The 323087-nt window shown below is 65.0% G+C and carries 276 protein-coding genes and 20 pseudogenes (1 of these 296 cut by a window edge); 162 read left to right on the forward strand and 134 right to left on the reverse strand.

Annotated elements, in window-relative coordinates; genetic code table 11:
* Positions 1 to 467: the 3' portion of a protein kinase gene (locus CJ179_RS35930; RefSeq protein WP_095864568.1), read on the forward strand. The gene continues 2800 nt to the left of window position 1, outside the view; 467 of the gene's 3267 nt are visible here — the last part of the coding sequence; the start codon falls outside the window, past its left edge; it ends in the stop codon at positions 465 to 467.
* A 239-nt stretch (positions 468 to 706) separates the two neighbouring features.
* Here the strand turns inward: CJ179_RS35930 and CJ179_RS35935 are convergent.
* From CJ179_RS35935 to CJ179_RS35945, 3 genes and pseudogenes are all read right to left on the reverse strand, one after another.
* A pseudogene (locus tag CJ179_RS35935) lies at positions 707 to 1474 on the reverse strand (IS1380 family transposase); the annotation flags it as partial.
* 320 nt (positions 1475 to 1794) lie between these two features.
* Complete coding sequence (locus CJ179_RS35940) at positions 1795 to 2955, reverse strand: asparaginase domain-containing protein (RefSeq protein ID WP_179377772.1); 1161 nt, start codon at positions 2953 to 2955, stop codon at positions 1795 to 1797.
* A gap of 54 nt (positions 2956 to 3009) precedes the next feature.
* Entirely contained in the window at positions 3010 to 3819 is an 810-nt protein-coding gene (locus tag CJ179_RS35945) for an alpha/beta fold hydrolase (protein ID WP_218834882.1), read from the reverse strand.
* 630 nt (positions 3820 to 4449) lie between these two features.
* On the opposite strand from CJ179_RS35945, the pseudogene CJ179_RS53230 reads away from it, so the two are divergent.
* The 7 genes and pseudogenes from CJ179_RS53230 to CJ179_RS35980 form a co-directional block, all read left to right on the forward strand.
* Positions 4450 to 4611 (forward strand): annotated as a pseudogene (locus CJ179_RS53230) (integrase); the annotation flags it as partial.
* Positions 4612 to 4789: 178 nt separating this feature from the next.
* The gene (locus CJ179_RS35955) at positions 4790 to 5914 is read left to right on the forward strand and encodes a tyrosine-type recombinase/integrase (protein WP_095864571.1); all 1125 of its coding nucleotides are present in this window, start codon (positions 4790 to 4792) and stop codon (positions 5912 to 5914) included.
* Positions 5911 to 6243 (forward strand): helix-turn-helix transcriptional regulator, encoded by a 333-nt coding sequence (locus tag CJ179_RS35960; protein WP_095864572.1) that lies wholly within the window; start codon positions 5911 to 5913, stop codon positions 6241 to 6243. The genes CJ179_RS35955 and CJ179_RS35960 overlap by 4 nt, the downstream gene beginning before the upstream one ends.
* An 848-nt stretch (positions 6244 to 7091) precedes the next feature.
* Positions 7092 to 7442, forward strand: a complete 351-nt coding sequence (locus tag CJ179_RS50875; protein ID WP_143548963.1) for a hypothetical protein — start codon at positions 7092 to 7094, stop codon at positions 7440 to 7442.
* 40 nt (positions 7443 to 7482) lie between these two features.
* A protein-coding gene (locus CJ179_RS35970; protein ID WP_095864820.1) for an IS3 family transposase occupies positions 7483 to 8627 on the forward strand; the annotation gives its coding sequence in 2 pieces (ribosomal slippage) (positions 7483 to 7762 and positions 7762 to 8627; 1146 coding nt in all).
* 110 nt (positions 8628 to 8737) lie between these two features.
* Positions 8738 to 9598 (forward strand): hypothetical protein, encoded by an 861-nt coding sequence (locus CJ179_RS35975; protein WP_095864574.1) that lies wholly within the window; start codon positions 8738 to 8740, stop codon positions 9596 to 9598.
* A 12-nt stretch (positions 9599 to 9610) separates the two neighbouring features.
* Positions 9611 to 10669, forward strand: coding sequence for a hypothetical protein (locus tag CJ179_RS35980; protein ID WP_095864575.1), 1059 nt, complete (start codon positions 9611 to 9613; stop codon positions 10667 to 10669).
* A 512-nt stretch (positions 10670 to 11181) separates the two neighbouring features.
* On the opposite strand, the gene CJ179_RS35985 is transcribed toward CJ179_RS35980, so the two are convergent.
* From CJ179_RS35985 to CJ179_RS36000, 4 genes are all read right to left on the reverse strand, one after another.
* Positions 11182 to 12348, reverse strand: a complete 1167-nt coding sequence (locus tag CJ179_RS35985) for an acyl-CoA dehydrogenase family protein (protein ID WP_095864576.1) — start codon at positions 12346 to 12348, stop codon at positions 11182 to 11184.
* Positions 12349 to 12631: 283 nt separating this feature from the next.
* Positions 12632 to 14227 (reverse strand): succinic semialdehyde dehydrogenase, encoded by a 1596-nt coding sequence (locus CJ179_RS35990; RefSeq protein WP_095864577.1) that lies wholly within the window; start codon positions 14225 to 14227, stop codon positions 12632 to 12634.
* 35 nt (positions 14228 to 14262) lie between these two features.
* Positions 14263 to 15540 carry a cytochrome P450 gene (locus CJ179_RS35995; protein WP_095864821.1) on the reverse strand — a complete coding sequence of 426 codons (1278 nt, stop codon included), beginning with the start codon at positions 15538 to 15540 and terminating at the stop codon, positions 14263 to 14265.
* Between the two features lie 14 nt (positions 15541 to 15554).
* Positions 15555 to 17003, reverse strand: a complete 1449-nt coding sequence (locus CJ179_RS36000; protein WP_095864822.1) for an aldehyde dehydrogenase — start codon at positions 17001 to 17003, stop codon at positions 15555 to 15557.
* 126 nt (positions 17004 to 17129) lie between these two features.
* Here CJ179_RS36000 and CJ179_RS36005 point away from each other — a divergent pair, with 126 nt between their 5' ends.
* The 3 genes from CJ179_RS36005 (at position 17130) to CJ179_RS36015 (ending at position 20330) form a co-directional block, all read left to right on the forward strand.
* Positions 17130 to 17690: a TetR/AcrR family transcriptional regulator gene (locus CJ179_RS36005; RefSeq protein ID WP_095864578.1), complete on the forward strand. Its 561-nt coding sequence runs from the start codon at positions 17130 to 17132 to the stop codon at positions 17688 to 17690.
* A gap of 329 nt (positions 17691 to 18019) precedes the next feature.
* Entirely contained in the window at positions 18020 to 19231 is a 1212-nt protein-coding gene (locus tag CJ179_RS36010) for a CaiB/BaiF CoA-transferase family protein (protein ID WP_095864823.1), read from the forward strand.
* Between the two features lie 7 nt (positions 19232 to 19238).
* Positions 19239 to 20330 carry an NAD(P)-dependent alcohol dehydrogenase gene (locus CJ179_RS36015; RefSeq protein ID WP_095864579.1) on the forward strand — a complete coding sequence of 364 codons (1092 nt, stop codon included), beginning with the start codon at positions 19239 to 19241 and terminating at the stop codon, positions 20328 to 20330.
* Positions 20331 to 20612: 282 nt separating this feature from the next.
* Here the strand turns inward: CJ179_RS36015 and CJ179_RS36020 are convergent, their stop codons facing one another.
* From CJ179_RS36020 to CJ179_RS36035, 4 genes are all read right to left on the reverse strand, one after another.
* Positions 20613 to 21278: a nitroreductase gene (locus CJ179_RS36020; RefSeq protein WP_095864580.1), complete on the reverse strand. Its 666-nt coding sequence runs from the start codon at positions 21276 to 21278 to the stop codon at positions 20613 to 20615.
* A 172-nt stretch (positions 21279 to 21450) separates the two neighbouring features.
* Positions 21451 to 22266: an enoyl-CoA hydratase gene (locus CJ179_RS36025; RefSeq protein ID WP_095864581.1), complete on the reverse strand. Its 816-nt coding sequence runs from the start codon at positions 22264 to 22266 to the stop codon at positions 21451 to 21453.
* Between the two features lie 135 nt (positions 22267 to 22401).
* Entirely contained in the window at positions 22402 to 22833 is a 432-nt protein-coding gene (locus CJ179_RS36030; RefSeq protein WP_095864582.1) for a Zn-ribbon domain-containing OB-fold protein, read from the reverse strand.
* A gap of 15 nt (positions 22834 to 22848) precedes the next feature.
* Complete coding sequence (locus CJ179_RS36035) at positions 22849 to 24012, reverse strand: thiolase family protein (RefSeq protein ID WP_095864583.1); 1164 nt, start codon at positions 24010 to 24012, stop codon at positions 22849 to 22851.
* A gap of 71 nt (positions 24013 to 24083) precedes the next feature.
* On the opposite strand from CJ179_RS36035, the gene CJ179_RS36040 reads away from it, so the two are divergent.
* Both CJ179_RS36040 and CJ179_RS36045 read left to right on the forward strand, forming a co-directional pair.
* Positions 24084 to 24275 carry a ferredoxin gene (locus CJ179_RS36040; RefSeq protein ID WP_061042541.1) on the forward strand — a complete coding sequence of 64 codons (192 nt, stop codon included), beginning with the start codon at positions 24084 to 24086 and terminating at the stop codon, positions 24273 to 24275.
* On the forward strand, positions 24272 to 25495 hold the full coding sequence (locus CJ179_RS36045) for an NAD(P)/FAD-dependent oxidoreductase (protein ID WP_095864584.1): 1224 nt from the start codon (positions 24272 to 24274) through the stop codon (positions 25493 to 25495). The genes CJ179_RS36040 and CJ179_RS36045 overlap by 4 nt, the downstream gene beginning before the upstream one ends.
* Positions 25496 to 25770: 275 nt before the next feature.
* Here CJ179_RS36045 and CJ179_RS36050 read toward each other — a convergent pair whose 3' ends face one another.
* On the reverse strand, positions 25771 to 26808 hold the full coding sequence (locus CJ179_RS36050) for an LLM class F420-dependent oxidoreductase (RefSeq protein ID WP_095864585.1): 1038 nt from the start codon (positions 26806 to 26808) through the stop codon (positions 25771 to 25773).
* A 44-nt stretch (positions 26809 to 26852) separates the two neighbouring features.
* A complete protein-coding gene (locus CJ179_RS36055; protein ID WP_095864824.1) occupies positions 26853 to 27638 on the reverse strand; it encodes an enoyl-CoA hydratase/isomerase family protein in 786 nt (261 codons plus the stop codon).
* 255 nt (positions 27639 to 27893) lie between these two features.
* Between CJ179_RS36055 and CJ179_RS36060 the strand changes: the two genes are divergently transcribed.
* The 3 genes from CJ179_RS36060 to CJ179_RS36075 all read left to right on the forward strand — a co-directional run bounded on the left by CJ179_RS36060 (position 27894) and on the right by CJ179_RS36075 (position 30407).
* A complete protein-coding gene (locus CJ179_RS36060; RefSeq protein WP_218834893.1) occupies positions 27894 to 28652 on the forward strand; it encodes an SDR family oxidoreductase in 759 nt (252 codons plus the stop codon).
* A 229-nt stretch (positions 28653 to 28881) separates the two neighbouring features.
* A complete protein-coding gene (locus CJ179_RS36070; RefSeq protein ID WP_143548964.1) occupies positions 28882 to 29628 on the forward strand; it encodes a metallophosphoesterase in 747 nt (248 codons plus the stop codon).
* Between the two features lie 227 nt (positions 29629 to 29855).
* A complete protein-coding gene (locus CJ179_RS36075) occupies positions 29856 to 30407 on the forward strand; it encodes a TetR/AcrR family transcriptional regulator (RefSeq protein WP_095864589.1) in 552 nt (183 codons plus the stop codon).
* Between the two features lie 409 nt (positions 30408 to 30816).
* Here CJ179_RS36075 and CJ179_RS36080 read toward each other — a convergent pair whose 3' ends face one another.
* Positions 30817 to 31545, reverse strand: coding sequence for a TetR/AcrR family transcriptional regulator (locus CJ179_RS36080; RefSeq protein WP_143548965.1), 729 nt, complete (start codon positions 31543 to 31545; stop codon positions 30817 to 30819).
* Between the two features lie 445 nt (positions 31546 to 31990).
* Here CJ179_RS36080 and CJ179_RS36085 point away from each other — a divergent pair, with 445 nt between their 5' ends.
* The 12 genes from CJ179_RS36085 (at position 31991) to CJ179_RS36145 (ending at position 51868) form a co-directional block, all read left to right on the forward strand.
* Complete coding sequence (locus CJ179_RS36085; protein WP_095864591.1) at positions 31991 to 32605, forward strand: winged helix-turn-helix domain-containing protein; 615 nt, start codon at positions 31991 to 31993, stop codon at positions 32603 to 32605.
* Positions 32602 to 34086 carry a pyruvate, phosphate dikinase gene (locus CJ179_RS36090; RefSeq protein WP_095864592.1) on the forward strand — a complete coding sequence of 495 codons (1485 nt, stop codon included), beginning with the start codon at positions 32602 to 32604 and terminating at the stop codon, positions 34084 to 34086. Before CJ179_RS36085 ends, CJ179_RS36090 begins: the two co-directional genes overlap by 4 nt.
* A gap of 36 nt (positions 34087 to 34122) precedes the next feature.
* Positions 34123 to 35115, forward strand: coding sequence for a hypothetical protein (locus tag CJ179_RS36095; RefSeq protein ID WP_143548966.1), 993 nt, complete (start codon positions 34123 to 34125; stop codon positions 35113 to 35115).
* Entirely contained in the window at positions 35112 to 36746 is a 1635-nt protein-coding gene (locus tag CJ179_RS36100; RefSeq protein WP_095864594.1) for a PEP-utilizing enzyme, read from the forward strand. The genes CJ179_RS36095 and CJ179_RS36100 overlap by 4 nt, the downstream gene beginning before the upstream one ends.
* A 124-nt stretch (positions 36747 to 36870) precedes the next feature.
* On the forward strand, positions 36871 to 38079 hold the full coding sequence (locus CJ179_RS36105; RefSeq protein ID WP_095864595.1) for a cytochrome P450: 1209 nt from the start codon (positions 36871 to 36873) through the stop codon (positions 38077 to 38079).
* Entirely contained in the window at positions 38076 to 39761 is a 1686-nt protein-coding gene (locus CJ179_RS36110) for a 4Fe-4S binding protein (protein WP_095864596.1), read from the forward strand. Before CJ179_RS36105 ends, CJ179_RS36110 begins: the two co-directional genes overlap by 4 nt.
* A gap of 37 nt (positions 39762 to 39798) precedes the next feature.
* Complete coding sequence (locus tag CJ179_RS36115) at positions 39799 to 41652, forward strand: AMP-binding protein (protein ID WP_095864597.1); 1854 nt, start codon at positions 39799 to 39801, stop codon at positions 41650 to 41652.
* Entirely contained in the window at positions 41649 to 43799 is a 2151-nt protein-coding gene (locus tag CJ179_RS36120) for a molybdopterin-dependent oxidoreductase (protein ID WP_095864598.1), read from the forward strand. Before CJ179_RS36115 ends, CJ179_RS36120 begins: the two co-directional genes overlap by 4 nt.
* 28 nt (positions 43800 to 43827) lie before the next feature.
* The gene (locus CJ179_RS36125; RefSeq protein ID WP_095864599.1) at positions 43828 to 45549 is read left to right on the forward strand and encodes an FAD-dependent oxidoreductase; all 1722 of its coding nucleotides are present in this window, start codon (positions 43828 to 43830) and stop codon (positions 45547 to 45549) included.
* 227 nt (positions 45550 to 45776) lie between these two features.
* Positions 45777 to 46838: a GTP 3',8-cyclase MoaA gene (gene moaA, locus CJ179_RS36130; RefSeq protein WP_095864600.1), complete on the forward strand. Its 1062-nt coding sequence runs from the start codon at positions 45777 to 45779 to the stop codon at positions 46836 to 46838.
* Between the two features lie 393 nt (positions 46839 to 47231).
* Positions 47232 to 48311, forward strand: a complete 1080-nt coding sequence (locus CJ179_RS36135; RefSeq protein ID WP_095864601.1) for a porin PorA family protein — start codon at positions 47232 to 47234, stop codon at positions 48309 to 48311.
* Between the two features lie 266 nt (positions 48312 to 48577).
* Positions 48578 to 51868 (forward strand): protein kinase, encoded by a 3291-nt coding sequence (locus CJ179_RS36145; RefSeq protein ID WP_095864603.1) that lies wholly within the window; start codon positions 48578 to 48580, stop codon positions 51866 to 51868.
* Positions 51869 to 51954: 86 nt separating this feature from the next.
* Here CJ179_RS36145 and CJ179_RS36150 read toward each other — a convergent pair whose 3' ends face one another.
* From CJ179_RS36150 to CJ179_RS36165, 4 genes are read right to left on the reverse strand one after another with little or no spacing between them, the layout of a single operon-like run.
* Entirely contained in the window at positions 51955 to 52671 is a 717-nt protein-coding gene (locus CJ179_RS36150) for a tyrosine-protein phosphatase (protein WP_095864604.1), read from the reverse strand.
* Positions 52668 to 53465 (reverse strand): phosphonate ABC transporter, permease protein PhnE, encoded by a 798-nt coding sequence (gene phnE / locus CJ179_RS36155; RefSeq protein ID WP_095864605.1) that lies wholly within the window; start codon positions 53463 to 53465, stop codon positions 52668 to 52670. The genes CJ179_RS36150 and phnE (CJ179_RS36155) overlap by 4 nt, the downstream gene beginning before the upstream one ends.
* Before the next feature lie 2 nt (positions 53466 to 53467).
* On the reverse strand, positions 53468 to 54256 hold the full coding sequence (phnC, locus tag CJ179_RS36160; RefSeq protein ID WP_095864606.1) for a phosphonate ABC transporter ATP-binding protein: 789 nt from the start codon (positions 54254 to 54256) through the stop codon (positions 53468 to 53470).
* A complete protein-coding gene (locus CJ179_RS36165; RefSeq protein WP_095864607.1) occupies positions 54253 to 55140 on the reverse strand; it encodes a phosphate/phosphite/phosphonate ABC transporter substrate-binding protein in 888 nt (295 codons plus the stop codon). The genes phnC (CJ179_RS36160) and CJ179_RS36165 overlap by 4 nt, the downstream gene beginning before the upstream one ends.
* 166 nt (positions 55141 to 55306) lie before the next feature.
* Here CJ179_RS36165 and CJ179_RS36170 point away from each other — a divergent pair, with 166 nt between their 5' ends.
* Complete coding sequence (locus CJ179_RS36170) at positions 55307 to 56050, forward strand: GntR family transcriptional regulator (RefSeq protein WP_095864608.1); 744 nt, start codon at positions 55307 to 55309, stop codon at positions 56048 to 56050.
* A 987-nt stretch (positions 56051 to 57037) separates the two neighbouring features.
* On the opposite strand, the gene CJ179_RS36175 is transcribed toward CJ179_RS36170, so the two are convergent.
* Both CJ179_RS36175 and CJ179_RS36180 read right to left on the reverse strand, forming a co-directional pair.
* Positions 57038 to 58702 carry a phosphotransferase family protein gene (locus tag CJ179_RS36175; protein ID WP_179377776.1) on the reverse strand — a complete coding sequence of 555 codons (1665 nt, stop codon included), beginning with the start codon at positions 58700 to 58702 and terminating at the stop codon, positions 57038 to 57040.
* Complete coding sequence (locus CJ179_RS36180) at positions 58665 to 59564, reverse strand: LysR family transcriptional regulator (protein WP_095864610.1); 900 nt, start codon at positions 59562 to 59564, stop codon at positions 58665 to 58667. The genes CJ179_RS36175 and CJ179_RS36180 overlap by 38 nt, the downstream gene beginning before the upstream one ends.
* Before the next feature lie 104 nt (positions 59565 to 59668).
* Here CJ179_RS36180 and CJ179_RS36185 point away from each other — a divergent pair, with 104 nt between their 5' ends.
* The 3 genes from CJ179_RS36185 (at position 59669) to CJ179_RS36195 (ending at position 64755) form a co-directional block, all read left to right on the forward strand.
* Positions 59669 to 61447: an acyclic terpene utilization AtuA family protein gene (locus CJ179_RS36185; RefSeq protein ID WP_095864611.1), complete on the forward strand. Its 1779-nt coding sequence runs from the start codon at positions 59669 to 59671 to the stop codon at positions 61445 to 61447.
* Complete coding sequence (locus CJ179_RS36190; protein WP_095864612.1) at positions 61434 to 62945, forward strand: CoA transferase; 1512 nt, start codon at positions 61434 to 61436, stop codon at positions 62943 to 62945. The genes CJ179_RS36185 and CJ179_RS36190 overlap by 14 nt, the downstream gene beginning before the upstream one ends.
* A gap of 130 nt (positions 62946 to 63075) precedes the next feature.
* Positions 63076 to 64755 (forward strand): FAD-dependent oxidoreductase, encoded by a 1680-nt coding sequence (locus tag CJ179_RS36195; protein WP_095864613.1) that lies wholly within the window; start codon positions 63076 to 63078, stop codon positions 64753 to 64755.
* 262 nt (positions 64756 to 65017) lie between these two features.
* Here CJ179_RS36195 and CJ179_RS36200 read toward each other — a convergent pair whose 3' ends face one another.
* From CJ179_RS36200 to CJ179_RS36220, 5 genes and pseudogenes are all read right to left on the reverse strand, one after another.
* Entirely contained in the window at positions 65018 to 66097 is a 1080-nt protein-coding gene (locus CJ179_RS36200) for a porin PorA family protein (RefSeq protein ID WP_095864614.1), read from the reverse strand.
* A 750-nt stretch (positions 66098 to 66847) separates the two neighbouring features.
* On the reverse strand, positions 66848 to 68005 hold the full coding sequence (locus CJ179_RS36205; protein WP_095864615.1) for an acyl-CoA dehydrogenase family protein: 1158 nt from the start codon (positions 68003 to 68005) through the stop codon (positions 66848 to 66850).
* Positions 68006 to 68033: 28 nt separating this feature from the next.
* Positions 68034 to 69015: pseudogene (locus tag CJ179_RS36210) on the reverse strand (NAD(P)H-dependent flavin oxidoreductase).
* A 111-nt stretch (positions 69016 to 69126) separates the two neighbouring features.
* On the reverse strand, positions 69127 to 69519 hold the full coding sequence (locus CJ179_RS36215) for a nuclear transport factor 2 family protein (RefSeq protein ID WP_095864616.1): 393 nt from the start codon (positions 69517 to 69519) through the stop codon (positions 69127 to 69129).
* 116 nt (positions 69520 to 69635) lie between these two features.
* Positions 69636 to 70595, reverse strand: a complete 960-nt coding sequence (locus CJ179_RS36220; protein ID WP_095864617.1) for a hypothetical protein — start codon at positions 70593 to 70595, stop codon at positions 69636 to 69638.
* 362 nt (positions 70596 to 70957) lie between these two features.
* Between CJ179_RS36220 and CJ179_RS36225 the strand changes: the two genes are divergently transcribed.
* The 3 genes from CJ179_RS36225 (at position 70958) to CJ179_RS36235 (ending at position 77081) form a co-directional block, all read left to right on the forward strand.
* Positions 70958 to 72790 (forward strand): NAD(P)/FAD-dependent oxidoreductase, encoded by a 1833-nt coding sequence (locus CJ179_RS36225; protein WP_095864618.1) that lies wholly within the window; start codon positions 70958 to 70960, stop codon positions 72788 to 72790.
* Positions 72791 to 73406: 616 nt separating this feature from the next.
* On the forward strand, positions 73407 to 76049 hold the full coding sequence (locus tag CJ179_RS36230; protein WP_095864619.1) for a PEP/pyruvate-binding domain-containing protein: 2643 nt from the start codon (positions 73407 to 73409) through the stop codon (positions 76047 to 76049).
* An 87-nt stretch (positions 76050 to 76136) separates the two neighbouring features.
* Complete coding sequence (locus tag CJ179_RS36235; protein WP_095864620.1) at positions 76137 to 77081, forward strand: amidohydrolase family protein; 945 nt, start codon at positions 76137 to 76139, stop codon at positions 77079 to 77081.
* A gap of 59 nt (positions 77082 to 77140) precedes the next feature.
* On the opposite strand, the gene CJ179_RS36240 is transcribed toward CJ179_RS36235, so the two are convergent.
* The gene (locus CJ179_RS36240) at positions 77141 to 78025 is read right to left on the reverse strand and encodes an SDR family NAD(P)-dependent oxidoreductase (protein ID WP_095864621.1); all 885 of its coding nucleotides are present in this window, start codon (positions 78023 to 78025) and stop codon (positions 77141 to 77143) included.
* Between the two features lie 271 nt (positions 78026 to 78296).
* Here CJ179_RS36240 and CJ179_RS36245 point away from each other — a divergent pair, with 271 nt between their 5' ends.
* A complete protein-coding gene (locus CJ179_RS36245; RefSeq protein ID WP_179377777.1) occupies positions 78297 to 78965 on the forward strand; it encodes a TetR family transcriptional regulator in 669 nt (222 codons plus the stop codon).
* Between the two features lie 80 nt (positions 78966 to 79045).
* Here the strand turns inward: CJ179_RS36245 and CJ179_RS36250 are convergent, their stop codons facing one another.
* The 5 genes from CJ179_RS36250 to CJ179_RS36270 all read right to left on the reverse strand — a co-directional run bounded on the left by CJ179_RS36250 (position 79046) and on the right by CJ179_RS36270 (position 84749).
* Positions 79046 to 80677, reverse strand: coding sequence for an AMP-binding protein (locus CJ179_RS36250; RefSeq protein WP_143548969.1), 1632 nt, complete (start codon positions 80675 to 80677; stop codon positions 79046 to 79048).
* A gap of 56 nt (positions 80678 to 80733) precedes the next feature.
* Positions 80734 to 81855 (reverse strand): CaiB/BaiF CoA-transferase family protein, encoded by a 1122-nt coding sequence (locus CJ179_RS36255; protein WP_095864624.1) that lies wholly within the window; start codon positions 81853 to 81855, stop codon positions 80734 to 80736.
* A 306-nt stretch (positions 81856 to 82161) separates the two neighbouring features.
* Entirely contained in the window at positions 82162 to 82872 is a 711-nt protein-coding gene (locus CJ179_RS36260) for a TetR/AcrR family transcriptional regulator (RefSeq protein ID WP_095864625.1), read from the reverse strand.
* 199 nt (positions 82873 to 83071) lie between these two features.
* Entirely contained in the window at positions 83072 to 83275 is a 204-nt protein-coding gene (locus CJ179_RS36265) for a ferredoxin (protein WP_095864626.1), read from the reverse strand.
* A gap of 79 nt (positions 83276 to 83354) precedes the next feature.
* Entirely contained in the window at positions 83355 to 84749 is a 1395-nt protein-coding gene (locus CJ179_RS36270; RefSeq protein WP_257015954.1) for an aldehyde dehydrogenase family protein, read from the reverse strand.
* Positions 84750 to 85274: 525 nt separating this feature from the next.
* On the opposite strand from CJ179_RS36270, the gene CJ179_RS36275 reads away from it, so the two are divergent.
* The 6 genes from CJ179_RS36275 (at position 85275) to CJ179_RS36300 (ending at position 92778) form a co-directional block, all read left to right on the forward strand.
* A complete protein-coding gene (locus CJ179_RS36275) occupies positions 85275 to 86387 on the forward strand; it encodes an NDMA-dependent alcohol dehydrogenase (RefSeq protein WP_095864825.1) in 1113 nt (370 codons plus the stop codon).
* A 40-nt stretch (positions 86388 to 86427) separates the two neighbouring features.
* Positions 86428 to 87603 (forward strand): cytochrome P450, encoded by a 1176-nt coding sequence (locus CJ179_RS36280; protein ID WP_095864628.1) that lies wholly within the window; start codon positions 86428 to 86430, stop codon positions 87601 to 87603.
* A 135-nt stretch (positions 87604 to 87738) separates the two neighbouring features.
* The gene (locus tag CJ179_RS36285; protein ID WP_095864629.1) at positions 87739 to 88851 is read left to right on the forward strand and encodes a spirocyclase AveC family protein; all 1113 of its coding nucleotides are present in this window, start codon (positions 87739 to 87741) and stop codon (positions 88849 to 88851) included.
* A 64-nt stretch (positions 88852 to 88915) separates the two neighbouring features.
* The gene (locus tag CJ179_RS36290) at positions 88916 to 90286 is read left to right on the forward strand and encodes an MFS transporter (RefSeq protein WP_095864630.1); all 1371 of its coding nucleotides are present in this window, start codon (positions 88916 to 88918) and stop codon (positions 90284 to 90286) included.
* A 91-nt stretch (positions 90287 to 90377) separates the two neighbouring features.
* Entirely contained in the window at positions 90378 to 91571 is a 1194-nt protein-coding gene (locus CJ179_RS36295) for an NAD(P)/FAD-dependent oxidoreductase (protein ID WP_095864631.1), read from the forward strand.
* A 520-nt stretch (positions 91572 to 92091) separates the two neighbouring features.
* On the forward strand, positions 92092 to 92778 hold the full coding sequence (locus CJ179_RS36300; protein ID WP_095864632.1) for a nitroreductase: 687 nt from the start codon (positions 92092 to 92094) through the stop codon (positions 92776 to 92778).
* Between the two features lie 128 nt (positions 92779 to 92906).
* On the opposite strand, the gene CJ179_RS36305 is transcribed toward CJ179_RS36300, so the two are convergent.
* Entirely contained in the window at positions 92907 to 93662 is a 756-nt protein-coding gene (locus CJ179_RS36305; protein WP_095864633.1) for a GntR family transcriptional regulator, read from the reverse strand.
* A gap of 166 nt (positions 93663 to 93828) precedes the next feature.
* On the opposite strand from CJ179_RS36305, the gene CJ179_RS36310 reads away from it, so the two are divergent.
* The 4 genes from CJ179_RS36310 to CJ179_RS36325 are packed head-to-tail and all read left to right on the forward strand — an operon-like array spanning position 93829 to position 97029.
* The gene (locus tag CJ179_RS36310) at positions 93829 to 94716 is read left to right on the forward strand and encodes a phosphate/phosphite/phosphonate ABC transporter substrate-binding protein (RefSeq protein WP_095864634.1); all 888 of its coding nucleotides are present in this window, start codon (positions 93829 to 93831) and stop codon (positions 94714 to 94716) included.
* Positions 94713 to 95501, forward strand: coding sequence for a phosphonate ABC transporter ATP-binding protein (phnC, locus tag CJ179_RS36315; protein WP_095864635.1), 789 nt, complete (start codon positions 94713 to 94715; stop codon positions 95499 to 95501). Before CJ179_RS36310 ends, phnC (CJ179_RS36315) begins: the two co-directional genes overlap by 4 nt.
* The gene (phnE, locus tag CJ179_RS36320) at positions 95501 to 96322 is read left to right on the forward strand and encodes a phosphonate ABC transporter, permease protein PhnE (protein WP_095864636.1); all 822 of its coding nucleotides are present in this window, start codon (positions 95501 to 95503) and stop codon (positions 96320 to 96322) included. Before phnC (CJ179_RS36315) ends, phnE (CJ179_RS36320) begins: the two co-directional genes overlap by 1 nt.
* Complete coding sequence (locus tag CJ179_RS36325; protein WP_095864637.1) at positions 96319 to 97029, forward strand: tyrosine-protein phosphatase; 711 nt, start codon at positions 96319 to 96321, stop codon at positions 97027 to 97029. The genes phnE (CJ179_RS36320) and CJ179_RS36325 overlap by 4 nt, the downstream gene beginning before the upstream one ends.
* A gap of 222 nt (positions 97030 to 97251) precedes the next feature.
* On the opposite strand, the gene CJ179_RS36330 is transcribed toward CJ179_RS36325, so the two are convergent.
* Positions 97252 to 98088, reverse strand: coding sequence for a hypothetical protein (locus CJ179_RS36330; protein WP_143548970.1), 837 nt, complete (start codon positions 98086 to 98088; stop codon positions 97252 to 97254).
* Between the two features lie 659 nt (positions 98089 to 98747).
* On the opposite strand from CJ179_RS36330, the gene CJ179_RS36335 reads away from it, so the two are divergent.
* The 6 genes from CJ179_RS36335 (at position 98748) to CJ179_RS36360 (ending at position 105076) form a co-directional block, all read left to right on the forward strand.
* Positions 98748 to 99533, forward strand: a complete 786-nt coding sequence (locus CJ179_RS36335; protein WP_095864639.1) for an SDR family NAD(P)-dependent oxidoreductase — start codon at positions 98748 to 98750, stop codon at positions 99531 to 99533.
* Between the two features lie 903 nt (positions 99534 to 100436).
* Positions 100437 to 100940, forward strand: a complete 504-nt coding sequence (locus CJ179_RS36340) for a CoA transferase (RefSeq protein WP_095864640.1) — start codon at positions 100437 to 100439, stop codon at positions 100938 to 100940.
* Positions 100937 to 101290, forward strand: coding sequence for a hypothetical protein (locus CJ179_RS36345; protein ID WP_095864641.1), 354 nt, complete (start codon positions 100937 to 100939; stop codon positions 101288 to 101290). Before CJ179_RS36340 ends, CJ179_RS36345 begins: the two co-directional genes overlap by 4 nt.
* Positions 101244 to 102314: an alpha/beta fold hydrolase gene (locus CJ179_RS36350; RefSeq protein ID WP_095864642.1), complete on the forward strand. Its 1071-nt coding sequence runs from the start codon at positions 101244 to 101246 to the stop codon at positions 102312 to 102314. Before CJ179_RS36345 ends, CJ179_RS36350 begins: the two co-directional genes overlap by 47 nt.
* An 18-nt stretch (positions 102315 to 102332) precedes the next feature.
* Positions 102333 to 103958 carry an AMP-binding protein gene (locus CJ179_RS36355; RefSeq protein ID WP_257015955.1) on the forward strand — a complete coding sequence of 542 codons (1626 nt, stop codon included), beginning with the start codon at positions 102333 to 102335 and terminating at the stop codon, positions 103956 to 103958.
* On the forward strand, positions 103955 to 105076 hold the full coding sequence (locus CJ179_RS36360) for an alpha/beta fold hydrolase (protein WP_095864644.1): 1122 nt from the start codon (positions 103955 to 103957) through the stop codon (positions 105074 to 105076). Before CJ179_RS36355 ends, CJ179_RS36360 begins: the two co-directional genes overlap by 4 nt.
* A gap of 439 nt (positions 105077 to 105515) precedes the next feature.
* Here the strand turns inward: CJ179_RS36360 and CJ179_RS50880 are convergent, their stop codons facing one another.
* On the reverse strand, positions 105516 to 105827 hold the full coding sequence (locus CJ179_RS50880) for a hypothetical protein (RefSeq protein WP_143548971.1): 312 nt from the start codon (positions 105825 to 105827) through the stop codon (positions 105516 to 105518).
* Between the two features lie 489 nt (positions 105828 to 106316).
* Here CJ179_RS50880 and CJ179_RS53240 point away from each other — a divergent pair.
* Positions 106317 to 106385 (forward strand): annotated as a pseudogene (locus CJ179_RS53240) (hypothetical protein); the annotation flags it as partial.
* A gap of 563 nt (positions 106386 to 106948) precedes the next feature.
* Here the strand turns inward: CJ179_RS53240 and acs are convergent.
* The 4 genes from acs to CJ179_RS36385 form a co-directional block, all read right to left on the reverse strand.
* On the reverse strand, positions 106949 to 108874 hold the full coding sequence (gene acs, locus CJ179_RS36370) for an acetate--CoA ligase (RefSeq protein WP_095864645.1): 1926 nt from the start codon (positions 108872 to 108874) through the stop codon (positions 106949 to 106951).
* Between the two features lie 260 nt (positions 108875 to 109134).
* Positions 109135 to 109965: a LuxR C-terminal-related transcriptional regulator gene (locus tag CJ179_RS36375; RefSeq protein ID WP_179377778.1), complete on the reverse strand. Its 831-nt coding sequence runs from the start codon at positions 109963 to 109965 to the stop codon at positions 109135 to 109137.
* A complete protein-coding gene (locus CJ179_RS36380) occupies positions 109962 to 110921 on the reverse strand; it encodes a hypothetical protein (RefSeq protein ID WP_095864647.1) in 960 nt (319 codons plus the stop codon). The genes CJ179_RS36375 and CJ179_RS36380 overlap by 4 nt, the downstream gene beginning before the upstream one ends.
* Positions 110914 to 111894, reverse strand: a complete 981-nt coding sequence (locus CJ179_RS36385) for a type IV toxin-antitoxin system AbiEi family antitoxin (RefSeq protein WP_095864648.1) — start codon at positions 111892 to 111894, stop codon at positions 110914 to 110916. The genes CJ179_RS36380 and CJ179_RS36385 overlap by 8 nt, the downstream gene beginning before the upstream one ends.
* 632 nt (positions 111895 to 112526) lie before the next feature.
* Between CJ179_RS36385 and CJ179_RS53245 the strand changes: the two genes are divergently transcribed.
* Positions 112527 to 112736 (forward strand): hypothetical protein, encoded by a 210-nt coding sequence (locus tag CJ179_RS53245; RefSeq protein ID WP_095864649.1) that lies wholly within the window; start codon positions 112527 to 112529, stop codon positions 112734 to 112736.
* Between the two features lie 512 nt (positions 112737 to 113248).
* Here the strand turns inward: CJ179_RS53245 and CJ179_RS36405 are convergent.
* Positions 113249 to 114028: pseudogene (locus tag CJ179_RS36405) on the reverse strand (phosphoadenosine phosphosulfate reductase family protein); the annotation flags it as partial.
* Positions 114029 to 114223: 195 nt separating this feature from the next.
* Between CJ179_RS36405 and CJ179_RS36410 the strand changes: the two are divergent.
* The 4 genes from CJ179_RS36410 to CJ179_RS36425 all read left to right on the forward strand — a co-directional run bounded on the left by CJ179_RS36410 (position 114224) and on the right by CJ179_RS36425 (position 117190).
* Positions 114224 to 114433, forward strand: a complete 210-nt coding sequence (locus tag CJ179_RS36410) for a hypothetical protein (RefSeq protein ID WP_095864826.1) — start codon at positions 114224 to 114226, stop codon at positions 114431 to 114433.
* On the forward strand, positions 114430 to 114747 hold the full coding sequence (locus CJ179_RS36415) for a hypothetical protein (RefSeq protein WP_095864651.1): 318 nt from the start codon (positions 114430 to 114432) through the stop codon (positions 114745 to 114747). Before CJ179_RS36410 ends, CJ179_RS36415 begins: the two co-directional genes overlap by 4 nt.
* Positions 114748 to 114800: 53 nt before the next feature.
* Positions 114801 to 115634 (forward strand): hypothetical protein, encoded by an 834-nt coding sequence (locus tag CJ179_RS36420; RefSeq protein WP_095864652.1) that lies wholly within the window; start codon positions 114801 to 114803, stop codon positions 115632 to 115634.
* A gap of 494 nt (positions 115635 to 116128) precedes the next feature.
* Positions 116129 to 117190: an IS110 family transposase gene (locus CJ179_RS36425; protein WP_095864653.1), complete on the forward strand. Its 1062-nt coding sequence runs from the start codon at positions 116129 to 116131 to the stop codon at positions 117188 to 117190.
* 67 nt (positions 117191 to 117257) lie between these two features.
* Here the strand turns inward: CJ179_RS36425 and CJ179_RS36430 are convergent.
* Positions 117258 to 117695 (reverse strand): annotated as a pseudogene (locus tag CJ179_RS36430) (ATP-binding protein); the annotation flags it as partial.
* A 121-nt stretch (positions 117696 to 117816) separates the two neighbouring features.
* Between CJ179_RS36430 and CJ179_RS36435 the strand changes: the two are divergent.
* The 3 genes from CJ179_RS36435 to CJ179_RS36445 are packed head-to-tail and all read left to right on the forward strand — an operon-like array spanning position 117817 to position 121591.
* On the forward strand, positions 117817 to 119001 hold the full coding sequence (locus CJ179_RS36435; protein WP_095864827.1) for a tyrosine-type recombinase/integrase: 1185 nt from the start codon (positions 117817 to 117819) through the stop codon (positions 118999 to 119001).
* On the forward strand, positions 118998 to 121154 hold the full coding sequence (locus CJ179_RS36440) for a tyrosine-type recombinase/integrase (protein WP_095864654.1): 2157 nt from the start codon (positions 118998 to 119000) through the stop codon (positions 121152 to 121154). The genes CJ179_RS36435 and CJ179_RS36440 overlap by 4 nt, the downstream gene beginning before the upstream one ends.
* Entirely contained in the window at positions 121151 to 121591 is a 441-nt protein-coding gene (locus CJ179_RS36445; protein ID WP_095864655.1) for a DUF6262 family protein, read from the forward strand. Before CJ179_RS36440 ends, CJ179_RS36445 begins: the two co-directional genes overlap by 4 nt.
* 42 nt (positions 121592 to 121633) lie before the next feature.
* On the opposite strand, the pseudogene CJ179_RS36450 reads toward CJ179_RS36445, so the two are convergent.
* Positions 121634 to 121963, reverse strand: a pseudogene (locus CJ179_RS36450) (ATP-binding protein); the annotation flags it as partial.
* 61 nt (positions 121964 to 122024) lie between these two features.
* On the reverse strand, positions 122025 to 123563 hold the full coding sequence (gene istA, locus CJ179_RS36455; RefSeq protein ID WP_095864656.1) for an IS21 family transposase: 1539 nt from the start codon (positions 123561 to 123563) through the stop codon (positions 122025 to 122027).
* A gap of 177 nt (positions 123564 to 123740) precedes the next feature.
* On the opposite strand from istA, the gene CJ179_RS36460 reads away from it, so the two are divergent.
* Together CJ179_RS36460 and rmuC are read left to right on the forward strand one after the other, a co-directional pair.
* Positions 123741 to 124031 (forward strand): hypothetical protein, encoded by a 291-nt coding sequence (locus CJ179_RS36460; RefSeq protein WP_143548972.1) that lies wholly within the window; start codon positions 123741 to 123743, stop codon positions 124029 to 124031.
* A gap of 734 nt (positions 124032 to 124765) precedes the next feature.
* Positions 124766 to 125722 carry a DNA recombination protein RmuC gene (gene rmuC / locus CJ179_RS36465; protein WP_095864658.1) on the forward strand — a complete coding sequence of 319 codons (957 nt, stop codon included), beginning with the start codon at positions 124766 to 124768 and terminating at the stop codon, positions 125720 to 125722.
* Positions 125723 to 125828: 106 nt separating this feature from the next.
* On the opposite strand, the gene CJ179_RS36470 is transcribed toward rmuC, so the two are convergent.
* The 3 genes from CJ179_RS36470 to CJ179_RS36475 form a co-directional block, all read right to left on the reverse strand.
* Positions 125829 to 126332: a hypothetical protein gene (locus tag CJ179_RS36470; protein WP_095864659.1), complete on the reverse strand. Its 504-nt coding sequence runs from the start codon at positions 126330 to 126332 to the stop codon at positions 125829 to 125831.
* A 224-nt stretch (positions 126333 to 126556) separates the two neighbouring features.
* Positions 126557 to 126751 (reverse strand): hypothetical protein, encoded by a 195-nt coding sequence (locus CJ179_RS51650; protein WP_179377737.1) that lies wholly within the window; start codon positions 126749 to 126751, stop codon positions 126557 to 126559.
* 193 nt (positions 126752 to 126944) lie between these two features.
* Complete coding sequence (locus tag CJ179_RS36475) at positions 126945 to 127349, reverse strand: hypothetical protein (protein ID WP_095864660.1); 405 nt, start codon at positions 127347 to 127349, stop codon at positions 126945 to 126947.
* Between the two features lie 285 nt (positions 127350 to 127634).
* Here CJ179_RS36475 and CJ179_RS36480 point away from each other — a divergent pair, with 285 nt between their 5' ends.
* The 3 genes from CJ179_RS36480 (at position 127635) to CJ179_RS36495 (ending at position 130404) form a co-directional block, all read left to right on the forward strand.
* The gene (locus tag CJ179_RS36480; protein ID WP_095864661.1) at positions 127635 to 128285 is read left to right on the forward strand and encodes an Ltp family lipoprotein; all 651 of its coding nucleotides are present in this window, start codon (positions 127635 to 127637) and stop codon (positions 128283 to 128285) included.
* 419 nt (positions 128286 to 128704) lie between these two features.
* Positions 128705 to 129205: a hypothetical protein gene (locus tag CJ179_RS36485; protein ID WP_095864662.1), complete on the forward strand. Its 501-nt coding sequence runs from the start codon at positions 128705 to 128707 to the stop codon at positions 129203 to 129205.
* Positions 129206 to 129897: 692 nt separating this feature from the next.
* Complete coding sequence (locus CJ179_RS36495; protein WP_179377780.1) at positions 129898 to 130404, forward strand: DUF4333 domain-containing protein; 507 nt, start codon at positions 129898 to 129900, stop codon at positions 130402 to 130404.
* Positions 130405 to 130582: 178 nt separating this feature from the next.
* Here CJ179_RS36495 and CJ179_RS36500 read toward each other — a convergent pair whose 3' ends face one another.
* Positions 130583 to 131548 carry a GIY-YIG nuclease family protein gene (locus CJ179_RS36500; protein WP_095864665.1) on the reverse strand — a complete coding sequence of 322 codons (966 nt, stop codon included), beginning with the start codon at positions 131546 to 131548 and terminating at the stop codon, positions 130583 to 130585.
* Positions 131549 to 131880: 332 nt separating this feature from the next.
* Here CJ179_RS36500 and CJ179_RS50885 point away from each other — a divergent pair, with 332 nt between their 5' ends.
* Positions 131881 to 132504, forward strand: a complete 624-nt coding sequence (locus CJ179_RS50885) for a hypothetical protein (RefSeq protein ID WP_143548973.1) — start codon at positions 131881 to 131883, stop codon at positions 132502 to 132504.
* Between the two features lie 1024 nt (positions 132505 to 133528).
* Here the strand turns inward: CJ179_RS50885 and CJ179_RS50895 are convergent.
* Positions 133529 to 134029, reverse strand: a complete 501-nt coding sequence (locus tag CJ179_RS50895) for a hypothetical protein (RefSeq protein ID WP_143548974.1) — start codon at positions 134027 to 134029, stop codon at positions 133529 to 133531.
* A 385-nt stretch (positions 134030 to 134414) separates the two neighbouring features.
* On the opposite strand from CJ179_RS50895, the gene CJ179_RS53250 reads away from it, so the two are divergent.
* Positions 134415 to 134729: a hypothetical protein gene (locus CJ179_RS53250; protein ID WP_257015983.1), complete on the forward strand. Its 315-nt coding sequence runs from the start codon at positions 134415 to 134417 to the stop codon at positions 134727 to 134729.
* Positions 134730 to 134781: 52 nt separating this feature from the next.
* Here CJ179_RS53250 and CJ179_RS36525 read toward each other — a convergent pair whose 3' ends face one another.
* The 7 genes from CJ179_RS36525 to CJ179_RS36555 form a co-directional block, all read right to left on the reverse strand.
* Positions 134782 to 135390 carry a GIY-YIG nuclease family protein gene (locus CJ179_RS36525; protein ID WP_095864669.1) on the reverse strand — a complete coding sequence of 203 codons (609 nt, stop codon included), beginning with the start codon at positions 135388 to 135390 and terminating at the stop codon, positions 134782 to 134784.
* 307 nt (positions 135391 to 135697) lie between these two features.
* Positions 135698 to 137161: a hypothetical protein gene (locus CJ179_RS36530; protein WP_143548975.1), complete on the reverse strand. Its 1464-nt coding sequence runs from the start codon at positions 137159 to 137161 to the stop codon at positions 135698 to 135700.
* A gap of 33 nt (positions 137162 to 137194) precedes the next feature.
* A complete protein-coding gene (locus CJ179_RS36535; protein ID WP_143548976.1) occupies positions 137195 to 137791 on the reverse strand; it encodes a hypothetical protein in 597 nt (198 codons plus the stop codon).
* Between the two features lie 17 nt (positions 137792 to 137808).
* Positions 137809 to 139440 (reverse strand): DUF4407 domain-containing protein, encoded by a 1632-nt coding sequence (locus CJ179_RS36540; protein WP_095864672.1) that lies wholly within the window; start codon positions 139438 to 139440, stop codon positions 137809 to 137811.
* 50 nt (positions 139441 to 139490) lie between these two features.
* Positions 139491 to 140081, reverse strand: coding sequence for a hypothetical protein (locus tag CJ179_RS52295; RefSeq protein ID WP_095864673.1), 591 nt, complete (start codon positions 140079 to 140081; stop codon positions 139491 to 139493).
* A gap of 34 nt (positions 140082 to 140115) precedes the next feature.
* Entirely contained in the window at positions 140116 to 141048 is a 933-nt protein-coding gene (locus tag CJ179_RS36550) for a protein phosphatase 2C domain-containing protein (RefSeq protein ID WP_095864674.1), read from the reverse strand.
* On the reverse strand, positions 141033 to 141851 hold the full coding sequence (locus CJ179_RS36555) for a VWA domain-containing protein (RefSeq protein ID WP_095864675.1): 819 nt from the start codon (positions 141849 to 141851) through the stop codon (positions 141033 to 141035). Before CJ179_RS36555 ends, CJ179_RS36550 begins: the two co-directional genes overlap by 16 nt.
* Before the next feature lie 905 nt (positions 141852 to 142756).
* On the opposite strand from CJ179_RS36555, the gene CJ179_RS51655 reads away from it, so the two are divergent.
* Positions 142757 to 143248: an HNH endonuclease gene (locus CJ179_RS51655; protein ID WP_218834883.1), complete on the forward strand. Its 492-nt coding sequence runs from the start codon at positions 142757 to 142759 to the stop codon at positions 143246 to 143248.
* Positions 143249 to 143553: 305 nt separating this feature from the next.
* Here the strand turns inward: CJ179_RS51655 and CJ179_RS36565 are convergent, their stop codons facing one another.
* Positions 143554 to 143925, reverse strand: coding sequence for a DUF4234 domain-containing protein (locus CJ179_RS36565; protein WP_095864677.1), 372 nt, complete (start codon positions 143923 to 143925; stop codon positions 143554 to 143556).
* A gap of 418 nt (positions 143926 to 144343) precedes the next feature.
* Here CJ179_RS36565 and CJ179_RS36570 point away from each other — a divergent pair, with 418 nt between their 5' ends.
* Entirely contained in the window at positions 144344 to 145270 is a 927-nt protein-coding gene (locus CJ179_RS36570) for a PASTA domain-containing protein (RefSeq protein ID WP_179377782.1), read from the forward strand.
* Between the two features lie 1203 nt (positions 145271 to 146473).
* On the opposite strand, the gene CJ179_RS53255 is transcribed toward CJ179_RS36570, so the two are convergent.
* The 3 genes and pseudogenes from CJ179_RS53255 to CJ179_RS36580 form a co-directional block, all read right to left on the reverse strand.
* Positions 146474 to 146785, reverse strand: a complete 312-nt coding sequence (locus tag CJ179_RS53255; RefSeq protein WP_257015956.1) for a DUF732 domain-containing protein — start codon at positions 146783 to 146785, stop codon at positions 146474 to 146476.
* Positions 146786 to 147052: 267 nt separating this feature from the next.
* Positions 147053 to 147148: pseudogene (locus CJ179_RS54205) on the reverse strand (DUF2510 domain-containing protein); the annotation flags it as partial.
* Between the two features lie 68 nt (positions 147149 to 147216).
* Positions 147217 to 147930 (reverse strand): DUF2510 domain-containing protein, encoded by a 714-nt coding sequence (locus tag CJ179_RS36580; RefSeq protein WP_095864679.1) that lies wholly within the window; start codon positions 147928 to 147930, stop codon positions 147217 to 147219.
* 806 nt (positions 147931 to 148736) lie between these two features.
* Here CJ179_RS36580 and CJ179_RS53260 point away from each other — a divergent pair.
* The 7 genes from CJ179_RS53260 (at position 148737) to CJ179_RS53270 (ending at position 153480) form a co-directional block, all read left to right on the forward strand.
* Entirely contained in the window at positions 148737 to 148865 is a 129-nt protein-coding gene (locus tag CJ179_RS53260; RefSeq protein ID WP_257015957.1) for a hypothetical protein, read from the forward strand.
* Positions 148866 to 148976: 111 nt separating this feature from the next.
* Positions 148977 to 149450 carry a hypothetical protein gene (locus CJ179_RS51660; RefSeq protein ID WP_179377783.1) on the forward strand — a complete coding sequence of 158 codons (474 nt, stop codon included), beginning with the start codon at positions 148977 to 148979 and terminating at the stop codon, positions 149448 to 149450.
* On the forward strand, positions 149378 to 150052 hold the full coding sequence (locus tag CJ179_RS36595; protein ID WP_143548978.1) for a DNA replication initiation control protein YabA: 675 nt from the start codon (positions 149378 to 149380) through the stop codon (positions 150050 to 150052). The genes CJ179_RS51660 and CJ179_RS36595 overlap by 73 nt, the downstream gene beginning before the upstream one ends.
* Entirely contained in the window at positions 150052 to 151203 is a 1152-nt protein-coding gene (locus tag CJ179_RS36600) for a hypothetical protein (protein WP_095864682.1), read from the forward strand. The genes CJ179_RS36595 and CJ179_RS36600 overlap by 1 nt, the downstream gene beginning before the upstream one ends.
* Positions 151204 to 151522: 319 nt before the next feature.
* Positions 151523 to 151816 (forward strand): hypothetical protein, encoded by a 294-nt coding sequence (locus CJ179_RS36605; RefSeq protein WP_095864683.1) that lies wholly within the window; start codon positions 151523 to 151525, stop codon positions 151814 to 151816.
* A gap of 704 nt (positions 151817 to 152520) precedes the next feature.
* Positions 152521 to 152883: a hypothetical protein gene (locus CJ179_RS53265; protein WP_257015958.1), complete on the forward strand. Its 363-nt coding sequence runs from the start codon at positions 152521 to 152523 to the stop codon at positions 152881 to 152883.
* Between the two features lie 282 nt (positions 152884 to 153165).
* Positions 153166 to 153480 (forward strand): hypothetical protein, encoded by a 315-nt coding sequence (locus CJ179_RS53270; protein WP_257015959.1) that lies wholly within the window; start codon positions 153166 to 153168, stop codon positions 153478 to 153480.
* A gap of 293 nt (positions 153481 to 153773) precedes the next feature.
* Here CJ179_RS53270 and CJ179_RS36615 read toward each other — a convergent pair whose 3' ends face one another.
* From CJ179_RS36615 to CJ179_RS36630, 4 genes are read right to left on the reverse strand one after another with little or no spacing between them, the layout of a single operon-like run.
* Positions 153774 to 154442, reverse strand: coding sequence for a carbon monoxide dehydrogenase subunit G (locus CJ179_RS36615; RefSeq protein ID WP_095864684.1), 669 nt, complete (start codon positions 154440 to 154442; stop codon positions 153774 to 153776).
* Positions 154439 to 156934 (reverse strand): aerobic carbon-monoxide dehydrogenase large subunit, encoded by a 2496-nt coding sequence (cutA, locus tag CJ179_RS36620; protein WP_095864685.1) that lies wholly within the window; start codon positions 156932 to 156934, stop codon positions 154439 to 154441. Before cutA ends, CJ179_RS36615 begins: the two co-directional genes overlap by 4 nt.
* Positions 156931 to 157575 carry a (2Fe-2S)-binding protein gene (locus CJ179_RS36625; RefSeq protein WP_061044908.1) on the reverse strand — a complete coding sequence of 215 codons (645 nt, stop codon included), beginning with the start codon at positions 157573 to 157575 and terminating at the stop codon, positions 156931 to 156933. The genes cutA and CJ179_RS36625 overlap by 4 nt, the downstream gene beginning before the upstream one ends.
* Entirely contained in the window at positions 157572 to 158495 is a 924-nt protein-coding gene (locus tag CJ179_RS36630; protein WP_095864686.1) for a xanthine dehydrogenase family protein subunit M, read from the reverse strand. The genes CJ179_RS36625 and CJ179_RS36630 overlap by 4 nt, the downstream gene beginning before the upstream one ends.
* A 625-nt stretch (positions 158496 to 159120) precedes the next feature.
* On the opposite strand from CJ179_RS36630, the gene CJ179_RS36635 reads away from it, so the two are divergent.
* From CJ179_RS36635 to CJ179_RS36655, 5 genes are all read left to right on the forward strand, one after another.
* The gene (locus CJ179_RS36635) at positions 159121 to 159402 is read left to right on the forward strand and encodes a hypothetical protein (protein WP_061044910.1); all 282 of its coding nucleotides are present in this window, start codon (positions 159121 to 159123) and stop codon (positions 159400 to 159402) included.
* Positions 159403 to 160018: 616 nt separating this feature from the next.
* Entirely contained in the window at positions 160019 to 160642 is a 624-nt protein-coding gene (gene upp / locus CJ179_RS36640) for a uracil phosphoribosyltransferase (protein ID WP_061044915.1), read from the forward strand.
* A gap of 1254 nt (positions 160643 to 161896) precedes the next feature.
* Positions 161897 to 163006, forward strand: a complete 1110-nt coding sequence (locus CJ179_RS36645) for a ring-opening amidohydrolase (protein ID WP_095864687.1) — start codon at positions 161897 to 161899, stop codon at positions 163004 to 163006.
* Between the two features lie 162 nt (positions 163007 to 163168).
* Positions 163169 to 164671, forward strand: coding sequence for an amidase (locus CJ179_RS36650; RefSeq protein ID WP_095864688.1), 1503 nt, complete (start codon positions 163169 to 163171; stop codon positions 164669 to 164671).
* 92 nt (positions 164672 to 164763) lie between these two features.
* Positions 164764 to 166443 (forward strand): PucR family transcriptional regulator, encoded by a 1680-nt coding sequence (locus CJ179_RS36655; protein ID WP_257015960.1) that lies wholly within the window; start codon positions 164764 to 164766, stop codon positions 166441 to 166443.
* Between the two features lie 146 nt (positions 166444 to 166589).
* Here CJ179_RS36655 and CJ179_RS53275 read toward each other — a convergent pair whose 3' ends face one another.
* Entirely contained in the window at positions 166590 to 166913 is a 324-nt protein-coding gene (locus tag CJ179_RS53275; RefSeq protein ID WP_257015961.1) for a hypothetical protein, read from the reverse strand.
* A gap of 65 nt (positions 166914 to 166978) precedes the next feature.
* Here CJ179_RS53275 and CJ179_RS53280 point away from each other — a divergent pair, with 65 nt between their 5' ends.
* Both CJ179_RS53280 and CJ179_RS53285 read left to right on the forward strand, forming a co-directional pair.
* Positions 166979 to 167140 (forward strand): hypothetical protein, encoded by a 162-nt coding sequence (locus tag CJ179_RS53280; protein ID WP_257015962.1) that lies wholly within the window; start codon positions 166979 to 166981, stop codon positions 167138 to 167140.
* Positions 167141 to 167365: 225 nt separating this feature from the next.
* Positions 167366 to 167584 carry a hypothetical protein gene (locus CJ179_RS53285; RefSeq protein WP_257015963.1) on the forward strand — a complete coding sequence of 73 codons (219 nt, stop codon included), beginning with the start codon at positions 167366 to 167368 and terminating at the stop codon, positions 167582 to 167584.
* Between the two features lie 919 nt (positions 167585 to 168503).
* Here CJ179_RS53285 and CJ179_RS36675 read toward each other — a convergent pair.
* Together CJ179_RS36675 and CJ179_RS36680 are read right to left on the reverse strand one after the other, a co-directional pair.
* A complete protein-coding gene (locus tag CJ179_RS36675) occupies positions 168504 to 170645 on the reverse strand; it encodes an acetate--CoA ligase family protein (protein WP_179377785.1) in 2142 nt (713 codons plus the stop codon).
* A gap of 1 nt (position 170646) precedes the next feature.
* Complete coding sequence (locus tag CJ179_RS36680) at positions 170647 to 170961, reverse strand: helix-turn-helix transcriptional regulator (RefSeq protein WP_257015964.1); 315 nt, start codon at positions 170959 to 170961, stop codon at positions 170647 to 170649.
* 349 nt (positions 170962 to 171310) lie between these two features.
* Between CJ179_RS36680 and CJ179_RS36685 the strand changes: the two genes are divergently transcribed.
* From CJ179_RS36685 to CJ179_RS36720, 7 genes are all read left to right on the forward strand, one after another.
* A complete protein-coding gene (locus CJ179_RS36685) occupies positions 171311 to 172264 on the forward strand; it encodes an ABC transporter substrate-binding protein (RefSeq protein ID WP_179377786.1) in 954 nt (317 codons plus the stop codon).
* 48 nt (positions 172265 to 172312) lie between these two features.
* Positions 172313 to 173200 carry an ABC transporter permease gene (locus tag CJ179_RS36690; protein ID WP_095864693.1) on the forward strand — a complete coding sequence of 296 codons (888 nt, stop codon included), beginning with the start codon at positions 172313 to 172315 and terminating at the stop codon, positions 173198 to 173200.
* The gene (locus CJ179_RS36695; RefSeq protein ID WP_095864694.1) at positions 173200 to 174015 is read left to right on the forward strand and encodes an ABC transporter permease; all 816 of its coding nucleotides are present in this window, start codon (positions 173200 to 173202) and stop codon (positions 174013 to 174015) included. Before CJ179_RS36690 ends, CJ179_RS36695 begins: the two co-directional genes overlap by 1 nt.
* Entirely contained in the window at positions 174012 to 175172 is a 1161-nt protein-coding gene (locus tag CJ179_RS36700) for an ABC transporter ATP-binding protein (RefSeq protein ID WP_095864695.1), read from the forward strand. The genes CJ179_RS36695 and CJ179_RS36700 overlap by 4 nt, the downstream gene beginning before the upstream one ends.
* A gap of 20 nt (positions 175173 to 175192) precedes the next feature.
* A complete protein-coding gene (locus CJ179_RS36705) occupies positions 175193 to 176062 on the forward strand; it encodes an enoyl-CoA hydratase/isomerase family protein (protein ID WP_095864696.1) in 870 nt (289 codons plus the stop codon).
* 924 nt (positions 176063 to 176986) lie between these two features.
* The gene (locus tag CJ179_RS36715; protein ID WP_218834884.1) at positions 176987 to 178354 is read left to right on the forward strand and encodes an MFS transporter; all 1368 of its coding nucleotides are present in this window, start codon (positions 176987 to 176989) and stop codon (positions 178352 to 178354) included.
* A gap of 147 nt (positions 178355 to 178501) precedes the next feature.
* Positions 178502 to 179224 carry a transcriptional regulator gene (locus CJ179_RS36720; RefSeq protein ID WP_179377787.1) on the forward strand — a complete coding sequence of 241 codons (723 nt, stop codon included), beginning with the start codon at positions 178502 to 178504 and terminating at the stop codon, positions 179222 to 179224.
* Positions 179225 to 179537: 313 nt separating this feature from the next.
* Here CJ179_RS36720 and CJ179_RS36725 read toward each other — a convergent pair whose 3' ends face one another.
* Positions 179538 to 180533: a CdaR family transcriptional regulator gene (locus CJ179_RS36725; protein ID WP_179377788.1), complete on the reverse strand. Its 996-nt coding sequence runs from the start codon at positions 180531 to 180533 to the stop codon at positions 179538 to 179540.
* Between the two features lie 400 nt (positions 180534 to 180933).
* Here CJ179_RS36725 and CJ179_RS36730 point away from each other — a divergent pair, with 400 nt between their 5' ends.
* The 6 genes from CJ179_RS36730 to CJ179_RS36755 all read left to right on the forward strand — a co-directional run bounded on the left by CJ179_RS36730 (position 180934) and on the right by CJ179_RS36755 (position 189155).
* Complete coding sequence (locus tag CJ179_RS36730) at positions 180934 to 184416, forward strand: indolepyruvate ferredoxin oxidoreductase family protein (RefSeq protein ID WP_373560175.1); 3483 nt, start codon at positions 180934 to 180936, stop codon at positions 184414 to 184416.
* A gap of 244 nt (positions 184417 to 184660) precedes the next feature.
* Positions 184661 to 186241, forward strand: coding sequence for an FAD-dependent oxidoreductase (locus CJ179_RS36735; protein ID WP_095864702.1), 1581 nt, complete (start codon positions 184661 to 184663; stop codon positions 186239 to 186241).
* Between the two features lie 28 nt (positions 186242 to 186269).
* Positions 186270 to 186944, forward strand: a complete 675-nt coding sequence (locus CJ179_RS36740; RefSeq protein WP_005252048.1) for a Rid family hydrolase — start codon at positions 186270 to 186272, stop codon at positions 186942 to 186944.
* Positions 186944 to 187111: a Sec-independent protein translocase subunit TatA gene (gene tatA / locus CJ179_RS36745; RefSeq protein ID WP_095864703.1), complete on the forward strand. Its 168-nt coding sequence runs from the start codon at positions 186944 to 186946 to the stop codon at positions 187109 to 187111. Before CJ179_RS36740 ends, tatA begins: the two co-directional genes overlap by 1 nt.
* Before the next feature lie 41 nt (positions 187112 to 187152).
* Positions 187153 to 187917: an SDR family NAD(P)-dependent oxidoreductase gene (locus CJ179_RS36750; protein WP_095864704.1), complete on the forward strand. Its 765-nt coding sequence runs from the start codon at positions 187153 to 187155 to the stop codon at positions 187915 to 187917.
* Positions 187918 to 187961: 44 nt separating this feature from the next.
* Entirely contained in the window at positions 187962 to 189155 is a 1194-nt protein-coding gene (locus CJ179_RS36755) for an NADP-dependent malic enzyme (protein WP_095864705.1), read from the forward strand.
* A 149-nt stretch (positions 189156 to 189304) separates the two neighbouring features.
* Here CJ179_RS36755 and CJ179_RS53290 read toward each other — a convergent pair.
* From CJ179_RS53290 to CJ179_RS36805, 11 genes and pseudogenes are all read right to left on the reverse strand, one after another.
* Positions 189305 to 189595, reverse strand: a pseudogene (locus tag CJ179_RS53290) (arabinose ABC transporter permease); the annotation flags it as partial.
* 358 nt (positions 189596 to 189953) lie between these two features.
* Positions 189954 to 190496, reverse strand: a complete 543-nt coding sequence (locus CJ179_RS50910; RefSeq protein WP_218834885.1) for a MarR family winged helix-turn-helix transcriptional regulator — start codon at positions 190494 to 190496, stop codon at positions 189954 to 189956.
* A gap of 295 nt (positions 190497 to 190791) precedes the next feature.
* On the reverse strand, positions 190792 to 191781 hold the full coding sequence (locus CJ179_RS36765) for an NADPH:quinone oxidoreductase family protein (protein ID WP_073366429.1): 990 nt from the start codon (positions 191779 to 191781) through the stop codon (positions 190792 to 190794).
* A gap of 41 nt (positions 191782 to 191822) precedes the next feature.
* Positions 191823 to 193109: a crotonyl-CoA carboxylase/reductase gene (gene ccrA / locus CJ179_RS36770; RefSeq protein ID WP_306454268.1), complete on the reverse strand. Its 1287-nt coding sequence runs from the start codon at positions 193107 to 193109 to the stop codon at positions 191823 to 191825.
* A 1536-nt stretch (positions 193110 to 194645) separates the two neighbouring features.
* Positions 194646 to 197999, reverse strand: a complete 3354-nt coding sequence (locus CJ179_RS36775; protein ID WP_095864706.1) for a protein kinase — start codon at positions 197997 to 197999, stop codon at positions 194646 to 194648.
* Between the two features lie 483 nt (positions 198000 to 198482).
* A complete protein-coding gene (locus CJ179_RS36780; protein WP_095864707.1) occupies positions 198483 to 199382 on the reverse strand; it encodes an ABC transporter ATP-binding protein in 900 nt (299 codons plus the stop codon).
* The gene (locus tag CJ179_RS36785; RefSeq protein WP_095864708.1) at positions 199379 to 200179 is read right to left on the reverse strand and encodes an ABC transporter ATP-binding protein; all 801 of its coding nucleotides are present in this window, start codon (positions 200177 to 200179) and stop codon (positions 199379 to 199381) included. Before CJ179_RS36785 ends, CJ179_RS36780 begins: the two co-directional genes overlap by 4 nt.
* Positions 200180 to 200182: 3 nt before the next feature.
* On the reverse strand, positions 200183 to 201043 hold the full coding sequence (locus tag CJ179_RS36790) for an ABC transporter permease (protein WP_095864709.1): 861 nt from the start codon (positions 201041 to 201043) through the stop codon (positions 200183 to 200185).
* Positions 201040 to 201990, reverse strand: coding sequence for an ABC transporter permease (locus CJ179_RS36795; RefSeq protein WP_179377790.1), 951 nt, complete (start codon positions 201988 to 201990; stop codon positions 201040 to 201042). The genes CJ179_RS36790 and CJ179_RS36795 overlap by 4 nt, the downstream gene beginning before the upstream one ends.
* On the reverse strand, positions 201990 to 203633 hold the full coding sequence (locus CJ179_RS36800) for an ABC transporter substrate-binding protein (protein ID WP_095864710.1): 1644 nt from the start codon (positions 203631 to 203633) through the stop codon (positions 201990 to 201992). The genes CJ179_RS36795 and CJ179_RS36800 overlap by 1 nt, the downstream gene beginning before the upstream one ends.
* Positions 203630 to 204823, reverse strand: coding sequence for a C45 family peptidase (locus CJ179_RS36805; protein WP_095864711.1), 1194 nt, complete (start codon positions 204821 to 204823; stop codon positions 203630 to 203632). The genes CJ179_RS36800 and CJ179_RS36805 overlap by 4 nt, the downstream gene beginning before the upstream one ends.
* A 159-nt stretch (positions 204824 to 204982) precedes the next feature.
* On the opposite strand from CJ179_RS36805, the gene CJ179_RS36810 reads away from it, so the two are divergent.
* A complete protein-coding gene (locus tag CJ179_RS36810) occupies positions 204983 to 205831 on the forward strand; it encodes a MurR/RpiR family transcriptional regulator (RefSeq protein ID WP_197436384.1) in 849 nt (282 codons plus the stop codon).
* 183 nt (positions 205832 to 206014) lie between these two features.
* On the opposite strand, the gene CJ179_RS36815 is transcribed toward CJ179_RS36810, so the two are convergent.
* Positions 206015 to 206305 (reverse strand): DUF4193 domain-containing protein, encoded by a 291-nt coding sequence (locus tag CJ179_RS36815; protein ID WP_095864712.1) that lies wholly within the window; start codon positions 206303 to 206305, stop codon positions 206015 to 206017.
* Positions 206306 to 206318: 13 nt separating this feature from the next.
* Positions 206319 to 206657, reverse strand: a complete 339-nt coding sequence (locus tag CJ179_RS36820; protein ID WP_095864713.1) for a WhiB family transcriptional regulator — start codon at positions 206655 to 206657, stop codon at positions 206319 to 206321.
* Between the two features lie 774 nt (positions 206658 to 207431).
* Between CJ179_RS36820 and CJ179_RS36830 the strand changes: the two genes are divergently transcribed.
* From CJ179_RS36830 to CJ179_RS36845, 4 genes are all read left to right on the forward strand, one after another.
* Positions 207432 to 208457: a hypothetical protein gene (locus tag CJ179_RS36830; protein WP_143548980.1), complete on the forward strand. Its 1026-nt coding sequence runs from the start codon at positions 207432 to 207434 to the stop codon at positions 208455 to 208457.
* Between the two features lie 44 nt (positions 208458 to 208501).
* Complete coding sequence (locus CJ179_RS36835) at positions 208502 to 208726, forward strand: hypothetical protein (protein WP_095864716.1); 225 nt, start codon at positions 208502 to 208504, stop codon at positions 208724 to 208726.
* 39 nt (positions 208727 to 208765) lie between these two features.
* Complete coding sequence (locus CJ179_RS53295; protein WP_257015965.1) at positions 208766 to 209125, forward strand: hypothetical protein; 360 nt, start codon at positions 208766 to 208768, stop codon at positions 209123 to 209125.
* A 531-nt stretch (positions 209126 to 209656) separates the two neighbouring features.
* Positions 209657 to 210811: a histone-like nucleoid-structuring protein Lsr2 gene (locus CJ179_RS36845; protein WP_095864830.1), complete on the forward strand. Its 1155-nt coding sequence runs from the start codon at positions 209657 to 209659 to the stop codon at positions 210809 to 210811.
* A 381-nt stretch (positions 210812 to 211192) separates the two neighbouring features.
* Here the strand turns inward: CJ179_RS36845 and CJ179_RS54210 are convergent.
* A pseudogene (locus CJ179_RS54210) lies at positions 211193 to 211752 on the reverse strand (N-formylglutamate amidohydrolase).
* A 129-nt stretch (positions 211753 to 211881) separates the two neighbouring features.
* Here CJ179_RS54210 and CJ179_RS51670 point away from each other — a divergent pair.
* Positions 211882 to 212052, forward strand: a complete 171-nt coding sequence (locus tag CJ179_RS51670; RefSeq protein WP_179377738.1) for a hypothetical protein — start codon at positions 211882 to 211884, stop codon at positions 212050 to 212052.
* A 73-nt stretch (positions 212053 to 212125) separates the two neighbouring features.
* Positions 212126 to 215497, forward strand: a complete 3372-nt coding sequence (locus tag CJ179_RS36855) for a protein kinase (protein WP_095864717.1) — start codon at positions 212126 to 212128, stop codon at positions 215495 to 215497.
* Between the two features lie 431 nt (positions 215498 to 215928).
* Here the strand turns inward: CJ179_RS36855 and CJ179_RS36860 are convergent, their stop codons facing one another.
* The 7 genes from CJ179_RS36860 to CJ179_RS36885 all read right to left on the reverse strand — a co-directional run bounded on the left by CJ179_RS36860 (position 215929) and on the right by CJ179_RS36885 (position 223741).
* On the reverse strand, positions 215929 to 217392 hold the full coding sequence (locus CJ179_RS36860) for an NAD-dependent succinate-semialdehyde dehydrogenase (RefSeq protein ID WP_095864718.1): 1464 nt from the start codon (positions 217390 to 217392) through the stop codon (positions 215929 to 215931).
* Positions 217385 to 217588, reverse strand: coding sequence for a hypothetical protein (locus tag CJ179_RS36865; protein WP_095864719.1), 204 nt, complete (start codon positions 217586 to 217588; stop codon positions 217385 to 217387). Before CJ179_RS36865 ends, CJ179_RS36860 begins: the two co-directional genes overlap by 8 nt.
* A gap of 314 nt (positions 217589 to 217902) precedes the next feature.
* Entirely contained in the window at positions 217903 to 219006 is a 1104-nt protein-coding gene (locus tag CJ179_RS36870; protein ID WP_095864720.1) for an SDR family NAD(P)-dependent oxidoreductase, read from the reverse strand.
* Positions 219007 to 219019: 13 nt separating this feature from the next.
* A complete protein-coding gene (locus tag CJ179_RS36875) occupies positions 219020 to 220468 on the reverse strand; it encodes an FAD-binding oxidoreductase (protein ID WP_095864721.1) in 1449 nt (482 codons plus the stop codon).
* A 197-nt stretch (positions 220469 to 220665) separates the two neighbouring features.
* Positions 220666 to 221013, reverse strand: coding sequence for a hypothetical protein (locus CJ179_RS50915; protein WP_143548981.1), 348 nt, complete (start codon positions 221011 to 221013; stop codon positions 220666 to 220668).
* A 242-nt stretch (positions 221014 to 221255) separates the two neighbouring features.
* Positions 221256 to 222356 (reverse strand): hypothetical protein, encoded by a 1101-nt coding sequence (locus CJ179_RS36880; RefSeq protein WP_095864722.1) that lies wholly within the window; start codon positions 222354 to 222356, stop codon positions 221256 to 221258.
* The gene (locus tag CJ179_RS36885; RefSeq protein WP_095864723.1) at positions 222353 to 223741 is read right to left on the reverse strand and encodes an MFS transporter; all 1389 of its coding nucleotides are present in this window, start codon (positions 223739 to 223741) and stop codon (positions 222353 to 222355) included. The genes CJ179_RS36880 and CJ179_RS36885 overlap by 4 nt, the downstream gene beginning before the upstream one ends.
* A gap of 839 nt (positions 223742 to 224580) precedes the next feature.
* Here CJ179_RS36885 and CJ179_RS36890 point away from each other — a divergent pair.
* Positions 224581 to 225726 carry an LLM class flavin-dependent oxidoreductase gene (locus tag CJ179_RS36890; RefSeq protein WP_095864724.1) on the forward strand — a complete coding sequence of 382 codons (1146 nt, stop codon included), beginning with the start codon at positions 224581 to 224583 and terminating at the stop codon, positions 225724 to 225726.
* A gap of 18 nt (positions 225727 to 225744) precedes the next feature.
* Here the strand turns inward: CJ179_RS36890 and CJ179_RS36895 are convergent, their stop codons facing one another.
* Positions 225745 to 226653, reverse strand: coding sequence for a LysR family transcriptional regulator (locus CJ179_RS36895; protein ID WP_095864725.1), 909 nt, complete (start codon positions 226651 to 226653; stop codon positions 225745 to 225747).
* A 201-nt stretch (positions 226654 to 226854) separates the two neighbouring features.
* Here CJ179_RS36895 and CJ179_RS36900 point away from each other — a divergent pair, with 201 nt between their 5' ends.
* Genes CJ179_RS36900 through CJ179_RS36925 form a run of 6 tightly spaced genes read left to right on the forward strand, consistent with a single transcriptional unit; the run spans position 226855 to position 232920 of the window.
* Positions 226855 to 227790, forward strand: coding sequence for an ornithine cyclodeaminase family protein (locus tag CJ179_RS36900; protein WP_095864726.1), 936 nt, complete (start codon positions 226855 to 226857; stop codon positions 227788 to 227790).
* Positions 227787 to 228716: a 4-hydroxy-tetrahydrodipicolinate synthase gene (gene dapA / locus CJ179_RS36905; RefSeq protein WP_095864727.1), complete on the forward strand. Its 930-nt coding sequence runs from the start codon at positions 227787 to 227789 to the stop codon at positions 228714 to 228716. The genes CJ179_RS36900 and dapA overlap by 4 nt, the downstream gene beginning before the upstream one ends.
* A complete protein-coding gene (locus CJ179_RS36910; RefSeq protein ID WP_095864728.1) occupies positions 228716 to 229552 on the forward strand; it encodes a fumarylacetoacetate hydrolase family protein in 837 nt (278 codons plus the stop codon). The genes dapA and CJ179_RS36910 overlap by 1 nt, the downstream gene beginning before the upstream one ends.
* A 19-nt stretch (positions 229553 to 229571) precedes the next feature.
* Positions 229572 to 230084, forward strand: a complete 513-nt coding sequence (locus CJ179_RS36915) for a flavin reductase family protein (protein ID WP_095864729.1) — start codon at positions 229572 to 229574, stop codon at positions 230082 to 230084.
* Entirely contained in the window at positions 230081 to 231340 is a 1260-nt protein-coding gene (gene ribA / locus CJ179_RS36920) for a GTP cyclohydrolase II (protein WP_257015966.1), read from the forward strand. The genes CJ179_RS36915 and ribA overlap by 4 nt, the downstream gene beginning before the upstream one ends.
* Positions 231337 to 232920, forward strand: a complete 1584-nt coding sequence (locus CJ179_RS36925) for an AMP-binding protein (protein ID WP_257015967.1) — start codon at positions 231337 to 231339, stop codon at positions 232918 to 232920. The genes ribA and CJ179_RS36925 overlap by 4 nt, the downstream gene beginning before the upstream one ends.
* Before the next feature lie 244 nt (positions 232921 to 233164).
* Here CJ179_RS36925 and CJ179_RS36930 read toward each other — a convergent pair whose 3' ends face one another.
* Genes CJ179_RS36930 through CJ179_RS36940 form a run of 3 tightly spaced genes read right to left on the reverse strand, consistent with a single transcriptional unit; the run spans position 233165 to position 235243 of the window.
* Complete coding sequence (locus tag CJ179_RS36930; protein WP_095864730.1) at positions 233165 to 233938, reverse strand: SDR family NAD(P)-dependent oxidoreductase; 774 nt, start codon at positions 233936 to 233938, stop codon at positions 233165 to 233167.
* Complete coding sequence (locus CJ179_RS36935; protein WP_179377791.1) at positions 233935 to 234435, reverse strand: SRPBCC family protein; 501 nt, start codon at positions 234433 to 234435, stop codon at positions 233935 to 233937. The genes CJ179_RS36930 and CJ179_RS36935 overlap by 4 nt, the downstream gene beginning before the upstream one ends.
* Before the next feature lie 4 nt (positions 234436 to 234439).
* Positions 234440 to 235243: an SDR family oxidoreductase gene (locus tag CJ179_RS36940; RefSeq protein ID WP_095864732.1), complete on the reverse strand. Its 804-nt coding sequence runs from the start codon at positions 235241 to 235243 to the stop codon at positions 234440 to 234442.
* A 175-nt stretch (positions 235244 to 235418) separates the two neighbouring features.
* Between CJ179_RS36940 and CJ179_RS36945 the strand changes: the two genes are divergently transcribed.
* Positions 235419 to 236294 carry a helix-turn-helix domain-containing protein gene (locus CJ179_RS36945; RefSeq protein WP_095864733.1) on the forward strand — a complete coding sequence of 292 codons (876 nt, stop codon included), beginning with the start codon at positions 235419 to 235421 and terminating at the stop codon, positions 236292 to 236294.
* On the opposite strand, the gene CJ179_RS52300 is transcribed toward CJ179_RS36945, so the two are convergent.
* Positions 236275 to 236574: a hypothetical protein gene (locus tag CJ179_RS52300; RefSeq protein ID WP_218834886.1), complete on the reverse strand. Its 300-nt coding sequence runs from the start codon at positions 236572 to 236574 to the stop codon at positions 236275 to 236277. The genes CJ179_RS36945 and CJ179_RS52300 overlap by 20 nt on opposite strands.
* Here CJ179_RS52300 and CJ179_RS53835 point away from each other — a divergent pair.
* From CJ179_RS53835 to CJ179_RS53840, 6 genes and pseudogenes are all read left to right on the forward strand, one after another.
* Positions 236561 to 236748: pseudogene (locus CJ179_RS53835) on the forward strand (hypothetical protein); the annotation flags it as partial. The gene CJ179_RS52300 and the pseudogene CJ179_RS53835 overlap by 14 nt on opposite strands.
* 43 nt (positions 236749 to 236791) lie before the next feature.
* A complete protein-coding gene (locus CJ179_RS36955) occupies positions 236792 to 237925 on the forward strand; it encodes an IS701 family transposase (protein WP_095864734.1) in 1134 nt (377 codons plus the stop codon).
* On the forward strand, positions 237922 to 238083 hold the full coding sequence (locus CJ179_RS51675; protein ID WP_005569480.1) for a hypothetical protein: 162 nt from the start codon (positions 237922 to 237924) through the stop codon (positions 238081 to 238083). The genes CJ179_RS36955 and CJ179_RS51675 overlap by 4 nt, the downstream gene beginning before the upstream one ends.
* Positions 238084 to 238463: 380 nt before the next feature.
* A pseudogene (locus CJ179_RS36960) lies at positions 238464 to 239953 on the forward strand (CHAD domain-containing protein).
* Between the two features lie 23 nt (positions 239954 to 239976).
* Positions 239977 to 240504: a DUF6328 family protein gene (locus CJ179_RS36965; protein WP_095864735.1), complete on the forward strand. Its 528-nt coding sequence runs from the start codon at positions 239977 to 239979 to the stop codon at positions 240502 to 240504.
* Positions 240505 to 240781: 277 nt separating this feature from the next.
* The gene (locus tag CJ179_RS53840) at positions 240782 to 240970 is read left to right on the forward strand and encodes a diguanylate cyclase domain-containing protein (RefSeq protein WP_306454269.1); all 189 of its coding nucleotides are present in this window, start codon (positions 240782 to 240784) and stop codon (positions 240968 to 240970) included.
* Positions 240971 to 241565: 595 nt separating this feature from the next.
* Here CJ179_RS53840 and CJ179_RS36975 read toward each other — a convergent pair.
* Entirely contained in the window at positions 241566 to 242627 is a 1062-nt protein-coding gene (locus CJ179_RS36975; protein ID WP_373560176.1) for a YncE family protein, read from the reverse strand.
* Between the two features lie 220 nt (positions 242628 to 242847).
* Here CJ179_RS36975 and CJ179_RS36980 point away from each other — a divergent pair, with 220 nt between their 5' ends.
* Both CJ179_RS36980 and CJ179_RS36985 read left to right on the forward strand, forming a co-directional pair.
* Positions 242848 to 243372, forward strand: a complete 525-nt coding sequence (locus CJ179_RS36980; protein WP_095864737.1) for a Chromate resistance protein ChrB — start codon at positions 242848 to 242850, stop codon at positions 243370 to 243372.
* The gene (locus CJ179_RS36985) at positions 243373 to 243804 is read left to right on the forward strand and encodes a chromate resistance protein ChrB domain-containing protein (RefSeq protein ID WP_095864738.1); all 432 of its coding nucleotides are present in this window, start codon (positions 243373 to 243375) and stop codon (positions 243802 to 243804) included.
* Positions 243805 to 244261: 457 nt separating this feature from the next.
* Here the strand turns inward: CJ179_RS36985 and CJ179_RS36995 are convergent, their stop codons facing one another.
* From CJ179_RS36995 to CJ179_RS37005, 3 genes and pseudogenes are all read right to left on the reverse strand, one after another.
* Positions 244262 to 245284, reverse strand: a complete 1023-nt coding sequence (locus CJ179_RS36995; protein ID WP_095864739.1) for a YihY/virulence factor BrkB family protein — start codon at positions 245282 to 245284, stop codon at positions 244262 to 244264.
* 343 nt (positions 245285 to 245627) lie between these two features.
* Positions 245628 to 246256, reverse strand: a pseudogene (locus tag CJ179_RS37000) (TetR/AcrR family transcriptional regulator); the annotation flags it as partial.
* A gap of 238 nt (positions 246257 to 246494) precedes the next feature.
* Positions 246495 to 248306: an amino acid transporter gene (locus tag CJ179_RS37005; protein WP_257015984.1), complete on the reverse strand. Its 1812-nt coding sequence runs from the start codon at positions 248304 to 248306 to the stop codon at positions 246495 to 246497.
* 389 nt (positions 248307 to 248695) lie between these two features.
* On the opposite strand from CJ179_RS37005, the gene CJ179_RS37010 reads away from it, so the two are divergent.
* The gene (locus CJ179_RS37010; protein WP_095864740.1) at positions 248696 to 249682 is read left to right on the forward strand and encodes a TrkA family potassium uptake protein; all 987 of its coding nucleotides are present in this window, start codon (positions 248696 to 248698) and stop codon (positions 249680 to 249682) included.
* 191 nt (positions 249683 to 249873) lie between these two features.
* On the opposite strand, the pseudogene CJ179_RS37015 reads toward CJ179_RS37010, so the two are convergent.
* Together CJ179_RS37015 and CJ179_RS37020 are read right to left on the reverse strand one after the other, a co-directional pair.
* Positions 249874 to 251062: pseudogene (locus CJ179_RS37015) on the reverse strand (AI-2E family transporter).
* Between the two features lie 100 nt (positions 251063 to 251162).
* Complete coding sequence (locus tag CJ179_RS37020; RefSeq protein ID WP_179377739.1) at positions 251163 to 251603, reverse strand: hypothetical protein; 441 nt, start codon at positions 251601 to 251603, stop codon at positions 251163 to 251165.
* Between the two features lie 84 nt (positions 251604 to 251687).
* On the opposite strand from CJ179_RS37020, the gene CJ179_RS37025 reads away from it, so the two are divergent.
* Complete coding sequence (locus CJ179_RS37025) at positions 251688 to 251867, forward strand: hypothetical protein (protein ID WP_007299981.1); 180 nt, start codon at positions 251688 to 251690, stop codon at positions 251865 to 251867.
* An 846-nt stretch (positions 251868 to 252713) separates the two neighbouring features.
* Here CJ179_RS37025 and CJ179_RS37030 read toward each other — a convergent pair.
* Positions 252714 to 253385 carry a hypothetical protein gene (locus CJ179_RS37030; protein ID WP_095864741.1) on the reverse strand — a complete coding sequence of 224 codons (672 nt, stop codon included), beginning with the start codon at positions 253383 to 253385 and terminating at the stop codon, positions 252714 to 252716.
* A gap of 470 nt (positions 253386 to 253855) precedes the next feature.
* The gene (locus CJ179_RS37035; protein ID WP_095864742.1) at positions 253856 to 255109 is read right to left on the reverse strand and encodes a hypothetical protein; all 1254 of its coding nucleotides are present in this window, start codon (positions 255107 to 255109) and stop codon (positions 253856 to 253858) included.
* Positions 255110 to 255422: 313 nt separating this feature from the next.
* Here CJ179_RS37035 and CJ179_RS53310 point away from each other — a divergent pair, with 313 nt between their 5' ends.
* The gene (locus CJ179_RS53310; RefSeq protein WP_257015968.1) at positions 255423 to 255935 is read left to right on the forward strand and encodes an FtsX-like permease family protein; all 513 of its coding nucleotides are present in this window, start codon (positions 255423 to 255425) and stop codon (positions 255933 to 255935) included.
* 1075 nt (positions 255936 to 257010) lie between these two features.
* On the opposite strand, the gene CJ179_RS37045 is transcribed toward CJ179_RS53310, so the two are convergent.
* The gene (locus CJ179_RS37045; protein ID WP_095864743.1) at positions 257011 to 257712 is read right to left on the reverse strand and encodes an MspA family porin; all 702 of its coding nucleotides are present in this window, start codon (positions 257710 to 257712) and stop codon (positions 257011 to 257013) included.
* A gap of 502 nt (positions 257713 to 258214) precedes the next feature.
* Here CJ179_RS37045 and CJ179_RS37050 point away from each other — a divergent pair.
* Positions 258215 to 259036 (forward strand): annotated as a pseudogene (locus tag CJ179_RS37050) (polysaccharide deacetylase family protein).
* Between the two features lie 148 nt (positions 259037 to 259184).
* Here the strand turns inward: CJ179_RS37050 and CJ179_RS37055 are convergent.
* Complete coding sequence (locus tag CJ179_RS37055) at positions 259185 to 260480, reverse strand: esterase family protein (RefSeq protein ID WP_095864744.1); 1296 nt, start codon at positions 260478 to 260480, stop codon at positions 259185 to 259187.
* Between the two features lie 375 nt (positions 260481 to 260855).
* Here CJ179_RS37055 and CJ179_RS51680 point away from each other — a divergent pair, with 375 nt between their 5' ends.
* Positions 260856 to 261173, forward strand: a complete 318-nt coding sequence (locus tag CJ179_RS51680) for a hypothetical protein (protein WP_179377794.1) — start codon at positions 260856 to 260858, stop codon at positions 261171 to 261173.
* A gap of 507 nt (positions 261174 to 261680) precedes the next feature.
* Positions 261681 to 262370, forward strand: coding sequence for a rhomboid-like protein (locus tag CJ179_RS37065; protein WP_095864745.1), 690 nt, complete (start codon positions 261681 to 261683; stop codon positions 262368 to 262370).
* Between the two features lie 120 nt (positions 262371 to 262490).
* Here the strand turns inward: CJ179_RS37065 and CJ179_RS37070 are convergent, their stop codons facing one another.
* The 3 genes from CJ179_RS37070 to CJ179_RS37080 form a co-directional block, all read right to left on the reverse strand.
* Complete coding sequence (locus CJ179_RS37070; protein ID WP_095864746.1) at positions 262491 to 263471, reverse strand: VWA domain-containing protein; 981 nt, start codon at positions 263469 to 263471, stop codon at positions 262491 to 262493.
* Positions 263468 to 264217, reverse strand: coding sequence for a hypothetical protein (locus CJ179_RS37075; protein ID WP_257015969.1), 750 nt, complete (start codon positions 264215 to 264217; stop codon positions 263468 to 263470). Before CJ179_RS37075 ends, CJ179_RS37070 begins: the two co-directional genes overlap by 4 nt.
* Positions 264218 to 264384: 167 nt before the next feature.
* Positions 264385 to 264762 carry a CD225/dispanin family protein gene (locus CJ179_RS37080; protein ID WP_095864748.1) on the reverse strand — a complete coding sequence of 126 codons (378 nt, stop codon included), beginning with the start codon at positions 264760 to 264762 and terminating at the stop codon, positions 264385 to 264387.
* 341 nt (positions 264763 to 265103) lie between these two features.
* Here CJ179_RS37080 and CJ179_RS37085 point away from each other — a divergent pair, with 341 nt between their 5' ends.
* The 3 genes from CJ179_RS37085 to CJ179_RS37095 all read left to right on the forward strand — a co-directional run bounded on the left by CJ179_RS37085 (position 265104) and on the right by CJ179_RS37095 (position 268191).
* Positions 265104 to 266018 (forward strand): phosphatase PAP2 family protein, encoded by a 915-nt coding sequence (locus CJ179_RS37085; protein ID WP_257015970.1) that lies wholly within the window; start codon positions 265104 to 265106, stop codon positions 266016 to 266018.
* 2 nt (positions 266019 to 266020) lie between these two features.
* Positions 266021 to 266689, forward strand: coding sequence for a VTT domain-containing protein (locus CJ179_RS37090; protein WP_257015971.1), 669 nt, complete (start codon positions 266021 to 266023; stop codon positions 266687 to 266689).
* A 110-nt stretch (positions 266690 to 266799) separates the two neighbouring features.
* Positions 266800 to 268191 (forward strand): cell wall metabolism sensor histidine kinase WalK, encoded by a 1392-nt coding sequence (locus CJ179_RS37095; protein WP_095864751.1) that lies wholly within the window; start codon positions 266800 to 266802, stop codon positions 268189 to 268191.
* Here the strand turns inward: CJ179_RS37095 and CJ179_RS37100 are convergent.
* From CJ179_RS37100 to CJ179_RS37135, 8 genes are all read right to left on the reverse strand, one after another.
* Entirely contained in the window at positions 268157 to 268849 is a 693-nt protein-coding gene (locus CJ179_RS37100; protein ID WP_095864752.1) for a response regulator transcription factor, read from the reverse strand. The two genes, CJ179_RS37095 and CJ179_RS37100, sit on opposite strands and share 35 nt — an antisense overlap.
* A 44-nt stretch (positions 268850 to 268893) precedes the next feature.
* Positions 268894 to 269373: a DUF2231 domain-containing protein gene (locus CJ179_RS37105; protein ID WP_095864753.1), complete on the reverse strand. Its 480-nt coding sequence runs from the start codon at positions 269371 to 269373 to the stop codon at positions 268894 to 268896.
* 49 nt (positions 269374 to 269422) lie between these two features.
* Complete coding sequence (locus CJ179_RS37110) at positions 269423 to 273925, reverse strand: non-ribosomal peptide synthetase (protein WP_095864754.1); 4503 nt, start codon at positions 273923 to 273925, stop codon at positions 269423 to 269425.
* A 133-nt stretch (positions 273926 to 274058) separates the two neighbouring features.
* Positions 274059 to 274706 (reverse strand): HemK2/MTQ2 family protein methyltransferase, encoded by a 648-nt coding sequence (locus CJ179_RS37115; RefSeq protein ID WP_095864755.1) that lies wholly within the window; start codon positions 274704 to 274706, stop codon positions 274059 to 274061.
* A gap of 496 nt (positions 274707 to 275202) precedes the next feature.
* A complete protein-coding gene (locus CJ179_RS37120) occupies positions 275203 to 275544 on the reverse strand; it encodes a metallopeptidase family protein (protein WP_095864756.1) in 342 nt (113 codons plus the stop codon).
* 745 nt (positions 275545 to 276289) lie between these two features.
* Complete coding sequence (locus CJ179_RS37125) at positions 276290 to 276646, reverse strand: hypothetical protein (protein ID WP_095864757.1); 357 nt, start codon at positions 276644 to 276646, stop codon at positions 276290 to 276292.
* A gap of 566 nt (positions 276647 to 277212) precedes the next feature.
* A complete protein-coding gene (locus tag CJ179_RS37130) occupies positions 277213 to 278373 on the reverse strand; it encodes a cell wall metabolism sensor histidine kinase WalK (protein WP_095864758.1) in 1161 nt (386 codons plus the stop codon).
* Positions 278374 to 278471: 98 nt separating this feature from the next.
* Entirely contained in the window at positions 278472 to 279152 is a 681-nt protein-coding gene (locus CJ179_RS37135) for a response regulator transcription factor (protein WP_095864834.1), read from the reverse strand.
* A gap of 130 nt (positions 279153 to 279282) precedes the next feature.
* On the opposite strand from CJ179_RS37135, the gene CJ179_RS37140 reads away from it, so the two are divergent.
* From CJ179_RS37140 to CJ179_RS37160, 5 genes are all read left to right on the forward strand, one after another.
* On the forward strand, positions 279283 to 279579 hold the full coding sequence (locus tag CJ179_RS37140) for a hypothetical protein (protein WP_095864759.1): 297 nt from the start codon (positions 279283 to 279285) through the stop codon (positions 279577 to 279579).
* A 62-nt stretch (positions 279580 to 279641) separates the two neighbouring features.
* On the forward strand, positions 279642 to 280526 hold the full coding sequence (locus CJ179_RS37145) for an FAD:protein FMN transferase (protein ID WP_095864760.1): 885 nt from the start codon (positions 279642 to 279644) through the stop codon (positions 280524 to 280526).
* Positions 280526 to 281083 carry a ferric reductase-like transmembrane domain-containing protein gene (locus CJ179_RS37150; protein ID WP_218834887.1) on the forward strand — a complete coding sequence of 186 codons (558 nt, stop codon included), beginning with the start codon at positions 280526 to 280528 and terminating at the stop codon, positions 281081 to 281083. Before CJ179_RS37145 ends, CJ179_RS37150 begins: the two co-directional genes overlap by 1 nt.
* On the forward strand, positions 281080 to 282348 hold the full coding sequence (locus tag CJ179_RS37155; RefSeq protein WP_095864761.1) for an NADH-ubiquinone oxidoreductase-F iron-sulfur binding region domain-containing protein: 1269 nt from the start codon (positions 281080 to 281082) through the stop codon (positions 282346 to 282348). Before CJ179_RS37150 ends, CJ179_RS37155 begins: the two co-directional genes overlap by 4 nt.
* Positions 282345 to 282578: a ferredoxin gene (locus CJ179_RS37160; protein ID WP_007297726.1), complete on the forward strand. Its 234-nt coding sequence runs from the start codon at positions 282345 to 282347 to the stop codon at positions 282576 to 282578. The genes CJ179_RS37155 and CJ179_RS37160 overlap by 4 nt, the downstream gene beginning before the upstream one ends.
* Positions 282579 to 282642: 64 nt before the next feature.
* Here CJ179_RS37160 and CJ179_RS53315 read toward each other — a convergent pair.
* Positions 282643 to 282747, reverse strand: a pseudogene (locus CJ179_RS53315) (class II glutamine amidotransferase); the annotation flags it as partial.
* 80 nt (positions 282748 to 282827) lie between these two features.
* Between CJ179_RS53315 and CJ179_RS37170 the strand changes: the two are divergent.
* Positions 282828 to 282947 carry a hypothetical protein gene (locus tag CJ179_RS37170; RefSeq protein WP_373560180.1) on the forward strand — a complete coding sequence of 40 codons (120 nt, stop codon included), beginning with the start codon at positions 282828 to 282830 and terminating at the stop codon, positions 282945 to 282947.
* Here CJ179_RS37170 and CJ179_RS54215 read toward each other — a convergent pair.
* Positions 282940 to 283128 (reverse strand): annotated as a pseudogene (locus CJ179_RS54215) (hypothetical protein); the annotation flags it as partial. The gene CJ179_RS37170 and the pseudogene CJ179_RS54215 sit on opposite strands and share 8 nt — an antisense overlap.
* A 47-nt stretch (positions 283129 to 283175) precedes the next feature.
* On the opposite strand from CJ179_RS54215, the gene CJ179_RS37175 reads away from it, so the two are divergent.
* Positions 283176 to 283868 (forward strand): IS6 family transposase, encoded by a 693-nt coding sequence (locus CJ179_RS37175; RefSeq protein WP_095864762.1) that lies wholly within the window; start codon positions 283176 to 283178, stop codon positions 283866 to 283868.
* Between the two features lie 405 nt (positions 283869 to 284273).
* Here the strand turns inward: CJ179_RS37175 and CJ179_RS37180 are convergent, their stop codons facing one another.
* Positions 284274 to 284720 (reverse strand): GNAT family N-acetyltransferase, encoded by a 447-nt coding sequence (locus tag CJ179_RS37180; protein ID WP_095864763.1) that lies wholly within the window; start codon positions 284718 to 284720, stop codon positions 284274 to 284276.
* A gap of 329 nt (positions 284721 to 285049) precedes the next feature.
* Between CJ179_RS37180 and CJ179_RS37185 the strand changes: the two genes are divergently transcribed.
* The 5 genes from CJ179_RS37185 to CJ179_RS37205 all read left to right on the forward strand — a co-directional run bounded on the left by CJ179_RS37185 (position 285050) and on the right by CJ179_RS37205 (position 288034).
* Positions 285050 to 285634: a hypothetical protein gene (locus CJ179_RS37185; RefSeq protein WP_179377795.1), complete on the forward strand. Its 585-nt coding sequence runs from the start codon at positions 285050 to 285052 to the stop codon at positions 285632 to 285634.
* Positions 285635 to 285820: 186 nt separating this feature from the next.
* The gene (locus CJ179_RS37190) at positions 285821 to 286288 is read left to right on the forward strand and encodes a hypothetical protein (RefSeq protein ID WP_095864764.1); all 468 of its coding nucleotides are present in this window, start codon (positions 285821 to 285823) and stop codon (positions 286286 to 286288) included.
* Positions 286289 to 286291: 3 nt separating this feature from the next.
* Positions 286292 to 286969, forward strand: a complete 678-nt coding sequence (locus CJ179_RS37195; RefSeq protein ID WP_095864765.1) for a zeta toxin family protein — start codon at positions 286292 to 286294, stop codon at positions 286967 to 286969.
* Positions 286933 to 287304, forward strand: a complete 372-nt coding sequence (locus CJ179_RS37200) for a hypothetical protein (RefSeq protein ID WP_095864766.1) — start codon at positions 286933 to 286935, stop codon at positions 287302 to 287304. Before CJ179_RS37195 ends, CJ179_RS37200 begins: the two co-directional genes overlap by 37 nt.
* Positions 287305 to 287662: 358 nt before the next feature.
* Positions 287663 to 288034: a hypothetical protein gene (locus CJ179_RS37205; protein ID WP_095864767.1), complete on the forward strand. Its 372-nt coding sequence runs from the start codon at positions 287663 to 287665 to the stop codon at positions 288032 to 288034.
* 191 nt (positions 288035 to 288225) lie between these two features.
* On the opposite strand, the gene CJ179_RS37210 is transcribed toward CJ179_RS37205, so the two are convergent.
* A complete protein-coding gene (locus CJ179_RS37210; RefSeq protein WP_095864768.1) occupies positions 288226 to 289209 on the reverse strand; it encodes a TrkA family potassium uptake protein in 984 nt (327 codons plus the stop codon).
* A gap of 389 nt (positions 289210 to 289598) precedes the next feature.
* On the opposite strand from CJ179_RS37210, the gene CJ179_RS37215 reads away from it, so the two are divergent.
* On the forward strand, positions 289599 to 291410 hold the full coding sequence (locus tag CJ179_RS37215) for an amino acid transporter (protein ID WP_257015984.1): 1812 nt from the start codon (positions 289599 to 289601) through the stop codon (positions 291408 to 291410).
* Between the two features lie 798 nt (positions 291411 to 292208).
* Here CJ179_RS37215 and mgtA read toward each other — a convergent pair.
* A complete protein-coding gene (mgtA, locus tag CJ179_RS37220; protein WP_373560177.1) occupies positions 292209 to 294869 on the reverse strand; it encodes a magnesium-translocating P-type ATPase in 2661 nt (886 codons plus the stop codon).
* A gap of 17 nt (positions 294870 to 294886) precedes the next feature.
* Complete coding sequence (locus CJ179_RS37225; RefSeq protein WP_095864837.1) at positions 294887 to 295549, reverse strand: hypothetical protein; 663 nt, start codon at positions 295547 to 295549, stop codon at positions 294887 to 294889.
* Between the two features lie 250 nt (positions 295550 to 295799).
* Between CJ179_RS37225 and CJ179_RS37230 the strand changes: the two genes are divergently transcribed.
* Complete coding sequence (locus CJ179_RS37230) at positions 295800 to 296297, forward strand: 3-oxoacyl-[acyl-carrier-protein] synthase III C-terminal domain-containing protein (RefSeq protein ID WP_257015973.1); 498 nt, start codon at positions 295800 to 295802, stop codon at positions 296295 to 296297.
* Positions 296298 to 296419: 122 nt separating this feature from the next.
* On the opposite strand, the pseudogene CJ179_RS37235 reads toward CJ179_RS37230, so the two are convergent.
* From CJ179_RS37235 to CJ179_RS37255, 5 genes and pseudogenes are all read right to left on the reverse strand, one after another.
* Positions 296420 to 296689 (reverse strand): annotated as a pseudogene (locus CJ179_RS37235) (TMEM165/GDT1 family protein); the annotation flags it as partial.
* A 759-nt stretch (positions 296690 to 297448) separates the two neighbouring features.
* Positions 297449 to 297694 (reverse strand): DUF2630 family protein, encoded by a 246-nt coding sequence (locus CJ179_RS37240; protein WP_095864769.1) that lies wholly within the window; start codon positions 297692 to 297694, stop codon positions 297449 to 297451.
* Positions 297694 to 298662, reverse strand: coding sequence for a cyclopropane mycolic acid synthase family methyltransferase (locus CJ179_RS37245; RefSeq protein ID WP_095864770.1), 969 nt, complete (start codon positions 298660 to 298662; stop codon positions 297694 to 297696). Before CJ179_RS37245 ends, CJ179_RS37240 begins: the two co-directional genes overlap by 1 nt.
* 78 nt (positions 298663 to 298740) lie before the next feature.
* A complete protein-coding gene (locus tag CJ179_RS37250; RefSeq protein ID WP_095864838.1) occupies positions 298741 to 299193 on the reverse strand; it encodes a hypothetical protein in 453 nt (150 codons plus the stop codon).
* Between the two features lie 45 nt (positions 299194 to 299238).
* Positions 299239 to 299769 (reverse strand): DUF2231 domain-containing protein, encoded by a 531-nt coding sequence (locus tag CJ179_RS37255; RefSeq protein WP_095864771.1) that lies wholly within the window; start codon positions 299767 to 299769, stop codon positions 299239 to 299241.
* A gap of 126 nt (positions 299770 to 299895) precedes the next feature.
* Between CJ179_RS37255 and CJ179_RS37260 the strand changes: the two genes are divergently transcribed.
* The 3 genes from CJ179_RS37260 (at position 299896) to CJ179_RS50920 (ending at position 301570) form a co-directional block, all read left to right on the forward strand.
* On the forward strand, positions 299896 to 300624 hold the full coding sequence (locus tag CJ179_RS37260) for a metalloregulator ArsR/SmtB family transcription factor (protein WP_257015974.1): 729 nt from the start codon (positions 299896 to 299898) through the stop codon (positions 300622 to 300624).
* A gap of 108 nt (positions 300625 to 300732) precedes the next feature.
* The gene (locus CJ179_RS51685; RefSeq protein WP_179377740.1) at positions 300733 to 300888 is read left to right on the forward strand and encodes a hypothetical protein; all 156 of its coding nucleotides are present in this window, start codon (positions 300733 to 300735) and stop codon (positions 300886 to 300888) included.
* 70 nt (positions 300889 to 300958) lie between these two features.
* Positions 300959 to 301570 (forward strand): AEC family transporter, encoded by a 612-nt coding sequence (locus tag CJ179_RS50920; RefSeq protein ID WP_143548982.1) that lies wholly within the window; start codon positions 300959 to 300961, stop codon positions 301568 to 301570.
* Positions 301571 to 301648: 78 nt separating this feature from the next.
* Here CJ179_RS50920 and CJ179_RS50925 read toward each other — a convergent pair.
* From CJ179_RS50925 to CJ179_RS53325, 3 genes and pseudogenes are all read right to left on the reverse strand, one after another.
* Positions 301649 to 301891 (reverse strand): annotated as a pseudogene (locus CJ179_RS50925) (undecaprenyl-diphosphate phosphatase); the annotation flags it as partial.
* Positions 301873 to 302427 carry a hypothetical protein gene (locus CJ179_RS53320; protein WP_257015975.1) on the reverse strand — a complete coding sequence of 185 codons (555 nt, stop codon included), beginning with the start codon at positions 302425 to 302427 and terminating at the stop codon, positions 301873 to 301875. The gene CJ179_RS53320 and the pseudogene CJ179_RS50925, both read right to left, overlap by 19 nt.
* A gap of 619 nt (positions 302428 to 303046) precedes the next feature.
* The gene (locus tag CJ179_RS53325; protein ID WP_257015986.1) at positions 303047 to 303373 is read right to left on the reverse strand and encodes a hypothetical protein; all 327 of its coding nucleotides are present in this window, start codon (positions 303371 to 303373) and stop codon (positions 303047 to 303049) included.
* Here CJ179_RS53325 and CJ179_RS37275 point away from each other — a divergent pair.
* A pseudogene (locus CJ179_RS37275) lies at positions 303326 to 305161 on the forward strand (LuxR C-terminal-related transcriptional regulator). The gene CJ179_RS53325 and the pseudogene CJ179_RS37275 overlap by 48 nt on opposite strands.
* Positions 305162 to 305401: 240 nt before the next feature.
* On the opposite strand, the gene CJ179_RS37280 reads toward CJ179_RS37275, so the two are convergent.
* The 3 genes from CJ179_RS37280 to CJ179_RS51690 all read right to left on the reverse strand — a co-directional run bounded on the left by CJ179_RS37280 (position 305402) and on the right by CJ179_RS51690 (position 307789).
* Entirely contained in the window at positions 305402 to 305842 is a 441-nt protein-coding gene (locus CJ179_RS37280) for a MaoC family dehydratase (RefSeq protein ID WP_095864773.1), read from the reverse strand.
* Positions 305772 to 307073: an MFS transporter gene (locus tag CJ179_RS37285; protein WP_095864774.1), complete on the reverse strand. Its 1302-nt coding sequence runs from the start codon at positions 307071 to 307073 to the stop codon at positions 305772 to 305774. The genes CJ179_RS37280 and CJ179_RS37285 overlap by 71 nt, the downstream gene beginning before the upstream one ends.
* 539 nt (positions 307074 to 307612) lie before the next feature.
* A complete protein-coding gene (locus CJ179_RS51690) occupies positions 307613 to 307789 on the reverse strand; it encodes a hypothetical protein (RefSeq protein ID WP_179377797.1) in 177 nt (58 codons plus the stop codon).
* 606 nt (positions 307790 to 308395) lie between these two features.
* Here CJ179_RS51690 and CJ179_RS37290 point away from each other — a divergent pair.
* The 4 genes from CJ179_RS37290 (at position 308396) to CJ179_RS37305 (ending at position 312196) form a co-directional block, all read left to right on the forward strand.
* Positions 308396 to 309205: an alpha/beta fold hydrolase gene (locus tag CJ179_RS37290; protein WP_095864775.1), complete on the forward strand. Its 810-nt coding sequence runs from the start codon at positions 308396 to 308398 to the stop codon at positions 309203 to 309205.
* Positions 309202 to 309579: a Zn-ribbon domain-containing OB-fold protein gene (locus tag CJ179_RS37295; protein ID WP_095864776.1), complete on the forward strand. Its 378-nt coding sequence runs from the start codon at positions 309202 to 309204 to the stop codon at positions 309577 to 309579. The genes CJ179_RS37290 and CJ179_RS37295 overlap by 4 nt, the downstream gene beginning before the upstream one ends.
* A 231-nt stretch (positions 309580 to 309810) precedes the next feature.
* Entirely contained in the window at positions 309811 to 310506 is a 696-nt protein-coding gene (locus CJ179_RS37300; protein WP_095864777.1) for a hypothetical protein, read from the forward strand.
* A gap of 796 nt (positions 310507 to 311302) precedes the next feature.
* Positions 311303 to 312196: a polysaccharide deacetylase family protein gene (locus CJ179_RS37305; RefSeq protein WP_095864778.1), complete on the forward strand. Its 894-nt coding sequence runs from the start codon at positions 311303 to 311305 to the stop codon at positions 312194 to 312196.
* A 51-nt stretch (positions 312197 to 312247) separates the two neighbouring features.
* On the opposite strand, the gene CJ179_RS51695 is transcribed toward CJ179_RS37305, so the two are convergent.
* Positions 312248 to 312454 (reverse strand): hypothetical protein, encoded by a 207-nt coding sequence (locus CJ179_RS51695; protein WP_179377798.1) that lies wholly within the window; start codon positions 312452 to 312454, stop codon positions 312248 to 312250.
* 290 nt (positions 312455 to 312744) lie between these two features.
* Between CJ179_RS51695 and CJ179_RS37310 the strand changes: the two genes are divergently transcribed.
* From CJ179_RS37310 to CJ179_RS53330, 3 genes are all read left to right on the forward strand, one after another.
* Complete coding sequence (locus tag CJ179_RS37310; protein WP_095864779.1) at positions 312745 to 313122, forward strand: phage holin family protein; 378 nt, start codon at positions 312745 to 312747, stop codon at positions 313120 to 313122.
* Positions 313123 to 313451: 329 nt separating this feature from the next.
* Entirely contained in the window at positions 313452 to 313913 is a 462-nt protein-coding gene (locus tag CJ179_RS37315) for a hypothetical protein (protein ID WP_095864780.1), read from the forward strand.
* Positions 313910 to 314437 carry a hypothetical protein gene (locus tag CJ179_RS53330; RefSeq protein ID WP_257015977.1) on the forward strand — a complete coding sequence of 176 codons (528 nt, stop codon included), beginning with the start codon at positions 313910 to 313912 and terminating at the stop codon, positions 314435 to 314437. Before CJ179_RS37315 ends, CJ179_RS53330 begins: the two co-directional genes overlap by 4 nt.
* 634 nt (positions 314438 to 315071) lie before the next feature.
* Here CJ179_RS53330 and CJ179_RS53335 read toward each other — a convergent pair.
* A complete protein-coding gene (locus tag CJ179_RS53335) occupies positions 315072 to 315863 on the reverse strand; it encodes a nitroreductase family deazaflavin-dependent oxidoreductase (RefSeq protein WP_257015978.1) in 792 nt (263 codons plus the stop codon).
* A gap of 41 nt (positions 315864 to 315904) precedes the next feature.
* On the opposite strand from CJ179_RS53335, the gene CJ179_RS37335 reads away from it, so the two are divergent.
* Positions 315905 to 316498 (forward strand): TetR/AcrR family transcriptional regulator, encoded by a 594-nt coding sequence (locus CJ179_RS37335; protein ID WP_179377799.1) that lies wholly within the window; start codon positions 315905 to 315907, stop codon positions 316496 to 316498.
* A gap of 257 nt (positions 316499 to 316755) precedes the next feature.
* On the opposite strand, the gene CJ179_RS53340 is transcribed toward CJ179_RS37335, so the two are convergent.
* Positions 316756 to 317043 carry a DUF5652 family protein gene (locus tag CJ179_RS53340; RefSeq protein WP_095864783.1) on the reverse strand — a complete coding sequence of 96 codons (288 nt, stop codon included), beginning with the start codon at positions 317041 to 317043 and terminating at the stop codon, positions 316756 to 316758.
* Between the two features lie 291 nt (positions 317044 to 317334).
* On the opposite strand from CJ179_RS53340, the gene CJ179_RS37345 reads away from it, so the two are divergent.
* A complete protein-coding gene (locus CJ179_RS37345) occupies positions 317335 to 318468 on the forward strand; it encodes an IS701 family transposase (protein WP_095864734.1) in 1134 nt (377 codons plus the stop codon).
* On the forward strand, positions 318465 to 318626 hold the full coding sequence (locus CJ179_RS51705) for a hypothetical protein (RefSeq protein ID WP_005569480.1): 162 nt from the start codon (positions 318465 to 318467) through the stop codon (positions 318624 to 318626). The genes CJ179_RS37345 and CJ179_RS51705 overlap by 4 nt, the downstream gene beginning before the upstream one ends.
* A 26-nt stretch (positions 318627 to 318652) precedes the next feature.
* On the opposite strand, the gene CJ179_RS51710 is transcribed toward CJ179_RS51705, so the two are convergent.
* Positions 318653 to 318814: a hypothetical protein gene (locus CJ179_RS51710; RefSeq protein WP_218834888.1), complete on the reverse strand. Its 162-nt coding sequence runs from the start codon at positions 318812 to 318814 to the stop codon at positions 318653 to 318655.
* A gap of 43 nt (positions 318815 to 318857) precedes the next feature.
* Here CJ179_RS51710 and CJ179_RS37350 point away from each other — a divergent pair.
* The 5 genes from CJ179_RS37350 (at position 318858) to phoU (ending at position 322992) form a co-directional block, all read left to right on the forward strand.
* Positions 318858 to 320089 (forward strand): IS3 family transposase gene (locus tag CJ179_RS37350; RefSeq protein WP_095864784.1). Its coding sequence is split into 2 segments (ribosomal slippage): positions 318858 to 319176 and positions 319176 to 320089, totalling 1233 coding nucleotides; the frame shifts between segments, so codons are not numbered across the junction.
* Positions 320090 to 320164: 75 nt separating this feature from the next.
* On the forward strand, positions 320165 to 320584 hold the full coding sequence (locus CJ179_RS37355) for a hypothetical protein (RefSeq protein ID WP_095864785.1): 420 nt from the start codon (positions 320165 to 320167) through the stop codon (positions 320582 to 320584).
* A gap of 130 nt (positions 320585 to 320714) precedes the next feature.
* Positions 320715 to 321377, forward strand: a complete 663-nt coding sequence (locus tag CJ179_RS37360; RefSeq protein ID WP_095864786.1) for a hypothetical protein — start codon at positions 320715 to 320717, stop codon at positions 321375 to 321377.
* A 774-nt stretch (positions 321378 to 322151) separates the two neighbouring features.
* Positions 322152 to 322298: a DUF6308 family protein gene (locus CJ179_RS51715; RefSeq protein WP_179377742.1), complete on the forward strand. Its 147-nt coding sequence runs from the start codon at positions 322152 to 322154 to the stop codon at positions 322296 to 322298.
* A gap of 46 nt (positions 322299 to 322344) precedes the next feature.
* The gene (gene phoU, locus CJ179_RS37370; protein WP_095864787.1) at positions 322345 to 322992 is read left to right on the forward strand and encodes a phosphate signaling complex protein PhoU; all 648 of its coding nucleotides are present in this window, start codon (positions 322345 to 322347) and stop codon (positions 322990 to 322992) included.
* The last annotated feature ends 95 nt before the right edge of the window (positions 322993 to 323087 follow it).

A 323087-nucleotide genomic window follows, 5' to 3' on the forward strand; every position in this document is an offset into this window, starting at 1 on the left:
CCTGGATCAGCTTCGAACGTCGCGACGCACTCCGGGCTGCGGTTCTGATTGGAGCCGCTGACGGGCTGGCGCGGTCAATCGGCAGTTCCGCGGTCATACACTCCAACCTAATTGGTTACCAGGAGGAATGTGCCACGAAGACCCGGCAAGAGCTCGGGGGCAAAGTATTTGGGGCGGCCCACCGCAAGGGCGAACAACTCGGCTTCGACGGGGCAATCGCCTACGCCCTCCACGAGCAACAGGCCGACACCACAACACGAGACACCGACGCGTCGACGCGACTGACCAAAAGGGAACGCCAAGTCGCCGACCTGATCGCCGAAGGCCTGACCAATCAGGCCATCGCCGAACGCCTGGTGATCTCACCCCGCACAGCACAAGGGCACGTGGAACACATCCTGGCCAAGCTGGGCTTCACCTCCCGGACACAGGTCGCGGCCTGGGTCGTGGAGCGGGCGCACGACTGAGAGTTGTCGCGAAGTTACACGGCTGGCAGCGCCGGCGATGCCACAGGTCGAACTCACCTTCACAGCTTGCAATATGAGTATAGGGATGGGCTTGCCGCACGGTGGGAAATGTGGGTACTGACGGACGAGGCAGCATTCCCTATTGTCGGTGTCACGCGTCGAGGCAAGACAAGAACAGCTGAGCGCCGCCCGGACCGAGAATCCGGGCGGCGCTCAGCTGTTCTGCTAGTCGAGATTGATGTCGACGGCCTTCGGACCGTGACCGACACATCCACCCCGGCCCGGATCGCCGCGGACACCATCTTGTGCCCGTAGAAGGCTGAGTCGGCCCGCACCAGCACAGACCCCGGCGACACCTGCGGGCGCATACGACCGAGTGTGGCGAGGGCGTCGCTGACCATCCGGGATGCCCCGCGTGGGGATCCGCAGCCGCCGCGGCGCAGACGCTGCCCGACGATCACCGGTGCCCGCCCGTCGGTGGTCGCGGTGGCGATCAGCGCGTTCAACCCCCGGACCCCCGTATATCCGTAGCCCGAGCCCTGCTTGGCGTGCCCGTGCACCGGCACGATGGTGTCGTCGAGGTCGAGCAGCACCCGCCCACCGACTTCGGGCCCACCGATCAGCGGTGTCCGTTCGGCCAGGCCTTGCAGGAATCGGGCGGCGACGGCATCGAGTTGGCGGACGTGTCCGAAGGTGAACTCTCGCAGGAAGGAGCCCAGCGTCGACGGGGCGTACGGGCGGTCGAACACCGTGGGCATGGCGCCGTGCCGCAACAATGCCATGTCGTCGATGCTGTCGGCGCCGGCGACCATGCCCGCCACCAGTGCGGACACCTTCCGGCCCGGATGCGCGCCCTTGTCGGTCGGCACCGACGCAGACTCATCCGCCAAGGCTTCCAAGCCGCACCGGTGTGCCAGCCCCAGCGCCGGAACCAGGCCGGCCGACGCGAGGAGGTTGCGGTCATCGAACGCCGCGGCCGTCACCGGCCGGGTATGGGATAGTTGCACCCTAGAGATGCCCTTCGTGTCGATCGAACTGGTTCTGTGAGAAGCCCAATTCTTTCAGCACGCAAGGGCATCTCGCCGTTTCGACTCACCTACCCCGACACCACATCGGTGGATCCAGGTTGAAGCGCGCACGAGTCATCTCCGATGGTGACGGATGTGTAGGAGCTTTCGACCCTACGGGCGGCCCGTGCACCCACCCCCTCACCACCTGCCGTTATCACATGCAGGGCCATCCACATTCATGGCAGAAGAGCCAGTTTTTTGAACAACGGTCGGCCGTGAAGCGCGATCCGCTCTCCTGACTCTTTCGGGCTGCGATGTCACCGTCGCCAAGTTTTAGGTCGTAAGCCGAACTGCGGGTCTCCTATCGACTTGAACCAGTCCCGAACTTGAGTTTCTTCTTCGCTGAAGCTCATGCAAAGCTGAAGCAGGAGCCGCGCCTTTTGAGGCGTCAGGTCTGCGGCGCCGATGATTCCGGGCGATCCGTCGTCGTATCTGCCTTCGCCGCCGGTTCGGGTGGCGGAGACGAAAAGCACTCCGTCGGCTATAGCTGCGGCCATCGCTGCCCCCTGAGCAACCGACATGCTGCCGGGTCCGTGCCCCGCGGTGACGATGCCCTTGATTCCAGCGGCGGCAAGCGCCTGAATCGGGACCGCCGAAGCGTCGAGGTAGCCGCTCACGATCTCGACACGTACGAGTTCGGCCGCGGTCTTCCTGGAAAGGTCGAAAGGAGTCTTCCAGGAGGCTGTTCCGTGAAGTGTGACTCGAGCCGGCGCGCGAATCAGTCGGATTCGATCCGCGTTCACGACGCCTATTGCCCCATAGCTGCCGGCAGCAAAGGCGTCGAGGCGATATCCGTCCGTTTTGGTCACCTCGCGAGCGGCGAAGATCTGATCGTTCATGAGAATCACAGTGCCGAAAGAGGTCGTCCTTTCGCTTGCCGCTAGGCGGATAGCGCTGAACAGGTTCGTCATTCCGTCTTCGGTGAACGTTCCGCTCTGGTGCATGGCGCCGGTGACGACGACGGGTTTCTCGCTTCGGATGGTGAGATCGAGGAAGTAGGCGTCTTCTTCCAGGATGTTTGTGCCGCCAGTGACGACGACGCCAACCACGTCGGAGAGCGCCAGGCAGGCGTCTACCGTCTGCGATAACTGATGCCTGCTCTCGGTAGTCGAATCGGACGAAAGGCCGGAGATGTCTGTCGAAACTACCGACACCTTGGCCACACGACCGAGCTCCGGGTACATCCGTATCAGAAGGTCCGTAATCCCGCCTGAGAGAGACTGCGAATAACTGAGGTAGCTGATGCGGTCCGGCGTAGTGGCTGTGATCGTCCCGCCCGCGTCGACGACGACGACGGTCGGCACAGAGTGTTCGGGAGCAGCGCTTCCGAGAGCTGCAATTTCCGCATGTCCGCCGTCCGACCGAGCCGACTGTCTCGCGTTCGCGAGCGGGATCGGAGACATACCTGAACTGGTCATGTTGTTTCTTTGCATCCTTCGAAGCGGCACATGTGGTGTTGGGTGTAATTGGCGCTATCGGGTGAGAAAGGCAGTCACGTAGCTGGCGAATTCCGTACTTCGTTCATGCTGTAGCCAGTGGCCGGTTTCCGGAAAGACCAGAAGTTCGGACCGGCGAAGCGCGGACAAGTAATGAAACGCATCGTCGGTCGGACAGAATCTGTCGTCGCGCCCCCACAGGACGAGTGTCAGATTGTCTATGGTGCTGATCCACTGAGCTGGGGTTCGGCGCTCGTAGTCCTCCACCCAGCCGCCGCTGGCAAGGCGCTGGTTTGCCGACTCGATTTCGGACCTCAGCGTGTCTTCGTACCGCGACGCGACCGCTGCGTCGAGGTCGGGAAGGGTGCTCACGTCCCCCACCAGCCGGCTGAGCAAGTGTCGCATCTTGTCTGGTGACGGGCCGGGAAAGTAGTCGTTGAGAAGCGCAGCCCCCTCCGAGGGGGGTGCAAGAAATCGCGGGCAGAATCCGCGAACGAAGGGAGCTACGAGGATGATGCGGTCTACGAGACTTGGATACTCGAGCGCCAATCGCAGCGCGACACCCCCACCCAGAGAGTTCCCCGACACGTGCACCCTCCCCGTACCGAGATGCCTGAGGAGCTCGGCCATTGCCTTCGCGGAGATGGCGTTGTAAGGAAGTCCATTGTCCTCAACGAGAGATGACTGTCCGAAGCCGGGTTGGTCCGGAACGATTACTCTGAACCTAGTCCGCAGAACTTCGATACTGGCAGCAAAGCTGTCCCATCCCGTTTCTCCTGGAGCTGCTCCATGAAGTAGGAGCAGGGTTGGACCCGACCCCAGGTCTCGATATGCGATGTCGGCCACGGAGGTTCGGTAGAACTGGGCCGCGGGTAACTCGGGCACGACTGCGTTCTCCTTCGTCGTCTTCTGAAGCCTGGATGTTGTGCACCGGCGGACCGGCGAAAAGTCACTCAAGCGCTGCGCCAGGCATTCCGGGTCAGATATAATACGAACACAGAGTATCTGCGTACGCAAGCGCTGGGGTTGAAGGTGATTTCGAGACTCGATAGTTCGTAGGCGGACTAGAAGGGTCACGCTGCTAGGCTGACGGTGGCTGGGTCGTCCAGTCGCGAGCATGGCGAACGGGCCCCGCGCCGATGGCGAGTTAAACGACACGGATCGAACCCTCACGTGGCCGATAGGTGCCACGAGTGCCGGCGACCCCGCAGGTATGGGCGTTTCGGATCGGTTGGAGCACGGTGCCACCGCCGTGGCAGCGAGCAAAGCCCCTGGTCTGCGCGCACACCGGAGACCTGCGCTGAAACCGGGCGCAGTGCCCGCGGCTCCTTGTGGATGTGCTGCCGAGAACACTCCACGTCTCCTTACTCGCTCCGGCGTGTGGCCGACGGCAGGACCTGTATCAAGTTGGTTGCGACGTGGCGCCGTTCTTCGCCTCCGGCAGGACTGGAAAGCGGGGCTCGCTCACTTGTTTCATACACGCTGCGGGCAGGGTTCGTCACTCAGGCCTTCCGCAACGGCGCCGACGCGCACGCGATCATGCGGCAGACCGGGCACACCAACCCGGCGACTGTGGAGCTCTACGCCCGCGAACACGCCCCCCTCGTCGGGAATGCCGTCACTGACATCGGACTCTGACGGTGTAACTGAGCGGAATTGCGTTCGATGCAACTGTGCGATAGCGGATACGAATGACGCGACCTGCACGTGAGCGCTGGCCCCAGTCTATCTTTCTACCGCCGCCTCATCGCTGTTGACCTGCGATTATGAAAGGAGCACTAGACGAGATTCAACATTGTTGTGTTTAATGCAACGCATGGGTGGGACTGAAATCCCTGGTGCGGCGCATCTGGTGTTGGCCGACGGGGTTGTGCATCTTGATCCCGAACAAGCGGTGTTCGAAGCGATGCTGGCTGGGTGGGAACGCCAGCAGCGGTCGCGGTTCTTGAGTGACGAGGGGACGATCGGACCGCGGTTGTCGCTGGTGCGTCGGATGGCTGAGTTCACCAATTCCTATCCATGGCAGTGGGAACCGGCGGACGGTGAGGACTTCATCGTGCATTTGCGGTCTTCTGTTCGGCGCAAGCCGATCGTGGTGTCGACCGCCCGATCGTATGAGATGGCGATTTGCTTGTTCATGGAGTACGTCACCGACGGCCGCTACGGTTGGCCTGCTCAGTGTTGGGATCGTTTTTCGGTTGTGCCGCAACAGGTTTTCCACGAAGGGAACACGATCGCGCATGCCACCGACTTCGAGGGCCGGCCGGGGCGACGGCCGCTCACCTACGACGAGGTCCAGGCGTTGTTCGATGCCGCGGACGGACGAGTCGAGCAGATCCGCAGGCTGGGCCGTAAAGGTTCGTTGACGGCGCTGCGGGATGCCGCACTGCTCAAGACCGTGTACGCCTACGGACTGCGGCGCCGAGAAGTCCGCGGATTGGATCTCTCCGATCGGCGCCGCGCACCGAAAATGGCAGAGTACGGCCAGTACGGTGGATGGTTCGTACGGTGGGGGAAGGCATCCAATGGAAGCCCGCCCAAGCGGCGCACCGTGCTGACGGTTCCGGAGATGGATTGGATCGTCGACGTGCTCGGTCATTGGGTCGAGGAGGTTCGGCCACTGATGAAGCCAGGCGCGCTGACCGCGGTCTGGGTCAGCGAGCGCGCCGGCCGGATGTCGCTGCGCAGCATCAACGACGCCTTCGAGCAGGTGCGGGACGCGGCGGGATTGCCGGCCGAACTGGATCTGCATTGCCTGCGGCATTCATATGTCACGCATTTGGTGGAGTTCGACTACCCCGAACGGTTCGTCTCCGAGCAGGTTGGCCACAGGTACGCCTCGACGACCGCGATCTACACCGGGGTCTCCCACGAATACCGAACACGTCTGGTGCGCCGAGCATTGCAGGGACGCAAGAGTTTATGGAAAGGCACGCAATGATCAAGAAGATGGGCTACCGCTGGAACCTGCGCCGACTGATGGCCGAACACGAGATGTTCCAGACCACCGAGCTGGTCCCGCTGCTTGCCGAGCGCGGGATCCACCTCTCCCGCGAACAGGTCTATCGGCTCGTCACCGCACCGCCGCAACGGTTGTCGATGGACACCCTCGCCGCGTTGTGCGACATCCTCGGGTGCACGCCGAACGACCTCATCGAGGTCGACGTGGTCAACGCTGCGATCAGAAAGGATGGCAGTGGAGGAGCTGGCGAGCGATCGGCCGCGCCACAGGCACGACGCACCACCATCCGCCGGCCGGGGACGCAATGAGCGGACGGCGGGGAATCGAGTCGCGCGAGGTCGTGCTCGAGCGGGCCGCCCATCACGTCAGAGGCGTCGTTCCCGATCTCAGTCATTGTGAGGCAGTAGAATTCGTCGCGAGCGCAGTAGTCGACCACACGCTCAGGCCGTTGGAAGCGCATCTGGCCGAACATTCCGATGCGCTGACCTCAGGATCATCGAACACCCCCGTGGCAGTCCAGAAGCTGGCCGCGCTACTCGTTGCGGCTGGGCGCACCACGGTCACGATTCCCGGTTGTCTACGATGCGGCGGAACAAAGATACTGCACCACATAGTCGATGGCGGTCGTGTCTGCGACAAGTGCCGACGGTATTTCCACTGCGCACCGTGCACCCGATGCGGCAAAGATCGTTCGATCGCCAAACGCGACGACCAGGGCAGACCACTGTGCAGCTCATGCGTACCTCGCAAGAGGGGGCCATGCGGACAATGTGGGCGAGTGCTGGCGATCCAGGCGCGACGGAGCGACGGCTCGGCACTTTGCCCGAACTGCTACCGCACTCCGCGGCGCACCTGCAGCCGGTGCGGTCACAACGCACCCACCTACGCACACACCGACAACGGACCGATCTGCAAAAGCTGCTACGCCCGGCCTCGACGCCGCTGCGGTGGATGCGGGGAAGTCAGAGGAATCGACCGCACTGCCCGAGGCTCCGAACCTGATCTATGCAACCGCTGCCTCACCCGACGTCAACGCCCGTGTGAGATCTGCGGTGCGCCTCATCCCGCGCATCCAGCTGCCCAGCAACCGGTATGTCTTCGTTGCCGCGACGACGGCCACATCCTCGAACCCGAGCTCACTGAATCCCCGACACGAGTGCGCCGGCGACGACATGAAACAGCCCATGACGCACTCAAGGCGAAACTTCGCACCGTCCTCAGCCACCCGAAACACGGCATCGCCACACAGCTCACTCCGTTGATCTCCGTCTTCGACCACGTCCCCAATCCGGCCTCGGCCATGCAATGGCTCCACCGACGCAGCGGTGGTGCGCAGCTGCTCCACGAGCTCGCTCAACGAGCCCACCACGAGACCCTCAGCCACGAACTGCTCGACAACTGTCGGCAGAACTACGCCCTGCACCGACTACGTGATTTGTTCGTCCACGCCGAGATCCTTCCCGAACGCGACGAACTGGGGACTGCCCCGGCTCTGGTTGACACCTGACCCGTGAGGGATCCACCCTCACGGTGAAAGGATGATCGACATGCCGAAGCCATATCCCGAGGAGTTTCGCCGCGACGTCGTCGCCGTGGCCCGCAAACGCGAAGCCCCGCTGGAGCAGATCGCGAAAGATTTCGGGATCTCCGAGACCTGCCTGAAAAATTGGCTGCGCAAGGCCGACATCGAGGACGGCACCCGGCCCGGCCTCACACGAGACGAATCCGACGAGCTCCGCGAGGCCCGCAAACGTATCCGGCTGCTCGAACAAGAGGCGGAAGTGATGCGTCGGGCGGTCGCCTACCTATCGCGGGACGTCAACCCAAAATGATGTTCCCGCTGGTCCGTGACCTAGCCGCTGACGGTATCCCCGTCGCGGTGACCTGCCGGGTGCTGGGATTCTCCCGGCAAGCGTTCTACAAGTGGAACACCGATCCCGTGTCCCGACGGGACTGGGACGACGCCCATCTGATCAACGCCGCACTCGATATCCACGCCGGCGATCCGGAATTCGGATACCGGTTCATCGCCGACGAACTACCTGCCCACGGCATCGTCGCCGGCGAGAACCGCGTCCACCGGCTGTGCTCGCAGCAGCGGATCTTCTCGGTGTTCGCCAAGAAACGAGGACTACATCGTCGATCCGGCCCGCCGGTCCATGACGACCTCGTCAGGCGGCAGTTCACCGCCCAGCAGCCCGACCGGTTGTGGTTGACCGACATTACCGAGCACTGGACCGATGAGGGCAAGCTCTACCTCTGCGCGATCAAGGACTGCTTCTCCACCCGGATCGTCGGCTACTCGATCGCCGACCGGATGACCGCGGACCTGGCGTGTTCGGCGCTGCGAAACGCTATCGCGCTTCGTGGACCGGATGGCACCGTGGTTCACTCCGATCGCGGCAGCCAGTTCCGTTCCGGAATGTTCGTGGAATTGTTGGGCTGCAATGGTTTACAAGGTTCTATGGGGAAGGTTGGGGCATGTGGCGACAATGCCGCGATGGAATCGTTCTTCGCGTTGCTGCAACGCAATGTTCTCGACCGTCGCCGCTGGAGCAGCCGTGAGGAACTATGCTTGGCGATCGTCGCGTGGATCGAGACGACCTACCACCGGCGGCGCCGGCAACGCGGGCTCGGTCGACTGACGCCCATCGAGTATGAGACGCTCCATCAGACCGCACACGCGGCCTGAAACTGCACACCCCGAGTGTCAACCAGGGTGGGGGCAGTCCCCTGCTCGATCGCATCGACCCGTGGCTCGAGCATGCCCTCGGTGAACGGCCCGCCCACCACATCACGCTCGTGCGACCGTTCGCGACCTGGCATGTTCTGCGACGCGCCCGCCGACGATCCAACCGACGGGCGGTCACGGCCAGCGCCGCCACCTACGTCCGAAGCCAGATCGCGATCAGTCTCGAATTCCTGTCCTGGCTCGATGACCGCGGCAAAACACTGTCCACGACCGACCAAGACGACATCGATGTCTGGCTGGACGGTGGCAGCGAACACCGCTATCTGGTAGCTGCATTCATCGGATGGGCGAAGGGACGGAGGCTGTGTTCCGACCTGACGGTGCCCCACCGGCCCAGCACTGACCCGTCGAACTTTCTGACTGAAGAAGACCGATGGGACATGCTCGACAGGTGCCTGCATGACGACGAACTGCCCCTCGACGTCCGAGTCACAGGCTCGCTCGTCCTGCTCTACGGCCGCACCACGACCAGCATCGCCCCGCTGACCTACACTCACATCGAGAACGTCGACCAGGAGACCTACCTGCGCTTCGACGAAGGCTCCGTCCTGGCACCACCCGCGCTGGCCGCGCTCCTGCACACACTGCGAGAAAAAAGAATCGACCGTGAAACCTTCCACCCGACCGGCCACGCAGCCAGATTTCTGTTTCCCGGAAGATCTCCCGGCCGGCCCATGGCTGCCGCCGTCCTCGCACGGAAACTCCGCGAACACGGCATCGATCCGCTACCCGCCCGCCACTCGGCACGCTCAGGCTGGGCACGCGACATCCCCGCCCCGATCGCCGCCGACCTACTCGGCATCGACATCTCCACAGCAACCAAATGGGCCAGCCGAACACGACGAGACTGGACCGACTACCTCCTCGCCCGGTCCGAACAGCACCAAGACGAATCAGGGCACCCCTGCTGAGATGGGTTCACCATGCTCGAATACCGCGCCTTCGAATATCGACAGTCCGCCAGTCATGTCGACCCCGGCGCCATCACCCCGTCGGTGGGTAACAGTCCGAATCTGGTGGTGCCGCGCCGGTATCGGTACGACTGGGCGCTGTTCGCTGACTGGTGCACAGCCTGCGATAACCGCGTTCTGCCCGCGCATCCGTCGGTGTTGGCGGAGTTTCTCGCGGATCACCCGGCGGCCGATGGCACGCAGCGCCGCCGGGTCACTGCGATCAACACTGTCCATATCCAGGCAGGATTGCTGGCTCCTGGTCGCGCGGAGACGATTCGGCAGCTTCTCAACACTGCGCGTGCGGACCGGCTGGCCCGGGTGGGGGAGCGGGTGGCGCAGGTGGTGCCACGGATTCCGGTGACCGGGTGGCCGGGCGGGCTGTTTGGTCGCCGCGACGCCCTCGTTCTCACCCTAGCCGCCGCCGGTCTGGGGTTCGAGCAGATCGCCCGGCTGCGACGTGCTGACGTGACCAGTGAGCACGATGAGCTGGTGGTGAGGGTGGGGGAGGGCTGGGCCCGAATTGCTGCCGGCGGAGCGAATCCGGCAGTCGTGTATCGGGATTGGGTGGAGGTGCTGGGGTTTCTGGACCGGTATCCGAGCACCCAGCTCCTAGCCGGCCGCCTCGACAAAGGCGCGGGCCTATCGGCGTTCGCAGACAACGCGCGACGCGACGAACGGCCGCTGCTCACGCCCATCGACCGATGGGGGCATACCCCCTTCGCCTCGACTGCGCTGACCGGGAAATCCATCGCTGCTTTGGTGCGGGCGCACCTGACCGGGCAGGCTCCGGTGCACAAGCGGCTTCCGACCGGGCGGCCGACGACGCAGTCAGGCGAGGACGCACCGGTCCCGGCCGTGGCTGATGTCGAGCTGGACCAGGGCTACTACGACCGCGGCATCGCCGCCCGCCGTGACGCCCACACCCACCTCGAGGATGTCACCACCATCCTCGACGGCATCGAAGACGCGGCCGACAGGTTGCTCGCTGACCTTCTCGTCATCCTCGACGCACCGGAACTCGAGGACTGACCGCCCTACATTCCATTCGCCATCGGCAACCTCGGCATCGATGAAATCGAGGTCCTCCGGCTTATCCTCGTTCTGAGGTGCGTCCCACTGCGGTAGCCATTTCGCGTAGTCCGTTACGCTCGGCCAGCGACAGAGCGGTCGGGCGTCCTGATACAAGGACCTTCTCGATCCGTTGAGCAAAGGTCAGCATGCTGATTCCAAACTCTACGAGAACGTCGTCGGCGCTCGGGCCACCGAAGGGAAGCCGACGGAGAGCGAAGTCGACCATTGCCGAAGATTCGGCGCCCAACTCCGGTGAGTCAGCGCTCCAGGAGCGTCGCGCACCCCGACTGGTGCCTCGCGCCCTGCCGTGTGAAACCCGCTCTAACATCCTCATCCTTCTGTGGCACCACAGACTTCTACGGTGCGATTTACGAACTCTCGCGGGCCAGGTCGACCCCGCCAGCGTCGCAGTTCCAGAGCTTGCCGACTCCGGTGCATCGGACGTACATGGAGTCGATCGTTGTCGGACTTCAGCTGCGCCTATCCGCTGAACTGAAGAGGTCGCGCTGGATGATCTCCTTCATGATTTCGTTGGTGCCGCCGTAGATACGCTGCACTCGCGCATCGATGAAGGCCTTTGCAATCGGATACTCCATCATGTATCCGTAGCCGCCGTGCAGCTGGAGTCCCGCATCGATGACGTCCCATTGCAGTTCGGTAGCAGCGAGCTTGGCCTTGGCGGCGTCGGTGGGTGCGAGTTCTCCATGGGAGTGCTGGATGACGGCACGGTCGAGGAAGGCGCGGACCATATCGATCCGTGTCGCGAGGTCGGCCAGGACGAAGCCGGTGTTCTGGAATTCGGAGATCGACTTCCCGAACGCTTTGCGTTCGGTCACGTACGACACGGTCCACTGCAGCGCCGCTTCGGCGGACATCTGCGCAGCAAGCGCGATTCCGAGCCGCTCGAGCGGAAGGCTGTCCATCAAATAGTGCAGCCCGGCACCGATCTCACCCAGGACATTCTCCTGCGGAACTCGAACGTTGTCGAAAACCAGTTCGGCGGTGTCCTGGGCGGCCAGACCGACCTTGTGCAGTTGCCGGCCTCGGTGGAATCCGGGCATGCCGTCCTCGATCACCATCAGGCTGAGCGCACCATTTCCATCGCTGCTCGGGGTGCGTACGACGACGATCACCAGGTCCGCGAGGACGCCACTGGTGATGAAGGTCTTGCTGCCGTTTACCACCCAGGCGTCGCCGTCTTGGACGGCGGTGGTCTTGATGCCGCGAAGATCGCTCCCGGTTCCGGGTTCGGTCATCGCGATTGCGCCGATCGTCTCCCCGGTCGTGAAACCCGGTAACCATCGTCGTTGCTGATCAGCGCTGCCTTGCCGCAGGATGTAATTCGCGACGATGTCGTCGTTGGTGGAGAATCCGGACTGCAAGGCTGCGGCACCGACGCGGGCCAACTCCGAGATGACGATGACCCGGAAGCGGTAGTCGGTGACCCCGCTGCCGCCGTACTCCTCAGGGATCGACAACCCCAATAAGCCTAACTTCCCAGCGGCCAACCATGTTTCGCGGTCGATTGATCGCTGTTCGTCCCATCGTTCGAGATTCGGGACAACTTCGTTCTCCACGAAACGGCGGACTGTCTGGCGATACGCCTCGTGATCGACCTCGAAAAGATCGCTCTTCACACTGACTCCTCGATCGGTATTGCGCTGCAGATGAATGGGAAAGAGTTTCGGCTGCTCCCGGGAGGAGCCGAAAGATGGGCAAGGAGTTCTTGCCGATTGTGTTGCTTCACCGCACCGATGCTGTCGCCACTACGGCTGGCAGCATCGGCGCCGCGGTGCCCCGGGTTCCGGTGAGAAACGTGTCCACCGGTGGGAGCACAGCTGACCTCTGCGACCCTGCAGGCCGTGGTCGTTCAGCCTGCAGAAGCAACGGATCCGTGCAGGGCGTGGGACGACGACGTTCCTACTTGATTCGAAACATCTTCATCAGCCGGTACGTCCAGGCGAGGATCGTTGCGTTCTGCTCGGTGCTCACTCCTGCCGGGGGGTCGAATCCCACGACGTGTTGGCTCGCGATGGTCTGCAGCTCGGTGTACTCGAGGATGCCGTGTTCGCCATGCCGGCGGCCCTGACCGGAGGCTTTCATTCCGCCCATCGGTGCGTCGTTGGACGCGTAGGCAGAGCCGTAGCCCTCGTTGATGTTGACGGTTCCGCAGCGGATCTGTTCGGCGACACGGCGACCGCGGGCCGTGCTGGAGGTCCAGACGCTGGCGTTGAGGCCGAACTCGGTGTCGTTTGCGAGGCGGACAGCCTCGTCGTCACTGTCGACCCGGTACAGCGAGACCACCGGTCCGAAGGTCTCGTTGGCGTACACCTCCATCTCGGGGGTGACGTTCTCGAGGATGGTCGGTTCGTAGAAATACGGGCCGAGGTCGGGACGTGGTCGTCCTCCTGCGAGCACGGTGGCCCCATGATCGCGGGCATCGGCGACGTGACGTTCAACGTTGTCGAACTGTCGTTGAGAGGTCAAAGTGCCGATGTCGTAGTCGAACGCTGCACCCTTCCCGAGTTTGAGCGCCTGGGTCTGCGCGACGAGCTTCGGAACGAATTCGTCGTAGATGGTGCCGGCGATGTACAGGCGTTCGGTCGACAGGCAGAGCTGCCCGGCGGTGGAGAAACACGCCCGAGCTGCTCCCTTGGCGGCCTTGTCGAGATCGGCGTCGTCGAGCACCAGCATGGGGTTCTTGCCGCCGAGCTCGAGTGTGCAACCGATGAGTCGGCGCGCGGCCGCCTCCGCGATCTTGCGGCCCGCGCCGGTCGAGCCGGTGAAGCAGATGTGGTCGGCGTGGTCGATGAGCGGTTGTCCGACCGTTGCCGGCTCGCCGACGACGATCTGCCACAGCGCGGGGTCGAGGCCGGCCTCGACGAGGAGCTCCCGCGCGCGTAGCGCGGTCAGCGCGGTTTGCGTGTCCGGCTTGTGGACCACGGCATTGCCGGCCAGGAGCGCGGGGATGATGTCGCAGACCCCCAGCGACAGGGGGTAGTTCCAGGGGGAGATGATGCCCACCACGCCCTTGGGCTGCCGCAATTCGCGGGTCTGTGTCGCGAGGGGGATCGCTCCGGCTCGTTTGCGGGGGGCGAGGAACTTCGATGCGTGCCTGCCGTAATAGAGCGCCAGTCCCGCGACATCGAGGGTCTCTTCGAATGCGCTGTTGCGGGACTTACCGGTCTCGGCCTGGACGATGTCGATGAGGCCTTCGTTGGCGAGGACGAGGTCGTGCAGCCGCAGGAAGGGTTTGGCCCGCTCACGTGGTGATGTGGCAGCCCATGCACGTTGGCTGGTGCGGGCGGCGGTGAACGCGGCCGCCACGTCGTCGACGGTCGAGGTACGGAAGGTCGCCAGTTGTTGCCCGGTTGCCGGTGCAGCTGTCGACGCTTCCGGTCCGTCACCAGGCAGAGTGCCGGTCAGCCGGGAGATGATCTCAGGCGCGATCGCGATACTCGGGGTGCTCGAACCAGCCGGTGTGGTGCTGTGGATTTTGTCGGTGCGTGCTGTCATGTTCTCTACCAATCATCACGGAGTGCGTAGGAATCTCACGACTGTTCGGGTGTGAAGTGAATGGGCATCGACTTCACGCCATGGATGAAGTTGCCCTCGAGCATGACGGGGTCACCCGCCCGGAAATCGGGAATTCGTGTGAGCAGTTCGCGGAACAGCGCCCGCAGCTGACTCTTGGCGACCTGATTGCCGAGGCAGAAGTGGTTTCCGCCGCCGCCGAAGCCGACGTGCGGGTTCGGCGACCGTGACAGGTCGAAGGTGTCGGGGTCGGTGAAGACCGCGGTGTCCCAGTTCCCGGAGGGATAGAACATGACCACCTTCTCGCCGGCCTTGATGGGCTGACCGGCCAGTTCGGTGTCTTCGATGGCGGTGCGCCGGAAGGTCATCACCGGGGACGCCCAGCGCACGAATTCTTCGATCGCGCTGTTGATCCGGCCGTCGTAGTCCTCCAGGAGCCAGGCCCGCTGGTCGGGAAAATCGGTCAATGCCTTCACTGCGTGTGTGGCGGTCTGCCGCGTCGTGTCGGTGCCGGCGACGCACAACAGGGTGAAGAAGGACGATATTTCGATGTCGTTGAGTCGTTCACCGTCCACCTCGGCATTGACCAGCGCGCTGATCAGATCGTCCCGGGGCTCGGCTCGTCGCTGCGCTGCGAGCGTGCGGGCAAGCTTGGTGAGATACCAGCCGACCTCGGCCAGCGCGGGCCCTCTTTCGCGGCCGCCCCGTACTTCGGGATCGTTCCATCCGGTGATGACCTCGGCGGCGTGTGCCACCTTCTCCTGCTCGTCGCGGTCGATGCCGATCATGTCGCAGACGGTCCGCATCGGGAGCTTGGCGGCGACTTCACTGACGAACTCGGCGTCGCCCCTCGCGGCGATGGCATCGACGAGTTCGGCGGCGTTGCGTTTGATCTGGTCCTCGATTCGTTTGACCTGCCGCGGAGTGAAGGCGGCACTGATCAGCTTGCGAATCTTGGTGTGGTCGGGCGGGTCCATCGCGAGGATCGACTGCGAGCCGCGCAGCACGTCCGGCGGAAGGTTCTCGAACTGCACCCCCAGTCCCGAGATGAAGACCTCACTGCGGCGACTGACGTCGACGATATCGGCGTGCCGCACCACCGCCCAGTATCCCGGGTCGTCCGGCTCCGGCAACCACGAGTCCTCCACCGGTGGTTGCCAACTGACGGGGCTGTGGTCGCGGAGTTGGGCGAACGAGGCTTCCCGTTCGGTGGCGGACTTCGCCCAGAACGCCTTGGAGGACAAGTCGATCTCGTGGTACGGGCGGATTACGGCGTCGGTAGGTGCAGCGGTCATCAGGTTCTCCAAGATCAAGCGGGCAGGTAGACGGACTTGAGTTGCTGGTAGGGATGCAGGCCCTCGGGACCGAGTTCCCGCCCGAGACCGCTCGACTTGACGCCACCGAACGGGGCCCCATGGTCGAGGGTGAACCCGTTGATGCCGACGGCACCGGCCTGGACGCGCCGGGCCACGGCCAGCCCCCGGTCGGGATCGGCGGTCCACACGGTGCCGCCGAGACCATAGACGGAATCGTTGGCGATCCGGACGGCTTCGTCTTCGTCGCGGTAGCGGATGATGCTCAGCACCGGGCCGAAGATCTCCTCCTGCGCAATGGTCGCCTTGTTGTCGACGTCGGCGAAGATCGTCGGTTCGACGAACCAGCCGCGGTCGAGATCCGCGGGCCGTCGGCCGCCGGTGGTGATGCGTGCTCCCTCGCTCTTTCCCTGGGCGATGTGCGCCTCGATGTTGTGGCGTTGGTGTGCGCTGGCGACCGGGCCGATCTGGGTCTTGGGGTCGAGGGCGTCACCGACACGCAGCGCCGCGGCCATCGCGGTGAACGCGTCGACGACCTCGTCGTAGCGGTTGTCCGGGGCGAGGATGCGGGTGCTGATGAAGCAGGTTTGGCCGTTGTTGAGCAGGGTCGAGGAGAACATCGATCTCATGCTCCGATGGAGGTCGACGTCGTCGAGGATGATTCCCGCGGACTTGCCGCCGAGTTCGAGGGTCACCGGTTTGAGCAGGCGCCCACACTGTTCGGCGATTGTGCGTCCGGCGTCGGTGGAGCCGGTGAAGGCCACCTTGTCGACTCCGGGGTGGTGGATCAGATGCGTTCCTACTGTGCGGCCGCCGCCGGTGACGATGTTGATCACACCGGCTGGGAGGTCGGCCTCTTCGACCGCGTCGGCGAGCAGAAACGCATCGAGGACGGTCTCGGACGAGGGTTTGATGACGACCGTGCATCCTGCGGCAAGGGCGGGGGCGAGCTTGAAGAAGGTCAACGACTGCGGGAAGTTCCACGGGACGATGGCGGCGACGACACCGAGTGGTTCCTTGCGGACCGCGGTCGTGCCGTATACCAGCGAGGGCCGGTGCTCTTCGACGGCAGTGTCGCGGATCAGTCCGGCGTAGTACCGCAGCAGCGTCGCGGGCATAACTGCCTCGGTCTGCTTGCTGATGCTCGAGGGCATGCCGTTCTGGCTGCTGACCCGAATGGCAATGGCCCCGCTGTACTTGTCGATGGCGGTCGCCAAGCGCAGCAGTGCGTCCGCGCGTTGGTCGGGGGACCAGTTCGACCAGCCGGTCGGGTCGTCGAATGCGCGGCGGGCCGCGGCGACAGCAGCGTCGGCGTCGGCCTCGTTGCCCTTCGGGACGGATCCGATCACCTCTTCGGTGCTGGCCGAGACGACCTGGAGGGTGTCCGTCGATGCCGGACGTACCCATTCGCCCCCGATGAAGAGCCTGTCATAGAAACACCACATGTCCGTACCATAGCGCATGTTATGGAGATGGGGAAGGGCTGAACGAGCGTCTTCGGCGAGGAGCCACAACCTCGATACGATAGACTGTGTTATTGAGGGGTAGGCGACCAGCGATCGGGGCGGACCATGTCACGGATAGTCACCCGAGAGCAGTACTTCGAGTCGGCTCTCGAGGCGCTCGCCGAGCTGGGCTTCACGGGTCTGAACATCGGGATGATGTGCAAGAAACTCGGCGTGACCAGCGGCTCGTTCTACCACCACTTCGGTAGCTGGCAGGGCTTCGTCGATGCACTGCTGTCCTACTGGGAGAACCGTCAGGTGGTAATCCTGCGTGACGTCGAATTCGGCGCCGGCCCACCAGAAGAGGACATCGAATCCCTACGCCGACTCACCCTCGGACTGCACCACGAAGCCGAAGCCGCGATCAGGGCGTGGGCCGCCAATGACGAATCGGTACGCGAGGTGCGAAACCGGGTGGACGAGGCGCGGCGCAAGACGGTCTACAAGGCCGTGCTCCGGGTCGTCGGAGATCGCGCGACCGCCAAGGTGGTGACCTCACTCGGCATGTCCATGCTGGTGGGCTACCAGCAGGTGGCCGCCGATGGCGGGTACGCGCCCCTCGACAAGCTCCTCGACGAGTTCGTGCGGCTCATATATTCGCACGCTGAACTGCCACAGAGGGCCTGACGGGCTTCCACTCCTGGGCAGGGGTGCCCACCACGTGGTGCCGCGGGCGGCCGAGGCCCCGCATGCTGCCGACTCGGTGTGAAAGCTGTGCGCGGATTCGAGCACAGCTCCGCGACAAACAAGCGGCAGGCAGGTTCTGCGTCCGGATCAATCCTCCTCTACGTCAAAGAATGTGGATCATTTTCTGGTGCCGGGCCGGACCGCCGCGGTCCGGGCGGGTGACCGTATCGGCAGGTGAAAGGCCTCTGGACTTCGACCATGAATGCGGTTATGGTGACGACAACATAGAGCATGTTATGTCCGTCGTTATGCCCAGAAAGGTGAACATGATGCCGAGCAGTGACGGCCCGCGGCCACTCGACGGCTACCGGGTGTTGGACTTCACTCAGAACGTTGCCGGACCGCTGGCCGGACAGGTGATGGCAGACCTCGGTGCCGAGGTGATCAAGATCGAAGCACCGGGAGGTGAATCCGCTCGCCGCATCGTTTCCGTCGTTCCCGGCCGCAAACCCTTGGCGACCTACTTTCTGCCGAACAACCGCGGGAAGAAGTCGGTGATGGTCGATCTACGGTCCGACGAAGGCCGTGAGCACGTTCTCCGCCTCGCCGACAGCGCCGACGTGGTGCTCGAGGCGTTTCGCCCCGGTGTGATGGAAAAGATGGGGTTGGGGCCGGAGACGTTGCAGGGGCGCAACCCGTCGCTGGTCTACGCCCGACTGTCGGCCTACGGCGGCAACGGTGTCAACAGCAGCCGGCCCGGTCTCGACCTGATGGTGCAGGCCGAGGCCGGAATGACCACCGGGCTACGGACAGCGGAGGGTGGACCGCAGATCATTCCGTTCCAGCTCGTCGACGGCGCCACCGGGCACGTCTTCGCTCAGGCCGTTCTCGCCGCACTGCTGAATCGGGAACGTCACGGTGTCGCCGATGTCGTCAAGGTCGCGATGTACGACGTCGCGGTGAGTCTGCAGGCGAACCAGCTCACCCTCCATCTGAACAAGGACCCCAACGCCTCGTCGAAGTCCGCGAAGCCCGCCCCCACCCTTGGTCCGGATGGCAAGCCGCGCAAACAGGTCGCGTTCGCGACCCAGCCCTCCGATGCGTTCAAGGCTGCAGACGGCCACCTTGTGATCAGCGCCTACGTCCCCAAGCACTGGGCTCTGCTGTGTGAGGTGATCGGTCGGCCCGACCTGACCGAGGACGAACGCTTCGCCGACCAAAAACTGCGCGCCATCAACTACTACGAACTCAAGGACGAGTTGGAGTCGGCGCTGGCCGAACGAACGGCTGCGCAGTGGGTGGACGCACTGCACGAGAGGGGGCTGATGGCCACGCTCGCCTACAACTGGAAGCAGGTGGTGCACACCCCCCTGTTCGCCGAGAACGAACTCGCCGTCACCGTCGGGGAGGGGGAGAACGCGCAGGTGGTCGTCCGTACGCCCGCGCGGTTCGACAGCTTCACCCCCGCAGCGGTCGGCGTGCCGCCGTCCCCGGGGGAGCACAACGACGAGTTCCTCGGCGCCTCGGCCGTGGCGAACTGAGCCCGCTGTGAAAACTACTGCGGCAGTGCTCCGTTCGGCCGACCGTCCGTACTCGATCGAGGAGTTGACCCTCGATCCGCCCGGACCCGACGACGTCGCGGTGCGGATCGCGGGTGTCGGTCTCTGTCATACCGATCTGCTGCCCCGAGCCCAACCGGGCATGCCGTTGCCGCTGGTGCCGGGCCATGAAGGATCCGGGGTCGTCGAAGCGGTGGGATCCCACGTGCAGGGTCTCGCGGTTGGTGATCACGTCGTGTTGTCGTTCGATTCGTGCCGAACTTGCGCCAACTGCCGGCAGGCCCGTCCGGCATATTGCGACACCTTCTTTCCCCGCAACATGTCCGGTCGCAACGCCGACGGATCCACCAACGCGCGCGACGCAGACGGAGCACCGGTGTCCGCCCGCTGGTTCGGGCAGTCGTCCTTCGCCACCCGGGCTGTGGTCGACGCCCGCAACGCTGTCCAGGTCGACCCGGCGCTGCCGCTGGAACTGCTGGGCCCGCTCGGGTGCGGCTTTCAGACCGGGGCCGGCGCCGTGCTGAACTCCCTCGGCATCGAGGTCGGTGCGAGCATCGTCGTCTTCGGCGCCGGTGCCGTGGGCCTGGCCTCGGTGATGGCGGCGCGGGTGGCCGGAGCGGCGACCATCGTCGCGGTCGATCTCAACCGAGATCGGTTGGAGTTGGCCCGCGACCTGGGGGCCACACATGCCATCGATGGCGGCGCCGATGACGTCACCCGCCAGATTCGCCGCACGGTGCGGGGCGGCGCCGACTACGCACTGGACACGACCGGGGCGCCCCGGGCGATTGCGACCGCCGTCGACACACTCCGGACGTCCGGGGTGTGCGGGCTGATCGGCGCGCCCGCCGGTGATCTGCGAATCAGTGCCACCGCGCTGTGCACCGGACGGACCGTGAAGGGCATCGTCGAAGGCGATGCGATCCCACATCTGTTCATTCCCCGCCTGATCGCGCTCTGGCAGGACGGCAAGTTCCCGTTCGACCGGCTGATCGAGAAGTTCGCCCTCGACGACATCGACGCGGCCGAGCGGGCCGCGCTCGACGGCAAGGTGGTCAAGCCGATTCTGGTGCCGCAGTAGCTGCCGCACCGACGTCGGCAGGTCTCGGGCAGACCTGCCGACCGGTCGTGGATGACGGGACAGGGACGGGTGCCGTCATCCACGCCCCGCTACGAGGAGCGTGATCGGCCTCCGTCGGGCCACCAACCGGATTCTCGCACTCGGCCAGGAGGGTGGGTGCGAGAATCCGGCGAGCATCCAGCATCCAACGAGTTCTCGATCGTGCAGATACGGACTTGTGTCGTTGAAAGTGCAGCGGGACGGAAGTATCGGCATCCAGTCGAAGCGGTTCCGCAGGACAATTCAGCCGAGGAACTGGACTGTCTCCGAAATCGGGGCGCGGTCGATTAGCGTGCCTCCGCTGACAGCGGTGTCCTCGTATCCGATAGCCATCCCACAGAACAACATCAGATCGGCCGGCGGCTGGACGATTTCGTCGACTGTCGTATGGTAAACCGACCACGCCTCCTGGGGGCAGCTTGCTAGTCCCTCCTCCTGCAGGAGCAGCATGATCGTCTGCAGGTACATGCCAACGTCGGACCACTGCGCCGAACCCATGTGGCGGTCGACATAGCTGAAGAGCCCGACCGGGGCACCGAAGAACTGCCAGTTTCGGGCGAACCAGGCGCGCCGAGCGTTCTTGTCCTCTCGCGGAATGCCGAGAGCGGAGTAGAGCTGCTGGCCCGCCGAGACGCGGCGCTCGCGATACGGTGATTTCAGGTCGGCGGGATAGATCGGATACTGCGGTGTGTCGCCGAGGTCACCGGCGGTGAGTCGGGCGGACATCTTCTCGACGATTGCAGCGCGGGATCCGCCGGTGACGATGTACGTGTGCCAGGGCTGAATGTTGCCGCCCGATGGGGTACGCGCGGCGGACTCGAGGACGCGTTCGAGGACCGCTCGGTCGACAGGTTGGTCAGTGAAGTCGCGCACGGAGCGTCGTGATCGCACCGCGTCGTACACATTCATGAAAAGCTCCCCAATCCAGCAGCTGCCGGGCGCTGGCTCATCCTGTCTTACCGACCTATCGCACAGTCCCACAGGAACCTATCGCCAGTCTGGGTGTGTGCTCGGGAAGGCCTTGTGCGGTGTCGCGACTACGACGGACGTCGAGTATCAAGCCGCGTTCCGCCGGAAGCTGTCACTCTCGTGACGCATTCGAGGACGGTGCGGCTGCCGCCGAGTTCTGAGTTCTTCCGCGATGGATGACGTCGGTGCGTCGCTCGGCGACACGTGACTGTTCGAAGTCCCTCATCCACTTCTGTGATGTGTCGTCTTCGACGAGTAGCGCCGGGTCGAGCATGTGTTCTTCCGCGCGGCGATAGGACTCGAGAAGGGTCCGTACTCCGGGCTGGTCGTTCCCGATGATGGATGCAGCGATGTCCAGTGCGGTAGTGAGCAGGTTCTCGTGCTGAACCACCTGTGTCACCAGACCCACCCGCAGAGCCTCGGCGGCACCCACGAAGTCCCCCGACAGGCTCATCCTGCGCGCGAAACCTCGGCCGACGGCCGAGGGGAGTCGCGCAGTGAGACCCCAGCCGGGCAGGACACCCACACGGGCGTGGGTGTCGGCGAACCGGGCACACTCGGAGGCGATGAGGAAATCGCAGGCCAGTGCGAATTCGAGTCCACCGGTAATCGCAGCACCGTTGACGGCGCCGATCACCGGCTTCGACAGTGGAAGCCACGGGTGCCCGACAGGGATGCCTTTTTCCGGCTTTGTGTCGGCGTTGGCGCCGGTATCGCCGAGTTCCTGCAGGTCGAGGCCGGCGCAGAAGGCAGGGTCGGTCCCGGTCAGGATCACGACATCGGTGCCGTTGTCGTGGTCGGCGGCGGTCAGTTCGCTTCGCAGCATGTCGAGCAAAGCGGTGTTCAGCGCATTGCGTGACCCCGGCCGATTCAGGGTGAGGATCCGGACACCGGCCCGTTGCTCGGTGAGCAGGATCGGATCATTCATCGACTTCCACCTCACTCATGTGACCTCCTACGGGAAATGCGTTGGGGCAGATGACCTCGGGACTGTGAGGGTCGCCGCCGCTCGACCTGCCGTAACAGGAGCGGCCCGGCAAGGGTGCAGTGCGCAGTCATACAACTAGTCGGCCAGGGATTGCACCCGGAATACCGGGTACGAGTCACCGACATCGGGATGAACGAACGCGACGTGCAGGGGGAGCCCGGCGCGCAACTCGCCCGGGTTGGCTCCGACGATACGTGCGTTGATCCACGGCCCCTCTTGCAACTCCACCAGCCCGATGGGGAAGGGGACTTGCTCGGCGAAGGCCGGATGCGGCGGATGGTGCACCACGGCCCACGACACCAGAGTCGCCGCTCCCGTCGCAGTGTCCCAGCTCAGATCCGAACTGCCGCAGGCAGTACAGGTTCGAGCCTCGGGGCTGAACGCGTGGTGACAGTGGGTGCAGCGCCGGATCGCAAGTTGATCGGCGGCCGCGGCATCGAAGAACTCGCCGCTGCGGGTGTCACGCAGGACGGCTGGACCGGAAACTTCAGCGAGATCGGTTGTCATGAATGGACCTTTCGATCAGCGGGGACTGAGAATCAGCGTCGAGTGGTGATCGAGGATGCCGCCGTTGCCGCTGACCATGATCACGTCGTGGTTGTCGACCTGACGGCCGCCGCCCTGGCCACGGGCCTGAATGACCGCCTCGGTGAGCGGAGTCATTCCCCACAAGTAGTACGACGAAAGCTGTCCGCCGCCGGTATTGACGGGCAGCTCACCACCGGGCCCGGTGCGCCCGTTCGCGACGAACTTGCCACCCTCACCCTTGGCGCAGAAGCCGTAGTCTTCGAGTGTTACGAGAACGGTGAACGTGTAGCAGTCGTACAGCTCGAGTAGATCGACGTCCTCGACCGTCACCCCCGCCATGCGTAGTGCAGTGGGTCCGGAGATCGCGGCGCCGGTGCGCAGCCCGAAATCCGAACCCCGTTCGGCGACCTGCCCTGGATGGCCCTGTCCCCACCCGAGCACGTGTACCGGTGGTTGCGCCAGGTCTTTCGCTCGCTCCGCGGTGGTGACGATCACTGCCGCACCGCCATTGGAGACAAGGCAGCAGTCCAGCAACCGCAGCGGTTCTGCGATCCAGCGTGAACTCTGATGATCCTCGAGAGTGATCGGGGTGCGCATCTGGGCGAGCGGATTGTGCACCGCCCACGCGCGCTGCGCGACCGCGATCTCGCCGAGCTGTTCGGAGGTGGTGCCGTAGGTCTCCATGTGGCGGCGGGTGGCGAACGCGTACTTGGCGTTGGCGTTCGTGATGCCACTGGCGACGAGATAGCTGGGCAGGCCGACGATCGGCTTGGCGCTGCGGCCGGTGTAGGCGGCGCCGGCGGACACTTTCGGTTTCAACGGCGCATCGGCGAACACGCACGCCACGGCCTCAGCCATACCGCTGGTGACCGCCGCTGCCGCGTAGGACACCATCGCGCCGGCCGAGGCACCGTACGCATTCATCTCCGTCAGGAGTCGGAGGTCGCGGAGACCGAGGACGTTCTGCAGGGTGATCGACACATCGCGTTTGAGTCCGCTGTTGATCAACAGTCCGTCGATGTCGGACAGGTGGAGACCGGCATCAGTGGCGGCCCGGCGAACCGCATCAGCCGCGAAATCTGTTGCGCTGCGACCGAACACCTTTCCCACCTCGGTAATGCCGAGCCCGGCGATCGCGGCCCTCCGAGAATCCGCCATCGGACGCCTCCTGTGATCTCGTATTCCAAATTGGGTTCCAACATACCATATCCTCTGTTATGGTGGATCGCATGAAGATCGAGTTGGATCGAACGAAATGCACGGGATTGGGGATCTGCGAGTCCATCGCCCCCGATGTCTTCGAGGTCAACGACGACGGTGATCTGGTCCTGCTGACCGAGGAGATCACCGACGACCAGTTGGCGGAGGTCGAGCAGGCCGTCGAGGGCTGCCCCACGGCCGCGCTGCGGCTGATCCGATGACCACGCGTCTGGTCGTCGTCGGGGCGTCGCTTGCAGGACTGCGAGCGGCCGAAGCGGCACGGAAGACTGGATTCACCGGATCGATCACCCTGATCGGCGCCGAGGATCACCTTCCCTACGATCGGCCGCCGCTGTCGAAGGCATTCCTCGACACCGACACCGACCGGCAGTCCGAGCTCGCCTACCGCGATCTCGCCGGGCTGCAGGAGCTGGATGTCGAACTGATCCTCGGCGCGCCCGCAACGGGTCTCGACACCGACCAGCGCACCGTCGCCGTCGACGGCACCCGCGTCGGCTACGACGCCCTCGTGCTCGCGACCGGTGCCCGCGCCCGCACGCTCCCCGGCACCGAGGCACTGGCGGGCGTGCATACCCTCCGCACGCTCGACGACGCCAGGGCGGTCCGGTCCGCACTGGACGCAGGTGCGCGCACCGTGGTGATCGGCGCCGGTTTCATCGGATCGGAAGTTGCATCGGGGGCCCGCAAGCGCGGACTCGACGTGACCGTGGTCGAGGCGCTGCCGACGCCGCTGGTCCGAGCAATCGGTGAACAGATGGGTGTGGCGTGTTCGGCACTGCACACGGCGAACGGGACCGACCTGCGATGCGGCGTTGCCGTCGAGGCCATCGAGGGGGAGACCGCCGTCGAACGGGTGCGGCTCTCCGACGGCACGGTACTGCCCGCCGACCTGGTCGTGGTCGGTGTCGGAGCGGCCCCGGCGACCGACTGGCTCGACGGTTCCGGGTTGCAGCTCGACCACGGTATCGTCTGCGACAGCACCTTGTGGACCGGTGCACCCGGCGTTTACGCGGCGGGAGACGTATGCCGTTGGCGCAACCCGCTGTTCGGTCGCACCATGCGTCTCGAACATTGGACGAGCGCCGCCGAACAAGGGGCACTGGCCGCCCGAAACGCTCTCGATCCGGACGCGGCCACCCCGTACTCGACCGTCCCGTATTTCTGGTCGGACTGGTACGACACGCGGATCCAGTTCGTGGGTGTCCCGGATGCCGACGAGATCGAGGTCATCGGTGACGTCGGTAGCGGCAGATTCGTTGCTCTCTATCGCGGTGGTGACCGCCTGGTCGGTGCGCTCGCCCTCAACCGCCAGGCCGACATCATGAAGTACCGCGGCCTGATCATGAAGGCGACGCCGTGGACCGCCGCCCTCGACTTCGCGCACGCGAGAGAAGCCAAGCGGGCGCAACCCGTTCCGTAAACAGCACTGCGGCCGTGGCCTACCTCCGGCGACACCGCCGAGCAGAAGTGCCGACACCCACCTCGTCGTGAAGGTTCGGTAGACGGCGCACAGCGCGCCCGTGCGGCCCGGGCGGCACGGGCTGTGCAGCCCTGGTTGAGTCCCGGAGAACTGATCGGGACGTCCCGTGCTCGTTGCACACGAGCGGGTTTCGGTGTGACCGTCGATCGGTGGGCCGTCCCGGTCCCGCACCCAGTGGTGGGGGACCGGGACGGCCCGGACGCGTTCTACTCCGGTTACGCGCGAATCGCTTCCACGATGCGTGCACGGGTATCCGGGCGCGGCCATCCCGCCAACACGATCGTCGTCAGGCAGGTCGACTTCCATCGTGTGACGATGTCCTCGCAGATCTTGTCTGCAGGCCCGACGAGTGCGACATCCTCCACCATTGCGGTCGGTACCGCCTGCGCGGCAAGGTCCGAACGACCCTCCAGATACAACCGCTGGATCTCGGCACAGGCCTCGCCCCAGCCCATACGGGTGAAGACGTCGTTGTGAAAGTTGGCGCCCTTGGCGCCCATGCCCCCGGCATACAGGGCGACCACCGGCTTCAGTTTCGCCGCAGCCTTCTCGACGTCGTCGTTCTCCACCAACCAGCACGTGTTGGCGATCTCGAAGTCGGCCGCCGTCCGGCGCGCGCCGGCGCGGGCGAACCCCTCCGCAAGGGCAGCCCGGTAGAAGTCGTCGCTCTTGGGGGAGAACCACAGCGGCGTCCAGCCGTCGGCGATCTCCGCCGCCAGCGCCACGTTCTTCGGACCCTCGGCCCCGAGATAGATCGGAATGTCCGCACGAAGCGGGTGCACGATCGACTTCAGCGGCTTCCCGAGCCCACTGCCGCCGTCGAAGGGCAGCTGGTAGTGCCGCCCGGCGAACGTGACGGGCTTCTCCCGGGCCCACACCGCGCGCATGATCTCGACGTATTCGCGAGTCCGCTCGAGCGGCCGCGGATACGGCTGCCCGTACCAGCCCTCGACGACCTGCGGACCCGAGGCCCCGATGCCGACGATCATCCGACCCCCACTGAGGTGGTCGACAGTTTGCGCCGCCATCGCCAACGCTGTCGGCGTCCGCGCCGACATCTGGCAAATCGACGTGCCGAGCTGCAACCGTGTCGTTTGGGAACCCCACCAGGCCAACGGGGTCAGCGCGTCCGACCCGTACGTTTCGGCGGTCCACAGACTGTCCACCCCGAGCGCTTCGGCCTCGGCGACGCGTTCGGCGATGCCCTGCGGCGGTGACCCACTCCAATAGCCCGCAGAAATTCCTACCTTCATGACGATGTTCCTCTCCTACCGATTCGTCGAACGTGCTGTGGCCGTCAGTGATTGCGATACTCGGGCGCCCGCTTCTCGAGGAACGCGGACACCGCCTCACGGTGATCGGTGGTCAGGACGCTCAGGATCTGTGTCCGATTCTCGAGATCGATTGCCGCTCGAATCCCCGGCGTCTCGAGGTTGTCCCACATGACCTGTTTGGTCATCCAGACCCCGAACGGGCTGTTGGCACCAATGGTGGAGGCTAGGTCCAGCGCAGCGGGCAGTAGGTCCTCGGCGGGCAGGACCTGCGAGACGAGTCCGATCCTGTGCGCTTCGTCTGCGGCGATCGTTCGACCGGTCAGCAGAATCTCCGCCGATCGCGAGAACCCGATGGCGCGGGGCAGAATCCAGCTCAGTCCGACGTCGCAGTTACTGAGGCCGCGCTTGATGAAGGACGGGTGCAACGTTGCCGTTTCGGTCATCAACCGGATGTCGCAGAGCAGTGACAGTGCCATCCCGCCCCCCGCTGCGGGACCGTTGATCGCGCAGATCACTGGCTGCCGGGCGCGGCGCAGAGCATCCGCCAGGTTGGCGATGTGCTCGGTTGCGCGCATCCCCTCCTGCGGTCGTCCCTCAGGTCCGGTGGAGGTCGGCACCGTGCCGTAGCCGCGCAGGTCCAGCCCCGCACAGAACGTGGTGCCGGCACCGGTGAGAACGATGGTCCGCACGTCGGCGTCGTCGCGGACTCGGCGTAGGACCGCGTGGAGTGCCTCGATCAGGGAGGCATTCATGGCATTGAGTGCGTCCGGACGGTCGAGCCGGACGAGCAGTACTCCGGGGCGGGCCATCTCCGTGTAGACGAGATCGTTGCTTGCAGCAGTGTCACCGGACTCTGCGGTGACGAGAGGGTTGGAAGGCACAGGACATCCTTGTCTGGGGCCGGAGAAGCAGAGTGGGCCGGCGGTCTCCGGATGTCGTGCCAGCCGGCCATCCCCAGGAACGTAACATACAATGTGTTATTGTCAGTGGATTCTGAGCCCTTTTCTTCGAGTGGGGTGATCCCACGCGGAAGCGGCGAACCAAATGCGAAAGTTGGTGTGGCAGTGAATCCATTGGATGCGTTCCGGCTGGACGGCAAGGTTGTCGTGGTGACGGGAGCAAGTTCGGGGCTGGGGGTCGGCTTCGCACGCGCCCTGTCGGCAGTCGGCGCCACCGTCGTGCTTGCTGCTCGTCGGACAGACAAACTGAGCGATGTCGAAAACCAGTTGCGTGAGGCAGGAGGGGTGACGCTGTCCCACCGGACCGATGTCAGTTCCCCGGATGATTGCAAGGCTTTGGTGAGCCGCACGGTCGACGAGTTCGGCAGGATCGACGTCCTGGTCAACAACGCCGGCATCGCGGACGTGGTCCCCGCCTCCAAGGAGACCGAAGAGGGCTTCCGCAAGGTCATCGATGTCAATCTCAATGGATCGTTCTGGATGGCGCAGGCAGCCGTCGGCGTCATGCCCGAGGGGTCGTCGATTGTGAACGTGGCGAGTGTTCTCGGTGTGGTCGCCCCCCGCCTGCCGCAGGCGGCTTACGCTGCGAGCAAGGCGGGTGTCCTCGGGTTGACACGCGACTTGGCGCAGCAATGGTCGTTGCGTCGCGGCGTTCGCGTCAATGCACTCCTGCCGGGGTTCTTCCGTAGTGAGATGACCGAGAATGCAGTCGGTTTGGAAAAGATGTTGGCCGACCACACCATGCTCGGGCGGTCTGGCACCCAAGCCGAGATCGACTCGGCTCTGCTCTTCCTCGCCAGCCCGGCCTCGAGCTACGTCACCGGTTCGGCCCTCGTTGTCGATGGGGGACTCACTGCCTTGTGACCCATCGGAGTCCGCCGAGTAGTCCGCCGCTCGGGGCCACGATATCTGGCGATGCGCATCGCTACACCCCGCGCTGCGGCCGAGCGCGCGATGCGTTGCCGACGTCGTCAGCATCGCCCCTCCATGCGAGGTTGCTTCGGTGGCCGGTCGCGGAGGTGGCCGCGCAGGGCTTCGGCCCACTCATCGCGGGAACCTCATTCGATCCGTGCATAACAGCGAAGGTGTCGCCATGTCCTCATCCAACGTCCCCGACCACCGCATACTGCACATCAGTGATACGCGCCTGCTGACCGGCGGCTTCGGCGAGAACGTCGACTGCGGTGATGCCGTGGCACGACTGCTCGACGAGGTCGAAGAGGTCGACGATCGTCCAGAAGCGTTGGCGCTTACGGGAACCCTGCCGGTCGGGTATCACCAACATGCGCCATTTCGATCTGCGGTCGAGCGTGCAGCCGAGCGTGCGGATAGCCAAGTGATCTGGGGGATGGGCGATCACGGCGGTGGCGCTACACCCGACGAGTTCGACGACGAGGTCCATGATGTCAACGGGCTACGTCTCATCGCCGTCAACAGCAACGTCTCGGGTCGACTGCATGGTGAGATCGACGAATCGCAGCTGTCCTGGCTGAGTGCCGTTCTGGCCGTGCCTGCACCGCACGGGAGCATTCTCGTCCTGCACCACCCTCCCGTGCCGACCCCTGATCCGCTGATGGAAATGGGCGAACTGACCAACCAAGACGCGCTCGAATCGGCCGTGGCGGACGGCGATCTCCGGACCATCCTGGCCGGCCACCTGCACTACTCGACCCTGTGTACCTTCGCGGGCGCGACAGTCTCGGTCGCGGCTGCATCGTGCTACACCCAAGACCTGGGCATCGACTGGGACAGCACAGGTCAGGCGCACCTCGTGCACACCACCGGAAATCGGATCGTGAACACCGCGGTCCGGCTGGGGAAGCGCCCCCGACCGAGATAGCAGGACTTGCTCGCGGCCGCCCCGACCATCGCCGATCGAGGTGCGCGGGTCGATGCTGCCGGCGTGACCCGGACGTTTCGGGAACCACCGGGCACGCCGAACTCACCACAACACACATTATGGTATGTTGGGATCGTGACTGGATGGTTCGCTGTCTCGTCACGATAAGACGTGCAACGACACCGGGCAAGTCGGTTCGGGGATGAGCGAGGGGGGCAAGGCGGCTGATGCCCACCATTGTGAGCAAGGAACAGTACTTCGAGACGGCATTGGACGTCCTCGCCGAGGTCGGGTTCAAAGGGCTCAACATCCGTCGGATGTGTACGACCCTGGGTGTCACCACCGGATCGTTCTATCACTACTTCGGGAGCTGGCAAGGTTTCGTCGACGCACTGCTCGAGTACTGGGAGCACCGCCAGGAGCGAATTCTGCGGGATCTGTCGTTCGGCAGTGGCGGTCCAGAAGACGACCTCGCTGCGTTGCGCACGTTGACCCTGGGGCTGCCGCACGCGGCGGAGGCCGCGATCAGGGCGTGGGGAATGAACGATGCCACCGTGCGTGAAACGCAACGCCGCGTGGACTCGGCGCGCCGCAAGACGGTCAGATCGGTCATCGCCCAAGTTGTCGACAGCGACGAGGCGGCCGATGTGATCGTCTCAATGGGAATGGCGCTGCTGGTCGGCTTCCAAAACCTCACCGCCGAGGGGCAGCACACCGAACTCGTACCGCTGTACGACGAGTACCTTCGCCTGATTTCCATGCACGGCGCATCGCGATAGTCGGTCAGGCGGACTCTGAAAGTTCTGTGCCGCAACATCGCTCACTGGCAAATGCCGATTTCCGTGGACTACCCTCCATCACCTGGCGCCCGGCTGGATGGGGTCTCGCACGGTCTCGTACGGTGACGTGTTTCCCGCGTATCAAGTGACTTGCCGTTCGTACGCGGGTGTACGTGGAGAGCTGTGACACGAAGATCCATAGCTGTGCGGTGACCCCGCGATCGAAGGCATGTCATGACGTTGTCGGGTCGATACCGCGCCGCAGATGGGGCAATGACCCGTGTCGGCAGCCCGCGTTGGCCAGGATTCGCACCCGTCGACAAGCAGCTGCGTGAGGGCCCTTTCGTCGAGGGTAGCGCTCCGACCCCTCCGTGTCGGGTGCGTATGCACCCGGGGTGGTCTCCGACGATCAGATAAACGATTCCGATTCGCCGGCGGTCCACGCCGCAAGCTGGATTTCGAGACCGGCGACGTAGGCCTTGCACGCCAGGCGGAAGCGATCCTGTGCCGACACGGTACGGGCGGCCTCGACCGCCGATCGCAGTTCCGTCAACGATTCCGGAACGTCGGTGAACAAGTTGTTGTTGCCGTACTGGAGCGCACCGACCGTCAACGCTTCGAGGTGCTCGCGGATGACGATGACGTACTCCAGGGGAAAACCGGCTTTCAGCAGAATGCTGACCGTTTGGTTCTCGTACTCGAGGCCGAACGTTCTCGGCGTCTGTGCGACCAGCAGCGGTACGACCTGCGGGTGAGCGTTGAGGGTGTCGAGAAACCGCGGAGCGTATTCGAGGATGTAGGTCTTCCAGTCGATCTCTGTATCCGATTCGACGACGAAACTGTCGAGGACCAAGCGCAGGACGTCGGCGAGGATGTCGGCCTTGTATCTGTAGTGATAGTAGACAGACGAATTGTGAACGCCGAGTTCGGCGGCGAGACGCGTGAGGCTCAGCTGTTTCAGCCCGTCTCGGTCAATCAACATCAGTGCCGTCTCGATCACCCGTGTACGTGAGATCAGCGGTTTCTTAGGCCGTGCCACGGTTTCACCTCGTTTCAGTAGGGCTCCACGCCCTGTGTACATCGTTCCAGTAATGGCGCGCGCGGAGCGAATCGGCTTCGGCTGGCGGGGGCCGAGCACAGCCGTCGACCGCGACTATTCGTGCAGGTCAAGGCAGTGGTTTTCGGCTGTGACCTCTGAGGTCTTCCTTTATCAGCAGCCTGCTGATAAATTGGTCACAGTAGCCACTGGCGCGGCCCTTGCGCTCGTGCCCCATTGGCCCAACGCGGCGCGTGCGAACGTGACACGCGAATGACCTGTTTGTGCGCTAAATCCGCACGCTTCCAATCGAATTCGCGAAAGAACCGGTACTTTATTGCTCCATACCATTGACTCTGTTATGTTCACGGATGAGATCTACGACACATTGAATTCAGGAGAATGGCATGGCGGTAGCGAAGCCAGACGAATCCCCTCTCGGCACCCCCGCACCGGCGTTGTACCGCAGCACTGACGAACTTGCCCATCCTCGGGTTCACGGTCCCGCCGCTGGCTCGACCGGACACGCAGCACAGGTGGTTGATCAATGAACGACAAGCTTCAAATTCTGCAGCTCGTGCGCCTGCGCGGACGCACGACTGCCGCGGACGTGGCGGCCAGCACCGGTCTGTCGACCGACTCTGTGGACAGCGTGGTGCGCGAGCTCTGCGATGCGGGATTGGTCCAGGACCTGCGCGGACGACTCAAGCTCACCGGTGACGGACGAGTGGAACTGACCGAACTGATCGCCGCCGAGCGTGAGGACGTCGATCAGGCGCAGATGTCCGCCGCCTATCACGACTTCAGTTCCGTCAACGCGACTTTCAAGCAGTTGGTGACCGACTGGCAGCTTGTGGGCGAGGACCAACCCAACGACCACACCGACGCGGCGTACGACGCCGCGGTGATCAGCCGACTCGAAGGCGTCCACACCGATTTCCGGCCACTGCTCGAACGACTCACCGAGCTTGCCCCGCGCCTGAAGATGTATCCCGCACGCTTCGATGCGGCGCTGACGAAGATCCGCGACGGTGACAACTCCTGGCTGGCACGACCGCTGATCGACAGCTACCACACCGCATGGTTCGAGCTGCACGAAGATCTGATCGGACTGGCCGGGCTCACCCGCGCCGAGGAAGCCGCCGCTGGGAGGGCACAATGAGCGCCCACGTTCTGATGTTGGACGGCACCACCGGACTGGACCGGGACCTGCTCGGCGGCAAGGCATGGAGCATCGAGCGCATGCGGTCGCTGGGAATCCCGGTGCCACCCGCCTTCGTCCTCGGCACCGATGTGTGCCGGCAGTACTACCGCGATGAGCGTCAGCTGACCGCCGACGTGTGGGAGGAGTTGCCGGCAGCGATGGCCGCCCTCGCCTCGGTCACCGGCCGACGCTTCGGCGACGAAACCCACCCGTTGCTGGTCTCGGTGCGGTCCGGGGCAGCGATCAGCATGCCCGGGATGATGGACACGATCCTCAACCTCGGAATCAACGACCAGGTCGAGAAGGCGCTCGCCGAGGAGACCGGAGACAGCCGATACGCCGCCGACACCCGCCGCCGCTTCGTCGAGCAGTTCGAGAAGGTGGTGGGTACGTACCCACCTGATGACCCGTGGGAGCAGCTGCGGATGGCGATCGTCGCCGTCCTCGAATCCTGGCATTCCCGTCGTGCCATCGCGTACCGACGTGACCGCGGCATTTCCGACGACGGCGGCACCGCCGTCACCGTCCAGGCAATGGTCTTCGGCAACCTCGACGACCGCTCCGGAACCGGGGTGCTGTTCACCCGCGACCCGTTGAGCGGGGCGGCCACCCCCTACGGCGAGTGGCTCCTGCACGGACAGGGCGAGGACGTCGTCTCGGGACGGTCGAACGCCCGAGCCCTCGACGAACTCGCCGACGAAATGCCCACGGCCTACGCCGAACTCATGGCCGCAGCCCGCCAGCTCGAACAGGCCGGCCGAGACGTCCAGGACATCGAATTCACCATCGAGAGCGGAAGGTTGTGGCTCCTGCAAACCCGGTCCGCCAAACGGTCGGCCGAGGCCACCGTGCGTCACGCGGTGCAACTCCAACGTGAAGGACTGATCACCGTCGACGAAGCCCTCGACCGGGTGAACGCCGACCTGGTCGAGTCGGTGATGACACCACACATCGACCCCACGGTGCTCCGCACGGCCGAGGAAGTCGCCCGCGGCAAGCAGGCGTGCCAGGGTGTCGCGGTCGGAGTCGTGATCACCGACGTCGACGAGGCCGAGGAACGTGCGAGCAACGGCGAGCAGGTCATCCTTGTCCGACCCACCACCGATCCGGACGACGTCGCGGCCATGTCCCTGGTCAGCGGAGTCGTCACCGAACTCGGCGGCGCCACCTCACACGCCGCCGTCGTGTGCCGCGAACTGAATGTGCCGTGCGTCGTCGGCTGCGGCGATGGAGCAGTCGAGCTGGCCGGTCAGACCGTCACCGTCGACGCCACCCACGGCATCGTCTACCGCGGCGCCCTCCCACTCGTCGAACCCGCCGTCCAGGACGACTCCGACCTCGAACAACTGCTGGGCTGGGCGCAAGCGACCACCGGCACGACCGAGCACACCCTCCCCGAGTTGCTCCGACTCCGAGCACGAGCGGTAGCTACCGGATAAACGCGCCACCTTTTGAAAGGAATGGCATTGGCCGACATGACTATCACCGACGAAACCGGACTCGATCCGGCGGACGATTTCGTGCACGAACCTCCCGCCGGAGTGGACCGCTGGGCGGAAAACATCCAGTGGAACGTCCGAGACAAAGACGGTCTCGGCGTGATGTGGCACATGGGCACGATGCTCGACGACCCACGCCTGTGGCACATCGTCATCGCCGTCACCCAGCCCGACGGCACCGTGCACTCCACGAAAATCGTGGCGCCGGGCGCCGGGCAATTCGGTTCGCCGAACGCGCACCTGGCGACCATCACCCCGTACCGCGAGTGGCGGTTCACCTTCTTCGGCGGCATGGTCGACGTGTCCCAGGATCAGGGCGCAACCGGCCTCACCCCCGACGACCACCACCATTCGGTTCAGATCGACCTCGACCTGGAAGCCGCTTACCCGGTGTGGATCCCCGAGGGATCCACCCAGTTCGGGGACTGGGGACGGTTCCACCACGAGCAGGCCGTCCGCGTGCGCGGTACGGTCACCGTCGCCGGCGAGACGCATGTTCTCGATGGAATCGGGCACCGAGACCACTCGATCGGCCCCCGGGACATGAGCCATCTGCGCCGTGCCTTCTGGGGCAACGGCATCTTCGAATCCGGGTGGGGCTTCGCCACCATGCTGGGCGAGTACGAATCCGGTGCCTTCCAGCGCGCAGCTCTGTTCGACTCGGCCGGAACCCACGACGCCACGATGGTTCGGTGGACCGACCTGACGGCGTTCAACTGCGAACCCACCGCGATCACCGTCGAACTCGACGTCCAAGGCAGGCAGGTCGTCATCGACGGCCGGATCCGTCACGGCATGAACTTCACCGTCGCCGACGGCGCCGAATTCTGCATGGGCACCGACCTCACCCGACCCGATCGTTACTTCCTGACCAACTTCTTCGTCGACTGGACCTGCAACGGCGAACAAGGCATTGGCTATCTCGACCGCGGTGCTCTCATCTCACTTCTCACTCAGGGGCAATCATGACCACGACCGAACAGTCCGCGACCGCGGAATCGACCCACACCGACCCCGTCCGAGGGAACAGCACCCCGAACCGGTACTGGACGACCGCCAACATCGGTGAGGCCGCGCCGGCCGTCATGACACCGCTGTGCTGGAGTCTGTGGGGACCAGGTAACGAACTGGCAGTGCGCGGGACATGGCACCGATTCGGAATGCTCGGCCCCGATGAGGTCTACGTCGACCCCGACCAGAACAACCGCCTGACCGGCATCTTCTACGGCCGCCAGGCAATGAACATCGAACCGATCCGCCGCTACGTCGACCGGTTCCCCGGAATCACCGCCGACGAGTTCGAACTCGGCCTCGCCGGCGCTCTGCATCCGAATGCAGACCCCTTCACCTCACTCACCGACGCCCAACAGGCACTCGTCGCCGAGGTCGTCGAACGAGTCCGTGACACGCACAGTCAGCGCCTGGCCGACATGGTGCGCGATCAGAACGAGTGGTGGCGCCGGGAAGTGCTCCACCGCGAGGACGCTGGAGACCCGCGCGCCCGGCTCACCGAAGCATTCGATCGGTTCGTCTGGTCCATCGGTATCCACAACGAGACACGGTTGCTGATCGTCGCGGCGATGAGCAGCATCTACCGGCTCGCCGCCGCCACCGACATGCTCGACATCGTCCCCGCACTGACTGCCGCGTTCGGCGACGTCGCCGAACTTTCCATGGGCGCCGACCTGTGGGCGTTGGCGAATGGCGAATTGGACATGGCGACCTTCGTCGAGCGGCACGGCTACCACGGGGAGAACGAGGGCAACCCCGCCGGACGCTCCTGGCGCGAAAACCCAGACCTGCTGTCCTCGACGATCGCGGCACTGCGCTCACGCAACGCCACCGAGCACCCGGAGCGCCGCGCGGAGGGAGCTGTGAAGAAGCAGCGGGCCGCCGTCGCCGAGTTCGAAGCGAAACTCACCGACGAGCAGCGAATCGAACTTGCCGCCGCGCTCGCCGACACCGCAACCGCAGTCCGAGAAACGGAGCTCGGGAAGGCCTCATTCCTGACCGCGATCGACGGATTCCGCGCCGCAGCCCGCGATCTGGGAGACCAGATGGTGCGCGAGGGCCGCCTCGCTGACCGCGACGACGTCTTCTTCCTGGACATGGACGAAATCGCCCAGGATACAGGCGAATCCGTCACAGATCTGGTGGCCTTCCGTAGTGCGCGAGCCGCAGAATACCGCGGCTACCGGCTGCCGACGACCTTCGTCGGCATGCCCGAACCGCTCACCGTCAACTCCGCCCGCGCCCAGGTCGGTGACGTCATCTCGGGCGTCGGCGCCAGCGCCGCGACCCACGAAGGCGCCGTGCGGATCATCCGCCGCGCGGAGGACGAGGACGCCCTCGAACCCGGCGACGTGCTGGTGTGCGAGTCCACCGACCCCAGCTGGACCCCGCTGTTCATGCTCGCAGCCGCGGTGGTCATCGACATCGGCAGCGTCGGCAGCCACGGAGCCATCATCGCCCGCGAACTCGGACTGCCCGCAGTCATCAACACCGGGGACGGATCGGGTCGACTCCGCGACGGAGACCGGGTCCTCGTCGACGGCGCCAAGGGCACCGTCACCGTCCTCGCGATCAACGAAGCCGGATAGCCACCTCGCCGACAACCGACCCGCCACCGGGTGCGCCGCACCCAGAAGCGAGACGGAACCCCACGCGTTCACGACCCAGCCCGTCCACGGACGCACCGATATCACTAGCCAGGAGGAATACGGAATGAGCGACATCACCGTAGATCACGTCGAGAGCACCGACACCATCGGCGCACGACTCAATCCGTTCGCAAGCAAACTCAGCCAGGCACCACACGACATCTGGACGCGGCTGCGCAACGAATGCCCCGTCGCCCACAGCGACGAACTCGGAGGGTTCCATCTCCTGAGCCGCTACGAGGACGTCTGGGCCGCAACCCTCGACACCGAGACCTACTCGTCGGCGGAAGGGACAACCGTTCCGCGGCACCCGGTCCGGATGCCCCCCGAGGACACCGACGAGCCCGAGCACCGCATGTACCGCAAGATCATGGATCCGTTGTTCACGCCGAAGACGGTCAAAGCCATGGAGTCGTGGGTGCGCGAGATGACGGTGGAATTGCTCGACAGCATCGAAGATCCCACGAAGTTCGACTTCGTCGGGGACTTCTCGAGCCAGCTGCCGCGCCACGTCATCCTCCGCATCATCGGTGTACCCGATGAAGATCTGCCGGAACTGATCGACGCGATGATCGCGCTCAACGGTGCCTACGACGATGCGGAGCGAGGCGCCGCCGCCGGCGCCACCCTGTACGGGTACTTCGCGCAGAAGCTCGCCGAACGACGCGAACAACCCCGCCGCGACGACCTCATCTCCGCGCTGCTCGACGGCGACTTCGGTGGAGAACCGCTGTCCGATCTGGACATGCAGCACATGCTGATCCTGACCATCCTCGGTGGCACCGACACCTCCAGCGGCGCCATGGGCGGAATGATGCTGTGGCTGGCCGACCACCCCGAGGACTACGCCCGGTTGCGGGAAGATCCGGACCTGATGCGCACGGCCATCGACGAGTTCCTCCGCTACGTCAGCCCCGTCGCATACATGGCGCGGACCACGACCAAGGACGTCGAGGTGCAGGGCTGCCCGATCCCGCACAACGAAAAGGTCCTGCTCGGATTCGGTCCCGCCAACCGCGACTCGGAGAAGTTCGAACGCGCCGACGAGGTCCTGCTCGACCGGCACCCGAACCCCCATGTCGCCTTCGGCGGTGGCCCGCACCGCTGCCTCGGCGCGAACCTCGTGAAACTCGAGATGAAGGTCGTCCTCGAGGAGGTCATCAACCGGTTCAAGTCCTTCGAGGTCGAGGACTACACGAAGCTGCGCTACCAGCGCGGTCAGGCCCGGAACCTGGAATGCCTTCCGCTGGTCACCCAGAGGAACAATCCATGACGTATGTCGTCACCCAACCCTGCTGCAATGATGCGTCGTGCGTGGCGGTATGCCCGGTCAACTGCATCCACCCCACGCCCGACGAGGCCGACTACTCACGCACCGAGATGCTCTACATCGATCCGAACACCTGTATCGACTGTGGTGCGTGTGCCGATGCCTGCCCGATCGATGCGATCGTCCCCGACTACGACCTCGAGGAGGGAACCGAGCGGTACCTCGAGATCAATGCCGACTACTTCGAGGATCCCAGGAATCGGGAGTACCCGAGCGCTGCTGCGGTGCAGCAGCGCCCAGTGGTCGGTGTCACCGACGCGACGCCGCTGCGCGTAGCGATCATCGGGACCGGACCCGCGGCGTGCTATGCCGGTGAGGAAGTTCTCGGGTCCGGGGCCCCCGGTGTCGAGGTGCATTTCTTCGAGCGCCTGCCCACACCCTGGGGGCTGGTGCGGTTCGGTGTGGCACCGGATCATCAGCAGACGAAGTCCGTCACCGACGCTTTCGCCCGGATGGGGGCACGGCGCGGCACCTATTTCCACCTCAACGTGGAGATCGGTAAGCACCTCACCCACGAGGAACTCCTGGCGCATTTCCACGCGGTGATCTACGCGGTCGGAGCCCACCACGACCGCCGGCTCGGCATCCCGGGTGAGGATTTGCCGGGTAGCCATCCGGCCTCGGACTTCGTCAGCTGGTACAACGGGCATCCCGATGGTGCGCAGCGGTCGTTCGATCTGTCCTGCGAACGCGCGGTGGTGATCGGAAACGGCAACGTCGCGTTGGATGTGGCCAGAATCCTGACCTCCGGGCTGGGGCATCTTGCCCGTACCGATATCGCCGATCACGCCCTCGAGGCGTTGGCGGCCAGCAAGATCTCCGAGGTCGTCGTGCTCGGGCGCAGGGGGCCGGCACAGGCCGCGTACACCACCCCCGAGTTGCTCGGCCTCGCCGCGGCGGAGGGCATCGATCTGGTAGTAGACCCCGCCGATGTGGAGTCGATCGGTGCGACCGCCACGACCACGCCGTCGGCTGCGGCCGCGTTCAAGAGCAGGCTGCTCGACGAGATCGCAGCGGCACCACCGTCGGGCGCACCGAAGCGCATTGTTCTGCGGTTCTTGTCCTCGCCTGCAGAGATCGTCGGTGAGGACCGCGTGCGCGGGCTCCGGGTTCAGCGCAACGAACTGGTCGAATCGCCCGAGGGTGGGGGCGCCGTCCGCCCGACCGACTGGTTCGAGGAGATCGAATGCGGTCTGGTCATCCGGTCGATCGGGTACCGGGGCACCCCGCTCGCCGGTCTGCCGTTCGACGACGCGTCCGGCACGGTCCCCAACGACGGCGGCCGGGTCGTCGACCCGGCCACGGGGGCGACGATCCCGGGCGTCTACACCGCAGGCTGGATCAAACGCGGCCCCTCCGGATCGATCGGAAACAACAGCCGCTGCGCCAAGGATACGGTCCGAGCGCTGGTCGAAGACTATGCCCAGGGACAGCTTCCGGCACCGACCCTCGACACCGACGGCCTTGCCGCACTGCTCGCTCAGCGGCAACCGAACATCCTGACCTACACCGACTGGAAGACCATCGACCAGTTCGAACGTGCTGCAGCGCGAGAGCACCAGAGGCCGCGAATCAAGCTGGTCGACGTCGACGCGATGCTCGACGTCGCCCGACCCAAAGCCTGAATTCACATACCGCGAAAAACATTGTAGGAGTAACAAAATGGCAAGTGTCGGCCGTCAGGGTCTTCCATCGAGCACCCTCTGCGAAGAGTTCCAGCGCACGGCGAAGGTGGATCCGGAGGCGGTCGCACTGCGGACGGTCGCCGGAACCCGACAGATCACCTGGCGCGAGTACGCGAACCGCGTCCGGCGCATCGCGACCGGTCTGGCGTCCCTCGGCGTCGGCCACGGCGACACGGTCGCCCTGATGATGGGGAACCGGCCGGAGTTCAACCTGATCGACACCGCGATCCTCCACCTCGGGGCCGGCCCGTTTTCGATCTACAACACCAATTCGGCCGAACAGATCACGCACCTGCTCTCGAACGCCGAAAGCAAGGTGGTGTGCTGCGAAGCCCGCTTCGTCGACACGATCCGCGCCGCCGGGGGACCGGTCGAGACCATCGTGGTCATCGACGCGCCGGTGGACGGGACACTCCCGCTGAAACTGGTCGAGGAAAGGTTGGCCCCAGGCTTCGACTTCGATGCCTCCTGGAAGGCAGTGCGACCGCACGATGTCGCCACACTGATCTACACCTCGGGCACCACCGGTAACCCCAAAGGGGTCGAACTCACCCACGCCAACATCCTGAGCCAGGTCGAGGCCCTCAGCCACGTGTTCGACGTCAAGGCCGGCGACCGCTTCGTGTCCTTCCTGCCCGCCGCGCACATCGCGGACCGTCTCGCATCCCACTATCTGCAGATCGCGCACGGAACTCAGCTCACCACCCTCGACGACCCCAAGAATCTCGCCGCCGCACTCGCCGACGCCCGCCCCACCTACTGGTTCGCCGTCCCGCGGGTCTGGGAGAAGCTGAAGGCCGCATTGGAACTGGGCTTCGCCGAGGCGGATGGAGTCAAGGCCACACTGCTCACCCGGGCCCGCACGCTCAGTGCCAAGAATGTCGAGGCCGGCCGCGGCGGCCCCACACTCAGCGCCCTGGAACAGCTGCAACTGCGTGTCCTCGACCACATTGTGCTCTCGAAGGTTCGTGCGAAGCTGGGCCTCGAGGAACTGCGATGGGCGATCTCGGGAGGCGCGTCGATCGCACCGGACACCCTGAACTTCTTCCTCGCACTGGGAATCAAGGTCTGCGAGATCTGGGGGATGTCCGAAACCGCCGGCGCCGGCCTGGTCAATCCGCCGGACGGAATCCGGTCCGGAACGATCGGAAAGCCGCTACCCGGCGTCGAGGTCCGTGTCGCCGACGACGGTGAGATGCTCATCCGCGGTGGCATCGTCATGCACGGATACCGCCACGACCCCGAGCGCACCGCCGAAGCACTCGACGCCGACGGCTGGCTGTACACCGGCGACGTGGTCACCATCGACGCGGACGGATACGTGACGATCGTCGATCGCAAGAAAGAACTGATCATCAACGCCGCGGGCAAGAACATGTCGCCGGCGAACATCGAGGGCACCCTGAAAACGATGTGCCCGCTCATCGGTGAGGCGGTGACCATCGGTGACGGGCGCCCGTTCAATACAGCCCTGATCGTCCTGGACGCCGACGCGGCCGCAGCCTACGCAGCCAAGAAGGGACTATCTGACGCGTCCGCGGCCACGCTCGCCGTCGATTCGGACCTCGTGCAGACCATTCTGGCCGGGGTGGCCGCGGCGAACACACGACTGTCGCGGGTCGAGCAGATCAAGCGCCTACGGATCCTGCCCGTGTTCTGGGAGGCCGGGGGAGTAGAGATCACGCCCACGATGAAGCTCCGGCGCCGCCCGATCTCCGAGCGGTACACCCACGAAATCGAGTCCCTGTATGCAGACCCGATCCCGGCCGAGGTGCACGCACTCGGAACGCCAGCCGACCCCGCCCACCGCCGCCTGAGCCCACTGTCATGACCCGCACCACGGTTCCGAGCTACTGCCGCATCTGCGAGGCCAGCTGCGGCATCCTCGCCGACGTCGAGGACGGGCGCGTCACGGCCATTCACGGCGACCCCGAACATCCCTCGTCGCGGGGGCTGATGTGCCCCAAGGGCTCGCTGATGGTCAAAGTCACCAACGACCCCGAACGCGTCACCACCCCGCTGCGAGGCGACAGGAAGGGCGGATTCGTCCCCGTGCCCTGGGACGAGGCCCTCGACGACATCGCCGACCGAGTCAAGACACTCATCGCCGACCACGGTCCCAATTCGATCGCCTACTACTCCGGCAACCCCGCCGGTTTCAGCATGGCGGGGCACATGTGGTCGAAGAAGTTCATCGACAGCATCGGTTCCAAAGGGTCCTACAGTGCCGCACCGCAGGACACCTCCTCGCGGTGGGCGGCGTCGCACTTCCTATACGGCAACACCCACGAAGTACCGCTGCCGGACCTGGACTACACCGACTTCTTCCTCTGCTTCGGCGCCAACCCGCTCGTCAGCCACGGATCCCTGATGTCGAGCGGCCGCACCCGCAGCCAACTGGCGAACATCGCGGCCCGCGGCGGCCGCGTCGTGGTGGTCGACCCGGCCCGCACCCAGACCGCGGAAACCTACGAACACGTCTCCGTCGTCCCGAGCAGCGACCCGCTCCTGATGGCCGCGATGTTGCACGTCATCTTCGCCGAGAACCTGGTCTCACCCCGTGCCGATGCCTCCGCCATCGGCATCGACACCCTCGCCGCAGCAGTCCAATCCGTCACCCCCGAGTCGGTCCAGGACCGCACCGGCGTCGACGCCGAGACCGTGTGGACCCTCGCCCGCGACTTCGCCACGGCCGAATCCGCCTGCGCATACGGCCGGCTCGGACTGTGCCGCGGCGAATTCCCGACCTTGGCCAACTATCTGCTCGATGCACTCAACGTCGTCACCGGCAACCTGGACCGGCGGGGAGGGGTGGTCTTCGGTAGCGGTCTCGTCGACTTCCCCGCGATCAACGCCAAGGTCGGCCGAACCTCCTATTCGTCGACCTTCACGCGTGTCGGCAGCCTGCCCGAGGTCGGCGGCCGCAAGCCCTGGGTGCTCGCCGAAGAAATCCTCACCCCCGGGAAAGGTCAGGTCAGGGGTGTCTTTCTGGCCTCGGGTAACCCGGTCTCCTCGACTCCCGGCGCAGCCCGCCTCGAAGAAGCCTTCGACCAGCTCGACCTGTTGGTTTCCGTCGACATGTACGTCACCGAGTCCAACGAGCGAGCGGACTACATCCTGCCGTCACCGACCTTCCTGGAGCGAGCCGACGTCCTGTTGAACTTCGGCGGCGGTATGACCCGCCCCTGGGTCCAGTGGACCGAACCGGTGGTCCCGCGAATCGGGGACACCCGGGAAGAAACGGAAATCTTCGGTGAACTGATGCGCCGAATGGATGTTGCGCCCGGCCCCAGTCCCTGGGAACTGATCGACACCATGATCCGCACCGGTGACCGCGGGGCCGCCGAAGGATGGACCCTCGACCGCATCAAGGAGCACCCACACGGGGTCGAACTCGGTGGTGACGTACCGGTCGGGGTGATCGCGCAACGCATCTCGACCTACACGAAGGGGGCCCGCGACACGGTCGACCTCGGCGCCGGACCCGTCCTCGCGCAACTCGACCAGTTCCTGGCCAAGGAGCCACCCGACCCCGACACCCTCCTGCTGATCAGTCGCCGACACCTGCGCAGCATCAACTCGTGGATGCACAACGCACGCAAAGTCCGGCCCGGCGGGGGACCGACGCTATACCTCCACCCGAAGGACGCCCATGCAAGGGGCATCGAGACCGGCGAGACCGTCACTCTCACCACATCGGTGGGATCCGGTGACGTCATCGTCACCGTCACCGACGAGGTACGCCCCGGAACGGTGAGCTATCCGCACGGGTGGGGCCATTCCGGAGGTTGGTCCACCGCGATCGAACACGGCGGCATCAACATCAACAAGCTCATCCCCAACGACATCGAGACGAAGGACCCCTTGTCCGGCATGTCGCTCCTCGATGGAGTCCGCGTCACAGTGACCGCGAAAAAATCGGCCCCACAAGGTAATGACGGTTCTGAGACCCAGGAAAGAGGAGCGCAACGTTCATGACAGGACTCGGAGCCAGGGGGCCGGCGTAATGGCACACGTAATTACCCAATCGTGCTGCAACGATGCTGCGTGCGTCGTAGTCTGCCCAGCGAACTGTATTCACCCAACGCCGGACGAACCGGACTACGCCCGGACAGAGATGCTCTACATCGACCCGCGCAGCTGTGTCGACTGCGGCGCCTGTATCCAGGCCTGTCCCGTGGACGCCATCGTCCCGCACGACGAACTCACACCGCATACGACCCAATACGCTGAACTCAACGCGCTGTACTTCGCCCACAACTCCACCATCACCGGCAGGCCACAGACCGAGATCGGGATCTCCCAACTGGTCTCCCAGCGACAGCACCCGAACGCGCAGCCGACGCCGTCGACGACCCTGCGGGTGGCAATCGTCGGATCTGGGCCATCCGCGTGCTACGCGGCCGAGGAACTCCTGACCCGCCGCAGCAATGTCGAAGTCCACATGTTCGAACGACTGCCCACGCCCTGGGGGCTGGTGCGCGCCGGGGTCGCCCCCGACCATCCCGACACCAAGGACGTCATCCGCTCCTTCGAAAACACAGTCACCCGAACCGGATTCCACTTCCATCTCAATGTCGAGGTCGGCAAGGACATCACCCACGAGGAACTGCTGAACCACCACGATGCCGTCATCTACGCGGTGGGGGCTCATCGTGACCGGAGACTGAACATCCCCGGGGAAGACCTCCCGGGCAGCCACTCCGCAACCGACTTCGTCGCCTGGTACAACGGCCACCCCCGCGCCATCGACTACACCTTCGACCTCTCCACCGAACGCGCCGTCGTCGTCGGAAACGGAAACGTGGCGCTCGACGTCGCCCGGATACTGCTCACCGACGTCGACACACTGTCCCGAACCGATGCAGCAGATCACGCACTGGCCGCGCTCGCCGAAAGCCGCATCAATGAAGTCGTCGTGCTCGGTCGTCGCGGCCCCGCGCAAGCGGCCTACACCACACCCGAGCTGCTTGCGCTGGGCCACCTGCGTGGGATCGATGTGTCCGTCAACCCCGCCGAGGCAGAACTCGACGCCCACACGACCGCCTGGCTCCGCGACCACCCGGACCCCACCGCGCAGTTCAAGGCATCGATCACCGCGCAGTACGCGACCCGCGTACCGCAACACCGACGGCGAATAGCACTGCGCTATCTCGGCTCTCCCGTCGAAGTTCTGGGCACGGACCGGGTTCGCGGGCTGAGTATCGCTCGCACCGAACTCGTCACCTCTCCCGGGGGCCGCCTCGAGGCAGCCCCCACCGGGAAGGTCGAGGAACTCGACTGCGGCCTGGTCTTACGATCGGTGGGCTACCGAGGAGAGCCGGTACAGGGAGTGCCGTTCGACGAGGCCCGCGCCCTGATCCCCAACCAAGCGGGCCGGGTGGTCGACCCGGCAGAAGGATCCCCAATAGCCGGCGTCTACACGACCGGGTGGATCAAGCGAGGCCCGTCGGGAGTGATCGGCACCAACAAGAAGTGCGCGAAAGAAACAGTCTCCGGACTCCTCGCCGATCATGACGCCAGCCGGCTGACGGCGCCGGCACAAGACACCGAGTCGTTGGAATCGCTCCTGTCCCGGCGGCAGCCACGCGCCCTGGACTACTCCGACTGGCGGACGATCGACCTGCACGAGCAGGCGTCGGCTGCCGGAACCCCCCGTCCTCGCGTGAAGCTGGTCGACATCGACGAGATGCTCGCGATCGCCGACCGAAGCCGCGCCAACGACTAGACGCCCACCACCCAAATGGTGATCATCCGGCACAGGGAGAACGGCAGGCAGCGGCAACCGCAGCGTCTCAGGGTACTGGCCGGGGTATCGCAGCACGCCGGGAACGGACATCAATGTTCCGTAGAAGCAATCGAGGGGATGATGCACGTGCCGGGAGTACTCGGTGGAACCGTGAGAACGCGGCCCGCAGTCAGGTCAGAAAGAAGCCGACGAGTGGTGCAGAGGTCGTGACCTCGGTGCACGTGGGAATTCCGACGATCCGCCCGAATCGGTCCCCACTCGTATCCGATCGGCCGGACACCCCGGATCTGCTGGATCGTTACGCGCGCGTGGCACGAGACCTGCGCATATCTCTCACCGAGAAATGTTCGCTTCGATGCACCTACTGCATGCCGGAGGAAGGATTACCACCGATTCCCCGTGAGGCGCTGCTGACAGCGGACGAGCTTTGCCGACTGGTAGGAATCGCGGTCCGGCGACTCGGAATCCGCGAAGTGCGCTTCACCGGCGGCGAACCACTGATGCGCCGCGATCTCGAACACATCGTCGCCGGATGCGCCCGAACAGGCCCCGGCATCCCCCTCGCCCTCACCACCAACGGCGTCGGACTCGCGCACCGGGCGCAGGCCCTCGCCGCCGCGGGCCTGACCCGAGTCAATGTCTCCCTCGATTCGATTGATCGCCGACAGTTCACAACACTGACCCGGCGTGACCGGCTCGACTCGGTGCTCGCCGGCATCGCCGCGGCCAAGGAGGCAAGGTTCTCACCGGTCAAGGTCAACGCCGTGCTCATGCGACAGACCCTCGACGCTGCCGGCGAACTATTGCAATGGTGCGTCGAAGAGGGGGTCGAACTGCGGTTCATCGAGCAGATGCCGCTGGATGCAGACCGCACCTGGGCGCAGGAGAGCATGGTGTCTGCCCAGCAGCTGCTCGATGTACTCGGCCGCCGATTCGACCTCGCGGCGGTAGGTCGAGACGACCCTGCGTCGCCGGCAGAACAGTGGAAGGTCGACGGAGGACCCGCAACTGTGGGAATCATCGCCTCGGTGACGCGATCATTCTGTTCCGAATGCGACCGCACTCGCCTGACCACCGAAGGAACTGTCCGTCCGTGCTTGTTCAGCGACCGTGAAACGGACTTGAAGGGTGCCTTGCGTGCGGGGGCCACCGACGAGGAGCTTGCGCAACTGTGGCGCGGCGCGATGTGGAACAAATCGGCCGGGCATCAGATAGGTACAGCGGAGTTCACTCAACCCGCCAGAAGTATGGGTGCGATTGGTGGATGAGAACCGACAAATGACGTACTGCTGATCTAGACCACCAGTCGAACGCGGACTGAAAATAGAAGAAAATATGCACAATGCGCGTCAACGGTCCGTGAGTCCGCCGCGCCTTCTATATCGATGCCCGCAAGAGATAGTAACGGCAACAAATTCGCGAAATATCAATTGGCATTACTGAAATCCTCTCGCGGATGTGTCTTGCATCACCAGATTTGGTGGAATAAACTACACGCGAACGTATTTCGGCGGTCAGAAGTAGATCGGATCTCTATGATGCCGATCTGTCCGGCACTAATTGTGAGCCCCCCGAAAAGTTGGCCAGCAACCGTCGCCGAGTGATCCCAGGACCGTTCACTCACAAATACGAAATCCGCTCGCTATCCGAGGAGAAAACGTATGGCCATGCGCCGTTCGTCCATCGTGCTGCTCATCGTCGGCCTACTGCTGATCGCCGCAGCAGCAGCGATCAAATATGTTGCAGTACCACAATTATCGAAACTTCCCGAAGACACCAATGAGGCCGCGACGTTCACGGGCACCCTTCGCCAACTCGACCCCACGACCTTCGCACTCGACGCGGGGGCCCCGATCACCATCGATCGCTCCGTCAAGGTCGACCAGGTCGTGGGAGACACCGCAGTGGTCACAAGCACGGCGGTGACCCATCTCCCGAATGGCGACAGCACCGACGCCCACACCTATGCCATCAGCCGCACGGACTACACCCAAGTCAGCGCTCCGGACGGCGTGCAGGTCGAGGACCAACGTGGCGGCGTCACACTGTCGTTCCCGATGAACCCGACCACCGACGACGCGCTCGTCTACGACTCGGTGACACGTACCGCTCAGCCCGTTACCTACACCGAAACGAGCACCCTCGAGGGGCGGGAAGTGTTCGGGTTCACCGGTACGACCACCGCGCCGATCGCCGACCCAGCAGTGCTCGGACCAGTCAAAGCCGGAATCGCAGCCCTCGCCCAGAACGGTGACGGCTCCACCCTGCCGAAGGCGATGCTGCAGAGTCTGATCCCCGCCCTGCCGGCCGACCGCACCGACGATGCCCGGCGGGCACTCGAGACCGCCCCCGACCAGGTGCCCCTGGCCTTCACCTCACAGAACACGACGACGCTGGCCGTCGACACCCGGTTCGGTGCACCCATCAACACTGCTCAGACCCAGACCACCGTGCTCAACGTGCAGTCCGGGAATGCAATCATTCCGCTCCTCGATCTCTCCCAGGTCCAGGTCCAAACCTCGGATGCCTCGATCCAGTCCGCAGTTCAGAAGTTCGTACAGGGTGAACGACAACTGAACCTCCTGACCGTCTGGGTTCCGCTCGCATCTGCACTACTGGGGGCCCTCCTCATCATCGTCGCGATCATCCGGCGCACGCCCACGGAACGCGGCGACGGCCCCGGTGCGTCCGATCCGAATGAGAGCCTCACCCAACCCCAGGTCACCCGCGCTCGAGGCTAGGTGTCCTGGTTCGGTTTGGCGATTTCGCCGGATTGATCGGCGGCTTCCCGATCGCGATCCGGTCGAGAAGCCGCCGCCCGCGGTGATCGGTCGGAGCAGGGCGAGTCGACCCCCTCTCGGTCCACGATCAGCTCCGTGACCAGCCGTCGAACACCGCCGCGGTTCGGTGAAACGACGATCACCGACGCGGGCATGACGATATCCTCGGATTAGGCAACGAGGTGCGCTGTGATGTCCTGCCCGAACGCGACCAAACGACGAAGGTCATGACCGACGTCGATCCCTTTGCGACCCAACGCGACGTCGCAGGTTCGGTCGCCGCGGAATTGGCTGCGGCCGGGTTGGCCGATGCGCATGAGATCGGGCGGGGCGGATTCGGGGTGGTCTATCGCTGCAGGCAGGCCTCTCTCGATCGCACGGTGGCGGTCAAGGTGCTGACCGCCGACCTCGACGAGGACAACCGTGCCCGGTTCCTTCGCGAGCAGCGGGCCGCCGGCCGACTGACCGGCCACCCCAACGTCGTCAACATCCTGCAGGCCGGAGTCACCGCACACGACCGGCCCTATATCGTCATGCCCTTCCACGCCCGGGACTCTCTCGAAACACGGATCCGCCACCACGGTCCACTGATACTCGAAGATGCGCTGCGAATCGGCGTCAAGATCGCCGGGGCTCTCGCGGCCGCACACGATCTCGGCATTCTGCACCGCGACGTCAAACCGGCGAACATCCTGTTCACCGACTACGGGGAGCCCGCACTGACGGACTTCGGTATCGCACACATCACCGGTGGGTTCCAGACGACCACCGGAGTCGTGACGGGCTCACCGGCCTTCACCGCCCCCGAGGTCATCGCCGGCGAACCCCCAACTCCGGCCGCCGACGTCTACGGACTGGGCGCCACCTTGTTCGCCACCATCACCGGGCACGCCGCCTTCGAACGCCGCAGCGGTGAACAACTGGTTGCACAATTCGTCCGGATCACCACCGAGCCCGTACCGAACCCCCGCGAGTACGGCATCGCCGACGACGTCAGCGCCCTGATCGAAGGCGCCATGTGTACCGACCCCGGTCGCCGCCCGACCATCTCAGAGCTAAGCAGGCACCTACGGTCCGTGCAGCGCACGCACGGGTTCCTGGTCGCCGACCAGGATGAGCGCGCCGACCCCGAATCAGCCATGAACGGTCCCTCGCAGGCAGACCCACCGGACTCGGCGGGCGGAGATTGGTCACGGAGTGACGCCCCTCTGGCGTCGCACTCAGGGCGAACAGGGGCGCTGCCGCTCGAGCTGACCAGTTTCGTCGACCGCCGCTCCGAGTCGGCCGAAGTGAAGAACCTGCTGGCTTCCTCTCGCATGGTGACGCTGACCGGGATGGGCGGGGTGGGCAAGACTCGTCTGGCCTTGCGGGTCGCCAGCCAAGTCAGATCCGGCTTCGCCGACGGCGTGTTCTTGGCCGAGTTGGGGGAGCTGCGCGACGCGCTGCTTCTGGTCAACGTGGTTGCCGACGCGGTGGGCGTGCGAGATCGCTCGCCCAGACCACTGTTGGAGGTGCTCGAGGGTTTTCTTGCACACCGGGAAGTGCTGCTCGTGCTGGACAACTGCGAACAGGTACTGGAGGCGGTGGCAGAACTTGCCGAATCACTCCTCCACACCAGCCCGAGGCTTCGGCTGCTCATGACCAGCCGTGAGCCGATTGGTATCAGCGGGGAGGTGGCCTTACCGATTCCTCCTCTGGCGGTGCCCGATCCCGACCAACTAGCGCAGAGGATGCCCCGGAACGATGCGGTGACGTTATTTGCCGAGCGGGGAGCGGCGGTGGACCCCGGATTCGCCGTCACCGAGGACAACAAAGTCGTCGTCGCCCGGATATGCCACCGTCTCGACGGGCTACCGTTGGCGATCGAACTCGCGGCCGCGCGGCTACGGGCGATCCCGCCGGAGGAAATCCTGCGACGACTGACCGACCGCTACGCACTCCTGACTCGCGGAAACAGGGACGCTCCCTCCCGGCAACAGACCTTACGGATGTGTGTCGACTGGAGCTACGACCTGTGCACACCCCGTGAGCAACAAATGTGGTCCGCCTTGTCGATTTTCGCCGGAAGTTTCGAACTCAATGCCGCCGAGGTGGTCTGGGGAGGCGACCAACCGGCGGACGACCTCCTTGACACGGTCACCTCACTTATCGACAAGTCGATTCTGATCCGCGAACACGCAGGTTCAATCGCGCGGTTCCGGATGCTCGACACCGTCCGCGACTACGGACGGGAAAAGGCGCGTGCCTCGAGCACCTATCCCGAATTACGCAGCCGATACAGGAATTGGTACGAGCAGCTCGCCCGCGACGCCGAGGCCGATTGGATCGGGCCACGACAGCTCGCGTGGATCACCAGATTGGTTGCGGAACAGTCGAACCTGCGTCAGGCATTGGAATTTTGTGTCGCTGACGACCACGAAGCCGGAATTCGAATGGTCGGGGCTCTCTTTCAGTTCTGGCTCGCCCGCGGACTGTTCAGCGAAGGGCGACGCTGGATTGCGCGAGTCCTGGCATGCAACCCCGAGCCCGGCAACCTCGACCGCGCCAAGGCGCTCTACGCAGCAACCGTGATGGCCGGACTGCAGGGCGACCTTCGCGCCGCTGCCACCCTGATACAGGAGGGGCGGGCGCTCGCCTACCAGTCCGGCGAGCCGATGCTGCAGGCGCACATCGACCTCGCCGACGGCTACCGGGCCTTGTTCAGCGGTGAACTGGACAACGCGCGCGGGTTGTTCGACCACGCCGCCGGCGTCTACGCCGAACACAACAACGAACTCTTCGAGGTCGTCACCATCGGCGTCCTCGGCCTGACGCACGAACTGCTCGATGACACTGAGCGCGCCATCGAATGCTACGAGCGCGGACTCGCCGTCACCGAGGTTCGCGGTGAGACCGTCTACCGCTCGTACACGCTCTGGGCCCTTGCGGTCGCGGTGTGGCGACACGGCGACGGCACCCGCGCGAACCAACTTCTGCGGCAGGCACTCGACGTCGGACGCAACATCAACGACCGCCTCAATGTCAGCATGTGTCTGCAATCGCTCGCCTGGATCGCGGCCGAGGAACAGAGCCCCGAACGCGCAGTGGTGTTGTCTGCAGCCGCGCAGGAGCTCAGCCAGTCGGTCGGAAGTCCGATCGTGTTCATTCCGGCACTTGTCGAGTACCAGAACAAGTGTGAACGCGAAACTCGTAAAGTATTGAGTGAGAGTAAGTTCACCGCGGCTCACCGGAAGGGAAGCGCACTCGGAGTTGCTGCGGCCGTGGCCTATGCACTCGGCGAACAGACACCGGAACCATCCCGGGGGGATGCGCCGTCTACTGCCGCGCCGACGAAGCGAGAGCTCGAGGTTGCCGAACTGGTCGCGGAGGGGCTGACCAACCGGAAAATCGCCACCCGCTTGACGATCTCACCACGTACGGCGCAGGGACACGTCGAACACCTTCTCGCCAAGCTCGGATTCACTTCACGCGCCCAAATCGCGGCCTGGGTCATGGCGTCACGGCATGACGCTCCCTGAAAAAGCGCAAGCGGGCGAGTCGCGTGCGCACTGTGTGGCTGTGACGTGTCTGTCCGCGTCCTCGGATGAGTCCGCGTCGTGCTCCGTCACGTGCTCACGGTGAAGCGCGCAGTCCAGAGTTCGAGTGTCTCGTCGGTGGCACCGTGCGACTGCGCCCACCCGTGCACGCCGCCGGGGTGAGTGTCCCACTGGGCCAGGACACCCTCGATGGCCTCTGGGATGGCGCCTCGGAGATCGCGGTCGTTGGGATGTGTCTGGCCGAGTTCGGGAGCAAACCGGGTGATCCGGGCAAGGACGGCGCCCATGTGCTCGTTGGTCGAGAGGTAGTCGGCGACGATGTCGTCGGGCTCGACTCCGGCCGTGCGCAACAGCAAGGCGACCGCGACCCCGGTGCGGTCCTTGCCTGCCGCGCAGTGCAGCAGCACCGGTCCGGGTGCGGTGGCCGCGACCCGCAGGATTTCCACGAGCCGTTCCCCTGCATTGGTGAGGATCCGCTGGTAGATGTCGGCGAGGTGGGCGCCCTGATTCGGCGCGGCGACTTCGGCGTCGGACAGCAGTGAGATCTGATGCACGGCGGTGTCGTCCGACCGCAGCGGGTGCACGCGGGTGGCGAACTCCCGGGCACTGCGGAGGTCGACAACGGTGCGGGCCGGCCAGTGGTCGACCGCGGTGGGGCGGGCATCGCCCGGCGCCGGTAGAGCGCTGCGGTAAAGCACTCCGGTCCGGGTCACGCGGCCGTCGGCGGCGGGGAGGCCTCCGAGGTCGCGGAGGTTGGGGAGGACGTCGATCTCGGTGACGGTCATAGGAGTTTCCTTCTGAGGTAAGAGGCGGCGCGGTCGAGTGCGACCACGACCACCAGGACGACCAGGACGATTGTGAGGACGTTGCCGTACTCGAAAAGCCGGAGTTGCTGGGTGAGTTCCATGCCGATGCCGCCGGCACCGACGACGCCGAGGAGCGATGCGGCGCGCACGTTCCCGTCGAGCACGAGCAGGGTGTAGCTGGCGATGGTCGGCACGGACTGCGGCAGCAGAACCCAGCTGATGCGCTGCGATCGGGTGGCACCGGCCGCGGCGGCCGCTTCCCAGGCCCGCATGTCCGCGGTCTCGAAGATGTCGGCGAACAGCCGCGCCATTCCCGCAGCGGATCCGATGATGATCGCCAGTGTGCCCGCGAGGGGGCCCAGCCCGACCGCGGAGACGAACAGCAGCGCCCACATCAGCTCCGGGACGGCCCGGGTGAGATTGATCGATGCCCGCGCCGCGTGATGGAGCCATGCTTGGTCGAACACCGACCTTGCCGCGAGCAGCGCCCACGGCAACGCGAGGACAACACCGACGGCGGTACCGATGACCGCGATGGCGAGGGTTTCGCCCATGAGTGAAACAGCGGTCGGGAGGATGGAGAGGTCGGGCGGGAACATGCGTCCGACGAAGTCGACGATGTGGGGTAGTCCGCCGACGAGGGCATCCAGGGAGAACTCGGTGGTCTGCGCCGACCACAGGATGACGGCCACCACGACGACCACTCCGGTGCCGGTCTGCCAGGAGGGTCGGCGCAGCACCGCCAGATCGGCAGGCTTCGTGTCGAGTGTCATGGTCACTGCACCCCTGCGAGGGCGCGAGCCGGATCGGCGTACAGGAGGTCGAGATCGGCGTCGGAGATGGTCTCCGTCGACCGGTCGAACACGAGCCGGCCCGCCCGTAGGCCCACGAGCCGGTCCGCGACGTGCCGCGCCAACTCGACATAGTGCAGATTCAGCACGGCCGTCAGCCCCTCGACGCGCGCAAGCCGCACGATGTCGTCGACGACGCCGCGCGCGAGGACGGGATCGAGGTTGGCGACGGGCTCGTCGGCCAGGAGCATGTCGGGCTGCTGCGCGAGCGCCCGCGCGATCGCCACCCGCTGACGCTGCCCACCCGACAGCGCGTCCGCTCGCTTGCGGAGTTTCTCCTCGAGACCGAGCCGGCGGACGCTGTCCACGGCGATCTCCCTGTCACTGCGCCGGACGAAGTGCACCAGGCTCGGCAGCAGCGGCTGGTACGCGAGCCGCCCGATCAGCGCGTTGGACAGCACCGTCGCCCGTTCGACGAGCTGGAACTCCTGGAACACCAACCCCACTCGCGCGTGCGCGCGACGCTTGGCGCGGCCGCGAAGCCCGCTGCGGTCGACCCCGTCGTGCAGTATGCGCCCCGACGTCGGCGCCTCGAGGCCCGCGAGACAGCGCATGAGCGTCGACTTCCCGGCGCCACTGCGACCGAGCACCGCGACGATCTCCCCCGGCGCCACTCGCACCGATACCTCGTGCAATGCCGTGGTGCCGTCGGGATATCGGTAGCTCACCGCGTCGGCTTCCACGCGCGGCACACCGTTCTTCGACGACGTCATTTTCGCGACAGCTCCTCGAGATCGACACCGAGTTCGTTTGCGGCGTCGCGGAAGATCGCGAAATCGCTGTCCTGCGCCTTCTCGAAGCGGGTTGCCCCGACCACTGCGAGTGCCGGTGCGTTGTCACCGCTGACGAACGCATCCACGATGCCCTGCTCCAGACCTGGGTCGAGGTCCTTGCGCGCGATGATCACCAGAGAGACGGGGATCGGATCCGACTCGGCGACGATCGTTTGGTCCGCGCCGTCGATCACACCCTTGTCCACCATCGTCTGATACGACGACCGCGCGTCGGCGGCGCAGTCGACCGAGCCCTGCTTCACGGCGAGTTCGGCGGTGTCGTGGCCGCCGGCGTAGCTGCCTTCGATGTCGGTCTCCGGGTTGATCCCGGCGCGCTTGAGCAGGAGCTTGGGAATGTAGTTGCTGCTGGTGGATCCGGCGTCGACGAACGCGATCTTGCGTCCGCGGAGATCGTCGATCGAGTCGATGCCACTGTCTGTGCGGCACACGATCACCGAACTGTAGGCGGCACCCTTGGCCACCACGAGCGGCTCGACGCCGGCGACGGCCTCGGCGAGGGGCGTCGGGAAGGGGCTGAACGCGGCGACATCGATGAGTCCGGACCGCATGGCCTCGACGATCGACAGGTAGTCGCTCGTCGGCTTCACCTCCACGGCCTTCCCCGTGCCGGCGGCGATCAGCGAGGTGACCGGTTCGAACTTCGCCTGCAGGTTCGCGTTGGCCTCTGCGGGCGGCAGTCCCACCTTCAGCACGTCGGGCGTGCCGTCCCGGGCGGAGGAGTCCCCGCAGGCGGCGGCGCCGCACAGGGTGGTGACCGCGCAGGCGATTGCCAGGATGCGGCGCAGGGTCGGGTTGATGCTCACGGGCGGGGCCTTTCCGAGATGTATCCGAAGTCGATGCCCGAATATTCATCTAGACAAGTAGCCTAAACCACGCCCCGCGATGTCCGGCAAGTGAATGCGTCTTGAACAGCGACGATTGAACGAGACCGCACCCAGCGCCCCTGCGATAGTCCTCTAGACTTACCGCATGCCGAGCAAAACGTCCGCAGCCCGGGTGCCGCTCTACCGACAGGTCCAGGACGTCCTGTTGCAGCGACTCGACAGCGGAACGCTGCAACCCGGCGACCGATTGCCCCCCGAGACCGACCTGGCCGCCGAACTTAGGGTCAACCGGCTCACGGTGCGGCAGGCGATCGGGGAACTGACCCGGGCCGGCCGGCTGGTCGCGCGACAGGGGTCGGGCACGTTCGTCACTCCGCCGCCCCGGCACTTTCCGATCGAGCTCGCCGCCAGTTACATCAACGACGCCGACGGTCTCAGCGAGGCCTTCCGGTCAGTGGGCCGCACGCTGAGTGAGAACCTCGTCGCGAGCGAGATCGTGCTCGGCGGCAGCGCACCGCAGGCCGAGGAGTATCTGCCCGGATGCCGCTTACGGCGAATCGACACCGTACTCGAGGTCGACGACGAACCGTGGTTCGCGAACTCGGTCTGGATCGACGACCGACGGTTCGCCGGAATCGACCGGCACCTGGGCGACGGCGTCCCGCTGTATACGGTCTGGCGCGACGTCTATGGGGTGCGCCTGAAGGCTGCGTGGCGATCGTTCGCCGCCGCGGCCGCCTCACCGCGCGTGGCGGAACTACTCAAAATCCCCACTGGCGCACCAATACTGATGCGCGACGGCCTGAACCTCGACCAGGACGACACGCCCACCGTGTACAGCAGTCGGTCGTGCCGCAGCGACCGGGTGCGGTTCGTCGCGAGCTATTAGCGACGTATCGCACCGGGAAGTGGGTTGGTACGCGGCTGGGTTGCTGCGCGGGCGTCCGATGAGGCTGGACTGCCGAGACACACCAGTGGCGCTTGGATGTGGGCGCTACGAGGGATCATGTCGCCGCGCCGTAGGGAAGGTCCGGGCGCCGGCAGTGTCAACCGGTGTGGGGCGGCCGCCAGAGGTTTCGGGTTGATCACCCCTGCCGGGTCGTCGCTGACAGGGGCGGTGACCGGCACCGCACTGTCCGGGCAGCTCGTTCGGGTCGCACCGGGATGCAATGGTGCCGCTGTCACGTTCTGCCAGGCTGATGGAGCCGTGGTGGGTTGACGAAATGTCAGCCGTTCGGGGCTGAACTCGCTCTAGAGCCGTCCCGGGATGGGTTACGCGGTCGAGTCATCGGATGGGCAGGTCGTGGATGGGCGGTGCGGTGGTCGAGCAAATGGCCGCAAACGGTTGGCTGCTTGCTGGCGAGCGCGCGCACCACGCCACTGGCGACACTGACCTCGAATGTCTTGGTGCAATTGCCATGTCAGATTCAGTTGTACACAGTTGTAGCAGTCGAGGAAGTGCTCGAGACGGCGGTAATACCGATCAGGTGGGAGACCGAAGTTGACGAAGATGTCCTCCGGTGAAGCTCCCCCGAACGGGCACCATTGAGCCGCGAACGAGACAAGCTCGATCGCGTGCCGGTCTCGCTTACTGGTCGGAGAGAGGCTGCGTGTTTGACTGATTTTCATGGTTACTCGATCTGATCGATGCCGTGAAGCGTGCAAGCTTCGAATTTCTCGATGCGTTCGATGGGGGGTGGCGTCAGCCATGCCCGCGTCGCACAGGTCCGCAGGCAGCGTCTGCCGGCGGCCTCGGGGTTGTTGACCAGGTTGCTCACAGGCGGGTGTGCGAAGAGCAGAGCTCGTGAGGCGGGCGATGTCCACGACGACGGCACATGTGTCATGGAACTGAGTCCCCCTCGTCGCGTGTGGTCTCTCAGCGGGCAGGCGTGTGGGCGGGTTGGAGTATCTCCATGAGCAGGCCCTCTACGCGGGCGGCGAGTTCGTCCACCTTACAGATCGATGCCCGGGCGAGCCCGATGTCGTCTGCTTCTCCGGCCTCGATCACTCGCTTGGCGTGAGAGATGTTGGTCAGGCGCCAGAGTTCACGCCACAGACGAAAGAAACTGATTTCCAGTCGGCTTGGGACAGTGCCGCCTTCCGCCTCGTAGGCGGCCAGGAAGTCGTCCCAGGGCAGCAGTTGCACCGCGGTGTAGTAGAAGTATCCGAGGTCTTGAGCGGGGTTGCCGATCTTGGCCATCTCCCAGTCCAAGATGGCGGCTACCTCGCCGTCCGGAGCCACCAGCAGGTTGTGGCATCCGAGGTCGCAGTGCACCAGTCCGATGTGTCCGTCCAGGAGCGGGCATGCCGATTCCAGCCAGTCGTACGCGAGCTGCACTGCCGGAGAAACGATTCCGGTCGATTCCCATTTGCGGCGGTAGGTGTCGAGAAGTTCGGCCATCTGCCGGCTCGGCGCTACGGGCGCCTCGGTAGAGGTGGGCACGTCTGTCGTCGGAAGACTGTGCAGCTGTGCCATGGCGCGGGCCATGCTGCGGCCGAAGGTTTCGCTCGGGGCCCGGACCGTGTCGATGTCACCGATGATCGATCCTTCGATCCACTGGAATAGTGCGAATGGGCCGCCCAGGATCGTCGGGTCGGTTTCGAGGTGGTATGGCGTTGCCACTGGGAGGCCGGCGTCGGCGACCACTTGGAGAGTCAGATATTCGGTCTCGAGGGAGGTGCCGAGCACGTTGAATTGTTTCTCCGAGCGGACGATCACTCGATCTGGGAGCCAGCTGGATCCATGTAGTTCGACGAGGTAGGTCTTCTTCGAGTACCCGCCCGGAATCTCGGTGATCGCATCGATCGTGCACTGGCCCTGCTCATGGGGGTGCCGTTGCAGGTACGTGGTCAGCGGGTCGTGGACGTCCGTCTGCTCACTTGTCGCTTCGGAGGTTTCAACCGTGCGGTTCACGGCCTCGTGGATGGCTTGGCTCGTCTCGCGCTCGACTCTGAGGATGTCGATCAAGAGGGTTGTGTCGGTCGTATCGGGGGAGGAGGAGAACAGCGCCTGCACCGCATCGCAGATCAATGTCCGGAGTGCGGGGAGGTCGGCTTCCGTCTGTGCGCGTTCGGTGATTGCCCGCGACAATTCGATTCTGCCTCGCCGGTCGAGGGCGTCGGTGAGCTCGGGCAGTAGGTTTGTGTATGCGGCGAAGGTCTTCGCGTCGATCTCCGGTGCGGTCCGTGTTCGTGCCGCGATACCGTCGGCGATGTCGATGCAGTGCTGCGCGACCGTGCGGGCGTGCGCGTGTTCGGGCAGCGGCCACAATGTGGTGGCGAGCTGGGTACGAACGAGTTCGAGATATCGATGCACGTTGTCCACGGTGACTGACTCCAATGGCGGTGAAAGTATTTGTCCGGCATGTGGTTTCGATTCCGGATCGTCACCACCGGCAATGCAGAATTCGGGGAGATGACGCGTGGTCCGCTGGTCACCTGCTGGATGGAATTTTAACCAGGTGTCACCGGGTAAGTCAAGGATCGAACCGTCGTCACTTGAGTCACGAACCCGCCGCCACCGCCCGGGCGACCTGCGCAATCTGCGCGATCGTCTCATCGCTGGCGAAGCGGTCCCGCCGCCATACCGCGTCGGTGGTGATGGTCAAATTCACCCCTTCGACCGGGACGATGACCACGGGTTCACCGTAGAAGGCCTTTCGGGTGGCCCCGTAGCGCAGACCCACGAGCGCGAACGCGCGCCCGTCGGCGACGATATGGCTGAGATCGCCCAGATTGTGGCTGTCGAGAACGATCCGCTTCAACACGCCGTGCCTGACCAGCAACGCATCGGTTGCACGGTAGACGGACGGTGCAGCCTCGTGGTTGATCGATGCGTAGGCGACGTCCCGGAGTTCCTCGAGCCGAACGGATTGGCGGTCGTCGAATCCCAATCCGGTGCCGATGGCGATCCCTGCCGGCTGGGCGTCGACCCGGACCGTGTCGAGGTCGCGCGAATCCACGCGGCCGTGTACGAACGCGAGGTCCACCGGTCCGTCGAGTACCGCCTGTGTCAACGGAGCGGTGTTGTCCGGCTGGATCCGCACCTCGATGTGGGGAAGCTCGAGCCGTGACCGGTCCAGAAATGCATGTCGGATGGCCGGGGACACGTCAGGCGCCATACCGACCGTCACGATCCGACGGGAATGCACGGCCGTGCGGCGGAAACGCCGTTCGATGGCGTCGAACCGTTCCACGACATCTCGGGCAGCGGGAAGCAGTTCCCGTCCCGCCGCGGTCAGGGACACCCCGGGTGATCCCCGGACGAACAGTTCGACCCCCAGCTCGCGTTCGAGATCACGGATCCTGCGGCTGAGCGGAGAAGCCGAGATGTTGAGGCGCTCGGCGGCACGGGTGAAGTGTAGTTCGTCGGCCACCGTGACGAAGTACCGTAAATGGAACATTTCCACTCTGCCAACATAGTTCAGTTCGGTATGACCGCGGCGGTCATCGCCTGTTGCGCTATTGGTCCTCGCCCCGGCACCGATCCGCTGAATAGTCTTCTTCCATGACCAGACGACCGGTACGGATCGCCAACTTCTCGGGATACCTGGGCGACCGAAACTCAGCGCTCGATGACGTGATGGCCGGCGACCCTGCCGACGTCCTGATGGGGGACTACCTCGCAGAGATCACCCTCGCCGCTCTCTCGGAACAGCACACACGCCACCCCGAGGGCGGATTCATCCGCACCTTCCTGCGGCAGATCGAGCCCCACTTGGCCGAGATTGCCGAACGGCAGATGGTTGTGGTGACCAACGCGGGCGGATTCAATCCGGCCGGATTGGCCGCGGCACTGCGAGAGCGCATCGATGCGGCCGGACTGTTGCTCGAGGTCGCACACGTCGAGGGCGACAATATCGTCGGCGATCTCGAATCGCTGCAGGCTCAGGGACACGACCTGACGAACATGGATACCGGGGCGCCGCTCCGATCGTGGGGTGTGCAGCCGATCACCGCAAACGCCTACCTCGGAGGTTGGGGGATCACGGCCGCCCTGCGCGCCGGCGCCGACATCGTCGTCACCGGCCGGGTCGCCGATGCGTCACTCACCTCCGGGCCCGCCGCATGGTGGCACGACTGGGACCTCGACGACTGGAACGCCCTCGCCGGCGCCGCCACCGCCGGCCACATCATCGAATGCGGTGCGCATGCCACCGGCGGCAACTTCGCCGGCTTCCAGTCCGTCCCCGGAATCGACAAGCCCGGATACCCGATCGCCGAAATCGATTGCGACGGTTCCAGCGTCATCACCAAACACAGCCGAGACGGCGGCATCGTAACAACGGACACCGTCACCGCACAATTGGTGTACGAGATCCAGGGGCCGCGCTACCTCACCCCGGACGTCACCGTCCATCTCGACACCGTCAGGGTCAGTCAACTCGGCCCGGACCGTGTGGCGGTCTCGGCCGTGGCAGGATCAGCTCCCTCGCCCACCACCAAGGTGGCGACCTTCGGGCAAGTCGGCTATCAGATCTCCCAAATGGTGTTCATGACCGCGCCCGATATCGACGCCAAGGCCGCGGTTCTGCGCAACCAGCTGATCGGCCTCCTCGGCGACAAGGTCGACGCCCTCGACATCACCGTGTTGGGCACCGCCGTCGCCAATCCGGCCAGCCAATGGGAAGCCACGGTCCCGGTCCGGATCATGGCGACCGCGGATCACGCGGAGAAGCTGCGCAGCTTCGCCCCCACGATCAACAGTCTGTACCTGTCCAGCTATCCCGGATACCACCTCGACGGCGGCGCACAGCCCGCCACGGCGCCCTGGCCGCGGATCGACTATTGGCCCGCACTGGTGGACGCCCGATGCGTGCACCACCGGGTGGTGATGCCGGACGGATCGATCATCGAGGCACCTCGGCCACCGGCCGCAGCGACCGCGGCACGGCAACCGAGCCACCCCGAACCCACCGACATCTACCCTCTCGTGGGCGAGTCGATCGAACTGGGCCGAATCGCGTACGCCCGAAGCGGCGACAAGGGCGGCAACGTCAACGTCGGCGTGTGGGTCCGCGACGACGTTGCCTGGGACTGGCTCCGGCACACGCTGACCACCACGGCACTACGCAAGCTCATCCCCGAGGCAGTCGATCTCGACATCGTCCGGCACGAGTTCCCACATCTACGAGCGGTGCATTTCGTGGTGAAGGGAATCCTCGGAACCGGAGGGTCGTCGAACTTTCGTGTCGATCAAGTCGGCAAGTCGTTCGGAGAGTACCTCCGCGCCAAATACGTCATCGCCCCCCGCGACCTGTTGGAGACTCTCGATGTCACTCACTGAGCGAGTCACCGCTGCTGTCGAGGCCCCGGCCCGCGACGATGCGTTCGACGTTCACGCCGCACTCGACGGACTCCTCACCGGCATCGGCATGTCGGCGACGGACTGCGGAGGACAGATCACATTCGCCGGCGCCGACCCGGTGGTGCCCAGCTCGCTGCGCCTGGGTGCCGCCGCCGCACTGGCCCTGGTCGCCAAATCTGTCGGCGCTGCGGCGGTCCACCAGGCTCGGGGCGGCCCCGGTCAGGACATCTCGATGGATCTACGCGTCGCGCCGCACCGACTGTGCCCGTTCTACGACCGAAAATGGGAGCTGTTGAACGGCTTCCCGCCCGGGTCCCCGGCGAACCCGACCCAAGCGTTCGGATTCCGGTACTACCGCACGGCGGACGACCGATGGGTCATGCCGCTCAACCCCTACCCCAAGATCAAAGTCGCCGCCCAAAATTTGCTCGGTACACCGGACGACCCGGCGGCCGTGGCCTCGGCCATTGCCCGCTGGAACGGGGCGGAGCTCGAGGAAGCGGCGGCGCAGGCCGGTGTCGTGATGCCGATGGTGCGCTCGACCGCCGAGTTCTTGGCAACCGAACAGTATCGAGACTTCCTCGCCGATGCCCCCCTCATCGAGATCACCAAGATCGCCGACAGCGACCCCGAACCCCTGCCACCTGGCGGCGGGGCACCGTTCGACGGCCTCCGTGCCCTCGGCATGGGGCACGTCATCGCCGGTGCCGGCGTCGGACGGTCCCTCGCTCTACACGGCGCGGACGTCCTGAACATCTGGCGACCCAACGAACACGAGCACGACACCACCTACGCCACCGCCAATGTCGGTGTCCGGTCCTGCACACTGCACCCGCGTCGGCCCGACGGCGCACAGCGGACCCGCGAGCTCCTCACCGGCGCCGACGTATTCTTCGCCAACCGGCGCCCGGGCTACCTCGACAGCCTCGGTCTGTCCGCGCACGACTGCGCCCAGATCCGGCCGGGCCTGATCTACGCCACCAACTCCCTGCACGGCGAGCAGGGGCCGTGGGCCAATCGTGTCGGATTCGACCAATCGGCTGGATCTCTGGTCGGCATGGCCAACCTGGAAAGCCTCGACGAGGTGCCACAGCTGTCCCCGATCGTGGTCGTCAACGACTACATCGTGTCCTGGCTGACCGCAGCCGGCATCTCGGCAGCGCTGCTGCGCCGGGCCCGCGAAGGAGGCAGCTGGAAGGTCCACGTCTCGCTGACTCGGGTAGCGCTGTGGATCCTCGAACTCGGAATCTTCGATCTCGAGTATGCGCGCGCCACCGCCGGAGCGCCGGCGGGCCCGCATGCCTACCTCGACCCCGAGACCTTCACCGCGGATACTGCTCTCGGCCGCTACCAGGGCGTGACCGACCAGGTGCGAATGTCGCAGACCCCGGGTCACTACGATCCGGTGCTGATCGCCCGGGGATCGTCGCTTCCGGTGTGGAAGGACCTCCCGGTCAGTCGGGTGATCGGTTCGTGAAGTCAGCATCTGTGTCGATCGGTCCCGCCGTCTACCGGATCCGCGGTGTCGGTGGGCTTCCGCTTCGACGCAGACCTCCGGGGCTTACATCCCGGATCGCCCCATCCCAGTTCGCCGAAGTGAGTTGGACATGACCTACCTAATTACCCAGGCCTGCTGCAACGACGCCTCCTGCGTCGCAGTCTGTCCTGTCAACTGCATCCACCCCACACCGGCGGAACCGCAGTTCATGAAAACAGACATGCTCTACATCGACCCGCAGGCCTGCATCGACTGCGGCGCCTGCGTGCCCGCATGCCCAGTCAACGCGATCGCGGCGGAAGACGAACTGGAGGAGAAGGACACCCCCTATCTCGAAATCAATGCCGCGTACTACACGAAATACCCCACCGCACCGGACTTTCCGTCGCCCCCCTCGTCGCCGCGGAAGAACTTCGCGGACGAACCCCTGCGCGTGGCGATCGTCGGATCCGGGCCGGCGGCGAACTATGCGGCACTCGAACTGATGCGACACTCCGCGGTGGAGGTCAACATGTTCGAACGGCTCTACACCCCGCACGGACTGATCCGGTTCGGTGTGGCACCCGACCATCCGGGGACCAAAGCGGTCACCGACACGTTCAAGGTTCTCGACCGCAAGCCGGGATTCTCCCTCTTCCTCGGCGTAGAGATCGGAAACCATCTCTCGCACACCGAACTGGCCGCACACCACCATGCGGTGGTCTACGCCATGGGTGCGTCGGCCGACCGCTCGCTCGGCATTCCGGGTGAAGAGCTGCCGGGCTCGCATGCCGCGACGGACTTCGTCGCCTGGTACAACGGTCATCCCGACTACGCGGACCTCGACGTCGACCTGTCCTCCGAGCGTGCGGTGATCGTCGGCAACGGGAACGTGGCGCTCGACATCGCCCGGATCCTCGTCACCGATCCGGACGATCTGGCGAAGACCGACATCGCACCTCACGCGCTCGATGCGCTGCGCACCAGTAACATTCGTGAGGTCGTCATCCTCGGTCGCCGCGGCCCAGCTCAGGCTGCATACACCATCGCAGAGTTCCTGGCGCTGACACAGTTGCCAGGTATCGATCTGGTGATCGATCCACTCAACGCCGAACTCGACCCCACCTCCGCCGGGCTGCTCCAATCCGGCGCCCTCGACCCGACGACGCGGATCAAGGTGGATATGACCTCCGACGTCGCACGGGAGGGTAGCCACACAGCCGACAGGAGAATCGTCCTCCGCTACGCGGAATCCCTCGAACGACTCCTCGGGAACGATCGGGTCGAGCACGTCGAGATCATGCGGAACCACCTCGTGGAGGGATCGGACGGCGAGGTCAAGGCGACCCCAACCGGTGACACTCACCTGCTTGAGGCCGGGCTGGTGCTTCGCTCGATCGGATACCAGGGCACACCGCTGCCGGACCTTCCCTTCGACCCCTCACGCGGAACGATTCCCAACACCGAAGGCCGCGTCGTCGATCCCGACACCGGGGCACCAGTTCCCGGAACCTATGTCGCGGGGTGGATCAAACGAGGTGCGTCCGGCGGGATCGGAACCAACAAGAAGTGTGCGGCAGACACCGCTCGACACCTGGTGGACGACTACGAGGCGGGCCGCCTCCCCGCACCGTCACAGGACCGTTCCTGGCTCGAGGGGCTCGTCGCCGAACGGCAGCCCGAGGCGGCAGACGGGTCGGCATGGGTACGCCTCGATGCCGCTGAGCGCGCACTCGGCACCGAACAGGGACGACCACGGGTCAAGATCATCGGAGTCGATGAGGTTCTGGCGGTGATCAGCCGAACCTGACGGCACCCACACCGACACGCAGAGCGGTGTCCACAACGACAATCGTCGTCGTGGACACCGCTCAAACGTTGTGCTTCGACAGCTCGGTTTCCTGGCAGGTGCCGGCCACGGTGCCGTTCCGCGCTGCCAGGCAGTGAGCCCGACGCCCGAAGCAGACGGGCCCGAGGACACAAAGTGCTTCAGGGCAACGGGTGTGGCGGGTGGAACGGCAAGGTGGCCCGGCACGTGTCGAGGGGAGCGGAGCCAGGACCCGCCAGGGGAGTCAGCCCACTGTGCGCGAGGGGTGTCGAGGAGTGACGTCGGCAGTCGACCCGAACGTTCCCTGGCTGCCGGCACCTGCACGGGGCTTTCGCCGCAGGAAGCCGATCACGATGAGCACCAGACCCAACAGGGCCGAGACGAGCGGAACCCACAGGGCCATGAGGTCGAGCTGCCGCTCACCCTGCGCGAAGTTGTCCGCTACCGCCTGAATCGACGCATCCGCAGTTGCCACCTGCACCTGTGAGAGGTCGAGCAGCGGAACCGTGGCGTCCCCGGACAGAAGGTTGAGAACTGTCGTCTGATTCTGCTCGGTGTTGATCGGTGCGCCGAACCGGGTATCGACGGACAGCGTCATCGAGTTCACCGAGGTGAACGCAAGGGGAACCTGGTCGGGGGCGGTGTCGAGGGTCCGCCGTGCCTCGGCGACGCGGTCGGCTGGCAACGCACCGACCAGATTCTGCAGCATCGCCTTCGGCAAGGTGGAACCGTCACCGCTCTGAGCCAATCCGGCAATCGCCGCCTTGACCGGACCGAGGACGGCGGGATCGGCAATCGGCGCCGTGGTCGTGCCGGTGAACTTGTAGACCTCCCGCCCCTGCAACGTCTCCGTTCCCGTGTAGGTGACGGGCTGAGCAGTGCGAGTGACGGAGTCGTAGACGAGTGCGTCGTCGGTACCCGGGTTCATCGGGAAGGAAAGAACGACACCACCGCGCTGATCTTCCACCTGCGCCCCCGCCGGTGGGGACGTCTGCGTGTAGTCGACCCGGTCGATGGCGTACGTGTGCGCATCGGTGCTGTCACCGCTGGGAAGGTGAGTGATCGCGGTACTCGTGACGACGGCGGTATCTCCGACCGCCTGATCGACCTTAACGGTGCGGTCGATCGTGATCGGTGTACCGGCATCGAGGGTGAATGTGGCCGGATCGAGCTGGCGGAGCGTTCCCTCGAACGCCGCCTGTGCGTTCGTGTCCTCGGGAAGCTTCGACAGGGTCGGTACTGCAACGTATCTGATCGCGGCTGCTACCACGATCAAAAGCGTGCCGACAATAATCAGCACGATAGACGAACGGCGAAGGGCCATGCGAATCTCCTCGGATATCCAGTGTGTGAAGTGCCGACAACCGGTTATCCGGTCACCAGACAACTACAGCCCGGCGATGAGGAGCAGGAAACGATCCGCCGCCGATTATCGGCGTATTTCAAGCTTCAGCCGCGCAACTATTCTGCGTCATGCCGATCGGAAAGCCTGCCCGCACGGGCGAAATGCAGTCCAGATAAGCGTATTTCACGGAGTGGAGTGACGCAAGACACAAACCGGGATATTCCGTTCCCAATTGACCAGATCCGGTGGACTGCGACGTGCCGATACAGGCTCGGCAGCGCCGAGTAATTGTTCCGCGAATAACGCTTATGCGGGGCGCAAAAGAGGAAGATGCGATTGGCGAGAAATAAAAGGAGCGGCAGTTTCCTATTGGGTGCGATGCGCAGAGTAAATGCAACAATTCCGCTCGAGCCGGGGGAGGTCGAAATTTTCGCGGCTCGCGGTGAAACGCTTGTAGGCTCGGGCGGGACAAAGGCGACAGCCCTACGCGAGGCGTCTGGCACATGCCATCGGTGCATACCGTCGAATGGCGACTTCGGTGGGCAACGAGTGAAACTCGACCGATGCCCACCGCCGCTGTCCGGACATCCCTACGCAGGCACTGGCCTGGTAGATGCAGCCCTGGGGCGCCGCCTCGATACCCAGTCAGGCGTGGACCCACCTAGCTTCGTGGGTGACGCTTGCGCGCCGCCGCCGTAGGGCGATCCACGCCCGTGGGTTGCGTCCACGTCAGGCGAACTGAGAGGCGATGTCGCGGCCGATGATCTCCTTCATGATCTCGGTGGTGCCGCCGTAAATGGTCTGGATTCGTGAATCCACGAAGGCGCGTCCGATCGGATACTCCATCATGAAGCCGTAGCCCCCGTGCAATTGGACGCACGTGTCGATGACCCGCTTCTGCAATTCGGAAGCCCACCACTTTGCCTTCGCGGCGTCGACGGCGTTCAGTTCACCGGCGTTCAGGGCCAGCACACACCGGTCGACGTGGGACTGAGTGACCTCGATCTCGGTCAGCATCTCGGCGAGCGCGAAGCGGGTGTTCTGAAAGTCGCCGATCGGCCTGCCGAAGGCCTTACGTTCGAACACATAGTCTCTCGTCCATTCGTACGACGCCCTCGCAGACGCGACCGCACTGACGGCGATGGACATCCGCTCGAGTGGCAGGTTCTCCATCAGATGGACGAAACCTGCCCCCTCGGTACCGAGGAGGTTCGCGGCAGGGACGCGGACGTCCTCGAAGACCAATTCGGCGGTGTCCTGTCCGGCCAGCCCCACCTTGTGCAGCTTGCGGCCTCGGCTGAAGCCGGGCATGTCCCGCTCGACGACAAACAGTGAAATGCCCTTCGACCCCGCATTCGGATCGGTGCGGGCGACGACGATGACGACGTCGGAGTGAATTCCGTTGGTGATGAACGTCTTTTGCCCGTTCAGGACCCAGTCGTCGTCGCTGCGCACTGCGGTCGTCTTGATGCCCTGCAGGTCCGACCCGGTACCGGGTTCGGTCATGGCGATGGCACCGATCAACTCACCGGCCGCCATTCCGGGAAGCCACCGCTGTTTCTGCTCCACGGTGCCCAGATGAGTGATGTAGGGGAGAACGATGTCGTCCTGAGTATTGATCCCACTCCCGAAGGAGGTGGTCGCTGACCGGGCGACCTCCTCGATGGCGACGCAGCGGAACCGGTAGTCGACCACGTCCGAGCCACCATACTGTTCCGGAACCGCAAGGCCCAGGATGCCGGACTTGCCGGCGGCTAGCCACGCGGAGCGATCAATGAGGCGTTCGGATTCCCACCGCTCGTAGTGCGGCTCGACCTCTCGGGAGAGAAATTCGCGCACGGTGTCGCGATACGCGTGGTGGTCGTCTTCGTAGAAGTGGCGCTTCATTCATGGCTCCTGTGTGTAGCAAGGACGTTCATGCGGAAACCGGCACCATCGCGCCCGCGAGGCGTTCGGCGATCAGCGACTCGGCGTCGGAGACAATCCGCTCCACGAGTTCGCCGACCGTCGGAATGTCGTGGATCAGGCCCTGCGCGGTGCCGACCGTCCAGATGCCGGCGTCGACGTCGCCGCGCTCGAACACCGTGCGCCCCCGAGTGCCGGCGACGAGATCACGTACGTCGTCGAACGTGCCGCCCTGGCCGAGAATTTCCACCACCGTGCGACTGACAGTGTTGCTGGCGACGCGGGCCGAGTTGCGCAGCGGACGGAAGATCAGCTCGGTGTCTGTCTCCTTGCCCGCGACGATCGCCTCCTTGATGTTCTGGTGAATCGGCGCTTCGGCGGTGCACATGAAGCGTGTTGTTGTTGATGCCGTCGGCGCCGAGCGCGAGGGCGGCGACGAGACCGCGACCGTCGGCGAATCCACCCGATGCGACCATCGGGATGCTGATCTGCTCGGCGGCGGCCGCGATGAGGACGAGGCCGGGGATGTCGTCCTCGCCGGGATGGCCCGCGCATTCGAATCCGTCGATGCTGATGCCGTCCACACCGATGTCTTGCGCCTTCACGGCGTGCCGCACGCTCGTGCACTTGTGGAGTACTTTCACGTCTGCGGCGTGGAAGTCAGGCAGGTGCGGGGCGGGATTGGAGCCCGCGGTCTCCACGATCTTGACGCCGGACTCGATGATGACCTGCCGATACTCCTCATAGGGCGGCGGCGTGATGGCCGGCAGAATCGTGAGGTTTACGCCGAAGGGCTGGTCGGTGAGTTCGCGGGTGCGCCCGATCTCCTTGGCGAGGTCGTCGGGGGTGGGCTGGGTCAGTGCGGTGATCATGCCGAGCGCTCCGGCATTCGCGACCGCGGCGACGAGTTCGGCGCGGCCGACCCACTGCATCCCACCCTGCACGATGGGGTGGCGCACGCCGAACGTCGCAGTGAAAGCGGTGGAAAGCATTGCAGTCCTTCTCTAGCGAGGTGATGATCCACCCCGCATCGCTCGCTGCCTCGACTGCGGCGGTGAGAACAGCGAGGGATGCGGGGTCTTCGTGGGATGTCGGTGGATCGATCAGCTCAGGAAGATGTCCTGTACATGCTTGGTGTCGCAGTACTCGACCAGCTTGGCGATCTTGCCATCACGGATCTGGAAGAGAATGTGATAGCGGTTGCGGTACTGCTTGCCGTCGCTGGTGTCGATGGAGGAGAGGCATTCAGCGGCAACCTTGTCGCCCTCGCCGATCATTCCGGTCGCTTCCCACACCACGGGGCTGGCGAACTTGGTTGCCATCGCCTCGAGGATCTGCTTCATCTCGAGCTTCGGATGCTCACCGGAGACGGCGAGGTCACCCGGAACCGTCCAGGTGGCGTCCTCGGTCATCACATCCATCAGGGCATCGAAGTCGCCGGTACACATCGTCTCCATGTACTTCTTGACGACCTGCTTGTTGTCTTCCACGCTCATCGGGTTCTCCTTGATCTGTCGGAATTGTTGTTCGAATACTCGGTGCGGCAGCGCAATGGCTGCCTGATCCGTCTCGGACGCCGGCGAGCCGGGCGGACGGGGATTGATCGGCGCGCTCAGGCGCCGGCGCCGGCGTAGTTCGCCGGTGTGATCGACAGGTGGAAGTCACCTATTCCGGCGTTGCCGTCTTCGTCACGCCAATGCACCTGGCAGACGAGCGTCGAGAAGTTGAACGAGTTCGGGATCAGCGCGGCGCTGACGACTTTGCCGTCGAAGGAGTAGGACTTTCCCGATTCGGTCCGGAAGGCGATTCGTGCAGCGGTCGGTCGCAGCGAACCCTCCCACTTTGTGATCTCGAAGTTGACTTCGGTTGTGTAGTCGATACTTTCACCATTCCACAGCCAGGATGCCCGCTCGCCTCCACCCGCGTGCACGGGTGTTCCGGAATGCGTATCGGGTCCGCCGGCGTCGGTGGTGAGAGTCCAATTAGCGGCCGACTGGAACGCGAACTTCTCCGAGAACGCACCCCACACCCACGCGAACGGCTTGGGAGGCACGGCGGGCAGGCTTTCGTCCCCGCGCACACTCCACGAGTGATCCCGCTGGGCGAAGGTGTCGACCGGGTGGGTGCGACCGTCGAGTGTCAAGGTGCCGGTGACATGGCCGAAGTGGTCGAAATGTCCGGACTTGGCCCATTCCGACGGCGGGCAGATCGCTGACCACTCGACGTCGATGGCGAAGTTTCTCGCGGCGTCGGAGTAGGTGATGTGGAACTTTTCGAGCGGTTCGACGAATTCCACCCGCAGGCCGTTGTCGAGTTCATACCCGGATTCGGTGACCGTCGGAACCGGCATGAACTGCCGCCGGTCGAAATATTCGATGCTGGCGTGGTGCGGGTGGAACCCGCGGAACGCCGCGATCCAGGAGTAGCAGAGCCCGAGATTGGGCTTGAAGCCGACGTAGACGCCGAAGCTGATCCCTTCCTGCTCGACATTGATGAAGCCGAACCAGTTGGTTTCGGTGAAGAGGCGTTCGCTGCCGGGATCGTGCAGCAAATCGTCCTTGGCGCTGAGCATGGATGTCCTTTCGGCTCTGCGACGGCGTGGGAACGCGGCCGCTGTGCGACCTTCTGACGTGCGGCGATGACGAAAATTTCGTCCGATGTGTGGTGACTCACATAAAACCAGGTGTCGCCGGGTAAGTCAATGGAGCGGGAGCGGGTGACGGGCCGCACGGGCGGGGGCGAGTGGTGCGGGGTGCTCGCCCGCCGGCTTCCGCGGATCGGGTGACCTGTCGGCTCTCGCCTGGTAGCGGTGTGCGAACGCCTGCAAGGGATGGTTGATTAACCAGGTGTCACCTGATAAATTGGCACCATTGCGGGCACTGCCTCGCCGGCGCTTCAGCCGCCTGACCTCACACAATCTTCGGGGGTATACCCATGACGACCACTGGCAACAGCATGATCGACGACGCCGAATTCGAGCGAGTGCAGCAACGGTATGCGCAGGAGCGTGCCAAGCGAATCCGCACTGATGGCAACAATCAGTACGTCGAGGTGAGCGGCGAGTTCTCACACTTCACCGCCGATCCCTACGCCGACCCGACGTTCACCCGCGAACCACTCAGTGAAGATGTCGAATTCTTGCTGATCGGAGGGGGTTTCGGCTCTCTCCTGGCCGCCGCGCACCTGCGGGCAATCGGAGTCGAGGACATTCGGGTGATCGACCCGGCAGCGGACTTCGGGGGCACCTGGTACTGGAACCGGTACCCGGGTGTGCAATGCGACATCGAGTCCTACATCTACCTGCCGATGCTCGAAGAACTCGGCTATGTCCCGAAGAATCGCTACTCCTCCGGGTCGGAGATCCTCGGGCACGCCCAGAACCTCGGCAAGCAGCTCGACCTGTACAACGACGCCATCTTCCAAACCTCGGTGACCGACATGCGGTGGGACGAGGACGCGCAGCGGTGGCTGGTCCGCACGGATCGGGGCGATGAGCTCCGTGCTCGGTTCGTATCCATGGCGACCGGTCCGCTGAATCGGCCGAAGCTGCCCGGTATCCCCGGTATCACGGACTACCGAGGACACATGTTCCACACCAGCCGGTGGGACTTCTCCTATACCGGAGGGGACGAGTCCGGCGACCTCACCGGTCTGCGCGGAAAGAGGGTGGCCGTCGTGGGTACCGGCTCGACGGGCATTCAGTGCATCCCCCATGTCGCGGAATGGGCCGAAGAGCTCTACGTCGTGCAGCGCACGCCCGCCGCCTGCGATGTCCGCGCCAACCGTCCCACTGATGACGAGTGGGCCGCGGAGTTGCAAGCGGGATGGCAACGGGACCGCATGGTCAACTTCACCTCCATCATCGACGGGGGAGGCGCTGACGAGGACCTTGTCGATGACGGTTGGACGGTCACCTACCGGGAACTGACCGCAATGACCGCCGCTGAGGAGGCGAACGAGTCCGGCCGGCCCCTCGACCGGAAAGAGCGCTCGCGCCTGATGGGTCTCGCGGATCTGCGCACCATGGAACGCATCCGACAGCGCATCGAAGAGACCGTCGACGATCCCGACACCGCCGAATCCCTCAAGCCCTGGTACGGACGCTGGTGCAAGCGACCCCAGTTCCATGACGAGTACTACCCGACCTTCAACCGCCCCAACGTCACACTCGTCGACACCGACGGAAAGGGCGTCGATCGCCTCACGGAGACCGGATTCGTTGTCGGCGAACGGGAATACGAAGTCGACTGCATCATTTTCGCCACCGGCTTCGAGGTCGGCACCGACTACACCCGCCGTGCGCAATACGACGTGATCGGCCGCAACGGACAGCGGCTGAGCGACAAATGGAGCAGCGGCATGATCACCCTCCATGGGATGTTCACCGCCGACTTCCCGAACTGCTTCTTCCTGGGCCAGACCCAGACCGGATTGACTGCGAACTACTGCCACACGGTCGGCGAGCAGGCCAAGCACCTCGCCTACGTCGTCGACCAGGCCCGCACGGCAGGGCATACGGTGGTCGAGGCGACCCGCGAGGGCGAGGCCGCATACCGGGAGCATTTCCGCCAGGTGGCGATCGGCAACTCGTCGTATTACCAGGCCTGCACGCCCGGATTCTTCACGAGCGAGGGCAACATCGACCCGGACAAGGGATTCTTCGCCAGCTTCTACGGGAAGGGCCCGTTGAGCTTCTTCGAGTTGCTCGAGCAGTGGCGCGCGTCGGGTGACCTGGATGGCATTGCACTCGGCGGTAACCGTCCGTAGGCCGGCGACGCCGGAACGCCGGCACGGCAACGGATAGAAGAAGTCGACGAAGCCGGAACGGGGGAGAGCCCACCGTTTCTCTTCTCGTGCCGATCGGCTCCACCCCCAGTTTGGGCCAGCGGTAGGCGGATGGAGCGATTGGGTGGTCGAGCCGACCTGGCTCGGGAACTGCCGCAATCGGCTGACCGCTGGCATAGCTGGGGGACATGCCGTGTCAGTGGAAGCGGGATGGCAGCGTGCAACGCGTCGGTGGCGTCCTGTGATAGGCGGCGCCGGCGAGGATCGGAGGACGGGTCTTTCGGCCGGTGGATGGGTGTCTGGCGGTCTTGTCCTGCGCTCGAATGGCCCGGCCCGTTCTGCGACACTCCGCGTCGTGGTGGCACAACGGCATGACCGACGTGCCGAGGTCTGGAGTCCAGTTGGGTGAGACTGCTGTGCGGGAAGGGAACGCGCGATCGCGTCGGTGATGCGCAGGTGAACCGCATGCTTTCGGGCCGCCCGGACAAAATATCAGGTAGCACCTGGCTACATCAGGTGTTACCTGATAAAACTGTGAGGGGCGTCACGACGACGCCTTTCCGGCGGTGTCCGGAAGCACAGACAGCGAGGACTCGAGATGTCAGGTGTGATCAACCTCGTCGATTGTGACGACAACTGTGCCGACCAGGTGGGGGGCAAAGCTATCGGTCTCGGAAACCTTCTCCGCCAAGGGTTACCGGTCCCGGCCGGCTTCGTGGTCACCACGCAGGCCTACCGGGATGCGACGGCGGCGGCCGGCCTCGCGCCCAGAATCGACGCCTTACTGACACAAACCGTATCCCTCGACGACGCATCCCGGCAGGTCCGGGCACTGTTCGGCACCTCGCTCGTCACGGACGAGCTACGCGAGGAGATCGCGACCGCCTACAAGTCCCTCGGGGACGGCGGCAACGAACCCTGGGTGGCGGTCCGCTCGAGCGCGACCGCCGAAGACCTGGCCGACGCGTCATTTGCCGGACAGCAGGACACCTACCTCTGGGTCCGCGGCGTCGACTCGGTCGTCGAACACCTGGTCTCCTGCTGGGCCAGCCTCTTCACCCCCCATGCGATCGGCTACCGGGACCGTGTGGGAGTGTCCACGGACGGCCTCGCAATGGGCGTGGTTATCCAGGTCATGGTGTCCGCCCGATCATCCGGGGTGATGATGACCCTCGAGCCCGTCACCGGAAACCGCTCCCAGATGTACCTGGAGTCGACCTACGGTCTCGGCGAGGGCGTCGTGAACGGAGACGTCGACTGCGATCGCCTGTGGGTGTCGAAGAGTGGTCTCGATGTGGTGCGAGAAGAGATCAACCGGAAGCAGCAAGCGCACCGATTCGCCCCTGCCGGCGGAACACAGCTGGTCGACGTACCCGCCGAACTCCAGGCCCTGCCCGCACTGCGACACGGTGACCTCACCGCACTCGCCCGGCTGGGCCTGAAGATCGAGGAGGCATTCGGCCGGCCGATGGACATCGAATGGGCGATTGCCGACGATGCGGACGAGGGCCAGGTGTCGCTACTGCAGGCCCGCCCCGAAACGGTGTGGAGCCAGCGCGGCGATGTCGAGTCGTCGGTCGAAACACTCGACGACGTGAGCCCCGACGACAATTGGGACAACCTCCACAGTCCCAGTATCCCGGGACGGCACTGGTCGACCGACAACCTGGGCGAAGCCGCACCCGGGGTGCTCACCCCACTCACCGTCTCCTTCCACGGGCCGATGTCCGAGTCATGCCCGCGGCGTGGTTGGTACCAGCTCGGGCTGATTCCCAGGCGCGACGTACCGGTCCCGCATTCGTTGCGGGACAGGGTGGTCAAGCCGTTCTACGGGCGCCTCGCGATCGAGGTCGAGTTCATGGCCTCCTTCGGCAATCGCATGCCCGGACTGTCGGGCAAGGACGTGGTCCAGGGAATTCTCGGCAGAGCCCCGGAAACGATCGACTACACACCGGTGAAACGTCGGTACCCGATCATCGCAGTCCGGCTCCCGTACAAATTCTTCCGGGCACCGTCGAAGGTGCGAGCGGTGGCCCGCGACACCGATCAATGGTGGCGGCAGGAGACCGGTGAGATCTCCCACCGTGACCTGCGGGGCGCACAAGCGGTGTTGCGGTCGTCGTCGGAACACTTCATGGAGGCGATGACCGCTCACAACGTGATGCTGATGGCCGTGATCACCCCACTGTTCGGGGCACTCGCGAAAGCCGTCGGGCGCACGGGAATCGGCGACGTGTCCACACTCAGTGGACACGGCGGCGCCGAAATGGCGGTCGTCTCCGACATCTGGCGTGCCTCGCGCGGCGAACTCTCGGTCCACGACGTGCTCGCCAACCACGGCTTCGAAGGCCCCCTCGAGGGTGAGCTTTCCAGTCGCGTCTGGCGCGAGGAGCCCGCCGCGATCGAGCGGATGGTCGAGGAGTACGCCTCCCGCCCGGATTCGACCAGCCCGTTCGCGCAGCTGGCCAAACACGAGGCGGAGGCGGCGATCATGCGGCGGGAGCTGTTGGCGAAGGAGAAGCCGCTGCGGCGCCCGCTCACCTGGCTGCAACTACGTATGGGGGCACGCAACATCCCGTTGCGGGGTGTGGGCAAACGCGCCTACGTGCAGTCGCTGGACGTCGCCCGTGCCGCCGCCCGCCGCATCGGGGAACTCTCTGTGCACAGCGGCACCCTCGACGAGATCGACGACGCGTTCTACCTGACCTTCGAGGAGCTCGTGGCTGAACTCCCGGAGAACGCGAAAGAACTCGTGGCCCGGCGGCGGGCGCGCCGTGCGCTCTACCAGCGTTACGACCTGCCCTCGCACTTCGTCGGCAACCCGACACCCTTCCCTGCGGATTTCGTCGACACGGAAGGGCGCGCCGCAGGTGTGGTCACCGGAGTCGGTGTCAGCGCCGGAGTCGTCGAGGGCACAGTCCGGGTGGTCACTTCGCCCGACTTCGCCGAGGTCGAACGCGACGAGATCCTGGTCGCGCCGACGACCGACCCCAGCTGGTCGTCGATCATGTTCATCTCCGCGGCGCTCGTCGTCGACATCGGTGGGGCACTGAGCCACGCTGCCGTCGTCGCACGCGAGCTCGGGCTGCCGTGCGTGGTCAACACCAAGACCGGCACTCGGGCGCTGCGCACGGGGGACCGCGTGCGTGTCGACGGTGCCGCGGGCACCGTGCACATCCTGCACCGGGCATCCGAACCCGCCGCGCACCACTCCGCAACCACCGAGCAGGCCGCGACCTGAGCGGGCGGTGACGGCCCCTGGACCCAGCACAGCCAACCATCACACTCGCTATCGCGCAGGTGTGACTGACAGCGGAGAAGTGACGACGTGGACATTGTCGATTTTCAACTGCACGAACCCGGCCCACGGGCCGATTGGAGTGATGTCTCCGAGGACATCAAGCACCGCGCCCTGACGGAAATGCTCCTGCAAATGATGGAGTCCGTCGGTGTCACCTCCGTGCTGCTCCATCCGACCCGAGAATTCCAGTGGGCCGAGGGTCTCTCGGAGAAGTATCCGTCCAATTTTTCGAGTGTTCCGATGCTGCACGGTGACAGGCCGGAGAACACCTCCTCCGGGGTGGGCCCGGAACTCTCGCCGGACGACCCCGACATCGAGGAATCGATCGCCGCCGTCGCTGCCCGGCCGGCGGTCCGCACGATTCGTTTCGTGCCCGGCCCGCTCTCGCACCCGCAGGAGTTCGTCAAGTTCACCAGCGGGGGATACGACCGGGCGTTGGCCGCGTGCCAGAAACAGGACGTGCCCGTCCTGATCCACCTGTGGGGTGGTGTGTCGGCGCTGGAGCCGATCGCCAGGAGATACCCCGATCTCCAGTTCATCGTCGACCATCTCGGGATCCCGCAACCGCCCCACAGTGTCCTGCACGATCCATGGTGGAAGGACTTCCCTGCGGTGCTGGCGCTCGCGGAATTGGACAACGTCGCCATCAAATTATGTGGGGCGCCGGGACTGTCGACCGAGGGATACCCGTTCGGGGACTCCTGGAAGTACGTCGAACAACTGCTGGAAAGCTACGGGGTGCGGCGCCTGGCGTGGGGATCGGACATCTCACGGTTCCGCGGACGAGTGGGGTGGAACATTCGCTTCCCGAAGGCCGCGGAAGGGTACGTCGGGATGCACACCTACGCGGAATCACTGGGCTTCATACTGCATTCCGATCAACTGAGCCTCGACGAGAAGGAACAACTCCTGGGCCGCACGGCCCGGCGCCTGCTCCGCTGGCCGCTCGACCAGACCGCGCCGTCGCCGTAAACGCACCGACACCGTCCGCGCAAGGCGCAGAGCCTCGATACGCCTTGCGCGGGACGGTGTCAGAGCCCGAGCTCGCGGGCGCGTGCGCCACCGAGTTCGAGTACCCGCGGGATCGCTGCCGCAACGTCCTCGGGGGTGAGATCGGGACCGTAGGGATGGCCCTGTGTCTGCACGACCTCCCAGCGAGTGAGATTGCCGCCGTTGATGCTCAGCGTCTGACCGCTGATTCCGCAGCTCGGATGCAGCAGGTAGGTGGCGACCGACGTGGCCGGCGCCGAGGGTAAATTTTCGGGCCCCACGGCGTCGAGTGGAATGCCGTTGTGCTCGGCGTACAGGGCGCCCATCCGGCTCGCGACCGCGGGCACGATGCAATTGGCTTTGATTCCGTCGTCGGCACCCTCGACGGCCATCACCCGGGTCAGCGAGAAGATCGACCCCTTCGCCGCCCCGTAGCTGCCCTGGTGCCGGTAGCCGAGAAACGCCTCGGAGATGGTGTTCACAATGCGGCCGGTCGTGCTCTTCTTCAACAGCGGCCAGCCCGCGCGAGTGACCAGCAAGGTGCCCATCACATGCACGTTCACCAGGTCGGTGAAGGCCGCCACCGACACCTCGGGCAACGGGGCGAGGTGGTAGGTGCCGGCGTTGTTGACCACACCGTCCAGGCGGCCGAACTCCCGTTCGGTCCGTTCGATCAAGGCGTTGGCGCCCTCCTCGGTGGCGACGTCGCTGTAATCGGCGATCGCGGTTCCCCCGGCGCTGGTGATGCGCTCCACGACCTCATCTGCGGGCCGCGGCGACATGCCGTGCCCGTCGAGTCCCACGCCCAGATCGTTCACCACGAGCGTGGCTCCGCGGCCGGCCAACGCGAGTGCGTGCTCGCGGCCAAGGCCCCTGCCTGCCCCGGTCACGACGATGACTTTCGAGTCGAGTTTGAGCGCGCTCATCTCGGATCCTCCTATGTGGTGTCGGCCTACGGATTGCGTCCGGCCCGATGACCTTTATCAGGCCAAACCTGGTAATGTTGGTAGACTGTGTCGGGGCCTGGGCGCACTTTCGGACAAAACCCGTGGTCCCACGCACCCGGTGCGGGTCCGCATGCGGCCGTCATGTGCGCATACACTCTGCGGATGTGCACCGGTGCCTGCGGTGACCGGTGGCGCCGCCGCGCAGCAGCGCGACGGCAGGAAGTCGACCTCGAGGAGCGCAAGGAAGATCGTGGCCAGACCAAAGACGCCGCTGATTTCCCGGCAGAGCATCATCGAAGCAGCGCTGAAGTTGATCGACGAGGAGGGGCTGAGCCGTCTGAGTTTGAAGCGGCTCGCGGCGGAACTCGGGGTACATGAATCGTCGGTGTACTACCACTACCGCTACAAGAAGGACATCCTCACCGACGTCCTCATGCTGGTCCTGAGTGACTTCACGGTGGACTCGCCGATCGAGGACAACTGGAAGCTGTACGTCTACGACGCTGCGACGACGTACCTGCAGACGATGCTGGCTCATCCCGAGGTGATTCCGCTCCTGACCGAACAGCGACCACGCACGTTCGGCCTCGAACGGGAGAACCAGACCGCCGCGGTACTCCTGAAGGCAGGATTTCCGCCCGAATACGTCCTGGCAATCCGCGAGCATCTCGAGGCCCTGACCATCGGCGCGTTGCAGTTCGCGCACCGCGACCTGTTCGACGAGCTGCCCGGGGACCTGACCGAACTGGGCTCCATCGTCGACGCGGCGGGCCGCACCACGGTCGAGGACCGCTTCCTTCTGGCACTCAACTCCTACCTCGACGGACTCGAGCGGCAGTTGGAGTCCTGGACCGCGGCGCCGGTGGTCAGTCCCGCCAAGAAGACTCGGCGCCGCACCCCCGTCAAGTCCACAACCTGACCGGACCCAGAGCGGTTCGTGGCGGCCGTTAGGGCAATGGCTGGGTCCTCGACCGCCCACGAGCAAGGACCCAGCCACGACTACGCGCCCGTCGGTTGTGGTGCCGCCTCTGCGCCGGCGACCGCATCCCAGGTGCTGTCGGTGATGCCACGTTCGCGCAGCACGCTCTTGCGCACCTTCTGGTTCGGGGTCTTCGGTAGGTCGTCGGCGAACTCGATGTACCGCGGAAGCGCGAACTTCGGCATGATCTTCTCGAGGTAGCTCCGCAGCTCCGCCGCACTGAGAGTGCTCTCCGCTGCGCGCAGTATCACCACCATGACCTCGTCCTCGACGATTTCCGAGGGAACCGCGAACGCCGCGGATTCCACGACGTCCGGATGCGAATTCACCGCGGCTTCCACCTCGAACGAACTGATGTTCTCGCCGCGCCGCCGGATCGCGTCCTTGCGACGGTCGACGAACGCGTAATGGCCGCCCTCGTCACGCCGAAGAAGGTCCCCGGAATGGAACCAGCCATCGATGAACGCGGCCTCCGTGGCGTCGGGGTCGTGGAGATAGCCGGAGAAGATCTTGTGCTCGGCGCGTTCGTCGAGCACAAGCAGCTCACCGGGTTCACCGTCGGCAACATCGCGGCCGGCTTCGTCGACGAGGCGAATTCGGCGGTTCGGGTGCAGCTTTCCGCACGACCAGTAGTTCTGTTCGTCGATTCGGTAATCGAGCGAGTTGAGCGGGTTGTTGACTTCGGTCAGGCCGTAACTCGTGACCCCGTGCTCGACACCGAAGCGGGTGCAGAACTCTTCGATCTCGCGCGGGGCCGGTCCGAACAGCACCAGCTTCAACGGGTTGTCCTGGTCGTCCGCTCGGGCGGGCTGATCCAGCAGGAACCGGGGTGTCGACCCCACCAGGTAGGTCCAGTCACAGTTCTCGCGCCTAATATCCGACAACCATTCACTCGTGGAGAAACGGCGCCGCAGGCGAAGGCTTCCTCCGTTGACGAGGATCCGGTAGAACGACTCTCGGCCGGAGACGTGGAACACCGGCCACGGCTGGTACATGACCGCGTCCGGCCATTGCGACACATCCGGAAGGTAGTTGGAGTCGACGACACGGTTCCACCACTGCCCCCACGGCATCATGACGCCCTTGCTCGGACCGGTTGTGCCGGAGGTCCACAGCACCGACGCGATGTCGCCCCGCGCCCCGAAGACCGGCTCGGCGATCTTCTCGGCCGCGTCGAGGAAGAGTTCGGCGGCGAAAATGCGGGTGCCGGAGACGGTGTCATCACGGCGGGCATCGCCCCCGACGACGACGAGGGAGAGGCTGTGCCGCGTGATGACCTCCTGCCACTGGTCGAGATAGTCGGCATGGACGATCGCCACCGATGCACGTGACTTGGCGATCACGTGGTCGAGCCACGCACCTCGGTACGCATCGTTCACCGGAACATCGACGGCTCCGAGGTACGACGAGCCGAGCCATGTGACGAAACTGGCCGCGCTGTTGGGCAGCATTGCCAGGACGCAGTCACCGGCCGACACCCCCGCGCCGGCCAGCGCACCCGCCCAGGCCAGCCCGAGGTCGTGTACGTCGGTCCATGTCAGTTCAGCCTCGCCGTCGATCTCTCGAATGGCGAGCGCGTCGGGGCGGTCCCGAAGGTGCCGCTGCATGAGATGCGCCAGCGAGCAGCGATCGGCGAGATCAGCGGAGGACATGTAGATCACCTTTCTGAAACGGGACAGCGTGATTGGAGACGTTGACCCGGTGTGGACTATCGCTCTGCTGTGATCGCAGTGCGCAACTCATCGAGAATTTCCTGTGTGTGTTCGCCGTGGGCCGGCGGCCGCGCTCCGATGGTTCCCGGTGTACGACTCAGCCGCGGTGCAGGACTCGGCTGCGTGAGCCCGTTCGCCTGCGTGTAGACCTCGCGGGCGATGTTGTCGGGATGGGCGGGAGCCTCTACCAGGTCCAGCACCGGAGCGAAGCACGCATCGGTCCCCTCCAGGAGCGCCGTCCATTCGTCCCGGGTGCGCTCGGCGAAAAGGGCCGTCAACTGCTCCTTGCGCTTCGGCCACAGCGCGCGGTCGTGTTGCTCGTCCCAGTCGGCTCCGGTCAAACCGAGCTTGTCCCGCAGAACGGCGTAGAACTTGGCTTCGTTCGGAGCGATGCTGATGTATTTGCCGTCCGCGCAGCAGTAGACGTCGTAGTGGGGAGCCGATCCGTCGAGGATGTTCGTGCCCGCCTCCCGGTTCCACAAGCCCTTCGCGAGCATGGCTTGAAACGGGGCGGTGAGAAGCGCGGCCCCATCGACGATCGCAGCGTCGACGACTTGGCCGCGTCCCGAACGCTGTAGTTCGTGGAGGGCACAGAAGATGCCGAACAGCAGGAACAGGGAGCCTCCGGCATAGTCGCCGACATAGTTCAGCGGTGGTGTCGGGGGCTGGCCGGGGCGTGCGATGTTGTGGAGAGCGCCGGACAGCGCGATGTAGTTGATGTCGTGCCCCGCCGACCGCGCGCGCGGGCCTTCCTGTCCCCAGCCGGTCACTCGTCCGTACACCAGTCGTGGATTGCGTTCGAGGCACACCTGCGGTCCGACACCGAGTCGCTCCATGACGCCGGGGCGGAAGCCCTCGATCAGCACGTCGGAAGTCTCGACCAGGCGGAGCAGGGTGTCTGCCCCCTCCGGACTCTTGAGATCGAGGACGATCGACCGCCGCCCGCGGGCGAGGACGGCGTGGGTGGGATCGTCTGCTCCGGCGGGGTCGTTCTCCGGGTCGGGTCGGTCGACTCGAATGACATCGGCGCCCATGTCGGCGAGCAGCATGGCTGCAAACGGGCCGGGGCCGATTCCCTTGATTTCGAGGACTCGCAATCCCGAAAGTGCACCAGGCATGTGTTCTCCTGCGGTTGCGGACGCGCGTCGTAGTGTCCGAGGCGCGTTGTGTAGATCACAGCTAATCAGGTGACACCTGATTGGTCAATACCGCCTTCCGGGAACCCATCACCCAAAGCCGGCATACCCGAACAGGACAGGGGGACCGACTGTGGGGCAGCGAAGTCGCGCACAGACCCCGATGACAGCAGTGCACCGGGGTCTCGGATCGGGATCGGAAGTCCAGCGGACGGAGAGCCTTCCCGGGACATGCCTCGGCCCAGGGTGGACGACGACTCTTTCCGCTCGCGTTCCGCGCCGTATCCGTCAGCCGGACAGGGCCTGCTCGGAGTCCCCGAGCCCCGGCGCCGCCTGGGTGGATGGGCCGGCGGATGAGGTGGACACGCCAGGATCAGGATCCGGGGCGGACTGCTGCCAGAGAGGCAGTTGCAGCTCCAGGCCATCGAGGAAGGCGCGCAGGGCATGGAAGATGCGTTCCTCGGGCGTGATCTCGCCGACCGCCCGAGTCGCCCGCACCAGTGCGGCATGTCGGACGTCGACCTCGGTGAACAGCTCGATATTGCCCGAATACTGCACAGCTCCGAGAATCAGCGACTCGAGCTGTTCGCGGATGAGGACCACGTACCGTGCCGGGAATCCGGACTGAAAGAGCATTGCTGCCGTGTGGTTCTCGACAGCGTGCGTGTACGGCGGATGCGAGGACGTCTGCAGGACGGGAACCAAATTCGGGTGGGCGACGACCGCGCGGTAGTACCGAATGCTGGCGTGAAGCAAATAGTCTTTCCAGTAACCCGTCGGCATGGTCGTCACATCGATATCGGACAGCACCAGTCTGACGACGTCCTCCAGGATGAGGTGCTTGTACCGATAGTGATGGTAGACCGAGGACTCGTGCACCTGTAGTTCGTCGGCGAGCCGCTTGAGGCTGAACGCAGCGAGGCCATCCTTGTCGATCACCCGCAGCGCGATGCGAATGAGCCTCTTCTGGGAAATACGTGGTGTACGCGGTCGCGCCATGTCGCCCTCCTGCGGATTTCCGGTTTACTTGGTGCACACCTATTTTCGACGGCACCGCACCGAAGAGGCACTGCGTGGACCCCCGGCCTCCCGTGAGCGCGGGACGGCCACTCCGGACGACTTCCGAGCGCCTTTCGCCTCGGGGTGACCAGGCGGTTGTGGAAAGACTGACCAGGCACCCGGCGGACGGGCCGAGTGGCTAGCTGTCGCGGGTGAGGGACAGCGCCGTTTCCGGGCAGTTCGCGACGGCCTCCTCGACCGAGGAGACGAGCTCACCCGTTACGTCCTTGTCCAGGATGACTACCTTGCCGTAATCGTCGACATCGAATACTTCCGGTGCGGCGAGCAGGCACCGTGCGTGTCCCTGGCACCGAGTCAAGTCGGCACTGACGTGAACGTTCATGTTGGATCCTTCTAGTTCTGGTTTTGGTGTGGAACGACATTCGTGTCGGCAGGCGAGGACCTGCCGACACGAATGAAGATCAGGCTCGGACGCGGTGGATGACCTGCGGTTCGGTGAATCCGAGCAGTCCGGCCAAGCCGTTCGACACTCCCAGCCCACTCGCCTTGGCGCCGGAGAAGGGGATGTGCGGCGGGAGAATCGCGTGCGCGTTGACGAACGTGGTACCGACCTCCAGCTGCTGGGCGACTGCGGCGGCACGGTCGGGATCAGACGACCACGCTGAGCCGCAGAGCCCGAATTCGGTGTTGTTGGCACGGGCCACGGCGTCGTCGATCGAGTCGTACTTCAGGATCGGCAGCGCCGGACCGAATTGCTCCTCATCGACGATCCGTACACCCTCGGCGACGTCGGCGAGCACGGTGGGCCGGAAGAAGTATCCGTTGCCGTCGAGCGGACCGCCGCCGGCAGTGACCCGGGCGCCAGCGGATTTCGCATCCGACACGAGATCCTTGATGCGGTCGAACTGCGGTTTGGTCGACAGGGGTCCCATCTGCGTCCCCTCGTCATAGGGAGCGCCGACGACGATCCGGTCGTAGGCCGCGGTGAATGCGTCGACGACCTGGTCGTACAGGGCGGCGGGGGCGAAGATGCGCTTCGGGATGGCGCAGATCTGGCCGCAGTTCATCGTGGTCAGCGGTACCAACGCCTGGACGGCCTTCTCGACGTCGATGTCGTCGAGGAGAATGGCCGCGTCGTTGCCGCCCATCTCCAAGGTGATGCGCTTGAAGTCCCGGATGCCCGACACTGCGATGTGCCGGCCGGCCTCGATCGATCCCGTGAAGCTGATCTTGCGGGGGATCGGATGCGAGGTCATCGCCGCGCCGATCTTGTCACCCCCGGAAACCACGTTGACCACCCCGGGCGGAAGGATCCCGGCCATGATCTCGCCGAGGCGGAGGGTAGAGAGGGGTGTGAATGGCGACGGCTTGATCACGACGGTATTGCCGGCCCGCAGGGCTGGGGCGATCTTCCAGCCCGCCAGTCCGAGCGGACCATTCCACGGGGTGATCGCAGCCACCACTCCGAGCGGGCGATACACCTGCTCGACGAATGCGGTGGCGTCGTCGACGACGACCGACCGCGGCAGGTCCATGTCGGCGTAGTAGCGCCACCAGGGCGGCGCGCCCTGGTTCTCCATGTGCGCGAAGGTCGCGGGCTTGCCCGACTCGAGGATCAGCAGTTCGGTCAACTCGTCGTGATGTGCCTCGATCGCGTCGGCGACCGCGCGCAGCGCCTCCCGACGCGCGCTCTCGTCGGTGCGCCACGAGGACTCGTACGCGCGCTGCGCCGCGTCCATCGCCTCGTTCAACTGCTCGATGCTGCACTCGGGTGCCTGGGCTTCCACCGCGCCGGTCGCCGGGTTGACGACATCGAACGTTTCTGTGGTGACGGCCGGCTTACCGTCGATGGTCATGGGGATCATAGGTGTCCGCCTTCGAATTGTGGTGTGCGGGAGGGTCGCGAGAACGTGGCGACTGCCGAGGGGAAGATCCGGGCGCCGATTGCGCCTCGTCGTGCACCGGATGCTAATCCACCCGTTCACGGCGTGGCAAGTGCCGCCGACGAGCTCGCGGGCGACAGTGTCGGCGAACCTCCTGGCCGCACCATCCGGGGATGTCGGCCACACATCCGCCGCACAGTGCCATCGGAATCGCGATTCGGACGCGCAGGTCAGGGCGATTTTCGGGGATCCGGAAGCCGCCTCTTGACTAACCCGGTGTCACCTGATTAGCTGTTATCCACGTCACTATGGAGTGGAGTCGAAGGGCCCGTCGGAGCATTCGCGCAGAGAGCGCCGAACCGGGCCGCAGGCGGCCGGGGCGGGCACGGTCGCGAAAGCCCGGTCTCCGAGTGTGAGGCCGGCCGGGCTGGCCGATCATCGCATCGTACGCAAAGCCATTGGCGTGCAGCATCATAAGCATTCAGGAAGGTGGAGAACATGAAGGCTAAGGCCGCAGTGATGTGGGGGCCCGGGGAGCCGTTCAGCGTCGAGGAGATCGAACTTGATCCACCTCAGGAGCAGGAGGTCCTCGTCCGGATCGAAGCGGCCGGACTGTGCCACTCCGACGACCACGCTCGCACCGGCGACGCCCCCGCGAACTTCCCCGTAATCGGAGGTCACGAGGGTTCCGGCGTGATCGAACAGGTCGGACCGGGCGTCCTGCACCACAAAGTGGGCGACCACGTCGTCTTCTCCTTCACCCCGGTGTGCGGGCGATGCCACTGGTGCTCGACCGGACGCCAAAACCTCTGTGACTTCGGAGCTCTCATCGGCACCGGCCAGATGATCAGCGGCGGGGTCAGGACCCACGCACGCGGACGTGACCTCGGTCCCGCGGCCCTGCTCGGCACCTTCAGCAGCCACGTCGTCGTCAACGAGGCCAACTGCGTCAAGCTCGACGAAGACATCCCCTTCGACGTCGCGTGCCTGCTGGGCTGCGGTGTTCCCACCGGATGGGGTTCGGCGGTGCGGGTCGGCCAGGTGCAGCCAGGGGAAACGGTCGTCGTCGTCGGCATCGGCGGCATCGGCGCGAACGCCCTGCAGGGCGCCCGCCTGGCCGGCGCCAAGAACGTGGTCGCCGTCGACCCGGTGCCGTTCAAACACGACAAGGCCAAGACCTTCGGAGCAACACACACCGCCTCCTCCTTCGAAGAAGCCCGGGAACTGGTCTCCGACATCACACGCGGCGTCATGGCCGACGTCGCAATCCTGACGGTCGGCGTGGTCAGAGGAACGATGATGGAGCCGTTCCTCGACCTCGTCTCCAAGGGCGGCCGTGCCGTGCTGACCGGCGTCGCACCCTTCGACGACCACGATGCCAAGATCCCCCTCCAGATGTTCGCAATGTACGAAAAGCAATTACGTGGAACGGTATTCGGTGGATGCAACCCCCGCGCAGACATCCCGCTACTCGCCGCCCTCTACCGCAACGGCCAACTCCAGCTCGACGAGCTGGTCACCACCCGCTACTCACTCGACGATATCAACCTCGGGTACCAGGACATGCTCGCCGGCAAGAACATTCGCGGCATCGTCGTCCGCGACGCGTGACACCCGAGCACGAACCAGCACCCTGACCCGGAGACATCTGATGACCACAACCGACTTCCCCAACTCGATGACCGAGCACTTCGACATCTTCGACCCCGTCCACGAAGATTCGAAGTACCAATTCTTCTCGTACGCCCGCAAGGGATGCCCCGTCCCGCACACCGATGCCCACGGCGGATTCTGGCTGATCACCCGCTTCGAGGACGCCCGCACGGTGTTGCAGGACTGGCAGACCTTCTCCTCGGTGGAGTCCCCGCCGCTGCCCTCACCGGTGAGCATGTGCCCGATCGACAGCGACCCGCCGATCCAGGCCCACGCCCGCCGACTCCTCAGCCCGTATCTGTCACCGAAGTTCCTCTCGCGGTTCGAGCCGCGGATGCGCGAGCACGCCAGCGCCCTGATCGACAACTGGATCGGCAACGGCGAAGTCGAGCTCATGACCGAGTTCGCCGGACCCTACGTCGCCAAGGTGCTCGCCGAGGTGGTCTTCAGCGACCTCACCGCCGAGGAACTCGACGAGGCCCGACGCATCTCGATGCGCGCCACCGAGGAGTCCACACCCGACGTGTGGATGGACCTGCACCAGATGTGCGCGAAGTACCTCGACAAGGCCCGAAACAACCCCGACCAGCCCGACGGCATCATCAAAGCCATCACCACCGGCGACTTCGGTGACCGCCCGCCCACCGAGGACGAGCAACTGGGCATGCTCGGCATCCTGTTCCTCGGTGGACTCGACACCACCCGCTCGGCAATCGGCGGAATCGCATATCGAGTCGCCCTCGAACCCGACGTCGAGGAACGGTTGCGTGACCCGGAATGGGTCCGGCGCGACCTCGATGAATTCCTGCGACTCGACTCCCCCGTGGGCTGCATGGCCCGGGTGGCGACCCGGGACACCGAAGTCAACGGAGTGACGATCAAGGCAGGGGAGCGGGTGCTCGTCCGGTTCGACTCCGCCAACCGCGACGAGGAGCACTTCGATCGCGCCGACGAGTTGGTGCTCGACGAGATCCGGGGCGGGCACATGGCATTCGGGCTCGGCGTGCACCGGTGCCTGGGCTCGAACCTCGCGCGATTGCAGATTGGGATCGCCTACGAGGAACTGCTCGGGAGAATCGAGAACCTCGGATTGGCTCCCGAATCGGAGATCTCCTGGGTGCCCGGCATCGGGAATTCGCTGCGATCTCTGCACCTGAACTTCGACAAGAAGTAGGCGCCGAGACGGCTCGGTCGACGCGCAGGTGGGTGGCATGCACAGACATGCCACCCACAGCGATTGCGCCCCACACCGTCTCACCGGACCCGATACCCCACAAAGCGCGTGCCACACCCGAAACCAGGAGAAGACATGTCAACGTCGGAAGCCGATACCACGGCGACTCCCGGCCCCGCGAAGTCCGCCGACGGAGTACGCCTCGCGCGGCCCGTGCTGTGGTGGGCAACGCTGGGAGCGGTACTGCTGGTCTTCCAGCTCGTCGTCTGGACCCGATGGATCACCTCCGGGACCGCGACCCCCACCCCCGTCGGAGCGGACGTCCAACCCACCTGGATGACCGTCGTGCAGACCATCACGCAGGTGGTCATGCCGATCCTTCTGGTGATCACCGGCTACCTGTTCGTCGTCAAACCCTGGCGCAGGACCGGCAGGATCTCCCGAGACGGACTCTTCTGGATAGCATGGCTGCTGCTCTGGTTCTGGGACCCGCTGCTCAACTACTTCCAGACCATCGCTGTCTACAACCCCAACATGGTCAATTTCGGTTCGTGGACCGCCGGCGTCTTCCCCGGATGGTCCGCGCCCAGGGGCAACTTCCACGCAGAGCCCATCTTGATGATGCCGGCCGTCTACGCCGCGGTGCTCTTCCCCGCCGTGATCTGGGGCTGCTCGCTGATGGCGAAACTCAAGGGCCGCGGCGTATCGACACCGATGAACATTCTGATCAGCTGGATCGTCATGACCGTCGTCTCGACGATCCTCGAAGGGCTGATCTTCATGCCGCTGGGCTTCTACACCATCCCCGGGGCAGATCCGGCCTGGAGCATCAATGCCGGCACCTACTACCAATTCCCGCTCTACCACGCGATGTTCTTCGGGGCATGGTGCGCCGGCGCAACAGCTCTGCGATTCTTCACCAACAACAAGGACCAGACCCTCGTCGAACGCGGCATCGAGCGCGTGCCCGTCAAGCCACGAACACAGACGCTGCTGCGATTCCTCGCCCTGTTGGCCGCGACCATCGTGCTGAACGGTCTGTACTTCCTGCCCATCCAATACTTCGCCATCAAATCCGGCCCCTGGCCCGAAGCCGTCACCGAGACCAGCTACTTCCGCAGCAACATCTGCGGTGAAGGCACCGGCTACGCGTGCCCGGGACCGGCCATCCCCATCCCGCGCGAGAACTCGCTCCACGTGACACCGGAGGGCACTCTCACCGGAGCCGGTGCTCCCGGGGGCGAGTAGCAGCGAGCCCGCCGCACGCACCCCGTGACATAGCTATCGACCCCCTCTGACCGGAAGGCACACCATGTCCCCCAGCCGAGTGCTCAGTGTCAGCGAGACAATCGACAACGCTCCTCTCTCACGAGCCCAGCGGCATGTCATCGCCCTGTGCATTGCCATCGGCTTGATCGACGGTCTCGACGTCCTCAGCCTCGGTTTCACCGCAAAGGCGGTGACGACCGATCTGGGCATCGCGCTCCCCACCTACAGTGCGGTCTTCACCGCCAGCCTTCTGGGCATGATGGTCGGCGGAATGGCACTGGGCCCAGCCGCGGACCGGTTCGGCCGCAGGAGACTGATCATCATCAGCCTCCTGTTCATCGGACTCTTCGCGCTGCTCACCCCACTCGCCACCACCGTGCAAATGCTCGTGGTCGTCCGCTTCCTGGCAGGAGTGGGCATGGGCGGTGTGATTCCGAACGTGATGGCGTTGGTGGCTGAATGCGTGCCCGCCCGCAACCGGCAGCGGGTGCTCACCCTGATCGCGGCGACCCCCTCACTGGGGGCTTTCCTCGGGGGATTCCTCGCGACGGTCCTGATGCCGACCTTCGGGTGGAAGTCAGTCTTCATCGTGGGCGGCGCAGTCCCCCTCGTCCTGGCGGTGCTTGCCTACTACCGCATGCCGGAGTCGATCAAGTTCCTTATGGTCAGCGGCCACCCGGGCGAGGCCCTGCGCATCTTGAACCTGCTCGTCCCCGGTTCGGACCACGACAAGGCTCCGGTCGTCGAGGAGTCGAACGAACCCAAGTCCTCCGTCGCGGCGCTGTTCGCAAACGGACGAGCAGCGTCGACCCTGGTGCTCTGGGTTTCATTCAGCCTGGCGATGATGGTCGTCTACTTCCTCAACAACTGGATGCCCGCCCTGTTCGAAGAGGCAGGCCACACGGCCAAGGTCGGCGTCATCGCGGCGTCGCTGTTCAGCCTCGGCGGTGTCGTCGGCGGCGTCACGATCGGATACCTCGCCGACAAACTCGGCAAGCCCGCAACCATCTGCGCGGTAGGACTCTTCGTCGGAGCCGGGGCCATCATGACCGTCTCCCGAGTCTTCGCATCGGTGCCGCTACTCTTCGCCTCCGTCTTCGTACTCGGCATGGGCATCTCCGGAGCCATCGTCGGCCTGTCGGCCCTGGCCGGCACGCTCTACCCGACCGTCGCCCGCGCAACCGGAGTGGGCTGGGTGTACGGCGTCTCTCGCGTCACGTCGATCGTGGGTCCGGCAATCGGAGGAATGCTCCTCGCCTACGGGTGGGATGAGATCCGCCTGTTCACCCTCAACGCCATCCCCGCACTCGTGGCCGGCGTCGGCGTGGTCCTGCTCGCCTGGCTTACGCGGCGTGCCGCCCGATCCGCGGCGCCGGCGACCGCCATTCGGCAAACCGATGCGGCAGACGCCTGACGCGGCCCGAACCTGGCTGAAATACATCACTCTTCGCACCATGCCTACCGCCATTCGCGCGTCCGGCTTACTTCAGGAGAAAGGATCCGATATGACCGACGAGGTCGACACGAAACGGATCGTCGTGGTCGGGGCCGGCCTGGCGGGTGTGCGCACAGCCGAGGAACTGCGGCGCGGAGGATTCGACGGTGAGCTCATGGTGATCGGCGACGAACCGCACCTGCCGTACGACCGCCCCCCGCTGTCGAAGGACTTCGTGCGCGGCGAGAACGACGACACCACCTTGCGGCCCCGCGATTTCTTCGACGAGCAACGCATCGATCTCCGACTCGGCGTGCGCGCCCAGACTCTCGACACCGCGAATCGCGAAGTCACCCTGTCCGACGGCACGGCCGTGAGCTTCGACGAGCTGATCGTCGCGACCGGCCTGCGACCCCGCCGGTTATCCGACGCAGCCGGGCTCACCGGGGTGCATGTGCTGCGCTCGGTCGACGACAGCCGGGCCCTGCGCGCGGAGATCGTCCCAGGCGGGCGAGCGTTGATCATCGGCGCCGGGTTCATCGGCTGCGAAGTCGCAGCCAGCCTCCGAGCGCGGGGCATGAATGTGGTGCTCGTCGAGCCGCAGCCCACCCCCCTCGCGTCGGTACTCGGTGAGCAGGTCGGAGCGCTGGTCGCGCGGCTGCACACCGGAGAAGGCGTCGATGTGCGTGTCGGCGTCGGCGTCCGGGAGCTGCGCGGCGCGGACAGCGTCACCGGCGCGGTCCTCAGCGATGGCACCGAACTCGATGTGAATCTGGTCGTGGTGGGTATCGGCTCCGTGCCGGTGACCGACTGGCTCGACGGTTCGGGAGTGCGTGTCGAGAACGGCGTGCTGTGTGACGGTGCCGGGCGCACGTCCGCACCGCACATTTGGGCCGTCGGCGACGTCGCGGCATGGGAGACCGCCGGGGGTCGCTGTGCCCGTCTCGAGCACTGGACCAACGCGGGGGAGCAGGCGAAGGTGCTCGCCGGTGCGCTGCTCGGCTCCGGCACGGAGATCATCGATCCGGTGCCGTACTTCTGGAGCGACCAGTACGGCGTGAAGATTCAGGCGCTCGGCGCGGTCCGCGCCGAGGACACCGTCCACGTAGTGCGGGACGACGGCCGCAAGTTCCTCGCCTACTACGAGCGCGCGGGCCGACTCACCGGTGTGGTCGGCGCCGGGCTACCCGGCCAGGTCATGAAGGCACGCATGAAGATTGCCGCCGGCGCGCCCATCACCGAGATCCTCGCACCCACCGCCTGATCACGCCGTGCGGTCGACCGCAGATGTCGCGAAGCGGGTTGCAGCGCTACTGTAGCCGTGGCCATGGTGATCTCATGACCGCCGGCTCGGACATCGCTTCCGTCCCCCCGAGGCGTAGTTCATCGCCGATAGAATCGCTGAAACTACTATTCCCCAACGGCTTACGCTCACGCCGATGATGATGATGAATGAGTTGATCGGGCAACCGCATGCACACAGAGCAGACCAGCCAACACTTCATCCAACACAGCAACGGGACGAGGAAGGCACGATGCCGGTGTCGGACAGTTTCTGCCTGTCTCAACATCATGTTGCGGCCGCGCAGCTGTCTGACGCGTGCGCAGAACGTTCTCGCCAGAATCGCCGTGACGCGAGCGGAATTGCGCTCGGTTGCGCTGCACGCGCATCTAGCTGGGACGTACGACGACGACTGACCCGGTGATCCGGTTCGCGATGGGGACCGTCGCCGTGGGGCTCGAAATCGCATTCGATAGAAGATCAAGCAAAAGAGGTCTGCCAAATGAGTGCACCCAAAGAAGAACAGGTCACGATTCTGGAGGAGTTGCTGACCGAGAGGCGAAGCTGCCGTGCGTACCTGGGTACGCCCGTCCCGCCCCAGATCCTTGGCCGACTCCTGACGATGGCCCAGCGCAGCCCATCGTGGTGCAACACGCAACCGTGGCACGTCACCGTGATCGAAGGAGATGCGCTGGAAGCGATTCGGTACGATTTCGCCGACTACGTGCAGACCCACTCCGGGGAGACGGACTTTCCGTTCCCCGAGAGGTATACGGGGGAATTCCTCGAGCGGCGCCGCGAATGCGCATGGCAGTTGTACGACAGTGTGGGCATCGTCCGGGGCGACCGACACGCGTCCGGCGAACAGACCCTCGAGAATTTCCGCTTTTTCGGTGCTCCTGCTGTCGCAGTGATCACAACAGAGGCCGATCTCGGCACCTATGGCGCCGTCGATTGCGGCGTGTATGTCGCACACTTCCTACTCGCCGCGCAGTCCCTTGGCCTGGCCGCCATCGCGCAGGCCGCCCTCGCATCGCATGCCCCGTTCTTGCGCGAGCGCCTGGGTATCCCCGAGCATCGCAAGATCGTCGTCGGAATCTCGTTCGGATACGCCGACGACGACCACCCCGTTAACGGGTTCCTCACCTCGCGCGCGGACATCGACGCCGTGGCCACGGTGATTTCATGACCTGAGTCGACCACTGATGGATCTTGCCCGCCACCCGTGAGCGTGTCGGCCGTGAGAGCACGGTCCGCCTACGACCTGAACCGTTCGAGCGGGTGTGGCAGGACAGATGTCGACCTGATGGCGGTCGCTCAGTCCGTCTGTCGGTAGTTCGCGACGAATCGCACGCGGTCGCTTCGGCACGACCGGTTGATGTACACGGTGGGGGTGCCGTCCTCGTCGACGTTCAGGCCGTCACGTAGCAGCACCGGTGCACCCGAAGGTATTTCGAGCAGTTCTGCTATTCGCGGTGAGGCAACCGCCGCGGCGAACGATCGCCATGCGGCCTTCAGCCGGACGCCGTAGACGTCCCGCCACACCGTGTACAGCGGGGCGCCGTCCTGCAGGTGCCGATCGATGCCGGCGAACCGGCGATCGTCCATCCATACCGAGTTCGCGAACCAGGGTTCGCCGTCGACCGTGAGGACGGTGTCGATGCGACGCAGTCGGGTGTCGGGCAGATGCTCCTCGGCCTGCGGTGCGCTGGCGCCGAGCACTATCTCACTGGCCACGAGCGTCTCGTTCAGTGTGCGGCCCACGGCCGTGAAGGCGGCGCCGAGACCGTCGGGGCCACCGATGTAGCTGGCGACAAGTTCGATGGGGAAGTGCTGGGGCGGCGGAGCCACGAAGGTGCCCGACCCCTGCCGCGCCACCAGCCGGCCCGCGCGGGTCAGCTCGCCGATGGCCTGCCGGACCGTCAGCCGGTTCACCCGGAGTTCGGCGGCCAGGTCGGTCTCGGTCGGCAGTCGGTCCCCCGGTCGCAGGGCGCCGCCGTCGAGTCGCTGCAGCAGGACGTCCTGCACCTGCCGGTAGAGCGGCACCCGGCTTGCGGACGTTTTGCTTGGCATGCGGCAAGTCTAGATGACCTATTGCCTGGGGGGATACGCGGCGAGTGATATTTCTCCTGTTCAAGAGGACTTTACTTGCCGGATACCCACGGGCGTGGTTCAGTCTATTTGTATAGATGACTATTCGGGCCATCATCTTCGAACATTTTTCGGAAAGGCCCCGCCCGTGAGCATCCACCCGACCCTGCGCCGCACGCTGGCCGCCGCTGCCTGCGCGGTCACGCTGTACGGTGCCGCCGCCTGCGGCGACTCCTCCGCCCAGGACGGCGCACCCAATGTACTGAAGGTGGGGCTGCCGCCAGCGGAGGCCAACGCGGACCTGCAGGCGAAGTTCGCACCGATCACCTCGCTGATCGCGGACGGGACGGGCAAGTCGGTGGAAGTGAAGCCGACGAGCGATTACCTGTCGATCGTCGAGGCCATGCGGTCGGGCCTCATCGACGTTGCCGCATTCAGCCCCTTCCCCACCCCGCTCGCCGAGGCCGTCGCCGGTGTCGAGCCGCTCGTGGTGGCCAAGGGCGCCGCCTACAGTTCGGTGTTCGTGTGCCGCACCGGTACCGGCATCGACTCGATCGACGACCTCCGCGGCCGCAAGGTCGCGTTCGTCGACGCCGGGTCCACCAGCGGCAACTACATCCCCAAGCTTCTGCTGAAGCGGGCGGGCATCGACCCCGACACCGACATCGAGGGCACCTACGCAGGTGGCCACGACACCGCCGAACTCGCGGTGAAGCAGGGCTCGGTCGACTGCGCCGCGGACGCCCGGTCCTCGTACCAGTCCATGGTGGACAAGGGTGTCATCGACGGCTCCGCTCAGAAGATCGTCGCCGAGTCCAACCCCATCCCGGTCTCCTTGGTGATCATCGCGCGCAAGGATCTCGACCCCGCGATCGAGCAGGGCGTCGTCGACGCGTTCGTGGGCGGCGACAACACAGCGGCGCTCGGGGTGGTCGGCGCGACCAGCTTCGAGAAGGCACAGGACAGCGATTTCGCGATCTTCCGCGACGCCGCAACCGAACTCGGTGTGAATCTCGAGGAGCTGTCGCGGAAATGACGACCACCCGACACTGTGTGCCGCGGGTGGAAGCGGACGCGGTGAGCTACCGGTATCCGGACGGCACCACGGCACTGCACGAGGTGTCGGTACGGGTGGCGCCCGGCGAGATCGTCGCGGTGCTCGGTCGCAGCGGCGCCGGGAAGTCGACGCTCATGCGCTGCCTCGCCGGTCTCGCGGCACCGACATCGGGGCGGGTGCTGCACGACGGAGTCGACCGCGGCGGGCTGCGTGGCCGCGCCAAACGTCGTGCCCACGCGCGAGTCGGGTTGGTGTTCCAGGAGTTCCAGCTCGTAGAACGTGCGACGGTGCTGTCCAACACGCTCATCGGGCGTCTCGCCTACCAGCAGCTGCTGCCCAGCCTCGTGCACTTCGTGCGCCGCGCCGACCGGGAGATCGCTGTCGAGGCCGTCCGCCGCCTCGGACTCGAGGAACAGCTCCGCAAGCGGGCCGACGCATTGTCGGGCGGGCAGCGTCAGCGCGTGGCCATCGCCCGCGCGCTCGCGCAGGAACCCGACATGCTGCTCGCCGACGAACCCGTCGCGAACCTCGATCCGGTTCTCGCCCGCGGCGTCGTCGACGACATCGTGCGACTCGCTCGCGTCGAGGGACTCACCGCGGTATTGAATCTGCACGATGTCGATCTGGCCCGACACGTCGCAGACCGGCTGGTGGGTTTGCGCGCCGGACGCGTCGTCTTCGACTGCCCCACCGCATCCGTCACGACCGCCGATCTCGATCTGCTCTACGCCGAACCCGACCGTGCGCCGGCGGGGGTGCGGTGATGTCCCTCGACACCGAACGCGTTCCGTCGACGCCCCTGTCGACGTCCGACCTCGCCGCGCTGCGACGGCCGTCCTGGCAGACCGGTGCCGGCGTCCTCGTCGCCGCCGTGGTGATCCTCTGGTCGGCGCAGGCCACCGAGTTCTCCGTCGCTGCCCTGCTCGACGGGATCCCGAACATCACCGACTTCGTCGGCCGCATGTTCCCGCCCGACCTGTCCATCCTCCCGACCGCGGTCACCCTGATGGGCGAGACCCTTGCGATCGCGGTCGTCGGCACCGCGATCGGTGTCGCCCTCGCGCTGCCGTGGGCGCTGCTGGGCGCGCGTTCGGTCTTCGGTCAGGCCTGGCTCCACCACGCTGCGCGCACGTCGATCAATGTCACCCGGGCCATCCCCGAACTGATGTGGGCGCTGCTGTTCGTCTCCGCTGTGGGCCTGGGTCCGCTCGCGGGCACCCTCGCCATCGTCATCGGATCGGCGGCGGGGATGGCCCGGCTGTTCGCCGACATCTTCGAGACCATGGACATGCGGGCCTGGGAGGCGGCTGCCGCGGCCGGTGCCACCCGCTCCCAGCGCATCAGCTGGGTCCTGCTGCCGCAGAGCGTGCCGACCATCGCCAGCTACACCCTCCTCGTGCTCGACGGGAACGTGCGCGCCGCGTCGCTGCTCGGCATCGTCGGCGCCGGTGGCATCGGCATGGAACTCACCCAGCAACTCCGGCTCTTCGAGTACGGAAACGTCCTCACGATCGTCCTGGTCGTGCTCGTGGTCGTGGTGACCCTCGACCGCGCCGCCTCCTATCTCAGGAAGAAACTGATATGACGGTGACCGACATCGATGTTCTCCCCAACCTCCGCGATCTGGGTGGCCTGCCCGCCTCCGACGGGCGCCGGACACGTCCCGGAGTGCTGTACCGCAGCGCGCTGCCCGCGCCCGGTGACGCCCGGCCCACCGCCGTCGCCGAATGGCCGGTCCGGACCGTCGTCGATCTCCGCAGCCCCCGGGAGTTCGCCGCCCGCACACACCCGCTGCAGTCCGACAGCACCGCAGTGCACCTGATCCCCCTGCTCACCGACACCGAAGTCACCGCACCCAGCCAGGGCGCCCGGCTCGCGGACATCTACCAGGGGATCCTGATCAACGCGGGGGAGCAACTCGCGGACGTCCTGCAGGTCGCGGCCACCGCCCCCGGGCCGGTGCTGCTTCACTGCGCAGCGGGCAAGGACCGCACCGGAATCGCCGTGGCCCTCTTGCTGCGCATCGCAGGCGTCGAACCCGGCGACATCATCGCCGACTACGTCTCGACCAACGAACACATGCCGGCCGTCCTGGCGCGGATCACTCGGTTCGCTCCCGAACTCGGCCGGGCGCATCCCCACGACCGCGACCGTCGCGGCGCCGTTCCCGATGCCATCGAAGGGGTTCTAGCGCAGTGGGAGACGTACCCCGGCGGAATACACGCGTGGGCGCGAGCGAACGGTGCCACCAATGAGACGATCCGGCGCTGGATCGAGCGATTCACCGAGTGACAGGGCGTAACCCGTTCAGCGCGCCTGGAGCTGCTGAAGGGAAGACCGAGGAGGGAATGGCACGAGAAAAGAGCCGGAGACACCAACCCTGAGCGGAAGTGCCGCCTCCGGCTCGTCCTGTGCATATGCAGCCTCAAAGAAACTCGTCACAATCCTGGGCGAGACGCACAAACAGTCGGGCGGTGAGTTCCTTAGAAGTTCACCGCCCGACTGCTTCAAAGATTAGCCTCCACGCACAGCTTGGATATCGCCACCGGACGGTATCTTTAGGTTCTTTAGGTCCGGAAGGTGCTGGTGCTCGGCGTCCGAACTGGGGTTGGCCAGTGCAACGATAGACCAGGCGAATACGAGGCTCAGCGCCAATGAGACCACACCGAGTAGCCAAGCGACGGGCGCACTGACATCCCAATTGAGTGCGATCATCAGCGGCCAACCCGAAGCGAATACGCCCCCGAGATGGCACAGAATCGGAACAGCGATCAGGAACAGCTTTTGCCAACCGGGGAGTCGAGGAACCATAAAGAGCAGAAGCGCACCGATGGACATGAATCCGATTGCGTTGAGCCAAGCGAGGTAGAACCCCCAGCCCAGAATCTCGAATGGCTGATTGCCATCGAACGTGAAGGCCCCGAGGCTTGACGCAATTCCTTCGAAGATGATGTCAACGACGAATATCAACGCCCAGAATGACATTACTTTGCGAATCGATACGCCGGCACGGAAGGAACGGTAGACGAAGTACCCGACGATGCTAAATCCTGCGTACGCCAACGGCATGAACGCCGGTGTGGCTATCCCAAATCCTACGAATGCGTCCGGAAAGTTTTCTGCATAGCGGATGTGGAAGAGGCTGTTGTACAGAGGATCATTGAGGGACAAGAGTAGTCCGCCGATGAACATCAGCAACGGTAGCGAGTCGCGTTTTGCGAAGGCGAAGTATAGCGTCCACAGGAACAGCAGAATGCCAATGGCCGTCGAGACGTACTGCCAGGTGAATAAAACCGCCGGATCGACCTCGAAGCCAGGCGGAAGGTCGTTCCCCACTAGATTTGGGTTCACTTGAGCTCCTTGCGGATCAACAGAATTTGGGATTCTTCCCGACGCTCAGTGCGGCACGGTGTTGCGGTCTCCACCGAGTTGCGGTGTGACGCGGATAACAACTAAATCAGGCAACGCCGGGTTCTGTCAATGGGGGCAATCCTCCGCCGGCACCCCGCTTCATGCTTGAGCAACCGTGTAGCCCAGACAAGTCGATTGACCCCAGCGGGGTGAGTCGACGCGGCAATGCGTGACCCGGGTTTGGCCAGTCAGGGCAAGCAGGTCGCCGAACGGTATGATTCGCCCGGCGCGTGTCAGGCCGGATACGCGCGGCCCGAATGCATTTCGATCATCTGGTCGAACGACGAGAGGGAAACCGGCCGGCGTAGGCGAGATGTCGAGGGGATCGCATTCGCGCCACCGGTCAGGCTCGAGAGCCTTCGGCGGGCGCCCTTTCGAGCGTTCCACGTTGCCAACTTCGAGGGTCGATTCCGTCTATCGTGCGCTCGATATCGCTACGGTCCGGCATGCCCTGGAAGCTCTTGGACTCCACGTTGTGTTCTCTCAAAAGGCCTGTCTGCCTGGGCGGTCTGGTTGCGCTATCAGTTGCGAGTTTACTTAGCGATCGATAGGGTGATTGGACACTGGTCACCTCGACCCCATTACTCGAGAGGCATCACATGGCGCCCGTGACGGCCCCCGACATCTCCGGCAATGCCGACTCCCAGCCCAGGCGCAGCGCGCTCGTCACCGGCGCATCGCGCGGTATCGGATACGAGATTGCGCGGCGACTGGCGGGCCAGGGATGCGAACTCACCATCTCCGCCCGCCGACGGGACGGATTGCTCGAGGCCGTCGACAAGCTCCGTTCCGAGTTCGGCGTCAACGTCCACCCGGTTGTCGCGAACCTCGCGAACGACGCCGACGTGGCCGAGGTTGTCAACGCCCATGAGGGCCGGTACGGCGCACTGGACCTACTTGTCCTCAACGCCGGGGTAGGCGCGGCAGGAACGGTGGCTGAGCTATCGGTCAAGCACTACGACCTGGTACTGAACGTGAACCTCAGGTCGCAGTTCCTGCTCGTTCAGAAGGCGCTGCCGATGCTGAGAAAGGCGGCGGCGACACGTCCGTCCAGCGGGGCGCGGGTGGTTGCGCTGGCCTCGATCACGGGGGTCGCGGCCGAGGCGGGGCTGTCGGCCTACGGCGCGAGCAAGGCCGCCTTGATTTCGCTGTGCGAAACACTCTCGCTGGAGGAAGCCGCGAACGGCGTCAGCGCCACCGCCATCTCGCCCGGCTTCGTGGCGACCGACATGACGGCACAGATGGACAAGACCGTCGACGTGGACTCCATGCTCCGGGCGTCCGATGTCGCGGAGCTCGTCGTCGCGCTGTCGCACCTGTCCGCGAAGGCCGTAGTACCCAACATCGTCATTTCCCGCGCGGGACCGGCAATCTGGCGGGCGTGACCGACATGCACAGCCACCAACTCGAACCACCCGCTTGGCAACGAGGGTGGGATCCCGTGATCGCACGAATCGGGGAAGAACTGCCCGGGCGCGACCCGGCTCCGGGAGCCGATACCGCTCGGCCTTTTGATGATTCGGCGCTGACGCAGACCGCTCGAACTCCATTGCGCGTTACCTTTCGACCCCGATTTCTCGAGCAGGCAAGGCTACGGCGATGTCATCGCGCCGTCTATCTCCACGGTCATCGAGTTCGCTCGCCCGCCCACCGTCGACGACGGCTGCGCTGAACCCTCCACGTCTCGTTGGATGCGTTCCACAGCAGACCAGCGTCGGGCGGCGCCTTCGTTACCATCGAACCCCTGGTGTGCGATCACAAGGACCGACCGGTGGCGGCAACAACGCCGTTGTTCAACCACACCCGACAGAAGGAAGGCGCCAATTCATCGCAGCCACCAGGCACGACATCGCTTTCGGTAGTGACACACCGGCCGTGCGGTATCCCGTTCCCGTCCGCTGGCTCGACATAACGGTCGGATCGAACCGGGACTTCAGCTAATCCACCCCAACGGCGCATATGCCAGGCTTGGCCGGGGCCCTGGGATCTATACGAACAACCCGTTCCAGCAGAGCATGTGGGAGCGTGCCACCGAGAAGTAGACGCAACGGTGGCACGATCAGGGCGATTCGCGGGTCCGGATGCGTGCCTTCAACACGCGGAAGACACGGTGACCGTATGCGGTGAGGTGCTCGACGTTCGGACACCTGCACCGCCATCCTGCAGATGTGGTCGAGAACGGCGGGCACAGGGTTGGTCCGACACGGTCGAGGTGACCCTGCCACGGGGACGGATGAAATTCGTTGCACACAAACAGACAACCCATCGATACATGAAGGAATCGGCGAATGTCAGTGAAGCCGCTCGACGGGTATCGCGCGCTCGACATGGCGCAATACGTGGCCGGTCCGTTGGCCGGACAGGCTCTGCGCAACGGCGCAACCGAGGTGATAACAACCGAACCACCACGTGGTGATGCTGCGCCCCAGATCCCGGCAACCGCCGCAGGGAAGCGGTTTGCCGACCCGCTCTCGCGGGCGGAGAACAATCGTGAATTGACCGCCGATCGGACCAGGACGTTCGCTGGCCATTCCGTCGAAGAGTCGCTGCAATTGTCGCAGGGCACGAGTCTGATGGCGACGCGGATCACCGGCATTACCGACGTCGTGGACACGCCGGTGTTCGATGAGAACCAGTTCGTGCTCGGTTCGGCGCACAAACGACGTCCGGCCAAGTCCCCTTGGACGCCCGCCCGTACGAATAGTTGCGCGATCGGTGCCGACGGATGGACGCCAGAGGTCGGCGACTACGGCCGCGACCTGGCAGCAGTGGTCGATTGGATAGCAAAATGAGCAATGGCAAGCCGGGTTGGCTTCGGCTGGTCCAAGCGGTCGACGGCGTGGCTGCTCCCATTCTGGAGCGGGTAACGAACCACGACGCCTTCGCCATTGGGATCACCGTCGCTGACAGGGGCAGCAGGGCGGTCGGACGCCGTGCCGAGCGGCTGTCGCGGCACATCTTGCACGGACTGAATCTGCCCACCGCCACCGACCAGAGTCGGCTGTTGACTCAGCTGGCCGCGGTCGAGCATCGGGTGCGGGAGCTGAGCAAGGACTTCGACGATGTCCTCAACACCGTTGGAAAGGAGAGTGAACATGGTTTCCATCGCTCCAACGAACCTGCTCAAAAGGATCACGCGTGAAGCCGAGCGTGCACAGATCCGGGCCCGCAACAGCCTGAAACACTTCGGTGGCTTTGCATCCGGGAAGATCGCCGCCAGTCCTAGAACCGCAGTCTGGCAGCGCGATTCGGTGGTCCTCTATCGATACGATTCTGACCGTCGCACGCACGGAACGCCGCTGATCCTCGTCATGAGCCTGGTGACCAAGCCATACATCTTCGATCTGCGCCCCGGCAGCAGTCTGGTCGAGGATCTGCTGAACCAGAGCTTCGATGTCTACCTGCTCGACTGGGGAACACCGCAGCCCGTCGATGCGCACAACGGCCTGGAGACCTATTGCGACGAGTACATCCCACGGGCGGTGGAAGCTGTACGTAAGACATCGGGCGCATCCGAGGTCAGCCTGCTCGGCTATTGCCTGGGTGCACTGTTGTCACTGATCGCGGTCGCCGGAAATCCCGGTCTACCGGTGCGGAATCTTATGCTGCTCGCGACACCGATCGATCTGTCGAAGATGGGTCCAATTGCTTCGCTCGTGGAGGCCGGCCGGCTCGAACCGAGCAATCTCTTCGACGAGACCGGCAATGTACCCGCGTCGGTGATCCGCGAAAGCTTCCGGCTGATCCAGCCAACCGCGCCGCTGGCAACCTACGCCAATTTGTGGCAATGCCTCGGCAACGACGAGGCACTCGCGGCACACAATGCCCTCATCGGCTGGTCCAACGACCATATTCCGTTTCCCGGTCGGGTATTCGAACAGATGGCGGATGCCGTCATCCGCCAGCGTCTGCTGCTGACCGGTAGGTTCCCGCTCGCGTTACGCACGGTTGATCTGTCGGCGATCGACTGCCCGGTGCTCAGCGTCGTCGGCGCGAGGGACAGCCTGGTTCCGCCCGCGGCCACCGAGCCGCTACTGGGTCTGCTGCGAAACGCGGATCTGGAATCACTGGTCCTGCCCGCCGGACATGCAGGCCTGTTCGTTGGGCGGCAGGCACGCACCATGTGCGTGCCGTCGATCGTCGACTGGCTCACCGAACACAATTGAACGAAGGAGAGTTGCGAAGTGCCTGAAAAAATGTCGGTGACTCATACCTGGTTGACGGAAGCTGTGCCCGCCTCGATCCGCAATTCGTTGTATCTCCTGCGGGCGAACACCTCAGCATGGGAACGACCGGACCGGATCCCTCGGGCGATGTGGGCCGCGTTGCCCTACGGCAATGGCATGCTCGCCGCTGTCGCGGCGTCAGCGGCACGATACCCGCAGGTGACCGCGATCGCCACGGCGCAGGAGCGGGTCACCTACCGCAAGCTGTGGCGGGGTTCGAACGCGTTGGCGCGCGGACTCAAACATGCCGGTGTCACCCGCACGGATCGGGTGGGGGTATTGTGCCGCAACTCACCAAGCTTCGTGTATGCCCTACTGGGCGCGGCAAAGCTCGGTGTCGACATCGTGTTGCTCAATACCGCCATGGGCGCCGCACAATTGGCCGACGTCATCGAACACGAGGAACTCACCACCGTGCTGTGCGATGACGACGTCGCCCGGGTCCTCGGCCGGGGCGACGGCGTCCGCACCATCGACACGACCGAGATGCGCATCCTCATCGACGCTTATCCGGGCGCTAACCTGAGGCCACCGAAACATGAGAGCCGCTTGATCATTCTCACCTCCGGAACCACCGGGCGCCCGAAGGGTGCGGTTCGATCGCCGGGCGGTTCGAGCCTAGACGGAATCGCCGCGTTGCTCGGTCCCATCCCGCTGCGGCTGCGCGACACGATGGTCATCCCCGTGCCGTTCTTCCACGCCCTGGGTCTGGCGACCCTGCTGATCGGACTCGGCCTATCAGCGACGGTGGCGACCGAACCGGAATTCGATGCGGCACAGACTCTCTCACAGGTGTGCGAACGCAAGGCACGAGTGTTGGTGGTGGTTCCGGCGATGCTGCAGCGAATCTGCGCGTTGCCACCGGCTCAGCTCGCGCAGGCCGACACCGGCTCGTTGCGCATCATCGCCTCGAGCGGGTCGGCGATTGCCGGTCGGTTGGTGACCGAGGTGCTGGATCGGTTCGGGCCGGTGCTGTACAACATCTACGGTTCCACCGAAGTCGCGACCGCAACCGTGGCCGGTCCTACCGAGCTGCGGGCGGCCCCCACCACGGCAGGTCGCCGCGCCCCGGGTGTGCGGGTGGAGATCCTCGACGACGCCGGAACACCGGTCCCCGACGGAACGATCGGGCGGATATTCGTGGCCAACGCAGCCAGTTTCGACGGTTACACCGGCGGCGGCGGCAAGGAGGACGTCGACGGCCTGCTATCCACCGGCGACCGCGGCTACTTCGACGCGAGGGGCCGGCTGTTCGTGGTCGGCCGCGAGGACGACATGATCGTATCGGGCGGGGAGAACGTGTACCCGATCGAGATCGAAGAGCTGCTCAACGCCGACGAACGCATCGCCGAAGCAGTCGTAGTCGGCATCGACAACGAGCAGTTCGGCCAGGCACTCAAGGCCGTCATCGTGGTCAAACCCGAACACCGCATCGACGAAGGTGAACTCAAGGCCCTCATCGCCGAACGGCTGGCGAAGTTCAAGGTGCCGCGAGTGTTCGAGTTCGTCGACGAACTGCCGCGCACGGCCACGGGCAAGATCCTGCGGCGGCAACTGCGCTCATCGCAAGGAGCATCGGAATGAACCAACCCTCAGTGTCCAAGATGCAACGCCTCGCCAAGGCCCTGCTGCCATACTCGACGAACGAGCCGCTGGCCATCGCGACCGAAATTGGCATCCGCAACCAAGCGATACTACGCACAATCGTCGACCCATCGATCAAGCTGGGGATGAAAGTCATCGGGCGAGAGACCACCGCCGCGCGTCGCCGTCGCCGGGAAATCGACGAGGCAGCACAGTTCCGCGACCCCCAGAGCGGGTCGGGGCTCAGGGTGGTCGGGCGGGAGCCCGGTGCCGCGCGTCGCCGTCTACGGAAGGTCGACGAGGCAGCACAGTTCGGCGACCCGACCGACAACCGCCGTGGCACACGGCGGCCGGTGGTGAACTGGCACGAGAGCGGGCACGGCCCGGCACTGCTGCTGCTCAACGGTTTCACCGCGAGCGGGCTGATCTGGCCGCAATCCTGGTTGCGCCGACTCGAAGAGCACTACCGCGTCATCAGAATCGACAACCGAGGCACCGGTTGGTCGCGCTGTGCACCGTCTCCGTTCACCATCGCCGACCTTGCCGACGACGCGCGAGACGTGCTGCATTACTGCGGATTCGATCAGGCCACGGTGTTAGGTGTGTCGATGGGCGGGATGATCGCACAGGAGTTCGCGATCCGACACCCCGGGATCGTGGAGAAGCTGGTGCTGGTCGGCACCCGACCACCCACGCCAGCCCAGATCGCACCGGACGCCGACGCCTACCACCTCTTGATGCAGCAACCGCCGCGCGGCGCTGATCTGCGCGAATTCTTCACCGCGACCTGGGCGCAAACCGTCGGCGAGGGCTTCGCCGCCGATCATCCCGATCTGATCGCGGAAATCGCCGAGCAACTCACGCGCCGGATCACCCCGCGCGGTTGCGTCCTCGATCAAGCGCGCGCGATCGCCGCATGGCACGGCGCAAATCGTCTGCGTCGCCTTCGCATTCACACGACGGTTGTGCACGGCAACCGCGACCCGCTGATGCCGGTCGGCAACGGCATGCGACTGGCCCGGCTGATCCCCAACGCCACCTACATCGAACTGCCCGGAGTAGGGCACCTCGTCCCGCACGAAGCTGGCGACACCCTGTTACGCGTGCTCGACGCGTGACTCACACCGTGACGGTGCTCGGCACCGGTGGGCACATCCGACTGAATGGGTGGCGGACTCGCGCCCGCCACCGCGGTTCCGCTGGAGGGCTTCCGGAGACTGGACGGTATGTGCGACAAGAGGAGGACTAGCTTTCTGGCTCGTCTTCCATATGACCGCGGTGCCTGGGACCGGGTTGGTCGACTCCTGGAACCATTGGGGTCTCGTCGATGAATCCCTGGGGACGATTCAGTCCCACAAGCCTATGATGTACGGCTGACTCTCAGTTCGGATTATCCGCAGAGTGAACCCGCGGGGCGATGATCGAGCGCTCCGACGACCACTTCGACTAACGCGTGACACCCCGTGTCGTGTCGTAGAACGCTGAATTCTTGCATCGGTCGTGATTGGTGTTGTCGAGACGCAATCGCAGAGATGGATCTACTTGTCTTGGCCGAGCCTACCGGGTCGGTGCGTGATGCCGTCCGCCTTCACCCGAGATCGGCGCCTGGGCGATATCGAAGTGACCGACGGCGGTTGTCCCGAATGCGTCGCCGAGGGCGCGCGAGTTCATTCGTCGAGGTCGAAGCAGATTCGGGTCGTCCCGATTGCTGGGCAGGGTCACCGTGACCAGGCGCAAGGGCCGTTGATGGCTGTACCCCCGGGTCGTCGTTGGATCAGCGGTGGAGTGGCCGAGGTGGCCGGTCAGGGTGGCGACGCGGTGGTGGCGGGCGGCATCGCTAGTCGCCAACACCGGTGAGGTGGTGGTCATCGTGGTGCTCCCAGTCGAGATATGCTTGGGCGGCGCCATATTCGTCGGCGAGCTGCCCGATTGATAGGTGCACGTACCCTCCCGGGCGAGGTCGTCTCGAAGCGGACGAGGACCTCAAGTTGGTCACGGAAGGAGTGGTGCAGCGCGCGATACTCGCCATCGCACCGACACCGGCGCAGGGCGCACGGTTGACCAAGGCCCGCATCGTCACCGCGTTGCGTCGGGCGGGCCGACGCCGTCGGCTCGACGACACTGCCACCCGCATCCTTCGGCGCGCTCCGCCGCCCGCAGTTGCGGCAACCGGCACTGGTCGAGCAGGCACTCGGCCGGCAGGCTCGGGCACTGCTCGGCACCTTGAATACTGAATGCGCGAACGCCGACGACCTCAATGAGGCTGCGTCCGAGGCGTTTCGGCAACACCCGGACCACCGGGTCATCACCAGCTTCCCGGGACTGGGGTAGGCGACCGGAGCACGGGTACTGGCCGAGATCGGTGACGACCGCGACCGGTTCGCCGAGGCCCGTGGGCTCAAGGCCTTCGCCGGCTCTGCACCGGTGACCAGGGCGTCTGGGTGCAGCACCTGCGTGATTCACCGGCACGTGAAGAACAACAGGCTCGCTGCCGTGGGCTTCGTATGGGCCTCGCTGCGATCCCGCGACCAGGTCCGATCAAGGACCACTACGACCGGCGCCGAACGCAGGGCGATCGGCACGCCGCCGCACTGCGCAATCTCTTCAACCGACTTCTGGGCCAGCTCTACCACTGTCTTCGAACCGGCCAAACTTACGAGGAATCGAAGGCGTTCCCCGGCTCGGCCCACCCAGTCGAACCCACCGCCGATTGACTCCTACGCTGATCGGAGGTCTATCAGCGGTCCATCGAGGCCACCAGGTTCGGCGACACCACCCTGCTTGATGCGATCCGGGGAGTACCCCGGACCAGTGTTCGGTGCCGGCAGAGAGTATTGCGATGACGAGGGGCTTCGGAGTGCAAACGAGCTACTTTCGCTCACACTGGCCACAGACCGGGCGAACACAGCTGAGGCACTTCGCTTATCCGCCGCCCGTGAGTGGTTGAGGAGTGCAGAGACTCGTCAACCACTCACGGGGCGCGGAGCGCCCTACTTGCCGCGGATGGCGTCGAAGACCTTGGGGTCGACGAGGGTGGAGGTGTCGCCGAGGTCGCGGCCTTCGGCGATGTCCTTGAGCAGGCGTCGCATGATCTTGCCGGACCGGGTTTTGGGGAGTTCGGGGACGATGGTGATCTGGCGGGGCTTGGCGATCGGGCTGATCTCCCGGGACACCTCGGCCTTGAGTTCGGCGATGAGGGTGTCGCCGGTGTTCTCCACACCTTCGCGGAGGATGACGAACGCGACGATGCCCTGGCCGGTGGTGTCGTCGGCGGCGCCGACGACGGCGGCTTCGGCGACGCCGTGGTGTCCGACGAGGGCGGATTCGACCTCGGAGGTGGAGATGCGGTGTCCGGAGACGTTCATGACGTCGTCGACGCGGCCGAGGACCCACAGGGCGCCGTCGTCGTCGTATTTGGCGCCGTCACCGGCGAAGTACCAACTCCGTCCCGCAAACCCTGACCAGTACGTTTCCTTGAATCGTTGCTCGTCGCCCCAGATGCCACGGAGCATCGCCGGCCACGGCTGATCCAACACCAGATAGCCCGGCGTATTACTTTCCACCGGGTGTCCGGTGTCGTCGACGATCTTGGCGGAGATGCCGGGCAGCGGTGCCATCGCGGAGCCGGGTTTGGTGGCGGTGATCCCGGGCAGCGGGGAGATCATGATGGCGCCGGTCTCGGTCTGCCACCAGGTGTCGACGATGGGTGCCTGGTTTCCGCCGATGACCTCGCGGAACCATTTCCAGGCCTCGGGGTTGATGGGTTCGCCCACGCTGCCGAGGAGCCGGATCGAGGTCAGGTCGTGGGCGTCGGGGATGTCCCTGCCCCACTTCATGAATGTGCGGACCAGGGTGGGTGCGGTGTAGTAGATGCTGACGCCGTATTTTTCGATGATCTGGAAGTGGCGGTGCTCGTCGGGGGAGTTCGGGGTGCCCTCATAGACCACCTGGGTGACGCCGTTGGACAGCGGTCCGTAGACGATGTAGCTGTGGCCGGTGACCCAGCCGATGTCGGCGGTGCACCAGTAGACGTCGCGCCCGGCCTTGTGGTCGAACACGTTGTGGTGGGTGTACGACGCCTGGGTGAGGTAGCCGCCGGAGGTGTGGATGATGCCCTTGGGTTTTCCGGTGGTGCCGGAGGTGTAGAGGATGAACAGCGGGTGCTCGGAGTCGAACGGGGTCGCCTCGTGGGTGCCGGAGGCCTTGTCGACGGTCTCGTGCCACCACAGGTCCCGGCCGTCGGCGACCGCGACGTCGATGCCGGTGCGCTTGACGACGAGGACGTGCTCGACGGACTCTGCGCCGTCGACGGCTTCGTCGACGGCGGGCTTGAGGGGTGCGGCCTGGCCGCGGCGCCACTGTCCGTCGACGGTGACGACGAGTTTGGCTTCGGCGTCGTCGATGCGGGAGCGCAGGGCGCTGGCGGAGAAGCCGGCGAAGACCACGGAGTGGGTCAGGCCGAGGCGGGCGCAGGCGAGCATGGTGACGATGGCCTCGGGGATCATCGGCATGTAGATCGCGACGCGGTCGCCGGCGACGAGTCCGAGGTCGGTGAAGGTGTTGGCGGCCTTGGACACTTCGGTGAGCAGGTCGTTGTAGGTGAGGTCGCGGGTGTCGCCCGGTTCGCCTTCGAAGTGGATGGCGACGCGGTCGCCGTTGCCGGCGATCACGTGGCGGTCGACGCAGTTGTAGGCGACATTCAACTCGCCGCCGACGAACCATTTCGCGACGGGTGCGTCGGAGAAGTCGAGTACCTCGGTGAAGGGCGTGTGCCAGTGCAGGCGCTCGGCTTGTGTCGCCCAGAATGCGAGTCGGTCCTCGTCTGCGGCAGCCTGGAGGTCGGGGCCGGCGTTCGCCTGGGCGGCGAACTCGGGCGAAGGTGGGAAGGCGGCAAGGACGTCGCTGTGGGCGTGCACTGGTGGACCTTTCTGCTGAGTACGAGCATGTACCGACACCAACGGAGACCTCTGATCCCGTCTTAGGCGCGTCGGGCGTCATCGCGGACACGGCGTGTGGGTGCGACGAGCAAACAGGAACCACGACGTCAGGTCCACGGGTAGGTGAAAGGCCGCGTCCCTCATCATGTTTCGCACCCAGGCGAGGGCTGCTCCATTAGTTCACGGTGAGACGCGCCCCACAATGGGGCATCTACTTTCGTATATCCCCGGCGCGCCGATTAGTCGATCAGCCCGAACGCTCGTGCCGCAATGATCGCCTGGACCCGGTTGGTCACGTTCAACTTGCGCATCGCCGTCCTCAGGTACGTCTTGACCGAGTTCTCGACGAGGTTCAGGTTCGCTCCGACAGCACGGTTGGTCAGCCCGCGCGCGGCTTCGCGCAGCACGTCGATCTCACGGCGGGTGAGGTTCGGTGCGTTCTCCGGGCCGCGAGCGGCTCGTGGGCCGCCCAGCCGCGCGCGCACCTGCGCCAGGCGGGCGCGCAGCGCTTCGCTGTCCAACTCGGCAGCTATCTCGTCGAGCTCGCGGAGAAGGAAGGCGATCTCGCTTTCGCGAAGTGCGGACGCCAGCGAAGTGGATCGATCTGGTGGGCGGTCCATGGCGGACACGGCGTGCACGAGTTGCTGCACCCACGGTCGGAGCTGTTCGTACCACCGTTCGCCGAGGTTGATTTGGCGGCGATTTCCCAGGTAGATCAGGACGTCGGGCGAGCCGGACAGGACGGGAGGAAACGCCGCCAGTGTCTCGAGGCCCTCGCCCAATACTTGTGCGTCGTAGTCGTGCGTGATGCCGCCGGCTGTTTTATAGCTCGACACCGCGACGGGACGGTTCAAGAGCAGTGCCTTGCCGCCAAGGCCAGCTCCGCGGTGGACGACCAGGTCGGACATCGTGCCGGTACGGGCTCCGTGGGTCGAGGTGACCTGCACGGCGTCACACGAGGGGAGGACGTTCGCGACGAACACCATTTCCATGCCCGACCGAGTTCGGAGTGCGTCCATGGCGTCGAGCAGGCTCGTGTCTGCGGTGGGGACGTGGGACTTGCCGGTCATGTCAGCAGAATAGTGAATCCGGCAACCACCAGGACTTTCAGGGCACCCCACCATTCGTATTTCGGTTCAAGGCCGCGGGTGCTGCCGGACAGTCTTCTGTTGCCCTGATGGCGATTAGAGGGCGGTCGACCACCCGAGTTGCATGGCGTCGAGGAATGCGTTGCGGCGATCGAGGTTTGGGCTCCATTCCAGGGGTTGGTGGCAATGTTCATCAGACGGGGGAGGTCGTCGTTACGGGGTCCGGGCCATCGGCGGTCGAGCTCGGCGATGCGTTCCGTACCGACTTCTGTGGCGAGGTCTTCTCCGAGCAGATAGGCCGCGGCCCGGGCCTCGTCCATGTCGAACTTGTCGAGGGTCTCGAACCCGTGGACGACATCCGTGTACAGGCGGTCGCTGACGTGGCCGGAGTTGGTGTACCAGAACAAGGCTGTGGCGATATCGGTGGCGTCCTTGTAGTTGTCATTCTCGCTTCTGTCGAGCCAGGCGGCGAGTTTGAGTGCGGTGTATCCGGGCACTGTGGGGATCTTGATCGATCCCGCGGTGGGCAGAGGCAGCTCGTGCGCGCTGTTGAACACTTCTTGGAACGCCCAGACACTCAGGTCTCGGTGCGGGGGATCTGGGACCACGCCGGTGGGTTCCTCGATGGGGCCGAATGGCACGAGGTCGGTGGGGATGTCTGCCACCTTGTACCGGATTCCGGTGTCCCCGCTCTTCGACAATCCTTTGACGACCTGCGCGTACGCGTCCCAGTCCGCGATCGCGAAGGCAAGGTCGAGGTCCTCGGTCGCACGCAGAGTGAACTTGTGTCCTAAGACGTCGTGCAGCAGGTTCCGGCAGTGTGCACCGAGGATCATCAGATCGGCGGGTTGCAGGTGGTCGGAACGTTCTAGCAGTCGGGAGCAGACGAGGTCGACGATCTGGAGCAGTTGTTGGTCACACGTGGTCAGGTCAAGCATGGTGGTCTTTCCACGTGTCGGCGACTTCGTTCAGTCGGGGGTCGTTCGTAGCGAGCAGGTCGGCGTATACGAGCGGCCAGGGCGCGTTGGATGGCTCGACCAACCCCCAGGTGTCGTCGTCGATCGGGGCGTCGTCGGGTTTGGTCCAGAACTTTTGCATCACCGTGACGTTCGGGGGTTGATGGGGCTCGTTTCGCCACCGGTTGACGAACGCCATCTTCCGGTCGAAGTGGTCGAGGTAGACGGTCAGTGTGGCGGGGCGGTGGATGGCGACTCCAGTTGCGGATTCACCGCTGAGGTAGACGTCCTGATCCGGGGACAGCAGCTGGAAGTCGGTCGGGTCATCGGTCTGGAAGGTGGAAATCACGAGCTTCTTGCGGAGCCCACGCGGGTACTCAGCGGCCCAGGGCCTGAGCAGGTTGTGAATCTGGTCGGAACGCAGCGTGGTTCCGCGATGAAGGAATCCCGCGTCGTTGAGCATGGAGAGGGTGTCGTGTGCTTGTCCCATCGAGACTCCGGCGGCTGTCGCGATGTCTTGAACTCGCGCCGCCGCCAGATGCGGCCAGGAGAGAAGAGCGAACACGACCTGTGACCGGCGTGGGCTGAAGAGGTTGTGTGCCGACCGTGGCGACCGCTCGTGCCCCACGGTGTCGTCGTAGTCAGACCTCGACTCCGGATCGCGCGGTTTCGGCCGTCTGCCGCGGACGTCGATGTAGACGTCTCCGAACTCGATGTAGGCGTTTCCCAGGCTGTCGATGTACTGGATCCGGAGGTCACGTAGTGACGTTGCGCTGCGTTCGGTAATCCGCTCACCGACCATCAGGATCGGGGAGTCCGCCTCGTCTAGTCGCCGGTGTGAGATCTGCATGAACGTCATCGGTGCGGTGAAGACCAGGAGATACTCCTGGACGTTGCCGTGGCGGGAGAGGATCGCTGTTGCGTCGAATCCGCGGTCTCCACTCGCAGTCTTCATCCAGCGGAGACTGCGGATGGAGACACCGACGTTATGTAGGCGCTCCGAGACAGCAGCCTTGAGGCGGTCGCGTTCTCGTGAGTTCACAGCGTTCCCGCTTTCAGTATTTTCGCATTTTCAGTTTAGATGAAAATGTGCAAAAACTGAAAGGTGGTCTCCTGCCGCGGGCTGGTAATCGGCACCTGCGCAGCAGCTGGACGAGAAGATGCGCTCACAGGTCCAGCGGGTGCATCGGGCGATTCAGACCGCGGAACGGTTCAACGACCGAGGTCACATCCTCTACTGCGCCGTCTCGCTCCCGCATGCGGTGCCGCGGGAAGCGGTCACTCTGCCCTCGACCCTGCAGCCGGGATCGCGGCTGGACTTCGACCGGCACACGATGGCCACCCACGCGGTTCACCAGCTCGATCAGACGCTCGGGGAGCGGGATGTGGTGTTCGAGATCGAAACCGGCCGCGGCATGTACTTGGGTCGCTCGGATACCGTCGACGACACCGCGCACCTGTTGCCGCGGGGGATGCGGTTCGAGGTGGTTTCTGCCGGTGAGGGGCGATACCGTCGCCCGGACGGGAGCATCGGCCGGCGGATGGTTGTGCAGCTGCGGGACGTGACCGAGGAATGAGGGGTTAGGGATGGGACTGTTCACCGACGACAAAGGCCGGCCCGAACTGGTCGTGCACCCGGACATCGTGCTTGGGCGAGCGACGTTCCGGCCGGTCGACGACGCACCTGAACCGGAGGAGACTCCGAAGCAACGCGCCCGCCGGGAGCTGCTGAAGCGGATGACCGAGGAGCGGCTGGCGAGACAGAAAACCGGAGACCACAACCCCGAGAAGGGGTGACGCCTCCGGCTCATCCTGTGCATCCGCAGTAGCTGACTATAACCTCCCATCGCGAAAACACTAGAAAGCAGGTGTGGTCCGTGGATCAACGACCAGCAACGAATGAGGAAATCCATCCCCAGGACCCTGACAACCGTGAGGAGTGGTGTACCCGTGCAGAACTGCGCGACTGGGGCTACAGCAATGCGGGCATCGACCAGCTCTTCGGTCCGGAAACCGCCGGGCCCGGCGGGGTCACCGGCTGGGCGCGCGCTCACATCGACCATGTCGAGGACACGGTCGTCGCCCCAGCTATCCGCCTGGTGCGGGAGGGATTCGAGGACCCGGAAGCGCCCACCGACGTCCTCAGCAGGGCGGGGATGTGATCTCAGGGTTCGCCGGCGCCGTCGGTCTTCCCACTTCGACCGCGGGGACGTGTCGTCTCCGCAGGTCCGCGCGCAACTGTCGGTGTCGCGTACCCCGACCGTAGGGCACGCGCCTCGGGTCGCGGTATCAGGCCAGTTGCCGGAGGCGGGCAGTACATGGGCGAGTTGCTCGAACAGCGCCGACCATCCGCGGCGCAGCCACGTCAACCGTCCCCGGTCGAGATGATTGCCGTCGAGCAGGTGCGAGAGACGATGCTGGCTGTCGGGGACCCGGAGCTGGGTGAGCCTGTCGTAGAACGGGTTCACCGGAAACCGATGCCGGGCGATGTGCGCCCGGACGTCGTCGGTGGTCCAGTTCCAGATCGGCCCGTACGCGATGGCGCCGTCGGCGCGGGCGATGACACCGTCGTGGCGCCCACCGCGGGTGTAGAGCAGGCGGCGGCCGGCGGATTCGTCGGCACGCACACCCCACAGCTCACCCGGCCCCAGCAATGCGTGCGCGCGGCGAGCGGGCTCGGCGATCAGCACCTGCTGCAGATCCACCCGCGCGGCCGCGACGTCGGTGGGGGCGGCGTGGTCCCAGAGCCCGGACTCGGCGAGCACCTGCAGCAGTGGCGGATCAGCCGGGATGCGGTGCAGATCCAGCCGCCACCGATCGGCGAGTTCGGTGAGGTAGTCGTAGGTTTCGGGGAAGTCGAGGCCGGAGTCGAAGAACACCACCGGCACCTCCGGTTCGACCCGGCGGGCCAGGTCGAGGACGACGAGCGAGTCCTTGCCGGTGGAGAACGCGACGTACCCGTCATGGGCGGCCAGGTGCGCGCCGATCCGGGCGGTGATGTCGTCGATGGCCGCGGCACCGGACTTGGCCGACGGTGCCCGGAGCCCGCGCAACGTCGAGATATCCAGGCCGGGGTCCGGTGGCGTCATCACAGCGGCCAGGCTACGACCTCGCCACCGCACGTCACCGAACAGCTCCGCTCCCGCGTCGACACGAAGACTTTGGCCCATATGGGTGCTAATAGCGGGCAGAGCGACACACGATGGTGCCGGCTGCGGCGCCGAGATGCGACATGGCCGGCGCCGATCCTCGGTACCGTCGGTGTGCTGCAGTTGAATGGGGGCATGGGGTCGTCCGCGGTGGAGCAGCTGTGGCAGACGTTGTCCGAGAACGAGTTGGCGTTGGTGTGCGTCCGGGGCCCGCAGTGTGAGTGGGCGGATCTGATGACGGCCGCAGACCACGGGGCGGGGGAGCTGACCTGGCTGGCCCGGGAGACGAGCGAGATCGTCGAGCAATACCCGCACGGCGCCGGCCACCGCACAGTGGCGCTGTGACGGCGCCGAACCTGACCGCGGCAGAGTCGGATGTGGTGTGGGCCGCCTACATCGTCGCCGTGGGCATGCCGGAACACACGGAGCCTGCGAATCGGGTGGCGGGGTGCGCGCGGGACAACATCCACGGCAAGGCCAGCATCCTCGACCGCGATGACGCCGTCATCCTCGTGGACCAACTTCAAGACGCACTCCGCCACCAACGCCGATCGGCACGCGGACCCCAAGGTTCGGGGCCATCGTCGTATCCGCTTCCCGAAGGGCGCACCGGTGAGGTGTCACCCTCCCTGCGGGCCGATGCCGGCCTCCGGCACTAGACTCCCACGCACACCGCAGACGGTGGCTGGGGCCGATCAAATTGGGGGGGCTTGTGTTAGAACTAGCCGATGCGTTCAAGAAGATCACGCACGCGAAGAGACGCCACAAAGAACTGCGCGAGGTGTTTCTGGAATGGCATCAAACCGATGGAATCCAACTCGTAATTACGCGCGACAACACACTGGCGAAGTACACCTGGTTCATCGGGATAGCCAAAGAGCCCGCTCAAGACTTATCGGTGCTCGCCGGAGAGATCTTCTCGACTCTGCGAAGCGCGCTCGACTATGTCACCTGGCAGATATACCTCGCTGGTGGCGGTGGGCGCGACGAGAAACGCGCAAAGGGCGTGTACTTCCCGATCGTCACAGATCGTGATAAATGGGAGAAGGAAGTCAAGAACAAGGTTCCGACAGCATGGCCCGCGGCAATCGAACTACTCGAGTCTGTGCAACCCTTCATGCAGCCAAGCGAACTCGCGCAGGCGCTCCCGGCCCTTCATGCGATGAACAATCCAGACAAGCACCGCGAACTAAGCCTGGTAGCCATCGGCAACCTCACTCTGTCCGCGATTACACCGGACCTGGGCGATGATCTTGGTATGGCGATTCTGATGGCGCGTCCAGGACCAGTTCTCAAGCTCAGAGAGGGCGAGATCCTGGGGCAGGTTGTGGTCAACCGTCGAAGCGACCCGCCCAATCTCGAACCGATTCCATGGCCACCTGGACTCCACGTTGAACAACCGCCGGTTCCTCAATACTCTCTCGCGTTTCGCGACGAGGACGGGAATGAAGTCGCTATTACTGCCATCCGTGACCTCATTGACCATGTTGAGTCGATCATCGATGGGTTCGGAACACTTCCCACGCCCCCGTCCGTCCTCATCTGATAGGTAGAGAAGTTTGTTAAGAGGGCATGGTGAGGCGCCGCCGGGGAGCTACCCCAGCGGCGCCTCGTTGCTTCCTCGGCGAGTCTGGGTGGGTGAGCGTGTCGTTGAGTGACGCGCGGTCAGACTGATATACGCGGGTTGAATATCGCAGGAAGGGGTTTCGGCTGGATTGAGTTCCGGTCGCATTCCAGCTGGGCTGTCGACCGTCACGTAATTCCCCAGGGGTGTCCGTCACGTAATTCCGACTTATATGAGTGTCAGCGGCGTGACGGGGTTCGGCTACCCGTTATGTTCCGTAGCAGACCGGAGGGCTGACTCGCGTAATTCCTGTCACCCGCTCGTCGGGTTGACCCTCATGGGGTGTGTCGACCCTCCGGTCTGCGTTCGCGGAGTGACTGGAGAGAGGCGTGACCCCAAGCTGCTGTGAGAGGTGCTTGAAGTCGGATTGTCCTCCGCGGATTCCCCAATCCGAGCAGAGAAGGGAACCGTCTTCCATGATCGTCATCGGCATCGATCCCCACAAGTCCACCCACACCGCAACCGCGGTCGACCCGGCCACCAACACCGACCTCGGCTCGATCCGCATCGACGCCACCCTCACCGGCTACAAGACGCTGATCGCCTGGGCCAAGTCCTGGCCGCACCGCCAGTGGGCGGTCGAGAACGCCTACGGCCTCGGACATCACCTCGCGCAGTGGCTGCTGGTTCTCGGGGAAGTCGTCCTCGATATCCCGACGACCTCCACCGCCCGGGTCCGGGAACTCTCCCGCGGCGGCCGCCGCAAGAACGACCGCATCGACGCAGCCGCAGCGGCCTGTGTTGCCGCGTTACAGGGCGATGCCCGACCGGTGGACCCGGAGGGTCCGACCGATGTCCTGGCCTTGCTCGACGAGCGTCGAACGAACTTGTCTAACAGTCGCACTCGCATCGTCAATCAGCTGCACGCGTTGCTGCGGCAGTTGTTCGCGGGCGGTGCGCCGACCTCGCTGACCGCGGCTGCGGCCACCGCCTTGTTGCGGGGCTTCCGCGCCCGCAGCGAAGTGGACCGGGCCCGCGTCGGCCTGTGCCGAGACTTGATCGCCGACATCCGGCGCCTCGACAGTCAGCTCGCGGCGAACGAGAAGCAGATGGCCAAAACGCTCGACGAGCACGGCACCCGTCTGCGGGAGGTAGACGGGATCGGTGCGGTGACCGCCGCCCGGCTGATCGGTCGCACGGGACGGGCCAGCCGGTTCCCGACCACCGCGGCCTACGCGAATTACAACGGTTCCGCGCCGGTACAGATAGCCAGCGCGGACACCAATCGCCACCGTCTCTCCCGCTACGGCGACCGACAACTCAACAGCGCGCTCTACACCATCGCGGTGGTCCAGATCCGGATGCCCGCCAGCGCCGGCCGCGGCTACTACGACAAGAAAATCGCCGAGGGCAAAACGCCCGCAGCGGCGAGGCGCACCCTCAAACGGCACCTATCCGATCACGTCTGGCGCATCATGCTCGCCGACGAGAAACGCCGATACCGACTATACGAAGCGGACTCCGCAAGCGCGGCTTGACAAATAGAGAGGCACCCCATGCTCGGGCGTGCTGAGTCGAGGGTAACCCGAGCGGACGGGGTGCGGATCAAGTTGCGCTGGCGGTGCGGTGTCCGGGTCGTTTGCGGGGTCGGTAGGACGGTCCGTCCATCAGGGTTTGATGGCTGGTGTTGATCAGCCGGTCGAGGAGGGACTCGGCGACGACCGGGTTCGGGAACAGCGGATACCAGTCCTTCGGGGCGCGGTTGCTCGTCAGAATCAGAGGTTTGCCGGCGATCGCACGATCGGAAACCAGATCGTAGAGGTCATCGGACTGGGTAGTGGTGTGCTCACGCATCGCGAAATCATCGATAATCAACACCAGCGGCCGGGTGTATTCCCGCATCCGCTGACCGATGGTGCGGTCGGCATGGCCGCCGGCCAGATCGGCGAGCATGCGGGAGCACTTGACGAACCGCACGTCCCCACCACGGCGGGCGACATGATGCCCAAGAGCTTGTGCCACATGGGTTTTGCCTACTCCAACGGTTATCAACGGGAGTTCGTCGACTCTCATTAACGTCTTCGACGATGTTTGTTGATCTTGCTTTGTGATCGTTGTTTCTCGGTTATCAGAGGGAGTGCAACAACGATGGGGAGCGGTGCTTGTGGCATACGGGCTGGCGGTGCGACCGCCTGGTGGGAGCCGGACGTGGACGGTGGTCGATGCGTCGTATCGGACCGTTGATCCGGTCGAGGAGTGGTTGGAGTTTCACCGGACTCTGTGGTCGCCGAATACGGTGCGCGGCTATGCGACGGCGTTGGCTCAGTGGTGGACGTTCCTGGAGCAGCGGGACGAGGTCGGGAAGTGGCGGGACGTCGGTGTCCCTGCGGTGACGGGGTTCCTGTCGTGGTTGCGCAACGGCCGGATGGTTGAGCACAGCCTGGTCCCGCAGGAGCAGGCACCGGGGGCTTCGACGTTGGAGGCGCGGCTGGCGGCGTTGATGTCGTTCTATCGTTGGCAGGAAGCGGTTTTCGGGGTTCCGGTCGCGGGAAGGTTGATGCGCGGGGCACCGCGGCGGATGCCGGCGCGGGGGCTGCTGGCGCATCTGGATGCTCGGGCGGCACCGCGACCGTCGTCGCTGGTGCGGGTGCGCCGCGGTCACCGCCGCACTGGTCGGCCACCTCTGCTGTTGCCTCGGCAGATCCAGGCGATCCTGAGCGGATGCGCCGTGTTCGATTCTGCCACTGGTGAATGGGTCGGGAATCTGCGGGACCGATTTCTGTTCGCGCTGCTGGCTGAGACCGGCATGCGGCTGGGTGAGGCTTTGGGTCTGCGGATCAGCGACTTCGTGATGGGGCGCGGCGGGACACCGTTCGTCGAGATCGTGCCGCGAGACGACAACGCGAACGGGGCGCGGGTGAAGATGATGCGCCCGCGTCGGGTCTATGTCGGCGCAGACTTGGAGCGGTTGTTCGCGGACTACTTGACCCACATCGCCTGCCGAGCAACCGAGCTGGGCCTGCCGCTGGGGGTCGAGTCGCCGTTGCTGGTGAATCTGAGCCGGCCGCCGTTCCTGTCGCCACTACGGGAAGGGACGGTGCGGGACAAGACGAATGCGTTGCGGCGAAGGGGCATCGGTGCCGAGGGTTGGTCTCCGCACTGGTTCCGGCACAGCCATGCGACCGCGTTGTTGCTGGCGGGGACACCGGAGTGGGTGGTATCGCGGCGGCTCGGTCACGCTCATGTCCAAACGACTTTGGACCTTTACGGCTGGGTTCGCGAGGACGAGGCGTTGCGGGCGGCGGCGAACTGGCGATCATATGCGGCCGACTGGCAGGTGACCGAATGAATGGACAGCGGCCACCCTATCTGCGCCCGGCCAACGAAACCGACCCGATCTGGCAGCTCCTGCAGGAGCTGCCGCCACAATGGCGCGGACCGATCATCGGACCCGCTATCGACAACTGGGAAAAGATCACCGAGAACGCCAAGGCCCGGATCAAGCTGCACGGCCTGCCGGAGACGATTGCTGCCGAGCTGGCCTGGATGGCGCACTGGCAGGCCTTGGACGGCACCCGCTCCTCCGTCCTGGCCACCAATCAGATGGCCAACATCCTCCGACTAGCGATCCGCGAACAGCATCCGTTCCCACCGTCGATCCGGGCGATGGACTGGGATCAGGCCGCGGCGTTGCAGCGATGGTTCTATGCGACCCGATGGGGGCGGCTGCCGCCCCATGGCAGCATCGCCCGGCTGCGGGTGATGTTCCGGTTCGCTCGGCTGGCGCTGCTGGCGCGCTGTCATGACGGGCACTGGTGGGATCTCGACGAATGGCACCCGCGCTGCGATCCGCGGATACCGTTGACCGGGCGGGAACCGCAGGCCAACTACGGCTGTTCGCCCGGCCAGATCCGTCATCGCTGGCTGCGAGAGGCAGCGAAATGGTATCTGGGGACCGCGCTCGAGGCCGGCACCCTACGGTGGTCGACGGTCAGCCAGGAACGAGTCAAATGCCTGACCAGGTTCGACCGGTGGCTGAGCACTGTCGACGACCCACTGCAGATCCTCGGCGACCCCGCCAACGCCGCCGCGCAGGCGGCGGCATTCCGGCGTTGGGATGCCGACCCCGCCAACCGGCTGCTGCGCAGCAACGACCGCCGATTCGCCGACAGACCGGTGCATCCACGTCAGATCAACGACGACCTGCGAGCGGTCGGTGAGCTGTTCGCGTTCGTCGCCGACAACCGCGACGAAGCCCACCGGCTGCTCGGCGCCGAGCCGTGGTCACGGGTCACCGAGGCGCACGCCGCCAGCTGGTTCCGGCAGGTCGCCCGCATCAAGCGCACGCGCGAGTTCAACGACGACCATTACGTCGACGACCACGCCATGGGCCAGATCCTGGCGGCGTTGCCGCTGCTCGGCTTGCCCCGCGAACAGCAGATGATCATCACCCGCGGCGATGGAACACAATTGCAGGCCAACGGATTCGACGATCCACAAGCCATGCGGATGATTCTGATGCAGATCCTCACCGGCCGTCGCGCCAGCGAAATCCGCACCTGCGCCTTCGACTGTCTGACCGCGCCACCTGCGACCACAGTCACCGCGCCCGGCACTGAGAAGATCGCACGATTCCACTATGCGCAATCGAAGATCGATATCGCACCAGACACCATCCTGGTCGACCGGGAAGTGACCGAGGTCATCGGTGAGCAGCAACGCTGGGTCCGGGACAAATTCCCCGACCACGAGCCGCGGTTTCTGTTCGTCCAGCGCGTCGGCAACCGCACCGGCGGCAAACCCTATCCCCAAGGCACCTACAACTGGATGCTGCGTGAGTTCAGCGACTTGGTGCAGTTCACCGACAGCCAAGGCCGCGTGATCAGACTCAGCCACACCCACCGATTCCGCCACACCCGATTGACCCGGCTGGCCGAGCTCGGTCTGCCGATCCACGTTCTGCAACGCTACGCAGGCCATGCCACCCCGACGATGTCCATGCACTACATCGCCGCCCGTGAACAGCACGCCGAACAAGCGTTCCTCGCGACGGTGAAACTGAAAGCCGACGGAACCCGGATCCAGTTCTCCCGCGACGACCACGACAGCATGCACCTGTTCGACCGAGCCGACCGATTCCTGCCCAACGGCTGGTGTCTACTGCCACCGCTCCAATCCTGCGACAAGGGCAACGCCTGCCTCACGTGCTCGGTGTTCGCCACCGACGTCACCCACCGGACCGTCCTCGAGCGCCAACTCGACAACACAACCACCCTGATCGACCGCACCACAACCGAATTCGAGATCCGACACGGCAGCCCCATGCCCGACGACAACGTCTGGCTCACACACCGCCGCGCCGAGAAGGCGGCACTGACCAAGCTGCTGGAAGCACTGCCGACAGACCCCGGCCGCGCCATCCAAGGCGGTGGATCTCACGCCGCCACGACCGGCCCCGTCCCACTCACCCTCATCCCCATCACACGGAGGACACGACCGTGACCACCACACATGCAGACCGCACAGCTGCCTTGGTCGCCGCCGCCAAGTCCAAATCCACCCGCAAGACCGCCGATGCCGAGCAGGCCATCCGGCGTCTGCTCAAACGCGGCGAACGCGTCACCTTCCAAGCAGTCCAACGCGAAGCCGGCGTCTCCCACGCCTTCCTCTACAACCATGCCGAACTGCGACCCCGCATCGAACGGCTGCGCGCCAACCCCCGACCGGTCGGCGCCGCCACCCCACCTGATTCGGATAACACCCTCATCCACACACTCAGCCAGCAGATCATCGAGCTGAAGAAACAGCACCGCACCGAAGTCCGGGCCCTGCGAGACGCCCTCGAACAGGCCCACGGCGAGAACCTCGACCTGCGCCGCCAACTCACCCGCCAAGGGACCGCCACCAACCACACAGCATCAATCGCAGAAACGTCATGACCAGCGCAAACAAAGTCATTCTCAGCTCAAACCGGCGATAACGACGGGTCCGTAGAGAATGACCGACTCGCCGGCGTCGAGCCAGCGCAGCGCGGCCAGATCCCGCAGCATCGCCGCCGGGAGTTTCGGATTCGCGGTGAAATCGAAGTCCTCGAACGTGGCCCGTTGCTCGAACCTCGCCCGCCGCAGCCGGCGGGCCAGCGCCGCGGTCTCACGGCGGGCGATCTCGTCCTCACACAGCACTTGGAGGAATTCGAGGTGCCCAAGCTGCCCGTCCCGGGTCTGGGCGAGCCGGGCATCGAGCGTGTCGAGCATCCCGGTCAGCTTCAACGTTTTCAGCGCAGCCCGCAGGCTGGGGTCGTGAATGGTCATGACGATTCCTAAGGTGAAAGTAATTGGTGTGCAGCATGTGTCAGTGGCAGCGTTCAACACTTCAGGCGGTGCGTTCGGTGTCGAAGGCATCGGGTCCGCGCAGGAATGCCGGCGCCGGTGCGGGGGCTGGTGCCGGCCGTCCGTCGTGTTCGGTGCCGGCGGCGAGGATGCCCTTGACGGTGCGGTAGCTGGGGTCACCGACCTCGAGGGCGCGGGCGCAGGCCGCGTCCAGGCGGGCGTCGTCGTAGCGGTCCCGCAGCCGGATGATGCCCTGGATCGCCCGCAGCCGGTGCAGCGCGTTGACCTGCGATAACTCGTCGACGATCGCGACGGCGCCGAGACCGATCTGCTCGGCCTGCGCCCGGCACCAGGACACCGTCTGCAGCGTGTAGGCGATCTTGTGCGGAGGGTAGTGCTCGGGGTTCGTCGACCGCCCCGACAGGTGCAGCACGTGGGTGGCGACCACCTGCTCGGTGTGGAAGATCTGCACCACGTCGCCGCTGGTGCGGACCAGCACTTGCTGACCGATCAACCGCCAGGGCACCGAGTACAGGGCCTTGCCGGCCTTGACGTGACAGTCCGGGGCGACCTTGCCGACCTGGTAGCGGACCGGGTCGAATGGTCGCGGTGGAAGTGGTGTGAGACGGTGCTTTTCGACAGCATCGAACACCGCTGTCGGCTGCGCTCCGTCGAGACCACGATGGTTATGGCGACCGTAGACGTCGGTGCACCAGGCCAGAGCGGCGTCCTGCATCTGCGCCAGCGAGGTGAACTCGCGGCCCTTGAAGTACGAATCGCGGATATAGGGCATCGGGCGCTCGATCCTGGGTTTATCCTTTGGTTTTCCGGCGCGAGCGGGGTCGATCAGCAGCCCGTAGTAGGCGGCGAGTTCGGCATAGGCGCGGTTGATCTTCGGGTCGTACAGATCCGGCCGGTCCACTCCGGTTTTGAGGTTGTCGCACACGATCCGGGCCGGCGTGCCGCCGAAGAACTCGAACGCGGCCACGTGCGAGGCGCACCACGAGGACTGGTCCATCCGCAGCACCGGCTGCACGAACAGCATCCGCGAACAGGTCAGGATTATCGCGAACGCCCACACCGCCACCCGGCGGTCGGTGGCCGGATCCCGCCACATCCCGAGCTTGCCGTAGTCCACCTGAGCCTCGTCGCCGGGAGGGACCGCACCCCGGAGCACCGTCACCTTCGACTCCGCCACCTGATCGGCGAATTGCGCTGCCACATAACGTCGTACCGTCGACTCAGACACCGCGACCTCGTGGTCGTCACGTAGGCGTTGCGCGATCGTCGCGACCGTCACCGACGCCTTCAGCTGCGCGTCGATCCAGTCGTGGTGCGCGGCGATCGCCGGCCACGTCACCGCCCGCGCCGCTGGGTCGCCGACCTCCGGAAACCACCCGGCGATCAGCTCCCACCAGAGCGCCTCGTCGAACTTGCCGCCCTCGCCCGGCGTCAGCCCGGCCGCCAACGCGGGTGCCAGGTATTTCCGGATGGTCTTGCGGTCGATTCCCAGGGCCGTCGAGATCTGCACCTGAGACCTTCCGGCATCCCAATGCCGGAACAACTCCATCAGATCGATCATCGTCCACGTTCTCCTTGCCACCGTCAGGCCCCTTCCCAGGCCCCGTGTCGGTGGCCCAGTCAGGAGCGAACCTGCAGCAGCACCCCAGCCCCGGCCGACACGCCCCAGGGTGGGGAATTACGTGACGGCCGGGTGGGGAATTACGTGACGGACAAACCCCTCAACCTGGGGAATTACATGACCGCTGACACGGTGGATGTCGATCCGTACAGTGCGGAGCAGAGCGACCTGCTCGGGGGAATTCCGGTTGCGCCGAACGAGGACTTGCTGGCAACCGTGCAGTGGACGCCCACCGCTACCGGGACGCACACCATTTATGCGTATGGCTGCGCCAGCGGGGTGGGCTGGCCGGACAGTCGGCCGCCGACTGCGACGCTGACTGTTGATGTGACGGAAGCGCCCCCAAGCACAGGCAGTGCTGATGGCATCCCGGTCATCGGGGAGATCTTGAGCAAGCTGTTCGGCTGACCAGGCATCTGTGGATGGCCCTCTCGCCCGCGGCCAGGGGTGAGAGGGCCCTTCTCAGTGGACACGGCCCAATTCCCATTGAGTAACGCCTGCCGAACGGTCCAAGTGGGTCCTGATCGGCTACTCAGGGCTTTCGCGCCGGCGGAATCGGTCGCCGGGGTTGCCGCCGGATGTATGAGATCGAGGTGACCGCCGTTCGCTGATCTCGCACCGAGGAACCTGATCGGGCGAGCGAGACCAACGCATAACGATCATCCAGCCGGACGGATCGGTGAGATTCGAATCGTTGGCCACTGGCCGAACTACTTAGCTGTCCCCACGTATCCGGTCGGCCGCGGGGCTCTCCACCTGAAGCCACCCTGCGACAGGAATCGACACGAAGTGGTCCCGAAAACCCATCGCAGACGTGCTCTACAGCTCGAATCTGGTTTCTACTACGTCGGCACTTTCGCCCCGAATAAAGGAGCAGCTATGCCCACACACTTACTACACGACGATGACTGGGACCAGCCTCCGGCGGGCTGCGCTGCAAGTGGGATCAGTCGAGCGGATATGACCGCTGCCTTCGAGACCCCAGACATCACCACAGGCCAGGGCACCCACAGTTCGCACCGACGGACTGGTCGGCACGAACGAGCCAGGGGCCCCGTAAGCGCCGAATCCGGCGAAATCGGAACGGCGCCGAACCGCTACACCCCGATTGGGCTCGATCAGCGCACCGATCGGAGATCCGCATGACCGCGTATACGGCGGCCGCGCTGACTGCCGCTGTTCTCTTCGCCGTCGCACTCATCGTCGTCGTCCGGCAGGGCGCGGCTCGCTCGGCTGACTTCCGGTCCAGCGAACGGGAGCTGCACCGCTACCGGGAAACGTTCGCCAGTTCCCACGGCCGGGGCGCGCTGGGAGAAGCGGTCCTCGTCCGAACCTGCACATCGTTGGGACTGCGCGAAAATGTGCACTTCACCACCCAAACGGAAATCAGCGGCAGCTCACATGCCCGACCCGACCTCGTCCTGCTCCTCGACGGTGGGCGGCGCCTCGCGGTTGATTCGAAATGCGTGATCGACCAATACTGGGCAGCCGCGGATGCGGTTGCTGCCGACAACGAAGCCGAACACGAGAAGGCGCTCACCGCGTTGGTCACGACGATCCGTGGCCATGCAAAAGCCGTCGCCAGCAGGAGGTACGACCGATCAGGGGCCGACCTCGGCGGGGTAGTGTTGTTCGTCCCCGACGACGGCGTTGCCATTTCCGCATGCAACCGGGACCCCGAACTGCTCCACGATCTGCTGTCCCACGGGGTCTACCTCGCCGGACCCACCGGGTTCGCGGTGATCGCAGCGGGGGCGCACTTGGCCGCAACCGGGCGAGCGCTGGATGCAGATCTCGTGACCATGCAGACCACCCTCGGCAGCGCCCTACACGCTGCCACGACCACCGTCACCTCGTTCGACCGGGCCAACAAGCAGTTTCGAGATGCCTTCAACAACTTCGTGAGTAGTCATCGGCATCTCACCGAATGCGTCTCCGCGCTGGACGATCTCCGCGGTCTGTCTGCCAGAACCACCGCTGTAGCCACACCTAAGACAATCGAACCGATCCCCGATCTCGTCCAGGTAAATGCCTCCCCCGGCAAGGGTGCAGCCGTCCTCGATGACCAGGTAAACCCTCCACAGGGCGCGCCCGCATAGTCCGCCGCCCGTGGGCGTGGCGTTGGTAGTCGAGGGTCGCGGCGGCGCGGCTGGTCAGGGTGATCGCAGCCGGAGTCGCGCCCACGCGCCGGGTTTCTTGCTGGGGTCAGCAGTCGTCGTTTGCGGCGGCGTAGATGGCGCGCTCGATTTCGGTGCGGTCGGCCTTCGGGATTTCCTCCCATGTCGGTTCATTCGGATCGGCGGCTGCTACGTCGAGGTCACCGGATGCTTCGAGGTCGTGGCGAAGTTCCTCGCCGCCGGTGCGTGCGAGTTCGAGCAGTCCGTCGGCGGCCTCCTTCGCGTCGAAGGGTTCGCCGGCCATGTCGGCCAGTTCACGGAACGCGTCAAAGTACTCCAGCGCGTCGTGACACGTCTGAAGGTAGAGCGCAGCCCCGTGCAGATCCTCCTCTCTGGTGGCCTCGGCGACCGCGCTGGTCGTGGGTGGGGCGGTGATCCGCTTGACGGTCGAGTCGGGTTCGGCCGTCGAACTGGTTGCTGATGCCGACGAGGCGTTGCTTGCCGCGGTGGCTGAGTCGTCGCTGCAGGCGGCGAGGATCAACGTGACCGAGCTGATCCATGTGACGAGGGAAAGGGTGTGGCGATGTCGCATGTCGGTATCTGGCCTATCTGACGTCGTGGCTGGAGTTTCTCTTGCACGGAGCTCCGGGAACGGTCGGGAGTTGCGACGCCACAGGCAGATGCCAGACGTGGCGAAAATAGAGGGTAGTGGTCGACGCTGCCGGTGATCGCCCCACTCGGAACCGAGTGGCAAGGAGGCGTTTCGGACGCACCGTCAGGTCCTGCGCTTCATGTCGAACGGCGCGGGTGTTCGACTCAGCGAAAGGAAACGAGAACTACGACGGCAGTCAGCACGTCAGCACCCAGGATCAGTGCGGCGACGGCGAGGCCGGAACCGGTTTCGTGTTCGTGCCCGCCTGTCTCGACGTAACGGATCGCGCCAAGACAAGCGCGGGGATGAGTAGCCCTGTCAGGGCGCAGAACAGTCCGACGATCGTCGAATGCCGCCACGGCCAGTTCCTCTCATGTCATGGGTCGGTGCGGGCGGGTCGAGCCAGGGAGCGGTCGTCGAGGCAGAAGTGCCCGTCCTGTGCCGCGACGTGGAGCTGTGTGCACGTTGGACGGTAATCTATTTCATCAAGTGAGAGTGACTCGGAATCAGCGTCATTCGGGTGAATGACAGAGTCTCCCGCCGGGCGGGACGTTACTTCTCGATCGGTTCCACGGCCGGGTAGGGCGGCTCGCCGGGGTTGGTAGCAGCCGGGAGTTGGGGGCTCGGGGTGTTGGTGGGGCGTATCACGGCGACACCGAGTAGCCCGATGGCGCCAACGATGGCCAGGGGCCATCCGAGTGCCTGGCGGAAGGTGCGTGTTGACTTGCAGTCGTCGACGAAGTGCTCGTCCGTGTCGCGGCCGGTCATCGAGTTGTACATGCGGATCGAGTAGTCGGCGTCCTCGGCGAGTTCGTAGTCCTCGACCAGTGCGTTTCCGCACTGGATCTCGCGATGCAGCCTGTCGTTGTAGCCGAGGTTGACGCCCCAAACCAGGGTGAGAAGTCCGGCGATCAGCAGGGCAGTACTGACAGTGCCGATGAATTGCCTGGGGGACACGCGGAACCTCTCGACACACTGACGCAACCGTTGAGCGAGCTAATTGATATCACAACCAACTTCCCACGACGGTTCCGGCCCGGTGCTCACACCGACGCGGTGATGTTCTGTTGTGACGCTGTCATTTGCGTGAATGACGATGGCGGGATAGCGGTTCTGCGGGTCCGGGAACCGGGAGGCGCGTGAGCATCATTCTTCGTCGACAGCTAAGTTCAAGCAATCCTGAGAGAAATCTGAGAAGGTCGTGATCGAATCACGACTTCAGCTACGTCCGAAAGAGGAACAATGACCGCGCCCCACGATCCGAGCTCCTTTCCGCCGCCGCCCGGCGGTCAGCCAGAAACCCCCGCAACGAAGCGGAAGAAGTGGCCGTGGATCGCCGGCGCCATCGTTCTCATTTTCATCCTCGCAGCAGCTTTCGGCGGAGGAGACAAGGAGAAGGACACCACGGCGACCGCGTCTGCACCCAGCAGCCAGGCCACCACTGCCCGCGTCACCGCAGCACAAACGCCCGCCATCTCCGCTGCACCCGCACCGAGCAGCCTCCCCTCGCGGACCGCCGCAGCACCTGCACCTGCGGTCGTACCCGTCACGGCCAAGCCGCAGAGCAGCTCGCCTCCGGTCGCACCGGCCCCGGTCAAGCCACAGATCAGCTCCAGTCAGCGCAACGCCGTCCGGTCCGCCCAGCAGTACATCGACATGAGTCCCTTCTCCCGCAGCGGACTGATCGACCAGCTCGAGTACGAAGGCTTCTCCACCGCGGATGCGACGTACGCGGTGGACAGTGTGACCGTGAACTGGAACGAGCAGGCTGCGCTGAGTGCCAAGCAGTACCTCGAGATGACGCCGTTCTCCAAGTCGGGACTGATTGAGCAACTGGAGTACGAAGGCTTCACGAGCGCGCAGGCCGAGTACGGAGCCAACGCCGCGTACTGATAGTCCGCACAGCATGTCTCGGGTTCCTCCTCGTCGCGCACAGGTGCATCGCCATCGCTGTCGGCGTCGCGGACAAGCCACGGTGGAGGCTCCTCGCGGGATGAGCGACTTTTTCACGGCTGAGGATGCCCCGGATCGTCGGACCTCGGGGGCATCGCCGTACCGGCAGTGGGGCAGGACCGGCAGTGAACAGGCGGCAGCGGCAAAATCCGGCGTGGCACGACATGGCCGCCCGGCGGAGGCCGCTCGGTTCGAGCAGTGGGCAAGGTCGGATGGGCCCGCCGAAGCTGCCCGTCCTCGGTGTGTCGTTCCTCTGAATGACACACGCACTAGCGGCTTCTCGCAGATCGGGTGCGTCGGATGGTTCTGCTACTTTTCCTGAGCACTCGCGCATCACGTTGTACACAGGGAGTCTCTTGATGGGTATCAGTCTCAGCGGCGGCATCGGCCCGCTCCGCGCATCCATACCGCTCACAGGCGGGCGTCGGAGGTCGCGCCCCGGTCTGACCGAGCAACTCCTCAGACTCGCGCTGATGTTGCTCGTCCTCCCGATCATCGCGATCTACTTCGCCGTCAAGCACGGATATCCGCGGGCGAAGAGGTTCTACACACACCCGGACCCCCAGGTACGCCGTCAGCGTCGTTTCGGCACCGCGATCGTTCTCACCGTACTGTTCGCGATTTCGGCAGTGTCGTCTCTTGCGCAGACGCACTTCGGGGACGCAGTGTTCGCCGCCGTCATGTGCGTGGGTCTCGGATACTGGGGGTACCGAGAGTCGGACCGTCGGCGCAGTGAGCGCTCGGGTGGCGTCGACTCGCACAACCATGGCCCGGGCAACCCGCCCGCGCCCTACAACCTGCCTCCGGCAGGGGAACCGGAGCCGTACCAGTTCATCGATACCCGCGCTCATCGCAGATAACGCGTCGCGGTCCTCGCGCCGAGCCGACAGCAGGGCAGGCGAGGTCGCTTGGCCTGCATTCAAGCGACGCCGTCGTGGGGTCGAGCGGACCTTGTCGGGACGCCTCTCGAGTCCCAGCATCTGATGTCTCGGACCGATAGCGCACCGCTGGCACCTCGGGCGTGACAGTCGGATTGACCGTTATTGAGTATGAGGCCCCAGCCGCTGTTCATACGGTCGGCGGTTGGGGGACAGCACAAGATCCGAGCGGATTTCGCTGCGCCTGCACTCACCGGAAGCACCTGGTTTCCGGGCCGCGTCCTGGCGCACCCAGTACCAACTTCTCAAGGCACTCGATGCCGGGTGGGCGAAGGCGTGGCTGAGTGCGACCCGAACCGCGTTGACGGCGGCCGGCGCCGACCGGACTTCGGCATGCTGCCACCCGGCTCGTAGAGGGCCGGGAGCGCCTGGAGTGGGTGTCGGCGAGCGGATGGTGGGAATTTTCGGGATGCCGCAGTGCCGACACCGCTCATTGGCAGTGAAAACGTATGCGGATTGACGAGATAGCTGATGGCATCGCCGTTGGGTGTCGCGATTTGGTGGAACGAGCGCACGGCCACGCGTCTTCCGAGGCGGCGACCTCACCCCTGGCTCCTCACCCCTGTGGCGGGGGAGTCTGCGCGCGCCTGTATCGGCTGCATAAGATTCCTGCCGTGAAGAGAGTCGGCAGTGTGTTCATGATCGTCGTGGCAATGTCGGCGGTCGGATGTGCATCACGGGTGACTCCGACACCCTCACCGGTTCCCATGGAGTCGGCACAGTTCGTCAACCAACTCGTTCCCGCTCGTCATGAAGGCTGCAATATGTTCGGGCGCGCGCTTCTCGGTTACCTCATCAGCGGGAACAATAACGGAGACCCGTTCTTGGACCAGGAATATGCCGATGACGTCGGCTTGCCGGGACCGCAAGCGCGCGCACTGGTCGACGCAGAAATCGAAGCCTGCGACGAACGCTTCGACGACATCGCTCCAGGTGTGACGAAGGTACTCACGCAGTCCTACGGAGCGGCGAGCGTCAGCAAGGTGAGCTGCCCTGAGGACCGGGTCCCTCATGAAGGCGTCACACTCGTATGCGCGGTCGACATCCAAGGCACGGCGAGAACAGTCTCGGTCACATATACAGATAACGAGGGCACGTACGAAGTGAGTCGACCGAACTGAAGCCCCGACGTCACGCGCTGTCACGAAGGCCGTCCTCGAGTTGGGCACGATGTTCGGCGCGCACAGCAGCGGAATCTGTCGGATGCACGTTCGCCCCCACGCAATGTCGCTCGTTTGGGTGACACTGCGAGAAGAATTATTTGGCCCGACGCTGACTGTCAGTCCCTGTGTGGTCGTGTCATCCGAACGCGTTCTCGTCCGCGTCCGCTGTGGAGAATGCGGTCGTCTCTAGGCCCTGGTTCTGCCAGCTTCCGTAGTTCACGTTGCTGTCGGGGATCCTCCAGTCGGTGCGGCCGTTGACGGCTCGGCCCAAGATGACCGCTCCGGCGGCGCTCGGGCTGCCGAAGACCTGTGCGCGCGTGAAGTGCATCGTGATTCCATCGTCTGACATGGTGATCGTGCCGTCTTGCAGGAGTTTCTCGCGCAGCCGCCGGTATCCCTCATGCTGTGTGGCGGTCCATTGGGTTCGGGTCTGGGAGCCCGCTAATACCGTGAACTCCCCGTCGATCTCTTGTGCCTTCGCGAGGAGCCCTTCCTTTTTCAGGTGCAACTCGAATACCGGCGACATCTGACGCTGGGAGTCCAGGTCGAACAGGCCTGGCGATCCAGCGTCCACTGATGGCGCGGACCGGAAGATATTGATGCCCAGTACCGGCAGAACGATCTTGGCCTGAGCGATGTAATACTCCATGTCCGATACGTCGGCCTCGGGCAACGCCAGCGGTGGGGGTGTGGTGGCGTTTGTCAGCGTCGCCCGACTTGCCTGCAGGGCGAGGGCTATGAAGCGGCTCTCCAGGTAGCGGGCGTGCGCTTTTGTCAGGTTCGCATCTTTGCTGGACAGCACGATCGCACGGTCCCAGAAGTCCTTGCCGCCTTGATCGCCGGGCCGCGCATGGTGATACAGACGTCTGCTTACATCGTCGCCTTCGCCGATGTAGGCGATCAGCCCGCCGACGCTGGCCGGGTCCTCGCCGATCAGGATGTAGATCCCGGTACGACTGGTCTCCGGACGTTTCAGCAGTTCGGCCAGGTCGGAGCGGGGTGCGGCCACAACATGGCCGGTCCAGTTCATGATCTCGGCCGTCAACAAGCCACCGGGTGTTCCGTCGGCCAGGAACAACCGCACCGACTTTCCGGCGCTCACGCAATCTCCTCAGTCACCTCAGAAAGTTTCCACGATCGATCTGAGCGAGCGTCACCGGGTCTGCCCAGGAGTTCCACACGAACCGAGTGTCATTCATCCGAATGACACTCGCGCACCGTGCTTGCCAGCCCTCCGCGGGCAGGCGTGGGCGAGTTGCTCAGGCACGACGGGGCCGGTCGTGGACTGCGACGCACAGCAAACCCAGCGTCAGCGGCGAGGCCGGTTTGCCGATCAGGTCCATAAGGAACCGGCTCGGTCGGAGTGTCCCGATATGATCCCGGGACAGAGGAAGCCGAGCCACCAGCTTGACGTCCGCGATGATGATTCCAGGATTGGGCGGTGCGGTGGTAACACAGGTGAGAAGTTCGGCTTTGGGATCGGTGAACCTTCCGGGCTACATCGTCGCCGGACTCGCGAGCGTCGCGATCATCATCGGCAGCGTTGCACCCTGGGTGTCCTCGTGGTTCATCTCGGTTCCCGGGACCCAGTCGGTCGGGAAGTTCACGTTGGCGTTGGGTGGAATCGCAGCGGTGGCGTTGCTGATCAAGGCCGCCACGCCGAGGCGTTGGCCGTTGGTCGTGGCTGTCGTGATGGGCATCTTGTGCCTGGTTGTTGCTGTTGTCGCCCTGGTCAAAGCATCCAGTCTCATCCCCGCCGACGATCTACGGAACGGCACAGTGTCGATCGGATGGGGACTGTGGATGACCCTCGTCGGTGCCGTTCTGTTGGTGGTGGGAACTCTGGTCGCGGAGATGGTGGCCTCTCCCATCGATTCTCTGGGACAGACTCCACCGGTTCAGGATTCGCGGCTCGTAAACGCCGCGGTCCCCGATGGCTCCGCAGATTGGGCCGACACGGCGAGCTCGGCGCTCCTTATTGTCGCAGTGGTATTCGGAGGCCTCGTTGCTGGCGTTGTCATGCTGGACCTTGTGTTCGGGGTAACACTGCTGCTTTGAGCGGTGGCCGATACAGGAGGCAGCTGACGGACTCGGAATACCCGCCGGCGCGTCCTGACGGTCATCAGGGGAAAGGTCCTGCCCGCGACGGGGGTCGGCGGTACCTGGGTGCTCCGGAAGTCCGCGGTCGAGGGCGCCTGTCACGCCGCGGCGCATGAGCAAACCAGGGACGAGCTGCGGACGATCGCCGACCCTGATGGCATGGCCTGATACCTGCACCCGCCGGCGCCCGTGCCGGAACGAACGCGTCGTGTGTACCGGTCGGTTCCCTCCGACTGCTCAGCGTCCGAAGATGGTCCCGAGTGACCCGGTGTCGGGCGGGGTTGGCGGGTCGGTCGGCGCGGATGTGTTGGAGACGACGGAGACGGTGTCGTATTGGCCGGTGCCGTAGGGGTCGGGTGTGACGGCGACGAGTTGCCCGTTCTCGGTGATGGGAACGGTGGCGGTGTCGATGACGGTGACGGCATTGGTGGGGGTGCTGTGAGCGACGTAGGCGGTGCGTCCGTCGGGTGCGACATCGATGCCGCTAGCCGCTTCCGCAACGGGAATGGTCGCGGTGATCGTGCCGGTAGTTGTGTCGATGATCGATACCTGTCCAGCGGTGAAGCCGCTTGTTGTCGGTGATGTCCACCGCGAGCAGGAGGCTGGTGTGGGATTCTTCTGCTCGCTGTGGCGGTGGCGATATCGACGACGGCGATCGAGTTGCCGGAGCTGTCGCCGGTGTCATTCACGTGAACGATGACGATTGCTCCACCGCCAGCAGCCCGATGCACCGGTGTCACGATGTCGAGTGCGTTGTACCGATTCTGCGGCAGCGCACCCGTGTGTCGGCGTCTCGTTGCAGGACCGAATGCGTGACGAAGACGCCGCCCTCAGGAGCGGCCCGTCGTAGTCCGTCAACAACCGCAGGTAGCAGGACTTGATGGCGCCGAAAAGGCGGCGGTCCTCGGCTTCCTGTTGGTGGTCGCAAAACAGCGGACTGATCAGGCTTCCACCGAGCAGGTATCACTCGGTACCTGTTGGCCTAGAAGGCCACTCCGACGCCGACACCGCCGCCACTGCCAGGGACGAGAAATTGATATACCTGGACGAGAAGCGGAACGGGGGTCTTCTTGCTGAATCCGCCTCCGAGTGAGAACTCACCTTCCATTGCGAAAACGATCCATCGCGCTGAGTAGTGCATCGTTCGTCCACCGGGGCTCTCTATGGTGATGAACTCAGTGTTGGCGTCTACCAATTTCACTGGTTCGAATTTTGCGGGCTTCTCGATGTTGATGCCGATGAGCTGACCCGTGTAACGCGAGATTATCTGATGCAATGATTTTCCGTTCTGTGAATGGGGCGGTGGGTGAGCCAGTACTGACTCACTACGGTGTGGCGGCATCACCGTAGCCAGCTTTCGCGTGGCCGATGGATCGCTGCGGCCGATGAGCGGCGTTTCGAGTTGCTGGTGATCACGAAGGTGATGTCCGTGTCCGGCGCCGATGATTTGCACGGGTGACCGGGCGGCGCGGGAAGTCTGCACAGCCTGTCCTTCCTGTTCATGGCGACACTGTTTGGGTGGAGGACTGGCGTGGTCGACCGCTACGGTCAAAATTGGGAAGCTGCTCTCCTTGCGCTATGTCGGCTCATGTACGTGTTCGTCGGTGTCGCGTACCGAGGATGCGATAGGTAGAACTACTACCAGAAGAAGTCGGTCGAAACGTAATTTCGAGATGAGTCCCCACACCCTGTTTGTACGTGCGCAAGATGCTGCGCCTCAACAGTTCCGAGTCAATAGACCATTCGATTGACACGTGCGTTCGTTGGGGCCCTTGTCCCCTAGCGAACGGGGACAATATGTGGCGGTTCCCAGCTCGCACGAATCAACCCGTCTTGTTGTGCGCGAGATCCTCGACACCGCGGCGAAGGTGCTGAGCGCCCTTCTGGCGGCGGCGAGGCCGGTCGGGGTGTTCGACGAACCGACCCGGTCGGCCCCCCGGTGGCCCGCCTGGGACCTGGACAGTGCCCTGCGTGCGCTACCCGGGTTCGGCAGGATGAAGGCGACGAGGCTGATCGCCGGTACACGCCCGCGCATGTTTCCCGGTTTGGAATTCGGTGATGATGGGTGTTCTCGGCACGACCGACCAGCATCTGAATCCGGCCGGAGGCGCTGTGGGCTGACACGCAGCACTGCACCACCGCCTGCTGAGCCGCCGGCCGTACCGAAGAGATCTCGGCGGTGAGAGACTTCGATGTGAACGCGGGCGAGGTGACTGACCGGGGTGACGCTCGGTGTCAGTCGGAGACGAGCGGGTGCGGGCGGCCAAGCGTCAGGACGGTCGATGGGACGTTCCACAGGTACGGCACGGTGTTGTTGGGGTCGGGGATCGTCTCGTCGACGTAGATGCCGATGATCGCGGACAGTGTGTCGAGGTCACCGTTCCGGTCGAGTTGTTTGACGCGGCGGTCCGTACCCGGCGGACGCGTACCCGGTGCGCCGGCGCGTGTGCGCGCTTCTCGGTCCCACGGAAGGATGATGCTCTGGGCTTCGTCTATGGCCACGGCGATTTCGTCGTCTCCGCCGGGTCGGTCGGCGTGCAGGATGTTCCGAATCACGCATCCGGACTCGATAGTGGCGATCAGCCGCTGCTCGCCTGCGTCGAGATCCTCGCGCACCCAGGGGGTGACGTCGATGGCGACGAGGTCGTCGAAGCGGCGGCGATGTTCGAGGAATCGGCGTGCGATATCGACGGATTGGCCGACATACGCGGCGCCGTCGGCGAAGCGCAGTATGTACAGCCCGCACATTCCGTGGCTTGATGCCAGCAGCGGACGGATGGTCCCGAGTTGCTGCACGTCGTAACGAGTCAGTTCGAACCCTGGGAAGACGATCTCAGCGGTCACGGCCCTTCACGTTACCGGGATGGATTCACGCAGCACCGCGCGCCATCACCAAGATGACCGGCACACAACGCCGAGTTGTCGGCACGCCGCGATGTGCGCCCGCACGGTGTCGGCACGTTCTCGACCATCGCGAAGATCCGCAATGTTCCCTCGCCTCAGTACCGGTCAACGATCCACCGTCAGCGGGGCCAGCAGCGCGCGCCTCCATCCGAGCAACGGCAGCCGCACCACGGTGCCGGGAATTGTCGGCGCGAACGTGGAGGAAAGGACGATGCAGGGAACGTGTTCGGTGCGGGAGGTGGCGCCGTCAGTCGGGCGCGGTGGAACGGTGGGACGCGACAGTTGATGACCGAGGGACGAGGGCTTGTTGCTCAGCGGTGGACATGGCTGCGTCGAGTAGACGGGTGAATCGTTTCTCGTCGAGCATCAGCCCTGAGAACTGTGGAATGAGAAATGTGGAGTCGTTCAGGGTTGGTGGCAGGGGAGGGGGAGCGATGTGGGAGAGCAGGTCGTCAACCCAATGCAGGTCGCGGCCTGGGTCGACGACGTGCGCCAGTTGGTCGATGTCGATGCCGATGATCGCGCGGCTGATCTGCCCGATGGCGGGCACGCCGACCCATTCCACGTGTGGGGGTTCGACGGCGTACACGACGTCACTGACGTACTCGGATGTTCCGTGTGAGTTGGTTGCGGTCAGTACGAACTGGCCGGAACTGGGAAGGGCGACACGCAGTTCGTTCGGTGCGCTGACGCCGATTCGGCGTCGCTCGCCCGTGGGGGTGGTGAGTTCGAGTGCTTGGTGGCCTTCGACGTCCCATTCGACGGTGACGTTCTGTCCGACGAGGGCGTGGGGTGGGGTGACCGTCAGTCGGGTGATCTTCGGTGGCTGGATCAACGCGGTGTAGCGATCGAAGAAGTACCGGTACCACTGGTGGGCGGTGGGCCGGTTGGCGGCGTCTGTGCCGAGGCCGGCGGCGAACATCTGCATGCCTGCGACGTCGACCTTCCCATGCAGTGCTTGCAGCTGCGGGTCCACTCGGAGGGCTGAACCCAGAATGTTGTACAGCAACCGCGCGAGCTTGAACCGGTCGGTGTTGAGGTTCTGGGTGAAGTGCGGTCCCGATGTTTTCGCCTCGGGGGGCCGCATGCCGGGGGAGGTGGCTTGACGGACCGCGGGTGACTGTCCTTCGATCCTGACGGGGTCGATGTCGATCAGCAGGATCGGGGTGGCCCGTGATTCGCTGTAGAGGATGTTGGTCAGACTGAGGTCTCCGTAGACGATGTTGCGGTGATGGAGGAAGTGGAAGACGCGTGCCACCCACGCGCAGTACCACAGGCGCTGCACCAGGTTGTTCTCGTCGATGACGACGGAGGCTCCGTTGCGGCGGGAGTGGTCGGGGTGGGCGAGCCAGTCGATCGAACGCATCACGGTCGTCTTGGCGTTGACTTGCGCAATCGAGGTCTCGACGAACTCGGAGGGGACCAGGCGCATCAGGTAGCCGACGACGGTTCCGTTTGCTGATGTGACGGTGTCGAGGGGCCAGGTCGTCAGTTCGTCGAGCAGTCGGCGGTCGGTCGGGTCGAGTTGGCGCCGGTACCGGACGAGGACTGCGAGATTCGCGAGTTCGTCGGCGTGGGCGTTCTTGAACTCTTTGAAGGCGCAGACAGGTTCGGGCACCAGGCCGTGAGGTGTGTCGACTTCGTGGACGGTCCCGAACCCACCGGAGCCGAGCTCGCGGTGGATCTTCAGTGCTGCGTGATCGATCGGCATCTGTGTGTCCACCGTTCCGTTGACGTCGGCGAGCTACTGGGCTGCATATCCGAGACCGCTGAGCAGAGATCCCATACCGTCCGAAACCCAGCTGTGGGCGTCGCCGGTGTCGGCGAGCACGACATCCTGGAGGAAGCGCACACACACGTCCCTCAGACGGTTGGGGCTGGCACTTGGGTCCGACACGGTTCGGTTGGCGGTCCAGGCGGTGTGGGCGGCGAGGTAGTGGTTGTCGGCTCCGTCGCCGATGATCCACAGCAGCATCGGCCAGGTTCCGCCGTCTGCGGGTGGAGTGGGGATCGAATCGGCCTGGGCGACAACGATGCGGAGTCCGTCGGAGGATGCCGAATCCGCTGGTTGTCCAGCCGCGGGTGCGCCGTGGGCGCCGTTGAGGTGCTGTCGGTGCAGGGTTTCCCAACTGTTGCGTGTGCTGTCGAACGATGCAGAGCGGTCCGCTGTGATCACGAGACGGAACACGTCGGCGAGGAACGGCTGGGTGCGAATGTGGTTGGACAGCGCCTGCAGGGCTGGTCCGAGTAGGTCGGTCGCACCGTCTTGGTCCGAGTGCTCGAGGATCAGCTCGACCGATCTCGGTTGGTCCACTTCGATGTTGAACACGGGCATTGACATGTCGCTCTTCTCTCGGATCAGACGTCCGTGGGGTCCGGCAAACCGTAGGTTGTCGACGTGCGGGGGCCACTGGCGTAGCCGGCACCCGGGCGAGGACCTGTCCCCGTGGCGGTCGGTCCGTTCCCCGGCGTCGTTGCGGGTCCGGGGGCTCCGGCGTGTCGCCTGGTGGGTGCCGATCCGGGTGAACCGCCATGGCTGTTTCCGTATGGTGCACCAGGACCGTGACCTGGTGCCGCGATGCCGGACACCGATGCTCCGGCGCTTCCGATCAGGACCGGTGGGGTGGCCGTGGTGGCCAAACTCGCGGCCCACGAATCGAGTTGGTCCTCCGCGGCGATCTTGGCATGTTCTCGCCACCGCGCCAATGCCGCCTCGATGACCTCGGTCTGGTGTTCGACGACCGCGTCGTTGATCTTCAAGATGGTGTGCTGTTGTTTGTCGATGCGGTCCTTTTCGGCCGCCATCTCCGCATCGTCCCTGAGTTCGTGGCGCTTCTTCATTGCGCCGATATCGGCGGTCGCCGCCGCAGCCTCGGCGCTTTCGAGTTCATCGAGAACTACGTCGTACTTCGTGGGCGTTCCGAAACCGGCCAGGACCTTGAAGATGACCGGCAGAAGTTCCAGCGCCATAAACATCGCCAAGACCATGTATCGGGCCACCGCCACGGTCGCATCACCGCCGACGAGGTCGCTGAGTGCCTTCATCCGCGCGATGATGCCGCCGTTGGCCTGTTCGAGTTGATAGCTGGTGTCCTGGGACGAGGCGATCTGCTCACGCAGTTGGGTGACCTTCTGTTCCACGATGGGCAGTTCCTGCTCCGCGTCGTCGATGCGGCGCTGACTCTCGTCGAGAAGGTTGCCCTGCAGGGCTTGTGCGACCCGGTCCTTCTCCTGCCTCTTGCCGTCGATCGCGGTGACCGTCTGCTGCCATCGGGCCATGGACTCGTCGGCAAGACGCTTCTTCTCGACGCAGATGGCCGCGCAGCCGGCGACGCCGGTACCGCCGGTGCCCTCCTCTTCGGCGAGCGCGAGCGCCCGCGCCGTGTCGTACTCGGACTTCTGCTTGTCGCCGGTCTTCTGCAGCGCGTCGATCTCGGCTTGAACCGCTTGCACCTGCGGATGCGCCGCCGGATCGGCAGTCGGCCCGGCGTTGATCAGTGCCCGCAGTTCCCCCGCCTTCTGCTCCGCGGCCGAGAGGTCCGCGGCCGTAGTCGAACTATTGATCTCGGTGCGCAACTCTTCCTGGGCTGTGAGGATGTTGCGATTGAGCTGCGCCTCAATTTCCGACTCGAAGATCTTCAGCATCAGCGGTGTCGAGATCACGGCTCCGAGAATGAGAGCCAAGAGCACCCGCGGAACGGCCAGGGCAACAAGTTTCTTGCCCTGCTTTTCATGCGCCATACCGATGATGAGCATGCGGTCGAGGTTGAGGATCGCCAGACCCCACAACAGGGCGGCGATGATCGTCACCGGCCAACTGCCCGTGACACCGGTGACGTGCAGCGCGTAGCCGGCCGAGATCGCCGCGAAGGCGGCGGTGGTCAACAGGACCGCACCCATCGCGGCTTGCCGCGGTACCTGGCCGGGCAACTTCTCGAGGACATCGAGACGGGCGCCGGTGAGACGAGCGAGAAAGAGGGAGGGCGTCATCTGCTTCTACTTGTTTCGAGGAATGGAACCAGCGGACGAGCGAGGGGACATCACCCTCGTGCCGTCGGCCGAACGTGCCACATCAGGGCCAACGGGAGCGCAGCAACGAGCAGGGTCAGCCCCAACACCGTCGGAAAGGCCGCGCGCATCTGCCACAACCTGAGGTACCCCACACTGGAGTAACAGGGCCACGCAATCACCGAGTTCGTCCAATACTGGGTCGCAGAACACCCCCAATAGGAGGGGACGGTAGGCGAATCACCATAGATCGCAGGAGGAATCGTCTGGTCGACGTCCGGTGCGCGAGCTTCGACCGCCGAGATCGTCGGTGCCGCCATGGCCCGCAGATCGTTCGCGAAGAATGCTTGCGCGATCGGGAACGACACGACGATCCCCAACACCACAACCGCTCCATACAGTTGCAGTCGGAACGATCTGGCGCTGCGTTCGGACCGTGCAACGGCCTCACGGCCACCGACCACCATGCGATGCCACCGCGGATACCGGTAGATCCCCCACGCTACAGCGAGGACCGCAAGTGGCTTCCACACGACGCTGCCGAGGGCACCGAGAGCCACCACCGGGATCGACGCGACCACCGCCGTGCACGCAGCGACCGGATCGACGAGGGTCGACCTCAACCGACCGCAGGCACGCTGTACCTGTCGACGGTGGTCAGGGGCGCGGAGACCAGATCGCGATTCCGGTCCGGTCATCGAACAGCCCTCGCTTTCCGAACGAAGCCTGGGCCGCGAAGTTCAACGCGGTCGGCGGCGAAGCCCACTGGTCTCCGAGAGTGCGCGCGACCTGGTTGGTTCCATCGCCCAGCGCATCACCGATGCCGTCCGAGCACAGCAGCAGAACGGCGGCGGATTCGAGTATGACCTGCAACGGCTCGACAGCGGTGTGCTTGGAGATGGGCAGCGCGGAGGTGGTGGTGCTCGTGACGTCGGTGGAGGGGGTTTTGCCGCCGAGCAACGCACTCCACGACGCAGGCGCACCCGGACTGCGATCTGTTCGGCCCAGCCAGAGTGACGAGTCTCCGACGCCGGCACAGGTCACTGTCCAGTTGTCCTCAGCAGCGGTGTCGATGACCGCGACCAGCGCCGTTGTCGCCATCAGGTTCCGAACGTCGGCGAGGGTGCCATCCTTCACGCCGTGTCTCCGGGCCACGGCATTCACGTGTTCGGAGGCATCACGGAACAAGCCAGTCCAGAACGGCTCGGACACCTCCAGATCGACGCCGACAAGTTCGTCAACCAGAAAGTCCGCCGCTGCCGCCGCGGCGACGTGAGAGTGCGGTGCGCTGCCCACTCCGTCGCAGACCGCGACCACCAGCCGGCCCGTGCCGGCGGAGTACCGCACCGCATACGCGTCCTGCCGGACGGACCCGTCGTACCGGTGCGACAGGCCGCGAACGGAGGCGGCGCGAACGGCCCACCCCCCGAAGTCGAATGCATCGCAGACCGTGTCCGGCGGCGCGGGTTCCGCCAAGGGCTCGTTTCCGCCGATCTCCCCATAGGATCGACCTGGATCGCCGATCGTGTAGGGCTCGGGCAACGCAGAGAGGTCGTCGGCCAGCGCGTCCTGGCTCACACGGTGTCCCATGCGGGAGCTTGCTGCAGGACGTCTTCCGTTCCGGCCTTCTCCAAAGTGATCTTGGGGGAGCCGCCGGCAGCGGATTGGGTGGAGCTGACGACCGACTGCACGACGATCTTCGCGATCGCCGCGATCGAATCGGCGCGTGTCATCCCCTGCTTCGCAATGAAGTAGAAGCTCTCATTGCGGCGTTTCGGGTGCGTGGTGTATGCGAGATTCTCCGCGTTCGCATCACCGAAGCCGAACGGAATGATGTTCGGGTACGGCGTGGCGGACACCAGGTCGTTGAATGCGCGCTGCCACTCCGCGTCGTCTTCGGTGGGATACCCATCGGTGACGAAGAAGACCATCGGGCGATACACCGTCGAATGCTTGGCCTTCAGCGCCGGAACATCCGCTGCGATCTGCCGGCGGAGCGCATCGAACGCGGCAGCGAAGGAGGTCGCGCCCCGCGTCTCGAGGATGGTGCCGCTGCCGATGAGCGTGTCACGCGCCAGATCCATCATCGGAATATCCACTCGCGCCGAGTCGCTGAAGCTCATCACCGACACGCGCGCGATGTCCGCAAGAATCGGACTGCGCAGGATCTGATCCTTCAGATCACGCAATGCCTGATTGAGCGCTCCCATCTCGTTCTCCATGGAGTACGAGACATCGAAGAGCAGGTAGAACGGTGCGACGGGTGCTTCGTCGACCTCCACCTGGGCCGGCGCGAATCCCGTCGCGTGCGCGGAAAACGGCTGCGTGGCCGAATCCGGCGCGCCATACGGCTGCGGCGGAGACGGGTATGAAAATCCCCCCGGGTCAGTCATTTCCGTCTGTCCTTCTGTTCGGTGGAAGCACTTCTCTATAGCTGCTGGCGATGGCGCCGTTACAACCCCGCGCAACGGGCACGATTTACCCTGCTCCGCAGAGTCTAAGCAGCCCAGCCGAAGCCGAATAACCGTGACCGGCAGATTTATTCAACTGAATGACAGGCCGCGCAGGCCGCGCGAGAGGCCACCGACAGGGGCGCGCTGTCGGTCAGGTGACCGACGGGCCGACGTTGCCATCGACTCGGCCACGTACGTCAGGGCCGTGGGGAAGGCCAGGTCGCCGACCTCGGATATGCTCCCCGCGCCGGAGGAGTGTGACTCACTCGGGCTGAACACACTGATGGCCCGCCCCGCGGCCGCTGAGGATGAGGACAGTGACGAACAGCGCAAATTACCAGTGGTCGGGTGGCGCACATAGCATGCCGCCCGGAGGCGAGTCCCCCCGTCGGGGCGGCTGCCGTCGGTGTGGCGAGCGAACCAAGTTGTTCCGCACGTACTGTCCGAACTGCCAACCCTTCGTCCGGCGCATCCTCGCCGAGTACGCCGATGCCGCGAAGCAGGTTCTTGACCGGTCAGGACCACTGAGCCCCGAGTGGGACAACCTGCAGCGGTGGTTGAGCGGATCAGGGGTCCCCCCTGAGGAAGCGACATCGACGATCGCTCGCGAAGCGTCGGCGTGGCTGAACCGACTCGTCGTAGACATATGCGCCGACGGAATCGTCACCGATCGCGAGATGCACACCTTCACCAGGGCGACGGCAATACTGAACCTACCCGACCGACAGGTCGCTCCCCTCAGACAACAGCTGGCACGTGAACAGACGCTCGGCACCATCCGGCAGGGCGCACTTCCGAACATTGCCGTGTCGGGTCTGCACCTCCATTCTGGGGAGATCTGCCACATGATCGTTGGTGCAACACGGTGGCGTGACCTCAAATCCGGGCCGCAAGCAACCCCGGGGCAATTCGGTGTCACCAACCGACGGGTCCTGTTCATCGCTCCGCAACACGGCGGCGAGGTACCGCTGTCGAAGCTTCAGCGAGTGTCGTACTTCGATCCCCGGACGATCCTCTTGGAGGCCACCAGCAGGTCACTGAGCGGCCGATTCACCGTCGAAGACGCGGAGTACGCGGTGCTCATCGTCGACATCGCGCTGCGGATCGACCGCCGCCAATTGTTCCCCGGCCAGGCCGGCCAGCGATCGCGACACGTCCCGCCACACGTCCGCAACGCGGTGTTCCAGCGGGATGGGGGACGGTGTCAACAGTGCAGCGCAACCGAGTACCTCGAGTTCGACCACATCATCCCCCACTCGATGGGAGGGTCGAACGACGCCAACAATATTCAACTCCTCTGCCGCCGCTGCAATCTCGCGAAGGGCGCTCGTATATGAGCCCGCCTACAGCGCACCGGCGTTTCGTCGAGCCCGCTGTCTCTCCAACCCGAGTAACAGCGGGTTAGGCCAAGAGTAGACGCGCAGGTGTCATTCGTACGGTATACGCGAGCGCGTGGTTCCGCGCTGATCCGCGGAGGGCCGTGCCGATGGACGGTCATCACAACCCCGAACCGCGGCTGTGATGACACGGTGCAAAGTCATCGACAGAGGTCCGAGAAACACTCGACCTCCGCATCATTCGATGGGTGCATGATGCGGAGGTCAGGTCTAACCGTGGGTGTAACCGGATTTGCGCTCCGGAACTACGCGGGTGCGTGCTGGGTGGCGCGGCTGGAGTAGATATCGACGAGAATGTTGATGCGGCGCTGCAGGTACCGGGTGTGCGAGCCGAACCAGAACGGCGCCCACAGCCAGGTGACGACCGGCGACACCCGAGTCGAGGACCCGGCCTGGGTGTGGGCCTGGTTGAGGCGCTTGGCGGTCCGGGACAGGCCGATGAGCCCGTAGATGGGGATCAGCTGGGACCACCACCGGGTCCAGCCTTCGCGGCTGACGCCGGCGGTGGCGGCCAGTTCCCCGCCGATGCGGTCGTACCAGACCAGGTAGTAGATACCGAAGGTGATGACGGTCAGCCACCACAGCCCCCAGGCTCCTTGCTTTCGAATCCCCGACATCGGCTGAACCGTCGTCACGGCTATCCCCCTCGCGTTGAATTTTCCGAATCTGGCCTGCCGGTGAAAATCTCGTCCTGCTTCTGCACGTTAGTTTCACTCGCTGCGGAGCCGACACGGCGAATCACATCAGACGATCTAGTGCAGCGGTATAGATCGAACGAATTATCTTCGACCTACCGCACATCGGTGAACGGGCTGTTCGTTTGATGGGGCTTGGTCGCGAGATCGAACTCGCGCAGCGCGTCGACTCTGTAACACGCGAAGAGGCGCGCGCGACACACCGAGCGGAGCAGGGCACGTGAACCGGTCTCGCGGAGGAGACCGAGCGATCATCGGCGGACCTGCTGATCGACCCCACCCGACATCGGTCGTTCGCGTTCCCACGCGCACGATGCGCAATACCGTAAAGAGGCCGGCCATGCTCGGAAAACGACTCGGTGCAGTGATAGCTGCCGCTCTGACCGGCATCGTTCTGACCGCGTGCGACGACAAGATGAGCAGCGGCGCCACCAGCGACGTGATACCCGACGTCATCGGAATGACGCTGTTGGACGCGAAAGACGAACTCGACCCCACTGGGCTCGATGTCGAGACCATCGACATCACTGGTCAGGATCGCATGGTGCTCGTAGAGGGGAACTGGTTCGTCGCCGGCCAGGATCTCCTTGCGGGCCAGCCTGCCGGCGACCGGACCACCATCACCTTGAGTATCGGCAAGGAAGGTGAGGCGAGAGCACCCGAAGATCCGTCGCCACCGGCGCAAGACCCGCCCGCAGTTGTGCCTGAGGTCGTCGGAATGAAGCTCCCCGACGCGAAGGCTGCGATCGAAGCTCTCGGCCTCGATGTCGAGTTGCACGATGACACCGGCGGCAATCGTTCGGTGTTCTGGGAACACAACTGGACGGTCAGCAGTCAGAGTGTCGCCGGCGGCGACACGGTGGCTGCCGGCCAGGTCCTCACGCTTGGCGTGCTCAAAGATGGCGAGCACCCGCCCACCACCACGGTTCAGGCTCCGGCTCCTTCCACCACCGTGGACGACGAGATCGCACAAATGGATCCTGCAACGCAAACGGCGATCAACGATGCGACCTACTTGGGTACCCTCGAACTCGGCGGGATCGCTGTCGGTGACGAGCAGACAGCTATCGCGGCCGGCCATACTCTCTGCTCAGACCTGAGCGCCGGAACGGATCCGTTCATGATTCGGTACGCAATGATCAAGAGCAGCATGGATAGGAATGCGCCGGTCAGCGGCGACGAGGCCCAGTGGATCCTGGAGGCGGCCGCCGTCGCCTACTGCCCGGAATTCACTGCGGACGTGACCAACAGCGGTTTCCCCCGGTAGAGCCTCAATACTTTCCGGTGGGGGTGGGGCAGGGGCCCGGTGTATTTGGTGAGTCCGAGGCCGCGGTTCGCTCTTTGCTGCGGCCGGCGGGTCCGTTGGCAGGTTCGCGGACCCAGGTGCCGGTGGTGTCGAGTTCGGGCATGTGTTCGCTGCCGCCGACGGTGTTGCGACGAATACTCGAATTTGCCCTTGAACCCGGCGGCCGGAAGGGGGTCATTTTTTCGGGTTCCGGTGACGCAACTGCCCGCAAAGGGACCCACCCGGCGCAACCGTGAGCTGCAGGTGGGGTCTCACTGCCCAGTCGCCCAAGGCTGCGGCAGGCGAAATCCCGCCGAGGTCGGCAGACGAAAGGCGGGGCCGGCACCGGCCAGACGGTGAGGTCGGGATCGGTGCGCGCCGAGACTAACCGTGACGCGCTGGCGCCGCTAGAGATTCGTCCACGATTCAACCACCGAATCGATCACACCGGAGATGGAGTCTTCCTATGGCCCGGGCCCGCAGGGGCAGTGCTGCGGCGAGTCCTCGTGAGGGGTGGGATGCACACCGCCCCGAATGGCGATTGCGCCGAGGATTACCGCATCGCCAAGCAGTGCAGCGGCCATCGCGCCGAGGACGACGCTGTCGTATGCGTCTGCGACCAAAGCGCCCATGGGGGCTGCAACGGCGCCGGCGACAACACACGACTCCCATAGCCAGCGATAACGCCTCACGTGCGGACTGTAACTGAACGATTGCCCAATACGTCATCCGCTACCCCTATGAGCTCTGTCGCAGGCGGACCAGGGTGCTTGGCTGGGGTCATGCCGTCCCGCTGTCGGTGAGGTAAGCGTGGCGACTTTCAGTGCGCGATATGGGTGAACCGCTTGAGACCCGACCGAACGCGCGTAGAGCGGACATGCACTGCGAACCGCAGGTTAAGAGTTGGATAGGCGAAACCCGCCAGCGCTGGGGGTTCGCTGGCGGGGTTCTACGCCGACGGTGAGGTTGTGCGGGGTGGTGTCGGCGTGAACGACACGAGACCACGACCGGTGACAATCAGCAAGAGTCTCGCTCTGCATTGGTGGCCGAACAATCTCACACCAGAAAAATTGAGAATCGCGAGACGGGGAGCCCACCCATGCGCTGCGGCGATGGCAGCGAGGCGGGACCGTCGCGGACCCTGGGGATCTGCATCGGCTCCGCACACCCCAGGGCAGCTACCACCTACCACCTACCATCTACCACCCACCGGCCCGGGATCTGTCCCTCGTGCTGGTCGCAGAAGGCGCCGATTGCAATGCCTGCGAGCTGGCCGGCCTGTTCCGGTGTACATTCAGGGTTGCTCTCGAGCAGTCCCGCTCCTGTGGCGACGAACGTCTTCCCCTCGTCGAGCGATGCACAAACGTAGATGGCCTGGAGGTAGAGGTAGTCGTTCCCGTACTCATTCGGGAAGTCGAGTCGATTGAGTGCGGCGATGAAGAGGGGAGCCCCCGAGCTGTCGATCGAGCTCGCCTTGGTCGTTGTCGTACGCACCACGGGTGGGACATAGGCTGCTGGCGGCCGAGAACGGGTCGTCGTAGTTGTCGCGGCCGCCGCCGTCGTCGTGGTGGTGGTTTCGGTAGTCGTTTCGCGCGAACTCGACGCGGTCGAGGATTCATCGTTCGCAGCGAGAACGCTGAATCCGATAAACCCGACGGCAACCGCGGCTATGGCCCCTACCGCAATCAGGTTGTTCCGCTTCCGCACCTTCGGATCGATCGGCGGCGGCGGATCTTTCGGGCCCTCGTGGATCGCTCGCGGCTTGGTTGCAGACGTCCACTGACTCCCATCCCACCAGCGAAGTTGAGATCTTCCTTCAGGGTCGGGATGCCACCCTGCTGGGGGTGCTGGGGTCGTCATGCGGGTGTCAAACCAGACGTTCGGGACATGACTTGGTGCTCCTTCAGATAGCGGGTGAGGTCGGGCAGTCACCTACCTGGTAGTGCGCTTTCGAATTGCGGGCAGTAGCCTGCGACCGCCGCTCCGACGATGAATGATGCGTCGGCGAGGTCGTACGCACCGTTGCTGCCGATGGTCACCCCGGCGACTTCGTCGGCGTAGTTCGCACCCCTGCCGAAGTCGTTGCACACGCCCTCGGCGAGGTCGACGATTGCCGCTTTGCTGGAGTATCGAATCCCCTCGGCGTCGAGAACCTCGACCAGCATGGCGTCGACAGCTTGATTCGTCGCGCTTGTGCGCGCCGGTGTAGTGATCGGGACAACCGGTGTCGACACCGGGGATGTTGTCGGAGAGGTGATTACAGATGAGATCGTGGTCCCTGCAGCACTGCTGGTCGGAGCGTTCGCGCTCTTGTCGTCCTCGGCGTCGCCCCGGGCGTAAAGAGTGACTGCGAGTGCGGCTACGGCTACGGCTGCAACGGCAAGAGCAACTTTCCCCTTCGAGCCCTTCGAGCGCTGCTCAGTCGTCGCCGCGACGGTTCGCTGCTCCGTGAACTTCTCTCCATCCCAGTAGTGCTCGATCTTGGGGTTGGAGGGAAGTGGGAACCAGCCAGGCCCGTCTGGTGTTGCTGTGCGGGGTAGGGCTTTGGTGGCAGAGGTCCACTGCTTGCCGTCCCACCAGCGGAGGTGCGGCTTGCCGTCCGGGTCGGGGTTCCATCCAACCGGAGGCGTCGGAGTCGTCACCTGCGCATCAAACCAGACGTACTGGACGTGCGGTATAGGTCGCGTGAATGTATCGGCTATTGACAAGCAAACGCCACGCAAGGGGCTGGCCGACGGGTCTAGTGTCCGGATGTGACTCAACGACACCACGACTGGCTCGCTGAAATCGGTTTAGAGATGGAAGCTGCCCATGAACGGTGTGTTCTCGGATCCGCAACCGACCTCAGCCCTCACTAGCACTCTTGACGCGGGGTCTGCGGAGCAAAGGTCCGAGGGCGGACCACTTCGGGGTGAGAATCTTTGCGACAGGGCAGGTCTTGGTTCGTGGTGTCGATGGCTCGTGTGCCATTGCTTCGATCGATGTAGGTGTCGGTGCGCCTTTGGGGTGCCCGGGTATGCCGGTACGCCCGCGCTGGTGGTGTGGAGCTATCAGGATGAGTTCCCGGCTACGGATAAGGTTCTGCGGACGTTGGCGGCGGCTGATCCGGGCGGGAACAATGGTGTTCAGCGCGGTTACAAGACCCTCGACGGCAACCGGATCGCATACTTCACCTTCGCCGGCGCGAAGCAGCAGAATTTGTCGGGTGCACCGGATGTCGGCGTACCCGGTCAGGTCACGGCGGTAGTTCCCTCGGCGGCGGTTGCCGCTCTCGGTAGCGAGGTATCGGCGGGCTGCGGTGGCTGTCGGCGGCGAGGACGTCGATCGGTGCCCGAGCTAGCAAATGAGGTGCCCACCTGCACCGCGAACAGGCTGACGTTCGTCCTGCAGTGGCGTAGCCAGGTTGCGGTGATGACGAGGGTGACCAGGCCCCGGACGGAGCGGGTCCGTGAAGACCGCCGCTGCCGCGTTCAGCTCAGCGGGCATCACCGCGGATATTCGGCCGGACGTGGCGCTGGTTCAGGCAGTCACCGCTGTGCTCATGTACTCCGAGGTCTGCTGTCATTCGCATGAATGACACTGAGGTGCAGGCTGACTGACTCATCACCGTGGTCCGGGGGTGTCTTGGCCGCGGTGTCGGACCGGTCGGTGATACTGGGCTTTCTGTGTGAGTGGGAGAGGGGTGGGCGTGTCCGCGAGTGATGGTGAGCCGGTCGGGGTGTTGGAGTGGTCGGAGTCGGTGGCGTTGGCGGCGATGCAGGTGTCGTTGATGCAGTCGGATATCGGCGCGACGAAGTCCGGCAAGTCCGTGGCTGTCAAACAAGCGGTGCTCGATGATGCCGTGGCGCGCTTCCGCCGGGTGGCGGCCGAGGATCGGCCGGACCGCCCGGACTGGCTGACCGCGTTGCTGGGGGAGATGGACACCCCGGAGTTCGGGGCGGAGGCCATTGCCGCGGAGGGCCGGGGTCTTCCGCGGTGTTTCGGGTCGCGGGAGCGGTCGTTGCTGGTGCTGGTCGACCTCATCCTGTTCGACCCCTGGCCGGCGAAGCCTCCTGGCACACAGCGACCCACCGCACGAACCTTGAGGCGTTGGTGGATGACTTCCCGCACGTCGACCGGACCGATGTGGACCGGATGCGGGACGAGCACATGCTGCTGCTGAGGCGGTTGCGGCGTAAGAGTGTGCACTGGGGGAAGGTGGCGGTCATTGGTGCGGCCGGCCTGGCGGCTGGGGTGGCGACCGGTGGGTGGGCGGCACCGGTGATCGGCGCCGCGATCGGCAGTGCCGCTGGTTTGACCGGTGCGGCAGCGACCTCGGCCGGTTTGGCCACCCTCGGTGGCGGTGCGATCGCCGCGGGCGGTTTCGGGATTGCCGGCGGCACCGCAGTGGTGACCGGGCTCGGTGGCATCGCCGGAGCCGGCGTCGCTGCGGCCGGGGCCCGCTGGACGCCGTGGACGACCGGTCAGGTGGTGGCGGACGCGATGCGCCTGGATCTGATCGCACGGTGTGTGCTGATTGAGGCGGAGAACCGGGACGAGAAGCAACGCCGCGTCGTACAGAGCCTGCAGGAGCGGCTGGAGAGGGTCGTCGCCGACGGGGAGCGGCTCCTGGACCGGATCCGGGAACTCTCGCGGGAGAACGCGCGCCTGACCGCGGAGAACAAGGCATTGCGTGAGGAACTGCGCAGGCAGCACGCGGACGCGAAACGGGCCGAGGGTGCGCTCGAGGTCATTCTGGATCGTCTCCCGGAAACCGCCGCGTAATGAGCAGCGTGGACGACAGTGTCGACCGGAACCTCGACACGATCAGCCGCCGGCTCGCCGAGCTGGAATCGGCCACCGCCACCGCGCGGGCAGGCGGGGTTCCGGACCGGCTGCCGGAGAACGACACGGCCGAGCATCTCTCGTATGCGGAGTTGACTGCCGCCAATGACCGGCTCCGCAGCCGGCGCGGCTGGACCGAGATCGACCTCGACGCCGCACTCACCCCGGAGCAGCGGGCCGGGTTCGACCGGTGGCGGGCCCGGCAGCGCATCCCGTGGGACCGCGACGATGTGCTCGCCGTCGGGTTCGCGACCGTGCTGGGTGTGGCGGCGGTGTGGTACGACACCGCCGTCGACGGAGCTGTCGCCCAGGGGCTCGGCGCCACCAGGAAGACCGGGTGGATGCGCGGGTGGGAGCGGGCCGGGAAGAGGTTGCCGATCGACTACACCGGTCCCGGGTTCGGTGGCCGCGCGCACCGGGTCCGCTCCCCGGGGCATGATCTGGGCCGGCCGTTCGAGGCGCTGCGGCAGATCCGGGCGGGCGAGTTCCGCGGCGTCCGCTGGGATTACGGCGACAAACACGACGTCACCGTTGGGGGGAGGTTTCGGGAGGTCGACTCCCTCCCGGAGGCGCTCGTCCTGTGGGCGCAGCATCTGGCGGCGGACCTGGTGACGCCGATGAGCCTGCCGATGCCCGGCTCCTCCTGGCTGTATGAGCTCGACAACCGGACACTCCGTGCGTTCGCCCATGAGGTGTACCTGGGCACCTCGGCGGGCAACGGGCTGAATGTGCGATCCGGGATCCTCACCCCGTCACTGAGCGTGATCACCACCGAGGTCATTCTCCGCACCCATGTTCATGCCCGGGCGTATGCGGCAACCGGCAGCGCTCGCCTGGATGAGCGGGAGCAGGCCCGGCGAAACGAGTTGCTCCTCGCGGCGCACGCGTTCGTCGGGATCGCGTCGGCGGGGAAGACGCTGGGACGGATGATTGTCCTCGAAGACCGGAAGGGTATGGCGCTGCGCCACCTGAACGTCCCGGTACTCCTCCGCACGGGATGCCTAGCGGTCCAGGTCGCGCACGATCGCAGGGCCCGCAGCAAGGCAGCGGCTCAAGACTGGGACGAACTGGCGGCCAATTTGCTGGAGTAGGCCGCGAAACCACGACCCACCAGCACCATCGACCCGCTGCGACGAACCTCAACCCCGCGCACCCCAGGATTTTCCCGGCTCCCAGTAGATAGGACATCAAGTGCAATGGCGACAATCCACGAAGAGCGGCCCGAGTATCCAGATCCAGAGCGGACACACCACCGTGAACGTGATGACAGGCAAACTTCGTGTTGGGGTGGGGTGTTTCCCCTCCTGGGGTGGGTGAACTGACCCCTCGGGTTGCTTCAGATCGGGCGCTGGAGTGGGCAGAGTTGTACCTGTCACCGACGCACTTCCCCGACATCCTCAGGAGAACTGAATGATCAACGCCCGCCGAACCGTTGCCGCTATCGCCTTCACTGCCTTTTCGGTTCTGGGTGCGGTCGGGGCGGCGTCCGTCGCTCAGGCCGAGCCGATCGGTCCGAACGGTCCCACCGGTGGGCCGTGTCCGATCGTGAACACGGACTCGAACGGCAACGAGACGGTGACGTACGGCAAGCCTGGCGATCGCAATGGCGCCCTGGTGTGCGGTGCGGACGGCGAATGGACGGTCGGCAAGACGAAGGGCAACCCCGGGCAGATCCAGACCCAGCCCGGACTCTCCCGCGGGTAACCGACAGCAGCCTCCACAATTCCTTCTCAATGCAGTGCCCCGCATCGATGCCGGTGTGGGGCACTCTCGTCGGGAGGGACGTGTCGTCAGTCCTGGTAGAAGTGATGTGCGGGCTCATCCTCCTCGCCGAATCCAGTGGATACCGCCGGCGCCCGGCAGGTACGGATTCGGTGCATAGCAGGGGAAAACTCACCCGTGTGCCACGCGCCGGCCACCACGTGGGATCGTCCGGGGTGAATCCTGATCGCACGGTCGGCACATGCTCTTGCCACCCGACCACGTGCGATGCCTCTCTAAACCACACGCGCACAACCAGGGTCATCCACGAGTCGGCTCATTCCAGGCTCTCGACCTCATACACCCCCGCGTCCGGGTGCCGATCGGTCTACCTCCTCGTCAGTGCGGACACGAACTGCATCTCCCAGTCCGCCTGCTCGAAGTTCGCCGTGCCGTTCCGGGGTGCTGTCGGGCATCTCCTCGTAGGTACCCTGGTAGAGGTGCTGCTGTTGGTCGAGTCGATCAGAGTCCCCATCGCGATCCATTCGGTCGGTCTCGCAGCTCGTCGTGATTCGCGGCCGGTGCGTGCATCCGGTGCCGATCGATGGCCGGTTCCCTCCCTGACCGCATCCTCACAATGTCACGTTGGAAAGTGATGGAGAAGTGAGACCGCGACGAATGGGGGAGCCGTGATGTACGACCTGCCGATGACCAACCTGCCGGCCGCGCTGGAACAGATCGACAAGGCCAACACCCGACTGGCGCGCACCCCCATCGCCGACCGGTTCACCTACGAACTCGACCCCTACACCCACGAGGAGACCAACTCCCTCGGCATCACCACCGCACAGAAGCAGGTGCGCCTGACCCTGTCCGTCCCGCAGATCGGGTTCGGCGGCTGGGTGTTCGTCGCCCGCCTGGTCGAGGAGGAAGCCGGTTACGTGAGCTTCTGCGCACCGGGCCAGAACCTCGATGGCTGGAGTCGCCCGGACACCCCGCACTGCGACTACTCCGGAAAGTTCCGCCGCCGCGCCAAGGAAGTACGTGCTGCGCCACGGCGACACCGGTGAGATCACGCAGGTCGGCGCCAGCTGCATCACGTTGTTCCTCGGGGTGCAGGTCGCCGGACTGTGGACTCTCGAATACGACCTCGACGAGCACCTGCCCGCCCCGGGCGGCAGGAGTGAGGCGAACCGGCAGCCGGTGAGGACCGGTCGCTGCACACACTCGACACCATCGCCCTCGCCCTGGCCTTCTCCGAGGGCGGCCGCAGCTACATCTCCCGCACCCGGGCCTGTGACCGCGAGATCCCCGCGACCGCGGACACCATCGCGACTGCCGCGTGGGGACTGGTGTTCATCCGCAACCAGGCGGTGCGCCGCGAACTCGAAGCCGGTGTGACCGAGGCGCGGCGGATCCGGGCCGAGCAGCCCGAGCTGATCGACGCCGTCCTGGCCTCCGTCGAGACCGTCGACGAGACGAGTGGTTACGGGATGATCCTGTACACCCTGCTGGCCGGGGAGTACGTGTCCGCGAAGTCGGTGGACCGCTTCGCTGGTCGCGGTCTAGGCCGGCAGCAGCAGTTGCGAGCCGAACGCGCCACCCTCGTCCCCGGTTTCATCGCCCCGACCGGTGTCAAGGTCACCGACCTCGACGCCACCGTTTGACGGCATGAGGGACCGCTTGTGGTCGATTTCGGACCGAGTCGTTCTTGGTGCAACCCCTTCTCGTTGGGTAGTTCTCCGGCATCGCATCCCTTGAGGGGGTGGCGGCGCTCCTCGCGCGCGTTGTCATAGGACTCTTTGTGTGTTGGTCGCTGGGGCCTGATCGCAGTATGCGGTCCGGAGCGGACCGTCGGACGGATTATCGTGCTGTGCAAACGCGGACCGGCTGCCGCCCCTGTCGTGGGGCGGCAGCCGCCCGGTTGATGCGCACCGGCCTGCGAACTACGCCAAGTACGTCATGCCGATCCGGTCTTGCGGGTCAGTACTGCGCCCAGTGCAACTCCGGCCAACGCGATAGCCGCCCCGACGGCGGCGGCAACGAGCGCGCTCTGCGCCGACGGACCGGTCGGTGCGGATCCAGGGGCGGCGCGCTCCGCACGAGCGACACCGGGGAGCAACCTCGGTGTCTCCGAGATGGTCTCGGGCGCGTGGCCTGCACCGGCGATCGCGGGCACTTCGGGGATCCCGTTCGCGATGACGCCGTCGAGCCCCTTGAAGAACACTCCCGCCATCTTCTTGGCCACACCGGTGATCATTCGCTGTCCGACACCGCCGACCATTCCGCCGACGACCGCATCGGCATCGTAGGTCAAGAGCGTGCCGCCGCTGTCTCGTGGCTCCAGCCTCACGGTGACGTCGGCGTGGACGGTGCCCGGTGCCCCGGCCCCGGACGCGGTCATCACAAATGATTCGGGCCGGTTTTGCTGCGAGAGGATGACCTCGCCGTCATAGGTGCCCTTGATTGCGGCGACGCCGGCCATGATCGAGAGCTTGTAATGGTTGTCGCTCACCTGCTCAAGCGACTGAACACCGGGGATGGTGGCCGCCAGGACGCGTCCGTCCTGCAGGTTGTCGTATACCTCGGCCGGAGGCGCTGTCAGCTGCGCCGTTCCTGAGATTCTCATAGGTTCTCCTGTGGTGCGTCGGCGCCCCGGTGGTTGGTCGATCGGGAGTTACGGAGCTCGAAAAGTTCGGATGGGGAAATGGGCATCGAGGTGATCGGGATTCCTTCCGCGTCCTCGATCGCCGCGGCGATGACGGCGGTGGTCGGGATGACGCCGGCCTCGCCGGCGCCCTTCATGCCGAGAGGATTGAGTCCGGACGGGGTAACCGTGTGGTCCATGTCGATCGAGTCCGGAACCTCGGTCACGAACGGCAGCAGAAAGTCCATGAACGACGCGTTGAGCAGTTGCCCGTGTTCGTCGTAGACGATTCGCTCGTAGAGCGCGCCGCCGACTCCCTGGGCGACGCCGCCGTGGATCTGGCCCTCGACGATCCGGGGATTGATCACGTTGCCGCAGTCGTGAACGACGGCGTACCGCTCCACGTGGATTTCCGCGGTCACCGGGTCGGTCTCGACGATCGCGGCGTGAATACCGGACGCGAATGTCGACCTCGGCGGGGAATAGTACCCGGTGGCCTCCAATCCTGGCTGCTCGCCCTCCCGGATCGGGGGGATCGTCATGTCGGTCGAGGTCTTGGTGAACCCGGTTGCCTGCCTGGATGCCTCGTCGAACGCATACCGCAGCGGATTCGACAGGACGGCGACGATCCCGAGCGAGATCGATGTTCCGGGGGCACCCGGCTCCGTTCCGATCTTGCAGACGTGCCCGCCGCGAAGCTCGAGCTGCCCCGGATCGAGGTCCAGCGCGACGGCCGCAATCTTTTTCGCCTTCGCCGCCACCATCTGTGCGGCCACGTGAAACGCCGAGCCGGACATGACCGCTCCGCGAGATGCGAAGGTCCCTACGGCGTATCCGAACCGTCGGGTGTCACCCGTCACGATCTCCACGTCGGACATTTCGACACCCAGGTCGTCGGCGACGATCTGGGCGAAGGTCGTCTGGTGGCCCTGCCCCTGGGTGGTCAGTCCCGTTGCACCCTTGACCTTCCCCGACGTTTCGATCACGACGTGGGCGCCCTCGTAGGGGCCGGGCCCGGTACCCTCGACGTAGGCGGCCACTCCGATGCCGATCGTGCGCCCTTCGGCGGCGGCCTGCTTCTTGTATTCGGGGAAGCCGTCCCAGTCGATCAGCGTCTTCAGTTTGTCGATTCCGGCCTGGTAGTTGCCGGTGTCGTAGATCAGTGGACGGCCGTCCTGGAACACCAGATTGAAGTCGTACGGCATCTCCTCGGGCCTGATGATGTTCCTCTCGCGCACCTCCAGCGGGTCCTTGCCGAGGTACTTCGCGATCGCGTCCATCGACCGTTCCATCGCGAAGACGCCCTGTGGGCGGCCAGCGCCCCGGTACGGAATGACGATCACCGTGTTGGTGTAGAGCGAGTACGCGTTGACACGGAAGGAGACCGGCTTGTAGGGGCCGAGTACCTGCGTCGCGGTGTTGATCACGACGATGATCCCGTACGGCAGGTAGGCGCCGTTGTCGTGCCAGAGGGTGAAGTCGAACGCCAGCAGGCGTCCGTCGTCGTCGAAACCCACCGTGACCTCTTGCAGCTGACCGCGCTCGTGGGCGCTCGAGATGAAGTGTTCGCGGCGGTCCTCCACCCATTTGACTTCCCGCGAGATGCCCGCCTTACCGAGTTGACGTGCCGCCCAGGGCACCATCACCTCCTCCGGCCAGGGATGCATGATCTTGACGCCAAACCCGCCGCCGACGTCCGGTGCGATGCAGTGCACCCTGTTGGTCGCCATACCGAGCCGGGCGGCGACCGCGGCGCGGACGGACGTTGAGGTCTGCGTCGACGTCCAGAAGGTCAGCGTCTCCTCGTCGTTGTCCCAGCGGGCGTAGACGCCCTTGCCCTCCATCGGCATCGATGCCGATCGTTCGATCTCCAGGTTCAGCGTGAGCCGATGCGGTGCATCCGCCAACTGGGCATCGATGTCACCGAATCCGTGGTGCAGGTGTGCCGCGACATTGTCGGGAACGTCGTCGTGTACGCGTCGATCTGCTCGGCGGGCGGTGTCGATCCCCACCACCGGATCGAGGATCTCGTAGGTGACGTCGATCTTCGCGCACGCGTCCTCGGCGACGTACCGGTTTCGCGCCACCACCATCACGATGGCTTCGCCGACGTGATTGACCTCGTCCTTGGCCAGCGGGAATCCGTTGCGCGGAGAGATGATTGCCGGGTGCGGAATGAGCAGCGGCATGGTTTCGGCCATCGAGGGAGAGTCCGCGGCAAGGTCCTCGTAGGTGTAGACGGCGTAGATTCCGGGTAGTCCCAGCGCGGCGTCGATGTCGATTCCGGTGATCCGTGCATGCGCGTGCGGTGACCGAACGAATGCGGCGATCAACGCGTCGTGTCCCAGATCGTCGAGGTACTTACCATTACCGCTGAGCAGTCGGGTGTCCTCCGTGCGCGGCAGCGGTTTGCCGAACAGGTGCTCGGAGCCGGTGGTGGGTATGGTCGCGGCCTGCTTCGTCGTCACGCTCATGCTCGGCCCGCCCGTCCACCGACGGGGTTGGTCTTGCCCCGCACCGTCCGGTCGAGTGAGGCGCGGCTCGATTCGTCGTCCTGTCCGAGGGGGAACTCACCGGCCCGTTCGCGTTTGATCTCCGCGGCCCGCAGCACGGACGCCTTGATGTTGTGGTACCCGGTGCATCGGCAGATGTTGCCGGCGATCGCGTCGGTGGCCTCCTCGCGGGTGGGCGCATCGTTCTCCTCCAGGAACGCCGCGATGGTGGTGACGAATCCGGGGGTGCAAAATCCGCATTGCAGACCATGACATTCCATGAAGGCCTGCTGCACGGGGTGCAAGGTACCGTCCGGCTCGACCAGACCCTCGACAGTCGTGACGACCTGTCCCTCGAGACTCGCCGCGAGTAGCAGGCACGATCGCACCGGTTTACCGTTTAGCAGTACCGTGCACGCCCCGCATACCCCGTGTTCGCATCCGACGTGAGTCCCGGTCTGCCGCAGGTGATGGCGGATTGCGTCCGACGCAAGGGTGCGCGCGGGCAGGACGACCGTCCGGGTAATGGTGTTGAGCGTGAAGGTCACGGCCACGTGCTGCTCGCCGGTCTCGGCCAGCAGGTCCGACAGCTGCTGTTCCAGCTCTGTTGTTGCCATCGTCATTTCTTTCCGGCCTCGACGTGTTGCGCCGACGGCCTGGTTGCCAGGGAAGCCACGCCGTCGCGTGCGGCACGCAGGACGACCCGCGCGGTCAGCGCCGCAACGAGTTGTGACCGGTACCGTGCGGTGGCGTGAATGTCTGCTTCAGTTTCGATGCGCTCGCGCGCCGCCTCCGACAGCCGGTTCCACAGCGGATCCCGGTCGTAGGCGACCGACGCCCCACCGATGACGTCCCTGTAGTCGACGACTTCACCGAATTCACCGGCGGACACGTACGTCACGCGGGCATTCGTGACCTCCCCGTCGGTCACCTGAACCCGAGCCGCGACGCCGACCAGCGCGTAGTCACCGTGGCGGCGGGCAATCTCGTCGATGGCCACCCCGACACCGGCCGCGGCACCGGGTACCGTCACGCTGGTCGCGATCTCGTCAGGCTCGAGCGCGGACTCCAACGGCCCGAGGAACAGTTCACGCGCGGGGATCTCACGTGACCCGCGGACCGACCTCACGGTCACCGAGCCGTCGAGCAGGAGCAGCACGGCCGGCATCTCCGCCGAGGGGTCCGCGTGCACGATCGATCCGACGGTGGTCCCGCGGTTTCTGATCGTCGGGTGGGCCACCAACTGCAGCGCTCGGCCGAGCAGCGGCTGCACGGCGTTGGCGCCCGGGTGCGAGGCCAACGCGGCGTGTGTCGCCAGTGCTTCGAAGGTGACGCCCGATCCTGCCGACGCCGTGATCGAGTCGAGACGGTCGATCGCGGTGATGTCAACAAGGTTGGCCGGCGCAGCCAACCGCATCGACAGCATCGGAATGAGTGACTGCCCACCGGCCAGGACCTTGCCCTCGTGCGCCACCTCCGCAAGGATCTGGCAGGCCTCCTCGATCGACCGTGGCCGATGATAGATCAGTGGCGAAGGTTTCATACCCAGATCCTGCCTGCCCGTTGGGCTCGAGGGTTTCGGCGAGAAGTGACAAATGTTGCGGCGCGGAATGGCAATTCTCAGCTATCCCCGTTCGGATCCGGTGCAGACCGCACGGCCCGGTCGACGTGGCGAGCCAGCCACGGCGCCGACCCGCAGCGTTTGTCGGCGAGGGTGTGGTGCCGCGACGACGGGTCACGCCTGGGCATCACAGTGTCCGCCGCCTGCGCCACCCAACCAATTACGTTGTGAGACAGAACCCGCTGGGATTGTCGATGCACACCTGATTCGACGTTAATTGGCTTCGCTCCGGGAGGCATTGGCGGTACTTGCTCAATTGGTGGGCAATTTTGGTAGGGAATACCGTTCCTTGCGAGCGGGTATCGATGTAAGACTGAGTGAAGCCGGCGGGAGCAATCCATGGACAGTCCCTGCGGATGCATGACGTGGCGGCGCGGGTCGTGCGCTCTCGGTGTCTCGTGCCGGAACCTTGCCTTCCCTTCTGGAAGGGCGCCGGCTTTAGCGACCACGACGTCGTGATCGTAGTCCCGTCGGTGGCGGCACTGGTCTCCGTCGAGCCAGCAGCTCACCCCTTCACCGTCCACCCCCCCGCGTGAATAGGAATCCGATGAACGCTCTGCTCTACGTCGGAATTGTGCTGCTCATTGTTTCGGCGACTCTCACCCCACCGTCGCTGTTGCGATTCTACGACGGCGCCAGTGAGTTTCTGCGCTGGACCGTCACCCTGGCACTGGCGGGGTCGGCGGTGATGCTGTTTAGCGCATTGATCTCCACGGATGCTTCGGTTGGAGAGCGGTGGGCCACCGGGCTTGCCGGAGTTCTCGGTGGCGGGGTCGTGGCTGCGACTATTGTTCGAGTGATCGAGCCCCGATCGACCGACTCGGATTAGTCGAACGGCGCTCGGGATCGATGGGGATTGGCGTGCAGTCTCGAGTGAGCTTCCCGACCTCAATTGGGATATACCACTGGATCTTGCGTCGTGCCGCTTCAATCCGTGCTCACATCGGATGTGTGCTCCGGCGGTCCGTGGATTCGAGCGACCACACCGCCCACTGATCGGTTGGGCTGACTGCTCGATGTCTTGCGGCCGAGGTGGCAGGCGATGTGCTGAGTTTCGCCGCGGGCCGGCCGCTGGCACGAGTGGCGGGCGGCATCACGATCGGGCCCGTGCACGGTGGTGGTGTATTGGACCGTGTCGCCGTGATCGCGAGGAGTGAGCAGCAACTCGTCACATCCTTCTGGCGGGCCTCCTGGCGCCGTCTCTCCGAGGGAGGATGCCCCGCTCGGGTTCGGCGGAATGGGGCGGGGCCGTAGGTTTCGACCGATCCGACGTCTCGACCGATTCCGGGGCTTCGAACCCTGCGGCCACGGATCAGTGGCGTCTCTCACGATCACTCCGTCCCCGATGGCCGCGTGCACTCGGTACGCCCAGGCCGGTGACCGACCCGGTGGCCAAGCAGATTGTCGACGTACTGAAATCCGCCCGACGCCCTTATCCTTCCAACATGAACACCTCTGTAGTCGACCATCCGCTGGCGGCATCGCTCCTGACGACGATGCGCGACGCGCGCAGTGACAACGCCACGTTTCGGGGTGCGTTGCGCAGGCTGACGCACATGCTCCTCTATGAGGCCATGCGAGGGGCGGAAGTCGAGCAGTTCGAGGTGGTCACGCCGGTCGCGACCACTCAGGGAGTACGGCTTGCGAATCCGCCGCTCCTGGTACCAGTACTGCGCGCAGGCCTCGGTATGGTGGAGCAGGCGAGCGCTCTGCTCCCGCAAGCGAGTGTTGGTTTCGTCGGGATGGTCCGCGACGAGAAGACGCACCAGCCGGTGCCATACATGGAATCGCTGCCTTCCGATCTGTCGGGTATTCCGGTTTATGTCCTCGATCCGATGGTGGCCACCGGTGGGTCCATGGTCCGCACGATAGATCTGCTCGTTGCGCGCGGCGCCACCGACGTGACGGTGGTATGCGTGGTCGTGGCGCCGGAGGGCGTTGCGGCGTTGGAAGCCTCCGGCCATCCTGTGAGGCTTGTGGCAGCGAGTGTCGATGACGGCCTCAACGAGAATGCGTTTCTGGTGCCCGGGCTTGGAGACGCGGGGGACCGCCAATTCGGGCCCCGCTAGCGCCCATGGTTCGCTAGGGATCTTGTAGCCGTGTCAGTTGACTGGTTGTCTACGAGGCTCCCGCACATCCGGATTGGGATCGATAACGACAGAACAAGTACGGCCGTCCTCGACGTGCCGACCCTAGTCTGGTGCTTGAGTTTCAGAACACCGACATACGCGATCTCGCCTACCACCTGGGAGCGGCCCGCTGTTCGCGCTACCCAAACAGCTCCGCCGACCTCGACCATTCACGACGATTCCCTCAGCGATTGGCTTGTGATGGCATCTCGTCGGTGTGGTCTTCGACGCCGGCAGCTTCCTGCGATGGACGCCGAGCCGCTACCCCTCAAAGGGGCGTACCGGCACGCAGAGTTACCTCGATGCGCTGGACGCGGCCCGTGAGATGACCGGCCAGGATGAAGCCGGACCTCATCGATGAGGCGACACGCGATGGCCGCCGAATTGCAATCATCATGTGCGAGTGCGATTTTGCGCGGCTGATCACTCGGGATTGCAGCGGGGAGGCTGGTCCGGACGATCGAGTGTGCCACTGCCGAAGAGTTTCCTGGTTCGTGCGGCACTCACCACTCACGCAATGCGGATGCAGGAGACACGTCGCCTGCGGAAAGCCGAGACCTCGGCGGCTGTCGCTGCCCCCGACGCCGACCGGGGCATTGCGAGAGCGGCCTCACCGGGCTGTGCGTTCTCAACGAGACACCCATCTCCCCTGTCAAGACTTCCCTCGAAGCGTTGGGTGAGGTGCAGTGGGGGACGCGATCGAGCTGGAGACCGCCGCGACCACAGTCACGACCCCCGAGGGACCTCGGCGCAGGCGAGCGCGGACCCGCGAGCTTGGTCCACGGCTCCGCGCTCGCAGTCGAGTAGGAACTTGCGGCCGCACCTTTGACGTCCACGCCGGCGGACCGATGAGCGGTGCGACTGCGACGCTGTCGGGGTCGGCCAAAATGTGACCAAGCAAGGCCGCGGGTTGGGCAAATGTTGCCGATGTGCGGAGGGGTGCGTGCTCATAACGTGGCCACCATGAAAGTTCTGATCGGGTGTCGGTGATCTGCACAGTTGATGGTGAGTCCCGGCGGCCCGCCAGCGGTGCTCGCCCGCCGAGGTCGGTGGACCGGCATGCCGATTCGTTGAGATGGGGCGGGGTGGTCGCCCCATCCCGGACCGTGTTCACCGTGGACGCGCCGATGCCAGCCGAACGATCGTCACCGCCTGATTTTCCTACCCCGCACGCCCCACATAGAGGAGATGTCAATGCCCGACGCAATCGAGGTCCGCAAGGTTCCGCTGCACAGCGTGTCCGACGCCAGCGAGCTGGCCAAGCTCATCGACGACGGCGTGCTCGAAGCGGACCGTGTCGTCGCTGTCATCGGCAAGACCGAAGGCAACGGCGGCGTCAACGACTACACGCGCATCATCGCGGACCGAGCCTTTCGTGAGGTCCTCTCGGCGAAGGGCCGCCGCAGCGCCGACGAGGTGGCCGAGGTGCCCATTGTGTGGTCCGGCGGGACCGACGGTGTGATCAGCCCGCACGCAACGATCTTCGCGACTGTGCCAGCCGGGAAGGCGGCGAAGACCGACGAGCCGCGGCTGACCGTCGGTGTCGCGATGAGTGAGCAGCTGCTGCCCGAGGACATCGGTCGCACGCCGATGATCACGAAGGTGGCCGCGGCGGTGAAGATGGCGATGGCCAATGCCGGCATCAGCGACCCGGCCGACGTGCACTACGTGCAGACGAAGACGCCGTTGCTGACGATCCACACCATCCGCGACGCCAAGAGCCGCGGCGAGACGGTGTGGACCGAGCACACCCACGAGTCGATGGACCTGTCCAACGGTGTTACGGCACTGGGGATTGCCGTCGCCCTCGGCGAGGTCGACATGCCCAGCGATGCCGATGTCATGCACCGCCGGGACCTCTTCTCGTCGGTGGCATCCTGTTCGTCGGGTGTCGAGTTGGACAGGGCCCAGGTCGTCGTCGTCGGCAATGCGCGTGGCGTCGGCGGTCGATACCGGATCGGGCACAGCGTGATGAAGGACCCGCTCGACCAGGACGGCATCTGGGCGGCGATCCGGGACGCCGGACTCGAGCTGCCCGAGCGGCCCCACACGAGCGACCTGGACGGCCGGCTCGTCAACGTCTTCCTCAAGTGTGAAGCGGGCCAGGACGGGACGGTTCGTGGCCGCCGCAACGCGATGCTCGATGACTCGGACGTGCACTGGCACCGCCAGATCAAGTCCTGCGTGGGCGGTGTCGCGTCGTCGGTGACGGGGGATCCGGCGGTGTTCGTGTCGGTGTCGGCAGCACATCAGGGTCCGGAGGGCGGCGGCCCCGTGGCCGCCATCGTCGACCTCGGCCAATAGTTCGTGCTCACACCGTGAGTGAGGTTGCGTCGCGGCCCGGTAACCGGGCCGCGGCGCGACCTCGACCACACCGACCGCCGATTGTGAACGATGCTGCGGTCGGAGTCCATGCACGTCGGCGGTTCGCCGGTATTCGTTTTTGAAACGTGGAGAGGTTCACCCATGTCACACGTCATCGACCCCGTCACCGTCGGCGATTCCGGCCCTCGCACGGGACCCTCGTGCCAGCCGCGCGAATACGGAGAGCTCGTCATGTGTGACGCGCTGACGCTCAGTAGTGCGATCAAGAGCCGCCAGGTGTCGTGCATCGACGTCATGACCGCCTATCTCGACCACATCGAATTGCACAATCGCAGTGTCAACGCCATCGTCGCCCTGCGTGACCGGGACGAGTTGCTGGCCGAGGCGCGCGAGCGGGACCGCCAACTGGCCGACGGGCACTACCTGGGCTGGATGCACGGGTTCCCACACGCCGTCAAGGACCTCTCCGCGGTCAAGGGCCTACCGTTCACCTCCGGATCGCCCATCTTTGCCGACCGGATCGCCGACGCGGACGAGCTGTTCGTCACCCGGATCAGGGCAGCCGGTGCCATCATCATCGGCAAGACCAACACCCCCGAGTTCGGACTCGGATCCCAAACGTACAACCCGGTCTGGGGCACGACGGCGACACCGTACGACACCTCACGCACCGCCGGTGGAAGCAGCGGCGGCGCTGCTGCGGCCCTGGCGTTGCGGATGGTTCCGGTCGCCGACGGCAGCGACTACATGGGCTCGCTGCGCAATCCGCCGGCCTTCAATAATGTTGTGGGCTTTCGCCCGTCGTGGGGCCGCATCCCGGAGGCCGGTTTCGTCGCTCAGGGTGCGGTGGTCGGTCCGATGGGACGGTCGGTGGCTGATGTGGCGCACCTGCTGTCCACGATGGCGGGTCCCGACGCCAACGCCCCGCTGGGCATCGACGAGGACCCCGAGGTATTCACCCGGAGCCTCGACCGTGACTTCCGCGGGACGCGGATCGCATGGGTGGGGGACTGGGGCGGGTATCTGGCGACGGAACCCGGAGTCCTCGAGTTGTGCGAGTCCGCATTCGACGCGTTCGCGAACATCGGTTGCCGCGTCGAGGCGGCGCTCCCCGACTACAAGCCCGAAGACATCTGGCAGCTGTTTCTGAGGTGGCGCTGGTGGGCGCAACTCGGCTTGGTCGACCTCTACGACGACCCGCAGACACGCGCGCAGATGAAGCCCGAATTCGTGTGGGAGATGGAGCACGGAATCGCTCTCTCCGCGCTCGACGTCACCAAGGCTGCGGCGGCCCGCAACGACTGGCAGGCGGCCCTCACGAAGATGTTCGAAACCTATGACTACATCCTCGCGCCCAGTGCCCAGGTGTTTCCGTTCGACAAGACCACACACTGGCCCACGACGATCGCTGGCCGGCCGATGGATACCTATCACCGGTGGATGGAGACCGTCGCACCGTGGACGATGACGAGTCTTCCGGTTGCTGCGATGCCGGTCGGATTCGATGACCGCGGGCTTCCCATGGGAATTCAGATCATTGGACGGCACGGCGCAGACCGGGCCGTTCTCCAACTCGCCCACGCGTACGAGCAGGCAACGAACTGGGTGGAGCGTGTGCTACCACCCGCGCTCCTCCCGGGCTGAGCCGTGCTGGTGACGCGGCCGCTGTATCGTCGCCCGGGTACGGTTGGTTCATGGAAGATGTTGCCAACGGAGAGCGATCACAGGCACATGATTTGCCAACACCCGTCGGGTACGCGTTGACGGTTCGGGAGCTGCTGACCCTGCCTAGCCTGACCGGCTCCAAGCTGATCGCGGGGGCTGGCGGCCTGGAGCAGATCGTCCTTCGGGTCAACGTCATCGAGGTGCCGGACATACTGCCGTGGGTCAAACCGCACGAACTGTTGATCACCACCGGATTCCCTCTGCGGCATGCCGACTCGGGCCAGCCGTTCGACCCCGCCGCGCTGGTCGAGCTCATCGAAGGTCTCGCCCAGCGCGGCGCGGCCGCACTCGGTGTGAAGGAGGGCCGCTACCTCGACGAGCTTCCCGCCGCGATGCTCGAGGCGTCCGACCGCCTCGCGCTTCCGCTGTTCCTCATCCCGCGGGAGATCGGATTCGACGAGGTGATGTCCGAGGTGTTCACCCACCTCGTCGATCGTCAGGCGTGGGCACTGGACGTTGCGGACCGCATGCACCGTGCCCTGACCAAGATCGTCCTCGAGGGCGGCGATCTGCCGCAGATCGCGGACGAGGTCGCGGCGCTGTTCGACGCCGCGGTCCTCATCTGCACGCCCGACGGGCGAGTGCAGACGACAGCTGGTGCGACTCCCAACCTGCAGGCGCTGCACGGGTTGCCGCTGTTCGACCCGTCCGGCCGGCTTCGTACCGAGCGCCTACACCACGGCCTGCAGCCGGCACCGGGCACCGAGGCAGGTGAGATCGCCGTCGCGCCGGTGTTCGCCGGCGGCACCGACCACGGCCTCATCGTCGCCTTCGTGGAGGACGGCGGGCTGGGCCCTGTCACCGTGCAAGCGCTCGAGCGCGCCGCCACCGTTGTCGCGTTGGCGGTCACCAAGCAACTCGCGGTGTCGGCCGTCGAATCCAAATTTCGCGGCGACTTCCTGCGCGATGTTCTCAACGGCACCGCAGGGACGACCGCCCAGATCACGGAACACTGCGCGCAGCTCGAATGGGACGTGAACCGCAGCATGGTGGTCGTTGTCGCCGAGCTCGACCCGGACGCCGATCCGGCGACGGCCGGCCGGACGATCCGCCCGCCGGTTGCCGGGCGAATGCCGCAACAGCGGCTCACCGCTGCCTGGCAGCAGGTGGTCCGTCGCAGGGATCGGTTCGCACCGGTAGTTGGCTTCAGTCATGAAGTGGTGGCCTTGATTCCGGTGGACGGCAGTGACACCAAAACGGTGATCGAGGAACTGATCGCGGCCGTCACCGGTGACCGTGGAGGCGGCCGGCATTCGTTCTGCACCGGAGTCAGTCGCGTCATCGACTCGGTGGCCGGCATCCCGCAGGCGTACGACCAGGCGCGGAAGGCGGTGACGGTGGGGCGGCGCATGCGCGGGAACGGTTCTGTCGCACACTTCGACGGCCTGGGCGTGCACAGACTGCTCTCCCTGGTCGACGACAGCGCTGAACTCCAAGCCTTCGCCACGGAGGTCCTCGGGTCGCTGGCGGGCGACGCCGACGAGGCGATCGATCTCCGCCTGACGATGCAGGCACTCCTGGACACCAACTGCAACGTCGCCGAGACTGCACGCGTCCTGCATTTCCACTACAACACCTTGCGTTACCGGATCGGCAAGTTGGAGAGCATCGTCGGCCCTTTCACGACGGATCCGATACTGCGCTTGGATGTGGCGCTTGCATTGCGGGTCGTGGAGATGGAGGGTTTGTAGCCGATCAGCGGTGGCCGTGTCGAGAACGCTCGAACGAGGCCTGCGGATCAAGGCCGGTCCGCATGCGCCACGCCCTCGTGCGAGGCCGAGACACACCAACTGTGCCGGATCGTCGAGAGACGCACCCAGCAGCTTCTCGAGACGCGTCAGCCGGGCATAGCGGGACTGACGTCGAACCCCAGAACGACCGCGGTCCGGGCCTTGCTGCCCCGGGTCGCGAGATACGCATCCAGGGTCCGCCCGAGATCTGCGGAATGTGTGGTGTCAGAGGCGATCACGGAGCCGAGCTGTTCGGCGATGAACGTGGTGAGCGCGGCCGGCACCAAATCGGCAGCGAGCAACCGTTGGACCCCGACGTCCCGCGAGAGGATCACCCCGGTCCCGGTGCCGAAACGCCGGGAGATCTGGACGACCTCGCGGGCCTGGCCGACTGCCGCCGAGATGTCGGACAGCTGCTGGGCCGGCGCCACCACCCGAGCGTGCGCACCGCCCGAGCCGCAGGGCCCGGCGCAGCAGCTCGTCGACGACGGTGAAGGTGGACCGAACTCGCGCAGGGCCCACCAGGACCATGCTGGCCGGCGCGGCGCTCGGCACCGCCTTCGCATTCGAGAAGCTGATGATGGTGATCGCCGGCGGTTCGGCGATCCTGGGCGCATACGTTTCCATGATGGGGTTCGTCGGGGCACGCACGGGCTGACGACCGTCATCATGGCGCGCTACAGCTTCGGCACTCGCGGGTCCAAACTCGCCTCGGTACTGCTCGGCGGCACCCAAGTCGGCTGGTACGGCGTCATCATCGATCGGCGACCTCACCGCGCAGGCTCTGGGCTGGCAATCGTACGCCGCCTGGGCGGCGGTGATGATCGCGGCGAGCATCTTGATGTGCATCACCACGTGCTACGGATACCCAGGGATGTACTGGGTGTCGTTGATCTCCACCCCTTTGATCCTCGCCCTGGCCTACTGGGTGGTGTCCCGATCCCTCGAGGAGGTCGGCGGATTCTCCGGGCTGGTCTCGGTCGAGCCCACGACGACGATGACGGTCACGCGATGCTGGCAATGTGATCACACTGGCACACGCAATCACAGCATGAAGGATGAGCATGTGGCGCAGCCGAAAAGAAATCCAGTTACGGAATGAAATAGGAAGCCAGATATTGCTGGATGGCGCACTGGCCCAAGGTTTCTCCTCCTACTCCCTGATCGGCCGCGTCGATGAATGTCGTCATTGGACTGCGATCAACGTTCCAACCACAAATCTGTCACTGGAACGACTGTCCTTCCCCTCCACAGGGGTGCGCGTTGGGTAGACGTGAGCGAGTTGCCTCACGACAGTCGAGTCGCATCCAGCTTCGTGAACAGCCTCCCAGAGCTTGTCGACGAATCGCGGGATCGAGATTCCGAAAATGTAGAATGTTTCCTCCGCGGACGCGCCGCCGTATGGCGCCCAGATCTGAGCGAAACGAATGATTTCGTCGGCCTCGCTACTATGACCGGGGGGACAGCGTTGGGCGCGCCTGGACTGAACGATTCGCCGACGGCGTTCTTCCCTGTACCTGCGCAGCTGACCGTTGAGCTCCTGATCCCCATCAGGCGATTGCGGGTCGTGCTGATACTCGACATTCATGGTCAGAGTTCTTCCTGGTGGGATCAGATGCTATTGGTGCTGGCTGACCGCAGAGTCCACGGCATGCGTCGGTCGGTGCCAGTTGTTTTCGAATCTGGTCTCTGCGGTTTACGCTGTGTGCTACGTGAGCTGAAAGCTCAACCCGTAGTACGGATACCAGTTGTTAACGCATATCGGTGGTCCACCTGACGTCGGATCCACTACGAGGATTTGGGAGCCAGGGGCATCGGTTGTTTTCCCAGCCGAACGCACCACCTCGTCTGGGAATTCGGCAGCCCCGAAAAAGCTTTGATGGAACGAGATGCTGCGTCAGAGCCGCAACCGTGCAAATGAATCGAGTGGTGAAGCCTCGGCATAGCCATGGGGCCGCGAACCGTCGGTCCGACGGCTCGCGAACCACTTCGACCATAAGGAAATTCGGCCCCCGACTAAGCTAAGCCTTGCGCACCACGAGGGCATCGAGAGCCACCAGGCCCGAGCCTTCATCCAGCACGACGGCCGGGTTGATGTCGAGTTCCTCGATTTCGTCCCGGTAGTGCCAGGCCAGGGCGCCCACTGCGTGTACGGCGTCGGTCAGGGCTTTGACATCGGCGGGCGCGGTGCCTCTCGCCCCGCGCAGAAGCGGGTAACTGCGCAGGGAGGTGATCATGTCCTCGGCTTGCTGAGGCGTTATCGGGGCGAGGCGCACAGCGACGTCGTTCAATATCTCGGTGTAGATTCCGCCGGCGCCGACTACTACCGCAGGACCGAGCATTGGATCGTTCTTGACTCCGATCATCATTTCGATCCCCGGACGCACAAGTTCTTGTACGGAGACGCCGTTGATCCGAGCCCCGGGTGCATATCGGTGCGCGTTCTCGACGATAGTTGTGTATGCGTCCCGGACCTGGGTGGAAGTGGTCAGTCCCAGTGCGACGATCCCCGCGTCGGTCTTGTGTGTGATGTCTGGCGTGTCGACCTTCAGCACCACCGGATAGCCGAGCTGATCTGCAGCCTCTGCGGCCTCGCTCGCGGAGTTGACCATGATCTCTTTGGGCGTTGCAATCCCGTAACTAGCCAAGAGTTGCTTGCCGCGGTGCTCGCTGAGCGTCTTCTGGTCGCCAAGCGGCAGTCTCGTCGGCGCTGCGATCGAGGTATGGGGCGGCACCAGGGACTGCTCGCGGCCCCGGCACCAGGCCACACCATTCCGAACTGCCTTCAGGCTGGCCACTGCTCCCATCAGGTGCGCCACACCAGCCGAGCGCAGTAGCCGATTGAAGGTGGGTTCGAGACCCCCGGCGACCGGGCTGAAGCTGACGATCGGGGTCCGTATTGTCGCGGACAAGTCGGCGACCATGTGTCCGATCGGGGCATACAAGGCTCGTTGCTGTTCGTTGAGGCCGGGTTCGGCACCCTGGCAGACAACGATGAGACCCACCGTCGGATCCTCGTCCAGGATCTCGATGCAGCGACGGTAGGCCGCTGGGTCGTTCAAGGCGAGGGTGACATCCAACGGGTTGGCGGGTGTGCTGTGGGCAGTGAGCGTATGGGTTAGCGCTTGCCTGGTCTGGTCGGTGAGTGCAGCGAAGCGAACGCCCGATTCCGTCCCGATGTCGGCGGACAGTCCGGCCATCCCGCCCGAGACGGCGGTGACGGCGACGCCGTCGGACGTCGGGGGATTCGAGCGGAGGTGCACCATGAGTTCGCAGGTCTCCAGGAATTCTTCCAGACTGTCGACCAGGATCATGCCGTGTCGCGCGAAGTAGGCTTCGGCGAGCGCGTGGGGCGTCGCCAGCGCGCCCGAATGTGCTGCTGCAGTGCGCTGTCCTGCGTCGGTCCGGCCCAGTTTCAGCACAACCACCGGTTTGTTCTGGGTCAAGGCATACCTGGCAGCCTCGGCAAGGCCTGCGGCGTCACGCACAGCCTCCAGATGCAGGCCGATCACCTCAGTGGCGGGGTCATCGGCGAGGAAGCGGACATAGTCCGCGACGGACAGGCCTGCCTCATTTCCGCAGGAGATGACGTAGCTGAAGCCAGTGCCTCGGTCCGCGTTGGTGACCGCGATGCAGGAGGACCCGCTGTGGGAAACGAATCCGATCGGTCCGCGTCGGCCCTCAAGGTCGATGCCGGCGTAGTACATCGCGGTGTGATGCTCGAAGGAGAGCACTCCCAAGCAGTTCGGTCCGCACGCAGCGATTCCATACTCTGCGAGCTTGCGCGACAGGTCTGCCTGGATCGCATTGCCGTGCTCACCGAGTTCACCGAAGCCGCTAGCGAAGATAACTGCTGCGCTTATGCCCTTGGCGTGCAGCTGGTCGATCGCGTCCGGAACCAATTCGGCGCGCAACGCAATGATGCAGCAGTCGACGTCCGCCGGAATGCTCTCGAGAGTGGGGTATGCGTCCAACCCGGCGACGGAGTCATGCGCGGGGTGTACGGGGTATATGCGTCCCTTGTAGCCGTTGGCCAGCAGGTTTTGCAGGGCGGTACCTCCGGCATTGTTCTCCGAACATCCCAGGATCGCGATGGATCGGGGCGCCATCAGTCGGGCGATGTTGTCGCATGAGGTACCGGTGCGGGGCGAGGAAGTGAGCATGTCAGATCCTCGGGAGAGTGCGAAGGTGGGCGCTGAATCCGGGCACGTAGGCCTCCAGGGCTTCGGCGCGCAGCGCGTAGAAGTAGAAGCGACCTTCTTTGCGGATCGTGACAAGGTCAACGTTGTGGAGCGTCTTGATGTGATACGAGATCGTCGCCTTCGAGACATGCAGAGTCTTTTCTAGAGTGGTGCACGCAACCTCTCCATCAACCGACATCTGTCGGATGATCTCCAAGCGAGTGGGGTCGCCGAGCGCCTTCAGTACGTCCGCAAGTGGCAGGGATGGTCGTCGTACTTCCGTGTGCTGTTCTGGCACTGGACCTCTCCTTCTATTGACTCGGTTGCATCCTCGTGTCCATCCGAGAGCCCGTGCTCCCGGATGTCCGATCGCGCATTGCGCTTGACAAGTAGGTGAAGTTTTTCACACAATTCTATAAATCTCAAAACGTCGAAGGTGTGAATCAGCACACTTTCCGTGACCATCCTCCGACAGAAGGCCGGGTATTTGTCATGAACGTAGAACCGGGTATGCCATGATCAGTCGTCTTACTGGTCGTCGACCCGCCTACCGAGGCGCAGCCCTCGGAATGGTGTTTGCCGTAGGGTCCGCGGTCCTTGCCGGCTGTGGCGGAAGCACCGCGTCATCGAGTGACTCGCTACGGGTCATGACCTGGGGAGGGGTCTTCACCGAAGCCGAGCGCGGCGCGTACTACGGGCCGTTCACGGAGGCGACCGGGATCAAGGTCGCCGAGGTGAGCCCGGTATCGCTGGCGAAGATCAAGGCCGGCGTAACCAACAAGACCTACGACGTCGACACCAGTTCGCTTTCTTCGTCGGAGTACTTCCAGGCCGTCGGCGAGGGGCTGCTGGAGCCCATCGACTACACCGTCGTCAAGAAGGCGGGTGATGTTCCCCCGGACGTGTACGAGGAGTACGGAGTCAAAGCGAACAGCATCAGTTACCAACTGGTCTACAACTCGGACAAGTTCACGCAGCAGGGGCCCCAATCCTGGGCTGACTTCTACGATGTCGCCAAGTTCCCGGGTGACCGGGCGCTGTGGGACAGCCCCATCGGCAACATCGAGTTCGCCCTCCTGGCCGACGGGATGACGCCGGACCAGCTTTACCCGCTCGATGACGAGAAGCTCGACCGAGCGTTCAAGAAGCTGGACGAGATCAAGCCGCATATCAAGATCTGGTGGCAGCAGGGCGCGCAGTCACAGCAGTTGTTCCAGGACGGTGAAGTCGATCTGATGATGATGTGGAACGGTCGCGCTACCGACCTGATCCGGCAGGGGCAGCCGCTGACTCAGGTCTGGAACCAAGCGGGTTTGGCGGTGAACCGGTGGATCGTGCCCAAAGGCACCCCCAACGCAGGGAAGGCAATGGAGTTCATCAACGCCGCGCTCGATCCTCAGAAGCAGGCGAACTTCGCCGAGACGCTCGGCTACGGACCGAGTGTGCCGAGCGCCTTCGACCTGTTGTCACCCGAGGAGGCTGCACTTCAGCCCGGATCACCGCTGCACGGTGACGTCGAATTCGAGATCGACGGTCAGTGGTGGGGCGAGAACCTCGGAGATGTGCTTCCTCGGTGGCAGAACTGGCTCTCTCAGGGGTGAGCCGCTGCTTCCCACAGCACCATCCACTCGCTCGCATTGGAGACTCAGATGGCAACAACACTCGCAACACCACCAGCGCGTGCCGGCGGGAGGGCTAGGCGGCGCTCCGTCAGGGACCTGTCTGGGTATGTGCTATTGCTTCCGCTTCTGGGATTGGTCGGCGCCGCACTCATCATTCCCCTGGGGTTCATCCTGATACGGAGTTTTCAGGATCCGTCAGGCTCATGGACGTTCGACGTCTATCAACAGATAGCCGCCAGCGACATCTATCGACGATCGCTCGTGAACACGTTGGTGATCTCGACGGCAGTCACCGTCATCTGTCTTGTCCTGGGATATCTCGTCGCACATCGCATGGCCACCAGGTGGGCCCGGTTTGCTCCCGTAGTGGCAGGGCTGCTCCTGCTGTCGTTCTGGACAGGGCTCTTGATCCGGACTTTTGCATGGATGATCCTGCTCGGCAAGAACGGCGTCTTCGCTGCGGTGGCCGAGGCGGTGGGAGTCAGCAACCTCCCCCAGATGCTCTACAACCCGGCCGGGGCGATCGTTGGCATGGTCAATATCATGCTGCCCTACATGGCGTTGACCCTCTACTCAACAATGCAGCGGGTCGATGACCGGACGATGACGGCGGCGGCCAGCCTGGGTGCCCGGCCCATCGTCGCCTTCTGGCGGATCTACGTCCCGGCGACGCTCCCCGGTATCGCGGCAGGATGTCTACTCGTCTTCGTGATCACGCTCGGCTTCTACATCACCCCAGAGCTGTTGGGAGGACCAGAGACCGTGATGATCTCGCAGAGAGTCGCCAAGGTGGTGCAGCAGCTACTTGATTTCCAGCTGGCCGGTGCGCTGTCGCTGGTGCTCCTGGTCGTCAGTCTCGGCCTGCTTGCCCTGTACAACCGACTGTTCTCACTCAAAAACCTCAGAGGTCTGTGATGCGCGAGACAAACCACAGTGCGGCGACCAAGTCGGGCGCCGTTGCGCTGGACATCATCGCGGTTCTGGCGATCATCTTCCTGCTGCTGCCATTGCTGATCATCATCCCGATGTCGTTCAGTTCGTCTCTGACACTGGAGTTCCCACCGCCGAACTGGTCGGTGGCGAACTATCAGGAGTTCTTCACCAGTGTCGAATGGCGGCGTGCGACCATCCATACCTTTGAGGTCGGTGTCCTGGCGATGATCCTCGCGGTGGCTGTGGCGACACCGACCGCGTATGCGGTCAACATCTCGCGCATCCGCGGACGCGGGGTGGTCCAGCTACTGGTCATGCTGCCCCTCGTCGTACCGCTGATTGTCGTGGCGGTTGCCGCCTACGGATACTTCGCACCTCGTGGCCTATCGGACAGCATCGTCGGGCTGGCTCTCGTCCAGGGCATGCTCGGAGTCCCGTTGGCCTTTCTCGCGATCAATGCGTCGTTCGACCAATTCGACAAGGCACAGTTGGTCGCGGCACAGAGCCTGGGCGCGAAGCCATGGGTGGCTTTTGCTCGCGTTGTCTACCCGTCAATTCGGCCGGGAATCGTCACCGGCGGACTGTTTGCGTTCGTCTTCTCCTTCAACGAAGTCGTCACCGCAATCTTTCTCGGTGGCCCACAGTCCGAAACCCTGCCCAAACGCATGTGGGACGGGATCCTTCTCCAAGTCGACCCGATCATTGCGGTCGTCTCAACCGTGATGATTCTCTTCACCGTCCTGTTAATGGGCGCCGCCCTGGGTGCGCGCCGACTGTCGAAGCGAGTGCGCGCATGACCACCACCGATCATCGGATCCCGAAGCACAACAACGCTGCTGCAAAGCGAAGCCGCAAGTCCGGGGCGGCGGTACCGTCGGACACCAAACTTCAGCTCAAGAACCTGAACAAATCCTATGGGGGATCTCAGGTTGTATACGACGTGAGCCTCGACGTCGCGAGCAACGAACTCATCACCCTGCTCGGTCCCAGCGGGTCGGGAAAGACCACGACCATGATGATGATCGCAGGGTTCGTGACCCCCGACTCCGGCGACATCGTGATGGACGGTGAGTCCATCACCGTTGTACCGCCGTACCAACGGAACATTGGAGTTGTGTTCCAGAACTATGCCCTCTTCCCCCACATGTCGGTGTCCGCGAACGTCGAGTTCCCACTGCGCCAGCGAGGGGTGAGTCGCGCGGCGGCTCGCAGCCGGGCCGAGGAGTTCCTCGAACTTGTCGGACTCGCCGGCTACGGTTCGCGACGCATCCCACAGCTGAGCGGAGGTCAACAGCAGCGGGTTGCTCTTGCCCGAGCGCTGGTCTTCGATCCACCGTTGCTCATCATGGACGAACCGCTCAGTGCACTGGACAAGCGGCTGCGCGAACAGATGCAGGAAGAGATCAAACGGATCCAGCAAGCGGTCGGTGTCACGGTTCTCTGTGTCACACACGACCAGACCGAGGCGTTCGTTCTGTCCGACCGCATTGCCGTGATGAACGAAGGGCGAATCCTTCAGGTCGGTCATCCTCGGGAGGTATACGAGCGCCCCGCCGACAGCTTCGTCGCTGAGTTCTTGGGCGAATCCAATCTGATCCGCGGTCGTGTCGGTCCAGAACAGCAGGGAGGCAGGGTCTTCCACACCATCTACGGATTCGACCTTTGCGTCGAGCGTGACACGCCTGAGAGTGCCACCGCAATACTTGTCCGGCCGGAGCGCGCTGAACTCCACCGAGCGGGTGAGCAGCCCGAACAGGTCTTCGCCGCAACTCCCACGATCCACGGCAGCATCCTCACCGCCAGCTTCGTCGGCAGCTCGATGGTCTATCGGGTCGACTGCGACGGCCTCGAATTCACCGTGCGCCAGCCCGCGGGTGGTTCGACGCCGTTCACTCCCAGGGACGCCGTTGTCCTGGGTATTCACGCCTCAGCGTGTGCCCCCATTCAGTTCTGAAAAATCTATCGAAGGACGTTATGTACACACAGATCAACTACACGGTCAGCGATCGGATCGCCGAGATCGAGCTCGCACAACCCGAGAGGATGAATGCGATCAGTCCCGAGATGGAGACTGAGATGCACGAAGCGCTCCAACGGGCCGATATCGATCCCGAGGTCAAAGTCATCGTGCTTTCGGCCGCCGGCAACCACTTTTCCTCCGGTTATGACATCGGGACGCTCGACCCCGAACGCCCGGAGAAGATGGGCATCATCGACCCGGTGGGGGAGACCATCGAGGACTACCTGACGTTCTGGTATCGCTGGGACCGCCAGTCTGTGGACAATATGATGCGGCTGTGGCGGCTCGATAAGCCCGTGATCGCATCTACCCAGGGGTACGTCATGGGCGGTGGGTTCTGGTACCAGTTGGCCTGTGACCTGACGGTTGCATCCGAAGACGCCGTGTTCGGGCAACCCGAGGTTCGGCACATCTCGAACACGACATTTCTCTTCGCCGCCCTCGCAGGGTGGAAGAACGCCAACCGCTACGCACTCACTGGAGATCATTTCGATGCGCAGGAGGCGTACAGGATGGGCCTGGTGAACGAGGTCGTCCCGCGATCCGACCTCGCCACCGCCACGCGTGAACTGGCCTCACGGATCGCCAAGGTGCCTCTTGCCTCACTTCGACTGAACAAGGCAATCACAATGGCTGGGCTGCAGGCCTCAGGTGTCGGCAGCGGGATGCTACTTAATGGCGTGCTCTCCGGATTAGCCCACAGCTCCCACGGTCCCGACCGGCAGGAACTGCTCGAAGCGCAGCGCGAGGGCGGGCTCCGCGAGTTCCTACGCCAACGCGACGGAAAGTTCCGGCCCGAGCCATTCGGTCCCAAGAGCAAGTGATGGCTTCGCACATCTGACGAACTACAGGGACTTCCATGGGTGCCGGCGTGGCACAAACGTCCGGCGGCACCCATGGGGGACAAAAGAATCATGCGGGAGCGATGCAACCCGCGGCGCAGACCGTCCGAGATCTTGGTACATCTGCGGTGTCAGAGCATTGAGCTTGTCGGGTCGGTTGAAGGTCGATGTTACGACCGCATCCCTCTCCTCAACAATCAGGTCCGGGCCCACTACATCGGGTCCTGCGAGCAATGCTGTCGTGCGCGAAATGGTCATCGCATCCTCTCATCATCGTGGTCAGGGTCTGTTCCCGAATGGGACGGCTACCCGATTTCGCGGAAGCGTCATAGCTGAAGCTATCGCTTGGCCTCGGCGGTGAAAAATGTTGCACATGAGGATATTTGCAGCATTCAAGCGCTGAGACTGCGAAGGTTACGAATGCGCAACATGCCCACGTGCCCGTTGCGCCGAGATGCTGTCACAGCATGTGCGGCGCCGTGGTTTTTGATGGCAAGAGCCACACGCCGATTCGCCAATCCTCTGGCACGATCAACCACTTCTCTATTTCCTGGTCGGCACCGATTTCGGCTCGGTCTTCCTCGAGTGGTGGTATCAGCCGCTGGAAACGAGCCACGCGGCATCAACGGCCCCCGCCGTGCCGGGTGTCAGCCGGTTGAGCGGGGAGTCGATCTCGGCGCACGTCGTCGGCTGCCTTCGCGGCCGCGACGTTCACGCCACACTGCAGGCGCTGCGAACGACTGGCCGGAGTTTGGATCGTTGGCACCAGAACCGCCGCTGCAACTTTTTGGATAAGTCTTCAACATCATGTTGACGTGACCGCTCTGCCGGTCTAGGTTGTGAGTTAACTCACGACCACCGACTCTTCTGTCTACGGTCACTCCTATTTGCCTGAAGGAGTCGATAGTGATCGACCTCAGTAACAATCATTCGGAACGGTTGACTCCGGCGGCCCGTCGCGCATTTGGTGCCGCTATGGTCGGAACGGTGGTCGAGTGGTATGACTACGCGTTGTATGGCGCCGCCTCCGGCCTGATCATCAGCCGGTTGTTCTTCCCTGATTCCGTCTCCGTTGTTGGCGCACTTGCGGCTTTCGCGACTTTCGCGGTTGGGTTCGTTGTTCGGCCGATCGGTGGGATCGTGCTTTCTCATGTCGGTGACACAGTCGGGCGCAAGCCGGCCATGATCATCTCGATAGTGTTGATGGGCACTGCCACCGTCGCGATCGGAATGCTGCCCACTGCTGAACAGATTGGGATCTGGGCGCCGATCTTGCTGGTCTTCTTCCGGTGTGTGCAAGGGTTCGGAGCAGGCGCCGAGTTGGCGGGTGCATTCACTCTGGTCGCCGAGTACGCGCCGGCTCAGCGTCGCGGGTTCTTCACTGGCATGCTGAATGCGACTCCGGCCGCGGGCATAACCTTGGCGACAATGTCCTTCTTGCTGGTCTCAGGTATGTCCGATGACGTCCTGCTCGGCTGGGCATGGCGCATACCGTTCATCGGATCGGCGATTCTTTTCGTTCTCGCCCTCTACATTCGTCGACGGCTGGAGGAAACTCCGGCCTATGTCGAGGCGGTAGTCAAAATGGAGAACGGAAACGCAGAGAACCGGACTCCATTGGGCGAATTGGTGCGCTGTAGTCCCCGCCAACTCATCGCCGCATTGTTGGCATGCAACGGCCTCTACGTGTACGTCTATCTATTGAATACCTTTTCTCTTTCATATCTGACCACGTATACATCGCTCTCGCGCACTCAGGCATTGGCAGCAGTCAGCATTGCGGGTCTGTTTATGCTGATCGGGTCCCCGATCGGAGGATTAGCTGTCGATCGATTTGGGGCCCCGAAGGTGCTTGCGTTTGGTGGACTATCTGGAATCGCTTTCGCTTACCCGATGATGTTGGCCCTTCAGAGCGGCCGTTTCGTCTTGGTTGTCGGCGCTATGGCCATCGCGAACCTTATTATCATCGGGGCGTGCGGAGGCTCGCAGGGAAGCTTCCTGGCCAATCTGTTCCCGACGCGCTACCGGTTCAGTGGGATCGCAGTCGGCCGCGAGGTGAGCGGTGCGATAGTGGCTGGCACGGTGCCGATGGTGGCGACGGCGCTTATTGTCGTCGCAGACGGTGAAGTGTGGTTGACCTCCATCTACATCGCCGTAATTTCGCTGCTATCAGTACTAGCAGTCCTTGTCGCGCGGGGTGGCGGGAAATTCACACACGTGAACAACGAACTCTCGCACGAATCCGGAGATGCACCAGATCGCGCCCTTCGTTGAGTTTGGTCGATGCACACTCTGATTCGTAGAACCCAAGTTGATGGCAGACGAGTAGCGCTGACTTCCAGAGTGATGCAGTGGGGGTGCGCCGCTGGTGCTACCTATAGTTGAAGATTGTGAGACGGCTTCCGCGGACGAAGGATGGCAATGCGACCCTCAATCGGTGATGAATACCAAGACAGCGCGATGTCCGCGGAGGACCTGCTGGCCACCGCAACGCTGGTTATAACAGCGCTCAATGGCTGTCTTCCCTCAGGAACTGAGATCGTACTTCACGACTTGCGCCACCCTGACCGTTCGATTCTCGCAATCGCAGGCGATGTGACACATAGGCGAGTCGGCGACCCCACGCCTGGTGCCCTACTGAAGCAGGCTTCGGCCAAACGGCCGGAGGATCTGCACAATAGATCGACGTTGCTCGATGATGGTCGAGTGATCATGTGGTCGTCTATCCTCCTGCGAGATCGAAACCATACCCCGGTAGGCGCACTTGGCATCAACAATGATGTAACACAGCTGCGTAGAGTGAAGGCGATCGTCGATGCTGCACTCGGTTCTGGAACGTCAGCGAGCACTGACGAAGTCTCCCCTGGAGAACGGAGCCCAGAGGGGCGCGATGCTCGTCAAAGTGAGCCTGGATCAGAGATATTCGCGCGGGATGTTGACGAACTCGCCACTGCACTACTTACCGACAGTATCGGCCGGAGCGGAGTGCCAGTCAGCCTGATGAAGAAGGAACACAAGGTCGCAGTCGTTTCGGACCTGCAAGACCGTGGGTTCTTCTCGTTGCGAAATGGAGTCGATCTCGCGGCCTTACATTTGCAGGTATCGCGGTTCACGATCTACAACTACCTGAAGGAAGTGAGCTGACAAAGTTCAGCTAATCGCGGGCTTCTTGAACCCCGGTGCAGGGTCCGAAGGGTACTCCCAGGACATGCAACGACGTTCTGTAGTCGGGACAGGCTTACCGTTTTCTGCTTCGACGGCCGTTGAGAGTTTCGGACCGGCTTGTTGCTCTCAGGCATAGAGAAAGGTATTCCGTGCTGTAGCGGAACCGAAGGTGGTCGTTCTCGACGACGATGGTTGCGATGATCCCCGCACATGGGCGCCGATTCGGATGCATTGCCGGCGACTATGACCGGCCTGCTTCTCCCCTGTCCTGCCGCCGGTGGAGCTTTCCGCATCAGCCACCTGAATCTGTCCGGTCGTCAATCCTGGGCCTGACGTCGTCTGGCTGATCGACTGTAGTACCTGAACTTTCACGATTGCGTGCGACTTTGTCCGCGTGGTCAGACTGTGATTCGTGTTGGCCGGATGGCGAAATCGTCGTCAACAGCGTGCGGGTGACGCCGTCAAGGGTCCTGGGATTCCAGCCGGTCAGATCTCGCCATCGATCCAGGCGATACGCGACTGTGTTCGGGTGGATTGCCAGTTTCTCTGCTGTGGTTGCGGTCGAGAAGCCCGAGTTCGCATAAGTGATCACGGTTTCAGGCAAGTGCGGGTGTGCGCGGGCAGCTTCGGCCCCGGGAGCGGCGAGGCCACCGAGCCGGTCTCCCGCGGCTACCATGGTGGCGGCAAACCATGCGGATTCGAAGTGCTGTACGGGCTGTGCCGCCGAGGCCAGTCTCACGCACAGTCGAGCGTCTTCGATTGAGTCGACGGCTCCGCGTAGTCCGTTTCGGTGCATTCCCGCCCCGATGACGCACGACGGTAACGCAACCCGAATCCTATTGATTAGGTCCGAGATGTTGCGATCCTGAGACAGTATAAGTACCGAGTCGTGGAGTTCGAGTTGAGCGCACAGGACCGCCCCTCCACGGACCGAATCGACGAGGGGGGTTACGGTTTCAGTCTTCGCCGGGCGCACGAGCAGGGCGGTGAAGTCGTCGGCGCAGGAAAAGCCGAGCGTGTCGGACAGGACATTCGTCTCAGAAGTGAGGATCCCGGCGACCAAGAGATCCGCGAATCGGTATCGCAGGCGGAGGTCGCGAGCTTGGGCGCTGTGTGTTGCCGCTGCGTGCGCGTCCGCGATCGCCGCACTGACGGGTCCGATTGTTTCCCACATGATGGTCGCAAGCGCGGGCAGGAGTGTGCGTTGAGGAGCGGTCTCGGCTACACCGTCGAGTAGCTTCCACAGTTCGCGATCGCTGACATGGTACCCACCGATCACGGCCTCCATGCTAATTCCCTGAGATGCGCGTAGCCGGCCCAGATTCGCTGCCCGCTCCAGGTCGTCGGCGTTTGGTCCCCGGGTCTCCATAAGCGCCCTCAATAGTCCTTCTTGCAGCATCAGAACGTGCCCAATGTGCTGTTGCAATGGGACTGCGGCGTACTCGCGAATTTCGGTTCGGATCGAGTCGACAACGCGTGGAGCCCATTCAGGCAGTCGTTCAATCGCGGATCGACATAGGACGGTCACCGGGCGGTCGGGCATGCTGCTCCTCGTCAAGCCTGTGAGTTTCCACAAGCATAGGCGTGAGAGGGCGGGTAAGTCCGTGATTCACACGATGACACTTGTGTGTATCAACAACCACAATGGAGTGCAGTGATACTGCACGTTGCAAATGAAGGAAGCCTCTGTGAGCCTCGATACCACCCCACGCCTTGACGACCGCTACCGAACCGAGCAAGGAACCGTCTACCTATCGGGCCTTCAGGCGCTGGTTCGGCTTCCGTTGGATCTTGTGGGCCGAGATCGGACTGGTGGCCGAGACACCAGAGCGTTCATCTCGGGATATGAGGGATCTCCGCTGGCGGGGTACGACCTTGAGCTCACACGTAATGCGGCGCTGCTCGCGAGCGGAGGAGTGGTCTTCCAACCGGGCGTGAACGAGGAGCTGGCGGCCAATGCGGTACAGGGCAGCCAGCTCGCGGCCCAACTCCGGGGATTTGAAGGTGATGGGGTTATTGGTATTTGGTACGGGAAGGCGCCCGGTCTCGATCGCGCCACGGATGCCCTCAGGCACGCGAACCTCGGTGGTGCGCACCCGGGCGGAGGGGCGCTGGTCATTGTCGGTGACGACTCTGTAGCCAAGTCGTCGACCGTCCCCAGTAGCTCGGAGATCGCCCTCGCCGAACTCGGGATGCCCGTGCTCTCGCCGTCCGACCCGCAGGACATTCTCGACCTCGGAGTCCACGGAATCGAAATGTCGCGGGCGAGCGGGCTCTGGGTGGCGGTGAAGATCGCGACCAATGTTGCGGACGGTTCTTCCACCGTTCGGGTCGGCCCCTCGCGGGTCGACCCCGTGAAACCACAAAGTGATTATCTACATGAGGTTTCCGCGTCCTTTGTGCAGCCCACGATCGCCCGTCTGGAGCGCAGCCTCTTCAGTGATCGTCTCGCTCAGGCGCGTCGATACGCCGCGGCGAACGCCATCAACTCCGTGCACGGCCAGGAGGGTGCAGCGGCAAGAGTCGGTCTGATCGTCGCTGGGAGCTCCTATCTCGACGTTCGACAAGCCTTGCTGAATCTCGGCCTAACAGAATCCGAATTGGCGGACAAAGGTGTTCGGCTGCTGAAACTGGCCCTGGTCCATCCCTTGATTCCCGAAGAGATTCGCGCCTTTTCGGACGGTCTCGATGAACTGATCGTCGTGGAGGAGAAGCGTTCATTCATCGAAGCCGCAATCAAAGACATCCTGTATGGCACCGATTGTGCACCGGCAGTTTCCGGAAAGACCAGTCCTGATGGTAGCCAGTTGTTGCGCTCGGATGCTGATCTGACGCCCGACCACATCGCTGAGGCGCTGGCCAGCCGTCTGGGACAGTATCTAACCCTTCCCGAACGCCCCCAACCCGATGTCACGCACAGGCGTCCAGTGGCGCTCCCCCTTCTGGCACGCACCCCATTCTTCTGCTCCGGCTGTCCACACAACCGGTCGACCGAGGTCCCCGGAGATTCCCTCACCGGCGCCGGGATGGGGTGTGCTGGGATGGTCACAATCATGAACCCAGATCGGGTGGGAGAGGTCATCGGGCTAACCCAGATGGGCGGGGAAGGTGCGTTGTGGATCGGAGCGTCACCATTCCTCTCCCGCGACCACATGATTCAGAACATGGGCGACGGGACCTTTCACCACTCCGGCAGCCTCGCCATCCGCGCCGCCATCGCTAGCGGCGCCAACATTACCTTCAAAGTGCTTTACAATTCCGCAGTTGCGATGACCGGGGGGCAGCAGGCGGTCGGCAAGATGTCCGTGCCGGCAATCGCACAAGAGCTGAAGGCGGAGGGCGCAGCGCGAATCATCATCACCACCGAAGAGCCCCGACGCTACCGCAAGGTCAAACTTCCGTCCGGAGTTCAGCTCCGTCACCGTGACGATCTCGTTCAGATTCAAAATGAGCTTGCCGGCATTGCCGGGGTCACCGTCGTCATCCACGACCAGGAGTGCGCAACGGAACTCCGGCGCAAGCGCAAGCGTCATCTCGCTGACGACCCGCAGACGCGAGTCTTCATCAACGAACGCGCCTGCGAAGGATGCGGCGACTGCGGGGAGAAATCGAACTGCTTGTCAGTCCAGCCCGTCCAAACCGAATATGGGCGCAAGACCAAGATTCACCAGGCGTCGTGCAATAAAGACTATTCCTGTCTAGACGGGGACTGCCCCTCCTTCCTGTCAGTTACGCCAGGGCGGAGCACCCCACGTCTCACTGCTCCGGACATCTGCTCAGACGAACTGCCGTCCCCGGAGTTCGTTGTGCCCACCGACAGCTTCTCCGTGCGGATCACCGGCATCGGCGGTACGGGCGTGGTGACCATCGCCCAAATGCTCGCGACGGCGGCAGCACAAGCCGGCCACTATGTTCAGGCCCTCGACCAGACAGGTCTCGCCCAAAAGGGCGGCGCAGTGGTATCCGATGTGCGGATCTCCACAGAACGCCTCGAGCAGGCCAACAAGATCGGGACAGGATTGGCCGATCTCTATCTGGGATGCGATGTGCTCGTCGCAGCAGACCCCGCCAACCTCACGGTCGCGACGAAAGGTCGAACGGTTGCCGTGGTTTCCACCGCAGAGGTGCCGACTGGCGCAATGGTCACCGATACCAACATCGCCTTTCCCCGATCCGACCAGACTGTCGATCGCATTGCCCATGTCACTCGCGAAGGTGACACCCACTTTGTCGACGCGCGACAGTGGACGTTGGACCTCTTCGACGACGACCAGTACGCAAACGTGCTGCTGCTTGGTGTCGCCTACCAGCGGGGTGCCCTCCCTCTGCCGTGGGACGCCATCGAAACTGCGATCAAGCTCAACGGCGTCGCGGTCGAGCGAAATCTGCAGGCATTCAGGCGAGGGAGGCAATTGGTCAGCGATCCCGACAGCCTGAAGGCGATATTGTTCGCTGCACAGGTGACAACAGAGCCTGCTGAGACCAGCGCCGAAGCCCGAGAAATAGCAGGCCAAGTCAGCGCCGCTGAAGGCTCCGAACTCGCCCGGATAGTGCTAGCACGGGTCGATGACCTCATCGGATATCAGAACGGCGCCTACGCCCAAACCTATGCAGATCAGGTCGAGTGGGCGCGGCGCGCCGAGGAACAGGTGTCGCCCGGTTCCACACAATTCACCGAGTCCGTCGCTCGGTATCTCTACAAACTGATGGCATACAAGGACGAGTACGAAGTGGCAAGGCTTTGCCTTGATCCCCAGCTCGAGCGCGAGCTGGTGTCTCAATTCGGCGAGGGTTACCGCGCGCGCTACCGGCTGCACCCGCCCTTCCTACGGGCGCTCGGAATGTCGAGCAAACTCAGCCTGGGGCCATGGTCCCGGCCGATCCTGGCAGTTCTGCGCGCCATGCGCGGGTTGCGCGGCACCTGGCTAGACCCCTTCGGTTACGCCAAACTCCGTCGTCTCGAGCGCGAACTCATCCGCGAGTACACAGCCACTATCCGACGGGTGACGTCGGGACTGGCCGAAGACAATCTAGAGCTAGCGATGGAGATCGCCGAGTTGCCTGACGGTATCCGTGGCTACGAAAGCATCAAAATGCAAAACGTGGCGGTGTATCAAGAGCGGCTTGCCGAACGTATGAGCAACTACCAGGATTCTCAGGTCTGCGCGTGACGTGAAAAGCGTGCCGAGCATGGAGAATCTCGTGAACACTTCCGAATCGATGGTAGGGGTCTCCAGACCTCCCTCGATACGCAAGGCGCGGCACCTGGGCTGTCGGTCGGTAGGGGCCAACCAACTCCCGCTCTCGTTGATTCGGACACTTTCGCAACAAAGTAGCTGTCTGTGTGACAGATGAATCCCGGGTCGCCGGGCGCAAGAATGGGAGCGCGAATTGGCATTCACACGTAGATCTTTCATGAAGGGCCTCGGGGCCACCGGAGGCGCAGGCCTCGCGTACGGCGCGATGTCGACGCTCGGGCTCGCACCGTCGACCGCTGCGCCCGCCCGCACCTTCCAGCCGCTCGCGGCCGGCGACCTGATCGGCAAGGTGAAGGGCAGCCACTCCGTGGTCGTGCTCGGCGGCGGCCCCGCCGGTCTGTGTTCGGCATTCGAACTGCAGAAGGCCGGGTACACGGTGACGGTCCTCGAGGCCCGCACCCGGCCCGGTGGCCGCGTCTGGACCGCACGGGGCGGCACCGAGGAGACCGACCTGAGCGGCGAGACGCAGAAGTGCACGTTCTCGGAGGGTCACTTCTACAACGTCGGCGCCACCCGCATCCCGCAGAGCCACATCACGCTCGACTACTGCCGCGAACTCGGCGTCGAGATCCAGGGCTTCGGAAACCAGAACGCCAACACGTTCGTGAACTACCAGAGCGGCACGTCGCTGTCGGGCCAGTCCGTCACCTACCGGGCCGCGAAGGCCGACACGTTCGGCTACATGTCGGAGCTGCTGAAGAAGGCCACCGATCAGGGCGCCCTGGACCAGGTGCTGAGCCGGGAGGACAAGGACGCGCTGTCGGAGTTCCTCAGCGACTTCGGTGACCTGTCCGACGACGGCCGCTACCTCGGATCCTCGCGTCGCGGTTACGATTCCGAGCCCGGAGCCGGCCTGAACTTCGGCACCGAGAAGAAGCCGTTCGCGATGCAGGAAGTGATCCGCAGCGGCATCGGCCGCAACTTCAGCTTCGACTTCGGCTACGACCAGGCGATGATGATGTTCACCCCGGTCGGCGGCATGGACCGGATCTACTACGCGTTCCAGGACAGGATCGGCACCGACAACATCGTCTTCGGCGCCGAGGTGACGTCGATGAAGAACGTGTCCGAAGGCGTCACCGTCGAATACACCGCCGGCGGCTCGAAGAAGTCGATCACCGCCGACTACGCGATCTGCACGATCCCGCCGCACCTCGTCGGACGACTGCAGAACAATCTGCCCGGCGACGTGCTCACCGCGCTGAAGGCGGCCAAGCCGTCGTCGTCCGGAAAGCTCGGCATCGAGTACTCGCGCCGGTGGTGGGAGACGGAGGACCGCATCTACGGCGGCGCATCCAACACCGACAAGGACATCTCGCAGATCATGTTCCCGTACGACCACTACAACTCCGATCGCGGCGTGGTCGTCGCCTACTACAGCAGTGGCAAGCGTCAGGAGGCGTTCGAGTCCCTCACCCACCGCCAGCGGCTCGCCAAGGCGATCGCGGAGGGCTCGGAGATCCACGGCGAGAAGTACACCCGCGACATCTCGTCGTCGTTCTCGGGCAGCTGGCGGCGCACCAAGTACTCCGAGAGTGCCTGGGCGAACTGGGCGGGCAGCGGCGGCTCGCACGGCGGGGCGGCCACTCCCGAATACGAGAAGCTGCTCGAACCCGTCGACAAGATCTACTTCGCCGGCGACCACCTGTCCAACGCCATCGCCTGGCAGCACGGCGCCCTGACGTCCGCCCGCGACGTCGTCACCCACATCCACGAGCGCGTGGCCCAGGAAGCCTGACACATCCGAAGAACAAGGAGCCCGAACAGTGAAGTCTTTTCGTACCAAGGCCGTGACCGCCGCGCTCGCCGCATCCGCTCTGATCGCCGGGGCGACGTCGTGCTCCTCCGAGGAGGCGGCAGCGGAAGCGCCCGGCAGCGCGTTCGTCTCGAAGTCCGTTCTCGAAGCCGGCGAGGCGAATCCGATGATCGCGCAGGGTGTGGCCATCGGTGGCGGCACCGCCGTCTACAAGTCGAGCGGCATCGGTCCGGGCGCGTCCAACAAGGCCGCACCCGAGAGCACCCCGGAGTCGTACATCGACACCGACGTGTTCGCGGGCGGCGCACTCCCGGCCGGAGTCACGATCACCGAAGCGCAGGGCATCAACGCGCTGAAGCGGATTCGCGACAATCTCGAGGCACAGGGACTGACGCTCGAGGACGTCGTGACCATGCGGGTGTTCCTCGACAACGCCCCCGGCACCGACCGCGCCGACTACGCCGGCTGGAACCGCGCCTACCGGCAGTTCTTCGCGAACACCAACCTCGACACCGGCGACACCGAACTGGTTCCGCTCGGCACCGCGGAGCCGGCCGCCCCGATGGAACGGAACTCCGCGCGTCCCAGCCGGTTCGCGCTCGAGGTCGCGAGCCTGCCCGCCGCGGGCTGGCTCGTCGAGGTCGAGGTGGACGCCGTGTACCCCGACGGTGAGAAGCCCCAGTAGTGGGGGCGCTGAGCCCGAGCCACTGGGCGATCATCGCGGCGGTGCTCGTGGTGCTGTTCGGGTCGAAGAAACTTCCGGACGCCGCCCGCGGCCTGGGACGCTCGATGCGGATCCTCAAGACCGAGGTGGGGGAGTTGCAGGCGGACGCCCCCGAACCGGAGAAATAGGCGAAATCGGTCAAGGCATCCCAAGTAAGGACGACCCCTCGTTGGACTCCACGCAGCTGAACCCGCAGACTAAACCCACTCGAGACAGACTGGTCCTGGTCACCGGTGTCGAACAGCCTGAGGGCACCTCTGCCGCCCGCACTCTCGGCATGCACGGATTCGACGTCATCGCACACAGTTTCACCTCGGAGGCGGCCGAGCAGATTGCCCAGGACATCACCGGCATCGGTGGCCGCGCGACCGCCGCCGTCGCCGATCTCAGCATCGGCGGGGAGGTCGACCGGCTGTTCACCGCCGTCGAAGACACCCACGGCCAGATCGACACCGTCATTCACGCCGCGTGGATCCCCGGACCCGAATCCACCGGCACGTCACTCCAGTCGATCCATCCCCACGACTGGGACCGATTCCTCCACGCTCACCTGCGGATGTTGTTCACCACCGTGCGCCGGGCGATGCAGTCGATGAGTGACCGCAATCACGCAGGATCCATCGTCACGGTCGTCGGCGTGGACCGATCAGCCGCTGACACAGGGGAAGCCACCCTGGCCCGTCAGGTGATCGGCGGCGCGATCGAGGCGTTCACGGCCGCCGCGGCACACGACATCAGCGCGCGGACCGTACAGGTCAACACCATCCGCTTGGTCGACGAACTCCCGTCACCCGCGTTTTCCGGCGAGCACATCACACCGGATTTCGACACCGCCCTCGTCTTTCTCGCCGACCCCGCCCACCACAGCTGGTCCGGCAAGGTGCTCTCCGCACCCACACCCGCACCCGCGGCCCGGTTCGCCGACGTGCACTGAATTCCCACCACCGAGTCCCTCCCAACACCTTTGGAGTAACAGCCGTGACTGTCGTGTCCGAACCCACCACACCGCAGAAGGTCGAGCTGACGGCGGAGGAGATCTTCGCCGGGCATCTCGGCGGCAAGTTGTCCGTCGAACTGACCGCCCCGCTCGACACCCAGCGGGATCTGTCCATCGCCTACACCCCCGGCGTCGCGCAGGTCTCCCGCGCCATCGCCGCCGACGAAACCCTCGCCGACCGGTACACCTGGACCAGCCGCCTGGTGGTCGTCGTCAGTGACGGCTCCGCGGTACTCGGTCTCGGGGACATCGGCCCCCGGGCCTCGCTTCCCGTGATGGAGGGCAAGTCCGCCCTGTTCAAGAACTTCGCGGGCCTGAACTCGATCCCGCTGGTTCTCGATACCAAGGATCCCGACGAGATCGTCGAAACCCTGATCCGGCTGCGCCCGAGCTTCGGGGCGGTCAACTTGGAGGACATCTCCGCGCCGCGCTGCTTCGAGATCGAAAAGCGGGTCATCGAGGCCCTGGACTGCCCGGTCATGCATGACGACCAGCACGGCACCGCCATCGTCGTCCTCGCTGCCCTCGAGGGTGCGGTCACGGTCCAGGACCGCGACATCCACCAGCTGCGGGTCGTCATCTCCGGTGCCGGCGCCGCCGGTGTCGCCTGCGCGAACATCCTGCTCGCCGCCGGGATCGCCGACGTGACCGTCCTCGACTCCAAGGGCATCGTCTCCGCCGACCGCAAGGACCTGAACGAGGTCAAGGTCGACCTGGCCGCGCGCACCAACCCCGCCGGCCGCCGCGGCGGCACCGCCGAAGCCCTCAACGGGGCGGACGTGTTCCTCGGGGTGTCCGCGGGCACCGTGCCGGAGGAGCTGATCGCGACGATGGCGAAGGATTCGATCGTGTTTGCGTTGTCGAACCCGGACCCGGAGATCCACCCGGACATCGCCCGCAAGCATGCGGCGATCGTGGCCACCGGGCGCTCGGATTTCCCGAACCAGATCAACAATGTGCTTGCCTTCCCCGGGGTGTTCCGGGGTGCGCTCGATGCCGGTGCCCGCCGGATCACCGAAGGTATGAAGCTCGCCGCCGCCGAGGCAATCCTCTCGGTCGTCGGTGACGAGCTGGCTGTGAACAAGATCGTTCCCAGCCCGCTCGATCCTCGCGTCGCCCCCGCTGTCGCGGAGGCAGTCGCCGCCGCTGCCCGTGCAGAAGGCGTCACCGACTAGCGAGGATCCACCCGAGCACCCCGATCCGGAACCCGCACCCAGATTCCGGACGGGCCCGGGAATCTCATTGATGTCGCGATCCCTGTGAACGACCCCTCGTACACCGAGATCGTAGTGGCCGAAGTCGACGGTGCTCGAGATTGCCTACGCACCATCGACACCGCAATACTCTCGAGCTGGATGAGCCAGAAGAACACCGGAGCCAACACGACCAGGATGATCGCGGGCCGGAGCAACGCGATCTTGTGGCCGACCGGCTCGGACCACGCCGCCGCCGATCATGCCGGTGAATTGGAACAGTGAGGCGAACGTGACGGCCAGATGCCGTCACCGCGATGGAAGCCGTGGTGGGTGGTCGCATAGGCGATCACGAAGATTGTGTAGACATAGAACGCGATGTTTTCGCCGAGGCGCTTGCCGAGACCGCAAAGGACCCACCGCACGACGGCGTAACGCGTTCCCCGTGACGTTCTGCAGGATCATCGAACTTGGCCACCTGGAATCGTTGGACACAGGGAGCCGAGGAGATCGGTCACTCATCGAGATCGACGCATTGTCGGCAGGGCGGGGTGCGGCCCGCAGGGGTTTCAGGTAGTGGCGGAGGTCAAATCGCTGCCGTGTCGCGCATCGTTGTCCCGCGGGGGTTGGGCTGCACCGGTGCACCTGGTATTGAGGCGGTCGTGACGGTAGAGCGTGAACCTGTTCGAGCAGACTGGTCCGGGACCACACCTTGGTCCGCAGCTCGACCAGAAAAGTAAACCAACATGGCCGCGATGGGCAAGGCTGCAATGCTGGGGGTTACGGCGAGTCCTCATCTTCGATGAGGTCACCGCCGCACTCGACCGTCTGACGAGTCGTCGCGCACGACATCCGTGCGGCCGGGTCATTGAAGAGACCGAGGCCCTGATCATGGTTCTCGGCCAGCGTCAAAGCTTGTACCAGTACTGGGTCCGGACCGAACTTGGGGTCCCCTGGTGACCGGTCTGCTGGGTATGGTGCGTCCACGCCTTCGGCGAGGGATCGCAATGCGCTAGTGGCTCGGGCATGCGCTGCGCGCCCGCCCTGGGTGACGTCGATCAGTACTTGGCGTCGGTTGGCAGGATTCGGTCGGCGTGCGGCCATGCCTTGATGTTCGAGTCTGTCCACGGTCGCGCTTGTTGTTGTCCAGTGGCGTCGAAGGTAATCGGAGAGGGGTACGAGGGTCACCGGCTCGTCAGAATCGACCAGAACGGCCAGTACCTCGTACTTGGCAAAGGTCAAACCATGCTTTCTGAGCGCGGTGTCGATCGACCGACTTAGTCTTCGATACGCGATTCTGAGTTGGGTGTTGAGTTCCAGCATCTGATTCAGCGGAAGACCGCGGTTACTAGATGGGAGACTCATCGGGGGTGTCCTTGGTATAAGAAAAAGTATGGATAGGGCTTGCCAATCGATCTATCGCGCACTGTGATGACCGCCTTCGAAGGATCGAGCTTGATGCACCTTGCCGCCGGGCCGGGTACGGTCCGACGCTCATAGTCGTTCCTGTGCTTGTCCTGTGTCAGTGGAGGTTTCCACGCACGAGCAGCTCGACATCACCGCGGCCGCTATGCGACAGCACGCTCGGCAATTTGTGTTTAAATCGCATCTGTTGTCTTCAATGTTGTGGTGTAACTACCATCTTCCCCTGGGTTCGACCGCGGGCGAGGTCTTCGAGTGCGTCGGGAAGGTCGTCGAGACCCACCTGTGCCGTGATCAGCGGCTCGATCTTGCCTTTAGAAGCCATCTCGAAGATCGCCGTTTGTGCATGTCGAACGAGTTCGGGTCGGTATCGCTGATACAGCGACCAGTGCAGCCCAGAGATGGTGTAGTTCTTGACGAAGGCGTGATTGAGGTGGGGTTGCGGTATCGACCCGCTGGCGAACCCGACCACGATGATGCGGCCTTCGAATGCGATGTACTTCGTGGCCAGTTCGTACGCTTGGCCACCGGCTGTGTCGAAGACAATGTCGGCTCCGTCCGGTGCGGCAGCACGAACACATTCGATCACGTCGGCGGTCGTGCGGTCGATGACTGTGTCGGCACCCATGCGGGCCGCTGCGTCGGCCTTGTCCGCTCCGGAAACGATTCCGATGACTCGTGCACCGGCGGCGCGGGCGATTTGAACAGCGGCTGAACCTACCCCTCCGGCGGCCGCTGTGACCACGACGGTGTCTCCCGCTCGCATTGCGGCTCTGCGGTGCAGTCCGAGGAAGGCCGTGAGGTAGGTCAAATGCAATGTGGCGGCCGTGCTGTCGTCGATGAGTCCAGGAACGCTGTACGTGTCGGCGGCGTTCATCAGAGCCGTCTCGGCGAAGCCCCCGTGGGGAAGTATCGGTTGTCCTACGATCCTGGTCCCGAGAAGGGTGGGGTCGACTCCTTCCCCGATGCCGTCAATGATCCCGCAGACCTCGAGACCGGGGGTGAACGGGGGGACTGGCTTGTGCTGGTACTGACCTCGGCACAGCAGAACGTCGGCGAAGTTGCACGAGGTGGCGGCCACGCGCACGCGGACCTGTCCGTCTCCAGGGTTCAGGTCGGGGACGTTTCCGAGCGTGAGGACCGATCCGGGTTCTCCGTACTCGTGAACTTGCCATGCGCGTGTCATATTGTGCACCTTCGTCGTTGGTTCTGCTGTGCCGGGATGGGTCAGGACCGGCGGCCCTCTTCGGGTGTGGTGGCACCGATCAGGTGGACGGTGTTGCCGAAGACCTCTTCGCCGCGTCCCATCTGAGCGTGGGAGAGCGGAATATCGTCCATCGGAAGGACGCGCCCGACGCAGGGGTCGATCTTTCCGTCGACCACCAGTTGGTTGTAGGCGATGGCCTGCTCGTCATTGGTTCCGTGCGAGCCCTGCAGGCGCTTCTGGCGGGTCCAGTGGTAGCGCAGGTCGACCATGGCGTCGAAGCCTGTGGTGCCGGCGCAGATGGTGACCATGCCGCCGGGCTGACAGACGAAGATGCTGGTGGGGATGGTGGATGCACCGGGGTGCTCGAACACGATGGCCGGATCCTCCCGTTCACCGGCGATCTCCCAGATCTCCTTCCCGAATGCGCGTGCGCTCGCGGTCCACTTCTTCTGTCCCTCCGCGTCGTCGACCAGCGGCGGAATTCCCCAATGGTCGAAGTCGCGTCGGTTGATGTATCCGATGGCCCCGTACTTCATGGCGAATGCGCCACGCTCATCGTCGGAGACCACGGCGACTGCTCGTCCGCCGGCCTCTCGCACCAATTGGCAGGCCTGAGTGCCGAGGCCGCCAGAGCCGCCCCACACCAGCACCAGGTCGCCCTCGGCGACGGTGTTTCCCTTCCAGCCGTGCAGCATCCGGTACGCCGTGGTGCCCACCAGGGTGGGGGCGGCCGCTTCGGCCCAGCTCAGGTGAGGTGCCTTGGGGAGAACTTGGTGAGCCTGTACGCGGGCGAATTGCCCGAACGACCCGTAGTTGGTGTCGTAGCCCCAGATCTTCGCGCTCGGTGCGATCATCTGGTCCCGGCCTGCGGCAATCCAGGAGTCGTCCTCGTCCCACACTCCGGGGTGGATGACGACCTCGTCTCCGACCGCAATGTTGCTCACATTCGATCCGACGGCGTAGACGATGCCCGACGCGTCGGACCCGCCGATGTGGAAGCTCTCCTGCTCCCCGCGCCGCTGCCGGGTCGCGACCTGGTCGACCGGGTACCCGCGGGCGGCCCAGACATTGTTGTAGTTGACACCGGCAGCCATCACTGCGATGAGCACTTCACCGGCACCGATTTCCGGCGTGTCTACCACCTCATGAACGAAGGCGGTTGACGGATCTCCGTAGCGTTCCGGTCGAACGACCTGAGCGTGCATGCTGTGGGGCACAACACCCAGAGGCGGAAGGGCCCCCACATCAATAACTTCGACGGCCCGGTCAGCGACTGGCTGACGCTCCAACGATTCGATCACTTCCACTCCTTCATATTGATATTTAGAGGAGTATCAAACTATTGAGGGCATTTGGCAACCGCTGACATCAAATTAACGCAGAGCTGCAGGTCGCCGACGATGCCAGGGTCTGGCCGCCCGAGAAGAGCTTCCGCGGCGATGCTCGATAGGTTGCTGCGCCGGTCGGTGCGCAATCTCAACCCGATTCTTACCTACTCTCCGATCACCCCGGCTCGAAAACGCCAGCAAGGCCGCCTCGGAACCCGACAAACCGCCACGGTGAACACTGCTCGCTGGTGGGGAAGTTCGGGCCACCGAGGGCGGATGGCACGATGTCGACGCTCGGACTCTTGCAATCAGCCGCCGCGCCCGCCTGCACCTTCGCGCCGCTCGCGGCCGACGACCTCAACGTGCTAGAGGCGGCTATGCATGCGATTGCGTTCATCCTCGGCGAAGGAATGTCTACGGGGGCTGATAGACGGCTCCGACAGCTGGGCACCGCAGCCGCATACGAACTGGTCGGCTCGCTCAAAGCCAAGCCCGGACTGCGCCGCTATTGCGACGCACCCACACCGGGCTGCTGCGCATCGAAGCCGCCGCGGTCAAGGCCGAGGCCGGTCTGGACGGCAATTGACGACTGCGCACCTCTAGGGCGACGATCATGCGGTTGCGGACAGGTTCCTGGAGCGACGGTCCATCCGCTCTGTCCGCCCCTGCCGGTCGGTGGGGATCGAGACTCAACGCACCTCGGTGTCCTCGCAGCGCACCCATACGACCGGGCAGCCGACGCCGAACCGCGCGGATGAGGCTTCAAGGCCGAGCGGCACCGCTCCACGATCTCGAGACTCGATGCTCTATTACCCATGAGGACTGCGGGTGAGTGAAAGTGTGCTGTTCGGAGGCGGGCGGGTCTGCGCAGAGCTTGCCACTGCGGTCACCCGATCACTCTTCACCGCCGTCGCCGGACAGGCGCGGGTCATTGTTGGCAGATATCGGTCCCCGGCAAACCGAAGCCCGGACCTGACCGGGCTCGCCACCGAAATCGCCCACCTGCGCACCGTCGTCAGCCAGCCGGCGGCCTCACCAGACATGAAGACAACTGTGACGGCTTCGACGCCCACTGACGATGAACCATAACTTCTCCTCCAACACAATTGTGCCCATCAAGCCACCTCCTGAAGGTCTGCGGTCGACACCGTGGAGTAATGATCATTCCCGCGGCCAGATTCCACGGAATTCTCGAAAGGGTTCAAACGTCAGATTTGGGGACGCGCAAACCTGGACCTGCTCCGCAAGCACGTCGTCAACACCGTATAGCTAAGCCACACAACAGATCACGGAAGAGTGATTTTGATGAGACTCGTCTCCCGCAGTTGTCGGAGAAAGGGGACGCAACCGCACCTCGTTCACCTCATGCGGGTCTTCAACTCCCAAATTCGCCCGGCTGGCTCAAGTGCAGGGCTGATATCTAAATTGATTGGACCGCTGTATATTCGGTACAACTGATGGTTGCGACCGCCGTTGCGTCCTCTCGAACTCGACTCGAGGACACGATCAGGCACGTCAAGACCTCTGATCCTGTTCCACGACCCAGGCGGCGATCTGCGCGCGCGAGGTGAAACCGAGTTTGGCGAGAATGTGCTCGACGTGTCCCTGTGCGGTGCGCACTGATATCACCAGGTTGGTGGCGATCGCCTTGTTCGTCATTCCTTGGGAGACTAGGTCTGCCACCTGCCGTTCGCGCTTGGTCAAGCTCGTCGTATCGGAGGCCGGCTTCGCGGCCCGGGATTCTTCACCGAGCGCGTACGCGATTGCATCGTCAAATCCCAAGCTCCGGCCGTGACTGCGGGCGGTGTCGAAGGCCCGCTCGCCAAGCGCGCGGCGAGTTTGCTGTGCGCACCTCTCGTGATCGGCGCGCAGGTTGAGGACGTTGACCATAGGGTTTCCTACGGTTAGCCGCAACGCTTCCGCGGCGCCGAGGAGCCTGCCGGCGCGTTCGGCATGCTTGTTGGCTGCTGCAATCCAGGCCAGTCCTTCTATGCACCAGGCGGTGCCGAGTGGGTCGTCTACTTGGCGGGTGAGGTGCAGGCCCCGTTCGAACAGGCTGGCCGCTCGACCGAGATCTCCCTGCCGCCACACTACGATTGCCATAGCCCACTGCGAGTAGGACCGATAAACCAACTCGCCGTGCATTTCTGTGAGCGCGATCGCCTCCTCGTAGGCGACGATCGCCCGACGAGAGTCTCCGTGCAGGGCATGTGCCAGCGCGAGGACCTGTTGGGTTCCAACCTGGAGAAGTAGATTTCCCTCTGCGTGGAACTGTTCGAGCGCACTCGCCAAGTCCGCGAGCGCCTCGGTGGTATAGCCACCGAAGAGCGCCAGTAGCCCTCGGGCATAGGTGATGAGGGCATGCGTGTGGGTGTCACCCAACTGTTCGACTATCTCGTTGCCTTCGTCGATCAGTGCCGTGCCAGAATTGAGGTCGCCCTGTCTTCCTGCGAGCATGCTTGCGGTGCACAAGGCTTTGACTCGATCGGTCGTGGGCCTCTGATTCGCACCCTTCAGTGCACGATCGAGTGATCGTCTGCCTTCGCTGAGCAGGCCCTGGGAGAACCAGAACGGGTATAAAGCGGCGGCGATTCGCAGACCGGCCTCGGACTCTCCGGGCTCGGTCGCACAGAAATCGAGTGCCTCAGACAGGTTCAGATGCTCCCGCCTCAGGCGGGCGATCCATTCGAGTTGCCGGTTGCTGATCCATTCGGTCTCAGCTTGCAGCACCAATTGTTGGTACCAGTCGCGGTGCTTGCGGCGCATCGCTCCGTATTCACCAGATTCTCGCAGATTCTCGCGGCCATAGTCGCGTAGAGTCTCGAGCAGTCGATACCGCACTGTGGTGCCCGGCTCTTCCCGGATCAGGATCGACTTGTCAACCAAAGAGGCAACGACATCGAGCAGGTCCTCTGCCTTCAATTCCCCGGCGTAGATGCCGACCGCTGCGTCCAGTTCGAAACCACCCGCGAACACAGACAACCGCGCCCAGGCCTGTTGTTCGCGCGGGGTGCACAGCCCGTGGCTCCAGTCCATGCACAATTGGAGAGTCTGCTGCCGCGGCGGTACACCCCTCGCGCCCAAGGACAGCAGCCGGTACCGGTCGGCCAAGTGCTCGAGGATCTGCGCGGCAGACATCGCCCGCAACCGCGCCGCGGCCAACTCTATCGCTAGCGGGATGCCGTCCAGTTGATGGCAGATCCGCGTGATTGTTACCCGGTTGTCCTCGGTAAGTGCAAACGTCGGCACGGCGGCGGTGGCCCGTTCCACAAATAACGTAACTGCGTCGTACCGGGCCAAACCTTGTAGCGGCGGTGGGTGGTCCGGGCTAGGGGAGGTCAGCGGTGGAACCCGAAGTGCTGCTTCGCCGCCGATTGCAAGGGTCTCACGGCTTGTCGCCAGTATCCGCAGTTCGGGACAGCTCCTCAGCAAGGCTTCGGCCAAAGCGGCGGTCGCATCCACTATCTGCTCACAGTTGTCCAGCAAGAGCAGCACGTGACGTGGCCCGAGATACTCGAGTACTAAGTCTCGGGCCGGACGAGCGGATTGATTTCGCAATCCCAGAGCGGCTGCCACCACGTCCGGCAGTAGCTGCCCGTCGCCCAGCTCACCCAGCTCGATGAGCCATACGCCGTCGGCGAACGCACGGCGCATGTCTGAGGCTGCCCGTAGCGCGAGACGTGTTTTGCCAACGCCTCCAGTTCCGGTCAAAGTCACCAGGCGCGAGACCGACAGCATCTTCTTTGTATCGGTCAGCTCTCCGCGGCGACCGACGAAACTGGTCAACTCGAGGGGCAGGTTCCCTATCCTGCCTTGAAGTGAGGGAGGAGCCACACGATCACTGTCGGGTGCAGGACTTTGCAAAGAATGTTCCCCGGCGAACGAGGGTCGGAAACCACCCGCCGGGGGCTCGACGCTTCCTGAACTATTTCTGGAGTAGTTCCAGCCTGTTGGTGATTCCTGAGGGCCGGTACGTATCGCCATCTCGTCGACGGGGAAACCCTTGCGGTGTTGGACTCGCCGCAGTTCCTCTCCAAACTCGGCCGCTGAGGCGTGGCGATCATGGGGATCTGCGGACATAGACCGTTCGATAGCCGCAGACACGTCGTCGGAGATTCCCTGCTCCCGGAGGTCGGGAACAGAGTGCGTAGCGATTCGCAAGAACTGTGCGACGATTTGCTCACCACTGTGGCGTTCGAAAGCGGCGTGACCGGTGATGGCGCAGAACAAAGTGGCTCCGAGGCTGTAGATGTCCGAGGAGGGGCTCGGTGGCTCACCCCTAAGTACCTCAGGGGCGGTGAACGCCGGGGAACCCGTGAGCGAGCCGACGGCGGTCTCGAATCCGCCGACGATGTGGGCGATACCTAGGTCGGTCAATGCCGGATCGCCGTATTCGGTGATCAGAATGTTCCCGGGTTTCACATCTCGATGAAGGATCCCGAGGCGATGGGCGGTCTCCAGAGCGCCGGCAATCTTCACACCGAGCCGAAGCGCGTGTTCCAACCCAAGCGGACCCTGGCCGCGGATCCAGACATCCAACGAATCCTGAGGATAATAGGGCATCACGATATAGGGGCGACCACTGTTAGTTGCGCCGACCTGAAGAATTGTGACGATGTTCGGGTGCCCGGTCAACCGGCCCATCGCACGCTGCTCGCGGACGAAGCGTGCCTGGTTCTCCTCGTCGAGGTCGGCAGTGAGGACCTTTACTGCCACGATGCGGTCTAGCGCGGTTTGGACACAGCGGTAGACGACACCGAACCCGCCATGACCGATCTCGTGTGCGTCCGCGAATCCGGCCGCGTTCAACTCTGCCGTGACTGCGGAAACGACGGCGCGGTGCGTCTCGAGCGGATCGTCTGCGGCCATCGGCTGTCAGTCCCCCGTTGGAGTACGAGGCTTGGCTCCATGTCCGATGTAATTCATGGGCCATTCCCGCTCGCTGATATCCAGATCGGACCGAAAGGCCGGGGAGGGGGTATAGCCATGGCTCACCTCACAGTGCTTTGTCCTTAGGATATCGCTGCTGTGGGCTGGCATGCTTGACGCAACAGGCGAGGCCGGCGGCGCCCACAAGATCGCGAGGTCGAGTCGTTCGGCAACTGTTTGGTGCAGCGGGCTCATCGAGCGAATCATTCCTAATGAGTGGGTGTGACATGACAGCGGTGGGTAAAGCATCGGGCGGTGAGTCGGATGTGTGCTCACCGCGAGGGGAAGATGGGAAGGCGAAGGGCGGGAGATGCCCTGCCCGGGCGCATTCGTTGGAGGCACTTGGGCGTGCAGACGATGGACATGGGGTGTGGTGGGTGGGTGGTTGCTTCTCGTGTGGAGGGATCCACTGGGCGGAGGCGGTCAGGCGAGGGCGATTGTGCGGGCCGAGGATGCGCCCGAGCGGGTGGTGTTGTGTTGTTCGGCGTTGAAGCGGCGGCGTTGTTCGACGATGGCGGCAGGGTCCCAGCCCTCTCTGGGGGTCGAGGACACCAGCAGCCGGGTATACGGATGCTGGGGTGCCTGCAGCACTCCGGCTGTGGCCCCTTCCTCGACGATGACGCCCTTGTAGAGAACGAGGACGCGTTGGGTGACTTCGGCGACCACGGCGAGATCGTGGCTGACGAAGAGCAACCCGACTCCGGACTGCTCCCGGATCTCGTCGAGCAGGGCGAGGATCTGGGCCTGGACGGAGACGTCGAGGGCGGAGACGGCCTCGTCGAGGATGACCACGCTCGGCAGGACTGCCAGCGCCCGCGCAATCGCCACTCGTTGACGTTGCCCACCGCTGAGCTGGTGGGGCTTCGATGCGGCGTGTGTGTCGGCGAGCCGCACCTGGTCGAGTAGTTCCCGCACGCGGGACTGCTTTTCGGCGCCGGGGAGCCTGCCGCTGTGCAGTGTTATCGCGTGTTCGAGGCATTGCTGCACGGTCAGCCGACGGTCAAGGGAGCCGTAGGGGTCCTGGAATACCATCTGTACTTCCCGCGCCCTGCGCAACCGGTGGGCCTTGCCGTGGGCTGTGGACAGGCGGTCGTGGCCGTCGACGAACAGGGTGCCCGAGTCCGGGCGTTCGAGGCCGGCGACGATGCGGGCGATGGTGGACTTGCCCGACCCGGACTCGCCGACCAACCCCAGGGATTCCCCGTGGCCGATCGTGAACGACACGTTGTCCACTGCGGTGATCGCGGGCTGGTGTCTGCCGACGCGGAAGGTCTTATGGAGGTTGGTGGCGATCAGGGTGGAGGCGGTGGGCGGATTGCTCATCGTGTCGGTTCCTTCGGTCGCGGAAGGGTGGGCGCAGCGTCGAGAAGTGTCCGGGTGTAGTCGTGTTCCGCTCCGGCGAACAGGTCTTCTCCGCGCCGTTCTTCGAGCACCTGGCCGCGGTACATGACATACACGCGATCGCAGAACGCGGCGGCGAGGTGCAGATCGTGGGTGATGAACAGCATCCCGAGACGGCGCTCGTCCTGGACTGCGCGCAGGATGGCGAGCACTTCGGCCTGGGTGGTGACATCCAGTGCGCTGGTGGCTTCGTCGGCGACGAGCAGCCGTGGCTGGGCGCTGAGGGCGGCGGCGATCACCACCCGCTGGAGCATGCCGCCGGAGAGCTCGTGCGGGAACTGCTTCATGCGCTGTTCGGGTCGGTTGATGCCGACGGCGTCGAGTAGTTCCAATCCGGTGCTGCGGGCCTGTTGCCTGCTCACGCCGTGGACGTGGACGAGTCGCTCGGTCAGCGAGTCCCCGATGCGGCGGACCGGGTTGAGGGAGGCGCGGGGGTCTTGGTGGATGATTCCCACCTGGTGTGAGCGGACCGTGCGCAGCGTTTTCGGGTCGGCGGCGGTGATGTTGGTGCCGTCGATGCGAATGGTTCCGGTGATGCGGGCGTTGGCGTCGAGGAGGCGCAGCGCGGCGCGGGCGGTGCTGGACTTGCCGGAGCCGGATTCGCCTACCAAGCCGACTGTTTCGCCCTGATCTACGTGCAGGCTGACCTCGGTGAGGATCCGTGTCCGCCCGGTAGGAGATTCGTAGTCCAGGGTCAGGTTCTCGATATTGAGCAGCATCGTCTACCTCCGGGAGTCGAGTCGGTCGGCGATGCGGACGCCGATGATGTTGACGGCGACGACGACAGCTGCGATCGCGATGCCGGGTACGGCGGTGGGCCAGAAGAAGCCGAGCAGTATGCCGTCCTGGCCTTCTTGGACCATCAGGCCCCATTCGGAACTTGGCGGTTGGGAGCCGAAGCCGAGGTAGCTGAGTGTGGCCAGTCCCATCAGCCCCTCACCGAAGAGCACCACCAGGTATCCCAGCAGTGCGGGTGCGAGGTTGGGGATGACGTAGCGCACGCACACGGTGACCGCTCCGACGCCTTGGACGCGATAGGCGTCGATGTACGGGCGGGACAATTCGGAGAGGGCGATGCTGCGGGTGAACTTGGCGATCACCGGAGCGAACGCCAAGCCGAGTGCGATGACTGCCGTGAACGGGCCCTTGCCGAAGACCGCGATCATCAACACGACGAACAGCAGTCCGGGGAACGCGAACATCACGTCGGTGATGCGGGCGAGCAGGGTGTCGACCCAGCCGCCCTTCCACGCCGCGACGGTGCCGATCGCTACACCCAGCGCGGTGGCGATGATCAACAGTACGAGCGGGCCGAGAAGGCTTGCCCGAGCTCCGAAGATGATGCGGGAGAGTAGGTCTCGGCCGAGTTGGTCGGTGCCGAGCAGGTGCGCAGTGCTGGGACCTTCCCAGATGGCGTCGAAGTCGATGGCGTCCGGGGGGTAGGGCGCAACCCAGGGTGCGGCGAGGGCCACGAGAATCACCAGGGCTAGGAAGGCGATCGCGGTCCAGTACCCGAGACGCAGTGTGCGGGCTGGTGTGGTGTGTGGGGTGCTGACGACGGTGTGGGCAAGTGTTGTGCTCATGACGAACTCACCTTGCTGTTGATTCGTGGGTCGAGGAGCGGGAGAAGTAAATCGACGAGGGTGGTGACGATCATGTAGCCGATCACCATGTACAGCAGGACCGCTTGCACGACCGCGAAGTCGTGGGCGTTGATGGCGTCGACGAGCAGGGCTCCGACGCCGCTGATCCCGAAGACGCTTTCGATGACGACGGTGCCGGCGAGGAGGCTGGCCACCACCAACGCGACCATCGTGATGATCGGGCCCCAGGAGTTGCGTAGCACGTGCCGGGTCACGATCTTGCGCTCTGCCACGCCGAAACTGCGCGCTGCACTGACGTGGTCGGCATCGAGTTGTTCGACCATGGTCTGCCGGGTCACCCGGCTGACGATTGCCAGAGCGCCGATTGCCAGCGACAGCGCGGGCAGGGTCAGATGGTGGATCTTGTCCAGGACGCCTTCTCCTGCTCCCATGACCGGGAACCAGCCGAGCCGCACCGAGAACTGGGAGATCAGGAAGATTCCGATCACGAAGGTGGGCACCGAGGCGGCGAGGGTGGTCGCCGCGACGACGATCGAGTCGGCAGCCCGGCCGCGGCGCAGGGCCGCGATCACGCCGAGCCCGATACCGAACACCGCGAACAACACCGTGGCGTAGGCGACCAGCGCCAGCGAGTTGGGGATGCGGCTGGCCATCAGGTCAGCCACCGGCTGACGGTACTGTGCCGATTCTCCGAGGTTGCCGGTGAGAGCGTTGGTGGCCCAGTGCCAGTACTGGGCGAGCATCGAGTCGTCGAGGTGGTACTGGGCGCGCACCGCCGCGACCCGCTCGGGGGTCATGTTCTCCGGGTTGCCGATCAGCACGGTGACCGGATCACCGGGGGCGGCGTACATCGCGGCGAAGATGACGAATGAGCTCACTACGAGGGTGACGAGCATGCCGGCGGCCCGGCGCAGTGGAGTAAGCATCAGTTCTTCTCCGAGCTTCCGAGAGCGGCGGCCCACGGGTAGTACAGGTACGCCGCGGATGCCGGTGCACCGGTGATGTGGGTGGACAGGGCGAGCGTGGAGGGGGCCTGAACGACGGGGATCCATACGGCGGACGCCGCCCACAACTGCTGCAGGGTGTTCACCAGGGCGGCGCGCTCGGCGTCGTCGAGGGTGCGTTGGGCGGTCTTGACGGTGGTGTCGTAGTCCGGGTTCGTGTATCCCGCGAAGTTCACGCGGGCGGTGGAGGCGCCGTTCTTGTAGAAGCCGATCGGATCGTTCTTGGAGATGTAGTACTCGTCGATCCAGAAGTCGGCCTGGTTGCGCAGGGTCTCGTCGGTGTAGAAGTCGCCGTACTGCTGGTTCGGGACGGTGACGATCTCGGCGTCGAGCCCGATCTTGCGTGCGGCGTCGACGAGGGCGCTGGCGATCACCCCGCGGGTGGACTGCCCGTCACTGGCCACCACGATCGGTGATTCCGACGTATCAGCCTCGGCGACCAGTGCTTTCGCGGCGGACAGGTCGGCGTCGGATGGTTCGGCGGGTGCGCCGGGCAGCTGGTCGTAGGCTGCTTCGAACGCCTCCCGCTGGTAACCCCACGCGCCGGGGCCGACCGGGGTCTTCGACGGTTGCGCCAGCCCACCGAAGGCGGCTTTCGAGATGCCGGTGCGGTTCAGGGCAAGGGACAGTGCCTTGCGGATCCGCTCGTCGGTGGCGCCGCCGCGGTCGGTGGGAAGGAGCGACCAGGCGTTCGTGGCGGGCCCCTGGGTGAGGGCCACATTGTCGGCGCCGCGTAACGCTACCGCGGCCGCCGGGCCGTCCAGGTAGGCGCCGTCGATGTCGGAGCTGGTCAGCGAGTTCACCACGGCGGACTGGTCTGCCCAGGTGAAGCGCACTTCCTCTGCGAGAACCGGTCGGCTCCTGTCCCAGTACGTCGGAGACTTGGTGATCGTGACACTGCTCCCGGGCGACCAGTCGGTGAGTTGGTATGGGCCCGAGCAGGCGTCCGGGCTCGACGGCGTGCCGAAGTTCTCGCCCTGGGCCTGCACGACGCGTGGATTCCAGATCACCCCACCGTTTCCGGCCATCGCTTGGATGAACGTCGCATCCGGCTGCTTCATGATCACGGTGATTTCGGCGGGACCTGTCTTGGCGATCGATTCCACGTTCGCGTACTCGTCGGATTCGTCCGCGTCCTCGCGGGCGTGGCGCTGCATGCTCCACAGCACGTCGTCGGCGGTGACCGGGCTGCCGTCGTGGAAGACCGCGTCGGTTCGTAGGGCGAACACCACATGGGTGTCGTCGACCCATCGCACGGTCTCAGCGAGGCGGGGGGAGGTGGTCAGATCGGGTTGGACCTCCATCAGCCGCTCGCACACGTTCGCGAGAATCGTGTTCTCCGAGGCGCCGCTGTCGATGTCGGTGTCGAAGGTGGCCGGCTCATCCGGCAGCATCCAGGAGACTGTCGACGTGGGACCGGCGGCGGCTGCCGTGTCGGCTGCGTAAGGCAACGCGGCTGCCGTGGTGCCCGACGGTGTGGCGGTGCATCCGCTGAGCAGCACGGCCGCGGCAGGAAGAGCCAGGTAGCACCCGATTCGGGTGCGGGACGAGGCATGTCGAATCATCGGATGGCCTTTACGGGTGAAACGTGTGGGTGGCGGGAGGAAGGACCGTCGAATGCGTTCCACGGCAGCTGCTCGTACTCGTGATCGCACGGGGTCCCGTTGGTCACGAAGTAGTCGCCGGTGGTGAGGTCGACGCAACTCGAAAGCACTGTCGCCCACTGCCGCACCCTCGGACGCCGCTCGTCGGGGTGAGTGCACACCGATTCGGGGTAGCCGAGATGATCCGACATTGCGGCCCGCACCAGCGCGAGCGCCTCCGAGCGGTCTTCGGCGTACCGCACGGCGGCCATGCCTTTGGTCGCCTGGGGTACTCGGAACAGGGAATCCACCGAGACCGGCCGGTACCGACCGGCCAGCTGGGGCGGGATCCTCCCTTGGAAATGGTTGCCGTGGACCAGAAGTCCGTCATCGGGGTAGATCCAGTCGATGCCGTGGGGGGTGATCTCAAGGTCCACGGAGAAGCCGGAACGGTGCGAGAGGACGGCGTTGCCGGCGATGTGCGGGATGGTGCGGGCGAGCACGTTGAGCGCGTCGGGAAGCTCGCTCTGATCGAGCACCATCCGACGGATGAAGGTCTGCGGCAGTCCGATCGCAGAATCGAACCGCCCGCCGAGACCATTCGCGTTGAGGGCGATTCCGGCCGAGTTCACCCCGTGCCTGCCGATTTGCCCGGCCTCCACCTGCATGATGACGGTCGGCAACGGATCCTGGACAACCCTCAGGGCGACAAGGGTTTTTTGGGTCGCGGCACGCCAGTCCCAGTTCTGGCCGACGTACATGTGGCCGTCGCCGGAGGCGCCGTCGGTGAGGACGAACGAGGTGCATCCGTCCGCGCTCTCCCGCTCGTCGTTCTCGGTCGCGGGGTTGGGGGATGCCGGACTGCTGCCGGCGTCGTAGATGATCTCGCCGCGGGCGTTGAGCGCCATCAGGTCGAGCACGTCGCGGGAGGCGCCGTCGGCCACCCCGCGCAGTTCGGTGACCAGTTCCGGGGCGTGCTGTTCGCACAACCGCAGCCAATGCGCGGCCTGATCTTTGACATCGTTCCAGGTCATGCCGGTCTGGACGTGGAAGGCGTCCTGGTAGTAGGCGACGGCGTCGTTGATCAGGTCGCCGGTCGCGGAGCCGTAGGCATGTCCCCGTTCGTAGGCGTTTCCGGTGACTTCGACGGTCCGGATGGATACATCGTTCATTGTTTGTGGGATTCCTTCGATCGCGGATCGTCCTGGTCAGGCGGTGGCGCTGGGGCTCAGGGGTCCGGGTTGGTTCGATCTGTGATGCACACTACAATCGCTGAAATGGACGATACACGCAACAGGTCAGCCGTAACAAGTGTTACCGACAATCCTGGAGTGACCGAATTGCGGGCCCGGGTGCGCGGCCAATGGGACACCATGTCCCGGGCGGAGCGGGCAGTCTCCGACTTCCTGGCGAACTGCAGTGCCGAACGACTGCTCTATGCCAGCGCCGCCGATCTCGGCGCGGAGAGCCGCACCAGCAACGCAACCGTCGTCCGCACAGTGCAAAAGCTGGGGTACACCGGCCTGTCCGAACTCAAACAGCAGGTGGCAGCCCCCTTCAGCTCCACGGTGGCCCCCGAGGTGCGGCTGCAGCAACGCATCGCTCACCTCGGATCCGGATACGAGGACGTCAGTCGCAGCGTGTGGGCGGAGGCGCGAGAACGCATCGAGCTCGCCGAGAACCTCCTCAGTGCGGACGCCGTGTCCCAGGCCATCGAGCTGATCCTGCACGCGCGGCAGGCTCACACGTACGGGGTGGGTTCCTCGGGTATCGCCGCCGCCCACCTCGCACTCCGGCTCAACCGGGTGGGGTGCCCGGCCCGGCACATCGACAGTGATGGTTTCGCCCTCGCCGACGAGTTGCTCCACATCCGGCATTCGGACGTCGTCGTCGTCTTCGCCCCCGGCCGCGTCATCACCGAGGTTGACGTCATCTTGAGCCGAGCTCGGGATGTCGGTGCGAACGTAATACTCGTCAGTGACGAACTGACCGATTCCCTGTCGGATCGGGTGGCCGTCGCGCTGATGGCGCCGCATACACCGACCGGTCTCAGCGCGGAGGCGCTCACGTCCATCCTCGTCGGCGACGTCCTGGTCCAGTCGATCGCGGCGATCCATCCCGACCTCGCCGTGGAGACCTCGCATTCGCTGACTTCGCTGCGCACCAAACTCGGCTACTGAACCCGAGTCCTACGAGTCCACGCCGTCGATCGATCCGGCGATGCTCGATTCAGTCAGCGGTTCGGTGTACATCCCGCGCGGTGCACTGTCCACATCTCGAAATCACACACCAATCCTATTGAGGTGGACTCGAAATCGGCTCGGTGCCCGCAGGCGCCGGGGTGCTCGGAGGTATCGATGTCCTCAGGCGCAGTCGCGGCAGAGTTGTTGCGCCGTGTCGGCGAGGCGGCTGCGGTGGTGGACCAGGAAGCAACTGGTGCAGGTGAATTCGTCGTCTTGTTTGGGGATGACGCGGACGGTGAATTCTTCACCGGACAGGTCCGCGCCGGGCAGTTCGAAGGATTCGGCGGTGTCGGTGTCTTCGACGTCGACGACGGGGGACTGGGTGTCTTTCCGGCTGGCGGTCAGCTGTTCGAGGGAGGTGTCCGGCTCGTCGGATTCGGTGACTCGTGGTGCGTCGTAGTCGGTGGCCATGGCTGTTCTACCTTCACGCTCTGGGTGTTCGGATCCGCCAGGTTAGAGGGTCCGTCGACACGACACACTCGCGGGGTCGGCCCGGGCGGCGGGTGCGCCGGGTGTGGCGGGCGCGCTCGGTCTCGGACATGCCACCCCAGATGCCATAAGACTCGGTGGCGGTGAGGGCGTAAGCGCGGCAGTCGGCGAGCACGGGACAGTCTTGGCAGATCTGTTTGGCGGCGCGCTCACGCCGGGCACGGACGTTGCCGCGTTCACCATCGGGGGAGAAGAACATGTCGGTGTCGCTGCCGCGGCATAAGGCGCGGTGCTGCCAGTTCGGGTGGGGAGAGTGGTGGAAATGATCAGGCACAGCGGGAGGAGTCGCTTTCGAAAGGGGAGCGGTGAGCCGATCCGTCGGTCAGGGCGGGCGCGCGGGTGTGGCGGGCCTGGGCTTGTGGCCGGGGATGTGTGCCAGGCAAATCGATGTCGGGGCGCTGTGGGTGGGCAGGACCTTATTGGTAACCGGGTTGGACTGTAGTGTGTCAGCGCATGGCATTTTGGAAAATGTTGTGCGACATAATGTTTCGACACATCGCGGTGTACTTCCGATCCCCGGGAGGTGGCAGTCGGGTGGCGGCAGTGACAGGCCCGATCCGGGGCTGTGATCGGGTCGACGCCGCGGCCGTAGGGAGTGTCGGTGCGGTGATGCCTGGGCTCGACATCGGTGGGACCGGGATGAACCCGGATGATTCACACTCGGTCACCTCTAGCGAGGTGGTGAACGGTGTGCAATTGATGGTAGCGACACGGCGAATGATACCGAAGGGTATCGCTCGAAAGTAACTGGCGTCACATCCACCGTCTCGTACCCCGGCGTCGCCGATGACCGTGAGGCGCCGGATCCACCTCTTCCGGAGGATTGAAGATGTTCCCCGAGCGGCGTGGTGTGCACTTCGGCTCCTCTCCAACGGTGCCTGTCCGGGTCGGCAACGGGACGTCGTACCCCGCCGCTCCGACAGCCGTTCCGCTCGCGGGAGCCGCTGGTGACTGGCACGTGGAGCGCGCGCACCTGGACACATGGTCTTACGATACTTACACTTGTCGATATCGTAAGAAACGTAGTACTCGGGTGGAGCGGGTCATCATGAGCAAAGAAGACGGCAACGCAGGTCGCACGCGGTATCGGGTTGTGAATCGCGGCGCGGGCCGGTTCGGGTTTACTGCCGCGAGCCGGTGGCCCGGCCGCACCGGTGGCGCTGCTGCTGGTCGTTCCCTGCACGGCTCGTCCCCGGCTGTACGTGGTAATCGCGTCGCGGTGGAGCCGCGGATCGCGGGTGGCCGGGCGGGCGGGACGCAGGTTCGGGAGCGCCCGAGGAGTGCGCAGGAGTGGCAACGGGAGATCACCCGTGTGGTGTTCTCGTTCGAGGGTGCGTCGCGGCGCCCGGCCGGGGGCATCGAGATCGACTTCGAGCTCCGGTTCGATCTCCGGGCGACGGGGCTGGCGCTGGATTGGCTCACCGACGCGTTCCGCACCGCGTTGGACGCCGCCGATCTCGCCGACACCGGCGGTGTGGTGATGCGGGCGTTGTTCGACACCGCCGATACCGACGTGGTCACCATCCAACTGCAGCGGCTACCCCGTGCCACCCGCGCTGCCCGCACCGAGGGCGGCGCGGGTGACCGGGCGCCGCGCACCGAACGGGGTCTCGCCGATCCGGCCCCGACCGTCACCGTAGGAACCGATCCGCATGGACAGGTCGAATTGGAGACCGCGACCGGCAACCTCACCTACCCGTCCCCACTCTCCCTGTCGGGCGACACGATCTCCTCGACCGAGGTCTCGGAGATCCTCTCCCCGTCCGGGAATGTGAATCGGGCCCTGGCCAACGCCAAGCGGAAAGCTCATCAACTTCTCGGGCTGAAGGTCGGCAACCAGTACCGGTATCCGCTGTTCCAGTTCGACCGCGAGCGCAAACAGATCCGCCCCGTCGCCGAGCACGCGAACCGGCTCATGGAATGCGACCTCGACCCGTGGGGAACGCTGGACTGGTGGTTCACCGAGAACCCACTGATCGGTGACCAGCGGCCGGTGGACCGCCTTGCCGTGCACACGCTGACCGAGGCCGAGGTGGAGCTGATGGTGGCGGCCGAGCAGATGGGCATGGACTGACACCGGGTACTGAGCGCTACAACGGCCGGCCCCCGCAGACCCGGGTGATCCCCGCGGGCACCACACTGCACCGGATCTCCGGTACCGGATCCCCGCACCCACCGAACTCGTTCAATGCCAAAGGTATCCGCGCACTCGGCGACCCGCTGCAGGGGCGGTTCGAGCCGATCGGCGACTCCCACGGCGGCTACCTCTACGTCGCCCTGTCCCTCGCCGGCGCCGTCGCGGAAGGCATCCTCCGCGATATCCCCATCCCCGGTCGGGGATAGTGCGCCGCACACGACTCGCCCGGCAAGACACACACCCGGATGGTCCTCGGCCGGGACATCACCGTGGCGTCCCTCCTCGACGGCGACCTCCGATCGCTGAACCTGTCCGGGACCCTGGTCGGCTGTGACCGTGGCGCCTACACCTGGTCCCGCACCACCTGCCATCAGATCCTGGGCGCCGACCCCAGCGTCGACGGGGTGATCTACCGCTGCCGCAACAACCCCGCCGAACTCGCCCTGATGCTGCTCGACTGCGGAGCCCTCGACTCGGCCGCACTTCCCATCGCCGAATCCAACGACGTGATGACCGCCCCGGGCACCTTCGACGAGGTCGTCAAGGTCCTCGACGAGGTCCACCACCTGAAATACGTGGGTGCGGGCAGCGCCCGACTTCCGTAGCCCGGTCCTCGAGAAAGGTCACGGACGGTGGATGCGCATCCCACGCCAGGACGCAGGGTCGTAACTGGTGTTGGGATCGGCGGTCGATTGCGAGAATGGGGTCTCCGGTGTGGCCCTCCCGCTTTCCTCCCGGCCGTGGTTGCGGGCTCGACACTTTCCCGCCGCTGTTCGTTCTTGAGCTGCGTTTCGTGTCACGGCAGTCTCGTGGCCTTCGGTGCATGTGCGAAGGTCCCGCTGGGATGACCTCTGGTCGTTGTAATTGGATGCAGTGCAAGAATATTCGCATTCGCCATACTCGCGGGCGGAAGAAGTTCCTGGCCTGCTTGGCCGCAGTGGTCCTGCAGGAGTCGGCACCGTCGACAGATGGTGCTCTGTATGTTTCTGCTGGACGACAAGGGTGATGGCACGGGTCCTCGGGAATCAGGGCGGCCCGCGTGTGATTACTTGCCGTTTCGATCTGCTGGCGGTGAGAGGGCCGAAATGCCGCTACTGTGTGCGATCGACGATTGCCCGGCGAATAGGGAGAAAAGTATGGCGGTATCACCGAGGGGTTCTGCAGGTTCGGCGCACAAGACGACGAAAGAGATTCGTGAGTGGGCGATCGGGGAGGGATTGGAGGTGTCTTCCCGAGGTCGGATTTCGGCCGAGATCGAGCAAGCATTCGATGCCGCGCAGGCGAAGAAGGCTCAGGTCAAACCGGCGCCGGTAAAGAAGACGGCTGCGAAGAAGATCGTTGCGGAGACGGCGGCTGCGAAGAAGCGGCCCGTGAAGAAGGTAGTCGGAGGAAAGGCTCCAGCGAAGAGGGCGGCGGCGAGCAAGGCTCCAGCGCAGAAAACGACCAAGGCGATTCGTGAGTGGGCGATCGGGGAGGGTTTGGAAGTGTCCTCCCGAGCGAGGATCCCGGCCGAGATCGAGCAAGCCTTCCATGACGCTCCGATGCAGAAGGCTCAGGTCAAACCGGCGCCGGTAAGGAAGACGGCAGCGAAGAAGACAGCTGCCAAGAAGACCGCCGCGGCAGCTCCGGTCAAGACGACAGCGGCGAGCAAAGCTCCGGCGGAGAAAACGATAGGCGCGACGAAGACGGCTGCCGAGAAGCCGACCGGGACGAAGGCGGCCGTGACGAAGCCGGTCACGGCGAAGGTGCCGGTGAAAAAGGCAGTGGAGAGTAGGGCTCCGATAGATACGACGAACAAGGAGATTCGTGCGTGGGCGATCGCAGATGGCCGCGAGGTGTCCTACCGCGGAAGGATTCCGGCCGAGATCGTGCAAGCCTTCCACGACGCTCAGACACAGAAGGCTGAGGTCAAACCGGCGCCGGTGAAGAAGGCGGCAGCGAAGAAGACAGCTGCCGAGAAGACGGCTGTGGCGGCGGCTCCGGTCAAGAGGGTAGCGGCGGGCAAGGCTCCGGCGAAGAGGGAAGTGGCGAGCAAGGCTCCGGCGAAGAAGGCGGGGAAGAAGACAGTTGCGGCAAAGGTAACTTCGGAGAAAACGGCCGTGAAGAAGTTGGTCGCGGCGAAGGCGCCGGTGACGGGGGAAGGGGTGAGTAAGGCTCCGGCGAAGAAGTCTTCGAGGGAGATTCGTGAGTGGGCGATCGGGGCGGGTCATGAGGTGTCCTCCCGCGGCCGGATTTCGGTCGAGATCGAGCGAGCCTTCCATGATGCTCAGGCCGCGATGCCGGTCGCGTGACTTGCAACATGGCCTTGGTGCACAGCGTGGCCATTCTGCCGCGAAGGCTATGAGTCTGTGGGGACCATGACCCTCGGCGGTCGGCGGTTGTCCGCCGCCGCCGCAGCGGTGCCGGGGAGGGGCGCGAGGTATCTCGGTGAACCCGACTTAACGATTCCCGCGCGGCATTGGTCGTCGGAGACGCCCGCGTCGCGCAGCCGTATCCAGTCGACTTGTGGATCGGGAAGGCCGCATATGTGCGTTGGGGAACCGCCGGTGGCCGCGGTTGCCGGTATCTGAGCACCTTTCGGTGACACGATGGGCAGGTGGGGAGACAGAGCGGGATTTTCGGGGTTGTGGGTGTGGTCGTCGGGCTGGTGGCGGTGGTGGTATTCGTCGCGTTTACGTCGCGGCCGTACACGGTGGCCACGTCGTTCCAGCCAGCTGTGAGTGATCCATGGATTGTGGTGAGGGTCGTTCTCGGCGGTGCCATGGTGGCCGGGGCCGGTTGCGGGGTGGTGCTGCGGCTGTCCGGGTGGCGGATGGTGCGGGATACGGCGAGCGCGGACGAACGCCGTGGTCGGCGCACCTTCCTGCTGGGCCGGACCGTCGCCGCGGCCCTGGGTCGACGGCGCCGAGGAAGTACCCGTGCGCGGAGTCGACGGTTGAGAAGATCGCCCGCGCCCACTCGGCGGGCTCCGCGGGCGGCAGAAACCGTGGCACGCCCGTCTGCGCGTCGACGGTGTGCACGTTGCCGTGACGGCGAACCCGGCTGCCGCGGGAAACCACTCCTCGGCCGCAACATCGAACGGTGCAATGGACGTGTGAATCCGCAGCTCGATGTCCGTTCCGGTGCGCGCCGCCGCTGTGATGATGTGGGAATCCGCCGAAGCATCCTGTACAGCCAGGTTCGGCAGCGCCTGGTGGCCGTCGGCGCGGACGCTGCCTGGATCAGCGGACATGGAGCAAGGATACGGGCCGACGATACCCGGCCCGTGAGGTGACGCCGATTCGTCCGACCGACGATCGAACCGGCAAAAGGGGGTTTTGACTGCAGTGATCGCAGGTCCCCTAACGGAAGGACTGGGCCGGTGAAGGTCGGCGACAAGGTCAAGGTGCATACCGACGCCACCTCGGAGTCCGTCATCGTGAGCATCGACGGCGAGAAAGCGGTGATCGACGGCCTCCCGGTCGGTAATGTACTCCGCGAATGCCGTCGTTCCGAGGCGCGATTCGTCTCTGATCAGCGAAGATGCATGTAGGCTGATCTAAATGGGTTGATGGGATCTGTGTCTGGACAAGGTGCTGAGACCCGCCCAGGATCGAAGCGTTTGGATGATCGACGTTAACTCGGCTACACAGCGCGGCGTGCCTCATTCGGTGGCAGCCGAGCTGAAGGCGGTCGGACTCGAGGATGCTAAAGAGATTGGACGCGGTGGTTTCGGCGTCGTGTTCCGCTGCATGCAGCCTTCTCTGGATCGCACCGTTGCAGTCAAAGTCCTGGTTTCCGCTCTTGATCCTGAAAATGTAGGGCGCTTTGTGCGGGAACAGCGTGCGATGGGAAGGCTGTCGGGACACCCGAACATAGTCAATGTCTTTGAGGTCGGCGTTACCCGCAGCGGTCTCCCATACATTGTGATGCAGTACCACCCGAAGGATTCATTGGGGACATGGATCCGCGATAACGGACCCCTCGAGTGGGGCCAAGCGCTCCGCGTCGGTGTGAAGATGGCTGGCGCGTTGGAAACTGCACACCGTGTCGATGTCCTTCATCGCGACGTCAAGCCGTCGAATATCCTGCTCACCGAGTATGGCGATCCTCAGCTGACCGACTTCGGCATCGCTCACATGGTCGGAGCCTTCGAGACGAGCACTGGAGCTGTCACCGGATCGCCAGCCTTCGCCGCGCCAGAGGTCTTGGCCGGCGATTCCGCCAATCCAACTTCCGACGTTTACAGCCTTGGCGCCACTCTATTTTGTGCCATTACCGGGCATGTTCCTTTCGAACGGCGCAGGGGCGAGCAGATCGTAGCCCAATTCTTGCGCATCACCACGCAGCCGATACCTGACCTACGCGAGCACGACGTACCCAATGATGTCAGCGCAGCCATCGAACATGCGATGGCGCGCAACCCCAGAGACAGGCCCGCCACCGCAGCGGAATTTGGTGATGAACTTCGCGCGAGCGAGCGGCGGCACGACCGCCGAGTCGATGATATGGCAGTGCCTCGCCTCGCCGAAAGCAAGTATCCAGAAGGCGATCCTGTCGAGAGCAAACCTGGCGGGATCTCCACGGAACTGGCACAGAATCTGCCACTTGCACGCAGTACCTCTGAGCGGACACCTACGCTGGGGCGACACCGGTCGATGCCACCGAAGGTGCGAGGCAAGACGGGAAACTTACCCCTGGAGGTGACGAGCTTCGTCGGTCGCCGACGCGAGCTCGCCGAGACGAAGAAAATGCTGTCGGGCGCACGCCTGGTTACTTTGACCGGGATCGGTGGCGTCGGAAAGACTCGACTCGCTCTTCGCGTAGCTACCGACTCGCGGCGGGCATTCAAAGATGGTGTATGGCTGATCGAACTCGACGAGCTTCACGACGCAATGTTGGTAATCAGCACAGTCTCAGCGACCCTCGGCCTTCGTCACCAATCGGCCGATCCACCTGTAGCACTGCTGACCGACTACCTTTTCGGCAAACAGTTGCTGCTTGTGCTTGACAACTGCGAACACCTGGTGGATGCGGTCGCCACTCTGGCGAAAACGCTATTGCGAACCTGCCCGGGGGTACGGATATTGGCAACGAGTCGTGAACCTCTGTGCATCAACGGTGAAGCGACGATCCGGGTGCCCCCGATGTCGGTCCCGGGGATGGGGCCTTCCTCACTTCAAGGGCTGCCCCAGTACGAGTCTGTGAACCTGTTCGTAGAACGGGCGGTCACGGTCCTGCCGGAGTTCGAGCTCACCGAGGATAATCAGGCGGCCGTTGCGCAGATTTGTCAACGGCTGGAGGGGCTTCCGTTGCTTGTGGAGTTGGCCGCGGTGAGATTGCGATCCATGACAGCGCAGCAGATCCTAGATCGATTGACCGATAGGTACCGGCTCCTGAATGCCGGCAGTCGCGGCGCACCGTCGCGTCAGCAGACGCTGCGGTTGTGCATCGATTGGAGTTTTGAGCTGTGCACCACGCAGGAGCAGCAGCTGTGGGCTCGATTGACGGTGTTCGCCGGTAGTTTCCAACTGGATGCTGCGGAGGCTGTCTGCGCCGGAGGCATTCTTCCTGCCGACTTGCTCGACCTGGTCGCATCTCTGGTCGATAAGTCGATCCTCATCAGGGAGGAGGCAGGCGCGGTGGTGCGGTACCGGATACTCGAGACTTTGCGAGACTACGGCCGAGAGAAGCTGCAGATGAGCGGCGAGTACTCTGCCTTGCAGAGGCGACACCGGGACTGGTATTTGCAGTTTGTACTGCAGGCGGAGTCGGATTGGGTGAGTCCGAGGCAGTTGGAATGGATCACTCGCCTAGAGCGGGAACACCCGAACTTTCGTAGCGCTCTTCGGTTCTGCTTGAGCGAGCAAGACGATGCAGAAGATGGCCTGCGACTTGCGGCCGGGCTATTTCCGTTCTGGCTCTCGCGCGGCCATCTCGCCGAAGGCCGGCTCTGGCTCGACCGTGCGTTAGCCTCCAAAATGGTTACACCCACAGAAGGTCGGGCTAAATCTCTCTACCTGGCGAGTGTACTGGCGGGCATGCAAGGTGATATTCCGGCGGGAGAAACCCTACTAGCGAAGGGAAACGGCATCGCCGATGGATTCGACAACGACTCGATGTCCGCACTAGCAGGGTATGCAACAGGCTGCACGGCACTCTACAGCGGCAAACCTTCCCTGGCCGTAGTTTGCTTCGAGAAAGCAATCGCGGAGGCTCGGGGTGACGGTTATATCTTCTGCCAGATCGGGAGCCTGTTGGGACTCGGCCTTGCTTTCATGCTGCTCGACGATTCAGCGCGGGCAATCCACTGGTACGAGACGATGCTCGCCGTCACGGAACGACATGGTGAGTTGTTGTACAGCGGCCGAGCGTCGACGGTTGGGGGCTGGGCACTATGGAGAGGAGGTGACCCTGGACGGGCTACCGCTGTGCTCGAACAAGGATTGCGTCAGGCAAGTCGTGTCGACGATCCTGTTGGCTGCGCCCGATGCTTGCAGACATTGGCTTGGATCGAAGCCGACCAGTGCCGCGAGGATCGAGCCGCAGTGCTATTGGGTGCCGCCGAGAGTATGTGGCGTGACATCGGAGATCGCACGGCCAGTTCTGCCAGTCTTCTCGATAAGCTTCTCTACCAGAAGGAATGTGCGCGTCGAATCCGCCGTACGCTTGGTGATCGAGAGTTCGAGGAGCGGATTCGGCATGGAAATGCAATGAGTTTCGAGGAAGCATCCTCTTATGCGCTGAGAGTGAAAGATCCTTCTCCGCAAGCGGAGTCCGCTAAAGCTGCGATGAGACTGACCCGACGTGAGCGTCAGGTCGCGGACCTAGTCGCAGAAGGTCTCACCAACAAGGCGATTGCCGCGAAGCTGGTCATTTCACAGCGCACGGCGCAGGGGCACGTAGAACACATTCTTGCTAAACTTGGCTTCACCTCACGAACGCAGGTCGCCGCGTGGGTTATCAAGGCAGATCAGAAGCCGAATACCCAACCATAGGGTCGAGCGGTCCAGCATGGTTATCCTCAACCCAGCTCCGGTGCCCGCGTTGCCGGACAAGTCATGGAGGTTCGTGATGGCCAACCTGGGGGTTGTCACCGACGAGGTTCGCGAAGTTCGGGATCTGCCCTGGACGCGTGTACGGTCGTGGATCGGCCCGCCAATTGGGTTCGCCTCGGCTCAGGGCTGGGCGTGAAGTTCCACTACCAACGCACGTCCCCCCGTCGACTCCACAGCTAATTGAGTGGACCGAGACAGCATGTCACAGCGACAGCGCGGCATGGGATTACGAACAGGACGTTGACTGTCTCGCCCGAGCGGCCTCGCATCTCACGTATGAATTCGGGTCAGTTAACTTCGCCGCTCTAGAGATCTCCGCGCTCGACTATGGCCAGACCTGGATGACCGGTCGACGATCCTCGGTCGGGCGACTATTGGCCAGACGCGAAGCCGATGTACTTGGTCTCGAGATACTCCTCGATGCCTTCGGTGCCGCCTTCGCTGCCGAGTCCGGACTGCTTGACTCCACCGAACGGCGCGGCGACGTCGGAGATCACTCCGCGGTTGACGCCGACCATGCCGCTCTCGAGCTTGTCGGCGACGCGGAACGCCCGGTCGACGTTCTGTGTGTAGATGTATGCGGCGAGACCGTATTCGGTGTCGTTGGCGGCGGCGACGCCCTCGGCCTCGGTGTCGAAACCGGTGATCGCGGCGACGGGTCCGAAGATCTCCTCGCGGACGATGCGCGCGTTCGCGGGCACCTCGTCGAGGACGGTGGGCTGGAAGAAGTAGCCGGGACCGTCGACGGACTTGCCGCCGGTGCGGACCCGGGCGCCCGCGGCGACGGCGTCGTCGACGAGGGACGCCACGTTGCGGCGCTGCTTCTCGTTGACGAGGGGGCCGACGTTGGTGCCGGCTTCGCTGCCCGGTCCGACGGTGAGTGCGGCGATCCGGTCGGTGAGCTTGGTGGTGAATTCCTCGCGCACCGAGTTGGCCACGATCAGGCGGTTGGCGGCGGTGCAGGCCTCGCCGCCGTTGCGCATCTTCGCGGCCATCGCGCCCTCGACCGCGGCGTCGATGTCGGCGTCGTCGAACACCACGAACGGGGCGTTGCCGCCGAGTTCCATCGAGGTGCGCAGAACCTGCTGGGCGGACTGCTCGATGAGGATCTTGCCGACCCGGGTGGATCCGGTGAACGTCACCTTCCGCAGCCGCGGATCGGCGAGCAGCGGTTCGGTGACGGCGGCGGCGTTCGACGCGGGCAGCACCGACAGCACACCGGCGGGCAGGCCGGCCTCGGCGAAGATCTCGGCGAGCAGCAGCATGGTGAGCGGGGTGTCCTCGGCGGGCTTGACGATGATCGTGCAGCCGGCGGCGAGCGCGGGGCCGATCTTGCGGGTGCCCATCGCGAGCGGGAAGTTCCACGGCGTGACGGCCAGGGTGGGTCCGACCGGAACCTTGGTGACCATGATCCGTCCGCTGCCCGACGGTGACGTGGTGTAGCGGCCCTGGATGCGGACGGCTTCCTCGCTGAACCAGCGCAGGAACTCGGCACCGTAGTTCACCTCGCCGCGGCTCTCCGGCAGGGCCTTGCCCATCTCCATCGTCATCAGCAGCGCGAGGTCGTCCGTGCGCTCGATGACCTTCTCCCACGCCGAACGCAGGATGATCGACCGCTGCCGGGGCGCGGTCGCCGCCCATTCCTCCTGGACCGCCGCAGCGGAGTCCAGCGCGCGCATCGCGTCCTTGCCGCCGGCATCGGCGACGTCGGCGATGAGGGTGCCGGTGGCCGGGTCGTAAACCGGGAACGTGCCGCCGTCGATCGGGTCGGTCTGGGCGCCGTCGATCCACAGACCGGTGGGCAGGGTGGCGCGGAGCCGTTCGAAATCAGTCATCGGAGTCCTCGTGGTGGGAATGGTGGTGATCGCACGCCTCCGGGGTGGGGGCGACGTCGAGGGCGGGGTTGCGGTCGAAGAATCCGACCGGCTTCAGCCAGAAGGACACCGTGTCGGCAGGCATGATCGGCGGTCTGCCACGGTCCAGGCCGGCAGTCCACAGCACGCACGCTCCGGCCGACGAATTCGACTGCATGCCAATGCTATTTAGCGAGCCGGGCATGATCGGCAGTGAGTGTGCTCGATAACGCCCGGCCGCAGGAGAATGGTGAGTGGTGATCGAACATCGCCGGATCCGCCGCCGGCCACGGCGGACCTATTAGGCGTTTGAGCTGACCACCAGGCTCAGGTCCTAGGACACGGCGGAGATGCGGAGAGGGGAGTGCGCAGCGAGTACGGGACCGCGCCCTGGCCCGTGGACTCGTGTGTGTGGCTCGCCGGGTCGCCGACCGACCCCCGCTTGGAGGCGACGATGCACCGGCGGTGTGCATGCCGGTCGGCGGTATGGCGTCAGACCGGGATCGTGACTTCCTGGCTCGATTCCACCCGGTGGACGCGCAGCGACAACTCCCGCATTCCTAGGGAGGGGAGCATCCCGACGAAGGCCCGGCCATGTTCCGAATCGGCGTGTTGATCGAGCGCTGACTGCGACTCCCATTCCTCATAGACGTAGAAGACCCCCCGTGCCACTAGGTCAGCGCTGATAACAAACGAGATGTTGCCCGCGTCGTGGACCGACTTCGCCACTAGCTCCCCGATGGCGGCGCTGGCCCGGTCATGCAAGGCCGCGTCGATCACGAGGCGTCCGCTTTGGACTATTACTGCACCGTCTGGCACCTGTCCGCGCCCCGTCATCTGGTCGATGTCGTCGTGCAGTTTCTGTCGGACATCCGGGGTGAGCGAGACCAGGAACGTGTCATCGCGCAAGCCGGCGAGCAACGCGTCCGCGACCTCGTCGGGGCTCTGAAGGGCCTCCAGCTCGAGTCCGGCTTCGAAGACTTCGGTCGGTATGCCAACTAGGGGAACATTGAGCGTGTGCCGCGTGTTGGTGATGTCCGGGCAGAGCAAGGTGACGCCCACGCCTTGCGGTGAGAGGTAGGCGTTCAGCGTGCGGGCGAGGCCGATCAAACCGGACTTCGACAACGTGTAGGCACCCCCTAACGGCACTTGCTCAGGAAACAGCCCGAGGCTCGATGAGGTGACGATGAGGTGGCCATAGCCTCGTGCCACCATTTCGGGTCCGAACTCGAGGAAGGCACGGACAACGCCGACAGCGTTGACGTCCAGAACATGCTCCCACCGTTCGAGAGGGATCTGCTCCAGCGGGCCGGCTACCGAGGTGCCTGCATGGCTCCAGACGATGTCGGTCTGGCCCATCACCTCGGATGTCTGACGGTGCAGGTCTGCGAGATCCTCTGTTCGGGTGGTGTCGCAGGCGACCGCGAAGGAGCGCCGCCCGAGTCCCTCGACCTCGGACGCAACCGCCTTGGCTGCGGCCTCGTCGATGTCGGCGACGACGACATCACAACCGGCGCGCGCGAGCGCGAGAACACCGGCTCTGCCGATACCGGCTCCTCCTCCGATGACCACTGCTGTCTTGTTGAGAAGATCCATTTCAACGTGCCTTTCAGACGGGTTGGCTCATGGTGTTGGTCAGATTTACGCCGTCAGGCGTTTCCCATTCGTTGATGTTCTGGTAGCCCCCGGCACCGGCCAGGTAGTCGGCGAAGACGCCCTCCGGATCGCGGTCGGCGCGGATCACCTGCAGCCGCTCCCATGCGTCATCGCTCAGGCATTTCACCCTGCGGTGTTGCTGGTCGGAGTCGCCCCAGTACTGCCCCTTCGTGTAGGGCTCCAAATGCTTCATCGCTCCGAGCGACCACTGCCGGTATTTTTCGTCATCCGCTGCGTCGCTGTAGATGATGTACACCCCGACCATCATTTCGGTCATCAACGACATGGCCTGGTCGGGTCCTTCGTGGGGAAGGGTGTACTGGAAGAAGGTATGGCCGGGCTCGTTGCTGGGCCGGTCCATGACCAGCGTCTGCGCGGCCGCAGCGATCTTCTCGTACGGTCCTTCGACCCAGGCCGACTCGACCCGGTAGCGGAAGCCCTTGGGATGGGTGACGTCGACGAACTCGTACTCGGACTGCATTGTCGTGGGTTGAGCATTGTTCACGATCAGCGCGTGCTCGCAGTAGGGTGCGGTCGCCAGGGGTGCCAGCGCCTGCTCGGCCTCTTCGCGGGTATCACAGAAGGCGAGTCCCCACACCGCGAAGACGTAGCCTCCCGCGTGGCCGGGGATTTCGAACTGTGGATTCATCGACACCGCGACCAGGTGGACGCTGGGCGCGATGTCCTTCTGCGCTTCGGAGAGCCACTCGAGAATTTCGGCATACCGCTCCACGGGATAGATCTGCATCGTCCCGGTAAGAGCCTTGGGTAACGGCCGGGTCTGGAGGTGGAATCGGGTGATGACCCCGCAGAATCCGGGCCCCGCTCCGCGGGCCGCCCAGAAAAGGTCCGAGTTTTGATCCGCATCGGCGCGAACAAGGTCGCCGTCGGCCGTCACGACATCGATCGCCAGAACCTGCTCTGACGCCCAGCCCCAGCCCCGATGATTCCACCCCATGCCGCCTTGAAGGAGGAAGCCGCCGATACCGACCGTCGGGCACGGCCCGCCAGGGAAGAACCGCCCGAACTGCTCGAGGTAGACGCCCAGCTCGCTGCCGCCCTGGACGGACGGGGTCACGCTGACGACGCCGGTGTTCTCGTCGAGAGAAAATTCTTTGTAGCCGCCGAGGTCGATCAGGAGTGCGTCGTCGCGCACGCCCCACACCGGGAAGCTGTGTCCGCCAGACCTTATGCCGACCTTCCAGCCACGTTCCTTGGCCAACCGAACGCCCTCAACGATGTCGTTCTCGGTTTCGGCCATCAGGACGGCCGGGGGAAATCGGTCAGGATATCGACTGTGGAACACTCGGCCGATGCGTGCATTCTCATAGCCCTCATCGTCGCGTTCGAAAAGGGTTCCGGTGAATCGGGTTTGGGCCGTGAGGGTCGGGTTGTCGATCATGGATGGTATTTCTCCTGTATCGGAGCGTGCGCAATTCGGTCTGCCGATAGCGACGTCGTGGTGATTGAAGGTAGGTTCTGAGCTGTCGATGTCGAGGGTTGTCGGGTGCTGGCTATCCGGCGAGGTCGGTGTCGAATCCCATTGCATTCCGTGGCCAGTGCTTCACCGTGACCAATGCCTGCTTGCGAGATGTCCTCTCACGGATGATGAATCCGCCTCAGTTGGTGCTCGGGGGTCATCGTCTTGTCCGATTCTTTTATCGAGCGCTGGTGTGCTTGCAGCTTCGTCGCGGCTTGCTCTGAGAGAGCGCGAATTGTGGACGCATCCAGTAGCCATGTCCATCGCCGGTACCTGAGTAAACACGAGATGCGCTCCCAGAATTGCGTCCGATCGATCCCGAACTGCACCCAGATGTCCTCTGACGAGGGTCCGTTGAAAGGTAGCCATTCGATGGCGAGTTCGAGGATCAGTTGATCGTCGCAAGGGCGGGCGGCAGCGTTCGATCCTCTACCGGCGCTGCCACCACGTTGACGTTCATTGCTCATGCGGAGGTTCAATCTGTGAGTGCCCAAAAGGGATCGATGGCCATGAATAGGAGGCCTGCGCGGTTGTTCCGAGCGGGAGCGGTTGCCGGCGCCGGGCGTGCTGGTGTGTTGCTCCACGGGAACCCGAACCCGGGCTGCATGCAGGGGGCTCGCCAGCTCGCTCGCGCAGAGCGGGTTCGGTGCGTCCGTCAGAGCATGGGCGCGCTGATGCTTTGGCGGCTCGAGCACGTCGTTGGGGCGATCTATTGCTGTGTGGCGTATTCGGCGAGGTTGGTTTCGAATCCTGTTTGTGTTCCCAGGGCCAAGACTTCGCCGTTGTCGATGTCTTCTTGCCAGACGAGCGATCCCGTGGAGGTGTGCAGGGGGTGGTCTTGGACGGTGAGGATGCGGGCCCCTTCTCCGCTGATGGTGTGTGCGTGTGCGGCCCATCCGGGTGCGGACAGCATCAGGTCGCCTGCGGACCAGTCGAAGCGTTGGCCTTCGACGATGCTGTATCCATCGCCGGCGAAGTGGTAGTTGATGGCGGAGCTCATGTGCCGGTGGGTTCCCCCGGCGAAGTCGCCGCCGATCGCGGTGATGGTGGCGAAGAACGAGGGTGTGGTGCCGTTGAGGCGTCCGGTGGAGGGGTTGTACAGGCAATACAGCGGCCGACCCGTGTACCCGGTTTTGAGGCCGAGGACGCCGCTGAGGTGTTGGCTGACCTCTGACCAGGCGAAGAGGAGGGGGGAGTCGGTGATCGGGTCGGGGTCGATGATGTGTTCGTAGGGCAGGAGTTGACTGCCGTCATCGCCCAACGCGATAGCGGGTGCGAGGTCTTTCGCGCGGCGCCCCGGTGCGGAGACGACATTGTGGTCGTGGGTTTCGACGGTGCTGCCGAAGTCTTCGTAGTAGGCGGAGATGGCTTCCAGCAGTGCCGCGTTGGTGTAGCGCAGGTACCTGAAGGCGGTGGTGCCGTTGTTGGCCAGCGCCTCGAGGTTCATCGACGGCTTGGTCCACACGTCTTGCTGGACCACGTGCATGGTGCGGGCCCCGATACTGACGGTGCCGCTGCCGGCCAGACACATCGACAGGCCCGTGGTGTTGGCGCGGACGGGGACGGTGGATTCCCCGGGCAGGAGGACACCGAGGCTGACCTGTGTGGCGGGGGCGAGGCCGCGGACCCCTTGCGGCGCTTGCGGATGCACGATCAGCATCTCGCGGCGGCCCCGGTCGTCGGGTTCGCCGGTTTCGAGTGCGGTGAAGGCGGTTTCGATCTCGGTGGCGCTGATCATCAGCGGGGACCATTGTTCCCGCTGGTATCGGGGTGTCTGGCGACTGTCGAGCAGGTGGGCGTGCGGGCTCATTTCTTCTCCTGGATCGGATCGGTGATGTCGGGTGTGGTGGGTTCGAGGGATATGCCGGCGGTCTCGGGGGTGAACCGCATGACGAGGGCGCCGAGGAGAGCGGCCGATGCCAGGTAGCCGACGAACAGGTAGGCAACGTTGTGTTGCGCGGTCCACTGCTGCAGGTAGGGGGCGGTTCCGCCGAACACGACGGCGGAGAGCGCATAGGGCATGGCGATGCCTGAGGCGCGCACGCCAACCGGGAACAGTTCGGACAGGACCGCCGGCAGGATCGAGGCGACGAAGGCGAACAGTACGAGCGCGATCGTCATGGCCAGACCGAATTGCCATGCGCCTTGTCGGGCGAGGTGGTCGAGGGGGAAGGCGGTGACGGCGACGCCGAGACCGTAGATGTAGAAGCTGCGGCGTCGACCGATACGGTCCGACAGGGAACCGAGCAGCGGTAGGACCGAGGCGCTGACGGCGAGCGCGATCACGCCGGCCCACAATGCTGCCGTGGGGTCGAGGTGGGCGACGGAGATTGCCCAGGTGGGTCCGCTCACTGCCCAGGCGTAGAACATGGCGGTGACCGATGCCATGAGCAGGAATACGCGTGTCCCGGCGGCGCGGTAGGTCCACAGATTCGCAAAGAGAGACCGTTTCGAGTCGGCGTTCCGGGTGGGGGCCGCGGTGGCTGATGTGAAGGCGTGGGTTTCTTCCATGCCGCGGCGGAGATAGAGGGTTACCAGGCCGAGCGCGGCGCCGAGGAGAAAGGGCAGGCGCCAACCCCAGGTGGCCATCTGGTGCTCGCTGAGAGCGGTGGTCAGGAGGGCGCCCATGATGGTGGCGGCCATGATCGCGAGGAATCCGGAGACATAGATCGAGGAGGACCACAATCCTCGCCTGGCGGGAGGTGCTTCTTCGGCGATGTAGGTGTAGGCGGCGGCGACTTCCCCGGTGTGTGCGAGGCCTTGCAGCAGTCGAGCGACGAGAAGGACTGCGCCGGCGAGTACACCGACGGAGGCGTAGGTCGGTGTGAGACCGATGAGGAGCATCCCGGTCGAGGCACAGCCGATCGCGACGAGCAGTGAGTGCTTGCGGCCGAATCGATCAGCCATCCACCCGAAGAGGAGTCCGCCGAAGGGGCGGATCGCGAATCCGACGCCGAATACCACCAGGGTGGACAACAGTGCCGAGGTGGCATTCTGCGGGTTGAACAGTGCCTTGGCGAAGAAGGGTGCGAAAACGGCATAACAGGTCCAGTCGAATACCTCGAGACCGTTTCCGAGTGTGACACCGACCAGGCTGCGCCGTTGCCGCAGTGCACTGGTGGGCGTTTCGGCGGGGCTGCCGGGAAGCGGCGTGCTCGTGCTCGGGTCAGGACGATCGGTGGGCGGTGCGTTCATGACACGTCCTCGTTCAGTGGTAGATGTGGTCGGCGACCATCACGGCTGCACGCTGGTCGTCCAGGTGCTTGCGGATCCTCGCCGGAGCTCCTTGGGCATGGAAGCCCGTGACCCCCAATGTAATTCCGTCACACAACTACGTGAACACACGAGCGGGGAGGGAAAGTTACACTGCATCGACGTCCACCGCGGTCAGGTTCGTGTCGCCCACGTGCTGGATCCGGGTGCCGTGCTGATCGGACCAGACGAACGGCACCGTCGACGCGTGGCGCGGAGAGGGCGGATTCCCGATGTTGGCGCGGCGTTCCCGGCGTGCTCGCGGGCGTTGGTCCAGGGCTCCACCGCATTTCCTCGCCGTAGCGGGGGTTGAACCAGCGGCCGCAGTCGCCGATGGCGTAAGCGTTCGATGAACGGGTCCCAGAGGCTCGTGCAATTCCACCCCGGTCCCAGGTGATCGAATTCGAATCCTTCGGTTGGCGAGGTCTTTTGCTCGTCCTCGGCGGTGTTCGTCGTAACGGTTTCCGACACGGGGCGATGCGGTATCCGGTCTCCCGTGCCGATGGTGGACATGGTCCGGTCCTTTCGTGGGCTCGCGACAGCCCCGCCTCGAAATCGGTGCTCCAGGTCACACTAAGACCCCGCCGCTATATAAAACAATTACCGAAAGTGAGATAAGGGCATAAGCCCAAACCTATTTCGCAAATGACAATCAAATAACTGTTTTCTTATGGACTCATCAGAAAGATGACTCTTGCCTTATGTCGTGGGGACGATAGTGTGATTGCGATCACTATCAACCTTGTGCGGTAAGTTCCCCGCAGCACTCGAAGAGGACCACCATGAAGCCGAGAACCGAAGACCCTGCGCAGCTGAGCCTCGGGTACTTCTTTCCCAGCGGGAAGACCAATTTCCTGTACTCGGACGAAGCTGCTCGGCGAACACCGGCGATGACGAAAGCCAACCTGGTCGAACTCGCCCAGGCGGCCGAACGGGTGGGCTTCGACTCCCTGTTCATCGCCGACAACTGGTCCGGGCACCAACGCGTCGCCGAAGAGTTCGGGCACCAGTCGCCGGCGTATCACGCGCCGCTCCTGGCCATGGCCCTGCTGGCAACGACGGAGCACATCGGCGTCATCTCCACGTTCCACACCACGCACCACAAGCCCGCCCATGTCGCCCGAATGGGCGCCACACTCGATGCGTTCAGCGACGGGCGGTGGGGCTGGAACGTGGTGACGGGATTCAGTGCCGACGAGGCGGCACTGTTCGGGGAGCCGTTCATCGACCACGACGAGCGTTACGTCATGGCCGCCGAATTCGTCGACATCGTCAAAAGATTGTGGACCGAGCACGAACCCATCGACGTCGACGGCAAGTATTACCGCGTGGCCGGGCGAATCAAAACTCCCCGCCCCGTGCAGGATCCACACCCCTTGTTGGTCAGTGCGGGCGCCTCTCCGGCGGGCGCCGAGTTCGCTGCACGGTTCTGCGACCAGTTGGTGACGTTGGCAAACACCGAGGAGTTGGTGCGCGAGGTCGATCGCCGGCTGGCCGCGCTGACCGAAAAGAGCAAACGAGCGGTGGGCACGTGTCCGTTCTCGATGGCGATCGTGCGCCCGAACGAGGGCGAGGCCGAGGAGGAATATGCGCGTCTGCTGCAAACTCTCAACGTCGAGGCCACCAAGGAGATCGCCGCTGATGTGCTCGGATCGATCGAATCCTCCCGGTCGATGTACGAGAAGATGGGGGAGGGCGAAGCCACCCGCGCGTTCGGCGGTGCCGGATCGGTTTTGCAGCTGATCGGAACCCCCGAACAGGTCGCGGAGAAGATCATTTCGCTCAAGCACACCACGGCGACATCGAATGTGCTGATCAACTTTCCTCTGTGGAGTCCGCAGGAGCTGGAGTCGTTCTCACCGGTGTTGCCGTATCTGCGGGAAGCGGGAGTCTGGTCGCCGCCGCAGGAGCGGAACTGGTCGTGGTGACAGTGAGTGACCGCGGCGTCACCGCGACCGGAGCGCGTCACGGATCTCGTCGACGGCCGCTTGCTGCAGCGGCGAGAAGAACTTGTCCCGCCGCCACAGCAACGCAATACGCTCGGTGAGTTCGAGGTTGGGAACGGCCAACTCCTGTAGTCGGCCGGCGGCGAGGTCGGATTCGACGACGTAGCGCGGGGCGAAAATCGCCCACGCGTTCTCGGCGGCGGCCTGCTTCATCGGCTCGGCATGCCCGAATCTGATGATGAAATTCGGTTCGACGTCGCTGAGCCGGGCGAGCTGTTCCGTCAGGTTGCGTTGGTAGATCACCTCCCGCGGCGCGCCGACGAACGGCAGCGCCAATGCCTCGTCGAGGGACAGCGCCCTCGACGGGGCGACGAGGCCCGGCCCGGCGCAGAGGGTGATCGGCTCGGTGCGGATGACCTCGGAGGACATGGTATCCGGGAGATGCCGCTGATCCCAGGTCACGACGGCGAAGTCCGCCTCACCGGTTTCCACCGCACGCAACGCTTCGTTGGGTTGCGAGCTGGAAAGGGTGAGGTCCGCACCGGGCCGGCCACGCTGGAACCGGGACAGAATCGGCGGTAGGAGGTAGCTGCCCACCGCCATGCTCGACGCGATGGACGCGGCGCCGCCTCTCCCCGATCCGAGTTCGTCGACGTCGCGCCTGATCTGGGCTGCCGAGGCCAACATCTCCTTCGCCCACTGGTTGGCGCGTACGCCCGCCTCTGTCAACAGCATGCGGTTACCGCGGCGGACGAACAGCTTTGCACCGAGCCATGATTCGAGAGCCCGCAACTGTCCCGAGACGGCCGGCTGGGCGACCATCAGCACTTCCGCGGCTCGCGTGACACTTCCCTCTTCGACGACGAGCCGGAACACTTCCAGACGTTTGAGCGACAGTTGTGCTTCCATGGTCCCTCTATAAGTAATCGATGATGCGTGTATCCATATCTTGATATTTGCTTTATACCACGGAATCTCTATTGTTAGGTGCATCACAGCCTCAGTGGTATGGATCGCCGATCCGTTCCGCGGGAACGAGGACCACACACCCCGTGCGCACCGATTGCACGGGTGTGTCCGCCCTCGAACACACAACTGGCAAGGAACACGATGAACGTACCGTGGATAACGGAACAGCAAGTACGCGAAAGGGTCTCGATCCTCGACGCCATCGAGTCGGTCACCCGATCGATTACCCGTGAAGTCGACGGCACCGCCCGAAACATCCCGAAAACGATGACGACCTGGGAGCCGGCCAGCAGCGCGCACGCTCTCGGTGCCTATGACGAGGGCGCCGGCCTCGTCGCGTTCAAGACCTGGGTCAACACTCCGGCAGGTGCCTCGGCGCTGATGACGCTGTTCGACGCCACTACCGGTACCCCCCGTGCGGTGCTCGAGGCCGGTGCGCTGGGTGCACTGCGTACCGCGGCGGTCTCCGGGCTGGCGACACGCCTGATGAGTGCCCCCGATGCGTCCGAGTTCGCCCTGATCGGCAGCGGACGGCAGGCATTGGGACAAGTTGCTGCGGTGTGTGCAGTTCGACCGATCACCCGGGTACGGGTGTGGAGCCGCTCCGAGAACAGCCGGACCGGTTTCGCGGCAACGGTGCGCGAAAACCTCGGCATCGACGCCGTCGCGGCCCCCACACTCGCCGAGGCCGTCGACGGGGCCCCCATCGTCACCCTCATCACCCGAGCGACGGAACCGTTCCTCCCGCGAGGACTGTTGTCCCCGGGAACGCACCTCAATGCCGTCGGCGCGATCTTGCCGAGCAACGCCGAGTTCGATCCCGCGTTGCTGGCCGACGCCGACCTGGCGGTCGTCGACAGTATCGCCAACGCACGTCGATCATCCCGGGAGCTGACCGAGTACTACGGCGAGGACTGGACCCCCGTCAAGACCCTCGGCGACCTTCTCACCGGTGCGGTGGTGCGTCCGCTGCACCCCGTTTTGACGATCTTCAAAGGACTCGGGATGGGTCTGGCCGATCTGGCGGTGGCAGCAACGGTGCTCGAGTCGACCAATCGCGAAGGAGTACTGGCATGAGATTCCGCACCGACACCGCACTGATCACCGGATCGATCGCACCCTTGATCACCCCGTTCACCGATAGCGGAGCTCTGGACACGGCAAGCCTGCGCCGACTGGTCCAGTGGCATATCGCGGCCGGATCGCACGGATTGTCGATCGGTGGATCAACCGGGGAGCCGGCCGCACAGACCGTCGCCGAGCGGATCGAGGCGATCGAGGTCGTCGCCGACGAGATCAACGACCGCGTTCCCTTCATCCCTGGAACCGGATCGGCCAAGCTGGACGAAACCCTCGAGATCACCGCAGCCGCTCATGCCGCCGGCGCCGATGCGGCCTTGATCATCACCCCCTACTACGCGCGACCCACCCAAGAGGCGCTGTACCGGTGGTACGCCACCATCGCACGGGAGTTCCCGGACCTGCCGATCATCATGTACAACGTTCCCTCGAGAACCGCCGTCGAACTGGACCCCTCCACGGTCGCCCGCCTCTACCGGGACTTCGACAACATCGTCGGTATCAAGGAAACAACGAAGGACTTCGAACACTTCTCCCGGGTGATTCACGAAGCCGGAGAGAACATCTCGGTGTGGTCCGGCATCGAACTGCTCTGCCTGCCCCTGCTGGCACTCGGCGGTGTCGGATTCGTCAGCGCCGTCAGCAACATCGCCCCCCACACCGTCGCGCGGATGTACGAACTGTGGACGGCCGGTGATCACGACGGTGCCCGCGCACTTCACTACGCACTGCACCCGCTGGTGGACCTGCTGTTCGTGGAGACCAATCCGGCACCGGCCAAGTGGGTCCTGCACCAGCAGGGACGGATCGCCTCCCCGCACGTGCGGTCCCCGCTCATCACGCCCACATCGACCGGCATCGACCGGATCGAGACCCTCCTCGGCCAGGCATCGACCATCCTCACCGAAGAAAAGGCCTTCTGATGCGAGTGGCCACGGTCGAACAGGACGGTGATCCGCGGACCGTCATCCTCGACGCAGACGGCCGACCGCGGGACGTGACCGGGCTCACCGGTGTGGTGACCGCAGACGTCGACATCGACAAATTCGCTGTCCTGACCGATCAGGACCTGGGCCGATGCCCGGTGATCGATCTCGACCAGATCACCCGCTGGCTACCGCCGGTCACCGATCCGCGGCGAATCCTCTGCGTCGGTTTCAACTACCACAACCACGCCGTCGAGATGGACAAGGAACCGCCGCAACATCCCACCTTCTTCGTCCGTTTCCCCTCCTCGCTCGTCGGACACATGGAGCCGGTCGAACGAACACCGGTGTCCGACAGTTTGGACTGGGAAGGCGAGATCGCGATCGTCATCGGCCGCGGCGGCCGCAACATCCGAGCCCACGATGCGGCGCACCACGTCTGGGGCTACACCGCCTTCGCCGACAACAGTGTCCGGGAATTCCAACTCCACGGAACCCAGGCCACGGCGGGAAAGAACTTCGACCGGTCCGGGTCGGTCGGCCCGTGGCTGGTCACGGCGGACGAGATCGCCGACCCGAAAGCCCTGGAAGTGCACACCTACCTCGGCGACAACCGAGTACAGGCCGGGGTTCTCGCGGATCTGGTATTCGACATTCCCTCGGTCATCGAATATGTCAGCACGTGGACGACGCTGACCCCCGGAGACATCATCGCCACCGGCACGCCGGCAGGGATCGGTTACCGGCAGGATCCGCCCAGATACCTACAGCCCGGGGAAGTGCTGACCATCGACATCCCCGGCGTCACTCGACTCGTCAACCACATCCGCTGACGTAGCGAGGAGGAAGAACATGACGACATGCTCGACAACACCGCACGAGGACATCGCCGCATCACTGAAGGAGGTGATGGCTGCGGTCTGCACCCCGGTCTCGGTGGTGACGGCGATGGACGGGGATCGACCGCACGGGACCACCGTCAGCGCCTTCGCGTCCTTGTCGATGGCACCCCCCATGGTCCTGGTTTCTCTCGACCGGACCTCCGAGCTCCTCGGAATCATTCAGCGCGGCAGACGCTTCGGCGTCAACATCCTCGGCAGCGCCCAGTCGGCGGCAGCAACGACTTTCGCCCGCAAGGGGACCGACAAATTCGCCGACACACCGTGGACCCTGGTCGGTGGTGTTCCCCGTTTGACCGGGACACCGGGCTGGGTGGTCTGTGACGCGTCCTCCTTCGTCGAGGGGGGAGACCACATCGTCGTGCTGGGTGAGGTTCGTGAAGCGGTCGCCCACGACGGATCACCGCTCACCTACTTCCGCCGCGATTTCGGCACCCACATGTTGCTCGGCCAGGAGCACCGGTGACCCCGGATCGGGCAGGCGAACACGCGGTCAACCGGGCAGTCACGGCGCTGCGGACCGGCGGCATGGTCGTCGTCCTCGATGGCGAAGATCGCGAGAACGAGGGCGACCTCGTGGCCGGTGCCGACACCGTCAGCGCCGAGCAGATCGCTTTCATGGTCCGCCACACCACCGGCATCCTCTGCGTTCCGATGACCACCGAACGAGCCGATCAGCTCGAGTTGGCGCCGATGGTGCCGGTGAACACCGACACCCACCAGACCGCCTTCACCGTCACCGTCGACCACATCGGCGCCGGGACCGGCGTGTCCGCCAGCGACCGCGCGATGACCATACGCGCCCTCGCCCGCTCGACCAGCGTCCCCGCTGACTTCCGCCGCCCCGGACATGTCTTCCCGCTTCGCGCCCGCCCGGGCGGTGTCCTGGAGCGACCAGGGCACACCGAAGCCGCACTCGACTTACTCACCCTCGCCGACCGTGCTCCGGTCGGGGTGATCGGGGAAATCGTCGCCGAGGACGGCGCGATGCGACGGGGGCCGGATCTGCGCCGATTCGCGGACAGCCATGGGCTGCCCGTGGTCACCATCGCCGACCTCGCGCAAGCCCTGCATCCGGAAACAGGACCCGTGGAAAGACTCTCGACCTCGCGCATGCCCACCGCCTTCGGCGAGTTCCAGGCAATCGCCTACCGGTCCAGCGATGACGGAGTCGAGCATCTGGCGTTGGTGATGGGAGACGTGGCCGCGGCCGCCGAGAGTGAATCCGGTGCCCTCGTGCGCCTGCACAGCGAATGCCTGACCGGGGACATTCTCGCCTCGACCCGGTGTGACTGCGGCAGCCAACTCGAGCAGGCACTGATGGCGGTCAGTCAGGAGCAATGCGGCGCGGTGATCTACTTGCGGGGGCACGAAGGCCGTGGCATCGGTTTGGCGCACAAGATCCACGCCTACGCGCTGCAAGACCGCGGGATGGACACCGTGGACGCCAACCTCGCCCAAGGCCTCGCCGCCGACGCCCGCTCGTACGCGGTCGGAGCCCACATCCTCAGGGAACTCGGAGTAGGCAGAGTGCGCCTGTTGACCAACAATCCGGCCAAATGCGCGGCATTGACCACCGACGGACTCGAGGTCCTCGCCCGCGTCGGGCTCTCGACCAACGCGACCACCGACAATGTCCGTTACCTCCGCACCAAACGCGACCGCATGGGCCATGTACTCGACATCCCCGATATCACCGACTCTGAAAGAAGCGTGCTGTGACCGCTCATCTCGGCGATCAGGTCCTGACACCCCTGAACTTTCTCGAACGCGCGGAGGCCATCCACGCCGATCGCACCGCCATGACCTACCACGCCCAGTCGTGGTCGTACGGCGAGTTCGCGGTCACCGCCCGCCGCATGGCCGGCACCCTCGCAGGCCACGGAGTCAAACCCGGCGACCGCGTCGCCGTCCTGGCCTCGAACACCCCGCTGATGCTGCTCGCGCACTTCGCCGTTCCCTTGGCCGGCGGCGTGCTCGTCACCCTCAACCACCGCCTGGCCGCCCCGGAACTCAAGTACATCGTCGAGCACTCCGGCGCATCACTCGTCCTGGTCGATAGCGAATTCAGCACCGCCGCAGAATCCTTCGGCATCCGCACCCTTACTGCCGGACAGGTACTGGACGCGCACGGACCCGAATACGCCCACACGGTCGAGGACGAACGCAGCCTCATCTCACTGAACTACACCAGCGGCACGACCGGCCGGCCCAAGGGCGTCATGTACCACCACCGCGGCGCCTACCTGCAGGCGCTTGCCATGACCCACCACGCCAAACTCGGCCTCGACACCGTCTACCTGTGGACCCTGCCGATGTTCCACTGCAATGGCTGGTGTTTTCCCTGGGCAATCACCGCCGCCACAGGAACGCAAGTCTGTCTCGATCGCCCCGACCCCGACACCGTATGGGCCCATCTGCGCAGCGGGGGCATCACCCACTTCAACGCCGCTCCCACCGTCCTCACCAACCTCACCCAACATCGTCAGGCAGACAACGGGCCTCTCGGCAGAATCGTCGAGGTAGGAACCGGGGGAGCGCCGCCGTCCCCCACACTGTTGTCCGAATTGACCGCACTCGGCATCCACACCACCCACCTCTACGGTCTCACCGAAACCTTCGGCCCTGCCGTGGTGAACGAACCACGCCCCGAATGGACCACCCTCAACCATACCGATCTCTCCAAAGCAATGGCCGTGCAGGGCAACTCCAACATCGTCGGCACAGGAATCAGGGTCCTGGACACCGTCGGCAAGGCCGACGACGCCCCGATCGCCGACGTCACCGCCGACGGCACAACTCTCGGGGAGATCGCGGTCCGAGGGAACACCGTCATGCTGGGCTACTACCACGACGATGCAGCGACCGAGGCCGCCCGGATCGGCGAATGGTTCAAGACCGGCGACCTCGGCGTCATGCACCCCGACGGGTCGGTGGAAATCCGGGACCGCGCAAAAGACATCGTGATCTCCGGCGGAGAGAACATCGCCACGGTCGAAGTCGAGCACGTACTCACGTCCCATCCCGCGGTCGCCGAGGCGGCCGTCATCGGTGTCGCTGATCCGAAATGGGGCGAAGTTCCGGTGGCCGTCGTCGCGCTGCGGCCAGGCGCGGACGTGTCCACCGAGGAACTCATCTCCTACACACGTACCCAACTCGCAGGCTTCAAGACACCCAAACAGATCTTCTTTCGCGAACTGCCGAAGTCCGGAACGGGGAAGATTCTCAAACACGTTCTCCGGGGACTTATTGCGCAGGGAGACGAACAGGTGCTGCAGGTGGATCTGCGGACGAGCACCTGAATCTGTCCGCACCGATTCCGCGATGCCGCCCATGTGTCGCCACACCCAAGGTGAGCGCGCGGTATGCCCGCCCTGCGAGATGCACACCGGACGGTGACCCAGGGGAGCGGGCCGGGCTGAGTGTGCCAGCGGCGATCTGTCGGGACGGTGCCAATAGTGCCGTGTCGCCGGATGACCGTGCGAGGGTGGCCGCTCGGTGAGGAGGCCGCATTCGTGGATGCGGCCTCCTCACGAGCCGTGCAAGCTACGGAACGAGGTACCCACCGTCGACGGGCATCGTGATGCCGGTGACGAAACTGGCCTGATCGGAAAGCAGCCAGGCCGCAGCGGGGGGAATCTCCTCAGGTCGGCCCATTCGATTCATCGGGCTGGCGGTATTGAACTTGGCGGCGATGTCGGGGGGCGTCTGCGCGAGCCCGCCGATGAGCATCTCGGTGGCGGTGGATCCTGGCGCGATGGCGTTGATGCGGATCCCACTCTGGCCGTATTCGAAAGCTGTCGCCTTGGTCAAACCGATAACACCGTGCTTCGCCGCAATGTACGGCGCAATCCCGAAGTTGCCAACGAATCCGCCTACGCTGCTCGTGTTGACGATGGACCCGCCTCCCGAAGCAAGCATCGCTCGGATCTCGTGCTGCATCGACAAGAACGTGCCTTTGAGGTTGACCGCCAGGACGCGGTCATAATCTTCGTCGCTGTAGTCGTGGAAGTTGTCCAGCGTATTGAAGCCGGCGTTGTTGAACGCTGCATCGAGCCGGCCGTACGTCTCCACACAATGAGCGACCGCGGTCGCGACCGTGTCACCGTCAGTGACGTCCACGAAGACGGACTCGGCGTGATGGCCCTGTGCGCGCAACTCGTCACGAAGAGCTGTTGTGGCCTTGAGGTTTCGTGCCCCGAGCACGAGGCGCGCTCCTTCGGCTGCGAAGTGGCGGGCGGCGGCGGCGCCGATGCCCTGGCTGGCGCCGATGATGAGGGTTGCTTTGCCGGAGAGAATCCCGGTAGTGGTGGTGGTCATGACGTGACGTTACCTTTCGTATTTCCTTGCGAGGGGACGTCGAATGAGTACTCGACGCCGAGGGTCGATGCGAGAGCATCAACGGTGGAGGGCCAGACGATCTGGCAGTTGACGTGTTCGACGGTTGCCTGCGCGGCGTGACCGGCGACTTCGAATTCGCCGTGCCAGGCAATGCGGGTGCGGGCGTGCGGTCTGGCCGGGAGAGCGGTGACGGTGACCGAGGTGTGGGAGGCGCTCACCGGAATCGGAGGAGTCCCGACGAAGGAATAGGTGAAACTCCGACCCTGGCGATCCAGCTCGACAAGGCGCTCGAGAATGCGTGAGCCATCTTGGAGGTGAATCTCGCGGATTGCGCCGGGGGTTTGCGCGGCACCGTCGACGATGGTGCAGCTGGTCACTGTGGGATGCCACGACATGTTGCCGAAGTTGCCGGCCAGTGCCCATACCTCCGTTGCGGATGCGTGAATGTTGGCGGCGAGATCGTGATGAATGCGCATCGGATCAGATCGATCCGCCATTGTTGGCCAGGAGAATCTGGCCGTTGATCCAGCCGGCGGCGGGGGCCGCGAGAAATGCCGCGATGCCCGCGATGTCCGAGGGATGCCCGAGTCGTCCCATGGGCGCGGCCGCGGCGAGCGATTCCATCATGCCTGTCGGCGCTCCCGCGACGACTTCGGAGTCGGCGGCGAGGAATCCGGCAGCGACTGGGCCGACCATGAGCGAGTTGACTGTGATACCTCGGCTGCCGAGTTCGTTTGCGAGCACGCCGACTGTCACGTTCGCACCGGCTTTGGTGGTTGCGTATGCGGAGAACCCGGCTGGGGTGAACTTGACCGTGCTGGAGGTGATGTTGATGATCCGTCCGCCGTCGCGGATGGTTCTCGCCGCCTCCCGGAGCACGAGGAAGACCGAGCGAGTGTTGACCGCCAGTAGCCGGTCGAACTCCTCGGTCGTGACGTCGGCCAAGGGAGTAAGGGGTGCAGTGACGCCGGCGTTCGCAACGACGATATCGACACCGCCGAAGTGAGCCGTTGTCGCCGCGAACAGTGCTGAAACCTCGGAGCTTTCAGTGAGATCGGCCCTGACTGCGAGTGCCTGCGCGCCCCGGGATCGAAGCGACGCCACGGTTTGCTCGGCCTCGTCGCGGCGGCTCCTGTAGTGCACGACAACGGATGCGCCGTCGGCGGTCAGTGCCTGTGCGATTGCGCGCCCGATGCTGCGGGGTGCTCCGGTCACTATCGCGACCTTCCCGTTCAGTGGCCCGCTCGGCCGCGCCGACGGGTAATCCCGAGTCTTGTTCTCCATGGACGTTCCTCCGAGTGGGGCAGTAGATGCCGAGTTCGTGACTGTGCGACCTCGAGCGATGTGAAGTGGGAACGGCTATATCGTCGACCGGCAACGGGATGACAACCAGTGCCCTGCTCGGCGATAGGACTCGCAGTACCACGACGGGGCGGAAGAAGAGGAGGACAATGGAGCGGTGACCGCGAACGACAACTCGCTCGGCCAGATCCTGCGCACATGGCGAGACCGGCTTCAGCCCACCGATGTGGGACTTCCTGACAGTCGACAACGCCGTTCGCATGGTTTACGGCGCGAGGATCTCGCTGCCTTAGCCGGCGTGTCCGTGGACTACGTGGTACGACTCGAACAAGGACGAGCGCGTAACCCATCAATGCAGGTAGTTGCCGCGCTCGCCCGGAGCCTACAGCTCAACCGAACCGAGCACGATCACCTCTACCGGCTCGCGGGTCTTCTACCTCCAGCCAGCAGAACTATCTCCTCCCACGTGCCGCCCGGAGTGCAGAGACTCGTCGCACGGCTCGGGGAACTTCCTCTCGCGATCTATTCCGCCGACTGGACGCTCCTGTACTGGACTGCCCTCTGGGCGCTGCTTCTCGGTGACCCGCTGGACAGGTCGACAACCGAACGTAATCTCGTTCGAGCCACCTTCCTCGGCAACGACAAAGCCGAAACGTGTGCGACCCCATGGCCTGTCCACTCCGAGCGAGGATCGGACGCAATGGAGGCGGCCCTTGTAGCAGACCTCCGTCTTGCATCGGCCAACTACAGTGACGACACACAACTGGCCTCCCTCATCGCAGAGTTGAGAAAGGCAAGTCCGCGCTTTGCCACGTTGTGGGTAGGGGGGACAGCTGCAGTGCACGCTACTGATCGCAAAACGATCCAGCATCCCTCCGTCGGCAACGTCACGGTCGATTGCGACGTACTCCTGGTTCCCGGAGAAGATCTGAAGATCGTCGCCTACAGCGCTGATGCGGGCAGCATCGACGCTCAACGCCTCGATTTGCTGCGAGTCGCCGGCACGTATGCCCTCACAGGCCGCACAGGGTGAGCACGTCTCCGCCGCCTGCAGAAGACTTGTTCGGGTAGAGGGCGAGTAGCCGCCACGGCCAAGCAGAGCACCTCCTCCAGGTGCGGCCGGTTGAGCTGGGGACGGTGTCGTCCATGTCTTTCATGATGCCCCGACGGCCACCGCCGGTATCCGGTTCGGAGGAAGCTATCACCAGCACACCCGGTACCGGGATACCGGACGTGTTGCGGGGTTCGAACCGTCGCAGCAGCAATCCTCTCGGGTGTCCGATTCCCACCACGGCGGGCCGAAACCAGGGCATGACCGAACGGTCCACGGCCGCCTTCCATCAGATCAAACAGGCCCAGGACACCCACATCGGGACGTCGCGGGCACATCCCCGGCCCAGCAGATCACCGACGCCAAGGCGCTGCTCGATTCGGGAGCGATCACACCCCAGGAGTTCGAGACGCTCGAGGGCGCAGCACTGACCTAGTACTGCAACGGCACTTGCTTGACAGGTAGACGATACTGATTGTGTGGTCCTCGATCTGGTTGCTGCCGAGTTGGAAGCGTTGCATGAGCGGATCTCCGGTCGGTTCGCCCGGTCGGAGCCGCGGTCCCGAGTCCGTGAATATGTGACGGGTTTGGTTGCAGGTCTGGAACGCAAGAACGGGTGGACCCTCGCCGAGCGCGCCGGCGAGATCAGCCCGGACGGGATGCAACGGTTGCTGCGGCGCGCGGACTGGGACGTCGACGGCGTCCGCGACGACGTCCGTGACTACGTGGTCGAACGCCTCGGCGATCCGGCCGGTGTACTGATCGTCGACGACACCGGATTCCTCAAGAAGGGCACCCGCTCGGCCGGGGTGCAACGCCAGTACTCGGGCACCGCCGGACGGGTGGAAAACTGCCAGATCGGGGTCTTCCTCGCCTACGCCAGCGGCGCCGGCCACGCCTTGATCGACCGGGAGCTGTACTTGCCCGAATCCTGGACCTCCGACCGCGACCGGTGCCGCGCCGCCGGCATCACTGACGACATCGAGTTCGCGACCAAACCGAGACTGGCGCAACACATGATCGAACGCGCCCTCGACGCACAGGTCCCGTTCTCCTGGGTCACCGCGGACGAGGCCTACGGGCAGGTGAAGTACCTGCGGGTCTGGCTCGAGGAACGCGATATTTCCTACGTCCTGGCCACGCGCTGCAACGACGACGTGTTCACCCCGCACGGTCGCGCCGGTCGCGCCGACGAGATGATCGCCGCGGTCCCGCCGAAGCAGTGGCGCCGGATCTCCGTCGGCGACGGCGCGCACGGCCGGCGCGAGTACTCCTGGGTGCGGATCCCGATCCGGATCGCCTGGGCACCCGGGCGCGGGCACTGGTTGCTCGCCCGCCGATCCCTCTCCGATCCGACCGAGATCGCGTACTACATCTGCGCCGGACCCCGCCGCACCACGCTCACCGAACTCGCCACCATCGCCGGCTCCCGGTGGCGGGTCGAGGAATGCTTCCAGCAGGCCAAGAACGAGGCCGGCCTCGACCAGTACCAGGTACGCACCTACCGGGCCTGGTACGCCCACATCACCTTGTCGATGCTCGCCCTCGCCTGGCTCGCAGGCACGAAAACCGAAGCGACAAAAGGGGAATCGGGATCGAAGATCAGGGCATGATCGCGTACACGCTACCCGAGATCCGCCGCCTGCTCGTGCAACTGATCCTGCGACACGCCCACCCGGACGAGCACATCTGGTCCTGGTCGAACTGGCGACGGCGCCGACAACACCAGGCCCGCACCTCCCACTACCGACGTCGCGGACACCTCCCATAAGTGCCGTTGCAGTACTAGCCCGAACGCGGGGAGGGCGCAGTCGTACCCCAGCGCCGGCGTCCGCCACCTCGTGGCGGACGGGTCAGACGCCTGCCCGCAACGCCAGGAAAACGATGCAGTGCTCTCCCCGGTCATGTGTCCGATGGTGTCGAGGACGATGCGGCACGCCCCTCCCGAAATGACGCTCCGGAGAGTTTGCGGGACAGAGACGTCCGCACCCTCAACGGCGATTCTCGCCGATCCGATCGCACCCAGATGGGTGACGAATGCTGCGATCACTCCGTTCCGGCATGGGCAGTGGTTGTGGGTGCACAACGGCGCACTGCACGGGTTTCACGAGAACACGGTTACCCGCCGGGCGGGAAGGGCAGTCTGGATTCATGAGCACGGCGCAGCAGGAGCGGGAAGACAAGTACGACGTCGGTGCCGACTTCGCGGTACCGGACCTGGACGACCTGGTTCCGCCGGGCGGCCGGGTCGAGGAAGACACCGTCACCCTCGACAGCGAATACTTCGACACCGCGGACCGGGACCTGCTCCGCCAGCGCGTCACGTTGCGGCGCCGATCCGGCGACACCGACGAGGGGTGGCAGCTGAAGGTCCCCGACCGCAAGGCGCGCACCGAGATCCGGGTGCCCCTCGGCGCGGACGATTCGGTGCCCGCTGAGCTGGCCACACTGGTCTCGGGGGTGGCCCTGGGCAAATCGGTGCATCCGGTGGCGTCGATCTCGACGGTCCGGCGCCGGCGCCGGATGCTCGACGCGGAGGGAACCTGCTCACCGAGGTCGCCGACGACACGGTCCGCGCCACCGCGACCGCCGCCTCGGCCGGGGACGGTGCGGTCGCCAGCGAGTGGCGCGAGGTGGAGGTCGAACTCGGTGATGCCGGTGACGGGAAACTACTCCGAAAGATCGGCAAGCGGCTGGCCCGGGACGACGCCCGACCGTCCCGGTACCCGTCGAAGCTGTCCCGGGCACTGAACCCGAACGGTCCCGGCACCGTCGATGACGACCCCAGCGCCGACGGTTCCGGTGTGGAGGTGGTTCGGGAGTTGTTGACCGCCTACCTCGACACCCAGGTGCAGGCGATCGTCGGCGGCGACGTGTGGCTGCGCCGCGGGTTGGACCCGATCCATGCCACCCGGGTCGGCATCCGGCGGTTCCGCAGCACCCTGCGGGTGTTCAAGAAGGTGCTGGACCCCGCCGCCCGGTCCCGGCTCGACGAGGAACTGTCCTGGTACGCGGGGGTGCTCGGTGAGGTCCGGGACCGGCAGGTCCAGCGCGCCCGGTTCGCCGCCGCGGTCACCGACCTGCCCGACGAGCTGGTGCTCGGTCCGGTCGCCGCCCGCATCGAGAACGATCTGCTCGCCGAGCAACTCCGGTACCGCGCCGAGGTGATGGAAACCGTCGACGGCGACCGGTACCGGAACCTGCTCGCCGCACTGGCGTCATGGCGCACCGCACCGCCGCTGACCGAGGACGCAACCTCCGGGGCCCGGGTACTGAAGAAGGCCGCCCGGAAGGCCCGCCGCAAGGCCGACAGAAGGTTGGCGGCCGCCCTCGACGACGGCGACGACGTGGCTCTGCACCGCGCCCGGAAGGCCGCGAAGCGGGCCCGCTACGCCGGCGAACTCACCCGCGGACTGGTCGGGAAGAAGAAGAGCAAGAAGAGGATCGCCGAATACAAGAAGGTCCAGAAGGTGCTCGGGGACCACCAGGACAGCGTGGTCGCCCTGGGCACCCTCCGCACCCTCGGTGCCCGCGCCGGGAGCACCGGCGGCGAGAACGGGTTCACCTTCGGGTTGCTCTACGGGCTCGAGCTGCAGGCCGCGCGCCGCGCCCGCGAGGATGCAGCCCGGCTCACCACCTGACCCTTCCGAACAGCGGGTTGCACATGTCTGACAGCAATGACGAGCGGGCGGACGAAGAGTGGAACTACCGCGCTCGCCACGAGACGGAAACCCAACGGCTCGACCGCAACTGGGCGGCGTTGCTTCAGGAATTGCGGGTCGTGCAGACCGGAGTGCAACTGCTCACCGGGTTCTTGCTGACGTTGCCGTTCCAGCAGCGCTTCGAAGACCTGACGGACTTCGAGGTCGGTGTCTACCTCGTCACGGTCGCCCTTTCGGTCCTGTCGACCATGCTGCTGGTCGCACCTGTCGGAATCCATCGCGCCCTGTTCCGGCAGCACGCCCTCCCCGCCCTGGTGTCCACCGCCCACAAGCTGACGCTCTGCGGTATCGCCACATTCGGCGCGGCGCTCGTCGGGGTCGTGCTACTCATCTTCAGTTTCGTCGTGTCACCGAGGGTCGGGCTCGTCGCGGCCGTGGTGGCAGCGGCCATCTTCTGCGGGCTGTTGCTGCTGGCCACGATCCTGCGACTGCGGCACCGCATCGACGATCATCCCCCGACACGTAGCTAGCAGCGACAAGCCCGCCGGAGCCCAACATGGCCGCGCACGGGCTGGGCGACGGCATCGGTATGCCAATCGGGCACGACCCGATCTGGGGGTGCTGGCCGCGCATTTCGCCCGATCGCACCCCTTCCGGGAGCATGAGGTGGGTCTTCGGGTGTGCGGTGGCCGCGGTGCTGTCCACCGCGCTCGGCTGCATCGAGGCGGAGGAGTTTGCCGAACCGCACCCTGGGCCTGGAGCGGCACGCCGACGGCCCTCGATCGAGCGGCACGCGCCGGCGGGCGGGTGGCGGTATTGGTGATCGCCCTCGACAACTTCCGCCAGGCCCAATTCAGGCAAGCCGGTGGCGACGCCGTGCTGGTCCGATTCGCCGACCGACTGTGGTCCGTGGTCCGGCCGACCGACACCGTGGCGCGCCTGGGCGGCGACGAATTCCTGATCCTGTGCCGGCCGTCACCGGTCCCGCGGGCGTGATTGCGATCGCCGACCGGATCGCCACCGTGGACCCGCACCCGGGTGACGGGGCTCCCGCGCCCCTGCTTGTCGTCACGGGGTTGTCCGGGACGCCGCCTTTGCTGTTGTTCGGTTCTTCGGCGCTGTCTTGGTGGATGGTGTGCACCATCCCGATACCCGCCGAACGGGCCGCTGAGCGTTCGCCCACGACACGACGCAGGGACAGACACGGGGTGGCAATGGAACTCGAAGAGGCCCGGGCCGCGGGTCGAGACACGGAGCAGGAGCCGGCGCAACAGGCACCTCGAGCGCCGCACCGGGGGGCGCGGACACTCCTGGATTCGCCGACGTCATACGCGTGACTCGTAGGCGTACTGTCGCACCGGTTGGGTACCCGATTTGGGTGGGGCGATGCGATGTCGAGAGGCCCCGCGTGAAGGTGATCGTTGATGGCGAATCTGTATTATCCGCTGGCTGTGGCGTTGTACATCATCGTGGCTCTTTGGCAAGGCAATCTCGGCCACTGGTGACGTCCGCCGGGTGCGTCCGTCAGGTCCGGATGTGTGCCGATTGAATTGGGAACCCTCCGGGAGGGAAGGCGAATATTCTTCTGCGACTATGGGGTTGGTATCCGATCCAGCAGGGTGGGTGACCCATTGGATCCGGCTGTCACCGGGTAGTAGGTGTGGCCGGTGGCCGGATCGACCGCGACGACATGGGCGTCGTCGGCGAGGTGACCGGATCCGAGTTCGGTCAAGTGGCGGTCGGTCTGGTCGAAGACGGTGACGGTGCCGGATTCTGCGGCGACGTAGAGGCGGTGCGTGCCGGGGTCGTAGGCGAGGACGTCGGGATCCCGCCCGACGGGGTCCGTCGCCGGGGCTTGCCAGGAGGCCAGGTCGACGGTGACCAGGGTGGCGTTGCCTTCGCAGGCGACGAACGCGAGCCGGTCCGCGGGATCGAGGGCGAGTCCGTGGCCGCCCTCGCATCCCGGGAGGGACAACCGCCAGACCACGGTGCGCGTGTCCGGGTCGAGGGCGGCGAGTTCGCTATGGCCCTGTACCGCCACGAGCATCTGGTCGCCGATCGGGTCGTAGGCGACGTTGCCGACCTCACCTCCGAGGTCGACGGTGCCGCGGACCTGCGCGGTGTCGGCGTCGAACACCGTTTCCGATCCGCCGAGTTTGTTGGTGGTCCACACCGCACCCCGTTTCCCGTCGTAGGCGAGCCCGTCCGGATAGTGCCCGGTCGGCCCCTGCGCGAGGACCCCGCCGGTGTCCTCGTCGAGGACGACCATACGGTCGGCACCGGTGGCGGTGGCGTAGACGCGGCGGCGCTCTGGCACGACCAGCACGCCGTGGACCTGCGAGATCCCCGGGACGGTCCGCACCACCTGCCGGGCACCGAGGTCGACCTCGATCACCTCGTCGGCGCCGAGGTGCGCAATGAACAACAGCCCGCGGTCGATGTCGAGGCTCTCGTAGTCGAAGCGGGATCCGTTGCCGGGCAGGGCGATTTCCCCGGCCGGCTGCAGCGGCAGCGCCCCGCTCTCGGGTGGTGGGGTCGGCGAACACCCGGCGCCCACGGCGGCGGTCAGGGCGAGTGCGGTCAGCGCCCGGCGCCCCGGCGGAGCCCGGAGGCTTCTGCAGGGCCGCCCCGCCGGGTGGGTTACGCCCGCCATGTGCACAGTCGCCTCGAGGTGGCGCTCAGCTTCCCGGTACGGCTCTGCGTGTCGGTGACCGGCGCCCAGTCCGGACCCGCCGGTCCCGGAACGGGTGGTGCTATCACGCCATTCACGGTAACCACGGTTACATCATCGTGTCCAGGGCGGCGGCCGGGCCCGCGGGGCGGCAGTCCCGCCGGGTGGACAGTCACCATGCAACCGTGGTTACATCACGGATATGACAGCCCGGACAGCCTCCGACGAGCCCGCTGACGAGTGGGTGATGCTGGCGTACCGGATCCCACGGGAACCGTCGACCCCGCGGATCGCGGTGTGGCGCAAGCTCCGCAAAAGCGGTGTCTACCAGCTCGCGGACGGGGTGGCGGTGCTACCGGCGTCACCACGCACCCGGGAACAATTCGACTGGGTTGCCGAGGAGGTCGTCGAGGCGGGCGGGCAGGCGGAGGTGTGGACCGCGGCCCCCACCACCCGGGCCCAGCAGAACCGGATGCGGACGAAACTGTCAGAGGATCGGGCCGCTGAGTACGACGAGCTCACCGCCGCCGCCGCTGCCGCTCGTTCGCTGCCCGATCCCGCCGGACGGGCCAAGAAGCTCACTCAGCTGCGTCGCCGCCTGCGGGAGATCGACAAGCGCACCTTCTTCCTCACCGCACAGCGCGACAGCGCGGAGGCGGCGCTCCGCGAGTTAGCCGCCGGCCAGCCCGACGGGGCGCCGGAGCGGGCGCGGACGGAGGTGCGATAAATGAAGTGGGCCACCCGCGCCGGCATCCACATCGACCGCGCCGCCTGTGCCTGGTTGATCCGCCGCAACATCGACCCGGACGCGCAGTTCCTGTGGGTCGCCGACCCCGCCGACGTCCCCGGCGACGCGACCCCATTCGACATGCGCGGTGTCGAACTCTCACATCATCACGGGGATTGCAGCTTCGAGACGATCCTGCGCCGCTACGAGCTCACCGACCCGGTGTTGTGGGTGCTCGCCGAGATCATCCACGAAGCCGACATCGACGACGCGAAATTCGACGCCCCCGAGGCCCCCGGCCTGGACTCGGTGCTGCGCGGGCTGTCCCTGACCGGAACCGACGATGACACTCTCGCCGTCGCGACCCGCATCTTCGACGGACTGTACGAGTTTCACCGCCAACGCGTCCTGTCCGGCCGCGAACCGTCCTGACCCCGGGTGCGGCCCGCTCATGCTGCCGCACTTCGCCTTTCATGTTTCGGAGACCGACGTGAGCATACTCCGAGGATGAGGGATGCCTTCGGTGAATCGCCGCCTGGCTGAACAAGAACCGCCCCAACGGGTCGTATCTGCGGCGAAATACGACGGCGAAATCGGAGTTGCGCTCGATGAGCCGGACTGGACCGAATCGCCAGCAGCTGGGGCGGGTGGCCGCCGGCGGCGATCGCGGTTTCGGCGGCGGTGATCTCGGCTTTGGTGCCGACGCTGTTCAAGATACCGCCCGGGAAGTCGATTGAAGAAGATGTGGGCCAGCACCCAAGGGGAGCCAGCCGCCAGTCCGAGACTCGCTGATCACAGTCGAGGTGCCCGCCATGGGGGAGAAGGTCAGCGATGAGTTCGTTGGTGATGGCCTGGGTAACGCTCTGGGCGTCGGTGCTCTGTCGGGTGTTCAGGGAGGGGGTCGCTGGGGTCGGTTTGGGGCGGGTTTGGTCTTGCCTGGTTCGTCGAGTGGTTGGCGGTCGGCTTCGGGGGTGAATGCGACGTCGACGGTTTCCTCGGGGCGTCGTTCTTCCATCTTCGCCAGCAGCACCATTGCGGTTTTGTCCTGCGGGGTGAACGGGGGTTGGGTCATCGATCGGGGCCACAGCCGGTAGCGGAGGACGACGTTGATCTCGGCGGCGAGCAGGGTCAGCCGGGCACCGAGATACAGCCAGGACAGCAGGCCGAGGACGATGGCGAAGAATCCGTACACATCGGTCGAGTGGCTGATGGTGTAGCGGACGAACCAGTCCCCGACGCGTTGCAGGATTTCCCAGAACACGGTGGCGACCACCGCCCCGACGGCGACGTCACGCACCCGCACGGTCGCCGAGGTCAGCACCGTGAATGACACGAGGAAGACGAGAAAGTTGACCCTGGCAGCGGCGGCCGACGCCCAGGCGTCGGACAAGGGGCCGAACCGGGGTGCGAATCCGATCAGGGTGGTCGAGGCCAGGACCCCGATCCCGAGGAGCACCAGAATCGTCAGTCCCCGCACCCGGCGGCCGACGAAACCGTGCCAGTCCTTGAATGGCACGTTCCACACTGTGTTCATGGCATTCTGCGCGGCCTGGCCGATGCCCTGGGCTCCGTAGAGGGCGCCGAGCACACCGAGGGCGAGGGCCCAGCCGTTTCCGCGCAGCGGGTGGGTGGAGCTGCGGAGTTGGGTGCCGAGGATGGGGAAGTCGGCGAGGGCGGAGTTGATCATGCGTTGTTCGAGGTCGGGGTGCCCGGCGAGGACGAAGCCGAGGATCGTGGAGAACAGCAGCAGGAGGGGGAAGACGGCGAACAGCCCGTAGAAGGCGATGATGGTGGCCTTGCCGCCGGCCTGGTCGTTGCCGAACTTCTGCACTACGGCGAACGGGACGGCGAGGATCGCGTGGCGTTGCTGGAAGCGGTCGATTCGGCGGACCGCGGTCTCCGCCCGATTCATCGGTTCGCCTTTCGGCCAGTGCTGAGTTTCCCACTGCTTCCATTGTCCGCGTCACATCGGCGACCTGCCCCTGGCCAGGTCGTCTATGGGCAACGCTCGATTCAGTTCCGTCCGACGACCACATCCTGGTCGCGGGTTTCCCCGCCGCTTGGCGGCGGTGGCCGGCCGAAGGTTCGACGAGCCAGCGAGAAATCCCGTCATGGAGCTGGCCCGACTGGGCTCATGGTTGTGGAGGACCGGGAGGATGCGGTGATATCCGCCGGTGCCGCACCAGATCTGGGACCTGACCATCAACGTTGGATAGACCAGGGCGGACCGCCTGTGTTGCATCGGTGGGGGATGCGATCGCGTTAACGGTGAACATTGCGGTGAGGTCGTCAAGGCCGGTGATCAGGGCATCGGTATCCCGGTCGACCAGCCACCGCAACACCAGCCCATCCAACCCGGCCAGGGCGGAGCGGGCGACGACGGCGACGGGGATGCGCCAGGTGGTGTCGGTCCGCTCCGCGCACCGCCGGAGGAACGCGACTGCTTCGGTGTCCATGGTGCGGTATTGGCGGTCGGCGATCTGCCCGCCCGCGCTGTCTCCGGTGTCGCGGCGGCGGAGCGCCGTGGTGGTGATCTCGTAGGTGAGTAGTTGCCGTCCGGCGGGGGATTCGAGAATCGGTATCAGGGCCCCGATCCGGTCTGCAGCACCCGCCGCAGCCCGGCCACGCCGTGGCGGTGAGGGGCGCCAGCGATCTGTCCGAACGCCAGCCGCAAACCGTCGCTGATCTGTCCGATCAGGGCATCGGCCATCGCCGTGATGAGCTCGTCCTTGTCGGCGAACCGGTAGTGCAGCAACCCGAGGGACACTCCGGCGGCCCCGGCAACCCGGCGCAGAGACACGTCCCCGATTCCGCGGTCCTCGGCGACGGCGAGGGCCGCCTCGAGCAATTGGGTGCGGCGGACGTCTGCGGAAAGCCGGGGCATCGCCCGATCCTAAATGCTCGTGCGCCGGGTGGGACCTCCTCCGAGGACGGTGGTGCGTCACCGCACGAACTCAAGCAAAAATTTGGCGGATTCCAGCGGTCGTCGCCACACGCATGGTCTTGTCAGCAGCAGCCTGGGCCAGTGACAGAGAGCGCCCCGCGAGGACCCTGGAGGTCCCTGTTCGTCCGGGCCGGGGTGCGAAACGGTGCTGCGGTCGGCTCTCCCCGATAACGGAACCTCAACCGACGTGCGCGTGCGGTCGCTGCTGCCGGTTCGGCTCTGCCCGCCGGAGCACTTCTCGGGCTACCGGGGCGACTTCCCCTTCGCCGATGAACAGGAACCGGAGCAGGTTGACGAGCGGGTTGCCTTCGGTCCATTCGAAGTACACATCCGGGTTGACGCCGGTGATGTCCCGGATTCGAAGCAGGACGGCGGCAATTGTGTTGGGGATCGCGGGACTGTCGACCCATAGAATCCGGTATTTGCCGCGTTGGCGGCCGTGGACGACGAGGTCGGTGCTGAAGTCGGAGGAGTCGGTGACGTTCACTTCGAGGAAGAGGATGGAGTCGGATTCGGGGATATGGCTTTCGGCCCGTTGCTGGGTTTCCTTGTGACGGTATTCGTCCTCGTCGAGGCGGTCGGTGTCGTGCGCGACGATGTCGACGGTGCCGGTGGCGGCGGCCTCGGTGAGGAATCGGAGCGCGGTTTCGTCGAACTCGACGGAGGTGGCCCGCAGCTCGAAGGACCGGGAGATCCGGGAAAGCAAGGAGATGACGATAATCGCGGCGATGAAGAATCCCGCCACTTTCACCCCGTCGGGGCGTTCGACGATGTTGGCGACGGTGGTGTAGGCGAACACGGCGGCGATGGCGCTGTATGCGATCACCCGGCGATGCTGACCGTGGCGGCGAGCGGACAGGGTGACGGCGACGGTGGCCGAGGTGATCAGCACCAGGACACCGGTGGCGTAGGCGGCGCTCTGGGAATCGACGTCGGCGTCGAAGTACACGGTGACGGTCACCGCGATCACGGTGAAGACCAGCACCAGCGGGCGGACCGCCCGCGCCCAGGCCGGCGCCATCCCGTACCGGGGAAGGTAGCGCGGAACGAGATTGAGCAGCCCCGCCATCGCCGAGGCGCCGGCGAACCACAGAATCAAGATCGTGCTCACGTCATAGACGGTGCCGAAGGCTTCGCCGAGGTACAGGTGGGCCAGGTAGGCCAGCGCGCGACTGTTGGCTTGCCCGCCGGGTTGAAACTCGTCCTCCGGAATCAGGATGGTGGTAACCACGCTCGAGGTGAGCAGGAACCCGCTCATGGTCAGCGCAGCGGTGGTCAGCAGTGTGCGGGCGCCGCGAATACGGCCTTCCGGATTGGCGTCCGTGTCACTTCGTTCGCCCTGGATCTGGGGCATCACGGCCACCCCGGTCTCGAAGCCGGACAGGCCGAGGGCGAGTTTGGGGAAAACGATCAACGCGAGCAGGATCATCATCGCCGGGTTGCCGTGTTCGGTCGTCATCGCCGAGGTCCAGTCGGTGACCAGGGACGGGGCGGAGATCACGTGCCAGAGGCCGGTGGCAATGACCACCAGGTTGAGTGCCAGGTACACGGCGACCAGGGCGACGGCGATGCCGATGGCCTCGGTGAACCCGCGCAGGAACACCGCGGACAGCAGCGCCAGCAGCACCAGCGTCACGGCGACCGCGTGCTCAGAGAAGAAGTGCGGGGTGAAGGGGTTCTCGATCAGATGCGCGCTGGCATCGGCGGCGGACAGGGTCATCGTGATCAGGAAATCGGTGGCGGCGAACCCGAGCAGTACCAGCACGAAAAGTTTGCCGCCCCATTGGGGAAGGAGTTTCTCGAGCATCGCGATGGACCCTTCCCCGCGGGGGCTTTCGCGGGCCACGCGCCGGTAGACGGGCAGGGCGCCGAGCAGGGTGAGCGCGATGAGCACGACGGTCGCCAGCGGGGCCAGGGTTCCGGCCGCCAGGGCAGCGATCCCGGGCTGGTAGCCGAGCGTCGAAAAGTAGTCGACGCCGGTCAGGCACATCACCTTCCACCAGGGATGTTTGTGCTCTTGTTTCGACGCCGTCCGGTGCGGACCCTGATGCCCGGCCGGTTCCTCGGTGATGTCCTCGAGCAACCAGGCTCGAGCCTGCCGCTTCACCGACGATGCCGATGACCTCGCTGCCACGTCCACACCCGTCCTCCGACCCGCCCGACCACAACCACCGAGCACCGGCGGTGCTGCGGACAAAGCGTGCCACGCCGCTACCCGCACAGCGCGACACAGACCGCTCATGTCCGCATTGCCCGGATCGGCAGGGGCGCAGAATGTTCCGCACGCAATACGCCCATACCGGACATCCCGGTCGCCGGGAGGTGAAGTGATGCCCCAAATGCCCTCACCCGGCTGGTCCGGGGAGAAGAATCAGGGCGGTGAGCCCTCTGGGTCGAATCGGTCGAGCGTTATTGGCGTTTGCGCTGGTGGTCGTCGCCGGTACGGCCGGCTACCTCATCCTCGGCTTCGGGGCCGAGGACGCGCTCTATCAGACCGTCACCACGATCACGACCGTCGGATTCCGCGAGGTACACCCGCTCACCGGCGTCGGACAGTTATTCACCATGATTCTCATCCTGGCGGGGGTCGGCACCGCGCTCTACATGTTCGGCGTCCTCCTCGAGGCGCTCATCGAAGGCCACCTGCGCCAGCACATGGAAAGACGGCGAATGGACCGACGCATCAGCCGGATGACCGGCCACATCATCATCTGCGGATGGGGCCGGGTGGGCACCGCGAGCGCGCAGTATCTCGATACCCTCGGCCGTGAGATCGTGGTTATCGACCGTGATCCCGAGCGACTGCGAGATCTCGAGCATCCCACCGTGATCGGCGACGTCACCGACGACCGCACCCTGGAAGCTGCGGGCATCGCGAAAGCGCACGCGTTGATTTCGGCACTCGACACCGACGCCGACAACGTCTACGTCACCCTCTCGTCCCGGGCGCTGCGCCCCGACCTGATCATCATCGCCCGCGCCCGCAACGAGGGGTCGATGTCCAAACTGATGCGCGCCGGCGCCAACCGGGTGGTCAACCCGCAGCTGATCGGCGGCCGCAGAATGGGATCTTTTGCACTGCAACCCCACGTGGCCGAATTCTTCGACGTGGTGATGCACGACGACAGCCTGGACTACCGCATGGAGGAGATCACCGTCGACCCGACTTCACCCTGGGTGGGGCACGCCCTCGCGCAGATGCGACTGCAGGAGACGAGTGGCGCGTTGTTTCTCGCAATACGCGCTGTCTCCGGTCAGTTCATCGCAAATCCGGCCCCCAATATCTACCTGGAGGCCGGAACGATCCTCATCGCGCTCGGCACACCCGATGAACTCCATGCCGCACGCCGCCACGTCAACCCCTGACAGCCGCGACCGGAGAGCCCCAAGTACGCTGGCTCGAACCAATTCCGGGCGCTCTGCTGCAGGCGTTGTCAATGCCGCCGAACAGATGCCAGGCATCACTGAACCCACCTCAGCAGTACCATGGCATCGCCTGGGCCAGGGACGAGTCCAGCCAGTAGGTCGGCCGCGTCACTGCAGCAGTGACTACGGGCTCAGGTGCTGTCGAGGCGGGGGAAGACGGTTTCCTCGACGAGCAGGTGGATGGCGGCGGCGATCGGGATGGCGACGAGGGCGCCGACGATCCCGAGCAGGGTGCCGCCGATGAGGACGGCGACGACGGTGGTCAGGGCCGGGATCTTCACCGTTCGACCGATGATCCGGGGAACGAGGAGGTAGTCCTCGGCGAGGCGGAAGGCAACGAAGAAGATCACCGTGGCGATGGAGACGGGCAGGGACACCGTCAACGCGACTGCGGCAACGACGATACCGGCGATGGTCGACCCCACGACCGGAACGAGATCGAGGAGGGCGACGAACACGCCGAGGAACAGTGCATAGGGCACGTTGAACGCGAGAAGCCAGATCGTGGTCGCGGTGCCGGCGATCACCGAGATAATCACGTTGCCGAGGACGTAGGCACCGACCATCGCGAAGATTTGATCGCCGATGAGGATGGCCCGCGGCCGGCGCGAATGGGGGGATCAGCCGGTACCCGGTGGTCCGGATAGCGGGAAGATTAGCCAAAAAATAGACGGTCAACACCGCCAGAATGAGGAACTTGCCCAGCGCGTCGAAGATCGCGGCGCCGGCGCTGACGGTTTCGTTGACGATAGTCTGGCCGCTGCCGTTCACGGCACTGGTGAGCCGGTCTTGCAGGTGATAGCGGTCGTTGAGTTTGCCCACCACGCTGGAGTGGTCCTGGAGCTGGTTCAGGTAGTCCGGTGCGCGGTCGATCAATTGTTCGGTTTGGGTTACCAGTGGGGGGATCGCGACCGCGAAGAAGCCCACCGCGAACGCGAGCGCGACGGTGAAGACGAGCGTCACCGCCAGCCAGCGGGGCAGGTTGCGGTCAACCAGCCAGGAGGTGATGGGGTCGAGTCCCAGGGCGAGGAAGAGTGCCAACCCGATCAGGATGAGGATCGACTGTGCGGTGATGAGCAGGTGCACGAGACCGTACGTCACGGCGACCCCCGCGGCGCCGGCCGCGCCGATGAAGAAGGGGGAGCGCCGGTTGAACCGTGCCCCTGGGCGACCGAGGGGTTGGTCGGGGGTGCTGATCCGGGCGGCGATGGCTTCGGCTTCGGGAACCGGATCGGTCTGTTCCGACCCCTCTGGGTTTGTTGGTGGGTGGGGTCGGTGGTCGGCATCGTCGGGGGAGCCGAGCCCGGGCAACGTGGGCATGACTTCCTGATCCTCCTCGAAGTGGGCGCCGCCTGCGAGCCTCGACGCGGCCGGCGGACGGGTGCTGATCGAGCACCGGGGGAACCGGGGCGCGGCGAGGTCAGGTGCGGGTGTTGCGGTTGAGCCAGCCCCACCCGGCGGTCACGGCGAACAGCACAATCCCGATGACCGCGAGCCACAAAAATTCTTTGACCGCCAGCCCGAGGACGACGAACACCAACCACACCACCAGTAGAAGACCGATGAGAGCGAGCATCCGTTCATCATCGCACCCCTTGGCAGGCGCCGCACCGGGGCATTCCGCGATGCCTATGCCCGGGGTGCGGCGGCGGTGGAGTTCGACGACCGCTCCATTGTGGGTGCTGCAGTCCGGTGCATCGGCATGTGCTGGGTGGTCACCGCTCCGGATTGGCATCGGCGTTGGGTTTGACCCGGTGATGTCTGATTTCCGGCCTCGCGGGTTGAGGTGGTGGCGTACCGCGTCGAGTTCGTCGATGTGCCGGGAGTTATGAGGATCGCAAACGGTGTTGCGAATGAGCATGCCGACGCTGGTCCTGCACGCTCACGTAGGCGGACAATGGATCTTGACACGATCGCGAGGCTTCACTCTTGCAAAGGAACACCGATGACTGACACCGCCGTCGCTGTAGCAGCCCTCCAAGTGACCGAGTACTGGGTGGTCGAAGTGGACCGCCACGATGGGGCGTGTTGCACATTCGGTCCGTTCACCGCCGAAGCGGCTTGGGCCAGAATGGAACACCGGAGCGCGCCCACCAGGTTCGCCGCCGTCGTAGGGAAGCGGTGAGCGTCACGGACAGCGCCCGGATGGGCGAGAATGCGTCCGGGGAAGGCGAGGGGCAATGAAAGTGACGTTGTGTCACGTGGTCCTGGTCATCGTGGCAGCGCTGGCAATTTTGCTCGCGTATGTAGCAATTGCGATGTCCTGGGCCGCATACCGACGTTGAAATCGTCCTTCTCGTCGGCCCGACAATTCGAACGCCTGGGCGGGGTCACTGTCCGGCTGCGGGAAGCGGCGGCCGCGCCGCCGGTAGACGTTTTGAGCGTGACTCGGGGTCGTGAGACAAGCGCCTGGCGCGTGTCGGTGCGGGTTATCCGTCACGATGGGGATCGTCGCCTGACACGGATGCCGTACACCCGCAATCGTCGGGATGCAACGCTGAGAAGACGCTGCAGATGGGGCCACGCAATACCCCACCCGCCGCAACCCGAACCGTAATCCAATCTGTGGACCTGAGACCGGTCGGTTCGGTACTTCCGTGCCCGATATCGAGCGGCGAAGGTGGCTTTTGCAAGAACGAGCGGTAGCCAGACGCGACAGTCTGTATCGATCGGCGCGGCTGAGGTCCATGGCTGCTACGGCGAGATTGAACATTGTGGAGGTTCTCTCTGCGCACGTTCCGGGCCCCTGTTCGAGGTCGATCCGGGCTGTGTCGTGATCGTGGGCGGCGTGTGCGCCGAGATAGCCGGCGATGCTTGAGAGGCGCAGGTCTGTGACCGGGTCCTACCGTGCTTCGAGGCCGTTCGGGTAATGCGTTCACCCCGGATAGAGCTGCATCGCCGGTCCTCGGAGTGGGGACCGGCGATGCTTCGGGCAAGAGAATTTTCGCCTGTCGGGAACCGCTTGTGCTGACTACTTCTTGGCGGCCGGCGGCTGGTTCAGCAAGGTCATGAACGGCTGTGCGTTCGCTCCCAGCGCGCCGAGACCGCCGATTGCGGTGCCGGCGAGCGATGCTCCCGCGCCGACGAGCAACGCTCCACCGATGCATCCCGCCACCGGTCCCGCTCCGAAGAGCAGCGCAGCGGGCGCGGAAACGACACCGCCGGCGATCGCGCCGAGGAGGCAACCGCCGACCAAACCGCTCGCGGCGCCGAGGAATCCGCCGACCGCCGCGGTGAGGGTGATGTTGTCCTTGACGTTTGCGACAGCGGCAGGCAGGTCGACCTGCTGGAGCGGGAGGCTGGCCGGGGTAGCGGCGGCCGGGCTGGTGTCGGTGGTGAGGGTTGCGGTGTGTCCGTCGATCTGAGCGGCGACCGGATGGCTGACGCCGTCGACGGCGATCGCCAACGGCACTGAATCGACGAGTGCTCCTGCGGCGTCACGTACTACGAGGTGATTGTTCTCGTTGCTCAGCGAACCGGCTGCGGTATCGACGATGACCTGGTTCCCGTTGCTGGTGACGTTCCATCCGACACCGGGGGCGGGGGCGGGGGCGGGGGCGGGATCGGCGTAGGCGGTGCCGGCCGCGATGCCCATCGACGCGATGGTCATGGCTGCGGCAGCCATCAACTTGGTCATCTTCATGCGTGATTGTTCCTTTTGCTGGGAGGGCGGCGCCGACTGCGGCCGCTTCGAGGATGCACGAGAACCATAGGGATGCAACAAGTCTGTTCTCTAACCGGAAGTGAATGGGATCTGAACAGTGCCCGTCGCGTCTGGGGATGCTCCCTGTTTCTCCCGCGAAGAATGGGACAAATGGGTTATGTTGCGTGGTTTTGTGTGCGGTCGTCGATGTACTCGGGATGGTCGGGCGTCGCGATGCGGTCGGACGGTATCTGGGCGACTCCGGTGGTGTCAGTTTGCCGACAATCCCACCCAAGCGGAGGGTGAGTTCCGGGCCTCGCTCAACACCGTGGTGGTGAATCGAATGGGATGAGTGTGGCAACCGTTCCCTGTGAGCATGCTGAGACCGGCACCGACTACTCACGTGGACGTCGGGGATGGCTTTTCTGTTGTCTGGTGGCGGGGACCATGCCATGGCCGCATCGGCGGTCTCAGGGAAGGTCGGTCAATAGTGCTGTGAGAGTCTGTGTCTCGGTCGCGGTGTCGGGTGTGCTCGCCCGCACTGCTTTGAGGACGTTGTCGATCCGGCCGTCGAGGACGGTCCAGGCGGTGGCGTCCAGGGGGCGTAGGGTCGCCTCGTCGTCGTCCCACGCGGTCTCGAGGTCTTTGATCCGGACCGTCGCGTCGGTCTGGTCACCCGCCTGCACTTTCGTGAGTGTGTCCTCGGCGATGGTGCGGAACTTCGCGACCTCAGTCGGCGGGAAATGTGCTGTCACCTCGTCTGGGGTGAGTGGCGTGGTCACGGGCGCCTCGCCGGTTTCCTCCTCGCTCGCCGTGGTTGCGTGCGGCTGCCCGGCGGCCCAGATGAGCAGGGCGCCGGTGGCGACGCCAACGGCGGCGTAGTACCCGAGCATGAGCCGCTCGCGGGCCGGAGTGGTGGTGACGGTCGGGGCGAAAGTCCGTTCGTGCTCTTCGATGACGTCGCTGCGGGTGAGGGTGAGATACGCGACCGTGGCGAGGATCGCGAGAAGAAACACCACGCTGGTCAGGGCGGTACCCCAACCGAGTCCGTGATCGGTCGACGGGGACGCGAGCCAGTCGCCGAGGTTCGCACCCAGCGGGCGAGTCAGGATGTACGCCAGCCAGAACGACAGGACCGGATTTGCGCCGAGCCGCCAGCCGATCGCGATCAAGGCGATCAAGCCTGCCGGTAGGAGTACCGAGATGCCGGGTCCCCAGCCGGTGAGCTCGAGTATCCAATCACCGATTGCTGTGCCCAGGGCGAAGGTGACCAGTACTGCGAGCCAATAGAACACCTCTCGCGGGGTCGTGACGATGCTGTGGATCGACAGTGTCCGCTCGCGGGCGAACCACACGCCGAACACGACGGCAAGGACCGCCGCGAAGGCGCTGGTGCTCAACGCGAGCGGGACGCCCAGGTCATCGGTGAGGATGTCGGTGTAGAGCGTGCCGGTCACGCTGAGCACGACGACCGTCAGCCAGTAGACGAACGGCACGTACCGGTTCAGCCGCAGTTGCCATCCCAGCACCGCGACAAGGATCACCGTGAAGATGAGCGCGGTGGTGTTCAGGCCGAGACCCAAGGTCATGTTGATCCAGTCGGCGAAGCTCTCACCCACGGTCGTGCACAGGATCTTGATGATCCAGAACCACACCGTGATCTCGGGGACCTTGCTCAGCATCACGCGCCGGGTTTTGCTGGCAGAGCTCGTCGTCTCGGTCACAACCCTGACCGTAGGGGGATCTTGCTGAAGGCACGCTGAGAGGCGGTGACGTCGACAGGACGAAAGCGAGACGAGCACCTGTTCCAGACCGTCGCCGCCCCGGCCTCCGCGCAGCCGGAGGCACCCCCGGACAATGTGCTGCTGCTGCCTGTCGGGGAGTTCGACGCCCTCTTCGCCGCCGGGCAGCGGGACGATCCGGCGGTGGTGCGTGCGCAGGTACACGTCGGCCGGGACCGGTACCTGCCCCCGGATCCGGCCGCCGCCTACGCCGCCGACACCGGCACCGCCCGCAACCTCGAGGCAACCCTCGCCGGTGCCGCACTGGTGGGACAACCTCGGCGCCACCCTCGACGCGGCCCGCCAGGACGCCCTGTATTCACAGGTGCTGTTTCTGTTCCTGGGTCTACCCGGTGTCGCGTTGTCCGCGGTCCTTGCCACGGTGATCACCGCCGGCGGCGCGGCACGCCGTCGCTACGAGTTGGGGTTGCTGCGAGCCCGCGGTGCCGGCGGCGGGCAACTCACGGCTGTGGCCGGGACCGAGGCGATGGCGGTGGGGCTGATCGGCGGTGTGGTCGGCGCCGGGGCCGGAGTCGTCGTCGACCACGTGGTGTTGGGGTCGCCGGTGTCCCTGTCGTGGTTGCTCTCGGCCGCAGCGGCGGGTGTGGTGCTGACGGCGGTCACCGTTCTCACTCCCGCACTGCGTGATCTGCGGTTCTCGACGGCCTACTACACCACCCGACGCGGAGCCGTAGATTTCTCCACCACAGGACCGCAGCCTGTTCTGGTGCCGAATTTTCGAGTGCGCCAAAGAATGATTTCCGACTGACGGGGGCGCCGACGAGGTCCGCGTCGCTGGCGCCCAAGTAAGTCGGTGCTGGGATCCGGATTCTCCACCACGCCCGGGGAGTTGGTGTACTGCGCCACAGACCAGGTGAGGGTGTGAAGGGCCCCCGCCACCACGTCTAAGGGGCAGTGAGCGGGGGCCGACGTGTGCCGCCGTATCGGTTGCAGCGAACTGCAGCACAGCCTGAATCCTACGTACCCACGATGGGCGAAAAGTGACGGATTCTCGTCTTCTCAGACACGTCTCAGCTCTCAACATTCTCTCAGCGGGACTACGGCATACTCCGCGCAAAAACGCGGACCACCAGTACGGAGTGCAAATGAAATCCCTTCTATCGCGAACCCTTTGTGTCATTTCGGGGCACCGTCTATGCCGCGAACGAGCCGCCGACGTTCCCCACTCCGGGACACGGCCGGTGCCTGACTCCCCATGCCACTCGACCCGCCCGCGCAATGTCCTCACCGGGCCGGCGTGACGCTCCGACCATTGCGGTCTCGCCGCGGGTGTCGTGAAGTGACACACCGAGGCTCTGCCGATACTCGGTGGCGTACGGCCTGTCTAGCTGTGCGGTACCGACCTCCGTCCCAACCAGCGTGCAGGCGGATACGCTGCCGCGCCTAGCCCCACAACGGGCAAACCAGACTTCTCTCAGTGATTTCTCAGCACCCGCGTCGTACTATGGCGCGGGATCACCCTGCCCGCACGATCGTGATCGCGGAGTCAGTAGAAACACGAAAGGGCAAGCGCTGCATCGGTGTAGGTTGACGAGCAACCGACCAACCGGTCGGACAAACCTGTTAACGGAGACATCGATGATCAATGTGCTGATGGTGTTGCTTCTCTTATTCGCGGCAGTCGGTGGAACGGCTGTCGTTCAACGCCGCTTCGACAACCGGTGAAATCGACGCTCACACTGGCGACTCGACCCTGTCCGCGGTTACTTCACTCCCCGCTCGGACCGCCCGCACAATAACTGGCCGACGCGACTTCCGCCGCGTCGGCCAGCTGTTGTCGTTCTCGTGTCGTCGCAGGACCACTGGTCGCTGGACGACGAAGGCTAATTGAGCTTCTGCGGCATGCCGTACGTCGTGACGGTATCACCGCTGGAGGTCACGGCGGTGGCGTACGGCCGGATGGTGACCGCACCGAGCGCACCGGAGATGGAACCATGTACTCCCTGCATTCGCACCGACGCCGCCGGACCGTCGAACGACTGGTTCTCCAGCAGCGGGACGGTGGTGATGCCGCCCGGTGCCAGGTCGATGTCGAGTTCCTGCGATGGGATGATGTCACCGGCGAGTCCGACGTTGCTGCCCGCGTGCAGATCCAACGTGGGCGCCGGGACGAGTCCCAGGTCGATCCCGTTGCTCGAACCGATGACAAACCCCAACCCGGGCGAATTGAGCACAATGGTCGCGCCGCTCAGGGCGATCGGGTAACCGATCTGGTAGCCGACGGTGAGCTTGGTGCCCTTGAACTCTGCCGCGTTCGGGCCGGTGATGTTGACCCCGGCATAACCGTTGTGGAAGAACTCGACACTGGTGGGAACGCCGTCCAACGGCGGGACCACCTGATACGACGTGTCGCCCTGCAGGACTTCGATCCGATTGCCCCGCGCGTCGACGACGGAGCTGGAATTGTCCACGCCGGCCGAGGCGGTGCCGTTGCCCAAGACTATGGCGAGCACGGCAATTCCTGCGACTGCGACTGCGCGAGTGAATGATCTGTATCCAGAGCGAGATGTGCTGATGTCCGTCATGCCGGCCCCATTCAGAGTGCTTCGAAACAGAGATGAAGAAGTATGCGAAGCGTAACCACAGGGGGCGCATCAAATCTCAGTATTGATAAGAAGTTCACGACCTAGTTTTCGGCGTCCGATCGGTGGCACGGCGAGGCCTTCTGGCGCCCCATAATGATGCTGGGCAACGGGATTCGGTCCTATCGGAACAGGGTGCGCATGTCCTGTGGACATGCGGGTCCGGCTCACGTCGGCCCGGCGCGCGGCGGAGGACAGGATGGCTGTGTGCGTGTCCTACGTGAGCTGAGGAAGCCTAACTTTTCCAGGCTGAAAGAACGCTGAGAACGCATCTCAGCTTCATGCGTGATCCGATGGGATTCAACTCGTGCTGCGGTCCGCCGCAACCGATACGGAGGCACGTCGGCCCCCGCCTCTGCCACTCCCCAGGCATGGTGGCGGACCGCGAAACTCCCCCCGTGGAGTCCTCGTCGCACACCATCGACGTTCATCGCACACCCCTACAATTCGGCCCGCGGATCGACGCCAATTCCTCACTCTCGCCGCGGCCACCCTCGCCCGCGCAGCGGCCGGGTGCAGCATCAGCACCGCCGAAACCCCGGGCACCGCCGTGCCCGACCCCCCGATCCGGGCATTCCTCCGACGCCGGCAGCATCCCCGCCACCGGCGGTACTCCCCCCACCGCCGCCAGCGTCCCGCATCCAGTTTGCCAGCGGACGCGCCTTGACAGCGTTGCCCGGCAACGGCGACCTCCTCGCGCTCACCGTCGACGACGGTGTGAACAGCGACGTCGTCCGGCTCTACACCCAGTTCGCGAAGGACACCGGGGTCCGTCTCACCTACTTCGTCAACCGCCAGTACGACTCGTGGACCGACAACGCCACTCTCCTGCGACCACTGGTCGACAGTGGTCAGATACAACTGGGCAACCACACCTGGCCCCATCCCGACCTGACGACCGTGTCGAAGAGTCGGATCGCCGACGAACTCACCAAGAACCACAAATTCCTGAAAACGACGTACGGCGTCGACGCCGCACCCTACTTCCGGCCGCCCTACGGAAAACGCAATGCCGCCGTCGACTCGGTGGCCGCCGACCTCGGCTACACCGTCCCGACCCCTGTGGTACGGCTCGCTGTCGGATTCCTCGCTGATCACCGAGGACTACATCGTGCAGATGGCCAACCAGTACTTCACCCCGCAGGCAATCGTCATCGGCCACCTCAACTACCTGCCGGTCACCCACGCCTACCCGCAACTCGTCGAGATCATCCGGAACCGGAACCTCCGCACCGTCACCCTCAACGATGTGTTCGTCAAACCCTGAAGTGACGTGGCCATTACGCGGACCCGTGCCGGATCCCGACACCGCGGAAGAAACTGATCTACCCTCACCGGGGCGGCACCAACCCACCGGCACCTGCGCGTTGCAGTCCTGTTCCGAGGTGCGCGCCCGGCGTCCGATGCGGAGACGGTCAGGACGTAAGCCCCAGCCGAGTGGCCAGCCAGTCCATCTCGGTGGCGAGTGCGGCGGACCACACGGCGAAGTCATGGCCGCCGCGAACCTCCGTGTAGGACACGTCCATCCCCGCCTGCCGGGCGGCGTCACAGGCTCTGCGGATCGCCGGTTTGAGTTCGTCGTCGTGACTACCGACGACGAAGACACCGGCCGACCCGGGATAGCGATGTTCGGCAAGCAGATCGAGGGGATTGACCCGATCGAACGCACCCTGGTTGCCACCGAACGCGGCGACCAGGGTGCGTTGATGATCACCGAGGGTCGGCTCCGGGTCCCCGGAGAGGTCCAGGAACGTCGGATACGTCTGAGGGTAATTGGTGGCCATCTGCAGCGCGCAGGTTCCGCCCAAGGACAAGCCGCCGATCGCCCACCCGCCGGGATCGGAGTCGACCTGAAGATGAGCCTCGGTCCAGGCGGGCACGTCTTCGGCGAGGTAGGTTGCGGCATGGCCGAGTGGCGAATCGACGCAAAGCGGGTTGCCCCAGGTCGACCCGGTCGCGTCGGCGACCACCACGACGGGTCCGAGCCCGCCGTGGTCGCGGGCGAAGTTGTCCATGATGGTGCCCAGCCTGCCTCCGGTGAGCCAGTCCTTCGGTTGGCCGGGTTGACCGGCCAGCAAGACGAGAACCGGTAACTGCGGTCGCGGATCGGTGAAATAGGCCGGAGGAAGATAGATTTCGGCGCGCCGGGCGTGGAACCCGGAACGGTCCCCGGGGATGCTCACCGAGGTCACCTTGCCCGACCGTGGCATGTCGGCCGGCGCCGCCCAAGCGGATTCGAGGGGTCGGCCCACGATCGGTGTCGGTGTCGGCGGGGGAACCGCCTGGAAGTCGATGCGAGTTACATGCTCGAACCCCATGGCTGCGCCGACCGTGGGATAGGCAGCGAAGAACAGGTTGATCTGTACGGCGCAGGCCACGACCACGGCGAGGGCGGCAACCACCGACACCGCGGCCGCCCACACACGGCGGGGGACGGCGAGGATCCGGGGGACCAGCAACGTCACCGCCCACAGGGCGAGAACCGTCCACAGGTAGACGGTGAGGGGTATCGGGTCGGGAAGTGGACGCCACACTCGCTCCACCCAGAACCAGAGGCAACCGGTCAGTACTCCCGCCGCGGCGGCGCACAGCGGTATCGCCCGGCGCCGAAACCATCCCGCCCGCCCGGTCAGTAACCACACCCCGCCCGCCGCACCCGTGGCAGCGACCACGAGTGGAACCGGCCCCGACAGCAACGACAGATCGGTCAACGTGTGCCCCTGCGGAAGTCCTAAAATCTCGCTACCACCGTTCTACCCGTTGCCACCGATCCACCGCCCCGGCCCGCACGCGGCTCGAGCACGACGGGCCCGCCCTGACGGTCGACCTGTGGAGTTCCTGAGAGTTCGGATCCGTCGTTGACGGCGCGGCCTACGATGAAGATGGACCGAGCCTCGATCTGCCCCCGAACCGCCGCAGTGGATCCCGGGTATCCACGTGACGGTCACGAATATGCCAAGGACGACATCGGTCGAGAGGTGCCTTATCCGTCGGCTTCATGGCCGTACCGAATATAGGGACTGACCATCATGAACGCGAGTACAACGACCACGAGGGGTTCGCGGCACGTCCTCGCAACGATCGTGGTGACCGTCTCGCTCGCCGCGCTGGGCGCGGGAGCGGCGTCCGCTGACGCGACGATGACCGCAGTCGGCGGAGCGGGCAATGTCACCGTGACCGCCAAGGGCGACAACACCGGGCGAGAGTGCGATGTCGGCGTGCTGGATCAATCGAAAAGGACGATCGCTTCGAAAGTCGTCAGTCTGGCGCCGAATAGGACTCAGACTGTGAAGCTCACCGGCATCCCTGCAGGGAGCTATTACACCGTCGTCATGCGGTGCGGCGGCCAGAATCAGACTGGGGTCGAAGGCGTCGCAGTCCGCCCTGCACCCGATCCGCATTGAACCGAGATACCGTCAGCGAGGATTGGGGGTTCATAGATGTCTTCGCGGCGAGTGGGTCGACCAAGAGCGGATCGGGCGATATTGATCGGTTGATTGTTGAATAAGCCTCAATCGACCGTATCGGGAGCAACAAGTCCGAGGCGACGCGCGCAGCCGCGAACGTATCGACGTGAGAGAAGCTGCACCGTCCGAGGAGCGCCGCCCTTGTCCGACCCCAGCCAGGCTCACCGAAACGCTGACGGACCACCTGCAAATCGAGAATCGCATACCGTTGTGCACGTGGATTATCGGATCCGTAGTCGCCGTGCCGATTCTGTGGCGGTATCCAACCGGGTTGGTCGAGGTGGGATAGCGCACTGTTCGCGCTGCTGATGCCGGAGTTGGTGATCGACCGGGAGGACACCCGAGGTGGGGCCGATGCGTCGGAGGCGTCTGCCGCATCGGCCGGCACACAGAGCTATCACTCCGGTTCAGCGCCCCGAGGGCGATCCGGTGCACACTGAGTCGATGGACGTCGCCATCTCCTCACGCCTTCGATCCTTTCCGCGGGCAGCGTGGACGTATGTTCGGCGGGCACCCGGGACGTACATCTGGCTGGCGATACTGCTGGTGACATCGGTGGTGATGAGGAACCTGCCGCCGGATGTCCTCGCCCGGGTGTTGGGCGATCGATCGACCAACTTGCATCATCTTGCCGAGGATCCCGTTCGGGTATTGATCTCGAGTGCCTTCTGGCTCGCCGGCGGCGGATGGATCACCTACTTCATTTCGTTCAACGTCTTTCACGTCCCGGCGGAGCGCTGGCTGGGGACGTTTCGGTGGTTGTGGGTGGTGGTGATCGCGCACGTCGGCGCGACATACATCAGTGAGGGGGCGCTGTACTGGGCAATTCGCCATGGCCACGCCCCCGCGTCGGCGGTGGACACGCTCGATATCGGTGTCAGTTACGGACTGGCCGGAGTGATCGCGGTGCTGACCTACCGCATTGCCCCGCCGTGGCGTTACCCCTATGTCGCAGCAGTGCTGGTGTTCTTCGCCGTCCCGCTTCTCGTAGATCTGAACTTCACGGCGATCGGGCACTTCACCGCGGCACTTCTCGGTCTGGGGTGTTATCCGCTGGTTCGCTCGCGCAGGGGCAGCACGTGGTCCCCGGTGGAGGCGGTCCGCCGTGTACGGAGAATGAGGGCGGTCTCCTGAATCCGGATGGATCGCCGCGCGCCGCGCGCCCGAGTGGATTGCCGTTTCGACGCTGGAGTGTCCTGGTATCCGGTCGCCGACCATGGTGCCGTGGGCGGGTGCTCGCAGCGGTCCGCGTGTTCAGGGTAGGCGTTGGTTGAGAACGAGTGCGGTGCCGGCTGCCACCGCGATCAGGATGGATCCGAGGATCAGCCATGGACGGCTGGCGTCGGCGAGGTGGGTTTCGTAGCCGATCTGCTGTTGCAAATTCTGGTAGCTGGCTTGGAGCTCGTCCGCGCTGGTCGCGGTGAAGAACGAGCCGCCGGACAACTCCGCGATCCGCCGCAGAGACTCGTCATCGACGGGGACGGGGATGTGGCTTCCGTTGAGGTCGATCGCACCGGCAGTGGTGCCGAAAGAAATGGTGGAGATGGGGACGTTGTGCTCCTTCGCCAGGCGGGCTGCGGTGAACGCGCCGCGCGGATCGTTCAGGTCGGCGGGCACGGTCTGCTTGCCGTCGGATTCGAGGACGATCCGGGCTGGCGGTGGTGTGCTGCCTCCGCCGAGTACGCCGGCGAGGGTGTCGATCGCCTGCAGGGCAGTGAAGATCGCTTCCCCGGTCGCGGTCCGTTCGGCGAGTTGCAAATGGTCGAGGGCGTTGTCGGTTGCGGTGTGGTCGGTGATCGGAGAGACCAGCATCGACGCCGTCCCCGCGAACGCCTCCAGTCCGAGGTTGATGCCGGGGGTGAGGTTGTCCGCGAACGTTTTTGCGCCGGCCTGGGCCGCGGCCAGCCGCGACGGTGGTACGTCTGTTGCGCGCATCGACAGTGACACGTCGATTGCGAGGATCACCGTGGCACGGTTGCGCGGAACTCTGGTCTGCGCCAACGGTCCGGCCATGGCGACGGTCAGCAGCAGCAGTCCCACCAGTAGCAAAGCTGGTGGGACGTGCCGCGACCAACTGGGCCGGGTCGGTGCGACGGTTTCGAGTAGTTCCAGATTGGTGAACCGCAGAGTGTGTTTGCGCCGCAGGCGTAGTACCCACAGGTAGCCGATCGACAGCGCGGCCACCGCGGCGGCGAACATCAACCACCCCGGTGCCGCGAGACCGGAGAACCTCATGAGCCGGCACGAACCCAGCCTCTGAAGCCGCTTCGAGGGTGCTGATGTGGCATCTGTGCGGCGAACGCCGTCAGCACGGCATGCCCCACGGTCAGACAGATCGCCGCGACAAGCACTCCCGCCACCACCTCGGTCAGGGGTGTTCCGACATACAGGTATGCGCCGGCGAGAGACACGACCGCGATCACCACGGCTGCGGCCAGAAGCGTCCGGAAGGTGCGGCTGCGGCCGATACCGGCGATCACCGCCGCCATACCCAGCACCGTGGCGGTCGTGCTGAAGTTCGCCGGCAACGCGTTCCCGGTGTCGAGGGCGGCGGCCGAGAATACGGCGCCCATCACTGCACCCAGCATGATCGAGGCCACCGGCACCGGCCAACGGCGCCGGATCAGCACTATCTCGGCCACCGCGGCCGCGGCGATCGCGCCCGCGGGGGCGATCGCCGCGATGCCCAGGGTGGCAAGGTGATCGAGTCCTGCTCTGTGGTGTGCCGTCAGCACGGAGGTGATGGAGCGGTCGGCGCCGGTGAGCCACCCGCCGTCGCGGATGTGAACGCAGACAATGCCCAACGCCAGGGCCAACGCCGCGGTGCGCAGCCCGCTCGCCTGCCCGGACCCGGTGACGACCATACCGGCGACGAACACCGCAAGCGCGATCCCGAGGACCGTCAGAGCGATCTCCATCGTCGCGGTCTCGGTCACGACCTCGGTGACCATCTCCCCAACAAGGGGCAGAGTGCCGGACACCCTTCCAGTCTGGTGCGCGGGTGCTGTGGAAACGCTGAGAGCGGGTAGCGCAGACGGACCTTCTGTGTTCTGCTCTGGTGTCGTCGGGGGAGCGTGGGCACCCTCGCTCCCTCGGCTCGACGAATGTACGACAGTCCATCGCTCACTACAGACCATTTCTCCCGCGGTCAGTCGCGCACGCGGTGGTGCCAGTCGCCTCCCTCGCCGCCGTGCGCGATCAGAACAATGACGGCGATCGCGTAGAGGACGATCGCCAGCAGCAGCAAGCCGCCGAAGATCCACAGCGACAGTTGCCCGAGCTTGCGCACCCGGCGGGAGGCGTACTCGGCGCCGTCGATATCGCCCTCCGCCCATCGGGGATAGACCTCGAACGCGTGGTGGAAGGCCGAGAACGCCAGCGGCCAGAAGAACAGCAATGACGCCACGGCCCAGCCGGCGTTGCTGACGGGTCTCGCCCGGGCCGACGGGACCGCGGATCTACTGGTGGCGGGCACGCTTCGGGTGGGCGTCTCGTCCGGCGCAGGTTCGGAGACTGGATCGACCATGGTGACTCCGTATCCGTCATAAGGGCATCCGTCATAAGGAAACCCGTTCCGACGGTATGCCTCTCACGCTGAGGATTGGCTGAGAGCTGCGAACGAGGTACCGGCACCGTCGGGCGGCAGACGGCGGCGGTGACGGACCGGCAGTCACACTTCCTGCCCGTCCCAGCAGGGACGGAAGGTTTCTCTGCGGCCGCAACACCATCGGTGTCGGGTTGCGGCCGACGACGTCCCTGGGGTCGTGCGCTTGCTCGTGCCGAAAATTTCCCATCCGGGGGCTGGCCGGGTGTGATCGCCGTCCCGCTCTCAGCGGCTCCACAGCGGCGAACACTGATACTGCGGGTGTGAGAGAAGCAGTACAACCCCCGGTGTCATTGGCAACGGCCCACGATGCACCGATTCATTCCAATCTGGTCGGGCGGGCCCACGAGGTGGTTGCCGACATCCATCATGGCGGTGCCACGACCCTGGCTGTGGCCGTGCTGGTCGGGGGTATGGCGATGTTCCTGGGGGCGTCGGTCTGGCGGAGCCTGCAACGTGATCGCCGGGGTCCGGCCGCGGCGGCGATCGCCGTGCAGTGCGCTGGATTGGCAGCGGTGTTCGTTGCGTTGGCCTATCAGGTCAGGGCTGGGGGCTGGGTGACCGGTGCGGATCCGGCGGTTCTGGGTTGGTTCACCGGGCACCGGTCGGATTGGCTGACCGGGCCGGCCATCGCGGTGACCGACGCCGGAGGGCCGGCGGGCACCATCATCCTCGCGGTCGCGATCGGCGCGGTGCTGTCTCGGCGGGCCCGCTCACCGATCCCCGCGCTGATTCTCATCGGGACCGTCGGTGCGGCGGCACTGGCCTCTGCCGTGACGAAATCTGTTGTCGGGCGCGCTCGCCCCCCGATCGTGTCCCAGGTGTTGTTCGAGACGGACCATTCGTTTCCGTCCGGGCATGCGACCGGGGCGATGGCGTTGTTCATGATGGCCGCCGTGATGTTCGGGTACGGTCTGCCGCCGGCCCGGCGTGCCCTGTTGCTGATTTTGGCTGCGGTGGTGACCGTGGTGGTGTCGGTGACGCGCCTGTACCTCGGTGAGCACTGGCTGACCGATGTGGTCGGCGGTGTGCTCCTCGGTGGTCTCGCCGCGGTGATCGGCGGGGCGCTCTACACGAGCTGGATGGACCGGACCCGCGCCCCGGGGGTCAGAATTCCGGAAGAGGTCACCCCTCACTCAAGTCGCAGCAACCCGACGACGATGGGCCGTGCGGCGTGAATGTGGCACTGGGACTTGGGTTACTGAACGCCTCGGCGCTGCTGGGCACCTTGGGGTTGCTCGGCGTCCTCGGCGCGGTGGTCATCGAAACCGGTCTGCTCGTCGGTTTCTTTCTGCCGGGCGACTCGTTGCTGTTCACGGCTGGTGTCTTCGCCGCGCAGTCGCATCCGTTCGCGCCGTTGTGGTTGCTGCTGCTCACCGTCCCGGCCGCTGCGATGGTCGGTGACCAACTCGGGTTTCTGATCGGGAGGCGGGCCGGGGACGCGGTGTTTCATCGGCCTAGCGCCACACGGATCGGTCCGAAACAACTCGAGCAGTCGCGGCGGTTCTTCGATCGTTACGGGCAGCGCACGGTCTTGTTGGCGCGCTTCGTTCCCGTTGCCCGCACGATCGCGCCGGTGATGGCCGGCTCGTCGGGGATGCGGTACCGCACCTTCGCCGTCTACAACGTCGTCGGCGGCATTGCCTGGGGAGTCGGGGTGCCGGTGCTCGGCTACCTGCTCGGCGGTATTGCGTTCGTACGCGGCCACATCGAAGTAATCCTGATCGCCGTCGTGCTGGTGTCGATTCTGCCGCTGCTGATCAACGGCCTGCGAGCCCGGCATCGGGCAACCGGCAAGGTCCACCACCCGGACAGCACCTTGACCGCAGCGGGTGCTCCAGGACGCTGAGCCGTCCGGGCCGAGCATCCCTGTCATGACAGCGTCGACTTTTCTGATGTCCGCCGTTCCGGCGGTTGTCATCGGCGTCCCAGAGGGGCCGGATGGCGGATGATGGCGGCATGAGATCCCTACCCGAGTGGCTCAGACCGTCGCTGTGGGGGCTGGCGATCCGATCCGCGCTGGTCGCCGGTGCGGTAGTGACGATCGCCCTGGCGCTCGGGGCGACGGCGCTGCTGTTCGTACTGGACCGGTCCCTGCTCTCGGGACTCGACGACGCCGCGACCGCCCGAGCCGAGGACATCACCACCAGCCTGCAGTCGGACCAACCCGCGGACCTCGACAGTCAGCTATTCGACACCAATCAGCGCATCGCGCTCGTTCAGGTCGTCGACTCCGCCGGGCAGGTGGTGCGGACATCGAACACCGACCCCGGCGCCCCGGCGAGCGATGTGCGGCCGCCTGCCGGCGGTCCGCCGGTGGCGGGGCTGACCGGGCGGGCCGAGCATGGTGCGGATCTGCGGATCACCGTGCAGGGCGCCCGCGGCGTCGGAGGTGAATACACCGTCCTGGTCGCGGCAAGTGAGGAACCGGTGGAAGTCACCCTCGCCACGGTCGGTGGGCTTCTCGCCCTCGGTGGTCCGGTCATCGCCCTCGTCGCCGCAGTGGTGACCTACAAACTGGTACGGCGCTCCCTACGGTCGGTCGAACACATCCGCACCCAAGTCGCCACGATCTCGAGTACCGAACTCGGTGAACGGATTCCGGTGCCCGCACCCCGGGACGAGATCGCGGCGCTGGCGCGGACCATGAACGACATGCTCGCCCGCATCGAGGCCGGCCACACCGCGCAACGCCGATTCGTGGGCGACGCATCACACGAGCTGCGCAGCCCACTGGCCACCGTCACCATGGCCTTGGAGCTGGCCGATGCCCGCCCAGAACTACTCGACCGCGAACTCGTACGGGACACGTTGCTGCCCGAGGTCACCCGGATGCACCTGCTGGTCGACGATCTGCTGCTGCTTGCCCGCGCAGACGAGCGCGGCCTGCCGCTGCGGCTCGGCGACGTGGACCTCGACGACGTGGTGGGCACCGAGGTCCACCGCGCCCGAGGCAAGACCGAGAAGATGGTTACCGCGTCGTTGACCCCCGTGCGTATCCGCGGCGACCTCACCCAGCTCGAGCGTGTAGTGCGCAACCTGATCGACAACGCCGTCCGGTTCGCGGCACATGCTGTGCACGCGGAGGTCTCGCGCCGCGGGAACACCGCACAGATCATGGTGTCCGACGACGGGCCGGGCATCCCGCAGCCCGACCGGGCGCGGGTCTTCGAACGGTTCGTGCGACTCGACAACGCCCGTGAACGCGACCGCGGCGGTTCCGGCCTCGGCTTGGCCATCGTCGCGGAAATCGTGTCCGCCCATCGAGGTTCGGTGCGGATCGGTGAGAGTGCGGCGGGCGGGGTGCAGGTCGTGGTCACCCTTGCGGCGAGCCCGGCTGAGCTGTCGTGAGCCGATATCCGACGCCGCGGACCGTGTCGATGGTGTGCGCCCCGAAGGGTGTGTCGATCTTCCGGCGGAGATACCCGATGTACACCTCGACGATGTTCTCGTCGCCGTCGTAGTGCGCGTCCCACACGTTGCGCAGAATCTCGCCCTTCGTCAGGGCAGTGTCCGGGTGACGCAACAGGAACTCGAGGACCCCGAATTCGCGGGGAGTCAGGGCCAACTCTTCGTTACCACGCATGACGCGTCGCCGCGCCGGGTCGAGGCTCAGATCACCCGCGGTGAGCAACACCGGGCGCGTTGGTGCGCCGCGGCGCACCAACGCGCGCAGGCGGGCGATGAGCACCACGAAAGAGAACGGTTTGACCAGGTAGTCATCGGCACCGAGATCGAACGCGTCGGCCTGGTCGTACTCGCCGTCCTTGGCGGTCAGCATTAGAATCGGGGTCCAGATCTGCTTGGCGCGAAGTTCGCGGACAATTTCGTATCCGTTGATTCCCGGCAGCATGATGTCGAGAACGATCACATCGAAGTTGTCCTCGGTGGCGTGCCAGAGACCGTCCTGACCGGTGGTGGCGGTGACCACTACGAATCCATCTAGTTCGAGGCCGCGGCGAATCATATTCGCCAATCGAGCTTCGTCCTCGACGATCAGCACCCTCATCAGGCTGCCTCTTCCTTTAGCACCCGTTGCTATTCGGTCGGCGTTTACGGGGCGGAGCTGGTGGTGGTGGTGATGACGTCGCTCCAGGCGGCGCGCGAACCCGATTCGCCGATTCGGTAGACCTGAACGATGGTCGCTGTTGCCACGACGAGCGCGAGGGCGGCGACGACCAGTGTGAGCGCCCGTGACGGGTCCGTCTTTCGTTCGCGGAGATGGACCGCGGTGACAACTAGGGCGACCACGAGAAGGGCGGCGGAGAAATAGATCATCGTGTCGCCCAGTTCGGTGTGGGTGTGCACGGTGGCCGACCTGGCGACGTGCTTCTCGAGCCATTCGCCGGCGTCGGTGGTCAGCGGGGTCAAGACGGTGGTCACGACGGCGAGGACGAGGGTGGGCCAGACGAGTCGACGTCGGACGGCGGGCCACAGACCGCATACGATGACCAGGATCGCTGTCAGGGGAGCCAGGACCACGATGAAGTGGACGAGCAGCACGTGGGCGGGCAAGCCGCTGACAGTAGACATGACGCCAGTATCGCGGGTCGCGCTGAGAAAGCGCTGAGGCCGGAGGAAACTACCGGTTGGCCGGCAGACCCGGGCGGTGCAGGGTTGATGGCGCGATCTCTGCGAGGACGACCTGCAGGCCGTCGATGAACGACCGGACGGTGGAGGCGTCGAACAGGTCCGTCGAGTACACGAGTTCGGCGTCGATGCCGGCGGGCTGCCCCGCTGTGTCGTGGCGTTCGGTGAAATGGAAGTGCAGGTCGCATTTGGCGATGTCGAGGGGCCGAGGGGTGATCTCGAAGCGCAACACGTCGGCATTCAACGTGGCGGGAATGAAGTTGTTCAGCGACAGTGCGACCTGGAAGAACGGATGCAGCGATGATGAGCGGGGTGGATCGAGCACCTCGACCAGCCGCTCGAACTGCACCTCGGACTGGGCGAGGGCACGCAGTTCCACGTCGCGGGACTGATCGACGATCTCGGCAAAGCCCATGCCCGGGTCGATGTGGGTACGCAGCACGATGGTGTTGACGAACATGCCCACCACGTCGTCGAGCGCGGGATCCCCGCGGCCCGCGACCGGGGTGCCGATGGCGATGTCGCGGTCCCCGCTCAACCGCGCGAGCAGCATGGCCACGGCCGAACGCAGCGCGGTAAACAATGAGGCGTGCTGCTGGTGGGTGAGGGTCAACAGGGTGCGATGGGTGCGCTGATCGATCTGAAAGCTCTCACGGCCCGCACCATATGACCATTCTCGTGGTCGCGGGCGGTCGGCCGGCAGTGAGAGTTCGCCGGGAAGTCCCGCCAATTCCGTTTTCCAGTACGCGATTTGCTGGGATGCGAGGCTCTTGGTGTCGGTCTCGGCGCCGAGGAGTTCGCGTCGCCACACACTGTACTGCGCGTACTGCACCTCGGCGGGCGCCCACTCTGGCGCCGCGCCCGCGGCGCGGGCGGTGTACGCGGCGACGAGATCGCGGGCCAGCAACGCCAGCGACCAGCCGTCCGCCGCGATGTGGTGGATAACGCACGCCAGGATGTGCTCGCGAGTCGTCAGCGCGAACAGCCCGGCCCGCAGCGGTGGTTGCTCGCGCACATCGAACCCGGTCTCGAGGAGACGCGCTATCGGTTCGTCGGCGTCTCGGGCCGGGATCTTCACGGGGGCGAGATCGGGGAGGGCGTCAGCGACGTCGAGGACACATTGGTGCGGTCCGGTGGGGGAGTCGGGGAACACCGTTCGTAGCGATCGGTGCCGCTCGAGGACGTCCGCGGTAGCCAGCCGCAGGGCGTCGGTGTCGAGTTCGCCGACCACCCTGACGGTGAACGGAATGTTGAACAACGCGGGTGTGGTGATCGTGCGGTCGATGAACTGTTGCGACGGCGACAACGGCACGCGATCGGGCACCGTGACGGCACGCACCTGCGGGCGGGGTGCACTGTCGTCGTCAGCCCGGTGAGCACAGGCTTCGGTGACGACCTGCGCGAGGGCGGCCACCGTGGGCGTATCGAAGAGTTCCCGCACCCCGAGCGTGGTGCCCTGTTCGGCGTTGATCGCCGCGACCACCCGGGTGGCCGACAGAGAGTCTCCGCCGAGGTCGAAGAACGAATCGTCCGCACCCACCGGATGCACTCCGAGTATCCGGGCGAACACGTTGGCGACGCTGCGTTCGGCTGCCGTCGTAGGGTCGCGGCGCGATGCCGGGGCGGAGCCGAACTCGGGTGCGGGAAGGGCGCTGCGGTCGAGCTTCTTGGTCGGTGTCAGCGGAACCGTGTCCAGGACCATGATCGATGCCGGAACCATGTAGTCCGGAAGGAACCGGGCCACTTCCGTTTTCAGAGTTCCGGGTGTGGTTGCCGCCTCGGGGCGGAGCATGATGTAGGACACGAGGACGGGATCACCGGCCGGGTTCTGATGCACCACGGTGGTGGCGAAGGTGACGTCGTCGTGTCGGTGCAATGCGGCGTTGATCTCGCCGAGCTCGATGCGAAACCCGCGGATCTTGACCTGTCCGTCGGTGCGGCCCAAGAATTCGAGGGTGTGCTCGCCGGTCCAGCGAACCCGGTCGCCGGTGCGGAACAGGCGGGAACCGGGTTTGCCGAACGGATTTGCGATGAACCGTGATCCGGTCAGCGCTGGCTGCTGGTGGTAGCCGCGGGCCACTCCTGCGGAGGCGAGATAGAGTTCGCCGGCCGCGCCCGGTTGCAGCGGATGTAGTCGGTGGTCGAGTACCACGGCGCTCACCCCGCGCATGAGGGATCCGATAGTCACTCTCTGCTCCGGTGCGATCGGGGCGGTCAGGGTGACGCTGCAGGTGGTTTCGGTGGGCCCATATGCGTTGCGCATTGCCCGCCCGCCGGCCCAGCGCCGCACCAGCTCCGGGGGGCACACTTCGCCGCCGACCAGCGCGAGCTCCACGTCGTCGAGCCCCGTCGGGTCCACGGACGCCAATGCCGAGGGTGTCGATAGGAGGTGGGTGATGTGTTCGTCGCGTACGAGCGACGCCAGCTCCTGTCCGCCATATACCTCGGGGGGCGTTACGACCAGCGTGGCGCCGGCGATGCACGCGGCGAGAACCTCGACCAGCGCGGTGTCGAAGCTGGGGGAGGCGAAATGCAGGACACGCGACTGTGCGGACACCGAGTAGTTGTCGCGGATCTCCTGAACGAGGTTTGCCAGACCCTGGTGGGTGACGACCACACCCTTGGGCCGTCCGGTGGAGCCGGAGGTGTAGATCACGTAAGCGGGGTGCTCGACGAGCAGCGAACGAACGCGATGCTGGTCCGCTACCGTCGCGCAGCCGGGACCAGCATCACCGCCGGTGAGGTGGCCGTCGTCGAGGGTCAGCCACCGGACGGTATCGGGCAGACGCTCGAGCTCGGTGGACACGGTGAGCCCGACCGCCGCACCGCAGTCGCCGAGCGTGTACTCGATCCGGTCGACCGGATGAGTGGGATCGATGGGCACATACCCGGCGCCGGTCTTCGCGACCGACCACAGCGCCAGGACCGACTCGTACGACCTCGGCACCGCAACCGCAACCAGGTCTTCTGGTCCGAGTCCGTGCCCGATCAGGGTCCGAGCGACCTGGATTGCGCGGCAGTCGAGTTCGGCATAGGACACCGCCCGTCCACGGTCGCGGACCGCGACGGCCTCCGGGTGGGCCTCGACCGTCGCCGTGAGAAGTCGATCGAGCGTGATCGGATCGCTGTCCGCGAGACCAATGGCCGGCGTGAACTGTTCGCGTTCGCCCGTGGCGAACAGATCGAGATCGGCGACTGGGAGATCCGTGTCGATCGCCGCGGTGAACGATCTCAGGAAGGTAGTAAATCGGAGGTGATGGCTGCGCAGTTCCGCTTCGTCGTACAGTGTCGGATTGCCTTCGAAATCGACACGGGGGAGCGAATCGGCGACTCCGGGGTAAATGTTGACCGACAGGTCCGCGGTGGGCCCGGTGGTCAACACCCGCACCCGGCCGGTCACCGCGCCGAGGCTGATCTCCTGCTTGAAGAGCATGAGATTGAGGACTGGCCCGAAATGGGCGAACCCTTTTCCTGCCGAGTCCATCTCACGTCCGATGTCCTCGCGGCGATACCGTTGATGGCGCAGTGCAGTCGTCAGCGCAGCTCGGGCCACCCCGATCGCCTCCGTGATCGTGGCGGAGCCAATTCCCTTCAGCGTCAGCGGAAGAACGTTCGATACCGAACCACCCGCGGCCCTGAGCCGGGCCGATGTTCTCGCAGACACCGGCAGTGACAGGACGACATCGTCGACACCGGTCATCCGGGCGAGGTATGCCGCGAACGCGGCCACGATCAGCGCCGTCGGATTTTGGCCCCTCCCCCGCGCGTTCCCTCGAGCCGAAGGGCCATCGAGCGGAAAGGAGTCACTGGCCACCCGAACCGTGGCGCCGGGTGGCGCTGTGTGTGAGGTGAGGCTGACCGCCGGGGGAAGCTCGAGCACCTGACGGTGCCAGTAGTCACGATCCCGACCGAAACGCGGGGAGGACCGATATTCCGCATCCTCCTGCACTATCTGTTCCGGGTCGATCACCTGGCGCCGAGGCGCTTCGACGCCGTCGATTGCGGCGACATACAGTTCGGCTGCCCGGCGCATCGACATCATCGCCGCATACCCGTCCAGCGCGATGTGGTGGGCGCGCGAATACCAGTAGAAGTGCTCGTCGGCCAGTTGCAGGATGTGCGAGACGATCAACGACTCGCCGTACATCTCTATCGGCGCGCAGCTCTCGTTCCGCATCCACGCCTGGGCCGCCTCGACGGAGTCGCCACGGAAGTCGACCACGGGCACCGGTTTCGCCGACGTCGTGCCCAGGACCTGGTGCGGGTGCCCGTCGACGTCGACGAGCTTGATGAATCCTCCGCCCAGTTCGCGGCGTGCCTGCTCGCTGGCCTCGGCCAGCAGGTCGAGGTCGACCGGTCCGCGAAGCTCCACGTACTGGGCGATCACGTACGGGACGTCGGGGGTGAGTTGCTGGGCGAACCATATGGAGCGCTGCGCCGCCGTCAGAGGAATCACGCGCGCCCCCGGCCCGGGCAGGTCGTTACCGGTGATCACATTCGCCTCGCGGATCTCGTCTCATCTGGTCTGTGTCCAACCACAGCGGGCGGTGCCGGCGAGGATGTCGAGTCTTCGACTCGACGCGACGAGTGGGGCGTCAGAGTCGGGGCGACGGCACCCGCACCACCCCTCACTTGACCGCCCGCAGCACGACAAGCTCCTCGCAGTGCTGCCCCACATCGATCACCCCACGCTGGACGAGCATGTCCCTTCGGGCCGCGAGCACCGGCCCGAAAGGGATATCGACCCGCGACACAATATTGACGCGCAAACCCTGTTCTTCGAGCATCGTCTGGGACTTCTCGATCCCACTAAATGAGGACTGCACGAGCAGCAGCACCCCGCCGGCCGCGAGAACGTCCGGGACCTGCAGACAGATCCGGTCGAGCAACGCGCGACCGTCCTTGCCCGCATCCCAGCATCGTGCGATCCCACTGACCGGCACCCGGTCATTCTCGGCGGGTACGTAGGGCGGATTGGACACCACCAGATCGAAACGCTCGCCGCGGACAGGCTCGGTGAGGTCACCGCGCACCACTCGCACCGAACGACCGTGCAGTCGGGTGTTCATCCACGTAGTCGCCCACGCGCGCCGCGACAGGTCAACCGCCGTCACCTGCCCGGCACCCGCTTCCGCCGCCCGCACACTCACAATGCCGGTACCGGCGCACAGATCGAGCACTCGAGAATCGGGCCCGAGAGCCTCCTGTTTCAGAGCTTCGACCAACGCCCATGAATCATGCTGCGCGGGGTATACCCCAGGAAGTCGCACCAGCACCAGAGCCCCCTCGTCACTATTTAGACTCCGCTCCAGAGGTCGTTCCGAGCGCCGATGAGACTATACAAACTCCAGGGCATGCGCCTGACAACCGCGGCCGCGGCGTGAGCGTCGACACCCTTAGACCTCGGCATTTTCCCAGGTCGACGCCGCGCGTCGAGGTGGGTGGGGGTGTGACTGTGCCAGTGTCTGCGGTCAACCGAACGTGGCGTATCCATCGACTCGGATACATAGTGGGAGCGCAATCCGCGACGTAGTCCCTTGCGGAACTCGAGCAATTTCCCATCATCGGAAGATCGGCCAACGGCGGCTGCATTGCTCTTATCGCGACGATCACCGACCTGGAGGACAATCTGGATCAGCGCCGCGGGGCCGACGCGGTGGCCGGTATCAATGATCACGTCGCCGTGAGGAACACGCCGGGCCCTCGCTGTCGATTCTCGCCGTGTCACCTGTGAGGGGCTAGGCCGTCGTATCGGGGGGCGAGTTGGGTGGCTCACCATCCGAGTTCGTGGAGTCGGGTATCGTCGATGCCGAAGTGGTGTCCGACCTCGTGGACGACGGTCCGGCGGACCTGCTCCACAACCTCGGCGTCGCCGCGGCATATGGCGCAGATTGCTCGGCGGTAGATCGTGATCCGGTCGGGCAACACACCGGCGTACCGGGTTGTGCGGTGGGTCAGCGGAATTCCTTGGTACAGGCCGAGCAGACCCATCGGACCCGCGTCCTGTTGGACGGTGACGGCTACGTTGGCCATCACTCGCCCGAGTTTCGGTGGCACACTGTCGAGTGCCCGGATGACCATGTCCTCGAACCGTTCGCCTTCGGCGTCGATCATGCATCTATTGTCCCGCCGCCCCCCGGCTGGGTGAGAGGACATCGAGAACGTCCTGAACGGGATGGAGGTGAGCTGACCAGCGATCCATCCGCAGCGTTGGGCCGCTTGTTGGTGCTAGGGGTCGGTAGTAAGTCCCTGCTGCCCTTCCATTCTTGGGCGGCAGAACCCGCCCAATCTGCAGCGCATGTGACGCCGGCAGCGGGCGGGGTCCCGCCACCCGGGCGTCTCGATTCTTCACCCCGGACGCCCGGCGGAGCCAGCCGGGGCCAGAGATGGCAACGACCGCTGGCGTAGTCGCAGATGCTGCGGGGTAACAGAAGAGTCGGCGCCCGGTGGGGTGCCGTTGCGTTTCGCACCGCGCCCTAGTTCGGAAGGGTGTTCGGTTCCGCGCGGGCCGAGTTCGCAGCTGCGAACCAGTCCGTAACGTGTCTGGCACACGCAGCCACTGGTAGTGGCTCCTCGGTGCCGCTGAATCCAAACCTGCCCGGTCCTTTCGTCTGTGGGACCGTATCTCGTTGGTAGGGAGAATGTCCGCGAGTTCGCGCACTGCCCAGTCTCCGGTCGAGATCCGTCGCCTTGAGGGTATGGCGCTGGGTGTGCATAAACGCAGTTTCTACTGCGGGTGCAGGACGCTGAGGATGGTGTTCAGCGTGCGTGGCCAAGAAACCGAGAACATCACGGTGCCCCAGTTTCCCGGTCCGAACACGAACGCGGGCTCCATATCCCGGCACGGTGGTGGAGAGGTTTACGCTGGGTCGGTGCCTGTGCGGCGCTGATGAAACCGTGCACGCTGCAGATCCAAGAGCGCTGCGCTCTCAGTGTCGACTCGCTGATGGTCGCGGGCGATCGCGGCTCGGACGGCCACGGTATGCCGGTGCAGTTCTGCCGCACGGTCCTGGGCGTCCTCGTCGTTGAGGAAGTGGCCTGCTACTCGATCGTACTGAATCAACAGTTGTTCGTAGGCGAGGCGAGTTGGTGCCTGCTCATCGAGTTCTGTGGACGCGACATCTTCCACCAATTGCAAGGGGATACGCATCAATCGGTAATTGAATCGCAAAAGCGCCATCGGCGCGTCACGCAATGTCGTCACGATCGGCGACATTAGCGCTTGTGGAGGAACACGCGGAGCGATTCGTGCCGAGACGGACGGAGGGGGCACCATGGTCAATCGAATTTCCGTGAATTTGGTGCGCACGAGCAATCCTGTTTCGTTTCGGGTCCATCGATATCCAGTTCTTACACACTGCACTGCAACGGCATTTGTAGATGCCGCGAAGCCACCGATCAGGGGTAGAACGCTGATCAGTCAGGATTTCCCACAGTACGCTGGACTTGTTGAAAGCTAGCTGAGGAAATTTGTCCGATTGCGCGGCGGGTCGATCGGCGGTCTCTGTCGAAGCAGAGTGCCTGATATTGTGCTGAGAATCGTAAGCGTCCGGTTACGTAATGTGATTGTGCTGAATATTATTCGCCGCCCATCGCGGCAACCGCTACGAGGCCGCGTGTCGGTAGTCACCCGGGGCGAGAGGTGGAGTGGCCGGCACCGCGACTCCCGTTGGGTGCAGGCCCATCGCACCGCGGGAGACTTCGGTGTGAATTCCAGTGCGAGGAAACGCATATCTGTGCCGCTCAGAGGAAGTGGCGGGGTGATTCATGGGGAAACTCGAGCTAGTGGTCGGTTGGTGCGGCAGGAATCGTGAGGGTGAAGGTCGCGCCCTCGTGGGGGTTTGCGGCGGCGGTGATCTCTCCACCGTGGGCGTGTGCAATCTCGCGGACGAGGGCAAGCCCGATTCCGTAGCGGCGCCCACTGCCAGGTTGATTGTCGCCGTGTGAGAAACGACTGAACAGCGTGCCCGTGATCGAGGGGTCGAGTCCAGCACCGGTGTCGCGAACATCGACGACAACCTGCTCGGCGTCTCGCCGCACCCGAACTAGGACTGTTCCGCCCGAACGCTGATGGGTCAATGCGTTGTCGACAAGGGATGTCACCGCCCGGCGGAGCGCAGTTTTGGAGCCGAGGACGGTGAAGGCCTCGGTGACGGCGTCGGAAGGTGAGCGCTCGAACTCGAGGGTGACTCCTAGAGACTTCGCGTGCACAGACATACTGTCGCGGACTCTGTCGGCCACGGCGGCGAGATCGACCTTCTCCTTCGGCGCGGATCCGGTGGTCAATGACGCCGAAGCCAGTAGGTCTTCCACGACGTCGCCGAGTGCCCGGGTGTCCTCGACCAATCCGCCGAGTTGCTTCTTGATTTCCTCTGGGGGGAGTCGATCGAGACGGCGGTCCAGTAGCTGCGCACGCGTGTGTAGGACTGTCAAGGGCGCCCGCAACTCGTGCGAGGCGTCAGCGACGAAACGTCGCTGCAGGTCCAACGCCTGCGTCAACGGTCGGATGGAACGGCGCGTCAGGAGAATCACCACACCGACCGATGCCGCGATACCAGCGAGTTCGGCCACCCCGAGGGAGAGCAGCAGTCGGTTGCGACCTGACTCGAACGGCTCGAGGTCGATCAGCGCGACGACCCGGCCGTGGGTGTTGTCCGCGACGAGTGCCCTATAGTGCCGATGGTCGACATCGACATCGGAGAAACCTGGTGGGCCCGCGAGCAACCCGAGGGTCACGGTGGCGTGAGCTCCCACGGACACATTGCCGGATAGGTCGCGCAGCGCCAAAGTCATTCCCGGTGGCGGGTCGTTGACGTCATCGGCAGTGGCGGCGACCGATACCAGTTGCCGTGTGATCTGCTGATTCTGTACGCGCACATCGACGAACAAGACCACCGCCCCGACCACCAACAGCACCGCGGCCAACGCGACCGAGGCCTGCACCGCCGCTATCTGGCCCGCACGCCGAACGACTGCGACGTCACTGGATGTCGCCGAGTGCCCACGCCTACGTTTGGCGCGAGGTGTGGTACGTGCGGGTGTCATCGGTCACCGAACCGATAGCCGGTTCCGTGGACGGTGCGCACCACGTCGCGTCCGAGCTTGCGTCGCAAGTAGTGCACATAGGTGTCGACGGCGCCTTGTGTGTCGGCGCGATCGAAAACCGACTCGAGTAGTTGGGTTCGGGTGAACACCTGTCGCGGTGAGCTCATCAGGACGGCGAGCAGAGCACACTCTCGTTCGGACAACTCGACGTCAGCTCGCTCTCCGGTCGTATCGCTCACGGTGCGGGTCAGCCGGTCCAGCCGCCACGCGCCGGCGGTGAGGGTTGCGGCGGTGTCGCGTTGTCGACGCAGGAGCGACCGTACCCGTGCAAGCAGCTCGGGCACGTCGAACGGTTTGATCAGATAGTCTTGCGCGCCGGCGTCGAGGCCCTCGACCCGGTCTGTCACCGCGCCGCGAGCCGTGAGGATCAGCACCGGGGTCACGACACCACGGGACCGGAGAACGGCCACCAGTTCGGCGCCGTCCATCACCGGCAGACCGCGGTCGACGATCATCGCATCGTAGTGGCCGATCAGGCTGAGGTGCAGACCTTGTTGCCCGTCGTGTGCGACATCGACCTCGTACCCCTCGTCGGTGAACAGCTCGACGAGCATCGATGAGAGCGCACGATCGTCCTCGACGAGAAGCAGCCTCGGGGCAGCGGTGCGGTCGGCCATGAGTCGAGCCTGCCAGGTCATTTCTTCGAATGCTCCCAGAAACGTCGGTGAGCATTGGTATCGACAGTTGTCGACGCGGCACCTGCATACCGGGAACCGGCGTCGACGTTCATGTGACCGAAGGACTGGCATGGAACAACCGAGGGACGGTTTCGCGCGGGTCGTCGCGGCGACCTGGGTGCTGGTCGGGGCCGGCGTCGTCGGCGTCGTCGGCGCATCCGCTCTGGCATATGCCGATACCTCAACGCATCCTCTGCTGACCGCGGTCGATGCATCGGATCCCGGAGCGACCACGGCGGGGCCCACAGCGCCCGGCCAGGTCCCGACCTCATCGAGTACCGGGGCTGCCACGACGCCGGGATTCGGTTCGGCACCATCGCTGTCCCCGGGTTCCGGTGTGCACCACACCAGTTCGCACGGGTCATGACAGTGACAACCGGCCGTGGACCCACCGGTGAGTTAGTGGCGTCGCGATGGTCACGGTGGGGCATGACCATGCAGATCGTGCTCACCGATCCCGCCGCTCTTTCTCTCGCGCGCGACGAGATCGATGCCGAACTCGATCTCGTCGAGGCTGCGTGCTCGCGATTTCGACCCGATTCGGAGGTCAGCGTGCTCGGCAAGTCGGGCGGCGTGCCCACCGACGTGAGTCCCTTGCTCGCCGAGTTGATCCTGACGGCGCTGACGGCTGCGTGGCGGACCGACGGCGATGTCGATCCGACGGTCGGTGCCGCGGTGGTCGCTCTCGGCTACAACCGGGACTTCGCCGTCCTGAGTGACGAGCCGGCACCATCGGCGACGATCACGACGCCCGCGTCGTGGTCGATGATCGAACTGAGCGACCGCACGGTTACCGTCCCCGACGGTGTACTGCTCGATCTCGGAGCCACTGCCAAGGCCTTTGCCGCCGACCGGTGCGCCCGCCAGGTTGCCGCAATGACCGGCAGCGGCGTTCTCGTCAACCTCGGAGGCGACATCGCCACCGCTGGCAATGCGCCCGCCGGAGGCTGGCAGGTGCTTGTCCACGACACCGCGGACGACCCCGCGAGTCGTATCGCGTTGCCCTCTGGTGCTGCGCTGGCAACCTCGAGCACCACCCGCCGCCGCTGGCGCACCGGGGGAGAAATAGTGCACCACATCCTCGATCCGCGCACCGGAAGGTCGGTGGACCCAGTCTGGCGCACCGTCACCGTCGCGGCCTACACCTGTGTCGATGCGAACACCGTCGCCACCGCAGCCATCGTTCGCAGGCACCGCGCCCTGAACTGGGTGCGCACCCTCGGGTTGCCTGCACGATTCGTCACACGGGATCGCGCGGTGCGCACCGTCGGGGCATGGCCGTCGTCGTATCGAGACGAAAATCGGGGGGGGTAATGGACCAAGCCATGTGGGCCTTGGGGCGAGGCACAGGCATCACAGCACTGGTTTTTCTCACCGTTTCGGTGGCGCTCGGAATCGCGACCCGCTCCGGCCGCCCGATGCTGTCATTGCCGCGGTTTGCGGTCGCTGACGTGCACCGCGCAGCCGCCCTGGCCGGAACAATCCTGGTCGCACTTCACGTGCTGTCTCTGCTCGCAGATCCGTACGCGCAGCTGCGGTTGGTCGATAATTTCGTACCGTTTCTCGGTGCCTACAAACCGTTCTGGCTCGGTCTAGGAACGCTGGCCTTCGACGTTCTGCTCGTCGTCGTCGTGACAAGCGTGCTGCGGCACCGCATCGGCGTGCGACTTTTCCGGGCAGTGCACTGGGGTACGTACGCTCTGTGGCCGATCGCGCTCGCACACGCACTCGGAAATGGAACCGACCCGTCGCACGTGTGGTTTCTCGTCGTCGTGACGGTCTGTGCTTCCACCGTGGTCGCGAGCGTCACCTGGAGACTTCGCGCTGATTTCGTCGAATACGCCACCGCACGGATCAAGGAGTGGCCATGACCGTCGATGCCTTCCCGGAGGAGTCCGGGCCACAACAGGGTCGGCTCTTCGCCGCCGGCGGGCCTTCTCTCGCCGAGCATCATGGACGATTCGGCTCCTTGCCCGAGTTCCGGCGGCCGGGTGCGCTGGCGGCACTGCTCGACGAAGCCGGGCTCGTCGGACGTGGCGGCGCCGGGTTCCCGACGGGTCGCAAGATCTCCACGGCGACCGGACGCGGCGCGATCGCGATCGGCAACGGGGCCGAAGGTGAACCTGAGAGCCGCAAGGACGCAACCCTGCTCGCACACGCCCCCCATCTCGTTCTCGACGGGCTGATCCTGGCCGGCGAGGCGATCGGGGCTCGTGAACTGTTCCTATACGTCCCGACCCGCGCTCTGGCCACTGTTCGTGCCGCGCTCGACGAGCGGCACGACGCCCGCTGGCACCGACCCTACGTGAATGTGATCGAGGCACCCGATACGTTCGTCGCCGGCGAGAAGTCGGCGGTCGTCAGCCGTGTCGAGGGCGGTCCGGCGCTGCCCCGCGATCAGCTCGCCAGCACCGCGGTCTCCGGCGTTCGAGGGCGACCGACGCTGGTGCAGAACGTGGAGACACTGGCTCATATCGGCTTGATTGCGCGATACGGACCTCGCTGGTTCCGGTCGGTCGGCGATCCGTCCGAGCCCGGGACGATGCTGGTCACCCTCTCGGGCGCCGTCCGCGCCGGCGGTGTCGTCGAGGTACCTACCGGTGTCTCGATAGCGGAGCTGATCAGTCACGACGGAGGTACCGACCTGCGGACCCTGCGGTCCGTGCTCGTCGGGGGCTATCACGGCACCTGGCTCACACTGGCCTCGCTCGGTGACTTCCATCTCTGCCGCCCATCAATGGCACGCGCGGGGGCGAGTCCCGGTGCCGGGATCGTCCATGCGCTCGCGATCGGTGACTGCGGCCTGGCCCGATCGGCCGACATCGTCACCTACCTCGCCGAGCAGAGTGCCGGCCAATGCGGGCCGTGCATCAATGGCCTGCCCCGGCTGGCTCAGTTGCTGACCGAGCTCGCCTACGGCACCGCCACCGCCACGGGAGCCGCCACCGAGATTCGCCGAATAGCTGATCTCGTCGATGGGCGTGGTTCGTGCCGGCACCCAGACGGCACCGCCCGTTTCGTCCGCAGCGCACTCGACGTCTTCGCCTCCGACATCCTCCTTCACAATGACGGACAGTGTGAGGCCCTGCTGACAACCGTCACTGGCCACGACTCCCGAAAGGAGTCCCGCGTATGACCACCCGCACCGCCCCACACATGCGCCTGCACATCAACTGGACCCAGTGCGATGGTCGGGGACTCTGCACCGAACTGCTCCCCGGAATCCTCGGGCGAGACGATTGGGGCTACCCCGTGCCCCTCGATCACACCCACGAACCTCACATCCCGGCCGGCTGCGCAGCAGAGGCCGCCGCCGCAGTCAGACTCTGCCCGCGACTGGCCTTGACCTTGATGACCGCACCGTGACGACAGTTGTCGGACAAAAGTATGGTGTAGCCGGCGATGGCCCGGCTGTGATCATCGCGATGACAGTCGTCGTCGCCCCGAGGAGGGAGTGCAGGCTCTGGTCGATCAGGGAGTGGTGGCGCCAGAACAGCCGATCGTGCGCGCGAATCGGTTTGCCCGAGTACACCATCCACCTTCAGATGCATCAACCGGCATGGAACCATGCCTGTGATTGACTACTTCCCGCTGATCGCACTGCTCCGACGGCGCATGTCCGACGAGGAGGAGGTCCGCGACATCACCACAGCACTCGTCGAGCGGGGCGACCTCCCCATCAACAAGACCAACATCCAGACGATGATCCCAAGGGACCAACGAGATGCTCGGTGAACTCCATGAATCTCGTTGCGTCCCGCGCCTTGAGGTAGGCGTAGATGGAGTGCATCCACGCCTTGCGGTGCAACACGGCGGTGCTCGTCAGGACCCCGTCCAGATCGAACACCACGACGGTGATCGAATCGGGCAAAACCGGCACGCCACTGGAAGGGGCCGTAAGCAATTGAAAGGGCATTGTCAAGTTGTTGAGATCGGACCATCTGGGATGATCCGGTGGTGTCTATGTACAAGGGTTTCCGGTTTCCGCGGGAGATCATCTCCCACTGTGTGTGGCTGTACCACCGGTTCCCGCTCAGCTTCCGCGAGATCGAGCTGCTCATGCTCGCCCGCGGGATCGTTGTGTCGTACGAAACGATCCGCACATGGTGCACGAAGTTCGGCCCCGAATACGCGGCGGGCCTGCGGCGGCGTCAGCCCCAACCGGGTGACAAGTGGCATCTCGACGAGGTGTTCATCAAGGTCAACGGGGTCCGGAAGTACTTGTGGCGGGCCGTCGATCAGCACGGCAACGTCATCGACATCTTGATCCAATTTAAGCGGGACGGGAAGGCAGCGACCAGGTTCTTCCGGAAGATCCTGAAACGGCATGGCCGCAGCCCGCGGGTGCTGGTCACCGACCAACTCGCCAGCTACCAGGTCGCCCACCGGATCACCATTTCGAAGACCGAGCACCGGCAATCGAAATATCTCAACAATCGGGCCGAGAACTCCTATCAACCGACCCGCCAACGCAAACGGGCGATGAAAGGCTTCCGCTCGGTGGGCTCAGCCCAGAGATTTCTGTCCTCGTTCAGCCGCATCTCTCCACACTTTCGGCCGCACCGGCACCGGATGACCGCCACCGACTACCGCACCGAGATACGCACCCGATTCCAGGTGTGGAATCAGGTCACCGAACAGGCCCCCGCGGCCTGACCAACCGGTCACCCATGATGCCCGACGCACCCTGAACCGGTTGCACCCCAGACAACTTGACAGCGCCTGTGCGACGGTGTCGTTGACCGCGCAGTCGACGGTGGCACCTTGGTCGTGCATCAGCTGCCGGGTGATCAGCGATTCGAGGAGGCTGTGGTACATCGCGAGGTAGTCGGGTCGGTCCAGCTTGGCCAGGACGTGGTGGGCGGGCGCGAGTGCGCCGAGCAGCCAGTCACCGGCGAAGGAGGGCACACCGAGATCGCGTGCGAGGAGGTCGGCGAGGGTGGATTTTGCCGGTGCCGGACAGACCTGTCAGGACGATCACCTGGCTGCTCATGTCTTGGATCGTCCTCCATCAGCGTTCGTGGTGTCACACGTACTCGATGATCGTTCTGGCCGTGATGATCACCGTTGTGGCGAGCAGTTGGATGGGGGCCGGCGGACGAGGAACCTTTCGACGCCGGGGTACTTCTCTCCGAGTGATGTGCTGGTGAACCCGGTCTTCTCGTAGAAGTGAACTGCGTCGGCGTCGGTTTCCGCGGTGAGCGGGATGCTGGGATGGCGTGCGTGCACCCAGTGGATGAGGGCTGTGCCGATGCCGTGTTGTCGGCAGTGGGGGTCGGTGGCGAGGTGCAGCAGCGTCGTCCGATCGGGTGCGGCGCTGTATCCGATCACACCGACCGGCAGCCGGGAGGATCGGGCGACGGCGAGGACCGCGGATCCGGTCCGATAGGGCAGGAGCGCCACGTCGAGGCGGTCCCGATCTTCCGTTCCCACCGCATGCGTCAGGAGCGCGACGACGCCGTCGGCGTCGAGTTCGGTCTCGTCGATGGCGATACGAGTTGCGCTCACGTGACCACGTTAGGCCGAGGTGTTCTCGACGGTACCCATCGATTCGAATCCCCCCCGCGATGACCGCGCGGGCGGGTGGTGTCGAGTGGTGCCGATGATCGACCCCGAACCAGCGGTGAGCCCGTCCGTCTCGGTGACGTACGGCGTGCGGCGGTTGTCGGTGAAGCCGATTGCAAGAGGTGGTGACCAGCAGCTGGTCGTGAGTCGAACACGGTTGTTGCGTTCTCTACGGCTTTCGCGCGGGCACGACACGGGGCTGCTCTCCGCAGCTTCGTCGGTGTGGGCGTGGCACCGGGATGTCTGCCGGTCAGGTGGCTAGCCTCGGGGAGGTGAGTGGGAGCGAGCGGGTGGTGATGGTCGACATCGACGGCGGTGTGGCGGACCTGTCGGCGTTCACTCACCTCCTGACCGCGGCTAATTCGGATGGGGGCCGCTGGCAGGCGTGGCAGCGGTTCTTCGACAATGTCGGACAGGCGGCAGTGGTCGAGGCGGGCCGGGATGTGGTGGAGGTGGTGGCCGGGCTGGGGTTCGTGGTGGTGTATTCGACGACTCGGCCCGTCTCGTACGCGGAGCAGACCCGGATGTGGCTGGGTGAGAACGGCTTTCCACCGGGGCGAGCACTGTTGTGTCGGGCTCGTGGCGATCACCGTACGGCCGTCGAGGTCAAGGCCGGCCATTGCCGGGCCGTCGGGCGATGGTTGTCGGCGTTCGTCGACGACGAACCGGGGACCGTAGACGCATTGCGGTCCCGCGGGGTGCGGGCGCACTCCTTCGAGGAGCTGTCCGGGCTGCGGGTGCGGAAGCTGCGCGCCACGCTGACCGCTGGGGGAGGTGGGAGACCGACCGGTCACAGGGTGCATCGACCACGCGGTCAGAGCCACACGGTGCGCCGCACCGCAGACGCGGCAGGCTGACACAGGGAGAGGACTGAGCCGTCCTGCGGACCGGTGGGCCGCGAGCGGAGCGGAACCACGCGGGCGCTGGTTGCCGTGTCACCGGCCCCGGCGGCGCGACGGGTAGAGGGGCCCGCGCTGAGCTGTTGTGGCGTCCTTTACTGCCTGGTCCTGCGGGTATAAGATTGCTTATAGGGGAGGTGGGTTATGACGATCATGATGGACCGGGACCGGTTGTTTTCCAGCATGGCCGAGAACCGGGCGCGTGAGGTGGTCGCGCATATCGGTTTCCTGCGTAACCTGCGGCAACTGTACGAGGGCGGGGTCACCCAGACACGGCTGGCGGAGGTCAACGGTGTCAGCCAGCCCGCGATCAGCCAGATGCTCCAGCGGGCCCGCGTCGAGGCGCCGGATGTCCGTCCCGGCACCCACGGCGGCACCGCCTATGAGGTCGCCGCGAGGTGCGCGGCCGGCGAGATCGATCCAGCGATGATGCGCGCCGAGCTGATCGGCTGGGAGTACGACAAACCCCTAGCGTCGAGCGCGTACCCCGACGTCGATGACGTCCGCCCCCAGTCGGAGGGTGGCTTCAACCACCAGGTCGGCCGCGCGCTCACCCACGGGTTCCTCACCGACGAGGACTACGACCTGATCCTCGACGCACTGGCCGACTGACCTGTGCCGACCCCTAAATTTGAGGATCGCCGTGCCTTCCTCGCCTCGCTGTCCACCCCGGGCGGCCTGCTGACGATCGACGCCCCGCACGCCACGGTCAACGACCGCCGGTACTTCCGTCGAATCAAGGGTGAACCGATCCCCACCCGGCCGCGGTTGCGGCTGCATGAGCGGATCCTCGCGGACTGGCGAGGATCGCGCACGCAGGTCCGCCGAGACCGGGTTTCGATCCTGATGGCCGGCCCGCCCGGCGCCGGCAAATCCACCGTCCAGGCCCATCTGGTGGGGAAGCACCCGCAGGGGTGGCGGCATCTGGATGCGGACGAGTTCAAACTCCGCCTCCTCGCGGCCTCCGTCGCCGACGGGTCGCTGCAGCAACTGCTGCCCGAGGAGCTTCGCGTGGCGCCGGGGCAGCCGAGCCGGTTCTATCCGAACGAGCTGTGCGCGCTGGTGCACATCGAGTCGAATCTTCTGCTCGAAACGGCCGTGGCACAGTCGCTGTCGGTGGGGGAGAACGTGATCATCGACGGCACGATGGCCTGGAAGCCGTGGGTGACCGAGTTGGTGACCCGACTCGAGCGGGAGCACTACACAATCCACATCGCCGACTCGAAGCCTCCCGGGAGGTTGCCGCCGCCCGGATCGTGCACCGGTGGCAGCAGGGCCTGGCCGCCGCCCTGAATACGTCAGACACCGACCCGGCGGCCCGGATGGGTGGGCGGTGGCTCCCGATCTCGGCCGTCGACCGGCTGTTCACCGACAAGCGGCTTCCCGACGGCAAACCGCTGCACGGCAGGTCCGTCAGCGAGGTCAACGCCCGGGAAATCAGCGAGGAATCGCCGGCCGTCACCCGCTACGACCTCTACCGCACCCTCGCGGTGGACCGGGGACCGCAGCACGTCGAACGCCGTGAACGCGCCGTGGGTGGTCAGATGGAACGAACGTGGGGTGCAACGGATTCGCCGGACCCTGAGTCCGTGAGCCGAACACCGGAACCGGAGATCGATCACACGTGACGGGCGTCCATTCAGCGCCGTGAGATGCGCGAAGAACACCTGGCTGCCCGGAGCGAAGCCGCGGCGACCTCGCCTGAGTCGAACCGTGCAATCCTGTTCCCACTCCCAGGAGCGGTGACTGATGGCCCATATTGGAGGGTTTGGCCGATATCGGTGCCTGCGCTAAGCGAAGCCATCGTCTCCCACAGACACGTTCCGGCGGCGCGAGTACCGAATAGGGCCTCTGCCGCGGGCGAGACCAAGGGCCAGGGCACCGCTGCGGGTCCTCGGCACCCTTCCCACTGCGGTGAGGACGCCCCGTCGGGACCCGGCCCTGTGACAGCGTCACTACAGCCCGCGCCGGCGTTACGATCGGACCATGGGACCGGGCGCCGCGGCGCGAGCGCTGATACGGGCCACCTACCGGCTCGTTCGTTTCCCGTTCCACCTGGTCGACGAGGTGGTGCTGCCGGTGATCTTCGACGAGCAGGCACCGGTGCGGCGGGCGTACGGGAAGTTCCTCCTCGACTGCGACGGTGCCGTGGCGTATCTCCTCGCCGACGACACGGCGACGGTCCGTGCCACCTTCCTCCGTGGACGCAGCGCCGCCTTCCACGACGCGATCGCCCGCCACCCCAGTAGCATCCACACCGAATCCGACGTCGTGATGGTGCACCACCGGGCACGTTTCCGAGAACGCCGCCGCGCCACGTGCCCGCCCGGAAACTCGACAACCCTCCCGCCCCGGTAATGCCCCCTGGACTGAGGCATGTGACGGAAATCGATCCTTATCCGATACAGCCTCTGCACAGTAGATTCGCCTTGTAAATGGCGTCGAAAACTCGTCTTGTCGACTGCTGACGGCGCCGGCCGACGAACATCGGGAGCGAAGCTCCGACCGACCGCTGTAGCGGCGTTCGAGGTGGCGGTATCTGGTGTGCGTCAGGGGTTGACGTGGCGGCGTATCGCATCGAGTTCGTCGGGTGTGCCGAGCGTAATGAGGATCGTTCCGGGGTCGAGGCGGAGAGTGGGTGCCGGGTTGGCGACGAATTGGCCGGAGACGGCACGGATCGCGAGAAGTAGTGCACCTCGATCCTGCAGTCCCATCTGCCCCAGCGTGTACCCCAACCACGGTGAGGACGGGCCAACCGTGATCTCCTCCATGCGGTAGTCCAGGCTGTCGTCGTGCATCACCACGTCGAAGAATTCGGCCACGTGGGGTTGCAGTGCGAAGGAGCCCATTCTGCGGCCGCCGATCAGTTGCGGGTTGACCACCCGGTTGGCGCCGGCGCGCATCAGTTTGGACATCGGCCCCTCGTTGCGGGCGCGGGCGATGATGATCAGGTCGGGGCGCAGCGCCCGGCTCGAGAGGGTGACGTAGACGTTGTCGGCGTCGGTGTCGAGTGCCGAAATCAACGCGTGCGCTTTCGCGATGCCCGCAGCTTCCAGGGTGCGGTCGTCGGTGACGTCGCCGATCACGGTGGGATGCTCGAGATCTCGCAGTCGCTCGGGATCACGGTCGATAACCACGATCTCACGGCCGAGGGTATCGAGATACTGCGCGCTCGCGGTGCCCACCCGGCCCCATCCGCAGATGATGATGTGGCCGGTCATCCGGCTGATGCGTCGGTCCATTCGCCGTCTTTCCATGTGCTGGCGCAGGTGGCCTTCGATGAGCGCCTCGAGGAGGACGCCGAACATGTAGAGCGCGGTGCCGACCCCCGCCAGGATGAGAATCATGGTGAATAACTGTCCGACGCCGGTGAGCGGGTGTACCTCGCGGAATCCGACGGTCGTGATCGTGGTGACGGTCTGATAGAGCGCGTCCTCGGCCCCGAAGCCGAGGATGAGGTAGCCGGCCGTACCGGCGACGACCACCAGCGCAAACGCCAATAACGCTCGACCGATTCGACCCAGAGGGCTCACCGCCCTGATTCTTCTCCCCGGACCAGCCGGGTGAGGGCATTTGGGGCATCACTTCACCTCCCGGCGACCGGGATGTCCGGTATGGGCGTATTGCGTGCGGAACATTCTGCGCCCCTGCCGATCCGGGCAATGCGGACATGAGCGGTCTGTGTCGCGCTGTGCGGGTAGCGGCGTGGCACGCTTTGTCCGCAGCACCGCCGGTGCTCGGTGGTTGTGGTCGGGCGGGTCGGAGGACGGGTGTGGACGTGGCAGCGAGGTCATCGGCATCGTCGGTGAAGCGGCAGGCTCGAGCCTGGTTGCTCGAGGACATCACCGAGGAACCGGCCGGGCATCAGGGTCCGCACCGGACGGCGTCGAAACAAGAGCACAAACATCCCTGGTGGAAGGTGATGTGCCTGACCGGCGTCGACTACTTTTCGACGCTCGGCTACCAGCCCGGGATCGCTGCCCTGGCGGCCGGAACCCTGGCCCCGCTGGCGACCGTCGTGCTCATCGCGCTCACCCTGCTCGGCGCCCTGCCCGTCTACCGGCGCGTGGCCCGCGAAAGCCCCCGCGGGGAAGGGTCCATCGCGATGCTCGAGAAACTCCTTCCCCAATGGGGCGGCAAACTTTTCGTGCTGGTACTGCTCGGGTTCGCCGCCACCGATTTCCTGATCACGATGACCCTGTCCGCCGCCGATGCCAGCGCGCATCTGATCGAGAACCCCTTCACCCCGCACTTCTTCTCTGAGCACGCGGTCGCCGTGACGCTGGTGCTGCTGGCGCTGCTGTCCGCGGTGTTCCTGCGCGGGTTCACCGAGGCCATCGGCATCGCCGTCGCCCTGGTCGCCGTGTACCTGGCACTCAACCTGGTGGTCATTGCCACCGGCCTCTGGCACGTGATCTCCGCCCCGTCCCTGGTCACCGACTGGACCTCGGCGATGACGACCGAACACGGCAACCCGGCGATGATGATCCTGCTCGCGTTGATCGTTTTCCCCAAACTCGCCCTCGGCCTGTCCGGCTTCGAGACCGGGGTGGCCGTGATGCCCCAGATCCAGGGCGAACGAAGTGACACGGACGCCAATCCGGAAGGCCGTATTCGCGGCGCCCGCACACTGCTGACCACCGCTGCGCTGACCATGAGCGGGTTCCTGCTCACCTCGAGCGTGGTTACCACCATCCTGATTCCGGAGGACGAGTTTCAACCCGGCGGGCAAGCCAACAGTCGCGCGCTGGCCTACCTGGCCCACCTGTACCTCGGCGAAGCCTTCGGCACCGTCTATGACGTGAGCACGATCTTGATTCTGTGGTTCGCCGGCGCCTCGGCGATGGCGGGGCTGCTCAATCTCGTTCCGCGCTACCTTCCCCGGTACGGGATGGCGCCGGCCTGGGCGCGGGCGGTCCGCCCGCTGGTGCTGGTCTTCACCGTGATCGCGGTGACCGTCACCGTGTACTTCGACGCCGACGTCGATTCCCAGAGCGCCGCCTACGCCACCGGTGTCCTGGTGCTGATCACCTCGGCCACCGTCGCCGTCACCCTGTCCGCTCGCCGCCACGGTCAGCATCGCCGGGTGATCGCATACAGCGCCATCGCCGCCGTGTTCGCCTACACCACCGTCGCCAACATCGTCGAACGCCCCGACGGGGTGAAAGTGGCGGGATTCTTCATCGCCGCGATTATCGTCATCTCCTTGCTTTCCCGGATCTCCCGGTCCTTCGAGCTGCGGGCCACCTCCGTCGAGTTCGACGAAACCGCGCTCCGATTCCTCACCGAGGCCGCCGCCACCGGCACCGTCGACATCGTCGCGCACGACACCGACCGCCTCGACGAGGACGAATACCGTCACAAGGAAACCCAGCAACGGGCCGAAAGCCATATCCCCGAATCCGACTCCATCCTCTTCCTCGAAGTGAACGTCACCGACTCCTCCGACTTCAGCACCGACCTCGTCGTCCACGGCCGCCAACGCGGCAAATACCGGATTCTATGGGTCGACAGTCCCGCGATCCCCAACACAATTGCCGCCGTCCTGCTTCGAATCCGGGACATCACCGGCGTCAACCCGGATGTGTACTTCGAATGGACCGAAGGCAACCCGCTCGTCAACCTGCTCCGGTTCCTGTTCATCGGCGAAGGGGAAGTCGCCCCGGTAGCCCGAGAAGTGCTCCGGCGGGCAGAGCCGAACCGGCAGCAGCGACCGCACGCGCACGTCGGATGAAGCTCTCAAATCCGGGAGAATCGGACGCATCACCGTTTCGAACATGGCCCATACAGACGCAGAGGGTCCTCGCGGACCGCTGGCGGTGTCTAGAGCCGAGCGGGTAGCCCACTCGATGCCGACGCCCTGCCTGTCACATGGAATGTGCCTTTGGGGCGACCCATTGACCACCAGCACCTTGCCATCTATTGCCTCGGCCCGGTCCACTGGGTAACCATCCGCGAAGCCTTCCACGCACCGTCGGGCACACCGACGCCCGAGATGTGCTGCGCTTCCACGAATCCGAGTCCATGGACGAAAATTATGCGTCCGCGGCGCCGCAGCCGTCACCGCATGCCTTCACGCGGTGTCCACCACGCTGGCCGAGGTCGACGCGATCGTGGCTGCCCCGGCCCGCCTGGGATTCCGGGCGGACTTGGCGGGACAGCTGGGGATACCCGACGGATCACTGTCGCCGACGACGAGCGCATGCACACCGCAGCACTGGTTGCCGGACTCGACCAGGGCGACCATCGCCTGCCCGCTGGCACCCGCACCTTGTTCGTCGCCGCGGGTGGGGCGTGACCGCGGGCGCCGCCCTCTATTACGAGCCGCCGGTGTCCGTGTCGTACAAAATGAACTGACGCAATCGCAGAAGGTAGTCGACGAACTCCCCCGACGTGCGTACTTGTGGACCGGTCCTGTGGGAGACACGGTCGGAAGACGTGAGACAGCCGGCGGTGCTTGTGATGGGTGCCCCGCCATTCCCTGACGTGCTGGGAGTCGTGGAAATTCGCTCCGGAGACACCTGACGAGGGTTTACTGCGTTGCAGGGGGGACGGCGGCGGCCGAGCTGAAGCGGGCGGCCCGCCGGTGCACCCGGTGCGGATGATTGCGCCACCGCGGCGGGGGGAGATGACGGATCGGCTCCGAATAGAAGACGGCTTTGCCGAACTCGATCAACACCAGATACGCAATGACCATTGCGACGAGAACGAGGAAGAACCCGACCGGTAAGGCAGTGAAGCCCAGCTCCGTCGCCCAGGGCGACATCGTGACGGCAACTCCGACTGCAAGGACGCCGGCCACCGTGGCCACCAGCACCGGACTGGGTCGACTGCGCAGGAACGGAATCCGTCTGGTGCGGATCGCGAACACGATCAGCGTCTGCGTGGCGAGTGACTCGACGAACCAGCCGGTGTGGAACAGTTCCGGCCCGGCATGGAACATCCCCAGCATGATGGCAAAGGTCACGAAGTCGAACAGGGAGCTGATCGGCCCGAAGAACAGCATGAACCGGCGGATGAACGCGATATCCCAGTGCGAGGGAGCATGAAGCTGTTCGGTGTCCACCCGGTCGGCGGGGATCGCGAGCTGGCTGGTGTCGTAGAGAAGGTTGTTCAGCAGGATCTGCCCCGGCAGCATCGGGAGGAACGGCAGTACCGCGGAGGCCGCTGCGGCGCTGAACATGTTCCCGAAGTTGCTCGACGTGCTCATCAACACGTACTTGATCGTGTTGGTGAACGTACGCCGTCCTTCCGTGACGCCGTCCGCGAGCACACCGAGGTCTTTCTCGAGCAACACCACATCGGCGGCGTCCTTCGCGACGTCGGTGCCGGAATCGACGGAGATGCCGACGTCCGCCGCGTGCAGGGCAAGCGCGTCGTTCACGCCATCGCCGAGGAACCCGACAGCCCGGCCATGGGTGCGCAAGGCGTTGACCAGGCGCGCCTTCTGTTCCGGGGACACTCGGGCGAACACGGTGTGCCCGACTGCGGCATCGCCCAGTGCCGTGTCGTCGAGGCCCTCCAATTCGGCGCCCGTGATGCTGCCGGTGGAGGTCAAACCGAGTTCCGCGCAAACCTTTTCGGCGACTTTTGGGTTGTCGCCGGTGGCCACCTTGACGGTGATCCCCAGGTCGGCGAGCCTCGCCAACGACGGTGTGGCGGACGTTTTCGGCTGGTCCAGAAAGACGAGGAATCCGGTCAGGGTGAGATCGCGCTCGTCGCCGACCTCGATCCGGTCGTGGGCGACACCGACCGGTTTCGCGGCGACCGCGACGACCCGGTTACCCTGCGCGAACAGTGTGTCGAGCATCGACCGGGCGGCCGTCCCGGCCTCCGCACACCGTTCGAGCACCGTTTCGGGGGCACCCTTGACCACGATCGTCCGGGTCCCGCCGGGCCCGCACACCAACGACGACGTCATGCGCCGCTGATGATCGAACGGTAAGGTCGCCAGCCTGGTGTAGGCGTCGGCGACGGGACCGGTCGATCCGGCGGCGGCCCAGAGTGCGGTGTCGAGCGGATTGGTTCCGAGATGGCCGGCGGACGCCGCCTCTACTTCGGTGGCGAGCAGGCCCTCGAGAAGCGCGTCCGGTGCGGGACCGCCATGAGGGTCGAGCGCCTCGACGAAACTGATGCGGCCGTCGGTGAGGGTGCCGGTCTTGTCGGTGACCAGGATGTCGATATCACCCAGGTCCTCGATACACACCAGTCGTTTGACCAACACCTTCCGCTGGGCCAGTCGCCGGGAACCGGCGGCCAATGCGGTGCTGACCACGGCAGGAAGCAACTGGGGGGTGACACCGATGGCAATCGCGAGGGAAAACAGCAGCGACTCGATCAGCGAGCGGCGAAGGAGCAGGTTGGTCACCAGGATCAACGTCGTCAGGGCGAACGCCACCTGCAGAAGCAGGGCAGAGAAGCGGCGCAGTCCGGCCTGGAATTCGGTTTCCGGTTCCCGTTCCCCGAGCCCCACGGCGATGCGCCCGAACTCGGCGTCCGCGCCGGTGGCGACCACCACTCCGGTGCCGGTGCCGGCGTGCACGATGGTTCCCATCAAGGCGCAGCTCGTGAGATCGCCGAGGGAGCTGTCCGTCGGCACCGGGTGGGCCGTTTTCGTCGCCGGAGTGGACTCTCCGGTCAGCACACTCTCCTCGCACTCGAGATCCGCGGTGTCCAGGAGCCGCAGGTCGGCGGGAACGACCTCACCGAGAACGAGGCGGACGATGTCTCCGGGTACCAGGGTGATGACATCCACCCGGATCGGGGTGCCGTCCCGGAGCACCATGGCGGTGTGCCGCATCCGCGAATGCAGGGCAGCGCTGGCCTTTGCGGCCCGGTACTCGTTGACGAACCCGAGACCGACGCTGCCGAGCAGAATGGTCCCGATGATCAGTGCGTCGCTGCGGTCGCCCAGAAAATACGATGCCACTGCGGTGAGGGCCAGCAGGAGTAGCAGAGCGCTGCGCAGTTGTCGTCCGAGAACCGCGAATGCGTTGACTCTGTAGGTTCGCACGGAATTCGGTCCGGAGCGGTCCAACCGTCTTGCGGCCTCGGCGGCCGCCAAGCCGCGGCGCGACGACTCGAGCGTGTGGAGAACATCGTCTGCGGCATCGGATGCCGCCGCCCCCACGGGAAGGTGGGTGGGCGAGGGTCCTCCCGCGTCCACTGTTGGTCGGCGCGTTCGTGTGCTCACGGGGGTACGCCTCGCTGTCACAAGGACCGCGGTCGGGTTGCGCGAGTGGGTCCGCCGGCCAGATCGCGGATCGTGAGCAGCATCTTCCGGCTCATGACGAAGCCGATGGGTTCGAGAAGAAGCGGCCCGAACGTCAGCCGACTGGACACTGTCGGCCCATAGTTGCCGCGGCCCCGTTCGATCAACCGGGTGTGCCGGTCGTCGACGCGCAGAAGGTGGAACGCCCAGATCGATGCGTCACCGGTATCGGGGTTGGCTCCGCGCAGAACGAGCCGCGAATTCGGTTCGACCACGGCGACGGTCAGCGGCGGAGCCTTCGGGTGTAACCGAACTCCGTCACCGACTCCGAGTTTCTGGTAGTCGGGGAGAATCGTGTCGGTGTTGTGCACACGGCAGCCGATGAGATTTTCCAGGCCCTGATCGCTGTCGAATCCGCCCCGTCCCTGGCCGAGTTGGGCGATCCAGGGCCATACCTGCTCCGGGGTCGCATCGATCGTGACGGCATGGGCGTATCCCCAACGCGAATGGGGGATCAGCTCGTCGCCCGGCATCGCTGTTTCCGCCTCCGCGGTGGTGGCACCCCAACTGGTGCGCCTGCGTCGCAGGACTTTCGTGGCGAGGACATGCCCGGCAATTTGCGCACCCCAGAGCGCCCGGACGAGAATTGCTAGCCGGGTCACCGCGTCGGCTCCGCGTCTGACCAATGTGCCGGACACACCGACGTCAATGACTGTTGCCCCGCCGATCGCGGCCTCTCGTCGGTATACCCGCGTGGGAATGTGGGGATCAGAATCGTCATCTTGTCGGCTCCGTCACCTCGAGGTTCACGTTCCATCATCGAGGTGACGGAGACCGCAACGACAGGGTATTTCGACCTTCCCGGCACGACCGGTCCGCTGTCAGCTGCAGAAGTCGGAGTCTCTCGAGACGATGCTGTCGTTCCTGGTCTTCGGTGACGGATGCGCCGCAGTCCTGGTATCGGCCGACGAGGAGGGCATCGCCCTGGACTCGTTCAACGCGGTCATGGTGCCGGACACGGCGGACCTGATCACCTGGCGGATCGGCGGGATCGGCTTCGACATGGTGCTCTCCGGCAAGGTTCCCGGCACACTGTCGCGCGCGCTCGACGAGCAGAATTTGAAGACGATCCTCGCCGGGGCGAACAAGGAATCGATCGACCTCTGGGCGGTCCACCCGGGTGGGCGCTCGATCCTCGACGCCGTCGAGGATGCTGTCGGGCTTGCTCCGGACGCGCTCGCCGCGTCCCGACACGTGCTCGACAACTACGGCAACATGTCGTCAGCGACGGTTCTGTTCGTGCTGGCCGAGATGATGGAACGCGCCCAGAACGGCGGCCCCACCGGAGTCGGCTGCGCCATGGCGTTCGGCCCGGGTCTCACCGCGGAAACCATGCTCTTCCACCTCTGATCCGGCCGCGCCACCCACCGATCAGCCCCAAAACCGCTGCGCACCCGAAATATCCTCTGCGCGGCTCGTAGTCGGCACAGCCGCGTGCGTGGCCTTGGATGCTGGGGCAGCCGTGCAGCTAGGTCACCGCGCAGGGTCCACAGCCCGAAGATCAGGAACGAGACGCCCCCGACGACGGAGATCGCGGCCGTGGGGATCGCGATCCCCAGGTAGTGGCCGACGCCCAAGGAGACCAGATGCACGATCGTGGTGGCGATGGCGATGCCGGCGATGACCAGCCACCACCTGTAACGCAACGCAAAGGTCATCGCCATCAGCTGAGACTTGTCGCCCAGCTCGGCCACGAAGATCACACCGAAACTCAACAGCACTGCTGCCAGCACGCGACACATTCCTCTCCCGGAACCGACTGTGGAGGAGGTGGGGACCTTCCTCCGGCCCTGCGGCGCGGGTGCGCCGACGGGCCGAAGGTCTCGCCCACCGGCCCGAGGGCCGGTTCGCCTGGCCGGGCGGGCGGCAACGGGGCCGCGTGTCGCCAGTATGTCGACCGGGGGATTGGGGGCTACTCCCCTTCGCAAAGCGACGATATCGAGAGTATTCCGAAACAGCAACTGAGCCAATAAGTTTGGGTGTCCGAAAGAATTTTCTCTCCCCGTGACCGGGGTGATGGCAGGCGTGGCGAATCACACCCCGGCGCGCAGCTCGAGCGGGGTGAGGGCCGCTGGCAACCCGGGTGCGGGTTAGTGCCAGGGCGTCCGTGCTCGGCCCGAGGGTGGCCAGCCTCACGGTCGCCGACTTCCCCGGCCGGGAGCAGGACGGTGTTTGCTAGCGCCCGAACCCGATGCTGCCGGTGGTGCTGCCACCACCGCCGATGCTGTGCGGGCCGACTGCCGGGCGCGGAGCCGCCGACCTGCGCCGGGCCGGCGACTGCGGCCAGACCGAGCACTGCGCAGACTGACCACCGGGCGGGGCGCCCCAACCGGGGTGCGGCGGCGTCATCCAGCGCCCTACGGTGGGCCGCCAACCTTTGCCGCAAAGGGGCGCGAGGCGGGGCTGCTCGCGTTGCGGCTGCTCGCCGCCGACGAAGCTTCGGGTCCGGTGCGGCTGGCGCTGGGGCGCCGAATTTCCCAGGGTAGGAAGCAGCAATGTCGTTATTGCAGGTAACCCTCGATATTGGCCTGTGAACGGGGCGTCACCGAGTCGGGGTCCTGGCCGGTGTCCCGGCAGGCGTGCCGTCGGCGCAGCAGGTCCCAGGATTGATCGAGGGCGGCCTCGAGTTGCCGGATCTTGACTTGCTCCTCGGTCGGGGACATCTGTCCGGCCTGCACACGCGTACGTAGCTCGTGCTCCTGCTCGACGAGGGATCCGATCCGATCGAGTAGTTGTCGACGATTCATCACGTCTCCTTCGGCCGCACCGTTTCCATCACATGCCACGGACCTGCGCTGCGGCCTCGCCCCGAGGCCGCCATCTGCGGGACCTGTGGTGTGGACTGCGCGATCAGGGTGAATTGCAGGACGTCGATGAGGCGGCGTCGGAAGTTGCCGGCGCAGCCGGTGAGGTATTCGAGGTACTTCCGGTAGACCTGATCGGAGGCCAGCCGGACCGCTTCCCGGTGACGGGACACCAGGGCCTGGCTCCACAGGTCCAGGGTGCGGGCGTAGTGGGGTTGCAGGGACTCGATGTTCTGCACCCAGAATCCGTTTCGCTGCGCCAGAGGGATGACCGCATCGCGTTCCGGGAGCTGCCCACCGGGGAAGATCTCGCGCAGGATGAACCGCAGGAACAGGGCGTCGTTGCGGGTGACCTCGACGCCCATCGCGTCCAGCAGCGCCCGGGAGTGACCGACGATGGTGTGCAAGAGCAAGCGTCCGTCATCGGGCAGAATCTGCCGGGCCTGGGTGAAGAACGCCTCGTAGCGTTGGCGGCGGAAGTGCTCGAAAGCGCCGATGCTGACGATCCGGTCCACCGGGTCGGTGAAGTCCTCCCAGCCCTGCAGCCGCACCTGTGCGGTGCGCACGGCGGGCGGGCTTCGCGAGAAGTGCGCGCGGACATGCTCGTACTGGTTGCGGCTCAGGGTCAGTCCTACGACGTTGACGTCGTACTTCGCGACGGCCCGCCGCATCGTCGCACCCCAGCCGCAGCCGATGTCGAGCAGTGTCATCCCCGGCCGCAGATCGCACTTGCCCAGCGCGAGGTCGATCTTGGCCAGCTGTGCCTGTTCGAGCGTCATGTCCGCGCGAGGGAAATAGGCGCAACTGTAGGTGGGGCCAGATCGAGTTGACAGAGCCAACAGTGCGAAGAATTCGTCCGAGAGGTCGTAATGGGCTTGAACGTTCTCGTAGAACGGTGTCAGTTTCGTCATGCGGAACCTGCACTTTCGGTCGGCGAGACACCCACAGGGGGCACCCGAGTACCCCGATCGCGCTGGCCGGCTGGGGTGTCAGCTGCCGCCGACGCCGAGAGCTGTCAGCAGGGCCAGCACGACCGTGACGACGGCGAACAGCCCGTGCCCGGCCACCACCGCCACGGGGAAGTGCTGTTCGGCCGGTTCCCCGCCACCACCGCCGGTACCGGCGGCGGACGGCACGGTGGCCGACGGGTGTGATCGGGCACGGAAGCTCGGAAGCCAGCGCACCAGCATGGTGAAGCCGAGCACCGCGACGGGCAGCAACACGATGAACGCCGCCCAGGCCAGTGCGTCGGTGTCGGTGACGAGGTAGATGATCCACAGCACCAGACCCACGACGGCCAACGCGAAATGCCCGAAGATCACCGCCGGCGGGAAGCGGGTGGCGCCGGGTCGGCGGGGGCCGCCCTTGGAGATCCACACGCTCAGCATGTAGAACCCACCGACGGCGGTGAGCAACCAAGTAACCAATGCGGCGATTCCCATGATCGACTCCTCCACAGATGTACACGAATTCGAACCTGCATGCGTTCAACGCCCCGGTGCGCCGGCCACCGTGAAGCCCTCCGCTTGGATGGTTTCGGCCGCGACCCGCACCCCGTAGCGGAAGGCGAGCTTGCCGCCGAGATACCCGGCCGCGCCGAGCAGGCACACACTCACCACCGACAGCGTCAGCGGCCCGGCCGCCACGGCCTCGGCCCGGCCGTAGTCGCCGCGCCGCCACACGAAGTTCACCGCGTAGGCGACGGTCACCCCGAGATTGAGGCTCATGTGGATCAGCCCGATCCGAAACGCCCTCGTGCCCGGGGGGATCGCGAACAAATCCAGCAGCCCGAACATCGCGGCGACCACGGCGCCGATCACCCCGATCGCGATCAACCACACCGAGCCGGCGGTCAGCACCGACGGGTCCCCGACCAGATGCGAGGCAACGTCGAAGACCAGGCTCGACACCCACGCCCCGATCGGCACCGTCACCACGATCGGGTGGAACGGATGCCCGTACGGTCCGGCCAGCACCGCACTGACGGGCTGTTTCGCCGAGTGCAGTTCACCGGACATCGCTGATCTCCCACCCCAGGGGTTTCACCAGTAAATTTTGGTCTTATTACCGGTGCCGGTCAACCCCGAACGCCCACACCGGGCAGTCGCTCCCGGACCCGGCGGTCGCGGCGCTACCGTGGAGGGGTGACGGCGCGGATCGACGACACCGGCGTGGAGGGCACGCCCGCGATCACCGCGGTCGCCGCACTGGCCGATCACCTTCGCCGCCGCATGTACGACTTCATCCGGGACACGCGGCGACCGGTGAGCCGGGACGAGGCCGCCGCCGCCGCCGGAATCTCCCGCCGCCTCGCCGCCTTCCATCTCGACAAGCTCGTCGACGCCGGACTCCTGCGCGCCGGCTACGAACCGGTGGGCGGCCGCCGCAAGGTGGGACGAACCCCCAAGGTCTACGAACCGGTGGCCGAGGACATTCACGTCAGCATCCCCGCCCGGCACCCCGAACTCCTCGCCGACATCCTCCTCGACGTGGTCCTGACCGACGGCGACGGCGCCCCCGCACACACGCGGGCCGTGCAGGTCGCGGCCCGGCGCGGTCTCGAACTCGGCGACGCGGCACGCGATCGAGAACACCCGACCGGCCACGACCCGGACGTGACCTTCACCGTCGCCGCGCAGGCCCTGGCCGCCCACGGGTTCGAACCCACCCGCACCACGCCGGCGTGCCTTCAGCTGCGGAACTGCCCCTTCCACCCCCTGACGAGCAAGGCCCCCGAGCTGGTCTGTGGCATCAACCACGCCTTCCTCACCGGATTCCTGTTAGGCCTCGACGCCCCCGCGCTGCAGGCGCGACTGATCCCCCGGCCCGGATACTGCTGCGTCGAACTCCATGCGCAGCCGGACCCGCCCTGACCCGGGCACACGGCGCCCCCGCGCACCCACGGCGGCAGGCGAGCGCCGACAGCCCGGTCAGCCAGACACGCGACGCCGACATGAAATCTGGACACCGACACGGAGAATGTGGAACCTACAAATCCGCGGAGAGCGCGGTCGGAGCCGGTACATCGGTGGGCGGTCGCCGTCGACGACGGCCGCCTGGTCTTCGCCGACACCGAAGACCTCACTGTCGATCCCGGCGCCGGCCGCACCGCGCCGGGGTACAGCCAGGTCGGATGAGGAGCCCGCGACCAGGGCCACGCCGACCGACGACGTGGCGTTGTAACGCCTGAACTCCGGAAATCCGGAAATGAATGCACGCGACAAACAGCCCGCCCGGCGCAGCTGGCGAGCGAGTGGCATTAACAGGCCTATCCGCCGCTCGGCGTCGCTGGGTGCCACACTAACTCGACAATGCGAGGCCGTGCGCTCGGCGGCCACGCGGGCCAAGGGCATTTTGAAAACCATTGGGGAAGAGTTCAATCCGCCCGACTGGATAAGGGACTTATCAAGTTCTGTCGATCTCGTGGGCGGGGAGTCGCTCATCGTTTGGGTGTTTGTCATGCTTGACCGAACTGACCCGCCGACGCACGGTGTCGCCCGAGAAGTTCTGCGCCAAATGGGCCTGCCGCCACCCGGACAGCACATCGTCAAGAAACGCTTCCCTCACGTCGCACTCGCGTCAATTCTCAAGCTCGGTGTTCTCCCGCTCGCGGCGGGCGGCATCGCCGCTGTGCTCGGTGTCCGGGGCGTCGCGCTCGACAGCGTCATCATCATCTGCGCGGTACCAACCGCCCCGTCGGCGTACATCCTCGCCGCACGGATGGGTGGTAATACTCAACTGATGAGTTCGATTACTGCTGTGCAGACGATCCTTGCGCTCGCGACCCTGCCGTTCGTCCTGACAAGGCTCGGGAGCTGACCGCTGCCGACGAGCGAGTCCAGCGCGGGGCACAGTCGCTGGTTGGGATTGTCCGGGGGGGTCCGTGGGCCGGCGGACGGCGACACCGGCGACGAGCGCCCCGACGAGGATCTGCCCGTGCACGCCGTCGCCCTGCGGGCCGGCGAGGGTGGGCAGTTTGAGGACGCCGGCCGCGAGGATGACCGGGTGGCCAACAGGAAAGGCACACTTGGCGGCGTCCTCGTGACTGAGCCCGCGGAGCAGGCCGCCGACCGTCGTCACGCCCGACCGACTGATCCCGGCCAGCAGGGCCAGACTCTGGATCACCCCGATGCCCGCCGCCTCCCGATAGTTCGGGGTCGCCAGGGCCCGCTCCCGCGGTTCGTCCGACAACGCGTGTGCGTGTGCCCCCAACCACGGGCGGCCGCCCGCCGGCGCAGTACCTCGCCGGTTGCACCCCGAGGCGAGTCGGTCCGGCCGGCCAGCCGGAGCGAGGGGTCAGCAGGGACCGCCGCTGTGCTCGGCATCGTTCCGGTCGGTGCTTGCGCGGTGGCCGCGGTCACGGCAGGCGACCCGACCCCGGCATCGGCAATAACCACGACGAACGGCACCCACCACGATCGACGGCGCGAGCAGCGGTAGGACGCCGCGTCGACGGGGTGCGCGATGACCGTGACAGTGAACGCGGCCACGGCGGGGAACCACTGCTCGGCCGCGACGTCGAACGGTGCGATGGAGGTGTGGATCCGCAGCTCGATGTCTGTTCCAGTGGGTGCCGGCGCCGTGGTGATGTGCGGATCCATCGAGACGTCACCGGTGGCAAGGTTTGGCAGGGCCTTGTCGGGGTCGGCGCGGGTCCTGCCGGGAGCAGCGGACATGGGGCAAGGGTACGGGCCGCCAACTACCCCGGTCGGCACGACGACGGCGATTCGTCTAACCGATGAGGCGCTGACCTGCGGTGACGTCGGTTCCGGTAGTCGGCGGCCGTCGGCACGCCGGTCAATCTAGGAGAAATTGCGAGTTCCGCGTCGATCGCCGACCCGACGAGTAGCACCGAATCTCATCTCGGTGCGCCCTCGCGGGCGGAGTCTGGAGCCTGTGGTGTCGAGGGAAGATGATTGCCTTCTACCGGGTTGTGTGACAAAGACGCCCTTGGAACAGGCGAAATGACACATCCCCGATCCGGTCCGCCGTCACGGCGGGGCGGTCGCGAACCGTATCGCGTCGCCGCGGCGGAGGTACCGTGGTTCACGGGGTACGTGAGATGAAAGTGACGGCTTCATGCGGTCCGGTGGCAAGGCGCACGGCGGAAGCCTTCCCCACGAACTGACGAGTTTCGTCGGCCGCCGCCGTGAGATTGCCGAGGTTCGTCGACTGCTCTCCGTGTCTCGGCTCGTGACGTTGACGGGTATCGGTGGCGTGGGAAAGACCAGGCTTGCACTACGGGTCGCCGCCGATGCTGGTCGGGCGTTCGATGACGGTGTGTGGCTGGTCGGGTTAGGCGAACTGCCCGACCCAGACACGGTCGTCGACGCAGTGCTCTCGGCATTGAACCTGCGCGAGGGGCAGGGCGGCCCACCCGAAATATTGCTCGTCGAGTACCTCGCGGCACGAAAGGTGCTGCTCGTCCTTGACAATTGCGAGCACCTTGTCGAATCGGTTGCAGATCTTGCGGTAACCCTTCTCCGCGGCTGCCCGGAACTTCGGATTGTCGCGACCAGCAGGGAGCCTCTCGGCATTGGAGGAGAAGCCGTCCTTCGGGTGCCGCCTCTGACGATGCCGGAACCGGACCAGCGGTCGGCGCTGTTTGGGGGACTCGGTCACTACGAGGCGGTGAACCTGTTCGCCGAACGCGCGGCGTCGGTGGTCCCGGACTTCGTCGTTGCCCAGGACAATCAGGATGTGGTCGCGGCGATCTGTCGTCGCCTGGACGGTCTGCCGCTCGCGATCGAACTGGCGGCGGTGCGGCTGCGGGCGATGCCGGTCGAGCAGATCCTGCAGCGGCTGACGGACCGCTTTGGTCTGCTGACTTCGGGCAGTCGTGGGGCGCCGGCACGGCAGCAGACTCTGCAGTGGTGTATCGACTGGAGCCATGAGTTGTGCTCTCGTGCCGAGCGGGCGTTGTGGGGACGGCTGGCGGTGTTTTCGGGCAGCTTCGAGCTCGACGCCGTGGAAGCCATCTGCACCGACCCCGTGGCGGCAGCCCAGGTTGTGGATCTGGTGGGCTCGCTGATCGACAAGTCGATACTGATTCGCGAACTGGATGCTGCGGGTGCGGTGCGGTACCGGATGCTCGAGACGCTGCGCGATTACGGTACGGAACGGCTGCAGGAGACCGGTGAGTTCGGATCGCTGTTGCGGTGGCACCGGGACTGGTACGAACGCGTGGTACTGCGGGCCGAGTCCGACTGGATCAGTTCACGTCAGGTCGCCTGGATCGTGCGCCTGGACGCCGAACAGCCCAACATCCTTGCAGCGCTACAGTTCTGCCTCATTGGTCCGAGCGAGGCGGATGCAGGAGTTCGTATGGCAGCGGCGTTGTACCCGTACTGGCGGGTGCGGGGCCGGCTGCGTGAGGGCATGCGGTGGCTCGCGCAACTTCTGGCCGTTCAGGACGGCACACCTAGTATGGAGCGGATCAAGGGGCTATACGTGCTCAGTGTGCTGTCCGGGCTGCATGGCGACCTGGAGGCGTCGGCGCTCTATGCCGAACGCGGAGCCGCCGTGGCGGCGCAGCTCGGTGATCGCACCGCCGCGGCGCTCATGGAAGATGCCGCCGGCCATCACGCGCTGATCACTGAAGATTTCGAGACTGCGTGTGACTACTTCGAGTCCTCGCTCGCGGTCTTTCGAGCGGACGACACCCTGCTGTACATGATCTGGTCGCTGCTCGGCCTCGCGACGGCCAGCGACGCGGCCGGAAACCGGACGCGAAGCGAGGAGTGTCGACGGGAGGTGGTTGCGCTCACCGAGGCCCGAGGCGAGTCCGTCTACCGGGGATGGGCGCTGTGGGGTTTAGGGGTCGCGTCCTGGGAGCGGGATGAGCACTCCAATGCGAAAGAGCTGATCACGCAGGTGCTGCAGCTCGCTCGGACTGGGGACGACCGCGTCAGCGTCGGCGGGTGCATGGAGGTCCTCTCGTGGATCGCTGTCGAAGAGGGAGCCCCCAGGCGTGCCGCCAAGCTGATGGGTGCAGCCGAGGCCCTCGCCCAAACAGCCGCGGTCCCGAGCACGATTTACCCGAATCTCAACCTCGTTCATGACCGGGTCGAGCAAACGGCCCGCAGGGCGATCGGTGACCGCGCGTTCGAGGCGGAGTTCCGGCGCGGGCTTGGGATGCGGTTCGAAGATGCCGCAGCGTATGCCCTCGACGAGAAGGGCACGGTCAGCAACTCCGCGGGATCGGGACCTACGAGTCTGACGCGTCGGGAACAGCAGGTAGCCGAGCTTGTCGCCGAGGGTCTCACTAACAAGTCGATTGCCGACAGGCTCGTCATTTCGCAACGCACCGCGTAGGGGCATGTGGAGCACATCCTCTCCAAACTGGGATTCACCTCCCGTAGTCAGATCGCGGCCTGGATCATCGAGCAGAAGCAGGACCAGCAGTCCTGACCACACACCGCCACGCATCACAGAAAGGATTCCGCCCAGGCTGATCGGCCTGCCCGCGGTCGCCGAACTTTGACGTCGCTCGCCCTGCATTCCGTGCAGGGCCTGGCTTACGGACTCGAACACGCCGACGAGGGCGGAAATCCAGCTCGCCGGACCGAATGAGGTTGGCCGCCAACGCCCGCGACGATCAGCGGCGCCCGGCACACATCGTTGAGCGTCGTTCCGGGGACGGCGGTGGGGTCACTGCCCGGCTCCGTTGTCGAGGTCCATGGTGTAGCAGACCGCGGTGCCGTCGAGGACAACGGTGCCGTCGTTGCGGGTTAAGGTGGTCTTGAGTTCGGTGATCGGCTTGTCCTCACGTGCCGCAGTGACTTCGACCCGGCCGGTGATGATGTCGCCGGGTCGTACGGGTGCCTTGAAAGCCCAGTTCACGTTCAGGAACACCGTGCCCGGACCGGGGAGTTCCTCGGCGACAACGGCGTTGAGGATGGCGCTGGTGATGCCGCCCTGTACGACGATTTCCCCGAACCGGGAAGCTTCGGCGGCAGCTTGGTCGTAGTGCAGGGGGTTGCGGTCGCCGCTGATCTCGGTGAACAGGGCGATGTCGTTGTCACCGACGGTGCGGGAGAGCTCCGCGGTCTGGCCAACTGTCGGGGTGCGGCGAGTCGAGGTGTTGGGCATGGTGTTCCTCCTTGGAACTGTGTTGGGAGTTAATAGCGGGGGTGGAACGAGGACGCAGAGCCGCCATCGCCACGGCGCCGATCAGCGGTCCGGGTGCGAGGAGCAGGAAGGCGTAGCGCCAACCGATGAGGTCGGCGACGACGGGGACGAGTTGGATCGTTACGACGGTCAGCAGGAACCCGATCGCTGTCTGCGCGGTGAGGGCGGTGCCGACGAATCGGGAGTCGGCGGTTTCGCTGAGCGAGGTGGAGAACACCCCGGAGTCGGCGATGACGGCGGCACCCCACACCAGCAGAAACGCGAGGAGCACACCGGTCGGCGCAGTGAAGAACAACGGGGACAGGACACAGCACGCGCCGCTGATCACCAGTGCCGTCACTGCGGCGGGGGAGCGGCCGAACCGGTCCGATGCCCACCCGCCGAGCAGGCAGCCCACAATTCCGGCGAGACCGATCGCGGCGAACGCGATGATGCTGGTGGTGGTGACCGGGCCGGTGCCGCGGTGTTCGCGGCCGGCGAGGACAAACATCGACATCCAGGTCCACAAGGCGTAGAGCTCCCACATGTGTCCGAAGTAGCCGATATTCGCCAGCCGGGGTCCGCGTTCGCTGAACATGGTGATCGCGTACCGCGCGCTGGGGGTGATCGGCCGGGTGTCCAGGTGCGGGCCGGAAGTGATCAGGAGGACGGCGATGAGGGCACCGATTGCGGTGAGGACGGCCGTGGCCATCATCACCGTCCTCCAGGGCAGCGGGCCGAGTCCGCTGATCAGGTGGGGCAGAGCGGAACCGAGGGTAAGGGCTCCGAGCAGCACCCCGAACGCACGGCCCCGGTCGGTCGATTCCGACCAGGAGGCCATGAGTTTCATGCCCACCGGGTACACACCTGCGAGCAGGAGCCCGGTGAGAAATCTCAGCGGGATTGCCGCCGAGAGGTCATTTACGAATAGGGCCAACAGGGCAGTGCACACGGCGGCACCGAATGCGCTGGCGGCAAGCAGGTACTGGGGTGCGATCCGGTCGGCAAGGTTGAGCAGGGTGGAGGTGACCGCCCCGGCGACGAATCCGATCTGCACCGAGGCGGTCAGCCAGACCGCGGCGCTCGACCCGATGCCCCATTCCGTCCGCAGGTTGGGGACCACGGCGGTGGCGGAGAACCAGACACACAGTCCCAGCACCTGCACGGCGGCGATGAGGGCGCGTTGCTGGTTGGTCGACGGCGCGGTGTTCATAATAGTTCCGGCTTTCTACTCAGGACCGGCTGCTCAGAAGGTTCTGCTAGGTCATGTGGTGTCAATGTTGGCGGGAGAGTCGGCCAAGCGCGTCTGCGGTTCCCGCGGTAGGACTCTGCGGATAGGACGGCGGCCACCCCAGTGCGTGTCGTCGCTACCCGTGTTCATCGCGTGTCGCGGCCCGGGAAGTGGATCGCTTGAGTATTGAGCGGATACGACCATCGCCTCGGCAGGTTTACCAGGAAATGATGATGGACCGCGGCCTGCGGACAAGCGGAAACCTGACATTGACTATCCATTCGCCGATCGAATTTCTGATGCAAGTTCAGCGAGAACGGATGGTGCATAGAAGCGTTCGGGAGTCTCGTTGCTGCACTGACATTGCAGTTGGCGGCTGAGTGCAACCCCGAGGATCCGCCGGTACTCGACCATCCTTAGACCGAGATAAGAGGTCACCTTTGAGGCCGGGGGTCCATCGGTTGGACGCTTGCGCAGCGCAGGCGCGCCATCGCTCGAACAGGCCTACCGTTGACTGTGTACTACCAGCGCGAACCGGGTTCCGCTGGTATCGAGTGAGACATCAACAAAGTGGTGAGAACGATGTCGCAGCAAATGATGGAAATGATGCACATGTTCATGAGTTGGATGCAGAGCATGGGCTGGTCGATGCCGATGCCGATGCCGATGCCGATGCCGATGCCGATGCCTATGCCCATGCCGATGATGTGAGCCCCGTGCTACCGGTGTTGCCGGGTGCTGTCACGTTCCGGTGTGTCGGCCGCCCGTAGGACTCGGTCGCCCGTAGGACCCGGTCGGTCTTGGCGTCGATGTCGCGGCGGCGCGCCTGGCGGAGCGCCGCGCTGATACAGCAGCGCCGGTTCGTTCTGAGGGAGCGCGCCAAGTCGCAGGGTGCCGGTGTGTTGTTCCCGCGCGGTGTTTTTCGGAATCCTGTAGAGGCATTTCGGTTAGCGCATGGCGGTGTTCTAGGAATGCTTCTGGGTGTATTCCTCGACTGCCGTGCGTATGCGGCACGTGCGAGGGATCGGGGCCTCGAGTCGTGTACGCGGTCAGTCCATCGAGTGCGCGAGGTGGGCCGCCGGCGACAAACCATGCGTTGGGAGGAGCGTGGCAAACGCCGTTTCGGTACCGACCGGTTTCCTTCAAAATGGAAAGCAGGTATGCCTCTGGGTATTTCAGCCGTCGTCTCGTCGGCAACACCGCGACATTGTGTGACTCACCTCACCGAAATCGACCGAAGGTCCGCAATGCAGTACCAACCTCGACTCTCGACGGCCTCTCCAACCCGCTGGTCCCGCGCTGGAATGGAATGGAGAACTATTCGAGTCGACGACCGGGCGGAGATCATCGGGGTCCTCGGACGAGGATCTCCGTTGGTCTTCCTCCATGGATGGGGGTTGACACCGCGGATATACCGTCACGCCCTCGCCCGCCTCGCCCGAAACTTTCGTGTCTACGCCCCGGTCATACCGGGATTCGTCGGGGTGCCCGACCGTCCGCCCGATGAGCGGACCCTTGGGGGCTATTCGACCTGGCTACGGCAGATTCTCGACGCTGCCGGAATCGGCCCGGTGACACTGGTTGGGCACTCCCTGGGAGGGGCGATTGCGATCCGAGCCGCCCATGATCTTCCGGATCGGGTGTCGCGACTTGTTCTCGTGAACTCCGTCGGCGGAGGTAGTCGCTCGGGCGGCGGTGGTGAGGAGCGCCCGATACGCGAGAGACCACTGTGGGAGTGGGGAGCGGCAGCTCTAAGGGAAGCGCTCTCGCGCAGCGTGCTCGCCCCGACACCGGCGTCTCTCCCCAACGCCCGCATTCCCTATGCGTTCTGTGAACCGGGAGCGGTATGGCGCACCGCCGACATCGCCCGGAGCGCAGACTTGACGCCCGAGCTGGACCGACTCGCGCAGCGAGGGTTGCCGGTCTCGCTGCTGTGGGGCCGCGGCGACCGACTGATACCGCGGGCGAGCTTCGAATCGCTCCGAGATGCACTGCGTACACCGCCGGTTTTCACCGTTGCAGGCGGTCACGGTTGGCTGATCACCGACCCGAAGTATTTCGGTCACGCGATGCGGACCGTCCTGAACTGGATCCCTCCGAAGGTGGCGGCATGACTGCCGGCATCGCCCACCGCGCACGGGAAACCACGCAGCTCGGTCGGCTGCTCATCTGGAGATGTAAAGACTGCGCCGCGCTGCTCCCACCACTGACCGTGTTCTGCACCTCGTGCGGCAGCGACGATCTCACATCCACCCCCTCCTCGGGCACGGGAGTCGTCGTGTCGTGGAGGGTCGTCGATCGCGCACCCGACCCGGTGTGCGGCCCACCGTGCCCCTCGGTCGTCGCCATCGTCGAACTCGACGAGGGCCCCTGGGTCTATTCGTGGATTGACACCGCCGCTCCGTTCCCACCCGATCAACCAGTGAGGGTGTGCTTCCGCCACACGCAACAAGGCGAGAGATTCCCGATCTTCGAACTACGCAAGTAACACCGTTTCAGGAAACTTCTCGCGAAGGTGAAAGTCAGTTGCTAACAACATGATTGGTGTGAGAACCCGGCAGGAGAATCCCTCGTCGAAACGCCTTGCCTCGCCGATCGCACCATCGAAGTGCCTTGGTCGGGGTGCGCATCGTCACCCGCCCGCCAGTTCATAGCAATCGGGTGTAGCCCAATTCGCTTTACCAATCCAGCCGACACCAACCGAAGGACCGCTCACATCATGAAGATCCGTAAACTTGCCGCGATCGCTGCCCTCACCATCGGCGCTCTCGGCATCGCATCCGGCACCGCCCAGGCCGCACCAAGCAGGACCGACGCCCCACCGAACGCCCAGTCCGTTCCGCAGAGTGTCGACTGGACCGTCACCCGGGACGGAAATCAGGTGTTCGTCCATATCGCGTCAGGATCGCTTGCCCTCGAGAACAACCACCTGATCGTCCGCAACAACCAAGGTTCAGTGGTGGAGTCGATACCGCTGACTCTCGCGGTCGACAGTGTCGCCCATCCCGTGCAGGCGCACTTGGTCGGTGACACCGCCATCCTGACAACGAACACCGACCCCGCCGCCGCCACGACCGTCGACCGCGTCGGTGCACGTCACGACGTCGACCTTCCGGCCGCGGTCGGCGCCGTTCAACCGCCGATCTCGCTGACCTCCGCGGTCGGAGGTTTTCTGGGGGCCGCCACTGGATTGGTCGGCGGCTGCGTGCTTGGAGCCATCGCAGGTGGCGTTGTTTCCGCGCCCGCCGCCATGCTCTTCGGAGCCGGTCCCGTTGCGGGATGCGTTGGGGGTGCGCTGCTGCTGGGGTCCGGAGCTGGACTGGCGGGGACCGCGATCGGAGGTCTCGGCGCTGCCGTAACGAACGTGCCCCAATTCATGCAGGTCCTCAATCAGGCGCCCGCACCAAAAAAATAGGGCACCGTAATCCTGTTGTTCGTCGTCCACCCCGGACGGGTCCTCTGCCGCGGCCGGCGATCGCGTCCCTGACCGCCGGCCCGGATGGACAACGTCGTGCGCACTGCGATCTCATACGTGCACGGGGCCGTCGAGGCGGGCCGCACCCATCCGGCGCGGGAGAAGTATAGGCGGTCGTACCAGCTACTTTCCGAGCAGTGCCGCGTTTGTGTGCATGTGCGGGTTACCCCTCCGGTGTGGGCCTACGGTTCGGCATTCGGCGCTCGCCTCCGCGTGCGGTGCACATCGCGCAGCCGCCGTAGAAGAAGGTCGCCCGACGGAATGAGCATGACGGAGTAGAACACCGCACCATCGAGGGAATCCTCGGCCACGCAGGAGAAGACGCCGAAGGAGGAAAAAAACCAACAGACCGCATGCGAAACTCGCCGCCCGCTCCCTGAACGCCATTGTTCATCCGTCCTTCGATGCTCACTCGGTGAGGAGCGAAACAAACCCAGTGTGCCGTGAGAGTGCAAAGCCTCGCCCAGACGGCGACGCGAATCGTGATCAGACTGGCGGAGCCGTGCTCCCCGGTGCCAGGGAGCGTCCCCCGGTCGGTCACCGATTGCGGAACTGGCACCGCAAGGGTTTCGTCGGGGTCGGAGGCCCGAATGCGTCACACCCAGCGTGAACGACGAGTGCCCGTCAGTGTCAGTGGCGGTGGTCGTTGTGCGGGGCACGCTGTTCGGGGTGTGTTCATGGCGTCTTTCCCGAGATCGGTGAGGCGCCGCTCTGGCGGACGGTTTAGTCTCGGCGCATGTATGCGCGAGCGAATCGTCGGGCGGTGTTGCTGGGGCTGCTGGGCGGGGGTGTGGCTGTTGCGATGCAGAGCTACGTCGACCTCGCCGGTCCCGCGGTCTCTGAGGCGTCGCCGATTCCGGGGGTCCCGGACGGGGTGATTCCCGACGGATGGCTTCCTGCCCCGCCCCCACCCCCGCCGCCGGATGTGTCGGCGATCGCGGCGAAATATGCGGGCGCCGTCCCGCACGAATGGGGTGTCGACGTCACCGGCACGAATACGCGGCTCGCGGCGCCGGGTCACCGGATCGCATTAACCTTCGACGCGTGCGGTGGACCTCAGGGTGATGGCGTCGACGCGGATCTGCTGAGCCTGCTCGAACGCGAGAGACTGCCGGCCACCATGTTCCTGAACGGCCGCTGGATCGATGCGAACCCCGGCCTCACCGCGCAGCTGGCAGGAAACCCGCTTCTCGAGCTGGCGAACCACGGCACCCGGCACCTGCCGCTGTCGGTGACCGGGAAATCCGCGTACGGCATCGCGGGCACCACGTCGCCGGCGGAGGTGATCGACGAGGTGTGGGTGAACCACAACCGGCTGCTCGAGGTCACGGGCCGGCAGCCGCGGTGGTTCCGCCCCGGGACGGCCTACTGCGACGAGGTCGCGGCGGCCATCGTGCGGGATCTCGGCGAGCAGGTGGTGGGATTCACCGTGAACGGTGATGCGGGGGCCACCCTGCCCGCGGCGAAGGTTCAGGCCGCGCTCATCTCGGCGGTCCCAGGGTCTGTGGTGATCATGCACGTCAATCGTCCGGCGGGTGGGACCGCGGAGGGTCTTGCTGTTGCTGTGCCGCAACTGCGTTCGGTGGGCGTCGAGTTCGTCACCCTCAGCGGTGCCGGTGGCCTGGCCTGATCCGACCGAGTTGTAGGTTTCGGCGCGTGGCGGGGGATGGCGGCGGATTGCTCACCGGGTCGCGGTTCCGAGTGATTGTTCGGCGATGGTGGCGTTCGACCGGTTCGGGCGTCGGATGTTCGACGAGTACCTGGGTATGGTCGCGGCCCGAGCCCGGCTGAGTACGGTGTTGGCCACCGCGTACGGGGTGAAGGTGTTCTTCTTGGTGGCCGGATAGTCGCCGGAGGGGTCACCGAGGCGGAGCTGCCCTGCGTTCATCGGTTGCGGCGTCAGCCCGCGGTGTGGGGTGCAGTGGTGCGGATCGGTGCCGGCGTGGCGGGGTTCTTCGCGCGCACGATTGTGCGTCGTCAGGCGTCGGTCACCGGGCGGTGGGAGGACGGCGATTGTGGGGTGCGGTTGGCGTAACGTCGGAACTGGAGGCTGCGGTGAAGTCGAGGGTGTGGACGGGGCCGTCCGGTGGAGGGGGAGATGGGCATGTGGTCTATCCGCGTGCGCGTTGTCGCGGTCTCTGATTCGTGCCGATTCTCAGGGGAGAGAGGGCTTCTCGGATGATTCGTTTCCTTCTTCGGGTCGTGGTCTTTTTGGGGTCGGCAGCGATCGGTTTGCTGGTGGCGCAGTGGCTCCTGCCGGGGGTTTCGATTGCCGCGTCGGGATTTGTCACCGTGGTGGTGGTGTTTGCGGTGGTGCAAAGTGTGCTGTCTCCGTTCATTGGGAAGGTGGTGGCGCAGAACGCGTCGGCGTTTCTCGGAGGTGTCGGGCTCGTGTCGACATTGGTGGCGTTGGTGATCGCATCGCTTGTCGGTGGTTTGAGTATCGATGGGTGGCGCACGTGGATTCTGGCGACTCTGGTGGTGTGGCTGGTGACCGCGGTGGCCACTCTGGTGCTGCCGTTGGTGGTGTTGCGTAACAAGAAGTCGGGCGCGTAAGGGGACCGCGGGGAGCGTAAGGGGGCCGTGGGGCGCGTGATAGGGGATTCCGGCCGTCATGGTCTTCGTGCCGCGGGTGCCTCGCGGCATTGGTGCCGTCGGTGCGGGGCTGGGCGGTGAAGGCCTGCCGCCACAGTGTGGTCAGCGCCGCTCGCTCCCATTCTCGGGCGGCCACGACCCCGTCCGCCTCGAAGCCTCATCGGAGAGCGGGACGCTTTCTCCTCCGGGGATTCGTTCGATGGAAACGAGAGTGAGCCACTGGGAGTACCAACTTACACGGTGCACACCTTGCCGACCGCACACTTTAAAAGTACATTGAAAGTATGTCTGTGGGTGAGGTGCCGTTCTCGGATATCCAGAACAAGGGGAAGGCGACACTGTCGGAGTGGCAGCGGTCGGGGGCGCGGCCGCTGCGGGTGACGCGGCGCGACGATGAGGATTTGGTGTTGATGACGGCGGTGCGGGCGGATCAGGAGCGGGAGGTGCTCGCGGCGGCGACGGCGATGGTCGACGCCCTGCTGCACTCCGATGACAGCGCTCTGGTCCGCAAGGTGGTGGCGGCGGCGTTCCCGTGGGTGAGCTACCTGGCGGCTGAGGAGTTCGCCGACTTCGTCGACGAGCTGATCGCGTCGCTACGGGCGGGTTCGTCACTGGATAATCCGGCACCGCCGGCCCGGACGATCGAGACGTGGCGGCATACGGCGGAGGTGTATGCCGATCCGGAGTTGGCTCGGATCCTGTCGGCGCCGTCTGAGGGTGACTTCGGGGCTGTGCCGGTGCCCGAGCTGTGAGTCCGAAGCGGGGTGAGCGGGTCGCGCCGCCGGCGGCGGGCGAGTTGTGGGAGTTGCGGTTCGCGACCAGTGACGCGGCGAAGGGGTGGGATGAGCTGTGCCGGCAGGCGCCGGCGAACACGCTGGTGGCGTATGAGGAGATGCGTCGCCGCACGGTCGCGGGGGAGTCGACGACGCGCCACCACCGGTTGAAGGGCAAGCTCGCGACCGGGGTACACGGGGTGGAGATGGGGCAGTGGCAGTACGAGGTCACCGCCGGTGACATGACGGCGCCTGCGCGTCAGAACGCGGCCCTGCACTACCTACGCGCCGTCCTGGTCCGCATCGAAATTCTGCCCGACCGGCTCGAACCCCTCGGACGGCTCGAACCGTGGCTCGACACAGTGCTCGAAACCCTGCCGTCACAACAGTTGTCACTGATCAAACCCTACGCACAATGGAGTGTGCTGCGCCGGGCCCGGCGACGCGCCATCCGCCGCCGCTACACCGACCACAGCGCCGCCATCGGCCGGTCTCGTCCGTAGCCTCCGCCGTCGCGGTTTCGGCGACCTCGTTGACGTGGGGAAGGACCGGCAACCATGAGGTGAGCGGGCGATCGCGAGCCGTGACTGTGCTGGGTTCTTCGCGTTACCGTCCTGTCGGAGTGTGCCGATACCGTGCCCGGACGTCGGCCGTTTCGCGACAACGGTCGCTGCCGTGGATCCGCATCAAGTCGTTCATGGTTTGCCGATCCGACTCCGCGGTCATCATCGGCGACGGCATTACACGGCTGGTTCTGATCAGTGACCAATCGCCACCGTGATCGAGGCCGACGACGACCTGTGCGCGGCCCAGCGGTATCTGACCCGCGCTGGCCGAGGCCACCGACATTGACGATCCCACCTCCCGAACCGACAGGACTGCCGCGACGACCCGATTCGAGGCCTTCTGCGACCTCGCCGCCAACAAACTCAGCGCAGCAGGGAGACGCTGTTCTGGAAGCCTCGGGCCTCGAGCAGTTGCAGCCTCGGCATCTCGTACCCATCGGGTTCCGCCACCGAAGCTGCCAGCATCGCCGCCGCCGGCAGCCGTTACCGGTGTTCGTCCCATTGACGCCAGTCTGTCGCTCAGAGATTCGAGGGCTGGATCGCGGGCCCGAAGTCAACATCGTTGCCGACATCACGCGGGGGATGTTCTGGTCAGCCGCCAATCGTGGCCATTCGCTGTACGAGAGTCGGTTGGCACTCGATCGGCTGTGGGTCGCGGACTTCGCGTCCGCGGCGGTGCGGATCGCCGCGCAGCGGGTGTGACTGCGTCGGCATGTTCCGGACCTACTGCTTCAGCATGCCGACGGGCGGTTTCACAGTGGCCCCTACCGCACTCAGGCAGCTGATCGAGGTCGATACGAATCGTGACAGGGTCCACCGCCAACACATTCACCATCACCGAGTTGAGTGCCCGCAAGGGATGACGCCAGCCCACGAGTAGGCGTTGCCGTCGTGCGGGTTCGTCATCGAGAAGGACATGCGCCACTCCGGGGCGCCACACCATGCGCATCCCGCTGCGTACTTGCACCCGCACGCGCGGCTCAGCCAGCAGGTTGCGGACATAGCCGGCCGACAGACCGTGCTCCGCCACGATCCAGAACCGGTCGCCCTCATGCCCGTTGCCGACCGGCACGACACGACGGCGACCGGTGGTCCGTCCGGACGTCTCGAGCAGTGACCATCCCAGTGGGACGCCGAGCGTTACGACGCCCCTGACGATCGGGTTGACCAGGTGGCGCTGCACGGCCGCCACAATGCGCCGTTTCCCCCGCGGGTATCTCACCGTCATCACGATATTCATCGCGAGGGCGACCATGACGAGGACCGGATACGGGATTCCAAACGGCTCCCCTCCCTCGATCACCCAGTCGATCCAGGCCAGCACCGACACAACCACGCATCCGAATATCAGCGGCGCGCCCATCCGATTGCGTTGGTGTCCCATACGACTGTATGGTAGTCGTCGTGGTCACGCCGTCAACCCCGGATCGGCGCCGGCAGGTCGCAGAGGCTGTGCTGCAGATCATCGCCAGCCGTGGCACGGACGCGGTCAGCGTCCGTGAGGTCGCCGCCGCGCTCGATGTCTCGATCGGCGCGATTCAGCACTACTTTTCGACCAAAGCGGAGATGGTGGAGTTCGCCTTCGGCCACAGCGTGCAGCGCGTCCGCGACCGCCTGATCGACCTGCCTCAGACCGGCGACCGCGCCCGCGACATCCGCACCGTGCTGTCCGAGTTGCTTCCCCTCGACGAGACGCGCCGCGCCGAGGTCGCGATTCATCTAGCATTCGCCTCGCTCGCCGCGACGACCCCAGGGCTGCAGTCGATTCAGCGCGACCTACTCACCGGGATCAGAAACGAACTGTCCGAGGCGCTCGGGCCCGGCCACGACACCCAGGCTGCGATGCTCCTCGGCGCCGTCGACGGCCTGGCGTTGCATGCGATCAGCGCACCCGGCGGGCTCGACGCCGATCAGCTCGAGCGCGCACTCGCAGTGGCCGTCACCGCGGCGCTCCACCCGACCAGGAAGAAGGTTCGAAAACACAACGAGGATCGATGAAATTCTGGAGCGGTTCCCAATTCCAATAGACCCGAACGCAAGTCCAGCGTGAATTCGTCACCGCGCCGCCGGCCTCAGATCGCTGGAAGGCTCCAGCCTGAGCAAATAGACCGTCATCCTCTCAGTTCTGCTCAGTTCTGCGATTCGGGGCAGACAACGGGAAAACCGGTCCGCGCCGGTCATCGATCACCCGACGGGATGCCGGCCGACGGCCAATGGGATGGTGGAGTGGGTTGCTCTGACGAGTGGCATGCATTTCATCCGGCGCGCCCGCGCAACAGATAGATGACCGGCAAAATCCCACCCGAGTTCACCAGGGCGAGCGCGAGTGCCCACAAGGACTTCGAGCCCCGGACGGCCGAAGGTGGACGCCGGGCAAGATCAATCAACGTGGCGACCTTCAGGCCCGTCTCGACGGCGCCGCCGATGAGGAGTGCTTGCCGAAGACGTGGATCGAGGTCACTGCTTTGCCCACCTGAGGGGTTCTCTTCGGCAGCGGTTACGGCCGTTGGAAGCTCTCGTCCGTCATTTACCCAAGATGGCATATCGAAGTGCGCCCAACCTTGCCTCAGCTAACGATTGTCGATCGGTCACCTCGGTGACCGGTCATCGATCGCCTTACGGGGATTGCGACCGTTGAGGATTCCGGCAAGCTCGCCGATCAGGATCCCGAGTTCACCGATTTGTTCCGTGAGGTCACCGCCGCCCACCGGCGCATTATGATCGACGTCCTCGACGCCGCGATCGACGCCGGGGCGCTGTCGCAGGGCCTCGACGCGGACATGACCATTAGTACTGCAACGGCACTTGCTTGACAGGTAGACGATACTGATTGTGTGGTCCTCGATCTGGTTGCTGCCGAGTTGGAAGCGTTGCATGAGCGGATCTCCGGTCGGTTCGCCCGGTCGGAGCCGCGGTCCCGAGTCCGTGAATATGTGACGGGTTTGGTTGCAGGTCTGGAACGCAAGAACGGGTGGACCCTCGCCGAGCGCGCCGGCGAGATCAGCCCGGACGGGATGCAACGGTTGCTGCGGCGCGCGGACTGGGACGTCGACGGCGTCCGCGACGACGTCCGTGACTACGTGGTCGAACGCCTCGGCGATCCGGCCGGTGTACTGATCGTCGACGACACCGGATTCCTCAAGAAGGGCACCCGCTCGGCCGGGGTGCAACGCCAGTACTCGGGCACCGCCGGACGGGTGGAAAACTGCCAGATCGGGGTCTTCCTCGCCTACGCCAGCGGCGCCGGCCACGCCTTGATCGACCGGGAGCTGTACTTGCCCGAATCCTGGACCTCCGACCGCGACCGGTGCCGCGCCGCCGGCATCACTGACGACATCGAGTTCGCGACCAAACCGAGACTGGCGCAACACATGATCGAACGCGCCCTCGACGCACAGGTCCCGTTCTCCTGGGTCACCGCGGACGAGGCCTACGGGCAGGTGAAGTACCTGCGGGTCTGGCTCGAGGAACGCGATATTTCCTACGTCCTGGCCACGCGCTGCAACGACGACGTGTTCACCCCGCACGGTCGCGCCGGTCGCGCCGACGAGATGATCGCCGCGGTCCCGCCGAAGCAGTGGCGCCGGATCTCCGTCGGCGACGGCGCGCACGGCCGGCGCGAGTACTCCTGGGTGCGGATCCCGATCCGGATCGCCTGGGCACCCGGGCGCGGGCACTGGTTGCTCGCCCGCCGATCCCTCTCCGATCCGACCGAGATCGCGTACTACATCTGCGCCGGACCCCGCCGCACCACGCTCACCGAACTCGCCACCATCGCCGGCTCCCGGTGGCGGGTCGAGGAATGCTTCCAGCAGGCCAAGAACGAGGCCGGCCTCGACCAGTACCAGGTACGCACCTACCGGGCCTGGTACGCCCACATCACCTTGTCGATGCTCGCCCTCGCCTGGCTCGCAGGCACGAAAACCGAAGCGACAAAAGGGGAATCGGGATCGAAGATCAGGGCATGATCGCGTACACGCTACCCGAGATCCGCCGCCTGCTCGTGCAACTGATCCTGCGACACGCCCACCCGGACGAGCACATCTGGTCCTGGTCGAACTGGCGACGGCGCCGACAACACCAGGCCCGCACCTCCCACTACCGACGTCGCGGACACCTCCCATAAGTGCCGTTGCAGTATTAGAGCGTGTCTCATGTGGGGAGCTTCTTGAAGCAGGTGAGTGCGGCGGCGAGGTGAAGGAAGCCGGCGAAGTGTTCGCCGTGGCGCTCGTAGCGGATGGTCATGCGCCGGTAGCCGGTAGCCGGTGAGCCAGGCGATGGTGCGTTCGGGCGTTCCCCCCTGAGTGAGGACATCGTGAACACTGGATCGTGAAGGTCCAGAGGAAGAGATTCACTGATGGTCATGAAGGCGTACTCGGCGGAGTTCAAGGCCGATGCAGTCGCGTTGTACCTGTCCGATCCGAGCCACACGTTCGAGGGCATCGGCAACGACCTGGGAGTCAGCCGCGAGACCCTGCGCAACTGGGTGCGGGCCGAACGCAAACGCACCGGTACCTCCACGGCCGAGCTCCGGTCCGGTGGGGCGGAGCGGGCGGTATCGCCGGGCGAGGTATCGTCCGAGTCCGTGTTGGAGGAAGAGAACAGGCAGCTCAAGGCCCAAATCCGGAAGCTCGAAACCGAGCGGGAGATCCTGCGGAGGGCCGCGAAATATTTCGCGGGCGAGACGTCTTGGTGAGCAGCCACTTCCAATTCGTTGATGACCACTGCGACACCTTTCCGGTGAAGTGGCTGTGCCAGATTCTCGAGGTCTCCCGCTCGGGTTTCTACCGGTGGCGGGCCTCCGCGCCGGCCCGGGCGGCCCGCGCCCACTCTGATCAGGAGCTGGCGGCGCGGATCCGCGCCATCCATGCCGATTCCGACGGCACCTACGGTGCCCCGCGGGTGACCGCTGAACTGCGCGATGCCGGGATCGAGGTCAATCACAAGCGGGTCGAGCGGGTGATGCGTGAGCACGGGATCGTCGGGGTGCATCTGCGCAAACCGGTCCGCACCACTATCCCAGCCCCGGATGCGGCGGCGGTTCCGGACCTGATCCGGCGGGATTTCACCGCGAGCGCCCCGAACACCAAGTACGTCGGCGACGTCACCTACCTCCCGGTGGGTGACGGTGAATTTCTGTATCTGGCGACGGTGATGGACCTGGGCTCGCGCCGGTTGGCGGGCTGGTCGATCGCTGATCACATGCGTACCGAGTTGGTCACCGACGCGCTGCGGGCGGCGGCCGCCGTGCGCGGCGCCACCGGTCTCGATGGGTCAATTTTCCACTCCGACAACGGGTCTCAGTATGCATCGGCCGAGTTCGCCGACCTGTGTCGCGAGTTGGGGGTGACCCGGTCGCGGGGCGCAGTCGGAACGTCGGCGGACAACGCGGCCGCCGAGTCGCTGAACGCGACGTTGAAACGGGAGACGCTGCAGGGCCGGAAGCGCTGGAACAGTGCGGGTGAGGCACGCGCCGCGGTCTTCCGTTGGATCACGCGCTACAACACCAGAAGGAGGCATTCGAGCCTGGGCCAGATCTGCCCGGTCGAGTTCGAACGGCGATCGGCTACGCTGGCCACCGCCGCATAAAAATAGGTGTCCACATCTCAGGGGGGAACGCCCGTACACGCTGCGGGTATCGGGCACCGGTCTTACCGTGTGCCGATGGGAATGGGTCTGCTGATACTCGACCTGCCGCGCACTTGGCCGCGCCACACCGCCTTGGCAACCGCGGCCGACGAGCTCCGCGACCGCGGCATCGAGCACTGGTCCGGTCTCGAACTGCGCGCCACCGCATCCACCGGCACCGACCTGATCCGCCGGTTCACCTTCACCTACTGGGCCACCGCGACCGCCGCGCGCACCCATCACTGCGGCTACCAGGACCTGTGGGAGCGTCTCGATCCCGCCGAACGCGCCGCGCTCATGCACGTCGCCTCCGGTACCGCCGTCAGCGCGGACGTCACCACCCTGCTGGTCCGCGTCGCGGGCGAGGGTTTCCTGCCGCGTGATCGGGACGGTCACCCCCGGCTGCCGCGCAGCCTGCGGCACTTCCTCCGCGCAATGGACGACCGCCGCCGCTGACCAGAACCGAATCCGGTGTGCCGAGCCGGGTACGCAGATCGGCTTCCTTTCGAGCGCGCTGCTGTTGGTGGTCGACACGATGTACGTGGAGTACGATATTAATACGTACTTGACGTATCGGAGGTGTGGGATGCCGGAGAATCGAACACGGCGGAAGGTGATCAAGGCGCCGGCCGCGAAGAGCGGGGGCGGGCCGCGGGTTGTTGCCGGGCGTGGTCACCGGTTGAGCGCCGCCGCCTACCCCGCAGGTGCGAGCCGTGGCGCGGAGGTGGCGGGCGAGTTCGTGGAGTACGTGACCCGGAACGCGCCGCGAGGCGAGTGGGCGCTGATCGCCAAGCTGATTCTCGATGAGGCGTTCGCCGACCCGATAGGGACTGGTGCCGGGGACCGGGCGGAGGCGGCGGCCGAGCGGCGGCAGTCGTTGCTCGAGAAGGTGGCCACCCTCAAGGCCGGGGAGGCCGGGCGGGTGCTGGCCCCGCGGGCGGGGGAATCGCGGACCCTGGTGAAGAAGTTGCGGGACGAGGGTGTGTTGCTCGGTTTGCCCTTAGGACGGCGCCCCGACTATCACTACCCGGCGTTCCAGTTCGATACGGTGCACCACCGGGTGTGGCCGATCGTGGCGTACGCGAACAGCAAGTTGGGGGCTGCCGAGGATCCATGGGGGGTCACGTCCTGGTGGCGCACCCCCTCCGACATCCTCGACGGCCGAACTCCGTTGCAGGATCTCGAGGACGGCGATCTGACCGAGATCGCCGTCGACAACATGATCAGCGTGGCCGAGCAGGGAATGTAGGGGAGTGGGGGCGTACAACGGCAATCCGGCGAACATCGACACCATCGCGGCGGGAACATCGCTGTGGCGGGTGCACTGGACATCATCGACGTATTCTCCGAATGCGTTCAACCGCAGCAATATCGCGCCCTGGGTCGATGCACGCACCCTCGATACCCGCACGACCGCCATTCCGGTGCAGGGGCGTTTCGAGCCGGTCCACGACCCAGCGGTGTGCTTGGACGGGGCCGCGCTGGGCGGGTACCTCTATCTCGGGCTATCCGTGGGCGCGGTGGTCGCCGAAGGCATTCTGCGTGGCCAGGACATCCCACCGGACTTGATCATCCGGAAGCGGCTCTTGACCGGCAAGTCCTTGGCGCAACTGGTGTTGGACGACGATGTCGACATCGCGGTCCTGGACGGGCAGCGGAACCTGATCCGGCTCGGCCAGGATGCCTCCCTGTCGGCGTGCTCCTGGCGGGACTACGGGCAGACTCGTCGGACCGCGACCGATATTCTGACCAACACCCCTGCGGCGCAGGGGCTTCGCTACGAGTGCCGGCACGGACGAAACGAACTCGCGCTGATGCTGATCGACGGACGAACGGCACCGGCTCTGACGGTGGTGTGCTCCGCACCACTCGACGTTGACGGGTGGGCTCGGGATGTGGTGACCGCCTCGCTCCTTGATGACTTCAATCTGACCGTGGGGGTAGTCGGCGGGGGATCCCGCCGAGGGCGGCGCGGGCGATCCTCGACACCAGGCGGAGGCGCTGAACGCCCTCCTGGCCGACGATGGAGGCGTTGCACCGCCGGTTGCTGTCGATCCGGAAGGAGGCGGGCCTCCCCGAGGAGATCTCAGCGCTGCGGGTGTTCGATGTGATCGCGTGGATGGACGGCAAGAACCGCGGCCTGGGCGAGCCTTCTGACCAGGGGAGGTGACACGTCCCGGTGTGTTGTCTTCGGCAGGTGCACGAGGATGATGGTTATGCGGATGAAGTTTCATGAGCAGCTCGACGAGCTGACTGACCGTTTGGCGTCGATGTGCCGGCTGGCGGGGGATGCGGTCCGGGCGGCGACCGATGCCTTGGTGTTGGCGGACCTGCCTCTGGCGGAGCGGGTGTTCGATCTGAACGATCAGATCGAGGAGTTGCGCGGTCCGTGTGAGGACCTGGCGATGGCGCTGCTGGCGTTGCAGGGCCCGGTGGCGCGTGATCTGCGTCAGGTGGTCACCGGTGTGCACCTGGTGGCGGATCTGAGCCGGATGGGTGGGTTGGTGCAGCATGTGGCCGAAAGTGTCCGCCGGCGTCATCCCGAGCATGTCGCTTCCGGTGAGGCGGAGGAATTGCTCTTCCAGATGGGGCGGGTGGCGGCGGAGTTGGCCGGCCTCGCCGAGCGGGTTCTGCGCACGCATGATCCGGAGCTGGCCGCCGAGATCGGCAGACGCGATGACGAGCTCGACGACCTGCATCGCCGGCTGCTCACCCTGATCGAGGATCCGGCCTGGACCGGCAGCATCCCGGCCGCGGTCGATGTGACCTTGTTGGGGCGTTTCTACGAGCGCTTCGGTGACCATGCCGTGGTGGTCGGGCGCCGGGTGATTTTCCTCGTCACCGGGGAACAGATGACCCCGTAGGTCGTCGCCCGGCACGGGCCGCATCGCCGCGGCCGATCCGAGTGTGGACTTCGCCCTGCTGTTGGTGTGCGCGTTCGTGCCGATGGCGGCAATGG

Origin of the sequence: Rhodococcus sp. ACS1 (assembly GCF_002300155.1) — a bacterium.
GTDB lineage: Bacteria > Actinomycetota > Actinomycetes > Mycobacteriales > Mycobacteriaceae > Rhodococcus_F > Rhodococcus_F koreensis.

Bases quoted from the DNA above. Each gene is read 5' to 3' on its own strand.
- CJ179_RS36190 (WP_095864612.1), top strand. From the start codon at position 61,434: ATGTCACTCACTGAGCGAGTCACCGCTGCTGTCGAGGCCCCGGCCCGC.
- CJ179_RS35960 (WP_095864572.1), top strand. From the start codon at position 5,911: ATGATCAAGAAGATGGGCTACCGCTGGAACCTGCGCCGACTGATGGCC.
- CJ179_RS37140 (WP_095864759.1), top strand. From the start codon at position 279,283: ATGGAACAACCGAGGGACGGTTTCGCGCGGGTCGTCGCGGCGACCTGG.
- CJ179_RS37245 (WP_095864770.1), bottom strand. From the start codon at position 298,662: ATGACGAAACTGACACCGTTCTACGAGAACGTTCAAGCCCATTACGAC.
- CJ179_RS50880 (WP_143548971.1), bottom strand. From the start codon at position 105,827: ATGACCACCACCTCACCGGTGTTGGCGACTAGCGATGCCGCCCGCCAC.
- CJ179_RS36225 (WP_095864618.1), top strand. From the start codon at position 70,958: ATGACGACCACTGGCAACAGCATGATCGACGACGCCGAATTCGAGCGA.
- CJ179_RS36805 (WP_095864711.1), bottom strand. From the start codon at position 204,823: ATGAACGATGTATCCATCCGGACCGTCGAAGTCACCGGAAACGCCTAC.
- CJ179_RS36360 (WP_095864644.1), top strand. From the start codon at position 103,955: ATGAACCAACCCTCAGTGTCCAAGATGCAACGCCTCGCCAAGGCCCTG.
- CJ179_RS36075 (WP_095864589.1), top strand. From the start codon at position 29,856: ATGCCCACCATTGTGAGCAAGGAACAGTACTTCGAGACGGCATTGGAC.
- CJ179_RS36965 (WP_095864735.1), top strand. From the start codon at position 239,977: ATGTCTGACAGCAATGACGAGCGGGCGGACGAAGAGTGGAACTACCGC.
- CJ179_RS36690 (WP_095864693.1), top strand. From the start codon at position 172,313: ATGGCAACAACACTCGCAACACCACCAGCGCGTGCCGGCGGGAGGGCT.
- CJ179_RS37295 (WP_095864776.1), top strand. From the start codon at position 309,202: ATGACTGCCGGCATCGCCCACCGCGCACGGGAAACCACGCAGCTCGGT.
- istA (WP_095864656.1), bottom strand. From the start codon at position 123,563: ATGATCGATCTGATGGAGTTGTTCCGGCATTGGGATGCCGGAAGGTCT.
- CJ179_RS37300 (WP_095864777.1), top strand. From the start codon at position 309,811: ATGAAGATCCGTAAACTTGCCGCGATCGCTGCCCTCACCATCGGCGCT.
- CJ179_RS36980 (WP_095864737.1), top strand. From the start codon at position 242,848: ATGACAGCCCGGACAGCCTCCGACGAGCCCGCTGACGAGTGGGTGATG.
- CJ179_RS36085 (WP_095864591.1), top strand. From the start codon at position 31,991: ATGAACGACAAGCTTCAAATTCTGCAGCTCGTGCGCCTGCGCGGACGC.
- CJ179_RS35995 (WP_095864821.1), bottom strand. From the start codon at position 15,540: ATGACCGCTGCACCTACCGACGCCGTAATCCGCCCGTACCACGAGATC.
- CJ179_RS36695 (WP_095864694.1), top strand. From the start codon at position 173,200: ATGCGCGAGACAAACCACAGTGCGGCGACCAAGTCGGGCGCCGTTGCG.
- CJ179_RS36220 (WP_095864617.1), bottom strand. From the start codon at position 70,595: ATGCTCAGCGCCAAGGACGATTTGCTGCACGATCCCGGCAGCGAACGC.
- CJ179_RS36150 (WP_095864604.1), bottom strand. From the start codon at position 52,671: ATGACCGTCACCGAGATCGACGTCCTCCCCAACCTCCGCGACCTCGGA.
- CJ179_RS36625 (WP_061044908.1), bottom strand. From the start codon at position 157,575: ATGACGATGGCAACAACAGAGCTGGAACAGCAGCTGTCGGACCTGCTG.
- CJ179_RS35990 (WP_095864577.1), bottom strand. From the start codon at position 14,227: ATGACAGCACGCACCGACAAAATCCACAGCACCACACCGGCTGGTTCG.
- CJ179_RS37215 (WP_257015984.1), top strand. From the start codon at position 289,599: ATGTGCCTGACCGGCGTCGACTACTTTTCGACGCTCGGCTACCAGCCC.
- CJ179_RS36115 (WP_095864597.1), top strand. From the start codon at position 39,799: ATGGCAAGTGTCGGCCGTCAGGGTCTTCCATCGAGCACCCTCTGCGAA.
- CJ179_RS37070 (WP_095864746.1), bottom strand. From the start codon at position 263,471: ATGAGGTTCTCCGGTCTCGCGGCACCGGGGTGGTTGATGTTCGCCGCC.
- CJ179_RS36375 (WP_179377778.1), bottom strand. From the start codon at position 109,965: ATGACCGGCAAGTCCCACGTCCCCACCGCAGACACGAGCCTGCTCGAC.
- CJ179_RS36185 (WP_095864611.1), top strand. From the start codon at position 59,669: ATGACCAGACGACCGGTACGGATCGCCAACTTCTCGGGATACCTGGGC.
- CJ179_RS36205 (WP_095864615.1), bottom strand. From the start codon at position 68,005: ATGAAGCGCCACTTCTACGAAGACGACCACCACGCGTATCGCGACACC.
- CJ179_RS37005 (WP_257015984.1), bottom strand. From the start codon at position 248,306: ATGTGCCTGACCGGCGTCGACTACTTTTCGACGCTCGGCTACCAGCCC.
- CJ179_RS36260 (WP_095864625.1), bottom strand. From the start codon at position 82,872: ATGGCGCGACCGCGTACACCACGTATTTCCCAGAAGAGGCTCATTCGC.
- CJ179_RS36535 (WP_143548976.1), bottom strand. From the start codon at position 137,791: ATGTCAATGCCCGTGTTCAACATCGAAGTGGACCAACCGAGATCGGTC.
- CJ179_RS36030 (WP_095864582.1), bottom strand. From the start codon at position 22,833: ATGACAACCGATCTCGCTGAAGTTTCCGGTCCAGCCGTCCTGCGTGAC.
- CJ179_RS50920 (WP_143548982.1), top strand. From the start codon at position 300,959: ATGAATGCACGCGACAAACAGCCCGCCCGGCGCAGCTGGCGAGCGAGT.
- CJ179_RS36215 (WP_095864616.1), bottom strand. From the start codon at position 69,519: ATGAGCGTGGAAGACAACAAGCAGGTCGTCAAGAAGTACATGGAGACG.
- CJ179_RS36090 (WP_095864592.1), top strand. From the start codon at position 32,602: ATGAGCGCCCACGTTCTGATGTTGGACGGCACCACCGGACTGGACCGG.
- CJ179_RS36265 (WP_095864626.1), bottom strand. From the start codon at position 83,275: ATGAACGTTCACGTCAGTGCCGACTTGACTCGGTGCCAGGGACACGCA.
- CJ179_RS36280 (WP_095864628.1), top strand. From the start codon at position 86,428: ATGACCACAACCGACTTCCCCAACTCGATGACCGAGCACTTCGACATC.
- CJ179_RS36195 (WP_095864613.1), top strand. From the start codon at position 63,076: ATGACCTACCTAATTACCCAGGCCTGCTGCAACGACGCCTCCTGCGTC.
- CJ179_RS36425 (WP_095864653.1), top strand. From the start codon at position 116,129: ATGATCGTCATCGGCATCGATCCCCACAAGTCCACCCACACCGCAACC.
- CJ179_RS37360 (WP_095864786.1), top strand. From the start codon at position 320,715: ATGCCGGAGAATCGAACACGGCGGAAGGTGATCAAGGCGCCGGCCGCG.
- CJ179_RS36345 (WP_095864641.1), top strand. From the start codon at position 100,937: ATGAGCAATGGCAAGCCGGGTTGGCTTCGGCTGGTCCAAGCGGTCGAC.
- CJ179_RS36145 (WP_095864603.1), top strand. From the start codon at position 48,578: ATGACCGACGTCGATCCCTTTGCGACCCAACGCGACGTCGCAGGTTCG.
- CJ179_RS36170 (WP_095864608.1), top strand. From the start codon at position 55,307: ATGCCGAGCAAAACGTCCGCAGCCCGGGTGCCGCTCTACCGACAGGTC.
- CJ179_RS36100 (WP_095864594.1), top strand. From the start codon at position 35,112: ATGACCACGACCGAACAGTCCGCGACCGCGGAATCGACCCACACCGAC.
- CJ179_RS36775 (WP_095864706.1), bottom strand. From the start codon at position 197,999: ATGGCCGCAGACGATCCGCTCGAGACGCACCGCGCCGTCGTTTCCGCA.
- CJ179_RS36725 (WP_179377788.1), bottom strand. From the start codon at position 180,533: ATGGAGGCCGTGATCGGTGGGTACCATGTCAGCGATCGCGAACTGTGG.
- CJ179_RS36110 (WP_095864596.1), top strand. From the start codon at position 38,076: ATGACGTATGTCGTCACCCAACCCTGCTGCAATGATGCGTCGTGCGTG.
- CJ179_RS37120 (WP_095864756.1), bottom strand. From the start codon at position 275,544: ATGATCGACGCCGAAGGCGAACGGTTCGAGGACATGGTCATCCGGGCA.
- CJ179_RS36870 (WP_095864720.1), bottom strand. From the start codon at position 219,006: ATGGATCTTCTCAACAAGACAGCAGTGGTCATCGGAGGAGGAGCCGGT.
- CJ179_RS36890 (WP_095864724.1), top strand. From the start codon at position 224,581: ATGAAGCCGAGAACCGAAGACCCTGCGCAGCTGAGCCTCGGGTACTTC.
- CJ179_RS37025 (WP_007299981.1), top strand. From the start codon at position 251,688: ATGACTGACACCGCCGTCGCTGTAGCAGCCCTCCAAGTGACCGAGTAC.
- CJ179_RS36485 (WP_095864662.1), top strand. From the start codon at position 128,705: ATGGGTATCAGTCTCAGCGGCGGCATCGGCCCGCTCCGCGCATCCATA.
- CJ179_RS37255 (WP_095864771.1), bottom strand. From the start codon at position 299,769: ATGTCCGGTGAACTGCACTCGGCGAAACAGCCCGTCAGTGCGGTGCTG.
- CJ179_RS36550 (WP_095864674.1), bottom strand. From the start codon at position 141,048: ATGGGACACCGTGTGAGCCAGGACGCGCTGGCCGACGACCTCTCTGCG.
- CJ179_RS37155 (WP_095864761.1), top strand. From the start codon at position 281,080: ATGACCGTCGATGCCTTCCCGGAGGAGTCCGGGCCACAACAGGGTCGG.
- CJ179_RS37190 (WP_095864764.1), top strand. From the start codon at position 285,821: ATGACGATCATGATGGACCGGGACCGGTTGTTTTCCAGCATGGCCGAG.
- CJ179_RS36935 (WP_179377791.1), bottom strand. From the start codon at position 234,435: ATGCGCATTCATCACGATCTCGCCGCCAACATTCACGCATCCGCAACG.
- CJ179_RS37135 (WP_095864834.1), bottom strand. From the start codon at position 279,152: ATGGCCGACCGCACCGCTGCCCCGAGGCTGCTTCTCGTCGAGGACGAT.
- CJ179_RS36460 (WP_143548972.1), top strand. From the start codon at position 123,741: ATGACCGCTGACACGGTGGATGTCGATCCGTACAGTGCGGAGCAGAGC.
- CJ179_RS36700 (WP_095864695.1), top strand. From the start codon at position 174,012: ATGACCACCACCGATCATCGGATCCCGAAGCACAACAACGCTGCTGCA.
- CJ179_RS37045 (WP_095864743.1), bottom strand. From the start codon at position 257,712: ATGACGGACATCAGCACATCTCGCTCTGGATACAGATCATTCACTCGC.
- CJ179_RS36005 (WP_095864578.1), top strand. From the start codon at position 17,130: ATGTCACGGATAGTCACCCGAGAGCAGTACTTCGAGTCGGCTCTCGAG.
- phoU (WP_095864787.1), top strand. From the start codon at position 322,345: ATGCGGATGAAGTTTCATGAGCAGCTCGACGAGCTGACTGACCGTTTG.
- CJ179_RS36630 (WP_095864686.1), bottom strand. From the start codon at position 158,495: ATGAAACCTTCGCCACTGATCTATCATCGGCCACGGTCGATCGAGGAG.
- CJ179_RS36010 (WP_095864823.1), top strand. From the start codon at position 18,020: ATGCCGAGCAGTGACGGCCCGCGGCCACTCGACGGCTACCGGGTGTTG.
- CJ179_RS36335 (WP_095864639.1), top strand. From the start codon at position 98,748: ATGGCGCCCGTGACGGCCCCCGACATCTCCGGCAATGCCGACTCCCAG.
- CJ179_RS37125 (WP_095864757.1), bottom strand. From the start codon at position 276,646: ATGTCGCCGATCGTGACGACATTGCGTGACGCGCCGATGGCGCTTTTG.
- CJ179_RS36765 (WP_073366429.1), bottom strand. From the start codon at position 191,781: ATGACACGCGCATGGCAAGTTCACGAGTACGGAGAACCCGGATCGGTC.
- CJ179_RS51695 (WP_179377798.1), bottom strand. From the start codon at position 312,454: ATGAACGCAGGGCAGCTCCGCCTCGGTGACCCCTCCGGCGACTATCCG.
- CJ179_RS36385 (WP_095864648.1), bottom strand. From the start codon at position 111,894: ATGAAGACTGCGAGTGGAGACCGCGGATTCGACGCAACAGCGATCCTC.
- CJ179_RS36300 (WP_095864632.1), top strand. From the start codon at position 92,092: ATGAGTGCACCCAAAGAAGAACAGGTCACGATTCTGGAGGAGTTGCTG.
- CJ179_RS36095 (WP_143548966.1), top strand. From the start codon at position 34,123: ATGACTATCACCGACGAAACCGGACTCGATCCGGCGGACGATTTCGTG.
- CJ179_RS36565 (WP_095864677.1), bottom strand. From the start codon at position 143,925: ATGTCGGGGATTCGAAAGCAAGGAGCCTGGGGGCTGTGGTGGCTGACC.
- CJ179_RS36780 (WP_095864707.1), bottom strand. From the start codon at position 199,382: ATGAGCAATCCGCCCACCGCCTCCACCCTGATCGCCACCAACCTCCAT.
- CJ179_RS37080 (WP_095864748.1), bottom strand. From the start codon at position 264,762: ATGGTCGATCCAGTCTCCGAACCTGCGCCGGACGAGACGCCCACCCGA.
- CJ179_RS37230 (WP_257015973.1), top strand. From the start codon at position 295,800: ATGCTGTCGTTCCTGGTCTTCGGTGACGGATGCGCCGCAGTCCTGGTA.
- CJ179_RS36540 (WP_095864672.1), bottom strand. From the start codon at position 139,440: ATGACGCCCTCCCTCTTTCTCGCTCGTCTCACCGGCGCCCGTCTCGAT.
- CJ179_RS36255 (WP_095864624.1), bottom strand. From the start codon at position 81,855: ATGCCTGGTGCACTTTCGGGATTGCGAGTCCTCGAAATCAAGGGAATC.
- CJ179_RS37030 (WP_095864741.1), bottom strand. From the start codon at position 253,385: ATGAAGATGACCAAGTTGATGGCTGCCGCAGCCATGACCATCGCGTCG.
- CJ179_RS37355 (WP_095864785.1), top strand. From the start codon at position 320,165: ATGGGAATGGGTCTGCTGATACTCGACCTGCCGCGCACTTGGCCGCGC.
- CJ179_RS36380 (WP_095864647.1), bottom strand. From the start codon at position 110,921: ATGCTTGACCTGACCACGTGTGACCAACAACTGCTCCAGATCGTCGAC.
- CJ179_RS53245 (WP_095864649.1), top strand. From the start codon at position 112,527: ATGGGACTGTTCACCGACGACAAAGGCCGGCCCGAACTGGTCGTGCAC.
- CJ179_RS36720 (WP_179377787.1), top strand. From the start codon at position 178,502: ATGCGACCCTCAATCGGTGATGAATACCAAGACAGCGCGATGTCCGCG.
- CJ179_RS36025 (WP_095864581.1), bottom strand. From the start codon at position 22,266: ATGAATGATCCGATCCTGCTCACCGAGCAACGGGCCGGTGTCCGGATC.
- CJ179_RS36570 (WP_179377782.1), top strand. From the start codon at position 144,344: ATGCTCGGAAAACGACTCGGTGCAGTGATAGCTGCCGCTCTGACCGGC.
- CJ179_RS50915 (WP_143548981.1), bottom strand. From the start codon at position 221,013: ATGAGCAATGAACGTCAACGTGGTGGCAGCGCCGGTAGAGGATCGAAC.
- CJ179_RS36070 (WP_143548964.1), top strand. From the start codon at position 28,882: ATGTCCTCATCCAACGTCCCCGACCACCGCATACTGCACATCAGTGAT.
- CJ179_RS36530 (WP_143548975.1), bottom strand. From the start codon at position 137,161: ATGCCGATCGATCACGCAGCACTGAAGATCCACCGCGAGCTCGGCTCC.
- CJ179_RS36615 (WP_095864684.1), bottom strand. From the start codon at position 154,442: ATGAGAATCTCAGGAACGGCGCAGCTGACAGCGCCTCCGGCCGAGGTA.
- CJ179_RS36340 (WP_095864640.1), top strand. From the start codon at position 100,437: ATGTCAGTGAAGCCGCTCGACGGGTATCGCGCGCTCGACATGGCGCAA.
- CJ179_RS36230 (WP_095864619.1), top strand. From the start codon at position 73,407: ATGTCAGGTGTGATCAACCTCGTCGATTGTGACGACAACTGTGCCGAC.
- cutA (WP_095864685.1), bottom strand. From the start codon at position 156,934: ATGAGCGTGACGACGAAGCAGGCCGCGACCATACCCACCACCGGCTCC.
- CJ179_RS36600 (WP_095864682.1), top strand. From the start codon at position 150,052: ATGAGCAGCGTGGACGACAGTGTCGACCGGAACCTCGACACGATCAGC.
- CJ179_RS36895 (WP_095864725.1), bottom strand. From the start codon at position 226,653: ATGGAAGCACAACTGTCGCTCAAACGTCTGGAAGTGTTCCGGCTCGTC.
- CJ179_RS36645 (WP_095864687.1), top strand. From the start codon at position 161,897: ATGCCCGACGCAATCGAGGTCCGCAAGGTTCCGCTGCACAGCGTGTCC.
- CJ179_RS37160 (WP_007297726.1), top strand. From the start codon at position 282,345: ATGACCACCCGCACCGCCCCACACATGCGCCTGCACATCAACTGGACC.
- CJ179_RS37305 (WP_095864778.1), top strand. From the start codon at position 311,303: ATGTATGCGCGAGCGAATCGTCGGGCGGTGTTGCTGGGGCTGCTGGGC.
- phnC (WP_095864635.1), top strand. From the start codon at position 94,713: ATGACGACCACCCGACACTGTGTGCCGCGGGTGGAAGCGGACGCGGTG.
- CJ179_RS36250 (WP_143548969.1), bottom strand. From the start codon at position 80,677: ATGTCCTCCGCTGATCTCGCCGATCGCTGCTCGCTGGCGCATCTCATG.
- CJ179_RS36815 (WP_095864712.1), bottom strand. From the start codon at position 206,305: ATGGCCACCGACTACGACGCACCACGAGTCACCGAATCCGACGAGCCG.
- CJ179_RS36325 (WP_095864637.1), top strand. From the start codon at position 96,319: ATGACGGTGACCGACATCGATGTTCTCCCCAACCTCCGCGATCTGGGT.
- CJ179_RS36035 (WP_095864583.1), bottom strand. From the start codon at position 24,012: ATGGCGGATTCTCGGAGGGCCGCGATCGCCGGGCTCGGCATTACCGAG.
- CJ179_RS53295 (WP_257015965.1), top strand. From the start codon at position 208,766: ATGGTCCTCGGCCGGGACATCACCGTGGCGTCCCTCCTCGACGGCGAC.
- CJ179_RS36350 (WP_095864642.1), top strand. From the start codon at position 101,244: ATGGTTTCCATCGCTCCAACGAACCTGCTCAAAAGGATCACGCGTGAA.
- CJ179_RS36995 (WP_095864739.1), bottom strand. From the start codon at position 245,284: ATGAATCGGGCGGAGACCGCGGTCCGCCGAATCGACCGCTTCCAGCAA.
- CJ179_RS36705 (WP_095864696.1), top strand. From the start codon at position 175,193: ATGTACACACAGATCAACTACACGGTCAGCGATCGGATCGCCGAGATC.
- CJ179_RS51710 (WP_218834888.1), bottom strand. From the start codon at position 318,814: ATGTCCTCACTCAGGGGGGAACGCCCGAACGCACCATCGCCTGGCTCA.
- CJ179_RS37170 (WP_373560180.1), top strand. From the start codon at position 282,828: ATGTCCGACGAGGAGGAGGTCCGCGACATCACCACAGCACTCGTCGAG.
- CJ179_RS51675 (WP_005569480.1), top strand. From the start codon at position 237,922: ATGATCGCGTACACGCTACCCGAGATCCGCCGCCTGCTCGTGCAACTG.
- CJ179_RS37285 (WP_095864774.1), bottom strand. From the start codon at position 307,073: ATGAACACCGCGCCGTCGACCAACCAGCAACGCGCCCTCATCGCCGCC.
- CJ179_RS36605 (WP_095864683.1), top strand. From the start codon at position 151,523: ATGATCAACGCCCGCCGAACCGTTGCCGCTATCGCCTTCACTGCCTTT.
- CJ179_RS37065 (WP_095864745.1), top strand. From the start codon at position 261,681: ATGGACGTCGCCATCTCCTCACGCCTTCGATCCTTTCCGCGGGCAGCG.
- CJ179_RS36685 (WP_179377786.1), top strand. From the start codon at position 171,311: ATGACCTGGGGAGGGGTCTTCACCGAAGCCGAGCGCGGCGCGTACTAC.
- CJ179_RS51690 (WP_179377797.1), bottom strand. From the start codon at position 307,789: ATGGGCATAGGCATCGGCATCGGCATCGGCATCGGCATCGGCATCGGC.
- CJ179_RS37205 (WP_095864767.1), top strand. From the start codon at position 287,663: ATGGGACCGGGCGCCGCGGCGCGAGCGCTGATACGGGCCACCTACCGG.
- CJ179_RS36910 (WP_095864728.1), top strand. From the start codon at position 228,716: ATGCGAGTGGCCACGGTCGAACAGGACGGTGATCCGCGGACCGTCATC.
- CJ179_RS36055 (WP_095864824.1), bottom strand. From the start codon at position 27,638: ATGGCCCGCCCCGGAGTACTGCTCGTCCGGCTCGACCGTCCGGACGCA.
- CJ179_RS37100 (WP_095864752.1), bottom strand. From the start codon at position 268,849: ATGAGGGTGCTGATCGTCGAGGACGAAGCTCGATTGGCGAATATGATT.
- CJ179_RS36105 (WP_095864595.1), top strand. From the start codon at position 36,871: ATGAGCGACATCACCGTAGATCACGTCGAGAGCACCGACACCATCGGC.
- CJ179_RS36240 (WP_095864621.1), bottom strand. From the start codon at position 78,025: ATGAGCGCGCTCAAACTCGACTCGAAAGTCATCGTCGTGACCGGGGCA.
- CJ179_RS37145 (WP_095864760.1), top strand. From the start codon at position 279,642: ATGACCATGCAGATCGTGCTCACCGATCCCGCCGCTCTTTCTCTCGCG.
- CJ179_RS36305 (WP_095864633.1), bottom strand. From the start codon at position 93,662: ATGCCAAGCAAAACGTCCGCAAGCCGGGTGCCGCTCTACCGGCAGGTG.
- CJ179_RS37240 (WP_095864769.1), bottom strand. From the start codon at position 297,694: ATGAATCGTCGACAACTACTCGATCGGATCGGATCCCTCGTCGAGCAG.
- CJ179_RS36915 (WP_095864729.1), top strand. From the start codon at position 229,572: ATGACGACATGCTCGACAACACCGCACGAGGACATCGCCGCATCACTG.
- CJ179_RS36045 (WP_095864584.1), top strand. From the start codon at position 24,272: ATGACCACGCGTCTGGTCGTCGTCGGGGCGTCGCTTGCAGGACTGCGA.
- CJ179_RS36790 (WP_095864709.1), bottom strand. From the start codon at position 201,043: ATGAGCACAACACTTGCCCACACCGTCGTCAGCACCCCACACACCACA.
- CJ179_RS37250 (WP_095864838.1), bottom strand. From the start codon at position 299,193: ATGGGAATCGCCGCATTGGTTACTTGGTTGCTCACCGCCGTCGGTGGG.
- CJ179_RS51715 (WP_179377742.1), top strand. From the start codon at position 322,152: ATGGAGGCGTTGCACCGCCGGTTGCTGTCGATCCGGAAGGAGGCGGGC.
- CJ179_RS35940 (WP_179377772.1), bottom strand. From the start codon at position 2,955: ATGACCAGTTCAGGTATGTCTCCGATCCCGCTCGCGAACGCGAGACAG.
- CJ179_RS37290 (WP_095864775.1), top strand. From the start codon at position 308,396: ATGGAATGGAGAACTATTCGAGTCGACGACCGGGCGGAGATCATCGGG.
- CJ179_RS35980 (WP_095864575.1), top strand. From the start codon at position 9,611: ATGCTCGAATACCGCGCCTTCGAATATCGACAGTCCGCCAGTCATGTC.
- CJ179_RS37020 (WP_179377739.1), bottom strand. From the start codon at position 251,603: ATGCTCATTCGCAACACCGTTTGCGATCCTCATAACTCCCGGCACATC.
- CJ179_RS53265 (WP_257015958.1), top strand. From the start codon at position 152,521: ATGACCAACCTGCCGGCCGCGCTGGAACAGATCGACAAGGCCAACACC.
- rmuC (WP_095864658.1), top strand. From the start codon at position 124,766: ATGACCGCGTATACGGCGGCCGCGCTGACTGCCGCTGTTCTCTTCGCC.
- CJ179_RS36650 (WP_095864688.1), top strand. From the start codon at position 163,169: ATGTCACACGTCATCGACCCCGTCACCGTCGGCGATTCCGGCCCTCGC.
- CJ179_RS36865 (WP_095864719.1), bottom strand. From the start codon at position 217,588: ATGCAGTCGAATTCGTCGGCCGGAGCGTGCGTGCTGTGGACTGCCGGC.
- CJ179_RS36200 (WP_095864614.1), bottom strand. From the start codon at position 66,097: ATGGCCCTTCGCCGTTCGTCTATCGTGCTGATTATTGTCGGCACGCTT.
- CJ179_RS36845 (WP_095864830.1), top strand. From the start codon at position 209,657: ATGGCGGTATCACCGAGGGGTTCTGCAGGTTCGGCGCACAAGACGACG.
- CJ179_RS36860 (WP_095864718.1), bottom strand. From the start codon at position 217,392: ATGACTGATTTCGAACGGCTCCGCGCCACCCTGCCCACCGGTCTGTGG.
- CJ179_RS37280 (WP_095864773.1), bottom strand. From the start codon at position 305,842: ATGCCCAACACCTCGACTCGCCGCACCCCGACAGTTGGCCAGACCGCG.
- phnC (WP_095864606.1), bottom strand. From the start codon at position 54,256: ATGACGTCGTCGAAGAACGGTGTGCCGCGCGTGGAAGCCGACGCGGTG.
- CJ179_RS36880 (WP_095864722.1), bottom strand. From the start codon at position 222,356: ATGAGCCCGCACGCCCACCTGCTCGACAGTCGCCAGACACCCCGATAC.
- CJ179_RS36795 (WP_179377790.1), bottom strand. From the start codon at position 201,990: ATGCTTACTCCACTGCGCCGGGCCGCCGGCATGCTCGTCACCCTCGTA.
- CJ179_RS36000 (WP_095864822.1), bottom strand. From the start codon at position 17,003: ATGTGGTGTTTCTATGACAGGCTCTTCATCGGGGGCGAATGGGTACGT.
- CJ179_RS36900 (WP_095864726.1), top strand. From the start codon at position 226,855: ATGAACGTACCGTGGATAACGGAACAGCAAGTACGCGAAAGGGTCTCG.
- CJ179_RS36855 (WP_095864717.1), top strand. From the start codon at position 212,126: ATGATCGACGTTAACTCGGCTACACAGCGCGGCGTGCCTCATTCGGTG.
- CJ179_RS36275 (WP_095864825.1), top strand. From the start codon at position 85,275: ATGAAGGCTAAGGCCGCAGTGATGTGGGGGCCCGGGGAGCCGTTCAGC.
- CJ179_RS36285 (WP_095864629.1), top strand. From the start codon at position 87,739: ATGTCAACGTCGGAAGCCGATACCACGGCGACTCCCGGCCCCGCGAAG.
- CJ179_RS52300 (WP_218834886.1), bottom strand. From the start codon at position 236,574: ATGCCCTGGTTTCGGCCCGCCGTGGTGGGAATCGGACACCCGAGAGGA.
- CJ179_RS36940 (WP_095864732.1), bottom strand. From the start codon at position 235,243: ATGGAGAACAAGACTCGGGATTACCCGTCGGCGCGGCCGAGCGGGCCA.
- CJ179_RS36800 (WP_095864710.1), bottom strand. From the start codon at position 203,633: ATGATTCGACATGCCTCGTCCCGCACCCGAATCGGGTGCTACCTGGCT.
- CJ179_RS36020 (WP_095864580.1), bottom strand. From the start codon at position 21,278: ATGAATGTGTACGACGCGGTGCGATCACGACGCTCCGTGCGCGACTTC.
- CJ179_RS36985 (WP_095864738.1), top strand. From the start codon at position 243,373: ATGAAGTGGGCCACCCGCGCCGGCATCCACATCGACCGCGCCGCCTGT.
- CJ179_RS36885 (WP_095864723.1), bottom strand. From the start codon at position 223,741: ATGAACGCACCGCCCACCGATCGTCCTGACCCGAGCACGAGCACGCCG.
- CJ179_RS53335 (WP_257015978.1), bottom strand. From the start codon at position 315,863: ATGGGCGCGCCGCTGATATTCGGATGCGTGGTTGTGTCGGTGCTGGCC.
- CJ179_RS36975 (WP_373560176.1), bottom strand. From the start codon at position 242,627: ATGGCGGGCGTAACCCACCCGGCGGGGCGGCCCTGCAGAAGCCTCCGG.
- CJ179_RS51705 (WP_005569480.1), top strand. From the start codon at position 318,465: ATGATCGCGTACACGCTACCCGAGATCCGCCGCCTGCTCGTGCAACTG.
- CJ179_RS36050 (WP_095864585.1), bottom strand. From the start codon at position 26,808: ATGAAGGTAGGAATTTCTGCGGGCTATTGGAGTGGGTCACCGCCGCAG.
- CJ179_RS36785 (WP_095864708.1), bottom strand. From the start codon at position 200,179: ATGCTGCTCAATATCGAGAACCTGACCCTGGACTACGAATCTCCTACC.
- CJ179_RS36735 (WP_095864702.1), top strand. From the start codon at position 184,661: ATGAAGGGCCTCGGGGCCACCGGAGGCGCAGGCCTCGCGTACGGCGCG.
- phnE (WP_095864605.1), bottom strand. From the start codon at position 53,465: ATGACACTCGACACGAAGCCTGCCGATCTGGCGGTGCTGCGCCGACCC.
- CJ179_RS36675 (WP_179377785.1), bottom strand. From the start codon at position 170,645: ATGCTCACTTCCTCGCCCCGCACCGGTACCTCATGCGACAACATCGCC.
- CJ179_RS36270 (WP_257015954.1), bottom strand. From the start codon at position 84,749: ATGACCATCGACGGTAAGCCGGCCGTCACCACAGAAACGTTCGATGTC.
- CJ179_RS36930 (WP_095864730.1), bottom strand. From the start codon at position 233,938: ATGACCACCACCACTACCGGGATTCTCTCCGGCAAAGCAACCCTCATC.
- CJ179_RS36135 (WP_095864601.1), top strand. From the start codon at position 47,232: ATGGCCATGCGCCGTTCGTCCATCGTGCTGCTCATCGTCGGCCTACTG.
- CJ179_RS36830 (WP_143548980.1), top strand. From the start codon at position 207,432: ATGAGCAAAGAAGACGGCAACGCAGGTCGCACGCGGTATCGGGTTGTG.
- CJ179_RS53320 (WP_257015975.1), bottom strand. From the start codon at position 302,427: ATGTCCGCTGCTCCCGGCAGGACCCGCGCCGACCCCGACAAGGCCCTG.
- CJ179_RS37150 (WP_218834887.1), top strand. From the start codon at position 280,526: ATGGACCAAGCCATGTGGGCCTTGGGGCGAGGCACAGGCATCACAGCA.
- CJ179_RS36290 (WP_095864630.1), top strand. From the start codon at position 88,916: ATGTCCCCCAGCCGAGTGCTCAGTGTCAGCGAGACAATCGACAACGCT.
- CJ179_RS36040 (WP_061042541.1), top strand. From the start codon at position 24,084: ATGAAGATCGAGTTGGATCGAACGAAATGCACGGGATTGGGGATCTGC.
- CJ179_RS36180 (WP_095864610.1), bottom strand. From the start codon at position 59,564: ATGTTCCATTTACGGTACTTCGTCACGGTGGCCGACGAACTACACTTC.
- CJ179_RS36470 (WP_095864659.1), bottom strand. From the start codon at position 126,332: ATGCGACATCGCCACACCCTTTCCCTCGTCACATGGATCAGCTCGGTC.
- CJ179_RS36410 (WP_095864826.1), top strand. From the start codon at position 114,224: ATGGGGTCGTCCGCGGTGGAGCAGCTGTGGCAGACGTTGTCCGAGAAC.
- CJ179_RS36120 (WP_095864598.1), top strand. From the start codon at position 41,649: ATGACCCGCACCACGGTTCCGAGCTACTGCCGCATCTGCGAGGCCAGC.
- CJ179_RS36480 (WP_095864661.1), top strand. From the start codon at position 127,635: ATGACCGCGCCCCACGATCCGAGCTCCTTTCCGCCGCCGCCCGGCGGT.
- CJ179_RS50910 (WP_218834885.1), bottom strand. From the start codon at position 190,496: ATGCTGGAACTCAACACCCAACTCAGAATCGCGTATCGAAGACTAAGT.
- CJ179_RS37095 (WP_095864751.1), top strand. From the start codon at position 266,800: ATGAGATCCCTACCCGAGTGGCTCAGACCGTCGCTGTGGGGGCTGGCG.
- CJ179_RS53340 (WP_095864783.1), bottom strand. From the start codon at position 317,043: ATGCCATCTTGGGTAAATGACGGACGAGAGCTTCCAACGGCCGTAACC.
- CJ179_RS35955 (WP_095864571.1), top strand. From the start codon at position 4,790: ATGGGTGGGACTGAAATCCCTGGTGCGGCGCATCTGGTGTTGGCCGAC.
- CJ179_RS36635 (WP_061044910.1), top strand. From the start codon at position 159,121: ATGAACGCTCTGCTCTACGTCGGAATTGTGCTGCTCATTGTTTCGGCG.
- CJ179_RS37175 (WP_095864762.1), top strand. From the start codon at position 283,176: ATGTACAAGGGTTTCCGGTTTCCGCGGGAGATCATCTCCCACTGTGTG.
- CJ179_RS37310 (WP_095864779.1), top strand. From the start codon at position 312,745: ATGATTCGTTTCCTTCTTCGGGTCGTGGTCTTTTTGGGGTCGGCAGCG.
- CJ179_RS36295 (WP_095864631.1), top strand. From the start codon at position 90,378: ATGACCGACGAGGTCGACACGAAACGGATCGTCGTGGTCGGGGCCGGC.
- upp (WP_061044915.1), top strand. From the start codon at position 160,019: ATGAACACCTCTGTAGTCGACCATCCGCTGGCGGCATCGCTCCTGACG.
- phnE (WP_095864636.1), top strand. From the start codon at position 95,501: ATGTCCCTCGACACCGAACGCGTTCCGTCGACGCCCCTGTCGACGTCC.
- CJ179_RS37105 (WP_095864753.1), bottom strand. From the start codon at position 269,373: ATGTCTACTGTCAGCGGCTTGCCCGCCCACGTGCTGCTCGTCCACTTC.
- CJ179_RS36875 (WP_095864721.1), bottom strand. From the start codon at position 220,468: ATGATCGACAACCCGACCCTCACGGCCCAAACCCGATTCACCGGAACC.
- dapA (WP_095864727.1), top strand. From the start codon at position 227,787: ATGAGATTCCGCACCGACACCGCACTGATCACCGGATCGATCGCACCC.
- CJ179_RS51655 (WP_218834883.1), top strand. From the start codon at position 142,757: ATGATCGTTGGTGCAACACGGTGGCGTGACCTCAAATCCGGGCCGCAA.
- CJ179_RS36125 (WP_095864599.1), top strand. From the start codon at position 43,828: ATGGCACACGTAATTACCCAATCGTGCTGCAACGATGCTGCGTGCGTC.
- CJ179_RS36440 (WP_095864654.1), top strand. From the start codon at position 118,998: ATGAATGGACAGCGGCCACCCTATCTGCGCCCGGCCAACGAAACCGAC.
- CJ179_RS36555 (WP_095864675.1), bottom strand. From the start codon at position 141,851: ATGACTGACCCGGGGGGATTTTCATACCCGTCTCCGCCGCAGCCGTAT.